This window comes from Agromyces solani (genome assembly GCF_058349925.1).
In genome coordinates, this window is record NZ_JBYRER010000002.1 from 56,430 (window position 1) to 506,642 (window position 450,213).

A 450,213-nucleotide genomic window follows, 5' to 3' on the forward strand; every position below is an offset into this window, starting at 1 on the left:
GCGGTGACCGTCGCCGGAGCCGAGCGCCCGATCCCGCAGCCGAACCGACCCATCCGAAGATCCCCGAGGAGCAGCCCGCGTGACCGAGTACCGCGCCCATTTCGACGCAGAGATCACCTTCGCGAATGGAGGCGATCTCCGCGCGACGGGCTTCCGCCTCGACCTTCCCTCGAACCGCGTCACCGAGGCCGAGATCGGCGAGCTGCTCGTGCGGCACCTCGGCCTGGCGCTCGTCGCGAGCGTCGAGCTGTCGAACCTCGCCATCGTCGATGAGCCGCACCGCGGCTCGCGCGGCGTCGACCTCGCGGGCGATGCCGACGCCGCGTCATCCGGTCGCTCGGTGGCCGCACGCGGCCGGCTCGTCGACCTCAGCCACCCGATCTCGGCCGGCCTCGTGACGTACCCCGGCCTCCCGGCCCCGACGATCACGCCGTACCTGACCCGAGAGGCGTCGCGCGAGCGCTACGCGCCCGGCACCGAGTTCGCGATGGACCTCATCACGATGATCGGCAACACGGGCACCTACCTCGACAGCCCGTTCCACCGATACGCTGCGGGCGGCGACCTCGCGAGCCTCGCCCTCGAGACGCTCGTCGGCATTCCCGCAGAGGTGTTCAGGCTGACGGATGCCTCGGAGCGGGGCATCCCGGCTGAGGTGTTCTTCGACCGCGACCTCGCGGGCTCCGCCGTCCTCCTGCACACCGGCTGGAGTCGTCACTTCGGCCGGCCCGAGTACGCCGTCGGCGCACCGTTCCTCACCGAGGCGGGCGCGCGGCACCTCGTCGACGCCGGTGTCGCGATCGTCGGCATCGACTCGCTGAACATCGACGACACCGAGTCGGGCGGCGAGCGGCCGGCGCACTCGATCCTGCTCGAGGCGGGCGTGCACGTCGTCGAGCACCTGACCGGCCTCGAGCAGGTGCCGCCGCGGGGCGCCCGGTTCACCGCCGTGCCGCCGCGCGTCGAGGGGTTCGGCACGTTCCCGGTGCGGGCGTTCGCGGAACTGCCGTCGCATTCCGCCGCGCCTGTGGCCGAGTAGCGAGTGACGAGGGCGCACGCTACTCAACCGGCGGAGCGTGCGCCAGTATTGAGGAATGAGCGCACCCGCCTATTCCCTTCGCGACGGCAACACGATTCCCGCGATCGGATTGGGCACCTACGGACTCAACGACCAGCTCGGCATCGACGCGGTGGTCTCGGCGATCGCCGACGGCTACCGGCTCATCGACACGGCCTACAACTACGGCAACGAGGAGGCCGTCGGCGAGGCGATCCACCGCACCGAGGTCGACCGCAGCGACCTCGTGATCACGACGAAGCTGCCCGGCCGCCACCACGGCTACGACGAGACGATCGCGAGCTTCGAGGAGTCGCGGAAGCGTCTCGGCCTCGAGTGGGTCGACCTCTACCTCATCCACTGGCCGCTGCCGCGCATCGACAAGTACGTCGAGAGCTGGCGCGCGATGATCTCGCTGCGCGAGAAGGGTCTCGTGCGCTCGATCGGCGTCTCGAACTTCACCCCCGACATGCTCACCCGGCTCATCGACGAGACCGGCGTCGCTCCCGTCGTCAACCAGGTCGAGCTGCACCCGTACTTCCCGCAGGCGGAGCTGCGCGCGTTCCACGACGAGCACGAGATCCGCACCGAGAGCTGGAGCCCGCTGGCCCGGCGCACCGACCTGCTGCGCGAACCCGCCGTCGTCGAGATCGCGGCCGCGCACGGGGTCGAGCCCGCGCAGGCCGTGCTCCGCTGGCACGTCGAACTCGAGAGCGTGCCGATCCCGAAGTCGTCCGACCCCGAGCGACGTCGCGCGAACCTCGACGTGTTCGGCTTCTCGCTGACCGCCGACGAGATCGAGGCGATCTCGGCGCTCGAGCGCGGACGCATCTGGGGCGCCGATCCCGCGACGCACGAGGAGTTCTGAGCACGCGGCCCATCGGCGTTCGCCAGGCGGCGGCCGCCGGTTCACGTCGTGAGAGCGGGATGCCGCGACCGGCGTCCGGCCGCGGCATCCCGCGTGTTCGAGGTTCGGCCCGGCGGCGCCTGACGGCGTCACCGGGCCGAAGCGTCACCAGAGGATCAGCGGAACCGGGACGGTACCCGAATCCTCGAACCCGCCGCTGCCGGTGAACTCGCCGCGCACGAGATGCAGGCCTGCCGCCAGCTTGGGCAGCCTGACGCTCACGCGACCGTCGTCGGCCACCGTCACCGGCACCTCGGCGATCGCGTCGTCACCGTCGTAGACGGTGAACGTGCCGGTCGGCTCGCTGCCGTCGAGGGCGACGACCTGTCCGACGAACCGGATCGTCGACCCCGCCTTCGCGAGCAGCTTGTTCGGCGCGCCGACGGCGACGGTCGCGACCTCGACGGTCGAGCGCGTGACCGTCAGCGTGGCCTGGGCGCTGAGCCCCGACGTCGCCCCCTCGGCGATCAAGGTGTGCTCGCCGAGTTCGGTCGTCGCCGGGATCGTGACCTCGATCTCGAACGCGCCCTCGTCGTCGGCGGTGACCTCGGCGAGCCTGATCGGCTCGGAGTGCAGCTTGAGCGTCACGACCTCGCCGGGGCCGAAGCCGCTGCCCGTGATCCCGAGCGTTCCGCCCTGCGCCGCGCGGTCGGAGCCCAGCACGAGCTCGGCCTCCGTCACGGGGGCGTCGCCGACCTCGATCGAGAACGGCTCCGAGACCGACGGCAGGTACGCCGCGGGGTCGTCGGGAGTGAAGTGCGCCGTGTACGTGTGGGTACCCGAGGTCTCCACGCGCACGTCCGCGGTCGCGGTGCCCGCGGTGACGGTCGCCGTGCCGACCACGGCGTCGCCCTCCCGGATCTCGACGAGGCCCGAGGCCCCGGCCGGCGCGACGGTCGCGGTCAGCGCGATGAGGTCGCCGGCCACGGGCGCCTCGGCATCCGAGCCGAGCGCGACCGTGGTGGCCGCCGCCGGGGTGAGCACGGTGAGCGTCGTGGACGCCTCGACCGCCGACACCGCCCCGAGCGCCGTCACCGGGTACTCCCCGTCGATCGCGTCGCCGGGAACGGCGAGTTCGGCATCGATCACGCCGTCGCCGTCCGACGTCGTGCCGACCGGCTCGCCGTCGCCGAACCGGAGTTCGACGGTCTCGTCGGGGGCGAAGCCGTCGCCGGTCACGCGCACGGTGCCGCCCGGCGCGATCACCGCCGGGTCGACCGCGATCTCGGGCGTGTAGACCGGAGCGGACTCCTCGACGACGATCTCGACGGTGGTCGATGCCGACGTGATGCCGTCGTCCACCGTCACGGAGACCGGGTAGGTGCCCGCGACGGCGTACGTGTGCCCGCCGGTGACGGCGCCGTCGGTGACCGGCAGCGCCGACACCGGGGTGCCGTCGCCCCAGTTGACGATGGCGGTCTGCTCCGGCGCGCCGCCGGAGGCGGTCGCGAGCGTCGCCTCGAACGCCTCGCCGGCGATCCGGGCGGCGACGGCCTGGGGCTGCACCGCGAGTGCCGTCGTGCCCGTGCGGTCGCCGTCGGAGGCGATGGCGAACACGTGCACGCGGCCGTCCCGGAGGGTGCCCTCCTCGGTCGGCATCGTCAGCGACTCGACGATCTTCGGCACACCGGCGTCGTCGGTGTCGATCGTGATCGGCGCCGTCGCGTAGATCGCGGTGTTCTTGACCGACGACTCGGCACCGGTGCCCGAGAGTCGACCCTCCGAGATCGCGAGCACGGTGTTGCCGAAGGCCGGGTTGCCGGAGGCGCCGACCCAGTCGCCGAACGAGATCCGCACCGTCTGCGTCGATCCGTCGGTGAAGTGCAGGACCGCCTCGGGCTGACGCGCGCTCTCGGTCGCCGTGCCGACGAAGGCGAGCTGCGTCGCGCCGGCACCGAGGTCGATGCGCACCGTCTGTCCCTCGCCCGTGAGGTTGTCGGGCTCGCCGGCCTCGATCGCGGGAAGGTCGTACGTCAGCTCGGTGCCGGGGATCGGGAGGGTCTCGCCCTGCACGAACCCGTCGGCCGCGAGCTTGTCGCGGTAGTAGCCGAAGCCCTGCCCGTCGCAGTTCGCCGCGGTGGTGCCGAGGTCGCCGATGCAGAGCGATCCGAACGAGCCGACCAGGGTCTCGTCACGGGTGACCGTGACGTCGGCGGCCGCCGAGGCGAGGGCTCCGCTCGAGTCCTGCACGATGACCGTGGCGGTGTACACGCCGGGTGCGGTGAAGGTGTGCGGTGCCGAGACGCGCCAGCCTCCGAGGTCGTCGCGCTTCAGCGTCGCCTCGGCCGCACCGGTGCCGTCGCCGTAGTCGACGGCGACCTGGTAGCCGTCCGCCGAGGTCTCGGTGCCGACGATCGTCGCGAGGGCGCCCGAGAACTCGGTGTCGACCGCGACGGACTGCGCCGCCGCCGGGCTGACCGTGAGCCCCTCGGCGGTCCCGGCCGACGCGAACAGCTCGACCTCGGACAGCGCGAGCGGTCCGCCGGCCGACTCGACCGTGAGCCGCAGGCTCGTGAAGACGCCCTCGCCGTCGGTCGAGAAGGGCCGGGTCTGCGTCGGCCAGTCGAAGGATTCGCCGTCGCGGTGGTCGAGCTCGGTCCAGTTCTCGCCGTCGGTCGAACCCGAGAGGGTCCAGGCTGCGGGAGCCGTGTCGAGCGCGGCGCCCGTCAGCGTGTATTGGCCGACCGTCACCGGCCCGGACTGCGAGGTCCAGGTCAATTCGGCGGTGCCCGAATCGAACGTCGCCGTCGAGTTCATGCTGTCGTCGACGATCGCGGCCGTCGACGAGCCGTCGCCCGCGGTGAGCGTGCCGCGGCCGGGCTTCGTGGCGTCGACGAGGGTCCGCGGAACCTCGAGTCCTTCATCGAGGTCCTTCGCGCCCCACGCGCTCGGCTCGTCGCTCATCGTGAACGTGAGCTCGCCGCCCTCGCGCAGCAGGTCGCCGTCGAGGGTCGTCTCGTCGACGGCCGCGCCGTTCAGCTCGACGCCCGCGACGTAGGTCTTCCCGTCGGAGGCACCGGGGGCGGAGACCACGAGGTCGCGGTCGCCGATCGTCAGCGTCGCCCGGTCGAACAGCGGCGTGCCGATCGTGTAGTCGCCGGAGCCGACCTCGAGCGGGTACAGGCCGAGGGCCGAGAACACGTACCAGGCGGAGAACTCGCCGTTGTCCTCGTCGCCCGGGTAGCCCTGGCCGATGTCGGAGCCGACGAAGAGCCGCTGCTGGATGTCGCGGATGAGCGCCTGCGCCTCGGCGGGGTCGCCCGCCTCGGCGAGCACGTACGGGATGTGGTGCGCGACCTGGTTCGACATGCCGAGCATGCCGAGGCGGACGTCGCGTGCCTCCCGCGCCTCGTGGATACCGGAGTAGTCGGCCTTCTCGCGGACGGTGAGGAACTCGTCGAGCTCGTCGAGGAGGCCCTGTCGCCCGCCGTAGAGAGCGGCGAGTCCGGCGACGTCGTGCGGCGCGTGGAAGCCGAAGGTCTTCGCGCTCGCCTCGGTGAACGCGCCGCCCCAGGCCTTCTGGTCGAAGTCGGCGCCGACCGGCCAGCTGCCGTCAGCGTTGCGGGCGGTGAAGGTGCCGGCCTCCGGGTTGAACATCTCCACGTAGTGGTCGGCGCGCGCCTGGAAGTATTCGGCCTCCTCGAGGAGCCGCTCGACGCGGTCGGCGGGCGTGTTCGGGTCGTCGGCGAGTGCCGCGGCCATCTCGCCGATGCCGAAGTCGTTGATGAAGCCCTCGAGGCCCCACGAGGCGCTCTCGTGCGTGCTCTCCTCGGTGAAGCCGAGGAAGATCGACTGCGCGAGGCCCTTGCGTCCGACGGCGTTCGAGACGGGGAGCACGGTGGCGTTCTTCAACGCGGCGTCGTAGGCCTCGAGCGCGGTCTCGGTGTCGAGGGCCCCCGCGAGGTAGGCCTCCGCGAAGGCGACGTCGGAGCTCGTGCCGGTCATGAGGTCGGCGTAGCCGGGCGACGACCACCGCGCGATCCAGCCGCCGTCGCGGTACTGCTGCACGAAGCCGTCGACGAGCTCCTCGGTGACCTCGGGGTAGAGCAGCGAGTAGAGCGGCCATGCCGTCCGGTACGTGTCCCAGAACCCGTTGTTCACGTAGATCTTCCCGTCGACGATCTTCGCGTTCGTCGCGGTGTCGGTCGCCGAGCCGGTGGTGGCCGACACGGGGCTCGCGTACTCGAACACGGGGTCGCCCGCCGTGCCGACGTTCTCGAACTGCGAGTTCGGGTAGAGGTTCAGCCGGTAGAGGCTCGAGTACAGGCTCACGAGCTGCGTCTCCGTCGCGCCCTGCACATCGTGGACGACGCCGAGCCGGTCGTTCCAGGCCTGCTGCACGGCGGCGTGGGCGGCGTCGAACGAGACGCCAGCGAGCTCGAGCTCGTGATTGCGTTGCGCCTGCTCCTGGGAGATGAACGACGACGCGATGCGGAGCTCGACCGTGCGATCGCTCGACGTGTCGAAGGCGGCGAACCGCGCGCTGCCGTTGCGGTTGCCGACGGTCGTCGGACCGGCGGTGGTCGGCTGGGCGTCGAACGTGCCGTACACGAACATGCGAGTGCGGCCGGGCCAGCCCGAGCCGCCGTCGACCCAGCCCGTGACGGTGCTGCCGGTGACCGTCAGCTTGGACGAGTTCACCAGCTGGTCGACGATGACCGAGCTCTGGTTCCCGGTGAAGGCGAACCGGTACACGGCGCCGTGATCGGTCGCGGTGACCTCCGTCGTGATGCCGTTGTCGAACTCGACCCCGTAGACGTCGGGGCGGGCCACCTCGTTCTCGTGGTGGAAGGTGAGGCGCCGGTCGTCGAGCGTCGAGGTCGGGTTGGCACCCACTGCGGGCAGGACGGCGAGCTGGTTGCGGTCGCCCATCCAGATGCTCGGCTGGTGCGAGAACCCGATTCCCTCGAGCGCCGGGAGGTTCTGCGCCGTGTTGGCGCCCTGGTACTGGTAGATCGTGCCGGTGTTGTCGGCGTTCGTCATCGGGGTGATGAAGTTGAAGCCGTTCGGCCAGCCGACCGCGGGGATGTTGTTGCCGCGCGAGAAGCCGCCGGTCGAGTTCGTGCCCCGACGCGTGTCGACGTACGACACGAGTCCGTCGGACGCGTCGATCGGCTCCGCCCCCTCGATCCGGATGTCGTCGAGCCATCCCAGCACGGAGGTTCCTGCGGCCGGGGTCTCGATCCCGGTGACGCCGTCGCCCGGGTGGTCGTAGTCGAGGAGGACGCCCGTGATCGTGCGTCCGGCGAGCGAGCCGAGGTCGACGGTCACCTTGTTCCACTGGTCGGGCCAGAGCACGTTCGCGAGTCCCTGCGACCGGGCGTCGGCGCCGTAGCCGTACGAATCAGTCAGGCCGCTCGCGGCGAGGGTCGTCCCGTCGTCGAGCACGAGGTCGACGGCGACGAAGGTCGACGCGTAGGTCTGTCCTGAGTCGAGGACGGGGAAGACGGTGTACGAGAGCCGGCTGTCCTCCTCGACGGCCACGTCGAGGTCGGCGTAGAGCACCGTGGTCGACGATGCGGGCCCCGTGCCGAGGTGGCTGCCGGCGTAGCGGAGGGCGTGCGTGCCCGAGAAGCCGACGTTGGTCTTCGCGGTGTACGAGCTCGTCGGCCCCGAGTCGACCTCGACGGCCAGGTCGCTGGCGGTCGGCTCGGCGTCGGCGTCGGAGATCGGCTCCCAGCCGGCGAGCTGGATGAGTCCGCCCGAGTGGTTCGCGGTGATGTCGAGGCGGTAGAAGCGGTAGGCCGCGCTGGGCGCGGCGAGCGTGAAGGTGCGGGTCTGGCCGCGCGCGGAGAACGACTCGCCGCTGCGCGTGTCGACGACGGTCCAGTCGGTGCCGTCGTCCGAGCCGAGGATGCGGAAGTCGCGGGGGTCGCGCTCGGGCGCGTCGTTGCCCGAGGTGAGGGTGTAGGCCTCGACGGGCTGCGCCTCGCCGAGTTCGTACTGCGCCCAGCCCGTCGCGCTGAAGGTCAGCCACTTCGATCCGGGGTTGCCGTCGGCGAGGTTGCCGGCGATCTCGTTGGGCGGGTTCTCGGCGGAGGCGGTGACCTTCGTGACGAGCGGCAGCAGGCTGCCGGGCACGTTGCGATCACCGCTGACATTGACCGACTCGCCCGTGCCCGCGAGGGCCGGCACCGCATCGCCCGCCTCGAAGGACGACTGGAACGTCACCTCCCCGGGGGCCGCTGCAGCCGAGATCGGCGTCAGCACCGCCGCGGCCATGGCCATCGTGATCACTGCTGTTGCGGTCGCCCGCGTTCGGCGGGCCGTGCCCGACCGGATGAAGTGCTTCACCGTCGCTCCCTGTCGCTTCGTCGCGATATGACACCGCTGTCATACGATGATGGACGGTATCACGGGTGCCGTCGGATGCGGAAGACCGCGACGACACCGAGCGCCGCGCTCGGGAGAACGGGCGCACGCCCGGGAGAATGGGCCCACCGACCGGTCACGAGGAGTGCCATGGAATCACCAGCGGGGCCGCCCGCGGCGCGCGCGACGCTCGCGCAGGTCGCGGAGCGCGCCGGCGTCAGCCTGAAGACCGCGTCGCGCGCCCTCGGGGGAGAGTCCTACGTGAGCGAAGCGACGCTCGCGCGGGTGCTCGCCGCCGCGAGGGAGCTCGACTACCAGCGCAACACGGCCGCGAGCCTCCTCGCGAGCGGCCGGCTCGCCGACTCGATCGGCCTCGTCACCGGCGACTTCACGAACCCGTTCTACTCGGCGCTCGCGCAGGCCGTCGAGGACGAGGTCCGGCCGCACGGCATCCACCTCGCGGTCGCCAACTCGCGCGAGTCGGCCGAGCAGGAGTGGCGGACGGTGCAGGACCTCGCCGACCGCAAGACGAAGGCGCTCATCGTCGTCTCGGCGATGCCCGACCACGCCGAGTACGCCCGCCTGCAGGCCCGAGGCATCCCGATCGTGTTCGTCGACCGCCCGGCCGAGCACATCGACGCCGACTCCGTGGTCTTCGACAACCGGGCGGGCGGGCGGCTCGCCGCCGAGCACCTCCGCGACGCCGGCCATCGGCGCATCGCGTTCATCGGCGACTACAGCTGGCTGCCCACCTTCCTGCAGCGGTCGGCCGGCATGGGCGACGTCCTCGACGCGGCGGGGGTCGAGTGGCGCGGGCTGCTGCGCACCGACGCGCACGACGTCGCATCGGCCCGTGCGCAGACGGCGAGCCTCCTCGCGCTCCCCGAGCCGCCGACCGCGATCGTCGCGGGCAACAACCGCGTGCTGCTCGGCGCGGTCGAGGAACTCGCCACCCGCGACCGCGCGGACCGGCCGGCGGTGATCGGATTCGACGAGGTCGAGTGGGCCCGCGTGCTCGGCATCACCGTCGTCACCGGCGACGTCGACGCCCTCGGACGACGGGCCGCCCGCCTCGCGATGACGCGCCTGATCGATCGCACGAGCGCCCCCGAGCGCACGTCGCTGCCGATGCGGCTGATCGTGCGGGAGCCGTCGGCCTGGTGAGCGCGGGCCGGTCGCCCGCCGGCGCGGCCCGAACAGCGCTTGAGTTCATGTGCGCTTGAGTTCAAGTGCCCTTGAAGTCGTAGGCTCGGTCGAGTGAGTGAACCGACCGCCGCCCCCGCCGTCCGGACCGCCCAGGTCGAGGCGCGCAGCCCGCTGTCGCGGCCCTACCGCTGGTTGTCGATCGGCATGTTCTCGCTCATCTTCCTCGCGGCGTTCGAGGCGATGGCGGTCACCACGATCATGCCGCTCGTCGCCCACGACCTCGGCGGCGAGTCGCTCTACGCGCTCGCCTTCGCCGTGCCGCTGGCCGCCGGCATCATCGGCATGGTCATCGCCGGCAACTGGACCGACCGGTCGGGGCCGCTGCCGTCGCTCGTCACCGCGGCGGGGCTCTTCGTCGTCGGCCTCGTGATCGCGGGCACGGCGAACGACATGACCGTGCTCATCGTCGGCCGGTTCGTGCACGGGCTCTCGGGCGCCGCGGTCATCGTGCCGCTCTACGTGATCGTCGCGCGCGTCTACCCCGAGGCCCTGCGCCCCCGCGTCTTCGCGGGGTTCGCGGCCGCCTGGGTGATCCCGTCGATGGTCGGCCCCGCGGTCGCGGGCCTCATCGCCGAGGCGTGGAGCTGGCACTGGGTGTTCCTCGGCGTGATCGCGCTGCTCGTGCCGGCCGCGGCGATGATCCTGCCGCCCATCCTGCGGGTGCGCGACGAGATCGCCGGCGACCCGTCGGTGCCGTGGAGCGTCGGCCGCATGGGCTGGGCCGTGCTCACGGCGGTCGCCGCGCTCGGGGTGTCGCTCGCGAAGGATCTCGGCGACCCGTGGCGCTGGGTCGTCGCGGCCGCGGCGATCGCGCTCGTGGTCGTCTCGGCGCGCCCCCTGCTGCCCGCCGGCACCCTCCGTGCGGCGCGCGGGCTGCCCGCGACGGTGCTCTCGCGCTTCGTCGTCGCCGGCGCGTTCTTCGGCAGCGAGATCTACCTGCCCTACCTGCTGCAGGAGGACTACGACTTCAGCGCCAGCCAGGCGGGCGCCATCCTCACCGGAGCCGGCGTGAGCTGGGCGGTCGCCTCGTGGCTGCAGGGCCGCCTCGGCGACCGCGTGTCGAACGTGCGGGCGGTCGTGATCGGATCGGGTCTGCTCGTGGTCTCCCTCGCGCTCGTGCTCGGCGTGGCCGCCTTCACCTGGCCTCCCGCCGTCGCCTTCGTGGCCTGGACGCTCGCGGGCGGCGCGATGGGCTTCATGTACCCGCGCCATTCGGTCTCGGTGCTCGGCATGTCGAAGGTGTCGGAGCAGGGATTCAACAGCGCGGCGCTCTCGATCGGCGAGTCCCTCGGTGCGTCGGTCGCGCTCGCGATCACGGCGCTCGTGTCGAGCGCCGTCGTCGCGGGCGGCTTCTCGGCCGACTTCACGGTGACCCTCGTCATCGCCGTCGTCGCGCTGCTGCTCGCGCCGCGCGTCCGGCCCGAGGCATCCCGGGTCTCGTAGTTCCCACAGAGTCGGCGCGGAGGCGCGGATGCCGCGGCGAGTGCGTCGCCGCACGGGCCGCCGGACGCGCGGGAACGCCGGCGAAGGCCGGCGCGCCGTGAGAGCGCGCTCACTCGTTCGGGATGCCTCGGCGCGCAGCCGCTCGCGAGTCGATTCGATTCGACCCGCCCATGTGACTGTCACATGATTCCTCCGTGCGAGATCCGGTCGGGTGTGCATAATGGAACCAGCTTCGATGTGACCGTGCACATCGGTTCCAGAACGGTCTGGCAGTGAATCCTGAGACACCCAAGGGGCGGGCGCCCAGCATCCGCGATGTCGCGCGCCTCGCCGAGGTGTCCCACCAGACCGTGTCGCGCGTGCTCAACGACCATCCGAGCATCCGGCCGGAGACCCGCGAACGCGTGCTCGCCGCGATGGAGACGCTCCAGTACCGGCCGAACCGGGCCGCCCGCGCCCTCGTCACGAGCCGCTCGCACACGATCGGCGTGCTCGCCTCGACGAGCACCGAGTACGGCCCGGCGACGAGCATCGCCGCGATCGAGGACGCGGCCCGCGAGCACGGCTACTACGTCAACACCGCGAACATCGCCGACCCGTCGGCCGAGGGCATCGCCGACGCGCTCGAGCACCTGATGCTGCAGGCGATCGAGGGGCTCGTCGTCATCGCGCCGCAGGTGCGCGTCTTCGAGGTGCTCGCCGCGTCGCCCGTCGGCGTGCCGTTCGTGAGCCTGCAGTCGACGGGGCGGAGCGACCACCTCGCGCTCTCGGTCGACCAGGTCACCGGCGCCCGACGGGCCACGCAGCACCTGATCAACCTCGGCCACCGCCACATCGTGCACCTCGCCGGGCCGCAGGACTGGATCGAGGCCGAGGCGCGCATGCGCGGGTTCCTCGACGCGATCGGCGACGCCGACCTCGACCTCCGCCCGCCGATCCTCGGCGACTGGAGCGCGGACTTCGGCTACTTCGCCGGCCGCGAGCTGCTGCGCCACCGCGACTTCACCGCGGTGTTCGCCGCCAATGACCAGATGGCGATCGGCTTCATGCACGCCGTGCGCGACATGGGACTCGACGTGCCGGGCGACATCAGCGTCGTGGGGTTCGACGACATCCCGGTCGCGCAGCACGTGTGGCCGCCGTTGACCACGGTCTACCAGGACTACCGCGAGACCGGCCGGCGCGCGGTCGCGCTGCTGCTCAACCAGGTGCACGGCGAGCGGGTGCTCGAGGTCGAGCAGGTCGTGCCCCGCCTCGTGGTGCGGGGCTCGACCGCCGAGGCGCCCGTCGCCCGCGCGGCGGGAGGCGGCGCGCTCGGCCGGGGGTCGTCGGTCTGACCCCTATCCGGGGCCCCGCTTGACACCGGCCGATCTCGGATGCACCATTGGTCTCGATGTGAACGGTCACACGCGTCACATCGAGTCCTGGAAGCACTGACACAGAGGTCCTGATGTACCCGTCGACGATGACCGCAGCACCGGCAGGCCGCCCATGAGCGCGCAACCGATCCTCGAGATGCGCTCCATCACGAAGGAGTTCCCGGGCGTCAAGGCCCTCTCCGACGTCACCCTCACCGTGATGCCCGCCGAGGTCCACGCGATCTGCGGCGAGAACGGCGCCGGCAAGTCCACGCTCATGAAGGTACTCTCGGGCGTCTACCCGCACGGCACCTACACGGGCGAGATCTTCTTCCGCGGCCAGGAGGTCCAGTTCAAGGACATCCGCGCGAGCGAGGCCGCGGGCATCGCGATCATCCACCAGGAGCTCGCGCTCATCCCCGAGCTGTCGATCACCGAGAACATCTTCCTCGGCAACGAGATCGCCAAGCGCGGCCGCATCGACTGGGCCGAGGCGAAGATCCGCGCCCTCGACCTGCTCGCCCGCGTCGGCCTCGAAGAAGACCCCGACACGCAGATCAAGCACCTCGGCGTCGGCAAGCAGCAGCTCGTCGAGATCGCCAAGGCGCTCGCGAAGGACGTCAAGCTGCTCATCCTCGACGAGCCGACGGCGGCGCTCAACGAAGACGACTCCGAGCACCTGCTCGACCTGATCCGCGGCCTCAAGGGCAAGGGGATCACGTCGATCATGATCTCCCACAAGCTCAACGAGATCGAGGAGATCGCCGACGAGATCACGATCATCCGCGACGGCCACACGATCGAGACGCTCGACGTGAAGGCCGGCGGCGTCGATGAGGACCGGATCATCCGCGGCATGGTCGGACGCTCCCTCGAGAGCCGGTTCCCCGACCGCACACCGCACATCGGGGACGTGTTCTTCGAGGTGAAGGACTGGACGATCCAGCACCCGCAGGTGCCCGAGCGCCTCGTCGCGAAGGGCTCGAACTTCACCGTGCGCCGGGGCGAGATCGTCGGCCTCGCGGGCCTCATGGGCGCCGGGCGCACCGAGCTCGCGATGAGCATCTTCGGCCGCTCGTACGGCAACTACCTGTCGGGCACGATCGTGAAGGACGGCAAGGAGATCGTCCTGAAGGACGTCGAGTCGGCGATCGACCACGGCCTCGCCTACGTGAGCGAGGACCGCAAGCAGCTCGGCCTCAACCTGCTCGACTCCATCAAGCGCTCGATCGTCGCCGCGAAGCTCTCGAAGATCTCGAAGCGCGGCGTCGTCGACGACTCGCAGGAGTTCGGCATCGCCGAGGACTACCGCAAGCAGCTGCGCATCAAGACGCCGAGCGTCGACGTCGGCGTCTCGAAGCTCTCTGGCGGCAACCAGCAGAAGGTCGTGCTGGCGAAGTGGATGTTCACGGACCCCGACCTGCTCATCCTCGACGAGCCGACCCGCGGCATCGACGTCGGCGCCAAGTACGAGATCTACACGATCATCCAGGCGCTCGCCGCGCAGGGCAAGGGCGTCATCCTCATCTCGAGCGAGCTGCCCGAGCTGCTCGGCATCGCCGATCGCATCTACACGGTCTTCGAAGGCCAGATCACCGACAACATCCCCGCATCCGAGGCGAATCCCGAGGCGCTCATGCGCAGCATGACCTCGGCCAAGAAGAAGGCGAGCGCATGAGCACCGCGAGCACCCCTGCGAGCCCCACCGAGAAGAAGGGCGGTCTCTCCGACATCCGCAAGGTCTTCGGAGGCGGCCAGTCGAGCCTGCGCCAGTTCGGCATCCTCGGCAGCCTGATCGTCATCATCGTGATCTTCCAGATCTGGACGAACGGGCTGACGCTCTCGCCGACGAACCTCATCAACGTCGTCAACCAGTACTCCTACATCCTGATCCTGTCGATCGGCATGGTGATGGTCATCATCATGGGCCACATCGACCTCTCGGTCGGCTCGGTCGCGGCGTTCACGGGCATCGTCGTCGCGAAGGCGATGGCGGAGTGGAACATGCCGTGGCCGCTCGCGATCCTGCTCGGCCTCGCGGTCGGCGTCGCGATCGGCGCCTGGCAGGGGTTCTGGGTCGCCTACGTCGGGGTGCCGGCGTTCATCGTGACCCTGGCGGGCATGCTGGTGTTCCGAGGCGGCAACCAGTTCATCGGCCAGTCGACGACGACGCCCGTGCCCCAGGAGTTCAGCTTCATCGGTGCGGGGTACCTGCCCGAGCTCGCGGTTCCGCTCGAGTTCAACGTGCTCACGATGCTGCTCGGCCTCGCCGGGGCCGCATGGATCGTCTGGCACGAGTTCCGGCTGCGCAGCACCCAGAAGAAGCTCGGCTCCGAGATGGCCCCCGTCTGGGTGAGCGTCGTCAAGGTCATCGTGCTCGCGGGCGTCATCCTGTGGGCGGCGTGGCTGTTCGCGACGGGCCGTCCGGGCACGAGCTTCCCGATCTCGGGCATCATCCTCGTGGTCCTCGTGATCGTCTACTCGTTCATCACGAACAACACGATCTTCGGACGCCACATCTACGCGGTCGGCGGCAACCGCCTCGCCGCGACCCTGTCGGGCGTGAAGGACCGCCGCGTCGACTTCTTCGTCATGATGAACATGTCGGTGCTGGCGGCACTCGCGGGCATGATCTTCGTAGCCCGGTCGACGGCCTCGGGCCCGCAGGACGGCAACGGCTGGGAGCTCGACGCGATCGCGGCCGTGTTCATCGGCGGCGCGGCCGTCTCGGGCGGCATCGGCACCGTGATCGGGTCGATCGTCGGTGGCCTCGTGATGGCGTTCCTCAACAACGGCCTGCAGCTCATCGGCGCCGGCGCCGACGTCGTGCAGATCATCAAGGGCCTCGTGCTGCTGCTCGCGGTCGCCGTCGACGTGTGGTCCAAGCGCCAGGGCGGCGCCTCGATCTTCGGCCTGTGGTCGAACCGCCGCAAGGCGCGGCTCGAGTCGCAGGGCCCCACCGAGCCGCCGGCGGTCGCGCCGACGAACGTGTCGAACGAGTCGTCCCAGCCGGCCGACCTGCCGCGATGACGCAACGGATGCCTCGGCGCCGTGCCTAGGCATCCTCGGGCCCCTCGCCGGGCCCCAGAGACCTTCCCCTCCAAGAGAAGTCCGAAAATCCCAACCAGAAAGTGAATCGATCAATGAAGAAGCTCACTCTCGCCGCCACCGCCGTGGCCGCGATCGCAGCGCTCGCGCTGTCGGGTTGCTCGTCCGACCGTGGTGGTTCGGGCGGCGGCGAAGAGACCGGCTCGGCCGGTTTCGCGGCCGACTCGACGATCGGCGTCGCCCTTCCCGACAAGACCAGTGAGAACTGGGTGCTCGCGGGCGGCCTGTTCGAGGACGGCCTGTCGCAGGCCGGCTTCACGGGCGACGTGCAGTACGCCCCGGCCTCGAACACCGTCGCCGAGCAGCAGAACCAGATCTCGTCGATGATCACGAACGGCGCGAAGGTCATCGTCATCGGCGCGAAGGACGGCAAGCAGCTCGGCACGCAGCTGCAGCAGGCCGCCGACGCCGGCGTCAAGATCATCGCCTACGACCGGCTCATCGAGAACACGCCGAACGTCGACTACTACGTCGCGTTCGACAACTTCAAGGTCGGCCAGCTGCAGGGCCAGGCGCTGCTCGACGGCCTCGCCGAGCGCTCGGGCCACGAGGCGCCGTGGAACATCGAGCTCTTCAGCGGCTCGCCCGACGACGCGAACTCGGCCGTGTTCTTCAACGGCGCCATGGAGGTGCTGCAGCCGAAGATCGACGATGGCACCCTCGTCGTCGTCTCGGGCCAGACCGACATCGCGCAGACCGCGACGCAGGGCTGGGAGGCCGAGAACGCCCAGAGCCGCATGGACTCGCTGCTCGCGGCGAACTACGCCGACAAGAACGTCGACGGCGTGCTCTCGCCGAACGACAACCTCGCCCGCGCCATCATCACCTCGGCGAAGCAGGCCGGCAAGGACGTCTCGAAGATGACCGTCACGGGTCAGGACTCCGAGGTCGAGTCGGTGAAGTCGATCATGGCCGGTGAGCAGTACTCGACCATCAACAAGGACACGAGCCTCCTCGTGGAGCAGACGATCAACATGATCAAGCAGCTGCAGGCGGGCGAAGAGGCCGACGTCAACGACACCGAGCAGTACGACAACGGCGTGAAGATCGTGCCCGCGTACCTGCTCGACCCGGTCATCGTGACCAAGGAGAACGCGGCCGAGGCGTACGCCAACAACCCGAACCTCCTCGACATCGTCAACCAGGCGGGCTGATCGCTCGTTCCGACGACGGACTGATGACGGCCCTCGCTCCTTCGGGAGCGGGGGCCGTCGTCATGCGCGGAGCGGGCGGATGCCTCGGCGCGAACGCGCCCGAGGCATCCGCCCGATGATCAGCCGGCGGCCTGCTGCTGCGACCAGGCGGGCAACTGCTGCAGCGTCCACCGGTTGCCGTCGGGGTCGGCGAACGTGACGAATCGGCCCCACGCCTGTTCGTCGACGCCCTGCGCGTCGACGCCGGCGGCCCTGAGCTGCGCGAGCGCGGCGTCGGCGTCGGGGATGACCGCCTGGATCACGTCGAGCCCGCCGGGTTCGATCGTGCCGCCGAGCCCCTCGCCGAACGCGATGGAGCATGCCGAGCCGGGCGGGGTGACCTGCACGAAGCGCAGCGTGTCGCTGACCCGCTGGTCGTGGTCGACGTTGAAGCCGCACTGGTCGGCGTAGAACGCCTTCGCGCGGTCGACGTCGCTGACCGGCACGTGGATGAGTTCGATCTTGACGTCCATCTCGAGCGCCATGGTTCTCCTCCGTTGATCGTGGTGAGGTGCATCGTTCGGGATCTCGGGCTGGGTGAGCGGGGCTGCGGGCTCGGGCCCATTCCAGCACTCGCCGCCGACATCTGCACCCCATGGTCGCCCGCGCCCGTCGGTGGGAGGATGAACGGCATGGCTCTGCACATCACCGACGACCCCACCGCCGACGAACTGCTCTCGACCGATTCGTTCGCGCTGCTCACCGGCATGCTGCTCGACCAGCAGGTCGCGATGGAGACGGCGTTCTCGGGCCCCGCGAAGATCCGCGAGCGGCTCGGCACGATCGAGCCCGGCGAGATCGCCGCGACCGACCCCGAGCGACTCGTCGACGTGTTCACGCAGACCCCCGCCGTGCACCGGTATCCGGGCTCGATGGCGGGCCGGGTGCAGGCGCTCGCCGCGGCCGTGCGCGACGACTGGGGCGGCGACGCCTCGGCGATCTGGACGCAGGGCGACCCGTCGGGCGCCGACGTGCTGAAGCGCCTGAAGGCGCTGCCGGGGTTCGGCGACCAGAAGGCGAAGATCTTCCTGGCCCTCCTCGGCAAGCAGTGCGGCCTCACCGCTCCGGGCTGGCGCGAGGCGGCCGGTGCCTACGGCGACGAGGGCTCGTTCTCGTCGGTGGCCGACATCGTGAGCCCCGAGTCGCTCGCCAAGGTGCGCGCCCACAAGCAGGCGATGAAGGCGGCGGCCAAGGCCGCGAAGGGCTGAACGAACGAACACCGGGATGCCTCGGCGCCGGCCCCGAGGCATCCGCGACGTCAGTCAGCCGACGAGGAACTCGGCGATCGCGAGCGCCATCGTCGAGGGCTCCCAGGCGTGGTTCGCCGCCCGGATCGTGCGCGACTCGGCGTTCGGCATCGACCCGGCGATGGAGGCGGCGGCTGCCGTCATCATCGGCAGGGTCTCATCGCCGACGAGTGCGAGCGTCGGTGCGGTGATGCCGCCCCACAGGTCGGCCCGTGGCGCCGACTGGGTCCAGGCGAGCGATTCGGCGTCGGGCTCGAGGCTCGGGCCGAGCTCGAGCATGAGCGGCCATGCGGGGCTCTGCTTCGCACCCGCGAGCCACTCGGGCGGCATGTCGGCCATGTAGAACTCGATGACGGCGGCGGGGTCGCCGGCGGCGATCCGTTCGCGGAGCCCCGCGAGGTACTCGGCGCCCTCGGTGCCGAGCTCCTCGTCGAGCGGCACCTCGAACAGCACGAGCTTCGATACCGGCAGGCCGGCCGCGGCCGCCGCCAGCGCGATCGAGCCGCCCGACGAGTTGCCGAACAGGGCGACGTCGTCGGCGATCGCATCGCGGCGCAGGTCGGCCATGATCGCCCGCAGGTCGGCGATGGTCTGGGCGAGGGTGATCGGGGCGGCGGCGGGGCTCTCGCCGCGTCCGCGCCGGTCGTAGTTCACGACGTCGAAGCCGTGCGCGGCGAGGGCCGCGGCCATGGCGACCGTCGTCGGGTCGAACGCGCGGTACTGCATCGCGCCGCCGATGAGGATCACGGGCGGCCCGAAGCCCGCCCGGTCATAGGCGATGCGCGTTCCGTCGGCCGATGTCGCGAACTCCGTCATGCCGCCCCCCTTGCTCGGGCACAGGCTACGCCGCGCGGCCGGTCGCCTCCACCGGTGGCGGGGCTGCGGCTCAGGCGGAGGGGACGAAGGCGGGACGGTACCCGGCTCGTCGCTTGGGGGGACGCCGGGTACCGTCCCTACTGAAGAGATGCACGCCCGGCCCGATCATGACGCGACTCGGTGGAATTCGTGAGACCGGCTCGAGACGCGCGCGCGTCGCCGATCGAATGTCGGTGGTCGGTGGCATGGTGGAGGCATAACACCACATGTAGGGGTGCCGGTGTCGAAGAGCCCCAAAGTGTCGTGCAGTGCGACACGCCGGGGATTCATCCACAGCTGAGAAATCTCGATTCGGAACGGCTGTGGAGAACCGCTCGCCGAACCCCGCAAACAGGCCGATCACCGCGACTTCCCGTTGTTCACAACCCGTGGATAACTCCGTGGATAACTACACGAATGTAACTACAGCATGTTGTGGCGGTTCAGTTCGGCAGACACTAGATGTAGTATTGAAGTACCAGTTAGCAACACGGGGGACGGGCTCCTCCAGGGCCCGAGAACGAGGGGAAAACAATGACGGTCACGGTCTACACCAAGCCTTCTTGCGTCCAGTGCAACGCGACGTATCGCGCCCTCGACAGCAAGGGCATCGAGTACGAAGTGCTCGACCTCTCTGTCGACGAGAGCGCGCTCGCGCAGGTCAAGGAGCTCGGCTACCTGCAGGCCCCGGTCGTCATCACCGACGAAGACCACTGGTCGGGCTTCCGCCCCGACAAGATCGACGAGCTCGCCGCCCGTCTGAGCTGATCTCCTTCGGCCTGGTCGCGTCCGGTGAGCTCGGGGGAGTGAGCCGGAACCGCGAAGGGAGACGATCATGACGAACCTGGTCTACTTCTCCAGCGTCTCGGGCAACACGAAGCGCTTCATCGAGAAGCTCGGCCGGCCGGCCGATCGCATTCCGCTGCACGCCCGCGACGAGGCGCTGCACGCCGACGAGCCGTTCGTGCTCGTCGTTCCGACCTACGGCGGAGGCGACGGCAAGGGCGCCGTGCCGAAGCAGGTCATCAGGTTCCTCAACGACGAGCGCAATCGCGCGCTCATCCGCGGCGTGATCAGCGCCGGCAACACCAATTTCGGGTCGGCCTACTGCCTCGCCGGCGACATCATCGCCGCGAAGTGCAAGGTGCCGCACCTCTACCGCTTCGAAGTATTCGGAACCCCAGACGACGTTCGCGCCGTCGACGATGGATTGGACGCATTTTGGTCAAGTCAACTGCAGCAGACGGCGTAGCGCTCATGGAGGCGCCGCGCACGGCGATGGATTACCACTCGCTCAACGCGATGCTGAACCTCTACGGCGCCGACGGCAAGATCCAGTTCGAGAAGGACCGCGAGGCGGCTCGCGAGTACTTCCTGCAGCACGTCAACCAGAACACCGTCTTCTTCCACTCCCTGAAGGAGCGGCTCGACTACCTCGTCGAGAAGGAGTACTACGAGCCCCAGGTGCTCGAGCAGTACTCGTTCGAGTTCATCCAGAAGCTCAACGACCTCGCCTACTCGAAGAAGTTCCGCTTCGAGACGTTCCTCGGCGCGTTCAAGTACTACACGAGCTACACGCTCAAGACCTTCGACGGCAAGCGCTACCTCGAGCGCTTCGAAGACCGAGTGGTCATGACGGCGCTCGGCCTCGCGCAGGGCGACGAGCAGCTCGCGATCGACCTGGTCGAAGAGATCATCGGCGGCCGCTTCCAGCCGGCCACGCCGACCTTCCTCAACACGGGCAAGGCGCAGCGCGGCGAGCTCGTCAGCTGCTTCCTGCTGCGCATCGAAGACAACATGGAGTCCATCGCCCGCGGCATCAACTCGGCGCTGCAGCTCTCCAAGCGCGGCGGTGGCGTGGCGCTCCTGCTCTCGAATGTGCGCGAATCGGGCGCCCCGATCAAGCAGATCGAGAACCAGTCGTCGGGCATCATCCCCGTCATGAAGCTCCTCGAAGACAGCTTCAGCTACGCGAACCAGCTCGGTGCCCGCCAGGGCGCCGGTGCGGTGTACCTCTCGGCGCACCACCCCGACATCATGCGGTTCCTCGACACGAAGCGCGAGAACGCCGACGAGAAGATCCGCATCAAGACGCTGTCGCTCGGCGTCGTCGTGCCCGACATCACGTTCGAGCTCGCGAAGAACAACGAGGACATGTACCTCTTCTCGCCGTACGACGTCGAGAAGGTCTACGGCAAGCCGTTCGGCGACGTGCCGATCACCGAGCACTACCGCGAGATGGTCGACAACCCGCGCATCAAGAAGACGAAGATCAACGCGCGTGAGTTCTTCCAGACGATCGCCGAGATCCAGTTCGAGTCGGGCTACCCGTACATCGTGTTCGAGGACACGGTGAACAAGGCGAACCCGATCAAGGGCCGCATCAACATGTCGAACCTCTGCAGCGAGATCCTGCAGGTGAACACGCCGACCACGTACAACGAAGACCTGTCCTACAACGAGATCGGCAAGGACATCAGCTGCAACCTCGGTTCGCTGAACATCGCCCTCACGATGGACTCGCCCGACTTCGGCAAGACCGTCGAGACGGCGATCCGCGGCCTCACCTCGGTGTCGAACCAGAGCCACATCGCCTCGGTCCGCTCGATCGAGGACGGCAACGACAAGTCGCACGCCATCGGCCTCGGCCAGATGAACCTGCACGGCTACCTGGCCCGCGAGCGCATCTTCTACGGCAGCGAAGAGGGCATCGACTTCACGAACATCTACTTCTACACGGTGCTGTTCCACGCGCTGCGCGCGTCGAACAAGATCGCGATCGAGCGCGGCGAGACCTTCGACGGCTTCGCCGACTCGAAGTACGCATCGGGCGAGTTCTTCGACAAGTACACGGATGCCGCGTGGGTGCCCTCGACGGCGAAGGTCACGCAGCTCTTCGCCGACGCGGGCGTGCACATCCCGACGCAGCAGGACTGGCTCGAGCTCAAGGCCTCGATCCAGGAGCACGGCATCTACAACCAGAACCTGCAGGCGGTGCCGCCGACCGGCTCGATCTCGTACATCAACAACTCGACGGCGTCGATCCACCCGATCGCCTCGAAGATCGAGATCCGTAAAGAGGGCAAGCTCGGCCGCGTCTACTACCCGGCGGCGTTCATGACGAACGACAACCTGGAGTACTACCAGGACGCGTACGAGATCGGCTACGAGAAGGTCATCGACACGTACGCCGCGGCGACGCAGCACGTCGACCAGGGCCTCTCGCTCACGCTCTTCTTCAAGGACACGGCGACGACCCGCGACATCAACAAGGCGCAGATCTACGCATGGAAGAAGGGGATCAAGACGATCTACTACATCCGTCTGCGTCAGCTCGCGCTCGAGGGCACGGACATGACTGAGTGCGTCAGTTGCATGCTCTGACGCCGGTCGAGTAGGCGCGCAGCGCCGTATCGAGACCAGCAGCCCCGAGACATCCACCCCGTTCTTCGAAGGAACCGACATGACCCTCACCGACCCGGTCAACGCGGCCGGCAACGACCCGGCGCACACCGGCGGCAAGCTCAAGCTCGTCGACCACGTCAACGCCATCAACTGGAACCGCATTCAGGACGACAAGGACCTCGAGGTCTGGAACCGCCTGGTGAACAACTTCTGGCTGCCCGAGAAGGTGCCGCTGTCGAACGACATCCAGTCGTGGAACACGCTGACGCCCGAAGAGCAGACGCTCACGATGCGCGTGTTCACCGGCCTCACCCTGCTCGACACGATCCAGGGCACGGTCGGCGCGGTCTCGCTCATCCCCGACGCGATCACCCCGCACGAGGAGGCCGTCTACACGAACATCGCGTTCATGGAGTCGGTGCACGCGAAGAGCTACTCGTCGATCTTCTCGACGCTGTGCTCGACGAAGGAGATCGACGACGCCTTCCGCTGGTCGGTCGACAACGAGAACCTGCAGAAGAAGGCTGCGATCGTCATGGAGTACTACCGTGGCGACGAGCCGCTCAAGCGCAAGGTCGCCTCGACCCTGCTCGAGAGCTTCCTGTTCTACTCGGGCTTCTACCTGCCGATGTACTGGTCTTCGCGCGCCAAGCTCACCAACACGGCCGACCTCATCCGCCTCATCATCCGCGACGAGGCGGTGCACGGGTACTACATCGGCTACAAGTTCCAGAAGGGACTCGAGCAGGTCGACCAGGCCACGCGCGACGACCTCAAGGACTACACGTTCTCGCTGCTCTACGAGCTCTACGACAACGAGGTGCAGTACACGCAAGACCTGTACGACGGCGTCGGCCTGACCGAGGACGTCAAGAAGTTCCTGCACTACAACGCCAACAAGGCCCTCATGAATCTCGGCTACGAGCCGATGTTCCCGAAGACCGTCACCGACGTGAACCCGGCGATCCTCTCGGCGCTCTCGCCGAACGCCGACGAGAACCACGACTTCTTCTCGGGGTCGGGGAGCTCGTACGTGATCGGCAAGGCGGTGGTCACGGAAGACGAGGACTGGGACTTCTAGTGAGACGAGTCAGCATCAAGACCTACAGCAGGAATGGTGCCCGTGGATACGCGGGCACCATTCCGTGCTGTGCGAGTCCACCACAGGCGAAAGGTTCGCCCGGTGGAGAAAGGAGGAACACCAGATGGGCGTTCCTCGTGGCCCCGACGGGGCGTGGAAGACGGGACAGCGCGTCCCGAGTGCTGGGATCTGGATCGATCAGTATGGGGTGCGGACGCACCACCAGCTGGGAGCGACGTTCCCGCCGTGCATCGACCGTAAGGGTGAGTGCGCGTACCGATACCTGATCGACGATGTCGTGGCAGCGGCATAGCGACTAGGTACAGTAACTGACGAGGGCGCCAAGCATTCGCTTGGCGCCCTCGTTCTTCTTGCTGGCACACAGGCACAGCAAGAAGAAGTGTGTCGATGCCGTGGCAGCGGCATAGCGACTAGGTACAGCAACTGACGTTGCCCTTGCGTCGAAACGCATGAACCCCGGATCTGGATCCGGGGAATTCGTTGTATCGAGACTAACACGGACTGCACTCGGGGATCCTCCTTCGTGCAGAGTTTGTGAGGATCCACAGTCATGGCCGTGCTGGCCTGCACGTATCGCGGCCGGGGATCAACATTTCTAGGGGATACGCGTCGTGACCGGGCCGTGTAGCGACTGTTCCGAGAGGGAGGTGCGCGTAACGCCCGCGATTCGAGCGGCGACCGCCGTAGGAACCTTACCGGCGTGTCACAACCACGAACCGACGTCGTTGTTCGCTCCGTCAGCATTGCGTTCGACGAGCCAGCGATCATTCGCAGGGTCGATTTACGGCACGCGCAGTTCAGTGATTGGTTCGCGACGCGCGGCGGTGAGTGCCGGCAGCACCGCGGCGACGACGGCGACGCCGACAGCGAGCACAGTGACGCCGAGGGTGTACGGCCAGCCGGGGGAGGGGTCACCGGTGACCGCGAGCGCGATGAGCGCGGTGGTCGCGCCGACGGTGGCGCCGATGGCAGCCAGCATCGCCGTCTGCGTCAGCAGCAGTCCGATGATGAGCGCCTGGCTCGCGCCGAGCGCCCGGCGGCGCCCGAAGTCCTTGCGGCGCAGCATGACGATGCCATAGAGGATCGCGGCGGCGAGCACGGTGGTGAGTGCGAGGATGCCGAGGGTCAGCGATCGCCCGAACGTGCCGAGCTGCCCCTCGATGAGCGCGCGGAGGGTCGCAAGGTCTTCGCTTGTCTGCACGTTGACCTTGCTCGGGTCGGCGACGCCGAGGACGCTGGTTACGGCCTTGGTGACCGGGGCCACGAGGTCGGGGCGATCGGCGATCACGACGAGCACGCTCACCGGCCCGATCGTGCCAGGCGGTTGTGGGGCGATGAGCACCGGTTCGAGAAAATTCAGGTGGTCGGGCACGGTTGCGGTGCCGACAACGGCGTACCCGCGGCCGCCCGGTGCGGCGACCTGCCCGATCCGGTCGATGAGCCCGAGGTCGTCGACGGCCGCGGTCGATGCGTAGGCGATGTCACCCGCACCGGGCCGCGGGTCGGGGAGGCTGAGGGCCTGCCAGTCGTCGCCGTAGGCGAGGCGCAGTGGCACGCGCGTGCCGCCGGGGAAGGCGGCGTTCTGCACGTCGGTCGCGAGCCCGAATGCGCCGGCCCATTCGATGCCGTCGAGCTGGGCGACGCGGTCGAGCACACCGGAGTCGAGCTCGGCACCCGACTCGGCCCGCACGACGATCGAGCGGGTGCCTTCGGAGTCGATCGATGCGATCACCGACTGCTCGGCGCCGACGGTTCGGCCCGACGTGAGCAGCACGGCGGCGCACATGCCGGCGATCATGACGATCGTGAGGAGGCTCGCGACCGGGGTCGCGAACGCAGCGGCGCAGGCCTCGCGCATGACGGCCCAGAGCCGGGTCACAGCTCGATCCGCCGATCGCATCGGGCGACGAGCGCCGGGTCGTGGGTGACGACGATGGCGGTGCCGCCGGCGTGGGCATGCTCGTGCAGGGCGCCGATGACGACGTCGGAGGACGCGGGGTCGAGGTTGCCCGTCGGCTCATCGGCGAGCAGCACACGCGGGCGGCCGAGCAGCGCCCTGCAGAGCGCGATGCGCTGCGCCTGACCACCAGACACCTGGCCGGGCTTCGCGGTGCGCCGGAGGCTGACGCCGAATTGCTCCATGAGTTCGTCGGCTCGTCGTGTGGCGGCGCGCCGGTCGCCGCCGCGGTACAGCACCGTCTCGAGGATGTTGTCGAGCACCGTCCGCGAGGGATCGAGCGCAGCATCCTGGAAGACGAACCCGAAGTCGGTCGCACGCAGGCCCGCTCGCCGGACATCGGACAGGGCGTGAACGGGCTCACCGTCGAGCAGCACGGTACCGCCGCGCGGTTTCAGCATGAGCCCCAACAGGTAGAGCAGGGTCGACTTTCCCCGCCCCGAGGGGCCGGTGACGGCGACGACCTCACCGGCATCGAACCCAGCCGACCAGCTCTCGACGAGGGGCACGTGCGGGTCGTAGCGGAACGAGAGGTCGTCGGCCGCGAGAACGGCGGTCACTCGGCGGCTCCGGTGTCGGCGGGGACTCTGACCCGCAACCCGGCGTCGGCTCCCTCGATGACCGACATGCCCTGTGCCGAAGCCAGCACGTTCACCTCGTGGCTGACGCCCTGATCGTCGATCACCGAGACCGTGCCGTCGGCAGCCGAGCGCAGCGCGGCCGATGGCGCGACAACACCCGAGACGGTGGCCTGGGTGATGATGCGCGAGTTCAAGAGGCTCTCGCCCGTCACCGGCACGAGGGCGCACTCGTCGCCGCACACTGGGCCGTCGGTGCCTTCAAGGGTGATGATGACGATGTCGGAGGATTCGGGGTCGGGCTCCTGGCCGGTGACGACGGCCGTCCACGAGGCCTCCTCGATGCCGAGTTCGACCGGGGTGCCGACGGGCATGGCGGCCGCCTGCTGTGCCGTCGCCGGGATTGTGAACACCGGCGCTGAGCCGAGCCCCGAGACGGCGGCCTCACCGCCGGCAAGGGTCGCGCCGCGGTAGACAACCTTGCGATCGAGCGACACCCGGCCGGGAAGCGCGGGCACGAACACGAGGTCGCCCGCCTGCACGACGCCGTCGTCGTCGATGCCGAGCGAGGTCTGCCATTCACGCACTGCCTGCTCGGTCGCGCCGCCGAAGTCGCCGTCGGCAACGCCCGAGTAGAAGCCGAGTTCGGTGAGCATCAGCTGCAGCTGCTTGACGTCGGCACCCTCGGTGCCGCGTGAGAGGGCACGGAAGGCCGGCGTCGCACCCTTGGCGACGACGACCGGGCGGAGGTTGACCGAGTACAGCACGTCGCCGGCCTTCACCTCATCACCGGGCTTCACCGACACGGAGGTCACCGTGCCGACCGCCTGATTCGTGCCGGCCGGCACCTGCGGCCATTCCGCTACCGTGTTCAGCGAAATCGACGAGCCGACTTCGCCGTTGACGAGTTCCGCGTACGTGTACGGGGTCGCCGCGAGCACATCGCTGGGCGGAGCGAAGACCGCGGATGCCGCCCACCCGACCGCAGCGCCGATCGCGAGCAGCGCGATGCCGCCGACGAGGAGCTTGGGCCAGCGGCGTGCATGAGCCTGAGGCGTGATGGGGGTCTCGAGAGCGCGCGGCTTGGGCGGCACATCTCCAGCATCGGGCGTGGTACTCGGCCTCGTGGCGCTTGCACTAATCAACCTGGCACCTTTGCTTCGTTGCTCATCTATTCGGCAGTTTGCTTCGCCGCGCGAGGCGACTCCTTTGTGGGTGATAGTACGACCTTTTGGCGTCGAGAGCATACCGCTCGACCCGATTGTTATCCCACCAGGAAGCGTTCAGAAAGTGCTTCATAAAATACCTTGCGCCCGGATTGTTAGCCGGGTACTTTGGTCGCAACCTGCACTCATTCCAAGTGTGTGGGTACCGATCCGGCCGCAAGGGTGCGGCTGAGAATGGAATGGTGAGAATGAGCGCCAAACGAAAGTTCGCCCTCGCGGGGGCGGGATTGATCAGCGCAGCCGCACTGGTCATGGGTTCCGCACTGCCGGCGTTCGCAGGCGAGTGGGCCTGGGGGTCGAAGAACTGCATCGGGACCGGCTCCGGGTACGTGTACACGCACAGCGGCGGCAGCGGAGACATCACGCACTATCACGCCGGCTACTCGGCGATGGTGTTCCACAACGGTACCGTCAACTACACGCGGCACAAGACGTTCTGGTCCGGCATCATCTCGAGTGCAAGTGTCGCAGGCGCGTCCGCGACCTGGGGAAGCTACAACTGCAGCTCGACCTGAGATGGGAGCGAATCGTCTCGGCGCCGCCTGGCCGCGCCGAGACGGCCCTGTTTTAGGCGCGACTTCAACCATAAGGGGAGTCATGAATCCTCAAACGCGAGGACGCGGTCGCCGACTGGCGACCATGAGCACCTTGATGCTGTTGACCGTGGCATTGGGTGGCTGTGCCTCGACTGTGGGGCCAACCGACGACCCATCCTTGCCCCCCGAGACACCGCCGTCGATGACCGATGAGGCGCTCGTCCAGGCGGCAATCGATCGAGCGTGGGAACGGACCACGCTCCCGGACGATCAGCGACCGGATGTCGAGGTGATTCGCTATACCGACCTGATCGAAGGCGCCGAGGCCATAGCCGCATGCATGAATGAGCGGGGTGGCTGGAACGTCAAGGCGAGCGCAGGGGGGTATGGGAGTGACGACCCGATGCCAAGCGGACAGGAGACCGCCTACGCACTTGACGCCTATGTCTGCGAAGCGAGCTATCCCACTGATCCGAAGTACTTGCGTCCCCTCGATACGACACAGCGGGAACGCCTGTATGACTTCTACGATGTAGAACTGCGGGCCTGCTTCGATGATCACGGCCAGACAATGGCTGAGCTCCCATCGCGTGGGAAGTTCGTGGAGGACTATTACCAGATGACCTGGGATCCGTATGCCGATGTAACAGACACCGGCACACCGGCTGGTGCACGAGCTTTCGACGAGCTCCAAGCAGAATGCTCGATGCTGCCTGGCGCCGACTCCGGCGTGTGGGGGTAGAGCGGGCCGATTGATTGAAAGCTCTCTGCCCAGATCCGGCGAACGGTTTCTACTGCGGCAGAACCACACTCATCCCGACGAGACGCCATTCGTTCGCAGTGGAGGAGAGGATGTTTTGTGCGCAAGCGCCGGGCATCTCGGGTCGCACAGCGGCGACAGGGTTCCTGTTCTGCGGCGTGATCCTTCTGTCGGGGTGCGTTTCGCATGCGAGCACCCCCGTGCCGTCGACAGAGCATACCGCTTCGGCGGAGCCCGACTACAGCTATCTTGACGAGGTGGGTGATGACGGCCTCATTCATGGTCAGACGTACACCCAACTGGTTGGAATCGCGACCTTTGACTGCATGGTCGACGGCGGGTGGCTGGGCCTCGGTCTTAATGAAGACGGCTCGATAGGCGGTGAGGTGCCGCCGGAGCAGTCCGATCGATATCGAGACGATCTGGATGCGTGCTCGGATCAAGCCATCGCGAAGTATCCGATTCCAGAGATATCCGATGACGGCATTCGGGAGCGGTACGCACTCGAGCTTGAAACGCGCGAGTGCTTGATCGAGCAGGGCTACGTGATCAGCGAGCCACCGTCCGTGGAGACTTGGATCGAGCAGTACCGCGGGTCCGGAGAACTCTGGCTGCCGTACTTGGAGGTCTACACGAGTTCTCAAACCTCCGCGGCCAAGGACGCGGAACTACTGGAGCTCTGTCCTGATCCCGCCTACCGGTTCTACAAGTAGGGGCGCGACTGGTTGCGGTAGTCGATCTCATTGGGCCCAAGTAGTTCGACCGGCGCTGCAGGAGCGCTCGACGCCGAAGCCGCGGAAGCGCGAGTCGCATTGCTAGAGCCGATCCTGGACCACACCACCGCGAGCATTGTCACGGGGGTGATGGTTCCGCGGTGGGCTCCTGCCGCTCGCAGTCTCTATCCTCGTCGGCCCGGCCCGGGCGATCGTCTAGCTGCGCAACGACCCAGGCCGCTCGTGACCACCAAAATGTGACTATGTGGGCAACCTATCGCAACGCCCAGTACCAATCGAGCGCAGCTTGGGGCAGCTCGAACGGATCGTCAAACGCGACTCCAGTCGCGGCAGACACGGCTCGGCTGTCGAACGTGTGATCGGTCGCGAGCAGGTCGAGCGCGTGCTTGAGAACGGGGAGCTCGTTGGCTGCGCGAGCAGCCTCCGACGCGGAAACGCTCCTGAGCGGCGGGGCATCCGGCCATAGCGCCTCGCACAGCTGGCGGGTGGTGAGCGGCGCCAGATTGGCCGCGTGAAACACGCCTGCGCTCCCATGCCCGGCGATCGCGAGCGAGACGAGCAGCTGACCGAGCATCCCGACCTCAATCACGGAGTGACGGGCGATGCCGTCGTCGACGAGCCCGCCGAGCGCTCGCGTCAGGGCGAGGATGCCTGGACCCACCCACCGGTCGCCGACGCCGGCCACAAAGTGAGGACGAACAACCATGCCGCCGTGGTCGAGCACGATCCGTTCAGCGTCGGCCCGGCTCGCGCTGCGCGGTGACGCGGGGCGAGCGGGCAGCGCGCCCTCAATGACCATCTCATGCGGGCCTCGGCCGTAGACGGCGGCAGTGCTGAGATAGATGAGCCGGGCACCTTCGGCAGCGGCTTGGGCGGTGACGTTCAAGGTGCCCTGGACGTTTACGTCGGCGCAGGTGGTCGGGTCGTTGCCGATGTAACTGGCGGCATGGATGATCACGTCGGCCCCAGCGAGCGCGGCCTGCAATGCTTGTCTGTCGCGGACATCTGCGACCGCGTCGCTCTCGATGCCGCTCCGGGCGACCGGGCGCGCCTGCCAGCCTGCTTGATTGGTCGCTGCCCGGTGCGCGGAGCCGCCGATGAAACCGTTGGCGCCGATCACAGCGAGGGTTGGTCGGTCGTCAAGCGGCATGGCGTCCTCCGAGGGGCCTTGTTGGGATTTTCGATACGATTGGGCGTTGAGTTGGGACGTCAAGCAGCGGAGGCCGATGGTTCAGCAGGAACGAGCACGAGTCACACGCGAGAACATCATGCTCGGCGCTGCCGAGGTTATCCGGCGCTCTGGGTATGCGAACGCGACCCTCGGCGACATTGGCGACGCGGCCGGGGTCACCAAGGGGGCGCTCTACTTCCACTTCCAGTCCAAGGAAGACATCGCGCGGGCTCTTGTCGAGGAGCAGCACCGGATCACGCGCGAAGCTGCAGCTGAGATTGTGACGTCGGACAGCAGCCCTGTGGAGAAGATGATGCGACTTTGCATGGATCTCGCCTCTCGACTGGTAGACGATCCGATTGTCCGGGCAGGCATCCGGCTCACCACTGACACATCGACGTTCGAAACCCCGCTCCAGGATCCGTACCGCGACTGGATGGAGACCTTCGAGGATCTCGCACAGCAAGCCGCTGAGGAAGGCGAAACAACCGGCCGAATCCCGGCTGATCGGCTTGCCCGGTTCATCATCCCTGCCTTCACTGGTGTCCAGTTGGTCTCAGAGACATTCACCGGCCGAAAAGACTTGCCGGAGCGGGTCCTCGAGATGTGGCAGATCCTTCTCACCGCTATCAGTCCCCCAGACCGTCTCGAGGCGTCGCTCGCGTCGGCCGAGCGTATCTTCACCGCGAAACCACGACGTCGCCGGAAGCGCTAAGGCGTGCTGACGCCTCCATCGCGACCGTCCCGCCCTGCGCCACTGTGAAGCTCAGACCCGCGCTGTCCGAGGTGACGTTCATCGTGGCGGGAGCGTTGAACTCGACCACGCGGTGAAAGCTCGCCTCGAATCGCTGAAGATCGACTGACGGGTCCTTCACAAATAGGCAGGCAGCCTGCTTGCAAGCCTCGATGAGCGCGACACCAGGAATATGGTCGAGTGAGTGCTCAAAGAACACCGGGTGGGAATGGTCCACGAGGACCTGGAGACCGCCATCCGTTTCGGCAACGGCGACGTCGGCGGTCCGAGTTCGACCAACCCTCGCTGGTGACACCGGATCGATTGTGCGTCGAGGGGGAGTAGCGTCAGCGTTCGGTCCGCGCATCCTCCGGTACGCGGTGACGCCGGCTAGGAGCGCGTCACCGTGCCCGACCGCGATCACTCCGTCCGGCCCGACAATATCAATACTCATCCGAGCGCTTCGCAGTTCGCCACGGGCGGTCCGACGAACGTCCGATCCATGCACAATTGCGGTTACTTCGAGCGCGCTCCACTCGCCCGCGCCACGTTCGGTCGAGCGGAATTCGAAGCCGAGCCCAGTCATCAGGAACCGGCAGTCGAGCGGAACGTCGTACCCCAGATGGCAGGTCAGGATCGTCACTTGCCGGATTGTCTCGGCCATCACAGCCGAGTCGGGCGGCAGTGTGGTGAAGAAGGCATGACTTCGAGGCCATTGCAGCGCCACACGAAAGCTGTCCTGACGTTGGCGTTCGAAGTCTGTTGGCCAGACTTCGCTCGTTGACTGGCGATGCACTAATGCCCGCTCAACGGGGCGCTCAAACGATGGCACGGGTACTCCACTTGATTTCGGGTATCGGAGCCCGCCCCCGGCTCCGCCGCGAAGATTAGCATGCCGTGCGACCGGTTTTATAATGCGATTTGTACGACTCGACGCGTGCCGGCGTCTCAACCAGGTGTTCGGGACCACGGCGTCGTTGCTGCGGTGCAGTTCGCGAAAGAGGAGAGATCTAGTTGCGCGTGCTTCTTGTTCTGGGCCGACATCGGGGATCTTCAGCCCTTGACGGGGATCAGCCTGTTCACCGCTGGGCCAGCGGAACCCTGTCCCGAGGTTGGGGTTGGCCAAATAGACTAGGTGCAGCACGATCCATCTGCGCCGGGTACCTCATCGAGCGATCCTGAACAGATGGCACGCAGGTGGCACGAGTGACCGACTCCGCACCGCGTTCCGCAGGATTCCGGGCCAGACAACTCGAAAGACGAGGACTGGGACTTCTAGGGGTTCGGTCGCTTTCGAACATTCGAGGGGTGGATGCCGCGCGGCATCCACCCCTCGTTGGTGACGTACGGTGGGTCCGTTCGTGATCCGCGTACGCGGGGCCCGGGTACGCTCACTCGTGTGAAGATCACCGGCGTCAGAGATCCTCGAGACGATCTCGAGCACGGTTCGGGGATGTCCGTGCGGCCGCTGGTGCATGGGGCGGTCGTCGACGCCGAGACCCGCTGCGTTCACTACCGAACCGAGCTGGATGTCATCGCCATCAAGTTCCGGTGCTGCGGCGACTTCTATCCCTGTCATCTGTGTCATCGTGACGCGGTCGACCACCCGGCCGAACAGTGGCCGGCAGAGCGATCTCACGAACCGGCGGTGCTCTGCGGAGTCTGCGGGACGGTGCTGACGATCGCCGAGTACGCCCGCGTGCACGCGTGTCCTTCCTGCGCGGCGCCGTTCAACCCCGGCTGCAAGCTGCATTGGAACTACTACTTCCGCGCCGAGAAGGGCTCAGCCCCCTGACGACTCGGAACGTAATCCGCAGCATGTCGGGCGCCCAGCGAGCAATGGGCGGCCTTCGGGTCCGCGGGCCTTCTGAAGATTTCGCATCCTGAGCTGATGGTGGAAACCACGAAGACTAGGTCGTAGGTTCGGGGAATCGGAAAGCAATTCTTCGCTCGTCCTTCGTACGCTCGGAGAAAGGCGACGGGCACCCGACGGGCCCGTCCATATTCTCAATGCGGAGATGCTCATGACTTCACCCGATGTGGTCCAGCTGGATGCGGCCGACCCCTCGTTCGCCGCAGATCGCTTCGCGGCCTATCGCGAGCTCCGCGAGAGCTCGCCCGTGGTGCGGACCACCGTGAACGGCCGTCCGTCCTGGCTGATCACGAGGTTCGCCGAGGTCGAGCGGGTGCTGAAGGACCCGACCTGCATGGTCGAGCCCCGACCCGGGGCCATTCCGGAGCACGTCGGCGACGGCCCGGCCTCCGAGTTCTACCGGTACTCGCTCCCCAACATGGATCCGCCCACGCATACGCGCCTGCGGAAGCTCGCCTCACCGGCGTTCGCCCCGCGTTCGATCAAGGCGATGCGGGGTTGGGTGGACGAGATCATCGTGTCCGGTTTGGACCGCCTGGATGACCTCGGCGACGAGGTCGACTTCGTCCACGAGTACGCCGCGAGGATCCCTGCGATGATCGCCTGCCGACTGCTGCACGCCCCGATGGGGGATGCCGACACGGTGCTCCAGCGGATGCCGGCCCTCAACCCCGTGCTGAGCCAGAGCGACAACGCCGCAGCAGCTGGCCGACGCCGACGAGGCGGCGCAGTTCTACATCGACTACATCGGCGACCTCGTCGACAGGCTGCGCGGCACCCTGGACGACGACGATGCGGTCGGCGCGCTGCTGAACGCCGAGGCGGACGGTGAGCGCCTCTCGCGCATCGAACTGGTCATCACGCTCGTCGGGTTCTTCATAGCGAGCTACCACACCACGATGGTGGCGATGACGAACGCGGTGCACTCGCTCCTGCGACATCCCGACCAGTACGCCCGCCTCGCCGCCGACAGCAACCTCGCCCCGTCTGCGTGGGAGGAGAATCTCCGCTACGACTCCCCGGTGCACTTCATCTGGCGCCATGCCGGTCCCGGTCTCGAACTCAACGGCATCCCCATCCCGCAGGGCGACCATCTGCTCCTCGGCCTCGCCGCCGCCAACCGTGATGGTGCGCGATTCGAGCATCCTGATCTCTTCGACGTGGGGCGGACGGAGAACAAGCACATCGCGTTCACCGCAGGAGGGCACTACTGCCTCGGCGCCCCGCTCTCCCGGCTGGAGGGCGAGATCTTCCTGCGCGAACTCCCGCGGAGGTTTCCGAAGATGGAGTTGCGCGAGGAGCGGATCCTGCGCTTCCCAGATCTGACCTTCCCGGTCATCGGCCGGCTGCATGTAGCCCCGAGGGGTGCGTGATGGCCGGCGTTTGGGGCCCCGATGCACGGCGGGCAGCGGTGAGCGTCACATTCGATCATCTCGGCGAGGCCGCTGAGATGCAGGTCGGACAGATTCCGCTCGACGCTCCCGTCGGCGGACACCACAGCGTCACCGAGGAGCTCCCCGCGCTCCTCGCGATGCTGGCCGAGCGGGGCCACCGCGCGACCTTCTTCGTAGAAGCCTGGAACCTCGATGTCTATCCCGACGCCGTGCGATCGATCCTCGCAGCCGGGCATGAGGTGGGGTGGCACGGATGGCTGCACGAGCCGTGGTACCTGACCTCAGCCGAGGACGTCGCGGAGTCGATTCGCAAGAGCCTCGCGGCGTTCGAGCGCTCGGGGATCCGTCCGCAGGGTGCACGTCCGCCCGCCGGACTGCTCGGCGACCATTCCCTCAGCGTGCTCCGGGATGCCGGGTTCAGCTACGTGTCGCTTGCGGGCACGTCGTTCGGCACCGACGACGATCTCGCGCTGCTCCCGTACCCGTGGCAGGCGGTGGACGGCGCCTACTATATTCCGGGCTTCACCCGGCTGCGCCGCCCGCCAGGCGACGACGCGGTGAGCCCCGACGAGATGCTGGATGCATACCGTGGCCTGATCGACGACGCCGTGGCAGCAGGAGGGTGCCTCGCGTTCGTCTTCCACGTGCCTTGGCAGGACTCTCCGGAGAAGGTGGAGGCCGTCGGCCGTCTGCTCGACCTGCTGGACGCAGATGAACGGGTGTGGCTCGCGACGGGCGACGAGATCGCTGAGTGGGTGCGCGCGCATGCCCCAGACTTCCCGATCGGACACCGAGATGAGGCGCCGGCATGGTGAGCGGAGACAATCAGCGCCGGAAGTCGGCGACCCGGCACCTCGAAGCCCTCCCGACAGCGGCCGAGGCCGAGACCTTCTGGGATGATGTCGAGAAGCAGCTCGACGCGCTGGCCGAACGGCTCGTCGTGGAGATCCGCGACCAACTCCCGTCATACGTCGCTCTCCCGGCACCGGAACAGATCCGCACGGTGCGCGAGCTCCTGGGAGGCATGTCCGAGAGCCTGCGCCGTCATGAGCTGCCGCAGCCGGCGCGGCTGCAGATGATCCGCGCGTCGGCCCGGAGACGGGCCTATTACGGCATGCCCGTCTACGACGTGCTGGCAGCGTTCCACTTCGCGCACCGCGGACTGTGGGACACGTTCCGCGCATCGCCGTCTGCGTCCGAGCGTCTTCTCGTGGAGCTTGTCGAGCCGATGGCTTCGTGGGCCCAGGAGATGAGCCAGGCGGTCGTCGACGCGTACGTCGACCAGCAGGGCGGGAGGGACGCCAGGGAGCAGGAGCTCCGCGCGCAGCTCTTCGACGTGCTCGAGGACCCTCGTCGCGCGCATGGAGCCGCGGAGGTGCTCCGGGAGCTCTCCTACGACCCCGACGGCGAGTTCGTCGTGCTCGTCGGACGACGGAGGGCTTGGACCCGGGACGCCACCGCCGCCCTCCAGCGCTCCGGACGTCGCTTGCCCGGGATCGTCCAGATCGGAGCCCGCGCAGGTCTCGCGATCATGATCTCCCAGGGCATGGAGGTCGACGACATCATCGTCGCCGCCCAGCAGATCGTCGAGGATGCGCCGCTCGGCGTCGGCCTGACGCGCCCAGGGATCGACGGCATCCGTGAGAGCATCGCCGACGCGACCCGCGCGCTGCGCGTCGCCGAGGAACGGGACCGCGCCGTGGTCCGTTTCGCCGACGCCTGGTTCTTCGCGATGCTCGTGGACGAATCGGAGCGCCTCGGGCCCCTCCTCGCCCGGCCGTCAGCGGTCGCGGTGGACAGCCCCGAGCTCGCCGACGCCGTCGTCGCCTTCGCCGATGCCGGCTTCTCGCTCGCCGGGGCCGGCCAGCTGCTGCGACTGCACGCGAACTCCGTGTCCTATCGGCTGGGGAAGTGGCGCGAGCGCACTGGGCTCGACCCCCGCGTCTTCTCCGACCTCGCGAGATCGCTCGCCGCAATCTCCCGCACGAGGAGCATCCGATGAGGCTCGTCAGTTACGGGCCACGCGGTGGCGAGCAGCCGGCGGTGATGATCGACGACGAGCTGCTCCTGCCCGTCGCGCCCGTGCTCGCCGCCCACGGGATCCGGTCCGGGGACTGGGCGGAGCTTCTGGGATCCTGGCCGGCCATCGCGCCGTTCCTGTCCGCGGCGTTGCGCACGCCCGATCCAGACGCCCTGATCGCGCGGTCGGACGTGAGGCTCGGCGCGCCGATCGCCCGGCCCTCCACCGTCGCGGCGATCGGGTTCAACTTCTCCTCGCACGGGAACGACGTGTTGGGGGCGGCACCGCCGATCGGTGAGCCGGTGGTCTTCCTCAAGACGGTCACGAGCGTGAGTGGCCCGGAGGACGATGTGCTGCTGCCGCCGGAGACGCAGCAGCTCGACTATGAGGTCGAACTGGCCGTCGTCATCGGACGCGGCGGCCGACGCATCACAGTGGAGAACGCCCCGCACCACATCGCGGGGTACATGGTTGCCAACGACGTATCCGCCCGTGACGTGGCCTTCGGCGCGGGCGCGGCGCACCCCCTGCTGTTCCAGATCGCCCGCGCGAAGGGGTTCCCCACCTTCTGCCCGACCGGACCGTGGATCCTGACGGCAGACGAGCTTCCGGACGCGGGAGATGTGCGGATGTCTCTGAGCGTGAACGGCGAACGGCGCCAGGACGCCTCCACATCTCAGATGAGTGTCGGCGTCGCTGCGCTCATCGCGTCGGTCAGCGCGACGATGGAGCTCCGCCCCGGTGACATCCTGCTCACGGGCACTCCACCGGGATGCGGATTTCAGCAGGATCCGCCGGTGTATCTGCGCGACGGGGACCTCATCGAGGCCTCGATCGAGGGACGTGGGACCATGCGGACCAGGGTCCGGGCCGAGTCGGCCGCGAGCTGAAGGAGATGGCACCGTGCCGAACGTGATCTACCGCCGCAGCGACGAGGAGTTCATCGTCGACGTCCCCGTCGGGAGCAGCCTCATGCAGGCGGCGATCGACGAGGACATCGACGGCATCGTCGGCGAGTGCGGGGGCAATGCGATGTGCGCCACCTGTCACGTCTACGTGTCCACGGACGCGGTCGATCGGCTTCCCCCGATGGCGGAGGACGAGGACGGGATGCTCCAGTGCGCGGCCTCGGAGCGCCGAGCCAACAGCCGCCTGAGCTGTCAGATCCGGATGAGCGTGGAGCTCGCCGGCATGGCGGTCGAACTTCCGGAGGAGCAGTGACCGCCCCGGTCGTCGTGGTCGGCGCCGGTCACGGCGGGTTCCATCTCGCGCTCGCCTACCGGGAGCTCGGCGGCGAGGATCCCGTCGTCCTGATCGATCCTCGGCCGGGTGTCCCGGTGCAGCGGCCGCCGCTCTCGAAGGCCTACCTCACGGCGTCGTCGGACTCCCCGCCTGGTTTGGAGTTCCGCCCTGCGGACTTCTTCGAGAAACGCGGCATCCAGCTCCGCCGGGGGCGGGTGGCGTCGATCGATCGCGCACGCCGCCGCCTCTCCTTCACCAAGGGGGACGGACTCGACTACGGTCACCTGGTCCTTGCCACCGGCGCGCGCAATCGCCGACCGGGAATTCCCGGGATCGATCAGGAGGGGATCGCCGAGCTGCGTTCACCAGAGGACGCCGAGACCCTGCGCGCCGAGCTCGCGCGGGGTGGTGGCGTCGTGGTGATCGGCGGAGGCTTCATCGGTCTGGAGGTCGCCGCGGCGGCTGCAAAGCACGGCTGCCGCGTCACCGTGGTCGAGGCGCTGGACAGGGTGATGTCGCGGGTAGTCTCCGCCCCGATCTCGGCACACTTCCAAGAGCTGCATGCGGAGCACGGCGTCATCGTGCGCTGCGGTGTCGGTGTCGCTGCACTGCTGGGCGACGGGAGGGTCCGTGAGGTGGAACTGTCCGACGGCACGTGCATCGCGGCTCGCCTCGTGGTCGTCGGTGTCGGAGTTCTGCCCGAGGACGACTTGGCCAGGGACTCCGGCCTCGCGGTCGGGAACGGCATCGAGGTCGATGACACCCTGCTCACCTCCGACCCGTCGATCTCGGCGATCGGCGACTGCGCGTCATTCCCGGTCAGTGACGGGCGACGACGACTCGAGTCGGTGCAGAACGCCGCCGACCATGCACGCACTGTCGCCGCACGGCTGGTCGGTGCGCCGCATAGCTACGACGCGGTCCCGTGGTTCTGGAGCGAGCAGTTCGGATCGAAGCTGCAGATCGCCGGAGTGCCGACCGGCCGTGAAGATGCTGCGGTTCGAGTGGACGGCCCGCGGGGCTTCTCGGTGCTGCACTTCGCCGGCGACCGCGTGACGGTCGTGGAATCGGTGGATCGTCCGGCCGACCACGCGGCGGCACGGAGGCTGCTCGGCAGCGAGGTGCGGATCAGCCCCGACGCTGCAGGCGCTGCCGGGTTCAGTCTCGCCGAGGCCGTCAGCGCGTACCGTCGAGGAGGCACGCAACGGTAGGTTCGACGCGGAACTCGGATCGAGGCCGACGGCTGCACGCCGATCGAGAAGAGGGACCGTGGGGAGATCGAATGCTCGTCGTCTCGCAAGAGGCGGACGAAGAGAGCCGCAGCCGTGGCCAGCGCAATCGACGGCCGGGGCGGCCGGGCTGGAGCACCCCACCGAATGACGTTGAGAAGTAGAAGGACGACCGGGCCCTCGTCGTCTCGTGCGATCAGATCGCCGCGATGACGGAGAACTCCACGAGGTAGTCGGGCGTCGCGAGCTTCGCTTCGACGGTGGCGCGTGCCGGAGGGTTGTCGGAGTCGACCCAGCTGTCCCACACCGAGTTCATCTCGGCGAACGTCGCGATGTCGGCCAGGTAGATCGTCGCGCTGAGCAGCTTCGACTTGTCGCTGCCGACGGCCGCGAGCGTCTCATCGATGCGGGCGAGGGCAGCGCGGCTCTGCTCGGCGACCGACTCGCCTTCTGCGACCTGCCCGGCCAGGTAGACGGTGTCGCCGTGGATCACGGCCTGACTCATGCGCGGGCCGGGCTGGATGCGTTGAATGCTCACGAGAACTCCTCTTGCGATCGACTGGGAGGCTCAGGCTACCGGCCGCTGCGCCCGCATGACGACGGGCGTTCCCCTGAGCGACGCGGCGGTTCATCATTGACCCATGTGGGACTCGATGTTCTCGTTCGACCTCTCCGTGTGGGAGAAGCTGCTGCGCACGATCGTGCTGTACGCGTTTCTGGTCGTCGCGCTGCGATTGAGCGGCAAGCGGCTCATGGCGCAGCTCACGACCTTCGACTTCATCGTGCTGCTGCTCGTCTCGAACGCCGTGCAGAACGGCCTGATCGGCGACGACGTCAGCGTGACCGGGGCGATCATCGGCGCGGCGGCGCTGTTCCTCCTGAACGGGGCGATCGCCTACCTGTTCTTCCGAAGTCGGCGGGCGCAAGAGGTGGTGTCGGGCAACTCCTCGGTGCTCGTGCGCGACGGCGTGATCGACGAAAAGGCGCTCCGCCGCGAGCGCTTCACGCAGTCCGACCTCATGATCGCGCTGCAGGATGCCGGCGTGACCGACGTCACCGACGTGCGGAAGGCCGAGCTCGAGCCCAACGGCCAACTGCTCGTCAGCCGGCTCGACGACGACGACCCGTCGACGGCCGAGCTGCTCGCGGTGCTGAAGGACGTGCAGGGCAAGCTCGACCGGCTGCTGGCCGAGCGCCCTCCGCAGCACTGACCACGGCGACCGGCATGACGCTCGGCCGAGTCGGGCGTCCGAACCCGCTGCCGCTACGCGTCGTCGCCGAAGAACTCGCGCCGCAGGTACTTCGGAGCCTGGACGCGCCACGCCTCGGTCACGAGCTCGGCGAGATGGTCGACGTCGATGCGCGCCATGCGGAATGCGACCTTCGGCTCGCCCCAGCGGGTCGTGGTGCCGAGGAAGACCTCGGGCCCCATCTCGCGAAGCGCCAGCGCGTCGACGGGGTCGGCGACCTTCACGCCGACGACGAGCTCGGAGGCGATGATCTCGCGCACGTCGTCGGGAATGCTCGGCCACGGGTGGCACTCCCACGCGTACAGCTTGCCGCGCACGAACCAGGCGGCGCCGCCGGTCGTCGCCCGCTCCTCGCTGCCGGGCAGCCGGGTCGCGGTGCGGCGGACATCGTCGAGGTCGGGCACGATGCGAGCCTAGGCCGGGCATCCGACAGCGAGGCCGAGCGCTCACTCCATCGCGGGTGCCGGCACCTCCCCGGTGTACGCCGCATACGTCCGATCGGCCGCACCCTTCGCGACCTCGGCCGCGACCCCGTCGCGCTCGTGCGCCTCCGCCCACGCGTCAGCCGAGCGACGCATGAACGCCTTGCCCTCGTCGGAGGCGACCCAGGCCGGGGCCTCCTCGGGCGAGATGCCGTCTTCGCCGCCCGAGAAGTGCAGCGCGAGGCCGAGCAGCCCCTGGTCCCATCCGATGCCGGTCGCCGACGGGCCGAACTGCTCCCACATGCCGTCGGGCAGACTCGCCGCGGTGGCGACGTTCTCGAGTTCGAGGCGTGTGTGCGAGGCATCCACCTCGGTCAGGCGCACCCGAACGATCGCGGGTTCGCCGACCCCCATGCCCCAAGTGACCTCATAGCCGGCCGCGCCGTCGCGCGGCGGTGCGCAGGTGCGGATCTCGCCGCCCGCGTTGCCCTCCAGCTGGTAGTGCCCGCCGAGGCGCAGGTCGCCCGAGACCGGCAGGAACCAGCGCGGGATGCGCTCGACGCTCGTCACCGCGTCCCACACGTCGTCGATGGGGGAGGGGTAGGTCTGCGCGAGCTGCTGCACGTAGGCGAGCGCGCCGTCGACCTCCTTCGTCTCGATGCTGCGTGTGACGGCGTCGAGCTGGGCGTTCACGTCAACCATGTCGATACTCCTTCGTTCAGTCGTCGTCCGAATCGGTGCCGGCCTCGTCCTCAGGCCGATCCGGTGCGGATGCCGCGGCCGAGGCATCTCCACCCCGTTGCGGTTCGGCCGCCTTGCGCTGCGCGAGCCGGCCGCGCGCGAGCTCGGTGCCGAGGGCGTCGAGCTTCGGCTGCCAGAACCGCCGGAAGCCGTCGAACCAGGCGTCGGCCTGCGCGAGCGGCGCGGGGTCGACGGCGTAGAGCCGACGTGCCCCATCGGGGCGCACGGTCACGAACCCCGACTCCCGGAGCACGCGCAGGTGCTGCGAGACCGCCGGCTGCGAGATGCCGAACTCGGCCTGGATGACCCCGCCGACCTCGCCGGCGGGCGACTCGCCGTCGGCGATCAGTTCGAGGATGCGCCGGCGAACCGGATCACCGAGGACGTCGAGCGCGTGCATGACCTCATATTTGCATCACGACTTATATAAGTCAACAGTTAATTGCCTCGACGTGGTCTGGAGCGACCATGACCGACGAGATCGACCGGATCCGCGACGCGATCGTCGCCGACCCCGAGAACGCGCAGTTCACCGCGCTCGGCTGGCAACCCGTCTTCGCCGCCGCACCCGAGTCGCGCGTCCTGCTCATCGGCCAGGCGCCGGGGCGGCGCGCGCAGGAGTCGGGCATCCCGTGGAACGACGCGAGCGGCGACACCCTGACTCGCTGGCTCGGCGTCGACCGCGAGACCTTCCACGACCCGAGCGCATTCGCGATCGTGCCGATGGACTTCTACTTCCCCGGCAAGGCCGCCTCGGGCGACCTGCCGCCGCGGCGAGGGGTCGCGGCCAGGTGGCACCCGCCGCTCCTCGAGCAACTCGTGAACCTGCGACTGACGGTGCTCGTCGGCGCGCACGCCCAGCGGGCCTACCTGCCCGACCGGCAGCCGACGCTGACCGAGACCGTGCGGCACTGGCGCGACTACCTGCCCGCGACGTTCCCGGTCGTCCACCCGTCGCCGCGCAACATCGCCTGGCAGCAGCGCAACCCGTGGTTCGAGGAGGAGACCGTCCCCGCGCTTCGAGCGGCCGTGGCTGCCGCGCTGGCCGCGTGAACGGTGCTGCGGCACCGGCCGACCCCCGTATCCTGAGCGGGGATGAACGATGAGGGGCACATGTGAACATCACCCTGCTGGTCCGGTTCGTCGCCGTTGCCGAGGAGTTGCACTTTCCGCGGGCGGCTGAGGCCCTCGGCATCCCGCTGCCCTCGCTCTACTCCTCGATCGAGAAGCTCGAGCACGAGGTCGGTTCGCCGCTCTTCGCACGCGACGGCGGCAGAACCCGCCTGACCAAGGCCGGAACCCTCCTGCTCGGGACGGCGCGGGAGGAGATCGCCGCGGCGCCTCCGCCGGCCGAGAAGCCCGTCGTGCCGGCCGGCGGCAAGGCCAAGGCGTCGAAGGGCAAGGGCCGCGCCCCGGTGGTGAAGGGGAAGCCGAAGCCGTACAAGAAGCGCCAGGGTCGCTAGTCCGCGGCCGGCTCTCGGGGCGGGTTGTGCATGAACTCGAGGCGGATGCCGTTCTCGTCCTCGATGAACGACGCGTAGTAGCGGTCGTTGAAGCGCGGGTAGGGCTTCGGCTCGCGAACCGCCGTCCAGCCGGCGTCCATGGCGACCGCGTGCAGCCGGTCGACCTCGGCGCGCGAGTCGACGGCGAAGGCGAGGTGCTGCCAGCCGACCCGGCCGTGGCGGTGCGGGCCGCTGCCGGCCTCGCGGGCGGGGAAGAGGATCAGCTCGTCCTCGCCGCGGTACCAGGCGACGCTGCTCTCCGCGTCCTGCCGCGTGCAGCCGAGCGCCTGCATCACCGGGTCGAACTGCGCGGTGGAACGGGCCAGGTCGTCGACGGAGATGCCGATGTGATCGAAGAGCGCCATCGGAACATCGTATGGGCCGTCGCCCGCCCCGGCGTACGCCGGCGATGGGGAGTGCTGCCCATTCTGCCGACCTCCCGAGTCGTGGTCTGATCGGTGCACGCGCAGTTGCGCCGAGCAGACCGGGTGCCGTCGAGGTGCCCGCCGAAACGAACGGGGAGTACGCAGATGATCAAGAAGCTCAGGAAGGGCATCGCCGGGGGCGCGGTCGCGCTCGCGATCGCGGGGCTCTGCGCCGTCGCGCCGGCGACCGCGGCGAACGCGTACAGCGGAACGTCGGGCAAGGGGTGCACCGCGTACGTGTACTCGCGCGGCGGCTACTCGACCTGCGTCGGGCAGATCCAGCGCATGCTGAACGGCGTCCAGTCCGCGTACGGGCTGGGCAGTGCGCTCGCCGTCGACAACTCGTTCGGCCCCGCCACCGAGTCGCAGGTCCGCAAGTTCCAGAGCTGGGTCTACATCACCTCCGACGGCATCGTCGGGCGCAACACCTGGAACACGCTCTGCTCGTATGCGGGCCAGGTCAACTTCGCGTACGCGAGCTCGAGCGCGGCCAAGCGCACCGCCTGGCAGGCCGCGTACGACGCCGGCTGCTACGTCGAGAAGCCGGCCTCGGGCTCGCCGGGTTACGTCACGATCTCGAAGTACTGATCGAGAGCGAAGGGCCGGATGCCTCGGGCATCCGGCCCTTCGTCGTCTCCCACCCGTTCGGGGGGAGGCTTGGACCTCGTGCACAATCGCCGGCCACTTCAGCCAAGGATTCCTCAGCTTTCGCGCCAAGATTTGCGCGCCCGAGCCGCGAGAGGACTACAACTTCCTCAACCGAACACGGTCGCGTCGAACCCGGGGGAGGGGTCTCATGCGTTGGGTATGGTTCAGGATGATCGTCGCCTGCATCGCGAGCTCGGGCGTCATCGCCGGGCTCCTGGTCAACATCGACCGCGCGATGCGCACGGGTGAGGATCGCAGTGACGTGCTGGCGAACTACTTCAGCCTCTTCACGATCGTGTCGTCGATCCTCAGCATCGTCGTGCTCACGATCGCGGCGCGATGGACGATGCGGCACCCCGGCCGATCGCCGGAGCCGATCGGGATCGCCCTCGCGATCGCGGCGGTCACCGGGCCCGTCATCCTCCTGGGCATCGTGTTCAACGTGCTGCTGCGGGGCGATCCCGCTCCGATCGCCGCCACCGACCCCGGCTGGGTCGCGTTCATGGACCAGTGGGCCACCGAGACGCTGCACGTGGTCCTGCCGATCGCCTTCGTGATCGACCTGCTGTTCGCCAGCCGGCGCCGTGCCCTTCCATGGTGGTCGCTCGCGGTCATCGTCAGCTACCCCTTGGGATGGGCGGCCTACACGATGGTCCGCGGTGAACGCGTCGCCAACCCCGACGGCAGCACGGCCTGGTGGTATCCCTACGGGTTCCTCGACCCGCACGTCGCCGGGTACGGCTCGGCGTTCGGGTACATCGCCGGCATCCTCGTCGCGTTCGTCGTGCTCGGCGTCGCCATCATCGGCATCGGCCGGGCTCGAGAGCGGCACGCCTGACGGGAGTCGGCACGTGCTCGACACCGCCTCCCTCCACCTTCCCGCACCGCCGACCGCGCGGCGGGTTCGCCGGACGGGGTTCGCATCGTACTGGCGGGCGAAGCTCTGGGGCCTGATCCTCTCGCTCGTCACCGACGGGGTCACGACGATCCCCGGTACGGCCGACCCGGTCCCGCTCGCGGGGAGACCTCCGCTTCCGGCCGGGCCGCTGATCGTCATCGCCAACCACTCCTCGCACGCCGACACGGCCGTCCTCCTCGCGACGCTCGGCCGGTCACGACCGGTCACATTCGTCGCCGCGGCCGACTACTGGTTCGGCAGGCTGCGGAACAAGCTCGTCGCGAAATGGCTGGTCGGCATCTGGCCGATCCGGCGTGATCGCCGGGGGATGACGGATCTGCTCGCCGCCGCCCCGGCCGTCGCCGCGGGAATCGTCATCGTGGTGTTCCCGGAGGGCAGTCGCCGTCGCACGCCGAGGCTCGCCGGATTCAAGCGCGGCGCGTTCGAGCTCGCGGCAGCCGCGGGCGCGAACGTCCTGCCCGTCGGCCTGGTCGGCACCGGCGACCTGCTTCCTGCGGAACGACGGCTCATCCGTCGCCGGCCGGTGGAGGTGCGATGGGGCGAACCGTTCGCCGTCGCCGCCGGGCACGCCGAGGAAGCCGCCGCAGCCGCGTTCGGCGTCATCGACGAGCTCATCGGGGAGCCCGCCCACCAGCGCCCCGGCCGGACCTGGGCCCGCGTTCGCCGCATGGCGTTCGCCGCATCGGGGCTGGCCCTCGTCACCGCGTGGGCGTACGCGGAAGGCATCGTCTGGCCGCTGGTCGCGGAGCTGCCGCTGCTGCTGCTCGTCTGCACGGTCGGGCGGTCCTGGCGCGGCCCGATCATGATCGGGGCGACCGCGATCGCCTCCGCCGCCGGCATCCTCACCACATGGTGGCTGGTCTCGCACGGCGTGCCCGTTCCGACCCCGTTGACCACGCCCCGGATGCACGCGGCGGCCGCCGTCCAGCTCGCGGCCGACCCGCCGAGCGCGTTCGCGAACCAGATGTTCAACGGCATCCCGGTGAAGGTCTACGCCCACGGCGCGGGGTTGCTCCGAATGGACTTCTTCGACGTCGTCGCCGCGATGCTCCCTCGGCTTGGTCGCATCGCGGTCGTCGGCGCGATCGGCTGGGTCGTCGGCGGGCTGTTCTCCCGGTACCTGAAGCCCTGCCTCGGTGCCGTGCAGGCCGTGTGCCTCGCGCTGTTCCCGCTCGGGCTCGGCCTCGTCATCCGGTGGTGGTCGTGACGCGCGGCCTGTACGCGGCGAAGCCGTGGTTCACCCGGCGCCTCGAGCCCATCGTCGGAGCCGCGGTCGCCCGCGGATGGTCGCCCGATGCCTTCACGGCCGTCGGCGTCGCGTTCGCCGTCGCCGCAGCCGGGGGCCTCCTGGTCGGATGGTGGCCGCTCGTCCTCATCGGACTCGTCGGGAGACTCGCCGGTGCGAATCTCGATGGCGCCGTCGCCCGGGCCAGGGGCGTGAGCCGCCCGTTCGGGTTCGTCCTCAACGAGATCGGCGACCGCCTCTCGGACCTGCTGCCGCTGGCCGCCCTCTCCGTCCTCGCCTGGCGGTCCGGCTCCGCACCCGCGCTCGCGGCGGCACTCGTGGCGATGACCGCAGCGGCGTGGCCCACGTTCGTCTCACTGGCCGCGGCGGCCGCCGGGGCGCCGCGCTTCAACGGCGGGCCGTTCGGGAAGACCGAACGCACCCTCACGGTGTTCCTCATGTCGGTCGCGTTCGCCTGGTTCCCCGTCGACGCGGTGGTCGGCGTCGGCTCGGTCGTGATCATCGTCGGTTCGACGGCGACCGCAGCGACCCGCGTCCGAGCGGCGCGGCGCAGCCTCCGATCGGTCGACGCATGACCTGGCTCGGGCTGAGCGTTCCTGCGACCGTCGGGCTCATCGTGCTCGTGGCCACCGCGCCGCTCGTCCTGATCTTCGGCAACTCGACCATCCGCAGCCGATGGCTGACGTGGGCGGTCATCGGGGTGATCGTCGGCGCGGCGGAGGCGATCGGCGTCGCCGGAGCCGTCCTCGTGGCCATCGCGGTCAGCGTGGTGTGCATCGTGGAGTACGTGAGGCTGGCGGGTCTCCGAACCGCCGATCTCGGGGTGCTGATCGCCGCCGGGGTGTGCGCCCCGGTGCTGGCGGCGGTGAACCCGGCAGCGGTCGGCGTGTGGCTGCCGTTCGCGCTGCTGGCCGCCACGGTGCTTCCCGTGCTCGGTCGAGATCCCGAGGCCGCCCTTCCTCGCGCCACCGCCGCGGCGTTCGGGATGCTGTGGCTCGTGTGGGCGCCGGCGCAACTGGTGATCATCCACGAGGAGCTGACGCTGTTGATCCTGACCGTCGCGATCACCGACGTCGCCGGCTGGGCGGTCGGCAAGAGCCTCGGACGACTGCCCGGGGCGCGCCTGCGCCCGTTCGCGGTGTCGCCGAACAAGACCGTCGCCGGGCTGCTGGGAGGGGCGTTCGCCGCGGCGGCCGTGCTGACCGTCACCCGGGAGTTCAGCTGGGTGCTGCTGCTCGCCGCGGCGATCGGCGCCCCGCTCGGCGACATCATCGCCTCGATGGTGAAACGGCACGCCGGAGTGAAGGACGCCGGTGCCTGGCTCCCGGGGTTCGGAGGGCTGCTGGACCGTGCCGACTCTCTGCTCGTGGTGGCACCGCTCTTCGCGGCCGCCGCGGCGTAGCCCGCGGCGGCCGCGGGGTCCGCGCTACTCGACGAGCTTGCCGACCGTCGACACCTCGCGCATGAGCCCCGCGATCTCCTCGGGGATCGGCGGGATCGACTCGCGGGCCACCCCGGTGGCGGGCGACCACACGAGGTTGACCTGCAGCGACTCGTCGATGGACGGGTAGTCGCTGCGGTTGTGGCAGCCTCGGGTCTCGCGGCGCTCGAGCGCCGCTTCGAGCGTGGCTCGGGCTGCGAGCGCGGCCGACTTGAGGTCGAAGGCGTGCGCGAGGTCCTGGAAGCCCGCGATGTCGGGGTGCACGCCGATGTCGGTCATGCGCGCCTCGATCGCGTCGAGCTCGGCGAGACCGGTGAGCAGGCCCTCCTCGTCGCGGACGACGCCCGCATGCTCGGTCATCGTGTCGCGGATGGCGCGCTGCAGCGCCCGCACGTTCTCGGCGCCGTCCGCGGCGAGCAGGCCCGCGATCTCGTCGCGCGCGACCTGCACCGCCGCGGCCGAACGCCGCTGCGCCGGCAGTGCCGCGGAGTACGCGGCCGCGGCCTGCCCGACGATGCGCCCGAAGACGAGCAGCTCGATGAGCGAGTTGCCGCCCAGCCGGTTGGCGCCGTGCAGGCCGCTGGATGCCTCGCCGATGGCGTAGAGCCCGGGCACGTCGGTGCCGTGGTCGTCGGGACGCACCCACACGCCGCCCATCGAGTAGTGCGCGGTCGGCGCGATCTCGATCGGCTGCTTCGTGATGTCGAGCATCTGCAGCTCGAGCATGGTCTGGTACACGCGCGGCAGGCGCTGCATGATCGTCTCGCGGGGCAGGTGCGAGACATCCAGCAAGACACCGCCGTTCGGGGTGCCGCGCCCCTCCTTGATCTCGGTGTAGCAGGCGAGGGCGACGCGGTCGCGGGTCGAGAGCTCGAGGCGCTCGGGGTCGTACCTGCCCATGAACCGCTCGCCGAGGCCGTTGGTGAGGATGCCGCCCTCGCCGCGCGCGGCCTCCGAGATGAGGGTGCCCGCGGCGTTCTCGGGCTCGATGATGCCCGAGGGGTGGAACTGCACGAGCTCGGGGTCGCGCACGCGGCCGCCCGCCTCGACGGCGAGCCGCCACGAGTCGCCCGTGTTCTCGTCGCGCCGCGACGAGGTGCGCCGCCAGATGCGGTTGTGGCCGCCCGCGGCGAGGATGACCGCGTCGGCGTGGATGAGGTATCGGGCGCCGGTCTCGAGGTCGAAGCCGTATGCGCCGAACACCGCTCCGTCGTCGTTCACGAGGATGCGCGTGACGTAGACGGTGTCGAGGATCGGTACCTCGAGCTGCATCGCGCGGTTCACGAGCGTGCGCTGGATCTCGAGGCCCGTGTAGTCGCCCGCGAACGCGGTGCGGCGGTAGGTGTGCGCGCCGAAGAAGCGCTGCGAGATGCGGCCGTCGGCCTCGCGGGCGAACGGCATTCCGTAGCGTTCGAGATCCTGGATGCCTCGTGCCGCGCCCTTGGTGACGGTCTCGACCGTGCGCGGGTCGGCGAGCAGGTAGCTCTCCTTGAGCGTGTCGGCGGCGTGCTGCTGCCAGCTGTCGTCGGCGTCCATCGTGGCGAGGGCGGCGTTGATGCCGCCGGCGGCGAGCGAGGTGTGGGCGTCGGACTTGGGGCGCTTGCCGAGCGCGAGCACGTCGACGCCGGCCTCGGCGAGTTCGATCGCCGCGCGCAGGCCCGAGCCGCCCGTGCCGATCACGAGCACGGTCGTGGAGATCTGGCGTTCGGTGGTGGTCGTGGGGGTGGTCATGGCAGCCACGGTAGGCGCGTGCGTCGGATTACTCCAATGCATATGAGTAGTCATGACGATGCACGTAGAGTATGAACGTGAACCTCGAGCAGCTGCAGGGCTTCGTCACCGTCGCGCGATTCGGCAACTTCACGCGGGCCGCCGAAGAGCTCTACCTCGCGCAGCCCACGCTCAGCCGGCAGATCGCCGCGCTCGAGCACGACCTCGGCGCCGAGCTGTTCCGCCGGGCCCGCGGCGGGTCGACCCTCACGCCGGCGGGGGAGTCGCTGCTGCCGCTCGCGCGGCGCATGCTCGCCGACGCCGAGTCGGTGCGCCGCGAGCTCGCCGAGCTCGCCGGGCTCGAGCGCGGCCGTGTGCGGCTGGGGGCGACGCCGACGCTCTGCATCAGCCTCGTCGCCGAGGTCCTCAGCGCGTTCCACGCCGACCATCCCGGCATCGAACTGCACCTCTCCGAGCAGGGGTCGCGGCGATTGCTCGACGAACTCGTGAGCGGCGAGCTCGACCTCGCGCTGATCACCACCTCCGATGCGCCGGCGGACTCCGGGCGCTTCGTCGTGAGCTCCTTGCTCGTCGAGGAGCTCGTGGTGATCTCCTCGGCCGGGATGCCTCCGGTCACGACCGGCGAGGCGATCGCGCTCGCCGACGTCGCGGCGCTGCCGCAGATCGTGTTCAGCTCGACCTACGACCTGCGCAGCACGACCGACGCCGCGTTCGCGGCCGCGGGACTCGTGCCCGAGGTCGTCCTCGAGGGCGCGGAGATGGATGCCGTGCTGCGGTTCGTCGAACGCGGCCTCGGCGTGGCGATCGTGCCGGCGCTCGTGCTCGTCGATCGGCCGGGGCTGCGCTCGGTGCGGCTCGAGTCGCCCACCCTCTCGCGCACGATCAGCCTCGCGCGCCCGGTCGACGTCGAGCCGACCGCGGCGGTCGAGGTCATGCAACGCACGATCGCCGCCACCGCGCAGGGCTTCGCCGCACGGGCTGGTGCGACGATGCGGCTCGCCGCGCCGCACCCCTGACCGAAGCGCCCCGGGAGAACGACGATGCGCCCGCCCCGGAAGGGCGGGCGCATCGTCGTGCGGTCGTGTCGCGTCAGACGCGAGCCCCGCGGGCCGCAGCGTCGCCGAGGGCGGCGGCGTCGAGCGCGAAGAGGTCGCGCGAGCCGGCGGTCGCCGCACCGACGAGTCCGGCCGCCTGCGGCAGCAGCTGCTCGGCGTAGAAGCGCGCGAGCGGCAGCTGGGTCTCGGCGATGCCGTCGGCGTCGAGGCCGCGGGCGGCGAGCGCCGACTTCGCGAGGAGCCAGCCGCCGACGACGAGGCCCCAGATGCGCTGGTAGGGCGACGAGCCCGAGAGCACGGCGTTCGGGTCGGTGGCGCCGGTGCGCAGCATCCACGCGGTCGTCTGCTCGAGCGTGTCGAGCTGCTCGCCCAGGTGCGAGCGGATCGAGCCGAACTCCTCGCCTGCCGCGGCCAGCTCGGCGTCGAGCTCGCGCATGGTCGCGATGAACTCGAGCGCGGAGGCGCCGTCGCGCACCGGGAGCTTGCGGCCCACGAGGTCGGCGGCCTGGATGCCGTTCGTGCCCTCGTAGATGGCCGCGATGCGCACGTCGCGGTAGTGCTGCGCCGCGCCGGTCTCCTCGATGAAGCCCATGCCGCCGTGGATCTGCAGCGCGAGCGAGGTGAGCTCGTTGCCGAGGTCGGTGCCGAACGACTTGCAGATCGGGGTGAGCAGGCCCACGATCTCGTTGGCGCGCGCCCGCACCGCGGGGTCGGGGTTGTGGGTCGACTGGTCGACGTAGGTCGCGTTGAGCAGCATCATGCGGCGCATCGCGGCGATATATGCCTTCTGGGTCATGAGCATGCGGCGCACGTCGGGGAAGTCGATGATGGGGGAGTCCTGGGTGGCGCCGAGCGCGCGGCCCTGGACGCGCTCCTGCGCGTAGTCGAGCGACTGCTGGTAGGCGCGCTCGGCGACGGCGAGGCCCTGCGTGCCGACCGAGAGGCGGGCGCTGTTCATCATGACGAACATGATGCGCATGCCGATGTTCTCCTCGCCGACGAGGTAGCCGGTCGCATCCTCGTACGAGAGCACGCAGGTGGGCGAACCGTGGATGCCCATCTTGTGCTCGACGCCGACGGTGTGCACGCCGTTGCGCTCGCCGAGCGAGCCGTCCTCGTTCACGAGGAACTTCGGCACGATGAAGATCGAGATGCCCTTCGTGCCGGCCGGGGCGTCGGGCGTGCGGGCGAGCACGAGGTGCACGATCTGCTCGCTGAGGTCGTGGTCGCCGAAGGTGATGAAGATCTTCTGGCCGGTGATGGCGTACGTGCCGTCCTCGCGCTTGACCGCCTTGGTCGTGAGCGCCCCGACGTCGGAGCCGGCGTGCGGCTCGGTGAGGTTCATGGTGCCGGCCCACTCGCCCGAGACCATCTTCGGCAGCCACTGCTGCTTCTGCTCGTCGCTGCCGTAGTGCAGCAGCGCCTCGATCGCGCCCTGCGTCAGCAGCGGAGCGAGCGAGAACGCCATGTTCGCGGTCATCATGAGCTCCTGGACCGCGAGGCCGACGGTGCGCGGGAAGTTGCCGCCGCCGTACTCCTCGGGCAGCGGCACCGAGCCCCAGCCCGCGTCGACGTACGCCGAGTACGCCTCCTTGAAGCCCGTCGCGGTGGTCACGGTGCCGTCGGGGTTCAGCGTCGAACCCTCGAGGTCGCCCGCGCGGTTGGTGGGGGCCACCACCTCGCCCATGAAGCTGCCGACCTCGTCGAGGATCTCGGAGACCGTCTCCAGGTCGGCGTGCTCGAATCCGGGCAGCTGCGCGACGGCGTCGTAGTCGACGACGTGCTCGAGGGCGAAGGCGATGTCTGCAACAGGGGGTCGGAATCCGCTCATGCCCGCAGCGTAACCCCGGCGCGGCGCGTGAGGGCCGGGAACTGTGGGGGTTCCACGAGGCATCCACGGCTCGTCTCGGCCCACTTTGGCGGTACGCCACAAAAGAGTGCCATTCTCAAGCAAGCAAGTGCTTGGTTAGGATGGAGCGACTCGTGCACAAGGGAGCGGAATGAAGATCGTCGTCCTGGTCAAGGAGGTCCCCGACACGTACGGGGATCGCAAGCTGAACCTGCAGACCGGCCTCGCCGACCGCGGGGCGAGCGATACGGTGCTCGACGAGATCGGCGAGCGCGCGCTCGAGGTGGCGCTCGCGTACGCCGATGCGAACGCCGGCACCGAGGTGGTCGTGCTGTCGATGTCGCCCGAGTCGGCGGCGGCGACCGTGCGCAAGGGCCTCGCGATGGGGGCCTCGTCCGCGGTGCAGGTCGTCGACGAGGCGCTCGTGGGCGCCGACCTCGGTCTCACCGCAGAGGTGCTCGCGGCCGCGCTGCAGCGCATCGGCTACGACCTCGTGATCGCCGGCAACGAGTCGACCGACGGGTCGGGCGGCGTGGTGCCCGCGATGGTCGCCGAGCTCCTCGACGTGCCGAACGCGACGAGCCTGAACTCGGTCGAGATCGCCGACGGCGAGGTGCGCGGCGAGCGGGCGAGCGACCACGGCACCATGCAGGTCACGGCCGAGCTGCCCGCGGTCATCTCGATCACCGAGGCGCTGCCCGATGCGCGGTTCCCGAACTTCAAGGGCATCATGGCCGCCAAGAAGAAGCCGTTCGAGACCCTGTCGCTCGCCGACCTCGGCGTCGACGCCGAGACCACCGAGGCGTCGCGCTCGATCATGATCTCGCTCGGCGAGAAGCCCCCGCGCACCGCGGGCACCAAGATCGTCGACGAGGGCGACGCCGGTGAGCGCCTCGCCGAGTACCTCGTCCAGAACCGGCTCGCGTAAGGAATCGACGATGACTGACTTCAAGGCCGACTCGATCCTCGTCCTCCTCGACCTGACCCCGTCGGGCGAGCTCGCCAAGAGCGCCGCCGGCCTCCTCGGCGCCGCCGCCGGCGTCGGCACGCCGGTCGCCCTGATCGTCGGCGCCGGTGCCGGTGAGCAGGCCGCGACGGATGCCTCCGCGCTCGGCGCGACCCACGTGCTCGTCGCGGAGCCCGCCGAGGCCGGCACCCGGCTCACGGTGCCGGGCGCCGACGCGCTCGCCGCCGCAGCCGAGCTCGTGCGACCCGACGCCGTGCTCGTCTCGAACTCGATCGAGGGACGCGAGATCGCCGCGCGCTACGCCGCCCGCACGCGCTCGGGCCTCGCGGTCGACGCCGTCGCGGTCTCGCGCGACGCCGAGGGCGTCGTCGCGCACCACTCGGTCTACGGCGGCGCGTACAACGTCGACTCCGCGGTGACGTGGGGTGCGCCGGTGATCACGGTGCGCGAGGGCTCGATCGACGCCCGCGCCGAGGCGCAGCCCGCCTCGACCGAGCGGCTCGCGGTCGAGGCATCCGGGCGCCGTGCCGCGGCCATCGGCAGCGTCGAGGAGGCCGTCGTCACGTCGTCGCGCCCCGAGCTGCGCGGTGCGGCGAAGGTCGTCTCGGGCGGTCGCGGCCTCGGGTCTGAGGAGCAGTTCGCGCTCGTCGAGCAGCTCGCCGACGTGCTCGGCGCCGCGGTCGGCGCCTCGCGCGCGGCCGTCGACGCGGGCTACGTGCCCCAGTCGTACCAGGTCGGCCAGACCGGCGTCTCGGTCTCGCCGCAGCTCTACATCGCGCTCGGCATCTCGGGGGCGATCCAGCACCGGGCCGGCATGCAGACGGCGAAGACGATCGTCGCGATCAACAAGGACGCGGACGCCCCGATCTTCGAGATCGCCGACTTCGGCGTCGTGGGCGACCTGTTCACAGTTGTGCCGCAACTGATCGCCTCGCTCGAGGCGCGGAAGGCGTAGCACCCGATGGCGACGTACGGGCGGATGACGCGGCAGGGCCTGCCTCGCGTCGCAGGCGGCGAACCGTGGCCTCCGGCGGTCGAGGTCGCGCAGGCGATCGTTGCTCCCGCGATCGCGGCGGCGAGCGAGCCCGCGCCGGCGGCTTCCGTCGCCGAGCCGACGCCTGCGGCTCCCACGACTGCGGCGGCGCCGCGCGCGGTGGCGGCGGAGCCGGCGATCGCCGCAGCGGCGCCCGCGTCGCGGTCGGTGCGCCGCGGCCTTCCTCGCGTCCCCGGCGGTGAGCCGTGGCCCCCGGCCTCGGCGGCACCGTCGCCCGCAGCGCCCGCAGCGGTGATCGCCGCGACGGTGACGGAGACCGAGGCGGACGTCGTCGCCGCACCCGCAGCCACCGCACCCGAGGCGGCGAAGGCCGGCCTCGCCGCCGACGTGCGAGCCGGGTCTGCGGCCGCGACCGGCGGTGCCGCGCTGCGCCGCGGTCTTCCCCGTACGCCCGACGGCGAACCGTGGCCTCCCGCCGGAACGGCGCCGGCGCGACCGGAGCGCCGGGTCGAGACGGTCGAGCCCGTCGTCGCGGCCCCGGCCGCGGAGGCGCCGGCGCCTGCCGTCGCGCCCGCTCCGCCCGTCGCGGCACCGGCCCCGGTGCCGCCGCCCGCCGCCGCATCCGCACCCCGGCGCGCCCCGGTGGCGCCGGCCCGACGAGCGGCGTTCGCCGAGGCATCCACCCCGCCGGTCGCAGCACCGTGGCCCAAGCTGTACGGGCCGTTCTCGCGTGCCGAGTGGGCGGCCCTGCTCGTCGTCGGCGGGTTCGGCCTGCTGCTGGCCGGCACCGGCGTGGTCGTGGTCGTCAACTGGCTGCTGGCCACGGCGCCGATGCAGGAGTTCCTCGCGACCTACCCCGGCGAGTACCACCTGCCCGAGTCGGCGCCCGTCGGCATCCCGGCCTGGCTCGGCTGGCAGCACTTCTTCAACGTGTTCCTGATCGTGCTCATCATCCGGTCGGGCCTGCAGGTGCGCACCCAGAAGCGGCCGACCGCGTTCTGGTCGCCGCGCTGGAACGCGAAGCGCAAGATAAGCCTCTCGCTCTGGTTCCACCAGTCGCTCGACATCCTGTGGCTCGTCAACGGCCTCGTGTTCGTCGTGCTGCTCTTCGCGACCGGCCAGTGGATGCGGATCGTGCCGACGAGCTGGGAGGTCTTCCCGAACGCGATCTCCGCACTGCTGCAGTACCTCTCGCTCGACTGGCCGACCGAGAACGGCTGGGTGAACTACAACAGCCTGCAGCAGATCGCCTACTTCCTCACCGTCTTCGTCGCGGCGCCGCTCGCGGCGATCACGGGCGTGCGCATGTCGGGGATCTGGCCGAAGAACGCGAAGACCCTGAACCGCATCTACCCCGTCGAGTGGGCGCGCGCCGTGCACTTCCCGGTGATGCTCTACTTCGTGGCCTTCATCGTCGTGCACGTCGGGCTCGTCTTCGCGACCGGGGCGCTGCGCAACCTCAACCACATGTACGCGAGCCGGGACGTGGTGAGCTGGGTCGGCTTCTGGATCTTCGTCGTCTCGCTCGTCGTGATCGCGGTGGCCTGGATCACGGCGCGACCGCTCGTGCTGGCGCCCATCGCGCGCCTGTTCGGCAAGGTCTCAGGGCGCTGACGTGGGCGACGGTTCCGGGCGGCGCGATGAGATCATCGCGATCGCGACGAGGCTGATCGCCTCGCGAGGGTACTCGTCGACGACGGTGCGCGACATCGCCGACGAGGCGGGCATCCTCTCGGGCAGCCTGTACCACCACTTCTCCTCGAAGGAGGCGGTGCTGCAGGAGATCCTGCGCACGTTCATGGGCGACACGCTCGCGCACTTCGAACGCATCGCCGCGGGCGAGGGGAGCTACCGCGAGCACCTCGACCAGCTCATCGAGCACGCGTTCCTCACGATCGAGGAGCGCCCCGACGAGGTGCGCATCTACCAGAACGAGACCGGGTTCCTGATGACCCAGCCCGGCTTCGAGTTCCTCGTCGACGGCGCCGCGCGCATCGAGGAGCTCTGGCTCGGGCAGATCACCGCGGGCCAGGCCGACGGCGTGTTCCGCGACTCGGTCGACCCGCGGCTCGCGTTCCGGTTCATCCGCGACGCGGTCTGGTCGACGGTGTTCTGGTACCGCCCCGGCGGCAGCCACACCGCCGCGAGCGTCAGCGCGAACTACCTCGAGCTGCTGCACGCCGGGCTGCTCGCGGACTGAGCCGACCGCTCAGCGGCCGCCGAGCAGCCGCCGGGCGACGATCACGCGCATGATCTCGTTCGTGCCCTCGAGGATCTGGTGCACCCGCAGGTCGCGGACGACGCGCTCGAGGCCGAACTCCGAGAGGTAGCCGTAGCCGCCGTGGAGCTGCAGCGCGCCGTTCGCCACCTCGAACGCCGCATCGGTCGCGAACCGCTTCGCCATCGCGCACCTCGCGGTCGCGTCGGGCGCGCCGTCGTCGATCGCCGAGGCGGCGTCGCGGACCATCAGGCGCGCGGCATGCAGTTCGGTCGCGAGGTCGGCGAGGGTGAACTGCACCGACTGGTGCTCGGCGAGCGGGCGGCCGAAGGTCTCTCGATCGCGCACATGCCGGAGCGCGCGGTCGAGCGCCCACTGAGCCCCGCCGAGGGAGCATGCGGCGATGTTCACGCGGCCGCCGTCGAGCCCCGACAGCGCGATCGCGAAGCCGTCGCCCTCGCCCCCGAGCCGGTGGTCGACCGGCACGCGCACGTCGTCGAGGACGACCTGGCGGGTGGGCTGGGCGCGCCAGCCCATCTTGCGCTCGTCGGGCCCGAACGACAGGCCGGATGCCTCGGCCGGAACGACGATCGCGCTGATGCCGCGCGGCCCCGGCTCACCGGTGCGGGCGAAGACGAGGTAGACGGCCGACGCGCCGGCGCCGGAGATGAACTGCTTCACCCCGTTCAGCACGTACTCGTCGCCGTCTCGTCGCGCGGAGGTGATGATCGCCGCCGCGTCGGAACCCGCCGACGGCTCGGTGAGGCAGTAGCTGCCGCGATCGAGGAGCGAGGTCAGGCCGGGCAGCCACCGCTCGCGCTGCACGTCGTCGCCGTAGCGGTCGATCATCCACGCGACCATGTTGTGGATCGACAGGTAGGCCGCGATCGCCGTGTCGCCCTTGGCGAGCTCCTCGAAGACGAGCGTCGCGGTCAGCCGATCGAGCGCCGATCCGCCGACATCCTCGCCGACGTAGATGCCGCCGAGGCCGAGCCGACCGGCGTGCTCGAGGGCCTCGATCGGGAAGTGCTTCTTCTCGTCGCGTTCGTTCGCGAACGGCGCCAGCTCGGCCGCCGTGAACTCGCGCACGGCGTCGACGATCGCGAGCTGATCTTCGCTCAGTGCCTCCGCCATGCCCCGCCAGCCCTTCTTCGTGCCGCCGAGGCCGAGCCTAGTCCGGAATGCCGCGCGCGCCGGTGACGAACCCGTGACGAGGGATGCCGCGAGGCATCCCCCTCGTCGTACGCGGCACGGCCGCGGGTCAGCGCTCGTCGTCGAAGGCGTCGCGCGAGGCCAGGATGTCGTCGCGATGGTCGGCCGCCCAGCGCGCGAGTGCGATGACCGGTTCGGACAGCGAACGCCCGAGGGGCGTGGCGGCGTACTCGACGCGGGGCGGGATCTCGGGGTAGCTCGTTCGCGTGACGAGGCCGTCGCGCTCGAGGCTGCGAAGGGTCTGCGTGAGCATGCGGTGCGAGATGCCGTCGATCTTGCGCTGGAGCTCGGTGAAGCGGAGCGGGCCGTCGTGCAGCACGCCGATGACGAGCATGCTCCACTTGTCGCCGACGCGCGCGAGGATCTCGCGGATGATGCCGCTCGCGGGATTGTCGACGCTGCACGCGTCGGTGCCCTCGTGGCCGACCGGGCCGTCGAGGTCGGCGACGCGCAGGCGCGCGGTCTCGTTCGGCATCGCTGGGCTCCCCTCGGATCGTTCGGGCCTCATTCCCGATCGTGCGGCACGTACTCACCGTAACCGACTCGCTCGCCGCGTCGGGCTCCTCCGCCTGTGGATGAATTCGTGCAGCCGGCTCGCGAGGCGCGTACCGTTGAAGGACGGGTCGTCGACTCGCGACGACCGACCCGGCGGGCACCCGCGAACCAACGCCCGAACGGAGCGAACCACCTGATGTCCTGGAGCGACGATTCCGACGTCGACGACCGCGACGAGTACCGGCCGCCGCGTGAACGGGCGACCGGGTGGCGGCTCGTGCGGCGCATCGCCCTCACCGCCGGGCTCGTCGTCGGGGGCGTCGCCGGCGTCGTCGCGCTCGTATTCGGCGTCGTCGCCGCGGTCAACGTGATGGGCACGGCGGCGAATCCGGACGGCTTCGCCGCCCCGGCCGCGTACGGCACGAGGGTGGAACTGCCGCCGGTCTCGTCCGACCTCGACCCCGAGGCCGGGGAGCCGGTCGCGAGTGGGGGAGAGTCGCTCGAGGAGCCGACCGGTCTCACGGGATCCGAGGTCGTGCCGCTGCCGACGGTCGACCGGGAGTGGATCTCGCGCACCGCGGACGCCACGGGCGTCCCCGAACGAGCGCTCGCGGCCTATGCGGCCGCCCACGTCGTGCTGGCCGACGAGGCGCCCGAGTGCGGGGTCGACTGGACGACGCTCGCCGCGATCGGCGACATCGAATCGGATCACGGCCGTCACGGGGCGAGCTCGCTCGATGCGAGCGGGTACGCCGAGCCCCCGATCATCGGCCCCGCGCTCGACGGCGAGGACTTCGCCGAGATCCGTGACACGGACGGCGGCCGGCTCGACGGCGACACCGAATGGGATCGCGCGGTCGGCCCGATGCAGTTCATTCCGACGACCTGGGAGAAGTGGGCGAGCGACGGCAACGGCGACGACGTCGCCGACCCGCACCAGATCGACGACGCCGCCCTGACGACCGCGCGGTACCTGTGCCATTCCGGGCCGATGACCGACCCCGAGGGCTGGCGCGCCGCGGTGTTCTCGTACAACCACGACAACGACTACGTCGACGAGGTCGCGATCCGCGCGACCGAGCTCGCGGAGGCGGCGGGAGCGGCCGAGTAGGTCAGGGCGCGAGGAGCTCGACGATCGCCCCGTGTACGGCCTCGAAGCGTTCGCCGCCGAGCCGGTGCGCGTAGGCGGCCTCGATCTCGCCGACGATGCGGAGGCAGTCGGCGAGGGCACGCTCGCCCTTGGGAGTCGCGACGATGAGCCGGGCCCGCCGGTCGGCCGGATCGGGTCGACGGGAGAGGTACCCGCCCTGTTCGAGGTCGTCGACCAGTTCGCCCATCGCCTGCGGCGTCATGCCCGACTGCGAGGCCAGCTGCGTCAGGCGGAGCCCGGTGCGGTCGAGCGCGCCGAGCAGCGCCGAGTGGCGGACCCGCAGGTCGGGGTAGCCGGCCTGCGTCAGCCGCTCGAAGACCTCGGACTCGAACTCCTTCGCCAGGCGGGCAGCGAGCATCCCGAGGGGGAGCGCCGGCGAGTGGGCCATGGATCAACGGTAGCCGAGTCGCGGATATTCAAGTAGCCTGTAGATCAGGCTACCTGAATAAATGTGGAGGAGACGACATGATCACCGCCGGAACCGCGATGCCCGACCTCGAACTGCAGCAGAGCTCGGGCGAACCGATGCGACTGCTCGACCGCAACGGCGGACGGGGGCTGCTCGTCTTCTTCATGAGGACGACGACGTGCCCGATCTGCAATGCGCACGTACGCGACCTGGTCGGTCGGGCCGACGAGTTCGCCGCGCGCGGCATCGAGGTGCTCATCGCCGTGCCCGAGGGGCGCGAGGCGGCGGCGGCCTGGCGGGAGCGGCGCCGGGTGCCGTACACCGTCGTCACCGGGGCGACCGGGACGGCGCACGAGGCGGTCGGCCTCACCAGGCGCGTCTTCGGTTCGATGCAGCAGTCGGGCACGGTGCTCGTCGACGGCGACGGCATCGTGCGGTACTCGCAGGCGTCGACCCTGCCGACCGGAAGCTACGACCGGCGCGCGATCATGACGGCGATCGACGAGCTCGCCCCGGTCGGCCGCGGCTGAGAGCGGCTGGGCGCGGCGTGATGCGCGCCCCGGCCGCTCACGTTCCGCTCGCGAAGGCCTCGAGCGGCCAGCCGGTGTAGGCCTCGGCGAGGTAGCGCCGGCCGGCCTCCGACTCCACGACGGTGCGCAGCTCGCCGACCTGCCGCAGCCGGTCGAAGTCGGTCGCGCCGGGGGCGGTGTGCAGCAGGCTCGTCATCCACCACGAGAAGTGCTGAGCCTTCCAGATGCGGTGGAGGGCCAGCTCGGGGTAGGCCTCCAGCCCGCGCGCGTCGCCCGCGTTCAGCAGGGCGTCGAGCGCCCGCGCGAGCAGCAGGACGTCGGCGACGGCGAGGTTCATGCCCTTCGCCCCGGTGGGCGGCACGGTGTGCGCGGCGTCGCCGACGAGGGCGACCCGGCCGTTGAGCAGGCGGTGCGCGACGAAGCTGCGGAACCGCAGCACGTCGCGCTGGAAGATCGGACCCTGGTTGAGGGTCGTGCCGGGGACCCGCTGCTGCAGCTCGTGCCACAGCTCGGCCTCGCTGAAGGCGGCGGGGTCGGTGTCTGGCTCGCACTGGAAGTACATGCGCTGCACGGTCGAGGAGCGCTGGCTGATGAGCGCGAAGCCGTCGGGCGAGTTGCTGTAGATGAGCTCATCGGCGCTCGGCGGGGCCTCGCAGAGCACGCCGAACCAGGCGAACGGGTACTCGCGGAAGTGGCCGCCGGTCGGTGAACCCGTGACGGCTTCGCGCGCGACGCTGCGCGAGCCGTCGGCGCCGACGACGAAGTCGGCCTCGATCACGAGCGGTGCACCGTCGGCGTCGTTCGCGACGATCCGCGGGCGGTCGCCCGTCGGGTCCTCCACTCGCAGGGCGGTGACCCCGAACCGCAGGTCCTGCCCGGCGGCGAGGCGTGTGGCGATGAGGTCCTTCAGCACCTCGTGCTGCGGGTACAGCCACACCGCGCGTCCGACGAGGGCGGCGAAGTCGATGCGGTGGCCCTCGCCCGCGAACCGCAGCTCGATGCCATCGTGCCGGTGGCCGACGGTGCGCGCGCGCGAGGCGACACCGCTGGCGTCGAGCAGTTCGACGGTGCCCTGCTCGAGGATGCCGGCGCGGATCGTCGTCTCGATCTCGTCGCGCGGGCGCTGGTCGATCACGATCGACTCGATGCCGGCGTTCGCCAGCAACTGCGACAGCAGCAGCCCGGCGGGGCCGCCGCCGATGATCGCGACTCGGGTGCGGGCGGTGTTCGTCATGTGGGGTGTCTCCTTCGACCGGAACGGTTGATTCTCGGCCCGTCACGACGCGGAGCCTGCACCGATTCCCGTTGAACGGGATAGTTTCGCCGTCTGGGTCGCTATCCGCGCGCGCCGAGCGCGCGCTCGATGTCGCGGGCGGCCCGTCGCAGCTCGACGATCGCGTACTCGGTCTCGGCGTCGCGCGGGAGCACGACCGAGAGCGCGGCGACGACCGAGTTCGTCTCGTCGCGCACGGGCACGGCGAGGCCCGTCGACACGTCCTCGATGTAGCCCGGCGCGACGGCGACCCCGAGTCGGCGGATCTCGGCGAGTTTGCGCCGGAGGGCCGACGGGTCGACGATCGTCGATCGGGTGATGGGGGTGAGCGGGCCGGCGAGCACCTGCTCCTGCAGTGCGGGGTCGGCGTGGGCGAGCAGCACGAGCCCCGACGACGACGCGTGGAGCGGCAGGCGGCCCGCGATCCGGGTGACGTTCGATCCGGAGGCCGGCGCGCTCAGCCGCTCGAGGAAGAGCGCCTCGCCCTGCTCGAGGATCGCGAGCTGCGTGTGTTCGCGCACGCGCTGCTGCACGCGTTCCATGAACGGCAGGGCTGCCTGGCGGAGGCGCAGCGCCTGCGAGGAGCGGGTCGCGAGCTCCCACAGCCGCATGCCGACACGCACCCGCTTGTCGTCGTCGCGCTCGAGCAGCCCGCTCTCGACGAGCTCGCCGACGATGCGGTGCGCGGTCGAGCTCGGCAGCCCGGTGCGGCGGGCGATGTCGGCGGTCGACTGGGCCGTGCGGGTGGGGGTGAACGTCTCGAGGATGCGCACGAGACGGTCGGTCATCGAGTCACCGGAGGTCGAGTTCGCCATGGGGCGAGCATGGCACGATTCCGATTCGATTCCCATTCAACGGGATGCATCGTTCGCGAGCCGTGCGAGCGGCGGAGCATTGGCGTACGCGTCATCCCGGCGTCGAAGGAGAGCCATGTCCGAACGCACCGTCGTAGCGCCCGAGTCGCTGCTGGCCTCGCCCGACCAGGCCGCGCAGTCGACGATCACCGCCGAGATCCTCGAGCGGCACGCCGAGTACGAGAGCCGGACACTCGCGGGTGAGCGGCTGCCGCTCACGATGCACGACTTCCCGCCGTATCGCTCGAGCCTGTTGCGCCACCCCACGAAGAACCCGAAGCTCGTCGATCCCGAGACGATCGAGCTGCGTTCGCCGGCGTTCGGCCAGCGCGACGTCGCGGCGATCGAGGCCGACCTCACCGCGCAGCACGCGGGCGAGCCGCTCGGCGAGCGAATCACGGTGCAGGGGCGCCTGCTCGACTCGTGGGGCCGGCCGGTGCCGAACCAGCTCATCGAGGTGTGGCAGGCGAACTCGGCCGGGCGGTACATCCACCAGCGCGACCAGCACCCCGCACCGCTCGACCCGAACTTCACGGGTGCGGGCCGCGCGGTCACCGACGCCAACGGCGAGTACCGGTTCACGACGATCAAGCCCGGGCCGTACCCGTGGAAGAACCACGCGAACGCCTGGCGGCCCGCGCACATCCACTTCTCGGTCTTCGGCTCCTCGTTCACGCAGCGGCTCGTCACGCAGATGTACTTCCCCGGTGACCCGCTGTTCGCGCTCGACCCGATCTACAACAGCATCCCGCTGCAGCACGACCGCGACCGCCTGGTCGGCGTCTACGACCACGAACTGACCTCGCCCGAGTGGGCGACGGGGTACCGCTTCGACATCGTCGTGGACGGTGCCGACGCGACCTGGTTCGAGCCCGAGGAGGCGTGAGATGACGAGCACCGTTCCCGCCAGGACGCTCCGGCCCACCCCGGGCCAGACGGTCGGCCCGTTCTTCGCCTACGGGCTCGAGTACCCGAAGCAGCACGAGGTCGCGTTCCCGCACTCGGCGGGCGCGATCCTGCTGCACGGCGTCGTGCTCGACGGTGCGGGCGCCCCCATCCCCGATGCGCTGGTCGAGATCTGGAGCGCCGACGAGCGCGGCGAGGTGTCCGGCGCGCGCGGCGCGATCCGCCGCGACGACCACACCTTCACCGGATTCGGCCGGGCGTTCACGAACGACGAGGGCCGCTACGAACTGTGGACCCGCAACCCCGGCCCGGTCTCGGGTGCCGCGCCGTTCTTCGCCGTGATCGTCTTCGCCCGCGGCCTGCCCGACAAGCTGCACACCCGCATCTACCTGCCCGAAGCCGCCGACGCGCTCGCCGCCGACCCGCTGCTGGCCTCGCTCGACGCGGCCGAGCGGGCGACCCTCGTCGCTACCCGCACCGAACACGGCGGGCTCGAGCACGACATCCGCCTGCAGGGCGAGAACGAGACGGTGTTCCTTGCGTACCGGTGACTCGGGCCGGCCCGCGGTCGACGTCGGACTGCTGACGCCGGTGGCGGTGGGCCACGACGACCTCGTCTCCGACGCGTCCGTCGTCGACGCGCTCGTCGCCGCCGAGGTCGCGCTCGTGCGCGCCCGCGCGGCGGTCGGCGCGGTCGAGCCGTCGGTCGCCGACGACCTCGGCGCGGCCCTCGGCTGGCAGGGCCACGGTCTCGGATGCCTCGGCCACGGCGTCGACCCCGCTGAGCTCGCGACGCTCGCCGTCGCGGGCGGCAACCCCGTCATCCCGCTCGTGCCGATGCTCCGCGGCATCCTGCCCGAGCGCGTGCGCGACGAGCTCCACCGTGGCGCGACGAGCCAGGACATCCTCGACTCGGCGCTCGCGCTCGTCGCGCGGCGGGCCGTCGACGAGGTGCTGCGCTCGCTCGGGCGGGCCGCCGACGCGCTCGCCGGCCTCGCCACCGAGCACCGCGACCTCACGGCGGCCGCCCGCACCCTCACGCAGCACGCGGTGCCGACCACGATGGGCGCCCGCGCCGCGGCCTGGGTGCGAGGCATCCGCCGGGCGACGGTCCGACTCGAGGACACTGCGGCCGAATTGCCCGCCCAGCTCGGCGGCGCCGCTGGAACTCTCGCCGCGTTCGTGGACGAACTCGGCGCGCGCGACGCCGCCCGCCTCCCGGCGGCGTTCGCCCGTGAGCTCGGACTCGCAGCGCCCGAGACGCCGTGGCACACGGATCGCCGGCCGGTCACCGCGCTCGGTGATGCGCTCACGACGGCACTCGACGCCCTCGCCGTCTTCGCTGCCGACGTCGCGACGCTCAGCCGCACCGAGATCGGCGAGCTGCACGAGGCGGCGGGCGGCGGATCGTCGGCCATGCCGCAGAAGTCGAACCCCGTCGGGGCGATCCTCATCCGCTCGGCCGGGCTGCGCGCGCCGCACCTCGCAGCGATCCTGCACCTCGCGGCAGCGCTCGCGGTCGACGAGCGCCCCGACGGCGCATGGCACGCCGAGTGGCCCGCGCTGCGCGAGCTGCTGCGGCTCGCGCTCGGCGCCTCCGCCCACGCCGCCGCGCTCGCGGAGGGCCTCCGCGTCGACGAGGACGCCGTCGCACGGAACGTCGGCCTCACCGGCGGCCGCATCGTCGCCGAACGGCTCGCCCGGGTGCTCGTCCCGCTGATCGGGCGGCGTCGGTTCGACGAGGCCATCGCCGGCGACGGCGACCTCGCGGAGCGGATCGGCGCCCTGCCCGAGGCATCCGGACTCGACCTGGCCGCACTGCTCGACCCGGCCGGGTACACGGGGCTCGCCCCCGCCTTCGTCGACGGCATCGACCGCGTCGCCGATCGCGAACCCGACCACACTGCCCGGCCCGATGCACCCGACCGCTCCGAGGAGGAGATCCGATGACCACCCCGCAGATCGCGCTGACGGCCCCCGTGGGCCCCGCCGGCGCGCCGCTCCTCGTGCTCGGGCCCTCGCTCGGCACCTCGACGATGCTCTGGGAGCAGGTCGTGCCGGCGCTCGCCGCGCGGTTCCGCGTCGTCGCATGGGACCTGCCGGGACACGGCGCCTCGCCGGCGACGTCGATTCCCTTCACCGTGGGCGACCTCGCCGACGCGGTGGCCGACCGGGTCGACGGGACGTTCCACTACGCGGGCGTCTCGCTCGGCGGCGCGACCGGGCTCGAGCTGCTGCTGCGGCACGGCGACCGGGTGCGGAGCGCTGCGATCATCGCCTCCGGGGCGCAGATCGGCGAGCCGCAGGCGTGGCACGACCGCGCGGCGCAGGTGCGCGCCGAGAGCACGTCGAGCCTCGTCGTCGGCTCGGCCCAGCGGTGGTTCGCCGACGGCTCGATCGCACGGCATCCCGAACTGGCCGGCCGCCTGCTGCACGTGCTGCAGGACGCCGACGACGAGAGCTACGCCCGTTCGTGCGAGGCGCTCGCCGCGCACGACGTGCGCGATCGGCTGCCCGAGATCGCCGCGCCGACGCTCGCCGTGTGGGGCGAGCACGACCGGGTGGCACCGGAGGACAAGGCGACCGAGATCGCCGACGGCGTGCGCGACGGCCGCAGCGCGATGATCGCCGGCGCCGCGCACCTGCCTCCCGCCGAGCAGCCCGCCGCCCTCGCCGCGATGCTCATCGACTTCTTCGCGCCCGTCGAGGCGACCCGATGACCGGCGGCGAGCGGAACGACCCCGCGCGCCGCGACCGCGCGACGACCGACGGCGAGCGGTACGAGCAGGGCGAGCGCGTACGGCGGGCCGTGCTCTCCGACGGCCACGTCGACCGTGCAGCGGCGGCCACGACCGAGTTCAGCGCCGACTGGCAGGACTTCATCACCCGGGTCGCCTGGGGCGACGTCTGGTCGCGACCCGGCCTCGATCGCCGGTCGCGCTCGATCGCCGTGCTGTCGTCGCTCATCGCCCACGGGCACCACGAGGAGTTCGAGCTGCACCTGCACGCGGCCCGCCGCAACGGGCTGAGCGTCGACGAGATCCGCGAGGTCATCCTGCAGTCGGCGATCTACTCGGGAGTGCCCGCGGCGAACTCGGCGTTCCGCATCGCCGATCGCGTGCTCGCCGCCGATTCCGCCGACGGAGCGACGACTGGCGGCGCCCGGGCGGGCGGCGAGCCGGAGGAGGCCTCGTGATCGACAAGACCGTGCCGGATGCCGCGGCCGCCGTGGCCGGCGTCGACGACGGGGCGACCGTCATGATCGGCGGCTTCGGGCGAGCCGGCCAGCCGGTCGAGCTCATCGACGCGCTCATCGAACAGGGCGCGACCGACCTCACGATCGTGAACAACAACGCCGGCAACGGCGACACCGGGCTCGCGGCGCTCCTCGCGAAGGGGCGCGTGCGCAAGATCGTCTGCTCGTTCCCGCGCCAACGCGACTCGTGGGTGTTCGACCGGCTCTACCGCGCCGGCGAGATCGAGCTCGAACTCGTGCCGCAGGGCAACCTCGCCGAGCGCATCCGCGCCGCGGGCGCCGGCATCGGCGCCTTCTACTCGCCCACCGGCGTCGGCACCGAGCTCGCCGCCGGCAAGGAGGTGCGCGAGATCGACGGGCGCACGTACCTGCTCGAGTACCCGATCCGAGCCGACTGGGCGCTCGTCGCCGCACTGCGCGCCGACCGCTGGGGCAACCTCGTCTACCGCGAGACGGCCCGCAACTTCGGCCCGATCATGGCCACCGCCGCCGAGCGCACGATCGTGCAGGTCGACTCGGTCGTGCCGGTCGGCGACCTCGACCCCGAGGCCGTCGTGACCCCGGGCATCTTCGTCGACCGCGTCGTCGCGGTCGGCGAGCGCGCCTGGCTGCACGACGGCGCGTTCGCAGGCGGGGTCGACATCGAGGGGCGCACGGTCACGGCGGCGGATGCCTCGGCCGAGGCATCCGCACCGAAGGCCCGCGCATGAGCGCCGTAATCGGGCGTGGGGAACTCGCCGCCCGCATCGCCGCCGACATCCCCGAAGGGTCGTACGTCAACCTCGGCATCGGCGCGCCCACGCTCGTCGCCGACTACCTGCCGGCCGACCAGGAGATCTTCCTGCACACGGAGAACGGGCTGCTCGGCATGGGCCCGGCGCCTGCGCCCGGGCGCATCGACCCCGACCTCATCAACGCCGGCAAGCAGCCCGTCACCGCGATCGCGGGCGCCGCCTACTTCCACCACGCCGACTCGTTCGCGATGATGCGCGGCGGCCACCTCGACGTGTGCGTGCTCGGCGCGTTCCAGGTCTCGCAGGACGGCGACCTCGCGAACTGGTCGACGGGGGAGCCCGGTGCGATCCCCGCCGTCGGCGGGGCGATGGACCTCGCGATCGGCGCGCGTGCCGTGTACGTCATGACCGACCTGCTCACGAAGGGCGGCGAGTCGAAGCTCGTCGCATCGTGCAGCTACCCGCTCACCGGGGTCGGCTGCGTCACTCGGGTCTACACCGACCACGGGATCTTCGAACCGCACGGAGGCCGATTCCGCATCGTCGAGGCGTTCGGCGGCCACACCGCGGCATCCCTCTCGGAGCTCACGGGGCTCGAGTTCGCCGCCGAGAGCTCGGAGGACTGAATGCCCGCGACCTGGATCCACGACGCGGTGCGCACGCCGTTCGGCCGCGCCGGCGGGGCGCTGTCGGGCGTGCGATCCGACGACCTCGCCGCCGTCGTCATGCGCGCGACCGTCGAGCGCGCGGGCGTCGACCCGGCGCGCATCGACGACGTCGTGTTCGGCGACGCCAACCAGGCGGGCGAGGACAACCGCAACGTCGCCCGGTTCGGAGCGCTGCTCGCGGGCTTCCCGACCACCGTGCCCGGCGTCACCGTGAACCGGCTCTGCGGTTCGTCGATGGAGGCGGTGGTGCAGGGCTCGCGCGCGATCGAGGCGGGCGACGCCGGGCTCGTGCTCGCCGGCGGCGTCGAGTCGATGAGTCGCGCGCCGTACATCGTCGAGAAGTCGCCGAAGCCGTGGCCGGCCGTCGGAAACCCGACCATGTGGAACACCTCGATCGGCTGGCGCATGGTCAACCCGAGGCTGCCGGAGCACTGGACGATCTCGAATGGCGAGTCGGCCGAGCAGCTCGCCGGGATGTTCGGACTCAGCCGCGACGCGCAGGACGAGTTCGCGCTGCGCAGCCACCGGCTCGCGGCCGAGGCGTGGGCGGCCGGGGCCTACGATGACGAGATCGTGCAGGTGCCCGGCGTCGAGCTCGCGCGCGACGAGGGCATCCGCGACGACACGAGCCTCGAGAAGCTGGGATCGCTGCGACCGCTGTTCGCCGCCGACGGCACGGTCACGGCGGGCAACTCGTCGCCGATCAACGACGGCGCGGCCGCCCTGCTGCTGGGCGACGAGCACGCCACCGGCCGGGAGCCGCTCGCGCGGATCACCGGGCGCGGCGTCTTCGGCAACGACCCCGACGTGTTCGGCATCGCCCCCGTCGAGGCGGCGAACCGGGCGCTCGCGCGCGCGGGCCGGACCTGGGCCGACGTCGACCTCGTGGAGCTCAACGAGGCGTTCGCGTCGCAGAGCCTCGCCTGCCTCGCCGGCTGGCCCGAGCTCGATCCCGAGCGGGTCAACGTGCACGGCGGGGCGCTCGCCATCGGGCACCCGCTCGGCGCCTCGGGAGCGAGGCTCATCGGCCACGCCGCGCACGAACTGCATCGCCGCGGCCGCGGCGTCGCGGTCGCCGCGCTCTGCATCGGCGTCGGCCAGGGGCTCGCGATCGTGCTCGAACGCTGACGAGGGGGATGCCGCGCGGCATCCCCCTCGTCATGGTTCGTCGGGACGGGTGCTCAGCCCTGCGGCACCACGTAGGCGCCGAGCTGCTGCTGGACCTTCGCGGACACGGCGCCGGTGCCGCCGAGGATGACGATCTGGCTCGGTTGCAGCCGCTCGAGCTCCGCGCCGACGACGGCCGGGATCCGGTCGGAGTCGACGAGGAGCAGCGATCCGCCGAGCGCCTTCGCCGCGGCGGGTCCGGCTGCGAGCGCGTCGGGGTAGTTGCGGCCCGACGTGATGAACACGGTCGTCGCGCCCCCGGGATTCTGGCGCTTCGACACCTCGACGGCCGTCGCGAAGCGGTCGGCACCCGCGATGCGGGTGACCGTTGCGGCGTAGTTCCGGAGGCCGCGCTCGACGTACCCCGAGACGGCTCCGTCGCCGCCGAGGATGACGATCCTGCTGGGGTCGAGCGCGTTGAGTCGGGTGCGCACGCTGTTCGGAATCGAGTAGCGCGGCACGAGCAGGAGCGGGCTCCTCGTCTTGCCCGCGAGCGGCGCGCCCGAGAGGGCGTCGGGGAACGTCTGGCCCGAGGCGATGTACACGGTGTCGGCCGAGCTCTTCGAGTCGTAGATCTTCGCCGCGGTGGCATAGCGGTCGCTGTCTCCGTATCGCATGACGCCGCGCTCGGCCAGGGAGGCGAGCTCCTTCACCACCGAGTCCGTCATGGCGCCACGGCCGCCGAGCACGATGATCTGCCACGGTCGAAGTCGCTGGATCTCGGTTCGGACGGAGGCCGGAACGCGATTCGGCTGCACGAGGAGGAGCGGCTCGTTCCCGAACCATGCACCCGCTGCGGCCGCGGAGCCGGCGAGCGCGTCGGGGAAGTCGGCACCGGAGGCGACGAATATGTAGCACTGGCGCGGCCAGTACGTCGTCTTCGTGATCGCGACCGCCGTTGCGTACCGGTCGGCGCCGGAGATGCGCTGGACGCCATCACGAGGCGTCGGAGCGGTCTCGTTGCAGGTCACGTCGGCCGCGGCATGCTCGGGCGGCGCGGCGCTCACGAGGCCGAGGCCCACGACGAGGGCGAGGGCGGTCGCCAGCAGGGGGCGACCGAGGGTGCGTCGGGTCACGCGGAGATCCGTTCTCGAGGGACGCGGAGTCGGCCGCATCGCCGGGACGCGGCAACCGCGTCGAGCGATGCTAACACCGTGCAGGGATCCTTCCGCACACTAGGCTCGCGCCCATGGAACAGCCCGCTCCGGTCATCGGCGAGCACAGCGCGCCCGCTCCGTCCGCCGACGCGCGGCACCTCCTCCGCTGGATCAGGATCTGGCTCGTCGTCATGATGGCGGGGCTCGTCGTGAGCGGCGTCACCGCCTTCCCGCTCGACGTCGAGCTCGCCTTGGCCGTCGATCTGCTGCAGCGCCTCGACGCTCAGGCCTGGGTGCCCGGTGTCGTGGAATGGGTGCAGCGGATCGACGCGGCGCTGCGCGAGACGTACCCGGAGCACCCGTTCATCGCGTACGGCACCGACTGGCTCGCGTTCGCGCACCTCGTGATCGCGCTCGCGTTCATCGGCCCCTACCGCGACCCGGTTCGCAACGTCTGGGTCACCCAGTGGGGCCTGCTCGCCTGCCTCGGCGTCGTGCCGCTGGCGCTGATCGCCGGGGCGATCCGAGGCATCCCGCTCGGCTGGCAGCTGATCGACATGTCGTTCGGCGTGATCGGCCTAGTGCCGCTCGTCATCGTGCTGCGGCTCACCCGACGGCTCGAGCGCCGTCAGGCCTCGATGAGCGCCGCGAGTTCGCCCATGTCGGTGAACACGAGCGCGGCGCCGGCGGCCGACAGCGCCGACGGCTCGGTGCGGGTGGGGCCGGGCGGGGAGAAGCCGTAGACCGTCGCCCCGGCGGCGACGCCGGCGGTGACGCCCGCGACCGAGTCCTCGATGACGAGGGACGACGTCGAGTCGACGTCGAGCGAGCGGGCGGCGGCGAGGTAGACGTCGGGGGCGGGCTTCGTGCGGGCCTGCTCCATGCCGCTGAAGATTCGGTCGCCGAAGAAGGGGCGCAGCCCCGTGGCGTCGAGCTGCAGCTCGACCTTGCCCCGATCGGCTCCGGAGACGCACGCCATGCGATCGCCGACGAGCCCCGCGGTCGCCGACAGGGCGTCGACGACGCGCGGGATCGGCGCGACCTCCGTCGCGAGGGCCGCGTCGCGCCGGGCGCGGAACGCGTGCACCCACGCGTCGTCGATGCGGAAGCCCGTGTGCTCGAGGATGACGGGCCATTCGTCGGCGAGCGATCGCCCCAGGAAGTGCCGGACGACATCGGCGTCGCTCGCCGTCCAGCCGAGTTCGCCGAGCATCTCGCGCAGCACCCGCAGCGTGATGCGCTCGGAGTCGACGAGCACCCCGTCGCAGTCGAAGAGCACGGCTGAGAATCGGGAGGGCGGGGTCGTCACCCCGCAAGGATACGGGGGAGCAGGGGCGCCGCCGGGACGGACGGCACCATCCGCTCCCAATCAGATCTGAAATCGTATATGATCCGATGAGGTCGTCGTCGACCCTTCACGGCGATCTCCTCGGTGGGGCGCCGTGCGCGCCACCGGGCCCCTCACCAGACGAAGGAGTCACGCGATGAGCGCACCCGACCAGCCCGGATTCACCCCCACCGGCACGATCGCCCAGGTCGGCGACCGGAGACGAGTGGTCTTCGCGACCGTCGTCGGCACGACCGTCGAGTGGTACGACTTCTTCATCTACGCCGCGGCCGCCGGCCTCGTGTTCGGCGAGCTGTTCTTCGCACCGGCCGGCCCGGGCATGGCGACGATCCTGTCGTTCCTGACCGTCGGCATCAGCTTCCTGTTCCGCCCGCTCGGCGCGTTCCTCGCCGGCCACTTCGGCGACAAGTACGGCCGCCGACTCGTGCTCATGCTCACGCTGATCCTCATGGGCGTCGCGACCGCGCTCGTCGGCCTCCTGCCGACCTACGCCGCGATCGGCATCGCCGCGCCCATCCTGCTCATCCTCCTGCGCGTGCTGCAGGGCATCTCGGCCGGCGGCGAATGGGGCGGCGCGGTGCTGATGGCGGTCGAGCACGCGCCGAAGCAGAAGCGCGGGCTCTTCGGCGCGTCGCCGCAGATCGGCGTTCCGCTCGGACTGCTGCTCGCCTCCGGCACGATGGCGCTCATGGCGGTCATCGCCCCGGGCGACGCGTTCCTCGTGTGGGGATGGCGCATCCCGTTCCTGCTCAGCGTCGTGCTGATCCTCATCGGCTACTACGTGCGGCGCAGCGTCGAGGAGAGCCCGGTGTTCGTCGAGATCGCCGAGCGCAAGGAGCAGACGCGCATGCCGATCATCCAGCTCTTCCGCAAGCACCTGCTGCTCGTGATCATCGCGGCCCTCGTCTTCGCCGGCAACAACGCGGTCGGCTACATGACGACCGGCGGCTACATCCAGAACTACTCGACCGACCCGACCGGCCCGCTCGGACTCGAGCGCGGCCCGGTGCTCTGGGCGGTCGCGGGATCGGCCGTGACCTGGCTGCTCTCGACCGGCTTCGCCGGCTGGCTGAGCGACCGCATCGGCCGTCGCACGACGTACATCATCGGATGGATCCTGCAGCTCGTCGGCGTCTTCCTGCTCTTCCCGCTCGTGAACACCGGCTCGATCGGGCTGCTGTTCCTCGGCCTCGCGATCCTCACGATCGGCCTCGGTTTCACGTACGGGCCGCAGGCGGCGCTGTACTCCGAGCTGTTCCCGGCGTCGATCCGCTTCTCGGGCGTCTCGATCTCGTACGCGATCGGCGCGATCATCGGCGGCGCGTTCGCCCCGACGATCGCCTCGGCCCTCGTGCAGGCGACCGGCTCGACCGTCTCGGTCACGTGGTACCTCGCGGGGATGACCCTGGTCGGCCTCGTCGCGACGCTGCTGCTTCGCGACCGTTCCGGCATTCCGCTCGGTCCCGACCACGAGGCCGAGCAGGCGAAGAGCCCCATCTACGGGCTCGCGAAGGCCTGAGCCGGGCGGGTCGCGCCCGGCCCACCACCCGACGAACGGGCGGATGCCTCGGCTTCCGCCCGTTCGCCGCGTCAGGCGCCGTCGGCGGCCGCCCGCGCCGCCTCGGCGGCACGCGCGACCCACTTCGGCGTCTCGCCGTAGCGCTGGAACGGCACGACCTCGCCGGCGGCGCTGTCGTCGATGAGCTGCTGCAGCCGGCGCTCGCGTGTCGCCTCCTGCTTCGCCTGCAGCACCCAGTGCGTGGTCTGGCGGCGATACGTCGGCGTCGCCGCCTCGAGGAACGCCGCTGCCGCGGGGTTCGCCGCGATGCGTGCCGCCCACTCGGCGGGAAGCTCTTGGTCGGGGTTCTCGTGCGAGTACACGCCCGACCGGTCGTCGCGACGCCGGGCGTACGCGGCGAGCCCGGCCTCGGTCATGAGGCCCTGCGCGGTGAGCTGTTCGACGAGCGCGATGTTGACCTTCGACCAGGTGCTCGAGGGCTTGCGCGGCGACCAGCGCTGGCGCACCGCGTCGTCGTCGATGCGCTGCGCGACGGAGTCGATCCAGCCGAAGCAGAGGGCGACCGGCACGGCCTGCTCCCACGTCAGCGGACGGTCGGCGACGTGCTTCTTGTAGAGCCCCATCCACAACTCGGTCTCGGTGTCGTGGTGCGCTTCGAGCCACGCGCGGAACTCGTCGGGCCCGGAGAAGAACACCGCCGGTCGCTCGGGCGTGCCGCCGGTGGTGCCGATGGGCGTCGTCATGACCCGAGTCTGTCAGGTGCCGCCGACACCCGGACTCAGCGCCGCGGCGTCCACCCCGGCGGCAACGGCCCATCGGGCGTCGCGCGCTCGCGGTCGGCCGCGAGCGACCACCCCTGCGCGGCATCCGGCTCGTCGAAGCCGCCCCGCGCCACGCGGAAGCCGACGTCCTCATGGTGCATGCCGGGCGCCCCGCCGCGTCGCGTCGACGCGCGCACGCTCCACGCGTCGTCGGCGTAGCCGCCGCCGCGGAACACGCGGTAGTCGTCGTAGCGGGCGGGATCGAGCAGGTCCCAGCACCATTCCCACGTGTTGCCGAGCGTGTCGAACAGGCCGTTGAGGTTCGGCAGCTTGAGGCCGACCCGCTGCGGCGACGCGACGCCGTCGGCGGCCGTCCACGCGACCTCGTCGAGCGGGCCGAAGTGCGGGCCCGTCGAGCCGGCCCGGCAGGCGTACTCCCATTCGGCTTCGGTCGGCAGCCGGTATCCGTCGCTCGTCGCGTCCCAGCGCACGTCGAGCCCGTCGAACGCGTAGGCGTGCTCGAGCCCCTCCCACTCGGAGAGGGCGTTGCAGAACCGGATCGCCCGCAGCCAGCTCACGTCGGTCGCGGGCCGCAGGGGATGACTCGCCGTCTCGCCGATCACCTCGGCGAGCTGTTCCCGCGTGACGGCGAAGACGCCGATCTCGAACGGCTCGAGCTCGACCGTCCGGCGCAGCTTGCGGCGCGCATCGTGGAGGCCGACCGAGCCGGCCGGCAACCGCACCGTCTCGAGATCGGGCATCACCCGGCGTCGGTCCAGTGGGTCATCTCCGGCTCCTTCGGTCGCGGGTGATGTGTCGGCAGGTGAACGAGCCTACGCTCGAAGGAGGTCGCGGAACGGAGGAAGCGGATGATCCAGGTGCGGGTGCTCGGCATCGCGCTCGACCAGTCGGGGCAGCACCTCGTGCTGCTGCGCCCGCTCGTCGACGCCGCCGACGGCCCGGTCGTCGTGCCGATCTGGATCGGCCAGAACGAGGCGAACTCGATCCTCATCGCGCTGAGCGACGAGGTGACGCCGCGTCCGCTCACGCACGACCTCGCCGTGACGCTGCTCGGCACGCTCGGCGCCCGGCTCGAGCGCGTCGAGGTCACCCGGCTCGACGAGGGCACGTTCTACGCCGAGCTCACGATCGTGACGCGGCAGGGACCGCGCATCGTCGACGCCCGTCCCTCCGACGCGATCGCCCTGGCCGTGCGATCGGAGGCGACCATCTGGGTCGCGGAGCAGGTGCTCGAGGACGCCGGGATCCCGGCGGAGCTCGCCGGCGAGGCGGCGTCCGAGCCCGCTGAGCCGCCGCACTGGGGGGATGCCTCCGGCGGTGCCGCGGCGCAGATCGACGAGTCGAAGCTCGAGGAGTTCAAGAAGTTCCTCGACGACGTCGACCCCGAGGACTTCGAGAGCTGAGCCCCGCCGCGCGTCCCGCGCGGCTGCCCGGTGATCGAATGGGCGATGGTCGGCCGTTCGCCCCCGCTCTGCGGGCGACGATTGCCCGCTCGATGCGGGGCCCGGGCAGAATGGGCGGTATGGATGCCTCGTTGCCGGCCCGGACCGCGATGCCGAAGCCGCAGTACGTCATGGCGGCCGACGGCACGCGCATCGCGACCTACGTGTGGGGCGACGACGAGGCCCCCACCGTGCTGTGCGTGCACGGGTTCGCCTCGAGCTGCAAGGACAACTGGGTCGACACCGGCATGGTGCGCGACCTCACCGCCGCGGGCTTCCGGGTCATCGGCGTCGACCAGCGCGGGCACGGGGCGAGCGGCACGCCGCACGAGGCATCCGCCTATCGGATGTCGGCGTTCGTCGACGACCTCGTGACCGTGCTCGACACGTACCTGCTCGACGGGGTGCGGTACCTCGGGTACTCGCTCGGCGGCCGCGTCGGCTGGCAGCTCGCGGTGCAGGCGCCCGAGCACGTCTCGCGGGCGGTGCTCGGCGGCATCCCCGACGGCCGGCCCCTCGCGCGGCTGCAGATCGACCAGGCGCGCGCCTACGTCGACCACGGCACGCCCGTCGACGACCGGGTCACCCGCAACTACGTGACCCTCGCGGAACGGGTGCCCGGCAACGACCTGCGCGCGCTCATCGCGCTCGCGGAGGGCATGCGCCTCGGCGACGCCGACCCCGACCCGGCCGATCCGCCGAGGCAGGAGGTGCTGTTCGCGACGGGCACGGACGATGCGATCGTCGAGCAGTCCCGCGGCCTCGCGGCGGCGACGCCGCGGGGTGCATTCGTCGAGGTGCCCGGGCGGCACCACTTCAACACCCCGGGATCGCGGGTGTTCCGTCAGGCGGCTACGGAGTTCCTCGCGGCCGGCTGAGCGCTCGCCGGGGCATCCCGCCCGACCCGCCCGCAGCGGCGCCGGGGTCGGGGTCGGTGGGAACGCGTACGATGAATGCCGGACGGAACGGGCAGGAGCGAGGCGACCACATGAGCGACGAGAACCCCACGATGGGCGAGCCCTCGTCTTCGCATGCGCACACGCATGCGCACACCGCGATCACCTGCCCCGAGTGCTTCGTCGAGCTGCAGCGCGACGGCGACTGGTGGATGGCGCGACCCGAGGGTTCGCGCCTCGTCGGCCTCGTCATCCAGCGCGACGACATGCCGCCCATCCTCGAGCAGCGCGAAGACCTGCTCGCGTTCGGCGTCGCCATCGAGGACTTCCGCTACCCGGCGCCCGAGAACCTGCTCGAGTCGTGGGAGCAGCGGCTCGCCCGCTTCTTCGGCACGCTGCGCGACGGCGACGTGCTCGTGGTCGCGAACGTGCACTCCCTCGGTCGCGACCTCGACGAAGAGGTGCGCACCCTCGCCGAGCTGCGTCGTCGCGGAGTCGTCGTCAAGGTGCTGAGCCACGGGGCGCGGCACCTCGCGAGCACCGGACTCGACTGAGCCGTCATCACCCCGCTCGGCGCCCAGCGGGCCCGCGCACGATGCACGCGATCCCGCAGGGAGCTCAGAAGCCGAACTGCTGACCCGTCCCGAGGTTGACGGGGGCGCTCACCACCGACGGGAGGTCGTCCTCCGCGGCGCCGTCCGAGGCGACGACCGCGTGCGCGTTGGGCACGCCGTCCGCCGAAGGCGGTCCGAGCGCCGGTCCGGTCTCGAGCGCGATGACCTCGATGTCCTCGGGGTACGGCGCGTACCGCGGCTCGTCCGCCGCGTACGGCGTGAGGTCGTCGCCGGGGGCCACGCCGCGAAGCGTCGTGACCGCCACGCCGTCGCCCACCACCGGAAGGGTGAACCGCAGCATCACGTTCGTCGGCATGCGACCGGGGCCTTCGCCGAGGTCGTCGCTGACGCGGATGCCGGGCCACACGTAGGCGAGGTACTCCTCGGCGCCCTCGGTCTTCAGGGTCGGCTCGGCACCGAGCACCGCGGTGAGCGTCGAGACGATGACCCCGGTCTCGTCCTCGTAGGAGGTCGAGGTCACGAGGTCGCCCGCGGCGTCCTCGAAGTCGAGGCCCTCCGCGCGGACGACGATCGTCGTGACGGACGCGAGCGCGTCGACCGGCTCGGTCGGCGGCGAGGTCGGCTGCTGCGTCGCCGTGGGTTCCTCGGGCTCCGGCGTGCGCTCGCTCCTCGTCGGCTCGCTCGTCGCCGTCGCCGTCGCCACGGGCCCGGGCCCCGCGAACGGCGCGGGTGCGCCGGTGAACGCGATGAGCGCGCCGCCCGTCACGAGCGCGATGAGGAGCACCGCCGCGACCATGCTCCCGACGATCCACTCGACGGGGTGCTGCCGTCGCGGTGAGCGTCGGGCCTCGGCCATGAGCCCGCCCTTGGCGGACGCCAGCAGGCGCGCCATCTCGTCACCGGTCGGTGGCTCAGTTCTCATCGACGGTCACCGCCTTCCTCAAGCGAATCCGACTGCGGGAGACCCGCTGCTTCACCGCGCCGACGCTGAGGCCGAGCTCGGCGGCGGCCTGCGCGTACGGCAGGCCCTCGAGGAGGCAGAGTTCGCAGACGCGGCGATCGACCGGGTCGAGCCGCTCGATCGCATCGAGCACCCAGCGCAGCTCCTCGCGCGCCGACTCGCGGTCCTGGTCGGCCCGCACGAGCGACAGGTGCGACGGCATCCACTCGTCGGGCAGGGCGTCGGCGGCGTTCCGCGCCTGCTTGCGCCGGGCGTTCGCGGCGACGTTGCGGCAGGTCACGAGCAGCCACGGCAGCAACGACCGGTCGTGCAACCGGATGTCCTGCGCCCGACGCCACAGCACCATGAAGGCGTCCTGCACGATCTCCTCGACATCCGTCGGGGTCGGTGCGAGCGCCCACGCGTAGCGGGCGACGGTGTTCGCGTGGCGGTCGAATGCGATCGACAACGCGCGCTCGTCGCCTCGAGCGATGCGGCTCAGCAGCTCTGCGTCGCCGGGTTCGTCTTCGTCCACGTGGACCTCCTCACCACAGGAATGTCGCGGAACCGGGCGAAGGTCACAGGACGGGTCGGATTCTCTCGGATCCGTCCGTCCCGACCCCATCACCCTGCCAGAGGCGGCCGCGCCGACGGAAGGAGGGCCGACCGGCGCGCGGAAAATGAACGGCCGCGGAGGCGCCCGCCGCTCCGGCCCGCACCGCCAGGCCGCGTAAATGAATCCGGCGCGCCCACCGCTCACCGGCCGTGGTCGCCGCCTCCTAGGCTCCCTCGACGACGGCCGCATCGGCGCGGCCGTCGACCACCGAAGACTCGAAGAGGAGCACGCACGTGAGAGAGATCGCCCGGGACGTCGTCGTGATCGGGGGCGGGGTCAGCGGACTCGTGACCGCCCGCCGGCTGGTGGAGGCCGGCGCGTCGGTCGCGCTGCTCGAAGCGCGCGACCGCGTCGGCGGCCGCACGTGGTCGGACACGGTCGACGGCGAGTGGTTCGAGCTCGGCGGCCAGTGGATCTCGGCCGGGCAGGACGCGCTCGTCGGCCTCCTCGAGGAACTCGGCAAGGACACCTTCCCCCGCTACCGCGAGGGCCGCTCGGTCTACCTCGCGCCCGACGGGCGCCGTACCGAGTTCGAGGGCGACGACTTCCCGACCGCACCCGAGACGGTCGCGGCGATGAACACCCTCGTCGCCGCCCTCGACGAGTTGGCCGCCGAGCTCGACCCCGCCGCGCCGTGGGAGCACCCGCGTGCCGCCGAACTCGATGCGATCGCCTTCAGCGCGTGGCTGCGGACGCTGAGCGACGACGAGGAGGCGATCCGCTCGTTCGACCACTTCATCGCGGGCGGGATGCTCACGAAGCCCGCGCACACCTTCTCGGTGCTGCAGGCCATGCTCATGGCCGCCTCGGCCGGGTCGCTGCACGACCTCGTGGACGACGGACTGCTGCTCGACCGCCGCGTCGTGGGGGGCATGCAGTCGGTGTCGACCCAGCTCGCCGACGAGCTCGGCGACGAGGTCGTGTTCCTGTCGTCGCCCGTGCGGTCCCTGCAGTGGACCGACGAGGGACCGGGTCGCGCCGCCTCGGTCGTCGCGGAGAGTGACGGACTGCGGGTGAACGCGCGCTTCGCGGTCGTCGCCGTGCCGCCGAACCTGTACTCCCTCATCCGCTACGAGCCCCACCTGCCGCGCGAGCGCATGGTCGCGCAGCAGCACCAGTCGATGGGGCTCGTCGTCAAGGTGCAGGCGGCGTACGAGACGCCGTTCTGGCGCGAGCAGGGGCTCGCCGGCACGGGCTTCGGGCGCGACGAGTTCGTCTGCGAGGTCTACGACAACTCGACGCACGAGTCGTCGCGGGGGATGCTCGTCGGCTTCGTCGTCGACGTCGCGGCCGAGCGGCTGTGGGCGATGCCCGAGGCCGAGCGTCGGGCGGCGGTGCTCGACTCGTTCGCGGCGTACTTCGGCGACGAGGCGCGCCGTCCCGTCGCGGTCGCGATGTCGGACTGGGGTGGCGAGGAGTGGACGCGCGGTGCGTACGCGTGCAGCTACGACCTCGGCGGCCTCAGCCGCTGGGGCCGCCTGCAGAACGAGCCCGTCGGCCCGATCTTCTTCGCGTCGAGCGACATCCAGGGCGTCGGCTACCTCCACGTCGACGGCGCGATCCGCATCGGCGGCGACACGGCGAAGCGCATCCTCGCGGCGTCGTAGTCCCCAACGCGGCGCGGATGCCTCGGCCGAGTGCCGGCTCACGTCGAGGCACCCCCGACCGGGGCGGCTCGCGACCGCCCGCGCGTCTACGCGCGCGTGCGCGCGGGGTCGCCGAACCGCGCCGCAAGCCCGTCGAGCAGCAGGCCGAGCGCGAGCTCGAACGCCCGGTCGGCGACGAGCACGCGCTCGTCGACGAGACGGCGTCGATGCAGCACGTACGCCTGCGCGACGATGCCCGGGGCCTCGGGCGCGTACACGTCCTCGGGGCCGAGCGAGTCGATCGCCCCGCCGAACACGAGCTGCTCGATCGCCGAGATCGAGGCGAACACCTCGGGCGGCGGGAACCCCGCAGCCTGGAACCCGACGATGACGCGCTGGTACATCAGCGTCGCCTCGGGGGTGTCGCGGATCGGCAGGTGCGCGTAGATCGCGACGCATTCGCGGTGCGCGCGGAGCACGCGCAGGTAGCTCCACGCCCAGCGCTCGGTCGCCGCGCGCCACGGGAGCGAGCCGAAGCCCGAGACGTCGACCTCGCGCACGAGGCGCTCCTGGATCCACCCGAGGATGACCGCGCGCGACGACGCGTGGTTGTAGATCGCGCTCGGCACGACGCCGAGCCGCTCGGCGAGCGCCTGGATCGTGAGCGCGCTCGCGCCCCGGCGGTCGACGAGGCGCAGCGCCTCGTCGGTGATGCGCTCGCGGTTGAGCACCGCGACGCGGGGGCGACCGGCGCCGCGCCGCGCGAGCGAGCGTGCACGCGACGAACGAGCGGGTTCGCCCGGACTCGCTCGTCGCATTGGTGCTCGCTCGAACCGCGGTCAGCTCGCGACGACGGCGGTCGCGGTGACCGCGGCGAGGCTCTCGCGCACGATCGCGAGGCCGCGCAGCAGTTCGTCGTCGGTGATCGTGAGGGCGGGCAGGAACTTGAGCACCTCGTCGAACGCGCCCGAGGTCTCGATGACGAGGCCGCGCGTGAAGGCCTCCTTCGAGATGCGGCCCGCGAGGGAACGGTCGCCGTCGGAGACCAGCCCGTACATGAGGCCGCGGCCGCGCACCGTGAGGCCGAGCGACGGGTTCTCGGCCGCGATCAGCTCGAGCTCGGCGGCGAGCAGCGCCGACTTGCGGGCGACCTCGTCGACGAACGTCGCGTCGGCCCAGTAGGTCTCGAGCGCGACCCGCGCCGAGACGAACGCGAGGTTGTTGCCGCGGAAGGTGCCGGTGTGGGCGCCCGGCTTCCACACGTCGACCCCGGGGCGCAGCAGCACGAGCGACATCGGCAGGCCCGAGCCCGAGATCGACTTCGAGACCGTGACGAGGTCGGGCACGATGCCCGCGGCCTCGAACGCGAAGAACGCGCCGGTGCGGCCCACGCCCGCCTGGATCTCGTCGAGGATGAGCAGGATGCCGCGCTCGGCGGTGATCGCCCGCAGGCGCTGCAGCCACGGCACGCTCGCGACGTTGATGCCGCCCTCGCCCTGCACCGCCTCGACGATGACCGCGGCCGGCAGGTCGAGGCCCGAGCCCGGGTCGTCGAGCATCTTCTCGAAGAGATCGAGCGTGTCGACGTTCTCGCCGAGGTAGCCGTCGTAGGGGAGGCGCACGACGTCGTCGAGGGTGACGCCCGCGGCCTCGCGATAGTGGCTGTTGCCGGTCGCGGCGAGGGCGCCCATGCTCAGGCCGTGGAACGCGTTCGTGAACGCGACGACGGTCGGGCGGCCGGTCGCCTGGCGGGCGACCTTCAGCGCCGCCTCGACGGCGTTCGCCCCGGTCGGGCCGGTGAACTGCAGCTTGTGGTCGAGTCCGCGCGGCTCGAGGATGTGCCGCTCGAAGGCCTCGATGAAGGCGCGCTTGGCCGACGTCGCCATGTCGAGGCCGTGGATGATGCCGTCCCGCTCGAGGTACTCGATGATCGCGCGCGTGAACGCCGGGTTGTTGTGGCCGTAGTTCAGGACGCCCGCGCCGGCGAAGAAGTCGAGGTACTCGCGGCCGTCGGCGTCGACGAGCGTCGAACCGGTCGCCCGGTCGAACACCGTCGGGAACGAGCGCACGTAGCCGCGCACCTCGGACTCGCGGCGGTTGAAGACGTCAAGGTTCGCGGCGTCGCTCATGGCAGGCGGACTCCTCTGCAGATCACGGAAGGCGGTGCAACGAGCCTACGGCCTCGTCGCCGGGAGAACGGTGCGCGCGGGAACCTTGGCATAACGTGCCACTTGTGCACGATGTGCACATCGTGCAGGATGACTGCAGACATCCGCCGAGCGATCGGAGCCGCGTCGAAGATGACCGAGAAGATGACCGTCGACCTGCTGGTGGTCGGGTCCGGGACCGGGCTCGCCGCCGCGCTCTCGGCGCACGACCAGGGCGGCGACGTGCTGGTGATCGAGAAGACCGAATACGTCGGCGGCTCGACGGCCCGATCGGGCGGCGCGTTCTGGATCCCGGCCAACCCCGTTCTCGCGGAGCGCGGCAGCGGCGACTCGCCCGAGCGGGCTCACGACTACGTCGCCGCGGTCGTCGGCGACTCGGCGCCCGAACCGCGCTGGGAGAGCTTCCTCGCGCACGGCTCCGACACGGTCCGCATGCTCGAGCGGACCACGCGGATGAGATTCACGTGGGCCGAGGGATACTCCGACTACCATCCCGAGCTTCCCGGCGGCTCGGCCGCCGGCCGCAGCTGCGAGTGCCGCCCGTTCGACGTCGCCCGGCTCGGTGCCGAGCGCGCGCGGCTGCGCCCGCCCGTGATGGCTGCGCCCATCCCGATGCCCGTCACCGGAGCCGATTACAAGTGGCTCAACCTCATGTCGAAGGTGCCGGTGCGCGGCCTCGGCGTGGCGATCAAACGCGCCGTCCAGGGCATCGGCGGCCGCCTCCTCGGCCGTGAGTACGCCGCGGGCGGTCGTGCGCTCGCCGCGGGGCTCTTCGACGGTGCGGTGCGCGCCGGCATCCGCGTGTGGACCGGGACGAACCTCGAGCGCCTCGTCGTCGACGACGACGGCGCCGTCACCGGGGCGATCGTCCGGCGCGAGGGCGCCGAGGTCCTCGTCACCGCCAGGCGCGGCGTGGTGCTCGCCGCGGGCGGATTCGACCACGACCTCGAGTGGCGCCGCAGCGCGCAATCGGCGGCGCTCGACGACTGGAGCCTCGGCAGCGAGGGCAACACGGGCGACGCCATCCGGGCCGCGCAATCGGTCGGCGCGGGCGTCGCGCTCATGGACCAGGCGTGGTGGTTCCCGGCGATCGCACCGCTGCCGGGCGAGCGGCCGATCGTGATGCTCGCGGAGCGGTCGCTGCCCGGATCGTTCATGGTCGACGCGGCGGGCGAGCGGTTCCTCAACGAGTCGGAGGACTACATGTCGTTCGGCCAGGACGTGCTCGCGCGCGAGGCCGACGGGCGGCCCGTCGGCACGATGTGGCTCGTCTTCGACCAGGAGTACCGCAACAGCTACCTGTTCGGCGGGTCGGTCTTCCCGAGGACGGCCCTGCCGAAGAGCTGGTACGACCACGGCATCGCGGCCCGCGCGTCGACGTGGGGCGAGCTCGCGCAACGGATCGGCGTGCCCGCCGACGCGTTGGAGGCGACCGGTCGCCGGTTCAACGCGGCGGCCGCCGCGGGCGTCGACGACGATTTCGGGCGCGGGGGAAGCGCCTACGACCGGTACTACGGCGACCCGACGATCGCACCGAACCCGAACATCCGTCCGCTCGACGCGACGAGCCTCTACGCCGTGAAGGTCGTGCTCTCCGACCTCGGCACCTGCGGCGGCGTCACCGCCGACGCCGACGGGCGGGCCCTCGCCGAGGACGGCTCGCCCATCCCGGGCCTCTACGCGATCGGCAACACGGCGGCGAACGTCTTCGGCCGCAGCTACCCGGGCGCCGGCGCGACGATCGGCCAGGGGCTCGTCTACGGGCACATCGCCGCGAGGCACGCGATGGCGGGGTGAGCCGACGCCCACCCCGCCCCGACGGCGCCCGCCGGCTGCGCCGTCACCCGAACGGGATCGCGCCGACCAGCACCCCGACGACGAGCATCACGAGCGAGACGACGGTGGCCCGCCACAGCACCTTCTTGTGGTGGTCGCCGAGGTTCACGCTCGCGAGCGAGACGAGCAGCAGGATCGCCGGCACGAGCGGGCTCTGCAGGTGCACCGGCTGCCCGATGACGGACGCGCGCGCCATCTCGGCCGCGGTGATGCCGTAGCTCGACGCGCTCTCCGCGAGGATCGGCAGGATGCCGTAGTAGAACGCGTCGTTCGACATGAAGAACGTCATCGGGATCGACAGGATGCCGGTGATGACGGCCAGGTACGGACCGAGCGCAGGGGGCACGACGTCGACGACCCACTCGGCCATCGCCGTGACCATGCCCGTGCCGTCGAGCACGCCGACGAGCACGCCCGCGGCCAGCACCATCGAGACGACGCCGACGATGCTCGGCGCGTGCGCGGTGATCTCGGCGGCCTGGTCCTTCAGCTTCGGGAAGTTGAGGATGAGGGCGAGAGCCGTGCCGATCATGAACACGAACGCGAGCGGCATGACGTCGAGCACGAGCAGCACCATGACCGCCGCGGTCAGTGCGAGGTTGAACCAGATGAGCTTCGGCCGCAGGGTCGGGCGGTCGGGGTGCAGCATCGTGTCGGCCATGGCGGTGTCGCGCTCGTCCTCGGCGACGGCGACCGGCGCCGGGGCGCCCGAGCCGCTCACGGTCACGATGTTCGTCGTCGCGAGGGTCGCCCGCGCGCCGACCGAGCCCTGGGCGCCGCGCACGAGCCCCGGCACCTTCATGCCGAACCGTCCGGCGCTCGTGCGGCCGCCGGCCGAGGCATCCGCCCACTCGTCGACCATCACCTTCGAGGTGGCGAGCGAACCGAGGCGCTTGCGCTCGGCGAGGCCGAGCCACCACGCGAAGGCGAGAGAGATCGTGAGGCCGACCGCGAGCGAGGGCAGCATCGGCACGAAGATCTCGGTCGGCGAGATCTTGAGCGCGGTGGCGGCGCGCACCGTCGGGCCGCCCCACGGCACGATGTTGAGGGTGCCGTTCATGAGGCCCGCGACGCACGTGAGCACGACCGGGCTCATGCCGAGCCGCAGGTAGAGCGGCAGCATCGCCGAGGTCGTGATGATGAAGGTCGTCGAGCCGTCGCCGTCGAGCGAGACCGCCCCCGCGAGCAGCGCCGTGCCGAGCACGACCTTCGCCGGGTCGTTGCCCAGGAGGCGGGTGATGAAGCGGATCAGCGGGTCGAAGAGCCCGACGTCGATCATGATGCCGAAGTACATGATGGCGAACATGAGCAGGGCGGCGGTCGGGGCCATGCCGCCGATCGCCTCCATGACCATGTCGCCGATGCCGAGGCCGGCGCCCGCGAAGAGGCCGAAGATCGTCGGCACGACGATGAGCGCGACCATCGGCGTGAGCCGCTTGGTCATGATGAGCGCCATGAACACGAGGATCATGGCGAATCCGAGGATGACGAGCATGGTGACGTCCTTGTCAGTGTGCGCCCGCACGGGGCTGATCGGTCTCGAGGAGCGTACGGAGCACCGGCCGGCTTCGACCGATAGGTCGCATTGCGCCGCCTTCTGCGCGTAGCGTTGGTTCTGCGCATTCTGCTCACGACGTTCCGTCGGGGATGCCTCGAGCGCGGGGAGGTCGGATGAGGTTCACCACCCGCATGCTCGTGACCCAGCTCGCGGCCGCCGCCGCGGTGATCGCCGTGTGCGCGGCCGCCTTCGCGTGGATCGGCGTGCAGCAGCTGCGCACCGAGACGCAGTCGACCGCCCTCGCGATCGCCCGCACGGCGGCCTCCGACCCGCAACTGCGCCGGGCGGTCGCCGAGTACGCCGGCGACCGCGAGCTCGACGCCGCCGCGCTCGCCGACGGCGCGGTGCAACGCCAGGCCGCCGAGATCACCGGCCGCACCGGGGCGCTGTTCGTCGTCGTCGCCGACGACGACGGACTGCGGCTCGCCCATCCAGACCCCGCCCGCCTCGGGGAGCGGGTGAGCACCGAGTACGAGCGCGTGCTCGCGGGGGAGGAGATCGTCACCTGGGAACGGGGCACCCTCGGCGACTCGGCGCGCGCGAAGGTGCCCGTCTACCGGCCCGGCGTCGAGACCGGGGGCACGAGCGGCATCGTCGGCGAGGTGAGCGTGGGGTTCGCCCCCGCGAGCGTGCTCGCCGAGGTGCCCGGGCTCATCGGCGCGATCGCGGCGGCCGTCGCGCTCGCGCTCGGGGTGGCCGCGCTCGCGGCGTTCCTCATGCGCCGCCGGCTCGAACGCCTCACGCTCGGGGTGCAGCCCGAAGAGCTCGCCGCACTCCTGCAGAACCAGGCGGCCGTGCTCGACGGCGTCAACGACGGGGTCGTGGCGGTGTCGGCCGACGGCGTCGTGCGGGTCGTCAACCGGTCGGCCCGCGACCTCCTCGCGCTCGACGATGCCGCGATCGGTCGCGGCCTCGACGACGTCGCGCTGCCGACCGCGCTCGCCGCGGCGATCCGGCGGGCGCTCGACGGCGAGCCGCTCGTGCTCGGCGAACTCGTCACGGCCGAGCACGTGGGCTACGTCGAGGCTCGGCGGGTGCACCGCGGCGACCGCGAGCTCGGGGTCGTCGCGGTCGTCCGCGACCGCACCGACGTCGTCGCGCTCGCCGAGCGGCTCGACGCGGTGCGCACGGCGACGAACGCGCTGCGCGCGCAGCGGCACGAGTTCGCGAACCGGATGCACGCGGTGTCGGGGCTGCTCGCGGCCGGACGGGTCGTCGACGCGCAGGAGTTCCTCGCCGAGCTCGCGACCCGCGGCGCGGTGCCCGACGAAGCCGCCCGGACCGTCGATGACCCGTTCCTGCAGGCGCTCATCGGCGCCAAGGCCGTCGAGGCGGCCGAGCGCGGCGTCGAGCTGCGCGTCGCCGACGACACGATGCTCGTCGGAGTCGTCGCCGAACCCGAGGACGTGGCGGCGGTGCTCGGCAACCTCGTCGACAACGCCGTCACGGCGGCCGTCGGCGCCGACGCGCCGAGGTGGGTCGAGCTCTCGCTGCTCGACGACGGCGACACGCTCGCGGTGACCGTCGCCGATTCTGGCCCCGGCGTGGCCGATCCCGAGCGGCTCTTCGCCGCCCGCGACGGCGGCGGCGCCGACGGCGAGGAGGATGCCGGCGAGGCATCCGATCGCGTGCACGGTCGCGGCATCGGCCTGCCGCTCGCCCGCCGCTTCGCCCGCCGTCGCGGTGGCGAGCTCTGGCTCGTCGACGCGGGCGGCGACGGGCGCGGCGCCGTGTTCGCGGCGCGGCTGCCGGGAGTGATGCGCCGGCGCTCGGCCGGCGACGGAGATCGAGGAGGGGAGCCGGCATGACCGGAGACGTTCGGGTGCTCGTCGTCGACGACGACTTCAGGGTGGCCGGGATCCACCACGACCTCGTCTCGGCGAGGCCGGGATTCGAGGCGCTGCCGCCCGTGCGCGACGCCGCGTCGGCACGAACCGCGATCCGCGACTGGACTCCCGGGCTGCTGCTCGTCGACGTCTACCTCCCCGACGGCGACGGCATCGAGCTCGCCCGCGAGAGCGGCATCGACCGGTTCGTGCTGAGCGCGGCGAACGACGCCGCGACCGTGCGCCGCGCGCTGCGCTCGGGAGCGCTGCACTACCTCGTGAAGCCGTTCGACGCCCGCGCGCTGCAGGAGCGGCTCGACGGCTACCTGCGGTATCGCAACCTGCTCGCGGCCGATGCTCCGCTCGCGCAGGACACGATCGACCGAGCGCTCGGCGTGCTGCACGGTGCGGCGCCGAGTGCGTCGCGGTCGGGCACGCAGCAGCTCATCCTCGACGCGCTCGCCGACGGCGGCGAGGCGTCGAGCGTCGAGGTCGCCGAGCGGGCGGGCGTCTCGCGGGCGACCGCGCAGCGGCACCTCGCCGAGCTCGCCGCGCGCGGTGCGGTCAGCGTGTCGTTGCGCTACGGCAGCGCCGGCCGGCCCGAGCACCGCTACCGCGCGGGCTCGCCCTGAGCCGGCGGAACCTCGGGTCGAGCGGGCGGAGGTGCGCTCGGCGGAGGTTCACCCCGCCCGGAGCAGCTCGCCCGCCCGGCCGGGTCAGGGGTTGGGGTTCGTCGCCTTGCCGTCGAGCCACAGCGTGTCGGTGGCGTCGCGGTGCACGCCGTCGGTGCCGACGTGCTTCGTGCTGATCTGCGGGCCCTTCGTGATGACGTGGACGAGCGCCATGGCGTGGCCGCGGCCGAGGCCGTAGTCGTCGGCGAGCCACGCGATGATCGGGGCCGCCTTCGTGGTCTCGTCGAAGCCGCGCTCGTGCGCGAGCTCGACGAACTGGCGCGGGGTCAGGCCGGTCTTCGTCTCGATGTTGTCGAGGTACGCCTGGAACGACATGGTCGGGTGCTCCTTCTGCTCACGCGTCCTGGTCGGCCCAGGTCTGCACGATGGTCTCGGCGGCGTGGATGCCGATGAGCTGCAGGCGCCCCTCGCCGACGTTCTTGAAACCGTGCCAGACGCCCGCGGGTGCGGTCGCGGTGTCGCCGGCGCGGGCGATGAGTTCGGTGTCGCCGACCGTGATGCGGGCGGTGCCCTCGAGCACGATCCACGTCTCGCTGTACGGGTGCCAGTGCAGGTCGGCGCCCTGGCCCGGCTCGTTGTCCACGAAGAAGTACGAGATGCGTGCGCCGTGCTCGAGGCCGACGAAGCGGCGCGTGCGGCCGGTGCCGATGCGGAGGGCGTCGGCCGGCACGACGACGGGCGTCGCAGGCGGGGTCATGGTGGGCGTGAGGGTGATCTCGGCGGCGTTCACGGGGTGCTCCTCGGTTCGGTTCGGTCGGTCCTGGGATGCCGCGGCGCGGGCCCCGCTGGTGATCGGGCCGTTCGTCGCTGCGTCTGCGAACAGCCTCCGCCCGAGGCATCCGCACCCGATAGAGTTTCGACGTGGATCGAAACTTCGTGGAGTTCCGTCTCGCGCCGGGCGACATCTCGGCCATCCGGTTCGGCGTCTCGCCGGGGCACGAGCTCAGCCACGCCGTTCGCGTGCTGCAGCGGCCCGAGGCGCACCCGCTGCAGTGGGGATGGCTGCGCGCGGTGCGGGGCCGGGTGCCGCGCGAGGCGTTCGAACTGCTCGCCGTCGTGATCGGGGTCGACGGATACATGCCCGACTTCCTCACGTCGGAACCCGGCTGGGACCTCGAGCCCGAGGAGGAGGCGGCCAGGATGCGCGTCGCCCCCGTCGAGCCGATGCTCGTCGACCTGCACAAGATGGTCGTGAGGTCGGAGGGGGCGCGGCAGCAGGCGATCCGACGCATGATCGACGAGCCCGAGCGGGCCCGCGCGATGATCGCCGACGCGTGGAGCGAGGTGTGGGCGGCGGTGCTCGCGCCCGTCTGGACGCAGCTCGAACGGTTGCTGCGGGCCGACATCGCGGTGCGGTCGCGACGCATCGCCACCGCGGGCGTCGGTGCGATGGTCGGCGAGCTGCACCCCGCGGTGAGCTGGAGCGACGACGCCGTGCGCGTCGAGCTGCGGCTGCACCGCGAGGCGCTCGACTGCCGCGGCTCGGGGCTCGTGCTCGTGCCGTCGGTCATGTCGTCGTTCGGATGCATGGTGCTCACCGAGCCGCCCGCGCAACCCACCGTGTTCTACCCGGCTCGGGGCGTCACCGAGACGTGGGCGCGCGATCCGGCGTCGACCGCGGCCGCGCTCGGGGCGCTCATCGGGCCGGCCCGGGCCGAGATCCTGCTCGGCGCGCACACCGCGCGGACGACCTCGCAGGTCGCGGCCGACGTCGGGCTCGCGATCTCGACGGCCTCGCATCACCTCTCGGTGCTGCGCGAGGGCGGGCTCGTCTCGTCGACGCGCGACGGCGCGAGCGTGCGGCACCTGCGGACGCCGCTCGGCGAGGCGCTCGTCGGGGCGGTGCTCTGAACGGATGCCGTTCCGAAGGGCGCTCGCGACTCGCCCCGCGCCCTGCGTCAGGCGGCCGCCTCGTCGACCCAGCGCAGCACGCGCAGGGCACGCAGGGTGTTCCACCGGCTCGGCTCGCCCTCGGGGGCGTCGAGCGCGAAGTACACCTCGCCGTGCCATGGCTGCCCGGCGAGCCAGCGACCGTCGTCGCCGCGCTTCGCGAGCAGCAGGTCGACCGCGTCGGCGATGCGCGCATCGGGCGACTCGCCCGTCGACCGGAAGTAGTCGAGCGCCCGCAGCACGTCGTAGAACCAGTACGGCGGGAACGAGAAGTTGCGATATCGGGGGAGCACGATCTCGCCCGTCGACCGACGACGGAACAGGTTGCGCTCGAGCAGGTACTCCTCGCCGCGCCGGCGGGCCGCCGCGACGGCCGCGACGTCGGCCGTCGGCGATGAGGCGCCGTCGCCGGCGGCCTCCGTGCCGGTGCCGCCCGCGATCGCCAGCTCGTACCCGAGCAGTCCCTCGAGCACGCCGAGGGTCGAGTCGAACGACGAGCGCTCCGACTCCTCGCGCGGCTCGCAGTTCCACCCGCCGTCGGGCAGCTGCTCGTCGAGCAGTCGTGCGATGATGCGGTCACTGCCGGCGCCGAGCACGCCGAAGTACGCGCCGAGGGCGAGCACGCCGCCGTTGATGCACTCCTCGACCTCGCCGTGGAAGAACGGCAGGTCGTCCCAGTAGTGCCACGTGACGCCGTCGCGCACCAGTTCGACGGCGTGACGCACGGGCGGCGACTCGGGCTCGACGCCGAGCCGTCGCAACGACTGCAGCGTCCACATGACGCTGCGGCGGTCGCCGTCTTCGCCGTATTCGTCGTCGTTCCAGTACCCGCGTTCGTCTTGCAGTGCGAGCAGGCGCGCGCCCCAGCCCTCGGTCGCGACGCGGGCTCGTTCGGCGGCGGCGCCCGCCTGATCGTCGTGCAGGTCGAGGAGCACCTGCCAGCGGATCGCGGGGTCGGCGTCGAGCAGCCAGTCGATGGCGTCCATGGGCGTCATACTCGCGGATGCCGGCGACAGCCGCCACCGGTTGCGGGCGGCCCGTCAGCGCATGCCGGGCAGCGGGCGGTTGCTCCGGATCAGCCCGCCGGGATCGAGGCGGCGCTTCACCCCGGCGAGCCGCTCGATCACCGCGGGTGCGTATGCGTCGGCGAGGCTCGCCTGCGTGCCGAGGAAGCTCGGCACCGTGCCCCCGGCCGGGTACCTCGCGGCGAGTGCGCGCAGCGGGGCGAGGGCGGCGGCCGCATCGACCGCCGGGTCGAGGAGCAGCACGCCCGAGCTGAGGAGCCCGGGGGCGTGCACCGCGCCGATGACCGATCGCTCGGCACCGAGCTCGTCGGCGATCGCGCCGCCCATCGCCCGGATGCTGCAGCGCGTCAGGCCGTGTTTTGCGCCGCGGAGGAAGGCCTCGACGAAGTCTCGTGCGAAGGCGTCGTCGAGCGGGCCGATCGCGGCACCGAAGTCGGCGATGGGCGCGGGGTCGACGGGTTCGGCGGCCACCGCCGCGAGCTGACCGATCGTGAAGGGGGTGAGGGCGTTCGCGATCGGCTCGGCGACGGCGAGCAGCCGATCGGCGAAGCCGCGCCCCGTCGTCTCGTCGCCGAGGTGGACCAGGGCGACGGTCGCGACGATGCGCCCGCGCAGGTGCGGTGGCATGACGGGCAGGTCGGGAACGTGCATCATGCCGATGTCGAGCCCGAGCCCGGGCTCGTCGCGTGCGAGGGCGAACGCCGCCGTGAGCACCGGCACCGCCTCCTCGGCGGGGAACAGGAGGCCGCCGCCGTAGAGCTCTTCAGCGGGGAACAGCGCGAGCTCGATCGCCGTGATCACGCCGAAGAGCCCGCCGCCGCCGCGGAGCGCCCAGAGCAGTTCGCCGTCGTCGGCATCGGTCACCCGACGGAACTCGCCCGCGGCGTCGACCAGTTCGACCGCGACGATCGAACGCGCGGTGAGCCCGTACCGGCGGCTGAACATCGACTGTCCGCCGGCGATCGCGAGCGCCACGACGTTCACCTCGGGGTTCGAGCCGGCGAGGCCGATGAGGCCGGTGCCCTCGAGCGCCGCAAGGGCCCGCCCCCAGTTGACGCCGGCACCCGCGCGAAGCACCCGGGCCTCGACGTCGACGTGCAGCTCGTCGAGCCGTCGGGGACGGACGAGCACGACGCCGTCGAGGTCGTCGGAGGCGCCGTGCCCGTTGGGCTGCGTGGTGACCCCGAGGCCGGCGTCGCGGGCGGCGCGCACGACGGCGCGCACGTCGTCGACGTCGGCGGGCTCGGCGATCGCGGCCGGGCGCTGGTCGATCGAGAGGTTCCACGGGGCGCGCGCGGCGTCGTAGCCGGCGTCGCCGGGCAGCAGCAGCGTGCCCTCGAGTTCGGTGCGGAGGAGCTCGAACGGGGCAGGGCGGTGCGGGTCGGTCATCGGTGTCCCTTCGTCGGGCCAAAGCTAGCGTGGCCCGCCGACGCGGTGCCGCTGCCAGACTGGCTGCATGCCCCCTGCCGCACCCGTGCTTCCCGTCGACCTCGAGGTCGGCGGCGACCGCTACACCCTCCGCCGCACGACCCGCGACGACCTCCCCGCGCTCGTCGCGATGATCGCGGCCGACTCGATCCGCCGCGACGACGAGTACGCCGACCCCGAGCACCTCGGACGCTACGAGCGCGGCTTCGAGGCGATCGACGCCGACCCGGCCCAGACGCTCGTCTCCGTCGACGACGCCGACGGCCGGCTCGTCGGCACGATGCAGCTCACGATCATCCCGGGGATCTCGCGCGGCGGCGCCTTCCGCATGCAGATCGAGGCCGTTCGCGTCGCCGACGACCTGCGCGGCCTCGGCGTCGGCAGCGCGATGATCCGCTGGGCGGTCGACGAGGCCCGGGCGAGCGGCGTGGCGCTCGTGCAGCTCACCTCCGACGCCCGTCGAGTCGATGCGCACCGCTTCTACGAGCGGCTCGGTTTCGCGGCATCCCACGTCGGGTTCAAGCTGTTCACCTGACCTGAACGACGCGGATGCCTCGGGCCGAAGCCCGAGGCATCCGCGTCGATCTCGGTGACGAGCGGGTCAGTCGGCCGGCCCGAGGTCGCGCATGGGCTTGCCGGCCGTCGGGTTCGCGGGCGTGACCTTCCGGCGCTCGCCGCCCACCACCACGACGACGTTCGACACGTTCGGGGCGCGGTCCGCGACGACGTCGTACGAGACGACCTCGCCGTCCTTCCACTCGCAGCTCACCCGGTAGCCGCCGCGGGCGCGCAGGCCGGTGAACGAACCCGACGCCGCCCAGTCGGCGGGCAGTGCCGGCAGCAGCCGGATCGTGCCGTCGTGACTCTGCAGCAGCATCTCGGCGATGGCGCCCGTGATGCCGAAGTTGCCGTCGAGCTGGAACGGCGGGTGGTTGCACCACAGGTTCGACAGCGTGTTGTAGGTCAGCAGGCCGCGCACCATGATGCCGGCGCGCTCGGCGTCGCCGAGGCGGGCGAACAGCGCGGTGCGCCACGGCCACGTCCACGAGCGACGGCTGTCGCCCGAGACGGTGCCCGCCGTGAACGGCACGCCGTCCTTCTCGCCGCAGCGCGCCTTGAGCGACACGAGGGCGGCCGCCGCGAACTCGGGGGAGGACGGCGTGATCTGCCGGCCGGGATACACCGCGAACAGGTGCGACGTGTGCCGGTGGATGTCGGTGGGGCTGTCGCGGTCGGTCTGCCACTCCTGCAGCTGGCCCCAGCTGCCGATCTTGTTCGGTGCGAGCCGCGACTGCAGGGCGGCGACCGTCGCCCGGTACTCGACGTCGGCGCCGAGCTCCGCGTCGCCGAGCGCGTCGGCGCAGTCGAGGTAGTTCTGGAACAGGTCCCAGATGATCTGCTGGTCGTACATGACGCCGTCCTCGCGGGGCCCGTGCTCGGGCGACCAGCCGTCGGGCGCCACGAGCGTGCCGTCGGGCAGTTCCTTCAGGCGGTCCTGCCAGAACTCGCAGATCTCCTTGATCATCGGGTAGGCGACGTCGCGCAGGTACGTCTTGTCCTGCGTGAACGCCCAGTGCTCGTACACGTGCTGCATGTACCAGGCGCTCGCGACCGTGTTCCATTCCCACGAGTTGCCGCCGAAGATGCTCTGCGACGTGCGCGCCGTCCAGCCGCGGGTGCTCTCGCCGAATGCGTTGCGGGTCGCGACCCGGCTCGGCACCGCGACCTGCTGCACGAACGCGATGAGCGCCTCGTGCGCCTCGGGCAGGTCGGTCGTCTCGGCGCCCCAGTAGTTCATCTGCACGTTGATGTTCGTGTGGTAATCGCTCGCCCACGCCGGCTGGTTGCTGTTGTTCCACAGGCCCTGCAGGTTGGCGGGCAGGCCGCCCGGGCGTGACGAGCTCAACAGCAGGTAGCGGCCGAAGTCGTACATCGATTGCTCGAGCGTCGGGTCGGACTCGCCGGCGCCGTAGCGCGCGAGACGCGTCGTCGTGGGCAGCGCCAGCACCGAGGCATCCGTCTCGCCCCACTCGACCGCCGCACGCGACATGAGCTCCGAGACGTGGGCGACGTGCTCGTCGAGCAGGTCGTCGAAGCCGCGCGCGGCCGCCGCCTCGAGGGCGGCGTCGATGCCCGGCTGGGGCGCTGCGCCCCGCCAGCCGTCGGCGGCGCTGAGCTTGTAGTCGGTACGGGCGTCGAGGAGGAGGGTGATGGTCGACGCGCCCGTCACGCGCAGCCCTGAGCCGTCGGCCGTGACCTCGCCGTCGGTGTCGGCGATGCGCAGCGCCGCTGCGTGGCTGAGATCGTTCGCCATCGTGCCGGCGAACGCGATGCGGCGCTCGGCCGCGTCGGACGACGCCGGGGAGTTCTCCTGCTCGGAGGTGAGCGTGATCGTGCCCGTCAGCGCGCCGGCGGTGTCGCTCGTGTAGCGCAGCACGACGACGTCGGCCGCGCGGCTCGCGAACGCCTCACGGAGGACGGTTCCCGCGACGGTCGCGAAGTGCGCGGTGTGCACGCCGACCGTCGGGTCGAGCGCCCGGCGGTAGCCGACCACGTTGCGCCGGCCGCGCGTCGTGTAGCCGCTGCCCGTGAACGCGACGCCCGCGAGACGGAACGAGCCCGGCGCGGTGAACGTCAGACGGTACCGCGAGTACGCCGTCGAGTTCGCGAACGAGAAGCTCTTGGCCTCGCCGCGGCCGCCGAACGCGACGCCCGACCTCGTGTCGAGGGTCTTCCACGTGAGGCCGTCGTTCGAGGCGGCGAGCACCCATTTGCGCGGGTCGGCCGCGGGGGCGTCGGGACCGCTCGTCAGCACGTAGCCCGTGAGCGCCCGCTTCGCGCCGAGCTCGAGCTGCCACGCGGCGCCCGAACCGGCGTCGGCGACCTGCCAGACGGTGGATGCCTCGCCGTCGACACTGCCGAGGAGCGAGTCGTCGTGGCCCGTCGGCGAGGAGACGTAGACGCTGTCGCCCGAGGCGAGCTCGACGCCGCCGAGCCCGATCTCGGCGACCTGGAAGTGGCTCACTCCGGCCTTCGGCACGAAGTCGATGCGGTAGAAGCGATAGGCGGTCGCGTTCTGGAACTCGTAGGTCTTCGTCTGGAAGCGCTGCTCGAATGGCTCGCCGGTTCGCGAGTCGAGCGTCGCCCACGAGCTGCCGTCGTTCGAGCCGAGCACGCGCCACTCCTGCGGGTCGCGCGCGGGCACGTCGTTCGCGCTCGTGAAGCTGTACGACGTGACGACGGCGGCCGTGGGCAGTTCGGCCTGCCAGAGCACGTGCGCGGGCGGTCCGTCGATGCACCATTTCGTCTGGCTGTTGCCGTCGTAGCTCTTGTCGACGTCTTCGGCGCCCCAGATCTTGTACGGGCCGCCCGGTGCGGTGACCTTCGGGCGCGCACCGAACCCGACCGTCAGGGTGCCGAAGTCGCGGTAGGAGCCGAATCCCGTCACACTCGTGTCGTAGGCGCTGTCGGGCTTGCCCGCGAGCGCGTTGTCGTAGTCGTTGAGGCCGCCCCAGAGGCTCTGCTCGTTGAACTGCACGACCTCCTCGTCGGGGTTGCCGAAGAGCATCGCGCCCAGGCGCCCGTTGCCGATCGGCAGCGCCTGCGTCTCCCAGTCGGTGGCGGGGGTGCCGTACCAGAGCGCCTTGGGCGAGAGCTCGGGAACGGGGATGCCTCCGCCCGCGGCGGCGGCTCGGCCGCCGACGAGTGCGGCCGCCGGCCGGGCGGCGAGGAACTGGGGCACGAGTGGGGCCAGGGCGACGAGCCCGCCGAGCTGCAGGGCGCGTCGGCGCGGAATCTCGCGTTGGAGCATCGGTGAACCTCCGGAGCATCATTGATCTGGTGTTTGACGGGGCGAACCTCGGCATTCAGGCGCAGATGGCGAGGCTCGCCCCATCCTGCCCGATTAAAGATCGGATGTATAGAGGGATTCAGGTCGGATGCGCCGAGCAAGCGCTCTCACGAGAGCGCCCGCACCATGAGCGCGACGAGCTCGGGGTCGAGGGTCGGGGATGTCGCGAGCGAGACGGCGCGCGAGAGTTCGAGCCCGACGACCTCGAGCACGGCCAGGTCGTCGCGCTCGGGCGGCAGCGCGAGCTCGGGCACGAGGGCGACGCCGAGGCCCGCCGCGACGTACTCGACGACGACGCGGTAGTCGTCGCTGCGCGGCCCGATCGCGGGGTCGAAGCCCGCCCGCACCGAGGCCGCCCGGAAGCCCGCGTCGATCGGATCGTCGTCGTGCGTGCCGATCACCCACCGTTCGCCCGCGAGATCGCGGAGGCGCACGCGCTCGCTCGCCGCGAGCGGATGCCGCGACGGCACGACGAGCGAGATCCGTTCGGTGAACAGGGGAGTGCTGGCGTAGCCCGGCGCGGCGCGCGGCGTCTCGCCGGGGGCCGTGTAGACGACCGCGGCGTCGAGGTCGAGCCGGTCGAGCGCCGAGGCGAGCACGTCGAGCTCGGCCTCCGTCACCCGGGCGACGAGACCCGCCTCGTCGAACGCGGCCACGAGGCCGGGAAGCAGTCGTGCCGCGGCCGTGGGGAAGACGCCGAACCGCACCGTGCGCCTGGTGTCGTCGAGGGCACGGCCGACCTCGTCGAGGGCGCGGTCGGCGCGGTCGACGATCGCTGCGGCGTGCGGCAGCCACAGGCGTCCCGCGGCCGTGAGCACCGTGCCCGCGGCCGAGCTCGCGACGACGGAGGCGCCCGTCGCGCGTTCGAGCCCGGCGAGGTGGTGCGCCACGGTCGGCTGGCTCCAGCCGAGCTCGCGGGCCGCGGCGGCGACCGAGCCGTGCTCGGCGATCGCGCGGAGGGCCCGCAGCTGGCGCAGGTCGATCACGCTCGCTCCGATCTCCGATGATCAATACTCCTTATCGATCATTCCAGAACAATCGCTATTCCGTATTGAATCGCGAGGCGGAACGATGGAAGCATGCCCACGCCCTATGCCGACGCCGTCGCCCGCTACGCCGAAGACGACCGAGCCCGCGTCTACGTGCCCGGCCACGCCGCCGACCCCGACGCCGCGCCCGCGCTCACCGACTGGTTCGGCGCCGACGTGCTGCGACGCGACGTGCCGCCGCTGCTCGCCGGCATCGACAAGGGTCCGGGCAACCCGCTCGCCGAAGCGCTCGGGCTCGCCGCTCGCGCCTGGGGCGCACGCCGCACCTGGTTCCTCACCAACGGCGCCTCGCAGGGCAACCGCGTCGCGGCACTCGCCCTCGGCGCATACCGCGCCGCCGCCGCACCCGTGGTCGGCCAGCGCAGCGCGCACTCGTCGTTCATCGACGGGGTGATCCTCGCCGGCCTCTCGCCGCGCTTCGTCGCCCCGGCGATCGACCCGCGCCTCGGCATCAACCACGGCGTGTCGCCCGCCGCCCTGCGCGCCGCGCTCGCCGACGTGGCGACCCCCAAGGGGGTCTACCTCATCTCGCCGAGCTACTTCGGCGCCGTCGCCGACATCGCGGCGCTCGCCGAGATCGCCCACGCGGCCGGGGCGCCGCTCATCGTCGACGCGGCGTGGGGCGCGCACTTCGGCTTCCACCCCGACCTGCCCGAGAACCCGCTCCGCCTCGGGGCCGACCTCGTGATCTCGAGCACGCACAAGCTCGGCGGCAGCCTCACCCAGTCGGCCATGCTGCACCTCGCCGACGGCCCGTTCGCCGACGAGCTCGAACCGCTCGTCGAACGGGCGTTCATGCTCACCCAGTCGACGAGCGCGAGCTCGCTGCTGCTGGCCTCGCTCGACCTCGCGCGCGACACCCTCGAGACCGGGCACGACCGCATCGCCGCCTCGATCGCGGCGGCCGACCGGCTGCGCTCGGAGATCCGCGCCCGCGGGCGCTTCGGCATCGTGAGCGACGGCTTCGGCGAGTTCGACGACATCGTCGACGACGATCCGCTGCGCGTGTCGATCGACGTGGCGCGCGGCGGCCTGCACGGCCACACCGTGCGCGACCGGCTCGAGCGCGAGGGCGTCTCGTTCGAGATCTCGACCGACTCGTGCGTGGTCGCCGTGCTCGGCGCCGGCGTCGTGCCCGACGTCGACCGCATCGTCGAGGCGCTGCACGCGATCGCGCCCGAGACGGTGGGCGGCGAGGCATCCGGCTCGTCCGACGGGGCGGGCGCCGCGGCCGCGGCGGCCGTCGCGCTGCCGACGCCGGGCCGGCTCGCGATGCTGCCCCGCGAGGCGTTCCTCGCGCAGGGCGAGGCGATGCCCGTCGCCGACGCGATCGGCCGCGTGTCGACCGACGCGCTCGCGGCCTACCCGCCCGGCATCCCGAACGTATTGCCCGGCGAGGTGATCACGGCCGAGGTCGTCGCGTTCCTGCAGCGCATCGCGGCGACGCCCGGCGGATACGTGCGCGGTGCGGTCGACCCCTCGCTCGCGACGCTGCGCGTCGTTCGAGGCGAGCGGCGTCCCGACGCGGCATTCCGCGGAACCGGGGCAGGCGAACGGTCGGAGAAAGCGGTCGGGCGGGCCGCGGAGGCGGCGGCCTCCCTGTCAGCGCCCGCAGCCGTCCTCGCTGCCGAGGCGGCGTTCGGCCCGGCCCGGGCCGCCGCCCCGATCCGGGCGCAGGCGGTGCCGGCGGGCTGACCGCCCGCGTCGGGCCGGGGCGGGGACTCAGAACTCGGGCGACAGCGGGTCGGCCTCGACGGCGTCGAGCGACCCCGTGGCGCCGATCGGCGACCAGTCCGAGCGCAGCAGCGCGGCCTGCTCGGCGAACCGGTCGTCGCGCGTGAGGCGCGCGAGGGTGTCGAGCTGCCACGAGTGGATCTGGTGGTACTTCTCGTTCTGCCACCGCGAGCGCTGGCAGTAGTCGGCCTGCACGCAGTAGTACGAGACGCCGCCCGGCACCCGCACGAGCGGCATCATGCGGTCGAGCACGGTCGTCGCCGCGCCGTCGAGGTACGGCAGCACCGCGGGGTCGCCCGTGAACCGCCAGTAGTCGTAGAGCCCGAACGCGGCGAAGGCGTGCCCGTTGAGCACGAGCAGGGGAGGCTGGCCGCCGCCCGCGAACTCCTCGAAGTAGAGGTGGTCGTCGATCACGAGGCTCGCCCACGGCGCACGCGCCGCGTAGGGCTGCGTGAAGCTCGGGAAGGTCGCGTCGGCCGCCTGCGCCCATTTCGCGGCGCCGGTCGTCTCGGCGAGCCGCACGAAGAGCGAGAGGGCCTCGCCCTGCGCCATCCCGGAGTACCAGGGCGGCGTGAGGGTGCGCTGCTCGTACGTCCAGGGATGCCGATACGGGAACCACCACGCACCGCTGCGTTCGACGTGGATGTCGATCAGCCGCTGCGCCTGCCGGGTCGCCCGATCGAGCCAGAGCTTCGCGCCCGTGCGCTCGTACTCGATCAGCGCGGAGATGCCGTACTGCGCGTACACGACCGGGTGATCGGAACGCGTCCCGGTGTCGCGCCGCCGGTAGACGACGAGGCCCGTCGAGTCGAGTTCGATCGACGCGTCGTTCACGTTCACCGGCGGTCGGTCGCTGTACGGTGCGGCGACGTCGTCGGCGAAGTCGAACGAGCTCCTCGCCCAGCCGGTGAGCGGTTCGCTCGTCACGGGGTCGACGCACCGCGCCGCGTTCGACGCCGACCAGGACACGATCGACGCGCCGCCGAGCACGACCCGGGCCGAGGCCCCGACTGCGGCGATCGCGTCGCCGACCACCGGCGGAACGCACGTGCGCCGGGAGAGGTCGAGCGGTGCGGAGAGCCGGCCCGCGAGTGCTGCCCCGGCCAGCGCGTCGGGGAAGTCGCCGCCCGTCGCGAGGAAGCCGGTGCCGGATGACCCCGGGCCGAAGTAGGCGCGGTTGATCGCGGCGGCCGTGTCGTAGCGGGTCGCGCCGCCATAGCGCTTCACCTGGTAGCCGGCACGCGCGAGCTGCGACGCGACGCCGGACGTGACCACGCCGGATCCGCCGGCGATCGTGATCGAGCGCACGCCCAGCCGTCCGAGGAGGTCGAGCGTCGCCGTGTCGACGGTCGAGCGGGCGCCGTCGATGAGGACGACCGGCGCCCGTCGCGAGCCGGCGGCGCCGCTGGCCGCGAGCGCGTCGGGGAAGGACCGGCCCGTCGCGATGATGGCGTGCGTCGAGCTCGAGAAGCTCGAGCGCACGACGGCGCGTGCCGTCGCGTAACGGTCGCGCCCGGCGAGGCGCGAGGTCGGCGCGATGCCGCGGAGCGCGGACTCGACCGTCGTCGACACCACTCCGGTGCCGCCGACGATGTGGATGCGGCCGGGCTTCAGGCGGACGAGCTCGGATCGCACCGAGGTCGGGAGCGTGCGCGACGGCGTCAGCAGCAGCGGGCCGCCGAGCGCCGCGGCGGCGCTCGCGGCGGAGAGTGCGTCGGGGAAGTCGGAGCCTGTCGCGACGAACACGGCCCGCACGCCGGGCGAGTAGCGCTTCGACACCGCGACCGCGGTGGCGTAGCGGTCGGCGCCGCTCAGGCGGGTGACCCCGTCGGGGAAGGGGGCGATCGAGGAGGTGGTCGCCGCGGCGGCGCCGACCGGGCCTGCGGCGGCGGCCGGGGTGGTGGGCGCCGGGACGAGGAGGGCGGCGATCACGACTGCGCTCACCACGCCGGCGATGCGGGCGCGTAGGGACATCAGGACTCCGATCGGTCGTGCGGACGCCGTCGGGCGCACCCGATCGATGCTATCGAACCGAGGCGGCTGCGCCGGGGTGCGCGGTCACGCGAGATCGAGCCGCATGATCACGCGGGGATGGCCCGAGAGCACCGAGGTCGTGTCGGACGCCTTCGTGAACCCCGCCTCCTCGAAGACGGCGCGGGTACCGACGTAGGCCATCGTCAGGTCGACCTTCTCGCCGCGGTTGTCGACCGGGTACCCCTCGATCGCCGGTGCGCCGTTGGCGCGGGCGAACTCGACCGCGCCCGCGAGCAGGTGGTGCACGAGGCCCTGCTTGCGGTGTCCCGGCCGCACTCGGAAGCACCAGACCGACCACACGTCGAGCTCGTCGACGTGCGGGATGCGCCGGTTCTTCGCGAAACTCGTGTCGGCCCGCGGGTGCACGGCCGCCCAGCCGACCGGCTCGTCGCCGTCGTAGGCGAGCACGCCCGGCGCCGGGTCCTGCGCGCACAGCTCGCGCACACGGGCCGAGCGGTCGGGCTCGCGGAGCGCGACGTTCTCCTTCGACGAGAGCAACCGGTAGCTCAGGCAGAAGCACACGTTCGACGTCGGCTTCTTCGGGCCGATCACCGCGGCCACGTCGTCGAAGATCGTCGCCGGTCGCACCTCTATCGCCATGACTCCACCGTGCCAGAGGCCGCCGACATCCGCGAGGCGCCGTGCCGGCCGGATCAGCGCGGCCCGGCGAACCCGGTCGCGCGGGTGTCGGGCCCGACGGTGTGGCCCATGAGCTTCGCCATGCGCAGCACGACCGCGCGGTCGGCGATGCGCGAGCCCTGCAACGCCTGCTCGAGCGCCATCTCGAAGCGGTTGACGTCGGCGATCTGCCGCAGCCACACGGCGAGGATGAGGTTGTAGCGGCTCGACGCCGTGAAGGCGAGGCGCACCTCGGGCACCGCCGTGATCGCGGCCCGCGCCGCCTCGATCGTGCGGGCGGGCGCCTCGACGAAGTACCACGTGTACACGGGCCAGCCCGAGATCGCACGGGCGATGTCGGTGCGGAACCGCAGCTGCCGGTGCTCGCGGAGGGTCGCGATGCCGTCGGCGACGCGCTGCGGCGTGAAGCCGTGGCGCTCGGCGATCGCTGCGACGCTCACCCGGCCGTCGGCCCACACCTCCTGCTCGATCGCCTCGCGCAGGTCGTCGGGCACGTGCCGCGCCGCCCGGGCGCGGGGCGGGCGCGGCGGTCGCACCCGTGCCGCCTCGTCGGGCGCGAGCGCGCGCAGGCGCCAGTCGCCGCCCTCGATCAGGATCTCGTTGACGAGGTGCGTGCGCACGGTGCGCACGCCCTCCATGGCGCCGATGCGCTTCACCGCCCACTCGGACAGCGCGGCCATGTCGGGCGCGAAGACGAGGGCCAGCAGGTCGCGCGAGCCCGAGCAGAAGTCGAGCACGAGCACGTACGGGTCGCGCTGCAGTGCCGAGATCGCCTGCTCGACGCGGGTGAGGTCGCACTCGATCTCGAGGAAGGCGGCCTGCCCGCGACGGCTGTACCCGGTGACCCAGACGATGCCGTCGTCGCGCAGCCGCACCCAGCGGCGGGCGAGCGTGGCCGCGTCGACGCCGACCACCGGTGCGAGCTCGCTCCAGGTCGCGCGCGGCTCGATCTGCAGGGCGTGCAGCAGCCGCAGGTCGGTCTGGTCGAGCTCGAGCGATCCGGGCTGACGACCCATACCGGACCTCCCAGTGCGCGAATGACATCGAATCATGCAACCGACATCGATTCTACGCGGATTCGATGCATCAGGACGTGGCGAGTGCACGCATGGCTCACGATTCCCTCATCCAGAAACCGAAGGATGTCTCATGACTCTCACCGATCCCGTCGACACGATCTCCGCGACGAACGCCGTCATCGATGCCGGCAAGCGTCGTGCGGCCGCCGAGGTCGACGACCGCAGGGCCCGGCTCATCCGGCTCAGTCACGACATCCACGCCGACCCCGAGCTCTCCTGGCAGGAGCACCGGGCCGCCGCCCGCGTCGCCGCCGAGTTGCGGGACGCCGGCTTCGAGGTCGAGGTCGGCGCCTACGCCATCCCGACCGCGATCGAGGCGACCATCGGCACGGGCGACCTCACGGTCGCGATCTGCGCCGAGTACGACGCCCTGCCGGGCGTCGGCCATGCGTGCGGTCACAACGTCATCGCCGCGGCCGGCGTCGGCGCCGCCCTCGCGCTGGCCCCCCTCGCGGAGGAGGCGGGCCTGCGCGTCAAGCTCCTCGGCACCCCCGCCGAGGAGCACGGCGGCGGCAAGGTCTCCATGCTTCGCGCCGGCGCCTGGGAGGACGTCGACCTCTCGCTCATGGTGCACGGCATGACCGGCGTCGACCGCTCGGCGACCTCCTTCCGCTCGACCGCCGTCGACCGCTTCGAGGTCGAGTTCGCGGGCCTCACGGCGCACGCCGCGGGCGCTCCCGAGCAGGGCGTCAACGCGGCCGCCGCGTCGACGCTCGCGCTCACCGCGATCGCGCTGCTCCGCCAGCAGTTGCCGAAGGACACGAACCTCAACGCCTTCATCTCGCTCGGCGGCGAGGCGACGAACATCATCCCCGACCGCACCGTCGTGCAGGTCGAGGCCCGCGCCTACGACCTCGACGTGTGGCGCGACATGAAGCGACGCGTGCTCGCGTGCTTCGAGGGGGCCGCGATCGCGACCGGCTGCGGCTGGTCGTGGCGGGCCACGGAGCATCCCTACGCCCCGCTCGACCCCGACCCGGCGCTCGCCGGCCTGTGGGACCGCAACCTCGAGGCCCTCGGCCGCACCGTCGTCGACGGGCCCTCGATCGGCGGCGGTTCGACCGACATGGGCAACGTCTCGCAGGTCGTGCCCTCGATCCACCCGATGATCGCCTTCCTCGGGCACGACGACGTGCCCCACAACCCCGCCTTCGCGGCCGCGGCCGCGACCCCCGAGGCCGACGACGCCGTCATCGACGCCGCCGTCGCCATGGCCTGGACGGTGCTCGACGTCGCCTACGACGCCGAACTGCGCGCCGACTTCGCCAGCCGGACCGCCGACCGCCCCGCCGGCGCCACCCGCATCACCCTCGAGGCCTGAGCGGCTCGACGCCGAGTCGCCGCCTCCCTTCCCCCAGGAGTACCGTCATGTCCACGAAGCACGAACCCAGCGTCGCCGCATCGGGCGACGCCGCGCGAAAGGTCGCCGCCGCCGTGACCCTGTCATTGCGCAGCCCCAAGTTGTGGGTGCTCATCGCGCTCATCATCGGGCTCGCCGCCGGCGCGCAGGCGATCGGCCCGGTCGTCATCCCCATCGGCGCCGCCGCGGTCACGCTGCTGCCGATGATCTGGGGCCTCATCGCCGGCACGGTCGTGTCGGGTCAGAAGCTCAAGCCGATGCCCGCCGACCTGCAGCGCGCGGCGACCGTCATCATGGGCGTCGCGGTGCTCGTGCTGTGCGCGCGGCTCTCGTTCACGATCGGGCCGAACATCCCCCTGCTGCTGCAGGCCGGACCCGCGCTCCTGCTGCAGGAGGTCGGGCACCTGTTCGGCACGATCGCCCTCGCGCTTCCGCTCGCGGTGCTCCTGCGCATGGGCCCGGCGACGATCGGTGCGACGTTCTCGATCGACCGCGAGTCGTCGTTCGCGATGGTCTCCGAGAAGTACGGCTCCGACACTCCGCAGTACCGCGGCGTCCTGTCGATGTACGTGTTCGGCACGATCTTCGGCGCCGTCATCGTGAGCCTCGTCGCGTCGCTGTGCGTCTCGATGGGCGTCTTCGACCCGATCGCGCTCGCGATGGGATCGGGCGTCGGCTCGGGGTCGATGATGGCCGCGGCCTCGGGCGTCATCGTCGCCGCCCACCCCGAGATGCAGGACCAGGTGCTCGCGGTCGCCGCGACCTCGAACCTCATCACGGGCGTGCTCGGCCTCTACATCGGCGTGTGGATCTCGCTGCCCCTGGCCGACCGCTTCTACAAGCTGCTCACCCGCAACCGCGACGCGAAGCTGCCCTCGGCCGAGCGGCTCAGCGAGCAGGAGCTCGCCGCGACCCGGGCGACCGCGGCCGTGCTGCTCGAGACCCCGAAGGTCAAGGTCGGGCTGTGGAGCTCGCTCGCGATCATCGGCCTCGCCGGCGTCATCGTCACGATGATCGCGGTCAAGGGCTTCCAGTGGGAGATGATCGCCACCTACGCGCTGCTGTCGCTGCTGACCGCGCTCGGCGTCGGCGTCGCGAAGCTCACGAGGGGCAAGGTGCCCGCCATCATCGTCGTCATCACGATCGGCGCGCTCATCACGTCCCCGATCTCGCCGGTGGCGGCGTGGATCGCCGCGGCGTCGGCGAGCGTCGACTTCCTCTCGGTCATCACCGTCATGCTCACGATCGCGGGCCTCAGCCTCGGCAAGGACCTGCCGATGCTGAAGAGCATCGGCTGGAAGATCATCCCGGTCGGCACGGTCGCGATCATCGCGTCGTTCCTGCTGTCGACGATCGTCGCCGAGTTCGCGCTCGGGCTCTGGGCCTGACGGCGTTCGGCACTGATCGGGTTCCGGCCATGCCGACGGATGTCGCCACTGCGGTCGAGCGCGGGGTCTACATCTCCGCGCTCGACCTCTTCTCGATCGGCATCGGCCCGTCGAGTTCGCACACGGTCGGGCCGATGCGGGCGGGGCTCAGGTTCCGCCGCGTGATCGAGGTGCTCGGGTTCGCCGACCGCATCACCCGCTACGAGTGCCGGCTGCACGGTTCGCTCGCCTCGACGGGCGTCGGCCACGGCACGCCCGATGCGGTCATCGCGGGCCTCCGCGGCCTGGCGCCCGAGACGGTCGACCCGGCGCTCGTGCACGGCGAGTGGGATCGGCTCGCCGCCGGCGAGACCCTTCGGATCGACGCCACCCCGCTCACCTCGGCCGACCTCGTGTTCGAGCCGTTCGCGCGCGGGCACGGGCATCCGAACGCGCTCACGCTGTCGGCGTGGGCGGGCGACGAGCACGTGCTCGAGGCGACGTACCTGTCGATCGGCGGCGGCTTCGTCGTGCGGGCCGGTGCGCACGGCGTGCCCGACGTCGCGGTGACGGCGTCGCCCGCGTCGGGCTACCGCAACGCGGCCGAGCTGCTCGAGCGCTGCGCCGCCGAGGGCCGCACGATCGCCGAGCTCGCGTGGCGCGACGAGGTCGCGATGCACGGGGCGCTGGGCGCGGCCCGTGGCTTCGACGCGATCTGGACGACGATGCGGGACTGCATCGCGAGGGGGCTGCGCACCGAGGGCGTGCTACCCGGTCGGCTCGGGGTGCCGCGTCGCGCGGCGGCCGCGTGGCGCGAGCTCGAGGCCCGCGACGAGGCCGTCCGAACGGGCGCGGGTGTCGCCTCGACCGTCGCGGAGGTCTCGGCCGAGGAGCGCCTCGCCGTCTACGCGATGGCGGTCAACGAGGAGAACGCGGCCGGCGGACGCGTCGTCACGGCGCCCACCAACGGTGCGGCGGGGGTGCTGCCGGCGGTGCTCCACCACGCGGCATCCGGTCGGTTCGACGACGTCGCGTTCATCAGGCGGTTCCTGCTCACGGCGACCGCCATCGGGTCGATCATCAAGGCGAACGCGACGATCTCGGGCGCCGAGGGCGGCTGCCAGGCCGAGGTCGGCTCCGCGTGCGCGATGGCCGCGGCGGGGCTCACGGCGGTGCGGGGCGGCACGCCCGCCCAGATCGAGAACGCGGCCGAGATCGCGATCGAGCATCACCTGGGGCTGACGTGCGACCCGGTGGGCGGGCTCGTGCAGATCCCGTGCATCGAGCGCAACGCCGTCGCGGCGTCGACGGCCGTCACCGCGAGCCGCCTCGCGCTGCTCGGAGACGGCTCGCACCTCGTGAGCCTCGACACCGCGATCGAGACGATGCGGCAGACGGGCGCCGACATGTCGAGCCGGTACAAGGAGACGAGCGAGGGCGGGCTCGCGGTCAACGTCGTCGAGTGCTGAGGCATTTTGGTATACCATCATCGCGAACGAGGTTGTTCGCCTGGAGAGGACCAGCATGACCGCCACCGATTCGACCACCCTGCACGGCAACCGGGTGAGGTCCGGATCGATCGGCATCGCGGCCGTCGACCCCTTCCTGCTCCGCGAACTGGGCGTGCGGGTGCACGACTTCACGGGCGGCGTCTCGGCGGGCGTCGAGGCGGTGGGCGGCGGCCTGCTCGAGGCGATCGACCGGCTCGAGGCGGATGCCTCGACGGCGGTGCTGCTCGTCGGCGCCGGGGCCGAGCCGGCCCGGGCCGTGATCGAGCGGCTCGCCCGGGCCGCCAAGCCCGCCGTGCTCTGCGTGCTCGGTGCCGGCGCCGCGCTCGCGGCCGAGGCGGAGGGCGCCGGCGTCGTGCTGCGCGACCGGTCCAAGCCGGCCGCGCTCGCAGCGGTCGTCGCCGGCGGCATCGACGCCTCGACGCTCGACCTGCATGCGCTCAACTGGCCGCTCATCGACGAGGTGCGCGCGAAGCTCGGTCGCGGTCAGCGGAGCGTGCGAGGTCTCTTCCTCGGCTCGGCGCAGTGCGAGGAGGCCGCCGCGTTGGCGGAGGAGCGGCACGGCGCGGTGCACCGGGTGGTCCCGACGGGGCTCGCGGCGACGGCCGGCGGCGAACTGCAGCGCGGCCACGTCTTCGTCGACTACTCGCGCCTCGGCGACGCCCACCCGGGTGCCCACCCGGCGATCCGCGCCGAACGCCTCGTCCGCGAGGCGGCCGATCCCGAGGTCGGCGTCATCGTGCTCGACTTCGTGCTCGGCGCCGACGCGCACCCCGATCCGGTCGGCGTCATGGCGCACGCGCTCGCCGAGGCCCGCCGCATCGCCGCGGCCGACGGCCGTCACGTCGAGCTGCTCGGCTACGTGCTCGGTACCGAGCTCGACGAGCAGGATCTCGCGGACCAGCTCGCGAAGCTCGACGCCGCCGGCGTCACCTGGGCGTCGTCGGCGACGAACACGGGCCTGCTCGCCCGCGAGTTCGTCTCGACCGCGGCCCGCGACGACGCGGCGGCCTGACGGGGTTCGGCCGAGTCATCCACGCCGCGTGCGAGGTGCCCGCCGCTCCGTAGGAGCTTCCGGCGTGCAGGCGGCGTGTCGCCGTGCGGGGGCGGCGTGTCGGACGGTTCTTCCTCCGGGTCGAACACCGGGGGTAGACTCGGCGACCGTGAATCGCACTGACCTGCCCGCGCACGCTCGCGGGTGCGAGGGGGTACCGGGCGCCGTGCGCGCCGCGATGAGATGACCCCGCCCGCGGCCCACGGCATCCACGCCCGGGCCGCCGTCGGTCGCGCCCGGAAACGCCCGCGGCCGTCGTCGTCTCCGAGTCAGCGTGCCGCCCGCGACGGGCGGTGAACAGAACAGGTTCCGATTCATGCTTCCCATCACCGACGCGCAGATCCGCGCGTCCTTCGTCAACGCCACCGTCCGCGAGCGCAACACCCTCGCCCTTCCCGACGGGTTCGCCGAGCTCGACTGGGAGCGGCGCGACTTCCTCGGCTGGCGCGACCGCAAGCTGCCGAACGTCGCCTACGTCGTCGCCGAGGTCGACGGCGAGCTCGTCGGCGTCATGCTGAAGCGCGCCGAGGGGCGCATGCGATCGCGACCGCAGTGCGCCTGGTGCGAAGACGTGCACCTGCCGAACGACGTGCTCTTCTTCATCGCGCGCCGAGCCGGCCGGGCGGGCCGCAAGGGCGACACGGTCGGCACGCTCGTGTGCGCCGACTTCCAGTGCTCGGCGAACGCGCGCAAGCGCCCGCCGACCGCCTACATCGGCTTCGACGTCGAGGCGGCGCGCGACCGGCGCGTCGCGGCGCTGCGGCAGAACGTGCTCGGCTTCATCCGCACCGTCGGCGCGGGCGCCGACTGACCCGGGGGTGCCTCACTCCGAGGCCGGCTGCCCCGATGCGTCGGGGGAGCCGGGCTCGCAGTCGCTGCCGCCCGAGAGGAACGAGCCCTCGGTCGACATCGCGAACGTGATGCGCGATCGCCGATCGTTGCCGCCGACGAGTCGCGGCCCGAGTTCGCCCTCGCGCACCACCTCGGTCTCGTAGCCGCGCTCGCCCCAGAGGGCGGCGACGTCGTCGAGGTGCGCGTCGATCGCGGCTTCGTCGGTCGCACCGCCCCCGAGCCTGGAGAACGCGTACTGCACGCCCGCGGCGCCGTCGGCCGTCGTGCACTCGTACGGTGCGGGGTCGTCGCGGTTCTCCCAGTCGCCGCCGATCAGGGTCTCGGTCTCGTCGAACAGGGCCGCGAGCTCGTCGCGGGCGTTCTCAGCGGTCATGTCCGATGGTCCTTCCGTTGCACAGGCGGCGAGGGCGAGAGCGAGCGCGGCCGCTGCGACGAGGGCTCCGGCGCGGGCGCGCATCACACGACCCCGTCGGAGTCGTCGCCGGGGGCGGCCGGCGCGAGCGTCGTGAGATCGCTCGTGACGAGGTCGCCGCGACCGAGGTTGATGAGGGCGAGGTTGCGCACCGACTCGCTCGAGGGGATGAGGTACTCGCCGTGGCCGTGCGCCTCGGCGAGCGGATCGCCCGAGAGGGGGTCGGTGTGGCCCCCGTCGGTGCCGAACTCCTCCGTGCCGAAATCCCACGCCATCGGGTCGTTCCGGCCGCTCAGGAAGCGACCGGTCGGCGCCCAGGGGTCGTCGTTCGTCTCGCCGGCCCAGATCTGCCCCTCGGGCACGTTGAGCTCGCCGATCGAGACGTCGCCGGTGAGGCCCGCCGAGCCGTACATCGCGAACGAGTCGACGGAGACGTCGGGCGCGCCCAGGGCGATCGCGGCGGTCGTGGTGCCGTACGAGTGCGCGTTCACGTTGAGCGTCGTACCGCTGCCGACGGTCGCGTCGTACGCTCGGAGCTCCTGTTCGAGCAGCTTCGCGCCGGTGCGCGCATGACCCTCGCCCAGCACGGTGACGGCGTCGGGCGACGAGTAGCCGATCCAGGCCACGACCGCCGTCGAACCGCCGATGCCGAGGTACCTCGCCCACTCGTCCTCGGTGCGCTTCATCGTCTTCGCGTCGGCGACGGCGTTCACCATGTCGCTCGTCGACGAGTACATGCCCGACACCTGGAAGGTGGCGTTCGACGCCGTGTCGAGATCGCCGACCGAGATGGCCGCGAGCGGTTTCGGCTCCGCATCGGCGTCGAGCGAGACGAGCTGCATGGGGTAGTTCTTCGAGCCCGTCGCGAGCGCCTCGTGGATCGCGCGCAGCGAGTCGAGCTGCACGGAGCCGCGGCCCGTGGCCTCGAGTCGGGTGATCGTGCGGTCGAGCACGAGCCGGTTGGCGAGGTCGCGGGCCGCGTACGGCACCCCGCCGAGGTTGCCGACGATCTCGGGGACGCCGTTCACGAGGTTCCGCTTCGCCTCGGGGGCGAGCGTCGACCAGAGTTCGGCGACCGCGGCCGGGTCGGCGCCCAGCAGCACGGCCTCGAGCTCGGGGTAGGCCTCGAGCAGCAGCGCGACTTCGCCCTCCGACAGCTCCGAGAGCTGTGCCAGCAGTGCCTCCGGCGAGCTGGTGGCGATCGTGCCCGCGTCGATCGACCACGTGTGCCCGAGCGACAGCTGATCGGTGAGGTGCGAGGCGAGTTCGCGGTCGAGGCGGCGACGGTCGCGGACGAGCTCGTCCCATTCCTGTTCGACGGCGTCGAGGCCGGCCTGCGCCGTCTCCAGGCTCTCCTGGAAGCGCGCACGGCGGCGGGCGTCGCGCTCGTCCTGCGCCTCGCCGCCGGTGGCGTAGCCCGGCAGCGCGATGCTCCGCAGGGCTCGATTCGCCGACAGCTCGTCCTCCTGCAGCGAGCTGCGCCGGTCGCGGAGCGCGCGTTCGGCCTCGGCGAGGTCGTCGAGGTCGTCGGCGTACCCGTCGAGCAGCCGGGCGTGACGACGGAAGCCGTCGGCGAGCGCCTTCAGGTCCGGCCCGGGGTCGGCGAGCGCGGTCAGGAACGCGGCCTTCGCCTCGCCCTTCCAGTCGTCGTCCTCGGCGATGCCGGTCGCGTCGTCGACGAGCGAGATCGCGGAGTCGACGTCGTCGGCCGCGTCGCGTCGAAGACGGGCGAGCGAGCGGATCTGGTCGGTCGCGCCCGCCGACGGGTGGTCCTCGGTCCAGTTCACGACTCGACCTCGCCGAGCACGCGGTCCTCCTGGGCGAAGCGCTCGGCGACCGTCGCCGGTTGCTCGGCGAGCTCGGTCAGGCGCAGGTGCAGCTGCTCGGCCTGGATCCGGTGGCGTCGGGCGGCCTCGTCCAGTGCGTCGGCGGCGATGTCCGAACGGAGGCCCGTCCCCTCGGGATGTCCCACCCGGGCCTCGAGCACGAGCCGTTCCGCCGCGGATTCGAGCTTCTGCGTAATGCGCTCGAGCTGCGCGTGATCGATCGACAGGTCTGTCATGCGTCCCCCCCCGTTCCGCTCGGCCCTGCGTCCGAGCGTATCCGACGGCATGCGGATGCGTCGGGCGCGCGTCGTCGCCGCAGCAGCGCCGGTCAGCCGCGCCGGCCGAAGACGAGCGCGCCGAGCAGCACCTCGAGCGAGGCCTGCACCCGGGCGTCCGTCCACGCCTCCGGGTCCTCGATGGCCTTGACCTCGTACCCGCGGCAGTAGAGGTACAGGATGTCGGCGATGTGCGCGGCCTCGTCGCGATCGACCGGGGTTTCGTCGACCACGACGTGCTCGGCGCCCGCGAGGAACTTGCCGTACGTGGCATCCGTGACGTCGCGCACCACCTCGTAGGCGCGCCGGTTCGCGCCGCGCACGTCGGCGATGACTTCGATCCAGAGGCTCCGCAGCACGTTCTCCTCGGGGGAGGACGAGCACATCCAGCGGGTGAGCGCCGCGAGGCGCTCGACGCCGACGAGGTCGCCGAGGTGGGCAGCGCGCTCCTCGTCCCACTGGGCGCGGGCCTGCTCCAGGGCGTTCGCCATGAGGTGGGCGCGCGACGGCACGTAGTTGGTGATGAAGGCGGTCGACCGGCCGAGCCGTTCGGCGACGGCGCGCAGGGTCACGGCGCCGGTGCCGCGCTCGCGGGCGACCTCGACGGTCGCGCGGGCGATGTCGGCGAGTCGTTCGTCGTGGTCGACCTCGATCGGCACGTGCGCCTCCCTCCGCTCGGTGCACGTCTGCTGGGTGCCCGTTTGACAGCCTGCCACGGCGAGGGTACGTTTCAAAACACTGTTGTACAACACGCCGACATCTCGGGTTCGAACCGGATGCCTCGGCGGCAGGTCGCTCGCGACCGCATTCCTCGACGGAGAGATGGAGAACACCCGCATGACGGTCAACGGCGGCGTCTCGTTCTGGCTGCAGCAGGTCGGCGTGCCGACCCCCAGGCCGGCGCTGCCGGGCGATCTCGACGTCGACGTCGCGATCGTCGGCGGCGGGTACACCGGACTCTGGACGGCCTACTACCTCAAGCGCGACCAGCCCGACCTGCGCGTCGCGGTGCTCGAGCGCCGGTTCGCCGGCTACGGCGCCTCGGGGCGCAACGGCGGCTGGCTCACGAACTCGGTCACGGGCGGTCGCGCCCAGTACGTGAAGACGCACGGACGCGAGGCGGCGATCGCCCAGCAGCGCGCGCTCAACGCGACGGTCGACGAGGTCATCGCGGTCGCCGCAGCGGAGGGCATCGAGGCCGACATCCACAAGGGCGGCGAGTTCGAGGTCGCACTCAACCCGGCCCAGCTCGCCCGGCTGAAGGCGGCGGCCGCGTCGGAGCAGTCGTGGCCCGCGACCGACGTCGAGGTGCTCGACGCGAAGGCCGCCGCGGCCCGCATCAACGTCGCGGGCGTGCAGGGCGGCATCTGGCACCCGCACTGCGCGCGCATCCACCCCGCGAAGCTCGCGCTCGGGCTCGCCGCGGCGGTCGAACGCCTCGGCGTCGCGATCTACGAGGGCACGACGGTCACCGAGATCGTGCCGGGCGAGGCCCGCACCGACCACGGCACCGTGCGCGCGGCGCACGTGCTGCGCGCGACCGAGGGCTTCACCCCCGACCTGAAGGGCCTCCACCGCACCTGGCTGCCGATGAACTCCTCGCTCATCGTGACCGAACCGCTCGCGCCCGCCGTCTGGGACGAGATCGGCTGGAACGGGCGCGAGACCCTCGGCGACTTCGCACACGTCTACATGTACGCGCAGCGCACGGCCGACGACCGCATCGCGTTCGGCGGCCGTGGCGTGCCCTACCGCTACGGCTCGCACGTCGACCAGGACGGCGAGACCCAGCAGCGCACGATCGAGAGCCTCACCGCCCTCCTCAACCGCTTCTTCCCGACGACGCGGGGCGCCGCGATCGACCACGCCTGGTCGGGCGTGCTCGGCGTGCCGCGCGACTGGGCCGCGACGGTCGGCCACGACCGGGCGACCGGCCTCGGCTGGGCGGGCGGCTACGTCGGCACGGGCGTGACCGCGACGAATCTCGCCGGCCGCACGCTGCGCGACCTCGTGCTCGGCCGGGACACCGACCTCACCCGGTTGCCCTGGGTCGGGCACAGGGCCCGCAACTGGGAGATCGAGCCGCTGCGCTGGCTCGCCGTGCAGGCCATCTACACCGCGTACCATGCCGCTGACCGCGGCGAGCAGCGAGGCCGCGCCACGACCTCGCCGATCGCGAAGCTCGCCGACCTCGTCGCCGGCCGCTGAGCAAGGAGGAGACCGACCATGACCGACCAGACCGGGCCCACCGACCGGCCCACCGCCTCGACCGTCGCCGGGCTCGCGCCGCTCGGGCGCGACCTCGGCCCCGCCGCGCCCAAGCCCACCGCCCTGACCGAGGGCGTGCTCGAGGCATCCGGCTCGCTCTGGGAGGTGCCGGGCGTCGACGTCGGGTACTGGGAGTGCACGCCCGGCCGGTTCTCCGCGACCCGTGAGGGCTACACCGAGGTGTGCCAGTTCCTCTCGGGGCGCGTGACGATCGAGGTCGACGGCGAGGAGCCGGTGACCTTCGGCCCGGGCGATACGCTCATCACGCCGAGCGGCTGGCGCGGCGTGTGGGACGTGCACGAGACCGTGCGCAAGCTCTACGTGATCATCGACGACGCGCGCTGACACCGTGCCGCTCGGCTGGGCCTCGACCGCCCCTTCGCCGGGCATCGTGGAACGTCGGAACCCGGTCGGAGACGGGGACGATACACGGTGGGAGACAGAATGGTGCGCTATGACGTCTTCACCGGTGCAGCCGCGAGCGCGGGTCTGCGGCATCCTGATCGCCGCCTTCGCGGTCTACGTCGGGCTGCTGGCGTGGGTGGTGCTGTGGAAGCTCGAGGCGCCGTGGATCGGTGAGGCCGCGGGGCTGCCGCGACCGGTCAAGCTGGTGCCGTTCGTCGCGAGCGGCGACGCCGGAGCCAGCGCCCCGGCCGAGCTCGTCATCAACCTCGTGCTCTTCGTCCCGCTCGGCCTGTTCCTGGGTGCGCTGGCACCGACGTGGGGGTGGGTGAGGGCCACGGCGGCGATCCTCGGCACGAGCCTCGTGCTCGAGATCATCCAGTACCTGATCTCGACGGGCAGCTTCGACACGACGGACCTCATCGTCAACACCGCCGGCGGCCTCGTCGGGTACGGCGTCTTCTCGATGCTGCGTCGTCGACTCGGGTCTCGGGCTCCGGTCGTGACTGCGCGCGCCTGCGTCGTCGTCACGGCGATCGCCCTGGCGGCCGTCGTCGCGTTCGTGGCGTCGCCGCTGCACTACGGCCCGCAGCGCGACGTCGTCGTGCAGCAGCCCGGTTCGGGGCGCTAGAAGGCGTCCTGCCGGGTCGGGATGCCTCGGCGGCGCGGGTCGCGTGCGACTGAGCGGCCCGACCGGTGCCTCAGCGCGCGAGCGCGCGCAGCTGCAGCCAGGCGGAGAGCCGGTCGTCGGGGCCGTCGAGTCGCACTGCGTGCACCTCCGACGCCCGGCGCAGCCGGTGTCGCACGGTGTTCTCGTGCACGCCCAGCCGCTCGGCCGCCTGGGCGACGTTGCCGAAGCACTCGAGCCACACCAGCAGGGTCTCGGCGACGACGCGCGTCGCCTCCGTCCCGTGGAGCTCGTCGAGGGCGGGGTCGCGGAGCTCGGCGGCGCCGGCGAGGAGCTCGGCGGCCCGCTCGACGACGAGGAGCGGACGGAGGCTCGAGGCGGTGACGATGCGCGGGGCCGGCGCCGGGGCCGGGCCGGGAGGCGAGCCGGGCGCGGGGCCGTCCACCGGGACGCCGGCCGCGACGTCGAGCAACCGGTCGGCGAGCTCGCGGGCCCCGGCCACGTCGCCCGAACGGTGCGCGGGCCCAGTGATCGCGATGCGCGTGCCCGCTCCGACGAGTCGGTCGACGAGCGGCAGCAGCGGTTCGGCGAGCGAGGTCGCCTCGTCGACCGTGCGCGCCGCGAACAGCGCGTAGACCCGTGAGCGGTGGGCGACGGCGACGGCGTCGGGCCGGTGCAGCACGAGGTGGCGGATCACCGTCGATCGCAGCTGGGCGATCGCCGTCGGGCCGGCGCTCGGCACCTCGAACGCGAGCAGGGCCGCGCCGCGCTCCTCGTCGATGCCGAGCTCGGCGAACTCGGTGCCGGTGAGGTCGAGGCCCGTGAGCAGCGTGCGCAGGCGGTCCTCGCGGGGCCGCTGGTCGGCGGCGTGCGCACGCAGGTCGTCGAGCAGGTGGGCGCCGGCGAGGGCGCTCGCGCGCCGCATCCGCGCGTCCTGCTCGGCGGTGACGGGCCCCTCGCCCGACGCGTCGATGGCCCAGATGCTGCCGAGCGGCAGTGCGCCGGCGCGGATCGCGAAGGCGACCCGCGGCTCCTCGTCGCCGAGGCGCGGGTACTTGATCGGGCGCTCCGAGCGCAGCACGGTGCGGTACTGGTCGTCGTTGTACGGCGACGCCGGCACCTGGCGGGCAAGGATCCCGTGGGTGCGGAGGCGGTCGATGAGCTGCCCCGGCACCGACGAGTAGGCGAGGATGTTGCGGCTCAGGTCCTCGACGGCGACCGAGCCGCCGAAGAACTCGGCCAGCTCGTTGGCGATCGCGAAGAGCGGCTCGGCGCCGCGCTGCTTCGGGGTGTCGAGCGGCGCTTCTGCTTCGCCGAGCAGGTGGGTGAGCTGCGCGTCGAGCAGTCGCCAGCTGATGCGGTCGGCGACGCGCACGAGGGGCAGGCCGGTCGACTCGACGATCGCCGCGAGCGCCGGAACGCGGTCGTTGCTGCACTTGAGCGCGAGGCCCGCGGCGCCGAGTTCGGCGGCCGTCTCCGCGAGCGCGGCGATGCGCGACGTGCTGAGCGAGGCCGTCGAGGGTGCAAGCAGGAGGGTCGACGCGACCTCCACGAGATCTTCGGCGATGTCGACGAACTCGGTGCCCGTGACGGGCGTCGCCGGCAGCGCGGGGCCGATCGGCGTCACCGTGCGCGGCCCCAGCTGGTCGACGAGTTCGGCCAACGTGACCTCTGGTCTCGGCGCAACATGCGTTGGAGAAATCCCTGCATCCACCTCGCAAAGCTATCCGAAACAGACAACCAACGGCGACCTCGATCTTCCTAGGCTGGCCACCGCGACGGCGAAGACGCCGCGCGAAGGAGGAACGATGACCGCGAACCGCCCCGCACCCGCGGGCACCCGCCTGGGCGAACTCTGGCGCATCCTGCCGGAGGAGTCGACCGCGAGCGCCGACGGCGTGCTCGAGATCGGCGGGGTCGCCGTCACCGAGCTCGCCGAGCGGTTCGGCACGCCCCTGCACGTCTACGACGAGACCGGGCTGCGCCGCCAGATCGCCCGCTTCGTCGACGGGCTGCGCGAGCGCTGGCCGAACTCCGAGGTGCTGTTCGCGTCGAAGTCGCTGCCCGCGGTCGGCATGTACCGGCTCGCCCACCAGGAGGGGCTCTCGATCGACGTCGCCGGCGGCGGCGAGCTGCGGCTCGCGCTCGCCGCGGGCGTCGACCCCGCCCGGCTCTACTTCCACGGCAACGCCAAGACCGACGCCGAGCTGCGTCTCGCGCTCGAGGCCGGCATCGGCGCGATCATCGTCGACAACGACGACGAGCTCGACCGGCTCGAGCGGCTGCTCGAGCGGCCGCAGCGGCTGCTCCTCCGCGTCATCCCCGGCGTCGAGGCGAAGACGCACGCCTCGCAGGCGACCGGCGGCCTGAACTCGAAGTTCGGCCTGCCGATCGACCAGGCCGCCCGTGCGATCGCCCGCATGCAGGCGCACCCGCTCATGGAGTTCGAGGGCGTGCACCTGCACATCGGGTCGCAGATCCTGGACGTCGCGCAGTTCGGAGAGGCGGTCGAGAAGATCTCGAGCGTCGGCACGTTCGGCACGTACGACGTCGGGGGCGGCCTCGGCATCGCCTACACGTACGACGAGGAGGCGCCCGAGGTCGGCGCCTACCTCGACGCGATCGTCGCGGCGGCGCGCGCGCACCTGCCGGCCGACGCGAAGCTCATGATCGAGCCCGGCCGGTCGATCGTCGCCCGGGCCGGGGTCACGCTCTACCGCGTCACCACGGTCAAGCGCACCGGCCGCACGTTCGTCGCGGTCGACGGCGGGCTCGCCGACCAGATGGACATCGCGCTCACCCAGCAGCGCTACGAGGCCGTCGTCGCCGACCGGCTGCTCGAACCGTGGACCGAGACCGCGCAGCTCGTCGGACGCCAGTGCGAGTCGGGCGACCTGCTCGTCGACGGCGCCGCCCTGCCGCCCGCGCAGGTGGGCGACCTCGTCGTCATGGCCGCGACCGGCGCCTACGCCTACACGATGTCGAACAACTACAACGGCGCGCTCAAGCCCGCGATCGTCTTCGCGAGCGAGGGCGACGCCCGCCTCGTCACCCGTCGCGAGACGTACGACGACCTCCTCGCGACGCACGCGCCCGCCATGGCCGACGCACTCGTCTGAGGCATCCCCGACCGATCACCCCCCCCACCACGACAAGGAAGTCACCGATGATCGCACGCACCACCCTCCTGTTCGGCGCGACGGCCGTCGCCGCCGCCCTCGCCCTCACCGGCTGCTCCGGCGCCGGGGGCTCCGGCGCCGAGGCGGCCGCCGGCCCGAACGTGCCAACGGGCGACGAGGTCTCGACCACGGCCGACGAGTCGCTGACGGCGCTGCTGCCCGACGACATCGTCGCGAAGGGCAAGCTCGACGTCGCCGTCGACATCCCCTACCCGCCGATGGCGATGTACGGCGAGGACAACCGCGAGATCGGCTTCGACCCCGAGCTCGCGCGCCTGATCGGCCAGAAGCTCGGCATCGACGTGTCGATCAACAAGCAGGCGTTCGACTCCGTCATCCCGTCGCTGCAGGCCGACAAGAACGACCTCATCATGAGCGGCATGAACGACACCGCCGAACGCGAGGAGACCCTGAGCTTCGTCGACTACACCTACGGCGGGTTCGCGATCGTCGTGCCCGAGGGCAACCCGAAGGGCATCGGCACGCAGCAGGACCTCTGCGGCAAGACGGTGTCGATCCAGAAGGCCACGGCCCAAGGCGAGATCCTGCGGTCGATGAACTGCGGCGGCGAGCCCGTGAACGTCACCGAGCTGCCGAGCGACCTCGACGCGCAGACCGCGCTGCGGGCCGGCAAGAGCGACGCGTACGTGGCCGACGCCCTCGTCGCCGGTTACGTCGCCGACACGGTAGAGGGCGGCGACGCCTTCGACATCGTGCAGGACCCCGAGAACCCCGCCGGCTTCAGCCCGGTGTACAGCGGCATCGGCATCCTCAAGGACGAGACCGAGCTCGTCGACGCGGTGCAGCAGGCGCTGCAGGCGCTCATCGACGAGGGCGCGTACCAGCAGGTGCTCGAGCGCAACAGCCTGGGCGACTACGGCGTCGAGGCGGCCGAGGTGAACCAGGGCGGCGAGGGATGACGACCGCGCCCGCCGCACCGGCCGCGCCCGGCCCGGCCGCCGCGCCCGAGTCGACCGACGACGACGTCCGCGCCATCCCGCTGCGTCGCCCGTGGCGCTGGATCAGCGCCGCCGTGGTGCTGTTCTTCGCCGCCGCGTTCGCGTACTCGGTGCTGACGAACCCGAACATCGACTACGCGGCGATCGGGCAGTTCCTCGTCGATCCGCGCATCATCGACGGCGTCTGGCTCACGCTCCTGATCACGTTCGTCGCGATGGTCGTCTCGACCGTGCTCGCGATCGTGATCGCAGCTATGCGGCTGTCGTCCAACCCGGTGCTCACCTCGGTCGCCTGGTTCTACGTGTGGGCGTTCCGCGGCACCCCGCTGCTCGTGCAGATCGTGCTGTGGGGCTACCTCGGCCTCCTCTACGAGAAGCTCTCGATCGGCATCCCGTTCACCGACATCGTGTTCTGGCAGGCCGACACGAACCTGCTGATCACGGCGATGGTCGCGGGCATCCTCGCCCTCACCCTGAACCAGGCGGCGTACTCGTCGGAGATCGTGCGAGCCGGCATGATCTCGGTCGACGAGGGCCAGCGCGAGGCGGCGTACTCGCTCGGCATGTCGCCGCTCTACACGTTCCGCCGGGTGCTGCTGCCGCAGGCGATGCGGGTCATCATCCCGCCGATGGGCAACGAGACGATCTCGATGCTGAAGAACACCTCGCTGCTGTCGGTCATCGCCGTGCTCGAGATCTACACGCAGGCGACGGTCATCTCGTCGCAGAACCTCAAACAGGTGGAGCTCCTCATCGTCGCGAGCATCTGGTACCTGCTCATGACGAGCATCCTGTCGATCCCGCAGTACTACCTCGAACGGCGCTACGGCCGCGGCACGAGCCGCAACCTCCCGCCGACCCCGTTCCAGCGCGTGCGCCAGGCGTTCGCCGCGCGCCGGCCCGGCCCCGAGCCCGCACCCGAGACCAAGGCGGTCAGCGCATCATGAACACCCTCACCACCACGCATCAGATCGAGGATGCCGCGGCGAACGCCCGCCCGCTCGTCGAGATCCGCCGGGTGCGCAAGAGCTTCGGCGCCCACCAGGTGCTGCGCGACGTGTCGCTCGCCGTGCCGAGCGGCACCGTGACCGTGCTGCTCGGCCCGTCGGGCTCGGGCAAGTCGACGCTGCTGCGCTGCGTCAACCACCTCGAGTCGATCGACGGCGGCCGCATCATCGTCGACGGCGAACTCATCGGCTACCGGCAGGCGGGCCACGACATCCACGAGATGACGCCGAAGCAGATCGCCCGGCAACGGCGCGAGATCGGCATGGTCTTCCAGAAGTTCAACCTCTTCCCGCACATGACCGCGCTCGAGAACATCACCGAGGCTCCGGTCGGCATCGCGGGGATGCCGCGGGCCAAGGCGCGTGCGCGGGCGGCCGAGCTGCTCGACCGGGTGGGGCTCGCCGACTTCGCGGGGCACTACCCGGCGCAGCTCTCGGGCGGCCAGCAGCAGCGCGTCGCGATCGCCCGGGCGCTCGCGATGGAGCCGAAGCTCATGCTGTTCGACGAGCCGACCTCGGCGCTCGACCCCGAGCTCGTCGGCGACGTGCTCGACGTCATGCGCGAGCTCGCGAACGACGGCATGACGATGATCGTCGTCACCCACGAGATCGGCTTCGCGAGGGGCGTCGCCGACCAGGTCGTGTTCATGGACGGCGGCGTCGTGGTCGAGGCGGGTCGACCCGAGGACGTGATCGACCGCCCGCAGCGTCAGCGCACGCGCAACTTCCTCGAGAGCGTGCGGTAGACCGACCAGACTCGGGCGACCGGCCGGTGAGGGGGAACGCGGCCGGTCGCCCGTGACCCTTCGACCCTTCCGGGCGCTGCCACCTCGGTGCTGATACGGATGCGGTGCGCCGCGGGATGGGCGAGGATCACGGGCATCACGCCGGTGTCATCGAGGCCCAGGAGGTGGTGACGATGCTGGACGCGATCGCCGAAGCCGAGCGACTGCATGGCTGGTACGCCCGCATGGCGGGCGTGAACCGCCGGATGTACTGGGCGAGCGAGGTCCTGCTCATCCTCGTCTCCGCCGCGATCCCGATCGTCGCGATCATCGCCCCTGGCGACGCCCTGGTGCCGGCCGTGCTCGGTGCGGTCGTCGTGGTGATCGCGGGCTTGCGTGGACTCTTCCGCTGGCAGGAGAACTGGATCCGCTACGTCTCGGCCCGCACGGCGCTGGGCGCGGAGATCAGGTCGTACTCGACCGAGTCGGGACGGTACCGGGCTGCAGCGAGCCGCGAGGGGCGGTTCGCCGCCCGGGTCAGCGAGATCGAGGCGTCTGAGACGGCGAACTGGGCGGCCCTCAGGTCGCCGGGTCGCGACGACGACGATTGAGCGTCGCCGGCGCTCCGGCGCTCCGGCGCTCCGGCACTCCGGCGCTCGGGCGCTCCGGCGCTCCGGCACTCCGGCGCGCGGCCCGGAACGCCTCAGCCGAGTGCGACGAGCAGGCTGAGCAGCGCGAGCACGGCGACGACGGGCGTCATCGTGAGGCGCTCGGCCCGGCTGCGCGAGATCGCGTTGAGCACGATGCCGAGCACGAAGTAGGCGAACACGATCCACATGCCGACGGTCGAGACCGTGTCGGACACGACGTCGACGAGGCCGGCACGGTCGAGGGCGAGCGCGGCGATGATCGCGTAGACGAGCACCGACACCGCGCTGCCGATACGCAGCCGCCGCGGCAGCACGCGATGCTGCCCGCCCCACGCGAATCGGCCGAGCGGCGCGCCGAAGGCGAGCGCCAGCTGGAAGACGGCCAGCAGGCCGAGGAGCACGCAGAGCACGATCGCGGCGACGGGCATGGCCCGAGCCTAGCGATCGCCGAGGCATCCCCCGATCGCCGGCACTCGGCACGACCGCCCGCGGCCGCGTCGGGCGAACCGGCGGGCCCCCGGTCTCGGCTACGCGTTCTCGAGCTCGGCGATCACGACCTTCTTCTGGCGCATCATCACCTGGACCTGCTCGGGCCGCTTCGTCAGCTCGCCCATGTTCGCCGGGATGACCTGCCAGCTGACGCCGAAGCGGTCCTTGCACCAGCCGCACTGCTCCGACTCGGGCACGTGCGAGAGCGCCGCCCAGTACCGGTCGATCTCGGCCTGGTCGGCGCACGAGACGACGAACGAGATCGACTCGTTGAACGTGAACAGCGGGCCGCCGTCGAGGCAGACGAAATCGACGCCGTTGAGCGTGAACTGCCCGTTGAGCACCTTGCCGCGCATGCCCGCGAAGTGCTCGTCGAGCGATTCGTCGGGGTACTCGTCGATGCGGGTGATGCGCGAGTCCGGGAACACGCTCACGTAGTACTCCATCGCCTCGCGCGCCTGGTCGTCGAACCACAGGCACGGCTGGATGGGTGCGAGCTCGGCCATGTCGGAACCCCCTTGTTCGGCACTTCGCTTCCGGCCGCCACGTTACGCCGGTCGCGCGCATCGCGGTACCGGGGCGGGATGCGGCGGCGAGCGCAGATCGCGCCGCTACAGGTACCGGAGGATCATCAGCCCGAACCCGAACCCGAACCCGAACCCGAACCCGAACCCGAACCCGACCGGGGCCGCTCGGCCGCCCGGCGGCGCTCGAGGCCCTCGAGCAGCAGGTCGAGCCCGAACTCGAACTCGGTCTGGTCGTCGCACCAGCCGAGCGTCGAGTCGGGGTCGTCGTGCACGACCTCGGCGAGCATCGCGGCGAGGTTCGGGGCGATCGCCGCGAGCTGGTCGAGCTCCATCGGCGCGGGCGCGCCGGTGTCGTCGCTGAGCTCCTGCACATAGCCGTACACGCGACTGCCGATCGCGTGCAGCCCGTGGTGGATGAGGTCGTGCGACATGCCGCCGGCGCGCATGATGCCGACGATCCCGTCGACGTGACGGGTGGCCGTCGGGCCGTCGGCCCCCCTCGCGTTCATGATGTTCGGGGCCCAGGGATGCCGCAGCAGTCCCCGCCTCGCGCCGAGGATGCGCGCTCGCAGGTCACCGGCCCACGTCGAGGCATCCGTCGTCGTCGGCACGGCGAAGCCGCCGACCTCGGCCTCGATCTCGGTGAACACCTGCTCGACGAGCCCGTCGAGGATCGCGTTCTTGTTGGGCAGGTGGTAGTAGATCGACATCGCCTCGACCCCGAGGTCGTCGGCGAGGGCCCGCATGGTCAGCGACTCGATGCCGTCGCGGTCGGCGCGATCGAGGGCCGTCTGCAGCACGCGGTCGCGGCTGAGCGGGGTTCGCGCGGTGGTGCCGGCCATGGTTTCACCGTACAACGTCAGGTGACCGGGTCGAGGGTCTGGACGCGCGGGTTCGAGCGGAGTATCTTACGGCGTAAGACTTACAACGTAAGGGGGCTGAAGATGTCCATTCCACCGATGCCGGGGGAGTCCACCGCAGAAACCGCCGTCCCGGTCGGAGGTGCCGCCGACGCGACCATGCGGGCCGCGTACCTCGATCGCTTCGGTCCGCCCGAGGTCGTGCGCGAGGTGCGGCTGCCGAAACCCGAACCCGGCCCGGGCGAGCTGCTCGTGCGGGTTCGCGCCAGTACCGTGAGCGTCGCCGACGAGCGACTGCGCCGCCGGCGGCTGCCGCGCGGGTTCAGCCTCATGGTGGCGCCGACCGTCGGCCTGTTCCGGCCCAGGCTGCATGTGCTCGGCATGGAGGCCGCGGGCGTCGTCGAGGCCGTCGGGCGGGAGGTCACCCGCTTCGCGCCGGGCGACGAGGTCATCGTCATGCGCGGCTCGCGCATGGGCTGCCACGCCGAGTACGTCACGATCGCGGCCGACGGCGAGGTCGCCCGGAAGCCCGCGAACCTCACGTTCGAGGAGGCGGCGGCGATCGTGTTCGGCGGGCACACCGCCGTGCGCTACCTCGACCGGGTCTCGATCGGACCCGGCTCCGAGGTGCTCGTCAACGGCGCGTCGGGCGCGGTCGGCTCCGCAGTGGTGCAACTCGCCGCCGCGCGCGGCGCTCGGGTGACGGCGGTCACGAGCGGGCGGAACACCGAGCTCGTGCGTTCGCTCGGTGCCGATCGCGTCGTCGACCACACGCGCGAGGACTTCGCGGCGCCGGGCGAGCCGGCCCGCTACGACGTGATCGTCGAGTGCGTCGGCAACGCCCCGTTCACGCGGGTCGCCCACCTGTTGCGACCGGGCGGCGCGTTGCTGCTCGTGATCCTCGACCTGCGCGGGCTGCTCTCGGCGAAGCGGCAGTCGCGCCGCAGCGGTCTCGTCGTCGACCACGAGGGCGGACGCATGGGCGCCGAGGGCATGGAGCGGCTCGCGGCGCTCGCCGAGTCCGGCGCGCTGCGCCCGGTCGTCGACCGGACCTACGCCCTCGACGAGGTCGTCGAGGCGCATCGCTACGTCGACGGCGGGCACAAGCGCGGCAGTGTCGTGCTGCGGGTGGCGTGAGGCGCATCGATCAAATTGCAACCCATGGGTTGCTTCTCGATCCGCAGTATGCAACTATTAGGTTGCAGGTGATCGACCGATCGCCGAGACATCCACTGCAGCATCCGCTGGGAAGGAGCGCGATCATGGTGAGCATGACCGAAAACGGAGCATCGATCATCGAGGAAGACGCCTTCACGGTGCGGCGCACGATCCGCATCGCAGCACCCGTCGAGAAGGTGTGGCGCGCCGTCACCGAACCCGAGCACATCTCGCGGTGGTTCGGGCAGACGGAGCTCGACGGCGCCGGTGCCGGCGCCACCGGCACGATGACCTTCGAGGGATACGGCACGATCCCGATCCGCGTCGAGGCGATCGACGCCCCGCGCTCGGTCTCGTACCGGTGGTCGAACGACGACGCGGTGCGCCGCGCGGGCGAGACGATCGACGAGGCGACCACGACCGTCTTCACGTTCACGCTCGACGAGGTCGACGACGGCACCGAGCTCACGGTCGTCGAGACCGGGTTCGACCGCACGAGCAACCCGGCCGCGAACATGGCCGACCACGCCGAGGGCTGGGTCTCGGAGCTCGACAAGCTCGTCGCCCTGCTCGAGGGCGACGCATGAGCACGGTGACGCTGGTTCCCGTGTTCGCGGCGCTCGGCGACGAGACGCGCTGGAGCATCCTCGCGGCGCTCGGCGAGGGGGACGCCTCGGCGTCGACCCTCGCCGGGCGCCTGCCCGTATCGCGGCAGGCGATCGCGAAGCACCTCGCCGTGCTGCAGGAGGTCGGCCTCGTCGAGCCCGTGCGGGTCGGCCGCGAGGTGCGCTACCGCGTGCTCGGCGCCGAGCTCAGCGCGACCGCCGCGCGGCTCGACGCCGTCGGCCGCGAGTGGGAGCGCCGCCTGGCCGCCATCAAGGAGATCGCGGAGGGGTTGTAGGCGCCGTTCACCGCGTCTTCACAGATACCCCCGGGGTATTGTTTCCCGGGTGGGTCGCGAGCGTTCGCCCGACCTTCACCCGAACCCCTGGAGGAATCCCATGTGCCGTGCCGTGACGTGTCGCAAGTGCGGAAAGACGACCTGGGCCGGCTGCGGCCAGCACGTCGACCAGGTGATGCGGGGCGTGCCTCGCGGCGAGCGCTGCGCCGGCCACGAGAACGAGCCCTCGACGGGGTTCTTCGCGCGCCTCTTCGGCCGCTGAGCGGCGGGGCTGAGCGGCGCACCACGTTCGCCGAGTGCGGCGCGCTCAGCCGAGCAGCCGATGGGGTGTCCATCGCACGCGCGCCGGACCGGGGTTGCCCGTGTCCAGCCGCTCGAGTTCGTCGATCAGGGCGCCGCTCGAGGCATCCCGCCTGATGGCCGCGCCCAGGCGGTCGGCGGCGGACCGGTAGCGCTCGTCGCCGACCACCTCGGCGATGGCGGCCGCGATGCGCGGCGGGCTCGCCCGGCGCGGCACCACGACGCCGGCGCCCCGCTCCGTGATCCGTACGGCGTTGTCGACCTGGTCGCGCCCGTGATGGAGGATCACGAGCGGGCGGCCGGCGGCGAGCGCCTTCATGACCGTGCCGTGCCCGCCGTGCGTCACGACGACGGCCGCGCGCCGCATGGCCTCGGCGTGCGGGGCGGATGCCTCGACGGCGACGTTCCCGGCGGGCCGGAGCGCGCCGGGCTCGATCGCGGGACCGGTCGTGACGAGTCCGCGCACCGGCAGCGTGGCGAGTGCGTCGACGATGCGCTGCAGGCACCCGGCCTGGTCCTGGAACGTCGAGGACATCGCGACGAGCACGAGCGGGTCGTCGCCGGGCGGCGGCGTCCACGCGGGTTCGGCCGCCCAGCCGGGGTCGTCCAGGACGGGGCCGACGTAGCGCACGTTCTCGCCGAACGCGCCGGCGAAGTCGAAGTCGGCCGACGTCAGCACCAGTTCGCGTCGCGCCCGGTGCAACTGGTCCCACGTGGTGCCGATCGGGGCGAGCCCGTGCGCCGCGCGCACCTCGTCGAGGGTCGCGAGCGTGTAGTGGTCGAGCAGCCCCGTCGTGGCGGCGTTCGCGAGGCGATCGCGCAGCGCGCCGAGCGGTCCGCGCATCGGCTTCAGGCCGGCTCCGCCGGGCGGGCGCCCGGCAGCCGGGGCGATGTAGATGTTCGGCATCAGCACGTCGAACGGCACCCCGCGCGATTCGGCGCCGATCATCGCGCCGATCGTGAAGAACGTCGTGACCACGAGGTCGGGGCGCACGGCGTCGATCGCCGCGACGGTGTCGGCGGCGTGACCCGCGGCGGGCCCGGCGAGGTAGTGCTCGGCCATGCCGCGCGCGAGCGCGAGCGGACTGCGGATCGCCCAGTCGCGGTACGCGTCGCGGGGGCCCGACGACCAGCGGAGCACCGTCGCGCCGGTACGACGCGCGGCCTCGAGCATGCTCGCATCGACGAGCGCCGTCACCCGGTGTCCGCGTTCGACGAGCCGGCGCACGACGCCGAGCTCGACCGGCACCGTGCCGCCCCCGTCGGCGAGGGCGAAGAGGTACGTGTGCCGGCCGGCGGCCGGCCGCTCGGCGCTCATGGCGCGAGCGTACGATCGCGGTCGCGGCGAGGCATCCGGGCTGGCTCTGAACCGGCGCCACGCGAAACGGCGGCTCCCCGCGAAGGGGAACCGCCGTCGCGGTCACCGGTTCGGCCGGTCGCCGGCGACTACCCGCCGAACACGCCGACCTCCCAGATCGAGTAGCCGTAGTCGGTGTTGCGCTCCGTGCACAGCACGCGCACGTACCTCGCGCTCGTCGGTGCGAACGAGGCGGTGTCGAGCCCGCCGTCGCCCGATGTCGTCGACCACACCGTGCGCCAGCTCTCGCGATCGTCCGAGAGCTGCACCTCGTACCTCTTCGCCGCCGAGCGCTCCCAGTTCACGGTGACCCGGCTGATCGGCTGCGACTCGCCGAGGTCGATGCGCAGCCACTGCGGGTCGACGCCCCAGTTGCCGCTCGCCCAGCGGGTGTTCGTCTTGCCGTCGACGGCCCGGCCCGGCGCGTAGCTCGTGAACGGGTTCCACTCGCTCGAGCTCGCGTACGCGGCCTTTCCGGTCGCCAGGTTCTGCGTGCTCTCGTGGTCGAGGGTCGCCTGCCAGGTCTGCAGGTACGACTCGGCGCCCGACATGAGGTCGTCGACGAGGGCCTGCCCGCCGCCTGCGAGCCGCAGCTGCTCGATGTAGTCGGGGGCGAGGCCCGAGTGGGCGAACCCGTCGGTGTTGATGTCGAACGTGCGCTCGCCGCTGACCTGCCGGTCGACGGTCGTGCGCCCGTCGGCCGCGGTGAACGGGTACGCGACGGCGACCGGTGCCGTGCCGCCCGCCGGGTGGCTGCCGACGCCGTTGAAGTCGAGGCCGAACCCGTAGCCCTTGCCGTACTCCTCGCGGAGCGCGGCGCTCGCGCGCCACTCGCCGAGGAAGCCCTCGGCCGCGTGCGGGTAACCCGTCTTGAAGCCGCCGAGCCGGTAGAGGCGCTCGGTCCAGGTGTCGTCCATCCAGCTGTGGCTCGACAGCACGCCCGGGTAGTCCTCGGCCTCGAGGATGTCGAGGGCGCGGCCCGCCGCCTTCACGCTCATGTGGTCGAGCTCGATCATCATGTTGCGCGACATCGCCGCTCGCAGGGCGTACTCGCCGAGGGACGTGAGCCCGCGGGTGTTGCACTGCGCGCCCGACGGGTACGTCGGCGGGTCGGCGTCGGGCAGCCCCTCGGGGACCTCGGCGTTGCCGATGGGATTGTCGTGGGCCGGCCCGGTGCACGCCTCGGTCTGCCAGTAGGTGCCGGTCGAGTAGAACTGCCCGACGTTGATGATCGTGCCCTGCGTGCCGCTGTCGAAGCGCACGCCGCAGAGCGCGTTGTCGAACTTGTGGCAGAGGAACATGCTGCTGACGCCGAGTGCCTTGAACTCGTCGAGCCCGCGATCGATGTCGGCCTTCGAGCACTGCGCCACGTCGAGGATCATCTTGCAGCCGAACGGCTCGCTCATCTCGACGCCGAGCACGACGGCGAGGCGGCCGCTCTCGATGACCTCGCGGGCCTCGTCGGGTGTCGTGACGATGCGGAAGAAGCCCTTGCCGGGTCCGCCGTAGATGCCGTCGATGTAGGCCTCCATCTCGCGCGCCTTCTGCGCTTCGAGGCGGATCGCGCCCATCTCGTCGCACGAGCGGTCCTTCGGCATGATCGGCAGCGAGCAGATCACGCCGTTCGTGACGAGGTCGTTGACGAGCACGCGCTGCCCGGACCGCCACGAGCGCTCGATCCAGGCGTAGTACGAGGCCTGGTGGCTCATCGAGGTGGTCTTCGGCCAGTCTGCGAAGGTCGGCCAGCCGACCGGGTCGTGGTGCCCGTCGGGGTCGCTCGTGAGGTTCTCGAAGATGGCCGCGCTGCCGTCGGGGTAGTGCTCGGGGCAGTCCTTCAGGGCGTCGGCGACGCCGCTCGGCGAGAACGGCGCGCCGCAGATCATGCGACCCCCGAAGCCCTCGTTCGAGTTGAGGTGCGTGTGCGAATCGATGAATCCCCGCACCTCGCCGCCGGGTGCGCCGGTGGTGGGCGCGCCCTCGACGTTGAGCTCGACGTCGACGGCCGGGCGGTTCGGGGCGTCCCACCAGTCCTCGGCGGCGGACGCCGGGGCGACGGGGAGGGAGATGAGCAGAGCGCCGATCGCGGCGATGCCGAGGATGGAGCGGATGGAGCGTCGTCGCCGACGGTCGGCGAGCGGTGTTGCGGCGGAACTCGATTGAACGTGGTGCGCCATATGAGCCTCCTTGCTCGATGGCTCGCAGCGTATTGTGGGTCGTTCGTCCCAGTCAAGCGTCCCAGAGCAATCGACGCGGGAATCGACCGGCAGGGGCTCCGGATCGCTGGGGGGAGCTCGTCAGGCGGTGGCGTACGCCCCGAGCAGCACGTCGATCGTCGCCTCGGCGGCGTCCTGCCAGGCGACGCCGTCGAGCAGGTCGTCGGTCGCGAGCGCGGCGACGCCGTGCACCGCGGCGAACACGACGAGCGCCTGTCGTTCGGCGTCGCCCTCGCGGATCTCGCCGCGCGCCTGCGCCTCGCCGACGAGCGCGACGACGGCGGCCATGCTCGCCCGGCTCAGTTCGATGAGCCCGGGGGAGGCGTCGGGGTGGTGCTTCGCCTTGTACATGAGGTCGAGGATCGCCGGGTGCTCGACCGCGAAGCCGATGTAGGCGAGGCCGGCCGCGCGCAGGCGGCCGTCGAAGCTCGGCTCGGTCGCGACGGCCGCCGCGAGCGATCGGTTCATCTGCTCGAAGCCCGCGACCGCGATCGCGTCGAGCAGGGCGGTGCGGTCGGCGAAATGACGGGCGGATGCCCCGTGGCTGACACCGACGTCGCGCGCGAGCTGCCGCAGCGACAGGGCGTCGAGGCCGTCGGCGTCGATCGTCTCCCAGGCACGGGTGAGGAGCGCCTGCCGCAGGTTGCCGTGGTGGTACGCGCGTTCGGTCACCCGAGCACCCTATCGCAAAGTAGGCATTGACAACAATGCTGGCACTGTCTACATTTGCGAGCATGACCATCGACTTCACCTCCACCACCGCCCTCGTCACGGGCGCCAGTTCGGGGCTCGGCACCGAGTTCGCGCTGCAGTTCGCTCGACGCGGCGCCGACGTCGTGCTCGTAGCCCGTCGTGAAGACCGGCTGCGCGAGCTCGCCGAGCGCATCGAGCGGGAGCACGGCGTGCGCGCCACCCCGATCGCGCTCGACCTCGCCAGGCCCGGCGCCGCGGCGGCCCTGCGCGCCGAACTCGACGCACGAGGCATCCGTATCGCCACGCTCGTCAACAACGCCGGCTTCGGCATGCGGGGCGCGTTCGCCGAGGCCGACGCGGCGCGCATCGACGAGCTCGTGCAGCTCAACGTCGCCGCGCTCGTGTCGATCACGCGCGAGTTCCTCCCCGACCTCGTGGCCGCCGGGCGCGGCGCACTCGTGAACCTCGCGAGCACCGCGGCCTACCAGCCCTGCCCGAACATGGCGGTCTACGGCGCCTCGAAGGCGTTCGTGCTGAGCTTCACCGAGTCGATCGCCTACGAGACGCGCGGGTCGGGCCTGCGCGTGCTCACGCTCAGCCCGGGCGCGACGCGCACCGAGTTCTTCGACGTCGTCGGCACTGAGGACGCGTCGGTCGGCAGCTTCCGCACGACCGAGCAGGTCGTCTCCCTCGCGCTCGACCGCCTCGACCGTCGCCGCACGCCCCCGAGCGTCGTCTCGGGGCGGGTCAACGCGATCACGAGCAAGCTCGTCGGGTTCATGCCGCGTCGGCTCGCGCTGACCGCGAGCGGCCGCGTGCTGTCGGACGCGTCGTGACGGGGGTCGCGTTCCTCACCTCACGCGCGCGGCGCGGAACGGCCGACGCGGGCGCCGTTATCGACTCGAGACCGCCCCGAACGGGAACGGGAACCACAGCGACCCGCCGTGGTCGAGCACCTGCTGCAGCGGCAGCATCCAGAACCAGACCTGGCTGACGAGCGCGGAGCCGAGCGCGATCGCGATGATCACGGTGCCCGTGCGGTCGAGCGTGCGCAGCGCGGCCGCGGAGTCGGCGCGCCTGGCCGCGGACCCGAGACCGATGAGGAAGGCGACGGCCATCGCTGCGACGACCGTCCAGCTCGGGCCGAGCGTGTAGGTCTGGCACTGGTCGATCGAGACGTCGCCCGTCTGGGTCGGGCAGGCGGAGCGGCTCGCGTTCGTGACCACGGCGTACGCGATCGCGGCGAACGCGCCGCCGAGCAGCAGCCCTCGAACCCTGAGCAGGAGGTTCGCCCAGGCCGGCGGCTCGGTGCGCTCCCGCGGTAAGGCGGACGGGGCGTGCACCGGGGCGGTCGCGTCGGTCATCTTCGCTCCGTTCGGTCGTCGTGCCCATGCTGGCAGTGCACGTATCGTGCGGGCAAGGGCCACGGTGCCGAGACCTCCTGAGCCCGAGACCGGGCGTGGCGTGATCGTCGAACCGTCGCAGCTGGTGGGTCGCGGCGCGCGAATGTCGCCGTTCGCGACCGCTCGAGGGGGCAGCGGGATGACGGGGGCGCGCCCTACGCTCGAGAGATGACGACCGATCGCGACATCGCCCGCTGGAGGCTGCGATCGCAGTCGCTCACCGCGCCGCTCGACGGGGCCGAAGAGGTCGTGCGGTCGCTCCTCGCGGTTCAGGCCGAGAACCCGTCGCAGTCGGCGTGGGCGGTCGCGGCGCGTACGACGACGCCGGCCCAGCAGGACCTCGCCGACGCCCTCGCGAGCGGGCGGGTGATCCGCACCCACGTGCTGCGGCCGACCTGGCACTACGTGCACGCCGACGACGCGCGCTGGCTCCTCGAGCTCACGGCGCCCCGAGTGCTTCCGGTGTTCGACCAGCAGTTGAAGCCGGTCGCCGACCGCATGACGGCGATCGCCGACACGATCGAGCGGGTCCTCGGCGAGGCATCCGACCGCACCCGCGCCGAGCTCGGTGCCGCGCTCGCCGAACGCGGCACCGAGCTGACCGGCCAGCAGCTCATGCTGCTCGTGGGCAAGCTCGAGATGCTCGGGCTCGTGTGCAGCGGTGCCCCGCGCGACGGCGAGCACACCTACGCCCTCATGAGCGAGCGGGTGCCGGCCTCGGCGCCGCTCGACCGCGACGAGGCGCTCGCGAGGCTCGCCCTCGCCTACTGCATCGGGCACGGCCCCGCGACCGAGCGCGACCTCGCGTACTGGGCGACCCTCACCGTGACCGACGCGCGCCGCGGCATCGCCGCCGTCGCCGACCGGCTCGAGTCCTTCGAGCACGACGGCCGCATGTTCTGGCACGCGCCGGGCGAAGCCGCCGGTGCCGCGCAGCGGCCCGAGCCCGCCGGCCACCTGCTCCAGGTGCTCGACGAGATGTACCGCGGCTACCAGGACTCGCGCTGGGTGCTCGACGGCGAGGGCGTCGTGCCGCGCGAGCGCGAGACGGCGATCGGCATGGCGCTCGTCGACGGCCAGCTCGTCGCCGCGATGAAGCGCACCGTCACCGCGAAGGCGGTCACCTTCGCACTGCGCCCGCACCGCGCGCTCTCGGCCGGTGAACGACGGGCGATCGAGGATGCCGCGACGCGCTATGCGCGGTATCTCGGACTCGAGCCGCGCGTCGACATCGACGATGCGCAGTGACCCGGCGCGCGGGCACCGGATCACTGGGCGTCGTCGTCACGCGGGCCAGTTGCTGCGCGCCCAGCTCACGAGCGAGTTGAGCGCCCCGCCGCCGGCACCGACGTTGGTGTCCTCGATCGTCCACCAGAGGAAGGTGGTCTTCGAACCGCCGCTGTGCGTCGCGATGGCGTAGGGCGCACCGCTCCAGAAGCCGAACACGGGCCCGCCGGAGTTGCCCGGCGTCGCATCGGCCTCGTATTCGACCTCCTCGGCCGAGCCGCTGCCGTCGTCGTCGAGCACCGGCCACCACATCTGGCGCGACGGACGGTTGCCGCCGGCGACGGCGCCCGGGTACCCGGCGAGGGTCCAGTAGTTGCCGCCCTCCCATGCGCTGTCGTAGTTCTTCGACCCGAAGTAGCCGTGGGTCACGCCGAGCGGCGTGTAGAGCCGCAGCACCGCCATGTCCCAGGCCGAGACGCTGTCGTCGGTGTCGTATCCGTAGTAGTCCGACACGTACGAGCTGACGCCGCGGCCCAGGGTCGAGACGCCGTCGTAGTACGCGGGGATGAACTGCATCGCCCAGTTGCGCGACCCCCACGGGCACATGTGCCCGGCGGTGAGCACGGTCCGGTCGCCGATCAGCACGCCCGACCCCGACCACGCCGGGTAGGGCGAGCCCCAGTCGTCCCACACGAGGACCTTGCCGACGCACGTCCACGGGTATCCGCCCGGGTAGTAGACCTGTCGGTTGTCGGCCCCGAAGACGCCGTAGTGCGGCTCGATGAGCTGGCCGCCGACGCGACGCAGCACGGTCGTGCGCGGCGCCGTGACCTTGGCGTGCGGCTCGAAGTCGATCCACGACGGGCGCGACGGCTCGAGCTCGAACGCGGAGCCCTCGTCGCGGGCGGCCGCCTTGCCGACCTCGTCGAGCGAGAGCCGGCCCGACGTGCGCCCGGGCATGACGAGCCCCGAGCCCTCGGGCAGGCGCAGCTGCCATCGATCCGAGCCGTAGCGCACGGGTTCGGCCGCCTTGAGGTCGAACTTCTCGCGCGTCGTGATCGTGAGCGTGCGTCCGTCGACCTGCCTCGCGAGGTCTTCGGGCATGCGCTCCCTGCTGCGCTCGTTGTCGAGTCGCAGGAATTCCTCCGGCCCGCTGGGCGGCTCGGATCCGCCGGTCCGGGCCGGCGTCGTCTCATCCATGGTGATCACCCTCCATGGCCCGGGGACCTTCTCCGGGCCGAGGCGGAGAAACGGTTCCGGCGTGCGTTGCTCGGGGTGCCATCCGGTACGACGAGCCGTCGCCGTGCGACCGCCCTTCCGTCGTCGGAAGGCTCCTCCGAATGGCGCGTCGCGACATCAGGGCGGACCCGTGGGCGTGCTCCGTGCCGGCCCTGACCGGCTCTGACCCTCCCGGGTCGCCGTTGCGCGAGCCGCGTCAGGCGTCGACCCACGACGGGTCGGCGAACAGCTGCTCGAGCTCGCCGACGAGGCGGGCCGTGTGGAACCCGTCGGCCGACGCGTGGTGGATCTGCACCGCGACGGGCAGCAGGGTGCGCCCGTCGCGCTCGACGTATCGGCCGAGCGTGAAGATCGGCGCGAAGTGGTTCGAGCCGCCGTCGATCTGCAGCGCGAACCCGGTGAAGCTCGTCCACGGGATGCTCGACACATCGAACCCGTCGACGGGAAGTCCGCCCTGCGGGAACATCTCGGTCGCGGTCGAGGCGGTCGCGAGCACCTCGACCGCCGCCTCGTGGAAGCGGCCGAATTCGGCGTCATACGGCACCGAGACGGCGGCGAACGTCTCACGCTCGGGGTTGAACACCGTGAACGCCGGGTGCACGACCGGCCAGGTCGCGGGCGCGCCGTCGTCGGTGAGCGTCATACGGAACTCGGGATGCCGGTTGACGACGTTCGCGATCGCCCAGATCTGCGCCGGATACGTCTTGCGCGACGAGGCGCGCAACGCGGCGACGAACGCGGTGACGTCGAGCTCGACCGTCATCGCGTAGGTGCACGGAACGCGGTGGCGGTAGTGCTCGAAGGTCTGGCGGCGCGGCCAGGAGTCGAGGTCGATCGGCACGGGCGTCGGGGTCGGTGTCGAGGCGGGCACGGGTTCGATCCTCGCATCCGCGCGATGATAGGCGGTCCGCCTCGCGAGGGGAACCCGCTGGGCAGGGTCCGATCCGAGGCGTAGCGTCGCACGAGAGGGGAGACCCATGGCCGATGTACTGATCTTCGCGCCCGCCCCGTTGCTCACCGTGACGATCGAGAGCGACGATGCGGGCGAGGCCGACCTCCATATCCACGCCGGTGGCCAGGGCGTCTGGCAGGCGCGCATGCTGCGCACCCTCGGTCGCAGCGTCGCCATGGTCGCCTCGTTCGCGGGAGAGGCCGGCGCGATCGCCCGCGACCTGCTCATCGCCGACGGCGTCGAGCTGCACGCGGTCATGCGCGAGGGCAGGGGCACGGCGTACGTGCACGACCGGCGCGAGGGCGAGCGGTCGGTCGTCGCCGAGTTGCCGGGCGACCCGATCTCCCGGCACGACCTCGACGAGCTCTACACGCTCGTGCTGCGCGAGGGCATGACCGCCGAGGTGGTGCTGCTCAGCGGACCGGCCGACGACGAGGTGCTGCCCGACGACGTCTACCGCCGGCTCGCCGCCGATCTGCGGGCGGCCGGGCGCACGGTCGTAGTAGATCTCGCCGGCGACCGCCTCGCGGCCGCGCTCGACGGCGGAGTCCGGCTGGTGAAGGTCAGCGAGACCGAACTGCGTGACGAGGGTCTGGTCTCGGGCAGTGCGGCCGACGAGCTCATCGACGCCGCGCGGAGGATCCGCGACGCCGGGTCGGACGCGGTCGTGATCACGCGGGCGGGCGACGCGACCCTCGTGCTCGACGGCGACGAGGCGTTCACCATCACGGGACCGAAGCTCGAGGAGCTCGACGTGCGCGGCGCGGGCGACTCATTCGTCGCGGCGCTCGTCTCGGCGATGATCGACGGCGACCCGGTGCCCGAGGCCGCCCGGCTCGCCGCGGCGGCGGGCGCGCTGAACGTCGCCCGCCATGGGCTCGGCACGGGCGACGCCGAAGCCATCCGCCGGTTGCGCGACCGCATGACCGTGCATCCGATCGACGACGACGCGACCTTGGTCACGCTCGACGACCTCGCCGCACGCACGGAGGTCGACGAGCCATGACGGCCGTGCTCGTGACGAACGACGACGGCATCGACTCGCCGGGGCTTCACGCGCTCGCCGCCGCGGCGGTCGCCGAGGGGCTCGATGTGTTCGTCGCCGGTCCGGCCGCCGAGTCGAGCGGCTCGAGTGCCGCCATCCTGGGCGCCGATCGCGAGGGTCGCATCCGCATGGAGCGGCGTCAGGTCGACGGCCTCGACGTACCGTGCTGGGCGGTGCAGGCGGCGCCCGCCCTGATCGCACTCATCGCCGCCCACGGGGCGTTCGGCACCGTGCCCGACGTGGTGCTCTCGGGGGTCAATCGCGGCGCGAACATCGGGCACGCGATCCTGCACTCGGGCACCGTGGGCGCGGCGCTCACGGGCGGATCGAACGGCGCGCGCGGGCTCGCGGTCTCGCTCGACGTGGGCCTGCACCCCGACACGCATGAATGGGATGCCGCGGCCCGCGTCGCTCGCGCGGTGCTGCGCACCGTCGTCGACGCCGCCCCGGGCACCGTGCTGAACCTGAACGTCCCGAACGTGGCGACCGCTGGAGAGCTCACCCCGCGGAGCGCCACGCTCGCCAGGTTCGGCATCGTGCAGACGACGGCGGCCGAGGCCGGCGAGGGCGGTGTTCGCCTCACCGTCGCCGACCTGGCGCACGTCGACGACCCGCGCTCCGATGCCGCCCTGCTCGCGGCGGGGCATGCGACCCTGACCGCACTGCGGGCGCTCGGCGAGACGGCGCTGCCCGACCGTCGCGGGACGTGAGCGGTGAGGGCGTCGGCCCGTCTCAGGGCGAGCGCCGCCGGAACACGTCGAACAGCACCTTGAGGGTCAAGAGCCCCGAGACGATCACGAGCAGGTAGCCGAACAGCTGGTAGAGGGTGAAGTCGGGCGCGACTTCGGGGCCGCCCTCGCTGACGAGCAGCATCGAGGCCATGATGCCGAACACGCCCGCGAGGAACGCGACGGCGACGAGGTTCACGAGATCGCGCACGAGCGAGCGGTCGCGACGGTCGGCGAACAGGCGCACGTTGAACGAGAGGCGGCCGTCGGCGAGGGCCGCGCCGATGCGGTCGGCGCGCCGCGGCATCCGGCGCAGCATCGGCAGCAGGCCCCCGATCTCGTCGATGGCGGTCGAGAAGAGCGCCGACGGGCGCATCGCTTCGGCGACCCGGGTCTGCGCGAGGCCCTCCGCCTCGGTGAGCAGGTTGAACCCGGGGTTCACGAGGCGGAGCGTCCCCTCCACCGTGCCGACGGCGCGGAACGCGGCGGCGAGATCGCCGGGCACCGCGATGCGGTTCTCGGCGAGGAGGCGCACCATCTCGGTCACGACGGTCGCATCGACCGTACCGCCCGGGCCGAGCCTGCGTGACATGAACGCACCGATCTGCCGGCGCAACGCGACCTCGTCGAGGTCGTCGGGCAGCTCGACGAGCCCGAGCAGCGCGTCGCCGAAGCTGCGGGCGTCGCCGCGGTAGAACGCGAGCAGCACCTCGCCGATCTGGCGGCGGAGCTCGGAGTCGAGCCGCCCGATCGAGCCGAAGTCGAGCAGCACGATGTCGCCCGAGTCGACGATCACGATGTTGCCGGGGTGCAGGTCGGCGTGGAATACGCCGTCGTCGATGATCTGGGTCATCGTCGACGAGAAGAGGCGGTCGGCCAGGTCGGCGCGCTCGTCGTCCGAGCGACCCTGCAGGGTGGCCGGGTCGCTGAGTGTGCGACCCTCCACGAGGTCCATCACGAGCACCCGCTCGCCGCTGAGCTCGGCGTGGTGGCGGGGCACGCTCACGCGCTCACGCGCCGGGTGGGTGGCGAGCGTGGCGCGCATCGCCGCCATGTTCGCCGCCTCGATGCGGTAGTCGAGCTCTTCGCGGAGGTTCGCGGCGAAGGCCTCGGCGAGTCCGCGTACGCCGAGCGACCGGCACCACTCGGTCGACCGGTCGAGCTGGTCGGCCAGGCGCAGCACGATGTCGAGGTCGCGATCGACGAGCGGCACGATGCCCGGCCGCTGCACCTTCACGGCGACCGCCTCGCCCGACGCGAGCGTCGCCCGGTGCACCTGCCCGATGGATGCCGCGGCGAGCGGCGTCTCGTTGAAGGCACTGAACACCTCGCCCATCGGCCGTGGGAGCTCGGACTCGAGCAGGGCCCGCACGTCGGCCCAGTCGGCGGGAGGCACCCGTTGCTGCAGCCGGCTGAGCTCGGCGACGAACTCGGGCGGCAGCACGTCGCTGCGTGTGGAGAGCACCTGGCCCAGCTTCACGAAGGCGCCGCCGGCGTCTTCGAGCGCCGCCCGGAGGGCGATCGCCTGCCGGGTGCGCTCGGCGTGGCCGGCGGCCGTCGGTTCGGTGTTCGGCCGGAAGGGCACGAGTCCGTGGCGCACGGCGATCCGCGAGATCTCGGTGTACCGGCGAGTGCGTGCGGCACTGCGGCGCAACGACGGCAGCCATTGGTCGGGACGCTGGATGGTGCCGGGCGGCACGATGATCTCGGCGATGACGAGGAAGGCGACCGCCGCGAACATGACGATGCCGAGCTGCACGGGGAGGAGCGCGGCGCTGTAGTCCTGCTTGCCCCAGACGACCTGCGACTCGAACCCGACCTCGGCGGCGAGGCCGACGAAGCCCGCGATCACGATGCGCACGATGCCCACGCGGACACCGAGCACCCGCCGGACGAACGCCGTCAGTACGGCGAGGAAGAGCAGGGTGAGCGCGATCATGAGCGCCACGTTGAGCAGCACGTCGCCGCCGTTCATCCCGACCCCCGTCCGCGGCCAGGCGGCCGCTGACCCTCACGCTAGCCACCATGACGAGAGAGCGGCGCTGCACACGTCGCGGAGCTCATTCCACCATCGAAAGTTGTACGCGCAGCGCGGTCTTCGCCCGTTGGTACCGCCCGCGTACCGTCGACGCCGGCACCCCGAGCACCTGACCGATCTGTACCAGCGTGAGGCCCTCCCAGTGGGCGAGCGTGATGACCTCGGCGAGGTCGGGCTCGAGACGTTCGACGAGGTCGCGCATCGCGATCGCCTCGGCATGGTCGTGCCGTGCGGTCTCGGCGACGACGTCGCGCAGCGCGTCGGCGACGCGGTGCCGCCTGAGCTCGCCGCGCGCGGCGTTGCGCAGCACGTTGCGGGCGACGCCGAACAGCCACATGCGGGCAGACTCGGCGTCGCGCGGCAGATCGTCGATGCGTCGCCACGCGACCGTCAGGGTGTCGGCCAGCAGGTCGGCCGCATCGCCTCCGACGCGGCGCTCGAAATACGCGAGCAGATCGGTCGAATTATCCGCGACGATCGTGGCGAACCGACGCTGGGCAGCGCTCTGCCGCTTCACTCGGCGACCCCGGTGCACTGCTCCTGGCTCTGCCAGCCGAGCCCCGCCGACGGAATGCCGAGCTCGTCGAGGTGCTGCTCGACCGCGACGTGGACACCGTCCTTGACCGCGAGCTGGTACTCGATGTCGGCGTCGTACGCATCGGTGCCGTACCCGAACGGCGTCAGCGTGCCAGCTGCGTTCTCGACGAAATTCTCATCGGTCGCACGCGACTCGGCGATGATCGCCTCGAGGTCGACGCCGGCGAGCGCATCACCCGCTCGGAAGAACTCGCGCGTCGCGTCGGCCGCCCGCTCGTCGACCGCGACATCGGCCGGCCGGTTCGGGTCGGGGCTGGACACGACCTCGCCGAGTCGCAACTCGCACGAGCCGCCGCCCGGCAGGTCGTAGGTCACGATCGCGTCTGGCTGCTCGGCCCACTCGGCCCACTCGGGGGCGTTGTTCCAGAACACCGACCAGTCGACGTTCGCAGCGGCGAACGCGGCGCTCGCGCCGCCCAGCACCAGCAGCGGGGCGATCACGGATGCCACGAGGGGCACCCGCCCGCGACGTGCGGGCCGTTCGGCGTCGACGACCGCCGAGGCCATCGTCGCGAGCTCGTCGCGCACCTCGGCGTTCGTCGGGGTGACCGGGCGGGCGGCGCGGGTCAGCACGGCGGCGAGCTCGGGATCGAGATCGCGCAGGTCGTCGTCGGTCGTCGGTCCCATGATGCTGCTCCCTCGTGTCGGTGCGGTGCCTTCAACAAGGACCTGTCCACGAGACGTCGGAACGTCCACACGAGTATGACGTGCCGGCACGGCCGGGCAATGTCGTCGCGCAATGACGTCGGGGCGGGCAACGACCGAACCGAGGTGCTCAGACCCCCTCGGTAGACTCGTCGCCGGCTCGAGGCATCCGTCTCGCCAGGTCGCCGCAGTGCACGAAACGCAACCCACCCCCGAAAACCGAGGACCCACGTGAGCCTGATCCGCCTGAACGACGTGAGCATCGAGTTCGACGGACGGCCCGTGCTGAAGGAGGCGTTCCTCAAGCTCAAGCAGGGCGACCGCGTCGGGCTCATCGGCAAGAACGGCACGGGCAAGTCGAGCCTGCTCGAGGTCGTGCTCGGCCGGCGCGAACCGTCGGGCGGCTCCCGCGACGTCACCCTCGGCACGACGATCGGGTACTTCTCGCAATTCTCCGAGCTCGACGGCGAGCAGTCGATCGCGCAGACGCTGAGCGCCCACTTCGCCGACGTGCACGAGACGCAGGCCCGCCTCGACGAGATCGGGCTCGCGCTCGCCGAGCCCATGGCCGACGACGAGATGACGCGCCTGCTCACCGAGCAGGGCGAGCTGTTCGAGCGCATGGATCACATCGGCGGCTGGACCTACGAGACCACGATCGACACCGTGCTCACCCGGCTCGGCTTCGACGACGAGCGCCGGCAGCTGCCCGTCGACCGGCTCTCGGGCGGATGGCGCAACCGGGCCGCGCTCGCGCAGATCCTCGTGCAGGCGCCCGACGTGCTGCTGCTCGACGAGCCCACGAACTTCCTCGACCTCGACGGCGTGAAGTGGGTCGAGAACTGGCTGCAGTCGTTCGCGGGCGCCGTGCTCGTCGTGTCGCACGACCGGCAGTTCCTCGACGGGGTCGTCGACCGCATCATCGAGATCGAGAACTACCGCCTGCAGGAGTACGAGGGCGACTACTCGGCGTACGTGCACGCGAAGCAGTCGCGGCTCAAGATGCTCGAGAAGCAGTTCGCCCATGAAGAGGAGCTGCTGGCCTACGAGCAGGCCGCCGCGACCGCCCGTCGCGAGGCGGCCCGCAACCCCTCGAACGCAGTCGCGCGCCGGCTCGCCGACATCAAGAAGCGGCAGGCGCCGCGCCCGATCGACCAGATCATCACGTCGATCTACGACGGGCTCAAGGTCTCGAACGACCTGCTCACCGTGACGGGGCTCACGAAGGGCTTCGGCGGGGCGCCGCTGTTCGAGGGCGTCTCGTTCGACCTGCAGCGCGGCGACCGGGTGGCGGTCATCGGTTCGAACGGGTCGGGCAAATCGACCCTCCTCGACGTGCTGACCGGGGATGCCGCGGCCGACTCCGGCTCGGTGCGCTGGGCGAAGGGCGCGAGGTTCGTGTCGTACAACCGCGTCTACGCCGAGCTCGACCTGACCGACACCGTCGGCCACGCCGTGAACGCCTACCCCGACTCGCTCGCGTTCACCGCGACGAAGAAGAGCGTCGGCAGGTTCCTCGCGATGCTGCAGTTCTCGGAGGCCGACCTGCAGCAGAAGATCGGCAACCTCTCGGGCGGTCAGAAGGCGCGCGTGGCGATCGCGCAGTGCCTGCTCTCGGGTGCTGCGGTGATCGTGCTCGACGAGCCGACGAACCACCTCGACATCACCTCGACCCAAGTGATGGAGCGGGCGCTCACGCACTTCCCGGGCGCCGTCGTCGTCGTGTCGCACGACCGGTTCTTCGTCGACAAGCTCGCCGACCGGCTGCTCGTGTTCGAGGGCGACGGGCGCGTCGTCGAGCGGGCGGCGACCGGGGCGCTGTAACGGTCGGTCCGTCGAACGGCGCGTCGTGGAGGCGCGCTTGGCAGTCGCCGCGCCGCACCGAGTGATTCCGCCCGCGGGTGGCAAGCCCTGAGATGGGTGTGGTCGTGTGGTCATGTGGTCGCATCGGGTGTGGTCGTGTGGTCATGTGGTCGCATCGGGTGTGGTCGTGTGGTCATGTGGTCGCCGTCTCAGGACCGCACCCACCGCTGCGGTCCCACCCTCGGTCGCGGTCGCACGGTCGAACCTCGGCGGTGCGGGGCGAAGGCATCGCGCGGCGAGTGCACTCACTCGGGCCGGTTCCCCGCCGCGCCGTTGATCGTGAACCGGGTCGTCACCCGCTCGTAGATGAGGTGGGCGATGAGCCCGTCGACCGCGTGCGGCAGGTTGTGGCAGTGGTCGCTCCAGATGCCGGGGTTGTCGGCGACGAACGCGATGTCGTACCGCTCGCCGGGGTGGACGTCGAGCGAGTCGACGACCCAGGGGCTGCCCGACGCGGCGACGCCGTCGCGCGACAGCACGACCACGTGGTGCCCGTGCAGGTGCATGGGATGCACGTCGCCCGAGTCGTTGCGCAGGTGCATCACCACGACGTCGCCCTCGGCGACCTCGAACATCGGAACGTCGGGGAACATGCGCCCGTTGATCGTCCAGAAGTTGCCCGGGCGCCCGTCGATGATGCCGAAGCGACGGGCGATCGTGTAGTCGAACGACCGGTCGGGGTGCGCCGGGTCGAAGGCGAGCGGTGCCGGCTCGCCGTAGGCGAGCAGGTCGAGCGTCGCCGTCGGCTGCGGCACGGGCGGGGCGGATGCCTCGGGCGCCCTGGTATCGCCGATGAGCAGGCTGCGCGCGCCGCCGGTGTGCAGTCGCACGAGCCCGCCGTCGGGCGGCGCCCGAACGGTGAGGTCGGCTCGTCCGCCCGCGGGGATGAGCACGCGCTGCCCGGCCACCTCGGCTGGGGCGTTCACCTCGTGGCCGTCGGTCGCGACGACGCGGAACGGCGCGTCCGACCAGACGGAGGCAGTGCCCTGGTCGGTGTTGATCACGCGCACGCGCACCGTCGAACCTGGCGCCGCGTCGACGCGCTCGTCGCGGGCGGCGCCGTTGAGCGTGTGCTGCCCGCCGTAGACGTGCAGCAGCGCGACGACGTCGCGCGCGAGGCCCGTCGCAGCCGGTGCCGGGGCGGCGGCCGGTTCGACCACGATCGCGCCGAGCAGCCCGCCGACGACCTGCTCGTGCGACAGCTGGTGCGAGTGGTACCAGTACGTGCCGGCGTCGGCGGCCTCGAAGCGGTAGACGAAGCGGCCCCCGACCGGCACGGCGTCCTGCGTGATGCCCGCGACCCCGTCGGCCGCGTTCGGCACGTCGATGCCGTGCCAGTGCAGCGTCGCGCCGCCGTCGACCGACTCGTTGACGAAGACGACCTCGACGAGGTCGCCCTGCCGGGCGCGGAGCTCGGGCCCGGGCGACGTGCCGTTCACGGTGTAGCCGTCGACCGGCCGGCCGCCGGGGATCTCGACCGTGCCGCGCCGGGCGACGAGTTCGACGCGCACGTCGGGCTCGCGATCCCGGTCGGCGGCGAGCGAGGTCACGTCGACGGTTCCGGCCGCGCTCGCCGAGGCATCCATGGCCCCGGTGCTGCCGTGGCCGGCGTGCCCGCCGGCGCCCGCACCCGCCCCGCCGCCCATGTCCATCACCGAGTACTCGCCGAGCAGCGTGGAACTCCACGCGAGGGCGCCGGCGCCGAGCGCGGTCGCGACCGCGACGCCGACGACGCCGCACCGCAGGAGGTCACGCCGAGACGGCATCGTTCGTCGCCTCCTCCGCGTCGGGCGTCGATGCGGAGTCGTCGGCGTCGGGCCGGGCGGCGGTGCCGCGAGCCGCGCGCACCCGGAGTGCGGCGATGACGGCGGCGGCGACGATCGCGAGCGCGTTCGCACCGTGGATGAGGCCCAGGTACGGCACGTCCGTGATCGAGAACCCGAGCGTCACCTGCAGTGCCACGAGCGCCAGCGCGACCGCCGCCCACAGCTTCGCCCCGCGGGCGCGCACGAAGAACGAGACGATCAGCAGCGCGACGGCGAGGAGTGGCAGCACGACCCCGCCGACGATCCCGTGGATCCAGAAGCCGAGCTCGCCCGAGCCGCCGGCGCCGCCGCTCTCGAGGAGCGCCTTGTCGACGACGTCGCCGTTCGACACCCGGTTGAGCACGCCGCCGAAGGCGAACGCGATGGCGGCGGCCTGCACGACCACGCCGCCCGCGATGATCCAAGCCAGCGTCGAGTAGACCTTGCGCATGATGTCGCTCCCTGTTCGTGCGGCGCCCCTTCGCGGCATCCGCTCGTCTCCGAGCGTCGCGAGCGCGCCCTCGCGCCGGTACCCGGCGGGCCGGATGCCTCGTGGCGGCGTTCCGTCCATCGCATCGGGGCCCGCCGCCATCGGAGGGGTGGGGCTGGCCCCCTCCCGAAGCCGAGCCGAGAGGAGGACGATGGGAACCGTGGACCGCAGGTGGGTGTGCCTCGCGACGCTCGGCCCGATCGGGGTCGCCGCGCTCGTCTACATCGTCGTGCAGCGCGGTTTCGTCGAGGCCGGCGCCGACCACGGCCTGGCGTGGCCCATCCTCGGAGCGGTGCCGCTCTTCGTGCTCGGCCTGTGGCTGCTCACCGTCTCGAGGTCGCGCATGGCGGTGCTCATCGCGCTCGCGGCCACGGCCATCCTCGTCGGGTCGGCGTACGAGACGTTCGTGCAGCGCAACATCCAGATCATCGTGGAGCCGTGGTTCCCGCTCTTCAACATGATCGGCCTCACGGCCGACGCCGCGGCGACATCCGCGTTCCTCATCGTCTTCGCGACCTTCCCCGACGGCGTGCCCGAGCGGCGGTGGCAGCGCATCATGGTCGCGTTCCTCTGGACGCCGATGCTCGTCGGGCCGCTCACCCTGATCACTTCGCCGCACCTCGTCATGTCGCCCTACATCGGCGTCTCGGGCGACGGCATCCCGAACCCGTACGCCGTGCCGTGGCTCGAGTGGGCGGCGCCGTTCGCCTACGCCGTGTTCCTGCAGTCGTGGCCGGCGGTCGCGCTGGCCCTCGTGGTGCTCGGCTCCCGGGCGCTGTTCGGGGCGCCCGAGGTGCGTGCTCGCACGAGGGTGATGGCGATCACCATCGCCGCGTCGGTGGCGGCGTTCATCGTGTGGCCGGTGATGCCGTGGCCGGGCGTGGGCGAGGTGATCGTGTACGCGACGCTCATCGCGATCCCGATCGTCGCCGTGCACGGCATCTTCCGCTACGGCGCCTTCGACGTCGCCCCGGGCGATCGCGGCCGGGCTGTGGCGCGCTCATCGAACCTGCTCATCACCGTGTTCTACGGCATCGCGGTCGCGACCCCGGCGATTCTGTTGTCCGGCCGGCTGCGCGTCGTGCCCGCGGTGCTCGTCACCGCGCTCGTCGCGATCGCGCTGCTGCCGGTGCGCACGTGGATGCAGCGCTGGATCCACCGCCGCCTCTTCGGCGACCGCGAGCGGCAGCTCGAGCTGCTCAGCGAACTGGGCGTGAGCCTCGAGGAGGCGGGCGAGCCGCGCGAACTGCTCAACCGACTCGCCGAGGCGGTGCGCGACGGCTTGGACGCCTCGTGGGTGCGCATCCGGCTCGCAGCGGCCGACGGCGAGCTCGCGGCCGAACCGCTCGGCGTCGCCGGCGAGGACGGGGGAGCCGCCTCGCCGGCGCTCGCCGCCGAACTCCTGCGCGGCGACGAGACGCTCGGCAGCATCGAGGTCGGGCCGCGGCACCACGGCGACTACAACGACGCCGAGCGGGCACTGCTGCGCACCGTCGCGGGCCAGGCCGCGGCGGCTGTGGCGAACGTGCGGCTCACCGCGCAGCTCGCGGCGCAGCTCGACGAGCTGACGGCGTCGCGGGCGCGCCTCGTCGCCGCGCAGGACGACGAGCGCCGACGCCTCGAACGCGACCTGCACGACGGCATCCAGCAGAACGTGGTGGCGCAGATCGCGGGCCTCCGTCTCGCGCGCAACCGGCTCGAGCGGGGCGAGCTCCGCCCCGCCGAGCTCACCGAGCTGCAGGACCAGGCCCGCGAGACGCTCACCGACCTGCGGGAACTCGCCCAAGGCATCCACCCGCCGGTGCTGAGCGACAACGGGCTCGTCGCCGCCGTCGAGTCGGGCGTCGCGCGGTACCCGATCCCGCTCTCGGTCGAGGCCGACGCCGCCGTGCGCAGCGAGCGGTACGCCGACGACCTGGAGACCACCGCCTACTACGTCGTGCGCGAGGCGCTCGCGAACACCGCCAAGCACGCCGACGCCCGGCATGCGACCGTCGCGCTCGCGCGGTCGAACGGACACCTGCGGATCGAGATCAGCGACGACGGGCGGGGCATCGGGCCGTCGGCCGAGCCCGCTGCGGCGTCGCACGGCGGACTCGCGAACATCCGCGATCGGGTGGCCGCGCTGCGCGGCACGATGCGGGTCTCGTCGCGCGAGCCGGCGGGCACGACCGTGCTCGTCGACCTGCCGATCGACGGGATGCCGGCCGGGGAGCCGCGGGCGGCCGGGGGAGGCCGCGGATGACCGAGCCCGGTGTGCTGCGCGTCGTGATCGCGGAGGACAACTACCTCGTGCGGGAGGGCGTGCGGCGCCTGCTCGAGGACTCGGGCGAGGTCGAGGTGGTCGCCTCGGTCGGCACCGGCACCGAGCTGCTCGACGCCGTGCGCCGGTTCGCGCCGGACGCCGTGCTGACCGACATCCGCATGCCGCCGGGCCACCACATGGAGGGCATCGAGGCGGCGCACGCCATCCGGGCCTCGTCGGCGGAGACCGGGGTCGTCGTGCTCTCGCAGCATGCCGACGAGAGCTATGCGCTCGCCCTGTTCGCCGACGGTTCGGCCGGACTCGGCTACCTGCTGAAGGACCGCATCGGCGATCTCGAGGACCTCGTGCACGCCCTGCGGGAGGTGTGCGCGGGCGGTTCGGTGATCGATCCGCAGATCGTCGACACCCTCGTGCGTCGTCGCAGCGCCGCCGGGTCGTCGAGCCCGCTCGCGCGGCTCTCCGCCCGTGAGCTCGACGTGCTCCGCGAGATGGCGGCCGGGAAGACGAACGCCGGCATCGAGCAGTCGCTCTACCTGTCGACCTCGACGGTCGAGAAGCATGTGAACGCCATCTTCACGAAGCTGCGGCTGCCCGAGTCGGGCGTGCACCGGCGGGTGGCGGCGGTGCTCGCGTTCCTGAAGAACGACGACGGCGCGCTCGGCGACGATCGGAGTGCCACCCGTCCGTGACATCGGGCGGCGTGCGGGGCAGGCTGGGCGCATGGGCAACGTGACGATCTCCTTCGAAATGACGCTCGACGGGGCGTTCGACCAGATGGAGTACTGGTTCGACGAGAACGATCCCGGGCTCCAGCGGGCGAGCGATGAACTCGTGTTCGGTGCCGACGCCGTGCTGCTGGGCCGCAAGAGCTACGAGTTCTTCCGCGAGTACTGGCCGGCGCAGTCCGATGAACGCGGCTTCGCGGCGCACTACAACGCGCTGCCGAAGTTCGTCGCCTCGACGACGCTCACCGGTCCGCTCGACTGGAACTGCACCCTCATCGAGGGCGACCTGGTCGAGTACGTGCGCGGGCTCCTCGGCCGGTACGACTCGATCATCTCGCACGGGTACGGCGGGGTCGCAGCCGCGCTCGTCGACGCCGGGCTCGTCGACGAGGTGCACGCGGGCATCCACCCGTTCATCGTCGGCAAAGCCGAAGACCGGTTGCGCTCGCCGCGCCCCGTCGGACTGCGCCTGCTCTCGACGCAGGTGTACGAGTCGGGCATCATCGCCGCGAAGTACGCCCCGCTCGACTGACCGGGCGGCGCGCGCCGAGCGGCAGAATGGGCGGATGCCCCTGCACGACGACGAACTGCACATCGACGAGGCGCTCGTCGCCGCGCTGCTGCGCCGCGACCGCCCCGAGTGGGCCGACCTGCCGATCGTCGAGGCGGGCGGCGGCACCGACAACCGCATGTTCCGGCTCGGCGACGAACTGCTGGTTCGGATGCCTCGCACCACGGGAACGGCGGGGTCGCTGCGCAAGGAGCGCGAGTGGGTGCCGCGGCTCGCGCCGCGGCTGACGCTCGGCGTGCCGAAGCCCGAGTTCGCGGGTTCGCCGACCCCTGAATACCCGGCCGAGTGGGCGGTCGTGCGATGGATCGACGGGGCAGTGCCCGACGGGGAGAACGTCTCGGACTGGTCGGCCTTCGGCGCCGACCTCGCAGGGTTCGTCGGCGAACTGCACGCGATCGACCTCATGGGTGCGACCCGTGACGGTGACCTCAGCTGGTACCGCGGCGGCAGCCTGCGCGACGCCGACGGGTGGATCGGCGGCTACTTCGACGACTGCCGGCCGCTCGTCGGCGACGAGTTCGATGTCGACACCCTCGAGCGGTGGTGGTGCGAGGCCCTGGCGATGCCCGACTCGACGGCCGGGCCGGTGTGGCTGCACGGCGATCTGCGGCCCGGCAACCTGCTCGTGCGCGACGGTCGGCTGCGCGCCGTGATCGACTTCGGCGCGCTCTCGATCGGCGCCCCCGACGCCGAGCACGCACCCGTGTGGGACCTGCCGCGCGCGGCGCGCGACGCGTACTTCGCGGCCGCGCAGCTCGACGAGGCGACGTGGCTGCGGGCTCGCGCGTGGGCGATCGGCGTCGCGGTCTCGGGCATCCCGTACTACTGGGAGACGTTTCCCGAGTTCGTGGTGGAGTGCCGGGCGCGGCTGCGCGCGGTGCTCACGAGCGCCTGACTGAGGTTGTCGGAAGAGCAGTGCAAGTTCCGCCTCATCGTGAGGCGGAACTGGCAGAGCTCCGACGCGGAACCTGCTGTCCGAACCCGCGCCCGCCGCGGCATCCCGGGCAGCGCGAAGGCTCACGGGAGCGGCGAACAGCTGCAGCGAGGTGCCCTCCCGCTCGCGTGAGCGGGAGGGCACCGGGTCTGCGGCGTCGGTGGTCTCGATACGGCGCTGCGCGCCTACCCCACCGACCGACGCGTCACTTCGCCGCGTAGATGCCGAGCTCCCAGATCGAGTAGCCCCACGTGGTCTTGCGGTCGATGCCCTGCATGCGCACGTACTGCACCGGGTCGGCCTCGTCGAACGTGAAGAGGTCGAGCCCGCAGGTCGAGTCGTCGACCGTGCGGACAGTCGTCCACGTCACGCCGTCGTTCGAGGTCTGCAGCGCGTACGCATTCGCGCAGGCCGCCTCCCAGTTGACGGTGATGCCGCGCACGACCGTGGGCTCGGCGAGCTTCACCTGCACCCACGAGTCGTCGCTGTAGCCCGAGGCCCAGCGCGTCGACGGCTTGTCGTCGTTGACGTTCGCGGCTGCGAACTGCGGCACCTCGACGCTCGATGCGGTCGCCGTGCCCTTCGGCGCGACGTTCACGACGTCACCGGCCTCCCACATCGCGAGGGTGAAGCCCATGCGGCCGTGGAACACGTCGAGGACGCCGTCGGCGATGCGCACCTTGGCCTTGCCCCACGTGTTGTCGGCCGGGTCGACGACGACCGCTGCGGCCTGCGCGGCCGTCGACTTCGCCGAAGCGGCGAGCTCGGCCGACGCCGTCTCGTCGCCGTCGATGCGCGCCTGAACGGCGTCGAGCAGCTGCACCGTCGCGTCGCCCCACAGCGTCGTCGCGTCGAGCCACGGGCTCGCGTCCGACAGGAACGCCGGATCGGTCGGCCCGCTGCGGATCGCGTCGGGCGCGTCGGCGATCGCGACCGCGTACTCGCGCAGGTCGGCGACGGCACCGGCCCTGTCGCCCTCCTCCCAGCTCTCCCAGAACGCCGCGATGCGGGCGTTGAGCTCGGGCGACTGCGGCTGCCACGGCGCCCCGAAGCTCGGGGCGAGGTGGTTGAGGTCGGCGAAGACGCGCAGCGCAGCGGCCGTCGAGGCATCCCCGTTCGCGATGAACCGCAGCGCCTGCGACCAGTTGTGCCCCGCGTCGTACGCCTCGTCGTTCCAGGTGAAGTCGGCGACGCCGAAGATCGCGATCTTGCTCGCCGCCGCCTGGTTCATCGGGTTCGAGACGATGCCCGACAGGTACTCGCCGAGGCCCGCCTCGCGCTTGTCGTACGGCGCGAGCAGCAGGCGGCCCGAGGTCTGGCCGTAGTCGTTGACCGGGTAGTTGTCCCAGAGGAAGGTCGGCCCGCCGAACACGGTCGCGGCCTTCTGCGCCTGGGCGACCGTGACCTCCTGCGGCACGACGCCCTCGCCGGTCCACATCACGACGACGTCCTCGTCCATGCCGCGCAGCGCCGTCTTGTAGCCCGAGTCGGTCGTGTTGTAGTACTCGGTCGGCACCATCTGCAGGGGGTGCGCGCCCTCGTGGGTCTCGATGAACTCCTTCTGCACCCGATCGAGGAACCAGGCCTGCGCCACGCCCGCCGTGCGGCCGCTCGGCGCGCCGAACTTCGCGCGGTCGCCGTCGCAGTGCCAGCGGCCGTAGTCGATGTCGTCGAGCGGGATGTTGAAGGCCCGCACGCCGAGGTCGTACATCTGCTGCAGCTTGCCCGTGAGCGCCTGGTAGTCGGCCTCGCTCGAGTAGCAGACGGTGTTGCCGGGGGAGAGGGCGAACGTGAACCGCACGTGGTTGCCGGTCGCCGTCTGCACGAGGTCGCCGAGCTCGTCGAGCTTGTCGGCGGGGTACGGGTCGCGCCACTTGTCGCGGTGGTACGGGTCGTCCTTCGGGGCGTAGATGTACGTGTTCGCCTTGACGTCGCCGTAGAACTCGAGCTGGTCGAGGCGCTCCTCATGGGTCCACGGGTTGCCGTAGAAGCCCTCGATCGTGCCGCGCAGCGGCATCGACGGGAAGTCGCTCACCGAGGCGCCGGCGATGCGGTAGCCGCCGTCGTCCTTCGGCACGAACAACTGCTCGAGCGTCTTGACGGCGTAGAACTGGCCCGCCGCGTCGACGCCGCCGAGGGCGACGGTGCCGAGCGGCCCGCTCGTGGCGTCGGCGCGGAGCGCGTAGCCCTCGGCGTGGTCGGGCACCTCGGTGTCACCGAGCGCCATCTGGATGTCTCCGCGCGATGCCGCACCGAGCTCGATCGTGAGAGGGGCGGTGCCCGAGCGCGTCGCGCGCTCGTCGATGCGGTCGACGCCGTGGGCGGTCAGGGTGTCGCGCAGCGCCGCGAGCGCCGCCGCGTCGGTGCCGGCGTCGACGACGACCTCGACGCGATCGGGCACGTTCAGGTCGGCGCCCGTGCGGTCGATCTCCTGGGGCGTCGGGCTCACCGCCGGCAGTTCGCCGGCCGATGGGGCCGCGGCGGCCGGGAGCGGCACGAGCACCCCGGCCAGGGCGACGGCGCAGACTCCCGCCGTGGCCAACGTCTTGCGAATCGATTGCATCATTGCCTCCAATTTCTCGACGACGGTGTCAAGACCCGGATGCCGCGGCGCATGCCGCCGGCCGTCGGCGCGCAGCACGACGGGAGCCGCGGTAGGGAGCGCGCAGACGGAGCCCGAGTCCCGCGGCCAATCCCCGACCGCGGGACTCGCGCGGCGGGAAGGGAATCCCGCGCATCAGGCCCACTTTGTTGACTTAGTAAACTAAGTTGGTTCGAACCTAGGCGATTCGCTGCGGAGGCGTCAAGGGGCAAGATGAACTCGTGCCCGGCCGCGCCGCCCGCGATCGCCCCGCCGGGTGCCGCACGCGACATCCGTTCGCCCGACCGAGGAGACCATGACCGTGAGCATCGCCGAACCGCCGCGCAAGTCCGACCTCCTGCGTCGATTCGCGAGCACGGGCGGGCTCGACGCGCAGACCGTGATCCGCCGCGAGAACCTGCTGCGGGCGCTCAGCCTGATCGCCCGCGAGCCCGCGCCGGTGACGCGCGCCGTCATCGCCCGCCGCACGGGCCTCACCTCGGCGACGGCGTCGTCGCTCGTCTCCGAGCTCATCGAGTTCGGCCTCGTCACCGAGACCGGCCCGGCCGAGAGCACGGGCGGCAAGCGCGCGACCCGACTCGAGGTCGACACGACGACGCACCTCGTTGCCGTCGCGGTCGTGCGCACCCGTGCGATCGACGCCGCGCTCGTCGACCTCGCCGGTCGCACCGTCGCGAGCAGCCGCGTCGAACTGACCGGCGAGATCGAGGTCTCGGCGGTCGTCGACGCGGTGCGGTCGCTCGCGCTCGCCCACGACGCCGCGTCGCGGGTGCTCGCCGCGTGCGTCCAGGTGCCCGGCGTCACGGCGGGCGGCGTGGTCGTCGACAGCGTGCAGCTCGGCTGGTCGGGCGTGCCGATCGCCGGCATCCTCGAGGAGGCGATCGGCGTGCCGACCTCGGTCGTCAACGATGTCGACGCCGAGGCGCTCACCGAGGCGGCCGACGCCGGCGACGGTGCGATCCGTCTCGTCGTGCACCTCGGCGAGGGCGTCGGCGCTGCCGTCACGAACGGCGGCACGCTCATGGCCGGCGCGACCGGCCGAGCGGGCGAGATCGGTCACGTGCGGGTCGTCTTCGAGGGCGCGCGCGCGACGTGCCGCTGCGGCCTGTCGGGATGCCTCGAGTCGGCGGCCTCGATGAGCGCGATGCTCGGCGACGCCTACACCGACGAGCTCGACGACCACGACACCAGCCTGCTCGCCTCGACCGCGGAGTCGCGCGAGCGCATGGCGTTCGGCGCCCGCGCGCTCTCGCGCGCCCTGCGCATCATGTCGGCGCTGCTCGACCCGCAGGAGGTCGTCATCGCCGGTGCCGCCCCCGCCCTCGGCCCGCACTTCCTCGGCACGGTGCGCGACGAGTTCGAGATGTACCCGGCGAAGGGCACCGCGGCCGTGCCGATCCGCTACGGCCGCCCCGAGCTCGGCCGGTACCTCGGCCCGGCGCGCTCGGCGCTCGCGCCCATCCTCGGCGACGCGCTGCCGCTCACCGAGCGGGCGCCCGCCCCGGTCGTCGACCTCGCGCCGGTGGAGTAGCGCGCTCGAGGTGCGCCGGGCGGCGCGCTCGGGTCCGCCCGGGCTCCGCTCGGGTCCGCTCGGGCGCTAGAACAGGACTATCCGACACGCACCTCCGTATACGGGAGTGTCTGCCGGATAGTCCTGTTCAAGCGCCGACCCGTCTCGCGTCGACGTGCGCCCAGCCCTACTGCAGGTGCCCGAGCTTCTGCGGGTTGCCGACGCCGTGGATGGCCGTGATCCGATCGCCGTCGAACTCGAGCGCGAGCACCGAGACCACGCGACCGCGACGGCGCACGACGATGCCGGGGCCGGCGTTGACCTCCGCCGTCTCGAAATCGAGCCCCTTCCCGCCGACGCCCCGCAGCAGCTGGCGCGCGACCGACTCCGCCCCGACGACCACCTCGGTCGAGGCATCCGGGTAGAAGCCGTTCGAGTCGAAGTGACCGCGGGCGTCGACGGCGAGCGCCGAGATGAGGCCGTCGAGGTCGCCGTCGGCGGCGGCGCGGGCGAAGCGCTCGGAGAGCCGGCGGGCGACGTCGGCGTCGACCGAGAACCGGGCCTCCCCGTGCGCGGCGATGCGCCGGCGTGCCCGCGAGGCCGACTGCCGGGCGCTCGCCGGGCTGACCCCGAGCACGTCGGCCACCTGGTCGAAGCCGAGGTCGAACACGTCGTGCAGCAGGAACGCCGTGCGCTCGGCGGGCGTCAGCTGCTCGAGCACGACGAGCAGCGCCATCCGCACCGAGTCGTCGAGCGTCACGCGGTCTTCGGGCAGGGTGCGCGCGTCGGTGACGATGGGCTCGGGCAGCCACGGGCCGACGTACGCGCGCCGCGCGTGCTCGTGCGCCCGCAGCCGGTCGATCGAGAGTCGCGACGCGACGGTGACGAGCCATGCGCGCGGGTCGTCGAGCGGTTCGTCGCCGCGGGCGAGCAGTCGCACGTACGTCTCCTGCGTGACGTCCTCGGCGTCGGCGACGGAGCCGAGCACCCGGTAGGCGACGTCGCGCACGACGCGTCGATGCTCGTTCCAGAGGTCGGCGAACTCGGTCATGACAGTACGACGATCCACCCGCACCGAGTGTGACGGCAAGGGCCGATGTCACGTTCGCGGCCGCTCGATCGTCTCCCTTGCATGAACGAGACGAGTTCCGCCTCACGACCGAACGGCGCGGATGCCTCGGGCCGGCGCCCGCCGATGCGGCTGGTGCACGCGACCGAACCCCTGGCGCGTGCGCTCGCCGGCCGCAGGTGGATGCCGCTCTGGGCCGTGATCCGCCACCGGGGCCGCAGGAGCGGCACCGCCTACGAGACGCCGATCGCGGTCGTGCCGACCACGGACCCCGCGATCGTGATGATCGGCCTGCCGTGGGGTGCGCGAACGAACTGGGCGCGCAACGTCGTCGCCGCGGGCCGCGCCTCGCTTCGCTGGAGGGCGCGCGACGTCGATGTCATGCGCCCGCGCATCGTCGACGGCGCCGAGGCCGAGCGGCTCGCGAAGGCGCCGTTCCGGGCGGTGGTCAAGCGGTTCCCCGCCGCGATCGTGCTCGATCGGGCGACCCCGCCGCCGTCCGGGCCGGTCGAGTAGGCGCGCAGCGCCAACCCCTTCCGCCGGTCGAGTAGGCGCGCAGCGCCAACCCCTTCCGCCGGTCGAGTAGCGCCGGCGCGCAGCGACGACGCGTATCGAGACCCCGCGCAGTGTCCGCCGAACCCTGTGCCAGTTCCGCCTCATCAATGAGGCGGAACTCACATTGCTCGAACGAGAACCCGTCGCCGACCTGCCCGTCGCGCGCCCCACGACGACGCGAATCCGGAAAATTCTCGGCGAACCTGTCACACGCTCGCACCGACCGGTGTCTTCATGTCGACGGAATGATCCGGAGACCGACCCTCCGGCCGTCGAGACCCCAGGAGGACACGATGACCACGCAGACCCGCATCCCGCCGACCGAGCTCACGGGCGTCTTCGGCACGGTCGTGAAGGTCGCGGCCAAGCGCATGATCGGCCGCGTGCCCGATTCGATGGGCGTGCTCGCCCACCACCCGGCGCTCATGCGCGCGTCGATGGGCATCGGCCGCAAGATCGAGGCGCTCGACGAGCTCGACGCGAACCTCGCGAGCTACGCGGTGATGGCGACCGCGGCCTACATCGGCTGCAGCTGGTGCCTCGACTTCAACTACTACAAGTCGCACAACGAGGGCCTCGACGAGGTGAAGGCCCGTCAGGTGCCGGTCTGGCGCGAGGCATCCGTCTTCACGCCCCTCGAGCGCGACGTCATGGAGTACGCCGAGGCGATGAGCCAGACCCCGCCCGCCGTGACCGACGAACTCTCGAAGGCCCTGCTCGACGCGCTCGGGCCGGCCGCGCTCATCGAGCTCACGGCCAAGGTCGCCTTCATGAACATGAGCTCGCGCATGAACGTCGCGCTCGGCATCCACTCCGAGGGCTACGCCGATGCGTGCGAGCTGCCGCCGCTCGCGACGAAGACGACCGTGGATGCCGCGGCCGAGGTCGTAGGCTCGGCATCATGACCGACGACCCGTTCGTCACCCACCGCAGCCTGCTCTTCACCGTCGCCTACGAGATGCTCGGGTCGGCGGCCGACGCGGAGGACGTGCTCCAGGAGGCCTGGCTGCGGTGGAGCGACGTCGACCGCAGCCAGGTGCGCGACGAGCGCGCGTATCTCGTGCGCATCGTCACGCGGCAGGCGCTGAACCAGCTGCGCACGTTGGCGCGCCGGCGCGAGTCGTACGTGGGCGAGTGGCTGCCCGAGCCGCTGCTCACGAGCCCCGACGTGGCCGACGACGTCGAGCTCGCCGAGAGCGTGTCGATCGCGATGCTGACGGTGCTCGAGACGCTCGGACCGACCGAGCGCGCCGTGTTCGTGCTGCGCGAGGTGTTCGACGTGTCGTACGACGAGATCGCCGACGCGGTCGGCAAGACGCCCGCCGCGGTGCGCCAGATCTCGCACCGGGCGAAGGAGCACGTCGCCGCCCGGCGGCCCCGGGTCGCGGTCGACCGGGCCGAGCAGGAGGCGGTCGTCGCCCGGTTCGTCGCGGCGATCAACTCGGGCGACCTGCAGGGCCTCATGGACGTGCTCGCGCCCGACGTGGTGTCGGTCGCCGACGGCGGCGGATTCGTGCGCGGCGCCGCTCCGCGGCCGATCGTGGGCGCCGACAAGATCGCCCGCTACCTGCTCGGCGGACTCGCGAAGCTCGGCCTGCCCTTCGAGGCGCGGCCGACGTGGGTCAACGGGCATCCGGCGATCCGCGGCGAGATCGACGGCGCGCTCGCGGGTTCGATCAGCTTCGAGATCGAGGACGGCCGCATCACGCGCATCTTCTCGATCGCGAACCCCTACAAGCTCGGCCACCTCGACGAGGAGGCCGAACTGTCGCGGTGACCCGGCCGGTCGCGTAGCGCGAAGCGCATATCGAGACCACGGTGGCCTCGGTCGGTCGAGTAGCGCGAAGCGCGTATCGAGACCACCCGATCTGCGCGATCATTGAGGGGAAGCATCCATTCGCCACCGGAAGGAGGCGAACCCCCATGTCCTTCGACACGCCGAACGGCACCCGAGGTGCACGCAGCCCCGCCGGCACCCGGCTCGAGCGGTGGGCGAACCTGCGCTTCGCCGAGCGCATCCGCCGCAAGGGCGACCGGCGCGGCACGAAGCTCGCGCTCGTCACGATCGGTCGGAAGACGGGCCGTGAGCGGGTGACGCCCGTGCGCTGGTTCCCCGCGACCGGCGGCGAGCGGTACATCGTGGCGTCGGCGAACGGCGCGGCGAAGAACCCCGCCTGGTACTACAACATCGCGGCGCATCCCGACCGGGTGCGCATCGAGTTCGCCGGCAAGCGCATCGACGTCACCGCCGAGCAGCTGCACGGCGCGGAGCGCGCCGCGGCATGGGGCCAGATCACGGCGACGGCGCGTGGCTTCTCGAGGTACGAGCGCATCACCGACCGCGAGATCCCGGTGATCAAGCTGACGCCGCGCCGCACCGCGCGCACGGATGGCGGCGTCTGACGCGCACGGCTCCCTACGATGGGCGTCGTGGACTTCTCCTTCGCCCTCACGCCCGATCTGGTCGCCGTCTTCCTCACGCTGTTCGTGCTCGAGGTGGTGCTCGGCGTCGACAACGTCATCTTCATCTCGATCCTCGCGTCGAAGCTGCCGAAGGAGCAGCAGGCGAAGGCCCGCAACCTCGGCCTGACGCTCGCGATGGTGATCCGCGTCATCCTCGTGTTCTTCGCCGGCTGGATCATCACGCTCAAAGAGGACGTCGTCGTCTGGTTCGGCATGGGCTTCTCGATCAAGGACTTCATCCTGATCGCGGGTGGTCTCTTCCTCGTCTACAAGGCGGTCACCGAGATCCACCACAAGCTCGAGGGCGCCGAGGAGGAGCACGGTGCGGCGCCGCGTCGCATCACGTTCGGGTCGGTGCTCGCCCAGATCCTCGCGCTCGACATCGTGTTCTCGCTCGACTCGGTGATCACGGCGGTCGGAATGACCGAGAACCTCCTCGTCATCGTCACGGTCGTGGTGCTGTCGTTCGGCATCATGCTGTTCGCGGCGCGCTTCATCTTCACGTTCGTGAACCGCCACCCCACGGTGAAGATGCTCGCCCTGTCGTTCCTGCTGCTGATCGGCGTGTTCCTCATCGCCGAGGGCTTCGGCGTGCACATCGACAAGGCGCTCATCTACGCGCCGATGGCGTTCGCGATCCTCGTCGAGGCGCTCAACCTGCTCGCGGCGTCGCGCAAGGCGAAGCGCGAGCAGCGTCGTCGCCAGCCGGTGCAGCTGCGCCCGCAGTACCCCGACGTCGACGAGTCGGTCGCGGTCGCCGCGGCGCTGTCGAAGGGCGAGCCCGGTGCGGGGTCGGTCGGCCTGTCGGGCCGTCCGGTCGAGGGCGAGCGGGATGCCTCGGAGGAGCGCGCCGGGCTCGGTTGAGCGGCCTCGGGCGCCCCTGCGGGGCGCGTCGGCCCATCCCGCCTCACCATAGTGCAATCTTTCAGTTGCACTATCTCTCGAAATAGTGCAACCATTGAGTTGCATAATTCGACGAGGTTGGGAGAACGTCATGCTGCTCGAGAACAAGGTGGCCGTGATCCACGGCGGTGGCGGGTCGATCGGGGGAGCTGCCGCGCGGGTGTTCGCCCGCGAGGGCGCCCGGCTTCATCTCACCGGCCGGAGCCTGCCGCGGCTCGAGGCCGCCGCATCCGCGGCCCGGGCGGAGGGGGCGGAGGTCGCGATCGCCGTCGTCGACGCGATGGATCAGGCCGCCGTCGACCGCCACGTCGACGAGGTGGCCGCGGCCGAAGGCCGCATCGACGTCGCGCTCAACGCGGTCGGCTTCGACCACGTGCAGGGGCTGCCGATCGCCGAGACGTCGCTCGACGACTACCTGCACCCGGTGGTCGGCTACCTGCAGACGAACTTCGTGACCGCGAAGGCGGTCTCACGGCACATGATCGCGCAGCGCAGTGGCGTCATCCTGACGATCTCGACGCCGGGAGCACGGCTCACCGGTCGCGGCCTCATCGGCAACACGGCCCAGTCCGCCGGGCTCGAGGGCTTCTCGCGGGCGCTCGCCGGCGAGCTCGGCCCCGAGGGGGTGCGCGTCGTCTGCGTACGCCCGCACGCCATGTCGGATGCGCTCGAGACCTCGTACACGGCCGACATGTTCGGACGCATCGCGGCGGCCGGAGGCATCCCCATGGACGACTGGGTCGCCGGCCTCGCGCGCACGACCCTGCTCGGCCGCCTGCCGGTGCTCGACGAGCTCGCCGAGTACCTCGCGTTCGTCGCCTCCGACCGCGCCGCGTCGATGACGGGTGCGATCGCGAACCTCTCGGCGGGAGCGCTCGTCGACTAGGAGCGGAGCGGGCAAGCGGGCGCGGGGGCGAGTGGCCGCTCGGGCGGTGCGGGCTCCCGGCCGGCGACTCCACTCGATTCCGCTGAGAGCGAGCGCCGGCCGACGCCTGCCGGGAGGCGAGCAGAATTGCCGCATGGTCGAGATCTCCGACGACGACTTCGAGCAGATGGTCTCCGAGGTGTACGACGCGCTGCCCGACGACATGGTGCGCGGGCTCGAGAACGTCGCGGTCCTCATCGCGAACCAACCACCGGGGGAGTGGCCGCGGCTCTACGGCCTGTACAGCGGGCGCCCGCTGAAGACGCGCGGCGTCTACGGCTACGGCGAGCTGCCCGACCGCATCACGCTCTTCAAGAACAACATGCAGGCGCGCAGCGACGACCTCGACGCGCTCCGCACCAGGGTGCGCATCACGCTCGTGCACGAGATCGGCCACTACTTCGGGCTCGACGACGCCCGGCTCCGCGAGCTCGGCTGGGCGTAGCATCTCGCCGCGCGGAGCGGGCGAGGCGGTGAACGATCAGGATGTCGCGGCGGTGTCCTTCGCGGCATGGCGTGCATCGATCTCGGGCTCGAGCAGGTGCCGCTTCGCCGCCTGCAGCGTATGCGAGTAGCCGACGAGTTCATGGCCGACGACCTCGATGAGGCACGAGAGCGACACGAGCCCGATCACGGTGACGAGGGCGGTGAGGTCGCCGCCCGGCTCGAGGTCGATCGGCGCGCCAGCGTCGACGGCGGCGGCGATGACGACCGCGGCGACGAGCGGCACGAGGTTGCCGATGAACAGCGGCACGTGCGTGAAGTCCATCGAGTGCATGAGCACGCTCCAGATGAGGAACACCAGCACGACCACGCACGCGACCGGCACCGCGAGCGCGAGCGTGATCTGCAGCAGGCTGAGCTCCTGATGCTCGACGCCGAGCGCGGCGACGTGGAGCCCCGCGCCGACGGCGGCGATCGCGCCGAACAGGGGCAGGTGCACGTACCGCCAGCCCCACGTGCGTTCGGGCCAGCGCTCGAGGATCGTGCGCGAGGGGATCAGGTAGTACGCCCACCAGAGCCCGGCGGCGATGACGAGCCCCGCGGCGACGATCGCGACCGCCGCGACCGACCATCCCTGCTCGGCGACCAGGGCGCCGACCGCTGCGACCGTGCCGGCGATGACCTCGCCGATCGTGATGAGCGTGAGCAGGCCGAATCGTTCGGCGATGTGGCCGGCGTTCCAGGGGGCCCGACCGTAGCGGCGCTCGATGACGAAGGGCGCGATGAGCTCGGCGGTCGCGATGACGGCGATCGCGACGATCGTCGCACCGGTCGGGATGCCGGGGATGGTCGTGAGCAGCCAGCCGACCTGCGCGACCGCGATCACGACCGCGTAGGCGATCGACGTGCGGCGATGCGCCGGATCCTCGCGCGCCGCCCGCAGCCAGAGGGCGATGAGCGGCACGCGCATGACGATGTAGCCGGCAACGAGCAGCATGTTGTTGGGGCTCGCCCCGTGCGCGGCATCCTCGAAGCTGACGGGCAGCCCGAAGATGAAGATGACGACCCCGACCATCTGCGCGACGACGGCCGCGCGCACGAGTGCGTCGTCGTTGTCGTAGGCCGACGAGAACCACGTGAAGTTGAGCCACGCCCACGACACCCCGAACACGGCGAAGAGGTAGGCGCCGATGCCGGGCCCGACCTCGCCGACGAAGAGCGCGTGCGCGAGCTCGTCGGCCGCGGCGGCGAAGGCGATCACGTACGTGAGGTCGTAGAGCAGCTCGAGCGGGGTGACGGCGCGATGCGGTTCGTCGGGGTTACGGCCCGTCATGGGTCGCAGGCGATGCCTGAGGTCGAGCCTGAGCTGCGCGGTGAGGGTCGGCGTCGTCATGGGGACATGATGCGCCGGTGCACGCCCCGCGTCGAGAGCGAACAGGGCCTCGCGGTCAGCCGGCGGGTTCGAAGAACAGCGCCTGCAGGTCGTCGGGCCAGTCGGCGCCTCGCCGCGTGCTCGCGTCGACGTACGCCACGATCATGAGGCAGGTCGCGGCCGTCGCGCCCGAGGCATCCGTCATCGTGCACTCGATGATCGCGTCGTGCCCGCGGAACTCGCGCACGAACGAGGTGATCGAGACCGACTGGTCGCCGTCGACCGGGCGGAGGAAGTCGATCTCCAGGCGTCGCACCCAGGTCATGAAGCCCAGCGTGCCGAGCGTCGGGAGGTCCCAGCCGGCGTATCTGGCGAGCCCCTCCATGCGGTGGTCGGTGAAGTACCTCGCGTAGTTGCCCGTGCTGAGGTGCTGGAACGGGTCGAGCTCGGAGAACGCGACCCGGTGCGTGGTCTCGTAGACGATCGGCGCCCTCGCCATGGCGGCCCCCTCCGCGTCGAAGTCCTACGGGGTGAATTCGACGTCGACGACGCCGAGCGTGAAGGGGATCGTGAACGTCCCGTCGAGGCCCGGAGGCTCCATGGGGATCGCGGAGAATGACACCATGGTTAGCACCGCCCACGCGAGCGTGGCCGCGATGATGACGACGACCGTGCGGTCGATGAGGCGCAGGGCGGATGCCTCGGACCGACCCGGCCGCAGCACGAGGCTGATCGCGACGACGACCGCCAGCCCGATCGCGATGAACACGATCGGGCTCGGACTCAGCGTGAGGTTCACGCACGCCGGCTGGGCGGCCGTCGCGGTCACTGGGTCGAAGCAGGCGCCCTTGTTCGCGTTGCCGACGAGGCTGTACGCGAGCGCCGTGCCCATCGCCGAGAGGAGCATGCCCCGGATGCGGCGGATGATCGTCGCGCCCGGCACGGTCGAGAGCGTGCCGGTGGGCGGTCGGTCGAGCGTCTCGGACATCCGGTCTCTCCCTCGAATCGGGTTACCGGCATCGTGGCAGGTGGATGCGCCCCTCCGCTACCTCATTCCGTGCTCGGCGCCTGCCCGATGCCCAACCACCCGTCGGGTCCGTCGCCTCGCTGCGTCGTGCTGCCGCCGCCCGAGGCGTCCTTCATCGCCGCCAGCTGGCGGTCGATCTCGGCCTGCGCCGACATCGTCGCGAGCTGACGCTCGATGTCGGCGTCGGGCGACGCGGTCAGGTCCTTGAGGGCGCCGCTCGCGAGCAGCTCGTCGGTCGCGGCGGCGCGGGCCTGCATCTGCGCGACCCGGTCGCGCGCGCGGTCGAGGCTCGCGCCGACGTCGGTGATGCTCGACCCGATGCCCGCGACGGCCTCGTTCGCCTTCACCTGCGCCTCGGAGGCGGTGTAGGTCGCCTTGATCGTCTCCTTCTCGATGCGGAACGCGGCGACCTGCTCGGAGAGCTGGCGCTCGCGCTGCTGCAACTGCGCCGTCTGCTGCTGCATCGAGGCGTACTGGTCCTGCAGCTTCGCGACCTGCGTCTCGAGCAGGGCGCGGCGCTCGAGGGCGGCACGGGCGAGGTCTTCGCGACCCTGCGCCATCGCCTCGCGGGCCTGTTCGCCGAGACGCTGGTAGCGGGTGCCCATCTCCTGCCCCTGCAGGTCGATGCGCTTCTTCGCGGTCGCGACGTCGGCGACCGCCTGCCGAACCTGCTGGAGCAGTTTCACCTGCTGCTCGTAACTGTCATCGAGCGTTTCGCGCGGATCCTCGATCTTGTCGAGGGCCTTCTTCGTCTTGCTGCGGAAGATGGTTCGGACGCGCGAGGTGTTGTCGCTCATGGTCGGGTCTCCTTCAGGTCGAACGTCGGTCGTGGTCGGCGAACGGGGCTGTGGGCTCGAGTCGGCGGCCGGGTCGGCGCGCTGTGCTCCTCGCGGCGGTTGAGCCGTTGCAGCTCCTCGACGCCGGCGGCGAGGGCGGCGACCTCGCGCTCCACGTCGGAGTGCAGCGCGGTGAGCGTGTCGTCGGTCGAGCCCGCGAGCCCCGACGCGACCGCCGATCGCAGTCGGCGCACGAGCCCCGCGACCTGTTCGACGCGGCGGCCGGCCGACGGCAGCTCGTCGGCGAGGACGGCCTGGTCGGTCTCGCTCTCGAGCAGGCGCAGCTGCAGGTCGAGCGACTCGCCCTCCGTCTTGATTCGTCGGAAGAGTCGCGGCAGCTCGCCGTGCGCGGCGCCGCTCCCGGCGGCGAGGTCGATCGCGGCCTGCCCGCTGTCGAGGGTCTCGCCGAGCCGCACCCGCAGCGCGAGCACCTTTCGGCGAGGGCCGCGGCTGAAGCCGGCGCGGGCGCGCAGGGCGGTGTCGGCGACCGCTCGACTGCGGCGGATGCGCCGGTAGACCGCGCGCACGATGAGCACGACCGTCGTGATCGAGACGATGACCATGATCAGGAACGCGACGAAAATGCCGAGCAGGACTTCCACGGCTCACACCCCCTCCGACGCGGCATCTCCGCCGCATCGCAAACGCGATATAACGCAATCTACGCTCGGGCTCGCCGATGGCCTAGCGCTCACCGCGAATTCGGAGGCGGCGATCATGGGGAGTGCTGCCCATCGCGCCCGGGGTCGCGCGATGGTGGGATGCTCATGTGCCCGCCCTCGCACGAGCGGGGCAGGAGCAGAACGGAGTGACGATGGCCGATGTCGACCTCGACCTGTCCGCGCTTCGCGTCGCCCGCACGCGGGTCGGCGGGGCGCTGCAGACGTTCAGCTCAGCCGATCGCGTCGGCGACGACCTCGCCGATCTGACCGGTGAGGACCGGCTGGCCGACCGGGTGCGCGACTTCGCCGGCAACTGGGACCACAACCGGGGCAAGCTCGAGGAGCAGCTCGAGACCGTTCGCGACTGGCTGGATGCGATCATCGAGACCTTCACCGAGCTCGACGAGGAGATGGAAGGCTGATGAGCTCTGGACTCGCGGTCGAATTCGAGGACGTCTTCGCGGGACGACCGGCGCAGCTCGAGGGCCGCGCCCGCCGCCTGCAGTCGACGGCGGAGGCCATCGAGCGTGCCGCCGAGGCGTTGCGCGACCTCGTCGACGACCAGGTCGGCAAGTCGACCGACCAGGTGGGCGACAGCGCCGAGGAGGCGGCGAAGGGGCTGCAGCGGGCGTACCGCCGCTACAGCGGCACCGCGTCGGCGCTGACGACCTTCGCGGTCGAGCTCGCACCGGTGCAGGAGCGGGCGCGCGCGGCCGTCGAAGACGCCGACTTCCACCAGGACCGCATCTACAGCCTGCAGGGCGACCTCGGCGACCTGAACAACAAGATCACCCAGGCGGAGGCCGAAGGGCGCTCGACCGATGAGCTCCGCGACGACCTGTGGAACGCGAACGACGACCTCGCGGCATCCCACCGGCAGGTCGAGGACGCGCGTGCCGTGCTGCGCGCGGCGCGCGATCAGATCTGGGATGCCGCGGACCGGGCGATCCGCGAGATAGAGACCGCGATCGAGCACGGCGCCGACTCGTTCGGCGACAACTGGGACCAGTTCTGGGGCGGCGTGGGCGATGTGCTCTCCGCGGTCGGGGAGTGGCTCTGGGACGTCTTGAAGCCGGTCGTCGACTGGCTCGTGCAGGCGATCAGCGAGCTCGTCTCCGAGCTCGTCGTGCTGCTCATGATCGTCATCGCCGCCGCCCTGATCGGGATCGTGTTCACCGCGTTCGGGCCGCTCGGCCTGCTCGTGCTCGGTCTCGCGCTCGCCGCGGCGATCATCGCGCTGCCGATCGCGGAGCAGGCCGGCAAGCCGAAGTTGCTGCGGAGCAAGACCGAGACGACGCGCGACGACGCGGAGGCCCGTGACTACGAGGGCCTCATGCAGCAGCTCGCCCGGCAGGACGAGCACGGCAAGGGCGACTTCAGCGAGATCCGCGTGGTCGCCGTGAAAGACGAGTACGGCAACATCCTGTCGTGGAGGGTCCAGACCCCGAGCACGCAGGTCTGGTCGCCGTTCAACACCGATGGGGCGATGAACGACCTCCGCACCGACCTGATGCTCTCGCTCTACCCCGAGATGCAGACCCAGTACGAAGAGGCCGTCTGGCAGGCGATGACCGACGCCGGCGTCTTCAAGAACGACGCGCCGATCATGTTCACCGGCTGGTCGCTCGGCGGCATGATGGCCGGCGAGATGGCGACCGACCCGCGCGTGGCCGACCGGGTGGAGTCGGTCTTCGTCGCGGGCTCGGCGATCGACAAGCACTACAGCGACATGCCCGACGGCGTTCGCGTCACGCAGATGAAGAACGGCATCGACCCCGTGCACACGCTCGAGTTCGCCGGGCTCGACCCGATCGACCGGCTCGCGGAGTTCGACTCCGATTGGCAGGAGTACCGGCCGCTCTCATGGCCGATGCACGACGCCACCATGTACGGCGACGCGGCCGAGTATTATCTGCCCGAGCCCCGGCCGGGCGACGAGATCTTCTTCGCCGACGAAGGCGATGGCAGCCATGAGGAGGTATACGTTGCGCAGTACACGCGTGGGTCGTAAGGGGAGCGGGCGGTTGCGCATCACGACGTTGGTCGCCGTGCTGGCGCTCGGTTCGGCCGCACTCGCCGGCTGCGCCGCGGCCGATCCCGACCTCTCCGGTCTCGAGTCCGAGCTGTCGGCGGTCGACGGGGTCAACGACGCGACGGCCGGGGTCACGCACTCCGGTGCCCCGTGGAACACGCAGCTCGTCGTGACGCTCTACGTCGAGGACCCGACCGACGACGGCATCGTCGACGCGGTCCGGGCCGTGGCGCCCGTCTTCGTCGCCGACGAGGCGGCGCGTCACGAGGTGAGCCTCTACTTCATCCCCGGTCAGCGCAGCGACTACGAGAGCGACTTCGACGCCGAGTCGTACGAGCTGACCGTCACGCCCGAGGTCGCCGAGGCGCTCGGCGTGCCCGACAGCGGGCCGTACTCGCTGCGGCTCTCGCCCGCCCAGATGCGCGAGATCGCGAACGGCGAGTGAGCGACGAGACCGGTGACCTCGCCCCGCCGAGGTTGACGTTCCAGCTGCCCGGGCGCTGGCTGACCGTCGATCCGCGCGACGAGCGGCGGGCCAGCGAGCAGGTCGACGCGGCGGTGCGCGACTTGGTCGGCGTCGCGGATGACGCGGCGATCGCCCGTCGGCGGCTCCGCGAGAGCTTCGACCGCACGATCGCCGCGGCGCGCAAGGCCGAGGCGCACGGGCTGTTCCTGTGCCTCGAGGCGGCGCCGGGCGTCGCGCTGCCGGCCTCCCTCACGGTGCACGCACCCGAGCGCCTGCGGATGACGCCGGCCGTCGGCACGTCGGCCGACGCCGTGCTGGGCGTGCTGGCGAAGGGGCTGGCGTCGTCGGCCGCCGCCGGGGGCGACACCGCTCGGCGGCTCGACGGGCCGCGCGCGAGCCTGTTGCGCACCGACCGGGAGTACGAGGAGCTGGTCGAGGAGGACGGGGTCTCCGTCACGGCCGTGCGCCTCGAGGTCGACTACTGGTTCGCGGTCCCGGGGTCGAAGCAGGTGGTGCTCGCGAGCTTCGCGACCCCGCTCGGCGAGATCCGCAACGCCGTGCTCAGCTTCTTCGACTCGATCGCGCTCGCCGCCCGCTTCGAACTCGCCCCGTCGGTCGAGTAGCCCCGGTCGGTCGAGTAGCGCGAAGCGCGTATCGAGACCACTCCGTCAGTCACCCGATCTTCACCCCGTCGTCGCCAACGCGGTTCGTAGACTCGCAGCATGGGCGCTTCGGCAGGTCGTGCGAGGCGACGGCTCGTTCCGCCGGCGCTCGCCGTCGCCGTCGCCTCGGTGCTCGCGTGCGTCGTTCTCGCCGCGTGCTCGTCGAGCCCGAGCCCGTCCCCGACCCCGAGCCCGGCGCCGACTGGTCGAGCGAGTCCCGCCGAGACATCCACCCCGCCCGGCCCGACGTCGGTGCCGTCGACGTTCGCCGTCGTCGGCGACTCGATCACCGATGCGAACAGCACCGACCTGCCGAGCGGCGACCTCGGCAGCGAGTCGTGGGCCGGGTACGTGGTCGATGCGGGCGTCGAGTTCGCCGGCGGCTGGGCGGAGTGGGGCGCTCCGACCTCGCTCATGGCCGAGTCGGTCACTCCGGTCGAGGCCGACGTGCTCGTCGTGCTCGCGGGCACGAACGATGTCGCGTTCGGCGTGCCGTTCTCCGAGTCGGCCGCGAATCTCGACCGCATCGTGTCGACGGTCGGCATCGGCGATGTCGTCGTCGCGTCGATTCCGCCTGCCGACCCGTTTCCCGCGGCGGTCGTGGAGTACAACGAGCAGCTCGAAGCCCTCGCCGACGACCGGGGCTGGCGGTTCGTCGACGCGTCGGCCGGCCTGCGCACCGTCGACGGCCGCTTCGCCGACGGGATGTCGTACGACGGGCTGCACCCGACGGAGCAGGGCGCGCGCGTGCTCGCCGAGGCGATCGCGGGGGAGCTGCTCGCGGACTGACGCGAGTGATCGTCGGCGGTGTGGCGGTGCGCAGAGTGCTCCGCCGCGGAGCCGGCGCGGGCGTTCACCCGCTCGCGGTCGCGTACCTGCGGGCGAGCGTCTGAATCGCCTCGGTCAGCTCGGCCGGGCCGTCGACGGTGAAGTCCTCGTCGAGCAGGGCGAGGTAGACGGCCACGGTCATGGGGTGATCGGCGCCCGTGACGAGCACGCAGCGCTCGTCGTCGATGGCCTCGACCAGGCCGACCGAGGGATCGATCTTCTCGGCGACGACGCTCGCCGGCGCGTGCACGACGACGCGGGCGCGGAACCGCCAGCCTGCGGAGGCGACGCCGCGCAGCACGTAGCCCGCGACGTCGTCGGCCGGGAGGCCGCGCGGAGCGAAGCGCCGCCGGGTCGGCGGCCGCAGCGACATGCGGTCGACGCGGAAGCTGCGCCAATCATCGCGCTCGAGGTCGAACGCCACGAGGTACCAGCGGCGGCCCCAGCTCACGAGCCGGTACGGCTCGACCCGGCGCAGCGACGCGTCGCCCTGGAACGGCGTGTACTCGAACCGCAGCCACTCGGAGCGCTGCACCGCGCCGGCGATCGCGGCGAGGGTCGGCGCCTCGACGCTCGGCCCGCTGTCGCGGGTCTGCGGGGCGGTCGCCGCGGCCATCGCGCTCACCTGTTCGGCGAGCTGGTGCGGCAGGACGTGCTCGAGCTTGGCGAGAGCGCGCGCCGCGCTCGCCTCGATGCCGGCGACTGCGTTCGTGGTGACCTGGTGCAGGGCGATGGCGACGGCGATGCCCTCGTCGTCGTCGAGCATGAGCGGGGGCAGGTCGGTGGCGCGGTCGAGGCGGTAGCCGCCCGCCCGGCCGCTCGTCGCGTCGACGACGTAGCCGAGCTCGCGAAGGCGCCCGATGTCGGCGCGGATCGTGCGGGTCGAGACCGCGAGTCGCTCGGCGAGTTCGGTCGCCGTCCACTCGGGGCGCTGCCGCAGCAGCGCCAGCACCTGCAGCACGCGCGTCGCGGTCTGGTTCACGGATGCCTCGATTCGCGGAAGCTATTCTTCCGCATTCATTTCTACCGTAGGGGCATGACGAACAGCGAGCCGACCACCGGCATCCAGCAGGCGACCACCATCTCGACGACCGACGCGAACGATGAGCGCGTCATCCCGTTCACGCTCTCGATCCCGGCCGCCGATGTCGACGACCTCCACGACCGGCTCGCCCGCACGCGGTACACGACCGAGGCTCCGGGCGGCGACCCGGCCTACGGGGCGAGCCTCACCAATGTGCGCGAGATGGCGGAGTACTGGCGCGACGAGTTCGACTGGCGCGCCGTCGAGGCGCGACTGGCCGCGTTCCCCCAGTTCATGACGACGATCGACGGGCAGCCGATCCACTTCCTGCACGTGCGGTCGGCCGAGCCGAACGCGTTCCCCGTCGTGCTCACGCACGGCTGGCCGGGGTCGTTCGCCGAGTTCGCCGACATGATCGGGCCGCTCGTCGACCCGGTCGCCCACGGCGGTCGCGCGGAGGACGCCTTCCACGTCGTGGTGCCGAGCTTCCCCGGCTACACGTTCAGCGGGCCGGTCACGGAGGCGGGCTGGGGGTCGGCGCGGGTCGCGGCGGCGTGGGACACGCTCATGAAGCGCCTCGGCTACGAGCGCTACGGCGCGCACGGCGGCGACGGCGGGTCGCTCGTCGGCCGCGAGCTGGGCATCCTCGCCCCCGAGGGGCTCGTCGGCACGCACGTGCTGCAGCTGTTCTCGTTCCCGAGCGGCGACTCCGCCGAGTTCGAGAAGCTCGAGCCGAAGGACTTCGAGGCGCTCGAGATCCTGAAGAACTTCGGCGAGATCTCGGCGTTCGCCACCCTGCAGTCGACGAGGCCGCAGACGCTCGCGCACGCGCTCGCCGACTCCCCGGTCGGACAGCTCGCGTGGAACGAGCTGATGGCGACGTTCGACCGGCCGACCGAGCTCAGCCGCGACCAGATCCTCACGCACGTGTCGCTGTACTGGTTCACGAACACCGCCGGCTCGGCGGCGCGGCAGTACAAGGAGGACGCGCGCTTCAACGCGGGCGAGGGCATCGCGGAGCGCGTCAACCACACGCCGACGGGCGTGTCGATCTTCAAGAACGACTTCCACTCGATCCGCACCTTCGCCGAGCGCGACAACGACCGGATCGTGTTCTGGAAGGAGCACGAGGTCGGCGGCCACTTCGCCGCGATGGAGGTGCCCGAGGTGCTCGCCGACGACCTGCGCGAGTTCTTCCGCCCGCTGCGCTGAGCCGGTGAGCCGAGGCGGCCGCATCCTTCGGGGTGCGGCCGCCTCGTCGATCAACCGGTCGGTCGAGTAGCGCGAAGCGCGTATCGAGACCACCCGCGCCCCCGCACCGACGCGCTCGAGCGTGGATTGACGCGAGGTCGCCTCCGACTTCAGCGATCGAGCGTGCGCGCGACGCGCAGCCACCGCACCGAGGCATCCGGCCGTGCCGCCGACCCGCGCGCCTCGCCGTCGCAACGCACCACGACCGCCCAGTCGTCGAGCGAGGTGCCTGCGCCCTCGAGTCGAGCGCGAAGGCGGCGCACCGCCTTCGCCGACGGGGCGCCCTGCACCGACACGTGGGCCATGTGCGTCTCGGCGATGGCGGCGGCCGCGGTCAGAAGCGGCTGGGGGAGTCGCAGGCGCCGCCCCATCGAGCGGATGACCTCGGCGCCGCGCTCGGCATGCCCGTACGAGATGATGCGCCCGTCCTTGCGACGGGTGGTGTCGGGCTTGCCGATGTCGTGGAAGAGCGCGGCGAGCACGAGCAGCGCGCGTCGCTCGTCGTCGACGCCGTGCTCGTCGGCGTACGCGGCCGCGAGGTCGGCCGCCCACAGCGAGTGCACGAGCACGTCACCCTCGGGGTGCCAGTGCGGGTCCTGCGGCGTGGTCGCGAGCGCGGCGAGCTCGGGAATTGCCTCGACCAGTCCCCGCTCGCGGATCGCGTTCGACGGCGTCGCCTCGGTGCGGGCGACGGCGAGCAGGGCGGCGCCGGCTGCGGCATCCGATGGGATGTCGCGTGGCTGGCGTGACTCGGGCACGGATGCCTCCTCGACGGTCGGTGGTCTGAAGCGTAGCGAGTACGGCGTTCCGGTCGTCGACGCGAATCAGCCTCGTCCGAACATCGCGGTGGCGACCATCCCGATCCAGTACGACGCGGCAGCGAGCCCGAGCACGGCGGCCGCGGCGATGCCCACCTTCTGCGATGCGGTGGTGCGCGTGCGAAGACGGCGGCCGGATGCTCCGACGAGATGCCGCTCCTCGGTCGCCGGGCTCGTGGTGACCTGCGCCCGCCGAAACGGGTCGTCGAGTTCGTCGTCGGTGCGGCGCTCGTCGCGGTAGCGGCGGGTCTGGCGCTCGAACTTCTCGTGGAGGTAGCGCACGAGCTCGGGCAGCGCGTCGAGTTGCCCCGGCGTCGAGAACGCGCGCGCCGGAGCGTAGATCAGCACCCGGTCGTCGACGACCTCGAGGTCGCAGCCCGCGGCCGCATCCATGAGGCGCCGAAGGAGGTCGGGGGTGAACACGTAGAGGGCGTCGCGCTCGTACCCCGCGGGGCAGTACAGCGTGAAGACGTCCTGGAAGTCGCCCTCGACCGCGAGCCGCTGCGACTCCTGAAGCGCGATGCCCGAGTCTCGCAGCACGCCGCCACGCGTGCTGAGCAGCACCATGTTCGGAACCGGCCGCGGCAGCGGCACGACGACGAGCTTCGGGCCTCGGCCTCGGCCTCGGCCTCGGCCCCGGCCCCGGCCTCGCGCCGAAACCGTGGCGAAGACGAAGGGGGCGTCAGCGTCGAGCGCGTCGACGACGCCCTCCATGACCACGTTCTTCGAGCTTCGGTAGAGCAGCCCCGAGACCGGGAGGTTGACCACCCGGTCTCGGAAGGCATATCCCCGCTCGTCGCAGAACGCCCGCGCCAGTTCGTGCTGCGCGGTGCGCGAGCGGGGAGCGCTCATTACGCTTTGCCGCCGAGCCCGCGGATAACGGCGATCAGCTTCTCGTTGTCCTCGTGCTGGATCTCCTTCGCCTGCTCGTCGCCGAGCCCGCGGTCGAGCGAGCGCTCGTACGACACCATCACCTTGTACTTGGTGCCGTTCACGATGAGCGTCGGGATCGAGCTCATCGAGTAGGTGAAGCCCTTCTTGAGCTGCACGGCCGAGACGGGCGCGCTCTCGATCAGGTCGCCGTTCTCGCGGAGCAGGCCGAGGTGCCCGTCGGAGATCACCAGTCGACCGCGCTTCGTGTGGGTCTTCATGCCCGACGCGATCGTCGCCCAGGGGCCCGTGTCGAAGTCCGGTTCGGTGGCGTTCGAGTTTTCCGACATCGTTGTTGAGCTCTTCTCTGTTGGATCGCCCGGGCGAGACGGAGGGACTTCCGCTCATCGCCGCGCGAAGTCTCGAACATATCGAGGTATCGGCATATGTCGGGGAAACGCGCCCTGAGAGGTTCGGTGAACTTTGGATGTCGCGGCAGTCGTCGGTCGTTCACGCCCACGGAAGCCGCGTCGACACCGGCTCGGGGGCCGGCAGCGAGCCGGGCGCGATGCGCCTGACGGCCTGCGGGGTCGCGCCGATCTGCATCACCGAAACGCGATCCCTGACACGGATCGCGGCGAACGAGCTCTCGAACGGGACCTCGTCGGGAATCGGGATGTCGTGCTCGCCGGCGCCGAGCTCGCCCTCGAAGGCCGTCATCGCATGACCGAGCGGCTCCGGGGGCACGAACGTCCCCCAGATGCCCTCCACCACGACTGGCGCGGTGTCATCGAGCGTCAGGCGGAGGACCCGAGACGAGGCGTCGTACTCGACGTCCGGGGCGGCACCGCTGAAGAACTCCTCGACCTGCGCGACCAGCAGTGGCGCGACGCCACCGAGGCCCTGCATGAAGGTCACCTGCGGACTGAGGTGGCGGATCTCCACCTGGAGCTGCTCCTTCTTCTCCGGCGGCACCATCCCGCCGAAGATCACGAGATCGACCTCGCGGAGATCGTAGTCGTCGAGCAGCTGATCGAACTGGTTGCTCGCGTTCGCGCCGTATCCGCGCTCGCGCAGCATCGCCACGGTGTCGACCAGCACCGCCGCGCTGCGTCCGACGATGAGTACTCGAGAGGTATTTGTTGACATTTCCACTCCTTGTTGGCGTTACCAATGTTGGTGTGGCCAACATAGCAAACTGTTGGCCTCGCCAACAAGGGCATACAATCCGGACATGCGTGAGACTCAACCCGGCCGCACGCCGGATCGCCTCAAGGACCGGCCCACGTGGCTGCTCGGACGAGCCGCTGCGAGGGCGTCGGCATTGCTCGCGAGCGGGTTCGAGGCGCATGGCGACGGCTTGCGCGGCTACCACTACCGCTTGCTCGCCGCCCTCGATCAGTTCGGTCCGGCCAGTCAGGCCGACCTCGGGCGTGACACCGGCATCGACCGCAGCGATGTGACTGCGGCCCTCACGCAGATGGCGGACCGCGGACTCGTTGTTCGTGAGGTCGACCCCGGTAATCGGCGGCGCAACATCGTGTCGATCACGACGGCCGGGATGGCGAGGCTGCGCGAGCTCGACGAGGTGCTCGACGGCATCCAGGAGGTACTGCTCGCTCCGCTGTCGCCGGCCGAGCGAGCGCAGTTCGCGAAGATCATGCCGAGGCTCGGCCTCGGCGGTACCGATCACCCCGATCTCGAGCCGGACCAGCCTGTCGGCGAGGCGGACTAGCGTCGAATGGCGGGGGCGAGCTGTTCGGGTTCTGCGGCTGCCGGCTCGATGCGCCGCCGCGCCGGCGCATTCGCGATGAACACCCCGGCGACGAGCACGGCCCCGCCGACGGTCTCCCACACGTTCGGGATCTGGCCGAGAAGCAACGCCGCCGACGCCATCGCCACCACAGGCGCGAGCAGCACCCACGGAACCACCGATGCCGAGCGGTTGCGGGCGAGCAGTCCGTTGAAGATCGCGTAGCCGACGAGGGTGCAGAGGCCGGCCGTGTAGAGCGTCGAGACGATGGGGCGCCAGCCGAATGCGGCGAGGCCCGCGGCGATCGCGTCGGGCCCCTCGATGAGCGCCGACAGGCCGAGCGCCGGCAGCGGCACGACGAGCGACGACCACACCGTCAGCGACAGCGCCCCGAAGCGCTTCGCCGGTGCGACCGGGCCGGCCTTGCGCGAGATGACGTTGCCGATCGCCCACGACAGTGCGGCGAGCAGGCACAGCACGACGGCGATCGCCGGCGCATCGCCGCCGCGACCGAGGGCGACGACGCCGAGTCCGACCGTCCCGACCAGCACGCCGATCGTCTGCAGGCGGCTCGGGCGCTCGCGCAGAGCGAGCGCCGCGACGACGATCGTGAGCACGACCTGCGCCTGCAGCAGCAGCGCCGCGATGCCGGGCTGCAGCCCGAGCGCGATCGAGGTGTAGAGCAGGGCGAACTGGCCGAGGCTCATGAAGAGTCCGACGCCGACGACGGTCTTCCAGCTCGCGAGCGGGCGGGGCACGACGACGACCGCGAGGGCGACGACGGCGAAGCGCACCGCGACGAAGAACAGGGGCGGGATGCCGGCCATGCCCCAGTCGATCACGACGAAGTTGAAGCCCCACATCGTCGCCACCAGGGCGGCCAGCACCATGTCGCGTCTCGTCATGCGTCCACTCTCGCCCGAGGCATCCGGAAACACCAGCGACCATTTGTGTGCGTGATTCGGTAGCATCCGTACATGATCGATCTCGAAGCCGTGGTCGCCCTGCGCGCCGTGGCCACCAACGGAAGCGTCGCGTCGGCGGCCGACGCGCTCGGCTTCACGCCGTCGGCGGTGTCGCAGCAGATCAAGCGCCTCGAACGCGGCACCCGCGTCGCCCTGCTCGAACGGGCCGGCCGCGGTGTCGTGCTCACCGATGCCGGGCGGCACCTCGTGACATCGTCGGCGACCGTGCTCGCCGACCTCGAGCGCCTCGAGGCCGACCTGCACCTGGCCGGCGGGGTGAGTGCTGCCGACGGGGCGCCACGCCGGGTCACGGGCGAGGTACGCATCGGTGCGTTCTCCACGGCGGTCCGCGGCATCCTCGTCGATGTGCTGCCGCGGCTGCGCGCGGAGCACCCCGAACTGCGGGTGCCGATGCGCGAGAGCGAGCCGTGGGAGACGATCGCGCTCGTCGCGTCGGGGCAGCGCGATCTCGGCATCGTGCACCGCTGGGGCGGGGTCGCGCTCGCGATGCCCGAGCATCTCGTCGAGACACCCCTGTTCATGGATGTCGCGGACGTGATCTTGCGACGGGATCATCCGCTCGCCGATCGTGCCGAGCTCTCGCCAGTCGATCTCGCGAGTGAGGAGTGGATCGCGACCTTCGACTCGACGATCTGCCGGCAGTGGCTGCGGCGGCTGTTCGACGGCGTCTCGAACGCGCCGCGCGTCGTGCACGAGTCGATGGAGTTCGAGAACCACCTCGAGCTCGTGCGGGCCGGGCTCGGGGTCGCGCTCGTGCCGCGGATGGGGCGGCCGCCGCTGCACGAGGATCTGGTCGCGATTCCGACGGTGCGTCCGGCGTCGACGCGCGGGGTGTCGGCGGTGCATCGGCGCAGCCAGGCGGACTCGCCGGCGCTGCAGGTGGTGTTGGATGCGGTGCGCGATGTGGCGACGGGTGCCGCGATCGCGAGCACCTGATCGACTGCTTCGCCCGGCCCGAGCGACCCAATAGTGTGTGCGTGTGATGACCACTCAACAGGCGATGATCGGCGGCCGTGACGTTCGCACATACGCGCGTCATCTCGCCGGCACCGGGTTCTTTTTCCTGCATTTTCTCGTCCTCGCGCTGAGCGTCGCGCTCCTCATCAATTTCGTGCTGCGTCTCGCCGATCAAGACCCTGGCGGCGTGTTCTTCGGCATGCTGGCATTGGTCGTCATCATCGGTACCGTCGCGACCTCGATCTGGCTGCAGGTTTCCCACCGAGTGCGCGTTGAGCGGGCTCTGAAGGACTCCCCGTACGCCTTTGTGGCACCGATCGCCCTGACGAAAGAGCTCGTTGCTCAATCGCAGAGGCTCTCGGCCGAATTCGGCCAACGCCCCCCGGGATTCCGCCCTCATCGGCACGGGGTCCTCGCGTGCGACGCCAGTGGGCTGCGCGTGCTTGCGGGCGGCGGAGCCTCGAGTGAGCTGGCGATTCCGCGCCACGCGATTCGCGCGGTCGAACGCGGCACTGTCAACCTGCCGAATGCGACGATTCCGGCGGTCGATATCGTGGTGGGGACGGCATCGGGCGCCTATGCGTGCTCCTTGTTCATGATGAACAAGGTGGGGTTCCTGTACGGCAGCGAGGGTGCTCCGGTCGTCGACGCGTACATTCAGGAGATTCGTACGACCTTGTTCAGCGGTACTCAATAAGCCCAACGCGCCCGGCGTGGACCAGCGTCAGGAAACCGGAGTGAGCGGCCCGGTCTGGAGATCGCTCCAGGCATCGCCGCAGACCTGCAGGTCGACCGGTGCGTCGATGCCGGGGCCGGCACCGTCTGAGGTGACGAGCACCCGTACCGTGGTCGCGGTCGTCGGCGTACAGTCGTACGCGCCGACGACCGCGAGCAGTCCCTCCAGTTGGGCCGACTCACCCGGGGCGAGTGCCCCCGGCGAAGCGGTCATCGACAGCGGTCTGTCGCCACTGCTCGTAAGCAGCGTGCCGTCGGTGCCGAGCAGCAGCACACCTGGCCACCCGTAGTACGAGCAGGCTTGCTCCGACACGTTCGTGAGCACGATCGCGAAGCCCTCGTGGCCGGCTCCAGAAAGGTCGGGTCGCGCCTCGAGCTCGGCGCCGAGCTGCTCGTCCTGGCACCGATCGTCCGGCCAAACGGGGCCTGTCGCTTCGCTCTGCGGCGTGGCAGTAGGGGTCGCAGCCGGGGTCGGAGTCGAGGGGGATGTCGGCGCGCTGGCCGACGTCGATGCCGGTGTTTCGGCAGCCGTTCCAGCACAGCCGACCAGAGCAAGAAGGGGGAGCGTGAGCAGCGCGGTGAGGGCGGCGCGGCTCGTTCGGGTCTTCAGCATGTCGTGAATCTATCGGCTTGCAGGCTTCGAGATCTGTGATCCGCGAGGCTCAGGCCAGGTCGATGCGCAGCACCGGCGACGACTCGTCGACCTCGGGCTGGTAGCCCGCGTCAGTTCCACGGTGAACACCGACGCGACGCCGGGGCCGCCACGTATCGGCCTCGATGTGGACAACCTTTCATCAACGCGGAGCGAGGTATTCGGGAATTCCGCGCGCGCAGCGAGCCATCTAGCTGATCATTCCTCCCTGCCCCAAAACGGGTTACGAGCCCCCCGATTCACTCCCGTTTGCGCGACGGCCGCAGTACGTTGAACTACTCGCGGGTCGATGAACTCGCAGTTGCGCGGGGGCGCACACGAGGGGGGACACGATGGATGTCGACGACGAACAACCGGCTCCGCCTGATGGGTTTTCGGGGCTGCAACCCGTCGATGGCACGGGCGATGATTTGCTGGCGTCCGCAACGACTCCGGCACCGCCGCCCTCACCGCCCGCCGACCCGAGCGCCGAGCGGACCCCGATACCCGCGTCTGTCGTTCAGCGGCCCTGGTTCCTCCCTGCGATCGTCGGAGGAGGCGCGCTCGTGGTCGGCCTATTGGTCGGGGGAGTGGTCGGATCCACTGTTGTGACCGCGAGCTTCGAGGCCGAGGCCCAAGCCACAGCCGAGGCGAAGGAGAGTGCGGCCAAGAAGGCCGAAGCCGCGAAGCTCACCCTCTTCAAAGATGCTGTCGAGAAGTGCAGCCTGGGCGGCAAGGTTGTCGTCGCCGATGGCGGCCACTCGATGATTGTCGACGCGGCTGGCGAAGAGTTCGGCTCGGGCGATGTCGACTTCGATGAGCTCGAATGCATCATCAGTGCCGTCGACACGCCAGCTTCGGTGAAATCGAAGATGTATGAGACTCGTTCACTCGACGGTCGCCAAGAAGGCGAGTGGGGCGACATCTCTGCGAGTTGGAGCTACCACCCAGACGACGGACTCGACATCATCTTCGAGCTCCGCAATACATGACCGCGATGGCTTCTGAGAGCGAATCCGCGAGCACGCGACGGCGAGAGCCAACCACCCCTACTAGCCCGTTCGGCGAGTTCCGGACCCGAACCGGGGTGGCCTTGGACGGTTCATTCCTTACAGGACGGTTCATTCCTTACAGAGAGAGGCGAGAAGCATGAGCAACACTCCCGAATACAAGGTTGGCGACATCGTCAACGGCCACCGACTCACAGAGACTCCGGACGGATTGCAGTGGGTGCCGCTTGCTGAGCAGGCCGCGTCCGCTGTCCCACAGACCGAGCAACCGAAGTCGTCTGCCAGTGTTCCGTGGTACAAGCGAAAGGCCATCATCATACCCGCTGCCGTCGTCGCCGGTTGCATCGTCATCGCGGCGATCGGTTCTGCGAACTCGCGCGGTGACAAAGTCGACACAACCGCGGCATCGCAGTCGCCGAAGGTCGAGGCGAAGGCGGAGGAGCCCGTCGAGCCCGCCGAGCCCGCCGAGCCCGAGAAGGTGATCGTGCCCGACGTCGCCGGTCTCACGGTCGCCGAGGCAACGACCTTGCTCGAGAGTGAGGGGCTCACGGTGAAGCCTGGCCTCGATGGCACGTGGATCGTCTCCGTGACCGCACCTTCGGTCGGCGGCATCGCGGACCCGGGCACTGAGGTCACCCTCACCGCTGCCGCGCCGCTGACCCTCGCCCAGCAGAACGCCGTCGAGCAGGCGCAGTCCTACGTCGACACCATGCCGTTCAGTCGAGCGGGCCTCATCGAACAGATGACGAGCGAGTACGGCTCCGGCTATGAGCAGGCCGACGCTGAGTTCGCGGTCGACCACATCACGGTGGACTGGAACGCGGAGGCTGCTGAGGCGGCGCAGTCGTACCTAGATGTCATGGCAATGAGTCGCGACGGGCTGTACGAGCAACTGACGAGCGAGTTCGGCAGCCAGTTCACTCCCGAACAGGCAGAGTTTGGGCTCAAAGCCGTCGGCTATTGACCCTTACCGGGTGGAGGTTGCTCCACCGAAGCCGTGTTCGCAGAAGTACCGTGGGACCGACGGGGGTTGACCTTGGCGTTCAGACGGGGTCGATCCGCAGCACCGGTGCCGATTCCCCGACCGTGAGATCGTCAACAACCCGGATTCCGCGAGCAAGCTCATCGACCGCCCCGATGACCGTGCCGAATCGCTCGCGATCGCTGCACACAGCTGTGACGGTCACGAGGTGCGTGCCGAGATCCCACGTGTACGTGGCGAACGGCGGGCGGCCGCCCGGCGGCAGCGGCATGACGAGCTTCTCGCCCATGCCGAGGTAGGTGCCGCGGAACTCTTCGGTGTCGTCGTACTCGATCGGCATCGAGGCTCGCGCGATGCGGATCTCGGGCGTCGCCGCCTGCACCTGGGCCATCACCACGAGGAGGTCGGGCTCCGCCTTCCAGACCCACACGAGCACCCGCCCCGCCGCCTTGCGCATCAGCAGCGGAACGGCCTGACTCAACGCCCAAGCACTGAAGCCGCCGCGCTTCGACGGCTCGGCGCCCGGCCCCTTGGCCTGCGACAGCAGCGTGCCGATCGCCGCCTTGCGGGCGCGCCGGCCGCGGAATCCGAGGGAATCGGTGACGGGCACCCACTTGGATCGATCGGGTTCTGCGTGGAGTCGGGGCACGATCTCAGCCTAGGACGCGGCTCCTGCGCAGTGGGGTGAGCGGTGAGCGTTGGGCCCGCGCGCCGCATAAGGCGCCACGCCCAGCAGCACGTGGCGTGGTCAGGCCGCCCGGCCGTCGCGCAGCTCGAATCGCGCTCGTCCGCCGAGCCGCGGCACCTGATCGGGGTCGATGTGCGGCGGCGGGGTGAACCACACCTCGCTCGGGCCCGCGTCGATCCGCCAGCCGTCGCGGTGGATGCGGTGGTGGCAGAAGCTGCACAACATCACGCCGTTCGAGAGATCGGTCGGGCCGGCATCTCGCTCCCACCAACGTATGTGGTGCGCCTCGACGTAGGCGATGTTCTGGCCGCAGGACGCGCAGCCGCCGTCGCGCTCGCCGAGGGCGATCCGCTGCGCCTTGGTGAACAGTCGGGCGGCCCTGCCGACGTCGAGCGGGAGGCTCTCGCCGCCGAGCACGGCAGGGATGAGCTCGGCATCGGCGGCCATTCGGCGAGCGGTGGACGCCGCGACGGGCTGGTCGAGCCCGTCGATGCGGGCATGCCCGAGGTCGTTCACGAGGGTGTCGAGGTCGACGCGCACGACGACCGTCGTCTTCGCGAGCGGCGCGAGCGTCTGAGCGCAACCGAGCGCATGGCGTGCGATCGCGGCGAGCGCATCGGCCTGGATCTGCGCGATCGGCCGCCGGTCTTCCACCACCGGCACGCGGCCTCCGTCGGACGGGTCGCGTCGACGCAGTGCGTCGCTGACGAGTGCCTCGATCGCGGCCTTGACCGGCGCCGCGCTCTCGGGGTCGAGCCGTGCGTGCAGGTGCACCAAGCCGTGCCGGTCTTCGCGCATCGTCAACGAGCGTTCGGCGCGGAGTTCGTCGTCGCGCGGTTCGACGCCGTCGGGATCGAGCCGCGCCTCGGCCTCGCGGACTCCGCGCAGGAGGGTTTCGAGCGGCACCTGCGCGGCCAGCTCGACGAGCGCCGCCTCGACGACATTGATTCGAGAGGCGTCGGCCCTCGCCCATGCCCGGTCGAGCATCGAGGTGATCGCGGATGCCGCGTCGAGACCGATCGCCGCCGTCGCGAGCGCAACCGCCACATGCGGATGTCTCGAGGGCGCGCGCTCGCCGCTGAAGGTCTGCCGCTCGGCGGTGGCGGTGCCGACGGCGATCAGCCGCTGCGCGTCGGTACGCGACGCCCCGGTGGATGCCGCGAGCAGCCGGGTCGGATTGTGGAACCCCTGAGCCTTCGCGAGCCCGGTCTCGCCGAACTCGGGCCCCGAACGTCGCGCGACCTCGGCGGCAACGCGGGCGAGCACGGCGTCGATGTCGCGTCGCGTCTTCGCGAGGGCGTCGGTGACCCGGATGAGACCTGGGTCGCTCATCTGCTCGAGGTCGAACTGGGTCGAGCCGGAACTCGCGCCCCACGCCGGCATCGCGCCGGCCCACGCCTCACGGACACCTGCCACCTCGCGCTCGAGGGCGGCCAGCGCGTGTAGCGCGGCCTGCGCCGCGGGTGCGGCCTGCCCGAGTGGCGAGGTCTCTTCCATGCCTCCATCCTGCACGCACCCACTGACATTCGAACTTGCCGGAAATCGGCGATGATCTGGCATTCTGCCTGTGGAGAATCCGCGTAAGGGTGACCCTGTGGAGGAGAAGTCGCGCGCCGTGGTATCCATCATTCGGCGTTGCACCCCGATTGCCGGCTGCGAGCGTCGCTCGGATTCGAGCCTGGTCAGAAGCGGCATCCGCCCGATTCAGAAGCGAGTCGGCGATGGTCGCGTTTGTCGCCGCTCATCGGGTGCTCCCATCCGTGGTGTCAGGCGACGTCGCGTGGGTCTGGTAACCGACGGAAGAAAGGGTGTACTCGAAGGTTCCGTACGCCTCCGTCGGCACCTCGATGGTGAAGACTCCGTCGGGGTGGTCCAGGCCGTTGTAGAAGTCCCCGTAGGCGAGCAGCGCCTCGGCCGCGAGCCGCTCGGCAGCGCGTCGTTCCTCGTCATCGGCGAAACGGTATCGGGAGGTGCCGGCCTGCTCTGCGGCGATCGGGCTCGTGCCGAAGCCAGAGACGCGACCGACGAAGCGCTTGCCGGCTTCGGTGGTGACAGGCTCGAGCTCGTATTCGAACGGGATCACCCGCCCGCCCCAGACGAGCTTCATCAGCCGGATCGCTTCGTACGCGCGCACGCCGAGGGGTACGAGCGCGGCATCTCGTTCTCGATCGACGACGCGGCGTTTCCGAGGCCGCTCGGGATCCGGTTCGATCACGAACACGGGCGCTTCTCCATTCAATCGTCGGCAATGACGGCAGCGAGCATCGCCACCGTTGCTGCAAGCGAAGGGTCCGGTCAGTCGAAGCGGAGACGTCGACTGCACGTGAGCCTATCGACGCCGTTCTCACGGCGTATTCCCCAGTTCGCGGGGAGTACGAATCAGGGGCGACGAACCCGCATGACCTGTCACGATGCGCCGGCATGGGCCGAAGGGGACGCGCGGAGGCTTTCGATGTGGTCAATGCGTAGTGCGGCAGCTTGAGAGCACCCAGCCCGAAGGGCCTCATCGGACTGCAAGATGAGAGATGTGGCGAATCCGATTCCGCGTCCGCTGAGCAGCCGTGAGCGGGCCTTCCTAGACGCGCTTGTCGAACCCGAGTTCCGAGGCGCAGACGAACTCCGCCGGCAGGCGGCCGTCGCTCAGGTCGGCGGTACCTGCGCCTGTGGGTGCGCCTCGGTCGACTTCGTGCTCCCCGCTGTCCGACCCGGGATGCGGATCATCACCGAGGCGATCCACCGCGACGGAACCGGGGGAGTCATTCTCTTCACATGTCTCGCCCATACCGGCCAGGAGGTGCTCGCCGGCATCGAGTGCTTCTGGTACGAGGGCGACAGCATGACGCAGTTGCCCCCGCCCAGCGAGTTCGAGATCTGGGCGTACGACCCCGACCGCCGCGGCGTTCGCGACTGATCTCGAGGCGGCTAGTCGGCCGTTACATCATCGACTGCAGCAGTTGCGTGGCCTTCTGGTTGTCGCTCGTTGCGAGCACGACCCGGTTTCGGGATGCCACGTAGACGAGCGAGATGTTGATGTCCGCCTCGGCGAGGGCGCGAGCCATCCCACCGAACACGCCCGGCGTGTCGAGATCGGGCTCGGGCAGTGCCGGACTGACGATGACGTCGGTCTCGGCATCGACCGCGATGCCGGCGCCCTCGAGCGCGGCCCTGGCGCCCGCGACGTCTTCGACGAGGATATGGACGGCGCCCCGCCCGCCCTCCATGAGCGCGCAGAGGCCCTCGATGTTGACGCCCGCGTTGCCGAGCGCCTCGCCGAGCCGAGCCCCCTCGCCGGGCTGATCCTCAAGGGTGACCAAGAGATCCTTCGCCATGACGGCACCTCCTTCTCGGGCTGGTTTAGGTCTACGCCGGTGGGAGGGGTGCGTCAACGGCAGGTTGAGGCGCTGCGGCGACTGCCCGTGGCGCATCCGTGCCGCCAGTCCAGATGCTCGAGGTCGGGTCTGTCGAGAGACGTTCGCGATCGTGGCGTCGGCGAGCTGTGCTCGGGTTCGCGCGAATTCCACGGATGCGCGGATCGCGTGGCGATCGGACGGTGCTGCCGGGCCCTCGAGCTTGCGCGCGGCGGGCGGCAGCCCGAAAGCGCAGCCCGACCTATTTCAGGGCGCTCTGCAGAATCTCCACAAACCGAGTGGTATCCAGGAAGTAATTCGGGTACGCGCTACGGAGCCCAACAATCGAGCTGACAGCCACCATGACAACATCAACTCCCTCGCCAACATTGCCCTCCATAGCCGCATATGCCGCGGAGGCATCGTCTGGGCGTTTGAATCCGCGTATCGTGAGCTGGTTCTCCCTGACATCAAGGGTCAGGAGAACATACTTGGCGCCTGCCATGTGCTCCTCGGAGAGCTGTAGCAGCGTGGCGTATCCCTGCAGCTTGTTGACCACGTCCAGCTGATTCGCGAGTGCTCGAAGCTCGAGCTTGAGCTCCCCCAAGTCTTCAGAGGTACCAGGCACAGTGGGACGTCCCTCCGCCACAGCAATCACCGAACTCATCACTGCGAAGAACCTGAGCCATTCTTTATCGCCAGCACTTGATTTCAGCGCCTGATCGGTGAACAAGCCGACGGTTTCTACGGCTGTCGCCCAGGCGTGCTGCAACCTTGACCGGATCTGCACCTCAATTCGCAAGTCATTCCACGTCGGGATCTTGTCGCTCCTGTACGCGTAGATGACGTGGACACCGCGATAGCCTGAAGGTTTCGGATCATCGATGTAGTTGTCGCGTCGGACTAGCCGGTGTTTGTGCTTGGACTGCATGAGGTTCTCAAACAAGAGATCGACGCGCTCGATGTCGCTCACAACTGCTCGACACCCCCCAAGGTCTTGCATTCGAGCAAGGTTCATCGACGGGAAGCGAGTGAGCTTGCCAACAATCGATGGCAGCCGCTTGATTCTTTGGGCCACAAGCCCATCTGGATCAATTGCTTGGGCACGCTTGCGCAAGTTCATCTGCAAGGTGTTCAGAGGGAAGCTATGAGCCGAGCGCCAATTGTTCGCAATGGCGACCGCCATCCCCCGATCAGCTGGTGATGCGAACGGGTCGATCAGTGTTTGCCCGGCTCGCTCGATTTGGCCTTTTCCGTACGAAGGTGATGTCCACGCCACATCGTGAACCTAGCAGCCCGCACGGACACTACTGCCGGGGCGCGCTTTCTGGCCTCTGGATGCAGCTTTGAGTGAGCCATCCAGGTTGCATCTCGCCGAAACCTCCGCACTTGCGACGGTCCGAGCACATTGAATCTCCACCGCAGCACCGCAAACACCGGGTGGTGGTGGCTAGACGCGGTGGGAGCTTTCGGCTAGAAAGGCTCGCCGCTCATCTCCTCGTAGGCGGGTATGTCCTCGGGATGGCCGGCGAGAAAAGCCTTGCTTGTCTGCTTCAAGTTGTTCTCGTCGTACCACTCGAGGCTGAGGTTAACGCCGTAAGCCCAGCCTCGTGCTGAGATATCGGCTCTGAACAGCCCTGAGCTGACTCCTGACAATGTTTCCCAATGTCCGGCGTCAAGGAGCGTGAGATCACTGTCAGGCTCAAGATGGACCTCATTTGCGATACTCCGCGGCATGAGATTGCGAAGAATGAAGTCCTTGCCGTCGCCCGTATCCTCTCCCCCGGCGGACACGGTCCAGCGAGGAGATGGCAATGGCAGCGTGGGGTTTTTCACATCCGCGCTGGTCTCGGAGCGCACACTCGCCTCACGCGTGGCCAGCGATGCCGCCATCATAGAGATCGATTTGTCGAGTCGCTTTTGATCCTCGATTGTCCCTCTCGCAACTGTCTTCGCAAGATGTTGGGCGTCGGCGAGGATCGTGTCGCGCAGTGTCTTGACGGCTTTCCGATGCTGCCGCTGACTGACAGGCCGACCGTCCCAGAGCCACTTCGCCAGACGACCGAGCCAACTCCAAACCGCGATCCGCCACGACGCGATGATGAATGTCATCATGAGCAGGACAATTGCGATGCCGATTGCGATACCGACAAGATATGCCCACCACGGGAGCTTGCTTTCGGCCGCCCAGCCGTCAAGGGCTCTCGTTATCGGCCAGCCGAGGATCGCGCCAACGATTGCACCGATGAGAATTTCGACAGGAGTGTTCACCCCTCGCTTCTCAGGGGCGATCACGTCGATCTCACCGGTCACATTCGAAGGCTATCGAAAAGCTGCAAGGAGCTGCGCCTGCATGGTCGTTGCCGCAATCGCTCTGACCTGAGGAGGTTGCTCGATGTTGCGTGGACCAGTGGGCCCACTATCGTGCGGAAGCGCACGGGTTTGAGCGCAGATTCGGCACGGAAAGCTGCCATCGCGCGCACGGCAGTACTGGAAGACGAGATAAGCGGGAATACCCGGATCGCCGCAGCGTTGAACTTGAGCGAACCACACTCAACTTCAACCAGGAGGCCAGGTGCCCAACGACTTCAACGAGGCAGGCGCGAGCTCGTTCGACGAGTTCCTTGCCCGATACCTCGCGGGTGAGCAGGCGCGACAGGCGCGGTCGATCGACCTCAGCCGGTTCCTTACTGCGCGCACCCAGAGCATTCTTCAGCAGGCCGGACGCTTCGCCCTCGAGCGCGGACAGACCGAGCTCGACGCCCTGCACATCCTGCGCGTGATCGTCGAGGACGAGAGCGTTCAACAGGCGATCCGGCGCATCGGGGCGAGCCCCGAGCGCATCATCACGGCGACCGAGGCGCGTCTGCCTGGCGCCGGTGACGTCGCCGACATCAACGCGGCGACGATCACGCCAAGCGCGAGCCGTGCGCTGTTCCACAGCTACCAGGTGGCGCGGTCGTCGGGGGCGACGTACATCGACCCTGAGCACCTGTTCTTCGCGCTCGTGCTGGGGCAGGATGCGCCTGCGGGGCAGGTGCTGGCCCGGGCGGGGGTGACGGCTGAGGCGTTGACGCAGGGGATGCGTCAGGACTTCGAGAGCCAGACCGAGGGCGAGGGTGGTTTCGATACGCGTCCTCCTTCGTCGGGCGCTACTCAACCGACCGAGTCGACCACGCCGATGCTCGACAAGTTCGGCATGGACCTGACCGAGCGGGCCGCGAACGGCGAGCTCGACCCGGTGATCGGGCGTGCCGACGAGATCGAGCAGACGATCGAGATCCTGTCGCGCCGCACGAAGAACAACCCCGTGCTCGTCGGCGAGGCCGGCGTCGGCAAGACGGCGATCGTCGAGGGCCTCGCCCGCGCGATCGTCGAGGAGAACGTGCCCGAGGCCCTGCTCGGCAAGCGCGTCATCGCGCTCGACCTGCCCGGCATGCTCGCCGGCACCCGCTACCGCGGCGACTTCGAAGAGCGCCTCACGAAGACGATGGAGGAGATCGCCGCCAACAAGGGCGACCTCATCGTCTTCATCGACGAGGTGCACACGGTCGTCGGCGCCGGTGGCGCGGGCGACGGCGGCATGGACGCAGGCAACATCCTCAAGCCGCGCCTCGCGCGGGGCGAGCTGCACCTCGTCGCCGCGACTACGCGGGGCGAGTACCGCAAGATCGAGAAGGACCCGGCGCTCGAGCGCCGCTTCCAGCCGGTGCGCGTCGGCGAGCCGTCGATCGAAGACGCCGTGCTGATCCTGCAGGGCCTGAAGCCCGCGTACGAAGACCACCACGGTGTCGAATACACGGACGCCGCGATCCGCGCCGCCGTCGAGCTGAGCGACCGCTACCTGAGCGATCGCGTGCTGCCCGACAAGGCGATCGACCTGATCGACCAGGCCGGGGCGCGGCTGCGGCTGCGCCTCGGTGTGAAGGTGGATGTCTCCGCGCTGCAGGCGCGACTCGGGGAGCTCGAGGCGGAGAAGAACGCCGCCGTGAGTGCTGAGCACTATGAGGAGGCGTCGCGGATTCGGGACGAGATCTCGAAGGTGCAGGCGAAGCTCGATGAGGCGATGGTCGGTCGAGTAGCGACGCAGGAGCGTATCGAGACCACCACCGAGGGTTTCGATACGCGTGCTCCTTCGTCGCTCGCTACTCAACCGGCGACCATTGTCGACGAGGCGCAGATCGCGGCCGTGATCTCGCGTGCCACCGGCATCCCGGTGAACCGCCTCACCGAGACCGAGCGCGAGCGCCTCGCCGACCTCGAGGGCGAGCTGCACGAGCGCGTCATCGGGCAGGACGACGCCGTCACCGCCGTCGCCAAGGCCGTGCGCCGCAACCGCACCGGCATGGGTGACTCGCGTCGGCCTGTCGGGTCGTTCCTGTTCCTCGGCCCGACGGGTGTCGGCAAGACCGAGCTCGCAAAGGCCCTCGCCGACCGCCTGTTCGACGACGAGACCGCCGTGATCCGCTTCGACATGTCGGAGTTCGGCGAGCGGCACACCGTCTCGCGACTCGTCGGCGCCCCTCCCGGCTATGTCGGTTACGACGAGGCCGGCCAGCTCACCGAGCGCGTGCGGCGCAACCCGTACTCGATCGTGCTGTTCGACGAGATCGAGAAGGCGCACCCCGACGTGTTCAACCTGCTGCTGCAGGTGCTCGACGACGGACGCCTCACCGACGGCCAGGGCCGCACGGTCGACTTCCGCAACACGGTCGTCGTGATGACCTCGAACCTCGGTTCGGAGTTCCTCGCGTCGCGGTCGGGCGCGCTCGGCTTCGTCGCCTCGGCCGACGGATCGGGCTTCTCGTCGCAAGACGACGTGCGCGCCCGGGTCATGGGCAAGCTGCGCGAGGCCATGCGCCCCGAGTTCCTGAACCGCATCGACGAGATCGTGCTGTTCCAGAAGCTCGACCAGCCGCAGCTCGAGCAGATCGTGCGCCTCATGCTGGGTGCGACCGCGCGTCGGCTCGCCTCGCGCGAGGTCGGCTTCGAGGTGACGGATGCCGCGGTGGCGCTCCTGGCGGAGCGCGGTTACGAGCCCGAGTACGGTGCCCGCCCCCTGCGCCGAGTCATCCAGCGCGAGGTCGACGACCGCATCGCCGACCTGTTCGTGTCGGGTGCCGTCGGCGACGGCGGAGCGGTGCACGTCGATGCCCGTGACGGCGAGTTCGTCGTCACGGCCGCGGGACTCATGCCCGTGGCGGCGTAGGCCCATCCGGTCGGTCGAGTAGCGAGCGCAGCGAGCGTATCGAGACCACCGCCCCGATCGGGGTGCTGGTTTCGATACGCGTGCTCCTTCGTCGCTCGCTACTCACCCGGCCGGAGCGCTGAGCTCCTCGAGGCGGGCGGTGCCCGGCTCGAGGTTGGCCGCGAGCCGCTGGAGCACCGAGTCGAGCAGCGGCGAGCGGGGCGCACCGGGCGGGATGCGGGCCGGGTTCGTCGCGACCGTCGCGGCCCACTCCGCGATGTCGGGCTCCGATCCGAATCTCGCCGCGTTGCGGCCGCCGACGGCGATCATGCGCGCCCACGCCGCCATCGAGTCGGGATAGGGCGACGGCGGGGCCAGTCGGTTCTTCTCGTCATCGTCGGTGCGGGTGGCCTCGACGTAACCGGCGATCGCTGCGCCGAACGTGGGGAATCCCGCACGGATCGGCTGGAGCGTCATCGAACCGGGCGCCCAGATCGGCACGAGCGGCCGGTACATGAGGCCCGATCCGGCGCAGTGCACGACGAGCGCGTCATCCGTGATCGCGACCGCACCGGCGGCGAACTCGAGCCGCCCGCGTCGCACCTGCCGGATGTGCCCGAGCCGCACGACGTGCTCGATCGTGCGCAGCAATTCGAGCTCCCACGTGCCGAGGGTGGGCGCCTTGGCCATGGTGGGCATCACCGTGCGGTCGATGCGCAGCATGACCCCCGCGTCCTCCAGGCGGAGGAAGAGCTGCTCGAGCGAGTCCGACTGCACGGCCGACTGCATGATGTCGGCGACCATGCCGAGGAACACCTCGGGCAGCGGCTGCTGGGCGGCCCGGTTCACCATCCACGGGTCCCGCGGGCGCACCCACGTGATCGCGTCGGGTGCGACGCCGCGGCCGAGCAGCCACACGATCGCGTCGGTCGCCGTCTTGCCCGACCCGGCGATCACGTACCGGCTCGGCGCCTCCTCGACGTGGGCGAGCTCGTTGACCGGGATCACCCGGGCATCGTCGTCGACCTCGAACGGCGGCGGCACCTCGGCGGGCACGCGCGGCGCGAGGTAGTGCGCGTCGACGACGCGGCAGCGGTCGGGCACGCTGAACCGCTCGCCCGACACGCGCGACACGAACGTGCGGTCGCCGAGGTGCTCGCAGCCCGGGTGGAACTCGACCCGCCCCGACTCGAGCATGCGGTCGGCGAGGATCCGCTCGTAGTACGCGCAGATCTCCGACTTCGTCGCGCGCTCCTGCAGCCCCGCCTCAGGGCCGCGGTGCTGCACGCGGCCGCCGCCGAGCAGGGTCGAGGGCACTCCGTACAGGGCGGATGCCTGGTGCAGGCGCACGAACGGGTAGGCCTCGAGCCAGTGCCCGCCGACACTGTGGCGCCGATCGACGAGCGCCACCCGAGCGTCGGGGTCGTGGTCGATCAGGGCGTCGGTGAACGCCATCCCCATGGCGCCGGCACCGACCACGAGGTAGTCGGCGTCGAGTGTCTCGGTCACGTCGACCCCGCGGCGACCGTGTCGGCGTGGCGGTGCACGACCCGCCAGCCGTTGTCGCCGCGCCGGTACACCTGGGTGGCGCGCAGCGTGAACCGGCGCGGTTTGCCGTCGACCGAGGTCGACACCCGCTCGTAGCCGACCGTGTAGGCCATGTCGCCCTGCACGTCGAAGGTGATGAGGTCGTACGCGTAGTCCTCGCAGTTCGAGAAGCTGCCCGAGAGGTCTTCGAACGCCTCGATCAGTTCGGCCCGGTTCGTGGCGTTGCGCCAGGCGCCGAGCACGCTCACCGGTTCGTCCTGCGCCCAGATCGCGCGGCGGAGGCCGTCGTCGCCGTTGAACATCGCCCGCTCGGCTCGCACGACGTCGCGGTGCAGCCAAATCAAGAAATCCTCACGATCGGTCATGCTCTCAGGATCCTCCGGTCGGGCACTGCGCACAATGACCCGGAGGCTGCCGGCCCGACGCTGGCCGCAATACCCGGCGGGCTGACGGCCGGTTCGGAGAAGCAGCCGGCCACGCGGAGCCGTCCTCGGGCTCGCGGACCCCGACGCCCGCCGTCGTGAGCACACGTGCCGCCGCACGGCCCAGCCCGCACGCCCTGTTATCGTCGGCGCGTGACGCTCAACGATGTCGAGGTGGCGATCGCCGCCGCCCAGGCGGGAGCCGAGGTCGTTGCGCGCGGCTACGGCGCCGCGCACGCGCGGTTCGCGAAATCCGACACCGACTTCGCCACGCAGGTCGATCTCGATGCCGAGCAGGCGATCCTCGCCGTGCTCGACGAGCACCGCCCGGCCGATGCCCGTATCGGCGAGGAGTCGGGTGCCTCGGGCGGCGAGTCCACTACGCGTCGATGGTTCGTGGATCCGCTGTGCGGCACCCTGAACTACGCCGCCACGACGCCGCTCGTCGCGGTGAACGTCGCGCTCCGCGAGGGCGACGTCGATCTCGCGGCCGCCGTCGCCGACCCGATCGCCGCCGAGCTCCTCTGGACCGACGGCGACCGCGCGTTCCGCCGCACGGACGGCGCGGACGAACCCCTGGCGCCCACCGCCCGGTCGCGCCTCGTCGAGATCAACTGCGACGGGCCGCTCGACCGTCCGTTCGTCGGCGGCCGGCTCGTCGCCGATCCACGACTTCGGGCGGACTACAGTCCGCGGGTCATCTCGACGACGCTGGGTGTGGCGTGGGTCGCGTCCGGGCGGCGGGCGGCCTACGTCTCCGACGGACGCCTCCACGACAACCTGCATTTCGCCGCGGGGATCGCACTCGCCGAGGCATCCGGCTGCGTGGTCACCGACCTCGGGGGTCGGTCAGTGCGCGGCGGCCGCGGACTGCTCGTCGCGGCCGACGCCACGACGCACACGGAGCTGCTCGAAATCGTCGCACCGCACTTCGCGGAGACGCGGGTCGGCGACGGCGCGTAGCGGACGAGCCACGCGCGCCCCCCGTTCTCGGGCTACCGGTCAGCCCCCGCACGGGTCGAGGATCGGACCGAGTTCCGCATTGTGCCCGACGATCGCGGATGGACGGCGCCGGCGCCGCCTCGAGGAGGACCCATGTCCCACGCGTCCCGCCCCCGCACCGTCGAGGTGCTCACCCTCGAGACGCGGCGACCGACGCGACTCGCGCTCGTGCTGTTCACCGTGCTCGCGATGATCGTCACGTTGGTCGCGGCTCCGTCGGCGGCATTCGCCGACCATGCCGAGACGCAGCTGACGGTCGCGTGCGCCCAGAAGTCGAACGGGCTCATGCGCGCGGCGTCGAGCCCCGACGACTGCCGCAAGAAGCAGGAGACGGCGGTCACCATCTGGCCGGGCCCCACCACGCTGTGCATCCAGCCCGACGGCTCGGTGCGCCGCTTCACCTCGGCCAAGTCGTGCACCGGCACGAAGCCCGCCGGCACCAAGCTCGTGGTGCCGACCGCCACCGGCGAGCCCGTCTACTTCTGCGCGCCGAGCTCGGGCGTGCTGCGGCGGGTGGATGCCTCGACCGCGTGCCTCAGCACCGAACATCGGTACGTCATCGGCAACCACGACCCGAGCGACCTCACCCTCTCGGACGACGACGTGCTCGAGAACGAGCCCGCCGGCACCGTCGTCGGCACGCTCGCGCTCGTCGACGCCGACCCCGCCGCGACCCCCGCGTTCGCGCTCGTCGCCGGCACCGGCGACGACGACAACGCCTCGTTCACGATCACGGGCTCGACGTTGAAGACCGCCGCGAGCTTCGACTACGAGGCGACGCAGAGCCTCTCGATCCGCGTGCGCGGCACCGACGGCTACGGCGGCAGCCTCGAGGAGGCCTTCACGATCGACGTGCTCGACGTCGTCGAGGACCTGCCGCCGACGGCGGTCGCAGACACCGCGACCGTCGACGAGGACAGCGGTGCCTCGACCATCGACGTGCTCGCCAACGACACCGATACCGACGGCGGGCCGATCTCGATCGACCAGGTCGCCCAGCCCGACCACGGCACCGTCGAGATCGCCGACGACGAGGCATCCCTCACCTACGAACCCGACCCCGGGTTCTGCAACGACCCGCCCGGCACCACGCCCGACGAGTTCACCTACACGCTCGCGCCCGGCGGCTCGACCACGACGGTCTCCGTGACGGTCACCTGCGTGGACGACCTGCCCGACGCCGTCGACGACGAGGCCACCGTCGCAGAGGATGCCTCCGCCACGGCGATCGACGTGCTCGCGAACGACCCCGACCCAGACGGCGGCCCGCGCAGCATCACGAGCGTCGTGCAGCCGGCGAACGGCACCGTCGTGATCACGGGCGGCGGCACCGGGCTCACCTACCAGCCCGACGTCGACTACTGCAACGCGCCCGGCGGCGACCCCGACGTGTTCAGCTACACGCTCACCCCGGGCGACGGGAACGCGCAGGTGTCGGTCACGGTGACGTGCATCGCCGACGCGCCCGTCGCCGACGACGAGACCTTCGACGGTTCGAAGGCGGCGGTCGGCAACACCCTCCTCGTCATCGATGACCCGACCGACGGTGCGATCGACCCCGCCCGCCCGCACCTCCTCGTCGTGGGCGACCTGCTCGACGGCGACACCGACGCCGACCCCGGCACCGAGCTCGCGATCGTGGCCGGCGTCAAGGTGACCGAGCAAGGCGGCATGGTCTACCTCGAGGCCGACGGCGACGTCGCCTACCTGCCGCCCGACGGCTGCACCGCCACCACCGACGGGTTCGACTACACCGTCACCGACCAGGGCGCCGTGAAGCCGCTCACCGACACCGGCCACGTGACCATCGCCATCAGCGACTGCGTCTGGTACGTCGACAACTTCGCCGACGGCAACAGCGGCAACGTCAGCAGCCCGTTCGACACGATCGCGCAGGCGGAAGCGGCGAGCAACGCGGGCGACGACATCTTCGTCTTCCGGGGTGACGGCACCACGACCGGCTACTCGGAGGCGATCGCGCTCGACGACGACCAGCAGCTCATCGGCGAGGCATCCGACCTCGTCGTCGGCGGCCGCACCCTGCACCAGGGCGACCCGACCAAGCGGCCGACGATCACGATGGCCTCGGGGATGTACGTCGTCGGACTCGGCGTCGGCAACCGCGTCGCCGGGCTCGAGGTGCACCCCACGACCGCGGGCGGCGGCATCGGCGTCGTCGACATCGCAGGCGACCCCGGCGGTGACGCGACCATCGACGACGTGCGCATCGTCGACACCGTCGACGGCGGCATCGCGCTCGCGCTGCAGGGCATGACCGGCACGAACCTGATCGGCGACCTCGAGGTCGACGTCGTCGGCCTGGGCGTGCTCATCGACTCCACCGAGAAGGTCGTGTTCGACCCGGCGGCGACCGTCGAGATCCGCACCACCGGCACCGGGTGGGCGTTCCTCGCGCGGCTCTGCAATCTCGAAGGAAGCCAGATCGACCAGATCGTCGCCGCAGGTGTGTCCAACGGCGGCGGCGTCAACCTGCAGCAGACGACCGGCGCCGTCACGTTCGGCGATCTCGACATCCGCACGACGGGCACGGGCCAGGCAGCCTTCAGCCTCAGCCTGACCGGCCCCGTGACCGTGCCGTCGAGCGCGACCGCGAAGATCGTCGCGACCAACGGCCCGGCGGTCCACGTCGGCGCGTCGTCGGGCTCGCAGCTCTCGTTCGACGAGGTGACCGCGACGAACAACAACCTATACGGCATCAACATCGACCAGATCGGTGCCGGCACGTTCTCGGCGGCGAGCGGCCAGCTCTCAGGGGGGCAGACCGGCCTGACCCAGTTCCGCGTGGTCGGCGGCAGCGGCGACATCTCGTACGGCGGCTCGATCGCCGACGGGCCGGCGACGACGAGCGTCGACATCCGGAACCGGACCGGCGGCACCGTCACGCTCTCGGGATCGATCACCGATGACAGTGACGCGGGCGGCGGCATCGTCGTCGCGAACAACACGGGGGGTGCCACTGTGCTCTCGGGGGCGTCGAAGCACCTCGAGACCGGCGCCCTCGATGGAGTCGAGTTCGGATCCTCCAGCGGGCACAGCCTCTCGATCACGGGCGGCGGCCTCGACGTCACCACGACGAGCGGTCGAGCGCTGGACGTGTTCACGTCGGGCACGATCGTCGTCACCGGCACGGGCAACAAGCTCGCGAGCACCACCGGCACCGCGCTCTCGATCGCGCTGACCGGCATCGGGGCCGACGACGTCACGTTCGAGCGCATCTCGTCGAACGGGGCGGCGTCGGGCATCGTGCTGGGCGCGACGGGCGCCGCGGGCGGCCTGCACGTCACGGGCGGCGGCAGCACCATTCAGGGCGGGGATGCCTCGGGCGGCACCATCTCCGCCGCCACGAGCCATGCGATCGACCTCACAGGCACCGCGGATGTCTCGCTCCGCAACATGCGCATCGAGAACAGCGCCGGCAACGGCATCTGGGGCGCCAGTGTGGACGGGTTCTCGTTCGTCGACGGCACCGTCACCGGAGCGGGCGACGCCGCCGGCGAAGACGGCATCGCGTTCGACGGTGCGAACCTGTCGAACCTGTCGGGTGCGGTCGTGATCTCGAACAACGTGCTCACCTCGAACGAGGCATCCGGCATCTCGATCGCGAACCGCGGCGGCACCATCTCCGGGGCGACGATCAGCGGCAACCGCATCTCCGACGCGGGCGACGAACTCACGCCGGGCTCGGCCGTGTCCGTGTCGGCGACCGGCAGTTCCATCGGTGCGGCGACGATCACGAAGGCGACGATCTCGGGCAACGTGATCACCGAGTTCCGCGATGGCTACGGTGTGCGCGTGCTCGGTGGAAACCAGGACGGCGCGACGGAAGCGGTCCTCGGCACGCCGGGCAACGTCATCGCGGTCACCGGCAACCGCATGGACGGGGGGAACGGCGGCGCCGGGCAACAGCCTGTGGGGTTCGCGGTCGTCGACGTCAGCGGTGCGGCCGACGGCAACGTCGACGTGTCGGGCAACGGCACCGTCGCCGACCCCATTCGTCACCTCGACTGCGAGGCGATCCTCGTCGGTGCCCGCGGCGCGGCGAACGTCGCGGCGAAGGCGGACAGCAACGTGCTCACGGCCGGGAACGGAACCGGCTGCACGGGCATCCGGGCGGTCGCGAGATCGCTCAACGGCGTCGGGGCGTCGCTCTCCGCGGTCGTGACGAACAACACGGTCTCGGGGACGAGCGGACCCGGGGCGGCCGTGGAGGCGTTGGAAGCCGGCCGCGTCGTGGCGGAGGTCAAGAACAACAAGGTGAGTGCGCCGACCGGCGGGGTCTACGCCGGCATCTACGCGGCCTCGGGGTCGCAAAGCGGTACCGAGGCCCGATTGTGCCTGGCGATCACGGGGAACACGACGGCCGGCGGCACCGTCGGGACCGCGGTCGCGCCGGGTATCGAGTTCCGCAAAGTGTCGACCGACCCCGCCGTCAACGACTTCGGCATCGTGGGACTCCCGGCGGGTGCGACCGGGTCACCGGCCGTCGAGAACTACGTGAATGGACTCAATACCAGTACCCCCGGCAGCTTCGGCACGGGAGGAACGGCGATCTCAGTGACGAGCGGATACACCACGTGCTTCCCGTGAGTTCCTGAGCCGAGCGCGACCCCGTGAGCCCGAAGGGGAACAGGGCTCACGGGGTCGCGGGGGACGCCGGTCAGCGCTTGGTCGCCGTGATGACGAGGTACTCCCAGCGCATCGTGTGGTCGCCGTCGATCTTGATCTGCGAGTCGCCCAACGCCGCGAGCGTGTCGTCGAGCGCGCGCACCGCGTCGGCGTCGTCGGCGATGCGCCGGTACACCGCGATCGTCGGGCCGTAGTTCGCCTTGAAGTAGTCGCGGAACTCGGCGCCCGTGGCGAAGTGCCCGATCGCGACCGAGTCACGCTGCACCTTGACCTCGTCGACCGCGTCGCCGAGCAGCTCGCGCACGTGCGACTCGTCGCCCCACAGCGGGGCCGGCTGCGCGCCCGCGGGCAGGGGCGCCGCGAACGGCTTCATGGCCCGGAACATGCGGCCGATGAATCCCTCGGGCGTCCAGCTCAGCACGCCGACGCGACCGCCCGGTCGCACGACCCGCAGCAGCTCGCCGGCCGACGCCTCGTGGTGCGGTGCGAACATGATGCCGATGGCTGAGATCGCCGCATCGAACGCGGCGTCGTCGAACGGCAGGTTCTCGGCGTCGGCCTCGACCCACTCGAGCTCGACGCCGGCGTCGGCCGCGTTGCGGCGTCCCGCCTCGAAGAGCTCGGGCACGAGGTCGCTCGCGGTGACCACGGCGCCCTGCTGGGCCGCGCGGATCGCCGCGCTGCCGGTGCCGGCCGCGATGTCGAGCACTCGGTCGCCGGCGCGTACGCCCGTCGCGTCGACGAGGTGCGCGCCGAGCGGCCAGACGAGGTCGGCGGCGACCGCCGGATAGTCGCCCGATGCCCACATGCTGCGGTGCTTGGCCTTGAGCTCGCGATCGGCCTCGCTGCCGATGCCGGTCGAGACGGTCGGGTTGGTTTCGGTCATCGGGGGCTCCTTCAATCGGGTGATGACAACAGGAGCGAGTGTCGACGCGGCCGTGGAGTGCCGCATCCGTGCGTGCACGGAGATCGGGCTCAGGGTGAGGCATCCCTCGCATAGGGTGGCCCGGTGACCAGCAGCGGACTCAGCCATGTGACCTTCATCGTGCGCGACCTCGACCGCATGGAGCGGATCCTCACCGAGGTGCTCGGTGCGGTGCGCGTCTACGACAGCGGCAGCGACACGTTCTCGCTCTCGGAGGAGCGCTTCTTCCTCGTCGGCGAGGGGGAGTCGGCCACGTGGGTCGCGACGATGCTCGGTGGTGGCGAGCTGCCCCGCAGCTACAACCACGTCGCGTTCCAGGTCGAGCGCGCCGACCTGCCCGCCCTGCGCGCGAAGGTGGCGGAGCTCGGCCTCGACCTGCGCCCGCCGCGCTCGCGCGTCGAGGGCGAGGGCGACTCGATCTACTTCTACGACGACGACGGGCACCTCTTCGAGCTGCACGCCGGGTCGCTGCGCGAGCGCCTCGCGGTCTACGTGCCGTCGTCAGCCGGTTGAGTAGCGCCGACGCGTATCGAAACCACCTTTCGCCGGTTGAGTAGCGCCGACGCGGAGCGGCGACGCGTATCGAAACCCGGTCAGACGGTCTCGAGGCCGGGTCACGGGGTTTCGATACGCGTGCTCCTTCGTCGCGCGCTACTCAACCGGCGGAGGGGCGGTTTCGATACGCGTGCTCCTTCGTCGCTCGCTACTCAACCGGCGGGGACGAGTTCCGCCTCACGACGGGCGAATCCCAGCGCGAGCGATCGCAGACGCGCCGCGTAGATCGCGATCGCGAGCGTCGTGAACGCGTAGATCACGACGGCCTGCAGCGCGTACGCGGGGTAGTCGATGACCCAGAGCGAGGCCGAGGGGTCGGCCGCGGCATCCGGGCTTTCGTGCACGTAGGGCACGGCCTCGGCGAGGAGGTAGCCGACCGCCTGCCCCGCGCCGTAGACGAGCACGAGCGTGCCGAGCGCCAGCCATGCCTGCCCGGTGCGGCGACGCCAGGTGTCGCGGGCCGACCGCATCGCCGTGCGCGGCTGCCAGGTGCCGGCGACGGGTGCCGCGATCGCGTTCAGCACGGGTGCGAGCGCGACGGCGGCGATGAGCAGCGCGAGAAGCAGCAGCATCCCGATCATGAGCAGCGACTCGCTGCCCGCGCGGCTGCGCATGAGCTGGGGCGTGAGCATGAGGGCGAAGAGCGGCAGGCAGCCGACGGCGACCGCCGCCCACCCGCGCAGGAACGTGACGAAAGGCATGCCTCGAGCCAAGCGCACCGGCGCGGGCGGGCGATATCGGGTGAACCCCCGAATGCGCGGTGGTGCCGGTCGCCTCAGGCCGCTGCGGCCCGCGCGTCGCGCCCGAACTCGGCACCGAGCCGCCGCGCCTCGGCGAGGGCCGCGAGGCGGCCCGGCTCGGCATCGGCGATCGCGAGGTTCGGCCGGAACTCGATCGAGTCGATCTCGTCGATGCCCGCCCAGCGCAGCCAGCCGTCGAAGAACGGCTGCTGGAAGTCGGCGCCGAACGCCGGCGGCCGCCCCTCGCCGTAGACCGCGCTGGAGTAGACGACCGCGGCGCGCTTGCCCTCGAGGAGGCCCGAGTACCCGGTCTCGCCGTCGAAGCCGAACACCCAGCCTGGCTGGCTGACGACGTCGATGAACTGCTTCGCGATGTAGGGCACGCCCGCGTTCCACATCGGCAGGCTGAACAGGTAGAGGTCGGCGCTGTTGAAGCGCTCGAACGCGAGACGGGCGCGGTGCCAGGCGATCTCCTCGGCGCCCTCGGGCTCGTCGCCCGCGAACACGCGCATCTTGGCGCCGGCCCCGTCGGGCCCGAAGGCGGGCAGCGATCCGTCCCAGAGATCCCAGTGCGAGATGGATGCCTCGGGCGAGGCCTCCGCGAACGACTCGATGAAGCGCTGGGCGATCTCGAGCGAGTGCGACGCCTCACCGCGAGGGGAGGCGGAGATGTGCAGGAGCGTGGTCATGGCTCGTTCCCTTCAAGTGTGTGCAGGCGCACATAAATCGAACGAGCCCGAGTCTGACATATGTGTGCGCACGCACGCAAGTGGTAGGGTTGCGGGCATGAGCACGCCGAGCGACGCCGAACGCGCCTGGGAATCCCTGCTTCGCCTGCACGCCGCCGTGCTGCCGCGACTGGAGCGGGCGGTCGCGAGCGAGGGCGGCCTGCCGCTCAGCTGGTACGACGTGCTGCTCGAACTGCACGACGAGGGCGGCCCGCTGACGATGGGCCAGCTGGGGGAGCGGGTCGTGCTCAGCCGCACCCGCGTGAGCCGGCTCGTCGACGACCTCGTCGCCGCGGGACTCGTCGCCCGCGAGGCGAACCCCGACGACCGGCGATCGGCGTACGCCGTGCTCACCCCCGAGGGGCGGCGACGCTTCCTCGCCGGGGCGAAGGCGTACCTGCCGGCGATCGACCGGGAGTTCGCGCCCGTCGGTGACGACGGCGTGCGCGTGCTCGCCGAGGCGCTCGAGCAGGCGCTCGCCGCGATCGACCCCGGGGCGCCGATCCGCAGCCGGTAGCCTGACGGGCGTGCCCGTCTTCGCCCGCCCCGCCTCCGATCTCCGATCGACCGTCGACGACCGTCTCGTCGTGCGCGGGGCCTGAGGCCGGCCATGCGCGACCACGACGAGCGACTTCCGCGCGGGCGCGCGGCCCGCACCGCACGACGCCGTGCGGGCCGCGCCCGTGCCGAGCGCGAGCTGCGCGACCTCAGGTTCGTCGAGGTGGCCGAGACCCCGGCGTCGGCCTTCGCGCACACCGCGGTCGGCCTCGCGAACGCCTTCGCGATCGGTGCCGGTGCGACGTGGCTGCTGCTGCTCATCGCCGCGGTCGTCGGCGACGAGGCGCTGGGGGAGCTGTCGAGCGCGCTCGAGTTCGAGGAGTTCCTGCGCGCGACGGTGCTGCCGCTGTTCGGGCTCGCGGCCGTGCTCGCGCTCGCGATCCCTGTGCTCGGCGCCCTCGATGCCGCGACGTCGCTGCGGCTGCTCGAACGCCACGTCGGCGCGAATCCGGAAGCGGTGCCGTCGTCGATGCAGCGCGCGCGACTCGCGATCCTGCCGGCCCGGCACGTCCGTCGCGCGGTGCTCGCGGTCGCGGTGATCGCGATGGCGGTCGGCGGATTCTGCCTGCTGTTCGCCCTCGTCGACGACGAGGGTCGCACCCCCGTCGTATGGACCATCGTCGGGATCAGCGCGGCGCTCGTGATCGCGTGGCTCGTCGCGCGATCGGTGCTGCTCGGCGTCGAGGAGGGGCAGGAGGCCCGCCGCGCCGAGCTCGAGGTGGGCTGGACGCGCTCGGTCGCCGCCGCCGACCTGGCCGAGGAGCGTCGTCGCGCGGCATCCCCGGCCGAAGACCCGCCCGACCTGCTGCGCCCGGGGGCCTTCGCCAGCATCGACCGTGCGCTCGTCGTCGCGGTGTGCGCGCTCTTCGCGGTGGGTGCGATCTGGTTCGTGTCGGTCTGGTTGCGGCAGCCGTGCAAGCGGTGCGACGAGCGCTACTTCGACGAACCGCTCGAGCGCTTCATCGACGGGCTGAGCCTCTGGGGCGGCATCGCGATCGCGTGCGCCCTCGTGGTCACCGCCGCGCTCGCCGTCGCGCGGCTCGTCATGATGCGACGCGTCGAACGGGCGGCGGTGCACTGGGTCGCCGACGGCCGCCCGAGACGGGCGCGCGAGGAGGTGACCGACGCCCTGCTCCTCGATCCGCGTGCAGGTCGCTGGGTGTCGTCGGCGATCGTCGCGGCGGTGATGCCGCTCGCGCTCTTCGCGATCGCGGGCCTAGCCGGAACGGATTCGGGCATCGCCCGCCCCGGCATCGCGCTCGGGGTCGCGTTCGCCGTGGTCGTCGGCGCGCCGGTGCTCGCGACGACGCTCGGCATGGCCGACCTTCACCGCGCGACCCGCGAACGCAACCTGCTGCGCGTGGCGCTCTCGCCGGGCGACCCCGACCAGTCATCGCTCGCGGCCCGCCGTCTCGCCGAGCAGCGTCGTCGTGCGAAGCGGGCGCGGCGCGCGCAGCGGCGCCCCCACCAGGCGGTCGAGTAGCGCCGACGCGGAGCGGCGCCCCCACCAGCCGGTCGAGTAGCGCCGACGCGGAGCGGCGACGCGTATCGAAACCTGGTGAGACGGTCTCGAGGCCGGCTCACGGGGTTTCGATACGCGTGCTCCTTCGTCGCGCGCTACTCAACCGGCGGGGTGGGGGTTTCGGTACGCGCGCTCCTTCGTCGCGCGCTACTCAACCGGCGGGCTGGGGGCGCTCGCTGCTCAGGCGGCGTTCACGGATGCCTCATGCTCGCGCCGCTCGGCGATCGCGAGCTCGGCGGGGTCGCCGACGCGGGGCAGCGGGCCGAGCGCGACCCAGATCACGGCCGAGAAGGTGAGCAGCACGCCGATCAGGATGCCGAGCTGCGTGCCGACGAGCTCGCCGACGACGCCGCCCGCCGCCGCACCGAACGCGATCGTGCCGTACGAGACCCAGCGCATGCTCGCGTTCACCCGGCCGAGCATCTGGTCGGGCGTGCGCAGCTGCCGGATGGTGATGAGGATGACGCTCGACAGGGTGGCGCCGGCATCGCCGATCGCGAACACGAGTCCGAGTACGGCGACGAGGAGCGGCTCGCCCCACGAGGCATCCGCGACCGGCAGGATCAGCAGCACGAAGCACTCGGCGACCGCCGTCCACAGGATGGGGCGACCCGCCCCGAATCGCCGCGTGAGCGGCCCCGCCAGGAGCGATCCGGCGAGTGCGCCGGTCGCGCCGATCGCGAGGATGAGGCCGACCTGGAACGCGTCGAGGCCGAGCCGGTCGACCGCGTGGAGGAGGAACAGCACCATGACCCACTGGATGAAGGGGTTGTAGAGGGCCGAGAACCCCAGGTTCGCGACGAGGTACTTGTCGCGCCGCACGAACGACAATCCCGCACGCAGTTCGGCGGCGAACCCGGCGCGGCTCGTCGACGGCGTCTCGGGGGCGCGGATGCCGGCGACCGAGACCGCCGAGACCACGTAGCCGACCGCGGTCGCGAGCAGGGCGAACGGGGCGGAGACGAGTTGCACGAGCAGGCCGCCGAGGCCGGGGCCGCCGACCTGCACGGCGGCCGCGGTCGCCGCGAGCCGCGAGTTCGCGGCGGAGAGTCCTGCGGGTGCGACGACGCTCGGCACGATCGACTGGTACGACACCTCGAACAGCACCGTGAAGCAGCCGATGGCCGCCGCGAGCACGAGCAGGGTCGGCATGGTGAGCAGGCCGGCGATCGCGGCGACGATGATCGCGACGGTGAGGGCCGCCCGGCCCCAGTCGGAGATCACGATCATCGGTCGGCGCCGATGCCGGTCGACGAGCACGCCGAGCGGCAGCGCGAGCAGCAGGAACGGCAGCCATCGCGCCACGCCGAGGAGGCCCAGCTCGAGCGCCGAGGCGTTCAGCGCGAGGACCGCGAGCAGCGGCAGCGCGAGCTCGGCGACCTGTGCGGCGGCGACGCCGGCGCCCTGAGCGACCCAGAGGCGCGAGAAGTCGGCAGACAGGCGCGGGCGGCGCGGGTTGTCGCGCACCGCGCCCCCGCGGCCGCTAATGGATGATCGAGTAAGCATGCATTACACACTGGCAGAAGAGGGCGAATGCGTAAAGCCCGCAACAGGCATTAGTATCAGAACATGGCGATTCCGGTCATCTATCGACGGCGCGAGCGGCCTTTCGCGCAGATCGCCGGTGCCGTCGGCCTCGACCTGATGAACACCGTGTACGAGCGCCTGGCGACCGACGAGTTCGTCGACTACCTCGTCGACTACGACGACGTCGTGCGATTCACCCAGGAGACGGGGCTCGTCGACGCCGGGCAGGCCGCTGCGTTGCGTGCGCTCGCGGCGGAGCGTCCCGAAGCCGCAGCCGACGAGTGGGCGCGCGTGCGCGACCTGCGTGAGACGCTGTACGCCGCCTGTTACGAGGGCGCGTCGAGCCATCCGATCACGAGTGCACACGCCGAGGCGGTCGCGTCGGGCGCGCTCGTGCGTGCGGGCAGCGGCTGGGCCTGGAGCTTCGACGTCGACCTCGCCCTGCCTCGCCGCCGGCTCGCGCTCGCCGCGGTCGACCTGCTGCTGCGCGACGACCTCGACCGGCTCTCGCAGTGCGCCGACACCGAGTGCGGCTGGGTGTTCCTCGACACGTCGCCCCGGCACAACCGGCGCTGGTGCGTCGCCTCCGACTGCGGCAACCGCAACCGGGTGCGCGAGTTCTACGCGCGCAAGCAGGCGGCGTCGTCGGGCGCGGCGGCCGAGTAGCGCGCGCCCGACGACCGCCGCGTCATGCGGCCGGCGCTGCGCCGGGCACCTCGTCGAGCGAGTGATAGACGGGGATGCCTCGACGCTGGGCGATCGCGACGTCCTGGTCGGCACCGCGCGACTCCCCGGGCAGGCGCAGCACGGCGTCGCAGTGCTGGAGCAGTCGTTCGGCCGTCGGGTACATGACCTCGGCCGCCAGTGGATCGGCGGGGCCGCTCGCTCCCGCGCTCGAGAGCACGGGGAGGGCGACCCATTCGCCGATCATCGGCACATGGCCGGCGCGGAAGATCGGCCAGGCCGCCTCCTCGAGCCGCCTCAGGTTCTTCGCCATCAACTCGGGGTCGCCGCCGGTGCCCGAGGCGTAGGGGCCGGCGATCAGGATCATCATGGGCTTGCTCATATCGGGCACGATACTGCAGAATCGTGAAAGAACAGGAAGGAACCCGATTGCTCGCTGCGGCACGCAAAGACCTGCTCCTGGAGCGACTCCGCCGTGACGGACGCCTCGTGGCGAAGGAGATGGCGCTCGAACTCGGACTGTCGGAGGACAGCATCCGCCGCGACCTGCGGGAACTCGACGCCGCGGGCCTGGTCGTGCGCGTGTACGGCGGGGCGCTGCCCGCCTCGCCGGCCGTCGCCGATTACGCGAGCAGGGTTTCGGTGGCCCCCGAGAGCAAGCGCCGCGTCGCGGCGGCCGCCGTCGCACTCATCGAGCCGGGCGCGACCGTCATCCTCGACGGCGGCACGACGACGCTCGCGATGGTCGACGCCCTGCCGACGACGCTCGAATGCACCGTCATCACGCACAGCCCGACCGTCGCCGCGAGGCTGCTCGACCATGCCGCGGAGGTGTTCCTGATCGGCGGCAAGCTGTTCAAGCACTCCGCCGTCGCGTGCGGGGCCGCCGCCGTCGAGGCCGCCGGCCGGGTGAGCGCCGACCTCTTCTTCCTCGGCGTCACCGGGGTGCACGCCGCCGCGGGGCTGACGACCGGCGACGCCGACGAGGCGGCCATGAAACGAACCCTCGCCTCGCGCGCCGCCGAGACCTACGTCCTCGCGAGTGCCGAGAAGATCGGCGCCGCCTCGCGCTACACCGTCGTGCCGTTCGACGCCGTCGCCGGGATCATCAGCGACGGCGAGCCCGGCGATCAGACGCTGCGCGAACTCTCCGAGGCGGGAGTGCAGCTCATCGCGGCCGACCCGCACGCGCGCTGATCCGGCCAGCCCATCATCGCCGGGCCGGGCGCCTACCGGACGGAGTGCTCCACCTGACGCCAGAAGCCCGGAAGCCCGCGCCGGGCGATGAGCCACTCGGCGACGACGAGGTTCGGCACCCAGCAGAGGAACGGCACGGCGGCGTACGCGTTCGCGAACACCACGTCGAAATCGGTGCCCTCCGTGAGGAACGGCAGCTGCACCAGCAGCAGCAGCGGCAGCCAGATCCGCAGCGTCACCGCGGCGTAGGTGAGCGCGAAGTTGCGCATCATCCAGGCGCGGTGCGTCGCGACGTCGCGGCGCCGGATCGCACGGTAGGCGAGCCATCCCGTCACGAGCCAGAGCGCGCCGAGCGCGCCGAAGCCGAAGAGCCCGACGAGTCCGGCGTCGTTGACCGGCGCGATCACGAGCGCCGCGAGGCCGCCGACGCCGATCGCGGCGAGGTAGACGCGGCCGGTCCAGCGGTGCACCCGCGGGTGCCGGTCGCGCAGGCCGCGCCAGAACTGCAGCGGGCCGAGCACGAGCGCGAGGCCGCCGCCCACGATGTGCGCGTAGAACGCGATCTGGATCGCCGTCGGCTGCTCGGCGTAGTTGCCGGCGAGGCCGCCCGACGGCGACTCGGCCAGTTCGCGCAGCGGCGCGGTCAGGTACGGCACGACCGCGAACGCGGCGATGCCGAGCGACGAGAGCAGCACCCACGTCCAGGCGATGCGCGTTCCGGTTCGGCGGGGCTTCGGGGCGGCTTCGCGGACCTCGAGCGGGTCGCCCGGTGCGGCCGGGCGGTCGGGAACGGCGGTCTTCTGATCGGACGTCTGCGTGGTCACAGGGGCAAGCTACGACCGCGGTGGGGCGGCCGTTAGGGGGTGAACCCCCGAATGCTCGGGCGGCTGACCGCCGACCCGACGGCCCTCGCCCGCATCAGCGCTGCGCCGTGTCGTCCTCGTCGGTGATGGCGCCCGTCGGCTCGGCGTCGGTCACGGTGTGCCGCGTGCCCATGGCCATGGCGAGCCGCCCGCCCGCCTCGACCGCCTCGTCGCGGCTGGCGAAGCTCTGCGACAGCTCGGGCGAGCCTTCGACGTGGTTCTCCCACTGGCCGCGATTCGAGCGCGTCTCGATGTCGCCATGTGCCATGTCGTCCTCCTGCGTGGTGTGGTCGTGTGGTCATGTGGTCGCAGACGGTGTGGTCGTGTGGTCATGTGGTCGCGGCGCCGGCGGGACCACCCCCTCCGGAACCGCGGAGCCGGCGCTCGGCGGCGACGATACTCCCGGCACGAGGCATCCTCACCGGGGTTGACCGGCCGTGGCCCGCTCTCCCGCTCAGCCGAGCGGGAGGTGCTCGCCGCGGAATCGCTCGCGCAGCAGCCGATCGTGCGAGACGAGCACGACCGCGCCCGGGAAGGTCTCGAGCGCCGCCTCGAGGTCCTCGACGAGGTCGGGGGAGAGGTGGTTCGTCGGCTCGTCGAGCAGCAGCAGCTCGTGCGGTTCGCTCACGAGCAACGCGAGCTCGAGCCGGCGGCGCTGGCCGTACGAGAGCGCCCCGACCGGCACGGCGAGGTCGCGCGGGTGGAACAGCCCGAGTGGCATCAGCCGGCCCTCCGCCGTCACGAGGTCTTCGCCGATGCTGTCCGCGTACACCTCGAGCAGCGTGCGCCGGCTCGGCGGGATGACGCTGTGCTGGCGCAACTGCCCGATCCGCGAGGTCGCCCGCACGATGCCGGCGTCGGCCCGGCGCTCGCCGGCGATGACCCGCAGCAGGCTCGTCTTGCCGACTCCGTTGGGGCCGGTGACGAGCAGCCGGCCGCCGGCCGTCAGCACGAGATCGTCGACGGATGCCTCGGCCACCCGTACCCCGGACAGCACGAGCAGTGGCGCGTCCGACTCCGCCGAGGCATCCGCTTCGCCGCCCGGAGCGGGCGCGACGTTCATGCCGACCGCCCGGAACGCCAGCCGCTTCGGCGGCGGGGCGACCGGTTCGGCGAGCAGCCGCGACATGCGCGCCTTCGCGTTGCGGATGCGGCCCATCGCCCCGTGGTCGCGACCGCGCGGCTTGAACGCGCCCGCGCCCATGCCCGCCTTCTCGAGCTTGCGCGGGATCGCGGCGAGCCGACCCGCGTTCGCCGCGACGAGCTCGCGGTTGCGGGCGAGGTCGGCCCTCCACGTCTCATAGGCGAGCCGATGCCGTTCGCGCTCGTTCTGCTTCGCGACGAGGTAGCCCCGGTAGCCGTCGCCGTATCGCGCGATCGAGGCCGCGTCGACCTCCCAGATCACCTGCGTGAGCGCCTGCAGGAACGCGCGGTCGTGCGTCACCACGACCACGGTGCCGTCGTGCGCGCGCAGTCGGGCGACGAGCCAGTGCCAGGCGTCGTCGTCGAGGTCGTTGCTCGGCTCGTCGAGCAGCAGCAGCTCGGGGTTCGCGGCGACCGTCGCCGCGAGCGCGACCCGCGAACGCTCGCCGCCCGACAGGGTCTCCCAGTCGCGCGCCCGGTCGATGCCGCCGACGCCGAGTGCCTCGAGCGAGGCGTCGAGCCGCGCCGGAGCACCGTAGCCGTCGCGCGCCTCGAAGCGCTCGGTGAGCGTCGCGTACTCGGCGAGCGCATCGGCGAGCGCCGCGTCGTCGAGGCCCGCGAGCCCCCGCTCGGCGGCATGCATGGAGCGCTCGAGCGCGCGCAGCCCGGCCGAGCAGGCGTCGATCGCGTCGTCGACGCTCGCGCCCGGCGGCAGCTCGAGCACCTGGTCGAGGGTGCCGACGCCGCCCGCGAAGCGGGCGATCAGCTCGCCCGCGTCGGGGATCACGGCGCCCCCGATGATGCGCAGGAGCGTCGACTTGCCCGAGCCGTTGTCGCCGATGATGCCGATGCGCTCGCCGGGTCGGAGCGAGAGCTCGACGCGATCGAGCACGACGCGGTCGCCGAATCGCTTCGTGACGGCGTGCAGCGAGAGTTGGCTGGTGGTCATGGAGAGTCCTCCGTTCCCGGCCCGTTCGCGGGTGCGCGAACGCCGGTCGGGCTCGTCGGCGCACGCCCCTCGGATGGGCGTGCGCGCGAGCCGCGGCTGCGGGCCGAATGCTCAGTGGTGGTCGACGGCGCGTCGATCGGCCGCGCTCGGCGCAGGCCGGAATCGATGCGGAAGCCGTGGAGCGGATGCTCGACACGGCTCACACCACTAGGAGTGAATCAGCGTACCCATCGCCGAGCGACGCTAGCGGCCCGCGGCCGCCGGTGTCAAGACCCCGACTCGGCCGACGCGCGCACGAGCGTCGCATCGAGCCCTGCGATGAGGGCTTCGAGACCCTGGTCGAACATCGCGAGGTCGCGCATGCCCGCGACCGCGGGTTGAGCCGGCGGCGTCGACGGCCGGCGGCTCGTGGCCTGGCTGCGGGCCCACACCACGAGGAAGCCGGAGGCGTAGGCGTCGATGATGCCGAGCACCTGCCGGGCCTGCTCGGGCGCGAGGCCCGCGTGCTCGAGCCCCGCGAGCACGCCCGCGAGGTGCGGCGCGACCGGCGACGTGTCGTACGGCGCGAGGGCGAGCAGCTCGAACGCGTGCGGCAGGGCGACGGCGAGGTCGCGGTAGGCGCCGAGCGTGCGGCGCACGGCGTGCTGCCACGGTTCGCCCGGCTCCTCGTGCAGGTCGAGCCGCTCGATGAGCTGCTCGACGATCGCGTCGACGAGGTCGTCGCGGCTGCGCACGTGCGTGTAGAGGCTCATGGGGGCGCAGCCGAGCTCGGTCGCGAGGCGGCGCATCGTCAGCGCCTCGAGGCCGTCGCGCTCGACGAGGTCGACCGCGGCGTCGGTGACCTCGCGGCGGGTGAGGGTCTTGCGCGGCTCGCGAGGGCGCGTCGCACCCGCCGTCCGCATTGCCCCTTGACGTGACGCCATGCGTGCAAGAGTATCGTCCGTACAGTGTACGGAAGCGTACATAGTACGGATGGGTTGCGACCTCACCTGCGACCCGTCCGCCGGTCCCACCCGAAAGGCACACCCCCCACATGGATCTGTTCCGGCTCACCGCCACCGAGGCATCCGACCTCATGCGACGGCGCGAGCTGTCGCCCGTCGACCTGCTCGAATCGGTCATCGCCCGTACCGAGGCGACCGAACCCGTGATCAACGCCGTCACCGAGCAGTGGATCGACGAGGCGCGCGACGCCGCGCGCACGTCGGAGGCGCGCTTCGCCGCGGGCGACGAGCTCCGCCCGCTCGAGGGCATCCCGCTCATGCTCAAGGACGAGCAGCCCATCGCGGGTCGCCTCCTCGAAGACGGCTGCCTCCTCGAGAAGGGGCACGTCGCCAGCGAGACCCACCCGATCGTCGAACGCATCCAGGCGGCCGGCGCCGTCATCCACGCGCGCACGACGACGCCCGAGTACTGCTGCGCGCCCGTCACGCACTCCAAGCTGTGGGGCATCACCCGCAACCCGTGGAACCCCGACTACACGCCGGGCGGCTCGTCGGGCGGTTCGGGCGCCGTGCTCGCCGCGGGCTCGACGCTCCTCGCGACCGGGTCCGACATCGGCGGATCGATCCGCATCCCGGCCTCGTTCTGCGGCGTCGTCGGGTTCAAGCCGCCGTTCGGGCGCGTGCCCGGCATGGCGCCGTTCAACTCCGACACCTACTGCGCCGACGGCCCGATGGGCCGGAGCGTGGCCGACGTCGCCATGCTGCAGAACGTCATCTCGGGCCCGTGGGTCGGCGACGCCGCATCCCTGCGCGACCTCGCGACCGTCTCGGGAGCGGTCGGCTCGCTCGAGGGCCTGCGCATCGCGCTCTGCTTCGACCTCGGCGGCTACGACGTCGACCCCGTCGTCGAGGCGAACACGCGCGCCGTCGGCGTCGCGCTCGCCGCCGCGGGCGCGACCGTCGAGGTCGTCGACCTGCCCTGGGGCCCCGACCTCGTGCAGGACACGTCGTGGCCGCACTTCGGCGCCGTCATGGGGCCGTTCATCGAGTCGATCCTCGACGGCGACGCCTCCCGCGCCGACCAGCTCATGCCCTACACCCGGGCGTTCGCGGCGAAGGCGGCTGCCGGTGGCGACTACGTCGAGGGCCTCGTCGCCGAGTCGGCGTTCTACCGCCCGTTCGCCGAGCTCATGACCGGCTACGACGCGCTCGTCTGCCCGACGATCGCGACCACGGGCTTCGCCGCCGACGAGCCGTCGACCGACAGCGCCGCGGTGTTCGGCAAGCTCATGACCCTGCCGTTCAACGTCATCGGCCGCGTGCCCGTGCTCGCGGTGCCGTCGGGCGTCGCCCCGAACGGCGTGCCGACCGGCGTGCAGATCGTCGGCCGCACGTACGACGACCGAACCGTGTTCCGCGTGGGCGCCGCCCTCGAACAGGAGCTCGCGCTCTGGACCGACCCGGCCTGGTGGCCGGCGGTCTGAGCGACCCGGGCCGGGGCGGCGCCGCCGCTCCGGCCCGCCGCCCCACAGGAGGCGCGCAACGCCTCGAGCGCGAGGCACGCAACACCCCGCTTCACCGCTTCACCCGCTTCACCCGTTGTCATCACCGCCGCTGACCAAGGAGCATCCATGTCCGCATCCCCCACGCCCGCCAAGGCCGACACGCCACCCGCATCGAGCGGCTCGCTCGCCCGCGGCAAGCTCGGCACGTTCGACATCTTCTTCTTCGTGGTCGCCGCGGCGGCCCCGCTCGCCGTGATGGCCGGCGCCGCGCCGCTCGCGTTCCGGCTCGGCGGCATCGGCGCCCCGGGCGCCTACGTGTTCAGCGGCATCGTCTACATCCTGTGCGCGGCCGGCTTCACGGCGTTCGCCCGGCACGTGCGCAACGCCGGCGCGTTCTACGCGTTCATCGGCCGGGGCCTCGGCCGCCGGGCCGGCGGCGCCGCTGCGCTCGTGGCGCTGCTGTCGTACGCGCTCATCTGCGCCGGCTTCTACGGGTTCCTCGGGTTCTACGCCGCGGCGACGTTCAACCCGATGCTCGGCGTCGACCTGCACTGGTCGGTGTACGCACTCGTCGGGCTCGCGATCGTGGCGGTCCTCGGGTACCGGCAGATCGACATCGGCGCCCGCGTGCTCGCGGTGCTCATGACGCTCGAGGTGCTCATCCTCGTCGTGCTCGCGGTCGCGGTGCTCGTCACCGAGGGCACGGCGAACTTCTCGGTCGAGCCGTTCGCGCCCGGCAACGTCTTCAACCTCGCCTCGGGCGGCATGTTCGTGCTCGCCCTCGGCGCGTTCATCGGCTTCGAGGGCACCGCGATCTACGCCGAGGAGGCGAAGGATCCCGACCGCACGGTGCCCCGCGCGACCTACATCGCGGTCGGGTTCCTCGCGATCTTCTACGGGTTCATCGCGTGGGTCGCGGTCGCCGCGATGGGCGTCGACGGGCTCACCGAGTTCTCGCTGTCGGAGGCGTTCCAGGGGCTCTACTTCATGCTCGCCGAGTCGTACCTCGGCGCGTGGGCGACGACCGTGATGGGGCTCCTCATCGTGACGAGCATCCTCGCCGCGACGATCGCGTTCCACAACGCGACATCCCGGTACCTCTTCGCACTCGGCCGCGACGGACTGCTGCCCGCCCGCCTCGCGACGACCCACCGGCGATACCGCTCGCCCGCGAAGGCGAGTCTCGTGACGACGCTCGTGTCGGTCGCGCTCATCGCGATCACGATCGGGCTGAACGGCGACCCGTACCTGCACCTGCTGCTCTGGACCAACGGCATCGGCATCATCGGCATCGTCGCCCTGCAGTTGCTCTGCATGATCAGCGTCGTGCGGTTCTTCAGCCGCGACCGGCGCGGGCACGGGGTCTTCCGGGTCGTCGTCGCACCGATCCTCGGCGTGCTCGGCCTCGCCGCGGGCCTCTACCTCATGCTCACGAACCTCGACCTGCTCACGGGCCGCACCGACTGGGTGAACTGGGCGCTCATGGCGACACTCGTCGTCGCGGCCGCGATCGGGGCGATCCGGCCCGGCCGCGCGCCGTCATCGATCGAGCCCGAGGCCAAGCCGTCGGCGGCATCCGTCGACGGATAGTCGGCTGCAGCGGCGGCGGTTGCAGGCACTTTCGGGCGACACGCCAGGCAGCAGCCGGCGCCGCCGGCGTGTCGGCCGAGAGTGCCTGCTTCCGCCGCGCCAGGCAGGTTCCGCTGGTGCCGCCGGTCCCGCCGGCAGCGCCCGGTTCGCCGGCACCGCGGTGGAGGAATTCTCGGCCGACACGCCGCGGCCGGCCGCGGCGCGGCGTGTCGCGCGGGACTTCCTTCACCGAGGCCCGCCCGCCACCTGCGCGGGGCACCGATCAGGATGCCGCGGGCGCGCCGCCGAGCGCGGTGGGCGAGTCGAGCGCGGCCTCGGTCGCCGCAGCGGCGGCGGGGTCGGCGCTGTCGAAGCGGTCGAACCGGAACGGTGCGAGGTCGACGGACGGCGTCTCGCCCTCGGTGAGGTCGGCGAGCACGAGGCCCATGAGGGCCGAGAACTTGAATCCCTCGCCGGAGTCGCCGCAGGCGACGGTCACGCCGGGCCGCGGCGAGCCGATCACGAAGCGGCCGTCGGGGGAGTCGGTCCAGCTGCACACCTTCGCGTCGACGACGGCGGCGCCCGTCATGCCGAGCGCGGTGCGCGCGTAGTCGAGCAGCGTCGCCGTGCGGGAGTCGTCGGGCGTGCGGTCGTCGTCGGCGCCCCACTCGACGTCGCGCAGCGGTGCGTCGAGGCCGAGCTTGTAGCCGACGCCGGGCGTCGCCATCGCGTAGAGCGTGGGCCGGTCGCCCGACGCGATGTCGATGAGGTCGGGCAGGTCGTCGAACGGGCGCGCCGGGTCAGCGACGTGCACGACCTGCTCGAGGTGCGGACGCAGCGGCACCGCGAGCCCCAGCCGGTCGAGCAGCACGGATGCCCCGGGGCCGGCCGCGATCACGAGGGCATCGGCCTCGAGCACCTCGCCACCAGCCAGGTGCACCCGGCGCAGGCCGTCGCCCGAGGCATCGGCCTCGAGGTCGACGACGTGCGCGATGCGCAGCTCGCCGCCCGCCTGCTCGAACCGCCGCAGCTGCGCCCGCAGCGAGACGTCGGCGAGCACCGGGCCCGCCTCCGACGTGTAGATCGCGCCGCGTCCGTCGGGCACGAGGCCCGGGAAGCGGGTGCCGACGCGGTCGGCGTCGAGCCGCAGGTGGGGGATGCCCTCCATCGCGAGCGCCCACTCGAAGCCGTCGAGCGCCGCCCGGTCGTCGCGCCAGACGAGTCCGCGGCGCAGGAACACGGGTTCGTCCGCGATCGACGAGAGCCGCTCCATCGCCTCGAGGCTCTGCCGGGTCATCGCGATCTTCGCCGGGTCGGGGTCGGCGAGCCGCCAGATGCGGGTCGGCCCGTGCGACGACGAGAGCGCGTTGCCGGGCCCGTAGCGGTCGACGAGGGTCACGCGGTGGCCGCGCTCCGCGAGCTCGGCCGCCGTCGGAAGTCCCCAGGCGCCCGCGCCGATGACGATGATCTGCATGCCCTCCATCTTCGCCTGCCGGGCGAGAATGACGTCATGGGCGAGACGACCGCAGTACGGATCATCGTCGACGTCGCCAACGTCATGGGGTCGACGCCCGACGGCTGGTGGCGTGATCGCGCGGGTGCGGCGACGCGGCTGCTCGCCGCGCTTCCGGCGCTCGCGGGCCGGACGGTCGACGGACCCGACGGCGAGGCGGTGCGCATCGACGCGGTCGTCGCCGTCGTCGAGGGCGCCGCCCGCTCGGCCGAGGTGCCCGACGGCATCGAGGTCGTGCGGGCGCCCGCCGACGGCGACACGGCGATCGTCGGGCTCGCGAACGGCGCCGTTGCCGAGGCATCCGCCATGCCCTTCGTCGTGACCGCCGACGGCGGGCTGCGCGCGCGGCTCGACCTCGCCGTACTCGTGGCCGGACCCGGCTGGCTCAACGCGCTGATCGGGCGCTGACGAGCCGCCGGTCACTCCTCGACGGGCGCGGGCTGGGCGTTGCGGGTGGCGATGACGTAACCGCTGATCGCGCCGCCGAGCGCGGCGAGCGGGCTGACCATCGTGGCGACCGCCCAGAGCACGTCCTGCGACAGGTTCGTCGCGAGCCAGGTGATGCCCGGGCTCGCGACGAGCAGGGCCGACCACCAGGGCGCGGCGATCGCGAACGCCCCGAGCCCGCACGCGATGCTCACGACGCACGCGACCGCCGAGAGCGGTCCGGCCCACGGGTTGGCGTTCTCGTAGCTGAGACTGCCGAGGTCGTCGGCGAGGGAGGCGACGATGAGGGTCGGGCCGGCGATGATGGCGGCGACCAGCCACGTGGTGCGCAGCGCGCCCCCGACCGGCGCCCCGGACCTCGTCGAGTCGGTCATGCGCGCCAGTGTAGGGAGCGCGAGCGAAGCGGCGCGGCCCCCATATCGAGGGGGCACGGGGGTATGGGCGGATGCTCCGGGTGTCCTGCGGGGGGTGGCGGCGCGCCGAGGAATCTGTTATACCCACAGGGGGTATAGATACTCAGGTGAGGACGTCGACGAGGAGGCATCCCGATGAATCGGCTCGAGGACACCACGACCGCAACGCGTCGCACACCCGCGACGACCGATCGGCGACCGCCCTGGCTCGTGGCGGTCGTGCTCGCGGCCGGGGTCGCGAGCGGTGCCGGCCTGCTGTTCAGCGGGTACCCCGACGCGCTCGGCGCGACCGTGCCGATGACCGCCCTCGGCATCGCCACCCTCTGCTACCTCGCGGCCGCGGCGACCGGTCGGCGCTGGGTCGCCTGGCTCGTCGTCGGGCTCGGCACGGTGCTCGTCTTCGGTGCCGAACTGCTCGACGTGCCGAGGTGGATCGCGCTGTCGGTCGCCGGCCTGGTGCTCGTCGTCGTCGGCCTGCTACGCAGGCCCCGGGTCACGACGCCGCAGGCGATCGCCATGCTCGCCTTCTTCGGCGTCGCGGTCGTCGCGCTCGCGCTCGACCCGCGGATCGGCCTGGTGCTCGCGGGCCTCGCGCTCGCCGCGCACGCCGGCTGGGACGCCGTGCACTACCGTCGCGACATCGTCGTCGGGCGGTCGCTCGCGCTCTGGTGCATGGGGCTCGACCTGTTCCTCGGCCTCGTGTGCGTGGGGGTCGCGATCGCGGCCTGACGCGGGCGGGCCGGCTGCGGCCCCGGTCCTTCGCTGCGGGCGACGGCCCGCGCCGACTCAGATGACGACGTCGACCGTGTCGTCGGCGAGCAGGCCCACGTACTGGGCGTCGACGAGGATCGGCAGGTGGTCGCTCGAGCCGCGCGGCAGCGTCTCGACGCGGCGGATTTCGAAGTCGGCCGACGTCGCGAAGTCGAAGTGCCCGCGGAAGTACTTGTAGCGCGTGTACGTGCGGCTGTCGCTCAGCGTCAGCTCGTAGCCCGCGTCGCGCACCTTCTCGGCCAGGTTGTCCTTGAAGACGGGGTAGTTGTAGTCGCCGACCATGAGCGTCGGCAGGTGCGGCCCCATGAGCTGGAGCGAACCGAGCGCCGAGTGGATCTGGTGGCGCCGCAGCGAGTTCAGCGCCGTGAGCGGCGCCGCGTGGAACGACGCCACGACGAGGTCGCGTCCGTGCTCGAGGTCGGTGAGCCGGGCGCCGAGGAGGCGCTCGTGCGCCGGCCGCAGGATGCGGTCGTGCAGCGACTTCTTGAGCGCGAAGGCGCGGATGTCGCGGGGTTCGAACCGATCGTCGCGGTAGTACATCGCGAGGCCGAGCCGGTTTCCCGTCGTCGAGTGCGCGAGCCGCAGTCGACCGACCTGCTCGGCGAGGTTCGAGGTGTCGACCTCCTGCAGGCACAGCACCTCGGGCGAGTAGCGCTCATCGAGCGCCGCGAGCTCGGAGATGGCGCGGTGCTTGCGAAGGTTGTAGCTGATGACCAGCATCACCTCAGCCTAGGCGCAGAAGGTGGACGGCGGCCGAGCGTGACGTGACGAGTCGGTGGAGTTGACGCGGGGCGCTCCGAACGGCTTCGTCGAACGGTCGTCACGCGCCCGCCTGCTCGACGGCGCGGCGCACCTCCTCCTCGACGAGGTCCGCATTGATCGCGGCACCCGCCATGCTGCCGGCGGCCATCGCGTACGGCACCGACGAGCGCGGGTCGGTCACGTTCCCGGCGGCCCAGACGCCGGGAACGCTCGTGCGGCCCATCGGGTCGACGACCACGAACTCGCCGCCCATCGGGTGCGCGGCGCGATCGGCGCCCAGGCTTCGCAGGACGGGGTCGTCCGCTTCGGGCACGGGTCCGGCGAAGATCGCGTCGGTCGCGACCTCCGTCCCGTCATCCAGCCGGATGCCTCGGAGCCCGCCCCGCTCGTCGGCGACGACCGCGGCGACGGTGCGGTCCTCGACGGCGATGCCGCGAGCGCCGAGGCCCGCTCGCGCCTGGGCGGGCAGTTCGATGCCGTTCGCGAAGAACGCGACCTCGTCCGAGAGCTGCCGCATGAGCTGGGCCTGGTGCACCTGCGCGGCACTCGTCGCGAGCACGGCGATCCGGCCGTCCCTGGCCTCCCATCCGTCGCAGTAGGGGCAGACGAACGCGCCGCGACCCCACTGCTCGGCGAGGCCGGGAACGGGAGGCAGTACGTCACGCAGGCCGCTCGCGACGAGCAGGCGCCGGGCGCGCAGGCGCTCGCCGTCGGCCAGTTCGAGCACGAAGCCCGTGCCGCCGTCGGACGCGACGGCGGCGTCGACGGCCGCGCCGCCGCGGACGGCAACGCCCTCGTAGCGGCCCAGTTCGGCGCGCCCGTCGGCGAGCAGGTCGAGCGGGGAGGTGTGGTCGCGACCGAGCACGCCGTGCATGTGCCCGGCGAAGCGGTTCCGCGGGCAGCCCTCGTCGAGCACGAGCACTCGCCGGCGCGAGCGCCCGAGCATGAGGGCGGCGCTGAGCCCGGCGCTGCCGCCGCCGATGATGATGACGTCCCACGAGGTCTGCTGCATGTTCCGATCGTCGGCTGGACGTGATGCAATGGCAAGCGAGCTTGCCGAAACAGCAAAGGAAGCCGCATGCCCGACGCCGCCCCGAACCCTCCCCTCGACCGAGTGCTCGACGGCGTCGCGCCACGGCTGCGCGAACTCCGCACCCGGCGCGGCCTGACGCTCGCCGAGCTCTCCGAGGAGACCGGTATCTCGGCGAGCACGCTCTCGCGCCTGGAGTCGGGCGGCCGCAGGCCCACGCTCGACCTGCTGATCCGGCTCGCCGCCGTGTACCGGGCGAGCCTCGACGACCTCGTCGGTGCGCCCCAGATCGCCGACCCACGGGTGCACCCGAAGCCCTTCTACCGCGACGGCAAGGCGATCATCCCGCTCACGCGGAGCAATCCCGACGTCCACGCGTACAAGATGGTGCTGCCCGGCCACCCGCCCGATGCGCCCGTCGAGCAGCGTGCGCACGAGGGCTACGACTGGGTCTACGTGCTGAGCGGGCGGGTGCGTCTCGCGCTCGGCGACGACGAGATCGTGCTCGAGCCGGGCGAAGCGGCCGAGTTCGACACCCGCGTGCCGCACGGCACGGCGAGCGCGTCGCTCGAGCCCGCCGAGGTGCTCAACCTGCTGAGCGCCCAGGGCGAGCGCGTGCACCTCCGCGCCGCGCGCTGAGCCGCCGCAGTCTTCGGCGGCCCGCAGCCCCCTCGCCGTTTCAGGAAATCGTCGCCTGATCAGGACGAAACGCCCTGAATCATCCTGATGAAGCGACTGTTTCCTGAACAACGTGCTGGCGCGCGGCGGCGCAGCCGCGCGGCCGGGCGGATCAGCGCCCGAGTGCGGCGACCTCGGTGCGCAGCCGCCCGGGTTCGAGGCCGAGCGCCCACTCGGTCGCGTCGGTGACGAAGCGCCAGTAGGCGTCGGAGTCGAACGTGCCCGTGTTGTTCGCGTAGGCGCCGAATCCGTCGATCGCGACGAAGATGCGCACGCACGCGGCGAAGGCGTCGACGGGCGCGAAGACACCGGCGGCGACGCCCTCGTCGACGAGTGCGGTGAGCCGGGCGCGGTCGAGCGACTCCTGCTCCTCGAGGGCCTCGTCGAGTGCGGGGCTGAACCGGCTGAGGTGGCGCGCGTTGAGCCACAGCCGCGAGATCGGGCGCGCCTCGGGGCTCTCGACCCGGGCGACGAGCCGGGCCATGCGCTCGAGCGGTTCGCCGCCCTCGGGCACGAGCGTCTCGCGCTCGTCGCTCACGGCGTGCACGAACGCGGCGATCACGAGGTCCTCGGCGACGGGGAAGTAGTGGCTGATGAGCCCCGGCCGCACACCCAGCCGCTCGGCGACCGCGCGGAGCGTGATGCCCTCGAGCCCGTCGTCGAGCGCGATGGCCGCGGCGGCGTCGACGATCTCGGCGCGGCGCTCGGCGGGCGCCTTGCGGGCTCGGGTCGTCGGCGCGCTTGACATCATGTCGATCATGTTATTGGATGACTGACCAATAGCCCATTGGTCAGTTGACCAATAGCAGCGTCGCCATCGGCAGGGCCCTGACGACGCCACCCAGGCCCCCGCCGAGAGGATCCCCCGTGTCATCCCAGACCCCCGCAGCGTCGCAGGATTACGTCGACGCCCCCACCCAGCCCGAGACCCGCGGCATCGAGGTCGTCCGCCCCTCGGAGCGGCACGGCCGCGCGCGCGATCTCTTCGGCGTGTGGGCCGCCCCGAACGTGAGCATCCTGAACTTCACGATCGGCGCGACGATGATCCTGCTCGGGCTCGAGATCTGGCAGGCCGTCGCCGTCATCGTCGCGGCCAACCTGCTGTGGGTCTTCCCGGGCCTCATCGCGATCTCCGGCCCTGCGGCCGGCACCTCGGGCTCGGTCATCAGCCGCGCGCTCTACGGCATCATCGGCAACAAGGTCATCATCGCCTTCACGGGATGGCTCATCTCGGCCGTCTTCCTCGCGCTGAACTGGCTCGCCTCGTCGTTCATGGGCGCCGACCTGCTCGCGCAGTGGGGCTTCGCCGACCCCGTGCTGGGGCCCGTGATCGTGACGCTCGTCGTCTCGGCGATCACGGTGCTCGTCGCGGTCTACGGCCACGCGCTCATCATCAAGAGCTACACGGCGATCTCGATCGGCCTCGCCGTGATCTTCCTCGCCGTCACGGCCTTCGCGCTGCCGACCGTCGACTGGGGCTATCGGGCGCCCGAGGCGCTCACGGGCGTGCCGCTCTGGTCGGCGATCACGATCGGCTTCACGATCCTCGCCTCGACGCCGCTCTCATACATCAACAGCCCGGACATCGCCCGCTACCTCCCGCGCGAGACGAAGCCGTCGCACATCATCGCGGCGACCGCGCTCGGCGGCGCCCTGCCCGGCATCTTCTTCACCGTCGTCGGCGCGCTCATCGTGACGGGGCTCGACGGCGCCGCGATCGAAGCGGGCATCGAGTCGGCGATCCTCGGCCTCCTGCCGACGTGGCTCGGACCGCTGCTCGTGATCGCCGTCATCGTCAACACGATCGCCCTCAACGGCATGACGACGTACACCTCGAGCATGGCGCTGCAGTCGGTCGGCGTGCCGATCCGCCGCATCCCGTCGGCGATCGTCGTCGGCGTCATCGGCACGGCGCTCACGCTCTACCTCGTGATGTCGACGAACCTGCTCGACGCGGTCAACCTCATGCTGCAGTTCCTCGTCATCGTCTCGGGCCCCGCCATGGCGATCTTCGCGACCGACATCGTCCTGCGCCGCAACCGCTACGACGCGATCGACCTCTTCGACGAGGAGCGCGGCGGCAAGTACTGGTACACGGCCGGCTGGAGCATCCCCGGCATGACGGCCGTCGTCGTCGGCGGCATCGCGACCGCGGTGTGCCTCTCGACCGACGTGTGGACCGGCCCGGTCGCCGAGTCGATGGGCTGGATCGACCTCTCGGTGCCCGTCGGCATGATCGTCTCCGCGCTCGTCTACCTCGGTCTCTCGAAGACGGGCCTCGGCCGGTTCGACGCGGCCCCGGCGAGCGCGCAGGGCGCGTCCGCCGCGTCCGATCCGTCGACCGCGAGCCACGCCGCGCCGTCGGCCGAGGCCACGGCATGATGGCTCGCATGAGCGACGCCCGCACCATCGACCCGCACGACCCCGCCGCGACGGGCCCGCACCCGCCGCGCTACCCGGGGGCGCCCGCCGGCGTGCCGACGCTCGACACCTGGCAGGAGGCGCCGGGCAACCGCTGGGCGTTCGGCGACCTCGGCGAGCTCGTGCCGACCGCGACGATCTCGCGCACCGCGCCGGCCGGTCGCGCGGGCGCCACGGCGACGGTGCGGCTGGACGCCCTCGCGACCGCCGTGCCCGACCTCGAGCGTCGGCTCGAAGCGACCTTCACCGACGCGTTCCTCGTGCTGCGCGGCGACGAGGTCGTCGCCGAGTACTTCAAGCCCGGGTTCGCGCCCGACCAGCGGCACCTGCTCATGAGCGTCTCGAAGTCGATCTGCGGGCTCACGGTCGGTGCGCTCGTCGATGCGGGCGGCATCGACCCGGCGCGCCCCGTCACCGATTACGTGCCGGAGCTCGCCGGCTCGGTCTACGACGGGCCGACCGTGCGCCACGTGCTCGACATGCAGGTCGCGATCGACTACGACGAGAACTACGTCGATCCGGCCGCCGAGGTGCAGACCCACGACCGCTCGGCGGGCTGGCGGGTGCGCCGGCCCGACGACCCCGTCGACACCTACGCCTTCCTGACGACCCTCCGCGGCAGCGGCGCGGTGGGGGAGTTCCAGTACTGCTCGGCCAACACCGACGTGCTCGCGTGGGTCGTCGAGCGCGTCACGGGCGCCCGCTACCACGAGGTCGTCTCGGAGCTCGTCTGGTCGAAGCTCGGCGCCGACCGCGACGCGACGATCACCGTCGACCGATCGGGCTTCGGCTTCGCGAACGGCGGCATCTCGTGCACGGCGCGCGACCTCGCACGCGTGGGCCGGATCGTGCTCGACGGCGGCGTCGCGCCGGGCGGCCGGGTCGTCTCCGAGGCGTGGGCCCGAGGCATCCTCGCCGGGGGCGACCGCGACGCGATGACCTACGAGGGCTTCACGGGCGCGTTCCCCGACGGGTCGTACACCGCCCAGTGGTGGTGCATGGGCAATGCGCGCGGCAACGTGAGCGGCATCGGCATCCACGGGCAGAACCTCTGGCTCGACCCCGCGACCGACTCGGTCATCGTGAAGTTCTCGACCTGGCCCGACCCAGACACCCCGGAGTGGAACGCGCTGCCGAGCGCGCTGCTCGTCGACGTGAGCGAGGCGCTCGACACCTTCTGACGGGCGGGATGCCTCGGGCTCGCGGGTTTCGGTGGCAGCCCGGAGGACGCGGTGGAAGCCGAGCTTCTATCATCTCGATGGTTCGACCCCGCCGCGACGCGGCGTGCACCATCGGGAGGACACGTGGACGGACAGCTCGCAACCATCGCATCCGTCGCCGCCGAGGCGGCCGACGCCTCCGACTGGGGACTGTTCCAGGCCGGATTCATCGGGCCGCTCATCGACTTCTGCGTCGTGTGGGTCGCCGTGTGGCTCGTCACCGTCGTCGCGGCCCGGCTGCTGTCGGCGCTGAAGTTCTGGACCGCGCGCCCGACGACCAGGCACCGCAGCATGACGGCAAAGGTGATCGGCGGCCTCGTCACCGCCATCGCGGCCGGCGCGTTCGTCGCGGTCGGAGCGACGGCGAGCGCCGTCGCCGGGTGGGCCCCGCTCGCGTGGGTGACGGTCGGCCTCCTCGCCGCGGCCGGCATCGTCGTGCTCGCCTTCGGCATGGCGACCACGCCGTGGCTCAGGATCACCGTGACGGGTACCGGCGGCACGACGAACGACGCCTGGGCCACCGAGGTGACGGTGCGCATGCGCGAGCTCAACGCCGACAACCCGAAGGGCCGCATCGAACGACCAGACGGCTCCGACCTCAACGAGCTCGTCGCGATCGCCGACCGCACCGACAACTGGGCCGTTGCGCTCGTCGGCGGCGCGATGGCGATGCTCCTCAACCTCACGCCGTGGCGTCTCGAGGTCACCGTGTTCAACGCCGATTCGGGCGTCGCACGGCTGCGCCGCAACGGCCGTGTGATCGAGGACGCCTCGCTCCGGCTGCCCGCGCCGCCCGCCGATGCCGCGCACCCCGAAGAGCTGCTCACGCTCGCCGCGGCGTTCGCCGCCGTGACCGTCGCGCACGAGTACCCCGACATCGTCGGCTTCTACAACACCGAGAACTGGCTCGGCCTCGGGCTCATCGGGGTCGCGCGCCGCACCGACGACGCCGAACTCCGCGAACGGTACATCGCCCGAGCGAGGGACGCCGACCCCCGAAGCATCCTGGTCGAGTACGAAGACGTCTACGAGCGGTACACGGGGGTGACCGACGCGCGACGGCTTCGCGAACTCATCGACCGGCTGGAACCCATGATCGAGCTGGCCGCCGAGCAGACGGGCCGGCAACTCGGGCTCGCGGGCGCGACGCGCAAGCCGTGGCACGGGGCGATGGCGCCGATCGATGCCGACGCGGCGCGTGCCCTCGAGCCCGGCACTCGGGAGCCGAGGCGCCGCCGGCGGTTCGACGAGCCGCCGATGCTCATGCTCCGGCTGCAGAGCTACTACCTGATGACGATGCGGAACTGGCTCGTATCGGGTGACGGCTCGCTCGAGGAGGCGACCGAGCGCCGCGACCGGCTGCAACGGGCGACGAACGTGGCCGGTGAACTCGTGGCCGCGCTCGGCGAACTGAAGCAGGAGGAGGAGAAGAGGCGGCGACGGGCCCAGTACGCCGATCAGCGCACCTCGCTCGAACGCATGGAGCAGCGTGCCGCGCTGGGCCTGCTGCTCCTCTCCGAAGAGCGCCGGCGCATCGGCGACGAAGCCGACGACGAGGTCTCGCGCGAACGGATCCGACTCGCGAGGGAGTGGAAGCAGGCCGCCATGGAGTCGGACGCGATCGAGGTGAAGTACTCCGTCGCGTGCTACCAGAGCCGTTGCATCGTCGACGCGGAGGCGGGTGACGGTACCGAGTTCGACGACCTCGTCCAGCGGCTCGGCGGGGTCTGCTGGGTCGACGAGTACCGGGAGCTCGCGCTCACGGATCCCGAGCTCGCGCCGCTCGTCGATCCCGGGCGTTCGGATCGGCCGCGCCGGGTGCGGATGCGCGACGCGGTGCTCCTCGAGATGGAGGACGCCTGGCAGATCGACCGGTTCCGCCGGGCCCGGCTCCAACTCGAACGGGCGGGGGTGCATTCGCCCGAGGACCTCGTGGTGCCGGCGACGCGAACGCGGGTCGTGCAGCGGTCCGACCTCGACGCGACCGACGTCGAGGCGCTCGCCGACGCGGCGCGCATCCTCAGGGCGGCGCTCGTGACCGAGTGCGACCTGATTCCCGACCGGTTCGACGGTCGCGACGCGGAGCGGGAGCGCTGGGCGCGCCGGCGGGCCGCTCGGGCGCTGCTCGATGACGGCCGGCACACGGTGGAGACGCTGGTGGCGGAGCACGCGGAGGCGCGGGGAGCGCTCATCGACGACGTCGCACGGGCGATGTTCTGGCGGCCCGATGATGACGAGGCGACCGCGGTCGCGCTCTACGTCGACCGGATGGTCGAGCAGTTGCGGGGCCCGCACGGGCTGCCGCTGCGTGCGGAGGACGAGCCGGCCGCCTGATCAGGCGGAGCCGCTCCACGGCGCGGGGACGACGATCCAGGCGACTTCGGCACCCTCGTCACCGGCGACCCACGAGTGGGGCTCGCGCCCCGGGAAGGTGAGCGCGTCGCCCTCGGCGAGCTCGACGACGCGGTCGACGAAGCGCGCGCTCACCGAGCCCGCGATCACATGCAGCACCTCGACGTCGCTCGAGATCGTGTAGAGCTCGTCGCCGCCCGATGCGCCCGGCGCCATCGACGACCGGATGACCTGCACGCGGGACTCGCTGCGGGGGGAGACCAGTCGCTCGACGACCCCGGTGCCGCCGAAGTTCACGCGGGGCGCCTCGTCGAGGGCGATGTGCTGGATCTCGGGCTCGGCGAAGAGCGAGCCGATCGTGAGGGAGAGCACCTGGCAGAGCTGCACGAGCGTGGCGACGCTCGGGGAGGTCTCGTCGCGCTCGAGCCGGCTGAGGAACCCCTTGGTGAGCCCGCTCGCCTCGGCGACCTGGGCGAGCGTCAGGCCCTGCGCGGTGCGCGCGCTGCGGATGCGTGCGCCGATGGCGAGCGGCGAGGCGCTCGGGCGGGGTGGGACGGGTCGCTGCATTCTGGCCGCTTCACGAAGGCGGATGCCGCGTTGACAGCCCGGTGCGGGCGACGTAGCATGGCCGCAAGTTGTCCCAAGGATACCAAAGGTTTACTGATATGCAACTCGATGACACCGCTGGAACGCCCGGCGACACCGCCGGCGGCGGATCGGCCGAGGGTCGCGCCACCCCCGTCGGCCCGGTCGACGCGAGCCGGGTGCCCCGCTTCGCCGGAATCGCCACGTTCGCCCGCCTGCCGCGTCTCGAGGAGGTCTCGCACGCCGACATCGCCGTCGTCGGCGTGCCCTTCGACAGCGGCGTGAGCTACCGTCCGGGCGCGCGCTTCGGTCCGTCGCACGTGCGTGAGGCGTCTCGCCTGCTGCGTCCCTTCAACCCCGCGCAGGGCGTGCTGCCGTTCGCCGTGCAGCAGGTCGCCGACGCCGGCGACATCGCCGTCAACCCGTTCAACATCGACGAGGCGGTCGCCGACGTCGAGGCCGGCGCGAAGGCGCTCGCCGAGCACGCCGACCGGCTCGTCGTCATCGGCGGCGACCACACGATCGCGCTGCCGCTCCTGCGCGCCGTCACGGCGAAGCACGGCCCCGTCGCGGTGCTCCACTTCGACGCGCACCTCGACACGTGGGACACGTACTTCGGGGCCCCCATCACCCACGGCACCCCCTTCCGCCGGGCATCCGAGGAGGGGCTCATCGACCTCACCGCGAGCATGCACGTCGGCACCCGCGGTCCGCTCTACGGCGTCGAGGACCTCACCGACGACGCGCGCCTGGGCTTCGCGATCGTGACGAGCGAGGACATCGAGGAGCAGGGCGCCGAAGCGGCGATCGAGCGCATCCGCGCCCGCATCGGCGACAAGCCGCTCTACATCTCGATCGACATCGACGTGCTCGACCCCGCGCACGCCCCGGGAACCGGCACCCCGGAGGCGGGCGGGCTCACGAGCCGCGAGCTCCTCCGCATCATCCGCGCGCTCGCCGACAAGGCGATCGTCGGCGCCGACGTCGTCGAGGTCGCCCCGGCCTACGATCACGCGCAGCTCACGGCGGTCGCGGCATCCCACGTCGCCTACGAGCTCATCAGCGCGATGGCCCCGCGCGCCTGACCAGCCCCCACCCGATCGAAGGAGATCGACATGTCCACCCGTGAACCGAGCCGCGACGAGGTGCTCGCCGCCGCCGACGCGATCGTCGACGCGTTCGCCGCGACCGACGGCCCGCGCTACTTCGCGGGCTTCGCGACCGACGCGAGCTTCATGTTCCACACCGAGCCGGCCCGGCTCGACGACCGCGCCGCCTACGAGGCCCTCTGGGCCGAATGGACGGCGGGCGGCTGGCGCGTGCTCTCGTGCGAGTCGGGCAACCGGCTCGTGCAGACCTACCCGGGCGGTGCGGTGTTCTCGCACGACGTCGCCACCCGCGTCGACACCGGAGACGGGGAGGACGCGTACCGCGAGCGCGAGACGATCGTCTTCCGCGTCGACGGCGACGCGCTCCTCGCCGTCCACGAGCACCTCTCACCCATGCCCGGCGCCGACGCCGAGGCATCCACCGACTGACGGCCGACGCCGAGTCCCACCCCCAGGAGAAGCCATGTCGCTCTACACCCGACTCGACCGCCGCCTGGCGGAGCAGGCCGACAACTCCGGGCCGGTCCGCGGCACGCTGTCGACGCCCCGCATCGGCATGATCTGGCTGGCGGCGAACCTCGTCGTCACCACCCTGCTCACGGGCACCCTGTTCATCCCCGCCGTCGACTTCGGCGTCGCGATCACGATGATCGTCGTCGGCACGCTCGGCGGCGCCGTCGTGCTCACGCTCGTCGGCAACATCGGCACCCGCACCGGCCTGCCGACGATGGCGCTCACCCGCGGCGCGTTCGGCACCCGCGGCGGTTACCTGCCGATGGCGGCGAACGTCATCATCCTGATGGGCTGGAGCTGGGTGCAGGCGATGCTCGCCGGCGTCACCGTGAACTACCTGGTCGAGAGCCTCACCGGGTTCTCGAGCCCGATCCTGTTCTCGGTGCTGTGCCAGACGATCGTCGTCGTCCTCGCGATCTTCGGCCACGAGGGCATCGCCCGCGTCGAGCCGTGGCTCGCGGTGCTCATGCTCGCGATCATCGCGTGGATCTTCGTCATCGCGTTCTCGAGCTTCGCGCCGAGCGCCTACCAGGCGATCCCCGTCGACGAGGCGATCGGGTACACGCCCGCGATCGTGCTCGACATCGTCATCGCGACGGCGATCTCGTGGACCGTGCTCTCGGCCGACTTCAACCGCCTCGCGGTGTCGAGCCGCGCCGGCATCCTCGGTTCGGGCATCGGCTACACGCTCTCGACGGTGATCGCGATGACGCTCGGGGCGACCGCGATCGGCTACGTGATCCTCTCGGGCGGCGAGGCCGCGCCGTTCGACCCGGGCGTGCTCGTCGCGGCGTTCGGCGCCCCGATCGCGATCGTGATCTTCGTGTCCGTCATGGCGACGAACTCGATGGTCGTCTACGGCATGACCACCTCGATCGTGAACGCGAGCGCCGGGCGGGCCAAGCTGCGCTTCCTGCCGACCGCGCTCGTCGTCGGCGTGATCTCGATCATCGGGTCGACCTGGCTGGCCCTCCTCGACCAGTTCACGACCTTCCTGACGATCATCGGCGCCTTCTTCGTGCCCGTGTTCGCGATCATGATCGTCGACTACTACCTGATCAAGCGGTCGTCGTACACGCGCGACCTGCTCGAGCACCGCGGCGGCCGCTACTGGTACCTCGCGGGCGTCAACTGGTTCGCGGTCGGTGCCTGGGCGATCGGCGCGTTCGCGTCGTACCTCATGGTCTTCGTCTGGCCGAGCCCGGTCGGCGCGACGATCCCCGCCTTCGTCATCACGTTCGTGCTCTACCTGCTCGCGATGCTGCCCGAGCGGTCGCGCACCGTGCGCGAACCGAGCGTGCACCTCGCCGAGGCGTCCGCGAACGACGAAGCGGATGCCTCGGCGAATGCGTGAGCTCAGCCGGCCCGTCGTCGACGGCATGCGGGTGTACCCGGGCGACCCCGACGTGCGGATCGAACCCGTGCTCGAACTCGCCGTCGACGGTGTCGACGTCGCCCGGCTGCACCTGGGCTCGCACACCGGCACCCACCTCGACGCACCGTCGCACACGGTGGCGGGCGGCCGCACGACCGGGGCGATCACCCTCGACGAGCTCGTCGGCGACGCGCTCATCGTGCACCTCGTGGGGCTCGCCCCGCGCTCGCGCTACGGGATCGCCGAGATCGAGGCCGCGCTCGGGGCCCCGCTGCCCGAGCGCGTGCCGCCCATCGTCGTCGTCGACACGGGCTGGGCGCGCCACTTCGAGACCGACGTGGCCCTGGAGCATCCCGCGATGGACCCGGCCGCGGCGGCCGAGCTCGTGCGCCGGGGCCTGCGCGTGCTCGCGGTCGACACGCTGAGCCCCGACCCGACGGTCGACGGCGGCACCGAGTTCCCCGTGCACGAGGCGGTGCTCGGCGCCGACCGGCTCATCGTCGAGAACCTCGCCGGGCTCGCCGGGCTCGCCGAGCGGGTGCGCGTCGGCTTCTTCCCGCTGCGGGTCGACCTCGACGGGGCGCCGGTGCGGGCGGTCGCGTTCGATTGACCCGGTGCCGGCTCAGCCGACGCGGATCGTGACGATCCCGGCGACCGCGACGACGCCGGCGACGGCTTGCGCCACTCGGAACGGCTCCCGGAAGACGACCATGCCGATCAGGCCGGCCGCGAGCACACTGGTCTCGCGAAGCGCCGAGACCACTGCGAGGGGCGCGAGCGATTGCGCCCACACGACGATCGAGTAGGCGACGAGCGAGATGACGCCGCCGGCCGTGCCGGCGACGGCGTGGGTGCGCAATCCGCGCAGGAAGGACCTCGGGTCCCGCGCGAGCGCGAGGCAGACGAGCGGGATCGCGGCGCCCTGCAGGAGGAAGAGCCACGCCGCGTAGCTCAGCGGCTGCTCCGAGGCGCGCACCCCGATGCCGTCGAGCACCGAGTAGATCGTGACCGTCGCGCCGACCGCGACGATGAGGGTCGTGCCGAGGCGATCGCGCATGGCGCCGCGCGACCACGACAGCGCGAGCAGCGATACCGCGACGACCGCCACGCCGGTGATCTGCACGGGCGTGAGCCGCTCGCCGAGCAGCATGGTCGACGCGAGCGTGATGCCGAGCACCGAGATGCCGCGCGTGAGCGGGTAGGCGCGACCGAACTCGGTGCGCGCGTAGGCCGCGGTCAGCAGCACGAGGTACGCCGTCTGCGCGACCGCCGAGGCGGCCAGGTAGGGCCACGCCGCGGGGGCGATCGGCGGCAGCACGAGGCATCCGATCGCCCCGGCGACGAGGTAGACGAGCCCGATGAGCGCCGACGACACCAGCCGGGCCGGGATCGCCTTGGCGATCGCGTTCCAGGTGCCGTGCAGCACCGCGGCGCCGAGGACGGCCGCGACGAGGAGCGGACTCACTCGGCGCCGGCCGCGGCGAGTCCGGCGTCGTCGACGAGGTGCAGCAGCACGGCCTGCTCGGGGCGGAGCGCCGGCATCGCGAGCCCGGCCGAGGCGAGCACGGCGCCGCTCATGACGAGCGGGCCCGCGTTCCACCACGGCGGCAGGTCGGACTCGTCGGGCTGCGCGCCGATGCGCACCGGTTCGATGCGGTAGTCGCGCGTCGGCTCGAGGCCCGGCAGGCGCACGCGCCCGACGCTCGACAGCGGCGAGCGAGTACCCGCCGAGTAGGCGAACAGCGCGCTCGAGGCGTCGGGCGCGACGACGCCGTGCAGGGCGACCGAGCCCTCGCCGTGGTCGAGGCGCACGAGGTCGCCGCCGTGCAGCAGCGGTCGCAGCCTGCGGTGCAGCGCGACCCATTCGGCGAGCTCGTCGAGCTCGGCACGGCTCGCCTTCCGCAGGTCGAGCTCGATGCCGAGGTGGCCGAAGAGCGCCGTGATCGCGCGGTACGACAGCGAGTGCGTGCGCCCGGTCGTGTGCGACCGCGCCGAGGCGATGTGGGTGCCCATGAGCTCCGGCGCGACGAGCTGGGAGGTCCACCGGTTGATGTCCTCGCGGTCGAGCGGGTCGTTGTTGTCGGAGACCCAGACGCGGTCGGTGCGTTCGAGCACCCCGAGGTCGACCCGGCCGCCGCCCGACGAGCACGACTCGATCTCGAGGCCGGGGAACGCCGCCTTGAGCTCGTCGATGAGGCGGTACGCCGCGGCGGTCTGGCGGTGCACGCCGGGGCGGCGCTGCGGCCCGGTGCCGGCGTCGACGAGGTCGCGGTTGTGATCCCACTTCAGGTAGGCGATGTCGTACTCGCCGAGCAGCGCGACGAGCGCGTCGCGCACGTGCGCATAGGCCTCGGGGTCGGCGAGGTCGAGCACCTGCTGGTGGCGCGACTCGACCGGCAGCCGGTCGCGCGCTGACATGATCCACTCCGGGTGACGGCGGGCGAGCTCGGAGTCGGCGTTGACCATCTCGGGCTCGACCCAGAGCCCGAACTGCATGCCGAGGCCGCGCACCCGCTCGACGAGCGGGTGCAGGCCGTCGGGCCACGCGTCGCGCGAGACGGTCCAGTCGCCGAGGCCGGCACGGTCGTTGCGCCGGTCGCCGAACCAGCCGTCGTCGAGCACGAATCGTTCGACCCCGATGGATGCCGCGTGCTCGGCGAGCTCGCTCAGCACGTCCAGGTCGTGGTCGAAGTAGACGGCCTCCCACGTGTTGAGGGTCACGGGGCGTGGCGACCGGGGGTGGCCGGGCCGTGCGCGGAGCTGCCGGTGGAATCGGCGGGCGGCTTCGTCGAGCCCCGACGCCGCGTACACGCCGTAGACCCACGGGCTCTCGTAGCGCTCGCCGCGGGCGAGCACGATCTCGCCGGGCAGCAGCAGTTCGGCGCCGCCGAGGAGCTGGCGTCCGGCCTGGTCGCGTTCGAGCTGGTGCACGTGGTTGCCCGACCACGCGGTATGCACGCCCCAGAGCTCGCCGTGCCCGAAGCCGAAGCCCGGCGTGCCGGCGACGAGCAGCGTCGCGGCGTCGAGCCCGGTGCGGCCGTGGCGTCCCTCGCGCCGGTGCTGGCCGACGCCCATCCGGCGTCGCTGGGCCGCGCGTTCCCGGCCCCAGCGGCCGGCGAAGTCGAGCACCTCGGAGGCGATGAGCGGCACCGGCAGGCACACGAGCAGTTCGTCGAGCCGGTAGGGCTCGTCGACGAGGTTCTCGAGCGCCGCCCGGGTGCGGATCACGCCCGACTCGGTCAGCTCGACCGTCAGCTCGAGACCGAGCGCGGTCACCGCGTCCACGGCGTCGACGACGACGATGCCGGGGCCGACGTTCACGACGGTCGGGCCGACCGCGCCGGGGGAGGGCGCGACGTCGGCGCCGTCGAGGCGCATCGCCGTGACGGTGAACTCGGGTGCCCACGCCGCCCCGTCGCGCGAGCCGCTCAGCCCGGGGCGGCCGAGCCAGCCGCGGGTCTGCTCCGGCAGCAGCGAGACCGGCACCGGTTCGTCGACCTCGCTCGCCCCGATGGAGGGCACGGCGGCGCGGCTGAGCGCGGCGAATGCCGCGCGGTCGAGCGTGCCGAGATCGGCGCCCCAGTGCAGGATCGAGGGAAGTCCGCCGTCGCGCACCTCGAGGACGAGCGACACGCCACCGGACCGCATGACGATGCCGAGGTTGTGGGGGGTGGACATGTCATGTTCCTCTCAGGGGGTGGTTCCGATAGTGTTTGCGTTGCCATGAAGTCTGCTCAGAATCTTCCCGCACGAGCCTCGATCAATGACGTCGCCGCGCACGCCGGCGTCTCCGCGCAGACGGTCTCGAGGGTGGCGAACGGCCAGAACAACGTGCGCCCGGCCACCCGCGACCGGGTGCTCGCGTCGATGCGTGCACTCGGCTACCGGCCGAACAGCGCGGCACGCAACCTGAAGTCGGGCCGCTTCCGCAGCATCGGGTTCGTGACCTTCAACCTCACGACGCTCGGCAACGAGCGCACGCTCGACGCCGTCACCGCGGCATCCGAGTCTGCCGGGTACACGACGACGCTGCTCTCGATCGCCGATCCCACGCAGGGCGACGTGGCGGGGGCCTTCGGCCGGCTCGAGGAGCAGGCCGTGGACGGCATCATCCTCGTCATGTCGGCCGAGGTCGGTTCGCTCGACGAGCTCACGGTCGCCGCCGGGCTGCCGGTCGTCATCGTCGACTCCGACGCCGACCTGCCCTACACGATCGTCGACACCGATCAGGAGCAGGGCACCCGGCTCGCGGTCGACCACCTGCTCGGCCTCGGCCATCGCGACATCGTGCACATCTCCGGGCCCGCGAAGTCGTTCTCGGCGAACCGCCGCGCCGAGTCGTACCGCCGCACGCTCGAGCGCGCCGGACTGCCGGTGCCCGAGATGCTCGTCGGCGACTGGACGGCGGCCTCCGGTCTCGAGCTCGGTCGACGCCTGCTCGACTCGGAGCACCTGCCGACCGCGATCTTCGTCGCCAACGACCAGATGGCGCTCGGCGTGCTGCACGCCGCCCACGAGCGCGGGCTGCGGGTGCCCGACGACCTCAGCGTCGTGGGCTTCGACGACAGCGACGAGGCCCTGGCGTTCTGGCCGGCGCTGACCACGGTGCACCAGAACTTCGACGAGGTGGGTCGCAAGGCGACCGCGCAGCTCCTCGCCCTCATCGACGGCGAGCCGGTCGAACGCCAGAAGATCCTGATTCCGACGAGGCTCGTCGTGCGGGACAGCACGGGACCGGCGCCGACGCGCTGATCGCGAGGCCGCCGGCCCGCCGAACGCGCGAGCCGGCATCAGAGCTCGGTCGGCCCGAGTTCGGGCGCCCCGGCGAACCGGGCGGTCGGCGAGACGAGCCCCGACAGCTCGAGCACGATGAGCTCGTTGGCGCCTGCGCGCAGCGCGGGCGCGGGCACGTACAGCGTGCGCTGCGGTCCGCGACTCCAGTGCCGACCCAGGTTGAAGCCGTTCACCCACACCGTGCCGGCGCCCCACTCGGTCGTGTCGAGGTGCAGGTCCTGCGGCTCGTCGAGGTGGAAGGTGCCCGACGCGAGGGCGGGCCCGACGATCGGATCAGCGGGGGTGAGCGGGGATCCCGCGCGGTCGAGGGCGTCGCGCACGGCGTCGACGTCGAGGTCGAGCGGGCCTGCGCTCCAGCGCTCGACCGGGCGGCCGTCGAGGGTGGCCGGGCCGATGAGGCCCTTCGACTCGCCGAGCCGCGGGCCGTAGTTGACGCCGCCGAGATGCTCGACGAGCACGGTCAGCCGCCCGGGGCCGGGCACGGCGATGACCCGCTCGCCGTGCTCGCGATCGATCGTGCCGAGTCGCGTGCCGTCGAGGAAGACGTGGGCGCGGTCGCGCACCTCGTCGAAGGCGAGCAGGCCGCCGTGATCGATCGAGGTCGCATAGTGCGAGAATCCGCGCGGCGCACCGAACGCCGAGGCATCCGGGAGCGTGTCGAAACCGGTCTCGCGCACGAGGGCCGCGTCGTGCACCGTGGTGCCGCGGTCGAGGGCGACCTCGAAGGCCGGCGACGCGCCGCGCTCGGCGGGGCGTTCGTCGGGCACCGGGGCGTACTTCGCGATGACCTCGCGGAAGCGCCAGTACTTCTCGGTGGGCGTGCCGTCCTCGGCGAGGGGGGCGTCGTAGTCGTAGCTCGTCGCGATGGGGCGGTAGATGCCCTTGTCGTTCGCGCCCGAGGTGAAGCCGAAGTTCGTGCCGCCGTGGAACATGTAGACGTTCACCGAGGCGCCGGCGGCGAGCAGGGTCTCGAGCTCGGCGGCCGACTCGGCGGCGGGGGTCGTGTGGTGCGGTCCGCCCCAGCTGTCGAACCAGCCGCACCAGAACTCGGAGCACATAAGCGGGCCGGTCGGCTGGTGGCGGCGGAGCGTCTCGAGGCGCTCGGCGGCGCGCGAGCCGAACGAACCGGTGCGGTGCAGTTCGTCGAGGCTGCCGCGCTCGAGCATGCCGTCGAGCGGCTGGTCGACCGTCGTGAGCGGCACCTCGATGCCGGCGCCGCGTGTGTGCGCGACGAGCGCGCGAAGGTAGTCGGCGTCGTCGCCGTAGGCGCCGTACTCGTTCTCGATCTGCACGAGCACCACGGGGCCGCCCTCGTGCACCTGGCGGGGCGCCACGATGTCGTACACGGCGTCGAGGTACTCGGTCACGGCCTCGAGGTAGCCGGGGTCGCTCGAGCGCAGTCGGAGCTCGGCGTCGCCCGTGAGCCAGCCGGGCAGGCCGCCGTCGTGCCATTCGGCGCAGATGTAGGGGCCGGGGCGCACGATGGCGAACAGGCCGGCCTCGTGCACGAGATCGAGGAAGCGTGCCAGGTCGAGGCCGTCGGAGGTGCGGAAGGCGCCGCGCACGGGCGAGTGCTCGTTCCACGGCACGTACGTCTCGATGGTGTTGAGGCCCATCATGCGGGCCTTCTCGATGCGATCGGCCCACTGGTCGGGGTGCACGCGGAAGTAGTGCATCGCGCCGGAGATCACCTGGAACGGTGCTCCGTCGAGCAGGAAGTCGGTCTCGCCGATCGTGAAGGAAGGCATCTGGCTCTCTCGGGGGTTCAGACGGCTCGAGACTTCGCTCGAACCGGGGGAGGCATGCCGCGGGGGACCTGCGCGAGCAGATCCCCCGCGGCGTTCATGCGATTACTGGTTGACGGTGAAGCCCTGCGAGTCGCCGTAGGCGACGAGGGTGTCCTGCCACTCGAGCAGGGCGGCGTTCAGGTCGCCCTCCGACGAGAGCGCCTTGCCGACCGAGTCGCCGAACACGCTGTTCGCGTAGCCCTGGTAGGGGAGGTACTGCCAGCCGGGGATGACCGACTCCGAAGCAGCGGCGCCGACCTCGTTGGCCGTCTGGTCGCCGTAGACCTCGGGCCAGGTGCGGTCGAGCCACTCGGGGTCGCTCATGGTCGCGACCGTCGACGGGAAGCCGCCCTGGTTGACGAGGTCGCGGCCCTCGCCCGAGGCGAGCCACTGCAGCACGCCGGCGGCGGCGGCCTTGTTCTTCGACTGCTCGGTGACGGCGAGCGCGCTGCCGCCGTTCTCGGCCGAGGCGGGCTGTCCGTCGAGCGACGGCATCGGCGCCACCTGCCAGGTGTCACCGGCGTCCACCGGCCCGCCGATCATCCACGAGCCCATCATGAGCGTGCCGAGCTTGCCGGCCGCGAGCGCCCGGTTCCACTCGTCCGACCACGTCGAGACCTGCGACAGCTCGCCCTTCTGTAGCATCCCGCCCCAGAAGTCGGCGAACTGCTTCGAGCCCTCGTCCTGGAGGTCGATCGTGACGTTCTCGCCGTCGATCTTGAAGGGCTGGCCGCCGAACGACCAGATCATGCTCGTGAAGAAGCCGGCGTCGCCGGCGTTGGCGATGTAGGCCTCGGGGTCGTAGGCGTGGATCTTCGCGGAGGCCGCGGCGAACTCGTCCCACGTCTTCGGGGCCTCGGCCACGCCGGCCTTCTCGTAGAGGTCGGTGTTGTAGATCATGACCATGGGGCCGGAGTCGAGCGGCAGGCCGACGAGCTCGCCCTGCACGTTGACCGCGTTCCACGTCGAAGCGGTGAACTCGCTCTCGGTGTCGGCCAGGCCGTACGGCGTCAGGTCGGCGAGGGCGTCGCCGAGCGTCAGCTGGGGGAGCGTCTGGTACTCGACGCCGAGGATGTCGGGGGCACCCGAGCCCGCCTTGACGGCGTTCTGCAGCTTCGTCACGGCGGCGTCGGGGTTGTCGACCTTGACGACGTCGATCGTGATCTTCGGGTGCTCCTCCATGAAGGCGTCGGCCCACGCCTGGGTGGTGTCGCCCCACGTCCACCAGGTGAGGGTGGTCTCGGTGTCGAGGGCGGCCTCGACGTCGGTGCTCTCGTTGCCCGACGCGCCGGCGGCGCAGCCGGAGAGCGCGCCGACGAGCAGTGCGACGGCGCCGGCGACGGCGCCGGCACGCTTCCACAGGCGCATGGTGTTGTTCTTCACGTGCGGTCCCTTTCTCGGGTGCTGTTTCTCTGGGTGTGTGCAGGTGGTGCTGGGTGGTGCGTGCCGACAGGGGGCGGCTATTTCACGCTCCCCGCGGTGAGCCCCGACTGCCAGTAGCGCTGGAGGTAGAGGAATGCCGCGGAGATCGGGATGACGGTGAGCAGCGAACCGGTGATCACCAGGTTGGGGATGGGGACCGTGCCGACCGAGGTCGACGCCGAGGCCCATTGGTTGAGGCCGACCGTGAGCGGGTACCACTGGGGGTCGCTCAGCATGATCAGCGGGAGGAAGTAGTTGTTCCAGGTCGCGACGACGGCGAACATGAGCACGGTGATGAGGGCCGGGGCGAGCTGGCGCAGCGAGATCGAGAAGAAGATGCGCAGCTCGCCGGCACCGTCGAGGCGCGCCGCCTCGAGGAGTTCGTCGGGGATCGCCTCGGCCGCGTACACCCATACGAGGTAGAGCCCGAAGGCGCTCACGAGCGACGGGATGATGACCGACCAGGGCGTGTTCGTGAGGCCCAGTCCGCTGAACATGAGGAACTGCGGCACGGCGAGCACGGAGCCGGGGATGGCGAGCGCGCCCAGGATGATGGCGAACACGGCGCGCCGGCCGGGGAAGCGGTACTTCGCGAGACCGTACCCGGCGAGGGTGGCGAGCAGCGTGGCGCCGCCCGCGCCGACGACGACGTAGAGCAGCGTGTTCGCGAACCAGCGGGCGAACTCGCCGTTGTTGTAGGTGAACACCTCGACGATGTTGTCGAAGAGCGCGAAGTCGGGCGCGAACCAGAGCGCGAAGGTGTCGTAGAGGTCGGCCTGGCTCTTGGTCGAGTTGATCACGAGCCAGAACAGCGGCACGACGCAGTAGAGCAGCATGAGCAGCATGAGCACCGTCAGGGTGATCGACGCGCGGCGGTTGCGGGGGCTGCGGCGCGCGGCCGGGCGGCCCGCGAACGGGATGCGCCCGCTCGCGAGGCGGCTCGGACGACGACCGGCGGTGGTGATCGATTCGGTGGTCATCAGCGCTTCTCCTGCTTGTTGCCCGTCGACTGCGCGAAGTACGCGACGACCATCGTGATGAGGCCCGAGACGATCGCGATCGCCGCGGCGTAGTTGAACTGCTGGCCGGCGAACGACAGGTTGAACGCGTAGAGGTTCGGCGTGAAGTAGCTCGTGATGACGTTCGGGGCGATCGACTGCAGCACGGCCGGTTCGTTGAAGAGCTGGAAGCTGCCGATGATCGAGAAGATCGTCGCCACGAGGATCGCGCCGCGGATCGAGGGGATCTTGATCGCGAAGATCGTGCGGAAGGCGCCCGCGCCGTCGATCTCGGCCGCCTCGTAGAGCTCCTGCGGCACGGCCTTCAGCGCCGAGAAGAAGATCAGCATGTTGTAGCCGACGAACTCCCAGGTCACGATGTTGCCGATCGCGGGCATGATGTAGCTCTCGGAGAGCGGGGCGGGCAGGGAGATGCCGAGCCAGTGCTCGAGGTCGGCGACGAGCCCGAACTGCGAGCCGTACATGTAGCCCCAGATCATGACGGCGACGACGCCCGGAACGGCGTACGGCAGGAAGATGCTGAGCCGGTACAGCGGAACGAAACGCAGGCGCGCACTGTCGAGCGCGAGGGCCACGAAGAGCGCGAGCCCGAGCATGATCGGGACCTGCACGCAGAGGAAGATCGTGACCCGGATCGTCGCGTCCCAGAACTTCGGGTCGGTGAGTGCGAGGCCGTAGTTCTCGAGCCCGACGAAGTGCGTGCCGCCGACGAGCGTCTCGCGGAAGAGGCTGAGGTAGATCGCATACACCAGCGGCGCGATGAGCACGAGCGCGAACACGAGCATGAACGGCCCGACGAACCACCAGCCGGCCCAGTCGCGGCGCACCCGGCGGCGCCCGGTGCGGGACGCCTCGGAGCCGGGCGCGACTCGGCTCGCGTAGGTCGCGTAGGAGACGCCCGCGGGCGGCTCCGCCTTCGCGTGCACCGCGGTCATCGGCGGCCTGCTCTCGCACCTCGGGCGGGTGACGTCTTCGTCATGCGCGATCGCACTCCTTCGTGAATGTTTGCGTTCCCAGTGGAGTATACGGGAGGATCATGTTTACGCAAACAGAAATCCTCGCGCCGTCGATCGGCGCGAGGATCGTCTTCGAAGAAGAGGAGGGCCCGATGTCGGACGGCACGGTGCAGGAAGCGGTGGCCGGGCTGCCGCCCACCGGCGGATCCGCCGGCGGCGAGTGGTGGCGATCGGCGGTGATCTACCAGGTGTACCCGCGCTCGTTCTCCGACTCCGACGGCGACGGCGTCGGCGACCTGCCCGGCATCACCGCGCGGCTCGACGCACTCGTCGAGCTCGGGATCGACGCCCTCTGGCTCTCGCCGTTCTACGTATCGCCGCAGCGCGACGCCGGCTACGACGTCGCCGACTACTGCGACGTCGACCCGCTCTTCGGCACGCTCGCCGATTTCGACCGGCTCGTGGCCGCGGCGCACGCCCGAGGCATCCGCGTCATCGCCGACCTCGTGCCGAACCACTCCTCCGACCGGCACCCGTGGTTCCAGGCCGCCCTCGCGGCCGGCCCGGGCAGCCGCGAGCGCGCCCGGTACCTGTTCCGCGACGGCCGGGGCCCCGGCGGCGACGAGCCGCCGAACAACTGGATGTCGCACTTCGGCGGCCCGGCCTGGACCCGGGTGCCCGAGGCCGACGGCACGCCGGGGCAGTGGTACCTGCACCTCTTCGACTCGTCGCAGCCCGACTTCGACTGGCGCAACGACGACGTGCGCGAGGAGTTCCGCCGCATCCTCCGCTTCTGGCTCGACCGGGGTATCGACGGATTCCGCGTCGATGTGGCGAGCAGCCTCGTGAAGGCGGAGGGACTGCCCGATCACGACCCCGATGCCGACGGATTCGCGCCGTTCGACGGGCAGCCCGAGGTGCACGACGTCTTCCGCGACTGGCGCACGATCGTCGACGCCTACCCGGGCGATCGCGTCCTCGTCGCCGAGGCGTGGATCAAGCCGCTCATCCGCAGGGCCGATTGGGTCCGCCCCGACGAGATGCACCAGGCGTTCAACGACCTGTTCGACGTCTGGGATGCCGCGGCGCTGCGCCGCGCGATCGACGACGCCCTCGAGGCGTATCCGTCGGTCGGGGCGCCGGCGACCTGGGTCTCGTCGAACCACGACTCCGTTCGGCCGGCGACGGGGCTCTCGATGACGGCCCCGCAGCGGGAGGGCGGCCTCGGGCCGCGTTCGTCGGGCGTGCCCGCGTACGCGGACTCGCTCCCGCGCGCCCGCGCGCTCGCACTGCTCATGCTCGCGCTGCCCGGTTCGGCGTACGTCTACCAGGGCGAGGAGCTCGGGCTGCCCGAGGTCACCGGGATCCCCGATGCCGCACGCCAGGACCCGACCTTCTTCCGCACCGGCGGCGAGCAGTACGGGCGCGACGGATGCCGCGTGCCGATTCCGTGGGAGGCCGATGCGCCCGGCTACGGCTTCAGCGGGAACGGCGCGTCGTGGCTGCCCCAGCCGCCCGCCTGGGCGCAGCTCGCGCGCGATCGGCAGCGGATCGACCCCGACTCGACCGTGAACCTGTACCGGCGGGCCCTCGCAGTCCGCCGCGAACGCACCCTCGGCACCGGTGACCTCGACTGGCTCGACGGCCACCCGCCCCACGTGCTCGCCTTCCGCAACGGCGACGTCACCGTACTCGCGAACACCGGCGACCAGCCGGTGCCGCTGCCGCTCGGCGAGATCCTCCTCGCGAGCGCCCCGCTCACCGCCCGTATCCTCGAACCCGACACCGCAGTTTGGATGACCGCATGACCACCGCCCCCGATGTCCGCACGATCCACGTCGTCTTCAAGACCCACCTCGACCTGGGCTTCACCGACACCGCCGCCAACGTCACCGATCGCTACGTGCACGAGTACCTGCCGCGCGCCATCTCGCTCGCGGAGGAGCTCGAGCGCCGCGGCGGACCGGCCCGCTTCATCTGGACGACCGGCTCGTGGCTCATCCACGAGGCGCTCCGCCTCGGCGGCCCCGACGAGCGCGAGGCGCTGGAGCGGGCGATCCGTGCGGGCCACGTCACCTGGCACGCACTGCCCCTGACCACGCACACCGAGCTCATGGATCCCGGACTCGTCGAGCACGCGATCGCGATCGGCCGCAAGCTCGATGCCGGTTTCGGCCACCGCACGACCGCCGCGAAGATGACGGACGTCCCCGGCCACACGATCGGTCTCGTGCCCTTCCTCGCGCGCAGCGGCATCGAGTACCTGCACCTCGGCGTGAACGGCGCCTCGGCGGTGCCCGACGTGCCCGAGTTCTTCGTCTGGCGGGCGCCCGACGGCAGCGAGGTCGTCGTCAACTACGCGCGCAGCTACGGGGCGACCGATCTCGGGCTCGCGGTCGTGCCCGGCGGTACGGACGCACTGCACCTCGCGCACACCGGGGACAACTTCGGCCCGCCCCCGGTCGAGGAGGTCGAGGAGCTCTTCGCCCAGCTCCAGGCGGAGTACCCGGAGGCCCGGGTGGTCGCCTCGACGCTCGAGGCGTTCAGCGCGGGCGTCGTCGCGGTGCGCGAGGGCCTGCCCGTGCTCGAGCACGAGATCGGGGACTCCTGGATCCACGGCGTCGGGAGCGACCCGGTGCAGACGGCGCGGCTCCGCGCCCTGCTGCGGCTCCGGGCCGAGTGGGTGGCGACCGGCGCCCTCGTGCCCGGCACCGAGGAGTGCGACGCGTTCAGCGACGGCCTCCTGCTCGTGCCCGAGCACACCTGGGGCGAGGATCTGAAGACCCACCTGCCCGACTACGTGAACTACGAGAAGGCCGCCTTCCGGCGCGCCCGCGCGGCCGACGTCATCGACCCGACCGCGAATCCCGACGAGTTCGACGAGTACGCCTGGGCGTACACCGAGCACCCGAACCCGCAGGGTCTGCGCTACTCGGCGTTCGAAGCGTCGTGGGCCGAGCAGCGCGCCCACCTCGACCGCGCGCTCGCCGCGCTCTCGCCCGAGCGCCGCACCGAGGCGGAGGCGGCGATCGCGGGCACCCGGCCCGCCGACGCCGAGGGAACGGCCGCGACGCCGATCGACCTCGGCGCCGACCACGCCGTCGGCGCCTACCGCGTGCGCTTCGGCGCCGACGGCGCCCTCGTCTCCCTGGTCGACGCCGACGGCACCGAGTGGGCCGGCCCGGAGCATCCGCTCGCCGCCTACCGGTACGAGACGTTCGACGAGCGCGACGAGGTCCGCTGGGTCGAGGAGTACTGCCGCGACCTCGACGAGCACGCGATGTGGGCGATCCCCGACCAGTCGAAGCCCGGGCTCGCGATCGCAGAGACCCTGCCGGCCACGACGTTCGCGCCGACGGTCGTGTCGGCCGAGCGGGCCGACGATGCCGAAGCAACGGTCGTCGTGCTGCGACTCGCCCTGCCGCAGGCGGCGTGCGAGGCGTGGGGCGGGGCCCGTGACATCCGGCTCGCCTACCGGTTCCCGGCCGAGGCCGGGCCGATCTCGATCACGCTCGACCTGTGCGACAAGGACGCCTCGCGGCTGCCCGAAGCGAGCTGGCTGGCGTTCCGTCCGCGCACCGAGCCCGGCGACTGGCGGCTCACGAAGATCGACACGCCGGTCGACCCGCAAGCGGTCGTGCGGAACGGCAATCGCAGCCTGCACGCGGTCGCCGAGGTCGCGCACTCCGCGGAGCGGAGCTTCTCGCTGCGGCCGCTCGACGCGGCGCTCGTCGCGGTCGGCCGTCCGGCGCTCTATCGCTTCGACAACACGGTGCCCGACCCCGAGGACGGCTTCCACGTCAACCTGCACAACAACGTGTGGGGTACGAACTTCACGATGTGGTTCGACGACGACCTGCGATTCCGCTTCCTCCTCGAGCTCGGGGGCGGTCGATGACCGAACCGCTCGTGACGAGCCCGCCCGTCGTGATGGCGCCGCGCGCCGACGGGTTCGAGGTCGTCTGGGGCGTGAGCCGGCTCAGCCGCGGATGGCTGGAGTGGGAGACCGCCGACGGCACGCGCGGCACCGCGACCGCCGACGCCTTCGGCATGGTGCCGCAGGGCGACCGGGTGCTCCGCGTGCGCACGGCCGGCTGGCCCGCGGGCACCGCCCTGCGCGTGCGCTCGGTCACCGAGGCGGTCGAGGCTCCGAGCGATCGCCACGAGAGCGACTGGAAGCCCGTGCGCACCCTCGACGCGGCATCCGACCGCGCGCGCTTCGCCGTGTGGAACGACACCCACCAGGAGGACGACACCCTGCGGGCGCTGCACGAGGCGACCCCCGAGGTCGACGTGCTCGTGTGGAACGGCGACCTCTGCAACGACTGGAAGGACCCGTCGTGGTTCACCTCGACGGTGCTGAACCCGGCGGGTCTCGACGTCAGCGCCGGGCGCCCCCTCGCGATCGTGGTCGGCAACCACGACGTGCGCGGCACCTGGGCGTACCAGTTCGAGGACTTCGTCGCCACGCCCGAGGGGCGGCCCTTCACCGCGTTCCGCATCGGGCCGGTGGCCTGCATCGTGCTGCACACCGGCGAGGACAAGCCCGACGCCCACCCGACGTTCCAGGGGCGCGTCGCCTTCGAGCCGCTGCGGGCCGAGCAGGCCGAGTGGCTGCGCGAGGTCACGGCACGTCCCGAGCTCCGGGATGCCCCGTACCGGGTCGTCTTCTGCCACATCCCGCTGCGCTGGGTCGACGAGGCCGAGGTCGACTACGACGCCGAGGGCTACGACTGGTTCAGCCGGATGAGCCGCGACGCCTGGCACGACGTGCTCGTGGAGTGGGGCGCGCAGATCGTCGTCTCGGGGCACACCCACTACCAGACCTGGATGCCGGCGACCGAGGACTTCCCGTACGCGCAGCTCATCGGCGGCGGGCCCGACTTCGACGTCGCCTCCGACGAGGCGGCCGCCTGGATCGACGGCGAGGCGAGTGCCGACGAGCTCGTGCTCACGATGCGCGACCTCGGCGGCGAGGTGCTGCAGGAGGTGCGGCTCGCGCCGCTCGCCTGACGCCCGAACGAGCAGGGGCCGGGTCGCGATCGCGACCCGGCCCCGTTCGTCGTTCCTAGACGAGCGTCCCGACGAACAACTCGTTCAGCCGCAGTCCCGAGCCCGAGGTCCATTGCAGCTTGAACTCGGAGATCTCGCCGAACCTGCTCAGATCGACGTTGACATAACCGCCGGTCAGTGTCCCCGCATCGATCCACTCCTGACCGTCAGCCGGCTTGACCTTCAGGTCGACCTCCGATTCCTCGTCCTTGACCAGGATGAGCTTGCTCGCGGCGGGCGTGTTGACGTTGCTGTACGTCAATGCGCCGGCCGCGTCGCCCACGTCGACGGAGGTGAAGAGGTCGAGATCGAGCAGCGTCTCGAGGCCGCCCGGATCACCGCTGAGCACCGCGGTGTCTTCGTCGACAGTCGAATTGACCGCGACGTCCAGCAGCTTGAGCCAGTTGCTCTGCACGCCGTCCGTCAGCTTCACGTAGCGAGCCGACTCGCCGCCGAGCTTCACGACGTTGTCGGCCCCGGCCTTGGTGAACGTGACCGGATCACGCCAGTTCGTCCCGTCAGAACTCAACTCGATGCTGCCCGAAGACACGAGGTCCTTCTCCGATCTGATCAACAGGTCGTAGACCGGGATTTCGCGTCCCAGATCGAAGACGAAGTGCCGGTCACCGCCCGCCCCTCGGAGCCAGAAGGACGTGGCCGGGTCGCCGTCGACGATGTTCTCGACCTTTCCGGAGTAGACGCTCACGTTGTGCGCGCTCGCCGTGGGGCGGATGGAGCCGCCGAGTGCAACGGAGAGCTCCTGTAGCGCGATGTCCTGCGCGACCGTCGACGTGTTCACCACGCGAATGTACGTCGCTGCGTTGATGCGCGGATCCGACCAGTTCATCGCGGTCCATGCACGTCCGTCGGTCGAGAACTCGGCGCTCAGGAACCTCAGATCATCGTCGATCCTCAGCGAATGCGCGTTCTTGAGCTTGTTGAAGCGGAAGCCGAAGTACTCTCCCGGGTCCACGGTGAGATCGCCGGAGCCTCGCAGCGCGACGGTCGATCCTTCGAAGGACAGGGCACGACCCTGCAGACCGGCCACGTTCGTGAAGACCTCGGCAGGGTCTTCCACGTTCACGCGGAACTCCTTGACCGACAACCCGCGATTGGGCGAGCCGGTGACCTCATCCGTGAACTCGTCGGTGGCGCGGTAGCGCAGGAACTGTGCTTCGACGTCGAGTTGCCGAGCGGAGACCGAACTGCTGTCGAAACCGGCCACTTCGAACCAGGTGGCGTTGTCGATCGATGCCTCGAGCACGCCCTGCTTGTAGTAGTTCTTGGCGTCCATGCTGATGAGCACGTTGTCGATACGCGTCGTTCTGCCGAGATTCACACCGAAGTACGCTCCACGGGACACGAATGCGCCCGATCCGGCCGCTGTGGACAGGTCGCCGTCCAGCATCTTCGGGTAGTCCAAGGTCGTGCTTCCGAAGCCATGCATCTTGGGCGGCAGCGAGAGCGCGTTCATGAGTCGAATCTCGACGAGCGAGAGGATCTCCTCGATGAAGGGAACGAGCTCCTTCTGCGCAATCACCTTCGGCGAAGACGAGACTGCGGCCTTGAGGCCGGCTCGCTGGTCCGAGATGAGGGTCATCGCAGCTCGGATCGACGCCGGATCATCCGGAGTGAGGTCGTCCAGGTCGAGGATTCCCTGAACCGCGGCCCGGCTCACTTGCGCGATCCGTTTGAGCTCGTCGAGCCAGGGCCCCAGTTCTCCGGAGATGCCGTTCGATCCGTCGTACGCCTCGAGCGTGTCGACCGCGCTGCTGATCTCGTCGAAGGATCGGATCAGGGTCGCGCCCGATTCGTCGACCTCGCCGTCGGCAGCGAGCAGTTGTTTGAAGGAGGCCAGCTCCGGCAGCAGATAGGCGGACTCCGGGGTGTCGAACGGATTCAGGCCGGCTGAGGCATGGGCCGAGAAGATCCGCAACGCCCGGGCCGCCGTCGCATCGTCCGGGATGATGCGGGCGAACGAGGCCTGCCAAATCAGGTCTGCATTGTAATCGTCGGTGTTCCACGTGTAGTCCGCGACGCTGAAGAGGGAGACCTTCGATGCCTGGGCCTGATTCATCGGGTTCGCGGCGAAGCCGGAGACGTTCTCTACGCCCGCGTGCAGGCCCTTCGACGGTCCCATATGGACATATCCGGCGCGCCCGAGATCGTTGACCGGGTAGTTCCACCACATGTAGACGGGCCGGTCGATGTATTGCGTCACCCAGTCGATGGCGCTCTGCGAGACCGGCGACACCACGTTGTCGCCGGTCCACATGATCTCCACATCCTTCGGGAAACGGCTGATGCTCTTCAGGTAGTTGATCGTCGCTTGACTGCCGCCGTCCTTTCGGTAGTACTGCGGGCAGAAGATGATGGGGCGGACGTCGCCCTTGGGCTTGATGTACTCGCGATCGATGCGGGTGATGAAGTTCACCAACTGATCGTTGTTCGTCGCGGCGTCATCGAAGAAGATCGCGAACTGTCGGACTCCGATCTCGTAGAGCTGATCGAACTTGTCCTCGAGGGCTCGGACATCCGCATCGGAGCCGAGGTCGATCTTGCCGCCGACGTGTGCCGCCCAGACGAACTGCACGTTGGTTTCACGTCCCGTGTCGACCAACTCCTTCAGTTCAGCAAGCTTCTCGGCGGGATACGGCTCTCGCCAGCGGGCGGCGTGGTAGGGATCGTTCTTCGGTCCGTAGAGGTAGGAGTTCATCTTGTGATCGCCACCGAAGACCATGAGGTCCTTCCGATTCTCGTGCGACCAGGGGGTTCCATAGAAGCCCTCGATGAATCCCCGGAACTTGACGTCCGCGTAGTCCTCGATCAGTGTGTCGCGGAGGACCACGCCCGCCTGGCTGAGGATCTGATCGAGGGTGGTCACGCCGTAGAACGCAGCGTCGTTGTCCCTGCCCTCGATGGCGACAACCCGATCGGCGGCATTGATCTCGAGTACGTAGCCGTCGTCGTTGGCAATTGAACGAGCCGGGTCGTACGTCCCGTCGAGGTAGGCGTCATCGGCGCCCTCGTCGTCGTCGATACCCACCAGAACGTCGATGTCGCGCCGCGATGAGTCCGGGCTCGCCGTCGTCACCGCGAAGCCACGCGTCTCGAACAGTGCCTCCGCTTTGGCGGCGGTGTTGGGGCCGACGCCATCGTCGACGACGAGATTGATCGTCGTCTGTTCCGGAATCGCCATGCTTCTCGGCCCAGAGGTGCAGCTGTGGACCTTGGGATACAGGTCGTACTTGCACGGCCGCGTTGCGGACGGCTCCGCGTTCGCAACCCAGGGGGACAGCAATGACAGCGTCAACGCTGACATCAGCACCGTTCCGAGCATCATTTTGCGGCCTGCTATCGGGCGCATCATCCAGCCTCCTCGACCCAGGGTGGGTCAGTGTTGCCTCTGATCCGTCGCGGTGACTCGTCACCGGCGACGAATCCGAGGAGTGTGAAAGTTGTGAACGCGTCGCCGCCGGAGGGCTTCGCGCTGGTGACTTTGTTGACTTAGTAAACTAAGTTGGGGTTGAACCTAGGCGATCGCGAAGTCTCGCGTCAAGCGTCGGAGGCCGATTCGCTCTCGATGTCGGGAACGGCTCGCTAGTCTCACCGGTCACGTGTGGACGCCGGCCGAGCAGCCGGGGCGGGATGAAGGGGCCGGGTCGCGATCGCGACCCGGCCCCGTTCGTCGTCCGCCGCTCAGCTCAGCGGCTTGCAGAGCAGCGCGTCGGGCACGCCGCCGTGCATCCAGCGATACGTGAAGGCCACGCCGGCGATGTACTCGGTGTCCTTGCACTGGCCCTTGTAGTTGCCGGGCGCCCAGTCGCTCGCGGTCGAGCCGCCGCCGGCCGGGCGGTTGTCGCCGTGGTCGAACCAGATCAGGCGGCCCTGGCTCGCCGGCAGCGCCGTGGTGCTCGTCGCGCAGACGAGGTTCCACATCGCGGCCTTGGTGCCGCCGCCGGTGCCGAGGCTGTAGCCGACCGCGACCTCGCCGGGGTTGCACTGCAGCTTGTCATAGCCGGAGGCCCAGTCGTTCGTGATGTTGCCCTGACCGCTCTGCACGCGCGGGTTCGAGGTGGCGATGCCCCCGACGTCGGTGCAGAGGCCGCGGTTGGTGCCCCGTGCGATGCCCTGCAGTCGCTGGCTGTCGGGGCAGGTGCCCTTCCACTGGCCCGGTGACCAGTCGCCCGCCTGCAGCATGCGCAGCGACGACTGGCTGTCGACGAAGCTGCCGCTGCCGATCATGTTCCAGCGCGGCACGGATGCCACGGGACCGGTCTTGCCGTTCGCGTTCACGAGCTTCACCCACTGCGGGTAGCGCCAGTCGTCGGCGATGCTGAGTTTCGTGCCGTCGGGCTTGTATGCGAGCAGTGCGTAGCCGTCGGCGAAGTTGCCCGCGGCGTCCGCCTGGGCGACGAGCGGCCACGCCGCGAAGTCGCTGTCGTTGGCCGCGAGGATGTCGGTGAAGTTCGTCCACCAGGCCTTGTCGAGCGCGCCGGTGTCGGCGGCGTGGCCGATGCCGAACTCGCTGAACCACACGGGCGCGGTGTAGTGCTGGCCTGCCGTGGTGACGTAGGCGGCGGCCCGGTCCACCTCGTCGACGAGTTCGCTCTGGGTGAGGTCGCGGTAGCGGGGGTCGGTGGTCTCACCGAGGCCCGTCGCGCCCGTGTGCTTCGGCCCGGTGTAGGCGTAGATGTGCGCGGAGTAGACGAGCTTGTCGGGGTACGGGAGGGCGTTCGAGAGGTTCGCGACGGGCTTGAGGTGCGGGCGGTCGTGGAAGGTCAGGTCGGTCGGGATGCCCTGCCAGTTGATGCCCTCCATGATGACGAGCACGTCGGGGTTCGCCTGCTGGATGGCGATGCCGGCCCGCTGGTAGGCCTGATAGAGGTCGTGGGCGTCGCCCCAGCCCCAGTTCGCGTCGTTCAGGATGTCGCGCCGCACCTCGTTGCGCAGGTCCATGCCGACGACGCGGGGGTTGTCCTCGTAGCGCTCGGTCAGCATCACCCAGTCGCTGATCCACTTCTCGGTGGTCTGGCTGCTGTTCCACCGCTCGTTGCCGTCGTTGGTTCCGCAGCACCAGCGCGAGGTGGTGGTGTGGTCGTTGAGGATCACGGCGAAGCCGTCGGCCGTGAGCGCCGCGACGACCGCGTCGAAGACCTGCAGCGGCGTCTTGCCCTTCAGCTGGGGGTTCGCCGTCACCGCGACGTCGGGCACCGGCGTCGTCATCCCGAGCATCTCGTTCGAGTACGACAGCCGGATGCTGTTGAGCCCGAGCCCGTGGAAGTCGCTCATGAGCGTCGCCATCGGCACGCGGTCGAGCCCCATGGGGATGTCGTAGCTCATGCCGCTGTTGTGGTTGGCCGGGTCGTTCTTGTCGCCGCTGCCGTTCCAGTGGCCCTGTGCGCCGTCCCAGTTGGCCGACTCGAGCTTGAACCGGTCGCCGTCGGCGTCGACGATGTACCGGCCCCTCGTGCTCAGCGGCGCCGTCCACGAGGCCGCGAGCTGCGGCCCGGTGAGCTGGGCGATGGGTGCCGACTCGGTCTCCGCGTGCGCGGGGACGACGGTCGAGACGGCGAGTGCCGCGGTGACCACGGCTACCGCGAGCGTCGCGATGCGACGATGCATTCGAACCTCCCTGTTCGTTTCTCTCCGCGTCGTCACGGGGTCGGGCTGCACTCGCGGCGACGCCTGGCGGTCGCCATGCTATGGGCGCGCCATTCGAAATGTCAACGTAAACATGTTTGCGTTGCCAGAATCGACGCGAGCATCGGTCAGGATTCGAGAAGCGCCCGTGCCCGCCCCGCTCGTAGCGTGATCGACATGTCAACCATCGAATCCATCACCATCGACGTCGACGACCCCGCTGCCGCCGACCGCTTCTACACCGACGCGCTCGGCCTCGACGGCCGACTGCGCACCCGGCTCGCCACCGAGCCGTCGACCGGCTTCCGCGGGTACACGCTGTCGCTCGTCGTCGCGCAGCCCGGCAACGTGCAGGCCCTGTTCGACGCGGCCGTCGCCGCCGGAGCCACCGTGCTGAAGCCCGTCGCCAAGTCGCTCTGGGGCGTCGGCGCTTCGGTGCAGGCGCCCGACGGCGCGATCTGGAAGTTCGCGACCTCGGCCAAGAAGGACACCGAGCCCGTCAGCAGGGCGTTCGACCGCATGGTGCTCCTCCTCGGCGTCGACGACGTGTCCGCGAGCAAGCGGTTCTACGGCGAGCACGGCTTCGCCGTGGGCAAGAGCTTCGGCAGCTACGCCGAGTTCGAGACGCCCGGCAGCCGCATCGGGCTCGGCCTGTACAAGCGGCGCGCACTCGCGAAGGACGCGGGCGTGCCCGAGGCGGGCACCGGCTCGCACCGGCTCGTCATCACGGGCGACGCCGCGACCACCGACCCCGACGGCTTCGCCTGGGCGCCCCTCACCGCGAAGGCCGACGCCTGACGCGGCGCCGGCCGGGTGCGGCTCAGGGCCCTCCGACGCTGAGCCGCACCCCGACGACGTCGCCGACCTCGAGCGACTCGGCGGCGCGCACCCACGCCTTGACGGGCACGATGTATCCGCCGTCCTTCGGCCAGAGGGCGGTCGGCCACTCGCTGCCGCCGATGCGCACCGTCGCCGGCACCATGCCCCAGCCGTAGCTCACGAGCGGCGCGATCGCGGCGAGGTCGTCGCACACCGGACCGGGCACCGACACGAAGTGCCACGGCGCGGGCCCCTTCCAGAACCACAGCTCGCCGCTGAACTCGAACTCCACGGGCTCAGGATACGGGCGGTGCGCCGGTCGCCGGCGCGTTCCACCGCCGGAGCTTCTCGGGGTTGCGCATGATCCAGGTGCGGCTGATCGCATCTCCACGCACCTCGACGACGGCGACCGTGTCGACGACGCCGTCCTCGCCGAAGGCGAGCGTGAGCCCGTCGGCCGTCTCGTGCATCGACCACTCGAGCGCGGGGCCACGCTGCTCGAGGATGCCCGCGATGAACCGGGCGACATGGTCGGGGCCGAGCACGGGGCGACGTGTCGCCGAGGCGAAGCCCCCGCCGTCGGAGACGAGCACGACGTCGGGGTCGAGCAGCGACAGCAGCGACTCGAGTCGACCCGTTCCGGCCGCGGCGACGAACGCCCGCACCACTTCGTCGTGGCGTTCGCGGCTCACGACGCCGGCGCGACGCTCGCGCACGTGCCGCCGGGCTGAGGCGGCCAGCTGCCGGCAGGCGGCGGGCGTACGCCCGACGACCTCCGCGATCTCGGCGAACGGCATGGCGAACACGTCGTGCAGCACGAACGCGACCCGCTCGGCGGGCGTGAGCGACTCGAGCACGACGAGCAGCGCCGTCGAGACCGATTCGTCGAGCATCGCGCGATCGAGGGGATCGTCGGCGGCGCGAACCGCGAACCGCGCCGCGTCGGCCGTCGGCAGGGGCTCGGGCAGCCACTCGCCGACGTACTGCTCCCGCCGGTGGCGCGCCGAGCCGAGCTGGTCGAGGCAGATCCGGCTCACCGTGCGCATGAGCCACGCACCGGCATTGTCGACCGCGTCCCGCTCGCCACGAGGCATCCGGTACCAGCGGGTGAAGCCGTCCTGCACGGCGTCCTCGGCGTCGGCGACGGTACCGAGCATGCGGAACGCGAGGCCGACCAGGGCCGGCCGCTCGGCGTCGAGCGTCGCATCGCGCGCATCGAGCGGAATCGAGGGCGCATCGGGCATGCTCCCCAGCATGGCACTCGCCGGGGTGCGCGGCACCTTGCATTCCGACGGGCTGCGTCGTCGAGATGGTGAAGAGGCGAACGGATGCCTCGACGCCGCCGCATCGCGGCCCGACCGCAGAGGAGACCATCATGAAGATCGCCGTCGCCGGAGGAACCGGAACCGTCGGACGCCACGTCGTCGAGGCCGCCCGCGAGCGCGGGCACGAGGTGGTCGTGCTCACCCGCTCCGCCGGAGTCGACGTGATCTCGGGCGAGGGACTCGCCGAGGCGATGCAGGGCGTCGACGTCGCCGTCGACACGTCCAACCTGACGACGCTCGACGCCAAGAAGGCCGAGGAGTTCTTCACGACCGGGTCCCGCAACCTGCTCGCCGCCGAGGCCGCCGCCGGCGTGGGGCACCACGTCCTGCTGTCGATCGTCGGCATCGACCGGGCGCCCTACGGCTACTACGCCGCGAAGCTCGCACAGGAGCGGGTCGTCGAGCAGGGCGACGTGCCGTGGACCATCCAGCGGGCCATGCAGTTCCACGAGTTCGCCGGGCAGATGCTCGACGGCATGTCGTTCGCGGGCCTGCATCTCGCGCCCAAGGTGCGCACCGCGCCCGTCGCCGCCCGAGAGGTCGGCGAACGGCTCGTCGCGCTCGCCGAGGCCGGGCCGTCCGGGCACGTCGCCGACCTCGCAGGTCCGCGCGAGGAGCGGCTGGACGAGATGATCCGCAAGCTCGCACGCGCTCGCGGGCTCCGGGGACCGGTCATCCCGGTGTCGGTGCCCGGCAAGCAGTTCGCGGCGATGCGCGCGGGCGTCACGCTGCCCGGGCCCGCGGCCATCCGGGCGCACCAGACGTTCGACGAGTGGGTGGCCACGCCGGTCGAGTAGCGCGCGACGGAGGAGCACGCCCTCCGCCGGTCGAGTAGCGTGCGACGGAGGAGCACGCGTATCGAGACCCCCTCGCTAGGGTGGGGACTCGTGAAGACCATCGATCTCGCCGGCATCGCGGCGCCCAACGTCGTCCTCGGCCTCATGCGCATCGAACAGCTCGGCGACGACGAGGTGCGCGCCCTCGTCGGCACCGCCCGCGACTCGGGCATCGACTTCTTCGACCACGCCGACATCTACGGCGAGACGCTGCACGCGTGCGAGCGCCGGTTCGCCGAGGCGATGCAGCTCTCGCCGGCCGAGCGCGAGCAGGTCATCCTGCAGACGAAGTGCGGCATCGTGAAGGACGGCCCGTACTTCGACTTCTCGTACGAGCACATCATCGAGTCGGTCGAGGGTTCGTTGCGCGCGCTGCAGACCGACTACCTCGACATCCTGCTGCTGCACCGACCCGACGCGCTCGTCGAGCCCGACGAGGTCGCCCGAGCGTTCGACGAGCTCGATGCATCCGGAAAGGTGCGCGCCTTCGGCGTCTCGAACCACACGCCGAGCCAGATCGAACTGCTGCGCCGATCGGTGCGCCAGCCGATCGTCGCGAACCAGCTGCAGCTGTCGATCACGCACTCGCCGATCATCGCCCAGGGCATCTCGGCGAACATGCAGGGCTTCTGGCAGTCGACGATGCTCGACGGCGGAGTGGTCGACTACTGCCGCATGAACGGCATCACGATCCAGGCCTGGTCGCCGTTGCAGGCGGGCTTCTTCAACGGCGTCTTCCTCGGATCGGCCGACTACCCCGAGCTCAACGCGGCCATCGACCGGCTCGCCGAGAAGTACGACGTGACGCCGATCGCGATCGCGACCGCGTGGATCACCCGGCATCCCGCGAACATGCAGGTCGTGCTCGGCACGACGAACGCGTCGCGCGTCGCCGACGCGGCCGCGGGCTCGGCCGTGCCGCTCACGCGCCCCGAGTGGTACGAGCTCTTCCGCGCTGCCGGCTACCAGGTGCCCTGATCGCCGACGGTCGGTCGAGTAGCGCGGAGCGCGTATCGAGACCACCGACCCGAAGCCGACGGTCGGTCGAGTAGCGCGGAGCGCGTATCGAGACCACCGTCACGCGGCCAACGGTCGGTCGAGTAGCGCGGAGCGCGTATCGAGACCACCGACCCGAGGCGCCTACTCGACCGACTGCACGCTCGCGAACGCGGCGTCCAGGATGCGGCGACGCAACCCGTTCGCGCGCTCGGCGAACCCGCGCTGACGGCGCACGTACTCGGCCTTGCCGTCGGCGGTCTCGATGCGCACGGGCGCGCCGCCCCACGGCTCCATGTCGTAGGGCGAGGCCTGCATGTCGAGATAGCGGATGTCTCGGGCCAGCTCGAACGCGTCGAGCAGCAACTCGCCCGGCACGAGCGGACCGAGCTTCACCGCCCACTTGTACACGTCCATGTTGGCGTGCAGGCAGCCGGGCTGCTCGAGCGCGGGCTGCGACTCGCGCGTCGGCTCGAAACGGTTGCGCGGCACCGCGTCGGGCGTGAAGAAGCGGAACGCGTCGATGTGGGTGCAGCGCAGCTCGTTCGCCTCGACGACGTCGTCGGTCGCCGCCTGGCCGAGCCGCAGCGGCACGGGGTGGCGGTGATCGTCCTGGCGGTACACCATGGCCCATTCGTGCAGCCCGAAGCAGCCGAACGCGCCGGCGCGCTTCGCCGTGAGCCGCAGCATCCGCTCGACCGTCGCGAGCATGGGGCCCTTCTCGGCCGTCATCGCGTCGCGGTCGACGACGATCGACCCGGACGCCGCGCCCGGCGCGTACCAGCGCCAGCCCGCGCGCTCGGTGCCGGCGGCCTCGTCGAGCTCGACGCCCGGCCCGGGATGCCACCGGCGCAGCAGGCTCGGCGAGTACGAGTAGTACGTGAAGAGGAAGTCCTCGATCGGGTGCTTCTCGCGCGCGGCCGCGCGGGCGCGATGACCCGCCGTGAGGGCGTCGGCCCGCTCGGCGTGCGCCGCGGCGCGGGCGCGCCAGTCGTCGGCGGCGAGCACGGAGGTCATCCCTCAAGGGTACGTTTCCGGTCGGTCGAGTAGGGCGCAGCGCGTATCGTGACCACCACTGCCCCGTGTCACCCGTGGTCTCGATACGGCGCTGCGCGCGTACACTCGACGGACGCGTGGCATGTCGGCGGCTGGTGCCAGACTGGGCGCGTGCTGCTCGAAGAGCTCGTCACCACGTCAGACACCGTCGCCTCGACCCGTTCGCGCCTCGCCAAGGTCGACGCGCTGGCTGCGCTGCTGCGCCGACTCGAACCCGACGAGATCGCGCCGGCCGTCGGATTCCTCGTCGGCAAGCCGCGCCAGGGCCGGGTCGGCGTGGGCTGGCGCGGGCTCGCCGCCGCCGTCGAGGCGACGCCCGCGGCGGCGGAGCCCTCGCTCACGGTCGACGACCTCGACGGCGCGCTCGACCGACTCGCCGGGGCCGGTGGTGCCGGTTCGTCGGGCGACCGCGCGCGCGAGCTCACCGAGCTGCTGGGCCGGGCGACCGACCGCGAGCAGCACTTCCTCGGCGGGGTGCTGCTCGGCGAGATGCGCACGGGCGCCCTCGAGGGCGTGCTGACCGACGCGGTCGCCCGGGCGGCCGACCGGCCGGGCGACGTCGTGCGCCGCGCCGCCATGCTCTCGGGCGACCTCGGCGAAACCGCGCGGCTCGCGCTCACCGGCACCCCCGCCGAGCTCGAGGCGGTCGGGCTCGTCGTCGGGCGTCCGGTGCTGCCGATGCTCGCCGCGACGGCGGCGACGCCGACGGCCGCGATCGAGCTCACGGGCGAGGCATCCGTCGAATACAAGCTCGACGGGGCGCGCATCCAGGTGCACCGCACCGGCGACGACGTGCGCGTGTTCACCCGCAACCTCGCCGACGTCACCCACCGCCTGCCCGAGGTCGTCGAGGTGGTGCGGTCGCTGCCGGTGCGCGACGTGATCCTCGACGGCGAGACCCTGTCGCTCGACGAGGAGGGGGCGCCGCGACCGTTCCAGGAGACGATGTCGCGGTTCGGCGCCGAGCACGCCCGCGAGACGGTGCTCCATCCGTGGTTCTTCGACGTGCTGCACGTCGACGGTCGCGACCTGCTCGACGAGCCGCTCGCGACGAGGCTCGCCGAGCTCGAGCGCATCGCGCCCGCGCATCGCATCCCCGGCGAGGTGACGGCCGACCCCGCGGCCGCCGAGCGCGTCTCCGCCGAGGCGATCGCGGCGGGTCAGGAGGGCGTCGTCGTGAAGGCGATCGGGTCGCCCTACGCCGCCGGCCGCCGTGGGTCGAGCTGGGTCAAGGTCAAGCCCGTGCACACGTACGACCTCGTCGTGCTCGCATGCGAGTGGGGTTCGGGGCGGCGCACCGGCTGGCTCTCGAACCTGCACCTGGGGGCGCTCGACCCCGCCGGCGAGTTCGGCGAGCCCGGCGGCTACGTGATGGTGGGCAAGACGTTCAAGGGTCTCACCGACGAACTGCTGCGCTGGCAGACGGAGCGCTTCCAGGAGATCGAGGTGCGGCGCACGGCGAACACGGTCTGGGTCGAGCCGGTCACCGTCGTCGAGATCGCGATCGACGGCGTGCAGCGCTCGAGCCGGTACCCGGGCGGCATCGCGCTGCGCTTCGCCCGGGTCAAGCAGTACCGCGACGACAAGCGGCCGGCCGACGCCGACACGATCCAGAACCTGCGGGCGCTGCTCAGGGGGTGACCGGCCCGCCGCCCCGACCGCTACTGTGGCAGCGTGAACTGGCAACTGCTGGTTGTACTCACCCTGCTCGTCGCGTCGATCGTGATGTTCGCGATCAACCGTCCGCGCATGGACGTCGTCGCGGTGGGCCTGCTCGTCGCCCTTCCCCTCACCGGGGTGCTGACGGTGCCCGAGACGCTGTCGGGGTTCTCCGACCCGAACGTCGTGCTGATCGCCGCGCTCTTCGTCATCGGCGAGGGACTCTCGCGCACGGGACTCACCTATCGGCTCGGCGACTGGCTCTCGGCGAGGGCCGGCACGAGCAGTACCCGGCTCATCGTGCTGCTCATGCTGAGCGTCGCGCTGCTCGGCGCGTTCATGAGCTCGACCGGGGTCGTCGCGATCTTCATCCCGGTGGTGCTGAGCATCGCGGCGCGGCTCGGCGTCTCGCCGCGGCAGCTCATGATGCCGCTGAGCGTCGCCGCGCTCATCAGCGGCATGCTGACGCTCATCGCGACTGCGCCGAACCTCGTGATCGACGCCGAGCTCGTGCGCGCGGGCCAGACGGGGTTCGGGTTCTTCTCGGTCACCCCGTTCGGTCTCGTGGTGCTGGCCCTCGGCATCGGCTACATGCTCGTGGCTCGTCGGTTCATCGGTGCCGACACCGCCGACGACTCGACCGGGGACGATCGCACCTACGGCCACCTGATGCGCGACTACGGGCTCGCCGAACGCGATCGGCGCGTGCAGGTCGTACGGGGGTCGCCGCTCATCGGACGGAGTCCGGCCGACCTCGACCTCCGTCGGCACGGCATCCGCGTCCTGGCCGTCGAGCGCCGACGGTGGTTGCAGCGCACGCTCCAGGTGGCGGCGACCGGGTCGTCGGCGCCGCTCGCCCGGGGCGACGTGCTGCTCGTCGACGTCTTCGAGCGTCGCGACGATCTCGAGGCTGGGCTGCGCCGTCTGCACCTGCGCGCCCTGCCCCTCGACGACGGGTTCCTCGCCGAGCGTTCCCGCGAGGTCGGCCTCGGCGAGGTGATGCCGCCGCCGAACTCGGGAGCGCTCGGGCGCACGGTCGGCGACCTGCGCACGCGTGAGCTGTACCGGGTCGACGTGATCGGCCTGCGCCGCGGCGCCGAGGCGTTGCCGGGCTCGCTCGCCGCCGAGCGCGTGCAGCTCGGCGACACGCTGCTCGTGGTCGGGGCGTGGGGCGACGTCAAGCGGTTCACCGCCCGAAGCGCCGACTTCGTCGCGCTCGAGCTTCCCGCCGAGGTGCGCGAGCAGGCGCCCGCGGCGAATCGCGCGCCGTTCGCGTTGCTGAGCGTCGTCGTCATGGTCGTGCTCATGGTCACGGGGCTCGTGCCGAACGTGATCGCCGCGCTCATCGCGTGCCTCATGATGGGCCTGTTCGGCTGCATCGACATGCCGAGCGCGTACCGGTCGATCCACTGGCCGACGCTGCTGCTGATCGTCGGCATGCTGCCGTTCGCGCTCGCGCTCGAGCGCACGGGCGGCATCGACCTCGCGGTCGACGCCCTGACCGGCCTCCTCGGCGAGGGGAGTCCCACCGTGCTGCTCGCGGGGCTCTTCGTGACGACCGCGGCGATCGGGCTGTTCGTCTCGAACACGGCGACGGCGGTGCTGATGGGTCCGGTGGCCATCGCCACGGCCGACAAGCTGGATGCCTCGCCCTACCCCTTCGCGATGGTCGTCATGCTGGCCGCCTCGGCCGCGTTCATGACGCCCGTGTCGTCGCCCGTGAACACGCTCGTGCTCGGGCCGGGCCGCTACCGGTTCGCCGACTTCCTGCGCGTCGGCACGCCGTTCGCCCTGGTCGTGATGGTCGTGGCGATCACGATGGTGCCGTGGCTGCTGCCCCTGTACCCGAACGGTTGACGGCTCAGCGCGGCGTGATCGAGTCGACGAACGCGTACGCCTCGCGCGCGACCTCCCGCCACCGGTCGACGCCCTCGGCGACGGGGACGACCGCCCACTCCCGCATCGGGCGCCCGCGCATCACCATGTTGTCGAGCCCGGCCGCCTCGATGCGGTCGGCGTCGAGCTTCACGACCAGGTCGCCCTGCGACGAGACGAACGCGAAGAACTTGCCTCGCACCGACAGCCCCTCCGAGCCGAACATGCGGCCGAACGCGACGCCGGGCTCGGCGAGGAGTCCGGGCGTGATCTCCCCGAGCAGTTCGAATCCCTCGTCGCGCGTACCCACGTTCACCTCCCGCTCGCCGCTCGGCTCATTCGCCCATCGTGATGCCGGTCACCGGAACGCCCGCGCGGTCGTAGACGAGCCCGACCGCCCCGCTCCCGTACGTGCGCGCGGGCTGGGCGAGCGCGAACGCCGCGGGCTTCACCCCGTCGCGGAAGACCCGCTTGCCGGTGCCGAACGCGATGGGGTAGACGAACAGGTTCAGCCGATCGACGAGGTCCTCGTCGAGCAGCGTCTGCAGCAGGTCGCCGCTGCCGATCAGGTGGATCTCGCTGAACCGCTCCTTGAGCGCGGGCAGGTCGCGAACGGGGTCGGCGATCACCGTCGTGCCGGCCCAGGTCGGTTCGTCGAGCGTGCGCGACACCACGAACTTCGGTACCGCGTTGAACTTCTCGCCGATCGCGTCGGACTGCTTCGGCCAGTAGGCGGCGAAGATGTCGTAGGTCCTGCGGCCGAGCAGCAGGGCGTCGAGCCGGTCGATGCCGGCCATGATGTCGGCGCCGTTCTCGTCGTCGAGGTACGGCGCCTGCCATCCGCCGTAGGGGAATCCGTCCGAAGCATCCTCTTCGGGCCCGCCGGGGGCCTGGTAGACCCCGTCGAGCGTGACGAACAGGTCGGCGGCGATGATGCCCATGGTCCACTCCTTCGCGTGCCGGGCGGCCCCGCCGCCGCGGCTCGTCATCGTTGCGGTTCGCGGGAGGGTCCCGCACCGTCCCATCATTCGCGCATCGGGCGTCGGACGGAACCCCCTCGCCCGACCCGTCGATGAGGGATGCTCCGCCGCCTCGCTCGGCCGACGGGCGAGCTGCACCCGCCAGACCACGACGAAGCCGGCCGCCGCCATCACGGCCACGGCCGTCGCCGCGAGGAGCACCGCCTCGATGCCGAACACGGTCGCCCCGAGGCCCGCGAGCGCAGAGCCGAGCGGCAGTGCGCCCCAGCTGATCACCCGTGAAGCGGCGTACACCCGCCCGATGAGGCCGGCGGGCGTCGTCTGCTGCCGGATGACCGCGACGACGATGCGCCAGACGCTCGACCCCGCGCCCGCCGTGACGACCCCGGCGGCCACGACCCAGAGCGGCGCGCCGAACGCCGAGGGCGCGACGAGCGCGATCGTGCCGAGGCAGTCGGCGAAGAGCAGGGCGCCGTCGCCGAGCCGACGTTGCAGCGGGGCCGTCACGAGCGACGCGGCGATGCCGCCCGCGGCCATCGCCGTGAGCAGCCAGCCGTACCCTGCGGGCGTCAGGCCGAGCGGACCCGGTGCGACGGCGTGCACGACGAACACGGCGAGCCACATGCCCCACACGAGGTTCATCGCCGCGGTGAGCACCGTGAGCGAGCGCTGCAGCGGATGCCGCCAGAGGAAGGCGATGCCGTCGCGCACCCGTCCGGCCGAGGCGTGAGCGCCGGCCCGTGCGACGGTGCCCGGGGTCGCCGCGATGCGGTGTCGTGCCCGTCGCCATCCCGCAGCGAGTCCGACCGCGGCGAGGCCCGCGAGCGCGTAGAGCGCGCTGCCCGTCACTGCGGCCAGCGCCGACGAGACGCCGACGAGGAGTCCGGCCAGGGGCGGGCCGACCAGCTGGTTCGCGACGTTCACCGTCGCCTCGAGCCGGGCGTTCGCGCTCGTGAGTGCTGCGCCCGGCACGATCGCGGGCACCGCGGCGACGAGCGAGGTGTCGACGAGCGTCTCGGCGACGCCGTAGACGAAGGCGGTGGCGAGCACCGCCGAGACGACCGGCCCGTCGAGCACGACGACGGCGGCGAGGCCCGCGAACGCGAGCATGCGAATCACGTTGACGCCTGCGAGCAGGCGCGGTGCGGCGACCCGGTCGACGATCCACCCCGCGTGCAGGCCGAAGAGCGGCCAGGCGATCGTCGCGATGGTCGCGACGAGTGCGATCTCGCCCGGCGACGCGCCCGCGGAGAGTGCGATGAGGGGCAGCGCGGTGAGCATCACGCCGTCGCCGAGGTTGGCGGCGCCGGCGGCGGCCCAGAGCCAGCCGAAGGAACTCGATCCACTCTCACCGGTGAATGCCCGCATACTGGTGAGGCTACGCTTTCGGTGCATAACCTGTCAATTGCCATTGACTGGTGAGAGAATGGTGCGGTGGACTTCGAACACGTCGCGAACTCCCTCGCACTCGAACTCGCGAACTCGGTCACCGGCCGCGACCAGAAGACCGACTGGCTCGCCGAGCCCGCGGTCGCCGCGGCCTGGGCCGAGTCGCTCGGGATGCCGCTCGAGTCGCCGGTCGATGCGCACGGTCATCGACGCCTCGCCGAGCTGCGCACCGCCATCACGGGGATGTTCGGCGCGGTCGCCGCGGGCGAGGTCGCGGACCCTGCGGCGGTGCGCGCCGTCGCCGCGGCCCACGCGCGCGGGCTCGAGGCCTACGCGTTCCGTGTCGACGGGGCATCCGTCTCACGGGACTGGCCCGAGCGCTGGAGCGTGCCCGCCCTGCTCGCGCGCTTCGCGGACTCGGCGATCGACGAGCTCACGGGTGATCGCCTCGGCCGGGTGAAGGAGTGCCCGAGCTGCGGCTGGCTCTTCGTCGACACGAGCCGCAACCACGCCCGCCGCTGGTGCTCGATGGAGATGTGCGGCAATCGCGACAAGGCCTACCGGCATTACCACCGACAGCGCGCGACCGCGTCGGACTAGGCGGATCGGCCTGCGTCAGGCCGCGGTGACCGGTCCGCGGAACGCGGCGCGGTGCACCGCCGGGCTCACCCCGAGCCGGCGCTGGAAGTGGTGCCGCAGCGTGACGGCGCTGCCGAAGCCGGCCTGGGCGGCGACCGCCTCGATCGACGCGTCGCCCTGCTCGAGCAGCAGTCGGGCGTGATCGACGCGCTGCTCGAGCAGCCACTGCTGGGGGCTCGTCGCGGTCCGCTCTCGGAAGCGTCTCGTGAAGGTGCGCCGTGACATGTGGGCGACGCCCGCCCATCGGTCGAGGTCGACGGGATCGGCGAGGCTCGCGCGCGCCCACACCATCGCGCGCTCGATCGGGTCGTCGCCCGCCGGATCGGCGATCGGCACCGGGATGTACTGCGCCTGCGATCCGCCGCGGTGCGGGGCGAGCACGAGCGCGCGGGCGAGCTCGGCGGCGACCGCGCTGCCGCGGTCGCGTCGCGTGAGGTGCACGCAGCAGTCGAGGGCGGCGGCGACGCCTGCTGACGTGACGACATCGCCGAGGTCCGACCAGAGGATGTCGCGCCGCACCGCGACCCGCGGATGCTCGCGGGACAGGCGATCGGCCGCCGACCAGTGCGTGGCGACCTCGCGGCCGTCGGCGATGCCGCTCGCGGCCACCACGAAGGAGCCGAGGCAGAGTCCGACGATGCGCGCCCCTCTCGCGTGCGCAGCACGCACAGCGTCGAGCACCGCGACGGACGGCTCGCGACCGGCCCGCCAGCTCGGGATCACGACCATGTCGGCGTCGGCCATCGCGTCGAGTCCGTCGTCGACGACGATGCGGTAGCCCGCAGCGGTGGCGAGCGCACCCGAGTGTTCGGCGCACACCCGCACGTCGTACTGCGGGGCCGCGCTGTCGAGGCCCGCTCCGCCGAACACGAGCGTGGGAACCGACAGGTGGAACGGGCTGATCCCGTCGAAGGCGAGGACCGCGACCGACTGCATGGCCCGATCTTAGCGAACGGTGACCTGCGGGCCACTTCCGCCGTACGTCGCCGGCCGCCAGCATTGGGGCATGACGACGAACCTCACCAGCACCGGCACGTACGACGCACTGGCGGGCACGGGCACGACCTCGCGTGCTGTCGCCGCGGGCGGCATCGACATGCTCCTCGTGGGCGGCCCGACCCTGCACCTGCGCTACGCGGGACTCTCGGTGCTCACCGACCCGACGTTCGACGAGCCGGGCGACTACGACGGTCCGATCGTGCTGCACAAGCTCACCGGGCCGGCCCTGCAGCCCGCCGATCTCGGACCGATCGACCTCGTGCTGCTCTCGCACGACCAGCACTTCGACAACCTCGACCACTCGGGCCGCGAGCTGCTCCAGGCCGTCGGGACCGTGCTCTCGACGCCCGGTGCCGCCGAGCGCATCCCTGGAGTGGCCGGTCTCGAGCCCTGGCAGGCGGTGCGCGTCGGCGCCGTCGAGGTGATGGCGGTGCCGGCCCTGCACGGGCCGGAGGGAGCCGAGGCGCTGAGCGGCGTCGTCACCGGTTTCGTGCTGCGCGCCGACGGCGAGCCCGTCGTCTACGTCTCGGGCGACAACGCGTCGGTCGACCTCGTGCGGCAGATCGCAGAACGTGTGGGCCCGATCGACGTCGCCGTGCTGTTCACCGGTGCGGCGAACCCCGGCCGGTTCGGCGACACCGACGTCACGCTCAACGCCCGCACCGCCCTCGAGGCGGCCGAAGTGCTCGGCGACGCCCTCATCGTGCCGATCCACGCCGAAGGATGGGCGCACTTCTCCGAGACGCTCGAACGCCTCGAGCTCGTGTTCGGATACGGCGGCGCCGCCGACCGGCTCCGCGTGCCGGTGAAGGGCGAGCGCCTCTCGGTCGCCTGACCGGGGCGGTGGAGGAAGTCGGCGGTGCGGCGTAGCCTGTGCCGCGTGACGGCCGCGACGCCGCGGCCGCTCGAGGAGGGGACTGGCGATGGCCAACCTGGTCGTGCATTTCGAGATCCACGCGAGCGAGCCGCAGCGGCTCGTCGACTTCTACTCCCAGCTGCTCGGCTGGCGGTTCACGCAGTTCGGCGACACGCCCTACTGGGTGATCGACACGGGCGAGGGCTCCATCGGCAACGTCGAGGGCAAGCCGGGCAACGGCATCAACGGCGGGCTCACGCAGCGACAGGGCCCGGCACCCGAGCGCGGTGCCGCCGTGAACGGGTGCAACATCGTGATCGGCGTCGACGAGGTCGACGCCCTGTTCGCGCGGGCCATCGAACTCGGCGGCACCGAGGCGCTGCCGCCGGAGGACATGGAGGGCGTGGGCCGCGGCGCCTACCTCCACGATCCCGACGGCAACCTGTTCGGGCTCATCACGCCGATCATGAGCGACGGCACGAAGGCGATGTAGCGTTCAAGCGGCGCGCTCGAACCAGTCGACCACGAGCGCGGCGACGGCGTCGGGTGCATCGTCGGTGACGAAGTGCGCGGCATCCTCGACGAACGCGAACTCGAGATGATCGGCGAAGCGACGGGTGTCGCCGGAGATCTGCCGCACGACGTCCTCGGTGAACGGCTCGTCGCGGCGCCCGAACACGATCAGGGTCGGGGGCTGCAGGCGCTGCCGCTTGTAGGCCCCGGTGAAGATCCGGCCGGCCTCGGGCAGGATCATGCGTCGATAGAGCCGCCCGATCGCGCCGTCGATCTCGGGTCGGTTCGTGGGGGCGAGGTACGCCTCGACCGTCTCCCGCGCGAAGCCCTGCGCGGCGTACTCGTCGGTGAAGAGCCAGCCGAGCGATCGGCCGCGCCGGTGCAGGCTGAGCGGCGGCAGGTGGCTGAGCCCGCTCATCAGCTTCGGGCTGAACGACATGAACGTCGGCGGCACCGACAGCATGACCATCGAAGCGACGCGCTCGGGGTGCGCGTAGGCGAGCTGCGATCCCGCGATCGCGCCCATGTCGTGGCAGACGAGGCGCACCCGGCCGAGTCCCAGCGCGTCGAGCAGCGCGACGAGATCGTGCAGTCGCGTCTCGCGCCGGATGCCCGGGTCGTCGGCCTCGGTCCATCCCGCGCCGCGCAGGTCGGGGCAGATCGTACGGTATCCGCGCTCGGCGAGCCGCGGAGCGATGTCGCGCCACTGCCACCAGTGCTGCGGGAATCCGTGCAGCATCACGATCGGCTCGCCGTCGCCGATCGCGGCGACGTGGGTGCGCAGGCCGGGCGTCTCGACGATGAAATGCTCGAAGCCGGCCGCCCCCGGCAGGGGCGGTGACCAGGTCGGCGCCTCGGCGGGAACGCGGCGGAGAGCAGGTGCGTCCATGATGACCTCGGGCGCTCAGGCGGACGGCGCGGCTTCACCGGCCGCGAGGAACGCCGCAACGCGGTCGAGTCCTTCCGGCCAGGCGGTCGATTCGAAGAAGTCGCGCATCTCGCTCGCCTGGAACCCCGACTGCTCCACGGTCACGAGCGTGCCGGTGCCCGTCTCCGCGAAGATCATCACGAGGGGTGTTTCGAGGGTGGGCATCGCTTCGCCGCCGATACTGGACTCGCTCACGAGGTCGATGACGAGGCGGTGCGGACGGACGATCTCGCGGAATGTGTGAACGTCGTGCACGAGCGTCTGCGGGTTCGGCCGGAACCAGGCCTCCCAGCGGCCGCCGACCCGAAGGTCGACCGTCGTGTGCACGGCGCCCTCGTCGGGGCCGAGCGCCGACAACCAGATCCGCTGCTTGGCGGGATCGGTGAATGCGTCGAACACCTCCTCGGCCGTGCCGGGAAGCTCGCGCTGAACGGTGAGCCCGAGGCCCGCCGTCGATTCGGTCTGGCTCATGACACTGCTCCTCGTCTTTCCATGGCGACGGCGTCGTCGCCGTCATACTACGTTCGTAGTAGGACTATGTTCATAGTAGACCCGAACGAGCGAGGTGTACATGGCCACGACCCGAGATCGTGCCCTCGACGCGGCACTCCGACTGCTCGGCACCGAGGGGGTGCGCGCGCTCACCCACGCCAGGGTCGATGCGGCCGCAGCGCTGCCCGCCGGCAGCACGTCGAACTGGTTCCGCACCCGCAGGGCGCTCCTCGCCGGGTGCGTCGACCACCTCGCCGAGCAGGAGCGCGCCGAGTTCGACGAGTCGGAGGCGCCCGCCCCGAGCACCCCCGACGAGTTCGTCGACGGGCTCTGCCGGATCTTCGAACTGCAGACCGGCCCGCTCGCGGCCAGAACCCGGGCCCGCTACTCGCTGTGGCTCGAGCTCGGCACCGACCCCGAGCTCGGCGAGCCGCTCCGCCGGCAGCGACTCGAGTTCGAACGCTGGACGGAGGCGTTCCTGGTCGGCATCGGCATGCCCCACCCGGCGACCGCGACCAAGACCCTCATGGCGCTCGGCGACGGGCTCGTGCTGCACCGGGTCACCGTCGATCCGGTCCTCGAAGCGAGGCCCCTCCTCGAGCGGGCCGTGCGCGCCCTCATGGCGGAGGCATAGCGGCCGCACAGCAGCCGGCGAGGCATCCGGGCCATGCTCGCAAGTGACGTGAGGAGCCAGCCATGACCGACCGAACCACCGACCGCACCGCCCCCGAGCCCGACACCGCCCGCGTCGACCCCCGCTGGATCGACGCCGACGGCAATGAGATCGACGAGGATCACCGGGGCCTCGTGTACGACATCCGCACCCTCGTCGACCGCCGGCGCGCGCTCGGCATCTTCGGCGGCATCGGGCTCACGTCGCTGCTCGCGGCCTGCTCGGCCCCCGCCGCCTCGAGCCCGAGCCCGACGACCGCGGCCGGCGCATCGGCGACCACCACGCCGACGGCCTCGACCGGCGCCGGCACCGAGGCATCCGGCTCGCTCGACGAAGTGCCCGACGAGACCGGCGGCCCGTACCCGGGCGACGGCTCGAACGGCGTCAACGTGCTCGACGACTCGGGCATCGTGCGCAGCGACATCCGCTCGTCGTTCGGTTCCTCGACGACCCTCGCCGAGGGCGTGCCGCTCACCATCGCGCTCACGGTGCGCGACGCGGCGACGGGCGGGGCGCTCGTCGGCGCGGGCGTCTACCTCTGGCACTGCGATCGCGGCGGGAACTACTCGCTCTACTCCCCGGGGGTCGAGAACGAGAACTACCTCCGCGGCGTGCAGGCGACCGACGAGACCGGCACCGTGCGGTTCACTTCGATCTACCCGGCCTGCTACTCGGGGCGCTGGCCGCACATCCACTTCGAGGTGTACTCCGACGTCGAGAACGCGGTCGCCTCGGGGCCGATCGTGAAGACCTCCCAGATCGCCCTGCCCGAGGAGGTCAACGGGCTCGTCTACGCGACGACGGGCTACGAGCAGAGCGTGCGCAACATGTCGCAGACGAGCCTCACCCGCGACATGGTCTTCGGCGACGACGGCGGCATCCACCAGATCGCGAGCATGTCGGGCTCGGTCGCGAACGGCTACACGGCGGCCCTCACGATCGGCGTCTGACCGCGTCGCCCCAGAACGAGGATGCCTCGTGCCGCACGTGCGGCACGAGGCATCCTCGGTCAAGCGGGGCCGGGGCGGCGGCTCAGGCCCGCCGGAGTCGCGCGACGACGAACAGGGCCGCGCCGGCGAGCAGTGCGAGGGTCGCGGCGATCACCGGCTCGAGACCGTCGACGCCGGTCTCGGCGAGGCCGCCGTCGGTGCCGTCTGAATCGCGGTCGCCGTCGCCGTCGGTGGACGTGCCGGGTTCGGGTTCGGGCGACGGGGTCGGCGCGACCGCCGTCGCCGTGTTCGTCACGATCACCTCGACGCTCGCGCCGTCGGCGATCGTGACGGTGGAGGCGCTGAGCTCGGGCGCGCCCCACTCGATGCCGTCGATCGCGGGCAGGTCGACCTCCTCGAAGGTGACGACCGTACCGGCCGGCAGGTCCTGCGGGCCTGCGACGACGGCGCCGTCAGCGGGCAGCGCGAGCTCGCCCTCGACGGACTCGCCGTCGAGCTCGTACGAGTAGGCGAGGGTGAACGTCGTCTCGGCGGGCACGGCGCCGGCTGCCCCGCCCTCGACGTGCTTGGCCGCCGAGAAGCCGCCGACCGCGTCGATCGCGGACTCGGTGCGGTTCGTGACCGTCACGAGGGCGTTCTCGCCGTCGGCGATCGTGACCTGCTCGGGGCTGATCGCCGGGGTACCCCACTCGACGCCCGGGATCACGGGCAGGTCGACCTCCTCGAAGTCGACCACCGTGCCGACCGGCAGGTCCTGCGGGCCGTCGACGACGGTCCCGTCGGCGAGGAGGGCGAGCCGGCCGGTGACCGTCTCGCCGTGGAGCACGTACGAGTACTCGAGGGTGAACTCGGTGTCGGCCGGAACGCTGCCCGCCTCGGGGCCGGCGACCGCCTTCGAGGCCGAGAAGCCGCCGACCGTCTCGCAGTCGAACGGCCCGCCGCCGATCCACGGGTAGTTGTGCTGCTCGTTGCCGACGCCGCTCGTCGTGAGGTCGCCGCCGACGTGCAGGCGACCGTTCGTCGAGGCGGTCACGGTGGCGTCGGCCGCCGGCGCGAGGACGGAGCCCAGCACCTGGCTCGAACCGCCGATCGTGAGCGTCGTCGCGTCGGCGACGTTCCACATGATCTGCGAGGCGGCGTTGCCGAAGTTCGGCGACGAGAAGTCGTCGACGCGCTCGCCGTTCAGGTCGAAGTACGTCGGCGCGAACGAGAGCGGCCCGCCGATGACGTTGACGAGGATGGGCGCGTGCTCGGGGATGGCCGCGAAGAACACCTCCGACGTCGTCGAGAGCGCCGCCGCGCTGATCTCGAACACCTGCATGCCGGTGCCGCCGCCGGTGAAGGTCGCGCGGTTGCCGAGCACCTCGGTCGTGCCGTTCACCGGCTGCGCCGCGAGGCCGGCCGAGGCATCCGTGATCACGTCCTGGAAGTCCGCGTAGCGGCCCATCGCCGCCTCGCGGCCCAGGCCGGTGAGGTAGTCCGCGCCGTTGGTCTCGACCTGGCCGGGACCGCCGCCGGCGGGGCTGCCGGTGCCGCCGACGCTCACGGCACCGCCGCCGTCGACGTTCGCGCCGACCTCGATGCGGGTCGGGGCCACGACGTCGAGGTCGCCGCCGACGGCGAGCATCGTCGCGCCGCCCGGGGGTACGATCCCGGAGCCGACGCCGACCGCGCCGACGTTGAAGATGCCGCCCGCGGGCTTGTCGAAGGTCGCATCGCCGCGCACGAGCAGCAGGCCCTCGCTCTCGGCCGCCCCGCCGGTGGCGAGGTAGTCGCCGCCGGCATAGACGGCGACGCTCGCGTCGGTGTAGCTCGGCAGGTTGTCGATCGGCGGCATGCCGCCGTCGGGCGGGCACGTCGGCAGCGGCTCGGCGGCTTCGGCGGGCGCGGCGGGCGCCGCGGCGCTGAGGGCGACGGCGCCGATCACGGCGAGGGTGGCGGCGACGGCGAGGCCGGCGCCCGTGCGGAGGGCGCGGCTGAGTCTGCGGGATTTCACGTGGGGCTCTCTGGTCGATCGGGCGGAAGGGGGAGGGGCGACGTCGCGCGAATTCGCGGACGCCCTCGATGATGAGACGGTCGCGACAGCCGATCATGACGCGAATCCGCGCTCATTCTTCAATAGTCCTTCCGAATGGGCCGGCGACCGCGGGACGGCGCAGTGGCTGTGCGAGTGGCGCAGGATCGCGAGCTGCCCTTCCCCGACGGAACGGTCTACGCCTTCGCCGCCGGCGAGTCGAAGCTCGCGACCGGCGCGCGCCGCCACCTCGTGAACGAGCGGGGCGTGCCCAAGCGCAACGTGTCGTTCTGCGGGTACTGGCGCGCCCGCTGACCGCGGCGATTCCCGCGGCGTAGACTGCGGAAATGGAGGCTCCGTCCAGCACCACGCTGGTCGTCGTCGGAGATGAGACGGCGAGTGCCATCCATGCGCTCGAGGGCTTCGCGAACGTGCGAGCCGCATCGCTGCCCGATGCCTCCGACGTCGACGTCGCGCGCTGGTCGTCGAGTTCCGTGGCTCCGTATCTCGTGCACGACCACGACCCGTTGGCGCACGTCGCCGCCGCGTGGGTGGAGTTCTTCGACGACCTGTCGACCTACGGCGTGCTCGAACTCGAGATCGCCCGGGCGCTCGAGGCGGCCGGCCGGCACGAGTTCGACGTGCCCGACTACTACGTCGTGATCCACCCCGAGAACCTGCCGGTCACCTGGAAGCACTGGTGGCTCGGGGTCCTCGCGAGTGCCTCGCCCAGCCGGGTCATCCCGTGGCCCGCGGCCGACGAGTCGCTCGCGCAACTGCTGCGCCGCCTGCCCGCGGCCCGTGCCTGGCCCGAGGTCGACGCGTGGCTGCCCTCCGTCGCTGCGGCGGTGCCCGACCGCATCGGCCTCGGCTGACGATCGGTGGGGATGACTCGGCGAGTCATTCCGCCGCGGCGCGGGCATAGCGCTCGGAGTAGGTGCGCAGCACCGCGCGCAGCTCGGCCGGCGACTCGATCGTGAAGTCCATGCCGAGCATGCCGATGTAGGCCGCGATCGTCTCGAGGCTGTCGGCGCCCGTCACGAGCATCGACGCCGTTTCGTCGATCGGCTCGACGACGCCGACGGCGGGGTTGATTCGGGCGAGCACCGCGTCGGCCGGCGCGGCGATGCGCAACCGGGCGTGCACGTTCCAGCCGGTCGCGGCGATCGTGCTCATCGCGAAGGCGGTCGCGTCGCCGCCGGGCACCGGCTGGGGCTCGAACCGCCGCCTGGTCGGCATGCGCGGTGCGATCCAGTCGACGCGGTAGGTGCCCCACTCTCCCGTGCGCGGGTCGCGCGCGACGAGGTGCCAGCGGCGCTGCCAGCTCAGCAGCCGATACGGCTCGACGAGCACCGGTTCGCCCCTGAAGTCGAAGCGCAGCCATTCCACGTCGCGGATCGCGCCGGCGACGGCCTGCAGCACGGCGGGGTCGACCTCGGGGTCGGGGGCGTCGGTACCCGTGTTCTCGGGGGCCCGGTCGACGGTGCCGTGCAGGGCCGCCACCGTCGGGCGGAGCCGCGACGGCAGCACCTGCTCGAGCTTGGCGAGGGCCCGCCCGCTCGATTCCTCGATGCCGGCGATGCCGGTCGCCGCGCGCAGGCCCACCGCCACCGCGACCGCCTCCTCGTCGTCGAGCAGCAGCGGGGGCAGCTTGCCGCCGGCGCCGAGCCGGTAGCCGCCCGCGGCGCCGCGGGTCGCGTCGACCGGGTAGTCGAGCTCGCGCAGGCGGTCGATGTCGTTGCGGATCGTGCGGGTGGTGACGCCGAGGCGCTCGGCGAGCTCGGTGCCGGTCCAGTCGGGACGCGACTGCAGCAGCGAGAGCAGGGCGAGCAGGCGTGCGGCGGTGTCGGTCATGTCTCCGAGAATCCTCCGATATTAGGAACGATTCATGCCTGTATCGACCGTACCGTCGAAGACATGAACACCACCACCGCTTCCACCGAGATCCGCCCCTTCCGCGTCGAGGTCGCCCAGGCCGAGCTCGACGACCTGCGCGAGCGGCTGGCCCGCACCCGGCTCCCGCAGCCCGCACCCGTCGACGACTGGGACGCCGGCACGCCGAACTCCTACCTCCGCGAGGCGGTCGACCGCTGGCTCGAGCTCGACTGGCGCGCCGTCGAGGCCCGCATCAATGCGGTGCCGCACTTCATGACCGAGGTCGACGGGCAGCCGATCCACTTCATCCACGTGCGGTCGCCGCACGCCGGTGCGACCCCGCTGCTGCTCGCGCACGCCTATCCCGGCTCGTCGGTCGACTACCTCGAGCTCAATGGCCCGCTCGTCGATCCGGTCGCCCACGGTGGTCGGGCGGAGGACGCCTTCGACGTCGTCGTGCCCGACGCTCCCGGGTTCGGCTTCTCGAACCCCCTGGCCTCGACGGGCTGGACGACCGCTCGCGTCGCCCGGGCGTACGACGAGCTCATGCGCCGGCTCGGCTACGACGAGTACGGCATCCACGGCTCCGACAACGGCGCCCTGGTCGCGCGCGAGCTCGGACTGCTGAACCCCGACGGCTTCCTGGGACTGCACGTGCTGCAGCTGTTCTCGTTCCCCTCCGGCGACCCGGCCGAGTTCGAGCGGCTCGAGCCGCAGGACTTCGCGGGCCTCGAGCACATGCAGTGGTTCCAGTCGGTCGGCGGCTACAACACGATGAACGCGAGCCGGCCGCAGACCGTCTCGGCCGGGCTCAGCGACTCGCCCGTGGGCCTCCTCGCCTACAGCGAGCTGTACAACTCGTTCGGCAACGGCACCTCGCTGGTGCCGCTCGACACGATCCTCCTCGAGGTGAGCGTGAACTGGTTCGCCAACGCCGCGTCGGGCATGAGCCGCATGTACCTCGAGGACGCACGTGCCGCCGCGGCGGCCGCAGCGGCGGGGGAGACCCCGGCCGTGAACGCGGCGCCGACCGGTGTCGCCGTGTTCGCCGACGACTTCCAGACCATCAAGGTCTTCGCCGAGCGCGACAACTCGAACATCGTGCACTGGAGCCGCTTCGACCGCGGCGGCCACTTCGCGGCGCTCGAGGTGCCCGACGACGTGGTCGCCGACATCCGCGCGTTCTTCGCGGGGCTGCGCGCCGCCGGCTGAGCCCCGAACAGCAGGGTGGATGCCGCGGGCTCGTGCTCGCGGCATCCGTTCGTTCTGGCCGTATTGCCCGCGGGTCAGCCGCTCGCGAGGAGGGCGAGGGCGAGGATCGGCGCGACGAGCGTGAGGAGCATCGGGGCGGCGACCACGCCGATTCCGCCGATCAGGCCGGTGAGTGCGGCACCTCGGCCGGTGCCTCCAAGCCGCCGCGCCCGGTTCAACCCGATGGCACCGAGCACGATCGAGAGGACTGCGAGAGCCAGGGCAGGCAGGCCGCCGATCCAGACCAGAATGACGCCGACCGTCTGGGCCGTCGAGTCGGGCACCCATGTGAGCACGATCGGAAGGAGCCAGAAGCAGATACCGACGCCGAGCGCCCAGAAGAACACGGTGCGGGCCCAGCGTGCGATGCGATTCGTCGAGTCCTGCGGCGGCGGGTTCGCGTGGTGGGGCAGCTTCGGCGCGAACTCGGTCTCCGACCAGTGATGGCCGTCCCACCAGCGAAGGACGTCGGGCGCCTCGGGGTCCTCGTACCAACCGGGCGGTGCGGACATCGTCGGACCAGCGCTCATCGTCTGCCTCTCTCGGGTGCGTCGACTCTATCGGTGGCACGGCGAAGGCGCGGACCCTCTCGGGTCCGCGCCTTCCGCGCGTGGGCGATCCGATCAGGCCGCCTGCGTCGCCTGCGCGTGCTCGGTGGCCCAGTTCAGCGCGAACTCGGCGACCTCCTCCCAGCCGTCCTGGCTGACGATGCGGTGCGTGCGGCCGGCGAACTCGCGGAGCTCGACGATCGCGGGGCTGCCGGTCGAGGTGTACTTCTTCACGATCGCCCGGCCGATGGCCGGCGGCACGACGTGGTCGATCTCGCCCGTGATGACGAGCAGGGGAGCGCGGTCGGCGCGGGCGTAGTCGACGTGGGTGACGCCGCCCTTCTCGTTGAGCGTGGAGGCGACGCCCTCGAAGAACACCCGGTTGTACGAGTTCACCGCCTGCTCCTCCCAGATGCGATCGGATGCCTCGCGGGGGAGGTCGTTGCCGAAGGTGAAGTGGAAGTGCGCCTTCGAGATCGGCTTCGCGCCGTTCCTGTCGAACGGGTTGGCGAGGATCGGGAAGCCCGTGCGCAGGGTCGACGGGGGAAGGGTCGTGATGCCGGCGGTCTGCCCGGGCTCGACCCCGACGTAGGCGGCGCCGAGGCCGCGGTCGGCGAGCAGCTGCGTGATCACGCCGCCGAAGGAGTGGCCCATGATGATCGGCTTCTCGGGGAGTGCGCGGATGATGCGCTCGTAGTGATCGGCGATCTGCTTCAGGCCGACGCCCTTGAGCGCCTCGGGGTTCGAGCGGATGTCGGCGACCTCGCGGTCGTCGATGCCGGGCCAGCCGGGGACGATCACCTCGTGACCGCGGGCCCGGAAGTACTCGGCCCAGGTGTCCCAGCTCTTCGGGGTCATCCAGAGGCCGTGGACGAGGACGATGGTGGCCTTGCTGCTGTTCGCGCCGGTGGTGTTCATGATTCCTGCTCCTTGTGTTGTGGCGGCCGGGTGACCGCTTCGTGACTTGTAAAGTAGAACGATCGTTCTATCTCTTTCTATTCCGAGACTGTACGCCCACGGCGGAACCGATGTCAAGCAAAAAGAGAAAGATCGTTCTATCATTTTTGATATGGCTGCACGAACCACTCCCACCGGCGCCTCCGCGGCGCGTGAACGGCTGCTCCAGACCGCGACCGAGCTCTTCTACCGCGAGGGCATCCACGCCGTCGGCGTGGACCGCATCATCGCCGAGGCGGGCGTCACGCGTGCGACCTTCTACCGGCACTTCCCGAGCAAGGAGGACCTCGTCGAGGCGTACCTCGGTGTGGAGGACGCGAACATCCGCGGGGCGTTCGCTGCGGCCGAGGCGTCGGGCGCCGAGCCGCGTGCGCTCGTCCGCCTCGTGATCGACGGTCTCGCCGACGACGTGTCCCGCCACCACACGCGCGGCTGCCCGTTCATCAATGCCGCCGCCGAGTACCCCGACGCCGAGAGCGGCGTGCGCCGGGCCGTCCACGAGCACCGCGAATGGTTCCGGTCGGAACTCGAGCACGTCCTCGGCGCCGCCGATGTGGACGACCCGACAGCGGCCGCAGGCCAGCTCGTGCTGCTCCGCGATGCCGCCATGGTCGGCGGGTACCTCGACGGGTGGGACCGCGTGCGGCCCTCCTTCATCGCCGCCGCCACGCGCACCGCCGGCCTCGACCGCTGACGCGCTACCGAGGCATCCACCCGGCCCGGCCCGCCGACGATGACACCGGCGCCGAAGCGCGGTAGCGTGCCGGAATGGCCGAACCCCGCCCGATCGACCGCGACGCGATCGACGACCTCGAGCGCGAACTGCTCGGCCGCGTGCGCGGTCGCGTGCTCGAGATCGGCGCGGGTGAGGGCGAGAACTTCGGGGCGTTCCACCTCGACGTCGAGTGGATCGGGCTCGAACCCGACGCCGATCGTCGCGCCGAACTCGCGACCCGGGCGCGCGAGTGGCGCCACCCCGCCGAACCGCTCGACGCCGTCGCCGAGCGGATCCCGCTGCCCGACCACTCTGTCGACGCGGTCGTCGGCACCTACGTGCTCTGCTCGGTCGCCGACCAGGCCGCCGCCCTCGCCGAGGTGCGCCGCGTGCTCGTGCCCGGCGGCACCGTCGTCTTCGTCGACCACGTCGCCGCGCCGCCCCGAACGCTCAAGCGCGCCGTGCAGCGGGTCGCGACCCCGATCTCGAAGCGGTGGTGCCACGGCTGCCACTGGGACCGCGAGACCGAGCGGGCGCTCGCCGAGGCCGGATTCATCGGCACCGACGTGCGCCGGCTGCGTGCGAAGTCGATGCCGTTCGGGCCGGTCCCGATCCTCATGTTCGAGGGTCGGGCGCCGGCGTAGCGGCGCTCGCGGTCGGGGCGGTGTCGATATCGCCGATCCTCATGTTCGAGGGTCGGGCGCCGGCGTAGCGGCGCCGTCGAGCGCGGCCCGCGCGAGCATCGTCGACCCGGCGACCGCGGCGGGCATGGTGAACACCGCGCCGAGCGGCACCATGAAGCACAGCTGCGTCGCGACGCCGAAGCCGAACAGCGCCGCCCGATGCCCGCGCAACCGTCGACGTCGGTCGGACCCGTACAGGCCGCGGGCGGCGAACGCCCGCGAGACGAGCTCGGCCGCGAGCAGGCGACCCGACAGCACGACGCCGAGCACCGGCCCGACGAGGGCGCCGACGACGGGCACGAACCCGACGAGTCCGACGCCCATCGCGATGAGCGCGCCGAGCCCGATGAGCGCGAGCGAGTCGCCGACCGCCCGCCAGAAGCCCGCCCCCTCCTCGGGCACGGCGCCGCCGAGCTCCGTCTCGACGGCATGCCAGATGCGCTCGTAGAAGGGATCGCCGACGGCGAGCGTGACGGCCGTGAAGGTGACGGCGGCGAGCACCACCGCGGCGGCGAAGACCACCGTGCCGAGCACCCCGCGCACGATGCCGGGCCACGGGTCGACCCAGTCGTCGGCGAACGGCGTGAGCCAGTCGGTGATCGACGGCAGCCCGAACCCGAGCCCGACGAGCGCCGCGACGACCACGACGAACACGATCGCCGCAGGGATCAGGCCGAGGAACATGATGCCCGGCCGCCTCGCCCAGAAGCCGAAGCCGCGCAGCAGCATGCGCACGCCCGTGAAGAAACCGCCGACCACGCGCCCAGCCTAGGCCTAGGCTGGGCGACGGAAGGGCGGAGGTCGGCATGGTCGCGGAACGCGAGGTCCGGCTCGACGACGGGCGTCTCCTGCATGCGTACGACGCCGGGGCGGATGACGAGGCGAGACTGACCCTCATGTGGCACCACGGCTCGCCGCAGACCGGAGCCCCGCTCGGCGCCGTGCTCGCGGCGGCGTCGGCGCGACGCATCCGCGTCGTCTCCTACGGACGACCGGGCTACGGCGGCTCGACGCCGAACCCGGGTCGCGACGTCGCGTCGGCCGCGGCCGACGCGATCGCCGTCGCGGACGCCCTCGGGGTCGGCCGCTTCGCCGCGATGGGCGCGTCGGGCGGCGGGCCGCACGCGCTCGCGGGCGCGGCCCTCGCGCCCGAGCGGGTGATCGGCGTCGTGACCCTCGCCGGGGTCGCGCCGTACACCGAGGCATTCGACTGGTTCGGCGGCATGCGCGCACCCGGGGCGCTTCGCGCCGCACGAGCGGGCCGAGCCGCACGGGCGGCGTTCGCCGAGACCGATGAGTTCGACCCCGACGTGTTCCTCCCGGTCGACCTGGCCGCCCTCGATGGGGCGTGGTACGACCTGGGTGCCGATTCGGCCCGGGCCGAGCGCGACGGTGCCGGGGGGCTCATCGACGACGACGTGGCGTTCGCGTCGCCGTGGGGCTTCGAGCTCGAGCAGGTCGCGGCGCCCGTGCTGCTCGTGCAGGGCGAGGGCGACCTCATCGTGCCCCGCACGCATGCGGCGTGGATGCTCGGCCGCCTGCCGAACGCCTCGCTCTGGATGCGTCTCGACGACGGCCACGTCTCGGTGCTCGACACGGTGCCCGACGCGATGGACTGGCTGCTCGACCGGCTCGCCTGAGCCGTGCCTACCCGATCGCGTCGAGTGCGCCCGCGAGGTCGCGCCAGAGGTCGTCGACCTGCTCGATGCCGACCGACAGCCGCACGAGTCCGTCGGGAATGGTCGGCTGCTCGGCCGGCCAGCGACGGCGCCGCTCGAACGTCGACTCGACCCCGCCGAGGCTCGTCGCATGCACCCAGAGCGTCGTTCGGGCGACGAGCGCGTCGGCGGGCGCCGCTCCGCCTCGCACGACGATCGAGACGATCGCGCCGAAGCCGGGGTAGCGCACCTCCTCGAGGGCGGGGTGACCGTCGAGCCGGCGCACGAGCTCCTGCGCGTTCGCCTGCGCGCGGTCGAGCCGCACCGCGAGCGTCCGCAGCCCCCGCAGCGCGAGGAAGGCCTCGAGCGGGGCCGGGATCGCCCCGGCCAGCGTGCGGCGCTGCAGCATCGCGTCGGCGTGCTCCCCGGCGGCCGCCACCACGGCGCCCATGAGCACGTCGCTGTGACCCGAGATGTACTTCGTCGCCGAGTGCACGACGAGGTCGGCGCCGAGCGCCAGCGGACGCTGCAGCAGCGGCGTCGCGAACGTGTTGTCGACCGCGACGATCGCACCGTGCGCGTGCGCGGCGGCCACGATCGCGGCGATGTCGGCGACCTCGAGGGCCGGGTTCGTCGGCGTCTCGAACCAGACGAGCGCTGCACCCGCGCTCGCCGCGGCCACGGCGGCCGTGTCGGCGATGTCGACGAACTCGATGCGCAGGCGGCCCTGGGCGGCGCGCTCCTCGAGCAGCGCGACCGTTCCCGTGTACGAGTGCCGCGGCGCCACGACGAGTCCGCCCGTCTCGACGAGGTCGAGCACGGCCGAGATCGCGGCCATGCCCGAGGCGAACGACACGCATCGTCCGCCCTCGAGGGCGCCCAACACGTCTTCGAAGGCGGTCCAGCTCGGGTTGCCGTAACGCCCGTACTCGAGGTCGCCGCCGGCGACGTAGGTCGAGGTCAGGTGCACGGGCACGTTCATCGGGGCGTCGGGTGCGTGGGCGGGGCGGCCGGCGACGACCGCGAGGGTCTCGGGATGGAGTTCGGACTCGGCGGCGTCGTGCATGCCGCAAGGCTAATCGAGTGCGTCTCGCGCCGCGTCGGCATCGTCACGCGCCGACTCGGCGACCCGCGCCGCCCGGTCCCGGTCGCGGGCGAGCCTCCGCCGCTCGCGGCCGCCGTCTGCGAGGCGCTCCTCGAGCTCGCGGAGCTCGTCGTCGAGTTCGTCGCGGCGTTCGGCGTCGGACGCGAGGCGATCGTCGAGGTCGGTGAGCTCGCGTTCGAGGGCTTCGAGCGCGGCGGATGCCTCGGCGGCGCGCTCCTCGGCGACCGAGGCCGCTCGCTCGCGCTCCCGGCGCTCCTCCCGCTCGCGCTCCTCCTGCGCCTCCCGTTCGCGCGCTCCGGTCGCGTCGTCCGCGCCGTCGGCACCGCGGCCATCCGCGCTCCCGCCGCCCTTCCGTCGTGCCGGCCGCTTCGCGGGTGCCGTCCCGCCCGGCCCGCCGGCGACCGCACCGTCGAGGTCGACCTCGACGCCGACCGCTTCGAGGCCGCGCACGAGCCGCCCGCTGCGCACGGCGTCGGCGGCCGCGGCATCCGCCATGCCGGCGTGCAGCGTCTGCGCGAGTTCGTCGAGCACGGGCCGGCGCACCGGTCCGCCGAGCTCCTCGGCGAGGCCGCCCGCCTCTTGGGCGAGGGCCGAGACGAGCCGGCGCCGCTCCTTCGCGAAGCGGGCGAGCGCCGCCGCATCGAGTTCGTCCTGCGCCTCCCGCAGCTCGTCGCCGAGCTCCAGCAGCGTCGCGACCTCGTCGGCGCGATGGCGCACGAGCTGGTTCGCGAGCCATGCCACGGGGGAGGGGCGGCGCAGCGCCGCGACGGCCTCGGCGAGCTCGCGGTCGTCGTCGCGCAGCTCGCGGGCGCGGGCGTTGCGGGCCGCCGTGAACTCCTCGGGTCGGAGCGCGTAGAGCGCCGAGGCCTCGTCGACGAGCGCATCCGCTGGCATACCGCCATCCTGCAAGATCGTGCGCGATTCCGACAGGGCGTGGTGTCATGGAGGCATGCGGGTCGTCGTGCTGACCGGGGCCGGCATCTCGGCCGAGAGCGGGGTGCCGACCTTCCGCGACGCCGGCGGCCTGTGGGAGGGGCACCGCGTCGAGGATGTCGCGACGCCCGAGGCGTTCGACCGCGACCCCGACACGGTGCAGCGCTTCTACGACGCCCGACGGCACGCCGTCGCCCTCGCCGAGCCGAACCCCGCCCATCTGGCGCTCGCCCGCCTCGAGCAGTCGCTGGGCGACGACCTGCTCGTCGTGACCCAGAACATCGACGACCTCCACGAGCAGGCGGGCTCGCGGCGGGTGCGGCACATGCACGGCGAGCTCGCGCTCGCCTGGTGCACGGCGTGCGATGCCCGGTCGCCGGTGCCCGGCGACCTCCTCGGGCGCCCCGCCTGTCCGTCGTGCGGTGCGCGGATGCTGCGCCCCGACGTCGTCTGGTTCGGGGAGATGCCCTACGGGCTCGACGAGATCGAGGCGGCGCTCGCCTCGTGCGACGTGTTCGCCGCGATCGGCACGTCGGGCGCCGTGCATCCGGCGGCCGGTTTCGTCGTGACCGCGGCCGGGCACGGCGCGCGAACGATCGAGCTCAATCTCGCCGCCTCTGAGATCACGCCGCTCTTCGAGGAGGTCCGCCACGGGCCCGCGAGCGTCGTCGTGCCGGAGTGGTGCGACGAACTGGTCCGGTCGGTCGAGTAGCGCGAAGCGCGTATCGAGACCAGCGGTCTCGCGGCATCCGTGGTCGTGGTACGGCGCCGCGCGCCGAGGTTTCGCTGCGGCGCTTCGTGCCTACTCGATCCGCCGCTCGGCGGACGGGTGCTCCTACGCCGCCAGCCACGCCCCGAGCGCATCGAGCACCTGGACCTGCCCCTTGGTCACGAGCGTGCGCGCCTCGCCGATCTCGACCCAGCGCGCGTCGTCGACCTCGGGGAACGCCTGAACCCGGCCCGACCTGGGCGGCCACTCGAGCTCGAAGGTGTTGCTCACCACCGCGGTGACATCGAACCCGGGCGCCTCGCCGGCGAACACGCGGATGAGCTTGCCCGACGAGTAGCGGAACTCGCCGAGGTCGGCGTAGTCGAGTTCGGGGGGTGCGACGCCGATCTCCTCGCCGAACTCACGCCGGGCGGCGAGCAACGGGTGCTCGGTCGCGGCGAGGTACTCGCCCTTCGGCACGCTCCACGCGCCCTCGTGCTTGCGCGCCCAGAAGGGCCCGCCCATGTGCGCGATGAACACCTCGATGCCCCCGCCGAGGTCGCGGTGCAGCAGCAGGCCGGCGCTCGTCACCGTCACGATCGCGCCTCTTGCGTCGTCGCAGCTGCCGGGTAGCGTGGACCGGGACACGCGAAGGAGTCGTCCATGGCACGCATCGTACTCATCGGCGGTCACGGCAGGGTCGCACTCCGGCTCGAACGGCTGCTCACCGCCCGCGGCGACGAGGTCGACGCCGTCATCCGCAATCCGGAGCACGCGGCCGACGTAGCCGCGACCGGCGCGAACCCCGTCGTCGCCGACGTCGAGACACTCGACGTCGACGGTCTCGCCGAGCTCCTGCGCGGGCACGACGCCGTCGTCTGGTCCGCGGGTGCGGGCGGCGGCAACCCGCCTCGCACCTACGCGGTCGACCGCGACGCCGCCCTGCGCTCCATGTTCGCCGCCGAGGCCGCGGGCGTGCGCCGGTACGTGATGGTCTCGTACTTCCGTTCGCCCGACCACTCGGTGCCCGAGGGCGACTCGTTCCACGCCTACGCCGAGGCGAAGGCCGCGGCCGACGAGCACCTCGCGACGACCGCACTCGAGTGGACGATCCTCGGGCCGGGTCGGCTGACCGACGGCGACGGGACGGGCGGCATCGACGCCGAGGCATCCGAGAGCCGCTCGGTGGACCGGGCCGACGTCGCGGCCGTCGCCGCCGCAGTGCTCGTCGAGCCGGCGACGATCCACCGGACCATCCGCTTCAACGCGGGCACGACGCCGATCGCCGACGCGATCCGCTGAGGGCGGCGGTCCAGCGGGCCGGCCGGGCCGATGGGACGACGGCGTGGAGCCGGTGCGGGCGGCGCTCTGCGACTTCGCCGACACGAATTCTCGACAGTTAGGGTAGGCTTACCTTCGCCATCGACCTGCGCGGGCCCCCGTCGCGCGACTCGTGAGGATTCCCCCATCACCGCACTGCCCACCGCCACGCCCATCGGGCTGTCGCTCCTCGGCGGGCGCCCGGGCGACGTCGCCCTCATCGCCGACGGGCGAACGATCGACTACGCCGAACTCGCCGACCGCATCGACGCACGCCGCCGCGAACTCGGCGATGTGCGCCGCCTCGTGATGATCGAGGCGGGCAACACCGTCGAGCCCATCGTCACGTACCTCGCCGCCCTCGAGGGCGGGCACCCGGTCCTGCTCGTCTCCGACGACGAGGGGAGCCGCGCGCACCGCGATCGCCTCGTCGAGCGGTTCGACCCCGACGTCATCGCGGGTCCCGCCGCATCCGGCGCGGCCGATGCCTGGCGGCTCGACGTACGCCGCACCGGCACGCGCCACGACCTGCACCCCGAGCTCGCGCTCCTCGCGAGCACGTCGGGTTCGACCGGCTCGCCGAAGCTCGTGCGGCTGTCGGCCGACAACCTGCGCAGCAACGCCGCTGCGATCGGCGAATACCTGCGCCTCGACCGCGACGACCTCGCGGCGACGACACTGCCGCTGCAGTACTGCTACGGACTGTCGGTCGTCAACAGCCACCTGCTCGCGGGTGCCGGCCTGCTGCTCACCGAACGCTCGGTGACCGACGAGCGCTTCTGGCAGGAGGCGGCCGAGCACCGCATCACCTCCTTCGCCGGCGTGCCGTACACGTTCGAACTGCTCGAGGCGGGCGGCTTCGCCGACCGGCGCCTGCCCGCCCTGCGCTACCTGACGCAGGCGGGCGGCCGGCTGGCGCCGGACGCCGTGCGGCGGTTCGCCCGGCTCGGCGACGAGCAGGGCTTCGAGCTCTTCGTCATGTACGGGCAGACCGAGGCGACCGCGCGCATGGGCTACCTTCCGCCCGAGCTCGCCGAAGAGGCGGCGGGCGCCATCGGCCGCCCCATCCCCGGCGGGCGGTTCCGCATCGAACCGCCGGCGTCGGCGGACTCCGCGGCATCGCCCGGGGCGGCCTCGACCATGCCCGACGGGGTCGGCGAGCTCGTCTACGAGGGCCCGAACGTGATGCTCGGCTACGCCGAGCGGCCCGAGGACTTCGCACTGGGCCGCACGGTGCACGAGCTGCGCACGGGCGACCTCGCCCGCCGGCGGCCCGACGGCCTCGTCGAGATCGTCGGCCGGGCGAACCGATTCGCGAAGGTGTTCGGGCTGCGCATCGACCTCGATCGCGTCGAGCGGCTGCTCGCCGAGGAGGGGCTCACGGTGCGTACCGCGAGCGACGACGAACGGCTGCTCGTCTTCACGACGGCCGAGCGCCTCACCGATCGAGCGCGAGAGCTCGCGGCCGCCGCCACCGGCTTGCCGGCGCACGCGATCGGCGCCTACGCGATCGACGAGTTCCCGCGCACCGCGAGCGGCAAGCCCGACACCGCCGCGCTCGTGCGCCATGCCGCCGAGCACGATCGCCTGCACGACGCGGCCTCGAATGACGCGGCGTCGGACGATGCGACCTCGCCCGAGGCCGTGCGAACGCTTCTCGCGGTGCTCCTCGGACGGCCCGACGCGGGCCTCGACGACTCGTTCGCGGGTCTCGGCGGCGACTCGCTGAGCTACGTCGAGGTGTCGCTGCGACTCGAGCAGCTGCTGGGCGTGCTGCCGCGCGACTGGCCCGCGATGACGGCCCGCGAGCTCGCCGAGTCCGCCGCGCCCCGTGCCGGCGCCTCGGCCGACGCGCCGCCCGAGGCGGCCGACGCCGCGGCGTCGCCGGCCGATCGACCCCGCCGCCGGCCGGTCTGGGTGCGGCTCGAGACGCCCGCGCTCCTGCGCGCCGCCGCGATCGTGCTCATCGTCGCCACGCACGCCGACCTGTTCATGCAGAAGGGCGGCGCCCACCTGCTGCTCGCGGTCGCCGGTTACAACCTCGCCCGTTTCCAGCTCGCGCCGGTGCCCGGCGCGACCCGGGTGCGCCGGCTCTGGCGCAGCACGCTGCAGCTCGCGGTGCCGGCCGTCGTCTGGATCGGCGCCGTGGCGCTCGTGACGGGCCAGTACCGGCCGACCACGGCGCTGCTCGTGAACAACCTCGTGCCGGGCGACGGGCGGTGGAACGAGCAGTGGCAGTTCTGGTTCCTCGAGGCCGCGATCTGGACGATCGTCGGGCTCATGGCGCTGTTCGCCGTCCGTCGCATCGATCGCCTCGAGCGACGTGCTCCCTTCGGCTTCGCGCTCGGAGTGCTCGGCGTCGCGCTCGTCGCGCGGTTCGCGGTCGCCGGCCCGCAGGCCGAGCACGTCGAACGATACGCGGCGCCGGGCGTGGTCTGGCTCATCGCGCTGGGATGGCTCGTGGCCCGTGCCGACACGACGGCGCGCCGCGTGCTCGTCTCGGTCATCGCGATCGCGACCGGATTCGGGTTCTTCGGCGAGCCGGTCCGCGAGGCGATCGTGGTCGGCGGCGTCCTCGCGCTCGTCTGGCTCCGCGCCGTGCCGGTGCCGCGCCTCGTCGTGCCCCTCATCGCGACGCTCGCGAGCGCCTCGATGTTCATCTACCTCACGCACTGGCAGGTCTACCCGCCGTTCGAGCAGAGCGCGCCGTGGCTCGGCACCCTGCTCTCGCTCGGGGTGGGGGTGCTCGCCTGGCGGGTGCACCACGTCGCGACGGCGGGCGTGCGCCGGCTGGCGCGCCGTCGGCGGACGGCCGATCGCGCCGCGACTCGGCGGCGACCGGTGCTCAGGCCCGCGTCGGCGACACGGTGATCGACGGCTCGTCGGGCTCGGGGTAGAGCACGACGCCGCCGTCGACGGCGACCTGCACGGGGCATCCCGGCTCGAACCGCCCGGCCTCGTGCAGCGGCACCCGGTGCGTCACCTCGACGGGGAACTCGGCGGCGCCGAGTCGCAGCTGCAGCTCCGCCGAGGCGCCGACGCGGCGTACGCCGATCACGGTGGCGTTGCCGTCTCCGTCGGCCGGGTCGAGGCGCAGCTGGTCGGGGCGCACCATGGCGCACACCCGGCCGGCGCCGCCGCTGCGGTCATGGCGCACGGCGAGGCATCCGAAGGCGCAGTCGGCCAGCGCGGCGCCCGCCGACCGTGCGGGAACGACGACGACGTCGCCCAGGAACTCGGCGACGCCCGAGTCGATCGGCGCGTCGAACACCGCGGCCGGGTCGCCGGCCTGCACGAGGCGTCCGCCGGCGAGCACGCCGACCTGCTGGCCGAACGACAGCGCCTCCTCCTGGTCGTGGGTGACGAGCACGGCCGTGACGCCGCTGCGCTCGAGCACCTCGATCACCGCGCGTCGCGTCTGCGCGCGCAGCCCGGTGTCGAGGGCGCTGAACGGCTCGTCGAGCAGGATCACGCTCGGGTGCTGTGCGAGCGCGCGAGCGAGCGCGACGCGCTGCTGCTGCCCGCCCGAGAGCTCGTGCGGCATGCGGTCGGCGAGGGCCGGGTCGAGGGACGCGAGCGCCATGAGCTCGCGCACGCGGGCCTGGCGGCCGATGCCGCGCGGCAGGCCGAACGCGATGTTGCGCGCGACCGACAGGTGGGGGAAGAGCGCGCCGTCCTGTGCGACGTAGCCGATCCCACGGCGATGCGCGGGCACCGCCGCCGAGCCGCCGCTCGCGAGTGTCCGGCCGTCGAGGTCGATCGTGCCCGCATCGGGCAGCTCGAATCCCGCGATGAGGCGGAGCAGCGTCGTCTTACCGCTGCCCGACGACCCGACGAGGGCGAGCCGGGTCGCGTCGGGCACCTCGAGGGTGACGTCGCGCAGCACCTCGGTGCCGCCGAACGACTTCGAGATGCCGGTGAGGCGAAGGGTCATCGGAGGCTCCGTCCGGTGGCGTGGGCGAACATCAGGGCGACCGCGGGGATCGAGAGCAGCACGAGCAGCACCGCGTAGGGCGCCGCGGCCGGGTAGTCGAGGGATGACGCGGCCGACCAGAAGCTCGTCGCGACCGTTCGCGTTCCGGTCGGGGCGAGCAGCAGCGTCGCCGTGAGCTCGTTCGCCGCGCCGAGTGCGACGAGGGCGCCGGCGGCGCCGACCGCGGGAACGAGCAGCGGCACGGTGACCCGCAGGCGCGCCGCCCACGGCGAGATGCCGAGCGACCGGGCCGCTTCCTCGAGCGACTCGGGCACCTGGGCGAGGCCCGCGCGAAGCGGCACGAGCGCGCGGGGCAGGAAGATCACGACGTACGCGGCGACGACCGTGACGGCCGTCTGGTAGAGGCCGGGCGCGAGGGCGAGGGTCGTCGCGACGAAGGCGAGTGCCACGATGATCGCGGGCAGGCTGCTCGCGAGGTAGGCGGCGCCCTCGAGCACGCGCGCGATGCGGCCGGGATGACGCACCGAGAGCCAGACGAACGGCAGCGCGACGAGGATCGCGCAGACCGCGCCCGCGAGCGCGAGCGCGAGGGTCTGCAGTGCCGCGGACGCCAGGTCGCCGAACTCCGCCGTGTCGGCCCGCAGCAGCCAGCGCGTGACGCTCGACAGGGGCACGACGATCGCGGCGACGATGAGGGCGGCGACGGCCGCGAGCGCGATCGGGGCGAGCCCGCCGAGGCGGAGCCTCGCGGGCGGGTGCGGTGCCCCGCCGCCGACCCGGGCGTACCGGGCGCGCCCCCGGGCGAGCGATTCGGCCGCGAGCAGCACGAGGCAGAGCACGGTGAGCACGATGCCGAGCGCCGCCGCGTTCGGACCGGCGAAGGTGCTCTGGTAGGCGACGACGATCGCGGTCGTGAACGTGTCGAACCGGAGGAACGCGAAGGCGCCGTACTCGGCGAGGAGGTGGAGGGCGACGACGAGCGCGCCGCCGAGCACGGCGAGGCGCAGCTGCGGCAGCACGATGCGCGCGAAGACGGCCCACGAGCCCATGCCGAGCGATCGCGCCGACTCCTCGAGTGCGGGGTCGAGGCCGCGGATCGCCGCGAGCGCGGGCAGGTAGACGAGCGGATAGTAGGCGAGCACCGAGACGAGCACGCCGCCCCACAGTCCGCTGATCGAGGGGATCGCGCTCGCCCAGCCGTAGCTCGCGACGAAGGCGGGGATCGCGAGCGGCGCCGCGAGCGCGATCGCGAAGGCCCGGCGCCCCGGCAGGTCGGTGCGCTCGACGAGCCAGGCCCCGCCGACGCCGAGCACGACGGTCAGGGGCACCCCGATCACGACGAGCAGCACGGTGTTGACGAGGAGTTCGCCGACCTTCGGCCGGAAGACGAGCGCGGCGAACTCCGCCCAGCCCATCGAGACCGCGGCGACCACCACGTACGCGATCGGCACGAGCGCGCCGGCCGCGAGCACGGTGACGAGTGCGACGAGGCCGACGGGCGCCCGACGCTCGTGCGTCGGGGCCGTCGGTGAGCTCGTCGCGACGGTGCTCAGAGCAGGCCGGCTTCCGTCATCAGCTCGATGACCTGCGGGCCGTTGAGCGTCGAGGGGTCGATCTGCGGCGCGTCGAGGTCGGCGAGCGGGGGCAGTGCGGGGTTCGCCGGCACGTCCGACGCCACCGGGTACTCGAAGCTGTAGCCCTCGCCGAGGATGCGCTGCCCCTCTTCGCCGGCGATGAACGCGAGGAACTGCTGCGCCTCGTCGGGGTGCGGCGCGTTCTCGAGGACGCCGCCGCCCGAGATGCTCACGAAGGCGCCCGGGTCCTGGTTGCCGAAGTAGTGCAGCTTCGTGTTGCCGCTGTCTTCAGCCGCGGCATCCTGGTCGCGGTACCAGTAGTAGTGGTAGATGACGCCGACGGGAACCTCGCCCGCGTTGACGGCCTTCATGGTGACGATGTTGTTGCGGTACTCGGTCGCGTTCTGCGCCATGCCCTCGAGCCACGCACGGGCTCCGTCTTCGCCCTGCGTGGCGAGCACGGCCGAGACGATCGCCTGGAAGTCGGCCTTCGCGGGAGCCGCGCCCCAGCGGCCCTCCCACTCGGGCTTCGCCAGGTCGAGGAGCGACGCCGGCAGCTCGGACTCCGAGATGAGTTCGGGGTTGTAGACGAGCACCGTCGAGCGGGCGGCGATGCCGGTCCAGTCGCCCGATGCGGGTCGGTACTGCTCGGGCACGAGGGCGAGGGTGTCCTCGTCGACGGGGGCGAACAGCCCGGCCTCTTCGACGAGCGACATCGCGGGCGAGTTCTCGGTGAGGAAGACGTCGGCCTTCGATGCGGCGCCCTCCTGCACGAGCTGGTTGCCGAGCTCGCTGTCGTCGCCGTTGCGGAGCACCACGTCGATGCCGGTCTCCGCCGTGAATGCGTCGGCCCACTCCTGGGTGAGTTCCTCGTGCTGCGCGTTGTAGACGACGAGTGCATCGGGGTCGGGCTCGGCGGCACCGGTGGCGCAGCCGGAGAGCAGGAGCGCGGTGACCGCGAGCGGGACGATGAGCAGACGGCGCGGGCGAGCGGACATGCAGCAGGGCCTTTCGGTCCGATGGGGGAGGTAAGGCTATCCTAATGCACCCGAACGGCATGCTCGCGCGGGCCGACCGGTGACGGGATCGGCCGGACACGCCGTGCGGCGACCGCGCAGTGAGCCGCGCGCGGAGCCCGTTCGGCTCAGTGCTCGCGCGGCCGGCGCACGAGCGCCCAGAGCGAGGCGAGCAACCCGATTCCGCCCACCACCGCGATCACCGCGAGCACCGACCACAGCATCTGTTCGACCGACATCGCCCACCTCCGAGTCCGTGGCCCCATTCTGCTCCCGCCGGCGCGCGGAACTCCAGCACCCGCCGCGGTTCGTGCGAGGATCTGGGCATGCCCGCCTCCGAGCTCCCGCTCTCGCGCCGTGTCGGCTCCGCTCCCGAGCCGCAGCTGCCGGTTCACGCGGACGTCGCGACCTGGCGCCCCGCGACGGCGGGCGACGTCGACGATCTGCTCGCGTTCCACGCCGACGTCGCGCGGGCCGACCACCCCGAGTGGATCGAGACGCGCGACGAGGTGATGGAGGCGTTCGAGGTCTCGCACATCGACCCGGTCCGCGACACGATGCTCGGCATCGACCACGGCGGGCGCATCCTCGCCTCGGGCTCCGTCGTCGTGCCGACCGGACGCGAGACGCTCATCCGGGCGATCGCGCTCGGCGCCGTGCGCCCCGAGGCGCGCGGCCGAGGGATCGGCCGGGCCCTGCTCGGCTGGCAGCTCGAGCGGGCGCGCGAACGCCTCGCAGCGTTCGACGACGCGCTGCCGGGATGGATCGTCGCCTACGCCGAGGAGCGGGCGCCCGATGCGGGCGCACTGCTCGAACGGGCCGGGCTGCCGCAGCGCCGTCACTTCTTCACGCTCGGCCGCGATCTCGCGCTGCCGATCGAGCCGATCGTGCCGCGTGCCGCGGGCGTCGAGCTCGTGCCGTGGGCCGCCGAGTGGACCGAGTCGACCCGCCTCGCCCGAAACGAGGCCTTCGCCGACCACTGGGGCAGCCAGTCCACCGCTCCCGAGACGTGGAGCCGCATCGTCGGCGGCGAGCAGTTCGCGCCGTCGCTCTCGTTCGTCGCCGTCGAGCGCGGCGCGCGCGGCGATCGTGTCGTCGGATTCGTGCTCGCGCTCCGCAACCCCGGCGACTGGGCCGGCCAGGGCTTCAGCTCGTCGTACGTGCAGCTCGTCGGCGTGGTCCGCGAGTGGCGCGGGCGGCGCATCGCGCAGGCTCTGCTCGCCCGGCACCTGGAGGCCTGCCGCGCCGACGGCCTCGACCAGTCCGTCCTCGACGTCGACGCCGAGAGTCCGACCGGGGCTCTCGGGCTCTACACGGCCCTCGGCTACGTGGTCGCCAACACGCACCACAGTCACGTGCTCGAGTACTGACCCCGCGCGATGGCCCCGTCAAGCGGTTGACGGATGCCGCGTGGCCCGCGCACGCTCGAATCGACGACCATGACTCGACGAGCAGCGGAGGCATCATGACCGACGAGCGACGTCCCGGACCCATTCCGAGGGATCCCGACGACACGAGTGGCGCAGGGCGGCGTCTCGATCGCGAGGGCGAACCCGCCGATGCGCCCGACGGTCCCGAGCGCGGCACCGACGCCAACGACGTCGAGGCCGACAACCCGGTCGAGGAGGACACGATCGAGACGATCGACCCCGACAACGCTCCCGCGTGACCGCGGGCGTTCCGCCGCGTTCGCCGGACCGGTAGGTAAGGCAATCCTCAGAAGAAAGTCGCATTGATCTGCGGAAAATCGGCACGTACGTGCTGCGGTCGGGAGGGCGGCGGGGCTACCATCCAGACATTGCAGTGTCGCAACCGCTTCAGGAGGTCACCATGAGCATGACGCTCGACGAGATGCCCGCGGTCGCCGAGTGTTCGGTGGCCGGTTGCTCCTACAACGACCACTCGCACTGCCATGCGGCAGCCGTCACGATCGCCGGCTCACCCGGCGACGCCGAGTGCGCCACCTTCATCCCGCTCGGCACGAAGGGCGGGCTCGACAAGGTGCTGACCCACGTCGGCGCATGCCAGCGCTCTGAATGCATCCACAACTCGAGCCTCGAGTGCACGGCGGCGGCCGTGCGCATCGGTGCCGGTGCCGACGACGCCGACTGCCTCACGTACGAGGTCGCCTGACCGCTCGACCACGACGGGCCGTTCCGCAGAGGCGGAGCGGCCCGTCGTCATGTGCCGCGACCGTTCTGAGCGCGTTCTGCTGTGAGCGGATCGCACTGTCGCGTCCGACGGGGCGCGGTTAGCCTCGGGGCATGGGCAAGGTCGTCGAGTTCCCGCAGATGCCGCGCCGGTCGAAGCCGCTCTGGCGCGACGTTCTCGGTGAGGTGCTCCGGGGCGAGCGACTCGCCCAGGAACGCATCCTGACCGAGGTCGCCGCGGCGGCGGGCGTCTCGCCGCAGTACCTCTCCGAGATCGAACGCGGGCGCAAGGAGCCGTCGAGCGAGGTGCTCGGCGCTGTCGCCGACGCGCTGGGGCTCGAGCTCTTCGAAGTGGTGCACCGGGTGAGCGAGTCGCTCGAGGCACGGCACGAGGCCGAACGGCGCGAGGCCGAGCGGCGCGAGCGCATCGACGTCGAGCGGGCATTCGCCTTCCGCGCCGACCTGCCGGTGAGGCATCCCGCCCTCGACGACGACGCCGTGCTCGTGCTCGACCTCGACGGCGCGACCGGCGAGGGCGGCACGACGGTCGCCGCGCCGCCCGCCGGCGTCTACCTGCTCGCGGCGTAGCTCGCCGCGCCGGCGCCGATCGGCACGCGCGCGGTCAGCACGTGGTCGGCGAGGCCGTAGTCGACCGCCGCCGCCGCCGGCAGGATGAGGTCGCGGTCGGTGTCGTGCCGCAGTGTCGCCACGTCGTGCCCGGTGTCGGCGGCGAGGGCTGCCTCGAGCTCGGCGCGCACCCGCACGACCTCGTCGGCGTGGATGATGAGGTCGGGGATCGTGCCCCGCCCCTGCGTCGAGGGCTGGTGCAGCACGACCCGGCCGTGCGGCAGGATCGCCCGCTGACCCTTGGCCCCGCCGGCGAGCAGCACGGCGGCCGGCCCGCCCGCCTGGCCGACGCACGTCGTCGCGACGTCGGGGCGGATGTGCTGCATCGTGTCGTACACGGCGAGGGCCGCTCCGGGCGATCCGCCGGGGGAGTTCAGGTAGAGGCTGATCGGGGTGTCGCTCGACTCCGACGCGAGGTGCAGGAACTGCGCGATGAGCACGTTGGCGACGCCGTCGTCGATCTCGGTGCCCAGGTAGACGATGCGCTCGGAGAGCAGGCGGCTGTACACGTCGAGCGATCGCTCGGTGTTGCCGCGGCGCTCGACGACGTAGGGGATCGTGTAACTGGTCATGCGGGCACTCGCAATCCGGTCTGGGGGCGTACGGCCCTCGGGAACATCTCGTCGAAGCCGTCGACGACGCGGTCGATGAAGCCGTAGTCGACCGCCTCCGCGGCCGTGTACCAGCGGTCGCGCAGGGAGTCTTCGGCGATCTTCGCGAGCGGCTGCCCGGTGTTCTCGGCGGTGATGCCGAGCACCGTGTCGCGCGTGTGGCGCAGGTCGTCGGCCTGCAGCTCGATGTCGACCGCGGTGCCGCCGATGCCGGCCGAGCCCTGGTGCATGAGAATGCGCGCGTGCGGCAGCGCGAAGCGCTTGCCCGGCGTGCCGGCGCTCAGCAGGAACTGTCCCGCGCTCGCCGCGATGCCGTAGGCGATCGTCGCGACGTCGTTGGGGATGGAGCGCATGAGGTCGGCGATCGCGAGCATCGCCGAGACCGAACCGCCGGGCGAGTTGATCCAGAACCGGATGTCGCGTCGGGGGTCGTCGGCGGCGAGGAGTGCGAGCTGCGCGCAGAGGCGGTTGCCGCCCTGCTGGTCGAGCTCGTCGCCGAGCACGATGATGCGTTCGTGGAAGAGCCGGGCGGTGAGCTCGGCGTCGATCGGCTGGATCGCCGGGGTCTGTTCGCTCATGCCCCCAGCTTGCGCGGCGCGGGTGCCGGATGGGGTGGATGCTGCTGTCGGCAGCGCTGCTGTCGGCAGCGCTGCGCCGGTCGAGGAGGCGCGCCGGCTCAGCCCGCGAGTTCGCGCGCGACGGGTCCCTCGCTGTATTGGCACGAGGTCGCCGAGAGCCGCTCGTCGGGGTCGAGCTTCGCGAGCACGGCGCCGGCGATCACGTAGAGCTGCTCGAGCTGCTCGGGGGTGAGCGCGTCGAGCACGTTGGCCCGCACGGTGCCGACGTGGCCGGGTGCGGCCTCGGCCATGAGGTCGAGGCCGGCCTCGGTGATCGTCGCGTTCGTCGCGCGCCGGTCTTCGGGGCAGGGGAAGCGGCGGATCAGCCCGCGCTCCTCGAGCCGACGGGCGACGTGCGAGAGGCGGGGGAGCGTGGCGTTCGTGCGGGAGGCGAGCTCGGTCATGCGGAGCGTGCGGCCGGGTTCGTCGGCGAGCGCCATGAGCGCGACGTACTCGAAGTGGGTGATGCCGGCGTCGCGGAGCAGCTGCGCGTCGAGCGCTCCGGGCAGCAGTTCTGCGACGGCGATGAGGCGAACCCACGCCGCCGATTCCTCGGTGCTGAGCCACTTCGTGTCGTCGGTCATGACCCCAGTCTACCGCAATGGTTGACGAGACAACTTAATTGGCCTATCGTAATGGTTGTCGAAACAAGTAATCGCGTCGAAGGGCGCGGGGAGGAAAGACAATGACGACCGTCAGCATCATCGGGAACGGCAACATGGGCCAGGCCATCGGGGGCATCGTCGCCGCGGGCGGCAACAGCGTCGAGGTGCTCGGCCGCGACCTCTCGCAGCCCGTCACGGGCGACATCGTCGTGCTCGCCGTGCCGCACTTCGCGGTCGCCGAGATCGTCGAGGCCCGTCGTGCCGAGCTCGCCGGCAAGATCGTCGTCGACATCTCGAACCCGCTGGACTTCGAGACGTTCGACTCGCTCGTGCCCGCCTCCGACAGCTCGAAGGCCGCCGAGCTCGCCGAGCTCCTGCCCGAGTCGCGCGTGCTGAAGGCGTTCAACACGAACTTCGCCGCGACGCTCGCCTCGAAGACGGTCGGCGAAGAGGAGACCACGGTGCTCGTGGCCGGCGACGACGCGGTGGCCAAGCAGGCCCTCATCGACGTCGTCCGCGCCGGTGGCGTGAAGGCGATCGACGCCGGCGCCCTCAAGCGGGCGCGCGAGCTCGAGTCGATCGGCTTCCTGCAGCTCACCCTCGCCGTGCAGGAGAAGATCGGCTGGACCGGCGGCTTCGCCGTCGCGGCCTGACCTGGGCGTCGTTCAACGATCGAAGGGCCCGGGTTCCTCGCGGAACCGGGCCCTTCGCCGTCGGTCGGGCCGTCAGGCGGGGTCGCGCAGGTACTTCAGCTGGGCACGCATGGATGCCTCGGCCGCGCCCCGCACCGAGGGATCCGTGTCGGCGTAGACGAGGTCGGTGACCGCGCCGACCGACGCGTCGGCCCCGAGCCGGGCGAGCGCGGCGCGCACCTGGTCGAGCCGCTCGGCGCGGTGGGCGAGATAGGCGTCGCAGATCGCCGCGAGATCGGGCAGCTCGGGACCGTGGCCCGGCAGCACCGCGACCGCGCCCGGTGCGCCGAGCGCGCGCAGCCGCTCGAGCGAGTCGAGGTACGGGCCGAGCGCGCCGTCGGGGTCGGCGATGATCGTCGTGCCCCGACCGAGCACGGTGTCGCCCGTGAGCACCGCGAGCGGGCGTCGGGCCTCGGAAGCGGCGTCGGCCGCGGCATCCGCCTCGCCGGAGTCGTTCGCGCCGGCCTCGCCGAGCAGGATGAAGCACACCGAGTCGCGCGTGTGGCCGGGGGTCGCGACGACCTCGAGCTCGAGGCCCGCCGCCGTGATGCGCTCGCCGTCGACGAGCGGCTCGGCGTCGCGGCAGAAGGTCGCGTCGATCGCGCGCACCGGCGCGCCCGTCAGCCGTGCGAACGCGTCGATCGCCTCGGTGTGGTCGGCGTGGTGGTGCGTGATGAGCACGAGCTCGACCGGAGCGGCGGCGAGTCGTTCGAGGTGGCCGGCGTCGGCCGGCCCCGGGTCGACGACGACGGTCGTGCGGGCTCCCGGCGCCTGCAGCACGTAGCTGTTCGTGCCGTCGAGCGTCATCGGGCCGGGGTTCGGCGCGAGCACCGCGCGGGCGAACCGCGACGGGCCCGCGGGATCGACGTGCGGCTGGTCGGCGGGCTCGTCCATGTCGGCAGTGTATCGGCGGCCCCCGCGAACGGTGGTCTGGCCCGGCCGGAGCCACCGGCCTAGGCTGAAGGGATGGACCGCGTGCCCGAGACTCCGTCCACCCCGGTTTCCGTCGCCGCACCGCCCGCCGTCGGCTCCGCCGCCACCGTCGTGCTGCTGCGCGACGGCGAACTCGGCGTGGAGGTGCTGCTCGCCGAGCGGCCCCGCGATCGAGGGTCGTTCGCGGGCGCGTGGGTGTTCCCAGGCGGTGCCGTCGACGACGACGACCTGCACGGCGCTCCGCGTGACGGCATCGACGCCGCCCGCCGCGCCGCGGTGCGGGAGATCGCCGAGGAGGTCGGCCTCGTGCTCGACCCCGATGAGCTCGTGCCGTTCTCGAGGTGGACGCCCCCGAAGGGGGCACCGAAGCAGCTCACGACCACCTTCTTCGCCGTGCGCGTTCCCGACGGCGAGTTCCGGCTCGCCGCCGACGAGGTCGTCTCGGTCGACTGGCTGCGCCCGGCCGATGCGCTCGAACGCCACGCGGCCGGCGAGCTCACCCTCTGGCCGCCGACGTGGGTCACGCTGCACGGCCTCACGGTCGCCGACTCGGTCGACCACGCGCTCGCCGGGTTCGCCGCGGGCGACGTGCTCGAGTACGTGGCCCGCCGCGACGAGGCCCGCCGCATGGTGCTCTGGCAGGAGGACGACGAGGTGTCGGGCGCTCGAGGCCACCGGCACCGGCTGCTCATGGAGCGGCTGCCCTGGGTCTACCAGCGCGAGTTCTGACCCGTGGCCGACGTCACCGTCGTGGGCTCGGGGCCGAACGGCCTCGTCGCCGCCGTCGTCGCCGCCCGCTCGGGGCTGTCGGTGCGGGTCGTCGAAGCCGCGCCGACCCTCGGCGGCGGCGTGCGGACGAGCGAACTGACCCTCCCCGGATTCCGGCACGACGTCTGCTCGGCCGTGCACCCCGCGGGGCTCGCCTCGCCCGTGTTCCGCAAGCTCGGCCTCATCGACGGCCCGCACGCCCCCGAATGGATCGTGCCCGACGTCTCCTACGCCCACCCGCTGCCCGGCGGACGTGCCGGCATCGCGTGGCACGACCTCGACCGCACGGTCGACGGTCTCGGCGTCGACGGCCCCGCCTGGCGCCGTCTCGTCGCGCCGCTCCTCGCCCGAGAGCGCGGCGTCGTCGCGTTCACGGGGTCGCAACTGCTGCAGGTGCCGCGCGACCCGATCGCGGCCGTGCGGTTCGGACTCCGCGCGCTCGAGCAGGGCACCGCGGCGTGGAACTCGCGCTTCAGCGGCGACGTCGCGCCCGCCCTCCTCAGCGGCGTCGTGGCCCATGCCGCGGGCGGCATGCCATCGCTCGCCTCGGCCGGCGCCGGGCTGCTGCTCGCGATGCACGGCCACGGCGTCGGCTGGGGCGTCCCGGTCGGCGGCTCGCAGGCGATCGCCGACGCGCTCGTCGCCGAGCTCCGCGAATGCGGGGCCGAGCTCGTGACCGACGCCCCGGTCCGCTCGCTCGACGAGGTCGGCGACTCGGCCGCCGTGCTCCTCGACACCTCGCCCGAACTGCTCTTCTCGGCCGACCTGCCCCGCCGCTACGAACGTGCACTGCGCCGGTACCGTTACGGATCGGGCATCGCGAAGGTCGACTTCGCGCTCGACGGCCCCGTGCCGTGGTCGAACCCCGCCGTCGGGCTCGCGCCGACGGTGCACGTCGGCGGCAGCCGCCGCGAGATCGCGCTCGCCGAGAACGCCGTCGCGCGCGGCCTCCAGCCCGGGGTGAACGTCCGGGTCACGGGGCACGGCGGCGCGCCGAGGCATCCCTACGTGCTGGTGTGCCAGCCGAGCGTCGTCGACCCGACCCGAGCACCCGAGGGCAAGCAGGTGCTGTGGGCGTACACGCACGTGCCGGCCGGCTCGACGCTCGACGCGACCGAGCTCGTGACGGCCGCCGTCGAGCGGTTCGCGCCGGGCTTCCGCGACGTGGTGCTCGCGTCGGCCGCGAGTTCGGCGGCCGAGGTCGGCGCGTACAACGCGAACTACGTCGGCGGCGACATCTACTCGGGCGAGCTCACGCTCACGCAGCTCGTCAAGCGGCCGGTCGTCTCGACGGCGCCGTGGCGCACGCCCGTCGACGGCGTGTACCTGTGCTCGAGCGCGACGCCCCCGGGCCCCGCCGTGCACGGCATGAACGGATGGTACGCCGCGAAGCTCGCGCTGAAGGAGCGGTTCGGACTCCACTAGCAGGAGGGTCGGTCGAGTAGCGACGAAGGAGCGTATCGAGACACTCCGTCGGTGGTCTCGATACGGTCGCTGCGCTCCCTACTCGACCGACCTGTGCGTCGCTGCGCTCCCTACTCGACCGACCGGCGCGGGGCGTAGCTTGGAGGCGTGGACTGGACCGCCTGGTTCGACGCGCACGACTACGAGGTCGCCCGCCAGGTGCTGCAGCGCGGCGTCGCGGCGCTCGCGGTGGTCGCGTTCACCTCGACGCTGAACCAGTTCCGGCCGCTGCTCGGCGAGCACGGGCTGCTGCCGGTGCCCGAGCTGCTGCGCCGGGCGAGTGCGCGGGGCGCGCGGCTGCGCGGGCCGACCCTGTTCCGGTGGGGGTACTCCGACCGCCGGCTCGTCGCCGTCGCCGCGATCGGCATCGTCGTCGCGGCATCCCTCGTCGTGGGCCTGCCGCAGCTGGGCCCGCCGTGGTTGCCGCTCGTCCTGTTCCTCCTGCTCTGGGTGCTGTACCTGTCGATCGTGAACGTCGGCCAGACGTTCTACGGCTTCGGCTGGGAGATGCTGCTGTGCGAGGCGCTCTTCACCGTGGCCTTCCTCGGTTCCGACCAGGTCCCGCCGCCGGTCGCGATCGTCGTCGCGGTGTGGTGGCTCGTCTTCCGCCTCGAGTTCGGCGCCGGCATGATCAAGATCCGCGGCGGGCGCGAGTGGCGCGACCTCACCGCGCTCATGTACCACCACGAGACGCAGCCGATGCCCGGGCCGCTGAGCCGGCAGGCGCACCTGCTCCCGCCGTGGTTCCACCGCGGCGAGGTGCTCGGCAACCACTTCGCGCAGCTCGTCGTGCCGTTCCTGCTGTTCGTGCCGGGGCCGGTGGGGTCCGCGGCGGCCGCGGTGGTCATCCTCACGCAGCTGTGGCTCATCGTCACCGGCAACTTCGCGTGGCTCAACTGGATCACGGTCGTCCTCGCGGCGTCGGCCATCACCGACCCGGTCTGGCACTGGCTGGTCCCCGCGATCCCGGCGGATCTCGGCACGGATGCCGCGGACTCGCCGATCTGGTGGGTCGTCGTCGTGCTCGCGGTGGGCGCCCTCATCGTCGTGCTCAGCTGGTGGCCGCTGCGCAACCTGTTCGCGCACCGCCAGCTCATGAATGCGAGCTTCAACCGGTGGATGCTCGTGAACGCCTACGGCGCATTCGGCACCGTCACGAAGCGCCGCATCGAGATCGTCGTCGCCGGCACGCTTGACGAGATCCCCGACGAGGATGCCGCGTGGCACGAGTACGGCTTCAAGGGCAAGCCCGGCGACGTGCGCGCGCTGCCGCGCCAGTGGGCGCCGTACCACCTGCGGCTCGACTGGCTGATGTGGTTCCTGCCGCTCGGGCGGATGTGGGAGCCGTGGTTCGGCGTCTTCATCGAGCGCCTGCTCGCGGCCGACCCGGCGACCCTCGCGCTGCTCGCGCACGACCCGTTCGACGGGGCGCCGCCGAAGTGGGTGCGGGTCGACGCCTATCGCTACCGATTCGCGACGCGGGCGGAGCACCGCGCGACCGGCGACCGCTGGGTGCGCACGCTCGAGGGCGAGGTCATGCCGCCCGCCGGGCGCTGGGACTGAGGCCGGCCGACGAGTCGCAGGAACCGACCGGCGAATCCGCGCCTTCAGGGGTGCAGTGGGCCGAATTCTCCTGCGACCCGTCAGGGCGCGGCCCGGCGGCAGGCCGGAGATTCGCGGGTCGCAGGAGCAGATCGGCCGATCGGGCGGGCCACGTGGCGCGACGGGAGAATCCTCCTGCGACTCGTGAGCCGCTCGGCAGCCCTGGCGTCAGGCGGCGGCGGATGCCTCGGCGGGGCGGTGCTCGATGTCGTCGACGCGGGCCCGCGGCATCGCGACGGCGGCGATGATCGTGAGCACCGCCGCGACGGCGACCGCGAGGAACACCGCGGCCGACGCGGCCTGGATCGCGACGGGGGAGTGGTCGCCGAGCCCCGATCGGGCGATGACGCCGTTCGCGATCGCGCCGAAGATCGCGACGCCGACCGCGCTGCCCACCGAGCGCAGGAACATGTTGGCGCCGGTGACGACGCCGCGCTCCTCCCACGGCACCGACGACTGCGCGGCGATGAGCGTGGGCGACGCGATGAGGCCAAGCCCGAGGCCGACGATGAAGCACGCGATCGCCGTCGTGACGACGTTCGGGGCGAACGACGCGGCGAAGAGCGCGATGCTGCCGAGCACGGCGATCGCGATGCCGATCAGCGCGGTGTTCTTGAACCCGATGCGCAGGTACAGCCGGCCCGAGTTCGACGCCGAGATCGGCCAGCCGAGCGTGAGCGCCGCGACCGCGAGCCCCGAGACGATCGGTGTCGCGTCGGCCGTGATCTCGAGGAAGGTCGGCACGTACGAGGTGAGCCCGATGAGCACGGCGCCGACGCCGAGCGAGATGAGCGAGGTCGTGACGATGAGCCGGCGCGAGAACACCCACAGCGGCAGCACGGGCTCGGCCGCCCGCAGCTCGATGAAGACGAACGCGACGAGCAGCGCCCCGCCGAGGCCGAACGCGACGAGGCTCTGCCACGAGTACCAGGCCCACGCCTGGCCGCCCTCGAGCACGCCGAGGATCACGAGCGTGAGGCCGATCGTGAGCACGATCGACCCGGTGAGGTCGATGCGGTGCTTCTTGCGCGCGAACGACTCGTGGTAGGCGCGCCACAGCATGACGCCCGCGATGATGCACAGCGGGATGTTGATGAAGAAGATCCACCGCCACGAGAGGAACTCGGCGAACACACCGCCGAGGGTCGGGCCGAGCACCGACGACGCCGCCCAGACGCTCGCGATGTAGCCCTGCACCCTGGCGCGCTCCCGCACGGTGTAGATGTCGCCCGTGATCGTGATCGACACCGGCAGCACGGCGCCCGCGCCGAGGCCCTGCACCGCGCGGAACACGATGAGCGACGTCATGTCCCACGCGAATCCGCAGAGCACCGACCCGACGAGGAATAAGGCGATGCCGACGAGCATGATCGGCTTGCGCCCGACGGTGTCGGCGAGCTTCGCGTACACCGGCACCGACACGGCCTGCGCGAGCAGGTAGATCGAGAACAGCCAGGGGAACTGGGCGAACCCGCCGATGTCGCGAACGATCGACGGCACCGCGGTCGCGAGGATCGTCGAGTCGATCGCGATGAGCCCCGTCGCGAGCATGACCGCGATGAGCACCGGCCCTCGCTCGGATCGGAAACCCACACCTGCTGCGTCGCCCACGCTGCTCCTCACCCGGGCGCACGTCACCGCCCCGTTGATCACAATCGCCGCGGCATCCGTTTCATTCCCGAGGGATGCCTCGCCCCGGCGGTAGCGTCAGCGCTATGCGAATCCGTACGAAGCGTGCGCCTTCGGCGCCGCCGCCCGCGACCGAGGTGACGAGCGACGGCGATGCGCGCGCCCCGGAGGTGAAGATCAGGGCGTTCCGCATCGGATTCGTGGGCGCCCTCGGCGTGCTGCTCGCGCTGGTGCTCGGGGGCATCGTCGGGCAGCTCGGCACGGTCATCCTCTACGTCGCGCTCGCGCTGTTCCTGGCGCTGGGCCTCGACCCGATCGTGAGCTGGTTGCAGCGGCGGGGCCTGGCACGCTGGCTCGCGATCCTCATCGTGTTCGCGGTCGTGATCGGCCTGTTCGTCGGGCTCATCGCGACGATCGTGCCGATCATCGTCGAGCAGACGACCTACGTGATCGAGAACTGGCCGACGATCGTCGCGAACTTCAAGCACAGCGACCTCGTCACCTGGCTCAACGGCATCTCGGGCTCGGGCGACGCCATCAACGACGCGATCGAGTCGGCGGGCGACTGGCTCGCCGATCCGAAGAACCTCGGCTCGCTCGGCGGCGGCATCCTCGCGGTGGGCGCCGGCATCGCGGGCGGGTTCACCGGCGCGACGATCGTGCTCATCCTCACGCTCTACTTCCTCGCCTCGCTCGACTCGATGAAGCGTTACGCAGCCCGGTTCGTGCCGGCGACGTCGCGGGCCGGCTACCGGGATGTCTCGGAGGAGATCACGGGTTCGGTCGGCCGCTACGTCATGGGCCAGGTCAGCCTCGCCGCCGTCAACGGCGTGCTCAGCCTCATCTTCCTGACGATCATCGGGGCGCCCGCGCCCATCCTGCTCGCGTTCGTCGCGTTCCTGTTCTCGCTCGTGCCGCTCGTCGGCACGCTGACGGGCGCGATCATCATCTCGCTCGTCTGCCTCGCGGCCTCGCCGACGACGGCGCTCGCCGCGGCGATCTACTACCTGATCTACATGCAGGTCGAGGCGTACGTGCTGAGCCCGCGCATCATGAACCGTGCGGTGGCCGTGCCCGGCGCCCTCGTCGTCATCGCGGCGGTCGCGGGCGGCACCCTCGGCGGCGTGCTCGGCGCCCTCGTGGCGATCCCGGTCGCCGCATCGCTCATCATCATCGTGGAGAAGGTCGTCTTCCCCCGGCAGGACGCGATCTAGGCGTCCTCCTCGGCTCGCGGGCGCACGCGCCCGGTCAGAACCAGATGCTGAGGTGCGGCGTGCGCGGCGACGCGAAGACTCGATCGGCCAGCGCGAGCGAGCCGGGTGTCGTCTCGACGATGCGGCCCGCGCGGGCGAGCAGCGACGGTGGGACGTCGCCGAGGTAGATCGCACCGAGCTCGGCGACGCCGAGCCGCAGGCCGAGGCCCTGCGCGGGCCTCGACCGCCGGGCGGCGCGAGCCGAGGCATCCTTGCTGTTCGGCTCGGCTCGGCGCACCTCGGCGTGACCCTTGGCCGAGAACTCGATCTCGAACCGGCCGGAGGCGTAGCCCTGCGGGTCGTCGATGTCGAGCACGAGCGATCCGGAGCCCGAGTACCGGCGCGCCTCGAGCGCGGACACCGGGTCGATGATCCGCAGCCAGAGGTGGTCGCTGACGTCGCGCACCGTGATCGCGCGCCGATCGGAGATGAGCCAGGGCAGCGGCTCGTCGATCGAGCGCAGTCGGCCGCGCACGCGGGAGACGAGGTCGTGCTCGGTGAGGAACCGCCAGAGCGCCCGCTCGGCCTCGTCGGTCGCGGCCGCGAGGAAGTCGAACTCGAGCACGCCCGCGGGATCGTCGTGCTGCGGGCGCACCCGGTACACGACGAACCCCTGCGGCTGGTCGTGCCGGTCGTCGTACCGTGCGACGCGGATGGCGCGCGATCGCTCGCCGTCGGGATCGTGCGTGCCGAGCATCCGGTCGAGCAGGCCGGGCCAGCGGTCGATCTCGCCGGGCGTGCGGGCGACGGCGCGCCGGGCGATCGCTGCGGCCGCCTTGCGCATGACGGCGGGCGCGACGAACTGCACGCGCCCGGGCTCGGCGGGAGTGATCCACTCGACGCGCCGACGGTCGACCTCGACGGTCGAGATGCGTGCCGCCGGCGCGTACCCGTAGCGGGCGTAGAGCGTGGCCTCCGACGCGGTGAGCATCGCGAGCGCGGCGCCCGCGGCCTGCGCGTTGCGCAGCTCGGCCTCCATCATCGCGCGGGCGATGCCGCGGCGACGGTGGGTCGGGGCGACCGTGACCGACGCGACGGCCCAGCCGTCGACGCTGCGACCGCCGGGAACGCTGAGCCCGGTCGGCCAGCTCGCGGTCGTGGCGACGGGGACCTCGGGGGCGTCGAGCGTCGGGTCGTAGACGGCGGTGACGCGGCGGTCGGCGATCACCGAGAGTTCGCGGGCGAACTCGGCCGCGCCGGCCCGGCCCTCGTTGAACCCGCGCCGATCGGCCTCGACCCACATCTCGAGTGCTTCGCGATCCTCGGGAAGGACGACGCGGTACTCGAGGCCGCGCGCCGCGAGCGCGGCCTCGGCCTTCGGGTCGAGCGGGATGTCTCTCAGATCGAACGGCACCGATCCAGCCTACCGAGGCGGTGCATCGCCCGGCCCGGCGGATCCGGGCGGAGACGTGTCTTCGGGCATCGCAGGGCGCGAGGGGATGTCGCGCCTTCCGCTAGACTCGTGTCTTCACGAATCGGTTCGAATCGATTCGAGCCCGGTGTCCGAAGGCGTGCACCGACGCATCCAGCCGTTCTCCCTCCCGCCTCGAGCACGCCAGGAACCGCATGTCCGCCACGAGCCCCATCCCCATCGTCCGTCCCGACGACACCCGGTCGACCCCCGTCGTCGCGACCCACCCCGGCGACGCGCTGTCGAGTCGCCAGCGCCTCGTCTACGTGCTCGTGCTCGGTGCGCTCACGGCGCTCGGGCCGTTCACGGTCGACCTGTACCTGCCCGCGTTCCCCGTGCTGCAGGACGAGTTCGGCGTCTCGGCCGCGGCGGTGCAGATCACGCTCACGGGCACGATGATCGGGTTCGGCTTCGGCCAGCTCATCGTCGGCCCGTGGAGCGACAAGGTCGGCCGGCGGTTGCCGCTCATGCTGTCGACCGCGCTGCACATCGCCGCCTCGGTCGGCGCGGCGCTCGCGCCCGACATCGCCTGGCTCGCGGCGTTCCGCCTGTTGCAGGGCTTCGGCGCCGCGGCGGGCGGCGTCGTCGCGATGGCGATGGTGCGCGACCTGTTCGGCGGCAAGCCGCTCGTGAAGATGCTTTCGCGACTGGCGCTCGTCAACGGCCTCGCGCCGGTGCTCGCGCCGGTCATCGGGTCGCAGCTGCTGCAGGTCATGGACTGGCGCGGCGTGTTCTGGGTGCTCGCGGGCTACGGCGTCGTCGTCGTGCTCTCGGTCGCGTTCCTCATCGTCGAGACGCTGCCGCCGTCGCGCCGCCACGTGTCGGGGCACTCGACCATGCGCGACCGCTACCGCTCGCTCTTCCGCGACCGCGTCTACCTCGGCGCGGCGCTCGTCGGCGGAATGGTGTTCACCGGCCTGTTCGGCTACCTGTCGACGTCGTCGTTCCTGTTCCAGGAGGTCTACGAGTTCACCGCCCAGCAGTACGGGCTGCTCTTCGGCGTCAACTCCGTCGGCATCATCATCGGCGTGCAGACGAGCTCGCGGCTCATGCGGGGCCGGGTGGCACCGCAGTGGATCCTCGCGGTCACGACCGTCGTGCTGTTCGGCTCGGCGATCGCGATCGGCGTGCTCGACGTGACGGGCGCGGGCCTGTGGGGCACCATCGTGCCGCTGTTCCTGTTCATCACGGCGTGCGGGTTCTCGTTCCCGGCGGTGCAGATCCTCGCGCTCGCGTCGCACGGCAGCGAGGCCGGCACGGCGGCCTCGCTGCTCGGCGCCCTGAACTTCGGGCTCGCGGGCCTCATCTCGCCGCTCATCGGCCTCATGGGCGTCGGCAGCGCGTTGCCCATGGCGATCGTGATGACGGGCGCCGCGGCGGTCGCGATCATCGGCCTCTGGGCGCTCGTGCGCCCGAGGACGGTGCCGCCGCTCACCGACTGATCGGTCGCGCCGCTGCCGCGCTCGATCGCGCGTGCGGGTTACCGTGGGGGGATGCAGGCGGCGAACACCATCGAGACGAAGCAACGGGATGCCTCGGTGCGCCGCATCCGGCGACGCGCGCCCCTCATCGGCGGCATCGCCTCGATCGTGACGGCGACGCTCCTCGGATTCGTGATCATGGTGCGCAACGCCGGCGTGCCGTTCCCGATCGACGAGGAGTGGGTGGAGGAGATGCTCTCGCTCCGCGGCCCGATCGGTGATGTGTTCGCCTACTTCATGAACGCGCTCGGCGGCGGGGTGATCGGCGTGTTCATCGTTCCCGTCGGCACGGCGATCGTGCTGCTCGTGCTGCGCCGCCCGTGGGCCGCGTTCTACTTCATCGTCGCGTCGGCCGCGAGCGCCGGTGTCGTGCAGCTCCTGAAGACGTTCTTCGGCCGCGCCCGACCGGAAGACATGATCGTCACCTCGGACTTCGGTTCATTCCCCTCGGGGCATGTTGCGAATGCCGCGACCATCGCCGTCGCGATCGGGGTGATCGTGCCCCGACTCTGGGTGTGGGTGCTCGGAGCCGCGTACACGGTACTCATGGCGATCAGCCGCACGTACCTCGGCGCGCACTGGCTGAGCGACACGATCGGCGGCGCGCTCGTCGGTGCGGGGGTCGCCCTCGTGCTCTGGGCGGTGTTCGCGGTGCCCCTCGAGCGCGAACGGCTCGACTGGATCGCCCGGCTGTCCGAACGCAACGCCGCGCTCGCCCAGACCCATGTCACCCCGCCGCGCGTACCGCGCGAACGCTCACCGTCGGTCGAGTAGCGATCGACGGAGGAGGCCGAGTATCGAGACCACCCTCGCGGCGCGTCAGCCTCGGCCGGGCCTTCGGTTGCGAACGGGCGACCACATGACCACATGGCCACAACTGGTGCGACCACATGACCACATGGCCACAGGTGTGGCGACCACATGACCACATGACCACATGGCCACAGGTGTGGCGACCACATGACCACATGACCACACGCCACTCGGAGGGACTCGCCGCCGGCAGCCCCGCGCGCGGCGCGGCCGGGCCGGGCACACGGCCGGGAGCCCGGTCGTCAGCCGGTGCGCGAGTGATCGCCACCCGCGAGCTGGTCGAGGATGTGGTCGAGCACCTCGTCGAGCAGCGCGAGACCGTCGCGCACCCCGCCGCGCGAGCCCGGCAGGTTCACGACGAACGTCGAGCCCGCGACCCCGGCGACGCCGCGGGTGAGCAGCGCGGTCGGCGTGGTCGCGGCGCCGCGGCGGCGCAGCTCTTCCATGAAGCCGGGCAGCTCGCGATCGAGCACGAGCGCGGTCGCCTCGGGGGTGAGGTCGGTCGGCGCGAGCCCTGTGCCGCCGGTCGTCACGACGACCGCCGGAGCGGCGTCGATCGCCCGGCCGAGCGCGACGGCGAACTCGGCACCGTCGGCGACGACCACGGGTCCGGCCACGTCGTACCCGCGCTCCGCGAACCACGACGCGATGACGGGCCCGGTCGTGTCCTCGTACACGCCGGCCGCGGCGCGCGTCGACGCGACGAGCACGGTCGCGGCACGAGGCATCCCGCTCGCCGAATCGAGGCCCGCGCCCGCACCGCTCATTCGCGACTCCAGTCGCCGCTCTTGCCGCCCTCCTTCGCGAGCACCATGATGTCGCCGATCACCGCGCGGTTGTCGACGGCCTTGATCATGTCGTAGAGCGTGAGCGCGGCGACGCTCGCGGCGGTCAGCGCCTCCATCTCGACGCCCGTCACGCCCTTCGTCGTCGCCGTCGCGACCACCCGAACGCGCGAACCGTCGGCCGTGATGTCGACGTCGAGCTTCGTGAGCGGCAGCGGGTGGCAGAGCGGGATGAGCGCCGACGTCTGCTTCGCCGCCATGATGCCGGCGATGCGGGCGGTGCCGATCGCCTCGCCCTTCGGCAGGGTGCCGTCGGCGATCATCGCGACCACCTCGGGCCGCGTCGTGAGCACCGCCTGCGCGCTCGCCGTGCGCTTCGTGATCGCCTTGTCGGTCACGTCGACCATGTGCGCCGAGCCGTCGTCGCGCAGGTGGGTGAGGCGGGGCGGGGTGTCAGTCATCGATCCTCCAGACGTCGACGAGTGAGCCGGCCGGCAGCGCGTCGACGCCGACCGGCAGGTGCACGAGCACCGTGGCGTTCGCGTACGCGTGCAGCAGGTGGGAGCTCGGGGCGCCGACCTCGACGGCGCCGTCGCCGTCGACGATGCCGCGTCGGATCTGGTGCCGCCGCGGTGGCGAGACGACGTCGTGCGCGAGCCGCAGCCGGGCGCGGTGCCGGTCGGGGGTGAGGCCCTCGAGGCGACGAAGCACCGGGCGGAGGAACAGCTCGAACGACACGAGCGCCGACACGGGGTTGCCCGGGAACGAGACGACGGGCACGGATGCCTCCGCCGAGGCATCCTCGTCGGTCGGCAGCATCGCCGTGCCGAGCCCCTGCGGTCCGCCGGGTTGGATCGCGACCTTCGTGAACTCGACGCCGAGCGGTTCGAGCGCGTCGCGCACGACCTCGAAGGCGCCGGCGCTCACGCCGCCCGTCGTGACCACGAGGTCGACGGGCTCGCGGTCGCCGGGGCGGAGCGCGCGGGAGATCGCGGCCCGCACCTCGCCCGGCTCGTCGGGTGCGACGGCGTCGACGACGTCGGCGCCGCACTCGCGCAGGGCGGCGCCGAGCATCGCGGTGTTGGCATCGTGGATCTGGCCCGGCCGGAGCGCAGACCCCGGCGGTCGCAGCTCGTGCCCGGTCGAGAGCAGCAGCACGCGCAGGCGGCGGCGCACCGCGACGCGGGTGAGCCCGGCGGCGGAGATCACGCCGAGCTGGGCCGGCCCGAGTCGGGAGCCCGCCGCGAGCAGGAGTTCGCCCGCGGCGACGTCGCTGCCCGCCGGTCGCACGAACCGGCCGTGCTCGACAGGGGCGGTGAACGCGACGACCGAACCGGCAGGGGAGTCGTGCCGTCCGTTGCCGAGCCCGATGAATGCGGGCGGGTCGGCGACCTCGATCTGCACGACGGCGTCGGCCCCCCTCGGGATCGGCGCACCCGTCATGACCGGTGAGGCCGTACGCGGCGGGAGGTCGAAGATGGCGTCGCCCGCGGCGCTCGTCGGGCCGACGGGGAGCCGCACCGGTGCGCCCGGGCTCGCGGACGCGAGGTCCACCGCACGCACGGCGTAGCCGTCCATCTGCGAGTTGTCGAAGCCCGGCAGGTCGGTGGGGGAGAGGAGGTCGCCGGCGAGCACCCGTCCGAGGGCGTCGGCGACGTCGACGGTGTCGGCGCCGTCAGCGCCGCCGGCGGAGAGCTTTGCTGCGAGCGGGTCGAGCAGCTCGTGCACGGCGCGCTGGTGTTCGGCATAGGTGCGCATGCGGCCTCCTGCTGGTACGTCGTGGTGCTTCGTCGCCCAGTGGGCAGTGTAGTCGCGGGGCCCGCCGCGGTGCCGGGTCGCGGTGCGCTCGCTACGCCGGCGCGCCCTGCCGGCGCACCATCTCGCCGATCCAGGCCGGCGCGTAGGGCGACGTGCAGTTCGGCGGCGTCGGATAGTCCTTCAGCACCTCGAGGCGTTCACCGATCGCGAGGGCCCGCGCCCGCTTCGCCGGGTGATGGATGCCGATCATCGCGAGGCAGGTGTTCATCTCCCACTGCAGCGGCTCGGCGGCGCCCTGCATCTCGCGCTCGATCACGTCGAGCAGGGCGTCGAGGTCGACGAGCTCGGACTGCTTGGCGACCACGTCGGCCGTGAGCGCCCAGCCGGCGGCGGCCACGTAGGGGTCGTCGTCGTCGAGCCAGGCGAGCCGCAACTCCTCGCGGTGCGGGCTCTTCTTCACGACGTAGTTCACGAGCCAGTCGCGCACCTTGGGGGCGCGCGCCTCGCGCAGCATCGCATCGAGCTCGGCGGCGCCGAACTCCTTCGGCTTCGCCACGAGGATCGCGACGAGCCGCGCCGGGGTGTCGTCGGTCGCCCAGAGTTCGAGCGCGAGCTCGTGCTGAGTCTTGAGCTCCTTCGCGACCGCGCGCAGCTTCGTGAGGTTCACGCCGTGGTCGTCGCCGTGACGCTCGTTCACGGCACGCATCTTCGGATCTTCGAGCTCGGCGAGCCGGGCCAGCACGTCGGCCGCGGTCATCGTGGTCGTCACGGCCACGCTCATCCTCCGGCGAAGGGCGGGAGGATGTCGACGGTCGCCCCGACCGGGTGCGCCGGGTCGCGACGCACGGTGCCGTCGACGAGGAACGAACCGCTGCGGAGCACCCGCTCCATCGCGAGTCCGTAGCGCTCGACGAGCTCGTCGCGCAGCGCGCCGAGCGTCGCGCCGTCGGCGATCTCGAGGCGCTCCTCTTCGACGCCGGCCGCCTCGGCGGCCGCCGCGAAGTACCGGACGGTCACGGGGGGCATGCGTCGATGGTACCCCGCAGTGGGATGCTTCGGGACGGATGCCTCCATGAAATGGAATCGAATCTCCACGAGGCGGAAGCAGCGTTCGACGGTCTGCGTACAATTGCCGCATGCCGTCGATGCCCGCTCACGCCGCGACGCCCCGCTCGGGCGCCGCCCGGCCGGCGCCCCTCGTCGAGCCCGGTCCGCCGCTCGCTCCCGAGCGCATCGCCCGGTACAGCCGGCAGATCATGCTGCCGGGATTCGGCGAACTCGCCCAGCGGCGGCTCGCGGCTGCCCGCGTTCTCGTGATCGGCGCGGGCGGTCTCGGTGCGACCGTCGTACCGTTGCTCGCGGCGACCGGCGTCGGCACGATCGGCATCGCCGACGACGACGACGTCGAGCTCTCGAACCTGCACCGCCAGCTCGGGCACGGGCTCGCCGACATCGGCCGGTCGAAGGTCGACTCGCTCGCCGACACCGTCGCGGCCACCGATCCCGAGATCCGCGTCGTGCGGCATCGCGAGCGGCTGACCTCGGCGAACCTGCTCGAACTCCTCGCCGATTACGACCTGCTCGTCGACGGCAGCGACAACTTCCCGACCCGGTACCTCGCGAACGACGCCGCCCTCCTCGCGGGCGTTCCGCTCGTGTGGGGGTCGATCCTGCGGTTCCACGGCCAGGTGAGCATCGCCTGGTACCGCGAGGGCCCGACGTACCGCGACCTGTTCCCGGTGCCGCCGCCGCCGGAGGAGGTGCTCTCGTGCGAGCTCGGCGGCGTGCTGCCCTCGCTCTGCGTGACGGTCGGCGCGCTCATGGCCGGCGAGGTCGTGAAGCTCGTGACCGGAGTCGGCACCCCGCTGCTCGGCCGGGTCACGACGATCGACGCGCTCACGGGTCGCACCCGAGAGCTCGCGTACGAGACGATCGCCGATGCGCCCGAGGTCACGTCGCTCGTCGACTACGAGCTGTTCTGCGGGCTCGAGCCGGCGGTCGGCGCCGGCGCCGAGGCATCCACCCGATCGAATCAGGATGCCGCGGACCCCCGCATCTCGGCCGCCGAACTGCTGCGCCGCCTGCGCGAGGGCGCACCCATGCGGCTCGTCGATGTGCGCGAGCCCGCCGAGGCCGAGCTGCGGCGCATCGACGGCTCGGAGCTCGTGCCGCTCGGCGACCTGCTCATGGGCGCGGAGCCTACCGACGGCGACGGCGCGATCGTCGTCTACTGTGAACGGGACGTTCGCTCGCGCCGCGCGGCGCGAGCGCTCGCCGACCGGGGCCACGTCGACGTGACGTACCTGGCCGGCGGCATCGACGGCTTCGCCGCCGTCGCCTCGGAGTTCGTGCGCCGGTGACGGCGCCGACGAGTCGGAAGCGAGACGCATGAGCACCACCCTGGCCGCGATCACCGACCAGCCCATCGACGAGCAGGCGGTGCGCGCCGCCGTCGAGGCCGACGCGAGCGGCGCGATCGTGCTGTTCTGCGGCGTCGTGCGCGACCACGACGGCGGCCGCGGCGTGCGCTCGCTCGACTACCGCGCACACCCCGAGGCCGAGCGGTTCCTCGCCGAGTGCGTCGAGCGCGTCGCCGAGGAGACCGGGCTCGCGATCGCCGCAGTGCACCGGGTCGGCGAGCTGAAGATCGGCGACGTCGCGCTCTACGCGGCGACGGCCGCCGCACACCGGGCCGAGGCGTTCGACGCGTGCGAGCGGCTCGTGGAGGAGATCAAGCGCACCGTGCCCATCTGGAAGCGGCAGCACTTCGCCGACGGCGTCTCGGAGTGGGTCGGGCTGTAGGAGCCGAGCCACGTCGGTCGAGGAGCGCGAAGCTCGTATCGAGACCACGCTGCGCGCCTATTCGACCGACCGGGTGGACTCGACCGACCGCGGCTCAACCGCCGATGTAGCTCATCTCGACCTTCTGCCGCGACGCGCGCAGCTCGGGCGTGAGGGTCGAGCGGATCTCGCTGTAGCGGTCGTCGCGCGCGCCCCAGATGCCGGCCATCGCCTGCGACAGCCCGTCGTCGTCGATGCCGCCGCGCAGCAGCGCACGGAGGTCGTGCCCCTCGTCGGCGAACAGGCACGTGAAGAGCTTGCCCTCGGTCGAGATGCGCGCGCGGTTGCACGTGCCGCAGAACGCGTTCGTGACGCTCGAGATGAGTCCGATCTCACCGCCGCCGTCGGCGTAGCGCCATCGGGTCGCCGTCTCGCCGGGCGCGGTCGCACCGAGGGGTTCGAGCGGCATCTCCGCGCCGATGCGCGCGACGATCTCGGCCGACGGCACGACCTCGTCGAGCGACCAGCCGTTCGAGGTCCCGACGTCCATGTACTCGATGTACCGCAGGGTGTACGGGGTTCCCTTGAAATGCCTGGCCATCGGCACGATCTCGTCGTCGTTGAGTCCGCGCTTGACGACCATGTTGAGCTTGATCGGGCCGAGGCCCGCCTCGTGTGCGGCGTCGATGCCGTCGAGCACGCGCGACACCGGGAACCGCACGTCGTTCATCGCCTGGAAGCGGGCGTCGTCGAGCGAGTCGAGCGACACGGTGACGCGCGTGAGTCCGGCGGCCTTGAGCGACGCGGCCTTCACGGCGAGGGCCGACCCGTTCGTCGTGAGGGCGATCTCGAGCGGGCGCCCGTCGGGCGTGCGCAGCTCGGCGAGCTGTTCGATGAGCGACTCGACCCCGCGCCGCAGCAACGGTTCGCCGCCCGTGAGGCGGAGCTTCTCGACCCCGTTCGCCGCGGCGACCCGGGCGATGCGCGTGATCTCCTCGAAGGTCAGCAGCTCGTCGCGGTCGAGGAACGCGTAGTCGCGCCCGAAGACGGCCTTCGGCATGCAGTACACGCAGCGGAAGTTGCAGCGATCGGTGATCGAGATGCGGAGATCCCGCATCGGCCGCGCGAGGCGATCGGTGACGAGCCCGGTCGAGGGAAGCCGGCGCGCGCGAGGTCGCTGCGGAGCGTCGTCGCGCGTCGGAACGGTCGTCGTCATCGGTCACCCCCTCGTGGTGGGCACTACGGTAACACCACGTCGGGCCGCCTCCCGAACCGGCGTCACCACTCGGGTCGCACCGAGACATCGGCGACCGCGACCGTGAACGCGAGGCGTGCGCCGTTCCGCAGGTCGAGGTCGACGGCCCGCGACGAGGGCACGTCGACGGCGAGCGCGGGGTGCTCGGCGATGCGGATCCGCACGCCTCCCGGGGCGGGCTCGACGAGCGAGACGGTGCCGAGCCAGCCGTTCGGTGCGGCCGGTCGGCCGCCCGCGCTCCCCGGCTTCCGAGGGCCGTCGCCGGCCGCCTCGGGCGGGGATGCCTCGGTGCCGGCGGTTCTCTCGATGCCGGCGGATGTCGCCTGACCGACGTGAACGGCTCCCGGGCTGAAGACCGCGGATGCACCGGCGCCGGGTCTCAGTTCGCCGAGGCCCCGCAGGTCGAGGTCGCCCGAGACGAGCCGGTCGGTCGCGGTGGCCGTGCCGGTCACGAGGTTGACCCCGGCGAGGGCGGCGATGAACGGCGTGCGGGGGTGGCCGAGCACGTCGCCGGTCGGCCCCTCGTCGACGATCGCGCCGTCGTGCAGGATCGCCGCGCGACGGGCGAGCACGATCGCGTCGAGCGGGTCGTGGGTGACGAGCACCGCGGGCACCTCGAGCCGGGCCAGTTCGTCGGCGACGAGCCGGCGCATCGACGACGCCGCCTCGACGTCGAGCGCGGCGAACGGTTCGTCGAGGAGGAGCACCTCGGGCTCGGCGGCGAGGGTGCGGGCGAGCGCGACGCGCTGCTGCTGCCCGCCCGAGAGCGCCGCGGGCCGGCGGTCGCCGAGCCCATCGAGGCCGACGCGGGCGAGCCACTCGTCGGCCGCGGCGCGCGCCGCACGGGCGGGCACGCCACGTGCGCGAGGGCCGAAGGCGATGTTCTCGCGGGCGCTGAGGTGCGGGAAGACGAGCGCGTGCTGGCCGAGCAGGCCCACCCGGCGATCGGCCGGCGGCAGCGCCACACGTCGGGCTTCGTCGACCTCGGTCAGCATCCGGCCGCCGAGCCGGACGCGCCCGGCCGACGGCTCGAGGTGACCGGCGATCGCGCCGAGCAGGGTCGACTTGCCCGAGCCGTTCGGTCCGAGCACGGCGAGCACGTCGCCCGGTCCGACGACGAGTCGGGCGATGAGCGCGAACGCCCCGGCCTCGACCCGCACGTCGACGTCGAGTGCGCCGACCGGTGCCGATGCGTCCGGGCCGTCGGGTCGCGGATCGGTCGCGTGCGGGGGAGTCGGCGTCGTCATCGCGGTGCGTCCGCTCGCCAGCCGCGCATGAGCAGCAGCACGCCGACCGCGACGAGGATGAGCATGAGCGACAGCGCGATCGCGGTGTCCTCCGCGACACCGGCCCCGTTGAACGCCGTGTAGATCGCGAGCGGCATGGTGCGGGTCGTACCGGCGGAGTTGCCCGCGAAGAGGGCCGTGGCGCCGAACTCGCCGAGCGCCCGCGCGAAGCACAGCACGGTGCCCGCGACCAGTCCCGGTGCGACGAGCGGCAGCGTGATGCGGCGGAACACCGTCCACCTGCTCGCGCCGAGCCCGGCGGCGACGAGCTCGTACCGCGTGCCCGCGGTGCGCAGCGACCCCTCGACCGAGATCACGAGGAACGGCAGCGCGACGAACGTCTGCGCGACGACGACCGCCGTCGTCGTGAACGGGATGCGCAGCCCGAATGCCGCGAGGGCGTCACCGAAGAGTCCCTGACGGCCGAGCAGGGCGAGCAGCGCGATGCCGCCGACGAGCGGCGGCAGCACGAGCGGCAGCGTCGCGAGCGTGCGCAGCACCGCCGCGACCGCCGGCCCCGAACGGGCGATCACGAGCGCGAGCGGCACGCCGAGCACGATGCAGGCCGCGGTCGCGATCGAGGCCGTCAGGAGCGAGAGCCCGAGGGCCTGGAGCGCTTCGGGCGACGACATCGCGGCCGGCACGCCCGGCCAGTCGAGTCGCGCGAGGAGCGCGGCGAACGGCAGCACGAGCACGGCGACGCCGGCGGCGGCCGGAATGTAGAGCCACAGCGGGAAGCGCGCCGCGACGCGGGTCGCGTCGCGGCGCGCGGGTGGAGTCGCCGTGATCGGGGTCACGGCGCTCCGAAGCCGAAGGACGAGAGCACCTGCCGACCCTCGTCGGAGGCGACGAACTCGACGAACGCCGCGGCGGCGTCGGGATTCGGCGCATCCGCCAGCGCGGCGAGGGGGTAGACGTTGGTCGCGGCATCCGCGTTCTCGATCTCGACACCCGCGACGGCGTCGCCGGCGGCCTGCACGTCGGTGACGTAGACGAGCCCGGCGTCGGCCTCGCCGGCCTTGACCTTCGTGAGCACCGCGGTGACGTTCTGCTCCTCGCTCGCGGGCGTGACCGTCATGCCGGCGTCGTCGATGAGGGTCTGGGCCGCGTTGCCGCACGGCACCTCCGCCGCGCACAGCACGACCGTGAGGGGGGCTCCGTCGGCGCCCCTCGTCGCGCCGTCGGCGAGGTCGTCGAGCCCGGCGATGCCGAGCGGGTTGCCGGGAGCGACCGCGATCTCGAGCACGTTGGTCGCGAAGTCGACCGGTTCGTCGGCCAGCGCTGCGTCGACCACCTTGGTCATGTTCTTCCCGTCGGCCGAGGCGAACACGTCGGCCTGCGCGCCCTCGATCAGCTGGGTCGCGAGTACGGACGACCCGTCGTAGGTGATCGGCGCGACGTCGAGCGCGGGGTGCGCGGCCTCGAACTGCTCGGCGAGCTCGTCGAAGGCGCCGCTCAGCGACGCCGCCGCGAAGATCGTGAGCTCGCCCTCCAGCTCGGGGCCGGCCGCGGCGGTGCCCTCGCCCGCATCCGTGGTCGGCTCGGCGGCGTCTCCCGCGGCGCACCCGGTGAGGGCGAGAGCGAGGGCGAGGCCCACGACGGCGGGCAGGGCGAGGCGGTGGAGCGGGGTCACTGCGAAGCATCCTTCTCGGTCTCGATGATGACGGTGGTCGCCTTGACCACGGCGACGCTGCGCGAGCCGACCTCGAGTCGCAGCTCGCGCGCCGCCTCGGCGGACATGAGCGAGACGACCCGGTGCGGCCCGCACTGCAGCTCGACCTGGGCCATGAGGCCGTCGATCTGCACGTCGGTCACGAGGCCGACGAACCGGTTGCGCGCGCTGCGGCGCACGTGGCTGCGGTCGGCGACGGTCGCGGCGACCGCCTTGGCCCGCTCGGCGAGCTCGGCTCCGGGAACGACCTGCAGGCCGGCCTCGTCCTTCGCCGAGCTCAGCACGCCGTCGTGCACCCAACGTCGCACGGTGTCGTCGCTCACGCCGAGCAGTTCGGCGGCCTCGCTGATCCGATAGTGCGTCATAAGTAGGACGATATCGCCGCACATGCGGAAGCGCAATGCTCATGTCCACAATGTGGAAGCACGATTCCGAAAATGTATAGACGCACGCCCGCCCGGCTGCTACCTTCGAACCCGGCCGCCGCAGGAACCCTGACGATCGTGCGGCCACCCATGAGTCGGATCAACGGAGATCCACCCGGTACCCCGGGGAGTCCACCGCGCCGGCGTTCGACAGCAAGGAAGCCCTCTCATGGATTCGACAACGCGCGCCGGCGATGACGCCGCCGTGACGCAGTCCGACGGCACCGCCGGGACTGCAGATTCCCCGACCCCCAACCCCACTGAGCCGTCGCTCGACACGTTCGCCGTCGCGAGCGTGCCGAACCCGCTGCCCACGGGCGCGACGACGACCGTCGAGGCGGAACCGAAGAACGGCTTCGACCGGTTCTTCGAGATCTCGCGTCGCGGCTCGACCCTCGCCCGGGAGTTCCGCGGCGGCATCGTGACCTTCGTCACGATGGCCTACATCGTCATCCTCAACCCGCTCATCCTCGGCAACGTGCCCGACGTCGACGGCAACGTGCTGAACCCCGCCATGGTCGGCGCGGCCACCGGCCTCACGGCCGGTGTCATGACGATCCTGTTCGGCGTGTTCGCCCGACTGCCGTTCGCGATCGCGGCGGGCCTCGGCATCAACTCGTTCCTCGCCGTCTCGGTCGTCGGGCAGGTCACCTGGCCCGAGGCGATGGGACTCGTCGTCATCAACGGCGTCATCATCGTGCTGCTCGGAGCCACCGGCGCGCGGACCGCGATCTTCAAGGCCGTGCCGCAGGCGCTCAAGGCCGCGATCACGGTCGGCATCGGCCTCTTCATCGCGTTCATCGGCTTCGTCGACTCGGGCTTCGTGAACCGCACGCCGGGCGGCCCGCCCGTGCAGCTCGGCGACGCCGGCTCGATCACATCGGTGCCGACGCTCATCTTCCTCCTCGGCCTCATCACGATCGGCATCCTCGTCGCGCGGCGCGTGCCCGGAGGCATCCTCATCGGCATCGTCGCGACCACGATCGTCGCGATCATCGCGCAGGCCATCCTCAACCTCGGCCCCTCGTACGAGGACCCGAACGGCTGGCACATGACGATCCCCGAGCTGCCGACCTCGTGGGTCACCGTGCCCGACTTCGGCCTCGTCGGCCAGTTCGACCTGTTCGGAGCGTTCGGCCGCATCGGCGCCCTCAGTGCGACGATGCTCATCTTCACCCTCGTGTTCTCGAACTTCTTCGACGCGATGGGCACGATGACCGGCCTCGCGAAGAACGCCGGGCTCGCCTACAAGGACGGCACCTTCCCCCGCCTGCGTTCGGCGTTCGTCGTCGAGGGCCTCGGCGCGGTCGCCGGCGGTGCGACGTCGACGTCGTCGAACACGGTCTACGTCGACAGCGCCTCGGGCATCGGCGAGGGGGCCCGGTCGGGCGTCGCATCGCTCGTCGTCGGCGTGCTGTTCCTGCTCTCGATGTTCCTCACGCCGCTCACCCTCGTGGTGCCGATCGAGGTCGGCTCGGCCGCCCTCGTCGTCGTCGGCGCGATGATGATGGGCCAGATCAAGGAGATCAAGTTCTCGAACTTCGCGGTCGCGCTGCCGGCGTTCCTCACGATCGTGACGATGCCGCTGACCTACTCGATCGCGAACGGCATCGGCGTCGGCTTCATCTCCTGGACGCTCGTGAACGCCCTCTCGGGCCGTGCCAACAAGGTGCACTGGCTCATGTGGGTGGTCTCGGCGGGCTTCGCGCTCTACTTCGTGCGCGGACCGATCGAGGCGATGCTGGCAGGCTAGACGCAGCCGGCACCACCACGACGGCCTGGCCCGGCCCGCACCTCGCGTGCGGTCCGGGTCGGGCCGCTTCGCGTGCGACATGATTCGCTCCGGGATGCCTCGGCGCGAGGCATCCGCACCGTGAAGCCCGCCCGACCGCCCTCGCGGGAGCCCCGCCGGTATCGCCCCTAAGAGAAAGAGGAACGCCCGTGACGCAATCGGTCTGGCGCGCACCGGGCATGCCCGCCCTGCTGACGATGGTCGCGGCGGGCTTCTCGGGCTACGCGGTGCTGCTGCCCGTCGCGCCGCAATGGGCGGTCACCGGCGGTGCGGACGCCGCGGGCGCCGGCCTCGTCACGGGCGTCTTCATGCTGTCGACGGTGCTGTTCCAGACCTTCGTGCCCGCGGCGCTGCGCCGGCTCGGCTGGGGGCCCGTGCTCGTCGCCGGGCTCGTGCTGCTCGGGGCGCCGTCGCTGGCGCACCTGCTGTCGAATTCGCTCGGAGTCATCCTGGTGATCGCCGCCGTGCGTGGCGCGGGCTTCGCGGTGCTCACCGTCGCCGGTTCGGGCGCGGTCGCCGATCTCGTCGAGCCCGCTCGCCGGGGGCGCGCCATCGGTGCGTTCGGGCTCGCGATCGCCGGCCCGCAGCTCGTGCTGCTGCCGATCGCGCCGTGGGTCGCCGAGACGTTCGGCTACCAGTGGGTGTTCCTGGCGGGCGCACTGCCCCTCGCCGGCATCGTGCCGGCGATCCGGCTCGCCCGACGCCTGCACGCCCGCCACGCCGAGCAGGCCGTCGCCGCGGCGGCCGCGGGCCACGTGCACCAGGTCGGACGGGGCGCCGCGCTGCGCGCGCTCCTGGCACCGGTCGGAATCCTCCTCGGCGTGACGCTCGCGGGCGGTGCGCTCATCACGTTCACGCCGCAGATCACGGGCGACGCCGTCGCGGTGACGTTCGGCCTCGCGCTGTTCACCGGCACGGCGGCACTCACCCGGTGGCTCGTCGGCGGCCTCGCCGACCGCTTCGGCACGCACCGGCTGCTGGTGCCGTTCATCCTCGTGACGACGGCAGGCCTCGGCCTCGTCGCGTGGGCCGTGGTCGGCGTCGCCGGCGATGCGGGCGCGGGCGCCGGCGACGCCGCATCGGCGGTGGATGCCTCGACGGCGCCCCTCCTCGTCGGGCTCGCGCTCGTCGGGATGAGCTACGGCGCGCTGCAGAACCTCACGATGGGCGAGGCGTTCGCCGTCGTGCCGCCGAACCAGTCGGTGTTCGCGAGCGCCGTGTGGAACATCGGCTTCGACGCCGGCAGCGGCATCGGCGCGATCGTGGTCGGCGTCATCGCGACGGGCAGTTCGTTCGGCGTCGCGTTCCTGGTCGCGGCCGCGATCTCGCTCGCGACGCTGCCGCTCGCCCTGCGCCGTCGGCCGGTCGTGCCCGCGGCCTGAGGTCGCGACCCTCGCACCCGGACGGTGGTCCGGCCGGCGCCCCATTTCTCGGCGTCAATACCCGCCTTCAGTGGTCGCGTTTCCGATTACAGGCACTTCCGGCGAGTGCTCGGCGTGTCGGTGCCGACACGCCGGTCGCTCACACAATCTGCCTGTAGGTGCGCGGTCGGCGATGCGCGAGTCGTGCTCCCGCCGAGCGATTCGCGCGCTACCGGCAGGAGTCAGCCGCGGCCGATGAAGGGCATGCCGGCGGCGGTCGCCGTGAGCTGCGGCACGCTCGCCTCGGCGGGGAGGCTCGCGAGCTGCACGATGAGGCCCGCGACGATCGCGACGTCCATGGTCGGCTCGACGAGGCGGCGCCCGTCGGGCTGCAGGGCGCCCTCGCCGACGAAGTCGTCGAGCAGTTCCGTGCGCGCGTTGCCGACGTCGAGCTGGGTGCAGCTGATGCCGTAGGGGCGTCCGTCGAGCTCGATCGACTTGGAGAGCCCGGCGATCGCGTGCTTCGTCGTCGTGTAGGCCACCGACTTCGGCCGCGGCGACTGCGCGGCGATCGAGCCGTTGTCGATGATGCGTCCGCCGCTCGGTCGCTGCGCCGCCATCTGCCGGAACGCGGCGCCCGCGCAGAGCACCGCTCCCGTGAGGTTCACGGCGACGACCGCCGCCCAGTCGTCGGGGCGCAGTTCGCCGACATCGGCCGCGGGGCCGGGCACGCCCGCGTTGTTCACGAGCACATCGAGGCGGCCGAACCGTTCGACGTGGGCGGCGACGAGCGCGTCGACCTGGTCGGCGTCGGTCACATCGCACGGCACGACGAGGGCGGCGGGATGCCTCGAGCCGTCGTCGCCGGTCGCGGCGGCCTCCTCGAGCGGTGCGGTGCGGCGCCCCGCGAGCGTGACGCCGAAGCCCGCGGCGAGCAGGGCGCGAGCGGTCGCCCGCCCGATGCCCGTGCCCGCCCCGGTGACGATGACGGAGCGCGCGGCTGAGCTCATGCCGCCGACCCCGCGCCCGGAACCCGGCGATCGCCGCGCGCTTCGGCGGCATGCGCCGTGCCCGCGTCGGAATCCGCGGCCCGACCCGCGTCGACGCTGTCGGGGGTCGCGCCCGCGTCGGTGCCTCCGCCCGCGTCGGCGAGCTCGGCAGTCGGGGTGACCGCCGTCGTGTCGGCGCGGCCGGGTACCTCGGCGCCGTCGACCGTCTCGTCGACCGGCGTCGGCTGCGCCTCCTCGATGAGCTGCAGGATGCGCGCGGCGACACTCACCGCGATCGTCGCCGGCGCCTTGCCCGCGACCTCGGGGATGCCGATCGGCGTCGTCACCCGCCCGAGGTCGGCCTCGTCGTGACCGAGCTCGGTGAGCTTCGCCCGGAAGCGCACCCACTTCGACTTCGACCCGATGAGCCCGATCGAACCGAGGCTCTCGCGCCGCAGCGCGCTGTCGGTGATCGCGAGGTCTTCGAGGTGGTCGTGGGTCATGATGAGCACGTGGGCGCCGGGCGGCAGCTCGGTGAGCCCCGCCTCGGGCACGGGCTCGTGGTGCACGCGCACGTCGGCGACGGCGTCGGCGAGCACGCCCGAGACCCCGGGCACGCCGAGGCGCTCCGGCGTGAGCATCTCGGCGCGCGAGTCGACGAGGTGCAGTTGGAGCTCCTGTCGCGCGAGGATGCGCGCGAGCTCGAGGCCCACGTGCCCCATGCCGAACACGGCGACCGACGGCACGACCCGCACGGGTTCGAGCATGAGCGTGACCTCTCCTCCGCAGCATTGCACGCCGTACTCGGTCGTGGCCTTGTCGCTGAGTTTCAGGGTGAGCAGCTCGGGCTCCGCCGAGCCGCTCGCGAGCATGTGGCGGGCCCGGTCGATCGCCGTCTGCTCGAGGTTGCCGCCGCCGACGGTGCCGAACACCGTGTCGGGGGCGACGACCATCTTCGCACCGCCGTTGCGCGGGGCATGGCCGCGCACGACGGCGAGCGTGACGATGACGGCGGGCGTCCGTGTCTCGCGGAGCCGTCGCAGCGCGTCGAGCCAGTCCATCGTGCGCGGCCTCCGCTCAGGAGTCCGCGCCCGCGAGGGCGGGCTCGGTGCCGGCCTCGGCATCGACGTCCGCACGGTTCGGCTCCGAGGCATCCGCATCGATGGATGCCTCGGCCCGCGCCGCCTCGACGGCCCAGTAGACCGCCTCGGGCGTGGCGGGGGAGCCCAGCACGACGCCGCGGCCGGCGGGGCCGAACGCGCCGACGGCGGTGCGGATCGCCTCGCGGGCGCTGAACGCGAGCATCAACGGCGGTTCGCCGACGGCCTTCGAGCCGTAGACCGCGCCGTCCTCCCGCGCCTTCTCGAACAGGCGGACGTTGAACTCCTCGGGCATCTCCGAGAAGCTCGGCAGCTTGTACGTCGAAGCCGACTGGGTGAGCAGCCGCCCGCGGCCGGGGCCGTCGGTCTCGTCCCAGCGGAGCTCCTCGAGCGTGAGCCATCCGACGCCCTGCACGTATGCGCCCTCGATCTGGCCGATGTCGAGCATCGGGGAGAGCGAGTCGCCGACGTCGTGGATGATGTCGACCCGGCGCACCCGGTACGCGCCCGTGAAGCCGTCGACCTCGACCTCGGTCGCCGCAGCGCCGTAGGAGAAGTACTTGAACGGCGAGCCCTGCATGAGGTCGGGGTTCCAGTGCAGCCCCTCGGTGCGGTAGTAGCCCGCCGCCCACAGCTGCACGCGCTGCAGGTACGCCGCCTCGGCGACCTCGGCGAAGCTCAGCCGCTGGTCGCGGTTGCCGAGGCCCGTGACGAAGCCGCCCTCGAAGCGCACGTCGCGCTCGTCGACGTTCAAGAGGCGCCCGGCGACCTTCGCCATGCGCTCGCGGATCTGCTCGCACGCGTTCTTCACCGCGCCGCCGTTGAGGTCGGCGCCCGACGACGCCGCGGTGGCCGAGGTGTTCGGCACCTTGTCGGTGCGGGTCGGGGCGAGTCGCACCTGGTGCAGCTCGAGCCCGAGCGCGGTCGCGGCGACCTGCAGCATCTTCGTGTGCAGGCCCTGGCCCATCTCGGTGCCGCCGTGGTTGACGAGGACCGAGCCGTCCTTGTAGACGTGCACGAGGGCACCGGCCTGGTTGAACGCGGCGAAGTTGAACGAGATGCCGAACTTGATGGGCGTGATCGCGAGGCCGCGCTTCACGTCGTCGTGCCCGGCGTTGAACTCGGCCACCTCGGCGCTGCGCGCGTCGAAGTCGCACTCGTCCTTCAGCTGCGACCAGATGAGCGGCATGCGCTCGGCGTCCTTCACGAGCTGGCCGTACGGCGTCGACTGGCCGGGCACGTAGAAGTTCTGCCCGCGCAGCACCGTCGGATCGATGCCGAGCTGAGGCGCGATGCGGCCGAGGATGTCCTCGATGAGGAAGACGCCCTGCGGGCCGCCGAAGCCGCGGAACGCCGTGTTCGACGTCTTGTTCGTCTTCGCGATGCGCCCGTGGGCGTGCACGTTCGGAATCCAGTAGGCGTTGTCGAGGTGGCAGAGGGCTCGGCCGAGCACGGGCTCGGAGAGGTCGATGCTCCAGCCGCCGTCGGCGGTGAGGGTCGCGTCGAGCCCCTGCAGGTACCCGTCGGCGCTCACGCCGACCTTCCACGTGATGTGGAAGGGGTGGCGCTTGCCCGTCATCGTGAGGTCCTGCGTGCGGTTGAGTCGCAGGCGAACCGGGCGACCGGTGAGCTTCGACCCGAGCGCGGCGATCGCGGCGAGGCCGTGCGGCTGCATCTCCTTGCCGCCGAAGCCGCCGCCCATGCGCAGCTGCTGCACGGTGACCTCGCTCGACGAGATGCCGAGCACGTGGGCGACGATCTCCTGCGTCTCGGAGGGATGCTGCGTCGAGCACTGGATGAAGTACTGCCCCTCGCTGTCGCGCACGGCGAACGAGGCCTGCGTCTCGAGGTAGAAGTGCTCCTGGCCGCCGAACTGGGTGACGCCCTCGAAGACGCGGTCGGCCTCGGCGATCGCGGTCTTCGCGTCGCCGCGCTCGACCGTGCGGGCGATGCCCTGGAACGAGCCGGCGTCGATCGCCTCCTGCACGGTGATGTACGAGGGAAGCGGCTCGTACTCGACCTTCACGGCCTCGGCGCCGAGACGGGCCGCCTCCTGCGTCTCGCCGAGCACCCAGACGAGGGCGTGTCCGTAGAACATCGCCTCGCTCGGGAAGAGCGGTTCGTCGTGCTTGATGCCGGCGTCGTTGAGACCGGGCACGTCCTCTGCGGTGAGCACGCGCACGACGCCAGGCACCTCGTAGGCGGGGGCGACGTCGATCGTCACGCGAGCGTGCGCGTTGGTCGACTGCACGGGCCACGCGGTGAGCACGCCCGTCGAGAGGCCGGCGACGTCGTCGGTGTACATGGCGGCGCCGGTCACGTGCAGCGCGGCGCTCTCGTGCACCGCGCGGCGGCCGACGACGGGGTTGGCGGGGCGGTCGGCGAGGTGGCTCATGCCGACACCTCCTTGTTCTCGTCGTGGATCGTGGTCGAGTAGAGCTTGAGCAGCGCGCTGCCGAGCATGAGCGAGCGGTAGTCGCTCGAGGCGCGATGGTCGCTCATCGGCGTGCCCTCGCCCTTCAGCACCGTCGACGCCGCCTTGACGGTCGCGATGTTCCAGGCCTTGCCCACGAGCGCGGCCTCGGTGTCGTAGGCGCGCAGCGGCGTCGCGGCGACGCCGCCGAGCCCGATGCGGGCGCTCGTGACGACGCCGCCCTCGATGTCGAGCGCGAAGCCGAGCGCGACGCTCGAGATGTCGTCGAAGCGGCGCTTCGCGATCTTGTGGAAGGCCGTGACCCTGGCGAGCGGCAGCGGGATGCGGACCGCGCGGATGAGCTCGTCGGGGCGGCGGATCGTCTGCCGGTACCCGGTGAAGTAGTCGGCGAGCTCGACCTCGCGCTCGCCGTCGGCCGACGCGAGCACGAGCCGGGCGCCGAGCGCGAGCAGGGCCGGAGGGGTGTCGCCGATGGGCGAGCCCGTGCCGAGGTTGCCGCCGATCGTGCCGCGGTTGCGGATGAGTCGGGAGGCGAACTGCGGGAAGAGCTGCGCGAGCAGCGGCACCCGGCCGTCGAGCCGGCGTTCGATCTCGGAGAGGGGCAGTGCCGCCCCGATCTCGATGACGTCGTCGCCGACGCTGAGGGTGCGCAGCTCGTCGAGCTGTTCGATCGCGACGGCGAGCGGAGCACGGCGGCCGCGCAGGTTGACCTCGACGCCGACGTCGGTCGAGCCGGCGACGAGCAGCGCCGTGGGTTCGTCGCGGAGGAATCGCAGGGTCTCGTCGAGCGAGGCGGGGCGCACGAACCGCCCGCCGCCCGCCGTGAAGTCGGTGGGCACCGGTGCGGGTGCCGGACGCTCGCGCCGCTCGGCGAGCTCGTCGCCCGCCTCGGGCAGGCCGAGCTCGTAGGCGGCGTCGCGGATCGGGCGGTACCCGGTGCAGCGACACAGGTTGCCGCTCAGCGCGTGCAGGTCGAACCCGTTCGGCCCGTGCTCGGGGTCGTGCACGGGGCATCCTTCGTCGTGCCCGTCGGCCGGGTCGTGATCGTGCGCCGCCTCGGGGACGCGGTCGGCGCGGTAGTACTCGCCGGCCATGCTGCAGGCGAAGCCGGGGGTGCAGTAGCCGCACTGCGAGCCGCCCGCCTCGGCGAGCTTCTCCTGCACGGGGTGCAGGGCATCGGGGGAGCCGAGCCCCTCGGCAGTCACGACCTCCTGGCCGTTGAGCGCCGCGACGGGCACGAGGCAGGCGTTGACCGCCGTCCAGGCGGTGCCGCCGTCGTCGCCGGGCGTCGCGACGAGCATCGCGCAGGCGCCGCACTCGCCTTCGGCGCAGCCCTCCTTGCTGCCCGTGAGGCCCGTGTCGCGCAACCAGTCGAGCGCGGTGGTGTGGGCGGTGGCACCGTCGAGCGGGCGTCGAAGCCCGTTGACGGTGATGGCGATCTCGTCCATGGGATCTCCTCGGGTGAGGGCGGCGTCATCGATGACGCCTGCGGCACCGGGGCCCCGGTGGCCCCACCTCGCACCGCAGCTGCGTGAGCAGTACATACCGATAGTACTGCGTCAGCGGCAGCGAGTTCTTGCTAGTCGGAATCCCGATTTCGCAGAACGGATATTCGCTCGCTCGTCGCGCGGGTTGTCGCCCGTCTCAGGCGACGCGGCGACTCAGCCCCGGCGTGCGGTGGAACCATCGGACGAAGCGGCTTCGCCGGTCGGCCCGCGCCGGGATGTAGATGTCGGGGTCGACCTCGATCGAGGCGTAGCCGACGGCGAGCGGTCGGTTGACGGTCGGTGCGTCCTCGTGGTCGTGGCGGTCGTACATTCGTCACCCTCCTCTCCGTCGAGTACTTCCGATATACGGAAGCAAAGTTCTGAACTACGGAAAGAGTACGGCGCGGCGGGATGCCTCGTCAAGAGGTGCGCGCGCCGACCGTTGCCGTTCGTGCCGAGGGTCGCCGAAGTGGCGGCGCCACTCGGTCGAAACGGCGACATTCGGTCGGCGGGCGCGCGCCGTCGGTCGAGTAGGCGCGCAGCGCCGTATCGAGACCACGCCGCCGGTCGGTCGAGTAGGCGCGCAGCGCCGTATCGAGACCACGGATGCCTCGATACGAGGTGCTCTCGATTCGCTCCTTCGTCGCTGCTCGACCGACGGAGGGTGCCCCGCTTACGCGGCGGCGGTGGCGTCGGCGATCTCCTGCACGACCTCGCGCAGCACGGGGATGGCTCGCTCGGCGAAGTCCTCGTCGACGCGGGCGACCGGGCCCGACACGGACACCGCCGTCGGGATGGGGGCACCGGGCACCGTCATCGCGTAGCACCGCACGCCGATCTCCTGCTCGCCGTCGTCGATGGCGTACCCGCGCTCGCGGGTGATGCGCAGGTCTTCGAGCAGGTCGTCGAGCGTGGCGATCGAGTGCACGGTCGACTGCGGCAGGCCGGTGCGGGCGATGATGTCGCGCACGGTGTCGTCGTCGAGCTGGGCGAGGATGGCCTTGCCGACGCCCGTCGCGTGCAGGTGCGAGCGGCGGCCGACCTCGGTGAACATGCGCATGGCGTGCGGCGACGGCGCCTGGGAGACGTAGATCACCTGGTCGCCGTCGAGGGTCGCGAGGTTCGCGGTCTCGCCGAGTCGCTCGACGAGCTCCTTGAGCTGGGGGCGTGCCATGCGGCCGAACTGGCGGTTCGCGACCTCGCCGAGGCGCACGAGCCGGGGCCCGAGTGCGTAGCGGCGGTTCGCGAGCTGGCGGGCGTAGCCGAGGGCGACGAGGGTGCGCAGCAGGCGGTGGATGGTCGGCAGCGGCAGCTCGGCCATCGTCGAGAGCTCGCTCAGCGTGACGTCGCCGCCGGCGTCGGCGATGAGCTCGAGCAGATCGAACACCCGCGCGACCGACTTGACGCCCTCGGGCTGACCTTCCGCCATGCCGTGCTCCCGTTCTCGTCGTGGCAGCCCATATCCGCATCGCGGAAAACTGCCGGGATGCAGTCAACATACCGCACACGCCCGTGCGACCCGGCACGCGACGGGCGTCGCGGTGCGGCATCCGCGAATCAGGGGTTGAGTTTCCGAATGGCAGACATTAACATCCGTAATACGGAAACCGCCGCGCTTGAAACAACGCGGGCATTCAAGAAAGTCGATCCGATGGCGAATCCCAGTCCCGGTTATTCCATCCAGCTCCGCGTCGAGGCGCCCGCGGGCGTCACCGCGACGAGCGAACTCGTGGTCGCGGCGGCCGAGGCCGGCGCCGTCATCACCGCCGTCGACGTCAGCGAGTCGAGCACCGACCGCGTGCTCGTCGACCTGACCTGCTACGCCGGGAGCGCCGAGCACGCGGCGCAGGTCGCGGCGGCCCTGGCTGCGCGCGACGGCGTCGTCGTGCACGAGGTCGCCGACCGCACCTTCCGCCTGCACCAGGGCGGCAAGCTCGAGATCGTGCCGAAGACCCCGCTGCGCAACCGCGACGACCTCTCCCGCGCCTACACGCCGGGCGTCGCCCGCGTCTGCCTCGCGATCGCCGACCGCCCGGCCGACGCCCGCCGGCTCACCGTGAAGGGCAACACGATCGCCGTCGTCACCGACGGTTCGGCGGTGCTCGGCCTCGGCAACATCGGCGCGACCGCATCGATCCCGGTCATGGAGGGCAAGGCCGCCCTCTTCAAGCAGTTCGCCGACGTCGACGCCTGGCCGGTCGCCCTCGACACGCAGGACACCGAGGAGATCATCAGCATCGTCAAGGCGCTCGCGCCGGTGTACGGCGGCATCAACCTCGAGGACATCGCGGCGCCCCGCTGCTTCGAGATCGAGCGGCGCCTGCGCGATGAACTCGACATCCCCGTCTTCCACGACGACCAGCACGGCACCGCGATCGTCACGCTCGCCGCGCTCATGAACGCGCTCCGCGTGGTCGGCAAGCGGCTCGACACCGTGCGGATCGTGGTCTCGGGCGTCGGCGCGGCCGGCAACGCGATCATCCAGCTGCTCATGGCCGAGGGGGCGAAGCACGTCGTCGCGTGCGGCCGCAACGGGGCCATCCACCGCGGTGAGCAGTACGCCGACGAGCACCGCACCTGGCTCGCCGCGAACACGAACGCCGATGGCGTCACCGGCACGCTCGCCGAAGTGCTCGCCGGCGCCGACGTCTTCATCGGCGTGAGCGCCCCGAACCTGCTGGGGGAGGCCGAGATCCAGAGCATGGCCGACGACGCCATCGTCTTCGCGATGGCGAACCCCGACCCCGAGGTCGACCCCGTCGTCGCAGCCCGCCACGCGGCGGTCGTCGCGACCGGTCGCAGCGACTTCCCGAACCAGATCAACAACGTGCTCGCCTTCCCGGGCTTCTTCCGGGGCCTGCTGGACGCCGGTGCCGTCGACATCACGCCCGAGATGCTCGTCGCCGCGGCAGAGGCGATCGCGTCGTGCGTGCGCGATGATGAGCTGAACGCGAGTTACATCATTCCGAGCGTCTTCGATCCCGATGTCGCCCGCGCCGTCGCCGAGGCCGTCGCCGGCGCCGCGCATCGCGAAGACACCAACCGGGACACCGAGCTCACCGTCGAGACGCAGGAAGGCGCCGCCGCATGACCACCGACATCCGTTCCCTCGAGATCACCCGCCCGGCCGAGATCGACGGTGCCGACGAGATCCTGACCGCCGAGGCCCTCGCCTTCGTCGAGGCGCTGCACCGCGAGTTCGACGCCCGTCGCCTCGAGCTGCTCGCCGCGCGGAAGGAGAAGCGCGACCGCATCGCCGCGGGCGGCACCCTCGCCTTCCTGCCGGAGACCCGCGAGATCCGCGAGTCGGAGTGGAAGGTCGCGCCGGCGCCCGAGGCCCTCCTCGATCGCCGCGTCGAGATCACCGGCCCGCCAGCCCCCGCCAAGATGGCGATCAACGCCCTCAACTCCGAGGCGCGCGTGTGGCTCGCCGACCTCGAGGACGCCGCGGCCCCCGAGTGGGAGAACGTCGTCGCCGGCATCCTCAACCTCCGCGACGCCGCCCGCGGCACGCTCGCCTTCACCTCGCCGCAGGGCAAGGCGTACGCGCTCCGCACCGACGTGCGCCGCCCCACGGTCGTCACCCGCCCGCGCGGCTGGCACCTGCCCGAGCGGCACGTGCTCGTGGACGGCCGCGAGGGCAGCGGCTCGCTCGTCGACTTCGGCCTGCACTTCTTCCACACCGCGAAGCAGCTCATCGAGAACGGCGACGGTCCGTACTACTACCTGCCGAAGATGGAGAGTCACCTCGAGGCCCGCCTCTGGAACGACGTCTTCGTCTTCGCCCAGGAGTACCTCGGCATCGCCCGCGGCACCGTGCGGGCGACCGTGCTCATCGAGACGATCCCCGCCGCGTTCGAGATGGACGAGATCCTCTACGAGCTGCGCGAGCACGCCTCGGGCCTCAATGCCGGCCGATGGGACTACCTGTTCAGCATGATCAAGGTCTTCCGCGACGCGGGCGACGCGTTCGTGCTGCCCGACCGCGCCCAGGTGTCGATGACCGCGCCGTTCATGCGCGCGTACACCGAGCTGCTCGTGAAGACGTGCCACCGTCGCGGCGCCTTCGCGATGGGCGGCATGGCCGCCGTGGTGCCGAATCGCGACGACCTCGAGGTCACCCGCGCGGCGTTCGACAAGGTGCGCGCCGACAAGACGCGCGAGGCCAACGACGGCTTCGACGGCTCATGGGTCGCGCACCCCGACCTCGTGCCGGTCTGCCGCGAGGTGTTCGACGAGGTGCTCGGCGCGAAGCCGAACCAGCTCGACAAGCAGCGCCCCGAGGTCGAGGTCACGGCGGCGCAGCTGCTCGACGTCGCGTCGGCGGGCGGACGGGTCACCGAGGCGGGGCTGCACGACAACCTCTACGTCGCGGTCGCCTACACCGCGGTCTGGCTCTCGGGCAACGGCGCGGTCGCGATCCACAACCTGATGGAGGATGCCGCGACCGCCGAGATCTCGCGCTCGCAGGTGTGGCAGCAGCTGAAGAACGGCGTCGTGCTCGCCGACACCGGCGAGACCGTCACGGTCGAGCTCGTACGGAGTGTCCTGGCTGAAGAGGTCGACCGTCTGCGCGGCGAGGTCGCCCCCGAGCGGTTCACCGCCTACTACGAGCCGGCCGCGAAGCTCATCGAGGAGATCTGCACCTCCGACGACTACGTCGACTTCCTCACCCTCCCCGCCTACGAGCTGCTGGGATGAGCATGGTCGACAGCGAGATCGGGGGCGCGGCGGGCGCGCAGGGCGCCGAGGGCACGGCATCGGATGCCGCGGCGCCGCGCACCGCGCTGACCGACGCCGACCTCGCCCGCGTCGAGGCGCGGCTCGCCGACACCGACGACCTGCTCGCCGCCGTCTACCCGGGAGACGACGGCTCCCGCCAGCCCGTGCACACCGTGTACGTGCCGGCCGACACCTTCACTCCCGAGCTGCCTGCGGCGTGGGGCCGCGCAGCCGAGGAGTCCGTGACTGCGGACGGCGGGTTCGAGGCGCTCGCCGTTCGCATCGGGGTGGATCCCGCACTCGCGGCGCGCATCGCGCCGCGAGTGCGGGAGAAACTCGCCCGCGAACCGATCGAAGACCTGCGCCTCGACTTCGAGGACGGCTACGGCGATCGCGGCGACGAGGTCGAGGACGCCGACGCCGTGCGCGCGGCCGAGCAGGTCGCCGCCGCCGTCGAGGCCGGGGTGGCACCGCCCTTCATCGGCATCCGGTTCAAGTGCTTCGAAGCGCCCACGCGGGCCCGAGGCATCCGCACCCTCGATCTCTTCATCGGCGCGCTCGTCGCGCGAAGCAGCGACGGCGGCCTGCCCGACGGGCTCGTGCTCACGCTGCCGAAGGTCACGACCGTCGCGCAGGTCGAGGCGATGGTCGACGTCGTCACCGCGCTCGAACGTGCGCACGGCCTGCCCGAGGGGCGGTTGCGCTTCGAGGTGCAGGTCGAGACGCCGCAGCTCATCCTCGGGGCCGACGGCACCGCGCCCGTCGCGCAGCTCGCGGTCGCCGCCCCCGGCCGCATCAGCGCGCTGCACTACGGCACCTACGACTACAGCGCGTCGCTGCAGATCGCGGCCCGCTACCAGTCGATGGAGCATCCCGTCGCCGACCTCGCGAAGGAGATCATGCAGCTCGCGGTCGCCGGCACCGGCATCCGCCTGTCCGACGGCTCGACGAACATCCTGCCGATCGGCGACCGCACCGAGGAGGCGTGGCGACTGCACGCGCGGCTCGTGCGTCGCTCGCTCGAGCGCGGCTTCTACCAGGGTTGGGACCTCCACCCGCACCAGCTGCCCACCCGCTACCTCGCGACCTACGCCTTCTTCCGCGAGGGCTACCCCGAGGCATCCGTTCGCCTGCGCAACTATCTCGAGCGCACGGCCGGCGCCGTGCTCGACGAACCGGCGACGGCCCGCGCGCTCGCCGACTTCGTGCTGCGCGGCGTCGAGTGCGGCGCGGTCGGCGAGGCCGAGATCGTCGCCGACATCGGCATCGACCGGCGCGCGCTGACGCTGCTCGCGCACCCCAAGCTCGCCGGCACCGCGAGCGACTGAGCGGATGCCGCGACCCACCCCGAAACACAAGGAACGAGCATGAGCTACTACACCCCGCAGGGCGGGCTGCCGCCGCAGACCGACCTGCTCACCGACCGCGCGGTCGTCAAGCAGGCGTACACCTTCATCCCGAAGGGCGTGCTGCGCGACATCGTCACGTCGAACCTCCCCGGCTTCACCGACACCCGTGCCTGGATCATCGCCCGACCCGTCGCGGGCGGGGCGACGACATTCTCGCAGCTCATCGTCGAGATCGCTCCCGGCGGCGGCGCCGCGACGCCCGAGGCCGAGGCCGGCGTCGAGGGCGTCGTGTTCGTGACGACCGGCGAGCTCACGCTGACGCTCGAGGGGGAGCGGCACGTGCTCGAGGCGGGCGGCTACGCGTTCCTCGCGCCCGGCGCCGAGTGGTCGCTCGCGAACGAGGGCACCGAGCTCACGAGCTTCCACTGGATCCGCAAGGCGTACGAGTTCCTCGACGGCGTCGAGCCGCCGGCGTCGTTCGTCACCCGCGACCAGGACATCGAGCCCGTGCCGATGCCCGGCACCGACGCATGGGCCACGACCCGGTTCACCGACTCGAACGACCTCGCGCACGACATGCAGGTCAACATCGTCACGTTCCAGCCCGGCGGGTCGATCCCGTTCGCCGAGACCCACGTCATGGAGCACGGCCTCTTCGTGCTGCAGGGCAAGGCGGTCTACCGCCTCAACGACGACTGGGTCGAGTGCGAGGCGGGCGACTACATGCTGCTGCGAGCGTTCTGCCCGCAGGCCTGCTACGCGGGCGGCCCCGAGCCGTTCCGCTACCTGCTGTACAAGGACATGAACCGGCAGATCCGGCTCACCTGAGAACGTGCCCGCGGGCGACACCCCGCGGGCGTGCGTGCGAAGCGCCCGGCGACGAGAGGTCCGTCGCCGGGCGCTTCGTCGTTCACGTCGGTCGAGTAGGCGCGAAGCGCGTATCGAGACCACGCGTCCGTCGGTCGAGTAGGCGCGAAGCGCCGTATCGAGACCACGGATGCCGCGACCGCGGTGGTCTCGATACGCGCTTCTACTCGACCGGCTGAGTGGTCTCGATACGCGCTTCGCGCTACTCGACCGACTGAGTGGTCTCGATACGCGCTTCGCGCTACTCGACCGACCGGGTGGTCTCGATACGCGCTCGCGCGCTGCTCGACCGACCGGGGCGTCACGAGGGTTGACGTGCCGCGGGGATGCGCTTACGATTTCATACAGCAAAAGAACTCTTCCGGAATACGGAAGAAGCGACAGGAAAGAAGTCGACGATGACCTACACGGTGAACTGCTCGATCCTCCTCACCGAGCTGCCCCTGCTCGAGCGCCCCGCCGCGGCCAAGGCCGCCGGCTTCGACGCCGTCGAGTTCTGGTGGCCCTTCGCCGAGTCGGTGCCCGCCGACCGCGACGTCGACGCCTTCATCGGCGCGATCCGCGACGCCGGCGTGCAGCTGACCGGCCTCAACTTCAACGCGGGCGACATGCCCGGCGGCGACCGGGGCCTCGTCTCGTGGACGGGTCGCGAGCAGGAGTTCCGCGACAACATCGCGGTCGTCGCCGGCATCGGTCGCGAACTCGGCACCAAGGGCTTCAACGCGCTCTACGGCAACCGCATCGACGGCGTCGACGCCGCCGCGCAAGACGAGACCGCCGTCGCGAACCTCGCGGCCGCGGCCGCCGGCGTCGCCGCGATCGGCGGCACCGTGCTGCTCGAGCCGGTCTCGGGCGCCGCCCGGTACCCGCTGCTCAAGGCGGCCGACGCGCTCGCGGTCATCGAGCGGGTGCGGGCCACCGGCAACGAGAACATCAAGCTCCTCGCCGACTTCTACCACCTCGCCGTCAACGGCGACGACGTCGCCGCGGTCATCGAGGCGCACGCCCCGTCGTTCGGCCACATCCAGATCGCCGACGACCCCGGTCGCGGTGCCCCCGGTACGGGCGAACTCCCGCTCGAGACGTGGATCGCCCGCAGCCGCGAGCTCGGCTACGAGGGCCCGATCGGCCTCGAGTACAAGGCCCCGATCGACGAGGCATTCACGTGGCTCGCCGGCGCCGAGGCATCCGCCACCGCCTGACCCGACCGCCACCCGCAGACCCCAGACCCGCACGACGTACGCAGAAGGACCCCCCTCATGAGCAACATCGCGATCATCGGCCTCGGCATCATGGGCCTGCCCATGGCCAAGAACCTCGTCACCGCCGGCCACGACGTCACCGGCTTCAACCGCAGCCAGGCGCCGATCGACGCGCTCGTCGCGGCTGGCGGCCACGGCGCCTCGAGCATCGCCGACGCGGTGAAGGACGCCGACGTCGTCATCACGATGGTGCCCGACTCGCCCGACGTCGAGGGCGTCGTGCGCGGCGAGGGCGGCGTGTTCGCCAATGCCAAGGCCGGCGCGCTCTGGATCGACAACTCGTCGATCCGCCCCGACGTCGCGAAGGAGCTCGCCGAGGAGGCCGTCGCGGCCGGCTTCGGCGCGGTCGACGCGCCCGTCTCGGGCGGCGAGCAGGGCGCCATCGACGGCGTGCTCTCGATCATGGTCGGCGGCTCCGAAGCCGACTTCGCCAAGGCGCTGCCCGTGCTCGAGGGCATCGGCAAGACGATCGTGCACGTCGGCCCCGCCGGCGCCGGCCAGACCGTCAAGGCGGCCAACCAGCTCATCGTCGCCGTCAACATCCAGGCGCTCGCCGAGGCGGTCGTCTTCCTCGAAGCCTTCGGCGTCGACACCGACGCCGCACTGAAGGTCCTGGGCGGCGGGCTCGCCGGCTCCAAGGTCCTCGACCAGAAGGGGCAGAAGATGCTGAACCGCGACTTCGTCCCCGGATTCCGCCTCGCGCTCCACAACAAGGACCTGGGCATCGTCACCGCCGCCGCACGACAGGCCGGCATCACCGTTCCGCTCGGCTCAGCCGTCGCCCAGCTGGTCACCTCGCTCGTCGCCCGCGGCGACGGCGGCCTCGACCACTCGGGCCTCTTCAAGCTCACCGCCGAGCTCGCCGGCCGCGAGTAACTCGCGCTGCGGCATCCACCCACGTCTTTCCACTCTCCCCGAAGGAGCACTCCCATGACTCGCATGCGCGCCGTCGACGCCATCGTGCAGATCCTGATCAAGGAGGGCGCCACCGAGGCCTTCGGCCTGCCCGGCGCCGCCATCAACCCGCTCTACTCCGCGATGCGCGCGAACGGCGGCATCCGGCACACCCTCGCCCGCCACGTCGAGGGCGCCTCGCACATGGCCGACGGCTACAGTCGCACCGGCGACGGCCGCATCGGCGTGTGTATCGGCACGTCGGGCCCCGCGGGCACCGACATGATCACGGGCCTGTACGCCGCGATCGCCGACTCGATCCCCATGCTGTGCATCACGGGCCAGGCGCCCGTCGCGAAGCTCGACAAGGAGGACTTCCAGGCCGTCGACATCGCGTCGATCGCGAAGCCCGTCACGAAGTTCGCGAAGACGGTGCTCGAGGGCGCCCAGGTGCCCGGCGTCTTCCAGTCGGCGTTCCAGATCATGCGCTCGGGCCGCCCGGGCCCGGTGCTCATCGACCTGCCGTTCGACGTGCAGATGACCGAGATCGACTTCGACATCGACACCTACGAGCCACTGCCGGTCGCCAAGCCGACCGCGACCCGCGCACAGGCCGAGAAGGTGCTCGACCTGCTCGTCGCGTCGAAGCACCCGGCGATCGTCGCGGGCGGCGGCGTCGTCAACTCGGGCGCCGCAGCGTCGCTCGTCGAGCTCGCCGAGACGCTCGGCGTGCCCGTCTTCCCGACCCTGATGGGCTGGGGCGCGATCGCCGATGACCACCCGCTCGCCGCGGGCCTCGTCGGCATCCAGACCTCGCAGCGCTACGGCAACGCGAGCTTCCTCGAGTCCGACTTCGTGCTCGGCATCGGCAACCGCTGGGCGAACCGCCACACGGGCGGCCTCGACACCTACCGCAAGGGCCGCACCTTCGTGCACGTCGACATCGAGCCCACCCAGATCGGCCGCGTGTTCGCGCCCGACTACGGCGTGGTCTCCGACGCGGGGGCGTTCATCGACGCCCTGCTCGAGGCGGCCCGCGACCGCGTCGCCGACCTGCCCGACTACTTCGGCTGGGCCGAGGAGTGCCGCGGCCGCAAGGCGACGCTGCAGCGCAAGACCAACTTCGACCAGGTGCCGATGAAGCCGCACCGCGTCTACCAGGAGATGCTCTCCGCGTTCGGCCACGACACCACCTACGTGACCACGATCGGGCTGTCGCAGATCGCCGGCGCCCAGCTGCTCCACGTCTACGGCCCGCGCCAGTGGATCAATGCCGGCCAGGCCGGCCCCCTCGGCTGGACCCTGCCCGCGGCGCTCGGCGTCGTGCGCGGCAAGCCGGATGAGAACGTGGTCGCGCTGTCGGGCGACTACGACTTCCAGTTCATGATCGAGGAGCTCGCGGTCGGCGCGCAGCACCGGCTGCCGTACATCCACGTCGTGGTGAACAACAGCTACCTGGGCCTGATCCGCCAGTCGCAGCGCGGCTTCGAGATGGACTACGAGGTCTCGCTGGCGTTCGACAACGTCAACACGCCGTTCGACCCCTCCAGCGTCGCGACCGGCTACGGCGTCGACCACGTCAAGGTGGCCGAGGGCCTCGGCTGCAAGGCGATCCGTGTCGAGCGTCCCGAGGACCTCGCGGCGGGCTTCGCCGAGGCCGAGCGCCTGCGTGACGAGTTCCAGGTGCCCGTGGTCGTCGAGGTCATCCTCGAGCGCGTCACGAACATCGCGATGGGTGCCGACCTCGACACGGTGAACGAGTTCGAGGACCTCGCGACGTCGCCGGCCGACGCGCCCGAGGCCGTCTACGCACTGCTCGACTGAGCCGCGCGCCTCGCACTCCCGCTGAACCTGCAGACACGGAAGACTGAACCCATGCGCATCGTGATCGCGCCCGACAAGTTCAAGGGGTCGCTCTCGGCGCCCGAGGTGGCCGCCAAGGTCGCCGAGGGCGCCCGCCGCGTCGACCCCTCGATCGAGATCGAGGCGATCCCGGTGGCCGACGGCGGCGAGGGCACGCTCGACGCGGCCCTCGCGGCCGGTTTCGAACGCCGCATCGCACGCGTCACCGGCCCGCTGGGCGCGCCGGTCGACGCGGCGCTCGCCCTGCGCGGCGACGAGGCGGTCGTCGAGATGGCGCAGGCGTCCGGGCTCGACCTGGTCCCTTCGGGCGGGGCGGATGCCTCGGCCGCGACGAGCCTCGGCACTGGCCAGTTGATCGCGGCCGCGCTCGACGCGGGCGCGCGGCGCATCGTGCTCGGCATCGGAGGCAGCGCCTCGACCGACGGGGGAGCCGGGCTCCTCCAGGGGCTCGGGGCGCGCCTGCTCGACGACGCGGGGCGCGAGCTGCCGGTCGGGGGCGGGGCCCTCGCCGAGCTCGCGAGCATCGAGCTCGGCGGGCTCGACCCGCGGCTCGCCGAGACCGAGATCGTGCTCGCGAGCGACGTCGACAACCCGCTGCTGGGGCCCTCGGGCGCCGCCGCGGTCTTCGGTCCGCAGAAGGGTGCGACGCCCGACGAGGTGGCCCGGCTCGACGCGGCGCTCGCGAACTTCGTGGACGTGCTCGCCACTCACGACGCCGTCCCGGCCCGCATCGCGGCCGAGCGCCCCGGCGCGGGGGCCGCGGGCGGGGTCGGCTTCGCCGCCCTCGCGGTGCTCTGCGCCGAGCGCCGGCCCGGCATCGACGTGGTGCTCGAGTTCACCGGCCTCGAGGCCCGGCTGGCCGGGGCCGACGCCGTGATCACGGGCGAGGGCAGCCTCGACGCGCAGAGCCTCATGGGCAAGACGCCGATCGGCGTCGCCCGTGCCGCCCGACGGGCCGGCGTGCCCGTCTACGCCGTGAGCGGCCGACGCCTGCTGAGCGACGACGAAGTGCGCGACGCGGGATTCGCGAACGCCCGCGCCCTCGCCGAGCTCGAACCCGATCCGGCCCGCAGCATGGCCGAGGCATCCGATCTGCTCACCCGACTCGCGGAGGAACTCGTGACCGATTTCATCACCGACCAGGCCGCCACCCGCGCCACCGAGAGCCGCGCCGCCGAGTCGCCCGATTCTGCACAAAGTCGGGCAACTCGCGAAGAACCGTTCGAGCGCGAGGCGTTCGACGTCGTGTTCCGCGCGGCGCGCGCGCTCGTCGCCGGCGAGGGCTCGCCCGTCGAACGGGCCGTCGAGATCGGCGTGCGCGACGGCCGTATCGTCGCGATCTCGCCGCTCGGCACCGGGCTCGCAGGCGCGACCGTCGTCGAGCTCGCCGCCGACGAGGTGCTGCTGCCCGGACTCGTCGACACCCACGTGCACGTCAACGAGCCCGGCCGCACCGAGTGGGAGGGCTTCGCCTCGGCGACCCGTGCCGCCGCGGCCGGCGGGGTGACGACGATCGTCGACATGCCGCTCAACTCGATCCCGCCGACGGTCTCGGTCGCGGCGCTCGACGAGAAGCGGGCGGCGGCCGAAGGCCAGACGTTCGTCGACGTCGGGTTCTGGGGCGGCGTCGTGCCCGGCAACCTCGACGAGCTCGCGCCGCTCGTGGCCGAGGGCGTCTTCGGCTTCAAGTGCTTCCTGCTGCACTCGGGCGTCGACGAGTTCCCGCAGGTGACTGCCGACGAGATGGAGCAGGCGATGCGCGTCATCGCCGAGCACGACTCGATGCTCGTCGTGCACGCGGAGGACGCCCATGTCATCGACGCCGCGCCCCACGCCGGCGGCCCCGGCTACGCTGACTTCCTCGCGTCGCGCCCCCGCGAGGCCGAGGATACGGCGATCGCCGAGGTCATCGAGCGGGCGACCCGCACGGGCGCCCGGTCGCACATCCTGCACCTCTCCTCGTCGGACTCGCTCGGGCAGATCGCCCGGGCCAAGGCCGCGGGCACGGATCTCAGCGTCGAGACGTGCCCGCACTACCTCACGCTGTTCGCCGAGGACGTGCCCGCGGGCGCGACGGCGTTCAAGTGCTGCCCGCCCATCCGCGAGGACGCGAACCGCGACCGGTTGTGGGAGGGGCTCCGCGACGGCGTCATCGACTACGTCGTCTCCGACCACTCCCCGTCGACGCCCGAGATGAAGTACAAGGGCGACGGCGACTTCGAGCTCGCGTGGGGCGGCATCGCGTCTCTGCAGCTCGGCCTGCCGCTCATCTGGACCGAGGCGCGCGAGCGCGGCATCGGCCTCGAGCGGGTCGTCGAGTGGATGGCGCAGCGACCCGCCGAGCGGGTCGGCCTCGCCACGAAGGGCCGCATCGCGACCGGCTACGCGGCCGACTTCGCGGTCTTCGCACCCGACGAGCCGTTCACCGTCGATGCCCGTTCGCTCGAGCATCGGCATCCCGTCACGCCGTACGACGGTCGCGAGCTCACGGGAGGCGTGCGCCGCGCGTACCTCGCGGGCGCACCCGTCGACCGCGAACGGGCCCAGGGCCGGATGCTTCGAAAAGGGAACGCGTAGCATCCCGGGGGCTGTGAGGCCGGGCGGTCCGATACCGTGCCGGTCCACGGCCGCATCCATTCCCGGCCCCTCCGCCGGGACCCCATCGTCCCCACCACCACCATCCCTCCCGCCGACCGAACCGGATCACCGGACCCCGCGAAGGGCACCGGCGCCGAGGCATCCCCTCGACCGATGAAACGGAGCACCTCATGATCAACTCGTCCGAAGAGCTGGAGACCGGCCAGGCCGCCCCCGACTTCGCCCTGCCCGACGCCACCGGAACGGTGCGCCGCCTGAGCGACCACCGCGGCGGCCCGGTCATCGTCTACTTCTACCCGGCCGCGTTCACGCCCGGGTGCACGACCGAGGCGTGCGACTTCCGCGAGAACCTCGCGTCGTTCCAGTCGGCCGGCTACACGGTGCTCGGCATCTCGCCCGACCCGGTCTCGCGGCTCGCCGAGTTCGCCGAGGCCGAGCAGCTCGCGTTCTCGCTGCTGAGCGACGAAGGCGCACAGGTCGCCCGCGCCTGGGGTGCGTGGGGCCAGAAGACGGTCGCCGGGCGCACCTTCGACGGGCTCATCCGCTCGACCGCCGTCGTCGACGCCGAGGGTCGAGTCTCGGCGCTCGAGTACAACGTCGACCCGAACGGGCACGTCGGCCGGCTGCGGGAGCAGCTCGGTCTGTAGCACATGAAATCGGATGCCTCGTGGCGCGACTTCTTCGCCGGAAATCGTTGCCACGAGGCATCCGCGTTGTTAGCATTGTCACATGCTGAAATAACAGTTCCACGATACGAAACATCAGTTTCGTATATCCGTACACCGTGGATGCCAGCAGAATGAGAAAGTGACTCAAGCGATGAAGCTTGAACAGTTCAACGAAGCCGATCGTTCGGAGGCGATCGCCACGCTTCGACCATGCGTCGACATCACGCGATGGTGCGAGCACCTCGCCGACCGTCGACCGTACGGCTCGATCGACGAGCTCGTGAACGAGGCCGGCACCGCCGCGTCGCCGTTCACCGCCGGCGAGATCGAGCAGGCGCTCAGCCACCATCCCCGGATCGGGGAGCGGGCGAGCGGTGCGAGCACCGAGGCGGCCCTGTCGCGATCCGAGCAGGCGGGCGTCGACCCGGCCGACGCCGAGATCGCGCGGGCCCTCGCCGAGGGCAACGCCGCGTACGAGCAGCGGTTCGGCCGGGTGTTCCTCATCCGTGCCGCCGGACGCTCGGCGGGCGAGATCCTCGAGGCGCTCACCGCCCGGCTCGGCAACGACGACGCGACCGAAGACCAGGTCGTCGCCGAGCAGCTGCGCGAGATCGCCGTTCTGAGATTGAAGGGGGCCATCGCCGCATGACCGTTTCGCAGATCACGACGCACGTGCTCGACGCCCGGCGCGGCAAGCCCGCCGCCGGGGTGCCCGTCGAGCTGTACCGCCGCTCGGCCGCCGGGGCTTCCTCGGCTTCGGCCGACGGCTGGGAGCTCCTCGCGAGCGCCGTGACCGACGACGACGGGCGGGCGAAGCAGCTCGGCCCCGAGACCATCCCCAACGGCGAGTACCGGCTCCGGTTCGACACCGGTGCCTACTTCGCCTCCACCCAGACCGAAGCCTTCTACCCCGAAGTGCAGCTCACGTTCCTCGTCGCCGAGGAGGGTCGCCACTACCACGTGCCGATCCTGCTGAGCCCCTTCGCCTATTCGACCTACCGAGGAAGCTAGACCACCATGACCGACACCCTGATCAACTCCGTGACCACCACCGACGCCGCCGGCTCCGGCTCCGGCTCCGGCTCCGGCTCGATCGTGCTCGGCCCGAACCAGTACGGCAAGGCCGAGGTGCGCGTCGTCAAGGTCACCCGCGACACCGACCGTCACGAGATCGAGGACCTCAACGTCACCTCGCAGCTGCGCGGCGACTTCGCGGGCGCCCACCTCGACGGCGACAACTCGCACGTCGTCGCGACCGACACGCAGAAGAACACCGTCTTCGCCTTCGCCCGCGACGGCGTCGGCTCGCCCGAGGCGTTCCTGCTGCGCCTCGCCGACCACTTCGTCGGCTCCTTCGACTGGGTGACCGGCGGCCGCTGGCTCGCCGAGAGCTACGCGTGGGAGCGCATCGTCGCCCACGGCCAGCCGCACGACCACTCGTTCGTCCGCAAGGGCCAGGAGATCCGCACGGCCGCGGTCATCGCCGACGGCGACACCCGCCACGTCATCGCGGGCCTCAAGGACCTCACGGTGCTCAAGACCACCCAGTCGGGCTTCGTCGGCTACCCGAAGGACCGCTACACGACGCTCCAGGAGACGACCGACCGAATCCTCGCCACGAGCGTCGCCACCCGCTGGCGCTACCAGCCGGGTGCCGAGGTCGACTACAACGTCGTCTACGACAGCGTGAAGGCGATCCTGCTCGAGACGTTCACCGAGAACTACTCGGCGGCGCTGCAGACGACGCTCTTCGAGATGGGCCAGGCGGTGCTCGAGGCGCACCCCGAGATCGCGGAGATCCGGTTCTCGATGCCGAACAAGCACCACTTCGTCGTCGACCTCGAGCCGTTCGGCCTCGACAACCCCAACGAGGTGTTCTACGCGAGCGACCGCTCCTACGGCCTCATCGAGGCCACGGTCACCCGCGAGGGCCTCGCCGAGGTGCCCGAGGTCTGGGCGTCGACCGGCGCCTTCTGCTGATCGGGTCTCGCCTCACCTGATTCGCGAACGCCCCGTCCGGCTCCGCCGGCGGGTTCTCGCCTCGCGCCTGAGCGCCGGCCCCACCTGATTCACCGAGAGTGCACTTGTCGCCCAGTTCCGGGCGGCAAGTGCACTCTCGGGTGCGCTCGGGGCGCGGCATCGCCGACCTGCCTGCGGCCGGAGATGCCGAAAGTGCACTCGTCGCCCCTATCGGGGCGACGAGTGCACTTTCGACGAGGCGCGCGAACGCCACCGGACGTTCGCGCCCGCGGTCACTCCTCCTGCACACCCGCCCAGGGAGCCGCGCGCCCCACATACCGTGGTCGGGCCGCAGCGTCGGCTCATCGCCCTGCCAACCTCGGAGCATGCGCGCCGAACTCCCGCTCGACCTCGCCCTGCGCCCGTTCACGACCTCCGAAGGCGAGGTGCACGGCCTGAGCGAGAAGCGGATGCGGTGCGCCGACCTCGTCGCTCCGATCCGCGGCATTCGGATGCCCGCCAAGGACGCGAAATCGCTCCTGCAGCGGTGCGCGGCCCTCGAACTGCATCTGAGGCATTCGAGCGCCGCGTTCAGTCACGCGACGGCGGCGGAGCTGTGGGGGATGCCGCTTCCGTTCCGGCTGCAGTCGCCCGCCGAGCTGCACGTCGTCGTGTGGGGCGGCTCATTTCCGCCGCGGGTGCGGGGAGTCGTCGGGCATCGCACGGCGGTCGCCCCGACGACGCGTCGGCTCGGGGGATTGCGACTGGTGAGCCCGGCCGACGCGTGGTGCCAGCTCGCGACCCTGGTCGGTGAGACCGAGCTCGTGCAGGCCGGCGATCGGCTGGTGGGCCGACCGCACCCGCTCACCACGTTCGAAGAGATCGACGCCGCGATGCAGCGTCATGGGTCACGGCGCGGATGCCGCGTGCTTCGCGCCGCTCGCGAGCATCTGCGAGCCGGCTCCGAGTCGGCGAAGGAGAGCACCCTCCGTCTCGATGCGATCGCCGCGGGGTTTCCCGAACCCGAATCGAACGGCGTCATCCGGCTGCGGTCGGGTCGGCAGACGCACGGCGACCTCGTCTTCCGCGAGTGGATGGTGCTGCTCGAGTACGACGGCGACCACCATCGCGAGGACGACGTGCAGTGGGAGCGCGACGTCGACCGGCTGAACGAGCTCGCCGGCAACGGTTGGTTGGTGATCCGCGTGAGCAAGAACTCCCGACCGGGGTCCTGGACCCGGCAACTCGCCGAAGCGCTGCGACTCCGGGGCTGGAGCGGCTCGCCCTGCGGCATCGTCGCCTGAGGTGAGATCCGGCGCGCTCGCGTGCGTCCGCGCCAGGGGGTTCCGTCCCGCTCGTCGAGCGTGCAGTCGTCGCCCGGAGCCGAGCGGGGAGTGCACTCTCGGCGAGATGCCCGGCGTCGCGGTGGGCGTCGAGAGTGCAGTTCTCGCCCGGAGCAGGGCGGGGAGTGCACTCTCGGTGAGGTGGGACGGGTCGGGTGGAGCGACGAGGTGCGACGGCGTGGGGGGAAGGACGCGAGAACACGAGCGCGGCGGGCGCGCGCGCTCGGCTAGCCTCGGAGCATGGACGCTGACGTCGCGGAGGCCGTGCGACTCGCCGATCGCGCCGACCTCGGCGCGGGCATCATCACTCGCGCGGCCGCCGAGCACGAGATCACCGGCGTGCTCGCCCGGTTCGAAGCGACCTGGGGCGCGGGACGCGGGCCCGACCACTCCATGATCCGGGCGCTCGTGCACGCGGGCGGCACCGTGCTCGTCGCGGTCGCCGACGACGAGGGCGGGGTGGATGCCTCGGCCACGCCGCCGTTCTCCGAGCCCGGTCAGCTGCTCGGGGCGACCCTCGGGTTCCTCGGCTGGAACGAGGGCGTTCACCTGCACTCGCACATGAACGCGGTCGCGCCGGCCGCGCGCGGGCACGGCATCGGGCTCGCGCTCAAGCTGCGCCAACGAGCCGTGTGCCTCGAGCACGGCATCGACGAGATCCGCTGGACGTTCGACCCCCTCATCCGGCGCAACGCCCGCATGAACCTCGTGCGGCTCGGGGCCGAGGTCTCCGCCTACCTGCCCGAGTTCTACGGCGTACTCGACGACGAGATCACGGGCGCCGACCGCAGCGACCGTTTCGAGGTGCGCTGGCGACTCGGCTCGCCGCGCGTGCGGCGGGCGCTCGCGGGCGGCCCGGCCCCGCACTGGTCGTCGACGGCCGGGTTCGCGCTCGTCCCCGACTTCGAGTCGTTCAGGCGGGATGCCGCGGCCGACGCCGCGCGCATGCGGGAGGCGTCCGTACGCGCATTCACCGACATGGCCCGGCAGGGGCTCCGGCCCGAGCTCGACGTGGCCGGCGACTACGTGTTCACCGACGATCCGCCCGACACCGCACCCGCGGAGGACGTCGAGGTCGAGGAGGGTGCCGCGAGCGTCGATCGCGGCACGGACCCCGCGACCACGCCCGGTGCGGGCGAGGCGGGAGGGCGCCGCACCGACCCGATGCCCGAGGAGGCGAGATGACGACGAATCCGACCCGCGTCGAGGCGATCGAGCTGCACCGCATCGAAGTGCCGCTCGTGCGGCCGTTCGAGACGAGCTTCGGTCGCGAGACGGTGCGCGAGGCATTGCTCGTGCACGTGCGCACCGACGCCGGCGAGGGCTGGGGCGAGTGCGTGGCGGGCCGCGAGCCGTTCTACTCGTCCGAGTACGTCGACGGCGCGGCATCCGTCATCGAGCGATTCCTCGGCCCCGCGCTGCTCGACGCGAGCGTCGCGCACGGTGGGGCCGCGCATGCCGGCGCCGACCGCGCCGCGACCGAGGCCGTCGAGGGGCCCGGAACACGCGGCGCCTCGATGCCGCTCGCGAGCTCGGTCGCGGGCACGCTCGCGTTCGTCGCCGGTCACCGCATGGCGAAGGCGGCGCTCGAGGCCGCCGTGCTCGACGCCGAGCTGCGGGCGCAGGGGCGCTCGATGGGCGAGGCGTTCGGCGCCGTCCGCCAATGGGTCGACTGCGGGGTGTCGGTCGGCATCGCCCCGACGCTCGAGGAGCTGCTCGACGAGGTGACCGGGTACCTCGAGGACGGCTACCGCCGCATCAAGCTCAAGATCAAGCCCGGCTGGGACCTCGTGCCCGTCGCCGCCGTGCGCGAGCTCATGGGGCGCGACGGCCTGCTGCAGGTCGATGCCAACACGGCGTACACGGCCGACGACATCCCGACCCTCGCGAGCCTCGACGCGTTCGACCTGCTGCTCATCGAGCAGCCGTTCGCCGAGGAGGATCTCGCGACCCACGTCCGCCTCGCCGAAGCATGCGAGACACCCGTCTGCCTCGACGAGTCGATCCTCGATGCCGCGACCGCCGTCGATGCGATCGACCGCGGCGCCACGAGCGTCATCAACATCAAGCCGGGTCGCATGGGCGGCTACCTCGAGGGCCTGCGGGTGCACGACGCCTGCCGCGAACTCGACGTGCCGGTGTGGTGCGGCGGAATGCTCGAGACCGGCATCGGCCGCGCCGCCAACGTCGCCCTCGCCGCGCTGCCCGGTTTCACGCTGCCGGGCGACACCTCGGCGTCGGGCCGCTACTACGCCGACGACGTGACCGAGCCGTTCGTGCTCGGCGAGGGCGAGCACCGCGGGCAGTTGCGGGTGCCCGACGGGCCCGGCACCGGGGTCGAGGTGCGCACCGAACTGGTGCGGGAGTGGGCATCTCGGCCGCCGCTGACGCTCGGCGGCCGCTGAGGTTCGGCCGCCGCTGAGGTTCGGCCGCCGCCGACGCCCGGGCGTGCCCGTGCGTGGCGACCGACGGCGATCAGAGCGGCAGATCGGCGGCCGTCACGCCGAGGCGGGTGACCGATTCGGCGTGCCCCGGGTCGTCGGCGATCGCGAACCACGTCGACGACAGGGCGCACCACGCCACGAGCCAGTCGCGCAGGCGAGACGGCTGGATCGCGGTCTTCCCGACGACGACGGCGAACTGCCGGGCCAGCCGGCCCGGCAGGAGGGCCCGCGCGTGCGACGGGTTGCACAGCAGATTGCAGTAGTCGAACGCCGCCTCGCCGACGAGGCCCTTCGGGTCGATGACGAGCCAGCCGCGCTCGCCGAAGTCGAGCACGTTGCCGTGGTGCAGGTCGCCGTGCAGCACCCGTTCGTCGCGCTGCGACGAGAGCAGCCGGTCGGCGTAGTCGGCGCCCTGACGGTGCAGCGGGTCGAAGTCGTCGGCGTGCGCGAACAGTTCGCGGAACCACGTCTCGAGCGGCACGAGCAGCGGGACCCCCGAGTCGGTCAGGGTCGGAAGCTCCGCGGGGTCGCGGTGCACGAGGGCCGCCGCGTCGCAGATGACCCGCGTCGCGCCGTCGTCGTCACCGTCGACCACCATGCGCACGAGGTCCCTCGTGCCGGTCGCCCGTTCGAGCAGGAGCGCCCGTCCCTCGCGGCGGAGCACTCGGGCGACGCCGCGCCCGTCGAGGAGCTCGAGCAGCTCCGCCCCGCGCTCCTCTTCGTCGACGTGCGCGATCTTGAGCATCGCGGGCTGTCCGTCGGCCGCCCGCACGGGAAGGAGGGTGCTCGACGCGGTCGTCTGCGGATCGCCCTCGGGGCGGAGCCGCCACCGGTGCAGCCATTCGAGGTCGGCGTGGTGGCCGGGGTCGACCGGTCCGAAGTCGCTCACGAGGTGCGGCCCGCTGCGTCGTCGCCGCGGGCGCGGCCCTGGGGGAACGAGAGCTGCCCGTCGGCGTCGCGGTACTTCGCCCACGGGTCGTAGTCGACCTCGAGCGGCTCCTGCTCGGGGCGGTCGCCCTCGGGCACGTGCTGCAGGTTCACGCGGATCCGGTACCAGAGCGACGAGCTGCCGCGCATGCCGTCGACGAGCACGTCGGCCGGTTCGAGCCGGGCGACGACGTCGGGATGCCTCGCCTTCCACCGTTCGAGGCCGTCGAGCGCCTCGGGCTTGGTCTTGGCCCGTGCGATCTCGATGAGCGGCATCGTCGACAGCCGTTGCCCCGACCCGTCGCCTGGGCCGCGGCGGGGCGGCTTCTCGGCGGGGCCGAGCTCGTCGGCCAGTCGCAGCAGCCCGTCGAGCCGGCCCACCGCGTCCTCGATGCCGGCCGCGGGGTCGCCGCGTTCGGCGAAGCGCTCGAGCACGGTCGCGACGGTGAATCGCTCGGGCCGGCTCTCGCGCACCTCCGACCAGTCGAGCGGGGTCGAGACGCGGGCGTCGGGCAACGGTCGCACCGAGTAGGCCGAGGCGACCGTGCGGTCCTTCGCGTTCTGGTTGAAGTCGACGAAGACGCTCTCGCCGCGCTCCTCCTTCCACCAGCGGGCGGAGGCGAGTCCGGGGGCGCGGAGCTCGACCTCGCGGGCGAGCGTCTCGGCGGCGAGCCGCACCTCGGGGTAGGTCCATTCGGGCGCGATGCGCACCGAGATGTGCATGCCGCGCGAGCCCGAGGTCTTCGGCCAGCCGACGAGACCGACGTCGTCGAGCACCTCGCGCGCGACGAACGCGACGTCGACGATCTGCGACCAGTCGACGCCGGGCATCGGGTCGAGGTCGACGCGCAGCTCGTCGGGGTGGTCGAGGTCGTCGGCCCGCACCGGGTGCGGGTTGAGGTCGATGCATCCCAGGTTCACGACCCAGGCGAGCGCGGCCGCGTCGTTGACGACGACCTCTTCGGCCGAGTTGCCCGAGGCGTAGTGCAGGGTGGCCGTGTCGATCCAGTCGGGGCGCTTGTCGGGCACCCGCTTCTGGAAGAACGCCTCCTGGTCGATGCCCTTGACGAAGCGCTTGAGCACCATCGGCCGGCCGCCCGCTCCGCGGAGGGCGCCGTCGGCGACGGCGAGGTAGTAGTTCACGAGGTCGAGCTTGGTGAGACCGGGCTCGGGGAAGACGACCTTGTCGGGGTGCGAGATGCGCACCTCGCGACCGTCGACCTCGATGACCTCTGCCGCACGCGCCGTCGGACTCACCCTCTCACCCTAGGTCGGGCCGTCATTCGGAGGGAAGACCGCGGGCCGACCGCGCTGCCGCCGCATAGCGTCGCGGCGTCTCGCCGATGACGGTGCGGAACTCGCGGGTGAAGTGCGCCTGGTCGGCGAATCCGAGCTCGGCGGCCAACTCGGCGAGCGGCGGCGCCTCGGGGGCGGCCAGGCGGTGCGCCGCCTCCTGCATGCGGTAGCGGCCGATGAGCCATTTCGGCGTCAACCCGAGTCGGGAGCGCACGAGTCGCTCGAGTGCGCGCAGGCCGAGCCCGCTCGCGTCGGCCAGTTCGCTCGCCCGCAGGATGGTGCGATCGGTCTCGGCGAGTTCGACGACGCGAGCGGCGAGCGCCGCATCGGCGTCGAGCTCGATCGACTGCGCGCCGAGCCAGTCGGCGAACGCCGCGACGGCCTCCTCGTCGCGACCGGCTTCGGCGGCCGCGCGAACCCGCGCGATGCCGGTCGCGGTGCCCCGGAGTCGCAGGGCCCCGACCGGCACCGAGCTGCCGACGAGCGTGCGGGTCTCGCCCGGTGCGATGCGGCCCGCGACGCCCGGCTGCAGGAGTGCGCCGACGGCCCACCCCTCGCCCTCGAGGCGGGAGACGCCGCGCCCGATCGACGGCCCGTGCAGCGCGGTGCCCGCGGGCTCGACGACGAGGTTCGCCGACGGGTACTCGAGCACGCCCTGCTCGACGACGACGCCGGCGGGAAGCCGCCACCGCGGCACCCAGAAGTGCCGCACGACGTGCGCGACCGAGGGTGGCGCCGGGAACCGCGCGAGCCGCACCGGCGCCTCGGCCGCGTGCTGCGCGGCCGCGTCGGCCGCGATCGGCGCGAGCCCGGGCTCGCCGGGCCGCGGCGCGAGCACGCCCTTGTCGGCGGCGCCCGCGCGCGTGCGCCAGTACTCCGAGGGCTGCATGGTCCGAGTATGGGGTCCGCCGCCGACACCGCGCGAGCAGGCACCCCGGCCCACCGCCGCCGGCCGCTGTCGTGTTTGTGCAAGACGCCCGCCACGAGGCATCCGTACCGTCGAACCGAACCGACGGAACCGATGGAGGGAACGACCATGTCCGACTTCGAGATGACCCTGTACGTCGCGGCCGAGCCGCAGCAGGTGTGGGACGCGATCACCGGCGACGCGGGCAGCCGCGCCGTCATGTGGGGCTCGGTGCTCCGCGGCGAGCTCGCCCCGGGCGAGCGCTACGAGTACGTCGGCCCGGGCCAGGACGGCGACGAGACCGTGCACGTCTACGGCGAGGTGCTCGCCGCCGAGCCGGGCGCGCTGCTGCAGCTCTCCGAGCACCCCGGGCCCACGTACCGCGAGAACCACGCGGAGCTGCGCAGTCGCATGACCTGGCGCATGAGCTCGGCCGGCGACGCGCTCACGAAGCTCACGTTCACGAACGACGAATGGAGCGAGGGCCACCCGGCCGAGGCCGAGACCGCCGAGACCTGGCCCCTCGTGCTCTCGAGCTTCAAGTCGTGGATCGAGACCGGTCGCGCACTGCCGTTCCCGGTGTGAGGGGCGGCGCGGCGAGCCCGCTCGGTAGGATCGCGGCATGGCCGATGACGCGGTGAAGCAAGCTCAGGAGGCGGCCGCCGCTGCGGCCGAGGCGGCGAAGGCCCTGCAGGCGCAGGCCGACGCCGCGATCAAGGCGGCCGAGGAGGCTGCGGCGCTCGCGAAGGCGGCCGCCGAGGCTGCGATGGCCGGGGATGCCTCGACCGAGTCACCTGCGGACGCCGCAGGGCCTGCCGTTCCGTCGCCCGCCGAGGCCGGGCCGGCGGCCGGGCAGGCCGCGCCCGAGTCATCCGGCCCGCTCGACGCGAAGCACGTGGAAGCCGTGCGCACCGGGTACGCCTTCGAGGGCGCGGCGCTCGAGATGGGAGCGCTCGTCAACGGCGAGGCGATGCCCTCCGTCCCGGTGCGCATTCCGATCGCGATGACCAACCGGCACGGGCTCGTCGCCGGTGCGACCGGCACGGGCAAGACCCGCACGCTCCAGGTGCTCGCCGAGCAGCTCTCGGCGGCGGGCGTCGCCGTGTTCGCGGCCGACATCAAGGGCGACCTCTCGGGCGTCGCGACGCCGGGCGAGGGCAACGAGAAGCTGCTGAAGCGCACCGCCGGCATCGGGCAGGAGTGGACGGCGGCGAGCTTCCCGACCGAGTTCTTCTCGCTCGGCGGCGTCGGCAAGGGCGTGCCGATCCGCGCCACGATCTCGGGCTTCGGGCCGCTGCTGCTCTCGAAGGTGCTCGGCCTCAACGACACGCAGGAGTCGAGCCTCGGCCTCGTCTTCCACTACGCCAACAAGAACAACCTCGCCCTCCTCGACCTCGAGGACCTGCGCGCCGTGCTCGCCTACCTCGTGAGCGACGAGGGCAAACCCGAGCTCGAAGGGCTCGGCGGGCTCTCGAAGGCGACGGTCGGGGTCATCCTGCGCGAGCTCATCACGTTCGCCGACCAGGGCGCCGACGTCTTCTTCGGCGAGCCCGAGATCGACACGGCCGAGTTCCTGCGCACCGCGCCCGATGGCCGCGGCATCATCAGCCTGCTCGAGGTGCCGGGCGTCGCCGACAAGCCGGCCCTCTACTCGACGTTCCTCATGTGGCTGCTCGCCGACCTCTTCACGGACCTGCCCGAGGTCGGCGACCTCGACAAGCCGAAGCTCGTGTTCTTCTTCGACGAGGCGCACCTCCTGTTCAAGGATGCGTCGAAGGAGTTCCTCGCCCAGATCACCCAGACCGTGCGGCTCATCCGCTCGAAGGGCGTCGGCGTGTTCTTCGTGACGCAGACCCCGAAGGACGTGCCGGGCGACGTGCTCGCCCAGCTCGGCTCGCGCGTGCAGCACCAGCTGCGCGCCTTCACGCCCGACGACGCGAAGGCGCTGCGCGCCACGGTCTCGACGTATCCGAACTCGGGCTACGACCTGGAGGAGACGCTCACCGTGCTCGGCACCGGCGAGGCGATCGTCACGGTCATGAACGAGAAGGGCGCGCCGTCGCCCGTCGCGTGGACGCGGCTGCGCGCGCCCCAGGCATCCATGTCGCCCTCGCCCGACGCGGCGATCGACGCGGCCGTCGCCGCGTCGCCGCTGTCGGCGAAGTACGCGACGGGCATCGATCGCGAGTCGGCGCACGAGATCCTCACGAAGAAGCTCGCGGATGCCGCGGCGAAGGTCGACGCCGAGGAGGCCGCGGCGGCCAAGGCGAAGGCCGATGCCGAGTACGCGAAGATGCAGGCGAAGATCCAGGCCGACGCGGCGAAGGCCGACAAGAAGGCGCAGGCCGAGTACGACCGCCTCATGAAGCAGACGTCGGGGAGCTCGCGGTCGGGGTCGTCGTCGCGTTCTCGTTCGAAGGAGAAGTCGGCCCTCGAGGAGGTGCTCGGCTCGCGCACGACCCAGACCGTGCTGAAGCAGGTCATCACCGGCATCTTCGGCATGGCCAAGCGGCGCTGATGCCGTTCGAAATCCGCCCGTACCGCCCCGGCGACCGCGAAGACGTCGCGCTCATCTGCCTGCGCACGGCGGCGGCGGGCGGCGACGCCACGGGCGTGTACTCCGACGACTCGCTCATGCCCGAGGTGTTCGCGCTGCCGTACGTCGAGTACGCGCCCGAGCTCGTGTTCGTCGTCGCCGACGACGAGCGGGCCGCCGGATACGTGATGGCGGTGGCCGACACCGCCGACTTCGTCGAGTGGTGGCGACGCGAGTGGGCCCCGGGCTTCGCGGCGAGGCATCCCGTCGCCGGGCCGCCGACCGCGCACGCGCCCGCGTTCACGGAGACCGCGCTCATCGAGGCCGGCACGCACCCCGAGCGGATGCTCATCGCCGAACTCGACGACTATCCCGCCCACCTGCACATCGACCTGCTGCCCGAACTGCAGGCGCAGGGCTGGGGGCGCCGGCTCATCGACACGGTGCGCGGCGCGCTCGCCGACCGCGGCGTCGCGGCCGTGCACCTCGGGCTGGCCGCCGAGAACACGGCCGCGCGCGCGTTCTACGATCGGCTCGGATTCCACGAACTGCCGTCGAGCACGCCCGAGTCGCCGAAGCTCGGGATCGCGACGAGGTCGGTCGAGTAGCGCGGAGCGCGTATCGTGTCGGTCGGTCGAGTAGCGCGGAGCGCGCATCGAGACCACCGAGCCGTGAGCTTCAGACCATGAGCGAGCGGCGTTCGAACCAGTAGAGGAGCCCCGGGTCGCTCTCGCGCAGCTCGGCGAGCGTGACGGGGTGCTCCCTGGTCGACTCCTCGACGTCGAGCACGTCGGCCACGAGATCCATCGAGGACTCGTCCCAGAACCGGCCGCGCATGCGGAAGCGACCGCGGCCGCTTCGGCACACCACGAAGAGCTCGTCGGTCGTGTCGAGGCTGCTGGGCCGGTACAGCTCGAGGCGCAGCACGTTCGCGATGTCGCGGGCCGCCACGACGGTCGTGGTGCCGAAGAACCCGCGCTCGACGACGCCGTAGCGACTGATGGAGACCTGCGTTCGTCGGTACGCGATCCAGGCGAGGCCCATGAGCGCGCCGACGATCGCGGCCGTCACGGCGACGACCGGCCACGAGCCGCTCGGATCGAGCACCCACAGCTCGACCGCGAGGAGCGGGAGCACGAGCGCCGCAGCGGCGACGCCGTAGCTCCATCCGAGCGTGCGACGAGGCCTCAGGGTGATCACCCTGAGGCCGCCGCCCCCTGCTGCCGCCGCGCTGGTGGAGGAGCCCCCTGAATCCCCACTCCTCGCTTCCACCGGTGCAGCTGACATCTCTCACATCATGCGCCTCGCGCGGGGAGCGCGCTATTCGGCATTAATGAGGACACGACGGGGGACACGAGGCGCCCGCGCGGCGATCGATGTGAGGGGGGAGGATGTGCCGGCGTCGTGGGGTCAACGAGAACGCCGTCGTCTTCGTCGACATCTCGGGCCCTCACGACCCGGCTCAGGACAGCATAGGCGGTGCCGGCGACCTTCCGGTGCACGATCGGAGAAGGTGCATCGAGCCTCGGGGAGCGCGAACTAGGATGCTCCTGACCCGCACGAAATCCCGCTGCGAGTCGATCGCTGCGGCGCCGTCCGCATCCGAAATGGAGACCATGTGGCGACTCCGCGCGACCTGACCGTCGACGAGACGGTCGACACCGTCGATTTCCGCATCGTTCGCCTGCTCGGCGAACTCGCGACGCTTCTGGAGTACATGAATCGCGACGCGTGGGCACGCGGCCTGCGCTTCGACGCGGAGCGACTCCGGGGCGGCGACCGCGAGGCGGTGCCGGCACTTCGTCGGTACTTCTCCGATGAGCCCAGACTCCTGTCGGTCCAGCTCGCCGATCCCGCCGAGCAGCGCCGCTTCGAGTCGATGGTGATGCAATTGCACAGCCTGCTCGATGAGCGCGACTCCCGCCAGGCGTGGGCGTCGGATCCGCGACGCGAGGTGCCGGGCAAGACGCTCGGCATCGTCGGGTTCGTCCTCGCGCTCGTCGGCGGCCTGAATCTCGTCGGGCTGATCCTCAGTTGGGTGGCGCTCGTCCAGTCGAAGCGTGCGGGGGCGAAGAACCCGCTCGCGCTCGCCGGAGTGATCATCGGCGCGGCCGGGGTCGTCCTCGCCGTCGTCGTGCTGTCGCTCGCCGCCGGCAGCTTCATCGACCTGTTCGAGACGTGCGGTCGGCTCGGCACCGGCGTGCACGAGGTCGGCGACGCGGTGTACACCTGCACGCCGACGTCGGCGAGCGTCCACAGCGCGGGCTGAGCCGATCGGTTCGCGCGGATTCGCCGGACCGGTCGGAACGAAGACCGCCCCTCATGCGGATCGATGAGGGGCGTGCCCGAGAACGGATCTCGTGAACTGAGTTTGGCGGAGGATGGGGGATTCGAACCCCCGAGGGCTTTCACCCAACACGCTTTCCAAGCGTGCGCCATAGGCCACTAGGCGAATCCTCCAGTGACCCCCCACGCACCCGCCAGAGCCCGGTTACCCTTGCTGCGTTTCCGCCCTGGGGGAGTTGGCCTGGATAGCGCCACGTGGGGAGCCTCGGACAGTCTACCCGAGTCCGGAGCGCCCGCCGTACGCTCGCCCGTTCGCGGTGTCCGCCCGCGATCTTCGCGTGTCGACACCGTGCGTCCCGTCGGTGTGGTCGTGTGGTCATGTGGTCGTACCGGGTGTGGTCGTGTGGTCATGTGGTCGCACTCCGCGGAGAGATCACCGCGCGAGGCGCGGCGCGGGAGGCGCGGCGCGGGAGGCCCGCCGCGGCAGGCGCACCGTGACCGAGTCGGTCGGCGACGTTCCGCCGAGTGCGAACACTCGCCGTCGTTCCGCCCGAACTCCCGGCGGAGCGATGAGCCCGCCGAATAGGCTGGATGCGTGGCGCACAGCATCTACATCTGCTCGGCCGAGGGGAACACCGGCAAGTCCACCGTCGCGCTCGGCACGCTCGACACGCTGACCCGGCGTGCGGCGAAGGTCGGCGTCTTCCGTCCGATCGCACGGTCGACCGCCGAACGCGACTACGTGCTCGAGCTGCTGCTCGCGCACGACGGCGTCGTGCCGCTCTCGTACGACGAGGCGATCGGCGTCGGCTACGACGAGGTGCACGCCGACCCCGACGCCGCACTCGCCACGATCGTGCGGCGGTTCAAGGCCATCGAGGGCCGGTGCGACGCGGTCGTCATCATCGGCTCCGACTACACCGACGTCGGCAGCCCGACCGAGCTCGCGTACAACGCCCGCATCGCCGCGAACCTCGGTGCGCCGGTGCTGCTCGTGCTCGGCGGCAGGGTCGGCGAGGGGCAGGGGCGCGCCCTCAGCGAGCGACTCGGCGACAGCGACGCCCGCACGCCCGACGAACTCGCGCAGCTCTCCGAACTCGCGGTCGAGGAGCTCGAGCGCGAGCACGCGTCGCTGCTCGGCGTGGTCGTCAACCGTGCCGATCCCGACCGGCTCGGCGAGATCGTCGACGCGGTGCGCGCGGGCGGACTCGGACCCGCGGCCGCCGCACGGCCCGCCGCACGGCCCACCGTCGGCACCGCCGGCGAGGCATCCGCGGCGCTCGTCTGGGCCATTCCCGAAGACCAGTTCCTCGTCGCGCCCTCGATGCGCACGATCATGCAGGCCGTCGACGGCGAGCTGTACGCGGGCGATCCCGACCTGCTCGACCGCGAGGCGCTCGGCGTCGTCATCGCGGCGATGTCGATGGAGAACGTGCTCTCGCGCCTCATCGAGGGTTCGGTGGTGATCGTGCCGGGCGACCGCAGCGAGGTGCTGCTCGGTGTGCTCACCGCCCACTCGTCGCAGACGTTCCCGTCGGTGTCGGGCATCGTGCTGAACGGCGGGTTCCCGCTCTCCGAGCACATCGTGCGCCTCGTCGAGGGCCTGAAGGCCGGCCTGCCGATCATCCGCACCGAGCTCTCGAGCTACGAGACCGCACTGGCGATCACGCACACCCGCGGCCGGCTCGCCGCCGAGTCGCAGCGCAAGCGCGACACGGCGCTGTCGCTGTTCGAGCACCACGTCGACGCCGATGCGCTCCTCGACGGGCTCGAGATCGCGAGCCCCGACGTGGTCACGCCGCTCATGTTCGAGTACGGCCTGCTCGAGCGGGCGCGCCGCGAACGGAAGCACATCGTGCTGCCCGAGGGGTACGACGACCGCATTCTGCGTGCCGCGGCGACGCTGCTCGCCCGCGACGTCGCCGACCTCACGATCCTCGGCGAGGAGATCGAGGTGCGTTCGCGCGCGATCGGGCTGGGCCTCGACATCTCGCGGGCGACCGTGCTCTCGAACCACGACTTCGTCTACGTCACGCGCTTCGCCGAGGAGTACCAGAAGCGTCGCGCGCACAAGGGCGTCACGCTCGAGCAGGCGCGCGAGCGCGTGCAGGACGTCTCGTACTTCGGCACGATGATGGTCGAGCTCGGCATGGCCGACGGCATGGTGTCGGGCGCGGCGCACACGACCGCGCACACGATCAGGCCGTCGTTCGAGATCATCAAGACGAAGGACGGCGTCGACGTCGTGTCGAGCGTGTTCCTCATGGCGCTCGCCGACCGCGTGCTCGTCTACGGCGACTGCGCGATCGTTCCCGACCCGACGGCCGAGCAGCTCGCCGACATCGCGATCTCGTCGGCCACGACGGCCGCCCAGTTCGGCATCGAGCCGCGCATCGCGATGCTCTCGTACTCGACGGGGGAGTCGGGCGCGGGCGCCGACGTCGACAAGGTGCGCCGCGCGACGGCCCTCGTGCGCGAGCGCGCGCCCGAGCTCGCGGTCGAGGGGCCGATCCAGTACGACGCGGCCGCCGACGCCGCGGTCGCGCGCACCAAGCTGCCCGACTCGGATGTCGCCGGGCGGGCCACCGTCTTCGTCTTCCCCGACCTCAACACGGGCAACAACACGTACAAGGCCGTGCAGCGCTCGGCGGGGGCGGTCGCGATCGGGCCCGTGCTGCAGGGCCTGCGCAAGCCCATCAACGACCTCTCGCGCGGCGCCCTCGTACAGGACATCGTGAACACCGTGGCCATCACGGCGATCCAGGCGGCGGATGCCTCGTGAGCGTCGTCCTCGTCATCAACTCGGGTTCCTCGTCGCTGAAGTACCGGTTGATCGAGACCGACTCGGGTCGCTCGCTCGCCTCGGGGCTCGTCGAGCGGATCGGGCGCGAGGGCGGGCTCGCGAAGCACGTGAACGCCGGGGTGCTCGACGACTCGGGCGGAGGTGCCGGCGAGGCATCCGTCACCCGTGAGCTCGAGGTCGACGCGCACGACCACTTCGCCGCCTTCGAGGTGATGCTCGCCGCGTTCGCGGAGGCGGGGCCGTCGCTCGAGGCGCACCCGCCGGTCGCCGTCGGGCATCGCGTCGTGCAGGGCGGGGCGCGCTTCTTCGAGCCGACGGTCATCACCGAGCTCGTGAAGATCAACATCGACGAGCTCTCGACCCTCGCGCCGCTGCACAACCCCGCGAACCTCGAGGGCATCGAGGCGGCGCAGCGGGCGTTCCCCGAGGTGCCGCACGTCGCGGTGTTCGATACGGCGTTCCACCAGACGATGCCGCCCGCGGCGTACACGTACGCGATCGACCGCGATCTCGCTGCGAGGTACCGCATCCGGCGGTACGGATTCCACGGCACGTCGCACCGGTACGTGTCGCTGGCGGCAGCCGAGTTCCTCGGGCGGCCGGTCGAGGAGCTGCGCCAGATCGTGCTGCACCTCGGCAACGGGGCGTCGGCGTGCGCCATCGACGGCGGACGCTCGATGGACACGAGCATGGGCATGACTCCGCTCGAGGGGCTCGTCATGGGCACCCGGTCGGGCGACATCGATCCCGCGGTGCTGTTGCACCTGCAGCGGCGCGGGGGACTCGGGGTCGACGACGTCGACGACCTGCTCAATCTGCGCAGCGGCATCCTCGGGCTTGGCGGGCACGCCGACATGCGCGACCTCGTGGACGCGGCCGAGTCGGGCGACGAGCGCGCTGCCCTCGCGCTCGACGTCTACGCCCACCGGGTCAGGGCGTACGTGGGCGCCTACCTGGCCCAGCTCGGCGGGGCCGACGTCATCTCGTTCACGGCGGGTGTCGGCGAGAACTCGGCACCCGTGCGCGCCGCCGCGCTCGCCGGGCTCGAGGGGCTCGGCATCGAGCTCGACCCCGCTCGGAACGCCCTCCGCGCGAACGAGACCCGCGTGATTTCGACCGACGCGTCGCCGATCACGGTGCTCGTGGTCCCGACGAACGAGGAGTTCGAGATCGCTCGACAGACGCTCGAGGCCATCTGAGCCAACTCTGCAATAACTGTTGTGCAATAACTCTTGCAGAGTTAGCATGACGGTATGAGCGAACCCCGGAAGTCCATCGACCTGCATGATGCGGGGGCCATGCGCGCCATGGCGCATCCGCTGCGGCTGCGCATCCTCGGCCTGCTCCGCATGCACGGTCCGCACTCGGTCGGCATGCTCGCCGAAGCGACCGGCGCGGCTTCGGGCTCGATCAGCTACCACCTGTCGACGCTCGCGAAGCACGGCTTCGTCGAGCCCGCGCCCGAGCACGAGCGCGACGGGCGCGAGCGCTGGTGGCGTTCGGCGCATGAGATGACGAGCCTCACCGCCGAGAGCTACCTCGACGACCCCGACCGCCGCGAGGCCGCCGAGGCGATGCGCCGGACGGTCATCGACTCGTACCACCGCGAACTCCTCGACGCGCTCGACGCCGAGCTCGGGCTCGAGCCCGAGTGGATCGCCGCGTCCGACTCGAGCGACGGCGGCGCCCAGCTCACACTCGACGAGTTCCGCGAGCTCACCGCCGACCTCGCGGCCGTGCGCGAGAAGTGGTGGGCGGTCGGCCGCGAGCCGCGCCCCGGTACCCGCGCCGTCCGTTGGATCACCCACACCTTCCCGAGGACCGAGCGATGAGCGCCGAGATCGCCCGCGACGTTCAGGGCGAGGCGGATGTCGCGGAGCCCAGTCGGGCCGGTCGAGTCGGCGCGCCGGTGCCGAATCGAGACCACTCAGCCGGTGGCCTCGATACGCTGCGCGACTCGACCGGCCATGAGCCCGACGGCCCCCGCCGTCGCGTCCCGCTCGTCGCGAACCTCGCCGCCGCGCTGTTCTCCCTCGGCGGCAATGCGATCGCCCTCGTCGCGCTGCCGATCATCGCGCTGCAGCAGACCGGCTCGCCGCTCGCCGCGGGCGTCGTCGGGGTGTTCTCGACCGTGCCGCTCGTGATCGGCGGGGCCCTCGGCGGCGTGCTCGTCGACCGGTTCGGCTACCGCCTCTCGTCGATCGTCGCCGACCTCGCGAGCGCGGTGACGGTGCTCGCGATCCCGCTGCTGCACGCGACCGTCGGCCTGCCCTTCGGCGCGCTGCTCGCCCTCGTGTTCCTGGGCGGCCTGCTCGACCCGCCCGGCGACACCGCGAAGACCTCGATGACGCCCGATCTCGCGGCGCTCGCTCGATGGCCCATCGAGCGAGCGGCGGGCGCCCAGGCGGCCGTGCAGCGCACCGCGATGATGCTCGGCGCGGCGACCGCGGGCGGCCTCGTGGCCTTCCTCGGGCCGATGCCCGCGCTGTACGTCGACGCCGCCGGGTTCGTCGTCTCGGCGCTCCTCGTGGCGTGCTTCATCCCGCGACGGGCGGGTCGCAGCGCCGAGGCGCCAGAGCCCGGCGGCCCCGCGGCCGACGAGGCCGCCACCGCCCGCCGCGGCGGCTTCGTCGAGGGGCTCCGCTTCGTGGCATCCTCGCCGTTGCTGCGCTCGATCGTGCTGCTCGTGACCCTCACCAACGCGATCGACGCGGCCGGCCTCACGGTGCTCAAGCCGCTGTACGCGACCGAGATGCTCGGCGATCCCGCCCAGCTCGGTTACATGGTCGGATGCTTCGCCGCCGGCGCCCTCACCGGGTCGATCCTGTTCGGGGCCGTCGGACATCGGTTCTCGGGGCGGCTCATGTTCGCCGCGTGCTTCATGGTCGCCGGCACGGTGCCGTACCTCACGATGGCGCTCGGCGCCCCCGCGCCCGTACTGCTGCCGGTGCTCGCGCTGTCGGGCCTCGCCGCCGGTGCGATCAACCCGATGATCTCGACCGCGATGTACGGCCTCATCCCCGACGGCATGCGGGCCCGCGTCTTCGGCGTCACCACGGCCGGGGTCGCCGCGACCATGCCGCTCGGCGCGTTCCTCGGCGGCCTCGCGGCCGAGCAGCTCGGGCTCGTGCCGACGCTCGCGGGGTGCGCGGTGATCTACCTCGTCCTCGCGTCGTCGCCGCTCTACCTGCGGTCGTTCAAGGGGCTGCGGTCGGTGGGTTGAAGCGCGGGCGACGAGGGAGGGAGCCCGGCCGGTGGCCGGACTCCCTCATGGGTCAGTGGTACGACAGGCTACTTCTTGCCGTTCTTGCCCCAACCCTTCGCGAGACCCTTCGGAGACGCGCCGGACTTCCCGAGCTCGCCCTTCGTGAGTTCGTTCGAGATGCTCGACTGCAGCGAGTCCTCGCTCATGAACGACATCGCCTTCGCCGCGGCCGCGTCACCGGTTGTCGGACCGAGGACGAAGGCGTACGAGCGCGCCACCACGATGTCGATCGCCGGGGTGGGCCCGACGGCATTCAGATGCACGACGAGCGGCAGGGTCTCCACGCCCGAGGCGAACTCGGTTCGGCCGTTCACGACGACGTAACCGAGGTTGGTCGGCAATTGGATGACGGTATTCACCGGCGTGTCGACCGCGACTGGGACGCCGGCCACGACCAGGTTCGTGAACGACGAAGAGGTGCCGTTCTTGCTCACGGTCTGGCCGCCGTTGGCCGTCTCGGCGTGCGACGTCGAGGAGACGACATCAGCGGTGACCAAGCCGCCTGCGAGGTTCACGCCGGCGACCTCACTCGAGGTCGTCGCTGCACCGTTCAGTCCGGAATGCGTGCCCTCTGCAGTGGAGGTCACGACGCCGAGGGAACCGAGGTCGCCCGGGAGCGTCACGCTGGGCAGCGAGCTCTGCACCGGCCCACCACCTGCGCACGGCACCTGGGCGGTGACGAGCGGTCCGACCTCGAGGAGGTCGTCGCTCGTGATGACCCGAACACCCTCGCCGGCGCCGAAGAGCCAGTTCTGATCGGGTTCGCCGTACAAAGCCGCGTACGTCTCGCCGATTGCGGTATTGACCGTCTGGCCGAACAGCTGCACGCGGATGCCGGTGTTCATCTTGCCCATCAGGCCGGCCGCGTTGCTGCCGTACAGGTTCGTCGAGTGGAAGCCGATCGTCGCCACGTTGGGAATGTTGATCGGGGTCGCATCCGGCGCGACGATGCCGTTGAGGCTGATGACCGGCGGAAGCAGGCCGTTCCGAACCGTCAGGTTCGTGACGTTCATCGTGGACGAGTTCGTGAACGTCTCGGCGACGGTGTCGTACGTCACGGTGGAGGTCACGGTGATGGCGTCGGCGGTCAGGGCGAGCCCGAGCAGCAGCGGCATGTCGACATCCGTGGCTTGGAACGTCGAGGTCACGGTCTGCACGTTGCCCGACTTCGAGGCCTGGCTCGTCGTGTTGCTCGTGCCGAGCGTGACGCCCGCGAGATCGACGTTGGCGACCCCGTTCGAGTAATACAGCGGGGCCTTGTCTGAGCACCCGACGCCCGCCGCGGAGACCGGCCCTGCGTTGACCGCCCCTCCCGCGGCGTAGACCTTGATGTCGTGCGCGTAGCCGTTGATCGCCTTATTGCCTTCGATCGCGGCCGACGCGGGTTGCGCGCCGAAGCCGATCGCCGCGACCGAGATGGCGAGCGCGATCGCCAGCTTCTGCCCCAAATGGGAAATTACGGGCATGATTCCCCCCATGCACTCGTTATCCCGGCCGCATCCGTGAGACCGGGCCTGATGAATCCTCATGCTAGGGATGCGAGGAATGGCTGAAAAGACCGTCGTCAAGGGAATGTCGGATTCGTGCCCCGATTTGGGGGTAGAGCCGGTCCGGTGCCCGTCAGGCGGGACCGGCGGTCGTCGGGCCCCCTCGAGTGCCCCCGATTCGCACCGAGCTCGGGCGCTACCATGTGCGAGATGACTCGGCGCAAACGCGTAGTTCTCTTCGCCGCGGTCGCCTTCGTCGGCATGGTGGCGGCGGCCGTGGGCGCCACCGCGCTCTACCTCGGCTCGCTCGCCGAGCAGTTCGACGACCACACGGTGAAGATCGCGGAGCCGTTCCCGGTTGAGACCTTGCGTCCCGCGCCGCCGACGGGCGAGCCGGCGAACGCGCAGAACATCCTCCTGCTCGGCTCCGACACCCGCGGATCCGTCGACTCGATCGACGACACGGGCTCTCGGAGCGACACGATGATGGTCGTGCACATCCCCGCCGATCGGAGCCGGATCACCGTGTTGTCGCTCATGCGCGACAGCTGGGTCGATGTGCCGGGCTTCGGCGAAGCGAAGCTGAACGCCGCAATGGCCTGGGGAGGAACCCCGCTCGCGGTGCAGACGGTCGAGTCGCTCATCGGAGTCCGCATCGACCACGTCGTCATGGTGGACTTCGAGGGATTCGGCAGGATCACCGAGGCACTCGGCGGTGTCGACGTCGAGAACCCGATCGAGTTCGAAGTCGCGGGGCAGCACTTTCCGCAGGGCGTCGTGCATCTCGACGGTGCGAACGCGTTGAATTTCGTCCGGGAGCGTCATGAGTTCGTCGACGCCGACTACCAACGGGTCCGCAATCAGCAGGCATTCATGAGGGCGGTCGTCGGAAAGGTCTTGAGCACCGCTTCGGCGCTGGACGCCGGCCGAGTTCGGGATCTGGTCACCGCGATCTCGCCGTACCTCGCAGTCGACGAGGGATTCGACAGCGGCTACGTCGCGAATCTCGCACTCGAGTTGCGGGATCTCCGCTCGGGCGACGTGGCCTTCTTCACCGCGCCGAGCCTGGGTACCTCGACATCTGCGGATGGGCAGTCGATCGTGGTGCTCGACGACGTTCGGATGGCCGTGATCCGGCAGGCCTTCGTGGACGATCAGGTGGACGACCTGCCAGCCACCTCGTTCCAGTGACGTCAGGTTCGTCGCGGGAGGAATGTCGCCCGTTTGCCCCCCGGTCGGGTGTCGACACGTTCCGCGTTGCCGTGTCACACTACCGACATCCGCGTCCGGCTGAGGGGGGCATGTGAACGGATCGGTTGTAGTGCGAGGTGCTGCGTTTCCATGGTCGGCCCGCGCGCGGGGCGCGCGTTCGGAGCGACCGGGGGGATAACCCGTGGCGTTCCGAGTGCTCCTCGTGTGCACGGGCAACGTCTGTCGTTCGCCGATGGCGGAGGTGCTGCTTCGCGAGCGCCTCGGCGCACTCGAGGGCGTCATGACGACGAGCGCCGGCACCGCAGCCGTGACGGGCGAGGCCATGACGGCGCAAGCCGCGACGATGGCGCTCCGTCACGGAGCGACCCCGACCGAGGTCGCGGCGCATCGAGCACGACAGCTCGAGCCCTGGATGCTTCGCGAGGCCGACCTGGTCATGGCGCTCACCCGCGATCACCGAAGCGCGATCCTGAAGCTCGAGCCGGCAGTCACACGTCGTGCGTTCACCTTGCGCGAGTTCGCGCACGTAACGGATTCGATGCCGGCGCCGAACGTCACCGATCACGACCGGCATGAACGGCTTCGGGTCGGTGTTGCCGCGGCGGCCGCCCTGCGCGGAGTCGTGTCGCCACTCGGCCGCCCCGAGGATGCCGACGTGATCGACCCCTACCTGCGGTCGGACACCGTGTACGAGCAGAGCGCGGCACAACTCACCGCGGCCGTCGAATCGGTCGGCCGGTTCCTCGTCCGAACGGCGGGGGGCGCGGCATGACGGGATTCCCGACTACCGGGCTCGGCTTCGGTCGGCAACGTGCATTGGCCGGGGCCGTGTCCGACCCCGGTTCGGTCGCCGGCAAGGAGCTTCGGCTCGCGCGACTCGGGGCTCAGTACACCATCGACGCCGCGTGGTGGGCCATCGCCCTCGTCGTCGCGCTGCTGCTGCGGTTCGAGTTCAGCCCGTCCGCAATCCAGGTGATCCCGACCCTGTACCTCGTGGCCTGCTTGGCCGTACTTCAGCTCACGGCCGGGTGGGCGTTCAAGCTCTACCAGGGGCGCTTCGTGTACGGAACGTTCGAAGAAGTTCGCGCCGTCACGCTCGCCGTGGTCTCGGTCGGGGCGATCGTCGGGATCCCGCTGCTCTTCTTCGGCTCGTCGCTCGGGCTGCCCCGTTCGAGCGTCATCATCGCCGTGCCGATCGGACTGGTCGCGATGCTCGGCACGCGATATCTCAGAAGACTCGAGGTCGAGCGCCGGTGCACGCCTGCCGACGACTGCGAACGGGTCGTCGTCTATGGCGCAGGCTCACTCGGCGGAATGATCGTGCGCCAGATGCTCACGAACCCCGGGTCGCACTACGTTCCGGTCGCGATGCTCGACGACGATCCGGGCCGGCGGAACCTGCAGCACGCCGGGATCCCGGTTCGCGGCACGCTCGGGGACCTCGAGCGCGTAGCCCGAGAGACGGATGCGACGGTGGTACTCGTGGCGATCGCACGCGCGGACTCCGAGTTGCTGCGCACGGTGGACGCGCTCGGCGAGCGGCTCGGGCTGCAGGTCAAGGTTCTGCCCAAGCTCGACGAGATCATCTCCGGCACGCACCGCTTCGGGGACATGCGCGACCTCTCGATCGAAGATCTCATGGGGCGCCACGCGGTCGACACCGATCTCGAGTCGATCGCCGACTATCTCCGCGGACGGCGCGTACTCATCACGGGCGCGGGCGGTTCGATCGGGTCGGAGCTGTGCAGCCAGGTGCTGAAGTTCGGTCCGGCCGAGCTCATCATGCTCGATCGCGACGAGACCGGGCTCCAATCGACCCAGCTGAGGACCGCGGGTCACGGACTCCTCGACACGAAGGATGTCGTGCTGGCCGACATCCGAGATGCTGAGGCGATCACGGCGCTCTTCCTCGAGCGTCGGCCCGAAGTGGTGTTCCACGCGGCGGCACTCAAGCACCTGCCGATGCTCGAGCAGTACGCGGACGAGGCCTGGAAGACGAACGTGATCGGGACGCGGAACGTACTCGAGGCTGCTCGCCGCGCCGGCGTGACGACGTTCGTGAACATCTCGACCGACAAGGCTGCGAACCCGACGAGCGTGCTCGGACACTCGAAGCGACTGGCCGAGCGGCTCACCGCGTGGATGGCGCAGCAAACCGGTCGACGGTACCTGTCGGTGAGGTTCGGAAACGTGATCGGGAGCCGGGGGTCGATGCTCCCGACATTCACGGCCTTGATCGAGGCCGGCAAACCGCTCACGGTCACGCATCCCGATGCCACGCGCTACTTCATGACCATCCCCGAGGCCTGCCAGCTCGTCGTTCAGGCGGGGGCGATCGGGCGGCCGGGCGACGTGATGATCCTCGATATGGGGCAGCCGGTTCGGATCCTCGACGTCGCCAGGCGCATGATCGCGATGTCCGGGCGGGAAGTCGAGATCGTCTACACGGGCCTCCGACCCGGGGAGAAGCTCCACGAGGAACTGGTGAGCACGGCCGAGCAGGCGACCCGCTCGTCGCATCCGAAGATCTGTCAAGCGCGGGTCATGCCGATCGCGCCGCGGGACCTCAGCCTGCACGAGTGGCGGGGTGCCGTGGCCGAGGCTGCGCGCACCGATCCGGTCGCGGTCCTCATCTCAGCGAATCCCGGGGAGTCCGCCACGTGAACGCACGGATCTACCTGTCGTCGCCGGACGTCGGCGAGTTGGAGGAGCGATCGGTCGCCGCGGCAGTGAGATCCGGCTGGGTCGCACCGCTCGGTCCCGACGTCGACGCCTTCGAATCCGAGCTCGCAGCCAGGGTCGGAGTCGCCCACGCCGTGGCACTCTCCTCGGGGACGGCGGCGCTGCACCTCGGTCTCCTCGCACTCGGGGCCGGGCCGGGCCAGGTCGTCGTCACGTCGTCGATGACCTTCGCCGCAACGGCCAATGCCATCGTGTACACGGGGGCCGAGCCGTACTTCATCGACAGCGACATCACGACAGGAACCCTGGACGTCGCGCTGCTCGACCGAACTCTCGCCGATCTGGCGGTACGAGGTGAGCGGGTTGCCGCGATCGTTCCCGTCGATCTGCTCGGAAAGTGCGTCGACTACACCGCCGTCGAGGAGGTGGCCGCCCGGCACGGCATCCCGGTGCTCGCCGACGCTGCCGAGTCGCTCGGCGCTTCGCACAACGGGCGGGCCGCCGGATCGTTCGGGCGTGCCTCGGCCGTCTCGTTCAACGGGAACAAGATCCTCACGACGTCCGGCGGGGGAATGCTGCTGACCGACGATGGAGAACTCGCTTCGTACGCGCGCTACCTCGCGACGCAGGCACGCCAGCCGGTCACCCACTACGAGCACCACGAGATCGGCTACAACTACCGGATGAGCAACGTGCTCGCCGCCCTCGGCCGAGCGCAGCTCACGAGGCTGGATGAGATGATCACCCGCCGCAGGGCCCATCGCGACCGATACAAGCGGATTTTCGCCGGTGAGCGCGGAGTCGAGGTGTTCGGTGCCCCCGGTGACGAGTTCGACAACGCATGGCTGACGGCGATCACCGTCGATCCGGCCATCTCGGGATGGCGCGTCGACCAGTTGCAGTCCTGGCTCGACGCCGCGGACATCGAGTCGCGCGCGCTGTGGAAGCCGATGCACCGCCAGCCGGCGTTCGCGGGGGCGCGGGCGGCCGTGAACGGCAATTCGGAATGGTTGTTCGAACATGGGCTGACCCTGCCGAGCGGTTCGGGGCTCACCGCTGACCAGATCGCGAGAATCGACGAGCGGATCACGTCGTTTCCCGGGCTCCGGAGGTCGGCATGAATCCGCCGACCGCTGACCGTCGACCGTACGACGTCGTGAAGCGAGCGATCGATGTCGTCGGTTCCGTCACCGCGCTCGTGCTGCTCGCACCCGTCATCGTCGCGGTCGCCGTCGCCGTGATCGGCAACCTCGGCCGTCCGATGCTCTATTCCCAAGAGCGCCCCGGGCGCGGCGGGGTCCCGTTCCGTCTGGTGAAGTTCCGCAGCATGGCCGACGGCGATGCGGCTCGCGGGCTCGTCTCCGATGAGCAGCGACTCACCGCCTTCGGGCGGTCGCTGCGCGCATCGAGCCTCGATGAATTGCCCGAGCTCTGGAACGTGCTGCGCGGCGATATGAGTCTCGTCGGCCCGAGACCGTTGCTGATGAGCTATCTCGAGAGGTACACGCCGAGACAGGCACGGCGGCACGAGGTGCGACCGGGAATCACGGGTCTCGCACAGGTCAGCGGGCGCAACGCGCTCGAGTGGGGGGACCGGCTCGAACTCGACGTCGAGTACGTCGAGACTCGCAGCCTCCGGCTCGACGCGCGGATCCTTCTGCGCACCGTGGTCGCCGTCCTGCGGCGCGAGGGCACGTCGGCGGAGGGCCATGCGACGATGCCGGAGTTCAAGGGGCAATCGGGGGCAGGCGTATGATCCGGGACCTCGTCATCATCGGGGCGGGCGGCTTCGGCCGAGAAGTGCTCGACGTCGCGGATGCCGCGATCGGATCAGGTGCGCCGTTCCGCATACTCGGGGTCGTCGACGACGATCCGAGCGCGACGAACCTCGAACGGCTGGGCGCGCGCGAGGTGGCGTTCCTCGGCAACGCCGCCGATTGGCTGGACCGGGATCGCCGTGGTGCGGCCTATCTCGTCGGCGTGGGCGCGCCGGCGGCGCGCGAATCCGTCGCCCGACGGTTCGATGCAGCCGGCCTCGATGCGGCGACGCTCGTCCATCCGATGGCGACGATCGGCAGCCGAACCACCCTCGGGCCCGGCAGCGTGATCTGCGCCGGTGTGCAGATGTCGACCAACGTGCGCACCGGGCGGCACGTGCACGTCAACCCGGGCGCCATCATCGGGCACGACGTCGTACTCGAGGACTTCGTCTCGGTGAATCCCGGTGCGGTGGTGTCGGGCGAGGTGCTCATCGAGCGCGGTGCGCTCGTCGGCGCGGGATCGGTCGTCCTCCAGGGCCTCCGGGTGGGGAACGGAGCCGTCGTCGGAGCTGCGGCCTGTGCGGTCCACGACGTCGAAGCGGGCTCAGTGGTGAAGGGCGTACCGGCACGGTGAGGCGCGACGCGAGCGAAGGGGAGGCGACGAGATGACGCGCAGGGTCCTGATCACAGGTGGAGCGGGGTTCATCGGGGCGAACCTGGCACGACGCCTCTGTGCGGACGACTCCATCCGTGTCCGGGTTCTCGACGACCTGAGCTCGAGCACGGGCACGGCGCTCGAAGGTGTCGGGGCCGAGTTGATTCCCGGCTCGATCCTCGACGAATCGCTGCTTCGCGATTGCATGCGCGACGTCGACTCCGTGGTTCATCTCGCTGCGGTGGCGAGCGTTCCGTTGTCGGTCGCCGACCCGCGGCGCACCCACGAGGTGAATGTGAACGGCACGCTCGACATCCTCGATGAGGCTCGGCGCGGTGGCCAGCACGTCGTCTTCGCCTCATCGAGTGCCGTCTTCGGCAGCAACCCGAAGACGCCGCACGACCCGTACGACTGGACACGACCGATCAGCCCCTACGGCGCGACCAAGCTCGCCGCCGAAGGTTATGTGAACGCATACTTCGCCACCTTCGGCCTGCCGACGCTCGCGCTGAGGTTCTTCAACGTCTACGGCCCGGGCCAGCGCGCCGATCACGCGTACTCGGCCGTCATCCCGCGCTTCGTCGAAGCGGCGCTCGCGGGCGAACCCGTGGAGATCCACGGCGACGGTCGGCAGTCGCGCGACTTCATCTTCGTCGAGACGCTGTGCGACGCGATCGCATACGCCGTCGACCGACGTCTCACCAGTCCCGATCCGGTCCACCTCGCGCTCGGAACGCCGACCACCGTGCTCGACGTCGTCGACGAACTCGAGCGTGCACTCGGCCGCCCGCTCTCGCGTACCTACGTCGAGGCGCGAGTGGGCGATGTGCGGGCGTCGCAGTCGGCCCCGGGACTCCTTCAAGAGCAGTTCCCGGACGTCGTGCCGATCGACCTGCCCACCGGCCTCGCCCGGACGGTCGAGTGGGCGCGGACGCAGGCGACGTGACCAGGGTCGTCGTCGTGCTGAAGACGAGCGAGGGCGGCCTCTGGGTCGTGCCCCAGCTCGAGGCGATGCTGTCGCGGGGGGCTGAGGTCGTCGTCGTGATTCCCGAAGCGGACGGTCGACTCGCCAGGGCTGTCGTGGATCTCGCGGCGCAACGGCAGGGACTGACGATCGTTCGAACGGCCTTCGACTTCCGTTTCACACCCACCGTCGGCACATTCAGAGAGCTCGGCAGGTTTCGAACCCTCCTGCGCGCGATCGATGCCGATGCAGCGCTGTATCACCTGTACGCGAGCGCGCTCGCCTCGCGGTTCGCACTCGCGGGTTCGCGGACGCGTCGCGTGCATATGGTCGCGGGGCCGCTCTACCTCGAGTCGCCGTTCATCCGGATGATCGAGCGACGTGCCGTCGGCTGGGATCACGCGCTCATCGCCGGGAGCGAGTACACGGCGAAAAGGTACGCCGAGCTCGGCGTGCGCCCTGATCGGCTCTTCGCGATCCCGTACGGGGTCGACGTCGGGCATTTCTCGTCCTCGCCGGGGCGCCCGGTACCGGGCGACCGGTTCAGGGTGGTGATGGTCGCCTACGTCTACGCGCCGAAACGGATCGTGCACGCAGGCAAGGGGATCAAGGGACACGACGTGCTGTTGAACGCGTGGCGGCGTTTCGCGAGTCGGCACGGCGATGCGGAGCTCCGCCTCGTCGGTGGTGGGTTCGATGGGCGCGGCGAGTTCCTCCGCCAGCGCCTCATCGCCGAGTTCGACGACCTCATCCGTTGTGGATCGGTCAGCTGGACGACTTCGGTGGACGATGTCCGCGACGCGTACCGCACGGCGGACCTGAGCGTGAGTCCGTCGCTGTCCGAGAATCACGGCGCTGCGCTCGAGGCTGGCTCGATGGGCGTCCCGTCGATCGTGAGCGACGCGGGCGGTTTGCCGGAGACGGTGATTCCCGATGGGGGCTGGGTCGTCCCCGCCGGCTCCGTCGATGAACTGGATGCCGCGCTCGAGTGCGCCTATCGGGAATGGCTGAGTGGTGAGCTGTCGGAGCGGGGCAGGCTGGCGAGGACGCACGTCGTACGCGGATTCGATCGGACTGTGACGTCGGAACTCGTCGCCGACGTCGTGCTCGGTCGTGAGGCGGGTCTCGGGTGAGCGGCGTGGGCGGGGAACCGTGCATCACGTTGTTCGTCGAGTCACGGGCGCGGCGCGCGACCGGCGGATCGTGCGTCACCGACGACGCCGGGCTCGTCGGGCGCGGCTGGGAAGCCGAGCTCCGCGAGAACGGTCGGCTCCGGTTGGCACTCCGGGTCGACGAACGGCAGTCCGCATCCGCCGGTGAGCGGATCGACGGGAGCGTGGTGCCCCTTCCGTACTATGTCGGTGCCCTGTCCATGGTGCGACGGCTGCCGGCCCTCGTCAGGGCGGTCGACACGGCCGTGAAGCGGTCGGACATCGTGGACGTCAAGCTGCCGGGAATGGTGGGTCTGGTCGCGGTGGCGCGGGCGCGTCGTCGCCGCAAGCCGATCGCCGTGCAGGTCGTCGGTGACATCGCCGAGGTACTGCGGTCGGGAATTGCCGGGCGGACCGGCGTCGTGCTCGCTCCCGTCGCGGCCGCCGCGATCCGGTGGGCGGTGCGGCAGGGCGACGCGGTTCGCTATGTGACCGAGCGGGTGCTTCAAGAACGTTATCCGGCGGGCCGTGACGCGACGGCCGTCGCCTTCAGCGATGTCCGAGTCGATCTTCCTGAGCGCGAAACCCGCAGGACGATCCCCGGCCGCATTATCGCGGTCGGCTCGCAGGAGCAGCCCTACAAGGGGCACCAGGTCCTGATCGAAGCGCTTGCCGAGTTGGCAGGATCGGACCCTCGGTACCACCTCGTCCTCGTCGGCGACGGACGTTACCGCCCACGATTGCAGCAGCTCGCGGACGGGCGTGGAGTCGGGGACCGGGTTCGATTCGCGGGGCACATCCGAGACCGCAGTGAGCTGATCGGGCTCCTCGACTCGGCCGAGGTCTTCGCCATGCCCTCGCTCACGGAGGGGCTGCCGCGTGCACTCGTCGAAGCGATGGCGTGGGGGCTGCCGTGCATCGGCTCGGATGTCGGTGGTATTCCCGAGCTGCTCCCGGCCGAAGCGCTGGTCCCCGCGGGCGATCCCCGCGCCCTCGCGGGGCTGCTCGAGCGAGTCCTTCGCGACGAAGCGCTGCGCGACCGCCTGAGTCGAGCGTCGCGGTCGACGGCGGAACGTTTCGATCCGGAGGCGCTGGAGTCCCGTCGACGGGAGTGGTCGGCGGCCGTCCGGCAGCTCGCCATGCCCGAGGAGGCCCGGGTATGACGACGACGGTCGTGCATCTCATCGGCTCGCTCGATCGAGGCGGCGCCGAGATGGTGGCGTTGGATCTCTGCCGACGGATTCCGGCGACGGAGGTCCAGCAGGTGTTCGTGTGCCTCTCGGGGCGCGCCGGCTCGTTGGCGGATGCGTTCGAGGCGAGCGGGGCGATCGTCGAGCCGGCAGGATTCGCTTCGCCGATCGGTGCGGGCCGGGTCGTTCGTACGGCGATCAGACGTCACCGACCGCACGCGATCGTCTCCCACGTCTCACTCGCCAGTGGGTGGCTGCTCGCGGCCGCGTGGTCGCAACGGGTCCCGATTCGGATCGCCCGGCTCCACTCCGAGGGCGACGGGCGCGGCGACGGTCTTGGGCGTCGCGCGTACCGCGTCGTCGCGCGAGCGATGACGGTCGCCACGGCGTCACGGATCGTTGCCGTATCGGGCGCGAGCCTTCGATTCGCGCTCGGCCGGTGGGCGCCGCTGCTTCGGCCCGGTCGTGCGGTCGTCATCGGAAACGGAGTCGACACCGAGCGGTTCGCGCCGGGGCCGGTGCCGGACCGCAGCACGCTGCCACGGATCATCCACGTCGGGAGGGCGTCGCCCGAGAAGAACCGCGCGGCGCTGGTGCCGATCTTCCGTGCTCTCGATACGACGATCCGATCGGATTGGTGGGTCGTCGGCCCCGGCGATCCGGTGGATCTGGGCGACGTTCCCGAGGCCCGGTTCGAGGTCCTCGGCGATCGCTCCGACGTCGCCGATCTGCTGCGGGCGTCGGATGTCCTGCTGCTTCCGTCCAAACGGGAGGGACTGCCAGGGGTCATCCTCGAGGCACTGGCGACGGGGGTGCCGGTCGTGGCGTCCGACCTCGACACGCTCCGCGAACTCGCGGCGAAGTTGCCCGGCATCTCCCTGGTCCCGGTGGGAGCATCGGCGGAGAGGTGGGCCGAAGCGATCGCGGATGCCCTTCACGTCGGGGAGACCGAGTCGTCCACGATCCGGGCTGCCGTGCTGGACTCGGAATTCACACTCGGGAGGAGCGTGCATGACTGGCGTCGTCTCTTCCAGTACGGGTGAGTGGCTCGCGGACCGACGCGCCGTTCCGGGCGACGGCCGCTACCGACGCGTATTCGGTCTCGCGCTCAGCGTCGTGGCGCTCGTCGCTCAGTTGAGTGGGGCCCAGGCGCTGCCGACCGAAGCCGGCATCCTCGTGGTCGCCCTCTTCGGTGGCGCGCTCGTCGCGTGGCGGCGGGATCGGGGAGTCGGCGGAGCCGCGTTCATCTACGTGCTCGTGTTCGGCCTGTTCCACGCAGGGCTCGTGATCGCGCTGTCGATCGAAGGGGACCGGATGCTCGTCGGTCGAGGAGCGAACGCGTGGGCGCTCTCGGAAGCCGTTCCCCCGGCGGTGACCGCCGTCTGCATCGCGATCGTCGCCCTCGAATGCGGCATCCTCGTCAGCCGTCCGAGCCGCATTTCGACCGAATCGACGACGGAGACCGAACACGTCAGTCGCACGGACATCGTCGGATACCTCGGCGTCGCGGCGGGTCTGTCGCTCATCGCCATCTCGCTCGAGGCCGAGGGGGGCCTCGGGGCGCTCTTCTCGGGCTATCTCGAGTTCCTGGAGAAGGTGTCGAGCGACGGCGAATTCGGGTACGGCGTCGCACTCCTCGGTTGCGGCGTCGGATTCCTGGTCGCGAGCGGCGGGCGCGCGCGAGTCGTCGGATGGGTGGTGGTCGTCATCGTCGCGGCGGTCGGGCTCCCGCTCGGGCTTCGCGGAACCGTGCTCTTCCTCCTCGTGACCGTGCTCGTCGTCGAGGCCAAGCGCACCCGGATCAACGCCTGGCTGTTCGTGGCAGCGTCGATCGCCGTCCTCGCAGTGGTGTCGGTGCTGCGCACCACCCGCGTCGGCGGTATCGGCGCTCTCCTCACGGACGGCGTCGAGGGAGCCACGCCCATGGAAGCCCTGGCCGAGATGGGGTACTCGCTGTACCCGGTCGTCGTCGTGCAGGAGTGGCTCGCCGGCGGCGTCGAGTACCGGTACGGCGTCACGTTCGTCGCCCCCGTCCTTCGCTTCGTCGAGCATCTGACCGGTGCCGACCCGGGGCCGGCCGAGAACGACCTTCGGATCTTCAACGTCGAGATCTTCTCGAGCGCGGGGCCGATCGGTGGGTCACCAGTGGCGGAGGGACTGCGCAACTGGGGGATGATCGGTGTCTGCGTGCTCATGTTCACGATCGGGTATCTGATCGGCAGGGTCGACCGGCTCCCGGCGACCGCCGATGGCGGCGCGATCACCGTCGTCGTGCTGCTGCCCCTCGTCATCGCGATCCGCAACTCGTTCGCGCCGGTGCTCGTGCAGATCGGCATCGGCGTCGTGATGCTGGTCGTCGCCCGCGCACTCGGGCGCATCCGGAGCGAGCGCAGTACGCCGTGATGCGTTCGGGCTTCGTGCGAAGCGCAGGAGCGCTGCTCGCCGGTTCTGGCGCCCAACTCGCGGGGAGCGTGGGTTCGGCCCTCCTCGCGACCGCGGTCCTGCCGGTCGATCAGCGAGGGCTGATGGTCGTGATGGCGACGCTGGCATCGTTCGTGGGGCTGCTCGGCGGCGCCGGCGCCGGCAACGCGTTCCGCCGCCGTCACCCCTCGGAGCCGGACTCCACCCGACTCGCCACCGACTACACGTGGCTCGCCGTCGCGCTCGTCGTGGTCTCCGGTATCGCCGGGGCAGTGACCTGCCTCGCGATGTCGCTGATCGCCGACGTCAGGCTCGGCGGTCCGACGTACCTCGTCGCGACCGGCCTCGCGTCCGCGACACAGGTGCTCATGCTGCTCGTCACGGATGCCAGATTCGCGGTCGGGCAGTTCACTGCCGGCGCCCAATGGGCCGCCTTCGGCGCCGTCGCGGGATTCGCCGGTGTGTGCATCGCACTCCTCGCCGACGCGGATGCGGCGCTCGTGGTTGCCGCTCAGGCCGCCTTCCAGCTCGTCGTGCTCGTCCTTGCGGCACTTGCGGCGACTCGCGCATCGGCCCTCGCCTGGGCACGGCCGAGCCTCGTGGGCATCGGCGTGCTCGTACACGAGGGCCTGCGCTCGCTGCTCCTCCCGCTCGCGATCATCGTCGTGTCCCGCTTCGATCGGCTCATGCTCGCGGTCTTCGATACTGCGGAGGCGGTCGCGGTGTACGCGCTCGCTGCGACCATCGTCGAGATCGCGCGGCTCGCGCCGACCGCGATCGGACAGTTGACGACGCGCGAGGTCGCCACGGGAACGGATTGGCCGGGGCTGCGGGGACGGATGCTCCAGGCAGGGGGCGCGGCGGCCGTCGGCGGGGTGATCCTGGCCGTCATCGCTTTCATGACCGTACCGCTGGTGTTCGGGCCGGCCTACGCCGAGGCATCCCCGCTGACGGTGGTGCTCCTCGGGTCGGAGGCCGTCGCAGCGCTCGTCATCGTCGCAAACCTCGCCGTCATCGGCGGAGGATGGTCGACCGAGGCGATGCGCATGAGCCTCGTCGCGATCGGCATCGCCGTCCCCGCCTACGCCTTCGGTGCCATCCTCGGCGGGGCGTTCGGCGTCGCCTTCGCGCGGGTGCTCGTCTTCGCCGCGCTCGCCGCGCTGATGTGGTCGGTGGTGCGGCGGAAAATCACGTCGTCGGAGCGTGCGAGCCGCTGATCTCGGCGCCGTTCTCCGTCGACGCCGCCCTGCCTGAGGCGGACTCGGCACGGTGATCGGCGACATGAGAGTGCCTCGGCTCCCCGCTGGTCGGAACCGCGGGTTCGGTCGGCGTCGACGCCGCGGCATTCCGGCCGTAGTAGCCGCGGTACCTGTAGCCGTATCCGTCGCCGGCACCGCTCCCGCGAGGTACGCCGTTGAGGATCACGCCCAGCGCGCGGCCCTTCACACGCTCGAGATTGCGCAGCGCATGCTCGATCGCATCGTGCGTGGTTCGGCGTGCGTACGCGAGGATGAGCGCGCCATCCGTGCGCGCGGTGAGGATGGCGGCATCGGTGACCGGAATGAGTGGCGGCGCGTCGATGAGCACGATCGCATCCTTCGAGAGCTCCTCGACCACCGCGTGCATCGCGTTCGACCCGAGCAGTTCACTGGGGTTCGGCGGCACCGACCCGGAGCCGAGCACCGACAGCCTGCCGTCATCGCCCCACGGCTGCACCACATCGCGCAGCTCGGCGCGGCCGATGAGCACGTCGGTCAGGCCGACGCCCGGCAGAACACCGAAGATCCGTGCGACCGATGGCCGGCGGAGGTCGCCATCGACCACCACGACCTTCTCTCCCGATGCGGCGATCGCGATGGCGAGGTTCGCCGCGACCGTCGATTTTCCCTCGCCGGGCAGGGAACTCGTGACGACGATCGTGCGCGGCGGATTGTCGACGTCCATGAACGTCAGATTGGTCCGCAGCTCTCGCATCGCCTCTGCGATGTCGTGTTCGGAGCCGCTGCGATGAATATCGTTCGCGCCCTGCGAGACGACGATGCGATCGCTCTCCGTGAAATGCTTGTTGAACGGGATCATGCCGAGGACGGGCAGGCCGGTCTCACGCTGGAGCTGTTCCGACGAGCGGATGCGTCGATCGAAGACGTTCCGGAGGAACGCATACGCCACGCCGATCGCGAATCCGATTAGGAGGCCGAGCGCGACGACCAACCTCGTGTTCGGCGACGACTGCTCGGTCGGGAGCACCGCGGAATCGAGCGACGTGAACTCGACGATCGAGCGGTCGTTCGAGGTGGACGGGGCGTCAGCGTTCTCGAGCGCCGTCACCTGTCGGCCGATGCCCTCGATCCATACCTCGGCCAGATCGCGCGCCTGCTGCGGGCTGGCGGCGTTCGCCGTCACCTTGATCACCGGGGTGTCGAGTGGGTTGAGCACACTCACCTTCGTGATGAGTACGTCGGGTGTGACGTCGAGATCGAGTTCGGAGATCGCGTACTCGGCGACCGTGCGCGACTTCGCGACATCCATGTACGCCTTGACCCGCGACTTCGCGTACGTGTCGCCGGCCAGTGCGGTGCTGAGGTCGTTCGTGACGCCCGTGGAGAGCAGTCCGCTGGCATCAGCCGAGTACACCTTCGGTTGTATCTGCGTCCAGCCGTACGCGGCCACGCCGCCGATGAGTGTGATCAGCACGATCGCCACCCAGTGTGCGCGAAGAATGCGCCAGTAGTCCGTCAACTCCACCTGGTTGCCCCCCGGGATCGACCTGCTCGGCACCATCGTAATGCTGGGGTGCGCAGGCGCACCCGACGAATCAGTGCGCCGCGAGGCGCGCGCAGTCGATGCAGAGCGTCGCGGTCGGGCGGGCGTCGAGCCGGGCGACCGTGATGCGCTTGCCGCAGCGGGCGCAGATGCCGTAGGTGCCGTCGGCGATGCGCGCGAGGGCGTGGTCGATCTCGGCGAGCTCCGCCTGCGCGTCGGCGAGCACGGCGGTGCGCTGCGACCATTCCTGCGTCATCGTCGGACCCTCGGGGTCGTGCTCGTCGTCGGCGCTCGCCTCGGAGCGCGCGTGGCGAACCTCGCTCATCTGGTCGTCGAACTCGGCGAAGCGCTCTGCGGCCTCCGCGCGCTCGGCGAGCAACCTCGCCTGGAATCGTTCGAGCTGTGCCGGGGTCATCGTCGTCACCGTGATCACGCTCCTTCCGTCCGTGAATCGTACGCCCGAGGCATCCGGATGTGGTGTCGGACGCGGTGACTACCATTGATGCGTGGTCACCGCCTTGTATCGCCGCTACCGGCCAGAGACGTTCGCCGAGATGATCGGCCAGTCCCAGGTGACGGAGCCGCTGATGACGGCGCTCCGCACCGATCGGGTCAATCACGCCTACCTGTTCAGCGGCCCGCGCGGCTGCGGCAAGACCACGTCGGCCCGCATCCTCGCCCGCTGCCTGAACTGCGTCGAGGGGCCGACCGACTCGCCGTGCGGCGTGTGCCCGAGCTGCGTCGAGCTCTCGCGCGGCGGCGGCGGGTCGCTCGACGTCGTCGAGATCGATGCGGCGAGCCACGGCGGCGTCGACGACGCCCGCGATCTCCGCGAACGTGCGATCTTCGCGCCCGCGCGCGACCGGTTCAAGATCTTCATCATCGACGAGGCGCACATGGTGACCTCGGGTGGCTTCAACGCGCTGCTGAAGATCGTCGAAGAGCCGCCCGAGCACGTCAAGTTCATCTTCGCGACCACCGAGCCCGACAAGGTGCTCGGCACGATCCGGTCGCGTACGCACCACTACCCGTTCCGCCTCGTGCCGCCGGCGCCGATGCTCGAGTACGTGCAGCAGCTCTGCAACGAAGAGGGCATCACGGTCGAGCCCGGCGTGCTCGCGCTCGTCGTGCGGGCCGGCGGCGGCTCGCCGAGAGACACGCTGTCGCTGCTCGACCAGCTCATCGCGGGATCCGAGGGTTCGGCGATCGACTACGAGCGCGCGGTCGCGCTGCTCGGGTATACGCACGGCGCCCTGCTCGACGAGGTGATCGACGCGATCGGCTCGCACGACGCCGCCGGCGCGTTCGCGGCGGCCGACCGGGTCGTGCAGACCGGTCAGGACCCGCGGCGCTTCGTCGAAGACCTGCTCGAGCGCCTGCGCGACCTCATCGTCGTCGCGGCATCGACGCCCGAGGCCGCCGCCGCGGTGCTGCGCGGCGTGCCCGAAGACGAACTCGCCCGGATGGCGGTGCAGGCGCAGGCGTTCGGCCCCGCCGAGCTCTCGCGTGTCGCAGACCTCGTCAGCCAGACCCTCACCGAGATGACCGGCGCGACATCGCCCCGCCTGCACCTCGAGCTCATGCTCGCCCGCGTGCTCGTGCCGGCGAGCGACGACACCGAGCGCGGTGCGCTCGCGCGCGTCGAGCGGCTCGAACGCCAGGTCGGGGCCGGGGGAGCGGTGATCGCGAGTGCACCGTCGCCGGCCACGCCGGATGCCGCGCCTGCCAGGCCGAACTCCGAGCCGTCTCGCGTCGAGGCGCCCGCGGCGCGTGCCGGCGCGTCCGAGCGCATGCCCGAGCCGGCTCGCCCTGCGGCGTCCGCACCGGAGGTGGCGCCCGTGCCGTCGGCCGCGGCCGGGCGTACTCCCGCCGAACCGACCGTCGTGTCCGAGCGCCCGGCACCGACCGGTACGCCGACCGCGTCGGGCGGAGCCGCAACGACGGCCGCCGCGCCGCCCGCGCCCGAAGCCCCCGCGTTCGTTCGCCCGACGGGGCCGATCACACTGCAGCAGATGCGCGACGCGTGGCCCGAGGTGCTCAACGTGCTCCAGCGCAAGAAGCGCACCGCGTGGATGGCGGCGCTGACCGCACAGGTGCTCGAATACCGCACCGATGAGTCGGTGCTCGTGCTCGGCTTCACGAGCGCGGGAGACGTCGAGAGCCTGCGCAACGGCACGGGCGCCCAGAACTCGGCCGAGCTGCTGCGCACCGCGATCGACGAGGTACTCGGTGTGACCGTCAAGTTCATCCCGCGCGTGATCGGCGGCGGGCAGGGCGGCGGTTCCGCGCGGCCCGAGACGTCACCGCCGTCGACGCCCGGGTCGTCGGGGTCGGGCGCCGGCCCGTCGTCGAGCCTCGACGCCCCGGCGGCGACCGCGGGTTCGGCGGGGTCGAGCCCTGCGGTCGCGACGACCCCGACGGCGAGCAGTCCGAGCAGCCCCTCGACCGGTACCTCGTCGTCGGCCGAAGCGGCCCGAGCGTCGGGGCCGGTCGACTCGTGGGCGACGGTCGCCATTCCCCGCGACCCCGAGCCGCAGCCCGACTCGAGCACCGCTCTCGCCTCGCCGCGAACGGCGACCGCGCTCGCGGAGCGTCCGGCGCCGCAACCGGCGACCTCGGCGCCGGCGGCGCCCACCCGCGGTGGCGCGGGCGAGCCCACAGCCGACTACGTGCCCGACGACGCCGATGCGCCGCCGCCCGACGAGGAGCCGCCGTTCGACCCGGGCCCTGAGCCCGAGCCGTTCGACGCGCCGCCGGCCGCTGCGGCACCCGCGTCGGCGCCCCCTCGCACCGCATCGGGGCCCCGGGCGAACGCCGCCCCGAGCCGACCGCGCCAGGCCGTCGCGACGACCGACGGCGGCATCCAGCGATACGGCGAGGCGGTCGTGCGCGAGGTGCTCGGCGCGACCTTCCTGGAAGAGATCGAAGTGCCCGGTCGCGGGTTCGGGGAGCGTGCGTAGCCCGTGTACGAAGGCATCGTCCAAGAACTGATCGACGAGCTCGGCCGGCTGCCCGGCATCGGGCCGAAGTCGGCGCAGCGCATCGCATTCCACATCGTGCAGACCGAGCACTTCGACGTCACGCGACTCGCCGAGATCCTGCTGCAGATCCGCGACAAGGTGCGGTTCTGCGAGATCTGCGGCAACGTCTCCGAGCAGTCGACCTGCTCGATCTGTCGAGACCCGCGCCGTGACCCGTCGTTCATCTGCGTCGTCGAAGAGGCGAAGGACGTCGTCGCGATCGAGCGCACCCGCGAGTTCCGCGGGCTGTACCACGTGCTCGGCGGGGCGATCAGCCCGATCGACGGCATCGGTCCCGACGAGCTGCGCATCCGCCAGCTCATGCAGCGGCTCGCCGACGGATCGGTGACCGAGGTGATCATCGCGACCGACCCCAACCTCGAGGGTGAGGCGACGGCGACGTACCTCAGTCGTCTGCTCACGACGCTCGAGATCAAGGTGACCCGTCTCGCGTCGGGCCTGCCGGTCGGCGGCGACCTCGAATACGCCGACGAGGTCACGCTCGGCCGCGCGTTCGAAGGGCGTCGCGTCGTCGGCTGAGTCGGCACGAGTCCGTCAGGTGGTCTCGATACGGCGCTGCGCGCCTACTCGACCGACTTGGTCTCGATACGGCGCTGCGCGCCTACTCGACCGACTTGGTCTCGATACGGCGCTGCGCGCCTACTCGACCGACCTGGTCTCGATACGGCGCTGCGCGCCTACTCGACCGACCTCGTCTCGATGCGGCGCTGCGCGCCTACTCGACCGACCTGGTCTCGATACGGCGCTGCTCGATCGACCGATGGTTGACGCATCCACGATACGCGCGTAGACCGAAGAGATGAGCGAGACGACCGAGCAGGCATCCGATCGCACGACGGCCTGGGTCGACGGCTACGTCAGGGCCTGGCGCAGCAACGACCCCGATGACATCCGCGCGCTCTTCACCGAAGACGCCGTCTACCTCCTGGCGCCCGACGCCGAACCGCTGCGCGGCCACGACGCGATCGTGTCGGGCTGGCTCGCCCATGCCGACCAGGAGGGCGAATGGTCGTTCGAGTGGAAGCCGGTGCACGAGGCATCCGACCTCGCGCTCGTGCAGGGACGCACCGAATACCCGGCCGAGCGCGACTACCTCAACCTGTGGGTGATCCGGTTCGCGCCCGACGGGCGCGCGACCGAGTTCACCGAGTGGTACATGGCCCGCGACCACGAGGGGTGAGGCGAGCCGGGTGGTCTCGGTACGCGCTTCGCGCTCCTCGACCGACCGGAGCCGGGTGGTCTCGATACGCGCTCCGCGCTCCTCGACCGACCGGAGCCGCCCGGCGTCACATGGCGAGGCGCGCATGCGTGCCGCCGTATGATGAAGAATCCGACGACGGGCCCGTCGGCCCGCGCGCGCCCAGAACCCCCTGGAGGCCCCGTGAGCTTGATCGTGCAGAAGTTCGGCGGGTCGTCCGTCGCCGACGCGGAGAGCATCAAGCGGGTCGCGAAGCGCATCGTCGAGACGCGCAAGGCGGGCAACGACGTCGTCGTCGCGGTCTCCGCGATGGGCGACACGACCGACGAACTGCTCGACCTCGCGAACGAGGTCACGCCGATCCCGGCGCCGCGCGAGCTCGACATGCTGCTGTCGGCGGGTGAGCGCATCTCGATGGCGCTGCTCGCGATGGCGATCAAGAGCATGGGGCACGAGGCGCGCAGCTTCACCGGCAGCCAGGCCGGCATGATCACCGACGCGCAGCACGGCTCGGCCCGCATCGTCGACGTCACCCCCGTGCGCCTGCGGGAGGCGCTCGACGAGGGCGCGATCGTCATCGTCGCCGGCTTCCAGGGCTTCAACCGCGACACTCGCGACATCACGACCCTCGGCCGCGGCGGCAGCGACACGACCGCGGTCGCGCTCGCCGCGTCGCTCGATGCCGACGTCTGCGAGATCTACACCGACGTCGACGGCGTCTTCACCTCCGACCCGCGCGTCGTGAAGAAGGCGCACAAGCTCGACCGCATCACGAGCGAAGAGATGCTCGAACTCGCCGCATCGGGAGCCAAGGTCCTGCACATCCGCGCCGTCGAGTACGCGCGCCGCCACGGCGTGACCCTGCACGTGCGTTCGTCGTTCAACAACAACGAGGGGACGATCGTCTACGACCCCTCGCGTCTTCCCGAAGGAGCAGCTGTGGAAGAGTCCGTCATCGCCGGCGTCGCGATCGACCTGTCCGAGGCCAAGATCACCGTCGTCGGCGTGCCCGACAAGCCGGGGGCCGCGGCGAAGATCTTCAAGATCGTGGCGGGCACCAACGCGAACGTCGACGTCATCGTGCAGAACGTGTCGGCCGCCGCGACCGGCCGAACCGACATCTCGTTCACCGTGCCGAAGGCCGAGGGCGAGAAGGCGCTCACCGCGCTCGCCGGCGCCCAGGACGCGGTCGGGTTCGAGTCGCTGCAGTACGACGACCAGATCGGCAAGCTGTCGCTCGTGGGCAACGCGATGCGCTCGGCGACGGGTGTCTCGGCGAAGCTGTTCGAGGCGCTCTACGAGGCGGGCATCAACATCGAGATGATCTCGACGAGCGAGATCCGCATCTCCGTCGTGACCCGCGCCGACAGCGTGCACGCCGCCGCGCGTGCCGTGCACACGGCGTTCGACCTCGACGGCGACGACGACGCGGTCGTGCACGGCGGCACCGGCCGCTGACCGCACGGATGCCTCGGGCGCGCACCGTGCGCCCGCCGGCGCCCGCGGGCACCGGCCACGAGGCATCCACCCTCGAATCTCTGCCGGTTCACCGGGCATTCCCGCCGTTTCAGGAGGTGGGAACGCTCACACGTCCCGCGAACCCCGAAACGTCCTGCAGACTGGATGCAGCAGCGTAGTGAGGAAGACACGAATATGAGCAATGGTGTGAACATCGGCGTCGTCGGCGCCACCGGCCAGGTCGGCGCTGTCGTGCGTCGCCTCCTCGAGGAGCGCGACTTCCCGATCGCGCAGATCCGCTTCTTCGCGTCGGCGCGCTCGGCGGGCACGACGCTGCCGTTCAAGGGCGAGGACATCGTCGTGGAAGACGCCTCGACCGCCGACCCCACGGGGCTCGACCTCGCGATCTTCTCGGCGGGGGCGACCCTCTCGAAGGCGCAGGCGCCGCGATTCGCCGCGGCCGGCGTGACGGTGATCGACAACTCGAGCGGCTGGCGCATGGACCCCGAGGTGCCGCTCGTCGTCAGCGAGGTCAACCCGCACGCGATCGACGAGGCCGAGAAGGGCATCATCGCGAACCCGAACTGCACCACGATGGCCGCGATGCCCGTGCTCAAGGTGCTCCACGACGAGGCCGGCCTCGAGCGCCTGATCGTCTCGACCTACCAGGCGGTCTCGGGTGCCGGGCTCGCCGGCGGCGAGGAGCTGCTCGAGCAGGCCCGCGCCGCGGTCGCACAGGACGCCATCGGTCTCGTGCACGACGGCGCCGCCGTCGAGTTCCCCGCGCCCGAGAAGTTCCCGCGGCCCATCGCGTTCGACGTGATCCCGCTCGCCGGCTCGATCGTCGACGACGGCGACCTCGAGACCGACGAGGAGAAGAAGCTCCGCAACGAGAGCCGCAAGATCCTCGAGCTGCCGGGCCTGCTCGTCGCGGGCACGTGTGTTCGCGTGCCCGTCTTCACCGGTCACTCGCTGTCGATCCACGCCGAGTTCGCGAACCCGATCACGCCCGAGCGCGCGACCGAGCTGCTCGCCGACGCCCCCGGCGTCGCGCTGAGCGAGGTGCCGACCCCGCTGCAGGCCGCCGGCACCGACCCGAGCTACGTCGGCCGAATCCGCCAGGACCAGTCGGCCCCCGAGGGCAAGGGCCTCGTGCTCTTCGTCTCGAACGACAACCTGCGCAAGGGCGCGGCGCTCAACGCGGTGCAGATCGCGGAGCTCGTCGCGGCCAAGCTGCCGGCGCGCGTCTGACGCTCACCTCGCACAGCACGACAAGGATGCCTCGTGGCCGACCGGCCACGAGGCATCCGTCGTCATGGCCGGGGCTTGCGTCGGCGTCGGTACGAGATGACCGCGTAGCCGATCGACGCGCCGGCCGTGTTCGCGACCACGTCGCTGATCGACGGGAGGCGGCTCGGCAACGCGATCTGCATCAGCTCGATCGAAGCGCTGAGCAGGCATCCAGCGACGATCACCCTCCACGCCGACATCTCGGGCCACGCGAGCGCGACGAGCAGGCCGAACGGCGCGAACAGGGCGACGTTCGCGAGGAACTCGAACACGGCCGCCGCGGTGTCGCGCGGCACGCCCCAGCCGGCGACCGCATCTGCGAAGACCTGGACGACGCCGGTGACCGTGCCGGCGGCGTCCGCGGGCAGCAGCGTGAGCAGGCCGACGACCACGAGGTACGGCGCCAAGAGGGCGCGCGCGACGGTCACGGAACGGGTCATTCGAAGATCGTAGCCGCGTGGGAAACGAGCCCGTTGCGCGTTCGTGATCTGCCGCACCTTGACGGAATTGAGTTTTGTATACAGAATAATGACGAGCAATCCCCCTCACGCCGGCATTCCGCCGGCCCCTCCTGCAATGACGAAAGAGGTAGCGGAATGGCCCGCTCGAACTCGAAGATGAGGCGTCTGTTGGCGATCGGCGCTGCGAGCGCCGTCGCGATCGGCTTGGCGGCGTGCAGCGGCGGGGGAGGTGCAGACGAGAAGAACACCGTCGTGTGGTCGACGTGGGGCTCGGCCGACGAGCTGACCCGCTACAAGGAGTTCAACGAAGAATTCATGAAGCGCCACCCCGACATCACGGTGAAGTTCCAGCCGGTGGCCGGCTACGGCGACTACCACTCGAAGCTGCTCGCCCAGCTCGCGAGCAACACCGCCCCCGACGTGTTCTACGTCGGCGACGACCAGATCGGCCAGTTCGTCGACTCCGGCCGGCTCATGGACATGACGAAGCTCATGAACTCGAAGGAGAGCCAGACCAAGCCCGACGACTTCTTCCCGGGCCTGTTCGGTGCCGCCGAGAAGGACGGCGAGTACTACGCCGCACCGAACGACGCGAACCCCGATGTGCTCTGGTACGACAAGGAGACGCTCAAGGCGGCCGGCATCACCGAGGACCCCGCGACCCTGGCCGAGAACGGCGAGTGGACGACCGACAAGTTCCTCGAGATGAACGACAAGCTCAAGGCCAACGGCGTCGCCGGCACCCTCTTCTGGAACTACTGGGCGACCCACTGGAGCTGGCTGTCGTCGCAGGGCGACCCGGCCCCGTACGACGAGTCGGGCGCGTTCGTCGCGAACGAGGACCCGCAGACGGTCGCCGACGTCGAGACGCTCGGCGAGTACTTCCAGGACGGCAAGTTCGTCGTGGCCGACACGCTGCCCGACGGCGCCGGGGCCGACAGCCTCTTCGTGACGGGGAAGGCCGGCTTCTTCGTGCAGGGTCGCTACACGATCGGCACGGTCGAGGCGGCAGGCACCGCCGACCAGGTCGACATCGTCCGCTGGCCCACGCCCGACGGCGTGGAAGCCCCGACCGGCGTCGCGACGAGCTTCCTCGCGATGAACGAGGCCACCAAGTCGAAGGACGCCTCGTTCACCTTCTGGACCGAGTTCCTGAGCGCCGAGGGCCAGAAGTTCCGCCTCTCCGGCGGCGGCAACGCGGTGCCGTCGATCAAGGGCGCCGACGAGGTCGTGCTCGAGGACGACTACCCCGCCCACGCCCAGACGATGCTCGAGATGCGCGACATCGGGTTCGAGGACTACCCGGCCGAGGCAGCGATCCCGAGCCTCGCGACCGACATCAGCGAGCTGTTCCAGAAGCTCTACGAGGGCAAGGCCGATGCCCAGCAGACGCTCGACGCGGCCGCCGACCTCGTCGCGGAGAAGCAGGGCGAGTAAGCGTGAGCCAGATCGCTTCCGGCGAGCGGATGCTGCAGGACCTTCCTGCGGCATCCGCTCCGCCCCCGCGCCAGTTCCGCAAGGAGGCGGCGTGGCGCCGCCGCGACCGGCGATGGGGCTTCGTCTTCGTCGCGCCGCAGCTCATCGGCATGGTGCTGTTCGTCGTGCTGCCGTTCGCGGCGAGCCTCGTGCTCGCCTTCACCAGCTGGGACGGGCTGGGCGATCTGACCTGGGTCGGCTTCGAGAACTTCACCGCGCAGTTCCAGGACGACCTGCTGTGGCGTTCCATCCTGAACACGCTCATCATCGCCGTGATCACGGTGCCCATCGGCCTCGGCCTCGCGGTCATCATCGCCGTGGCGCTCGAGAAGCTCAAGACGCGGACGCTCTACCTCATCCTGTTCTTCGCGCCGGTGGTCACGTCGACCGTCGCCGTCGCGATGATCTGGCAGCAGATGTTCCGCTCCGACGGCGTGCTCTCGACCGCCATCTCGAAGATCTTCGGCATCGCGCCGCCCGACTGGCTGCAGGACCCGAAGCTCGCACTGCTCGCGGTGTGCATCGTCGCGATCTGGGCGTCGCTGGGCCTCAACGTCGTGATCTTCCTCGCGGGTCTGCAGAACATCTCGCCCTCGGTCATCGAGGCTGCTCGCATCGACGGCGCCGGCGCCTGGCGGCTCTTCACGAGCATCCGGCTGCCGCTGCTCTCGCCGATCGTGTTCTTCTCGTCGGTCGTCGCGTTCATCTCGTCGTTGCAGACGTTCGACATCGTCTACGTGCTCGTGTCGGGCGGTGGCCCCGACAATGCGACCCGCACGATCGTATACCACATCTACGACCTCGGCTTCGGCCGCTTCGAGTTCGGTCCGTCGAGCGCGGCGAGCATCATCCTGCTCGTGCTCACGCTCATCATCACGGCCATCCAGTTCGGCGCGCAGAAGAAGTTCGTGCACTACGAGGACGACCCCGCATGAGTCTCACGAATCCAAGCCTCGCCGACGGCACGCTCGCTCCGCCGACCGACTCGACCGTCGCGATGAGCGCGCCCGGCTACGCGCCGCGCCCCACCGGCGCGCGCACCGGCAAGGGCAAGCGGCGCCTCGGGTCGACGATCCTGCACCTCGTGCTCATCGTCGCCGGCATCGCGATGGTGTTCCCGTTCATCTGGATGCTGCTCACCTCGTTCAAGTCGCTGCCGCAGCTGCTGCAGGACCCGCTGTCGTTCCTGCCGCAGCCGTGGACGTTCGACAACTACGTCGAAGCGTGGAACGCCGTGCCGTTCGGGCAGGCCTACGTCAACAGCATCTACATCTCGGTGCTCGTCGTCGTGGGCACGCTCATCACCGCGTCGATGGCCGGCTACGCGTTCGCGCGCATCCCGTTCAAGGGCAGCCGGGTGCTGTTCATCGTGTTCCTCGCTACGCAGATGATTCCGGCGCAGGTGACGCTCATCCCGTTCTACCTGCTCATGTCGCAGTTCGGCTGGGTGGACTCGCACCTGTCGCTCATCGTGCCGGGCCTGCTCGCGAACCCGTTCGCCGTGTTCCTCATGCGGCAGTTCGTGCTGAGCCTGCCGAAGGAGCTCGAGGAGGCCGCGCTCGTCGACGGCGCCGGCCGCTGGCGCATCTTCTGGAGCATCGTGCTGCCGAACCTGAAGCCGGGGCTCGCGGCGCTCGCGATCATCACGGCGCTCGGAGTGTGGAACGCGTTCCTGTTCCCCCTCGTGCTGCTCAACACGCCCGACCTGTTCACGGTGCCGTTGCTGCTCACGAGCTTCCAGGGCCAGTTCGGCTCGATCAACTACGGCCTCGTGATGGCGGCCAGCGCGATCTCGACGATCCCGATGCTCATCGTGTTCGTCATCGGGCAGCGCCGCATCCTCAACAGCATGGCCGCCTCGGGACTGGGAGGACGATGACCAGCCATCGTCGGTCGAGCGGTGGATTGAGTAGGCGCGCCAGCGCCGTATCGAAATCTAGCGAAGCGTATCGAGACCACGACACCCCGGATGCCTCGGCGCTGGCCGGCCTCGCCGGCCGCCATCTCGACCTGGTGCAGGCCCCCTTCACCCTGCCGCGTTCGCGCGTGCTCGTGTTCCGGGCCGACCGGGCGGAGGTCGAGGAACGTGAGGGCGCCGGCACCGGCGCTCCTGCGACGGCGGTGCGCGTGCACACGTCGGAGTACGAGCGCTGGCTCGACGACTGCCGCGTCATCGACGAGCTGACGGTGCGGGATGCCTCGGGGCGGGCGCTGCCCGTGACCGCGGTGCTGCCCCACGCGATCGAGTTCGGCGACGGCGCCGCGACGCTCACCTTCGCCGGTACGGGCGCGCTGTCGGTCGGCCTCTGTCGGTCGAGTAGCGAAGCGTATCGAGACCACCGCACCGATGGTCTCGATACGGCGCTGCGCGCCTACTCGACCGACGACCTCGCGGTCGAGTGGACCACCCCCGACGGCGAGTCGACCCGCGTCGAGCTCACGCCGGAGGCGCCCTCGGTGCTGCTGCACGTCGCGGCCGACCGGAGCGTACGGCACGAGGCATCCACCTCGCACGACGTCGATCTCGCAGAGACCGAGCAGCTCTGGCTCGAGTGGTTCGCGAAGTGCCCGATCGTGCGCGACGACCTGCAGCAGATGGCCGCCTTCTGCTGGTGGGTACTCGGCGCCAACATCGTCGAGCTGCCGGGCCTCGGCGATGCGCGCGGCGTCGTGCCGTCGAAGATCGGCTACGTCGGCGTGTGGCAGTGGGACGCGTATTTCATCGCGATGGGCCTGCGACACGGCGACCCCGCGCTCGCGCGCGAGCAGCTCGAGATCGCGTTCCGCTTTCCGAGCGAGAACGGGCAGCTGCCCGACGTCGTGCACGAGGAGGGCGTGCTCGCCACGAGCGACGACCTGCCGCAGGCCGACCGCGACCGGTTGCGGCGTGCGGGCTCGCAGATCGCCGACCCGACCGCGCCCGTGCCGCTCACCAAGCCGCCGCTCGCGGCGTGGGCGCTCGCGAAGGTGCTCGAGGCCGAGGACGCGCCAGAGTGGGCCCGCGAGCAGCTCGCGACGATCCGACGGTCGCAGGACTGGTGGTTCGCGGGCAGCGACCTCGACGGCGACGGCATGCCCGAGTACGGGCACCCGTACTCGTCGGGCCTCGACGACAGCCCGATCTTCGACGGCCCGCTGCCGACGACTGCGCCCGACCTCGGCGCGTACCTCGTGCTGCAGGACCTCGAGCTGGCTCGGCTCGCCGAGCGCTACGGCGACGACGCCGCGGGCGACCCCGCTGCGCATCGCGCACGCGCCGCGCGCACGCTCGACCTACTGCTCGGGCTCTGGAACGAGGCATCCGGACGGTTCGAGGCGCGCGCGGCGGGCGACACCGTCGTGAGCGACGCGATCGTCGGGTTCATGCCGCTCCTGACCGGAGCGCTGCCCGAGCCCGTGCTCGCGGCGCTGATCGAGGCGCTCGGCGATCCCGAGCGCTACGCACTGCCGTGGACGGTGCCGACGGTCTCGGCCGCCGACCCCGACTTCTCGGCGACGCGCATGTGGCGCGGGCCGGTGTGGGTGAACACCAACCGGCTCATCATCGAAGGGCTGCGGGCCTCGGGGCGCGACGATCTCGCGCACGACCTCGCCGAGCGCACCGTCGCTCTCGTCGTGCACGGCGGCGGGCCGCACGAGTACTTCAACCCGCTCACGGGTGAGAAGGCGCCGACCGCCACGACGGCCTTCGGCTGGTCGGCGGCGCTGTTCATCGACCTCGCGGTCGAGCTCTCTCGGTCGGTCGAGTAGCGGAGCGTATCGAGACCACAACTCGGTCGGTCGAGTAGCGACGGAGTCGCGTATCGAGACCACCACCCCGAGCACACCTCACCGGTGGTCTCGATACGGCGCTGCGCGCCTACTCGACCGACCGAGTGGTCTCGATACGGCGCTGCGCGCCTACTCGACCGACCGAGCCAACGCAGTTCCCCCCTAACAGACAAGGAAGTCAGATGAGATCACGCACGTTGCTCGCCCCCGTCGTCGCCCTCGGCGCCGCGGCACTCCTCGCAGGCTGCGCCATGGGCGGCGGCCAGCCTGCCGGTGGCTCGGTCGTGCTCGACCCCGAAGCGAAGGTCGACGGCGAGATCACGGTGTGGTCGTGGGACGTCGCCGCGACCGCGCTCGAGCGTCTCGCGCCCGAGTTCGAGGCCGAGCACCCCGGCACGACGATCAACGTCGTCGACGTCGGCTACGACAACGCGTACGACAAGCTCTCGGTCGGCCTCCAGGCGGGCAGCGGCCTGCCCGACGTCGTCACGATCGAGACCGACCGGGCGCCCGGCTACATCAACGAGTTCCCGACCGGGCTCGTCGACCTCACGCCCGTATTCGGCGACGACGAGGCCGACTTCGACCCGTTCAAGTGGCAGGCGCAGTCCGACGCCGACGGTGCGCTCAAGGTCGTGCCGTGGGACTCGGGCACGGTCGGCCTGTTCTACCGCGCCGACTACTTCGACGAGGCCGGCATCGACCCGACCACGATCGAGACGTGGGACGAGCTCGTCGCCGCGGGCGAGCAGATCAAGGCGAAGACCGGCCGCACGCTCATGTCGCAGGACGTCTCGACCGGCGGCGGCTTCCAGATGCTGCTGCAGCAGCAGGGCCAGGGCCTCTTCGACGAGAACGGCGACATCACCGTCAACTCGCCCGAGGCCGTCGAGGCGCTCACGCTGCTCAAGACGATCAACGAGAAGGGCCTGCTCAAGAACGTCGACGGGTGGGACGGCCGCGTCACGAGCGCGAAGGACGGCGACTCGGCGGTCACGCCCGAGGCGGTCTGGTGGATCGGCACCCTGCAGGGCGACGCGCCCGAGCTCGCCGGCACCTACGGCGTGACCGAGCTGCCCGCCTTCGAGGAGGGCGGCGTGCGCACCTCCAACAGCGGCGGCTCTGGCCTCGCGATCCCGACGCAGGCGAAGAACCCGCAGCTCGCTGCGGCGTTCATCGACTTCGCGCTCGCCGACGCCGACAACCAGGCGTCGATGATGGAGAGCGAGGGACTGTTCCCCTCGTACCTGCCGGCCCTGCAGGGCGAGTACTTCGCGAAGCCGCAGGAGTACTTCGGCGGCCAGCCGGTCTACGAGCTCTTCGCCGAGCAGACCGCGAACATCCCGCCGATCACGTTCACGACCGACAACGCCGAGGCGAGCGACATCGTGGCCAACGCCGTCGTCGCCGCCGTGCTGAACGGCGCCGACCCGCAGCAGGCGCTCGACGACGCCGCGAAGCAGATCGCCACCGCGACCGGCCGCGAGATCGCCGAGTAGGTCCGGCGTCATGACCGCACCGACGTTCGCCACCGGCGAGCAGGCGGCGGCCCGCGGCATCCAGGGCAAGAAGCCGGATGCCGCGGGCCGGCGCCGCCGGTCGCTGGGGCGTCGCCTCCAGCGGCCGGGAGCGTGGTTCGCCCTGCCCGCCGCCGCCCTGCTCGTCGTCTTCTTCGCGTACCCGCTCGTCACGTCGCTCTGGCCGAGCTTCTTCGCCACCTCGGGCGGAGTGTCGACGTGGGTCGGACTGGAGCAGTACGCCCGGCTCTTCGAGGATCCGCTCGTCGCGAAGAGCCTCTTCAACGCGCTCATCATCCTCGTCGTGCAGGTGCCGCTCATGATCGGCCTCGCGCTCGGGCTCGCCTACCTGCTGAACCAGTCGTGGCTGCGGTTCCGGTCGGGGTTCCGGCTGCTCGCGTTCCTGCCGGCGGTCACGACGCTCGTGGCCTACGCCGTCGTCTTCAAGGTGATGCTGGCGACCGACGGGGGAGCGATCAACCAGATGCTCGGGCTCGTCGGCATCGCGCCGGTCGACTGGCTCAACAACGAGTGGTGGGCGCGCGTCGCGCTCGTCGCCGCGATCACGTGGCGCTGGACCGGTTACAACATGGTCATCATCCTCGCGGGGCTGCAGTCGATCCCGGGCGAGCTCTACGAGGCGGCGCGCATCGACGGCGCCGGCCGCTGGCAGATCTTCACGAGGATCGTCATCCCGCAACTGCGGCCCGTGCTCATCTTCACGACCGTCACCTCGACGATCGGGGCGCTGCAGCTCTTCGACGAGAACTGGATCCTCACCGAGGGCGGGCCGAACGACGCGACCCTGACGCCTGTGCTCTACCTCTACAAGGTCGGCTTCCGGCAGTTCGACTTCGGCTACGCGTCGGCGATCGCCTGGATGCTCGTCGTCATCACCGCGATCATCTCGATCGTGCAGTTCCGTCTCATGAGGGAGAAGCCGTGACCGCGACGAGCGCGCTGACCGCCGTCAACCCCGCCGTCGGCGCGCCCCGCGAGGAGCGGCCGACCGGCTTCCGGCCGGCGCGCGCCCGAGGCATCCTGCGCCTGCCCGTCTACCTCGTGCTCGTCGTCGCGAGCGTGCTCGCGATCGTGCCGTTCCTGTGGATGGTGATCGCGTCGACGCACTCGACGCCGGACCTCTTCGGCACGCCGCTGCCGGTGCTGCCCGGCGACCAGCTGTGGGAGAACCTCGCGCGCCTGCAGGAGTCGGTGAACTTCAGCCAGGTGATGCTGAACAGCTTCGGCATCGCCGTGGTCTACACCGTGTTCTCGTCGGCCGTGAGCGTCATGGCGGGGTACGGCCTCGCGACCTACCGGTTCAGGGGCCGCGGCGTGCTGCTCGGGGTCGTGCTCGTGACGATGATGATCCCGATGCAGGTGCTGCTCGTGCCGCTGTTCCAGATGATGGCGAGCGCGGGGCTCATCGACACGTACCAGGCGGTGATCCTGCCGTTCCTCGCGAACGCGTTCGGCATCTTCCTGATGCGGCAGGCGTTCCTCGACTTCCCGGTGACGCTCATCGAGGCGGCCCGCATCGACGGGGCGGGGGAGCTGCGCACGTTCTGGCGAATCGTCCTGCCCGTCGCCCGACCGCAGCTCGCGGCGCTCGTGATCTACACGTTCATCAGCCAGTGGAACTCGTTCATCTGGCCACTGCTCATGCTGAACACCGAGGACAAGTACACGGTGCCGGTCGCGCTCAACACGATGATCGGGATGTCTCGGGTCGACTACTCGGGCCTCATGCTCGGGTCGCTGCTCGCGACGCTGCCGCTGCTCGTGCTGTTCCTGGTCTTCCAGAAGCAGTTCGTGTCGGGCCTGCTCGGCGGGGCCGTGAAGGGCTGAGTCGGTCGAGTAGGCGCGAAGCGCCGTATCGAGACCACCATCAGACCGGATGCCTCGTGGTCGGCGCCGCCCGCGGGGCATCCGGATCTCGCGCGGCGGCGCGGCGATCGAGCTACACGTCTGCGCGGGACTCGGCGAGACTGACAGTTCGACGGGACCAGGCAACGTGCTGTTGTACGACCATCCCCTCGCCCCAACGGGTGTCATCGGTCACATCGATGCCGATGGCCATGAGATACGAGAGCAGCGCATCGCGGTCGAACCGGTCGCGGATGCGCCGCCTCGTGTAACGCTCGGTGTCTTCGTAGGGCTGGGGTGCGCCGGTCTCGAGCCACGACCACCGACCGTCCTGCTGATGGACGCTGACCGTGCGGATCGACATCGACGGCCGCTCGCCACCCGGGCCCGACAGCAACAGCTGCGTGCTCGAGTGACCCGGGCCGTGCGCCGGGCTGTGCATCGCGACGACATGCCGCACACCGAGTGCATTCGCCGTCACGTTGGCGGACGCCGACGGGTCGCCGCCCCCGATGGCGTTGTTCAGGAATGCGGTCCAGCCGTCGAGCGGGAGGAGCAGTTCGCGCGTCCAGGGTTTCTCGAACGGGGTCAGTACACGCAGCGCCTGCGGGAACTCCAGTGGCTTCGAGACGGTGATCCGCGCGTCGGGAAGTGAGCGCCGCCACGCGAGGTGAGCGGCCAGCGTCGTCTCGAACGGTGCGTCGACGAACTGCACGCACCAGCCCAAGGGGCTCTCCTCACCACCGAGCAGGACCGTCATGGGCCTCACGTTAGCCGGTGGCGGGCCGTCCGTCGGCGGCGCCCGTGACGCCGGGAGGTTCCGGTTCGCGAACGGCGTGGTCGTGCGGTCGCGACCGGTGTGGTCATGTGGTCATGTGGTCGCCCTTCGACGAGCGACACCCGGCCCGTGCACGTCGGTCGTCTTCCGGGGAGACCACCGGCCGCGGCATCCGTGGTCTCGATACGGCGCTGCGCGCCTACTCGACCGACGTTCGCGCGCCTACTTGACCGACCTACGCGGTGAAGTAGGGACTCGACGCATTGTCGAGGATGCGGCGCATGCCGTGCATCCAGTTGACCTTGAGGGCCGCGATCGCGCCGGGCACGTCGCCGTCGGCCAGGCAGGAGGCGATCGCGGCATGCTCGGCGGCGACGCGCTCGATCATGACGTCGCTCGGCACGAGCAGCGACTCGTACCGGTGGAAGGCGCCGCGGACGCTCTCGATGACGTCGAGCAGGCGACGGTTCGGGCAGGCGGAGAGCATGATGCCGTGCCACTCGTCGTCCTTCGTCACGACGAGCGAGTGCTCGACGACCTCCTGGTCGAACTCGGCCGCGAGCGTCGAGAGGCGCGCGCCGATCGCGCGCAGCTCGTCGAGCGGACTGAGCTCGAGCGCGAGGCTCTCGAGGGCGGCCATGACGGGCGCGAGGTCTTCGAACTCGCTCGCGCTGAGGGGCACGAACCGGAAGCCCTTGCCGTTCTCGCTCGTGATCTGGCCCTCGCTCTCGAGGGCGATGAGCGCCTCACGCAGGGGAGTGCGGCTGACGCCGAGCTCGCCGGCGAGCTGCACCTCGTTGATGCCCTCGCCCGGCTGCACCTCGCCCGCGCGCATGCGCGCGAGCAACTCCTCACGGACCTGCGAGCGCAGGTTCTTGCGTTCGATCGCCATGAGATCGCCTTTCGGGCCGCGAACGGCCGTTCGTCCGTCGCGGTAAGCCTAGGGCTCGGCCCGGGCTTGACCGCTTCCGGCATCCGGTTTACGGTGTCTGTATACAGAATACATTCTGCATCGCAGAAGTACACCCCCACGCACATCCGGACCGCGCACGCGGACGCACTCAGAGAGGAGCAGGTGTGACCGACGAGACCCCTCGAGCGATCCGCCTCGACGCCCTCGCCTACGGCGGCGACTACAACCCCGACCAGTGGTCGGAGGAGGTCTGGCACGAGGACATCCGCCTCATGCGCGAGGCCGGCGTCAACATCGTGAGCCTCCCGGTGTTCTCGTGGCCGCAGCTCGAGGTCGCCCCGGGCGTCTACGAGTGGGGCTGGCTCGACCGCATCATCGACCTGCTCTGGGAGGGCGGCATCAAGGTCGACCTCGCGACCGCGACGGCGACGCCGCCGTCTTGGCTCATCCGCTCCCATCCCGAGATGCTGCCCTGGAACGAGGAGGGGCAGCGCCTCGAATTCGGTTCGCGGCAGGCCTACTGCCCGAGCTCGCCCGTGTGGCGCGAGCACGTGGCCCGCATGACGCGGGCGATGGCCGACCGCTACGGCGACCACCCCGCGCTCGCCCTCTGGCACGTCTCGAACGAGTACGGCGACCACGTATCGCGCTGCTGGTGCCCCGAGTCGTCGGCGCACTTCCGTCGCTGGCTCGAGGCTCGCTACGGCGATCTCGACGCGCTCAACGAGGCGTGGGGCGTCAACGTGTGGGGCCAGCGCTACACCGACTGGGCGCACATCGAGGCGCCGCGCCGCTCGACCGGTCCCGTGAACCCGACCCAATTGCTCGACTTCGAGCGCTTCTCGTCTGACGCACTGCTCGAGCTCTTCCAGCTCGAGGTCGACATCCTGCGCGAGGCCACACCCGAGATCGGCGTCACCACGAACTTCATGTCGATCCTGCGCGACCTGAACTACTGGGACTTCGCCGCCGCCGAAGACCTCGTCACCGACGACGCCTACCCCGACCCGGCCGACCCGCTCGCGCACGTGCCGGCGGCGCTCAACTACGGCTACATGCGCTCGCTCAAGGGCGGGCGGCCGTGGCTGTTGCTCGAGCAGGCGCCGAGCGGCGTGAGCTGGCGCGACGTCAACGTGCCGAAGGCGCCCGGCCAGTACCGCGTCGGCAGCCTGCAGGCGATCGCGCACGGCTCCGACGGCGCGATGGTGTTCCAGTGGCGGCAGGCCAAGTACGGCCAGGAGAAGTTCCACTCGGCGATGGTCGGACACCGCGGCGAGGCATCCCGCTCGTTCCAGGAGGCGAAGGCGTTCGGCGCCGAGCTGAAGATGCTCGATCCGGTGCGCGGCACCCGGGTGCGCTCGCGGGTCGCGCTCGTCGTCGACCACGACTCGTGGTGGGGCTCGTCGGCGGCCGAGTCGCTGCCCTCGCAGCGGTTGCAGTGGCTCGCCCAGGCGCGCGCCTGGCACGCAGCGCTGCACGCGCTCGGCCACGCGGTCGACACGGTGCGGGCGACCGGCCCGCTCGACGGCTACGACGTCGTCGTGGTGCCGAACCTGTACGTTGCGGATGCCTCGCAGGCCGAGGTGTTCTCCGACTTCGTCGCCCGCGGCGGCCAGCTCGTCGTCGGCCCGTTCTCGGGCGTCGTCGACGACACCGAGAAGGTCCACGACGGCGGAGCTCCCGGCCCGCTGCGCGGCCTCCTCGGCGTCGAGGTCGACGAGCAGTGGCCGGTCGCGGACGGGCTCGCCGAACGCGTGCGGTTCGTCGGTCGAGTAGCGAGCGCCAGCGAGCGTATCGAGACCACGAACGCGGGTGGTCTCGATACGGCGCTTCGCGCCTACTCGACCGACCCTGCCGAGTTCGAGGCGCCGACGTGGGGCGAGTGGCTCGAGGTGCATGACGGAACCGAGTTGCTCGCGATCTACGCCTCGGGCGAGCTCGAGGGCCGCGCGGCGATCACCCGGCGCGGGGCGGGAGCCGAGGCATCCGGCGCCGCCTGGTACGTGAGCTGCGTGCTCGAGCGCGACGGCCTCGTCGCGCTCTTCCGCGAGGTGCTCGCCGCAGCCGGACTGCCGGCGCGCGAGCGCATCGACTTCGACCTCGAGGCCGTCACGCGCAGCGACGAGACGACCGACTACACCTTCGTGCTCAACCACGGCCGCCGGGAGATCACGGTCGACGTGCCCGCCGGGGCGCGCGACCTGCTCGCGAGTGGCGATGGTGGTCTCGATACGGCGCTGCGCGCCTACTCGACCGACCGAGCCACCCTCACGCTCCCGCGCTTCGGCGCCGCCGTGCTCGCGACGCCGCGCGCAGCGGAGCCGCCCTTCATCACCCTGTCCGACACGACCGACTGAACGACCGAGGCCGACATGACCGACACCTTCGTCCATCCGTACATCCCCAACACCGCGCCAGCGACCAAGCAGGCGATGCTCGACGCCGTCGGCGCTGCCTCGACCGAGGAGTTCTACGCCGACGTGCCCGCCGAGCTCCGGCTCGGCCGTGCGCTCGACCTTCCGGCGCCGCTCGTCGCCGAGCAGGACCTCGCCCGCCACGTGCGGGGCCTGCTCGCGAAGAACCGCTCGACCGACGAGCGCCTGAGCTTCCTCGGCCACGGCACGTACCACCACTACGTGCCCGCCGTCGTCGACGAGGTGATCAACCGCAGCGAGTTCCTCACCGCCTACGCGGGCGAACCCTATGAGGATCACGGCCGCTTCCAGGCGCTGTTCCAGTACCAGTCGCTCATGGCCGAGCTGCTCGCGATGGACGTCGTCAACGTACCCACCTACGACGGCTACCAGGCGACCGCGACGAGCCTCGCCATGGCCGGGCGCATCACCGGGCGCCGCCGCGTGCTCGTCGCGAGCGACGTGCTGCCCGCCAAGTACTCCAAGGTGCTCGACTACGTGCGCGTGCACCTCGACCTCGAGCAGGTGCCCACGGCGAACGGCACGGCGGATGTCGCGGCCGTGGCCGCACGACTGGGCGACGACGTCGCGGCCGTGTGGATCGAGACGCCGAGCGTCACCGGTGCCGTCGAGGCCGCCCTCCCCGCGCTCGCCGAGGCCGCCCACGCGGTCGGGGCCGTCGTGGTGGTCGGCACCGACCCGATCGGCTACGGCGTGCTGACGCCGCCCGCCGAGCAGGGCGCCGACATCGTCTGCGGCGACATCCAGTCGCTCGGCCTGCACCAGTGGTTCGGCGGCGCGCACGGCGGGTTCATCGCCGTCGCCGACGACCCGACGTTCGTCATGGAGATGCCGTCGCGCCTCTTCGGCCTCGCGACGACCGACGTGCCCGGCGAGGTCGGCTTCGGCGACGTCGCCTACGAGCGCACGTCGTTCGCCCTCCGCGAGGAGGGCAAAGAGTGGGTCGGCACCGCCGCAGCGCTCTGGGGCATCGCCGCGGGCGTCTACCTCGCGCTCATGGGCCCGCAGGGCATGGCGGAGCTCGGCGAGCTGCTGCTCGCCCGCACCCGCTACGCGCAGTTGCGGCTCGCCGCGATCCCGGGAGTCGAGCTCACCGACGACGCGGTGCACCTGCGCGAGTTCACCGTCGACCTCTCGGGCGCCGGCCTCACCGCCAGGGGCGTCGTCGAGGCGCTCCGCCGCCACTGCATCGAGCCCGGTGTCGCGCTCGGCGAGCACGAGCTCGTCGTCTGCGTCACCGAGCTCACGGGCCAGGCCGACATCGACCGGCTCGCCGCCGCGATCGGCGCGCTCACCGAGGCATCCACCACCACGACCACCGAGGAGCAGAACGCATGAGCCTCCCGCTCGCACCCAAGCCGGCCCTCCGCCGCTTCCACCAGGCCAGCTGGGACGAACCGGTCATCTTCGAGCTCTCCACCCCGGGCGAGCGCGGCGTGCTCGTCACGCCGATCGAGCCGGGCGTGCGCGAGGTCGTCGGCGACGTCGTCGCGGGCCTCCCCGCAGGTCTCCGCCGCGAGGTGCCGCCGGCCCTGCCCGAGATGGGCCAGCAGCGCGTGCTCAAGCACTACCTGCGCCTCTCGCAGGAGAACCTCGGCGCCGACCTCAACGTCGACATCGGCCAGGGCACGTGCACCATGAAGTACTCGCCGAAGATCAACGACCAGCTGATCGGCGTGCCGCAGCTCACGGCCATGCACCCGCTGCAGGACCCGGCCGACGCGCAGGGCGTGCTCGAGATCACCTGGAACCTCGAGCGCATGCTCGCCGAGATCTCGGGCATGGACGAGGTGTCGCTGCACACCCAGGGCGGCTCGGCCGCGATCTGGGCGAACATCGCGATGATCCGCGCCTACCACGAGGCGAACGGCGAAGGGGAGCAGCGTCGCGAGGTCATCACGACGATCTTCAGCCACCCGTCGAACGCGGCGGCGGCGAAGGCGGCCGGCTACGACGTCATCACGATCTTCCCGGACGCCGACGGCTACCCCGACCTGGCGGCCCTGAAGGCCGCGCTCTCGCCGCGCACCGCGGCGATCATGGTCACCAACCCCGAGGACACGGGCATCTACAACCCGGCGATCAAGCAGTGGGTGGATGCCGCGCACGAGGTCGGCGCCCTCGCGTCGTACGACCAGGCGAACGCCAACGGCATCCTCGGCATCACGCGGGCCCGGGACGCCGGGTTCGATGTCTGCCACTTCAACCTGCACAAGACGTTCTCGACTCCGCACGCGTGCGGCGGCCCGGGCGCCGGGGCCAACGCGGTGAGCGCCGCGCTCGCACCGTACCTGCCCGGGCCGCGCGTCGTGCGCTCGACCGATGCATCGGGCGCGGTGCGCTTCGACGTGCAGGAGGCCGGACCGCAGTCGATCGGCTCGGTTGCGCCGTTCCACGGCGTCGTGCCGAACATCGTGCGCGCGTACTCGTGGATCATGGCGCTCGGCGCCGAGGGCCTCGTCGCCGCCGCCGAGATCGCCGTGCTCAACAACAACTACCTGCTGAAGAAGGTCACCGATATCCCCGGCGCCTCGGCGCCGTACGCCGAGGGCCGCCGCCGCATCGAGCAGGTGCGCTACTCGTGGCAGGAGCTCTTCGAGGAGACGGGCATCTCGTCGGAGGAGATCGGCATCCGCATGACCGACTTCGGCATGCACTACTGGACGAGCCACCACCCCTACGTCGTGCCGCAGCCGTTCACGCTCGAGCCGACCGAGTCGTACTCGATGGCCGAGATCGACGAGTACGTCGCCGCGCTCGCCGAGGTCGCCCGCGAGGCCCGCGAGACGCCCGAGGTCGTGCGCACCGCGCCGCACAACCAGACGGTGCACCACACCCACCACGACGACCTCGACGACCCCGAGCGCTGGGCGATCACGTGGCGCGCCTACCGCCGGAAGTACTTCGGCGAGACCCCGGTCGGTCGAGTAGCGCAGCGTATCGGGACCACCGCCGCCGCGTCGGAGTCGGCCGCCTGAGCATGCTCGCCCTCGTCGTGAACCCCGTCGCCGGGGTCGGCGGTCCCGCTGGGCTCGCCGGCTCCGACGGCGCGGACGTGCAGGCGGAGGCCGCCGAGCGCGGCGCCCGCCCGCACGCCGACGAGCGCGCACGGCTCGCGCTCGAGGTCGTCGCGACGATCTCGCGGGCTGAGCAGGGAGCGCAGCGACCGTCTCGAAACCCGGCCGGTGGTCTCGATACGGCGCTGCGCGCCTACTCGACCGACGGTCGCCCGGTCGTCGTCACCGCCGCCGGCCCGATGGGGGAGGACGCGGTGCGCGCCGCCGGCCTCGAGCCGCGCGTCGTCTACCGGCCGAGCGGGGCCGGCGCCGAGGCATCCGCGTTCGCGACGACGCCCGCCGACACGACGGCCGCCGTGCGCGCGCTCGTCGACGCGGGCGCGACCCTCGTGCTCTTCGCCGGCGGCGACGGCACCGCGCGCGACGTCGCCGCGGGACTGCAGCCGGTCGGTCGAGTAGCGGCGACGGAGTCGTCGCGTATCGAGACCACCCGCAGCAGTGGTCTCGATACGGCGCTGCGCGCCTACTCGACCGACGGGGGTGTCGCCGCGCTCGGCATCCCGGCGGGCGTCAAGATGTACTCGCCGGTGTTCGCCGTGAGTCCGCGGGCGGCCGGCGCGCTCGCGGCCGCCTGGGTCGAGGCATCCACGCCGCTGCCGGTGCAGGAGCGCGAGGTGCTCGACATCGACGAGGCCGCGATGCGGCGCGCCCGCGTCGAGCCGCGGCTCTACGGCACCATGCCCGTGCCGTATCGCGCGGGCCGCACCCAGTCGCGCAAGGCGGCGACGCCCGCGAGCGAGCAGGCCGCGGTCGCCGCAGCGGCGCGCGGGGCCGCCCGCGCGATGCGCCCGGGCATCCGGTACCTGCTCGGCCCGGGCGGCACGATGGCCGAGCTCGCCCGCGAACTCGGCGTCGGGAAGACCCCGCTCGGCGTCGACGTCGTGCTCGACGGTCGAGTCGTGCGCGCCGGCGCGAGCGAGCGCGACCTCGTCGACGAGATCTCGCGCGGACCCGCGAAGGCCGTCGTGAGCGTCATCGGCGGGCAGGGATTCCTGCTCGGCCGCGGCAATCAGCAGCTCTCGGCGCGCGTCCTGCGCCTGCTCGACGACGACCCGCTCATGGTCGTCGCGCCCGAGCAGAAGCTCATCGACCTCGGCGGGCGCCCCCTGCTCGTCGACACCGGCGACTCCCGCGTCGACGCCCGCCTCGCCGGCTTCGCGCGCGTGATCACCGGCCCGTCGACGACGAGCGTCTACCCTGTGCAGGCGCCCGACGCAGAGGCATCCGACCACGACCCGGATGGTCTCGATACGGGCTCCGCCCTACTCGACCGACCGGACGACCACTCCGCCCTACTCGACCGACCGTTCACCCACCCCCACACCGAAGGAGAAGGCCATGCGCCTTGAGAACAAGCAGGCCATCGTCACCGGCGGCGCGGGCGGCATCGGCCGCGCGACCTCGATCGCCCTCGCCGCCGAGGGCGCGAAGGTCGCCGTCGTCGACCTGAACCTCGAGGCCGCGCAGGCGGTCGCCGACGAGATCCGCGCGGCCGGCGGCACCGCCGTCGCGATCGGGGCGGATGTCTCGAGCGAGGCGGACATCGAACGGGTCGTCGCGAGCGTGGTCGACGAGTTCGGGGGCGTGAACGTCGTCTTCAACAACGCGGGCATCATCCGCCGCACGACCGCCGTCGAGACGACCGTCGAGGAGTGGGACCGCGTGTTCGGCGTGAACGTGCGCTCGATCTTCCTCATGTGCAAGCACGTCGTGCCGATCATGGAAGCGGCGGGCGGCGGTTCGATCGTCAACACCGGCTCGGGCTGGGGCCTCAAGGGCGGCGGGCAGGCGATCTCGTACTGCGCCTCGAAGGGCGCCGTCGTCAACATGACCCGCGCGCTCGCGATCGACCACGGCCCGCAGGGCATCCGCGTGAACTCGGTGAACCCGGGCGACGTGAACACCGGGATGCTGCGCGATGAGGCCCGCCAGCTCGGTCAGGCCGAGGACGGCTTCCTCGCCGAGGCCGCCGACCGGCCGCTGCGCCGCATGGGCGAGCCGCGCGAGATCGCGTCGGCCGTCGTCTGGCTCGCGAGCGACGAGTCGAGCTACGTCACGGGGTCGGCGCTCGTCGTCGACGGCGGCGGGATCGCGTAAACCGCCTTCGTCGGTCGAGTAGCGGAGCGTATCGAGAACACGTCGGCTGCGGGGTGGTCTCGATACGCTCCTTCGTCGCTACTCGACCGACCGGGGGGTCAGGCTTGCGGGATCGCGGCGACGACGTCGATCTCGACGAGGATGTTCGCGAGGCGCGAGCCCACGGTCGTGCGCACGGGGTACGGCTCGGTGAAGAACTCGGCGTAGGCCTCGTTGTACTCGGCGAAGTCGTCGAGGTCCTCGAGGTGGGCGGTCACCTTCACGACGTCGTCGTGGGTGAGCCCGTACTCGCCGAGCACGGCGCCGATGTTCCGCAGCACCTGGCGGGTCTGCTCCTTGACGCCGCCCTCGACGACGAGGCCCGTCGCCGGGTCCTGGGGGCCGAAGCCGGCCGTGTACAGGAACCCGTTGGCGACGACGCCGTGGCTGTACGGCCCCGCGGGCTTCGGCGCGTTCGAGAGGGTGACGGCGGTCTTGGACATGGTTCCTCCTGTTGTGGGTGGTCGTGGGGGATGCCTCGGGCCGGCCCCGAGGCATCCGGTCAGCCGAGCTCGCGGGAGATGAGTTCGGCGGTCTCCCGCATGGCGGGCAGGTCGGCCTTCAGCCTGTCGAGGTCGGCGACCATGCGGATGGCCGTGACCGACAGCGCGCCGACGATGCCCATCGAACTGCGGATGGGCACGGCGATGCAGTTCACGAAGGCCTCGAACTCGCGGTCGTCGGTCGCGTAGCCGCGAGCCGAGACGAGGGCGAGCTCGCGGTCGAGCCGCTCGCGCGAATCGATGGTGAGGTCGGTGTAGCGCTCCCAGACGACGCCGTCGAGCACGGCGTCGCGGCCGGCCCGGTCGAGGTCGGCGAGGATCGCCTTGCCGACGGCCGAGCAGTACGGGATCACGGCGCGGCCGATGCGGGAGTACATGCGCACCCCCGACTCGTCCTCGGCCTTGTCGACGTAGACGATCGAGCGGTCCATGAGCGCGGCGAGGTGCACGGTGTTGCCGGTTCGTCGCTGCAGCCGGCGCACGTGCTCCGCACCGGCCTCGCGCAGGTCGAGCGAGTCGAGCGCCTGCTTCGACAGCGTCGCGAGGTGGGTGCCGAGCGTGTAGCGGCCCGAGCCGCGCTTGCGCACCCAGCCGACCTGCTCGAGCGCCTGCAGCTCGCGGAACATCGTCGAGCGGTGCAGGCCGAACTCCTCGGCGAGCTCGGCGACGGTGCGCGGGTCGGCCGCGATCGCGTCGATGATGCGCGCCGCGCGCGTCACGCTCTGCGACATGTCACGCCTCCTGCCTTGCCGTCGATGCTTCCGTCGGTCGAGTAGCGTCCGACGAAGGAGGACGCGTATCGAGACCACGCCCCCGATCAGGCTCGGTCGCCCGCCGAACCCCGACGCCCGGTGTCGCCCCCGTCAGCTCGCCGCCGGCGAGCACGGGCACACCGGCGACGAACACGTCGTCGATGCCCTCCGCGAGCCCGAGCGGGGCGTCGTACGTCGCGCGGGCGTTGACCCGCGAAGCGTCGACGAGCACGAGGTCGGCGATCGCCCCCTCGCGCACGGCGCCGCGGTCGCCGAGCCCGAAGCGCTGCACGGCCCGCGCCGAGACCAGGCCCGAGGCATCCGCCCAGCCCATCGCCCCCTGCTCGCGGACGAGCAGCGAGAGGTACCGGGCGAACGAGCCGCGCGCCCGTGGATGCGGGTGCCGGCCCACGAAGATGCCGTCGGAACCGCCGGTCGCTCCGGGCAGCGAGAGGATCTCGGCGAGCTGCGCGTCGCTGCGCTCGTGCTGCACCGCCATCACGACGTTGACCTCGAGACGGGAGGCGACGAGCACGTCGAGCGCGAAGTCGATCGCGTCGGCTTCGACGCCGGTGCGTGCGCTCGCCTGCGCCGCGCCCTCGGCGAGGGTGAGCCCGTGCGCCCAGTCGTACTCGGGGGCGGCGATGTGCGCGAGGGTCAGCATTCCGGGCCACTCGGGGCCGAGGCTCGCATAGCCCGTGATCGTCGGGAACCACTCGGCGCGCAGTCGCGCCCGCGACGCCGGGTCGGCGAGCACGCCCACCACCTCGGAGGCGGGACGCACGGTGAGCGATGCGGGCAGGATCGGCATCGCGAGGATCGAGCAGCCGCGCGTGTACGGGTAGGCGTCGAAGCTCGCATCGACACCGACCGCGGCGAGCCGGTCGAGCTCGCCGCGCACGATCGCCGGCTCGGCGTGGAAGTGCGACACGTGCACCCGAACCCCGCTGGCCGCGGCGATGTCGACGATCTCGTCGATGCCGGCGGCCGAGTTCGCCTCGTACCCACCGCGCAGGTGCGAGACGTATACGCCGCCCGCCTCCGCGACGGGGCGTGCGAGCTCGGCGAGTTCGGCGGCGTCGGCGAACACGCCGGGCACGTAGTCGAGTCCGGTCGACAGGCCGACGGCGCCGTCGGCGAGGCCGGATGCCACGAGCTCGCGCATCTCGTCGAGCTCGGCCGTGCTCGGCGCCGCGGTCGAGCGCCCCATGACGGCGAAGCGCACCGTGCCGGCGGGTACGAGGGTCGCGACGTTGATCGCTGTCGCTCCGTCGTAGCCGGAGAGCAGGTCGGCGATGCCGCCGCCCGGGTAGTGCGGGTGCCGCCCGTTGATCGCCGCGAAGTACTCGCTGCCGTAGGCCCCGTCGCCGGGCGCGAAGCCGACGCCGTCCTGTCCGCCGACGATCGTCGTGACGCCCTGCCGGAGGAGCGCGAGCTGCACCTCGGGGTCGAAGACCGCCGCGTCGGCGTGCGAGTGCGCGTCGACGAATCCGGGCATGAGGAGGCGCCCGCCGGCGTCGACCACGGTCCGCCCGGGTCGGTCGAGTGGCGCGGAGCGCGGGACCACGGCCGCGATCCGCCCCTCGTCGAGCAGCACGTCGTGAAGGCCGGGCCGTTCGCCCGCCGCATCGACGACACGCGCGTTGCTGATCAGTACGGTCATGGCGCGCCCCTCAGAAGTAGGTGCGCACGAGGTCGACGACGAGGTCGCTGCCGGCGCGCTCGACGACGGGGATCCACCGCCACTTGTCGAACGCCGTGCACGGGTGCGAGAGTCCGAGCGCGACGACATCGCCGATCGCGACCGGCAGGCCGAGGCCGGCGCCGGCGCGAAGGTAGGCGTGCTGGTCGTTGACCGCCGTGATGGATGCCTCGTCGAGGGGCTGGAGCTCGGCACCGGGCGTCGCGGCGACGCCGAGCGGCACCGGCAGCCCCTCGTCGTACGGCAGGTCGCGCTTGCCGCCGTCGAGCAGGGCGAGGCCCGGCTCGGGGTGCGAGACGACGCGGGCGTGACCCCGCATCGCGGCGACGAGCTCGGCGTCGATGGGGGATATGCCGCGGTAGAAGCCGTCGTCGTGCACGAGCGAGGCGCCCGAGCGCAGCACCCACCGGGTGTCGCGGGTGCTGCCGTGCACGTCGATCCCGGGGCCGAACACGTCGGCGACGAGGTCGAGGTAGGCGCTGCCGCCCGCGGTGACGACGAGTGGGCCGTCGGCCGGGTCGGCGAGCGCCCGCACCTCGTCGTGGAGCTCGAGCAGGTCGGCCAGGTAGTCGCGCACGGCCGCGACGGCGACCGACGAGCGGTCGTGGCCGAGGCTGCCCTCGTAGCCGGCGACGCCGGCGAGCCGCAGTGCGGGGGAGTCGGCGATGCGGCGGGCGATCGCGATCGCCTCGTCGAGTCCGCGCGCACCGGTGCGGCCGCCGCCCGCGCCGAGCTCGACGAGCACCGCGAGCGGACGCGAGCGGGTGCCGGGTGCCGCGGCGAGGCCCCGCTCCATCGCCTCGACGGTCTCGATCGAGTCGGCCCACGACCAGAACTCGAATCCGGCGTCGGACGCCTGCTCGGCGGCGACCCAGGCGAGTGCGGCGGGCGAGACGAGCGCGTTCGCGAGCATGATCGAGCGGACCCCGAACGACCGCGCGGTGCGCACCTGGCCGGGCGTCGCGAGGGTGAGCCCGGTCGCGCCGCCCTCGAGCTGCAGGCGCCACAGCGCCGGCGCCATCGTCGTCTTGCCGTGCGGCATGAGCTCGAGCCCGCGCTCGTCGCACCAGTGCTGGATCGTCGCGGCGTTGTGCTCGAGCGCGGCCCGGTCGAGGGCGAGCAGCGGCGTCCAGAACTCCGAGAGCCTCGGCGCGGTCGCGAGGAACTCGCGCACCGTGAGACCGGCGGCACGGGCGGGCAGCCCCTTGTCGCCCGCCCCCAGTCGGACGTCGGCGGTCTCGGCGAGCGGCGCGAGGCGAGTCATCCGGAGCGCTCCTTCAGTTTGTTGCGAATACTGCAACGCGTTTGCGCAGCAGTTGCACACCCGTCAGCATAGACCCGTGACTGCCGCCCCGCCCGAGATCATCGCCATCGGCGAGACGATGGCGCTCGTCACGCCCGCGCTCGCCGAGCCGCTCGATCGGGCCGCCGAATTCCACCTCGACGCGGGCGGTGCCGAGTCGAACGTCGCCTCGCACCTCGCCGCGCTCGGCCGCGCCGCGGCCTGGGCCGGCCGGGTCGGCGACGATGCTCTCGGGCGGCGGCTCGTCGCGCAGCTCGCGGCACGCGGCGTCGACACCCGCCACGTCGAACGCGACGCGCAGGCGCCGACGGGGCTGTACGTGAAGGACCCGGGCTCCGGCGTGCAGTACTTCCGCGCCGGGTCGGCCGCGTCGCGCATGTCGCCCGCCTTCGTCGAGCGCCTGCCGCTCGACGGCGTGCGCGTCGTGCACGTGAGCGGCATCACCGCGGCGCTCTCGCCCGCCTGCGATGCGATGCTCGACGCGACGATCGCGCGGGTCGCGGCGACGCCGGCGATCCTGAGCTTCGACGTCAACCACCGGCCCGCCCTCTGGTCCGACGGCGTCGTCGCGGCCGACCGGCTCCGCGCGCTCGCCATGGCCGCCGACCTCGTCTTCGTCGGGCTCGACGAGGCGGCACGGCTCTGGGGCACGGCGACTCCGGCCGAGGTGCGACGGCTCCTGCCGGGGCCCGCGCGGCTCGTGGTGAAGGACGGCGACGTCGGTGCGACCGAGTTCGCACGCGGCGACGCCGGCGTCGACGAGTCGTCGCACGTTCCCGCGCATGCAGTCGAGGTCGTCGAAGCCGTTGGCGCGGGCGACGCGTTCGCGGCCGGCTACCTCGCCGCACTGCTCGAAGGCCGCGACGCCGCCGGCCGGCTGCGAGCCGGCCACGACCGGGCGGTGCTCGTGCTCGGCGAGACGAGCGACTTCCCGCGCGACGTGCGCCCGACGCCCGCGACCCCACCGGCATCCGTGAGCGGCGCAGCCATGACGATCGACAACACCGCCTTCGACACCATGCTCGCCGGGCGCCCGCTCATGGCGATCTTCCGCGGCCTCGGCGTCGAGCGGAGCCTCGAGCTCGCCCGGCAGGCCTGGTCGCTCGGCATCGACGTCGTCGAGCTGCCGATCCAGTCCGAAGCCGACGTCGCGGCGCTCGCGGCCGTCGCCGATGCCGGACGCGCCGAGGGACGCATCGTCGGCGCGGGCACCGTCCTCACCCCGCGGCACGTCGAGCAGGCCGCCGCCGCCGGCGCCGCGTTCACCGTGAGCCCCGGTCTCGACGAGCGGGTCGTGCGCGCTTCGTTCGACGCCGGCCTGCCGCCGCTGCCGGGCGTCGCCACCGCCACCGAGGTGCAGCAGGCGATGGCGCTCGGCCTCACCTGGCTGAAGGCATTCCCCGCCGCCCTGCTCGGCCCCGCCTGGTTCGGTGCGATGGCCGGGCCGTTCCCCGGGGCGCGGTTCGTCGCGACCGGCGGCATGGATGCCTCGAACGCGGGCCGCTTCCTCGCGCGGGGTGTGCGCACCGTCGCCGTGGGGTCGGCGCTCGAGGACCCCGAGCAGCTGCCGGCGCTCGCCGCGCTGCTCGCTGCGCGGTAGTCCGCAATCGGCGCTCATCCGCGAGCGTCGGCCCGACGGCGCGCGTCGCGGCGTCGCCTGAGCCACTCGCGGCCGACGCGCGGGCGCCGGCGCGCGAGCGCGGAGGCATCCCTCGCGGATTAACTGTAAATCTTCTTTCCGGATTGTTTCCTTTCTGTTAGGGTCATTTCCAGTAACGCCGGCAACGTCTTCTGCACCTCGCGGCGTCACTGCACTTTCCACGCAATGAGGCAACGAAAGGAACGACGGAACGATGATTCGAACCAGACGCTCGCTGGCTGCCGCACTCGCGGCCGGGGCGGCCGCGGTCACGCTCGCACTCGCCGGTTGCGCGCCGTCCGACTCGGGCGGCGGCGACACCGCCGTGCTCCGGGTCTGGGCCGGCAGCGCGACGCCCATCAACAACAACTTCAACCCGTTCGCCGTCGACACCGCCGTGCACGCGACGTACGGCGCGATCTACGAGCCGCTCTTCTTCTTCAACCAGTTGTCGGCCGACCCGCCCGTCGGGCTCATCGGAGACAGCTACGAGTACAGCGAGGACGGCAAGACCCTCACGATCACGATCAAGCCCGACCAGAAGTGGAACGACGGCGAGCCGCTCACCGCCGAGGACGTCGCGTTCACCTTCACGTACGGCTCGAACGTCGACGAGCAGCTCGTCTCCTCCGAGGCGGTCGACGACACGACGGTCGTGCTCACCTACAGCGAGCCGAAGTTCACGGCCGCATCGCTCATCCTCGGCTCCACCTGGATCGTGCCGAAGCACGTCTGGGAGGGCATCGACGACTTCATGGGCGAGACGAACCCGGAGCCGGTCGGGTCCGGGCCGTACAAGCTCAAGGCGTTCACCGAGGCCGCCTACACGGTCGAGGCCAACGAACTGTTCCGCGACGGGGCTCCCGCCGTGAAGCAGGTGCAGTACCTCGGCCTCGACTCGAACCAGTCGTCGCAGGACCTGCTCACGACCGGCAAGATCGACTGGGTCGGCCAGTTCATCGCGAACCCCGACTCGGTGACCTCGGAGGGCGACATCTCGACCCTCAACGAGCAGCAGGACCCGACCGTGCTGATCACCTGCTCGAACGCCGACCTCGGCTGCAGCGGCCCGCAGACCGACCCGGCCGTGCGCCAGGCGATCAACGTGGCCATCGACCGCGCGACGATCCGCGAGAAGGCGTTCGCCGGGCTCGCGGGCGAGTCGACGCCGTCGTTCACCCTGCAGCCGCGTGACGAGCAGTGGCTCTCCGACCCCGCGCTCGCGACGAGCCCGCAGGAGGCCGATGCCGAAGGCGCCGGCGAGATCCTCGAGGCCGCCGGCTACACGAAGGACGCCGACGGCTTCTACGGCAAGGGCGGCACGGCGATCGAGATCGACCTGTTCTCGCCCGACGGCTGGACCGACTACAACGACGCCGCGAAGCTGATCTCGGAGCAGGCGGCCGAGGCCGGCATCCGGATCAACGCGCGCACCGTCTCGGACGCCGAGTACTGGACCCCGATCTCGGCGGGCGATTACCAGATGGCGATGTACGGCCTCACCCCGTCGCTCGTGGCCGACCCGTACTCGAACTACAGCGAGTACTTCGCGGGTCCCTCGACGGCGCCCGTCGGCGAGGACCCGCTCGCCGGGCAGAACTACTCGCGGTACTCGAACCCGGTCGTCGACGAGGCGGTGCTCGCCGCCGGCGCGACGCAGGATGTCGCGACGAAGCAGGCTGCGTACGCCGCGATCCAGACCGAGATCGCCCGCGACCTGCCGTACATCCCGGTGGTGCTGAACGCCTCGCAGGCCTTCTTCAACACGGAGAAGTTCGCCGGCTGGCCCGATGAGTCCGACCTCTACGCGGCGCCGTTGCCCTACCTGTCGGCCGCCTCGGCCGTCGTGCTCGCGAACCTGAAGCCGGCCGAGAAGTAGGCCGACCGTGACATCCCCGCTCCGCGCCCGAGGGGAGGCGACCTGATGTTCTACGTCCGTCGGATCGCGTTCTACCTCGTCACCTTCTGGGCCGCGATCTCGTTGAACTTCCTGCTGCCCCGGCTGCTGCCGGGCGACCCCGCCGCGATCATGCTCGGCAAGCTCCGCCGGGCGAACGGCGGCCGTCCTCTCTCCGAGGAGACGGTGGAGGCGATCCGGTCGATCCTCGGCGCGGGGCAGGGGATGTCGCTGTGGGACCAGTACGTCGCGTACTGGGGCCGCCTCCTCCAGGGCGACCTCGGCGTCTCGTCGACCCGTTACCCGGCGTCGGTCGCCGACCTCATCGCGAGCGCGCTGCCCTGGACCGTGATCCTCGTCGGCACCGCGACCGTCATCTCGTTCGTGATCGGCATCGCCGTCGGCGCCTGGGTCGGCTGGAAGCGCGGCACCTGGCTCGACCAGCTCGTGCCCGTCACGACCGTGTTCCAGTCGATCCCGTACTTCTGGCTCGCGCTCGTGCTCGTCGCCGTGTTCTCGGTGCAGCTCGGGCTGCTGCCGATCATCGGCGGGTACGACGTGTTCGAGTTCCCGGCCGGGCCCGAGTGGAGCTGGGCGTTCTTCGCGAGCGCCGTGCAGCACGCCATCCTGCCCGCGGCGACCATCGTGATCTCGTCGGTCGGCGGCTGGCTGCTCGGCATGCGCAACATGATGGTCTCGACGATGTCGGAGGACTACGTCGTCACGGCTGAGGCGAAGGGCCTCAGGTCCCGCCGCATCCGCGGCCGCTACGCGTCGCGCAACGCGATGATCCCGAGCCTCGCGGGCTTCGGCATCGCGCTCGGGTTCGTGGTCGCCGGCTCGATCGTCATGGAGCAGGTCTTCAGCTATCCGGGCATCGGCAAGCTCATGATCCAGGCGGTGCAGGGGCTCGACTACGCGCTCATGCAGGGCGTGTTCCTCGTGATCACGCTCACGGTGCTCGTCGCGAACTTCGCGATGGACCTCATCTACGGCTTCATCGACCCGAGGGCGAGGCACAATGGCTGACCCGCAGACCACCGAACGGCTCACCGACACGCCGACCGAGTCGCCGGCGACGGCCGCGGCCGTCCGTGCCGTGGCGCGCGACCTCGCGGCGCAGGAGGCCTTCGACGCCGGCTCCACGACCGCCGCGGTCGCCGCCGCCCGCGGGCGCCGCCGCGGCAGCTGGGCGCACCTGCTGCCGCGACGCTCGGGCAAGCTCATCATGGGCATCGTGATCGTCGGCGCCATCGTGGCGTTCGGTCTCTTCGGACCGCTCATCGCCCAGCCGCCCCGCGATTCCGACAACCCGGCCCTGCTGCCGCCGAGCCCCGAGCACTGGCTCGGCACGACGAAGCTCGGCTACGACGTGTTCTCGCAGCTCGCGTGGGGCACGCAGGGGTCGCTCTTCATCGGCATCGTCGCGGGCGTCGTCTCGCTCGTGCTCGCGATCGTGTTCGGCGTGCTCGCCGGGTACTTCGGCGGCTGGACCGACGAGATCCTCACCCTCTTCACGAACATCATCCTCGTGATCCCCGGCCTGCCCGTGGCGATGGTGATCGCGGCCTACGTGCAGAGCGCGGAGGGCCTCGGGCCGCTCGCGCGCAGTTCGCTGCTCGTGGCGCTCGTGCTCGGCATCACGAGCTGGGCGGGCGCGGCGGTCGTGTTGCGGGCGCAGTCGAAGTCGCTGCGCACCCGTGAGTACGTCGCGGCCGCGCGCGTGGCCGGCGAGGGCCCGATGCGGGTCATCTTCGTCGAGATCCTGCCCAACCTCGTGCCGCTGCTCGCCGCGCAGTTCATCTTCGGCATCATCTTCGCCGTGCTCGGCGAGGCCGGCCTCTCGTACCTCGGCCTCGGGCCGACGGGGTCGATCACCCTCGGCACGATGCTCAACGACGCGCAGACCGGCCAGGCCGTCGGCAGCGGCGCGTGGTGGTGGTTCGTTCCGCCGGGGGCGATGATCGCCCTGCTCGGCGCCGGGCTCGCGCTCATCAACTTCGCGATCGACGAGGTCGTGAACCCGAAGCTTCGGCTCGCACCGCAGGCGGCCCGCCGTCAGCGCCGCGCCGCGAAGGCCGGACGCGGCGTGCCCGACGCGGGAGCGTTCGCATGAACCGCGCCGAACCCGTGCTGACCGCCCGCGGCGTCTCGATCGAGTACGAGGTCGACCCGCCCGTGAAGGCCGTGCGCAACGCCTCCCTGACGCTGCATCGCGGTGAGATCCTCGGACTCGCGGGCGAGTCGGGGTGCGGCAAGACGACCCTCGCCTACGGGCTGAACCGCCTGCTCAAGGCGCCGGCGCTCATGACCGCCGGCGAGGTCGTGCTGCACGACGTCGACGGTGACCTCGACGTCGTCGGGCTCTCGGGCGAGGGCCTCCGCCGCTTCCGCTGGAGCAAGGTGTCGATGGTCTTCCAGGGGTCGATGAACTCGCTGAATCCCGTCATGACCGTGCGCGCGCAGCTGCACGACGTCTTCACGACGCACCGGCCGGGCATGCGCCGTGCCGAACGCGACGCGCGCAGCGCCGAACTGCTCGAGCTCGTGGGGGTCGACCCGTCGCGGCTGTCGGCGTACCCGCACGAGCTGTCGGGCGGCATGCGCCAGCGCGTCATGATCGCCATGGCGCTCGCCCTCGACCCGCAGGTCATGATCATGGACGAGCCCACGACGGCCCTCGACGTGGTCGTGCAGCGCGGGATCATCCGCGAGATCATGCGGCTGCGCGAGCGGCTCGGGTTCGCCGTGATCTTCATCACGCACGACCTGCCGCTGCTCATCGAGATCAGCGACCGCATCGCCGTGATGCTCGAGGGGGAGATCGTCGAGCAGGGCGAGGCCGCCGAGATCTACCGCGATCCGCAGCATCCCTATACGAAGCGCCTGCTCGCGAGCTTCCCGAGCCTGCGCGGCGAGCGCGGCGACTTCGTGCGCCGCGGCGCGGGCGCGCCCGGCGCACCCGACGCCGTCGCGGGAGGTGCCGCATGACCCGCATCGAAGACCTCGACGGCCCCGAGCGGCTCGAGGCGCGCCATCTCGTGAAGGACTTCCGGCTGCGCCGCGGCGTGACGTTCACGACCCTCAACGCCGTGAAGGACGTCTCGTTCACGCTCGAACCCGGCCGGACGGTCGCGCTCGTCGGCGAGAGCGGCTCGGGCAAGTCGACGATCGCCCGCATGCTCGCGAAGCTCGAGACCCCGACGTCGGGCTCGGTGCTGCTCGACGGCCGGCCGACGACGGGGCGCGGCACGAGCCTCGCGCGGTACCGGCGGCAGGTGCAGATGGTCTTCCAGGACCCGTTCGCCTCGCTGAACCCGTTCCACACGATCCTGCACCACGTCGAGCGGCCGGTGCGGCTGCACCATCCGAGGCTCTCCGCCGACGAGGCTCGCGAGCGGGCGTGCGAGCTCCTCGAGCGGGTCAGGCTCTCGCCGGCCGAGCAGTTCGCCGACCGGCGGCCGCACGAACTCTCGGGCGGGCAGCGGCAGCGGGTCGCGATCGCGCGGGCCCTCGCGCCGGGCGCCCGGTTCATCGTCGCCGACGAACCGGTCTCGATGCTCGACGTCTCGATCCGGCTCGGGGTGCTGAACCTCCTCGCCGACCTCCAGCGCGAATCGCAGCTCGGCGTGCTCTACATCACGCACGACCTCGCGACCGCCCGGCACTTCTCCGACGAGATCCTCGTGATGTATCGCGGCGAGATCGTCGAGCGCGGGCCGTCCGACGACGTCATCCTGCATCCGCGGCACGACTACACGAAGACGCTGCTCGACGCGGCCGCCGATCCCGAACGGCTCGGCGCGCTCCGCGACGAGGTGAGAAACGGGGGGTGATCCATCATTTCGGTAAGAAACCTTGAAGATAGAGTGGGTCGAGCCGGGCCGGATGTCGCGGCCGACGCGACCGTCACGGCCGGCGGGATCGACGGGGGAGGTGCGGCGCCGATGAACCGGATCGATCCGGGCACGCCCACCTGGTTGCGCGCGCACAACGACCGCACCGCCTTCCGGCTCCTCCTCGAGCACGGGCCGCTCACCCGGGCGCAGCTCGGCGAGCTCTCGGGCATGTCGAAGCCGACGGCCGCGCAGATGATCACGCGGCTCGAGCGCGTCGAGCTCATCCACGCGGTGGGCGAGGTCTCGGGCGGCCGGGGGCCGAATGCCGTGAGCTACGGCGTGCGCACCGACCGGCTGACGGGCGTCGCGATCAGCGTGCTCGCCGACACGATCGAGGCGGTCGTCGTCGATGCGGCCGACGTCGCGCATCCCGTCGTCGAGATCCCGACGGCCGCCTCCGGGCGGACGCCCGAGGGCGACGTGGCGGGCGCCATCGATGCGGCGTGCCGCGCCGCGGGCGTCCCCGTCGAGACGGTCGGCATCGTGGCGGTCGGCGTGCAGGCGGCGTTCGACGCCGAGGGCGACGAGCTGTCGTTCACCGACACGCTGCCCGGCTGGCCGCAGCGGGGCTCGCGGGCGCGGCTCGAAGCGGGCCTCGGGCACACCGTCCTCATCGAGAACGACGTGAACCTCGCGGCCATGGCCGAACGCGCCGGCGGAGCGGCGACCGACGTCGCGAGCTTCGTGCTGTTCTGGATGGGCGACGGGCTCGGAGTCGGCATCGACCTCGGCGGCGTGGTGCACCGCGGCGCGACCGGGGGCGCCGGTGAGATCGGGTACCTCGAGGTCTCGCGCGGGGCGGAGGCGATCGCTCCCGAGGCGCACGACCTCACCGACCTGCTCGGCGGCCCTGCGGTCGCCCGCCTGCTCGGCGCAGCGCCCGGCACGAGGCTCGCCGACGCGCTGCCGGGCCTCGCGTCCGATCCGGTCGCGCTCGCCGGCATCGCCGATCGCGCGGTCATCGCGATCGCCCCGCTGCTCGCGGTGATCGACCCCGCCATGGTCGTGCTCGGCGGTCCGACCGCCCGCGAGGGCGGATCGGCGCTCGCCGAACTCGTCGCCGCGCGCATCGACTCGGCCGCCCACCCGCGACTCGTCGTCCGCACGAGCGGCACCGACGACCACCCGGTGCTCCTCGGGGCACGGCAGCTGCTCGTCGACCGCATCCGCGACCGCCTCGAGGACGCGATCACGAGCGCGGCCTGACGCCGCGCCGCATCGACGCACCCGGCCGGCCCCGACGCCGCCCGCTCAGGGAGACACCCGCCGTCCGGCGGTGCTCCGACCGTTCCCGCAATCTCGCTTCCCATGACCGGAGGACCCATGAAACTCGCCATCGTCGGCGGTGGTTCGACCTACACGCCCGAGCTCATCGACGGGTTCGCCCGCCTGCGCGAGACGCTCCCGCTCGAAGAGGTGCGACTCGTCGATCCCGACGAGTCGCGGCTCGCCCTCGTCGCCGGGATGTCGCGGCGCATGCTCGCGCACGCGGGCCACCCCGCCCGGGTCGTCGGCACGACCGACCTCGTCGCGGGTGTCGCCGACGCCGACGCCGTGCTCGTGCAATTGCGGGTCGGCGGGCAGCACGCGCGTCACGCCGACGAGACGTGGCCGCACGAGGTCGGCTGCATCGGCCAGGAGACGACGGGCCCCGGCGGACTCGCGAAGGCGCTGCGCACCGTGCCCGTCGTGCTGCGCATCGCCGAGGCGGTGCGCCGGCATGCGAAGGCCGACGCGTGGATCGTCGACTTCACGAACCCCGTCGGCATCGTCACCCGTGCCCTGCTCGAGGCGGGCCATCGGGCGGTCGGCCTCTGCAACGTCGCGATCGGGTTCCAGCGCCGGTACGCGTCGCTCTACGGGGTCGAACACGACCGGGTGCACCTCGGCCATGTCGGACTCAACCACCTCACGTGGGAGCGCAGCGTCACGATCGACGGCCGTGACCGGCTGCCCGAGCTGCTCGCGGAGCGGCTCGGCGACCTCGCCGACGAGGTGCACCTCGCACCAGGGCTGCTCACCCAGCTCGGGGTCGTGCCCTCGTACTACCTGCGCTATTACTACGCCCACGACGAGGTGCTGCGCGAGCAGCTCGCCGAGCCGACGCGTGCCGAGGCCGTGCAGGCGATCGAGCGGGAACTGCTCGACCTCTACGCCGACGATTCGCAGCATTCCAAGCCCGCCGCGCTCGAGGGCCGGGGCGGCGCGTTCTACTCGGAGGCCGCGATCGAACTCCTCGCCGCCATCCACGGCGGCGCCGACCGGGCGCGCGTGGTGAACCTCCGCAACGACGGCGTGCTGCCGTTCCTGCCCGACGACCACGTCATCGAGGTGCCGGCCGTGTTCCGCGACGGGGGATTCGTCGCGGAACCGGTCGCGCCGCTCGCCGACGACCTCGCGGGACTCGTCTCCGCGGTGGCGGGCTACGAGCGTCTCGCGCTCGACGCGGCGGTGCAGGGCGGACGCGACCGCGTGCTGCGCGCGATGCGAGCGCACCCGCTCGTGCTGCAGCACGATCGTGCCGAGCGGTTGACCGACCTGCTGCTCGCCGAGAACGCGGGCTTCCTGGAGTGGGCGTGAACGGGGCGGGAGCGCCTGCGCCGGTCGTCGTCGCGGTCGACGGGGGCGGCTCGAAGACCGACGTCGTCGCGCTCGAACTCGACGGCACGGTCATCGCGCATCGCCGCGGCTCCGGCTCGAGTCCGCACTTCGAGGGGCTCGACGCCTCGGTCGCAGTCGTCGACTCGCTCGTGCGGGCGGTCGCGGCGGAGCGACCGGTGGCGCACGCGGGCCTCTACCTCTCGGGTCTCGACCTGCCGATCGAGATCGAGCGATACCGGGAGGCCGTCGCGCGGCAGCACTGGGCTGCGGCGTCGCTCGCGGTCGACAACGACCTGTACGCGCTGCTGCGCGCCGGCACCGACGAACCCGATGCCGTCGCGATCGTGTGCGGCACGGGCGTGAACGCGATCGGGCTCCGCGCCGACGGTGCCGAGGTGCGGTTCCCGTCGCTCGGCCCGCTGTCGGGGGACTGGGGCGGCGGGTCCGGCCTCGGCGAGGCGGCACTGTGGCACGCCGCCCGCGCGGTCGACGGGCGCGGCCCGTCGACCGCGCTCGTCGGCGAGATCGAACGGCGCCTCGGCGTCGGCTCGGTCGGCGAGCTGATCGAGGGCCTGCACTTCGGCGACCGGGATGCCTCGGAGCTGATCGCCCTCGCCCCCGCGGTGTTCGAGGCGGCGCGGGCCGGTGACGCCGTCGCGACCGGGCTCGTCGACCGCCAGGCGACGGAACTCGCGGACTTCGCACGGGCATGCCTCACGCGCCTCGGGCTGCTCGATCGCGAAGTGCCGGTCGTGCTCGGCGGCGGCATCGCCCGGTCGGGCGACGAACGCCTGCTCCGTGGCATCCGCTCGGATCTCGCGGCGGTCGCACCGCTCGCCCGCGTGAGCGTCGTCGACGAGGCGCCCATCGTCGGGGCGGCGCTGCTCGCCCTCGCCTCGGCGGGCGCCGACGGCGCCGCGCTCGTGCGAGCGCGGTCGGCGGTCGCGGCCGTCACCGCCGCCGAGGCGGCGCTGCTCGACGCCTGACCCGGAGGGGCCTCGGGCGACGGACGGCACGTGACGTCGTCGGCGCCGGGGCGTACGCTCGCCCCATGAACATCCCGCAGCGCTTCTCACTCGTCACGCTCGGCGTCGCCGACGTCGAGGCGGCGACCGCCTTCTACCACCGGCTCGGCTGGCACGAGGCCCGCTCCTCGGTGCCCGGTGAGATCACGTTCTTCGCGACGCCGGGCGGAGTCGTCGCGCTGTGGGAGACGGCCGAACTCGCGAAGGACGCGGCCCTGCCGACGTTCCACGCGAATGCGCCGGGTTTCCGCGCCGTCGCGCTCGCGATCAACCTCGGCTCCCGCGAGGAGGTCGACGACGCGGTCGGCGACTGGGTGCTCGCGGGCGGCTCGATCTCGAAGGCCGCCAGCGCGACCGAGTGGGGCGGGTACAGCGGGTACGTCGCCGATCCCGACGGCAACCTGTGGGAGCTCGCCCACAACCCCGGCTGGCCGCTCGACGAGCGGGGGCTGCCGCAGCTCGGCTGACGGCGCAGCGTAGCGTAGCGCGGTCAAGGGCACCCTCCGCGCCCATCTAGACTGGAATCCGTGAATTCAGAGGAAACCGTCGACGTCGTGCTGATCGGCGGGGGCATCATGAGCGCGACGCTCGGCTCCCTGATCTCCCAGCTGCAGCCCGATTGGACGATCCGCCTCTACGAGCGCCTCGGCGAGGTGGCGCAGGAATCCTCGAACGCGTGGAACAACGCCGGCACGGGTCACGCCGCCCTCTGCGAGCTCAACTACATGCCCGAGAACCCCGACGGCTCGGTGAGTGCGGCGAAGGCCGTCTCGATCAACGAGCAGTTCCAGATCAGCCGCCAGTACTGGGCCTATCTCGTCGCGCAGGGCGCGCTGCCCGAGCCGCACAACTTCATCAACTCGACGCCGCACATGACCTTCGTGCGCGGTGCGGCGAACATCGAGTACCTGCGCAAGCGGGTCGCGGCCCTGAAGGACCAGCCGCTCTTCCCCGACCTCGAGTACACCGAAGACCTCGAGCGCATCGCCGAGTGGACCCCGCTGCTCGCGAAGAAGCGCAACCCGAAGGCGCGCGTCGCCGCGACCCGCATCGAGGCGGGCACCGACGTCGACTTCGGCGCGCTCACGAAGTACCTCATGGAGGACATGGAGCGGCGCGGCGCGTCGATCCAGACGAACCACCAGGTCACCTGGCTCAAGCGCCAGAAGGACGGCACCTGGAAGCTGCGGCTGCGCCACACCGTCGGCAACACCCCGAAGACCGTGCGCGCGCGCTTCGTGTTCGTCGGTGCCGGCGGCGGTGCGCTCGCCCTCCTGCAGCACTCGGGCATCCCCGAGATCAAGGGCTTCGGCGGGTTCCCGATCTCGGGCCAGTTCCTGCGCACGACCGACCCGAAGATCGTCGCCCAGCACCAGGCCAAGGTCTACGGCAAGGCCGCCGTGGGCGCCCCGCCGATGTCGGTGCCGCACCTCGACACCCGCGTCGTCGACGGTGAGACGGCGCTGCTCTTCGGCCCGTACGCGGGCTTCACGCCGAAGTTCCTCAAGACGAGCACATGGTTCGACCTGCCGTTCTCGATCCGCCTCCACAACCTGTGGCCGATGATCCAGGTGGGCCTCAAGAACTTCGACCTCGTCAAGTACCTCGTCGGCGAGCTCATGGCGAACCGCGAGAAGAAGATGAAGGCACTGCGCGAGTTCATGCCGACGGCCAAGACCGGCGACTGGGAGCTCATCACCGCCGGCCAGCGCGTGCAGGTCATGAAGAAGGACGGCAAGAAGGGCGGCGTGCTGCAGTTCGGCACCGAGGTCATCACGGGCGCCGACGGCACGATCGCCGGCCTCCTCGGCGCCTCGCCGGGCGCCTCGACGGCCGCGCCGATCATGCTCGACCTGCTCGGCCGCTGCTTCCCCGACCGCGTCGCCGAGTGGGAGCCGAAGCTCCGCGAGATGATCCCGAGCTACGGCACGCGGCTCTCCGACGACCCGGCCGCCGCCGAGGCATCGCTGAAGGCGACCGCGGAGGTGCTGGGCCTCACGGCCTGATCACCCTGCCCTTGCATTCGGGAACGACCGTCTGGTAGCGGTCGTTCCCGCTATGAAGTGAGTACATCCCACCGTCCCGCGCCTGAGGCGCCGTAGACAACGGGTGTGCTCGTGAGGTTGACGAACCTCCACCGATCGCGACGGCGCTGTGCGCACCCATCTCGGCAATGCCCGGCGGGATTCCACTCTCCGCCTCCGAACGGTCGCCGCGACCGCGGCCGGCACGCGGGGCGACGCGCGAGCGTCGCCCGTCGCCGGTGCACCGGGCGAACCGCCTGTCGCCGCCAGAGCGACGACCGTTCGGGGGCTTCCCGCGAAGGGCGGTCTCCCATGCCGGTACAACTTTCCTCCTCCAACCATCTCCGGGCCGACGGACTCTCGGTCTCCTATCCCGATCGGCGGATCTTCACCGATCTCGGCTTCTCCGTGGCACCCGGACAGCGGGTCGGCCTCATCGGCGAGAACGGGGCGGGCAAGTCCACGCTCCTGCGGCTTCTCGCGGGCGGCACGGATGCCTCGTCCGTCGCGCTTCCCGACGAGGCATCCGTCTCGGGCCGGCTGACGCGGCCGCGCCGCACGGGCCTCCTCGAACAGGAGGTTCCGTTCGCCCCCGACGAGCGCGTCGGGCTCGTGCTCGAGGCGGCCCTCAGCGAGGTCCGTGCGATCGAGCGCGAACTCGACGACGCGGCCGCCGCGCTCGGCGCCGACGACGCCGATTCGGCGTCGGCGCGGTACTCGGCGGCCCTCGACGCGGCCGAGCGGGCCGAGGTCTGGTCGGCCGAGTCGCGTCGCGACGAGTTGCTCGAGGGGCTCGGCGTCGCCGGGCTCTCCCTCGACCGGCGCATCGACGAGCTCTCGGGCGGCCAGCGCTCGCGGTTCGCCCTCGCGGCGCTGCTGCTCTCCGCGCCCGAGGGGCTGCTGCTCGACGAGCCCACGAACCACCTCGACGACGACGCGGCCGACTTCCTCGAGTCGCGGCTTCGCGCGTGGCGGGGGCCCGTGTTGTTCGCGAGCCACGACCGCGCCTTCCTCGACCGGGTCGCGACGGGCCTGATCGACCTCGACCCGGGCCGGCAGGGCGCGATCGCTGCGGCGCACGCGGCCGCCGAGGGCGGCGGGCGAGACGGCGTCGGCCGTCGCAACGTCAACCGCGGCGACGTGCTGAGCGCGTCGGGCGGCACGGTCTTCGGAGGCGGATTCAGCGAGTTCCTCGCGGTCAAGGCCGATGAGCGCACGCGCTGGCAGCACCAGTACGACGACGAGCAGGAGGAGCTGAAGCGCCTGCGCGCCGCCGTCGCCGAGACGGCGCGCAACGTCGCCTACGGGCGGGCCGCCACCGACAACGACAAGTACATCCGGCACTTCAAGGGCGAGAACGTCGCCCGCACCGTGTCGCGCCGGGTGCGCAACGCCGAGCAACGCCTCGAGGTGCTCGAGCGCGAACAGCTGCCGAAGCCGCCGGCACCGCTGGCGTTCGCCGGGATCCCGACGGGGTCGCACGCGCTCGACGACGAGGCCGGCTCGCTCGTGCAGGTCGGCGAGGTGGTGGTCGAGGGGCGCCTGCGCATCGACGAGCTGAACCTCGCGCCGCTCGCGCGCCTGCTCGTCACCGGTGCGAACGGCGCGGGCAAATCGACCCTGCTCGCTGTGCTCGCGGGCGAGCTCGCCCCCGACCGCGGCACGCTGCGGCGCCGCAAGGGTCTGCGCGTGCAGCTGCTCGAGCAGGACGTGCGCTTCGCCGACCCATCGGCGACCCCCCGCGCCCTGTACGAGCGGGTGCTCGGCGAGCGGCGGGCCGAACAGGTGCCGCTCGCGAGCCTGGGGCTCATCGCCCTGCGCGACCTCGATCGGCCGGTGGGGGCGCTCTCGGTCGGACAGCAGCGACGGCTCGCGCTCGCGCTCGTGATCGCGCGGCCGCCGCACGTGTTCCTGCTCGACGAGCCGACGAACCACCTCTCGCTCGCACTCGCGACCGACCTCGAGGAGGCACTCGGCGGCTACCCCGGAGCGGTGGTGATCGCGAGCCACGACCGCTGGCTGCGCCGGCGGTGGACGGGGGAGCGGCTCGAGTTGCACGCGGGTGCTGCCGTTGCGGCGCCCGTGGTGAGCTGACGGGGGTGGATGCCTCGGGTCCGAGTCGCGGCCCCGAGGCATCCACCGCGCTCGTGCCCGGGCGCGGAGCTTTTCGGACACGCGCTTGGCTTTCACTCGAAGATATGTTCGAATGTACGGGTGAGATGGAGCGGGCAGGAGCTGGGTGTCGACCAGGTCGACGCGCTGCCCGGCCTCGCGCGGCTCAACAACCTCGTGCGCTCGGTGCAGACGCCCGAGTTCGCGGGCATCACGTTCCACGAGGTCCTCGCCAAGTCGGCATTGAACCGGGTGCCGGGCCAGTCGATGATGCCCTTCGGCTGGACCATCAATCCGTACCGGGGCTGCAGCCACGCCTGCGTCTACTGCCTGGATCCGTTGACCGCCATCACTATGGCCGACGGGCGTACCAAACCGCTGGCCGAGATCGAGATCGGCGACGAAGTGATGGGCACCATGCAGGTCGGTGCCTCTCGGCGGTATGTGCCGACGACCGTGCTGGCGAGATGGGCGACGCGCAAGCCTGCGTACCGAGTGCGTCTCGCCGACGGCACCACGTTGGTGGCGAGTGCTGATCACCGTTTCCTGACCGATCGCGGATGGAAATACGTCACCGGGGCGATGGCCGGCGGCGAGCGTCGACCGTATCTCACCGAGAACAACCGACTCATCGGATTCGGGGCCCGTACAGCGAAACCGATTCCATCGACGATGTCCGACGACTACCGGCGCGGGTATCTGACGGGAATGATTCGTGGCGACGGCATAATGATCCGACGGCGCTATCCGCGAACACGTGGGGGCTCATACGTCGCTCACCACTTTCGTCTGGCACTCGCCGACGACGAGGCACTGACGCGTTCCCGTGCGTACCTCGCTCATTTCGGGGTGCGGACGTCGACGTTCCAGTTCGCACCCTCGACCGCGAACCGTCGAGCGATGTCTGCGATCCGAACCTCGAAGTCGGCGGACTACGATGCCATCTGCGCGCTGATCGATTGGCCCGACGGTCCGAGCGCTGAGTGGCATGCAGGGTACCTCGGCGGCATTTTCGACGCCGAAGGCTCATGTTCTCGAGGCGTGCTTCGTGTGAGCAACTCGAACGAGCGGATCCTCGCTGCGGTCGAAGCGGCCCTCTCGATGTTCGATGTCCCGCACGTGCGAGAGCGGCCGAGCGCGAACGGTGTCTCGAACGTCCGCGTTCGAGGTGGGCTCGTCGCACGCAACACCTTCTTCGCAGTCAGCCAACCGGCGATCAGTCGGAAGATCGCATTCGCGGGAGCGACGGTGAAGACGCTCGTCGATCTTCGGGTCGTATCCGTCGAACCTCTCGGCACCGAACTCGAGATGCTCGACATCACGACCTCGACCGGAGACTTCATCGCGAACGGCGTGGTGAGCCACAATTGCTTCGCTCGCCCGACGCACAGCTACCTCGACCTCGACGCGGGCGACGACTTCGATCGGCAGATCATCGTCAAGGTCAACGTCGCCGAAGTGCTGCGGCGAGAACTCGCCCGGCCGTCCTGGCGGCACGAGTCGGTCGCGCTCGGCACCAACACCGATCCGTACCAGCGGGCCGAGGGGCGGTACGAGCTCATGCCCGGCATCGTCGACGAGCTCACCGCGAGCGGCACGCCCTTCAGCATCCTGACGAAGGGCACGCTGCTGCGGCGCGACCTGCCGAAGATCGCGGCGGCCGCCGAGCACGTGCCGGTCGACCTCGCGATGTCGATCGCGATCTACGACCCCGAGCTGCAGCAGTCGATCGAACCGGGCACGCCCTCGACGCGGGCGCGGCTCGCCACCGTCACCGCCGTGCGCGAGGCGGGGCTCGACTGCGCGGTCTTCCTCATGCCGATCCTGCCGTATCTCACCGACACGCGCGCCCACCTCGACGAGGCGCTCCGACAGGCGAAGGCCGCCGGCGCCACGAGCGTGCTGTACGCGGCGCTGCACCTGCGCGGGGCCGTGAAACCGTGGTTCATGCAGTGGCTCGAGCGCACCCACCCCGAGCTCGTGCCGAGGTACCGGTCCATGTACTACGGCAACAACGCCTACGCACCGAAGGAGTACCGGCGCTGGCTCGGGCAGCGCATGCAACCCCTCATCCGCGCGCACGGCCTGGCTCGCGGCATCGAAGACCCGGTCACCGGCGGCGTGCGTTCGTCGGCGTTGCGCGGCGAGCGCGGGGTGGCGCGACGCGCGGGCGGTGAGCTTCCCCTCGAGATCGCCGCGCCGAGCGACCCGGCGATGCTGTTCTGAGGGGCAGCGGAATCTCGGACGTCCTGACTGCTCGATGGCCGTGGATCTGCTCGTTCACGCTCGCCGGCACCCGCAGATGCGCGGAAGCGCGCAGAACTGGGATAATTCGCTGAGCCCGATCCAGATGGCGCGGTCGGGCCGCAGTCGCGAGTGGAGGTTCACCGATGAGCCTGGGGTTGCCCGGACACCTCGCGCGCGACAGCCTGAGCCGAGCACTCGCCTTCGCGGGCCATTGTGCGGCGTTCGCCTGCCTCGGCGTGTCGATCGCGGTCGGCGTCATCATCGCGACCGTCGGCGACGCGCCCGGCGGATGGACCGGCGCGGCGCTCGCCGCCGTCATGGCCCTCGCCCTCGGGGCCGTGGCCCGGTTCCCGACGGTGACGCTGACCGTGCTGGCACTCGTCGTCGGCACCGGGGCGATCATCGCCCTCACCGTGCTCATCATGCGACCCGGCGGCTTCGAGTCGACGAACAACGCGCTGCTCGCGCTGCCGCGCATCGCACTGCTGCTCGTCGGCGGAGCGGGCACCGGATCGCTCATCGCGGTCGTGTGGGCATCGCTCGGTTACGCGCTCGGCGAGGCGGCGATGTTCCTCGGCGTCGCGCTCATCGGCGGCGTCTACGCCCCGAACATGGCGGCTGCGGCGGCGTTCGGCATCCTCGTCGTCGTGCGCGTCTTCGACGGCCTCTCCCGACGCTCCGACGCCCGCCAGGCGACGGGGCTGCACCGCGCGAGCCAGCAGACGCGCGAACTCGCCATCCGCCACGACTACGAGCTCCGCGCGACCGCGCGGCTCCACGACACCGCGCTCAGCCATCTCATCGCGATCGCCGCGGCGGGTTCCGGCGCCGTCGACGAGCGGCTCCGCGCCGGGATCCGGCAGGACCTCGGCCTCATCGTGGGCCGCGACTGGGCGATCGATCATGCGGCGCACTCGACCGCTCCCGGCGGCGCATCGGCCGGGCGGGGCCCGAGCGCGAACGGCCGGCCGGCGCAGCCTGCGGCGTCCGTCGCGGGCGCGACGGCGACCCCGTCGGCCGTCGACGACCCCGTCTCGTCGTGGGGCCGCGGACGCAAGCGGGGCGGGGCACGACGGTCCACGGTGGCAGGCGACGGGGCGGGAGCGGCCGCGACCGCGGTCGCCGGCCGTGCGACCGAGGAGGGGGCGCCCACGCTCACGCAGGCGTTCACCGCGGCCGAGCACGCCGGTCTGGCCGTCCGCGTGACCGGCGACGTGGGCGTGCTGCGGGTGCTCGGCCCGGCGCGGGCCGAGGCGCTCGACGCCGCCGTCGCCCAATGCCTCATCAACGTCGCGCGCCACGCCGGCGTCGGCGAGGCCGAGCTCGCCCTCGGGCTCGGCGGCGGAGAGGTGACGGTCGCCGTCATGGACAGCGGCGTCGGATTCGACGAATCGGCCGTGCCCGAAGACCGCATCGGCCTGCGCACCTCGATCCGCGCACGCATCGAGCAGCAGGACGGCACGGTGCGGTTGTGGTCGACGAAGGGCATCGGCACGACCATCGTGCTCACGGTTCCCGAGGGGGGTGCGTGAGCCGATGCGCCTGACCCAGCAGGAGGCCGACCCGATCGGTGCGATCACCGCCGCACCGATCGTCGTCATCGGCGCGGTGCTCGCGCTCGGCACCTCGGTGGCCCTGACCTGGGCGCACCGCACCGAGATCGGCGCCCCAGTCGCGGCGATCGCCGCGATCGTCCTCGTCGCCGCGGCGGGCACGGTGGCGGCGATCTCGGCCGCACCGTCGAGGGCGCCGTTCACCGCCGAGCGACTGTGGCTCCTCGTGACCCTCGCCGTCGGTGCCGCCATCGCGGAGTACATGAGCACGGTGGGGTCGAACCAGTACCTCTACGACGACTTCGGCCCGGTCGTCATCGGCATGCTGATCCTCTCGGTCGCCCCGTTCTGCACCTGGCTCTCACTCGCGCTCGCGGGCGTGCTCGCCTCGATCGTGCTGTCCATCCTCGTCGTCGGCGCCTCCGCGTACGTCCTCGCCGACGCCCCGGTGGCCGCGCTCATCGCCGTCAACGCCGCGCCGGTGATCGCTCTCTCGGCGGCGGCGGCGGGGTACGCGTACGCCATCATCGCCGAGACCCTCGCCTGGCAGCGGGAGGCGAACCGTGCCGCCCTGCAGCGCGACGTCGAACTGCGCGCCGGCATCGCCCGCTCCGTGCAGCAGAGCCGGGTGTCGGTGCTCGGGCGCGAGGTACTGCCCTTCCTCGCCGGGGTGATGACCGCCGAGCGCATCTCGATCGCCGATGCCGACCGGGCCCGCGAGCTCGCCGAAGAGCTCCGCCGCGCCCTGCGCGCCGGCATCGAGTCGACCTGGCTCGACGACCTCGCCGCGAATCTCCGTGTGAGCCGGGGCGTCGAGACCCTCGTCGACGACCCCGCAGGAGCCGCGGACGCCCTCGGCGACGACCAGCGTTCCGCCCTCACCGCGCTCATCACCTGGCTCACCGACGCCGACCGATCCGAGCGCGTGAGCGTGTCGTTCTCGCCCGAACCCGACGGCGGGTCCATCCGCATCGTCGCCGATCCGGCCGCCCATCCGCCCGCCAAACGCGAACTCGACCGGTTCGTCGCGGTGGCTCGTGCGGTGGCGTTGGGTGCCGAATCGGTCGCGACGCGTGAGAATGTGAGTGTGGAGCTGAGATATGTCATCGAATGAACCGGCAACGCCGCCGCGCCATCGGCTCGCGATCCTCGACGACCACGAGCTGATCGTCGACAGCCTGGCGAGGTGGTTCGCCGACCTCGCGCCCGATTTCGAGGTCGTCGTGACCGCGACCACCTGGATGGACCTCGTGCGAAGCCCGGCGTTCCCGGTCGAGCTCGTCCTGATGGACCTCCAGCTCGGCGACAGTGTGTCGATCGAGTCCCGCATCCGCGCGTGCCGCGCCGCCGGCGCCCGCGTGATCGTCGTGACCGCGCTCGACGACGAGGAGTCGCGCGAGCGGAGCATGGCCGCCGGCGCGGCCGGGTTCGTCTCGAAGACCCTGCCGGCCGAGACCCTCGTCGACTACGCGCGGCGCGTGATGCGCGGCGAGCGGCTGCCCAGGCACACGCGCGCCCAGGATCAGCACGCCCAGGGCGGCCAGCCCGGCACCACGACCATGTCGGGCGTGCACCTCAGCCCGGCCGAGGAGAAGGCCCTGCGCTACTACGCCCAGGGCCTCAGCACGCTCGAGGTCGGCCAGCGCATGGACGTCGGCTACGAGACCGCGAAGACGTACCTGCGCCGGGTGCGCGAGAAGTATGCGAAGGTGGGCAAGCCGGCCAGCCGCAAGGCCGAGTTGATCCGCCGTGCGGCGGAGGATGGATTCCTCGAGTAGATGGCGAAACTGTACTTCCGCTATGGGGCGATGAACTCCGGCAAGTCGACGGCGTTGCTCCAGGCGGCGTTCAACTATGAGGAGCGCGGCCACCGGGTGCTGCTCGCGAAGCCGGCGATCGACACGAAGGGCGACCGCGACATCGTGTCCCGCCTCGGGGTCGTGCGAGAGGTCGACTTCGTCATCGAGCCCGGGGTGACCGTGCTCGACCGGTTCCAGTCGCACCGCACCCGAGTCATCGAAGAGGCCGGTCGCGACGTCAGCTGCCTGCTCGTCGACGAGGCGCAGTTCCTGTCGTCCGACCAGGTCGACGACCTCCTGCGCATCGCGCTGATCGACGGCATCCCGGTGCTCGCCTACGGCATCCGCACCGACTTCCAGACGGTCGCCTTCCCCGGCAGCCGCCGGCTCCTCGAGATCTCGCATTCGCTCGAGGAGCTGAAGACGATCTGCCGCTGCGGGCGCAAGGCGATCTTCAACGGGCGGCGCATCGACGGCCGCTACATCTTCGACGGCGACCAGGTCGCCATCGACGGCGTCGAGGTCGCGTACGAGTCGCTGTGCGGGGTCTGCTACCTGCAGGAGTCGGGCGGCGTGCTCAACGGCCGCCACTGATCGAGTCATGATCGAGCGGCCGCCGACCGCGGCCAGGCGATCGGACCGGTCGTCACCGAGGGTGGTGCCGCCGAGTCATCCGCGTGATGATTGAGGCAGGGAGGCCCCCGCATGAGCGAAATCGTCGTCGGAGTCAGCACCGCCGAGAGCGCCGGCCTGCGGGCCGTGCGCTGGGGGGCCGAACGCGCCTCCGCCCATCGGTCGCCGCTCCGGCTCGTGCACGTCGTCGACAGCGCGGTCGAGGCGACGGGCGATGCGAAACTGCTGCTCGCGGCGCTCGACCGGGCGCGCGCGTCGCTCGCCGACGCGGCGACGGTCGCGCTCGACGTCGACCCGTCGCTCGACGTCGCGACGGATCTCGAACAGGGATCGCCCGTCGAGGTCTTCGCGGACCGCTCCAAGGGCGCGGAGCTGCTCGTCGTCGGCAGCGACTGGCACGGCGGCAAGCGGCCGAGCCGGCGCGGCGTGCACAGCCTGCGCATCGCCGCCGCGAGCCGGGCTCCCGTCGTCGTCGTGCCCGACATCGACGTCTCGGCCCGGCGCGGCGTCGTCATCGGCGTCGACGGCTCCGAGGTGGGCGCGCGCGCCCTCGCGTTCGCCGCCGACGAGGCCGAGCGACGATCGGTCCCGCTCATCGCCGTGCACGCCTGGGACATGGCGCTGATGGCCGGGGGCGAGTACGGCTACGGTCCGGCGATGGTCGCGGTCGACGACCTGACCGAGGCGGCCCGCGAGGTGCTCGACGCCTCGCTCGCCCCGCTCGTCGCCGACCGACCCGACCTCGAGATCGAACGCCGCGTCGAAGCGGGCGACCCGGTCACCGCGCTCGCCGAGGCAGCCGCTGAGGCCGAGCTGCTCGTGGTCGGCAGCCACGGCCGGGGTGCGATCGCGCGGTTCCTGCTCGGATCGGTCAGTCACGGCGTGCTCTCGCGCCTCGAGGCCCCGACGGTCGTCGTGCGGTGAGCACCACGCCGGGCGTGCGATCCGCGCGCTCACGGGTGCGCGCGACGTCCCCGATCCGTGTCGACGGCATCGACGCCGCCCGCGGGATCGCGCTCATCGGCATGTTCATCGCCCATGTGGCGCCCGCCGCGGCGACGCTCGAGGCCGCCGAACTCATCGCGATGGCCGACGAGCGTCCTCGGTTGCTCTTCGCCCTGACGGCGGGCTTCGGACTCGGCTTCATCTCGGGCGGCGTGCGGCCGATCTCGGCCGGGCGGGGGCTCCTGCGTCGCCAGATCTCGGTGCGCGCGCTCATCCTCATAGGGCTCGGCCTGCTGATCGCGGTGACCCTGCAGCCCCTCGTCTACATCATCCTCGACGTCTACGGCGTCGCGTTCCTGCTCATGCTGCCGCTGCTGTTCGTGCCCGCGCGGGTCGCGATCGCGCTCGGCGCCGCGCTCCTGGCGATCACGCCGGGCCTCGCGGCCGCCGCGCAGTACAGTCCCGAGATCGTCGCGGCGCGCGACAGCGAGGTGCGACTGCTCCTCGACTGGGTGCTCACGGGCGCGTACCCGGTCATCGTGTGGGTGCCGGTCATGCTCATCGGCCTGGGGCTCGCGCGACTCGGCGCCGCGTCACCGGGGGTGGTCGCACGCTACGCCCTGTTCGGGGCGCTCGCGGCGGCGGTGATGCTGCCGCTCACTCGCGTACTGCCCGAAGAGGCGGATGCCTCGGCGTCGGTGTTCGAGCATGCGCTCTCGGCCTCGGCGCTGGCGGTCGGCAATGTGGGCGTCGGGCTCGTCATCGTCGCCGCGACCGTGACCCTCACGGCGCTCGCCCGCCCCGCCGTGCGAAGGGTCGCCGGCGCGGTGCTGTCGCCCGTGACCGCGATGGGGGCGATGCCGCTCAGCGTCTACACCCTGCACCTCGTCGTGATCTCGGCCGCGAAGCGCGCCGAGGGCGGCTATCTGACCGACGACTCGTGGGCGCTCACGGTCGGCCTCATCGTCGGCAGCATGATCTTCGCGTGGTGCTGGCGCCGCTATCTCGGCCGCGGTCCGCTCGAGCGGTTGCTTCGGGCGGCCAGCGGTCGATCGCGCGAGAATGGAACCCCTGCACGGAAGGACCTGCCATGCGCATCTCGGTGATCGGTTGCGGCTACCTCGGGGCGGTGCACGCCTCGGCGATGGCCGAGCTCGGACACGAGGTCGTGGGCGTCGACGTCGACGCGGCGAAGATCGCGGCACTGGCCGCCGGTCGGCCGCCGTTCTTCGAACCCGGGCTCGCCGAGATCCTCACGTCGGCCACGGCGACCGGTCGCCTGCGGTTCTCGACCGACATCGCCGACGCCGCCGATGCCGAGGTGCATTTCGTCGCCGTCGGGACGCCGCAGGCCGCCGACACGCACGCGGCCGACCTCCGGTACGTCGCCGCCGCGTTCGAGGCGCTGGCGCCGCATCTGGCGCCGGGCTCGCTCGTCGTCGGCAAGAGCACAGTGCCCGTGGGCACCGCGGCCCGGCTCGCCGCGCGGCTCTCGGAGGTCGCACCGCACGCGGAGCTCGCGTGGAACCCCGAGTTCCTGCGCGAGGGCTTCGCGGTGCGCGACACCCTCGAACCCGATCGGCTCGTCTACGGCGTCCGTGATCCCGGCGGCGACGGCCACGCGGCATCCCAGCTCGACCAGGTGTACCGCGCCGCGATCGAAGCCGGTGCACCGCGCATCGTGACCGACTACGCGACCGCGGAACTCGTGAAGGTCGCCGCCAACGCGTTCCTCGCGACGAAGATCAGCTTCATCAACGCGATGGCCGAGATCGCCGACGCCACCGGTGCCGACGTGGTCGCCCTCGCCGATGCGATCGGCCACGACGCACGCATCGGCCGGCGCTTCCTCAACGCCGGCGTCGGGTTCGGCGGCGGGTGCCTGCCGAAGGACATCCGAGCCTTCACCGCCCGTGCGGATGAGCTCGGGCACGGCGAGTCGCTCGCGTTCCTGCGCGAGGTCGACGCGATCAACCTCAGGCAGCGGCAGCGCGTCGTCGACCTCGCCGTCGAGGCGCTCGGCGGCAGCGTGCACCGAACGCGCATCGCCGTGCTCGGCGTGACCTTCAAGCCCGACTCCGACGACGTGCGCGACTCGCCCGCACTCGATGTCGCGGTGCAGCTCACGGGGCTCGGCGCCGACGTCGTCGCGACCGACCCCGAGGGCATCGAGAACGCCCGTGCTCGTCACCCGCAGCTCGCGTACGTGAGCTCGACGCGCGAGGCGCTGCGCGGGGCCGATCTCGTCGTGCTCGTGACGGAGTGGCGCGAGTACCGGTCGCTCGATCCGGTCGACACCGGTCGGCTCGTCGCGGGGCGCCGCATCATCGACGCCCGGAACGTGCTCGACGTCGCGGCCTGGCGTTCGGCCGGCTGGGAGCTGCGCGGGATCGGGCGGCCCTGAACGGGCGATGCCCCCGCACCGTCGGGCGCAGGGGCATCGAGGCGTCGGCGCGGCTCAGCACTCCCCGAGCCGGGCGACGCCGTCGCCCAGCACGCCCGTCGCGCCGAGCAGCGTCACCCGGGTGGCGCCGAGCCGGAGCAGCTCGTTGCGCGTGCCCTTCGGAAGGCAGCTCTGCGGGCTCAGGTAGAGCGGCGACGCGGTTCCGCCGGCGAACGCGGCGCCCGCGAGCGCGTCGGGGAAGTTGAGGCCGTTGGCCACGAACACCCGCTCGCTCGACGAGAACGCATCCTTGTTGATCGCGAAACCGGTGCTGAAGCGGTCGGTGCCGGCGACGCGCTTGGTGTCGGCCGCGAGCTTCTGGAGCGCTCCGAGGACCGTGTTTGAGACGACGGCGCTGCCGCCGGCGACGCGGATCTTCGTCGGCGCGAGTCGCTTCACGAGCGACGAGGTCGCCGTGTCGAGCGACGTGCCGTTCGTGAGCACGACGGGGGAGTCGTATCGGCCGCTCGCGGCACTCGCGCCGAGCGCGTCGGGGAAGTTCGCCCCGGACGCGACGTACACCGCGGCGGTGGTGCCCGGGAACGCGTAGTCGACCACCTTGCGGCTGGTCGCGTATCGGTCGGCACCGCCGAGGCGGACCACCGGCGCGATCTTCGCGAAGGCGTTCGCGGTCGAACCGGCGACGACCCCCGTCCCTCCGACGACGACGATCTTCGCCGGCTTCAGGCGCGCGAGTTCGGCGAGGAGCGCGGCGGGCGGTTGGTACTTCGGCGTGAGCAGGAGCGGGCCGCCCGACTTCGCGGCGGCGGGGGCGGCGGCGAGCGCATCGGCGAAACCCGCACCGGAGGCCACGTAGACGACGGGCGCGGTCGATGGGAAGGCGGCCTTCGAGATCGCCACGGCGGTCGCGTAGCGGTCGCCGCCGGCCAGGCGGTCGACCTTCGGCGGCGGCACGACCGTCACCGAGCCGGTGGCCGCCGCCGACGTCGAGTACTTGCCGTACTTCGCGACGACCTTCCACGCGTGGGCACCGAGGGCGACGCCGGTCAACGGCGCGGCGAACGATCCGCCGGTCTTCGTGAGCCTCGCCGTCGACACGGGCGTCGACCCACCGTCGACGTAGAGCGACACGACGGTGCCGACCGGGGCCTGCGGCACCGTTCCGGTGATGCTGCCGCCCGTGAACGCGCGACCGCCCGCGGGCTGGGCGACCACCGGGGTACGGACCGCGACCGAGAGCTGCCAGCCCTTGTTGAACTCGAGCACGTCCTGGCCGCGCGACGACGTCATCGCGAAGAACGCGGCGAGCGGCCGGGACGCGCAGGTCGTCTGGCTCGCGTTCGACCCGGAGGTGATGCCGACGGCGTAGTTGCCGAGCAGGGCCGCGCCGCCGCTGTCGCCGGGGATCGCGCAGACGCTCGCGACGACGGAATTGACCGCCCGACCGCCGACCTCGACGGTTTCGAGGCTCACCACGGAACCGCAGGTCCAGCCCGTCGTACGGCCCGACTTGCAGAGCTTCGCGCCGACGACGCCGGCCGTCGCACCGCGAACGGTCACGGGGGAGCCCGCCGTCGGAGCGCCCGCGCCGCCGCCCCAGGTCGAGACGATCGGCTTCGGGGTCCAGCCGGCGCCGACCGACACCCGGGCGGAGTCGATGTTCGAGCCGTACACGACGCTGCCGGGCACCCGGGTGCCGATCTCGGCGCCCAGGCGCCAGGCTGGGTCGGCCGGCCGCACCAGGTTCTGGGCGTAGATGCGGGTGCTGTCGGTGGACCAGCCGTCGAGGCAATGGCCGGCGGTCGCGAACTGGTGGGCCCCCGTCGTGGTCGACCGGCCGTTGAAGCCGATCGAGCACGACGAGTAGTACTGCTTCCCGTCGTCGACGAAGGAGTAGGTCCAGCCGGTGCCGCCGACGAGGTCGGCTGCGGCGTCGAAGGCCACGTCGGAGTAGTCGGCCCCCATGCCCGCCACGGGTTCGTAGACGGGCGTCGCGCCGGTCGCGGCCACGAGCTCCGCCTGCGCCTCGTCGTCGACGAGCACGGTGAGCTCGGTGCCGTCGAGCACCGCGTCGTCGGTGGGCACGCCCGCGGCCGCGAGATGGTCGAGCACGTCTCCCGCATCGACCGCGGCGTCGGCCTCGGCGAGGTACTCGGACGGGGTGATGCCGAGGTCGGTCTCGATCGCGGTCGCGAGCTCGCTCGGCAGGGCGCTCGCCTCCACCCGATACCGCTCGGGGGCGTAGTCGCCCATCGAGGGCGTCTCGACGGGCGCGGCGCCCGGGCCCGGAGCACCGACCGCGGAGGCCGGCGACGTCGGCGTGGCCGAACGCCCGGCCGACGCCGTGCGCGACTCCGCGAACGCCGCCGACGGTGCCGCGATCGCGGTGAGACACACGCCGAGCGCCGTGAGCACGGCCAGCGGCGTGCGTGAGGGGATTCCGAACATCGAGCACCTTCCGATCCGGGTCGGCACTCACGCTAGCAATCGCGGGCGACCTCCGCGGCGGAAATGACAAGACCCCCTCCGAATCGGAGGGGGTCTTGCGATGTGGTCGGGGTGACAGGATTTGAACCTGCGACCTCTTCGTCCCGAACGAAGCGCGCTACCAAGCTGCGCCACACCCCGGTGGCCCGTCAGGGCCTCAACAAGGATAGCCGATAAATCGAGCCTCGCTGACCAGTCGACCGGATGCCTCGAGCGAGCACCGTTCGCCGAGGCATCCGCGCGTCGTCACTCGGCCGGGACGAGCGTGATCAGCGTCGCCTCGGGCGGGCATGCGAAGCGCACCGGCGCGAAGATCGACGTGCCGAGCCCCGCCGACACGTTGAGGAACGCCGAGCGCAACCCGTGCCGCCAGACGCTCAGTCCCTTCACCTGCTTGCGGGGGATGTCGCAGTTCGTGACGAGTGCTCCGAAGCCGGGTACGCACACCTGGCCGCCGTGCGTGTGACCGGCGAGGATGAGCTGCGCGCCGTGGTTCACGAAGGAGTTGAGCACTCGCTGGTACGGCGCGTGCGCGACGCCGACGGTCACGGTCGGGCGCGCGACCGCAGCGGCCTTCGATCCCCGGGAGCGCCCGGCATCGGGCCACATCTCGTCGCCGAGCGGATCGTCGGCTCGCAGCTCGTCGATCGCGCCCGCGATGAGGTCGAGCCGGTCGTAGCCCTTGTGCGGGTCGTCGACGCCGAAGAGTTCGAAGTGCGTGCCGTGCAGGTCGAGACTCGTCGCCGTGTTGTCGAGGTCCTGCCAGCCGAGCTCGGCGAAAAACGCGTGCAGCGCGACGATGTCGAGCCGCTTCGACTTCGGACGGTGACGGGAGGGCCCCATGAAGTAGCCGAACGGGTTCTTCGGCACCGGGCCGAAGTAGTCGTTGGACCCGTTGACGAAGACGCCGGGGACGCCGCGGAACGGTTCGAAGGCGCGGCGGATGCCCTCGAGGCCGCGCTCGTGGCCGAGGTTGTCGCCCGTGTCGACGATGAGGTCGGGCTCGAGGTCGGCCAGCGCGCGCACCCAGTCCTGCTTGTCGCGCTGCCAGGGCGCCATGTGCAGGTCGGAGAGGTGCAGCACCCGGATCGGCCGGGCGCCCGCGGGGAGGACCGGCACCTCGGCGCGACGCAGCGTCCATCGGGTGCGCTCGACGAGCGAACCCCACGCGAATGCGGCGACGCCCGCCGCGCCGATCGCCAGGGCGATCCGCGCGACGGGCGTCAGGCGGCCGGTCAACCGTCGCCCGGGAGGACGTTGCCGTCGGTGCCGGGCTTGTCGTCGCCGCCGCCGTCGCCGCCCGTGTAGCGGCCGATCACGATCGTGATCTTGTCGCCGGGCTTCGCGTTCTCACCCGGCCCCGGGGACTGCGAGACGACGAGGCCGTCCTGGCTCTGGTCGTCCGTGTCCTGGCGGTTGCGGTCGACCCGGTAGCCGGCCGCGGCGAGCGTCGCCTCGGCCTGGTCGGCCGGCATACCGGTGACGTCGGGCACCGGGCTCAGGTTGCCGCGGCTGACCTTCAGCGAGATCGAGGAGCCGCGAGGCGCCTGGCCGCTGGCCGACTGGCTGCCGATCGTGCCCTTCGGCTGCGACGAGTCGACCTCGCCGTCCATCGACCAGCCGAAGCCGGCCTGCTCGAGCGCCTTCTGGGCCGCCTCGGGGGCGAGGCCGAGCACGCTCGGCACGTTCGCCATGGGCGTCTGCAGGTACTGCGACTTGGGCTCGGGGAACGCATCGCCGCCGTACTTGTTGTTGGCGACGTCCATGATGCGCGGCCAGATGTTGTGACGGAGGACGGCGGCCTGCTCGCCGTTGATGGTGGTCTCGCGCAGGTTCACGAAGCCGGTGGCGTTGTACACGCCGACGACCGTCGCGACCTTCGACGAGGCGCCGCTCATCCAGGTGGCGACCGCGTCGTCGGTCGTACCGGTCTTTCCGATCATCGGCGTGCCGGCGGTGTCCATCTGCCAGCGCGACGAACGGCCGGTGCCGTCGGTCATGACCTTCTGGAGCGCGTAGGTCATGCCCGCGGCGACGTCGGGGGTGATCGCCTGGGTGCAGGTCGACTTCGGCGGGTCGAGCGGCTCGCCGTTGCCGTCGAGGATCTTGTCGATCACGATCGGCGTGCACGACTTGCCGCCGCCCGCGACCGCGGCGAACGCGGTCGCCATCGAGATCGGGGCGATCTCCTCCGTGCCGAGCACGGCCGAGGGGCCGAACGCGATGCGGTCGCCGTCGCCGTTGACACCCTCGCCGAGCGGCTTGCCGTCGGCTCGGCCCGCGCTCATGAGCCCGGTCGCCGTGTTCTTGATGCCGCACAGGTCGAGCTGCTTCGCCATCGCGATGAAGCCGGTGTTCTCGGAGTTCACGGTGTTGTACAGCGCCGACCAGTAGCCGCCGTTGCCGCCCTCGTCGTTGCGCGGGTCCCAGTCTCCGGCGTAGACGTTGTCGGCGGGGCAGCTGCTCTTGAACGTGCCCCAGTCGCTGCGACGCCGGGCGTCCATGCTCTCGTTGACCGAGTGCCCCTCCTTCAGCCACTCGCCGAGGGTGAAGATCTTGAACGTCGAACCGGGCTGGAAGCCGCTCGAGCCGCCGTAGTCGATGGTCGAGTTGTAGTTCACGGCGTCGTAGCCGTCGCCCGTGACCTCGGGGTCGACGTTGTAGACGGTGTTCTGCACCATGGCGAGGACGCGGCCGGTGCCCACCTGCACCGAGACGGCCGAGGCGCCGATGTCGGCCTCGGGGATCGACGACGGCACGTTGTCGTGCACGGCCGAGTACGCCGCGGCCTGCATGTCCATGTCGATCGTCGTGTAGATGTCGAGACCGCCGCGCTCGAGCATCTCCTCACCCTCGTTGACGTCGGGCGTCTCGGGGTTGTCCATCTTGAGCTTGATCTCCCACGTCACGTAGTCGCAGAAGTACGCATACACCTTCGACGCCTGGCAGCCGCTCGAGGGCTCCTTGATCTTCGGCGCGACGGGCTCGGCGATCGCCGCGTCGTGCTGCTCCTTCGTGATCTTCTTCTGCTCGAGCATCTTGTCGAGGATGTAGTCGCGGCGCTCCTTGTTGCGCGCGTACGGCACGGTCTCGCCGTTCACGACGGTCTTCGCACCGTTGAGCTCGTCCTCGGGGTAGTCGAGACGGAACTCCTCGGGGCTGTTCACGATCGCGATCAGGCTCGCTGCCTGGGCGAGGGTCAGGTCCTTCGCGTTCGTGCTGAAGTAGTACTGCGCGGCGGTCTGCACGCCGTAGATCTGGCCGCCGAAGCCGGCGATGTTGAGATAGCCGCGGAGGATGTCGTCCTTCGAGTACTGCTTCTCGACGGTGATCGCGTACCGCATCTCCTTGAGCTTGCGGTCGACCGAGGTCTCGGTGTGCTTCTCCCACGCCTCGATGCGCTCTTCGGGCGTCTTGGCCTTCGCCATGTCGTTCGCGACGAGCACGTTCTTCACGTACTGCTGCGTGATCGACGATCCGCCCTGGGTGCCGTTGCCGCTCACCGTCGAGAGCGCGCCGCGGATGGTGCCCGCGATGTCGATGCCGCCGTGGTCGTAGAACCGCGGGTCCTCACCCGCGATCGCCGCGTCCTTCAGGAACGGCGAGATGTACTCGAACGCGACCTCTTCGCGGTTGTCGTCGTAGAACCACGCCATCGGCGAGGCCTTGCCGTCGGGCTTCACCGCGTAGATCGTGGACTTCTGCGCCAGCTCGCCGATCTCGAGTGCGCTCGGAAGGTTCTCGAACATCGTGATGCTGTTGTTGGCGGCCATGCCGGTGACGGCGAGGGCGGGGGTCACCGCTGCGGTGACGAGGACGCCGGCGACGACGCTCATGCCGACGAAGCCGAGGATCCCGGTGCCGACGTCGCTCATCCTACGTTTTTGGGCAGACATATAGTGGAGCGTAACGGAGAAGGCTGACAAAACCCGATACGCGCGCTGGGCGTCGCGTCAGGGGCGACACGCCGAGAACCGTCATCATCGCACGCCTGGTCGTGCACGAGACATCCACCGAGGGAGCCCATATGCCGGCCTGGGAGTACATCACCACTCCGCTGCTCATCCACAACACCGCCGCGATCCTCAACAACTGGGGCTCGGAGGGGTGGGAGCTCGTCCAGATCGTCCAGGGACCGGAGGGCGGGCTCGTCGCCTACCTGAAGCGGCCGAAGGGCGGCGAGTCGTCGCAAGCGGCCCAGGCGGGCGCCGCCGCGGCCGCGCAGGCCGCGAAGCAGTTCGAGGGCGAGGGGCACGCCTGATGGCCGGCTACGAGGCCCGCCTCGCCGAGCTCGGCATCGAGCTCCCCGAGGTCGCCGCACCCGTCGCCGCCTACGTGCCCGCCGTCGTCACCGGCTCCTACGTCTACACGTCGGGCCAGCTGCCGTTCACGGCCGGCAGCCTTCCGGCCACCGGCAAGGTCGGCGACGGCCACGGACTCGTGCCCGCCGACGACGCCAAGGAGTACGCCCGCACGTGCGTGCTCAACGCCCTCGCCGCGGTGCGCGCCGAGATCGGCTCGCTCGACCGCGTGACCCGCATCGTGAAGCTCGTCGGCTTCGTCGCGAGCGACCCCGCATTCACCGGCCAGCCCGGTGTCATCAACGGGGCGTCCGAGGCGCTCGGCGAGATCTTCGGCGAGGCCGGCCGGCACGCCCGCTCCGCCGTCGGCGTCGCGGTGCTGCCGCTCGACTCGCCCGTCGAGCTCGAGCTCGTCGTCGAGTTCGCCTGACGCACCGACCCGAACACGGATGCCTCGGCGGGAATCTTCCCGCCGAGGCATCCGTCGTCGTGGGGCCGGGTGAAGGGCTACTTCACCTGCTCGCTGATGATCTGCATGATCGAGGTGTCGGCGAGCGTCGTCGTGTCGCCGATCTGGCGGCCCTCGGCGAGGTCGCGCAGCAGGCGGCGCATGATCTTGCCCGATCGCGTCTTGGGCAGTTCGTTGACGATGAACACCTGGCGCGGCCGGGCGATCGCGCCGATCTGGGTGGCGACGTGCTTGCGAAGCTCCTCGGAGGCGGCGGCGAGGTCGTCGCCGTGCTCGGCCTGGCTCTGCTTGAGGATGACGAAGGCGACGACCGCCTGGCCCGTGGTCTCGTCGGACGCACCGACGACGGCGGCCTCGGCCGTCCACGGGTGGGCGACGAGCGACGACTCGATCTCGGCCGTCGACAGGCGGTGGCCCGAGACGTTCATCACGTCGTCGACCCGGCCGAGCAGCCAGATGTCGCCGTCCTCGTCGCGGCGGGCGCCGTCGCCGGCGAAGTACTTGTCGCCGAACTTCTCCCAGTAGGTCTCCTTGAACCGCTCGGGGTCGCCCCAGATGCCCCGGAGCATCGACGGCCAGGGCTCGGTGATGACGAGCAGGCCGCCGTCCTCGCCCTCGACGGGCGTGCCGTCGTCGCTCAGGATGTCGATCGAGATGCCGGGGATCGCCACCTGCGCCGAGCCGGGCTTCAGGTCGGTGATGCCGGGCATCGCCGAGATCATGATCGCGCCGGTCTCGGTCTGCCACCACGTGTCGACCACGGGGATCGAGCCGCCGCCGATGACGTGGCGGTACCAGATCCACGCCTCGGGGTTGATCGGCTCGCCGACCGAGCCGAGCAGCCGCAGCGAGCGCAGGTTGAACTGGTGCGGGATCTGCCGGCCGAGCTTCATGAAGGAGCGGATCGCGGTCGGGGCCGTGTAGAGGATCGAGACCTTGTACTTCTCGACGATCTCCCACCACCGGCCGGGGTGCGGCGTGTCGGGAGTGCCTTCGTAGAGCACCTGCGTCGCCGCGTTCGCGAGCGGACCGTAGACGACGTAGGAGTGGCCCGTGATCCAGCCGACGTCGGCGGTGCACCAGTAGACGTCGGTCTCGGGGTGCAGGTCGAAGACGTTCTTGTGCGTGAACGCCGCCTGGGTGAGGTAGCCGCCGCTCGAGTGCACGACGCCCTTCGGCTTTCCGGTCGTGCCCGACGTGTAGAGGATGAACAGCGGGTGCTCGGCGTTGAACGCCTTCGGCTCGTGCTCGCCGGATGCCTCGGCGACGGTGTCGTGCCACCACACGTCGCGCCCCGCCTCGACGTCGACGTCGTTGCCCGTGCGCTTGACGACGAGCACCTTCTCGACCGACCCCGCCGTCTTCGCGATCGCCTCGTCGACGGTCGGCTTCAGCGGGAAGACCCGGCCCTTGCGGTAGCCGCCGTCGGCGGTGATGACGACCTTCGCCTCGGCGTCGTCGATGCGCGAGGCGAGGCTGTCCGAGCTGAATCCGCCGAACACGACCGAGTGGATCGCGCCGATGCGCGCGACCGCGAGCATCGAGACGACGGCCTCGGGGATCATCGGCAGGTAGATGGCGACCCGGTCGCCCTCGCCCACGCCGAGTCCCTCGAGCACGTTCGCCGCGCGCTTGACCTCGTCGGTCAGCTCGGCGTAGGTGATGTCGCGGCTGTCGCCGGGCTCGCCCTCGAAGTGGATGGCGACGCGGTCGCCGAGGCCGGCCTCGACGTGACGGTCGAGGCAGTTCACGGCGACATTGAGCTCGCCGTCGTCGAACCACTTCGCGAACGGCGGGTTCGACCAGTCGAGGGTTCGGGTGAACGGCTTCTGCCAGGTCAGCAGCTCACGGGCCTGGTCGGCCCAGAATCCGAGGCGGTCGGCCTTCGCGGCCTCGTAGAGGCGCTCGTCGGCGACGGCTTGGGCGGCGAACTCGGGGCTCGGACGGAAGCGCCTGATCTCCTCGAGTGCGTGATCGATCTGAACGGTCATGGTTCTCCGGTCGCTCCTTCGCGATCTGTTTCATCGGTTGGGTCGCCTGCCCCACCCAGCACACTACCCCGCGTCCGTGACCGTGTTGCGCGGGTGCGGAAACACATCGTTCGATTGCTCTTCCGCGCGGCTTCCGAAGGCGCTACTGTGCCTTTGCGCAGAGATTTCTGAGTGTCCGCACAAATGAGGACAAAAAATGCTTGCGCATTGTTTCTGAGGCCGTACACTGAGTACCGCCCGAACACTCGTTTCGAGGCCTGCAGCACTTGAGATTCCCCCCAATCCTTGTGCTGCCGAGGCGGCACCTGTTCCCCCCAATGGGTGCCGCCCCCTTCTTTTAACGCACCGGTGCATGTCGCGGCCGGTGCCCGGCGAGAGCCCTCCTCCACAACGGTGTGGGGGAGGGCTCTCTGCACATCTCGGTGCGATGGATGCCTCGCGGTGCGACCCGCTCCATACGCTCGGCCCCATGAGCCTCCCATTCGTCGCGACGCCCTCGTGGCGAGCGAGTGCGGCGTCGCCGCCGGTGGATGCGGCCGATGGCGCCGGTGCCGCTGCGGGTGCCGGTGCTGCTGCGGCTGCCGGTTCCGCCGCCGCTGCCGGTCGGGCCGACCGGGCGGCGCGTGCTCCGTTCGTGCCGCGCCCGCCCGATGCCGCGCAGGTCGAGGCCGGTGCGGGCGGCTCCGTCGACCTGTCGGAGCTCGGGCCGCTCGAGCCCTTCGCCGCCGACGGTCCCGTCACCGACCTCTTCGTCAACGGATCCGCCGGGCTGTGGGTGGACCGCGGGCACGGTGCCCGCCATGAACCGGCGTGGTCGGCCGATGAGGCCGAGGTGCGGGCGCTCGCGGTGCGGTTGATCGCACGGGGCGGCCGTCATGTCGACGAGGCGACCCCGGCCGTCGACGTGCGGCTCGGACGAGGCATCCGCGTGCACGTCGTGCTGCCGCCGGTCTCGACCTGCGGCACGCTGGTCTCGGTGCGCATCCCGCGCGCGGCGGGCCGCTCGCTCGACGACCTCGCGCAGGGCGGCATGCTCGACGAGGCGCAGCGCGCTCGCCTCGCCGCGGCCGTCGCCGACCGGGAGAACCTCCTGATCACCGGCGCGGGCGGCACCGGCAAGACGACCCTGCTCGGCGCCCTGCTCAGCGCGGCGCCCGAAGCCGAGCGCATCGTCGTCATCGAGGACGTCGCCGAACTGCAGCTCGCCCACCCGCACGTCGCCGCCCTCGAGGCCCGCCAGCCGAACCTCGAGGGCACCGGGCGCATCGGGCTCGACGCGCTGCTGCGCGAAGCGCTGCGGATGCGGCCCGACCGGCTCGTCGTCGGCGAATGCCGCGGCGCGGAGCTGCGCGAGCTCCTGGCCGCGCTCAACACCGGGCACGACGGCGGGGCCGGCACCCTGCACGCCAACTCGCTCGCCGACGTGCCCGCACGCCTCGAGGCCCTCGGCGCGACGGCCGGTCTCACCGCCGAGGCCGTCGCACGGCAGACCGCCAGCGCCTTCGACCTCGTGCTGCATCTCGAACGCGTCGACGGCCGACGCCGGCTCGCGCAGGTCGGCCGATTCGAGCTCGACGGCGGCCGGCTCGGGATCGAGGCGCTGTGATCGCCCGACTGCGCCTGCGGCGCCGCGCCGACCCGGGGGCGGAGGTCGACGCCGTCGCCGGGCTCACCGAGCGGCTCGCCGTGCTGCTCTCCGCGGGCGTCCCCGCCGCGAGCGCCTGGCGGTACGTGTCGGTCGGGCGCACGACCGAGGGGAGAGCGGCGCGAACCTCCGACCGGGGGTCACCCGTCGAGGGCGCCGGGCCCGGGGCCCGGCGGGCGCCGACGGTCACGTCGCCCGAGCCCACCGCCGACGAGCGCGTGCTCGCCGCTGCGGCGGCTGCGGCGGCTGCGGGAGCGTCGGTCGCGGAGGCGATCGAGGGCGCCCGCCATGACCACGACGGCGCATCGTCGACCTGGGCGGTGCTCGCGGCGGCGTGGTCGGTCGCCGCCGAGGCCGGAGCGCCGCTCGCCACGACGCTGCGTGCGCTCGCGGTCGTGTTGCGCGACGAGGCCCAGCTGCGGCGCGACGTCGGAACGGCCCTCGCGGGCCCGGCGGCGAGCGCCCGGCTCGTCACGGCGCTTCCGGCGGTCGCGCTCGGTTTCGGGGCGCTGCTCGGGTTCGACACCGTCGGCGTGCTGCTCGGCAACCCGCTCGGCGTGACGTGCCTGGTGCTCGGCGGGCTGCTGCTCTGGGCCGGATCGCGCTGGAACCGGCGGCTCGCACGTGCCGCCTCGGCGTCGCGCGCCGACGCCGGCCTCGAACTCGAGCTGCTCGCGATCGCGATGTCGAGCGGTACCTCGATCGAACGCGCGCGCGGCCTGGCGCGAGCCGCCATGCGCCGGCACCTGCCGCACACCGGCGACGGCGACGTCGTCGAGGAGGTCGTCGGCCTGGCGACCCGGGCAGGTGCTCCGGTCGCCGAGCTGCTGCGGGCCGAGGCCTTCCGGGTGCGTCGCGCGGCGCGGACCGACGGCGAGGCGCGGGCGGCCGCGCTCGGCGTGGGGTTGATGCTGCCGCTCGGGCTCTGCGTGCTGCCGGCGTTCGTGCTGCTCGGCGTCGCGCCCCTGATGATCTCCGTCGTCACCGGCACCCTCGGCGGTGCCGGGTGACGCCCTCCGCCTCGTGCCGTCCATCCGCCGGTCCGCCGGCGCAATCGAAGGGAACACCGACATGCACAACCGATCCACCGAGACGACCGACGCGGCCGACGCCCGCGCCGAGTCGCACCCCGCGACCCCGCCCGGGCGCGACGGCCGGCTCCGCCGGCTCGCGCGACGGGTCGCGGGCGAGCGCGGTGCGGCGACCGCCGAGTACGCCGTCGCCACGATGGCCGCGGTCGGGTTCGCCGGGCTGCTCGTCGTCATCCTGCGGGGCGACGAGGTCCGCGGCATCCTCACCGATCTCGTGCGGAATGCGCTCACGGTCGGCTGATCGCGAACGCGGCAGCGTGACGGCGGAGTTCGCCGTCGCGCTGCCGGCGATCGCGCTCGTGCTCGCCGCCTGCCTCGGGGCGGTGCAGCTCGCCGCCCAGCAGGTGCGACTGACGGACGCGGCGGCCGATGCCGCTCGGGCGCTCGGCCGGGGCGAGGACGCCGGCCGGGCCCGGGCGATCGCGTCGCGGGTCGCGGGCGAAGTGGCGATCGAGGTCGACGACGACGGCGAGGTCGTCTGCGCGCTGCTCAGCACGTCGGGCACCGGCCTGCTCGCCGCCGTGCGGCTCGAAGCGCGATCGTGCGCACTCGGCGGCGGATTGTGACGCGCGCCGAGCCGGGCGATCGCCCGACGCCCGAAGCACGTCGTCGGCGCGTCGGCACCGACGAGGGCGGCGCCGCGACCGTCGTCGCCCTCGCGCTCGTCGGCGCGATCGTGCTCGTGTCGTCGCTCCTCGTGCCCGTGCTCGGTGCATTCGTGACGTCTCAGCGTGCGGCGAACGCCGCCGACGCCGCCGCCCTCGCCGCGGCCGATGCGTCGGCGGGCATCGTCGCCGGCGTTCCGTGCGAGCTCGCGGCCGAGCTCGCCGAGCGCAACGGGGCGCGCCTCGTCGCGTGCACGCTCGACGGTCCGGTGGCCGACATCGAGGTGAGCACGACGATGCTCGGGTTCGTCCTCTCGGCGCGAGCGCGAGCAGGCCCGCCGGGGTGGCGCGGCTGAGCGCCGGTCAGTCGAAGACGGTCTCGATGAACCGGTAGTCGACTGCGGACGGGCGATCGTCGCCCGGCGTCTCGAACTCGAGGCCGGCCGCACGGGAATAGATGTAGCGCTTGCCCGCTTCGGCGTTGAGCTCGAGCCGCGGCTTGGGGTCGCCCGTGTCGAGGAACCCCGTCGCGATGGTCTTGCCCTCGAGCGGGCCGTCGATCAGCTTGGCCGTGTACGAGCCGTGAGATGACGTGTCCATGCGGCCATTCTCCTCCGCCGCGGAGGAACCGCAAGGGGACGCGGCGAGTGGTCGAGCCGCGATTGGACGCGGTGGAGTGGGCGCGCTCCCGGTCGGAATGTGTATGGTGTGGCTGTCGGCGGAGCGAACCGCCGGCCACGGCACACCGCTCGGGGGCGCGGCATTCGATGTGCGTTCTCGTCTCAGAAGTGGAACAAGAGGAGTCTGGTGTCAGGCGCGAAAAAACTGGTGATCGTCGAGTCGCCGACCAAGATGAAGTCCATCGCCCAGTACCTGGGCGAGGGATACGAGGTGCTCTCGTCGGTGGGACACATCCGCGACCTGATCGAGCCGAAGAACCTTCCCGCCGAGCTCAAGAAGGGCCCGCTCGGCAAGTTCTCGGTCGACGTCGACAACGGCTTCGAGCCCTACTACGTCGTCAGCGACTCGAAGAAGAAGACGGTCGCCGAACTGAAGCGCGCGCTCAAGGGCGCCGACGAACTCCTGCTCGCCACCGATGAGGACCGCGAGGGCGAGGCCATCGCGTGGCACCTCCTGCAGGAGCTCAAGCCCAAGGTGCCCGTGCGCCGCATGGTCTTCCACGAGATCACGAAGGACGCGATCCAGAAGGCGAAGGACAACACCCGCGAGCTCGACACCGCGCTCGTCGACGCGCAGGAGACCCGGCGCATCCTCGACCGCCTCTACGGCTACGAGGTGTCGCCCGTGCTCTGGCGGAAGGTCGGTCCCGGCCTCTCGGCGGGTCGCGTGCAGTCGGCCGCCACCCGTCTGGTCGTCGATCGCGAGCGCGAACGGCTCGCCTTCGTGGCGGCCGGCTACTGGGACCTGATCGGCACCTTCGCCACGGACGCCGCGGGCAGCGCCTTCGACGCGAAGCTCGTGCGCGTGGGCGGCGAGCGGATCGCGACGGGCCGCGACTTCGACGATGCCGGGAAGCTCACCTCGAAGGCCGTCGTCATCGACGAGGCGACCGCCCAGGCGCTCGCCGCGGCGCTCCGCGACGACACGGTCGCCCGCCGGGTCTCGAAGCTCGAGACGAAGCCGTACTCGCGCCGCCCGGCGGCGCCGTTCACGACGTCGACCCTGCAGCAGGAGGCCGCGCGCAAGCTCCGCCTCTCGGCGAAGGACACGATGCGCGTGGCGCAGTCGCTCTACGAGAACGGCTACATCACCTATATGCGCACCGACTCGAACTCGCTGTCGCAGCAGGCGATCTCGGCCGCTCGCGCGCAGGCGAGCTCGCTCTACGGCGCCGACTCGGTGCCCGACAAGCCCCGCGTCTACGCTGGCAAGTCGAAGAACGCGCAGGAGGCGCACGAGGCCATCCGCCCGTCGGGCGAGGTCTTCCGCACGCCCGCCTCGCTGCAGGGTGCCCTGCGCGGTCGCGAGTTCGAACTGTACGACCTGATCTGGAAGCGCACGGTCGCCTCGCAGATGGCCGATGCGAAGGGCCAGACCGCGACGGTCACGATCGAGGTCGGGCCGACGGATGCCTCGGCGTCGTCGCCCGCCGGCGCGACGACGAAGGTCGGGGGCACCGTCGCGGAGTTCACCGCGAGCGGCACCGTCATCACCTTCCGCGGCTTCCTCGCCGCGTACGAGGAGGGCCGTGACGAGGAGCGCAACCGCGACGACGCCTCGGGCGACGCGAAGCTCCCGCAGCTCGCGGAGGGCCAAGCGCTGAAGCTCGAGGAGCTCGAGGCCAAGGGCCACGAGACGAGCCCGCCGCCGCGCTACACCGAGGCCAGCCTCGTCAAGCGCCTGGAAGAGCTCGGGATCGGCCGCCCCTCGACGTTCGCCTCGATCATCTCGACGATCATCGACCGCGGTTACGTCACGCAGCGCGGTCAGGCGCTCGTGCCGAGCTGGGTGGCGTTCTCGGTGGTGCGCCTGCTCGAAGAGCACTTCGGCGACCTCGTGGAGTACGACTTCACCGCCGAGATGGAGGACGACCTCGACCACATCGCGGCCGGCGAGGCCGACCGCGTCGACTGGCTCTCGAGCTTCTACTTCGGCTCCGAGAAGCACCGCGGCCTCCGCCAGGTCGTCGACAACCTCGGCGACATCGATGCGCGCGAGATCAACTCGGTCGCGATCGCGCCCGACATCACGTTGCGCATCGGGAAGTACGGCCCCTACCTCGAGACCGTCGATGCGGATGCCGCGGCCGACGCCGCACCGCGACGGGTGAACCTGCCCGAGGGTCTCGCACCCGACGAACTCACCGAGGCGAAGGCCCGCGAGCTCATCGAGGCCCCCGTGCAGGGCGACCGCGTGCTCGGCCTGAACCCCGAGAACGGCAAGCAGGTCGTCGTGAAGGACGGCCGGTTCGGTCCGTACGTGACCGAGGTCGAGCCCGAGCCCGAGGCGTCGGCCGAGGCCGCCGTCGACCCCGCCACGGGCGAGGTCGTCGAGGCCTCGAAGCCCAAGCGCGGCGCCAAGAAGGCGGCCGCGCCGAAGCCGCGCACCGCTTCGCTCTTCAAGAGCATGCAGATCGAAGAGGTCGACCTCGCGACGGCGCTGAAGCTGCTCGACCTGCCGCGCGTCGTCGGACTCGACCCCGAGTCGGGCGTCGAGATCACGGCGCAGAACGGCCGCTACGGTCCGTACCTCAAGAAGGACGCCGACACCCGGACCCTCCCGAGCGAGGATGCGATCTTCGACATCGACCTCGCCGGTGCCCTCGAACTGTTCGCGCAGCCGAAGTACGGCGCCCGCCGCGCCTCGAGCGCGCTCAAGGAGTTCGAGAACGACCCGGTGAGCGGCAAGCCGATCAAGGTGAAGGACGGCCGCTTCGGCCCGTACGTCACCGACGGCACGACGAACGCGACGATCCCGCGGGCGGAGTCCGTCGAGGACATCACCTTCGAGCGTGCGGTCGAGCTGCTGCAGATCAAGCGCGACAAGGGCCCGGCGGCGCCGCGCAAGAAGGCGCCCGCCAAGAAGCCGGCGGCGAAGAAGACGGCGTCGAAGAAGTGACCGGTGTCGACCCGGCGACCGGTCCGATGACCGGCACGGGCCTCTTCATCACCCTCGAGGGCGGCGACGGCTCGGGAAAGACGACCCAGGCCGAGCTGCTGCGCGAGTGGCTCGCCGGCGAGGGCCGAACGGTGCTGCGCACCCGCGAGCCGGGCGGTACCGAGGTCGGCGTCGAGGTGCGCGAGATCGTGCTGCATCACCGCGGGGACATCGCTCCCCGCGCCGAGGCGCTGCTCTACGCCGCCGACCGCGCCCAGCACATCGCCACCGTGGTGCGTCCGGCGCTCGCGCGCGGCGAGGTCGTCATCCAGGACCGGTACATCGACTCGTCGGTCGCCTACCAGGGTGCCGGTCGCGTGCTCGACCCGGAGGCCGTGCGCGGCCTGTCGGAGTGGGCGACCGAGGGGCTCATGCCCGACCTCACCATCCTGCTCGACCTCGACGCCTCGGCGGCCCGAGGCCGGCTCGACGAGGCGCGCACCCGGTACGACCGGCTCGAGGCCGAGGCATCCGAGTTCCACGACCGGGTGCGCGCGGCGTACCTCGCACTCGCCGAGGCCGAGCCCGAGCGGTTCCTCGTCGTCGACGCGTCGGCACCGGTCGACGTGATCGCCGCGACCATCCGCGAGCGCGTCGCGACGCTGACCGGACTCTGAGTCCCGCGTCGGCGGTGGAAGGTAGCGTTGACCCGTGAGCGTGTGGAGCGAGCTGACCGGCCAGGAGGCGGCGATCGCCGTGTTCCGGGCGGCCGCCGAGGCCGCCGGCGTCCGCCGCGAGGCATCCCCGGCCGGTGACGGCGAGCGCCCCTCGACGGCGTCCTCGTCGCAGCAGATGACCCACTCGTGGCTCATCACGGGCCCGCCCGGGTCAGGTCGGTCGAACCTCGCGTACGCGTTCGCGACCGCGCTCATCTCGGGGGTGCCCGACGGCGACGAGGCGACGCGCATCCAGGTCGACGCGCGCAGCCATCCCGACCTCCACGTGCTCGCGACCGAAGGCGTGATCATCAAGCGCGACGACGTGCGCGACATCGTCAAGCGCTCGCACTACGCGCCGTCCATCGGACGGCACCGCGTGATCATCGTCGAAGACGCCGACCGCATGACCGAGCACACCTCGAACTTCCTGCTGAAAGAGCTCGAGGAGCCGCCGGAGCGCACCGTCTGGATCCTCTGCGCGCCGAGCGAGGCCGACCTCATTCCGACCATCCGCTCGCGCGTGCGCTCCGTGCGGCTGCAGGTGCCGAGCGTCGCCGACGTCGCGGCCCTCCTCGTGCGCCGCGACGGCGTCGACGCCGACCTCGCCGAGCGCGCCGCCCGCGAGGCGCAGAGCCACATCGGCATGGCCCATCGACTCGCGACCGACGAGCAGGCCCGCGCGCGCCGCTCCGAGACGCTCGAGTTGGCGCTCGACGTGCGTTCGACGGCCGGGGCGGTCATGACCGCGGCGCGATTCCTCGAGATCGCCGGCGACGACGCGAAGGCGATCACCGAGCTCCGCGACGCGGAGGAGCGCGAGCACGCGCTGCACTCGCTCGGCATCGCGCCGGGCCAGGCCGTGCCGCCGGCCCTCCGGCCGCAGTTGAAGGCGCTCGAGGACGACCAGAAGCGTCGCGCGACGCGGAGCCTCCGCGACGGCATCGACCGGATCCTCGTCGACCTCGCCTCGCTCTACCGCGACATCCTGCTCATCCAGCTCGGGGCCGACGTCGAACTCGTCAATCGCGAGCTGCTGCCGCGGCTCGAGCGCGCCGCCGCGCAGGCGCCGCCCGCTCGCACCCTCGCAACGCTCGACGCGATCCAGACCGCGCGCACCCGCATCGAGGGCAACGTCCAGCCCGCCCTCGCGCTCGAGGCCATGCTGGTCTCCGCGGTGCGCCCCACCGACCATCGAAGGGCCGCATGACCGACACGACCTCCAGCCGGGCCATCGCCGCACGACGGTCTGCGACGACCCGGACGCCTCGTGGCCGGCGCAGTGGCGCGGTCGTCGCCGCGCTCGTCGCCGTGCTCGCCCTGAGCGGCTGCGTGCCCTCCCTCGTCGACTCGAAGCCGCCGGTCTCGACGCCGACGGGCGAGCAGGTGTCGGCCGAGCTCGAACCGTTCTACACCCAGGTGCTCGAGTGGGAGCGCTGCGGCGACGGGCTCGGGTGCGCCACCGCGAAGGCACCGCTCGACTGGAGCGACCCGTCGGCCGGGGAGATCGACCTCGCGCTCGTGCGCCACGTCGCCGACGGCGACAAGCTCGGCTCGCTGCTCGTGAATCCGGGCGGTCCCGGCGGGTCGGGCTACGACTTCATCCACGACTCGCTCGACTACGCGGTCGGGCAGCCGCTGCAGGACCGCTTCGACGTCGTCGGCTTCGACCCCCGCGGGGTGGGCCGTTCGACGGCGGTGACGTGCTACGAGCCCGCCGAGATGGACGACTACCTGTACGGCATCCAGCCGGCCGAGCGCGGCAGCGACGAGTGGATCACCGCGGTCGGCGAGGCCGCGGCCGACTTCGGCGACGCCTGCGCCGAGAACACCGGTGACCTGCTCGCCAACGTCGACACCGTGAGCGCGGCTCGCGACCTCGACCTGCTGCGCGCGATCCTCGGCGACGAGAAGCTCAACTACCTCGGGTACTCGTACGGCACCTTCCTCGGCGCGACGTTCGCCGAGCTCTACCCCGAGAAGGTCGGCAGACTCGTGCTCGACGGCGCGATCGACCCGGCCGCGAGCGACTTCGAGGTGACGAAGGCCCAGGCCGTCGGCTTCGAGCAGGCGCTCGACGCCTACCTCGAAGACTGCCTGGGCACCGAGGACTGCCCGTTCGACGGCAGCGTCGACGAGGCTCGCGAGGAGATCGGGCGCCTCCTCGCCTCGGTCGACGAGAGCCCGCTGCGCGGCAGCGACGGTCGCCTGGTCGGCGCCGACACGCTCCTCACCGCGATCATCTACCCGCTCTACAGCGCCGATTCGTGGAGCTACCTGAGCGAGATGCTCGAGGCGACCATCTTCGGCGACGGCGACCCGGCGCTCGCCTTCGCCGATGCCTACAACGGCCGCAACCCCGACGGCACCTACCTCGACAACTCGACGGAGTCGTTCCGGGCCGTGAACTGCCTCGATTACACGTACCAGTCCGACGTCGACGTCATGCGGGAGCGAGCGGCGGAGATCGCCGAAGCGGCGCCGACGATCGGACCGTACATGGGCTACGGCGATCTGAGCTGCGTGAACTGGCCGTACCAGTCGACCCGAGAGCGTGCGGAGATCCATGCGGCCGGCGCCGACCCCATCATGGTCGTGGGCACCACGGGCGACCCGGCGACTCCGTACGAGTGGGCCGTCGCGCTGGCCGACCAGCTCGATTCGGGCGTGCTCGTGAGCTACGACGGCGAGGGGCACACCGCCTACAACAAGTCGAACACGTGCGTGAGCGACGCCGTCGAGTCGTACTTCATCGAGGGCACGTTGCCGTCGAGCGACCCTCAGTGCTGACCGCCTCGACGACGGGCCGGCCGTCGCGCCGACGGCCGGGACGAGGCATCCGAATCGGTGCGCGGCGGGCGTGGTCATTCGCACCCCTCCGCATCCGCTACTATTGACTCTCGTGCCACGCGGTGCGCTTCACGCAACGCGAGTCACGCCGCCTTAGCTCAGTCGGCAGAGCGTCTCACTCGTAATGAGAAGGTCGTGGGTTCGATTCCCACAGGCGGCTCCACTCGAAGGCCCCGGTCCGCCGGGGCCTTCGGCGTATCCGGACGGCCGCCGCTCGACGCCTCGCCGGGGCGCCCCCGCACGGGCGAGCCTGGCGTCCCGGGGGGCGCCGTTTCGCCGGGCGGTCCGGGGGAGTGGGATCCGGCGCACGATGGGCCCGGGGTCACCGGGCCCATCGCACGCTCCCGCGGGAGGTGGCGGGAGGCTTGGAGGACGTCAGCCGAGTGCCGGCTTCACGAGCGTCGCGTAGTTGGCGTATCCCGTCGAGTTCGGGTGGAAGGCCGCCGTCGTGTTGAACCAGCTGAAGCTGTTGATCCACGGCGACGAACTGCCGATGCCGTGACCCGCGAACGCGGCCTCGACGTCGACGAAGACCGCCCCGTTCGCGACGGCGGTCGCCTCGAGCACATCGTTGAGGGCCGACGTGTCGGCGTTCACCCGCGCGGCGTACGCGTAGCCCGACGGCTCGTTGAAGAGCCTCGGGTAGCCGGCGACGACGATCTTCCCGTCGGTTGCGAGCCGCGGCTTGATCTGCGCGATGACGTTCGCGACGAGCCCGGCGATGGTGCCGTTCGCGACCTTCGTCTCGGCCGCCGTGAGCTGCGACTGGCACGTCGTGTTCGAGATGAGCACGAAGCAGTTCTGCATGATGCTCGAGAACCCGAGGTCGTTGCCGCCGACGGTCAGCGTCACGCGCTTGGTGCCGACGGGGATCGCGGGAACCTGTCCTGCGGTCACCTCGACGGTCGAGGCCCCCGAGCACGCCGGGAAGGCGGTGAGCTTCAGGTTCGGTTCGGCGTCGAGGCGCTTCGGATAACTGTTGTTGCTCCGGTAGCAGCTCGTGTCGAGGTAGCTGCCGCCGCCCTGGCCCGCGGCGAACGAGTCGCCGAGCGCGGCGTAGGTCAGCTCGTTCGATCCGCCTCCGCCGCCGGGCTTGCCGCCGCCGCCTTTGGCGGCGAAGGCGGGCGAGGCACCCGCGAGGGCGAGGGCGACGACGACGATCGCGGCGGATGCCGCGGCGAGTGCTCGGCGGGCGTTCACGGTGCCACCCCCAGGTAGGCGTCGTGCAGGAGCTCGGCGTAGGCCTCGTAGCCGGCCGCGTTCGGATGGAGGAAGGTGATGGGATCGCTCGGGTCGGCCCCGATCCACGCCGCAGGGCCCGACGCGGCGCCGTGCCCGGCGAAGGCTTCGGCGACTCCGACGAACCCGACGGGGACGCCCTGCGCGCCCGCCGCTTGGGCGACCGCTCCCGCGATCTGCAGGTTGAGCGTCTCGACCGCCCCGTCGACATCGGCGGGGACGCCGGGTAGGGCGTGGTCGAACGGGACGGGATACCCCGTCACGAGGATCTGCGCGTTCGGCGACCGGTCGTGCACCGCGCCGACGAGGGCGATCATGCGCGACACGACGACGCCGGATGCGAGCGTCGCCCCGGAGGCCGCGTACGCCTGTGCGCAGGCCTGCGTCGACGGGTCGGGCACGCAGGCGGCGTAGACCGCGCCGATGTCGAGGTCGCCGGCTCCCGCGGTGATCGTGACGAGGGTCGTACCGCGGTTCAGCTGGCCGAGCTGGGTCGTGGACACCTCGGTGATCGTGGCGCCGCTGCATCCGGCGTTGCGCAGGAGGTTGATGCGAGGCTCGCCGTCGAGCCGTTCCGCGTATCCTGCGCCGGTGCGCAGGCAGGCGTCGAGCGGCACGCCGCCGCCCTGGCCGGCGGCGATCGAGTCGCCGAGGGCGACGTACTTCGCGACCGGATGCTCCGGTGGAGCCGCCTGCGCGGGCGATGCGAACCCGAACGGGATCGCGAGGAGGACGGAGGCGAGCGCGGCGGCGATGAGGCCGCGACGCGCCGGCCGGGGTGAAGGCGCGTTCATGAACCAACGCTAGGAGAGAAAGTGAGTGATCCGCATCTCCCAGATCAGGGGGTGCCGGGACCGGCGGGCGCCTCGTCGCCGGGGCAATAGTCTTGAGCGCATGACCGAACCTCTGCGCTGGGGCATTCTCGCGACGGGTGGCATCGCCCGCCTCTTCACGGCCGACCTGCGGCTCCACGGCTTCGATGTGCGGGCCGTGGGCTCGCGGTCCGAGGCATCCGCCGCCCGCTTCGCCGACGACTTCGAGATCGAACGCGTGCACGGCAGCTACGAATCGCTCGTGACCGACGCCGAGGTCGACGTCGTCTACGTCGCGACGCCGCACCCGATGCACGCGGAGAACGCGGTCCGAGCCCTCGAGGCGGGCAAGCACGTGCTCGTCGAGAAGGCGTTCACGCTCAACGAGGCCGAGGCGCGCCGCATCGCGGATGCCGCGGAGGCGAACGGGCGCGTCGCCCTCGAGGCGATGTGGACGAGGTACCTGCCGCACATGGTGCGCATCCGCGAGCTCGTCGCGAGCGGTGCCCTCGGCGAGCTGCGCGGCATCATCGCCGACCACACCCAGCTCCTCTCCGAAGACCCGCTGCACCGGCTCAACGCCCTCGAGCTCGGCGGCGGCGCGCTGCTCGACCTCGGCATCTACCCGATCTCGTTCGCGTGGGACCTCTTCGGCGAGCCGGCCGAGATCACCGCGGCGGCCACGTTCAAGCCGACGGGCGCCGACGCGCAGGTGTCGGCCGTCTTCGGGTACGACGGCGGACGCATGGCGACGACGTTCTCGGCATCGAACACGCAGGGGCCCAACACCGCGGTGGTGCTCGGCTCGGAGGCGCGCATCGACATCGACTCGGTCTGGTACTCGCCGACGACGTTCCGCGTGGTGCGTCCCGACGGAGAGGTCGTCGAGGAGTACGTCTCGCGCGTCGAGGGCCGCGGCATGCACTACCAGGCGGCCGCGCTCGAGCGCTGCGTGGCCGAAGGGCGGCTCGACGGCGGCGACATCCTGCCGACACGTCAGAGCGTCGCGATCATGGGGACCCTCGACCGCATCCGCGCGCAGATCGGCCTCGCCTACCCCGGGGAGTGAGCGGGCGGCGGCTCCGTACCGCTTCCAGCGAGCGGCGCGTATGATGCCCGGGTGCACGACGAGACGGATGCCGCGGGCGAGACGCCGCGCTCCGGCGACGCCGCGGGCGGTGCCGGCGAGCCGCTGAAGGGCGGCGCCGAGGCATCCGTCTTCGGGTTCGTGCGCAAGCACCGGGTGCCGCTCGCCGTCACCGGCGGCGTGCTCGCCCTCGCGCTCGCGGGAACCGCGGCCGTGTTCGCCGGTGCCGCGACGGTCGCCGACCGGCCCGCGGCCGCCGCGCCCACGCCGAGCGAGACCCCGACGCCGACCCCCGAGGTTCGGCCCGCGCCGGCCTCGCCGGCGGCTGCCGGCCGAATCCGCACCTGCTCGGTCGCCGACCGTGCGGCCGACCCGAGGCTCGCGAACCTGCAGGCGCAGGTGATGAACGCGAAGACCGGCGAGGTTCTCTTCGACCGTGGCGGCTCGACGCCGTCGCGCACGGCGAGCGTCATGAAGGTGCTGACCTCGGCCGCGGCGTTCTCGGTGCTCGGTCCCGACCACCGCGCCACCACGACCGTGGTGAAGGGTGCCGAGCCCGGAACGGTCGTGCTCGTCGGCGGAGGCGACGTGACGCTCTCGCGCACGCCGTCGGGCGACGAGACCGCCTACCCCGGCGCCGCGCACCTCGACGACCTCGCCGCCCAGGTGCGGGCGGAATGGGCGGCCGACCCGTCCAACCCGCCGATCACGAAGCTCGTGCTCGACGCGTCGTACTTCGGCGGCGACGAGTGGCAGCCCAGCTGGGACCTCGTCGAGCGCGAGGACGGCTACATGTCGAACATCACGGCACTCATGGTCGACGGCGACCGCGACGACCCCTACACGAACACGTCGTGGCGCAGCGACGACCCGATCAGCCGCGCCGGCCTCGCGTTCGCCGAGGAGCTCGGCGGCATCGCGACGATCGAGCGCGGCACCGCACCGGCCGGCGCCCAGCAGCTCGGGCAGGTCGTGTCGCCGACCGTCGCCGAGCTCGTCGACAAGGCCCTCGTCGTCTCCGACAACACCGTCGCCGAGATGCTCGCCAGGCTCGTCGCGATCGAGACCGGCTCGGGCAACACGTTCGAGGCGATCAACGCCGGCGTGCTCGAAGGGCTCGCCGCCTACGGGGTCGACACGACCGGTATCACGGTCGTCGACGGCTCCGGGCTCTCCGACGACAACGCGGTGCCGCCGTCGTACCTCACGAGGCTCTTCGTCAAGATCAACGCCCGCGAAGGGCACCTCGGACACCTGCTCGACTCGCTGCCCGTGTCGGGCGAGCGCGGTTCGCTCGCCTACGACGACCGGTTCTGGGGCGACAACGCGGTCGCCGACGGACGGGTCATCGCCAAGACCGGGTGGATCAACACCGGCTACACGCTCTCCGGCGTCGTGCGCGCCGAGGACGGCACCGACCTCACGTTCGCCATCTACGCGCTCGGCGACGTCACCGACGAGGCGAAGACCGCGATCGACACGCTCGCGACCGGCTTCTACCTCTGCGGCGACAACCTGTCGAACCGGTAGCGCGCGGACCGGTTCCGCGCCGGGGCTCCCCGCCGCGCGCCGACGGGGGGAGAATGGAGCCATGACCCGGGCCCTGTTCATCATCGACGTGCAGAACGACTTCACCGAGGGCGGCGCGCTCGGCGTGGACGGCGGTGCGGCCGTCGCCGCCGGCGTCACCGAGCTGCTCGCGAACCACCGAGACGCCTACTCGATCGTCATCGCCTCGCGCGACTGGCACTCGGGCGACAACGACAACGGCGGCCACTTCGCGACCGACGCCGAACCCGACTTCGTCGACACCTGGCCGCCGCACTGCGTCGCGGGCACCCTCGGCGCCGAGTACCACCCGGCGCTCGCGGTCGACGAGATCGACGTGCACATCCGCAAGGGGCAGGGCGTGCCCGCGTACTCGATCTACGAGGGCACCGACGACGCGGGCGACACGGTGAGCGAGGTGCTCGGCCGCCACGGCATCACCGACGTCGACGTCGTCGGCATCGCCACCGACTACTGCGTTCGGGCGAGCGCGCTCGACGCGCTCGAGCACGGCCAGCACGTGCGCGTGCTCACCGACCTCGTCGCCGGCGTCGCCGCCGAGTCGTCGGCCGCCGCGCTCGCCGAACTCGGACACGCCGGGGCGACCATCGACGACTCGACCGCCGTCGGCGCGGCCGGTGCGGACGACGCCCGCCCCGAGGCATCCGGAGCCGCCGAATGATCGGAGCGCCGGCCGGCCGGCCGGCGCTGTACGCCGAGGCGGTCGACGGCGCGCTCATCGCGTACCGCGTCCACCGCGAGGGTGTGGCGGATGACTCGGCCGCTCCCGGCCGCCCGCCCGTGCTGCTCGTGCACGGCTTCGCCTCGAACGCGCGCATCACGTGGGAGGGCACGGGCTGGGTGAAGTCCCTGCTGGCGACGGCCCGCACCGTGATCACGGTCGACCTGCGCGGCCACGGCGAGAGCGACACGCCGATCGACGCCGAGGCGTACCGTTCGGCGGTGCTCGGCGCCGACCTCGTCGCCGTGCTCGACTCCGCCGGCGTCCCGACCGTCGACGTCATCGCCTACTCGATGGGATGCCGCGTGGCGTCGGCGTTCACCGAGCTCGCGCCCGAGCGGGTCGGCCGCGTGGTGCTCGGCGGCGCAGGGCCCCGCGAGCACTTCGCCGCGTGGCGGATCGACGAGGTGCGGGCGCTGCTCATCGACGGCGTCCCGTCGACCGACCCGGTCATCGAGCAGGTGCTGCGGCCGGCGCTCGACGCGGGGGCCGACCCCGAGGTGCTGCTCGCGGTGGTCTCGGGATTCGCGGGCTCGCCGCTCGCGGTGCCGGGAGCGACTCCGGTGCTGTTCGTCGCGGGCGAGCTCGACCCCGTGCCGGCCGGCGCGCAGGAGCTCGCGCTCGACTGGGGCGCGGATTTCGTCTCGGTGCCGGGGCGCGACCACGTGTCGACGCTGACCTCGCGCGTCTTCAAGGACGCGGCGATCGAGTTCCTGGCGGACGGCATGAGCGCCCACGACGCGGCCGATCGGCCAGAATGAACGCCATGACCGACAAGGACGAGGCCACGACTCCTGCGAAGGAGTCGAACGGACGACGAACGCGGTCGCCGGCGGGCACGGTTCGCCTCGCCGAGGTCGCGGCGATCGCCGGCGTCAGCGAGGCGACGGTGAGCCGCGTGCTGAACCGCAAGTACGGCGTGTCGGCCTCCACCCGCGAGCAGGTCGAGCGGGCGCTGCAGCAGATCGGCTACGAACGGCCGGTCAAGGGCGAGATCGTGCTGATCCTCGTACCGGGGCTCAAGACGCCGGTGTTCGCGGCGATGGTCACCGCGATCGAGAGCGAGCTCACCCCGCACGGGCTCCGGGCCTTCGTCTGCCCGGTCGTGCCCGGATCGGTCATCGAGCGCGACTACATCGAACCCATGCTCGATGCCGGCATCGCCGCCGCGGTGTTCCTCTCGGCGAGCAACACCCTGCGCAACGCGGATCCCATGGCCAGGGAGCTCCTCGAGGGCCGAGGCATCCCCTACGTCAGCGTCAACGGGGGATTCCCCGGTTCGGCGACGCCCGTCGTCTCGACCGACGACTGGCGCGCGGCCGAGCTCGCGGTCTCGCACCTCTACGATCTCGGGCACCGGCGGATCGGCATGTGCGCGGGTCCGGTCGGCAACACGCCCGCCGACCGCCGGGTCGAGGGGTTCCTCGAGGCCATGGACGCACGCGGGCTGACGGACGCCGCGGACTTCGTCGTGCGGCACCACTACAGCGTCGACGGCGGGCGACACGCGGCCGACGACCTGCTGCCGCTCGGGGTGACCGCGATCGTCGCCTCGAGCGACGACATGGCGCTCGGTGCGATCCGCGCGGCCACCCGCAGGGGCCTGCAGGTGCCGAAGGACCTCTCGGTCATCGGCTACGACGACTCCTACCTCCTCGACTTCACCGACCCGCCGCTCACGACCGTGCGCCAGCCGGTCGAGAGCCTCGCGGAGAGCAGCGTGCGGACGCTGATCACGATGATCCAGAATCGCGGCGTGCAGACGAGCGAGGCGCTCATCGACCCCGAGCTGCGCCTCCGCCAGTCGACCGGGCCCGCGCCGCAGTAGCCGGGCGATCGCGCCTCGACGCCTCCGTGACCATGCGCCGTTCGCCCGGCCGGATGCGGACGACGTCGCCGGGGGCGGCCGCCGCGCCGAGATGCGGATCGCGGAACCGCCCGTCGCGGGTCGGGACGGGCCGCCAGGTCAGCTCGTCGGGCGTGC

The 450,213-nt window shown here is 71.4% G+C and carries 418 protein-coding genes, 3 tRNA genes, 1 other RNA gene and 1 pseudogene (2 of these 423 running past the window's edge); 255 read left to right on the plus strand and 168 right to left on the minus strand.

The features are described 5' to 3' along the window. The 3 genes in view from AC3RJ7_RS07985 to AC3RJ7_RS07995 are tightly spaced (at most 55 nt apart) and all read left to right on the plus strand, a layout consistent with a single transcriptional unit that may run on beyond the window. On the plus strand, positions 1–83 hold the final stretch of the coding sequence (locus AC3RJ7_RS07985; protein WP_491455300.1) for an APC family permease. The gene continues 1,294 nt to the left of window position 1, outside the view; 83 of the gene's 1,377 nt are visible here — the last part of the coding sequence; its start codon lies off the left edge, out of view; the stop codon is at positions 81–83. Further along, a complete protein-coding gene (locus tag AC3RJ7_RS07990) occupies positions 80–1,039 on the plus strand; it encodes a cyclase family protein (RefSeq protein WP_491455301.1) in 960 nt (319 codons plus the stop codon). The genes AC3RJ7_RS07985 and AC3RJ7_RS07990 overlap by 4 nt, the downstream gene beginning before the upstream one ends. Positions 1,040–1,094: 55 nt before the next feature. After that, positions 1,095–1,925: an aldo/keto reductase gene (locus AC3RJ7_RS07995; RefSeq protein ID WP_491455302.1), complete on the plus strand. Its 831-nt coding sequence runs from the start codon at positions 1,095–1,097 to the stop codon at positions 1,923–1,925. A 144-nt stretch (positions 1,926–2,069) separates the two neighbouring features. Here AC3RJ7_RS07995 and AC3RJ7_RS08000 read toward each other — a convergent pair whose 3' ends face one another. Continuing rightward, positions 2,070–8,258 carry a GH92 family glycosyl hydrolase gene (locus AC3RJ7_RS08000; protein WP_491455303.1) on the minus strand — a complete coding sequence of 2,063 codons (6,189 nt, stop codon included), beginning with the start codon at positions 8,256–8,258 and terminating at the stop codon, positions 2,070–2,072. Between the two features lie 168 nt (positions 8,259–8,426). Here AC3RJ7_RS08000 and AC3RJ7_RS08005 point away from each other — a divergent pair, with 168 nt between their 5' ends. The 6 genes from AC3RJ7_RS08005 to AC3RJ7_RS08030 all read left to right on the plus strand — a co-directional run bounded on the left by AC3RJ7_RS08005 (position 8,427) and on the right by AC3RJ7_RS08030 (position 16,545). Beyond that, positions 8,427–9,440 (plus strand): LacI family DNA-binding transcriptional regulator, encoded by a 1,014-nt coding sequence (locus tag AC3RJ7_RS08005; RefSeq protein ID WP_491455304.1) that lies wholly within the window; start codon positions 8,427–8,429, stop codon positions 9,438–9,440. A gap of 93 nt (positions 9,441–9,533) precedes the next feature. Then, complete coding sequence (locus AC3RJ7_RS08010) at positions 9,534–10,925, plus strand: MFS transporter (RefSeq protein WP_491455305.1); 1,392 nt, start codon at positions 9,534–9,536, stop codon at positions 10,923–10,925. A gap of 272 nt (positions 10,926–11,197) precedes the next feature. Then, positions 11,198–12,262, plus strand: a complete 1,065-nt coding sequence (locus AC3RJ7_RS08015) for a LacI family DNA-binding transcriptional regulator (RefSeq protein WP_491455306.1) — start codon at positions 11,198–11,200, stop codon at positions 12,260–12,262. A gap of 154 nt (positions 12,263–12,416) precedes the next feature. After that, a complete protein-coding gene (gene mmsA / locus AC3RJ7_RS08020) occupies positions 12,417–13,961 on the plus strand; it encodes a multiple monosaccharide ABC transporter ATP-binding protein (RefSeq protein WP_491455307.1) in 1,545 nt (514 codons plus the stop codon). Beyond that, positions 13,958–15,313: a multiple monosaccharide ABC transporter permease gene (mmsB, locus tag AC3RJ7_RS08025; RefSeq protein WP_491455308.1), complete on the plus strand. Its 1,356-nt coding sequence runs from the start codon at positions 13,958–13,960 to the stop codon at positions 15,311–15,313. Before mmsA ends, mmsB begins: the two co-directional genes overlap by 4 nt. Positions 15,314–15,426: 113 nt before the next feature. Further along, on the plus strand, positions 15,427–16,545 hold the full coding sequence (locus AC3RJ7_RS08030) for a substrate-binding domain-containing protein (RefSeq protein WP_491455309.1): 1,119 nt from the start codon (positions 15,427–15,429) through the stop codon (positions 16,543–16,545). A 119-nt stretch (positions 16,546–16,664) separates the two neighbouring features. Here the strand turns inward: AC3RJ7_RS08030 and AC3RJ7_RS08035 are convergent, their stop codons facing one another. After that, on the minus strand, positions 16,665–17,057 hold the full coding sequence (locus AC3RJ7_RS08035; protein ID WP_491456146.1) for a VOC family protein: 393 nt from the start codon (positions 17,055–17,057) through the stop codon (positions 16,665–16,667). Between the two features lie 159 nt (positions 17,058–17,216). On the opposite strand from AC3RJ7_RS08035, the gene AC3RJ7_RS08040 reads away from it, so the two are divergent. Further along, positions 17,217–17,792: an HhH-GPD-type base excision DNA repair protein gene (locus tag AC3RJ7_RS08040; protein ID WP_491455310.1), complete on the plus strand. Its 576-nt coding sequence runs from the start codon at positions 17,217–17,219 to the stop codon at positions 17,790–17,792. Positions 17,793–17,846: 54 nt separating this feature from the next. On the opposite strand, the gene AC3RJ7_RS08045 is transcribed toward AC3RJ7_RS08040, so the two are convergent. Further along, positions 17,847–18,647: an alpha/beta fold hydrolase gene (locus tag AC3RJ7_RS08045; protein WP_491455311.1), complete on the minus strand. Its 801-nt coding sequence runs from the start codon at positions 18,645–18,647 to the stop codon at positions 17,847–17,849. 573 nt (positions 18,648–19,220) lie between these two features. Here AC3RJ7_RS08045 and nrdH point away from each other — a divergent pair. The 4 genes from nrdH to nrdF all read left to right on the plus strand — a co-directional run bounded on the left by nrdH (position 19,221) and on the right by nrdF (position 23,172). Beyond that, a complete protein-coding gene (gene nrdH / locus AC3RJ7_RS08050; RefSeq protein WP_244855369.1) occupies positions 19,221–19,454 on the plus strand; it encodes a glutaredoxin-like protein NrdH in 234 nt (77 codons plus the stop codon). A 67-nt stretch (positions 19,455–19,521) separates the two neighbouring features. Continuing rightward, positions 19,522–19,938 (plus strand): class Ib ribonucleoside-diphosphate reductase assembly flavoprotein NrdI, encoded by a 417-nt coding sequence (gene nrdI, locus AC3RJ7_RS08055; protein ID WP_491455312.1) that lies wholly within the window; start codon positions 19,522–19,524, stop codon positions 19,936–19,938. A 26-nt stretch (positions 19,939–19,964) separates the two neighbouring features. After that, positions 19,965–22,070 carry a class 1b ribonucleoside-diphosphate reductase subunit alpha gene (gene nrdE / locus AC3RJ7_RS08060; RefSeq protein WP_491455313.1) on the plus strand — a complete coding sequence of 702 codons (2,106 nt, stop codon included), beginning with the start codon at positions 19,965–19,967 and terminating at the stop codon, positions 22,068–22,070. Between the two features lie 79 nt (positions 22,071–22,149). Beyond that, positions 22,150–23,172, plus strand: a complete 1,023-nt coding sequence (gene nrdF / locus AC3RJ7_RS08065) for a class 1b ribonucleoside-diphosphate reductase subunit beta (protein ID WP_244855364.1) — start codon at positions 22,150–22,152, stop codon at positions 23,170–23,172. An 802-nt stretch (positions 23,173–23,974) separates the two neighbouring features. Here the strand turns inward: nrdF and AC3RJ7_RS08070 are convergent. The 3 genes from AC3RJ7_RS08070 to AC3RJ7_RS08080 are packed head-to-tail and all read right to left on the minus strand — an operon-like array spanning position 23,975 to position 26,822. After that, positions 23,975–25,072: an ABC transporter permease gene (locus AC3RJ7_RS08070; protein WP_491455314.1), complete on the minus strand. Its 1,098-nt coding sequence runs from the start codon at positions 25,070–25,072 to the stop codon at positions 23,975–23,977. Beyond that, on the minus strand, positions 25,069–25,710 hold the full coding sequence (locus tag AC3RJ7_RS08075) for an ABC transporter ATP-binding protein (protein ID WP_491455315.1): 642 nt from the start codon (positions 25,708–25,710) through the stop codon (positions 25,069–25,071). The genes AC3RJ7_RS08070 and AC3RJ7_RS08075 overlap by 4 nt, the downstream gene beginning before the upstream one ends. Continuing rightward, positions 25,707–26,822 (minus strand): peptidoglycan-binding protein, encoded by a 1,116-nt coding sequence (locus AC3RJ7_RS08080; protein WP_491455316.1) that lies wholly within the window; start codon positions 26,820–26,822, stop codon positions 25,707–25,709. The genes AC3RJ7_RS08075 and AC3RJ7_RS08080 overlap by 4 nt, the downstream gene beginning before the upstream one ends. A 320-nt stretch (positions 26,823–27,142) precedes the next feature. Between AC3RJ7_RS08080 and AC3RJ7_RS08085 the strand changes: the two genes are divergently transcribed. The 3 genes from AC3RJ7_RS08085 to AC3RJ7_RS08095 all read left to right on the plus strand — a co-directional run bounded on the left by AC3RJ7_RS08085 (position 27,143) and on the right by AC3RJ7_RS08095 (position 28,963). After that, positions 27,143–27,469, plus strand: a complete 327-nt coding sequence (locus AC3RJ7_RS08085; RefSeq protein WP_491455317.1) for a hypothetical protein — start codon at positions 27,143–27,145, stop codon at positions 27,467–27,469. Positions 27,470–27,593: 124 nt separating this feature from the next. Continuing rightward, on the plus strand, positions 27,594–28,232 hold the full coding sequence (locus tag AC3RJ7_RS08090; RefSeq protein ID WP_491455318.1) for a hypothetical protein: 639 nt from the start codon (positions 27,594–27,596) through the stop codon (positions 28,230–28,232). 110 nt (positions 28,233–28,342) lie between these two features. Beyond that, the gene (locus AC3RJ7_RS08095; protein ID WP_491455319.1) at positions 28,343–28,963 is read left to right on the plus strand and encodes a hypothetical protein; all 621 of its coding nucleotides are present in this window, start codon (positions 28,343–28,345) and stop codon (positions 28,961–28,963) included. Between the two features lie 274 nt (positions 28,964–29,237). On the opposite strand, the gene AC3RJ7_RS08100 is transcribed toward AC3RJ7_RS08095, so the two are convergent. After that, complete coding sequence (locus AC3RJ7_RS08100) at positions 29,238–30,134, minus strand: NAD-dependent epimerase/dehydratase family protein (protein ID WP_491455320.1); 897 nt, start codon at positions 30,132–30,134, stop codon at positions 29,238–29,240. A 46-nt stretch (positions 30,135–30,180) separates the two neighbouring features. Here AC3RJ7_RS08100 and AC3RJ7_RS08105 point away from each other — a divergent pair, with 46 nt between their 5' ends. After that, on the plus strand, positions 30,181–30,870 hold the full coding sequence (locus AC3RJ7_RS08105) for a ScbR family autoregulator-binding transcription factor (RefSeq protein WP_491455321.1): 690 nt from the start codon (positions 30,181–30,183) through the stop codon (positions 30,868–30,870). Here AC3RJ7_RS08105 and AC3RJ7_RS08110 read toward each other — a convergent pair. Further along, on the minus strand, positions 30,836–31,720 hold the full coding sequence (locus tag AC3RJ7_RS08110) for a ScbA/BarX family gamma-butyrolactone biosynthesis protein (protein WP_491455322.1): 885 nt from the start codon (positions 31,718–31,720) through the stop codon (positions 30,836–30,838). The genes AC3RJ7_RS08105 and AC3RJ7_RS08110 overlap by 35 nt on opposite strands. A gap of 567 nt (positions 31,721–32,287) precedes the next feature. Here AC3RJ7_RS08110 and AC3RJ7_RS08115 point away from each other — a divergent pair. From AC3RJ7_RS08115 to AC3RJ7_RS08150, 8 genes are all read left to right on the plus strand, one after another. Further along, on the plus strand, positions 32,288–32,683 hold the full coding sequence (locus tag AC3RJ7_RS08115; protein WP_491455323.1) for a CHY zinc finger protein: 396 nt from the start codon (positions 32,288–32,290) through the stop codon (positions 32,681–32,683). 229 nt (positions 32,684–32,912) lie between these two features. After that, on the plus strand, positions 32,913–33,593 hold the full coding sequence (locus tag AC3RJ7_RS08120) for a cytochrome P450 (protein WP_491455324.1): 681 nt from the start codon (positions 32,913–32,915) through the stop codon (positions 33,591–33,593). Next, positions 33,529–34,134 carry a cytochrome P450 gene (locus AC3RJ7_RS08125; protein WP_491456147.1) on the plus strand — a complete coding sequence of 202 codons (606 nt, stop codon included), beginning with the start codon at positions 33,529–33,531 and terminating at the stop codon, positions 34,132–34,134. Before AC3RJ7_RS08120 ends, AC3RJ7_RS08125 begins: the two co-directional genes overlap by 65 nt. Beyond that, the gene (locus tag AC3RJ7_RS08130; RefSeq protein WP_491455325.1) at positions 34,134–34,970 is read left to right on the plus strand and encodes a polysaccharide deacetylase family protein; all 837 of its coding nucleotides are present in this window, start codon (positions 34,134–34,136) and stop codon (positions 34,968–34,970) included. The genes AC3RJ7_RS08125 and AC3RJ7_RS08130 overlap by 1 nt, the downstream gene beginning before the upstream one ends. After that, a complete protein-coding gene (locus AC3RJ7_RS08135; protein WP_491455326.1) occupies positions 34,964–36,157 on the plus strand; it encodes an RsbRD N-terminal domain-containing protein in 1,194 nt (397 codons plus the stop codon). Before AC3RJ7_RS08130 ends, AC3RJ7_RS08135 begins: the two co-directional genes overlap by 7 nt. Then, the gene (locus tag AC3RJ7_RS08140; RefSeq protein WP_491455327.1) at positions 36,154–37,065 is read left to right on the plus strand and encodes a fumarylacetoacetate hydrolase family protein; all 912 of its coding nucleotides are present in this window, start codon (positions 36,154–36,156) and stop codon (positions 37,063–37,065) included. The genes AC3RJ7_RS08135 and AC3RJ7_RS08140 overlap by 4 nt, the downstream gene beginning before the upstream one ends. 13 nt (positions 37,066–37,078) lie before the next feature. Next, positions 37,079–37,396: a 2Fe-2S iron-sulfur cluster-binding protein gene (locus tag AC3RJ7_RS08145; protein ID WP_491455328.1), complete on the plus strand. Its 318-nt coding sequence runs from the start codon at positions 37,079–37,081 to the stop codon at positions 37,394–37,396. Continuing rightward, positions 37,393–38,628, plus strand: coding sequence for an NAD(P)/FAD-dependent oxidoreductase (locus AC3RJ7_RS08150; RefSeq protein ID WP_491455329.1), 1,236 nt, complete (start codon positions 37,393–37,395; stop codon positions 38,626–38,628). The genes AC3RJ7_RS08145 and AC3RJ7_RS08150 overlap by 4 nt, the downstream gene beginning before the upstream one ends. Before the next feature lie 214 nt (positions 38,629–38,842). On the opposite strand, the gene AC3RJ7_RS08155 is transcribed toward AC3RJ7_RS08150, so the two are convergent. Further along, positions 38,843–39,184, minus strand: coding sequence for a RidA family protein (locus AC3RJ7_RS08155; RefSeq protein WP_491455330.1), 342 nt, complete (start codon positions 39,182–39,184; stop codon positions 38,843–38,845). A 103-nt stretch (positions 39,185–39,287) separates the two neighbouring features. On the opposite strand from AC3RJ7_RS08155, the gene AC3RJ7_RS08160 reads away from it, so the two are divergent. Continuing rightward, positions 39,288–39,857 (plus strand): DUF421 domain-containing protein, encoded by a 570-nt coding sequence (locus AC3RJ7_RS08160; RefSeq protein WP_491455331.1) that lies wholly within the window; start codon positions 39,288–39,290, stop codon positions 39,855–39,857. Positions 39,858–39,910: 53 nt separating this feature from the next. Here AC3RJ7_RS08160 and AC3RJ7_RS08165 read toward each other — a convergent pair whose 3' ends face one another. The 3 genes from AC3RJ7_RS08165 to AC3RJ7_RS08175 are packed head-to-tail and all read right to left on the minus strand — an operon-like array spanning position 39,911 to position 41,459. Continuing rightward, complete coding sequence (locus AC3RJ7_RS08165; RefSeq protein ID WP_491455332.1) at positions 39,911–40,300, minus strand: MmcQ/YjbR family DNA-binding protein; 390 nt, start codon at positions 40,298–40,300, stop codon at positions 39,911–39,913. A gap of 42 nt (positions 40,301–40,342) precedes the next feature. Beyond that, complete coding sequence (locus tag AC3RJ7_RS08170) at positions 40,343–41,020, minus strand: SRPBCC domain-containing protein (protein WP_491455333.1); 678 nt, start codon at positions 41,018–41,020, stop codon at positions 40,343–40,345. Between the two features lie 16 nt (positions 41,021–41,036). Beyond that, positions 41,037–41,459: an ArsR/SmtB family transcription factor gene (locus AC3RJ7_RS08175; RefSeq protein WP_491455334.1), complete on the minus strand. Its 423-nt coding sequence runs from the start codon at positions 41,457–41,459 to the stop codon at positions 41,037–41,039. A gap of 68 nt (positions 41,460–41,527) precedes the next feature. Here AC3RJ7_RS08175 and AC3RJ7_RS08180 point away from each other — a divergent pair, with 68 nt between their 5' ends. Continuing rightward, a complete protein-coding gene (locus tag AC3RJ7_RS08180) occupies positions 41,528–42,112 on the plus strand; it encodes a uracil-DNA glycosylase family protein (protein ID WP_491455335.1) in 585 nt (194 codons plus the stop codon). A 62-nt stretch (positions 42,113–42,174) separates the two neighbouring features. Then, on the plus strand, positions 42,175–42,522 hold the full coding sequence (locus AC3RJ7_RS08185) for a LysR family transcriptional regulator (protein WP_491455336.1): 348 nt from the start codon (positions 42,175–42,177) through the stop codon (positions 42,520–42,522). On the opposite strand, the gene AC3RJ7_RS08190 is transcribed toward AC3RJ7_RS08185, so the two are convergent. Further along, positions 42,519–42,926: a VOC family protein gene (locus AC3RJ7_RS08190; RefSeq protein ID WP_491455337.1), complete on the minus strand. Its 408-nt coding sequence runs from the start codon at positions 42,924–42,926 to the stop codon at positions 42,519–42,521. The genes AC3RJ7_RS08185 and AC3RJ7_RS08190 overlap by 4 nt on opposite strands. A gap of 165 nt (positions 42,927–43,091) precedes the next feature. Here AC3RJ7_RS08190 and AC3RJ7_RS08195 point away from each other — a divergent pair, with 165 nt between their 5' ends. The 5 genes from AC3RJ7_RS08195 (at position 43,092) to AC3RJ7_RS08215 (ending at position 47,201) form a co-directional block, all read left to right on the plus strand. After that, complete coding sequence (locus tag AC3RJ7_RS08195; protein ID WP_491455338.1) at positions 43,092–43,574, plus strand: peptidoglycan-binding domain-containing protein; 483 nt, start codon at positions 43,092–43,094, stop codon at positions 43,572–43,574. 229 nt (positions 43,575–43,803) lie between these two features. After that, on the plus strand, positions 43,804–44,472 hold the full coding sequence (locus tag AC3RJ7_RS08200) for a Pr6Pr family membrane protein (RefSeq protein ID WP_491455339.1): 669 nt from the start codon (positions 43,804–43,806) through the stop codon (positions 44,470–44,472). A gap of 13 nt (positions 44,473–44,485) precedes the next feature. Further along, a complete protein-coding gene (locus tag AC3RJ7_RS08205; protein WP_491455340.1) occupies positions 44,486–45,760 on the plus strand; it encodes a lysophospholipid acyltransferase family protein in 1,275 nt (424 codons plus the stop codon). Continuing rightward, positions 45,757–46,374, plus strand: a complete 618-nt coding sequence (locus AC3RJ7_RS08210) for a CDP-alcohol phosphatidyltransferase family protein (protein ID WP_491455341.1) — start codon at positions 45,757–45,759, stop codon at positions 46,372–46,374. The genes AC3RJ7_RS08205 and AC3RJ7_RS08210 overlap by 4 nt, the downstream gene beginning before the upstream one ends. Then, entirely contained in the window at positions 46,371–47,201 is an 831-nt protein-coding gene (locus AC3RJ7_RS08215; protein WP_491455342.1) for a phosphatidate cytidylyltransferase, read from the plus strand. The genes AC3RJ7_RS08210 and AC3RJ7_RS08215 overlap by 4 nt, the downstream gene beginning before the upstream one ends. Positions 47,202–47,225: 24 nt before the next feature. Here AC3RJ7_RS08215 and AC3RJ7_RS08220 read toward each other — a convergent pair whose 3' ends face one another. Next, entirely contained in the window at positions 47,226–48,971 is a 1,746-nt protein-coding gene (locus tag AC3RJ7_RS08220) for an L-aspartate oxidase (RefSeq protein ID WP_491455343.1), read from the minus strand. A gap of 71 nt (positions 48,972–49,042) precedes the next feature. Here AC3RJ7_RS08220 and AC3RJ7_RS08225 point away from each other — a divergent pair, with 71 nt between their 5' ends. After that, positions 49,043–49,987 (plus strand): LysR family transcriptional regulator, encoded by a 945-nt coding sequence (locus tag AC3RJ7_RS08225; RefSeq protein WP_491455344.1) that lies wholly within the window; start codon positions 49,043–49,045, stop codon positions 49,985–49,987. Between the two features lie 73 nt (positions 49,988–50,060). Here the strand turns inward: AC3RJ7_RS08225 and AC3RJ7_RS08230 are convergent, their stop codons facing one another. Continuing rightward, entirely contained in the window at positions 50,061–51,857 is a 1,797-nt protein-coding gene (locus AC3RJ7_RS08230; RefSeq protein WP_491455345.1) for an acyl-CoA dehydrogenase family protein, read from the minus strand. A 169-nt stretch (positions 51,858–52,026) separates the two neighbouring features. On the opposite strand from AC3RJ7_RS08230, the gene AC3RJ7_RS08235 reads away from it, so the two are divergent. The 4 genes from AC3RJ7_RS08235 to AC3RJ7_RS08250 are packed head-to-tail and all read left to right on the plus strand — an operon-like array spanning position 52,027 to position 56,036. Further along, positions 52,027–52,803 (plus strand): electron transfer flavoprotein subunit beta/FixA family protein, encoded by a 777-nt coding sequence (locus tag AC3RJ7_RS08235; RefSeq protein ID WP_491455346.1) that lies wholly within the window; start codon positions 52,027–52,029, stop codon positions 52,801–52,803. Between the two features lie 10 nt (positions 52,804–52,813). Next, positions 52,814–53,797, plus strand: a complete 984-nt coding sequence (locus AC3RJ7_RS08240) for an electron transfer flavoprotein subunit alpha/FixB family protein (protein ID WP_491455347.1) — start codon at positions 52,814–52,816, stop codon at positions 53,795–53,797. A 6-nt stretch (positions 53,798–53,803) separates the two neighbouring features. Next, complete coding sequence (locus AC3RJ7_RS08245) at positions 53,804–55,450, plus strand: cytochrome b/b6 domain-containing protein (protein ID WP_491455348.1); 1,647 nt, start codon at positions 53,804–53,806, stop codon at positions 55,448–55,450. A 1-nt stretch (position 55,451) separates the two neighbouring features. Next, complete coding sequence (locus AC3RJ7_RS08250) at positions 55,452–56,036, plus strand: TetR/AcrR family transcriptional regulator (protein ID WP_491455349.1); 585 nt, start codon at positions 55,452–55,454, stop codon at positions 56,034–56,036. A 9-nt stretch (positions 56,037–56,045) separates the two neighbouring features. On the opposite strand, the gene AC3RJ7_RS08255 is transcribed toward AC3RJ7_RS08250, so the two are convergent. Both AC3RJ7_RS08255 and AC3RJ7_RS08260 read right to left on the minus strand, forming a co-directional pair. Next, entirely contained in the window at positions 56,046–57,188 is a 1,143-nt protein-coding gene (locus AC3RJ7_RS08255) for an acyl-CoA dehydrogenase family protein (RefSeq protein ID WP_491455350.1), read from the minus strand. Positions 57,189–57,315: 127 nt separating this feature from the next. Continuing rightward, on the minus strand, positions 57,316–57,741 hold the full coding sequence (locus AC3RJ7_RS08260) for a winged helix-turn-helix transcriptional regulator (RefSeq protein WP_491455351.1): 426 nt from the start codon (positions 57,739–57,741) through the stop codon (positions 57,316–57,318). Positions 57,742–57,957: 216 nt separating this feature from the next. On the opposite strand from AC3RJ7_RS08260, the gene AC3RJ7_RS08265 reads away from it, so the two are divergent. Further along, positions 57,958–58,872, plus strand: coding sequence for a lytic transglycosylase domain-containing protein (locus AC3RJ7_RS08265; protein WP_491455352.1), 915 nt, complete (start codon positions 57,958–57,960; stop codon positions 58,870–58,872). Between the two features lies 1 nt (position 58,873). Here AC3RJ7_RS08265 and AC3RJ7_RS08270 read toward each other — a convergent pair whose 3' ends face one another. Further along, positions 58,874–59,299 (minus strand): MarR family winged helix-turn-helix transcriptional regulator, encoded by a 426-nt coding sequence (locus tag AC3RJ7_RS08270; RefSeq protein ID WP_491455353.1) that lies wholly within the window; start codon positions 59,297–59,299, stop codon positions 58,874–58,876. 77 nt (positions 59,300–59,376) lie between these two features. Between AC3RJ7_RS08270 and AC3RJ7_RS08275 the strand changes: the two genes are divergently transcribed. After that, entirely contained in the window at positions 59,377–59,850 is a 474-nt protein-coding gene (locus AC3RJ7_RS08275) for a redoxin domain-containing protein (protein WP_491455354.1), read from the plus strand. Positions 59,851–59,887: 37 nt separating this feature from the next. Here AC3RJ7_RS08275 and AC3RJ7_RS08280 read toward each other — a convergent pair whose 3' ends face one another. Both AC3RJ7_RS08280 and AC3RJ7_RS08285 read right to left on the minus strand, forming a co-directional pair. Continuing rightward, the gene (locus tag AC3RJ7_RS08280) at positions 59,888–61,084 is read right to left on the minus strand and encodes a 4-hydroxybenzoate 3-monooxygenase (RefSeq protein WP_491455355.1); all 1,197 of its coding nucleotides are present in this window, start codon (positions 61,082–61,084) and stop codon (positions 59,888–59,890) included. Positions 61,085–61,185: 101 nt separating this feature from the next. After that, complete coding sequence (locus AC3RJ7_RS08285; RefSeq protein ID WP_491455356.1) at positions 61,186–61,938, minus strand: IclR family transcriptional regulator; 753 nt, start codon at positions 61,936–61,938, stop codon at positions 61,186–61,188. A 115-nt stretch (positions 61,939–62,053) separates the two neighbouring features. Here AC3RJ7_RS08285 and pcaH point away from each other — a divergent pair, with 115 nt between their 5' ends. The 8 genes from pcaH to AC3RJ7_RS08325 are packed head-to-tail and all read left to right on the plus strand — an operon-like array spanning position 62,054 to position 68,669. After that, the gene (pcaH, locus tag AC3RJ7_RS08290) at positions 62,054–62,863 is read left to right on the plus strand and encodes a protocatechuate 3,4-dioxygenase subunit beta (RefSeq protein ID WP_491455357.1); all 810 of its coding nucleotides are present in this window, start codon (positions 62,054–62,056) and stop codon (positions 62,861–62,863) included. Position 62,864: 1 nt separating this feature from the next. Further along, a complete protein-coding gene (gene pcaG / locus AC3RJ7_RS08295) occupies positions 62,865–63,434 on the plus strand; it encodes a protocatechuate 3,4-dioxygenase subunit alpha (protein ID WP_491455358.1) in 570 nt (189 codons plus the stop codon). After that, the gene (locus AC3RJ7_RS08300; protein ID WP_491455359.1) at positions 63,421–64,833 is read left to right on the plus strand and encodes a lyase family protein; all 1,413 of its coding nucleotides are present in this window, start codon (positions 63,421–63,423) and stop codon (positions 64,831–64,833) included. The genes pcaG and AC3RJ7_RS08300 overlap by 14 nt, the downstream gene beginning before the upstream one ends. After that, entirely contained in the window at positions 64,830–65,603 is a 774-nt protein-coding gene (locus tag AC3RJ7_RS08305) for an alpha/beta fold hydrolase (RefSeq protein WP_491455360.1), read from the plus strand. Before AC3RJ7_RS08300 ends, AC3RJ7_RS08305 begins: the two co-directional genes overlap by 4 nt. Further along, the gene (gene pcaC, locus AC3RJ7_RS08310; protein WP_491455361.1) at positions 65,600–66,079 is read left to right on the plus strand and encodes a 4-carboxymuconolactone decarboxylase; all 480 of its coding nucleotides are present in this window, start codon (positions 65,600–65,602) and stop codon (positions 66,077–66,079) included. Before AC3RJ7_RS08305 ends, pcaC begins: the two co-directional genes overlap by 4 nt. Further along, a complete protein-coding gene (locus tag AC3RJ7_RS08315; protein ID WP_491455362.1) occupies positions 66,076–66,849 on the plus strand; it encodes a 3-oxoacid CoA-transferase subunit A in 774 nt (257 codons plus the stop codon). The genes pcaC and AC3RJ7_RS08315 overlap by 4 nt, the downstream gene beginning before the upstream one ends. Continuing rightward, complete coding sequence (locus tag AC3RJ7_RS08320; protein ID WP_491455363.1) at positions 66,846–67,499, plus strand: 3-oxoacid CoA-transferase subunit B; 654 nt, start codon at positions 66,846–66,848, stop codon at positions 67,497–67,499. The genes AC3RJ7_RS08315 and AC3RJ7_RS08320 overlap by 4 nt, the downstream gene beginning before the upstream one ends. Continuing rightward, positions 67,500–68,669 (plus strand): thiolase family protein, encoded by a 1,170-nt coding sequence (locus AC3RJ7_RS08325; protein ID WP_491455364.1) that lies wholly within the window; start codon positions 67,500–67,502, stop codon positions 68,667–68,669. Positions 68,670–68,722: 53 nt separating this feature from the next. Here AC3RJ7_RS08325 and AC3RJ7_RS08330 read toward each other — a convergent pair whose 3' ends face one another. After that, on the minus strand, positions 68,723–69,784 hold the full coding sequence (locus AC3RJ7_RS08330) for a cell wall-binding repeat-containing protein (RefSeq protein WP_491455365.1): 1,062 nt from the start codon (positions 69,782–69,784) through the stop codon (positions 68,723–68,725). 113 nt (positions 69,785–69,897) lie between these two features. Here AC3RJ7_RS08330 and AC3RJ7_RS08335 point away from each other — a divergent pair, with 113 nt between their 5' ends. Continuing rightward, the gene (locus AC3RJ7_RS08335) at positions 69,898–70,548 is read left to right on the plus strand and encodes a hypothetical protein (RefSeq protein ID WP_491455366.1); all 651 of its coding nucleotides are present in this window, start codon (positions 69,898–69,900) and stop codon (positions 70,546–70,548) included. On the opposite strand, the gene AC3RJ7_RS08340 is transcribed toward AC3RJ7_RS08335, so the two are convergent. Further along, the gene (locus AC3RJ7_RS08340; protein ID WP_491455367.1) at positions 70,434–71,114 is read right to left on the minus strand and encodes an HAD family hydrolase; all 681 of its coding nucleotides are present in this window, start codon (positions 71,112–71,114) and stop codon (positions 70,434–70,436) included. The genes AC3RJ7_RS08335 and AC3RJ7_RS08340 overlap by 115 nt on opposite strands. A gap of 175 nt (positions 71,115–71,289) precedes the next feature. Between AC3RJ7_RS08340 and AC3RJ7_RS08345 the strand changes: the two genes are divergently transcribed. Next, a complete protein-coding gene (locus AC3RJ7_RS08345) occupies positions 71,290–72,672 on the plus strand; it encodes an MFS transporter (RefSeq protein WP_491455368.1) in 1,383 nt (460 codons plus the stop codon). A gap of 71 nt (positions 72,673–72,743) precedes the next feature. Here AC3RJ7_RS08345 and AC3RJ7_RS08350 read toward each other — a convergent pair whose 3' ends face one another. Further along, a complete protein-coding gene (locus tag AC3RJ7_RS08350) occupies positions 72,744–73,415 on the minus strand; it encodes a YdeI/OmpD-associated family protein (RefSeq protein ID WP_491455369.1) in 672 nt (223 codons plus the stop codon). Between the two features lie 35 nt (positions 73,416–73,450). Then, positions 73,451–74,194, minus strand: coding sequence for a formylglycine-generating enzyme family protein (locus AC3RJ7_RS08355; protein ID WP_491455370.1), 744 nt, complete (start codon positions 74,192–74,194; stop codon positions 73,451–73,453). A 108-nt stretch (positions 74,195–74,302) separates the two neighbouring features. Here AC3RJ7_RS08355 and AC3RJ7_RS08360 point away from each other — a divergent pair, with 108 nt between their 5' ends. The 3 genes from AC3RJ7_RS08360 (at position 74,303) to AC3RJ7_RS08370 (ending at position 76,346) form a co-directional block, all read left to right on the plus strand. Further along, positions 74,303–74,857: a bifunctional nuclease family protein gene (locus AC3RJ7_RS08360; protein ID WP_491455371.1), complete on the plus strand. Its 555-nt coding sequence runs from the start codon at positions 74,303–74,305 to the stop codon at positions 74,855–74,857. Positions 74,858–74,976: 119 nt separating this feature from the next. Beyond that, entirely contained in the window at positions 74,977–75,774 is a 798-nt protein-coding gene (locus tag AC3RJ7_RS08365) for an alpha/beta fold hydrolase (protein ID WP_491455372.1), read from the plus strand. 110 nt (positions 75,775–75,884) lie between these two features. After that, positions 75,885–76,346: a recombinase family protein gene (locus AC3RJ7_RS08370; RefSeq protein WP_491455373.1), complete on the plus strand. Its 462-nt coding sequence runs from the start codon at positions 75,885–75,887 to the stop codon at positions 76,344–76,346. A 64-nt stretch (positions 76,347–76,410) separates the two neighbouring features. Here the strand turns inward: AC3RJ7_RS08370 and AC3RJ7_RS08375 are convergent, their stop codons facing one another. Both AC3RJ7_RS08375 and AC3RJ7_RS08380 read right to left on the minus strand, forming a co-directional pair. Then, a complete protein-coding gene (locus AC3RJ7_RS08375; RefSeq protein WP_491455374.1) occupies positions 76,411–77,289 on the minus strand; it encodes a hypothetical protein in 879 nt (292 codons plus the stop codon). Then, positions 77,279–77,842 (minus strand): RNA polymerase sigma factor, encoded by a 564-nt coding sequence (locus tag AC3RJ7_RS08380; protein WP_491455375.1) that lies wholly within the window; start codon positions 77,840–77,842, stop codon positions 77,279–77,281. The genes AC3RJ7_RS08375 and AC3RJ7_RS08380 overlap by 11 nt, the downstream gene beginning before the upstream one ends. A gap of 314 nt (positions 77,843–78,156) precedes the next feature. Between AC3RJ7_RS08380 and AC3RJ7_RS08385 the strand changes: the two genes are divergently transcribed. Beyond that, positions 78,157–79,530 (plus strand): flavin monoamine oxidase family protein, encoded by a 1,374-nt coding sequence (locus AC3RJ7_RS08385; protein ID WP_491455376.1) that lies wholly within the window; start codon positions 78,157–78,159, stop codon positions 79,528–79,530. Between the two features lie 86 nt (positions 79,531–79,616). Here AC3RJ7_RS08385 and AC3RJ7_RS08390 read toward each other — a convergent pair whose 3' ends face one another. Both AC3RJ7_RS08390 and ectB read right to left on the minus strand, forming a co-directional pair. After that, on the minus strand, positions 79,617–80,327 hold the full coding sequence (locus AC3RJ7_RS08390; RefSeq protein WP_491455377.1) for a TetR/AcrR family transcriptional regulator: 711 nt from the start codon (positions 80,325–80,327) through the stop codon (positions 79,617–79,619). Between the two features lie 21 nt (positions 80,328–80,348). Further along, positions 80,349–81,638, minus strand: a complete 1,290-nt coding sequence (ectB, locus tag AC3RJ7_RS08395; RefSeq protein ID WP_491455378.1) for a diaminobutyrate--2-oxoglutarate transaminase — start codon at positions 81,636–81,638, stop codon at positions 80,349–80,351. 129 nt (positions 81,639–81,767) lie between these two features. Here ectB and AC3RJ7_RS08400 point away from each other — a divergent pair, with 129 nt between their 5' ends. Further along, positions 81,768–83,474 carry a 3-ketosteroid-delta-1-dehydrogenase gene (locus AC3RJ7_RS08400; protein WP_491455379.1) on the plus strand — a complete coding sequence of 569 codons (1,707 nt, stop codon included), beginning with the start codon at positions 81,768–81,770 and terminating at the stop codon, positions 83,472–83,474. 43 nt (positions 83,475–83,517) lie between these two features. Here AC3RJ7_RS08400 and AC3RJ7_RS08405 read toward each other — a convergent pair whose 3' ends face one another. Continuing rightward, a complete protein-coding gene (locus AC3RJ7_RS08405; protein WP_491456148.1) occupies positions 83,518–85,008 on the minus strand; it encodes a CitMHS family transporter in 1,491 nt (496 codons plus the stop codon). A gap of 176 nt (positions 85,009–85,184) precedes the next feature. Between AC3RJ7_RS08405 and AC3RJ7_RS08410 the strand changes: the two genes are divergently transcribed. Together AC3RJ7_RS08410 and AC3RJ7_RS08415 are read left to right on the plus strand one after the other, a co-directional pair. Next, positions 85,185–86,879, plus strand: coding sequence for a sensor histidine kinase (locus AC3RJ7_RS08410; RefSeq protein ID WP_491455380.1), 1,695 nt, complete (start codon positions 85,185–85,187; stop codon positions 86,877–86,879). Continuing rightward, positions 86,876–87,529, plus strand: coding sequence for a response regulator (locus AC3RJ7_RS08415; protein WP_491455381.1), 654 nt, complete (start codon positions 86,876–86,878; stop codon positions 87,527–87,529). The genes AC3RJ7_RS08410 and AC3RJ7_RS08415 overlap by 4 nt, the downstream gene beginning before the upstream one ends. 84 nt (positions 87,530–87,613) lie before the next feature. On the opposite strand, the gene AC3RJ7_RS08420 is transcribed toward AC3RJ7_RS08415, so the two are convergent. Together AC3RJ7_RS08420 and AC3RJ7_RS08425 are read right to left on the minus strand one after the other, a co-directional pair. Then, positions 87,614–87,904, minus strand: coding sequence for a DUF4287 domain-containing protein (locus tag AC3RJ7_RS08420; RefSeq protein ID WP_491455382.1), 291 nt, complete (start codon positions 87,902–87,904; stop codon positions 87,614–87,616). Positions 87,905–87,923: 19 nt separating this feature from the next. Continuing rightward, on the minus strand, positions 87,924–88,319 hold the full coding sequence (locus AC3RJ7_RS08425; RefSeq protein WP_491455383.1) for a cupin domain-containing protein: 396 nt from the start codon (positions 88,317–88,319) through the stop codon (positions 87,924–87,926). A gap of 131 nt (positions 88,320–88,450) precedes the next feature. Between AC3RJ7_RS08425 and AC3RJ7_RS08430 the strand changes: the two genes are divergently transcribed. Continuing rightward, positions 88,451–89,440: an ArsR/SmtB family transcription factor gene (locus AC3RJ7_RS08430; protein ID WP_491455384.1), complete on the plus strand. Its 990-nt coding sequence runs from the start codon at positions 88,451–88,453 to the stop codon at positions 89,438–89,440. A 47-nt stretch (positions 89,441–89,487) separates the two neighbouring features. Here AC3RJ7_RS08430 and AC3RJ7_RS08435 read toward each other — a convergent pair whose 3' ends face one another. Continuing rightward, complete coding sequence (locus AC3RJ7_RS08435; protein WP_491455385.1) at positions 89,488–90,465, minus strand: hypothetical protein; 978 nt, start codon at positions 90,463–90,465, stop codon at positions 89,488–89,490. 54 nt (positions 90,466–90,519) lie between these two features. Next, positions 90,520–91,893 carry an FAD-binding oxidoreductase gene (locus tag AC3RJ7_RS08440; protein WP_491455386.1) on the minus strand — a complete coding sequence of 458 codons (1,374 nt, stop codon included), beginning with the start codon at positions 91,891–91,893 and terminating at the stop codon, positions 90,520–90,522. 67 nt (positions 91,894–91,960) lie between these two features. On the opposite strand from AC3RJ7_RS08440, the gene AC3RJ7_RS08445 reads away from it, so the two are divergent. Further along, positions 91,961–92,467 carry a GNAT family N-acetyltransferase gene (locus AC3RJ7_RS08445; protein WP_491455387.1) on the plus strand — a complete coding sequence of 169 codons (507 nt, stop codon included), beginning with the start codon at positions 91,961–91,963 and terminating at the stop codon, positions 92,465–92,467. Between the two features lie 66 nt (positions 92,468–92,533). Here the strand turns inward: AC3RJ7_RS08445 and AC3RJ7_RS08450 are convergent, their stop codons facing one another. After that, positions 92,534–95,743 carry a glycosyl hydrolase family 95 catalytic domain-containing protein gene (locus AC3RJ7_RS08450; protein ID WP_491455388.1) on the minus strand — a complete coding sequence of 1,070 codons (3,210 nt, stop codon included), beginning with the start codon at positions 95,741–95,743 and terminating at the stop codon, positions 92,534–92,536. Between the two features lie 146 nt (positions 95,744–95,889). Beyond that, entirely contained in the window at positions 95,890–96,768 is an 879-nt protein-coding gene (locus tag AC3RJ7_RS08455) for a LysR family transcriptional regulator (protein WP_491455389.1), read from the minus strand. Between the two features lie 93 nt (positions 96,769–96,861). Here AC3RJ7_RS08455 and AC3RJ7_RS08460 point away from each other — a divergent pair, with 93 nt between their 5' ends. After that, positions 96,862–98,526, plus strand: a complete 1,665-nt coding sequence (locus AC3RJ7_RS08460; protein WP_491455390.1) for an aminotransferase class I/II-fold pyridoxal phosphate-dependent enzyme — start codon at positions 96,862–96,864, stop codon at positions 98,524–98,526. A gap of 27 nt (positions 98,527–98,553) precedes the next feature. On the opposite strand, the gene AC3RJ7_RS08465 is transcribed toward AC3RJ7_RS08460, so the two are convergent. The 3 genes from AC3RJ7_RS08465 to AC3RJ7_RS08475 form a co-directional block, all read right to left on the minus strand. Further along, positions 98,554–100,539 carry a cell wall-binding repeat-containing protein gene (locus tag AC3RJ7_RS08465; RefSeq protein ID WP_491455391.1) on the minus strand — a complete coding sequence of 662 codons (1,986 nt, stop codon included), beginning with the start codon at positions 100,537–100,539 and terminating at the stop codon, positions 98,554–98,556. An 84-nt stretch (positions 100,540–100,623) separates the two neighbouring features. Further along, positions 100,624–101,199 carry a GNAT family N-acetyltransferase gene (locus AC3RJ7_RS08470; protein WP_491455392.1) on the minus strand — a complete coding sequence of 192 codons (576 nt, stop codon included), beginning with the start codon at positions 101,197–101,199 and terminating at the stop codon, positions 100,624–100,626. Between the two features lie 53 nt (positions 101,200–101,252). Next, on the minus strand, positions 101,253–102,254 hold the full coding sequence (locus tag AC3RJ7_RS08475; protein ID WP_491455393.1) for an Lrp/AsnC family transcriptional regulator: 1,002 nt from the start codon (positions 102,252–102,254) through the stop codon (positions 101,253–101,255). Between the two features lie 133 nt (positions 102,255–102,387). Here AC3RJ7_RS08475 and AC3RJ7_RS08480 point away from each other — a divergent pair, with 133 nt between their 5' ends. From AC3RJ7_RS08480 to AC3RJ7_RS08500, 5 genes are all read left to right on the plus strand, one after another. Continuing rightward, the gene (locus AC3RJ7_RS08480; RefSeq protein ID WP_491455394.1) at positions 102,388–103,638 is read left to right on the plus strand and encodes an amidohydrolase; all 1,251 of its coding nucleotides are present in this window, start codon (positions 102,388–102,390) and stop codon (positions 103,636–103,638) included. Positions 103,639–103,685: 47 nt separating this feature from the next. Beyond that, entirely contained in the window at positions 103,686–105,065 is a 1,380-nt protein-coding gene (locus tag AC3RJ7_RS08485; RefSeq protein ID WP_491455395.1) for a DUF3100 domain-containing protein, read from the plus strand. A 29-nt stretch (positions 105,066–105,094) separates the two neighbouring features. Continuing rightward, entirely contained in the window at positions 105,095–106,513 is a 1,419-nt protein-coding gene (locus AC3RJ7_RS08490) for an L-serine ammonia-lyase (protein ID WP_491455396.1), read from the plus strand. A gap of 55 nt (positions 106,514–106,568) precedes the next feature. Further along, positions 106,569–107,567, plus strand: coding sequence for an AllF/FdrA family protein (locus AC3RJ7_RS08495; protein WP_491455397.1), 999 nt, complete (start codon positions 106,569–106,571; stop codon positions 107,565–107,567). Between the two features lie 355 nt (positions 107,568–107,922). Beyond that, on the plus strand, positions 107,923–108,417 hold the full coding sequence (locus tag AC3RJ7_RS08500; protein ID WP_491455398.1) for an FBP domain-containing protein: 495 nt from the start codon (positions 107,923–107,925) through the stop codon (positions 108,415–108,417). A gap of 12 nt (positions 108,418–108,429) precedes the next feature. On the opposite strand, the gene AC3RJ7_RS08505 is transcribed toward AC3RJ7_RS08500, so the two are convergent. From AC3RJ7_RS08505 to AC3RJ7_RS08520, 4 genes are all read right to left on the minus strand, one after another. Continuing rightward, complete coding sequence (locus AC3RJ7_RS08505) at positions 108,430–108,831, minus strand: hypothetical protein (RefSeq protein WP_491455399.1); 402 nt, start codon at positions 108,829–108,831, stop codon at positions 108,430–108,432. Between the two features lie 83 nt (positions 108,832–108,914). Then, positions 108,915–110,657 carry an alpha/beta hydrolase gene (locus AC3RJ7_RS08510; protein WP_491455400.1) on the minus strand — a complete coding sequence of 581 codons (1,743 nt, stop codon included), beginning with the start codon at positions 110,655–110,657 and terminating at the stop codon, positions 108,915–108,917. Then, on the minus strand, positions 110,654–110,932 hold the full coding sequence (locus AC3RJ7_RS08515) for a hypothetical protein (protein ID WP_491455401.1): 279 nt from the start codon (positions 110,930–110,932) through the stop codon (positions 110,654–110,656). Before AC3RJ7_RS08515 ends, AC3RJ7_RS08510 begins: the two co-directional genes overlap by 4 nt. Before the next feature lie 92 nt (positions 110,933–111,024). Next, the gene (locus tag AC3RJ7_RS08520) at positions 111,025–111,687 is read right to left on the minus strand and encodes a TetR/AcrR family transcriptional regulator (RefSeq protein ID WP_491455402.1); all 663 of its coding nucleotides are present in this window, start codon (positions 111,685–111,687) and stop codon (positions 111,025–111,027) included. Between the two features lie 106 nt (positions 111,688–111,793). On the opposite strand from AC3RJ7_RS08520, the gene AC3RJ7_RS08525 reads away from it, so the two are divergent. The 3 genes from AC3RJ7_RS08525 to AC3RJ7_RS08535 all read left to right on the plus strand — a co-directional run bounded on the left by AC3RJ7_RS08525 (position 111,794) and on the right by AC3RJ7_RS08535 (position 114,272). Continuing rightward, positions 111,794–113,179: an NAD(P)/FAD-dependent oxidoreductase gene (locus tag AC3RJ7_RS08525; RefSeq protein WP_491455403.1), complete on the plus strand. Its 1,386-nt coding sequence runs from the start codon at positions 111,794–111,796 to the stop codon at positions 113,177–113,179. Between the two features lie 18 nt (positions 113,180–113,197). Continuing rightward, a complete protein-coding gene (locus AC3RJ7_RS08530; RefSeq protein WP_491455404.1) occupies positions 113,198–113,584 on the plus strand; it encodes a cupin domain-containing protein in 387 nt (128 codons plus the stop codon). A 109-nt stretch (positions 113,585–113,693) separates the two neighbouring features. Continuing rightward, the gene (locus AC3RJ7_RS08535; protein ID WP_491455405.1) at positions 113,694–114,272 is read left to right on the plus strand and encodes a VanZ family protein; all 579 of its coding nucleotides are present in this window, start codon (positions 113,694–113,696) and stop codon (positions 114,270–114,272) included. 70 nt (positions 114,273–114,342) lie between these two features. Here AC3RJ7_RS08535 and AC3RJ7_RS08540 read toward each other — a convergent pair whose 3' ends face one another. Next, entirely contained in the window at positions 114,343–115,932 is a 1,590-nt protein-coding gene (locus AC3RJ7_RS08540; RefSeq protein ID WP_491455406.1) for a PucR family transcriptional regulator, read from the minus strand. Positions 115,933–116,077: 145 nt separating this feature from the next. Between AC3RJ7_RS08540 and lysA the strand changes: the two genes are divergently transcribed. From lysA to AC3RJ7_RS08565, 5 genes are all read left to right on the plus strand, one after another. Then, positions 116,078–117,388, plus strand: a complete 1,311-nt coding sequence (lysA, locus tag AC3RJ7_RS08545) for a diaminopimelate decarboxylase (RefSeq protein ID WP_491455407.1) — start codon at positions 116,078–116,080, stop codon at positions 117,386–117,388. A 47-nt stretch (positions 117,389–117,435) separates the two neighbouring features. Next, positions 117,436–118,368 (plus strand): ABC transporter substrate-binding protein, encoded by a 933-nt coding sequence (locus tag AC3RJ7_RS08550; RefSeq protein WP_491455408.1) that lies wholly within the window; start codon positions 117,436–117,438, stop codon positions 118,366–118,368. Beyond that, entirely contained in the window at positions 118,365–119,354 is a 990-nt protein-coding gene (locus tag AC3RJ7_RS08555) for an amino acid ABC transporter permease (protein WP_491455409.1), read from the plus strand. Before AC3RJ7_RS08550 ends, AC3RJ7_RS08555 begins: the two co-directional genes overlap by 4 nt. Further along, positions 119,351–120,160, plus strand: a complete 810-nt coding sequence (locus tag AC3RJ7_RS08560) for an amino acid ABC transporter ATP-binding protein (RefSeq protein ID WP_491455410.1) — start codon at positions 119,351–119,353, stop codon at positions 120,158–120,160. Before AC3RJ7_RS08555 ends, AC3RJ7_RS08560 begins: the two co-directional genes overlap by 4 nt. A 173-nt stretch (positions 120,161–120,333) precedes the next feature. Further along, on the plus strand, positions 120,334–120,750 hold the full coding sequence (locus AC3RJ7_RS08565) for a DUF4231 domain-containing protein (RefSeq protein ID WP_491455411.1): 417 nt from the start codon (positions 120,334–120,336) through the stop codon (positions 120,748–120,750). A 92-nt stretch (positions 120,751–120,842) separates the two neighbouring features. Here the strand turns inward: AC3RJ7_RS08565 and AC3RJ7_RS08570 are convergent, their stop codons facing one another. The 3 genes from AC3RJ7_RS08570 to AC3RJ7_RS08580 all read right to left on the minus strand — a co-directional run bounded on the left by AC3RJ7_RS08570 (position 120,843) and on the right by AC3RJ7_RS08580 (position 122,647). Beyond that, a complete protein-coding gene (locus tag AC3RJ7_RS08570; protein WP_491455412.1) occupies positions 120,843–121,217 on the minus strand; it encodes a hypothetical protein in 375 nt (124 codons plus the stop codon). A 99-nt stretch (positions 121,218–121,316) separates the two neighbouring features. Further along, positions 121,317–121,784, minus strand: coding sequence for a VOC family protein (locus AC3RJ7_RS08575; protein WP_491455413.1), 468 nt, complete (start codon positions 121,782–121,784; stop codon positions 121,317–121,319). Between the two features lie 125 nt (positions 121,785–121,909). Further along, the gene (locus AC3RJ7_RS08580; RefSeq protein ID WP_491455414.1) at positions 121,910–122,647 is read right to left on the minus strand and encodes a TetR/AcrR family transcriptional regulator; all 738 of its coding nucleotides are present in this window, start codon (positions 122,645–122,647) and stop codon (positions 121,910–121,912) included. 102 nt (positions 122,648–122,749) lie between these two features. On the opposite strand from AC3RJ7_RS08580, the gene AC3RJ7_RS08585 reads away from it, so the two are divergent. The 4 genes from AC3RJ7_RS08585 (at position 122,750) to AC3RJ7_RS08600 (ending at position 124,986) form a co-directional block, all read left to right on the plus strand. Then, positions 122,750–123,802 carry an NAD(P)-dependent alcohol dehydrogenase gene (locus AC3RJ7_RS08585; protein ID WP_491455415.1) on the plus strand — a complete coding sequence of 351 codons (1,053 nt, stop codon included), beginning with the start codon at positions 122,750–122,752 and terminating at the stop codon, positions 123,800–123,802. 134 nt (positions 123,803–123,936) lie between these two features. Further along, positions 123,937–124,410 carry an SRPBCC family protein gene (locus tag AC3RJ7_RS08590; RefSeq protein WP_491455416.1) on the plus strand — a complete coding sequence of 158 codons (474 nt, stop codon included), beginning with the start codon at positions 123,937–123,939 and terminating at the stop codon, positions 124,408–124,410. Beyond that, positions 124,407–124,724: an ArsR/SmtB family transcription factor gene (locus AC3RJ7_RS08595; RefSeq protein WP_491455417.1), complete on the plus strand. Its 318-nt coding sequence runs from the start codon at positions 124,407–124,409 to the stop codon at positions 124,722–124,724. Before AC3RJ7_RS08590 ends, AC3RJ7_RS08595 begins: the two co-directional genes overlap by 4 nt. Before the next feature lie 100 nt (positions 124,725–124,824). Then, positions 124,825–124,986: a DUF8730 family Cys-rich protein gene (locus tag AC3RJ7_RS08600; RefSeq protein ID WP_491455418.1), complete on the plus strand. Its 162-nt coding sequence runs from the start codon at positions 124,825–124,827 to the stop codon at positions 124,984–124,986. A gap of 45 nt (positions 124,987–125,031) precedes the next feature. Here the strand turns inward: AC3RJ7_RS08600 and AC3RJ7_RS08605 are convergent, their stop codons facing one another. From AC3RJ7_RS08605 to AC3RJ7_RS08615, 3 genes are all read right to left on the minus strand, one after another. Then, entirely contained in the window at positions 125,032–126,342 is a 1,311-nt protein-coding gene (locus AC3RJ7_RS08605; protein ID WP_491455419.1) for a glycosyltransferase, read from the minus strand. Positions 126,343–126,470: 128 nt separating this feature from the next. Next, positions 126,471–128,555, minus strand: coding sequence for a galactose-binding domain-containing protein (locus AC3RJ7_RS08610; protein WP_491455420.1), 2,085 nt, complete (start codon positions 128,553–128,555; stop codon positions 126,471–126,473). A 120-nt stretch (positions 128,556–128,675) separates the two neighbouring features. Next, positions 128,676–129,266 carry a TetR/AcrR family transcriptional regulator gene (locus tag AC3RJ7_RS08615; RefSeq protein WP_491455421.1) on the minus strand — a complete coding sequence of 197 codons (591 nt, stop codon included), beginning with the start codon at positions 129,264–129,266 and terminating at the stop codon, positions 128,676–128,678. A gap of 62 nt (positions 129,267–129,328) precedes the next feature. Here AC3RJ7_RS08615 and AC3RJ7_RS08620 point away from each other — a divergent pair, with 62 nt between their 5' ends. Beyond that, complete coding sequence (locus tag AC3RJ7_RS08620; RefSeq protein ID WP_491455422.1) at positions 129,329–130,123, plus strand: SDR family NAD(P)-dependent oxidoreductase; 795 nt, start codon at positions 129,329–129,331, stop codon at positions 130,121–130,123. A gap of 57 nt (positions 130,124–130,180) precedes the next feature. Here the strand turns inward: AC3RJ7_RS08620 and AC3RJ7_RS08625 are convergent, their stop codons facing one another. Next, the gene (locus tag AC3RJ7_RS08625) at positions 130,181–130,651 is read right to left on the minus strand and encodes a hypothetical protein (RefSeq protein ID WP_491455423.1); all 471 of its coding nucleotides are present in this window, start codon (positions 130,649–130,651) and stop codon (positions 130,181–130,183) included. A 207-nt stretch (positions 130,652–130,858) separates the two neighbouring features. On the opposite strand from AC3RJ7_RS08625, the gene AC3RJ7_RS08630 reads away from it, so the two are divergent. Then, on the plus strand, positions 130,859–131,938 hold the full coding sequence (locus AC3RJ7_RS08630; RefSeq protein WP_491455424.1) for a winged helix DNA-binding domain-containing protein: 1,080 nt from the start codon (positions 130,859–130,861) through the stop codon (positions 131,936–131,938). A 36-nt stretch (positions 131,939–131,974) separates the two neighbouring features. On the opposite strand, the gene AC3RJ7_RS08635 is transcribed toward AC3RJ7_RS08630, so the two are convergent. Both AC3RJ7_RS08635 and AC3RJ7_RS08640 read right to left on the minus strand, forming a co-directional pair. Further along, on the minus strand, positions 131,975–133,117 hold the full coding sequence (locus tag AC3RJ7_RS08635) for a trypsin-like serine peptidase (RefSeq protein WP_491455425.1): 1,143 nt from the start codon (positions 133,115–133,117) through the stop codon (positions 131,975–131,977). Positions 133,118–133,352: 235 nt separating this feature from the next. Further along, positions 133,353–134,027, minus strand: coding sequence for a CatA-like O-acetyltransferase (locus AC3RJ7_RS08640; RefSeq protein WP_491455426.1), 675 nt, complete (start codon positions 134,025–134,027; stop codon positions 133,353–133,355). 106 nt (positions 134,028–134,133) lie between these two features. Between AC3RJ7_RS08640 and AC3RJ7_RS08645 the strand changes: the two genes are divergently transcribed. Both AC3RJ7_RS08645 and AC3RJ7_RS08650 read left to right on the plus strand, forming a co-directional pair. Then, on the plus strand, positions 134,134–135,114 hold the full coding sequence (locus tag AC3RJ7_RS08645) for a PfkB family carbohydrate kinase (RefSeq protein ID WP_491455427.1): 981 nt from the start codon (positions 134,134–134,136) through the stop codon (positions 135,112–135,114). Next, on the plus strand, positions 135,111–135,863 hold the full coding sequence (locus AC3RJ7_RS08650; RefSeq protein WP_491455428.1) for a 5'/3'-nucleotidase SurE: 753 nt from the start codon (positions 135,111–135,113) through the stop codon (positions 135,861–135,863). The genes AC3RJ7_RS08645 and AC3RJ7_RS08650 overlap by 4 nt, the downstream gene beginning before the upstream one ends. Before the next feature lie 22 nt (positions 135,864–135,885). On the opposite strand, the gene AC3RJ7_RS08655 is transcribed toward AC3RJ7_RS08650, so the two are convergent. The 3 genes from AC3RJ7_RS08655 to AC3RJ7_RS08665 form a co-directional block, all read right to left on the minus strand. Then, positions 135,886–137,856 carry an ABC1 kinase family protein gene (locus AC3RJ7_RS08655; protein WP_491455429.1) on the minus strand — a complete coding sequence of 657 codons (1,971 nt, stop codon included), beginning with the start codon at positions 137,854–137,856 and terminating at the stop codon, positions 135,886–135,888. An 85-nt stretch (positions 137,857–137,941) separates the two neighbouring features. Beyond that, positions 137,942–138,436, minus strand: coding sequence for an RNA polymerase sigma factor (locus tag AC3RJ7_RS08660; protein ID WP_491455430.1), 495 nt, complete (start codon positions 138,434–138,436; stop codon positions 137,942–137,944). Continuing rightward, positions 138,433–139,143, minus strand: coding sequence for a hypothetical protein (locus tag AC3RJ7_RS08665; RefSeq protein WP_491455431.1), 711 nt, complete (start codon positions 139,141–139,143; stop codon positions 138,433–138,435). Before AC3RJ7_RS08665 ends, AC3RJ7_RS08660 begins: the two co-directional genes overlap by 4 nt. A gap of 249 nt (positions 139,144–139,392) precedes the next feature. Here AC3RJ7_RS08665 and AC3RJ7_RS08670 point away from each other — a divergent pair, with 249 nt between their 5' ends. After that, positions 139,393–140,985, plus strand: coding sequence for an ABC-F family ATP-binding cassette domain-containing protein (locus AC3RJ7_RS08670; RefSeq protein WP_491455432.1), 1,593 nt, complete (start codon positions 139,393–139,395; stop codon positions 140,983–140,985). 284 nt (positions 140,986–141,269) lie between these two features. Here AC3RJ7_RS08670 and AC3RJ7_RS08675 read toward each other — a convergent pair whose 3' ends face one another. Both AC3RJ7_RS08675 and AC3RJ7_RS08680 read right to left on the minus strand, forming a co-directional pair. Continuing rightward, complete coding sequence (locus tag AC3RJ7_RS08675; protein WP_491455433.1) at positions 141,270–142,790, minus strand: multicopper oxidase family protein; 1,521 nt, start codon at positions 142,788–142,790, stop codon at positions 141,270–141,272. Next, positions 142,774–143,280: a hypothetical protein gene (locus AC3RJ7_RS08680; RefSeq protein ID WP_491455434.1), complete on the minus strand. Its 507-nt coding sequence runs from the start codon at positions 143,278–143,280 to the stop codon at positions 142,774–142,776. The genes AC3RJ7_RS08675 and AC3RJ7_RS08680 overlap by 17 nt, the downstream gene beginning before the upstream one ends. Before the next feature lie 190 nt (positions 143,281–143,470). Between AC3RJ7_RS08680 and AC3RJ7_RS08685 the strand changes: the two genes are divergently transcribed. Genes AC3RJ7_RS08685 through AC3RJ7_RS08700 form a run of 4 tightly spaced genes read left to right on the plus strand, consistent with a single transcriptional unit; the run spans position 143,471 to position 147,776 of the window. Beyond that, positions 143,471–145,564 (plus strand): sensor histidine kinase, encoded by a 2,094-nt coding sequence (locus tag AC3RJ7_RS08685; protein ID WP_491455435.1) that lies wholly within the window; start codon positions 143,471–143,473, stop codon positions 145,562–145,564. Continuing rightward, entirely contained in the window at positions 145,561–146,274 is a 714-nt protein-coding gene (locus tag AC3RJ7_RS08690; protein ID WP_491455436.1) for a response regulator, read from the plus strand. Before AC3RJ7_RS08685 ends, AC3RJ7_RS08690 begins: the two co-directional genes overlap by 4 nt. A gap of 31 nt (positions 146,275–146,305) precedes the next feature. Beyond that, positions 146,306–146,842: a dihydrofolate reductase family protein gene (locus AC3RJ7_RS08695; RefSeq protein ID WP_491455437.1), complete on the plus strand. Its 537-nt coding sequence runs from the start codon at positions 146,306–146,308 to the stop codon at positions 146,840–146,842. A 34-nt stretch (positions 146,843–146,876) separates the two neighbouring features. Next, positions 146,877–147,776 carry an aminoglycoside phosphotransferase family protein gene (locus tag AC3RJ7_RS08700; protein ID WP_491455438.1) on the plus strand — a complete coding sequence of 300 codons (900 nt, stop codon included), beginning with the start codon at positions 146,877–146,879 and terminating at the stop codon, positions 147,774–147,776. Between the two features lie 244 nt (positions 147,777–148,020). Here the strand turns inward: AC3RJ7_RS08700 and AC3RJ7_RS08705 are convergent, their stop codons facing one another. Beyond that, positions 148,021–150,381 carry a glycoside hydrolase family 84 protein gene (locus AC3RJ7_RS08705; protein ID WP_491455439.1) on the minus strand — a complete coding sequence of 787 codons (2,361 nt, stop codon included), beginning with the start codon at positions 150,379–150,381 and terminating at the stop codon, positions 148,021–148,023. 331 nt (positions 150,382–150,712) lie between these two features. On the opposite strand from AC3RJ7_RS08705, the gene AC3RJ7_RS08710 reads away from it, so the two are divergent. Further along, positions 150,713–151,948 (plus strand): ROK family transcriptional regulator, encoded by a 1,236-nt coding sequence (locus AC3RJ7_RS08710; RefSeq protein WP_491455440.1) that lies wholly within the window; start codon positions 150,713–150,715, stop codon positions 151,946–151,948. Positions 151,949–152,114: 166 nt separating this feature from the next. Here AC3RJ7_RS08710 and AC3RJ7_RS08715 read toward each other — a convergent pair whose 3' ends face one another. Continuing rightward, positions 152,115–152,978: a sigma-70 family RNA polymerase sigma factor gene (locus AC3RJ7_RS08715; RefSeq protein ID WP_491455441.1), complete on the minus strand. Its 864-nt coding sequence runs from the start codon at positions 152,976–152,978 to the stop codon at positions 152,115–152,117. An 81-nt stretch (positions 152,979–153,059) separates the two neighbouring features. On the opposite strand from AC3RJ7_RS08715, the gene AC3RJ7_RS08720 reads away from it, so the two are divergent. The 7 genes from AC3RJ7_RS08720 (at position 153,060) to AC3RJ7_RS08750 (ending at position 158,287) form a co-directional block, all read left to right on the plus strand. Further along, a complete protein-coding gene (locus AC3RJ7_RS08720) occupies positions 153,060–153,512 on the plus strand; it encodes a nitroreductase family deazaflavin-dependent oxidoreductase (RefSeq protein ID WP_491455442.1) in 453 nt (150 codons plus the stop codon). Positions 153,513–153,844: 332 nt separating this feature from the next. Further along, positions 153,845–154,456, plus strand: a complete 612-nt coding sequence (locus AC3RJ7_RS08725) for a carboxymuconolactone decarboxylase family protein (protein WP_491455443.1) — start codon at positions 153,845–153,847, stop codon at positions 154,454–154,456. Continuing rightward, positions 154,453–155,328, plus strand: a complete 876-nt coding sequence (locus tag AC3RJ7_RS08730; protein ID WP_491455444.1) for an RNA polymerase sigma-70 factor — start codon at positions 154,453–154,455, stop codon at positions 155,326–155,328. Before AC3RJ7_RS08725 ends, AC3RJ7_RS08730 begins: the two co-directional genes overlap by 4 nt. A gap of 146 nt (positions 155,329–155,474) precedes the next feature. After that, the gene (locus AC3RJ7_RS08735) at positions 155,475–155,954 is read left to right on the plus strand and encodes a nitroreductase/quinone reductase family protein (protein WP_491455445.1); all 480 of its coding nucleotides are present in this window, start codon (positions 155,475–155,477) and stop codon (positions 155,952–155,954) included. A gap of 18 nt (positions 155,955–155,972) precedes the next feature. Further along, positions 155,973–156,878 carry a TerC family protein gene (locus tag AC3RJ7_RS08740; protein WP_491455446.1) on the plus strand — a complete coding sequence of 302 codons (906 nt, stop codon included), beginning with the start codon at positions 155,973–155,975 and terminating at the stop codon, positions 156,876–156,878. A gap of 130 nt (positions 156,879–157,008) precedes the next feature. Next, positions 157,009–157,803, plus strand: a complete 795-nt coding sequence (locus AC3RJ7_RS08745; protein ID WP_491455447.1) for an SDR family NAD(P)-dependent oxidoreductase — start codon at positions 157,009–157,011, stop codon at positions 157,801–157,803. Between the two features lie 133 nt (positions 157,804–157,936). After that, on the plus strand, positions 157,937–158,287 hold the full coding sequence (locus AC3RJ7_RS08750; RefSeq protein ID WP_491455448.1) for a metallopeptidase family protein: 351 nt from the start codon (positions 157,937–157,939) through the stop codon (positions 158,285–158,287). Between the two features lie 36 nt (positions 158,288–158,323). Here the strand turns inward: AC3RJ7_RS08750 and AC3RJ7_RS08755 are convergent, their stop codons facing one another. The 5 genes from AC3RJ7_RS08755 to AC3RJ7_RS08775 all read right to left on the minus strand — a co-directional run bounded on the left by AC3RJ7_RS08755 (position 158,324) and on the right by AC3RJ7_RS08775 (position 162,123). Further along, positions 158,324–159,679: a low temperature requirement protein A gene (locus AC3RJ7_RS08755; protein WP_491455449.1), complete on the minus strand. Its 1,356-nt coding sequence runs from the start codon at positions 159,677–159,679 to the stop codon at positions 158,324–158,326. Between the two features lie 55 nt (positions 159,680–159,734). Further along, positions 159,735–160,157 carry an acyl-CoA thioesterase gene (locus AC3RJ7_RS08760; RefSeq protein ID WP_491455450.1) on the minus strand — a complete coding sequence of 141 codons (423 nt, stop codon included), beginning with the start codon at positions 160,155–160,157 and terminating at the stop codon, positions 159,735–159,737. Between the two features lie 24 nt (positions 160,158–160,181). Then, positions 160,182–160,646 (minus strand): hypothetical protein, encoded by a 465-nt coding sequence (locus AC3RJ7_RS08765; RefSeq protein WP_491455451.1) that lies wholly within the window; start codon positions 160,644–160,646, stop codon positions 160,182–160,184. Between the two features lie 62 nt (positions 160,647–160,708). Further along, positions 160,709–161,482, minus strand: a complete 774-nt coding sequence (locus AC3RJ7_RS08770; RefSeq protein ID WP_491455452.1) for a PspA/IM30 family protein — start codon at positions 161,480–161,482, stop codon at positions 160,709–160,711. Continuing rightward, positions 161,479–162,123 carry a hypothetical protein gene (locus tag AC3RJ7_RS08775; protein ID WP_491455453.1) on the minus strand — a complete coding sequence of 215 codons (645 nt, stop codon included), beginning with the start codon at positions 162,121–162,123 and terminating at the stop codon, positions 161,479–161,481. Before AC3RJ7_RS08775 ends, AC3RJ7_RS08770 begins: the two co-directional genes overlap by 4 nt. 212 nt (positions 162,124–162,335) lie before the next feature. Here AC3RJ7_RS08775 and AC3RJ7_RS08780 point away from each other — a divergent pair, with 212 nt between their 5' ends. The 5 genes from AC3RJ7_RS08780 (at position 162,336) to AC3RJ7_RS08800 (ending at position 166,132) form a co-directional block, all read left to right on the plus strand. Next, on the plus strand, positions 162,336–162,605 hold the full coding sequence (locus AC3RJ7_RS08780) for a hypothetical protein (RefSeq protein WP_491455454.1): 270 nt from the start codon (positions 162,336–162,338) through the stop codon (positions 162,603–162,605). After that, a complete protein-coding gene (locus tag AC3RJ7_RS08785; protein ID WP_491455455.1) occupies positions 162,605–164,194 on the plus strand; it encodes a putative T7SS-secreted protein in 1,590 nt (529 codons plus the stop codon). The genes AC3RJ7_RS08780 and AC3RJ7_RS08785 overlap by 1 nt, the downstream gene beginning before the upstream one ends. Before the next feature lie 13 nt (positions 164,195–164,207). Further along, a complete protein-coding gene (locus tag AC3RJ7_RS08790) occupies positions 164,208–164,660 on the plus strand; it encodes a hypothetical protein (RefSeq protein WP_491455456.1) in 453 nt (150 codons plus the stop codon). After that, the gene (locus tag AC3RJ7_RS08795) at positions 164,657–165,304 is read left to right on the plus strand and encodes a hypothetical protein (RefSeq protein WP_491455457.1); all 648 of its coding nucleotides are present in this window, start codon (positions 164,657–164,659) and stop codon (positions 165,302–165,304) included. Before AC3RJ7_RS08790 ends, AC3RJ7_RS08795 begins: the two co-directional genes overlap by 4 nt. A gap of 99 nt (positions 165,305–165,403) precedes the next feature. Next, positions 165,404–166,132: an SGNH/GDSL hydrolase family protein gene (locus AC3RJ7_RS08800; RefSeq protein ID WP_491455458.1), complete on the plus strand. Its 729-nt coding sequence runs from the start codon at positions 165,404–165,406 to the stop codon at positions 166,130–166,132. A 64-nt stretch (positions 166,133–166,196) separates the two neighbouring features. Here AC3RJ7_RS08800 and AC3RJ7_RS08805 read toward each other — a convergent pair whose 3' ends face one another. Beyond that, entirely contained in the window at positions 166,197–167,153 is a 957-nt protein-coding gene (locus tag AC3RJ7_RS08805) for a helix-turn-helix transcriptional regulator (RefSeq protein WP_491455459.1), read from the minus strand. A 54-nt stretch (positions 167,154–167,207) separates the two neighbouring features. Between AC3RJ7_RS08805 and AC3RJ7_RS08810 the strand changes: the two genes are divergently transcribed. Beyond that, on the plus strand, positions 167,208–168,407 hold the full coding sequence (locus AC3RJ7_RS08810; RefSeq protein WP_491455460.1) for an epoxide hydrolase family protein: 1,200 nt from the start codon (positions 167,208–167,210) through the stop codon (positions 168,405–168,407). A gap of 149 nt (positions 168,408–168,556) precedes the next feature. On the opposite strand, the gene AC3RJ7_RS08815 is transcribed toward AC3RJ7_RS08810, so the two are convergent. From AC3RJ7_RS08815 to AC3RJ7_RS08830, 4 genes are all read right to left on the minus strand, one after another. After that, positions 168,557–169,204, minus strand: a complete 648-nt coding sequence (locus tag AC3RJ7_RS08815) for an HDIG domain-containing metalloprotein (protein ID WP_491455461.1) — start codon at positions 169,202–169,204, stop codon at positions 168,557–168,559. A 66-nt stretch (positions 169,205–169,270) separates the two neighbouring features. Further along, positions 169,271–170,116: a hypothetical protein gene (locus AC3RJ7_RS08820; RefSeq protein WP_491455462.1), complete on the minus strand. Its 846-nt coding sequence runs from the start codon at positions 170,114–170,116 to the stop codon at positions 169,271–169,273. After that, on the minus strand, positions 170,116–170,484 hold the full coding sequence (locus AC3RJ7_RS08825) for a hypothetical protein (protein ID WP_491455463.1): 369 nt from the start codon (positions 170,482–170,484) through the stop codon (positions 170,116–170,118). Before AC3RJ7_RS08825 ends, AC3RJ7_RS08820 begins: the two co-directional genes overlap by 1 nt. A gap of 160 nt (positions 170,485–170,644) precedes the next feature. After that, positions 170,645–171,283: a hypothetical protein gene (locus tag AC3RJ7_RS08830; RefSeq protein ID WP_491455464.1), complete on the minus strand. Its 639-nt coding sequence runs from the start codon at positions 171,281–171,283 to the stop codon at positions 170,645–170,647. Positions 171,284–171,458: 175 nt separating this feature from the next. Between AC3RJ7_RS08830 and AC3RJ7_RS08835 the strand changes: the two genes are divergently transcribed. Next, complete coding sequence (locus AC3RJ7_RS08835) at positions 171,459–171,869, plus strand: MarR family winged helix-turn-helix transcriptional regulator (RefSeq protein WP_491455465.1); 411 nt, start codon at positions 171,459–171,461, stop codon at positions 171,867–171,869. Here the strand turns inward: AC3RJ7_RS08835 and AC3RJ7_RS08840 are convergent. Continuing rightward, positions 171,866–172,792, minus strand: a complete 927-nt coding sequence (locus AC3RJ7_RS08840; RefSeq protein WP_491455466.1) for an EamA family transporter — start codon at positions 172,790–172,792, stop codon at positions 171,866–171,868. The two genes, AC3RJ7_RS08835 and AC3RJ7_RS08840, sit on opposite strands and share 4 nt — an antisense overlap. Before the next feature lie 72 nt (positions 172,793–172,864). Here AC3RJ7_RS08840 and AC3RJ7_RS08845 point away from each other — a divergent pair, with 72 nt between their 5' ends. Both AC3RJ7_RS08845 and AC3RJ7_RS08850 read left to right on the plus strand, forming a co-directional pair. Next, positions 172,865–173,809: a LysR family transcriptional regulator gene (locus AC3RJ7_RS08845; protein ID WP_491455467.1), complete on the plus strand. Its 945-nt coding sequence runs from the start codon at positions 172,865–172,867 to the stop codon at positions 173,807–173,809. A 46-nt stretch (positions 173,810–173,855) separates the two neighbouring features. Then, on the plus strand, positions 173,856–174,527 hold the full coding sequence (locus AC3RJ7_RS08850) for a hypothetical protein (RefSeq protein ID WP_491455468.1): 672 nt from the start codon (positions 173,856–173,858) through the stop codon (positions 174,525–174,527). Between the two features lie 27 nt (positions 174,528–174,554). Here AC3RJ7_RS08850 and AC3RJ7_RS08855 read toward each other — a convergent pair whose 3' ends face one another. Continuing rightward, positions 174,555–175,178 carry a DUF4232 domain-containing protein gene (locus tag AC3RJ7_RS08855; RefSeq protein WP_491455469.1) on the minus strand — a complete coding sequence of 208 codons (624 nt, stop codon included), beginning with the start codon at positions 175,176–175,178 and terminating at the stop codon, positions 174,555–174,557. A gap of 371 nt (positions 175,179–175,549) precedes the next feature. Between AC3RJ7_RS08855 and AC3RJ7_RS08860 the strand changes: the two genes are divergently transcribed. Together AC3RJ7_RS08860 and AC3RJ7_RS08865 are read left to right on the plus strand one after the other, a co-directional pair. Then, entirely contained in the window at positions 175,550–176,188 is a 639-nt protein-coding gene (locus AC3RJ7_RS08860) for a hypothetical protein (RefSeq protein WP_491455470.1), read from the plus strand. A gap of 157 nt (positions 176,189–176,345) precedes the next feature. Continuing rightward, positions 176,346–177,170, plus strand: a complete 825-nt coding sequence (locus AC3RJ7_RS08865; RefSeq protein WP_491455471.1) for an Ltp family lipoprotein — start codon at positions 176,346–176,348, stop codon at positions 177,168–177,170. Between the two features lie 79 nt (positions 177,171–177,249). Here the strand turns inward: AC3RJ7_RS08865 and AC3RJ7_RS08870 are convergent, their stop codons facing one another. From AC3RJ7_RS08870 to AC3RJ7_RS08880, 3 genes are all read right to left on the minus strand, one after another. After that, positions 177,250–177,837: a hypothetical protein gene (locus tag AC3RJ7_RS08870; RefSeq protein ID WP_491455472.1), complete on the minus strand. Its 588-nt coding sequence runs from the start codon at positions 177,835–177,837 to the stop codon at positions 177,250–177,252. Positions 177,838–177,936: 99 nt separating this feature from the next. Further along, positions 177,937–179,373 carry an HNH endonuclease signature motif containing protein gene (locus tag AC3RJ7_RS08875; protein ID WP_491455473.1) on the minus strand — a complete coding sequence of 479 codons (1,437 nt, stop codon included), beginning with the start codon at positions 179,371–179,373 and terminating at the stop codon, positions 177,937–177,939. A 244-nt stretch (positions 179,374–179,617) separates the two neighbouring features. Beyond that, positions 179,618–180,097 (minus strand): hypothetical protein, encoded by a 480-nt coding sequence (locus AC3RJ7_RS08880; RefSeq protein WP_491455474.1) that lies wholly within the window; start codon positions 180,095–180,097, stop codon positions 179,618–179,620. Between the two features lie 297 nt (positions 180,098–180,394). Between AC3RJ7_RS08880 and AC3RJ7_RS08885 the strand changes: the two genes are divergently transcribed. Further along, the gene (locus tag AC3RJ7_RS08885) at positions 180,395–180,787 is read left to right on the plus strand and encodes a hypothetical protein (protein WP_491455475.1); all 393 of its coding nucleotides are present in this window, start codon (positions 180,395–180,397) and stop codon (positions 180,785–180,787) included. A 22-nt stretch (positions 180,788–180,809) separates the two neighbouring features. On the opposite strand, the gene AC3RJ7_RS08890 is transcribed toward AC3RJ7_RS08885, so the two are convergent. The 3 genes from AC3RJ7_RS08890 to AC3RJ7_RS08900 form a co-directional block, all read right to left on the minus strand. Continuing rightward, positions 180,810–181,205, minus strand: coding sequence for a hypothetical protein (locus tag AC3RJ7_RS08890; RefSeq protein WP_491455476.1), 396 nt, complete (start codon positions 181,203–181,205; stop codon positions 180,810–180,812). Between the two features lie 280 nt (positions 181,206–181,485). Further along, positions 181,486–182,502 carry a RelA/SpoT domain-containing protein gene (locus tag AC3RJ7_RS08895; RefSeq protein ID WP_491455477.1) on the minus strand — a complete coding sequence of 339 codons (1,017 nt, stop codon included), beginning with the start codon at positions 182,500–182,502 and terminating at the stop codon, positions 181,486–181,488. Positions 182,503–182,696: 194 nt separating this feature from the next. Next, complete coding sequence (locus tag AC3RJ7_RS08900; protein WP_491455478.1) at positions 182,697–183,536, minus strand: hypothetical protein; 840 nt, start codon at positions 183,534–183,536, stop codon at positions 182,697–182,699. A gap of 262 nt (positions 183,537–183,798) precedes the next feature. Between AC3RJ7_RS08900 and AC3RJ7_RS08905 the strand changes: the two genes are divergently transcribed. Beyond that, the gene (locus AC3RJ7_RS08905) at positions 183,799–186,432 is read left to right on the plus strand and encodes an ATP-dependent Clp protease ATP-binding subunit (protein ID WP_491455479.1); all 2,634 of its coding nucleotides are present in this window, start codon (positions 183,799–183,801) and stop codon (positions 186,430–186,432) included. Between the two features lie 102 nt (positions 186,433–186,534). Here AC3RJ7_RS08905 and AC3RJ7_RS08910 read toward each other — a convergent pair whose 3' ends face one another. Both AC3RJ7_RS08910 and AC3RJ7_RS08915 read right to left on the minus strand, forming a co-directional pair. Further along, positions 186,535–187,920, minus strand: a complete 1,386-nt coding sequence (locus tag AC3RJ7_RS08910) for a pyridine nucleotide-disulfide oxidoreductase (RefSeq protein WP_491455480.1) — start codon at positions 187,918–187,920, stop codon at positions 186,535–186,537. Beyond that, positions 187,917–188,324, minus strand: coding sequence for a YybH family protein (locus AC3RJ7_RS08915; RefSeq protein WP_491455481.1), 408 nt, complete (start codon positions 188,322–188,324; stop codon positions 187,917–187,919). The genes AC3RJ7_RS08910 and AC3RJ7_RS08915 overlap by 4 nt, the downstream gene beginning before the upstream one ends. Before the next feature lie 210 nt (positions 188,325–188,534). On the opposite strand from AC3RJ7_RS08915, the gene AC3RJ7_RS08920 reads away from it, so the two are divergent. Together AC3RJ7_RS08920 and AC3RJ7_RS08925 are read left to right on the plus strand one after the other, a co-directional pair. After that, on the plus strand, positions 188,535–189,344 hold the full coding sequence (locus tag AC3RJ7_RS08920) for an inositol monophosphatase family protein (protein WP_491455482.1): 810 nt from the start codon (positions 188,535–188,537) through the stop codon (positions 189,342–189,344). Between the two features lie 132 nt (positions 189,345–189,476). Continuing rightward, on the plus strand, positions 189,477–193,991 hold the full coding sequence (locus AC3RJ7_RS08925; protein WP_491455483.1) for an Ig-like domain-containing protein: 4,515 nt from the start codon (positions 189,477–189,479) through the stop codon (positions 193,989–193,991). 70 nt (positions 193,992–194,061) lie between these two features. Here AC3RJ7_RS08925 and AC3RJ7_RS08930 read toward each other — a convergent pair whose 3' ends face one another. Continuing rightward, entirely contained in the window at positions 194,062–194,916 is an 855-nt protein-coding gene (locus AC3RJ7_RS08930) for a class I SAM-dependent methyltransferase (RefSeq protein WP_491455484.1), read from the minus strand. A 123-nt stretch (positions 194,917–195,039) separates the two neighbouring features. Between AC3RJ7_RS08930 and fosX the strand changes: the two genes are divergently transcribed. After that, positions 195,040–195,468, plus strand: a complete 429-nt coding sequence (fosX, locus tag AC3RJ7_RS08935; protein WP_491455485.1) for a FosX/FosE/FosI family fosfomycin resistance hydrolase — start codon at positions 195,040–195,042, stop codon at positions 195,466–195,468. A 194-nt stretch (positions 195,469–195,662) separates the two neighbouring features. Here the strand turns inward: fosX and AC3RJ7_RS08940 are convergent, their stop codons facing one another. Further along, positions 195,663–196,211 (minus strand): hypothetical protein, encoded by a 549-nt coding sequence (locus tag AC3RJ7_RS08940; protein WP_491455486.1) that lies wholly within the window; start codon positions 196,209–196,211, stop codon positions 195,663–195,665. A 74-nt stretch (positions 196,212–196,285) separates the two neighbouring features. After that, positions 196,286–196,939, minus strand: coding sequence for an FMN-dependent NADH-azoreductase (locus AC3RJ7_RS08945; protein ID WP_491455487.1), 654 nt, complete (start codon positions 196,937–196,939; stop codon positions 196,286–196,288). Positions 196,940–197,036: 97 nt separating this feature from the next. Between AC3RJ7_RS08945 and AC3RJ7_RS08950 the strand changes: the two genes are divergently transcribed. Both AC3RJ7_RS08950 and AC3RJ7_RS08955 read left to right on the plus strand, forming a co-directional pair. Beyond that, positions 197,037–197,495 (plus strand): MarR family winged helix-turn-helix transcriptional regulator, encoded by a 459-nt coding sequence (locus AC3RJ7_RS08950; protein WP_491455488.1) that lies wholly within the window; start codon positions 197,037–197,039, stop codon positions 197,493–197,495. Between the two features lie 93 nt (positions 197,496–197,588). Further along, the gene (locus tag AC3RJ7_RS08955; RefSeq protein WP_491455489.1) at positions 197,589–199,019 is read left to right on the plus strand and encodes a hypothetical protein; all 1,431 of its coding nucleotides are present in this window, start codon (positions 197,589–197,591) and stop codon (positions 199,017–199,019) included. Between the two features lie 219 nt (positions 199,020–199,238). Here AC3RJ7_RS08955 and AC3RJ7_RS08960 read toward each other — a convergent pair whose 3' ends face one another. Beyond that, positions 199,239–200,525: an MFS transporter gene (locus AC3RJ7_RS08960; protein WP_491455490.1), complete on the minus strand. Its 1,287-nt coding sequence runs from the start codon at positions 200,523–200,525 to the stop codon at positions 199,239–199,241. A gap of 102 nt (positions 200,526–200,627) precedes the next feature. Between AC3RJ7_RS08960 and AC3RJ7_RS08965 the strand changes: the two genes are divergently transcribed. Next, the gene (locus AC3RJ7_RS08965; protein WP_491455491.1) at positions 200,628–201,251 is read left to right on the plus strand and encodes a CGNR zinc finger domain-containing protein; all 624 of its coding nucleotides are present in this window, start codon (positions 200,628–200,630) and stop codon (positions 201,249–201,251) included. 22 nt (positions 201,252–201,273) lie between these two features. Here the strand turns inward: AC3RJ7_RS08965 and AC3RJ7_RS08970 are convergent, their stop codons facing one another. Then, the gene (locus tag AC3RJ7_RS08970) at positions 201,274–201,651 is read right to left on the minus strand and encodes a DUF4406 domain-containing protein (protein ID WP_491455492.1); all 378 of its coding nucleotides are present in this window, start codon (positions 201,649–201,651) and stop codon (positions 201,274–201,276) included. A gap of 47 nt (positions 201,652–201,698) precedes the next feature. On the opposite strand from AC3RJ7_RS08970, the gene AC3RJ7_RS08975 reads away from it, so the two are divergent. Next, the gene (locus AC3RJ7_RS08975; RefSeq protein WP_491455493.1) at positions 201,699–202,466 is read left to right on the plus strand and encodes a DeoR/GlpR family DNA-binding transcription regulator; all 768 of its coding nucleotides are present in this window, start codon (positions 201,699–201,701) and stop codon (positions 202,464–202,466) included. 32 nt (positions 202,467–202,498) lie between these two features. Here the strand turns inward: AC3RJ7_RS08975 and AC3RJ7_RS08980 are convergent, their stop codons facing one another. From AC3RJ7_RS08980 to AC3RJ7_RS08995, 4 genes are all read right to left on the minus strand, one after another. After that, on the minus strand, positions 202,499–203,290 hold the full coding sequence (locus AC3RJ7_RS08980; RefSeq protein ID WP_491455494.1) for a DUF2306 domain-containing protein: 792 nt from the start codon (positions 203,288–203,290) through the stop codon (positions 202,499–202,501). Positions 203,291–203,384: 94 nt separating this feature from the next. Continuing rightward, positions 203,385–203,597, minus strand: coding sequence for a DUF2188 domain-containing protein (locus AC3RJ7_RS08985; protein ID WP_491455495.1), 213 nt, complete (start codon positions 203,595–203,597; stop codon positions 203,385–203,387). A 186-nt stretch (positions 203,598–203,783) separates the two neighbouring features. Continuing rightward, complete coding sequence (locus AC3RJ7_RS08990; protein ID WP_491455496.1) at positions 203,784–205,421, minus strand: ABC-F family ATP-binding cassette domain-containing protein; 1,638 nt, start codon at positions 205,419–205,421, stop codon at positions 203,784–203,786. 266 nt (positions 205,422–205,687) lie between these two features. Further along, complete coding sequence (locus tag AC3RJ7_RS08995; RefSeq protein WP_491455497.1) at positions 205,688–206,344, minus strand: TetR/AcrR family transcriptional regulator; 657 nt, start codon at positions 206,342–206,344, stop codon at positions 205,688–205,690. A gap of 110 nt (positions 206,345–206,454) precedes the next feature. On the opposite strand from AC3RJ7_RS08995, the gene AC3RJ7_RS09000 reads away from it, so the two are divergent. Continuing rightward, positions 206,455–207,849 (plus strand): amidase, encoded by a 1,395-nt coding sequence (locus AC3RJ7_RS09000; protein WP_491455498.1) that lies wholly within the window; start codon positions 206,455–206,457, stop codon positions 207,847–207,849. A 147-nt stretch (positions 207,850–207,996) separates the two neighbouring features. Then, positions 207,997–209,460: an APC family permease gene (locus tag AC3RJ7_RS09005; RefSeq protein WP_491455499.1), complete on the plus strand. Its 1,464-nt coding sequence runs from the start codon at positions 207,997–207,999 to the stop codon at positions 209,458–209,460. 262 nt (positions 209,461–209,722) lie between these two features. Here the strand turns inward: AC3RJ7_RS09005 and AC3RJ7_RS09010 are convergent, their stop codons facing one another. Continuing rightward, positions 209,723–210,913, minus strand: coding sequence for an FAD-dependent oxidoreductase (locus tag AC3RJ7_RS09010; protein ID WP_491455500.1), 1,191 nt, complete (start codon positions 210,911–210,913; stop codon positions 209,723–209,725). 36 nt (positions 210,914–210,949) lie between these two features. Here AC3RJ7_RS09010 and AC3RJ7_RS09015 point away from each other — a divergent pair, with 36 nt between their 5' ends. Next, positions 210,950–211,360 (plus strand): hypothetical protein, encoded by a 411-nt coding sequence (locus tag AC3RJ7_RS09015; RefSeq protein ID WP_491455501.1) that lies wholly within the window; start codon positions 210,950–210,952, stop codon positions 211,358–211,360. Between the two features lie 11 nt (positions 211,361–211,371). On the opposite strand, the gene AC3RJ7_RS09020 is transcribed toward AC3RJ7_RS09015, so the two are convergent. Further along, positions 211,372–211,773: a hypothetical protein gene (locus AC3RJ7_RS09020; RefSeq protein WP_491455502.1), complete on the minus strand. Its 402-nt coding sequence runs from the start codon at positions 211,771–211,773 to the stop codon at positions 211,372–211,374. 174 nt (positions 211,774–211,947) lie between these two features. Here AC3RJ7_RS09020 and AC3RJ7_RS09025 point away from each other — a divergent pair, with 174 nt between their 5' ends. Further along, entirely contained in the window at positions 211,948–212,541 is a 594-nt protein-coding gene (locus AC3RJ7_RS09025; RefSeq protein ID WP_491455503.1) for a hypothetical protein, read from the plus strand. A gap of 57 nt (positions 212,542–212,598) precedes the next feature. Here AC3RJ7_RS09025 and AC3RJ7_RS09030 read toward each other — a convergent pair whose 3' ends face one another. Together AC3RJ7_RS09030 and AC3RJ7_RS09035 are read right to left on the minus strand one after the other, a co-directional pair. Beyond that, positions 212,599–213,303 carry an endonuclease/exonuclease/phosphatase family protein gene (locus AC3RJ7_RS09030; protein ID WP_491455504.1) on the minus strand — a complete coding sequence of 235 codons (705 nt, stop codon included), beginning with the start codon at positions 213,301–213,303 and terminating at the stop codon, positions 212,599–212,601. A 100-nt stretch (positions 213,304–213,403) separates the two neighbouring features. Beyond that, a complete protein-coding gene (locus tag AC3RJ7_RS09035) occupies positions 213,404–214,357 on the minus strand; it encodes an NAD(P)/FAD-dependent oxidoreductase (RefSeq protein WP_491455505.1) in 954 nt (317 codons plus the stop codon). A 66-nt stretch (positions 214,358–214,423) separates the two neighbouring features. Here AC3RJ7_RS09035 and AC3RJ7_RS09040 point away from each other — a divergent pair, with 66 nt between their 5' ends. Continuing rightward, positions 214,424–215,014, plus strand: coding sequence for a helix-turn-helix domain-containing protein (locus AC3RJ7_RS09040; protein ID WP_491455506.1), 591 nt, complete (start codon positions 214,424–214,426; stop codon positions 215,012–215,014). 151 nt (positions 215,015–215,165) lie between these two features. Here AC3RJ7_RS09040 and AC3RJ7_RS09045 read toward each other — a convergent pair whose 3' ends face one another. Beyond that, positions 215,166–215,804 (minus strand): TetR/AcrR family transcriptional regulator, encoded by a 639-nt coding sequence (locus AC3RJ7_RS09045; RefSeq protein WP_491455507.1) that lies wholly within the window; start codon positions 215,802–215,804, stop codon positions 215,166–215,168. Between the two features lie 116 nt (positions 215,805–215,920). Here AC3RJ7_RS09045 and AC3RJ7_RS09050 point away from each other — a divergent pair, with 116 nt between their 5' ends. From AC3RJ7_RS09050 to AC3RJ7_RS09060, 3 genes are all read left to right on the plus strand, one after another. Further along, positions 215,921–217,435, plus strand: a complete 1,515-nt coding sequence (locus AC3RJ7_RS09050; protein WP_491455508.1) for a purine-cytosine permease family protein — start codon at positions 215,921–215,923, stop codon at positions 217,433–217,435. A gap of 8 nt (positions 217,436–217,443) precedes the next feature. Continuing rightward, a complete protein-coding gene (locus AC3RJ7_RS09055) occupies positions 217,444–218,655 on the plus strand; it encodes a serine hydrolase domain-containing protein (protein WP_491455509.1) in 1,212 nt (403 codons plus the stop codon). Between the two features lie 123 nt (positions 218,656–218,778). Then, positions 218,779–221,028: a hypothetical protein gene (locus AC3RJ7_RS09060; RefSeq protein WP_491455510.1), complete on the plus strand. Its 2,250-nt coding sequence runs from the start codon at positions 218,779–218,781 to the stop codon at positions 221,026–221,028. On the opposite strand, the gene AC3RJ7_RS09065 is transcribed toward AC3RJ7_RS09060, so the two are convergent. After that, the gene (locus AC3RJ7_RS09065; protein ID WP_491455511.1) at positions 221,029–221,613 is read right to left on the minus strand and encodes a helix-turn-helix domain-containing protein; all 585 of its coding nucleotides are present in this window, start codon (positions 221,611–221,613) and stop codon (positions 221,029–221,031) included. 98 nt (positions 221,614–221,711) lie between these two features. Here AC3RJ7_RS09065 and speB point away from each other — a divergent pair, with 98 nt between their 5' ends. From speB to AC3RJ7_RS09085, 4 genes are read left to right on the plus strand one after another with little or no spacing between them, the layout of a single operon-like run. Beyond that, positions 221,712–222,716, plus strand: a complete 1,005-nt coding sequence (gene speB, locus AC3RJ7_RS09070) for an agmatinase (RefSeq protein ID WP_491455512.1) — start codon at positions 221,712–221,714, stop codon at positions 222,714–222,716. Between the two features lie 30 nt (positions 222,717–222,746). After that, complete coding sequence (locus AC3RJ7_RS09075; RefSeq protein ID WP_491455513.1) at positions 222,747–223,169, plus strand: YybH family protein; 423 nt, start codon at positions 222,747–222,749, stop codon at positions 223,167–223,169. Between the two features lie 34 nt (positions 223,170–223,203). Next, complete coding sequence (locus AC3RJ7_RS09080) at positions 223,204–224,607, plus strand: purine-cytosine permease family protein (RefSeq protein ID WP_491455514.1); 1,404 nt, start codon at positions 223,204–223,206, stop codon at positions 224,605–224,607. Further along, complete coding sequence (locus AC3RJ7_RS09085; RefSeq protein WP_491455515.1) at positions 224,600–225,238, plus strand: cyclase family protein; 639 nt, start codon at positions 224,600–224,602, stop codon at positions 225,236–225,238. Before AC3RJ7_RS09080 ends, AC3RJ7_RS09085 begins: the two co-directional genes overlap by 8 nt. A gap of 12 nt (positions 225,239–225,250) precedes the next feature. Here the strand turns inward: AC3RJ7_RS09085 and AC3RJ7_RS09090 are convergent, their stop codons facing one another. Further along, entirely contained in the window at positions 225,251–226,093 is an 843-nt protein-coding gene (locus AC3RJ7_RS09090) for an EamA family transporter (RefSeq protein ID WP_491455516.1), read from the minus strand. Next, on the minus strand, positions 226,090–228,306 hold the full coding sequence (locus AC3RJ7_RS09095) for an alpha-galactosidase (RefSeq protein WP_491455517.1): 2,217 nt from the start codon (positions 228,304–228,306) through the stop codon (positions 226,090–226,092). The genes AC3RJ7_RS09090 and AC3RJ7_RS09095 overlap by 4 nt, the downstream gene beginning before the upstream one ends. Positions 228,307–228,351: 45 nt before the next feature. Here AC3RJ7_RS09095 and AC3RJ7_RS09100 point away from each other — a divergent pair, with 45 nt between their 5' ends. Next, on the plus strand, positions 228,352–229,380 hold the full coding sequence (locus AC3RJ7_RS09100) for a LacI family DNA-binding transcriptional regulator (RefSeq protein ID WP_491455518.1): 1,029 nt from the start codon (positions 228,352–228,354) through the stop codon (positions 229,378–229,380). Positions 229,381–229,418: 38 nt separating this feature from the next. Here AC3RJ7_RS09100 and AC3RJ7_RS09105 read toward each other — a convergent pair whose 3' ends face one another. The 4 genes from AC3RJ7_RS09105 to AC3RJ7_RS09120 all read right to left on the minus strand — a co-directional run bounded on the left by AC3RJ7_RS09105 (position 229,419) and on the right by AC3RJ7_RS09120 (position 234,585). Continuing rightward, positions 229,419–231,170 carry a glycoside hydrolase family 35 protein gene (locus AC3RJ7_RS09105; RefSeq protein ID WP_491455519.1) on the minus strand — a complete coding sequence of 584 codons (1,752 nt, stop codon included), beginning with the start codon at positions 231,168–231,170 and terminating at the stop codon, positions 229,419–229,421. 102 nt (positions 231,171–231,272) lie between these two features. After that, entirely contained in the window at positions 231,273–232,592 is a 1,320-nt protein-coding gene (locus AC3RJ7_RS09110) for an ABC transporter substrate-binding protein (RefSeq protein ID WP_491455520.1), read from the minus strand. 77 nt (positions 232,593–232,669) lie between these two features. Next, positions 232,670–233,611: a carbohydrate ABC transporter permease gene (locus AC3RJ7_RS09115; RefSeq protein WP_491455521.1), complete on the minus strand. Its 942-nt coding sequence runs from the start codon at positions 233,609–233,611 to the stop codon at positions 232,670–232,672. Then, on the minus strand, positions 233,611–234,585 hold the full coding sequence (locus AC3RJ7_RS09120) for a carbohydrate ABC transporter permease (RefSeq protein ID WP_491455522.1): 975 nt from the start codon (positions 234,583–234,585) through the stop codon (positions 233,611–233,613). The genes AC3RJ7_RS09115 and AC3RJ7_RS09120 overlap by 1 nt, the downstream gene beginning before the upstream one ends. Before the next feature lie 173 nt (positions 234,586–234,758). Here AC3RJ7_RS09120 and AC3RJ7_RS09125 point away from each other — a divergent pair, with 173 nt between their 5' ends. Genes AC3RJ7_RS09125 through AC3RJ7_RS09135 form a run of 3 tightly spaced genes read left to right on the plus strand, consistent with a single transcriptional unit; the run spans position 234,759 to position 239,619 of the window. Further along, positions 234,759–236,414 (plus strand): glycoside hydrolase family 13 protein, encoded by a 1,656-nt coding sequence (locus tag AC3RJ7_RS09125; protein WP_491455523.1) that lies wholly within the window; start codon positions 234,759–234,761, stop codon positions 236,412–236,414. Then, on the plus strand, positions 236,411–238,504 hold the full coding sequence (locus AC3RJ7_RS09130; protein WP_491455524.1) for a DUF5054 domain-containing protein: 2,094 nt from the start codon (positions 236,411–236,413) through the stop codon (positions 238,502–238,504). The genes AC3RJ7_RS09125 and AC3RJ7_RS09130 overlap by 4 nt, the downstream gene beginning before the upstream one ends. Further along, on the plus strand, positions 238,501–239,619 hold the full coding sequence (locus AC3RJ7_RS09135) for a metallophosphoesterase family protein (RefSeq protein WP_491455525.1): 1,119 nt from the start codon (positions 238,501–238,503) through the stop codon (positions 239,617–239,619). Before AC3RJ7_RS09130 ends, AC3RJ7_RS09135 begins: the two co-directional genes overlap by 4 nt. Positions 239,620–239,674: 55 nt before the next feature. On the opposite strand, the gene AC3RJ7_RS09140 is transcribed toward AC3RJ7_RS09135, so the two are convergent. Together AC3RJ7_RS09140 and AC3RJ7_RS09145 are read right to left on the minus strand one after the other, a co-directional pair. Beyond that, entirely contained in the window at positions 239,675–243,028 is a 3,354-nt protein-coding gene (locus AC3RJ7_RS09140) for a beta-N-acetylglucosaminidase domain-containing protein (protein ID WP_491455526.1), read from the minus strand. A 329-nt stretch (positions 243,029–243,357) separates the two neighbouring features. Beyond that, a complete protein-coding gene (locus tag AC3RJ7_RS09145; RefSeq protein ID WP_491455527.1) occupies positions 243,358–245,283 on the minus strand; it encodes a glycoside hydrolase family 5 protein in 1,926 nt (641 codons plus the stop codon). Positions 245,284–245,478: 195 nt separating this feature from the next. On the opposite strand from AC3RJ7_RS09145, the gene AC3RJ7_RS09150 reads away from it, so the two are divergent. After that, positions 245,479–246,099, plus strand: a complete 621-nt coding sequence (locus tag AC3RJ7_RS09150) for a glyoxalase (RefSeq protein ID WP_491455528.1) — start codon at positions 245,479–245,481, stop codon at positions 246,097–246,099. Positions 246,100–246,121: 22 nt separating this feature from the next. Here the strand turns inward: AC3RJ7_RS09150 and AC3RJ7_RS09155 are convergent, their stop codons facing one another. Both AC3RJ7_RS09155 and sigJ read right to left on the minus strand, forming a co-directional pair. Further along, positions 246,122–246,412 (minus strand): DUF1905 domain-containing protein, encoded by a 291-nt coding sequence (locus tag AC3RJ7_RS09155; protein WP_491455529.1) that lies wholly within the window; start codon positions 246,410–246,412, stop codon positions 246,122–246,124. Positions 246,413–246,416: 4 nt separating this feature from the next. Continuing rightward, positions 246,417–247,364, minus strand: a complete 948-nt coding sequence (gene sigJ, locus AC3RJ7_RS09160) for an RNA polymerase sigma factor SigJ (RefSeq protein ID WP_491455530.1) — start codon at positions 247,362–247,364, stop codon at positions 246,417–246,419. 131 nt (positions 247,365–247,495) lie between these two features. Here sigJ and AC3RJ7_RS09165 point away from each other — a divergent pair, with 131 nt between their 5' ends. Together AC3RJ7_RS09165 and AC3RJ7_RS09170 are read left to right on the plus strand one after the other, a co-directional pair. Continuing rightward, the gene (locus AC3RJ7_RS09165; RefSeq protein WP_491455531.1) at positions 247,496–248,242 is read left to right on the plus strand and encodes an SDR family oxidoreductase; all 747 of its coding nucleotides are present in this window, start codon (positions 247,496–247,498) and stop codon (positions 248,240–248,242) included. Between the two features lie 90 nt (positions 248,243–248,332). Beyond that, entirely contained in the window at positions 248,333–249,259 is a 927-nt protein-coding gene (locus AC3RJ7_RS09170) for an aldo/keto reductase (protein WP_491455532.1), read from the plus strand. Positions 249,260–249,421: 162 nt separating this feature from the next. Here the strand turns inward: AC3RJ7_RS09170 and AC3RJ7_RS09175 are convergent, their stop codons facing one another. After that, a complete protein-coding gene (locus tag AC3RJ7_RS09175) occupies positions 249,422–250,294 on the minus strand; it encodes a 3-methyladenine DNA glycosylase (protein ID WP_491455533.1) in 873 nt (290 codons plus the stop codon). 150 nt (positions 250,295–250,444) lie between these two features. Here AC3RJ7_RS09175 and AC3RJ7_RS09180 point away from each other — a divergent pair, with 150 nt between their 5' ends. Together AC3RJ7_RS09180 and AC3RJ7_RS09185 are read left to right on the plus strand one after the other, a co-directional pair. After that, a complete protein-coding gene (locus AC3RJ7_RS09180; protein ID WP_491455534.1) occupies positions 250,445–251,974 on the plus strand; it encodes an ATP-dependent DNA ligase in 1,530 nt (509 codons plus the stop codon). Between the two features lie 33 nt (positions 251,975–252,007). Further along, a complete protein-coding gene (locus AC3RJ7_RS09185; protein WP_491455535.1) occupies positions 252,008–253,849 on the plus strand; it encodes an SLC13 family permease in 1,842 nt (613 codons plus the stop codon). A gap of 4 nt (positions 253,850–253,853) precedes the next feature. Here AC3RJ7_RS09185 and AC3RJ7_RS09190 read toward each other — a convergent pair whose 3' ends face one another. After that, the gene (locus AC3RJ7_RS09190) at positions 253,854–254,177 is read right to left on the minus strand and encodes a hypothetical protein (protein WP_491455536.1); all 324 of its coding nucleotides are present in this window, start codon (positions 254,175–254,177) and stop codon (positions 253,854–253,856) included. Between the two features lie 25 nt (positions 254,178–254,202). Then, on the minus strand, positions 254,203–256,215 hold the full coding sequence (locus AC3RJ7_RS09195) for an MFS transporter (protein WP_491455537.1): 2,013 nt from the start codon (positions 256,213–256,215) through the stop codon (positions 254,203–254,205). A 66-nt stretch (positions 256,216–256,281) separates the two neighbouring features. On the opposite strand from AC3RJ7_RS09195, the gene AC3RJ7_RS09200 reads away from it, so the two are divergent. Further along, a complete protein-coding gene (locus AC3RJ7_RS09200) occupies positions 256,282–256,836 on the plus strand; it encodes a CGNR zinc finger domain-containing protein (RefSeq protein WP_491455538.1) in 555 nt (184 codons plus the stop codon). 15 nt (positions 256,837–256,851) lie between these two features. Here AC3RJ7_RS09200 and AC3RJ7_RS09205 read toward each other — a convergent pair whose 3' ends face one another. Next, a complete protein-coding gene (locus AC3RJ7_RS09205; protein WP_491455539.1) occupies positions 256,852–257,811 on the minus strand; it encodes a GlxA family transcriptional regulator in 960 nt (319 codons plus the stop codon). A gap of 70 nt (positions 257,812–257,881) precedes the next feature. Here AC3RJ7_RS09205 and AC3RJ7_RS09210 point away from each other — a divergent pair, with 70 nt between their 5' ends. Both AC3RJ7_RS09210 and AC3RJ7_RS09215 read left to right on the plus strand, forming a co-directional pair. Beyond that, positions 257,882–258,709 (plus strand): MBL fold metallo-hydrolase, encoded by an 828-nt coding sequence (locus AC3RJ7_RS09210; RefSeq protein ID WP_491455540.1) that lies wholly within the window; start codon positions 257,882–257,884, stop codon positions 258,707–258,709. A gap of 88 nt (positions 258,710–258,797) precedes the next feature. After that, positions 258,798–259,223 (plus strand): VOC family protein, encoded by a 426-nt coding sequence (locus tag AC3RJ7_RS09215; protein ID WP_491455541.1) that lies wholly within the window; start codon positions 258,798–258,800, stop codon positions 259,221–259,223. 3 nt (positions 259,224–259,226) lie between these two features. Here the strand turns inward: AC3RJ7_RS09215 and AC3RJ7_RS09220 are convergent, their stop codons facing one another. Continuing rightward, complete coding sequence (locus tag AC3RJ7_RS09220; protein ID WP_491455542.1) at positions 259,227–260,132, minus strand: alpha/beta fold hydrolase; 906 nt, start codon at positions 260,130–260,132, stop codon at positions 259,227–259,229. Between the two features lie 15 nt (positions 260,133–260,147). Beyond that, a complete protein-coding gene (locus AC3RJ7_RS09225) occupies positions 260,148–260,642 on the minus strand; it encodes an SRPBCC family protein (protein ID WP_491455543.1) in 495 nt (164 codons plus the stop codon). 100 nt (positions 260,643–260,742) lie between these two features. Here AC3RJ7_RS09225 and AC3RJ7_RS09230 point away from each other — a divergent pair, with 100 nt between their 5' ends. Both AC3RJ7_RS09230 and AC3RJ7_RS09235 read left to right on the plus strand, forming a co-directional pair. Continuing rightward, positions 260,743–261,297 carry a TetR/AcrR family transcriptional regulator gene (locus AC3RJ7_RS09230; RefSeq protein WP_491455544.1) on the plus strand — a complete coding sequence of 185 codons (555 nt, stop codon included), beginning with the start codon at positions 260,743–260,745 and terminating at the stop codon, positions 261,295–261,297. Positions 261,298–261,359: 62 nt separating this feature from the next. Then, positions 261,360–262,286, plus strand: coding sequence for an intradiol ring-cleavage dioxygenase (locus tag AC3RJ7_RS09235; RefSeq protein ID WP_491455545.1), 927 nt, complete (start codon positions 261,360–261,362; stop codon positions 262,284–262,286). A gap of 82 nt (positions 262,287–262,368) precedes the next feature. On the opposite strand, the gene AC3RJ7_RS09240 is transcribed toward AC3RJ7_RS09235, so the two are convergent. Further along, entirely contained in the window at positions 262,369–264,282 is a 1,914-nt protein-coding gene (locus AC3RJ7_RS09240; RefSeq protein ID WP_491455546.1) for a choice-of-anchor A family protein, read from the minus strand. Positions 264,283–264,456: 174 nt separating this feature from the next. Between AC3RJ7_RS09240 and AC3RJ7_RS09245 the strand changes: the two genes are divergently transcribed. Both AC3RJ7_RS09245 and AC3RJ7_RS09250 read left to right on the plus strand, forming a co-directional pair. Beyond that, the gene (locus tag AC3RJ7_RS09245) at positions 264,457–264,615 is read left to right on the plus strand and encodes an SIP domain-containing protein (RefSeq protein ID WP_491455547.1); all 159 of its coding nucleotides are present in this window, start codon (positions 264,457–264,459) and stop codon (positions 264,613–264,615) included. Positions 264,616–264,647: 32 nt separating this feature from the next. After that, positions 264,648–265,175 carry a hypothetical protein gene (locus tag AC3RJ7_RS09250; protein ID WP_491455548.1) on the plus strand — a complete coding sequence of 176 codons (528 nt, stop codon included), beginning with the start codon at positions 264,648–264,650 and terminating at the stop codon, positions 265,173–265,175. A 25-nt stretch (positions 265,176–265,200) separates the two neighbouring features. On the opposite strand, the gene AC3RJ7_RS09255 is transcribed toward AC3RJ7_RS09250, so the two are convergent. Further along, the gene (locus AC3RJ7_RS09255; RefSeq protein WP_491455549.1) at positions 265,201–266,154 is read right to left on the minus strand and encodes a helix-turn-helix transcriptional regulator; all 954 of its coding nucleotides are present in this window, start codon (positions 266,152–266,154) and stop codon (positions 265,201–265,203) included. A 63-nt stretch (positions 266,155–266,217) separates the two neighbouring features. Between AC3RJ7_RS09255 and AC3RJ7_RS09260 the strand changes: the two genes are divergently transcribed. Further along, complete coding sequence (locus tag AC3RJ7_RS09260) at positions 266,218–267,387, plus strand: epoxide hydrolase family protein (protein ID WP_491455550.1); 1,170 nt, start codon at positions 266,218–266,220, stop codon at positions 267,385–267,387. A 74-nt stretch (positions 267,388–267,461) separates the two neighbouring features. Here AC3RJ7_RS09260 and AC3RJ7_RS09265 read toward each other — a convergent pair whose 3' ends face one another. After that, complete coding sequence (locus AC3RJ7_RS09265) at positions 267,462–267,956, minus strand: DUF2510 domain-containing protein (RefSeq protein ID WP_491455551.1); 495 nt, start codon at positions 267,954–267,956, stop codon at positions 267,462–267,464. A 93-nt stretch (positions 267,957–268,049) separates the two neighbouring features. Further along, positions 268,050–268,892 (minus strand): alpha/beta hydrolase, encoded by an 843-nt coding sequence (locus AC3RJ7_RS09270; RefSeq protein ID WP_491455552.1) that lies wholly within the window; start codon positions 268,890–268,892, stop codon positions 268,050–268,052. 151 nt (positions 268,893–269,043) lie between these two features. Between AC3RJ7_RS09270 and AC3RJ7_RS09275 the strand changes: the two genes are divergently transcribed. After that, positions 269,044–269,625 carry a TetR/AcrR family transcriptional regulator gene (locus AC3RJ7_RS09275; RefSeq protein ID WP_491455553.1) on the plus strand — a complete coding sequence of 194 codons (582 nt, stop codon included), beginning with the start codon at positions 269,044–269,046 and terminating at the stop codon, positions 269,623–269,625. Between the two features lie 74 nt (positions 269,626–269,699). Beyond that, positions 269,700–270,290, plus strand: a complete 591-nt coding sequence (locus AC3RJ7_RS09280) for a class I SAM-dependent methyltransferase (protein ID WP_491455554.1) — start codon at positions 269,700–269,702, stop codon at positions 270,288–270,290. Positions 270,291–270,329: 39 nt separating this feature from the next. On the opposite strand, the gene AC3RJ7_RS09285 is transcribed toward AC3RJ7_RS09280, so the two are convergent. Next, on the minus strand, positions 270,330–271,088 hold the full coding sequence (locus AC3RJ7_RS09285; protein ID WP_491455555.1) for an EI24 domain-containing protein: 759 nt from the start codon (positions 271,086–271,088) through the stop codon (positions 270,330–270,332). A gap of 47 nt (positions 271,089–271,135) precedes the next feature. Here AC3RJ7_RS09285 and AC3RJ7_RS09290 point away from each other — a divergent pair, with 47 nt between their 5' ends. Beyond that, complete coding sequence (locus AC3RJ7_RS09290; RefSeq protein ID WP_491455556.1) at positions 271,136–271,969, plus strand: alpha/beta fold hydrolase; 834 nt, start codon at positions 271,136–271,138, stop codon at positions 271,967–271,969. Between the two features lie 7 nt (positions 271,970–271,976). On the opposite strand, the gene AC3RJ7_RS09295 is transcribed toward AC3RJ7_RS09290, so the two are convergent. Beyond that, on the minus strand, positions 271,977–273,053 hold the full coding sequence (locus tag AC3RJ7_RS09295) for a trans-sulfuration enzyme family protein (RefSeq protein ID WP_491455557.1): 1,077 nt from the start codon (positions 273,051–273,053) through the stop codon (positions 271,977–271,979). A gap of 9 nt (positions 273,054–273,062) precedes the next feature. Next, the gene (locus AC3RJ7_RS09300) at positions 273,063–273,986 is read right to left on the minus strand and encodes a transposase (protein WP_491455558.1); all 924 of its coding nucleotides are present in this window, start codon (positions 273,984–273,986) and stop codon (positions 273,063–273,065) included. A 55-nt stretch (positions 273,987–274,041) separates the two neighbouring features. Between AC3RJ7_RS09300 and AC3RJ7_RS09305 the strand changes: the two genes are divergently transcribed. Continuing rightward, a complete protein-coding gene (locus AC3RJ7_RS09305; protein ID WP_491455559.1) occupies positions 274,042–274,737 on the plus strand; it encodes an NAD-dependent deacylase in 696 nt (231 codons plus the stop codon). 123 nt (positions 274,738–274,860) lie between these two features. On the opposite strand, the gene AC3RJ7_RS09310 is transcribed toward AC3RJ7_RS09305, so the two are convergent. Further along, complete coding sequence (locus AC3RJ7_RS09310) at positions 274,861–275,331, minus strand: NUDIX hydrolase (RefSeq protein ID WP_491455560.1); 471 nt, start codon at positions 275,329–275,331, stop codon at positions 274,861–274,863. Between the two features lie 66 nt (positions 275,332–275,397). Between AC3RJ7_RS09310 and AC3RJ7_RS09315 the strand changes: the two genes are divergently transcribed. Continuing rightward, complete coding sequence (locus AC3RJ7_RS09315) at positions 275,398–276,036, plus strand: NAD(P)H-binding protein (protein WP_491455561.1); 639 nt, start codon at positions 275,398–275,400, stop codon at positions 276,034–276,036. Positions 276,037–276,066: 30 nt separating this feature from the next. Beyond that, on the plus strand, positions 276,067–278,925 hold the full coding sequence (locus tag AC3RJ7_RS09320) for an AMP-binding protein (RefSeq protein ID WP_491455562.1): 2,859 nt from the start codon (positions 276,067–276,069) through the stop codon (positions 278,923–278,925). Here AC3RJ7_RS09320 and AC3RJ7_RS09325 read toward each other — a convergent pair. The 3 genes from AC3RJ7_RS09325 to AC3RJ7_RS09335 all read right to left on the minus strand — a co-directional run bounded on the left by AC3RJ7_RS09325 (position 278,900) and on the right by AC3RJ7_RS09335 (position 282,560). Continuing rightward, positions 278,900–279,988: an ABC transporter ATP-binding protein gene (locus AC3RJ7_RS09325; RefSeq protein ID WP_491455563.1), complete on the minus strand. Its 1,089-nt coding sequence runs from the start codon at positions 279,986–279,988 to the stop codon at positions 278,900–278,902. The two genes, AC3RJ7_RS09320 and AC3RJ7_RS09325, sit on opposite strands and share 26 nt — an antisense overlap. Next, positions 279,985–281,460 (minus strand): ABC transporter permease, encoded by a 1,476-nt coding sequence (locus AC3RJ7_RS09330; protein WP_491455564.1) that lies wholly within the window; start codon positions 281,458–281,460, stop codon positions 279,985–279,987. Before AC3RJ7_RS09330 ends, AC3RJ7_RS09325 begins: the two co-directional genes overlap by 4 nt. 77 nt (positions 281,461–281,537) lie before the next feature. Continuing rightward, a complete protein-coding gene (locus AC3RJ7_RS09335; RefSeq protein ID WP_491455565.1) occupies positions 281,538–282,560 on the minus strand; it encodes an iron ABC transporter substrate-binding protein in 1,023 nt (340 codons plus the stop codon). A 344-nt stretch (positions 282,561–282,904) separates the two neighbouring features. Here AC3RJ7_RS09335 and AC3RJ7_RS09340 point away from each other — a divergent pair, with 344 nt between their 5' ends. The 4 genes from AC3RJ7_RS09340 (at position 282,905) to AC3RJ7_RS09355 (ending at position 285,316) form a co-directional block, all read left to right on the plus strand. Further along, complete coding sequence (locus AC3RJ7_RS09340) at positions 282,905–283,948, plus strand: GNAT family N-acetyltransferase (RefSeq protein ID WP_491455566.1); 1,044 nt, start codon at positions 282,905–282,907, stop codon at positions 283,946–283,948. Positions 283,949–284,043: 95 nt separating this feature from the next. Then, a complete protein-coding gene (locus AC3RJ7_RS09345) occupies positions 284,044–284,247 on the plus strand; it encodes a hypothetical protein (RefSeq protein WP_491455567.1) in 204 nt (67 codons plus the stop codon). Between the two features lie 161 nt (positions 284,248–284,408). Next, the gene (locus AC3RJ7_RS09350) at positions 284,409–284,711 is read left to right on the plus strand and encodes a DUF1540 domain-containing protein (RefSeq protein ID WP_491455568.1); all 303 of its coding nucleotides are present in this window, start codon (positions 284,409–284,411) and stop codon (positions 284,709–284,711) included. Positions 284,712–284,842: 131 nt separating this feature from the next. Then, positions 284,843–285,316, plus strand: coding sequence for a helix-turn-helix domain-containing protein (locus tag AC3RJ7_RS09355; protein ID WP_491455569.1), 474 nt, complete (start codon positions 284,843–284,845; stop codon positions 285,314–285,316). On the opposite strand, the gene AC3RJ7_RS09360 is transcribed toward AC3RJ7_RS09355, so the two are convergent. The 3 genes from AC3RJ7_RS09360 to AC3RJ7_RS09370 all read right to left on the minus strand — a co-directional run bounded on the left by AC3RJ7_RS09360 (position 285,298) and on the right by AC3RJ7_RS09370 (position 287,167). Next, positions 285,298–285,927, minus strand: a complete 630-nt coding sequence (locus tag AC3RJ7_RS09360; RefSeq protein WP_491455570.1) for a ClpP family protease — start codon at positions 285,925–285,927, stop codon at positions 285,298–285,300. The two genes, AC3RJ7_RS09355 and AC3RJ7_RS09360, sit on opposite strands and share 19 nt — an antisense overlap. Further along, positions 285,924–286,544: a ClpP family protease gene (locus tag AC3RJ7_RS09365; protein ID WP_491455571.1), complete on the minus strand. Its 621-nt coding sequence runs from the start codon at positions 286,542–286,544 to the stop codon at positions 285,924–285,926. Before AC3RJ7_RS09365 ends, AC3RJ7_RS09360 begins: the two co-directional genes overlap by 4 nt. A 98-nt stretch (positions 286,545–286,642) precedes the next feature. Continuing rightward, positions 286,643–287,167: a MarR family winged helix-turn-helix transcriptional regulator gene (locus AC3RJ7_RS09370; RefSeq protein ID WP_491455572.1), complete on the minus strand. Its 525-nt coding sequence runs from the start codon at positions 287,165–287,167 to the stop codon at positions 286,643–286,645. Between the two features lie 101 nt (positions 287,168–287,268). On the opposite strand from AC3RJ7_RS09370, the gene AC3RJ7_RS09375 reads away from it, so the two are divergent. After that, on the plus strand, positions 287,269–287,841 hold the full coding sequence (locus AC3RJ7_RS09375) for an NADPH-dependent F420 reductase (protein ID WP_491455573.1): 573 nt from the start codon (positions 287,269–287,271) through the stop codon (positions 287,839–287,841). Positions 287,842–287,913: 72 nt separating this feature from the next. Here the strand turns inward: AC3RJ7_RS09375 and AC3RJ7_RS09380 are convergent, their stop codons facing one another. Further along, a complete protein-coding gene (locus AC3RJ7_RS09380; protein ID WP_491455574.1) occupies positions 287,914–288,774 on the minus strand; it encodes an MBL fold metallo-hydrolase in 861 nt (286 codons plus the stop codon). Between the two features lie 72 nt (positions 288,775–288,846). Between AC3RJ7_RS09380 and AC3RJ7_RS09385 the strand changes: the two genes are divergently transcribed. The 3 genes from AC3RJ7_RS09385 (at position 288,847) to AC3RJ7_RS09395 (ending at position 292,608) form a co-directional block, all read left to right on the plus strand. After that, positions 288,847–289,542, plus strand: a complete 696-nt coding sequence (locus AC3RJ7_RS09385) for an NUDIX hydrolase (protein WP_491455575.1) — start codon at positions 288,847–288,849, stop codon at positions 289,540–289,542. Between the two features lie 3 nt (positions 289,543–289,545). Further along, positions 289,546–291,006 carry a phytoene desaturase family protein gene (locus tag AC3RJ7_RS09390; RefSeq protein ID WP_491455576.1) on the plus strand — a complete coding sequence of 487 codons (1,461 nt, stop codon included), beginning with the start codon at positions 289,546–289,548 and terminating at the stop codon, positions 291,004–291,006. Between the two features lie 147 nt (positions 291,007–291,153). After that, on the plus strand, positions 291,154–292,608 hold the full coding sequence (locus AC3RJ7_RS09395) for a lipase maturation factor family protein (protein WP_491455577.1): 1,455 nt from the start codon (positions 291,154–291,156) through the stop codon (positions 292,606–292,608). A 207-nt stretch (positions 292,609–292,815) separates the two neighbouring features. Here the strand turns inward: AC3RJ7_RS09395 and AC3RJ7_RS09400 are convergent, their stop codons facing one another. After that, on the minus strand, positions 292,816–294,198 hold the full coding sequence (locus AC3RJ7_RS09400; RefSeq protein WP_491456149.1) for an MFS transporter: 1,383 nt from the start codon (positions 294,196–294,198) through the stop codon (positions 292,816–292,818). 164 nt (positions 294,199–294,362) lie between these two features. Here AC3RJ7_RS09400 and AC3RJ7_RS09405 point away from each other — a divergent pair, with 164 nt between their 5' ends. Next, positions 294,363–295,490: an AI-2E family transporter gene (locus AC3RJ7_RS09405; RefSeq protein ID WP_491455578.1), complete on the plus strand. Its 1,128-nt coding sequence runs from the start codon at positions 294,363–294,365 to the stop codon at positions 295,488–295,490. A 34-nt stretch (positions 295,491–295,524) separates the two neighbouring features. Here AC3RJ7_RS09405 and AC3RJ7_RS09410 read toward each other — a convergent pair whose 3' ends face one another. Beyond that, positions 295,525–296,883, minus strand: a complete 1,359-nt coding sequence (locus AC3RJ7_RS09410; RefSeq protein ID WP_491455579.1) for a GNAT family N-acetyltransferase — start codon at positions 296,881–296,883, stop codon at positions 295,525–295,527. A 212-nt stretch (positions 296,884–297,095) separates the two neighbouring features. Here AC3RJ7_RS09410 and AC3RJ7_RS09415 point away from each other — a divergent pair, with 212 nt between their 5' ends. Continuing rightward, on the plus strand, positions 297,096–298,382 hold the full coding sequence (locus tag AC3RJ7_RS09415; RefSeq protein ID WP_491455580.1) for a multidrug effflux MFS transporter: 1,287 nt from the start codon (positions 297,096–297,098) through the stop codon (positions 298,380–298,382). A 51-nt stretch (positions 298,383–298,433) separates the two neighbouring features. Next, a complete protein-coding gene (locus tag AC3RJ7_RS09420; protein WP_491455581.1) occupies positions 298,434–299,195 on the plus strand; it encodes a phosphatase PAP2 family protein in 762 nt (253 codons plus the stop codon). Between the two features lie 281 nt (positions 299,196–299,476). Here the strand turns inward: AC3RJ7_RS09420 and AC3RJ7_RS09425 are convergent, their stop codons facing one another. From AC3RJ7_RS09425 to AC3RJ7_RS09445, 5 genes are all read right to left on the minus strand, one after another. Further along, complete coding sequence (locus AC3RJ7_RS09425; protein WP_491455582.1) at positions 299,477–300,001, minus strand: MogA/MoaB family molybdenum cofactor biosynthesis protein; 525 nt, start codon at positions 299,999–300,001, stop codon at positions 299,477–299,479. After that, a complete protein-coding gene (gene moaC, locus AC3RJ7_RS09430; RefSeq protein ID WP_491455583.1) occupies positions 299,998–300,480 on the minus strand; it encodes a cyclic pyranopterin monophosphate synthase MoaC in 483 nt (160 codons plus the stop codon). Before moaC ends, AC3RJ7_RS09425 begins: the two co-directional genes overlap by 4 nt. Next, positions 300,473–301,777, minus strand: coding sequence for a molybdopterin molybdotransferase MoeA (locus tag AC3RJ7_RS09435; RefSeq protein ID WP_491455584.1), 1,305 nt, complete (start codon positions 301,775–301,777; stop codon positions 300,473–300,475). The genes moaC and AC3RJ7_RS09435 overlap by 8 nt, the downstream gene beginning before the upstream one ends. Positions 301,778–301,868: 91 nt before the next feature. Further along, positions 301,869–302,534 (minus strand): DNA alkylation repair protein, encoded by a 666-nt coding sequence (locus AC3RJ7_RS09440; RefSeq protein WP_491456150.1) that lies wholly within the window; start codon positions 302,532–302,534, stop codon positions 301,869–301,871. Between the two features lie 20 nt (positions 302,535–302,554). Then, the gene (locus AC3RJ7_RS09445) at positions 302,555–302,803 is read right to left on the minus strand and encodes a MoaD/ThiS family protein (RefSeq protein WP_491455585.1); all 249 of its coding nucleotides are present in this window, start codon (positions 302,801–302,803) and stop codon (positions 302,555–302,557) included. A gap of 110 nt (positions 302,804–302,913) precedes the next feature. Between AC3RJ7_RS09445 and AC3RJ7_RS09450 the strand changes: the two genes are divergently transcribed. Both AC3RJ7_RS09450 and AC3RJ7_RS09455 read left to right on the plus strand, forming a co-directional pair. Beyond that, positions 302,914–304,137 carry a ThiF family adenylyltransferase gene (locus AC3RJ7_RS09450; protein WP_491455586.1) on the plus strand — a complete coding sequence of 408 codons (1,224 nt, stop codon included), beginning with the start codon at positions 302,914–302,916 and terminating at the stop codon, positions 304,135–304,137. Positions 304,138–304,165: 28 nt separating this feature from the next. Beyond that, positions 304,166–304,579 (plus strand): molybdenum cofactor biosynthesis protein MoaE, encoded by a 414-nt coding sequence (locus tag AC3RJ7_RS09455; protein WP_491455587.1) that lies wholly within the window; start codon positions 304,166–304,168, stop codon positions 304,577–304,579. A 94-nt stretch (positions 304,580–304,673) separates the two neighbouring features. Here AC3RJ7_RS09455 and moaA read toward each other — a convergent pair whose 3' ends face one another. The 5 genes from moaA to AC3RJ7_RS09480 all read right to left on the minus strand — a co-directional run bounded on the left by moaA (position 304,674) and on the right by AC3RJ7_RS09480 (position 309,136). Further along, a complete protein-coding gene (gene moaA / locus AC3RJ7_RS09460; protein ID WP_491455588.1) occupies positions 304,674–305,774 on the minus strand; it encodes a GTP 3',8-cyclase MoaA in 1,101 nt (366 codons plus the stop codon). 62 nt (positions 305,775–305,836) lie between these two features. Then, complete coding sequence (locus tag AC3RJ7_RS09465; protein ID WP_491455589.1) at positions 305,837–307,060, minus strand: sulfate/molybdate ABC transporter ATP-binding protein; 1,224 nt, start codon at positions 307,058–307,060, stop codon at positions 305,837–305,839. Further along, positions 307,057–307,887: an ABC transporter permease gene (locus tag AC3RJ7_RS09470; RefSeq protein WP_491456151.1), complete on the minus strand. Its 831-nt coding sequence runs from the start codon at positions 307,885–307,887 to the stop codon at positions 307,057–307,059. Before AC3RJ7_RS09470 ends, AC3RJ7_RS09465 begins: the two co-directional genes overlap by 4 nt. A gap of 5 nt (positions 307,888–307,892) precedes the next feature. After that, positions 307,893–308,732: a molybdate ABC transporter substrate-binding protein gene (gene modA / locus AC3RJ7_RS09475; RefSeq protein ID WP_491455590.1), complete on the minus strand. Its 840-nt coding sequence runs from the start codon at positions 308,730–308,732 to the stop codon at positions 307,893–307,895. Beyond that, the gene (locus AC3RJ7_RS09480) at positions 308,729–309,136 is read right to left on the minus strand and encodes a TOBE domain-containing protein (protein ID WP_491455591.1); all 408 of its coding nucleotides are present in this window, start codon (positions 309,134–309,136) and stop codon (positions 308,729–308,731) included. The genes modA and AC3RJ7_RS09480 overlap by 4 nt, the downstream gene beginning before the upstream one ends. 229 nt (positions 309,137–309,365) lie before the next feature. On the opposite strand from AC3RJ7_RS09480, the gene AC3RJ7_RS09485 reads away from it, so the two are divergent. Then, complete coding sequence (locus tag AC3RJ7_RS09485) at positions 309,366–310,949, plus strand: NCS2 family permease (RefSeq protein WP_491455592.1); 1,584 nt, start codon at positions 309,366–309,368, stop codon at positions 310,947–310,949. Positions 310,950–311,137: 188 nt separating this feature from the next. Continuing rightward, positions 311,138–312,370: an MFS transporter gene (locus tag AC3RJ7_RS09490; protein ID WP_491455593.1), complete on the plus strand. Its 1,233-nt coding sequence runs from the start codon at positions 311,138–311,140 to the stop codon at positions 312,368–312,370. Between the two features lie 221 nt (positions 312,371–312,591). On the opposite strand, the gene AC3RJ7_RS09495 is transcribed toward AC3RJ7_RS09490, so the two are convergent. The 6 genes from AC3RJ7_RS09495 to AC3RJ7_RS09520 all read right to left on the minus strand — a co-directional run bounded on the left by AC3RJ7_RS09495 (position 312,592) and on the right by AC3RJ7_RS09520 (position 319,788). After that, on the minus strand, positions 312,592–313,359 hold the full coding sequence (locus tag AC3RJ7_RS09495; RefSeq protein ID WP_491455594.1) for an SDR family oxidoreductase: 768 nt from the start codon (positions 313,357–313,359) through the stop codon (positions 312,592–312,594). Further along, positions 313,356–314,399 (minus strand): xanthine dehydrogenase accessory protein XdhC, encoded by a 1,044-nt coding sequence (gene xdhC, locus AC3RJ7_RS09500; protein ID WP_491455595.1) that lies wholly within the window; start codon positions 314,397–314,399, stop codon positions 313,356–313,358. The genes AC3RJ7_RS09495 and xdhC overlap by 4 nt, the downstream gene beginning before the upstream one ends. A 16-nt stretch (positions 314,400–314,415) precedes the next feature. Continuing rightward, complete coding sequence (gene xdhB, locus AC3RJ7_RS09505; protein ID WP_491455596.1) at positions 314,416–316,833, minus strand: xanthine dehydrogenase molybdopterin binding subunit; 2,418 nt, start codon at positions 316,831–316,833, stop codon at positions 314,416–314,418. Beyond that, positions 316,830–318,320, minus strand: coding sequence for a xanthine dehydrogenase small subunit (locus AC3RJ7_RS09510; RefSeq protein WP_491455597.1), 1,491 nt, complete (start codon positions 318,318–318,320; stop codon positions 316,830–316,832). The genes xdhB and AC3RJ7_RS09510 overlap by 4 nt, the downstream gene beginning before the upstream one ends. Before the next feature lie 196 nt (positions 318,321–318,516). Beyond that, positions 318,517–318,690, minus strand: a complete 174-nt coding sequence (locus tag AC3RJ7_RS09515; protein WP_491455598.1) for a hypothetical protein — start codon at positions 318,688–318,690, stop codon at positions 318,517–318,519. Between the two features lie 342 nt (positions 318,691–319,032). After that, positions 319,033–319,788, minus strand: coding sequence for an IclR family transcriptional regulator (locus AC3RJ7_RS09520; protein ID WP_491455599.1), 756 nt, complete (start codon positions 319,786–319,788; stop codon positions 319,033–319,035). A 222-nt stretch (positions 319,789–320,010) separates the two neighbouring features. On the opposite strand from AC3RJ7_RS09520, the gene AC3RJ7_RS09525 reads away from it, so the two are divergent. The 15 genes from AC3RJ7_RS09525 to menC all read left to right on the plus strand — a co-directional run bounded on the left by AC3RJ7_RS09525 (position 320,011) and on the right by menC (position 338,289). Then, complete coding sequence (locus tag AC3RJ7_RS09525; protein ID WP_491455600.1) at positions 320,011–321,450, plus strand: NAD(P)-dependent malic enzyme; 1,440 nt, start codon at positions 320,011–320,013, stop codon at positions 321,448–321,450. Continuing rightward, the gene (gene aceB, locus AC3RJ7_RS09530; protein WP_491455601.1) at positions 321,447–323,060 is read left to right on the plus strand and encodes a malate synthase A; all 1,614 of its coding nucleotides are present in this window, start codon (positions 321,447–321,449) and stop codon (positions 323,058–323,060) included. The genes AC3RJ7_RS09525 and aceB overlap by 4 nt, the downstream gene beginning before the upstream one ends. Then, on the plus strand, positions 323,057–324,409 hold the full coding sequence (locus tag AC3RJ7_RS09535) for a DUF6986 family protein (protein WP_491455602.1): 1,353 nt from the start codon (positions 323,057–323,059) through the stop codon (positions 324,407–324,409). The genes aceB and AC3RJ7_RS09535 overlap by 4 nt, the downstream gene beginning before the upstream one ends. 39 nt (positions 324,410–324,448) lie before the next feature. Then, positions 324,449–325,258 carry a bifunctional allantoicase/(S)-ureidoglycine aminohydrolase gene (locus AC3RJ7_RS09540; protein WP_491455603.1) on the plus strand — a complete coding sequence of 270 codons (810 nt, stop codon included), beginning with the start codon at positions 324,449–324,451 and terminating at the stop codon, positions 325,256–325,258. A 437-nt stretch (positions 325,259–325,695) separates the two neighbouring features. Next, positions 325,696–326,499: a hydroxypyruvate isomerase family protein gene (locus AC3RJ7_RS09545; RefSeq protein WP_491455604.1), complete on the plus strand. Its 804-nt coding sequence runs from the start codon at positions 325,696–325,698 to the stop codon at positions 326,497–326,499. A 57-nt stretch (positions 326,500–326,556) separates the two neighbouring features. After that, a complete protein-coding gene (locus AC3RJ7_RS09550; RefSeq protein WP_491455605.1) occupies positions 326,557–327,435 on the plus strand; it encodes a 2-hydroxy-3-oxopropionate reductase in 879 nt (292 codons plus the stop codon). 54 nt (positions 327,436–327,489) lie between these two features. After that, the gene (gene gcl, locus AC3RJ7_RS09555) at positions 327,490–329,277 is read left to right on the plus strand and encodes a glyoxylate carboligase (protein WP_491455606.1); all 1,788 of its coding nucleotides are present in this window, start codon (positions 327,490–327,492) and stop codon (positions 329,275–329,277) included. Between the two features lie 51 nt (positions 329,278–329,328). Then, a complete protein-coding gene (gene allB, locus AC3RJ7_RS09560; RefSeq protein ID WP_491455607.1) occupies positions 329,329–331,893 on the plus strand; it encodes an allantoinase AllB in 2,565 nt (854 codons plus the stop codon). 191 nt (positions 331,894–332,084) lie between these two features. Continuing rightward, on the plus strand, positions 332,085–332,561 hold the full coding sequence (gene bcp, locus AC3RJ7_RS09565) for a thioredoxin-dependent thiol peroxidase (protein ID WP_491455608.1): 477 nt from the start codon (positions 332,085–332,087) through the stop codon (positions 332,559–332,561). A gap of 172 nt (positions 332,562–332,733) precedes the next feature. Continuing rightward, entirely contained in the window at positions 332,734–333,231 is a 498-nt protein-coding gene (uraD, locus tag AC3RJ7_RS09570; protein ID WP_491455609.1) for a 2-oxo-4-hydroxy-4-carboxy-5-ureidoimidazoline decarboxylase, read from the plus strand. Beyond that, on the plus strand, positions 333,228–333,593 hold the full coding sequence (uraH, locus tag AC3RJ7_RS09575) for a hydroxyisourate hydrolase (RefSeq protein WP_491455610.1): 366 nt from the start codon (positions 333,228–333,230) through the stop codon (positions 333,591–333,593). Before uraD ends, uraH begins: the two co-directional genes overlap by 4 nt. 6 nt (positions 333,594–333,599) lie before the next feature. Then, a complete protein-coding gene (pucL, locus tag AC3RJ7_RS09580; protein WP_491455611.1) occupies positions 333,600–334,562 on the plus strand; it encodes a factor-independent urate hydroxylase in 963 nt (320 codons plus the stop codon). Between the two features lie 365 nt (positions 334,563–334,927). Then, positions 334,928–335,845, plus strand: coding sequence for a hypothetical protein (locus tag AC3RJ7_RS09585; protein WP_491455612.1), 918 nt, complete (start codon positions 334,928–334,930; stop codon positions 335,843–335,845). Positions 335,846–336,124: 279 nt separating this feature from the next. Further along, complete coding sequence (locus AC3RJ7_RS09590) at positions 336,125–337,069, plus strand: hypothetical protein (RefSeq protein WP_491455613.1); 945 nt, start codon at positions 336,125–336,127, stop codon at positions 337,067–337,069. Further along, positions 337,066–338,289, plus strand: coding sequence for an o-succinylbenzoate synthase (menC, locus tag AC3RJ7_RS09595; RefSeq protein WP_491455614.1), 1,224 nt, complete (start codon positions 337,066–337,068; stop codon positions 338,287–338,289). Before AC3RJ7_RS09590 ends, menC begins: the two co-directional genes overlap by 4 nt. A 70-nt stretch (positions 338,290–338,359) precedes the next feature. Here the strand turns inward: menC and AC3RJ7_RS09600 are convergent, their stop codons facing one another. Genes AC3RJ7_RS09600 through AC3RJ7_RS09610 form a run of 3 tightly spaced genes read right to left on the minus strand, consistent with a single transcriptional unit; the run spans position 338,360 to position 341,440 of the window. Next, positions 338,360–339,217: an aminoglycoside phosphotransferase family protein gene (locus AC3RJ7_RS09600; RefSeq protein WP_491455615.1), complete on the minus strand. Its 858-nt coding sequence runs from the start codon at positions 339,215–339,217 to the stop codon at positions 338,360–338,362. Further along, on the minus strand, positions 339,214–340,512 hold the full coding sequence (gene ligD / locus AC3RJ7_RS09605; protein ID WP_491455616.1) for a non-homologous end-joining DNA ligase: 1,299 nt from the start codon (positions 340,510–340,512) through the stop codon (positions 339,214–339,216). Before ligD ends, AC3RJ7_RS09600 begins: the two co-directional genes overlap by 4 nt. A 22-nt stretch (positions 340,513–340,534) precedes the next feature. Beyond that, entirely contained in the window at positions 340,535–341,440 is a 906-nt protein-coding gene (locus AC3RJ7_RS09610) for an AraC family transcriptional regulator (protein WP_491455617.1), read from the minus strand. 147 nt (positions 341,441–341,587) lie between these two features. Here AC3RJ7_RS09610 and AC3RJ7_RS09615 point away from each other — a divergent pair, with 147 nt between their 5' ends. Genes AC3RJ7_RS09615 through AC3RJ7_RS09625 form a run of 3 tightly spaced genes read left to right on the plus strand, consistent with a single transcriptional unit; the run spans position 341,588 to position 344,602 of the window. After that, a complete protein-coding gene (locus AC3RJ7_RS09615) occupies positions 341,588–342,043 on the plus strand; it encodes an SRPBCC domain-containing protein (protein ID WP_491455618.1) in 456 nt (151 codons plus the stop codon). A gap of 37 nt (positions 342,044–342,080) precedes the next feature. Beyond that, a complete protein-coding gene (locus AC3RJ7_RS09620) occupies positions 342,081–343,976 on the plus strand; it encodes a helicase HerA-like domain-containing protein (protein WP_491455619.1) in 1,896 nt (631 codons plus the stop codon). Continuing rightward, positions 343,976–344,602, plus strand: a complete 627-nt coding sequence (locus tag AC3RJ7_RS09625) for a GNAT family N-acetyltransferase (protein WP_491455620.1) — start codon at positions 343,976–343,978, stop codon at positions 344,600–344,602. The genes AC3RJ7_RS09620 and AC3RJ7_RS09625 overlap by 1 nt, the downstream gene beginning before the upstream one ends. A gap of 70 nt (positions 344,603–344,672) precedes the next feature. Here AC3RJ7_RS09625 and AC3RJ7_RS09630 read toward each other — a convergent pair whose 3' ends face one another. Continuing rightward, the gene (locus tag AC3RJ7_RS09630) at positions 344,673–345,194 is read right to left on the minus strand and encodes a hypothetical protein (RefSeq protein WP_491455621.1); all 522 of its coding nucleotides are present in this window, start codon (positions 345,192–345,194) and stop codon (positions 344,673–344,675) included. A gap of 418 nt (positions 345,195–345,612) precedes the next feature. On the opposite strand from AC3RJ7_RS09630, the gene AC3RJ7_RS09635 reads away from it, so the two are divergent. Then, complete coding sequence (locus tag AC3RJ7_RS09635) at positions 345,613–346,263, plus strand: DUF4190 domain-containing protein (protein WP_491455622.1); 651 nt, start codon at positions 345,613–345,615, stop codon at positions 346,261–346,263. Between the two features lie 103 nt (positions 346,264–346,366). Here AC3RJ7_RS09635 and AC3RJ7_RS09640 read toward each other — a convergent pair. Beyond that, positions 346,367–346,454, minus strand: a tRNA-Ser gene (locus tag AC3RJ7_RS09640). Beyond that, an RNA gene (ffs, locus tag AC3RJ7_RS09645) (signal recognition particle sRNA small type) lies at positions 346,452–346,548 on the minus strand. Before ffs ends, AC3RJ7_RS09640 begins: the two co-directional genes overlap by 3 nt. A 327-nt stretch (positions 346,549–346,875) precedes the next feature. Between ffs and pta the strand changes: the two genes are divergently transcribed. From pta to AC3RJ7_RS09665, 4 genes are read left to right on the plus strand one after another with little or no spacing between them, the layout of a single operon-like run. Then, the gene (pta, locus tag AC3RJ7_RS09650) at positions 346,876–349,062 is read left to right on the plus strand and encodes a phosphate acetyltransferase (protein WP_491455623.1); all 2,187 of its coding nucleotides are present in this window, start codon (positions 346,876–346,878) and stop codon (positions 349,060–349,062) included. Then, positions 349,059–350,282 (plus strand): acetate/propionate family kinase, encoded by a 1,224-nt coding sequence (locus AC3RJ7_RS09655; protein ID WP_491455624.1) that lies wholly within the window; start codon positions 349,059–349,061, stop codon positions 350,280–350,282. Before pta ends, AC3RJ7_RS09655 begins: the two co-directional genes overlap by 4 nt. A 54-nt stretch (positions 350,283–350,336) precedes the next feature. After that, a complete protein-coding gene (locus AC3RJ7_RS09660; RefSeq protein ID WP_491455625.1) occupies positions 350,337–350,915 on the plus strand; it encodes an ArsR/SmtB family transcription factor in 579 nt (192 codons plus the stop codon). Next, the gene (locus AC3RJ7_RS09665; protein ID WP_491455626.1) at positions 350,912–352,306 is read left to right on the plus strand and encodes an MFS transporter; all 1,395 of its coding nucleotides are present in this window, start codon (positions 350,912–350,914) and stop codon (positions 352,304–352,306) included. Before AC3RJ7_RS09660 ends, AC3RJ7_RS09665 begins: the two co-directional genes overlap by 4 nt. Positions 352,307–352,374: 68 nt before the next feature. On the opposite strand, the gene AC3RJ7_RS09670 is transcribed toward AC3RJ7_RS09665, so the two are convergent. Then, positions 352,375–354,165, minus strand: coding sequence for a choice-of-anchor P family protein (locus AC3RJ7_RS09670; protein ID WP_491455627.1), 1,791 nt, complete (start codon positions 354,163–354,165; stop codon positions 352,375–352,377). On the opposite strand from AC3RJ7_RS09670, the gene AC3RJ7_RS09675 reads away from it, so the two are divergent. The 13 genes and pseudogenes from AC3RJ7_RS09675 (at position 354,097) to AC3RJ7_RS09735 (ending at position 367,087) form a co-directional block, all read left to right on the plus strand. Next, a complete protein-coding gene (locus tag AC3RJ7_RS09675) occupies positions 354,097–355,026 on the plus strand; it encodes an LCP family protein (protein ID WP_491455628.1) in 930 nt (309 codons plus the stop codon). The two genes, AC3RJ7_RS09670 and AC3RJ7_RS09675, sit on opposite strands and share 69 nt — an antisense overlap. A gap of 202 nt (positions 355,027–355,228) precedes the next feature. After that, positions 355,229–355,819, plus strand: coding sequence for an arsenate reductase/protein-tyrosine-phosphatase family protein (locus tag AC3RJ7_RS09680; RefSeq protein WP_491455629.1), 591 nt, complete (start codon positions 355,229–355,231; stop codon positions 355,817–355,819). Between the two features lie 56 nt (positions 355,820–355,875). Further along, a complete protein-coding gene (locus AC3RJ7_RS09685; RefSeq protein ID WP_491455630.1) occupies positions 355,876–357,711 on the plus strand; it encodes a polysaccharide biosynthesis protein in 1,836 nt (611 codons plus the stop codon). Between the two features lie 65 nt (positions 357,712–357,776). Continuing rightward, positions 357,777–358,850: a DegT/DnrJ/EryC1/StrS family aminotransferase gene (locus AC3RJ7_RS09690; protein WP_491456152.1), complete on the plus strand. Its 1,074-nt coding sequence runs from the start codon at positions 357,777–357,779 to the stop codon at positions 358,848–358,850. After that, positions 358,847–359,485 carry a sugar transferase gene (locus AC3RJ7_RS09695; protein ID WP_491455631.1) on the plus strand — a complete coding sequence of 213 codons (639 nt, stop codon included), beginning with the start codon at positions 358,847–358,849 and terminating at the stop codon, positions 359,483–359,485. The genes AC3RJ7_RS09690 and AC3RJ7_RS09695 overlap by 4 nt, the downstream gene beginning before the upstream one ends. Further along, entirely contained in the window at positions 359,482–360,123 is a 642-nt protein-coding gene (locus tag AC3RJ7_RS09700; RefSeq protein ID WP_491455632.1) for a NeuD/PglB/VioB family sugar acetyltransferase, read from the plus strand. Before AC3RJ7_RS09695 ends, AC3RJ7_RS09700 begins: the two co-directional genes overlap by 4 nt. Positions 360,124–360,154: 31 nt before the next feature. Next, a complete protein-coding gene (locus AC3RJ7_RS09705) occupies positions 360,155–361,090 on the plus strand; it encodes an NAD-dependent epimerase/dehydratase family protein (protein ID WP_491455633.1) in 936 nt (311 codons plus the stop codon). A 65-nt stretch (positions 361,091–361,155) separates the two neighbouring features. Then, positions 361,156–361,584, plus strand: a pseudogene (locus AC3RJ7_RS09710) (glycosyltransferase); the annotation flags it as partial. A 78-nt stretch (positions 361,585–361,662) separates the two neighbouring features. Continuing rightward, the gene (locus AC3RJ7_RS09715; RefSeq protein ID WP_491456153.1) at positions 361,663–362,241 is read left to right on the plus strand and encodes a glycosyltransferase family 4 protein; all 579 of its coding nucleotides are present in this window, start codon (positions 361,663–361,665) and stop codon (positions 362,239–362,241) included. Then, positions 362,238–363,422 (plus strand): glycosyltransferase, encoded by a 1,185-nt coding sequence (locus AC3RJ7_RS09720; protein WP_491455634.1) that lies wholly within the window; start codon positions 362,238–362,240, stop codon positions 363,420–363,422. Before AC3RJ7_RS09715 ends, AC3RJ7_RS09720 begins: the two co-directional genes overlap by 4 nt. After that, positions 363,419–364,492 carry a glycosyltransferase gene (locus tag AC3RJ7_RS09725; protein ID WP_491455635.1) on the plus strand — a complete coding sequence of 358 codons (1,074 nt, stop codon included), beginning with the start codon at positions 363,419–363,421 and terminating at the stop codon, positions 364,490–364,492. The genes AC3RJ7_RS09720 and AC3RJ7_RS09725 overlap by 4 nt, the downstream gene beginning before the upstream one ends. Then, positions 364,461–365,852 (plus strand): O-antigen polysaccharide polymerase Wzy, encoded by a 1,392-nt coding sequence (wzy, locus tag AC3RJ7_RS09730; RefSeq protein WP_491455636.1) that lies wholly within the window; start codon positions 364,461–364,463, stop codon positions 365,850–365,852. The genes AC3RJ7_RS09725 and wzy overlap by 32 nt, the downstream gene beginning before the upstream one ends. 68 nt (positions 365,853–365,920) lie before the next feature. Beyond that, positions 365,921–367,087, plus strand: a complete 1,167-nt coding sequence (locus AC3RJ7_RS09735) for a lipopolysaccharide biosynthesis protein (RefSeq protein ID WP_491455637.1) — start codon at positions 365,921–365,923, stop codon at positions 367,085–367,087. Here AC3RJ7_RS09735 and AC3RJ7_RS09740 read toward each other — a convergent pair. Continuing rightward, entirely contained in the window at positions 367,059–368,651 is a 1,593-nt protein-coding gene (locus AC3RJ7_RS09740; RefSeq protein ID WP_491455638.1) for a tyrosine-protein kinase domain-containing protein, read from the minus strand. The genes AC3RJ7_RS09735 and AC3RJ7_RS09740 overlap by 29 nt on opposite strands. 34 nt (positions 368,652–368,685) lie before the next feature. After that, a complete protein-coding gene (locus AC3RJ7_RS09745; RefSeq protein WP_491456154.1) occupies positions 368,686–369,048 on the minus strand; it encodes a TraR/DksA family transcriptional regulator in 363 nt (120 codons plus the stop codon). Positions 369,049–369,139: 91 nt separating this feature from the next. On the opposite strand from AC3RJ7_RS09745, the gene AC3RJ7_RS09750 reads away from it, so the two are divergent. The 5 genes from AC3RJ7_RS09750 (at position 369,140) to AC3RJ7_RS09770 (ending at position 375,581) form a co-directional block, all read left to right on the plus strand. Next, a complete protein-coding gene (locus AC3RJ7_RS09750) occupies positions 369,140–371,593 on the plus strand; it encodes a DNA polymerase III subunit gamma and tau (RefSeq protein ID WP_491455639.1) in 2,454 nt (817 codons plus the stop codon). A gap of 3 nt (positions 371,594–371,596) precedes the next feature. Then, positions 371,597–372,193, plus strand: coding sequence for a recombination mediator RecR (recR, locus tag AC3RJ7_RS09755; protein ID WP_491428330.1), 597 nt, complete (start codon positions 371,597–371,599; stop codon positions 372,191–372,193). A 280-nt stretch (positions 372,194–372,473) separates the two neighbouring features. Further along, a complete protein-coding gene (locus AC3RJ7_RS09760) occupies positions 372,474–372,854 on the plus strand; it encodes a YybH family protein (protein WP_491455640.1) in 381 nt (126 codons plus the stop codon). Between the two features lie 201 nt (positions 372,855–373,055). Beyond that, positions 373,056–374,330 carry an aspartate kinase gene (locus AC3RJ7_RS09765; RefSeq protein WP_491455641.1) on the plus strand — a complete coding sequence of 425 codons (1,275 nt, stop codon included), beginning with the start codon at positions 373,056–373,058 and terminating at the stop codon, positions 374,328–374,330. 195 nt (positions 374,331–374,525) lie between these two features. Further along, positions 374,526–375,581 carry an aspartate-semialdehyde dehydrogenase gene (locus AC3RJ7_RS09770; RefSeq protein ID WP_491455642.1) on the plus strand — a complete coding sequence of 352 codons (1,056 nt, stop codon included), beginning with the start codon at positions 374,526–374,528 and terminating at the stop codon, positions 375,579–375,581. 62 nt (positions 375,582–375,643) lie between these two features. Here AC3RJ7_RS09770 and AC3RJ7_RS09775 read toward each other — a convergent pair whose 3' ends face one another. Continuing rightward, entirely contained in the window at positions 375,644–376,060 is a 417-nt protein-coding gene (locus tag AC3RJ7_RS09775) for a VanZ family protein (protein ID WP_491455643.1), read from the minus strand. A gap of 177 nt (positions 376,061–376,237) precedes the next feature. On the opposite strand from AC3RJ7_RS09775, the gene AC3RJ7_RS09780 reads away from it, so the two are divergent. The 7 genes from AC3RJ7_RS09780 (at position 376,238) to AC3RJ7_RS09810 (ending at position 384,693) form a co-directional block, all read left to right on the plus strand. After that, positions 376,238–377,518: an ABC transporter substrate-binding protein gene (locus AC3RJ7_RS09780; RefSeq protein WP_491455644.1), complete on the plus strand. Its 1,281-nt coding sequence runs from the start codon at positions 376,238–376,240 to the stop codon at positions 377,516–377,518. Positions 377,519–377,520: 2 nt separating this feature from the next. Then, positions 377,521–378,492 carry a carbohydrate ABC transporter permease gene (locus AC3RJ7_RS09785; RefSeq protein ID WP_491455645.1) on the plus strand — a complete coding sequence of 324 codons (972 nt, stop codon included), beginning with the start codon at positions 377,521–377,523 and terminating at the stop codon, positions 378,490–378,492. Beyond that, positions 378,489–379,436, plus strand: coding sequence for a carbohydrate ABC transporter permease (locus AC3RJ7_RS09790; protein ID WP_491455646.1), 948 nt, complete (start codon positions 378,489–378,491; stop codon positions 379,434–379,436). Before AC3RJ7_RS09785 ends, AC3RJ7_RS09790 begins: the two co-directional genes overlap by 4 nt. 26 nt (positions 379,437–379,462) lie before the next feature. After that, complete coding sequence (locus AC3RJ7_RS09795; protein WP_491455647.1) at positions 379,463–381,307, plus strand: amylo-alpha-1,6-glucosidase; 1,845 nt, start codon at positions 379,463–379,465, stop codon at positions 381,305–381,307. Between the two features lie 203 nt (positions 381,308–381,510). Continuing rightward, positions 381,511–382,827 (plus strand): ABC transporter substrate-binding protein, encoded by a 1,317-nt coding sequence (locus tag AC3RJ7_RS09800; protein WP_491455648.1) that lies wholly within the window; start codon positions 381,511–381,513, stop codon positions 382,825–382,827. Positions 382,828–382,837: 10 nt separating this feature from the next. Then, positions 382,838–383,791: a carbohydrate ABC transporter permease gene (locus AC3RJ7_RS09805; RefSeq protein ID WP_491455649.1), complete on the plus strand. Its 954-nt coding sequence runs from the start codon at positions 382,838–382,840 to the stop codon at positions 383,789–383,791. After that, on the plus strand, positions 383,788–384,693 hold the full coding sequence (locus AC3RJ7_RS09810; RefSeq protein ID WP_491455650.1) for a carbohydrate ABC transporter permease: 906 nt from the start codon (positions 383,788–383,790) through the stop codon (positions 384,691–384,693). The genes AC3RJ7_RS09805 and AC3RJ7_RS09810 overlap by 4 nt, the downstream gene beginning before the upstream one ends. A 112-nt stretch (positions 384,694–384,805) precedes the next feature. On the opposite strand, the gene AC3RJ7_RS09815 is transcribed toward AC3RJ7_RS09810, so the two are convergent. Both AC3RJ7_RS09815 and AC3RJ7_RS09820 read right to left on the minus strand, forming a co-directional pair. Further along, on the minus strand, positions 384,806–385,471 hold the full coding sequence (locus tag AC3RJ7_RS09815) for a hypothetical protein (protein WP_491455651.1): 666 nt from the start codon (positions 385,469–385,471) through the stop codon (positions 384,806–384,808). Between the two features lie 253 nt (positions 385,472–385,724). Beyond that, positions 385,725–386,381: a GntR family transcriptional regulator gene (locus AC3RJ7_RS09820; RefSeq protein ID WP_491455652.1), complete on the minus strand. Its 657-nt coding sequence runs from the start codon at positions 386,379–386,381 to the stop codon at positions 385,725–385,727. A gap of 185 nt (positions 386,382–386,566) precedes the next feature. Between AC3RJ7_RS09820 and AC3RJ7_RS09825 the strand changes: the two genes are divergently transcribed. The 5 genes from AC3RJ7_RS09825 to AC3RJ7_RS09845 are packed head-to-tail and all read left to right on the plus strand — an operon-like array spanning position 386,567 to position 394,011. Beyond that, positions 386,567–388,759 carry a beta-galactosidase gene (locus tag AC3RJ7_RS09825; RefSeq protein ID WP_491455653.1) on the plus strand — a complete coding sequence of 731 codons (2,193 nt, stop codon included), beginning with the start codon at positions 386,567–386,569 and terminating at the stop codon, positions 388,757–388,759. A 15-nt stretch (positions 388,760–388,774) separates the two neighbouring features. Next, positions 388,775–390,175 carry an aminomethyl-transferring glycine dehydrogenase subunit GcvPA gene (gene gcvPA / locus AC3RJ7_RS09830; RefSeq protein WP_491455654.1) on the plus strand — a complete coding sequence of 467 codons (1,401 nt, stop codon included), beginning with the start codon at positions 388,775–388,777 and terminating at the stop codon, positions 390,173–390,175. Continuing rightward, entirely contained in the window at positions 390,172–391,815 is a 1,644-nt protein-coding gene (gcvPB, locus tag AC3RJ7_RS09835) for an aminomethyl-transferring glycine dehydrogenase subunit GcvPB (protein ID WP_491455655.1), read from the plus strand. The genes gcvPA and gcvPB overlap by 4 nt, the downstream gene beginning before the upstream one ends. Before the next feature lie 2 nt (positions 391,816–391,817). Next, positions 391,818–393,263, plus strand: coding sequence for an ATP-NAD kinase family protein (locus tag AC3RJ7_RS09840; RefSeq protein WP_491455656.1), 1,446 nt, complete (start codon positions 391,818–391,820; stop codon positions 393,261–393,263). Then, complete coding sequence (locus AC3RJ7_RS09845; protein WP_491455657.1) at positions 393,253–394,011, plus strand: SDR family NAD(P)-dependent oxidoreductase; 759 nt, start codon at positions 393,253–393,255, stop codon at positions 394,009–394,011. Before AC3RJ7_RS09840 ends, AC3RJ7_RS09845 begins: the two co-directional genes overlap by 11 nt. Before the next feature lie 98 nt (positions 394,012–394,109). Here the strand turns inward: AC3RJ7_RS09845 and AC3RJ7_RS09850 are convergent, their stop codons facing one another. From AC3RJ7_RS09850 to AC3RJ7_RS09865, 4 genes are read right to left on the minus strand one after another with little or no spacing between them, the layout of a single operon-like run. Beyond that, the gene (locus AC3RJ7_RS09850; RefSeq protein ID WP_491455658.1) at positions 394,110–394,493 is read right to left on the minus strand and encodes a RidA family protein; all 384 of its coding nucleotides are present in this window, start codon (positions 394,491–394,493) and stop codon (positions 394,110–394,112) included. Between the two features lie 59 nt (positions 394,494–394,552). Then, positions 394,553–395,284, minus strand: a complete 732-nt coding sequence (locus AC3RJ7_RS09855; protein ID WP_491455659.1) for an IclR family transcriptional regulator — start codon at positions 395,282–395,284, stop codon at positions 394,553–394,555. A gap of 1 nt (position 395,285) precedes the next feature. Continuing rightward, positions 395,286–396,968 (minus strand): N-acyl-D-amino-acid deacylase family protein, encoded by a 1,683-nt coding sequence (locus tag AC3RJ7_RS09860; protein ID WP_491455660.1) that lies wholly within the window; start codon positions 396,966–396,968, stop codon positions 395,286–395,288. A gap of 10 nt (positions 396,969–396,978) precedes the next feature. Next, a complete protein-coding gene (locus AC3RJ7_RS09865; RefSeq protein WP_491455661.1) occupies positions 396,979–398,271 on the minus strand; it encodes an alanine racemase in 1,293 nt (430 codons plus the stop codon). A 76-nt stretch (positions 398,272–398,347) separates the two neighbouring features. Between AC3RJ7_RS09865 and AC3RJ7_RS09870 the strand changes: the two genes are divergently transcribed. From AC3RJ7_RS09870 to AC3RJ7_RS09965, 20 genes are all read left to right on the plus strand, one after another. Beyond that, positions 398,348–399,910 (plus strand): PfkB family carbohydrate kinase, encoded by a 1,563-nt coding sequence (locus AC3RJ7_RS09870; protein WP_491455662.1) that lies wholly within the window; start codon positions 398,348–398,350, stop codon positions 399,908–399,910. A gap of 253 nt (positions 399,911–400,163) precedes the next feature. Further along, positions 400,164–401,828, plus strand: a complete 1,665-nt coding sequence (locus tag AC3RJ7_RS09875; protein ID WP_491455663.1) for an ABC transporter substrate-binding protein — start codon at positions 400,164–400,166, stop codon at positions 401,826–401,828. A gap of 42 nt (positions 401,829–401,870) precedes the next feature. Next, positions 401,871–402,875 carry an ABC transporter permease gene (locus AC3RJ7_RS09880; RefSeq protein ID WP_491456155.1) on the plus strand — a complete coding sequence of 335 codons (1,005 nt, stop codon included), beginning with the start codon at positions 401,871–401,873 and terminating at the stop codon, positions 402,873–402,875. Next, a complete protein-coding gene (locus AC3RJ7_RS09885; protein WP_491455664.1) occupies positions 402,868–403,962 on the plus strand; it encodes an ABC transporter permease in 1,095 nt (364 codons plus the stop codon). The genes AC3RJ7_RS09880 and AC3RJ7_RS09885 overlap by 8 nt, the downstream gene beginning before the upstream one ends. Continuing rightward, entirely contained in the window at positions 403,959–404,837 is an 879-nt protein-coding gene (locus AC3RJ7_RS09890; protein WP_491455665.1) for an ABC transporter ATP-binding protein, read from the plus strand. The genes AC3RJ7_RS09885 and AC3RJ7_RS09890 overlap by 4 nt, the downstream gene beginning before the upstream one ends. Further along, a complete protein-coding gene (locus AC3RJ7_RS09895; protein WP_491455666.1) occupies positions 404,834–405,682 on the plus strand; it encodes an ABC transporter ATP-binding protein in 849 nt (282 codons plus the stop codon). The genes AC3RJ7_RS09890 and AC3RJ7_RS09895 overlap by 4 nt, the downstream gene beginning before the upstream one ends. A 111-nt stretch (positions 405,683–405,793) precedes the next feature. Then, positions 405,794–406,951: an ROK family transcriptional regulator gene (locus AC3RJ7_RS09900; RefSeq protein WP_491455667.1), complete on the plus strand. Its 1,158-nt coding sequence runs from the start codon at positions 405,794–405,796 to the stop codon at positions 406,949–406,951. 117 nt (positions 406,952–407,068) lie between these two features. Beyond that, a complete protein-coding gene (locus AC3RJ7_RS09905) occupies positions 407,069–408,325 on the plus strand; it encodes a family 4 glycosyl hydrolase (protein WP_491455668.1) in 1,257 nt (418 codons plus the stop codon). Beyond that, positions 408,322–409,332: an N-acetylglucosamine kinase gene (locus AC3RJ7_RS09910; RefSeq protein WP_491455669.1), complete on the plus strand. Its 1,011-nt coding sequence runs from the start codon at positions 408,322–408,324 to the stop codon at positions 409,330–409,332. Before AC3RJ7_RS09905 ends, AC3RJ7_RS09910 begins: the two co-directional genes overlap by 4 nt. A 65-nt stretch (positions 409,333–409,397) precedes the next feature. After that, complete coding sequence (locus AC3RJ7_RS09915; RefSeq protein WP_491455670.1) at positions 409,398–409,838, plus strand: VOC family protein; 441 nt, start codon at positions 409,398–409,400, stop codon at positions 409,836–409,838. 60 nt (positions 409,839–409,898) lie between these two features. Then, positions 409,899–411,377 (plus strand): malate:quinone oxidoreductase, encoded by a 1,479-nt coding sequence (locus AC3RJ7_RS09920; protein WP_491455671.1) that lies wholly within the window; start codon positions 409,899–409,901, stop codon positions 411,375–411,377. 330 nt (positions 411,378–411,707) lie between these two features. Next, entirely contained in the window at positions 411,708–413,489 is a 1,782-nt protein-coding gene (locus AC3RJ7_RS09925; protein WP_491455672.1) for an ABC-F family ATP-binding cassette domain-containing protein, read from the plus strand. A gap of 120 nt (positions 413,490–413,609) precedes the next feature. Further along, positions 413,610–415,733 carry an intein-containing Rv2578c family radical SAM protein gene (locus AC3RJ7_RS09930; protein WP_491455673.1) on the plus strand — a complete coding sequence of 708 codons (2,124 nt, stop codon included), beginning with the start codon at positions 413,610–413,612 and terminating at the stop codon, positions 415,731–415,733. A 164-nt stretch (positions 415,734–415,897) separates the two neighbouring features. After that, complete coding sequence (locus tag AC3RJ7_RS09935) at positions 415,898–417,286, plus strand: sensor histidine kinase (RefSeq protein ID WP_491455674.1); 1,389 nt, start codon at positions 415,898–415,900, stop codon at positions 417,284–417,286. Positions 417,287–417,290: 4 nt separating this feature from the next. Then, positions 417,291–418,421 (plus strand): hypothetical protein, encoded by a 1,131-nt coding sequence (locus AC3RJ7_RS09940; protein ID WP_491455675.1) that lies wholly within the window; start codon positions 417,291–417,293, stop codon positions 418,419–418,421. Continuing rightward, positions 418,408–419,085, plus strand: coding sequence for a response regulator transcription factor (locus AC3RJ7_RS09945; RefSeq protein WP_491455676.1), 678 nt, complete (start codon positions 418,408–418,410; stop codon positions 419,083–419,085). The genes AC3RJ7_RS09940 and AC3RJ7_RS09945 overlap by 14 nt, the downstream gene beginning before the upstream one ends. Beyond that, a complete protein-coding gene (locus AC3RJ7_RS09950; protein WP_491455677.1) occupies positions 419,086–419,700 on the plus strand; it encodes a thymidine kinase in 615 nt (204 codons plus the stop codon). A gap of 111 nt (positions 419,701–419,811) precedes the next feature. Beyond that, the gene (locus tag AC3RJ7_RS09955) at positions 419,812–420,663 is read left to right on the plus strand and encodes a universal stress protein (RefSeq protein WP_491455678.1); all 852 of its coding nucleotides are present in this window, start codon (positions 419,812–419,814) and stop codon (positions 420,661–420,663) included. Next, positions 420,660–421,790, plus strand: a complete 1,131-nt coding sequence (locus AC3RJ7_RS09960; protein WP_491455679.1) for a heparan-alpha-glucosaminide N-acetyltransferase domain-containing protein — start codon at positions 420,660–420,662, stop codon at positions 421,788–421,790. Before AC3RJ7_RS09955 ends, AC3RJ7_RS09960 begins: the two co-directional genes overlap by 4 nt. Then, positions 421,775–423,088: a UDP-glucose dehydrogenase family protein gene (locus AC3RJ7_RS09965; protein ID WP_491455680.1), complete on the plus strand. Its 1,314-nt coding sequence runs from the start codon at positions 421,775–421,777 to the stop codon at positions 423,086–423,088. Before AC3RJ7_RS09960 ends, AC3RJ7_RS09965 begins: the two co-directional genes overlap by 16 nt. A gap of 54 nt (positions 423,089–423,142) precedes the next feature. Here the strand turns inward: AC3RJ7_RS09965 and AC3RJ7_RS09970 are convergent, their stop codons facing one another. From AC3RJ7_RS09970 to AC3RJ7_RS09985, 4 genes are all read right to left on the minus strand, one after another. After that, entirely contained in the window at positions 423,143–425,536 is a 2,394-nt protein-coding gene (locus tag AC3RJ7_RS09970) for a cell wall-binding repeat-containing protein (protein WP_491455681.1), read from the minus strand. Between the two features lie 103 nt (positions 425,537–425,639). Continuing rightward, positions 425,640–425,716: transfer RNA gene (locus AC3RJ7_RS09975), tRNA-Pro, on the minus strand. A gap of 105 nt (positions 425,717–425,821) precedes the next feature. Beyond that, complete coding sequence (locus AC3RJ7_RS09980; RefSeq protein ID WP_491455682.1) at positions 425,822–426,814, minus strand: metallophosphoesterase; 993 nt, start codon at positions 426,812–426,814, stop codon at positions 425,822–425,824. Then, positions 426,811–429,450, minus strand: coding sequence for a transglycosylase domain-containing protein (locus tag AC3RJ7_RS09985; RefSeq protein WP_491455683.1), 2,640 nt, complete (start codon positions 429,448–429,450; stop codon positions 426,811–426,813). The genes AC3RJ7_RS09980 and AC3RJ7_RS09985 overlap by 4 nt, the downstream gene beginning before the upstream one ends. 152 nt (positions 429,451–429,602) lie before the next feature. On the opposite strand from AC3RJ7_RS09985, the gene sp36 reads away from it, so the two are divergent. Together sp36 and AC3RJ7_RS09995 are read left to right on the plus strand one after the other, a co-directional pair. Further along, the gene (gene sp36, locus AC3RJ7_RS09990) at positions 429,603–429,836 is read left to right on the plus strand and encodes a Sp36 family protein (RefSeq protein WP_491455684.1); all 234 of its coding nucleotides are present in this window, start codon (positions 429,603–429,605) and stop codon (positions 429,834–429,836) included. Next, positions 429,836–430,306 (plus strand): RidA family protein, encoded by a 471-nt coding sequence (locus AC3RJ7_RS09995; RefSeq protein WP_491455685.1) that lies wholly within the window; start codon positions 429,836–429,838, stop codon positions 430,304–430,306. Before sp36 ends, AC3RJ7_RS09995 begins: the two co-directional genes overlap by 1 nt. Before the next feature lie 77 nt (positions 430,307–430,383). Here AC3RJ7_RS09995 and acs read toward each other — a convergent pair whose 3' ends face one another. Beyond that, a complete protein-coding gene (gene acs / locus AC3RJ7_RS10000; protein ID WP_491455686.1) occupies positions 430,384–432,336 on the minus strand; it encodes an acetate--CoA ligase in 1,953 nt (650 codons plus the stop codon). A gap of 469 nt (positions 432,337–432,805) precedes the next feature. Between acs and AC3RJ7_RS10005 the strand changes: the two genes are divergently transcribed. The 5 genes from AC3RJ7_RS10005 to AC3RJ7_RS10025 all read left to right on the plus strand — a co-directional run bounded on the left by AC3RJ7_RS10005 (position 432,806) and on the right by AC3RJ7_RS10025 (position 436,033). Continuing rightward, a complete protein-coding gene (locus AC3RJ7_RS10005; protein WP_491455687.1) occupies positions 432,806–433,942 on the plus strand; it encodes a TadA family conjugal transfer-associated ATPase in 1,137 nt (378 codons plus the stop codon). Further along, on the plus strand, positions 433,939–434,991 hold the full coding sequence (locus AC3RJ7_RS10010) for a type II secretion system F family protein (protein ID WP_491455688.1): 1,053 nt from the start codon (positions 433,939–433,941) through the stop codon (positions 434,989–434,991). The genes AC3RJ7_RS10005 and AC3RJ7_RS10010 overlap by 4 nt, the downstream gene beginning before the upstream one ends. A gap of 61 nt (positions 434,992–435,052) precedes the next feature. After that, entirely contained in the window at positions 435,053–435,313 is a 261-nt protein-coding gene (locus tag AC3RJ7_RS10015; protein WP_491455689.1) for a DUF4244 domain-containing protein, read from the plus strand. Between the two features lie 16 nt (positions 435,314–435,329). Beyond that, positions 435,330–435,638, plus strand: a complete 309-nt coding sequence (locus AC3RJ7_RS10020; RefSeq protein ID WP_491455690.1) for a TadE family type IV pilus minor pilin — start codon at positions 435,330–435,332, stop codon at positions 435,636–435,638. Then, the gene (locus tag AC3RJ7_RS10025; RefSeq protein WP_491455691.1) at positions 435,635–436,033 is read left to right on the plus strand and encodes an Rv3654c family TadE-like protein; all 399 of its coding nucleotides are present in this window, start codon (positions 435,635–435,637) and stop codon (positions 436,031–436,033) included. The genes AC3RJ7_RS10020 and AC3RJ7_RS10025 overlap by 4 nt, the downstream gene beginning before the upstream one ends. Positions 436,034–436,040: 7 nt before the next feature. Here the strand turns inward: AC3RJ7_RS10025 and AC3RJ7_RS10030 are convergent, their stop codons facing one another. Next, on the minus strand, positions 436,041–436,277 hold the full coding sequence (locus AC3RJ7_RS10030) for a hypothetical protein (protein ID WP_491455692.1): 237 nt from the start codon (positions 436,275–436,277) through the stop codon (positions 436,041–436,043). Between the two features lie 207 nt (positions 436,278–436,484). Here AC3RJ7_RS10030 and topA point away from each other — a divergent pair, with 207 nt between their 5' ends. The 5 genes from topA to AC3RJ7_RS10055 all read left to right on the plus strand — a co-directional run bounded on the left by topA (position 436,485) and on the right by AC3RJ7_RS10055 (position 442,964). Then, positions 436,485–439,256 carry a type I DNA topoisomerase gene (topA, locus tag AC3RJ7_RS10035; protein WP_491455693.1) on the plus strand — a complete coding sequence of 924 codons (2,772 nt, stop codon included), beginning with the start codon at positions 436,485–436,487 and terminating at the stop codon, positions 439,254–439,256. A 26-nt stretch (positions 439,257–439,282) separates the two neighbouring features. Then, positions 439,283–439,912 carry a dTMP kinase gene (gene tmk, locus AC3RJ7_RS10040; RefSeq protein WP_491456156.1) on the plus strand — a complete coding sequence of 210 codons (630 nt, stop codon included), beginning with the start codon at positions 439,283–439,285 and terminating at the stop codon, positions 439,910–439,912. Between the two features lie 34 nt (positions 439,913–439,946). Beyond that, positions 439,947–441,161 carry a DNA polymerase III subunit delta' gene (locus tag AC3RJ7_RS10045; RefSeq protein WP_491455694.1) on the plus strand — a complete coding sequence of 405 codons (1,215 nt, stop codon included), beginning with the start codon at positions 439,947–439,949 and terminating at the stop codon, positions 441,159–441,161. Then, entirely contained in the window at positions 441,158–442,741 is a 1,584-nt protein-coding gene (locus AC3RJ7_RS10050) for an alpha/beta hydrolase (RefSeq protein WP_491455695.1), read from the plus strand. Before AC3RJ7_RS10045 ends, AC3RJ7_RS10050 begins: the two co-directional genes overlap by 4 nt. A gap of 147 nt (positions 442,742–442,888) precedes the next feature. After that, positions 442,889–442,964, plus strand: a tRNA-Thr gene (locus tag AC3RJ7_RS10055). Positions 442,965–443,176: 212 nt separating this feature from the next. On the opposite strand, the gene AC3RJ7_RS10060 is transcribed toward AC3RJ7_RS10055, so the two are convergent. Then, complete coding sequence (locus tag AC3RJ7_RS10060) at positions 443,177–444,001, minus strand: SGNH/GDSL hydrolase family protein (protein WP_491455696.1); 825 nt, start codon at positions 443,999–444,001, stop codon at positions 443,177–443,179. Continuing rightward, the gene (locus tag AC3RJ7_RS10065; RefSeq protein ID WP_491455697.1) at positions 443,998–444,834 is read right to left on the minus strand and encodes an SGNH/GDSL hydrolase family protein; all 837 of its coding nucleotides are present in this window, start codon (positions 444,832–444,834) and stop codon (positions 443,998–444,000) included. Before AC3RJ7_RS10065 ends, AC3RJ7_RS10060 begins: the two co-directional genes overlap by 4 nt. Before the next feature lie 100 nt (positions 444,835–444,934). Between AC3RJ7_RS10065 and AC3RJ7_RS10070 the strand changes: the two genes are divergently transcribed. The 5 genes from AC3RJ7_RS10070 to AC3RJ7_RS10090 all read left to right on the plus strand — a co-directional run bounded on the left by AC3RJ7_RS10070 (position 444,935) and on the right by AC3RJ7_RS10090 (position 450,057). Continuing rightward, positions 444,935–445,921, plus strand: a complete 987-nt coding sequence (locus AC3RJ7_RS10070) for a Gfo/Idh/MocA family protein (protein ID WP_491455698.1) — start codon at positions 444,935–444,937, stop codon at positions 445,919–445,921. A gap of 51 nt (positions 445,922–445,972) precedes the next feature. Continuing rightward, the gene (locus AC3RJ7_RS10075; protein ID WP_491455699.1) at positions 445,973–447,469 is read left to right on the plus strand and encodes a D-alanyl-D-alanine carboxypeptidase/D-alanyl-D-alanine-endopeptidase; all 1,497 of its coding nucleotides are present in this window, start codon (positions 445,973–445,975) and stop codon (positions 447,467–447,469) included. Between the two features lie 61 nt (positions 447,470–447,530). Then, complete coding sequence (locus AC3RJ7_RS10080; protein WP_491455700.1) at positions 447,531–448,169, plus strand: isochorismatase family protein; 639 nt, start codon at positions 447,531–447,533, stop codon at positions 448,167–448,169. After that, complete coding sequence (locus AC3RJ7_RS10085; protein ID WP_491455701.1) at positions 448,166–448,990, plus strand: alpha/beta fold hydrolase; 825 nt, start codon at positions 448,166–448,168, stop codon at positions 448,988–448,990. The genes AC3RJ7_RS10080 and AC3RJ7_RS10085 overlap by 4 nt, the downstream gene beginning before the upstream one ends. A gap of 5 nt (positions 448,991–448,995) precedes the next feature. Beyond that, positions 448,996–450,057, plus strand: a complete 1,062-nt coding sequence (locus AC3RJ7_RS10090) for a LacI family DNA-binding transcriptional regulator (RefSeq protein WP_491455702.1) — start codon at positions 448,996–448,998, stop codon at positions 450,055–450,057. On the opposite strand, the gene AC3RJ7_RS10095 is transcribed toward AC3RJ7_RS10090, so the two are convergent. Then, positions 450,005–450,213 carry the final stretch of a hypothetical protein gene (locus AC3RJ7_RS10095; RefSeq protein WP_491455703.1) on the minus strand. 1,297 nt of this gene lie beyond the right edge of the window, so 209 of the gene's 1,506 nt are visible here — the last part of the coding sequence; its start codon lies beyond the right edge, outside the window; it ends in the stop codon at positions 450,005–450,007. The genes AC3RJ7_RS10090 and AC3RJ7_RS10095 overlap by 53 nt on opposite strands.

Coding starts and splice junctions, on each gene's coding strand:
- AC3RJ7_RS08945 (WP_491455487.1), bottom strand. CDS start 196,939: ATGACCACGCTCCTGCACATCTCCGCCTCCCCTCGCGGTGAGGCGTCG.
- AC3RJ7_RS09415 (WP_491455580.1), top strand. CDS start 297,096: ATGTCCGCCACGAGCCCCATCCCCATCGTCCGTCCCGACGACACCCGG.
- AC3RJ7_RS09660 (WP_491455625.1), top strand. CDS start 350,337: ATGAGCGAACCCCGGAAGTCCATCGACCTGCATGATGCGGGGGCCATG.
- AC3RJ7_RS08580 (WP_491455414.1), bottom strand. CDS start 122,647: ATGGCCGGCACCACCGCGCGAACCCCGCTCAGCCGCGACCGCGTGCTG.
- AC3RJ7_RS09385 (WP_491455575.1), top strand. CDS start 288,847: ATGGACCGCGTGCCCGAGACTCCGTCCACCCCGGTTTCCGTCGCCGCA.
- AC3RJ7_RS08270 (WP_491455353.1), bottom strand. CDS start 59,299: ATGGCCCACTCGCCGGCGCTCCCCCTCGGGATGCTCGCTGCCCGCCTG.
- AC3RJ7_RS09230 (WP_491455544.1), top strand. CDS start 260,743: ATGGCCACGACCCGAGATCGTGCCCTCGACGCGGCACTCCGACTGCTC.
- AC3RJ7_RS09450 (WP_491455586.1), top strand. CDS start 302,914: ATGCCGTCGATGCCCGCTCACGCCGCGACGCCCCGCTCGGGCGCCGCC.
- sp36 (WP_491455684.1), top strand. CDS start 429,603: ATGCCGGCCTGGGAGTACATCACCACTCCGCTGCTCATCCACAACACC.
- AC3RJ7_RS08725 (WP_491455443.1), top strand. CDS start 153,845: ATGACCACGCAGACCCGCATCCCGCCGACCGAGCTCACGGGCGTCTTC.
- AC3RJ7_RS08435 (WP_491455385.1), bottom strand. CDS start 90,465: ATGGACGCCATCGACTGGCTGCTCGACGCCGACCCCGCGATCCGCTGG.
- AC3RJ7_RS09140 (WP_491455526.1), bottom strand. CDS start 243,028: ATGATGCGCCCGATAGCAGGCCGCAAAATGATGCTCGGAACGGTGCTG.
- AC3RJ7_RS09315 (WP_491455561.1), top strand. CDS start 275,398: ATGGCACGCATCGTACTCATCGGCGGTCACGGCAGGGTCGCACTCCGG.
- AC3RJ7_RS08765 (WP_491455451.1), bottom strand. CDS start 160,646: ATGTCCGAGACGCTCGACCGACCGCCCACCGGCACGCTCTCGACCGTG.
- AC3RJ7_RS09085 (WP_491455515.1), top strand. CDS start 224,600: ATGCGTGAGCTCAGCCGGCCCGTCGTCGACGGCATGCGGGTGTACCCG.
- AC3RJ7_RS09695 (WP_491455631.1), top strand. CDS start 358,847: ATGAATCCGCCGACCGCTGACCGTCGACCGTACGACGTCGTGAAGCGA.
- AC3RJ7_RS09845 (WP_491455657.1), top strand. CDS start 393,253: ATGCGCCTTGAGAACAAGCAGGCCATCGTCACCGGCGGCGCGGGCGGC.
- AC3RJ7_RS09065 (WP_491455511.1), bottom strand. CDS start 221,613: ATGCAGCGACCCGTCCCACCCCGCCCGAGCGCCTCGCCGCTCGCCATC.
- AC3RJ7_RS08230 (WP_491455345.1), bottom strand. CDS start 51,857: ATGAGCGGATTCCGACCCCCTGTTGCAGACATCGCCTTCGCCCTCGAG.
- AC3RJ7_RS08785 (WP_491455455.1), top strand. CDS start 162,605: ATGAGCTCTGGACTCGCGGTCGAATTCGAGGACGTCTTCGCGGGACGA.
- AC3RJ7_RS09985 (WP_491455683.1), bottom strand. CDS start 429,450: ATGAGCGACGTCGGCACCGGGATCCTCGGCTTCGTCGGCATGAGCGTC.
- AC3RJ7_RS09800 (WP_491455648.1), top strand. CDS start 381,511: ATGAGATCACGCACGTTGCTCGCCCCCGTCGTCGCCCTCGGCGCCGCG.
- AC3RJ7_RS09280 (WP_491455554.1), top strand. CDS start 269,700: ATGGCCGAACCCCGCCCGATCGACCGCGACGCGATCGACGACCTCGAG.
- AC3RJ7_RS09965 (WP_491455680.1), top strand. CDS start 421,775: ATGCGCATCTCGGTGATCGGTTGCGGCTACCTCGGGGCGGTGCACGCC.
- AC3RJ7_RS08565 (WP_491455411.1), top strand. CDS start 120,334: ATGCTGGACGCGATCGCCGAAGCCGAGCGACTGCATGGCTGGTACGCC.
- AC3RJ7_RS09360 (WP_491455570.1), bottom strand. CDS start 285,927: ATGACCAGTTACACGATCCCCTACGTCGTCGAGCGCCGCGGCAACACC.
- AC3RJ7_RS08405 (WP_491456148.1), bottom strand. CDS start 85,008: ATGCTCGTCATCCTCGGATTCGCCATGATCCTCGTGTTCATGGCGCTC.
- AC3RJ7_RS08780 (WP_491455454.1), top strand. CDS start 162,336: ATGGCCGATGTCGACCTCGACCTGTCCGCGCTTCGCGTCGCCCGCACG.
- AC3RJ7_RS08915 (WP_491455481.1), bottom strand. CDS start 188,324: ATGACCGATCGTGAGGATTTCTTGATTTGGCTGCACCGCGACGTCGTG.
- AC3RJ7_RS08630 (WP_491455424.1), top strand. CDS start 130,859: ATGACGACCGATCGCGACATCGCCCGCTGGAGGCTGCGATCGCAGTCG.
- AC3RJ7_RS09485 (WP_491455592.1), top strand. CDS start 309,366: ATGGATTCGACAACGCGCGCCGGCGATGACGCCGCCGTGACGCAGTCC.
- AC3RJ7_RS09345 (WP_491455567.1), top strand. CDS start 284,044: ATGACCGACGAGCGACGTCCCGGACCCATTCCGAGGGATCCCGACGAC.
- pucL (WP_491455611.1), top strand. CDS start 333,600: ATGACCGACACCCTGATCAACTCCGTGACCACCACCGACGCCGCCGGC.
- AC3RJ7_RS08240 (WP_491455347.1), top strand. CDS start 52,814: ATGACTGACTTCAAGGCCGACTCGATCCTCGTCCTCCTCGACCTGACC.
- AC3RJ7_RS08650 (WP_491455428.1), top strand. CDS start 135,111: ATGACGGCCGTGCTCGTGACGAACGACGACGGCATCGACTCGCCGGGG.
- AC3RJ7_RS09925 (WP_491455672.1), top strand. CDS start 411,708: ATGCCGGTACAACTTTCCTCCTCCAACCATCTCCGGGCCGACGGACTC.
- AC3RJ7_RS08750 (WP_491455448.1), top strand. CDS start 157,937: ATGGTCGAGATCTCCGACGACGACTTCGAGCAGATGGTCTCCGAGGTG.
- AC3RJ7_RS10065 (WP_491455697.1), bottom strand. CDS start 444,834: ATGAACGCGCCTTCACCCCGGCCGGCGCGTCGCGGCCTCATCGCCGCC.
- AC3RJ7_RS10030 (WP_491455692.1), bottom strand. CDS start 436,277: ATGGACACGTCATCTCACGGCTCGTACACGGCCAAGCTGATCGACGGC.
- AC3RJ7_RS09540 (WP_491455603.1), top strand. CDS start 324,449: ATGAGCTACTACACCCCGCAGGGCGGGCTGCCGCCGCAGACCGACCTG.
- AC3RJ7_RS09535 (WP_491455602.1), top strand. CDS start 323,057: ATGAGCATGGTCGACAGCGAGATCGGGGGCGCGGCGGGCGCGCAGGGC.
- AC3RJ7_RS09405 (WP_491455578.1), top strand. CDS start 294,363: ATGCGAATCCGTACGAAGCGTGCGCCTTCGGCGCCGCCGCCCGCGACC.
- AC3RJ7_RS09075 (WP_491455513.1), top strand. CDS start 222,747: ATGTCCACCCGTGAACCGAGCCGCGACGAGGTGCTCGCCGCCGCCGAC.
- AC3RJ7_RS08715 (WP_491455441.1), bottom strand. CDS start 152,978: ATGACCGAGTTCGCCGACCTCTGGAACGAGCATCGACGCGTCGTGCGC.
- AC3RJ7_RS08390 (WP_491455377.1), bottom strand. CDS start 80,327: ATGCGACGAGCGAGTCCGGGCGAACCCGCTCGTTCGTCGCGTGCACGC.
- AC3RJ7_RS09235 (WP_491455545.1), top strand. CDS start 261,360: ATGACCGACCGAACCACCGACCGCACCGCCCCCGAGCCCGACACCGCC.
- AC3RJ7_RS08585 (WP_491455415.1), top strand. CDS start 122,750: ATGTCCATTCCACCGATGCCGGGGGAGTCCACCGCAGAAACCGCCGTC.
- AC3RJ7_RS08040 (WP_491455310.1), top strand. CDS start 17,217: ATGGCTCTGCACATCACCGACGACCCCACCGCCGACGAACTGCTCTCG.
- AC3RJ7_RS09035 (WP_491455505.1), bottom strand. CDS start 214,357: ATGCAGCAGACCTCGTGGGACGTCATCATCATCGGCGGCGGCAGCGCC.
- AC3RJ7_RS08130 (WP_491455325.1), top strand. CDS start 34,134: ATGGCCGGCGTTTGGGGCCCCGATGCACGGCGGGCAGCGGTGAGCGTC.
- AC3RJ7_RS08635 (WP_491455425.1), bottom strand. CDS start 133,117: ATGGATGAGACGACGCCGGCCCGGACCGGCGGATCCGAGCCGCCCAGC.
- allB (WP_491455607.1), top strand. CDS start 329,329: ATGCGCATCGTGATCGCGCCCGACAAGTTCAAGGGGTCGCTCTCGGCG.
- AC3RJ7_RS08810 (WP_491455460.1), top strand. CDS start 167,208: ATGACGAACAGCGAGCCGACCACCGGCATCCAGCAGGCGACCACCATC.
- AC3RJ7_RS09340 (WP_491455566.1), top strand. CDS start 282,905: ATGCCCGCCTCCGAGCTCCCGCTCTCGCGCCGTGTCGGCTCCGCTCCC.
- AC3RJ7_RS09550 (WP_491455605.1), top strand. CDS start 326,557: ATGAGCAACATCGCGATCATCGGCCTCGGCATCATGGGCCTGCCCATG.
- AC3RJ7_RS09865 (WP_491455661.1), bottom strand. CDS start 398,271: ATGACTCGCCTCGCGCCGCTCGCCGAGACCGCCGACGTCCGACTGGGG.
- xdhB (WP_491455596.1), bottom strand. CDS start 316,833: ATGAGCCACCTCGCCGACCGCCCCGCCAACCCCGTCGTCGGCCGCCGC.
- AC3RJ7_RS10080 (WP_491455700.1), top strand. CDS start 447,531: ATGACCCGGGCCCTGTTCATCATCGACGTGCAGAACGACTTCACCGAG.
- AC3RJ7_RS08575 (WP_491455413.1), bottom strand. CDS start 121,784: ATGGCCGAGCTCGCACCCATCCAGCCGTGCCTGTGGTTCGACGACCAG.
- AC3RJ7_RS09290 (WP_491455556.1), top strand. CDS start 271,136: ATGGTCGCGGAACGCGAGGTCCGGCTCGACGACGGGCGTCTCCTGCAT.
- AC3RJ7_RS09055 (WP_491455509.1), top strand. CDS start 217,444: ATGAGCGACGCCCGCACCATCGACCCGCACGACCCCGCCGCGACGGGC.
- AC3RJ7_RS08170 (WP_491455333.1), bottom strand. CDS start 41,020: ATGGTTGACGTGAACGCCCAGCTCGACGCCGTCACACGCAGCATCGAG.
- AC3RJ7_RS08475 (WP_491455393.1), bottom strand. CDS start 102,254: ATGGGTCGTCAGCCCGGATCGCTCGAGCTCGACCAGACCGACCTGCGG.
- AC3RJ7_RS08800 (WP_491455458.1), top strand. CDS start 165,404: ATGGGCGCTTCGGCAGGTCGTGCGAGGCGACGGCTCGTTCCGCCGGCG.
- AC3RJ7_RS08965 (WP_491455491.1), top strand. CDS start 200,628: ATGGCGATTCCGGTCATCTATCGACGGCGCGAGCGGCCTTTCGCGCAG.
- AC3RJ7_RS08370 (WP_491455373.1), top strand. CDS start 75,885: ATGAGCGACGAGAACCCCACGATGGGCGAGCCCTCGTCTTCGCATGCG.
- AC3RJ7_RS09805 (WP_491455649.1), top strand. CDS start 382,838: ATGACCGCACCGACGTTCGCCACCGGCGAGCAGGCGGCGGCCCGCGGC.
- AC3RJ7_RS08515 (WP_491455401.1), bottom strand. CDS start 110,932: ATGACAGACCTGTCGATCGATCACGCGCAGCTCGAGCGCATTACGCAG.
- AC3RJ7_RS08305 (WP_491455360.1), top strand. CDS start 64,830: ATGACCACCCCGCAGATCGCGCTGACGGCCCCCGTGGGCCCCGCCGGC.
- ectB (WP_491455378.1), bottom strand. CDS start 81,638: ATGAGCGACGCCGCGAACCTTGACGTCTTCAACCGCCGCGAGTCCGAG.
- speB (WP_491455512.1), top strand. CDS start 221,712: ATGCAACTCGATGACACCGCTGGAACGCCCGGCGACACCGCCGGCGGC.
- moaC (WP_491455583.1), bottom strand. CDS start 300,480: ATGACTGACACCCCGCCCCGCCTCACCCACCTGCGCGACGACGGCTCG.
- AC3RJ7_RS09860 (WP_491455660.1), bottom strand. CDS start 396,968: ATGACCGTACTGATCAGCAACGCGCGTGTCGTCGATGCGGCGGGCGAA.
- AC3RJ7_RS08940 (WP_491455486.1), bottom strand. CDS start 196,211: ATGCCTTTCGTCACGTTCCTGCGCGGGTGGGCGGCGGTCGCCGTCGGC.
- AC3RJ7_RS09295 (WP_491455557.1), bottom strand. CDS start 273,053: ATGCACGACGCCGCCGAGTCCGAACTCCATCCCGAGACCCTCGCGGTC.
- AC3RJ7_RS09855 (WP_491455659.1), bottom strand. CDS start 395,284: ATGTCGCAGAGCGTGACGCGCGCGGCGCGCATCATCGACGCGATCGCG.
- AC3RJ7_RS09205 (WP_491455539.1), bottom strand. CDS start 257,811: ATGCAGTCGGTCGCGGTCCTCGCCTTCGACGGGATCAGCCCGTTCCAC.
- AC3RJ7_RS08655 (WP_491455429.1), bottom strand. CDS start 137,856: ATGAACGGCGGCGACGTGCTGCTCAACGTGGCGCTCATGATCGCGCTC.
- AC3RJ7_RS09770 (WP_491455642.1), top strand. CDS start 374,526: ATGAGCAATGGTGTGAACATCGGCGTCGTCGGCGCCACCGGCCAGGTC.
- AC3RJ7_RS08505 (WP_491455399.1), bottom strand. CDS start 108,831: ATGACCGCTGAGAACGCCCGCGACGAGCTCGCGGCCCTGTTCGACGAG.
- AC3RJ7_RS09950 (WP_491455677.1), top strand. CDS start 419,086: ATGGCGAAACTGTACTTCCGCTATGGGGCGATGAACTCCGGCAAGTCG.
- AC3RJ7_RS08645 (WP_491455427.1), top strand. CDS start 134,134: ATGGCCGATGTACTGATCTTCGCGCCCGCCCCGTTGCTCACCGTGACG.
- AC3RJ7_RS08570 (WP_491455412.1), bottom strand. CDS start 121,217: ATGCCCGTCGCCGCGATCGTGCTCTGCGTGCTCCTCGGCCTGCTGGCC.
- AC3RJ7_RS09175 (WP_491455533.1), bottom strand. CDS start 250,294: ATGACCTCCGTGCTCGCCGCCGACGACTGGCGCGCCCGCGCCGCGGCG.
- mmsA (WP_491455307.1), top strand. CDS start 12,417: ATGAGCGCGCAACCGATCCTCGAGATGCGCTCCATCACGAAGGAGTTC.
- AC3RJ7_RS08285 (WP_491455356.1), bottom strand. CDS start 61,938: ATGGCGAACTCGACCTCCGGTGACTCGATGACCGACCGTCTCGTGCGC.
- mmsB (WP_491455308.1), top strand. CDS start 13,958: ATGAGCACCGCGAGCACCCCTGCGAGCCCCACCGAGAAGAAGGGCGGT.
- AC3RJ7_RS09100 (WP_491455518.1), top strand. CDS start 228,352: ATGAAGTCTGCTCAGAATCTTCCCGCACGAGCCTCGATCAATGACGTC.
- AC3RJ7_RS09495 (WP_491455594.1), bottom strand. CDS start 313,359: ATGAGCTCAGCCGCGCGCTCCGTCATCGTCACCGGGGCGGGCACGGGC.
- AC3RJ7_RS08860 (WP_491455470.1), top strand. CDS start 175,550: ATGGATGTCGACGACGAACAACCGGCTCCGCCTGATGGGTTTTCGGGG.
- AC3RJ7_RS09145 (WP_491455527.1), bottom strand. CDS start 245,283: ATGCATCGTCGCATCGCGACGCTCGCGGTAGCCGTGGTCACCGCGGCA.
- AC3RJ7_RS08930 (WP_491455484.1), bottom strand. CDS start 194,916: ATGACCGAAACCAACCCGACCGTCTCGACCGGCATCGGCAGCGAGGCC.
- gcvPB (WP_491455655.1), top strand. CDS start 390,172: ATGAGCCTCCCGCTCGCACCCAAGCCGGCCCTCCGCCGCTTCCACCAG.
- AC3RJ7_RS08440 (WP_491455386.1), bottom strand. CDS start 91,893: ATGACCGACCCGCACCGCCCTGCCCCGTTCGAGCTCCTCCGCACCGAA.
- AC3RJ7_RS08890 (WP_491455476.1), bottom strand. CDS start 181,205: ATGGCGAAGGATCTCTTGGTCACCCTTGAGGATCAGCCCGGCGAGGGG.
- AC3RJ7_RS09115 (WP_491455521.1), bottom strand. CDS start 233,611: ATGACCACCGAATCGATCACCACCGCCGGTCGTCGTCCGAGCCGCCTC.
- AC3RJ7_RS09465 (WP_491455589.1), bottom strand. CDS start 307,060: ATGACGACGCCGACTCCCCCGCACGCGACCGATCCGCGACCCGACGGC.
- nrdE (WP_491455313.1), top strand. CDS start 19,965: ATGGATTACCACTCGCTCAACGCGATGCTGAACCTCTACGGCGCCGAC.
- AC3RJ7_RS08360 (WP_491455371.1), top strand. CDS start 74,303: ATGATCCAGGTGCGGGTGCTCGGCATCGCGCTCGACCAGTCGGGGCAG.
- AC3RJ7_RS09150 (WP_491455528.1), top strand. CDS start 245,479: ATGTCAACCATCGAATCCATCACCATCGACGTCGACGACCCCGCTGCC.
- AC3RJ7_RS08255 (WP_491455350.1), bottom strand. CDS start 57,188: ATGGCGGAGGCACTGAGCGAAGATCAGCTCGCGATCGTCGACGCCGTG.
- AC3RJ7_RS08035 (WP_491456146.1), bottom strand. CDS start 17,057: ATGGACGTCAAGATCGAACTCATCCACGTGCCGGTCAGCGACGTCGAC.
- AC3RJ7_RS09365 (WP_491455571.1), bottom strand. CDS start 286,544: ATGAGCGAACAGACCCCGGCGATCCAGCCGATCGACGCCGAGCTCACC.
- AC3RJ7_RS08555 (WP_491455409.1), top strand. CDS start 118,365: ATGACGACCGCGCCCGCCGCACCGGCCGCGCCCGGCCCGGCCGCCGCG.
- AC3RJ7_RS09265 (WP_491455551.1), bottom strand. CDS start 267,956: ATGAGCGCTGGTCCGACGATGTCCGCACCGCCCGGTTGGTACGAGGAC.
- AC3RJ7_RS08175 (WP_491455334.1), bottom strand. CDS start 41,459: ATGCACGCGCTCGACGTCCTCGGTGATCCGGTTCGCCGGCGCATCCTC.
- AC3RJ7_RS09015 (WP_491455501.1), top strand. CDS start 210,950: ATGGGCGAGACGACCGCAGTACGGATCATCGTCGACGTCGCCAACGTC.
- AC3RJ7_RS08820 (WP_491455462.1), bottom strand. CDS start 170,116: ATGAGCGCTCCCCGCTCGCGCACCGCGCAGCACGAACTGGCGCGGGCG.
- AC3RJ7_RS09665 (WP_491455626.1), top strand. CDS start 350,912: ATGAGCGCCGAGATCGCCCGCGACGTTCAGGGCGAGGCGGATGTCGCG.
- AC3RJ7_RS08590 (WP_491455416.1), top strand. CDS start 123,937: ATGACCGAAAACGGAGCATCGATCATCGAGGAAGACGCCTTCACGGTG.
- AC3RJ7_RS09945 (WP_491455676.1), top strand. CDS start 418,408: ATGTCATCGAATGAACCGGCAACGCCGCCGCGCCATCGGCTCGCGATC.
- AC3RJ7_RS08850 (WP_491455468.1), top strand. CDS start 173,856: ATGACCACTCAACAGGCGATGATCGGCGGCCGTGACGTTCGCACATAC.
- AC3RJ7_RS08220 (WP_491455343.1), bottom strand. CDS start 48,971: ATGACCACCCCCACGACCACCACCGAACGCCAGATCTCCACGACCGTG.
- AC3RJ7_RS09760 (WP_491455640.1), top strand. CDS start 372,474: ATGAGCGAGACGACCGAGCAGGCATCCGATCGCACGACGGCCTGGGTC.
- AC3RJ7_RS08375 (WP_491455374.1), bottom strand. CDS start 77,289: ATGAGAACTGAGCCACCGACCGGTGACGAGATGGCGCGCCTGCTGGCG.
- AC3RJ7_RS08855 (WP_491455469.1), bottom strand. CDS start 175,178: ATGCTGAAGACCCGAACGAGCCGCGCCGCCCTCACCGCGCTGCTCACG.
- AC3RJ7_RS08605 (WP_491455419.1), bottom strand. CDS start 126,342: ATGAGCGCCGAGCGGCCGGCCGCCGGCCGGCACACGTACCTCTTCGCC.
- AC3RJ7_RS09715 (WP_491456153.1), top strand. CDS start 361,663: ATGGTCGCCTACGTCTACGCGCCGAAACGGATCGTGCACGCAGGCAAG.
- AC3RJ7_RS10005 (WP_491455687.1), top strand. CDS start 432,806: ATGAGCCTCCCATTCGTCGCGACGCCCTCGTGGCGAGCGAGTGCGGCG.
- AC3RJ7_RS09590 (WP_491455613.1), top strand. CDS start 336,125: ATGGACGCTGACGTCGCGGAGGCCGTGCGACTCGCCGATCGCGCCGAC.
- AC3RJ7_RS08525 (WP_491455403.1), top strand. CDS start 111,794: ATGGAGAACACCCGCATGACGGTCAACGGCGGCGTCTCGTTCTGGCTG.
- AC3RJ7_RS08995 (WP_491455497.1), bottom strand. CDS start 206,344: ATGGCGTCACGTCAAGGGGCAATGCGGACGGCGGGTGCGACGCGCCCT.
- AC3RJ7_RS08700 (WP_491455438.1), top strand. CDS start 146,877: ATGCCCCTGCACGACGACGAACTGCACATCGACGAGGCGCTCGTCGCC.
- AC3RJ7_RS09545 (WP_491455604.1), top strand. CDS start 325,696: ATGACCTACACGGTGAACTGCTCGATCCTCCTCACCGAGCTGCCCCTG.
- AC3RJ7_RS09400 (WP_491456149.1), bottom strand. CDS start 294,198: ATGCTCGCGACGGGGCTCATCGCGATCGACTCGACGATCCTCGCGACC.
- AC3RJ7_RS09000 (WP_491455498.1), top strand. CDS start 206,455: ATGGATCTGTTCCGGCTCACCGCCACCGAGGCATCCGACCTCATGCGA.
- AC3RJ7_RS08225 (WP_491455344.1), top strand. CDS start 49,043: ATGAACGTGAACCTCGAGCAGCTGCAGGGCTTCGTCACCGTCGCGCGA.
- AC3RJ7_RS10090 (WP_491455702.1), top strand. CDS start 448,996: ATGACCGACAAGGACGAGGCCACGACTCCTGCGAAGGAGTCGAACGGA.
- AC3RJ7_RS09300 (WP_491455558.1), bottom strand. CDS start 273,986: ATGCCAGCGGATGCGCTCGTCGACGAGGCCTCGGCGCTCTACGCGCTC.
- AC3RJ7_RS08925 (WP_491455483.1), top strand. CDS start 189,477: ATGTCCCACGCGTCCCGCCCCCGCACCGTCGAGGTGCTCACCCTCGAG.
- AC3RJ7_RS08085 (WP_491455317.1), top strand. CDS start 27,143: ATGAGCGCCAAACGAAAGTTCGCCCTCGCGGGGGCGGGATTGATCAGC.
- AC3RJ7_RS08830 (WP_491455464.1), bottom strand. CDS start 171,283: ATGTCAACAAATACCTCTCGAGTACTCATCGTCGGACGCAGCGCGGCG.
- AC3RJ7_RS09510 (WP_491455597.1), bottom strand. CDS start 318,320: ATGGACGAGATCGCCATCACCGTCAACGGGCTTCGACGCCCGCTCGAC.
- AC3RJ7_RS08260 (WP_491455351.1), bottom strand. CDS start 57,741: ATGCCGAACGAGACCGCGCGCCTGCGCGTCGCCGACCTCGACGGCCCG.
- AC3RJ7_RS09040 (WP_491455506.1), top strand. CDS start 214,424: ATGCCCGACGCCGCCCCGAACCCTCCCCTCGACCGAGTGCTCGACGGC.
- AC3RJ7_RS09425 (WP_491455582.1), bottom strand. CDS start 300,001: ATGAGCGGTGCGGGCGCGGGCCTCGATTCGGCGAGCGGGATGCCTCGT.
- AC3RJ7_RS08345 (WP_491455368.1), top strand. CDS start 71,290: ATGAGCGCACCCGACCAGCCCGGATTCACCCCCACCGGCACGATCGCC.
- AC3RJ7_RS08445 (WP_491455387.1), top strand. CDS start 91,961: ATGCCCCCTGCCGCACCCGTGCTTCCCGTCGACCTCGAGGTCGGCGGC.
- bcp (WP_491455608.1), top strand. CDS start 332,085: ATGATCAACTCGTCCGAAGAGCTGGAGACCGGCCAGGCCGCCCCCGAC.
- AC3RJ7_RS09355 (WP_491455569.1), top strand. CDS start 284,843: ATGGGCAAGGTCGTCGAGTTCCCGCAGATGCCGCGCCGGTCGAAGCCG.
- AC3RJ7_RS09895 (WP_491455666.1), top strand. CDS start 404,834: ATGACCCGCATCGAAGACCTCGACGGCCCCGAGCGGCTCGAGGCGCGC.
- AC3RJ7_RS08535 (WP_491455405.1), top strand. CDS start 113,694: ATGACGTCTTCACCGGTGCAGCCGCGAGCGCGGGTCTGCGGCATCCTG.
- AC3RJ7_RS08740 (WP_491455446.1), top strand. CDS start 155,973: ATGGGCGTCGTGGACTTCTCCTTCGCCCTCACGCCCGATCTGGTCGCC.
- AC3RJ7_RS08755 (WP_491455449.1), bottom strand. CDS start 159,679: ATGACGACGCCGACCCTCACCGCGCAGCTCAGGCTCGACCTCAGGCAT.
- AC3RJ7_RS08685 (WP_491455435.1), top strand. CDS start 143,471: ATGGGAACCGTGGACCGCAGGTGGGTGTGCCTCGCGACGCTCGGCCCG.
- AC3RJ7_RS08745 (WP_491455447.1), top strand. CDS start 157,009: ATGCTGCTCGAGAACAAGGTGGCCGTGATCCACGGCGGTGGCGGGTCG.
- pcaG (WP_491455358.1), top strand. CDS start 62,865: ATGACGAGCACCGTTCCCGCCAGGACGCTCCGGCCCACCCCGGGCCAG.
- AC3RJ7_RS08045 (WP_491455311.1), bottom strand. CDS start 18,647: ATGACGGAGTTCGCGACATCGGCCGACGGAACGCGCATCGCCTATGAC.
- AC3RJ7_RS09905 (WP_491455668.1), top strand. CDS start 407,069: ATGAAACTCGCCATCGTCGGCGGTGGTTCGACCTACACGCCCGAGCTC.
- AC3RJ7_RS09995 (WP_491455685.1), top strand. CDS start 429,836: ATGGCCGGCTACGAGGCCCGCCTCGCCGAGCTCGGCATCGAGCTCCCC.
- AC3RJ7_RS08825 (WP_491455463.1), bottom strand. CDS start 170,484: ATGTCGGAAAACTCGAACGCCACCGAACCGGACTTCGACACGGGCCCC.
- AC3RJ7_RS08245 (WP_491455348.1), top strand. CDS start 53,804: ATGGCGACGTACGGGCGGATGACGCGGCAGGGCCTGCCTCGCGTCGCA.
- AC3RJ7_RS08140 (WP_491455327.1), top strand. CDS start 36,154: ATGAGGCTCGTCAGTTACGGGCCACGCGGTGGCGAGCAGCCGGCGGTG.
- AC3RJ7_RS08955 (WP_491455489.1), top strand. CDS start 197,589: ATGCGCGACCACGACGAGCGACTTCCGCGCGGGCGCGCGGCCCGCACC.
- AC3RJ7_RS09970 (WP_491455681.1), bottom strand. CDS start 425,536: ATGTTCGGAATCCCCTCACGCACGCCGCTGGCCGTGCTCACGGCGCTC.
- AC3RJ7_RS09820 (WP_491455652.1), bottom strand. CDS start 386,381: ATGGCGATCGAACGCAAGAACCTGCGCTCGCAGGTCCGTGAGGAGTTG.
- AC3RJ7_RS09935 (WP_491455674.1), top strand. CDS start 415,898: ATGAGCCTGGGGTTGCCCGGACACCTCGCGCGCGACAGCCTGAGCCGA.
- nrdH (WP_244855369.1), top strand. CDS start 19,221: ATGACGGTCACGGTCTACACCAAGCCTTCTTGCGTCCAGTGCAACGCG.
- AC3RJ7_RS08460 (WP_491455390.1), top strand. CDS start 96,862: ATGCCCACGCCCTATGCCGACGCCGTCGCCCGCTACGCCGAAGACGAC.
- AC3RJ7_RS09095 (WP_491455517.1), bottom strand. CDS start 228,306: ATGTCCACCCCCCACAACCTCGGCATCGTCATGCGGTCCGGTGGCGTG.
- AC3RJ7_RS08090 (WP_491455318.1), top strand. CDS start 27,594: ATGAGCACCTTGATGCTGTTGACCGTGGCATTGGGTGGCTGTGCCTCG.
- AC3RJ7_RS09525 (WP_491455600.1), top strand. CDS start 320,011: ATGGCGAATCCCAGTCCCGGTTATTCCATCCAGCTCCGCGTCGAGGCG.
- AC3RJ7_RS08770 (WP_491455452.1), bottom strand. CDS start 161,482: ATGAGCGACAACACCTCGCGCGTCCGAACCATCTTCCGCAGCAAGACG.
- menC (WP_491455614.1), top strand. CDS start 337,066: ATGACGACGAATCCGACCCGCGTCGAGGCGATCGAGCTGCACCGCATC.
- AC3RJ7_RS08490 (WP_491455396.1), top strand. CDS start 105,095: ATGCCGACGGATGTCGCCACTGCGGTCGAGCGCGGGGTCTACATCTCC.
- AC3RJ7_RS09220 (WP_491455542.1), bottom strand. CDS start 260,132: ATGGACGCACCTGCTCTCCGCCGCGTTCCCGCCGAGGCGCCGACCTGG.
- AC3RJ7_RS08420 (WP_491455382.1), bottom strand. CDS start 87,904: ATGTCGTTCCAGGCGTACCTCGACAACATCGAGACGAAGACCGGCCTG.
- AC3RJ7_RS09320 (WP_491455562.1), top strand. CDS start 276,067: ATGGGACGACGGCGTGGAGCCGGTGCGGGCGGCGCTCTGCGACTTCGC.
- AC3RJ7_RS08560 (WP_491455410.1), top strand. CDS start 119,351: ATGAACACCCTCACCACCACGCATCAGATCGAGGATGCCGCGGCGAAC.
- AC3RJ7_RS09255 (WP_491455549.1), bottom strand. CDS start 266,154: ATGACCGACACCGCCGCACGCCTGCTCGCCCTGCTCTCGCTGCTGCAG.
- AC3RJ7_RS09260 (WP_491455550.1), top strand. CDS start 266,218: ATGAACACCACCACCGCTTCCACCGAGATCCGCCCCTTCCGCGTCGAG.
- AC3RJ7_RS08350 (WP_491455369.1), bottom strand. CDS start 73,415: ATGACGACGCCCATCGGCACCACCGGCGGCACGCCCGAGCGACCGGCG.
- AC3RJ7_RS08990 (WP_491455496.1), bottom strand. CDS start 205,421: ATGACCACCAGCCAACTCTCGCTGCACGCCGTCACGAAGCGATTCGGC.
- AC3RJ7_RS09135 (WP_491455525.1), top strand. CDS start 238,501: ATGACCGAACCGCTCGTGACGAGCCCGCCCGTCGTGATGGCGCCGCGC.
- AC3RJ7_RS08465 (WP_491455391.1), bottom strand. CDS start 100,539: ATGTCCCTACGCGCCCGCATCGCCGGCGTGGTGAGCGCAGTCGTGATC.
- AC3RJ7_RS09790 (WP_491455646.1), top strand. CDS start 378,489: ATGAGTCTCACGAATCCAAGCCTCGCCGACGGCACGCTCGCTCCGCCG.
- AC3RJ7_RS09850 (WP_491455658.1), bottom strand. CDS start 394,493: ATGTCCAAGACCGCCGTCACCCTCTCGAACGCGCCGAAGCCCGCGGGG.
- AC3RJ7_RS09305 (WP_491455559.1), top strand. CDS start 274,042: ATGCGGGTCGTCGTGCTGACCGGGGCCGGCATCTCGGCCGAGAGCGGG.
- lysA (WP_491455407.1), top strand. CDS start 116,078: ATGACCGCGAACCGCCCCGCACCCGCGGGCACCCGCCTGGGCGAACTC.
- AC3RJ7_RS08335 (WP_491455366.1), top strand. CDS start 69,898: ATGGAACAGCCCGCTCCGGTCATCGGCGAGCACAGCGCGCCCGCTCCG.
- AC3RJ7_RS09045 (WP_491455507.1), bottom strand. CDS start 215,804: ATGATGTCAAGCGCGCCGACGACCCGAGCCCGCAAGGCGCCCGCCGAG.
- AC3RJ7_RS09025 (WP_491455503.1), top strand. CDS start 211,948: ATGAATCGGCTCGAGGACACCACGACCGCAACGCGTCGCACACCCGCG.
- AC3RJ7_RS08690 (WP_491455436.1), top strand. CDS start 145,561: ATGACCGAGCCCGGTGTGCTGCGCGTCGTGATCGCGGAGGACAACTAC.
- AC3RJ7_RS08410 (WP_491455380.1), top strand. CDS start 85,185: ATGAGGTTCACCACCCGCATGCTCGTGACCCAGCTCGCGGCCGCCGCC.
- uraH (WP_491455610.1), top strand. CDS start 333,228: ATGACCGTTTCGCAGATCACGACGCACGTGCTCGACGCCCGGCGCGGC.
- AC3RJ7_RS09195 (WP_491455537.1), bottom strand. CDS start 256,215: ATGCGGGCATTCACCGGTGAGAGTGGATCGAGTTCCTTCGGCTGGCTC.
- AC3RJ7_RS08495 (WP_491455397.1), top strand. CDS start 106,569: ATGACCGCCACCGATTCGACCACCCTGCACGGCAACCGGGTGAGGTCC.
- AC3RJ7_RS08620 (WP_491455422.1), top strand. CDS start 129,329: ATGACCATCGACTTCACCTCCACCACCGCCCTCGTCACGGGCGCCAGT.
- AC3RJ7_RS09445 (WP_491455585.1), bottom strand. CDS start 302,803: ATGCCCCCCGTGACCGTCCGGTACTTCGCGGCGGCCGCCGAGGCGGCC.
- AC3RJ7_RS08450 (WP_491455388.1), bottom strand. CDS start 95,743: ATGCTCCAACGCGAGATTCCGCGCCGACGCGCCCTGCAGCTCGGCGGG.
- AC3RJ7_RS08600 (WP_491455418.1), top strand. CDS start 124,825: ATGTGCCGTGCCGTGACGTGTCGCAAGTGCGGAAAGACGACCTGGGCC.
- AC3RJ7_RS08135 (WP_491455326.1), top strand. CDS start 34,964: ATGGTGAGCGGAGACAATCAGCGCCGGAAGTCGGCGACCCGGCACCTC.
- AC3RJ7_RS08695 (WP_491455437.1), top strand. CDS start 146,306: ATGGGCAACGTGACGATCTCCTTCGAAATGACGCTCGACGGGGCGTTC.
- AC3RJ7_RS08275 (WP_491455354.1), top strand. CDS start 59,377: ATGATCACCGCCGGAACCGCGATGCCCGACCTCGAACTGCAGCAGAGC.
- AC3RJ7_RS09005 (WP_491455499.1), top strand. CDS start 207,997: ATGTCCGCATCCCCCACGCCCGCCAAGGCCGACACGCCACCCGCATCG.
- AC3RJ7_RS10085 (WP_491455701.1), top strand. CDS start 448,166: ATGATCGGAGCGCCGGCCGGCCGGCCGGCGCTGTACGCCGAGGCGGTC.
- AC3RJ7_RS09700 (WP_491455632.1), top strand. CDS start 359,482: ATGATCCGGGACCTCGTCATCATCGGGGCGGGCGGCTTCGGCCGAGAA.
- AC3RJ7_RS09890 (WP_491455665.1), top strand. CDS start 403,959: ATGAACCGCGCCGAACCCGTGCTGACCGCCCGCGGCGTCTCGATCGAG.
- AC3RJ7_RS09420 (WP_491455581.1), top strand. CDS start 298,434: ATGCAGGCGGCGAACACCATCGAGACGAAGCAACGGGATGCCTCGGTG.
- AC3RJ7_RS09455 (WP_491455587.1), top strand. CDS start 304,166: ATGAGCACCACCCTGGCCGCGATCACCGACCAGCCCATCGACGAGCAG.
- AC3RJ7_RS08730 (WP_491455444.1), top strand. CDS start 154,453: ATGACCGACGACCCGTTCGTCACCCACCGCAGCCTGCTCTTCACCGTC.
- AC3RJ7_RS08235 (WP_491455346.1), top strand. CDS start 52,027: ATGAAGATCGTCGTCCTGGTCAAGGAGGTCCCCGACACGTACGGGGAT.
- AC3RJ7_RS09120 (WP_491455522.1), bottom strand. CDS start 234,585: ATGACCGCGGTGCACGCGAAGGCGGAGCCGCCCGCGGGCGTCTCCTAC.
- AC3RJ7_RS09675 (WP_491455628.1), top strand. CDS start 354,097: ATGGTGGCGGCGGCCGTGGGCGCCACCGCGCTCTACCTCGGCTCGCTC.
- AC3RJ7_RS09915 (WP_491455670.1), top strand. CDS start 409,398: ATGAACATCCCGCAGCGCTTCTCACTCGTCACGCTCGGCGTCGCCGAC.
- AC3RJ7_RS09370 (WP_491455572.1), bottom strand. CDS start 287,167: ATGACCGACGACACGAAGTGGCTCAGCACCGAGGAATCGGCGGCGTGG.
- AC3RJ7_RS08325 (WP_491455364.1), top strand. CDS start 67,500: ATGCCCGCGACCTGGATCCACGACGCGGTGCGCACGCCGTTCGGCCGC.
- AC3RJ7_RS09955 (WP_491455678.1), top strand. CDS start 419,812: ATGAGCGAAATCGTCGTCGGAGTCAGCACCGCCGAGAGCGCCGGCCTG.
- AC3RJ7_RS08675 (WP_491455433.1), bottom strand. CDS start 142,790: ATGCCGTCTCGGCGTGACCTCCTGCGGTGCGGCGTCGTCGGCGTCGCG.
- AC3RJ7_RS07995 (WP_491455302.1), top strand. CDS start 1,095: ATGAGCGCACCCGCCTATTCCCTTCGCGACGGCAACACGATTCCCGCG.
- AC3RJ7_RS08720 (WP_491455442.1), top strand. CDS start 153,060: ATGAACGAGACGAGTTCCGCCTCACGACCGAACGGCGCGGATGCCTCG.
- AC3RJ7_RS10050 (WP_491455695.1), top strand. CDS start 441,158: ATGACCGACACGACCTCCAGCCGGGCCATCGCCGCACGACGGTCTGCG.
- AC3RJ7_RS08550 (WP_491455408.1), top strand. CDS start 117,436: ATGATCGCACGCACCACCCTCCTGTTCGGCGCGACGGCCGTCGCCGCC.
- tmk (WP_491456156.1), top strand. CDS start 439,283: ATGACCGGCACGGGCCTCTTCATCACCCTCGAGGGCGGCGACGGCTCG.
- AC3RJ7_RS08120 (WP_491455324.1), top strand. CDS start 32,913: ATGACTTCACCCGATGTGGTCCAGCTGGATGCGGCCGACCCCTCGTTC.
- AC3RJ7_RS09435 (WP_491455584.1), bottom strand. CDS start 301,777: ATGCGCACCTATGCCGAACACCAGCGCGCCGTGCACGAGCTGCTCGAC.
- AC3RJ7_RS09125 (WP_491455523.1), top strand. CDS start 234,759: ATGTCGGACGGCACGGTGCAGGAAGCGGTGGCCGGGCTGCCGCCCACC.
- AC3RJ7_RS09350 (WP_491455568.1), top strand. CDS start 284,409: ATGAGCATGACGCTCGACGAGATGCCCGCGGTCGCCGAGTGTTCGGTG.
- AC3RJ7_RS08625 (WP_491455423.1), bottom strand. CDS start 130,651: ATGACCGACGCGACCGCCCCGGTGCACGCCCCGTCCGCCTTACCGCGG.
- AC3RJ7_RS09615 (WP_491455618.1), top strand. CDS start 341,588: ATGTCCGACTTCGAGATGACCCTGTACGTCGCGGCCGAGCCGCAGCAG.
- AC3RJ7_RS09210 (WP_491455540.1), top strand. CDS start 257,882: ATGACGACGAACCTCACCAGCACCGGCACGTACGACGCACTGGCGGGC.
- AC3RJ7_RS09875 (WP_491455663.1), top strand. CDS start 400,164: ATGATTCGAACCAGACGCTCGCTGGCTGCCGCACTCGCGGCCGGGGCG.
- AC3RJ7_RS08840 (WP_491455466.1), bottom strand. CDS start 172,792: ATGACGAGACGCGACATGGTGCTGGCCGCCCTGGTGGCGACGATGTGG.
- pcaH (WP_491455357.1), top strand. CDS start 62,054: ATGTCCGAACGCACCGTCGTAGCGCCCGAGTCGCTGCTGGCCTCGCCC.
- acs (WP_491455686.1), bottom strand. CDS start 432,336: ATGACCGTTCAGATCGATCACGCACTCGAGGAGATCAGGCGCTTCCGT.
- AC3RJ7_RS08030 (WP_491455309.1), top strand. CDS start 15,427: ATGAAGAAGCTCACTCTCGCCGCCACCGCCGTGGCCGCGATCGCAGCG.
- AC3RJ7_RS08665 (WP_491455431.1), bottom strand. CDS start 139,143: ATGGGACCGACGACCGACGACGACCTGCGCGATCTCGATCCCGAGCTC.
- AC3RJ7_RS08100 (WP_491455320.1), bottom strand. CDS start 30,134: ATGCCGCTTGACGACCGACCAACCCTCGCTGTGATCGGCGCCAACGGT.
- aceB (WP_491455601.1), top strand. CDS start 321,447: ATGACCACCGACATCCGTTCCCTCGAGATCACCCGCCCGGCCGAGATC.
- AC3RJ7_RS08095 (WP_491455319.1), top strand. CDS start 28,343: ATGTTTTGTGCGCAAGCGCCGGGCATCTCGGGTCGCACAGCGGCGACA.
- AC3RJ7_RS08970 (WP_491455492.1), bottom strand. CDS start 201,651: ATGAGCAAGCCCATGATGATCCTGATCGCCGGCCCCTACGCCTCGGGC.
- AC3RJ7_RS08190 (WP_491455337.1), bottom strand. CDS start 42,926: ATGGCGCTCTTCGATCACATCGGCATCTCCGTCGACGACCTGGCCCGT.
- AC3RJ7_RS09010 (WP_491455500.1), bottom strand. CDS start 210,913: ATGCAGATCATCGTCATCGGCGCGGGCGCCTGGGGACTTCCGACGGCG.
- AC3RJ7_RS08875 (WP_491455473.1), bottom strand. CDS start 179,373: ATGGAAGAGACCTCGCCACTCGGGCAGGCCGCACCCGCGGCGCAGGCC.
- AC3RJ7_RS09375 (WP_491455573.1), top strand. CDS start 287,269: ATGACGACCGTCAGCATCATCGGGAACGGCAACATGGGCCAGGCCATC.
- AC3RJ7_RS09610 (WP_491455617.1), bottom strand. CDS start 341,440: ATGCAGCCCTCGGAGTACTGGCGCACGCGCGCGGGCGCCGCCGACAAG.
- AC3RJ7_RS08480 (WP_491455394.1), top strand. CDS start 102,388: ATGACTCTCACCGATCCCGTCGACACGATCTCCGCGACGAACGCCGTC.
- AC3RJ7_RS08950 (WP_491455488.1), top strand. CDS start 197,037: ATGAGCACGCCGAGCGACGCCGAACGCGCCTGGGAATCCCTGCTTCGC.
- AC3RJ7_RS08470 (WP_491455392.1), bottom strand. CDS start 101,199: ATGGCGATAGAGGTGCGACCGGCGACGATCTTCGACGACGTGGCCGCG.
- AC3RJ7_RS08500 (WP_491455398.1), top strand. CDS start 107,923: ATGCTTCCCATCACCGACGCGCAGATCCGCGCGTCCTTCGTCAACGCC.
- AC3RJ7_RS09815 (WP_491455651.1), bottom strand. CDS start 385,471: ATGACGGTCCTGCTCGGTGGTGAGGAGAGCCCCTTGGGCTGGTGCGTG.
- nrdI (WP_491455312.1), top strand. CDS start 19,522: ATGACGAACCTGGTCTACTTCTCCAGCGTCTCGGGCAACACGAAGCGC.
- AC3RJ7_RS09335 (WP_491455565.1), bottom strand. CDS start 282,560: ATGTCCGCTCGCCCGCGCCGTCTGCTCATCGTCCCGCTCGCGGTCACC.
- AC3RJ7_RS08215 (WP_491455342.1), top strand. CDS start 46,371: ATGACCTGGCTCGGGCTGAGCGTTCCTGCGACCGTCGGGCTCATCGTG.
- moaA (WP_491455588.1), bottom strand. CDS start 305,774: ATGACGACGACCGTTCCGACGCGCGACGACGCTCCGCAGCGACCTCGC.
- AC3RJ7_RS09585 (WP_491455612.1), top strand. CDS start 334,928: ATGCGCGCCGAACTCCCGCTCGACCTCGCCCTGCGCCCGTTCACGACC.
- AC3RJ7_RS08280 (WP_491455355.1), bottom strand. CDS start 61,084: ATGACGAACACCGCCCGCACCCGAGTCGCGATCATCGGCGGCGGCCCC.
- AC3RJ7_RS08415 (WP_491455381.1), top strand. CDS start 86,876: ATGACCGGAGACGTTCGGGTGCTCGTCGTCGACGACGACTTCAGGGTG.
- AC3RJ7_RS08365 (WP_491455372.1), top strand. CDS start 74,977: ATGGATGCCTCGTTGCCGGCCCGGACCGCGATGCCGAAGCCGCAGTAC.
- AC3RJ7_RS09380 (WP_491455574.1), bottom strand. CDS start 288,774: ATGGACGAGCCCGCCGACCAGCCGCACGTCGATCCCGCGGGCCCGTCG.
- AC3RJ7_RS08735 (WP_491455445.1), top strand. CDS start 155,475: ATGTCCTTCGACACGCCGAACGGCACCCGAGGTGCACGCAGCCCCGCC.
- AC3RJ7_RS09740 (WP_491455638.1), bottom strand. CDS start 368,651: ATGGTGCCGAGCAGGTCGATCCCGGGGGGCAACCAGGTGGAGTTGACG.
- AC3RJ7_RS09020 (WP_491455502.1), bottom strand. CDS start 211,773: ATGACCGACTCGACGAGGTCCGGGGCGCCGGTCGGGGGCGCGCTGCGC.
- xdhC (WP_491455595.1), bottom strand. CDS start 314,399: ATGGACTGGCTCGACGCGCTGCGACGGCTCCGCGAGACACGGACGCCC.
- AC3RJ7_RS08265 (WP_491455352.1), top strand. CDS start 57,958: ATGTCCTGGAGCGACGATTCCGACGTCGACGACCGCGACGAGTACCGG.
- AC3RJ7_RS09080 (WP_491455514.1), top strand. CDS start 223,204: ATGTCGCTCTACACCCGACTCGACCGCCGCCTGGCGGAGCAGGCCGAC.
- sigJ (WP_491455530.1), bottom strand. CDS start 247,364: ATGCCCGATGCGCCCTCGATTCCGCTCGATGCGCGCGATGCGACGCTC.
- AC3RJ7_RS08160 (WP_491455331.1), top strand. CDS start 39,288: ATGTGGGACTCGATGTTCTCGTTCGACCTCTCCGTGTGGGAGAAGCTG.
- gcl (WP_491455606.1), top strand. CDS start 327,490: ATGACTCGCATGCGCGCCGTCGACGCCATCGTGCAGATCCTGATCAAG.
- AC3RJ7_RS09705 (WP_491455633.1), top strand. CDS start 360,155: ATGACGCGCAGGGTCCTGATCACAGGTGGAGCGGGGTTCATCGGGGCG.
- AC3RJ7_RS09840 (WP_491455656.1), top strand. CDS start 391,818: ATGCTCGCCCTCGTCGTGAACCCCGTCGCCGGGGTCGGCGGTCCCGCT.
- AC3RJ7_RS09940 (WP_491455675.1), top strand. CDS start 417,291: ATGCGCCTGACCCAGCAGGAGGCCGACCCGATCGGTGCGATCACCGCC.
- AC3RJ7_RS09900 (WP_491455667.1), top strand. CDS start 405,794: ATGAACCGGATCGATCCGGGCACGCCCACCTGGTTGCGCGCGCACAAC.
- AC3RJ7_RS09130 (WP_491455524.1), top strand. CDS start 236,411: ATGACCACCGCCCCCGATGTCCGCACGATCCACGTCGTCTTCAAGACC.
- AC3RJ7_RS08005 (WP_491455304.1), top strand. CDS start 8,427: ATGGAATCACCAGCGGGGCCGCCCGCGGCGCGCGCGACGCTCGCGCAG.
- uraD (WP_491455609.1), top strand. CDS start 332,734: ATGAAGCTTGAACAGTTCAACGAAGCCGATCGTTCGGAGGCGATCGCC.
- AC3RJ7_RS08865 (WP_491455471.1), top strand. CDS start 176,346: ATGAGCAACACTCCCGAATACAAGGTTGGCGACATCGTCAACGGCCAC.
- AC3RJ7_RS09620 (WP_491455619.1), top strand. CDS start 342,081: ATGGCCGATGACGCGGTGAAGCAAGCTCAGGAGGCGGCCGCCGCTGCG.
- AC3RJ7_RS08200 (WP_491455339.1), top strand. CDS start 43,804: ATGATCGTCGCCTGCATCGCGAGCTCGGGCGTCATCGCCGGGCTCCTG.
- AC3RJ7_RS10070 (WP_491455698.1), top strand. CDS start 444,935: ATGACCGAACCTCTGCGCTGGGGCATTCTCGCGACGGGTGGCATCGCC.
- wzy (WP_491455636.1), top strand. CDS start 364,461: ATGACTGGCGTCGTCTCTTCCAGTACGGGTGAGTGGCTCGCGGACCGA.
- AC3RJ7_RS08180 (WP_491455335.1), top strand. CDS start 41,528: ATGACCGACGAGATCGACCGGATCCGCGACGCGATCGTCGCCGACCCC.
- AC3RJ7_RS09480 (WP_491455591.1), bottom strand. CDS start 309,136: ATGACGCACTATCGGATCAGCGAGGCCGCCGAACTGCTCGGCGTGAGC.
- AC3RJ7_RS09745 (WP_491456154.1), bottom strand. CDS start 369,048: ATGACCCCGGCACAGCTCGAACGATTCCAGGCGAGGTTGCTCGCCGAG.
- AC3RJ7_RS09775 (WP_491455643.1), bottom strand. CDS start 376,060: ATGACCCGTTCCGTGACCGTCGCGCGCGCCCTCTTGGCGCCGTACCTC.
- nrdF (WP_244855364.1), top strand. CDS start 22,150: ATGACCCTCACCGACCCGGTCAACGCGGCCGGCAACGACCCGGCGCAC.
- AC3RJ7_RS09105 (WP_491455519.1), bottom strand. CDS start 231,170: ATGCCTTCCTTCACGATCGGCGAGACCGACTTCCTGCTCGACGGAGCA.
- AC3RJ7_RS09515 (WP_491455598.1), bottom strand. CDS start 318,690: ATGTACGACCGCCACGACCACGAGGACGCACCGACCGTCAACCGACCG.
- AC3RJ7_RS08680 (WP_491455434.1), bottom strand. CDS start 143,280: ATGCGCAAGGTCTACTCGACGCTGGCTTGGATCATCGCGGGCGGCGTG.
- AC3RJ7_RS10015 (WP_491455689.1), top strand. CDS start 435,053: ATGCACAACCGATCCACCGAGACGACCGACGCGGCCGACGCCCGCGCC.
- gcvPA (WP_491455654.1), top strand. CDS start 388,775: ATGACCGACACCTTCGTCCATCCGTACATCCCCAACACCGCGCCAGCG.
- AC3RJ7_RS08485 (WP_491455395.1), top strand. CDS start 103,686: ATGTCCACGAAGCACGAACCCAGCGTCGCCGCATCGGGCGACGCCGCG.
- AC3RJ7_RS08705 (WP_491455439.1), bottom strand. CDS start 150,381: ATGATGCAATCGATTCGCAAGACGTTGGCCACGGCGGGAGTCTGCGCC.
- AC3RJ7_RS08195 (WP_491455338.1), top strand. CDS start 43,092: ATGATCAAGAAGCTCAGGAAGGGCATCGCCGGGGGCGCGGTCGCGCTC.
- AC3RJ7_RS08760 (WP_491455450.1), bottom strand. CDS start 160,157: ATGGCGAGGGCGCCGATCGTCTACGAGACCACGCACCGGGTCGCGTTC.
- AC3RJ7_RS08985 (WP_491455495.1), bottom strand. CDS start 203,597: ATGGCACATGGCGACATCGAGACGCGCTCGAATCGCGGCCAGTGGGAG.
- AC3RJ7_RS09250 (WP_491455548.1), top strand. CDS start 264,648: ATGGAGGCTCCGTCCAGCACCACGCTGGTCGTCGTCGGAGATGAGACG.
- AC3RJ7_RS09215 (WP_491455541.1), top strand. CDS start 258,798: ATGGCCAACCTGGTCGTGCATTTCGAGATCCACGCGAGCGAGCCGCAG.
- AC3RJ7_RS08885 (WP_491455475.1), top strand. CDS start 180,395: ATGAGAGATGTGGCGAATCCGATTCCGCGTCCGCTGAGCAGCCGTGAG.
- AC3RJ7_RS08530 (WP_491455404.1), top strand. CDS start 113,198: ATGACCGACCAGACCGGGCCCACCGACCGGCCCACCGCCTCGACCGTC.
- AC3RJ7_RS08320 (WP_491455363.1), top strand. CDS start 66,846: ATGAGCGCCGTAATCGGGCGTGGGGAACTCGCCGCCCGCATCGCCGCC.
- AC3RJ7_RS09780 (WP_491455644.1), top strand. CDS start 376,238: ATGAGGCGTCTGTTGGCGATCGGCGCTGCGAGCGCCGTCGCGATCGGC.
- AC3RJ7_RS08355 (WP_491455370.1), bottom strand. CDS start 74,194: ATGCCCGATCTCGAGACGGTGCGGTTGCCGGCCGGCTCGGTCGGCCTC.
- AC3RJ7_RS08400 (WP_491455379.1), top strand. CDS start 81,768: ATGACTGCAGACATCCGCCGAGCGATCGGAGCCGCGTCGAAGATGACC.
- AC3RJ7_RS09625 (WP_491455620.1), top strand. CDS start 343,976: ATGCCGTTCGAAATCCGCCCGTACCGCCCCGGCGACCGCGAAGACGTC.
- AC3RJ7_RS09885 (WP_491455664.1), top strand. CDS start 402,868: ATGGCTGACCCGCAGACCACCGAACGGCTCACCGACACGCCGACCGAG.
- AC3RJ7_RS09325 (WP_491455563.1), bottom strand. CDS start 279,988: ATGACCCTTCGCCTCACCGGCATCTCGAAGTCGTTCGGCGGCACCGAG.
- AC3RJ7_RS09275 (WP_491455553.1), top strand. CDS start 269,044: ATGGCTGCACGAACCACTCCCACCGGCGCCTCCGCGGCGCGTGAACGG.
- AC3RJ7_RS08710 (WP_491455440.1), top strand. CDS start 150,713: ATGACCGTGAGCATCGCCGAACCGCCGCGCAAGTCCGACCTCCTGCGT.
- AC3RJ7_RS08610 (WP_491455420.1), bottom strand. CDS start 128,555: ATGGCGCACCACGTTCAATCGAGTTCCGCCGCAACACCGCTCGCCGAC.
- AC3RJ7_RS09270 (WP_491455552.1), bottom strand. CDS start 268,892: ATGAACACCACCGGCGCGAACAGCAGCAAGGCCACCATCGTCCTCGTC.
- AC3RJ7_RS09520 (WP_491455599.1), bottom strand. CDS start 319,788: ATGGCGGAAGGTCAGCCCGAGGGCGTCAAGTCGGTCGCGCGGGTGTTC.
- AC3RJ7_RS09440 (WP_491456150.1), bottom strand. CDS start 302,534: ATGACCGCGGCCGACGTGCTGGCCCGGCTCGCCGAGCTCGAAGATCCG.
- AC3RJ7_RS08595 (WP_491455417.1), top strand. CDS start 124,407: ATGAGCACGGTGACGCTGGTTCCCGTGTTCGCGGCGCTCGGCGACGAG.
- AC3RJ7_RS09030 (WP_491455504.1), bottom strand. CDS start 213,303: ATGCTGGTCATCAGCTACAACCTTCGCAAGCACCGCGCCATCTCCGAG.
- AC3RJ7_RS09725 (WP_491455635.1), top strand. CDS start 363,419: ATGACGACGACGGTCGTGCATCTCATCGGCTCGCTCGATCGAGGCGGC.
- AC3RJ7_RS09165 (WP_491455531.1), top strand. CDS start 247,496: ATGAAGATCGCCGTCGCCGGAGGAACCGGAACCGTCGGACGCCACGTC.
- AC3RJ7_RS08845 (WP_491455467.1), top strand. CDS start 172,865: ATGATCGATCTCGAAGCCGTGGTCGCCCTGCGCGCCGTGGCCACCAAC.
- pcaC (WP_491455361.1), top strand. CDS start 65,600: ATGACCGGCGGCGAGCGGAACGACCCCGCGCGCCGCGACCGCGCGACG.
- AC3RJ7_RS09225 (WP_491455543.1), bottom strand. CDS start 260,642: ATGAGCCAGACCGAATCGACGGCGGGCCTCGGGCTCACCGTTCAGCGC.